Source organism: Roseicyclus mahoneyensis, from assembly GCF_003148775.1.
GTDB classification, from domain to species: domain Bacteria; phylum Pseudomonadota; class Alphaproteobacteria; order Rhodobacterales; family Rhodobacteraceae; genus Roseicyclus; species Roseicyclus mahoneyensis.
This window is the reverse complement of record NZ_QGGW01000001.1, coordinates 278,895-731,013: the sequence shown is the minus strand read 5'-3', so window position 1 is coordinate 731,013 and position 452,119 is coordinate 278,895. Positions and strand designations below refer to the sequence as shown.

Genomic DNA, 452,119 nt, shown 5'->3' with positions numbered 1-452,119 from the left:
GTCAAGCCTTGAGGATGTCCTAGATACCGACCAGATGGCCCGACAGACGGCCACGACCCAGATCGAGCAGATGGAGATGACCTGACCCATGGACCTAATTCCCCAGTTCGGCGGAATCGCCTTCACGCTTGTTGCCTTCGTGGCGGCGCTGTCGATCATCGTGGCGATCCATGAATATGGTCATTACATCGTCGGCCGCTGGACCGGCATCCATGCCGAGGTGTTTTCGCTGGGCTTCGGCCCGGTGCTGTTCAGCCGGACGGATCGGCGCGGCACGCGCTGGCAGATCGCGGCGCTGCCGTTCGGCGGCTATGTCAAGTTTCTGGGCGATGCCGATGCGGCGAGCGGAAAGGATGGCGCGGCCATAGATGCGTTGGACGCGGGCGAACGGCGCCGCTCCATGCATGGCGCACCTTTGTGGGCGCGCGCGCTGACGGTGGCGGCGGGTCCGGTCTTCAACTTCATCTTGTCGATTCTCGTTTTTGCGGCCTTTCTCGCCTTCACCGGCCGCGCCGTCGACGAGCCGCGCGTGGGCGGGCAGGTGGCCTTGCCCGCCGATATCGCGCAGTTTCAGGCGGGCGACCTGATCTTGACCATGGAGGGTCAGCCTGTCGGGGCCTTCTCCGACCTCTTCGACATCGCCGCCGATCTGACGCCTGCGCCCACCGTCGCCTATACCGTCGAGAGGGACGGACGTACGCAAGGGATCGAGGCCGCCTTTCCCCTTGTGCCGCTGGTGCAATCGGTAGCGCCCCAGTCGGCCGCCATCGCGGCCGGTCTGCGGCAAGGCGACCTGATCCGGGCCGTCAACGGCGAGGCGATCTACGCCTTCCGCGAGCTGCGCGAGGCCGTGGATGCCGCTGATGGCGCGCCCCTGACGCTGTCACTGTGGCGGGCGGGCGAGGAGCTTGACGTGACCCTGACCCCGCGCCGCACCGACCTGCCTCTGGCCGATGGCGGGTTCGAGACGCGCTGGCTGATAGGTGTGACCGGCGGCCTCAGCTTCGAGCCGGTGCGCGAAGGCGTGGGGCCATGGACGGCGCTGGAATACGGTGCCTCGCAGACGCTCTTCGTGGTGCAATCCTCGTTGTCTGGCCTGTGGCACATGATCACCGGGGCGATTTCCTCGTGCAATCTGCAAGGGCCCATCGGCATCGCCGAAACCTCGGGGGCGGCCGCCAGTCAGGGCATCGACAATTTCATCTGGTTCGTGGCCGTTCTGTCCACCGCGGTGGGCCTCTTGAACCTGTTCCCGATCCCGGTGCTGGATGGCGGGCATCTGGTGTTTCACGCCTATGAGGCCGTGTCGGGCAAACCGCCCTCCGACAAGGTGTTGCGCGTGTTCATGACCATCGGCCTGACGCTCTTGCTGTCGCTGATGCTCTTTGCGTTGACCAACGATATCTTCTGCCCCTGACCAGCGGTTCGGGGCGAAATTCCCAAGGTTTCCCCAGACCTGTCGAAGTCTCGCCACATTCCCGGTGCATCCCGTAGCCTGTGGCCCGTTGCGGGCCTGTACTGGTATGGGATGCGTGACATGAAGACCTTGATCGACGGGACCCGCGGCGTCTCCTTGTTCTTGCAGTTGAACATGGATCGCTTTCTCGTGCCTCTGCTGATCGTCGCGGCGCTTTTTCTGGGCGGCATGATCTTCAGCTACACTGCCGAATACTGATCCCGGTCCTGCGAACCGGCCCCCGCTCTGACCCTGGCCCGTGATGGGAAAGGGGGCCAAGCGCGCCTGCGCAGATCATGGCGAAAATGTGGCAGTGCGGCCCGGATGCGACACTTGCCGACCAGTTCGTTTTGACAACCCCCGGACCCTCCGCTAGGCAGGGACCACCTGCAAAAGAATACTGGGGTTGAATCGATGTCTCTGCGTTTGCGCGCCCGTCTTTGCCTTTCGACGCGCCACGCCGGTGCGGAGCCATCTTCGCGGCCACGGATCGCCCCGCTTGTCGTGGCAGGTTTTCTTGGTCTGGCGCTGCCGCTGACAGCCCCTGCCGAGGCTCAGACCTTCCGCTTCACGACCTTTGATGTGCAGGGCAACGCCCGCATTTCCGACAGCGCCATCCTGACCTATGCGGGAATCACGCCGGGCGCGGTTGTCTCTGGCGCACAGGTGAACGACGCGCTGCAACGCCTGCAGAACACCGGCCTGTTCGAACAGGTCGACATTGTTCCGCGTGGTGGCACGCTGGTGATCGAGGTTCGGGAATACCCCACGATCAACCGCATCACCATCGAAGGCAACCGCCGCCTCGAGGATGACGCGCTGTTGTCCAACATCCAGTCGGTGCCGCGGCGCACCTATTCGCCCTCGGTCGCCGAGCAAGACGCGAACGCCATCGCCGAAGCCTATCGCCAGCAGGGTCGCCTGACCGCAACCGTGACGCCGCGCATCATTCGCCGGTCGGACAACCGCGTGGATCTGGTGTTCGAAGTGGCAGAAGGCGGCGTGGTCGAGACCGAGCGTCTGTCCTTCGTCGGCAACCGCGCCTTTTCCGACCGCCGCCTGCGCCGGGTGCTGGAAAGCACGCAGGCGGGGCTCTTGCGCCAGATCATCCGCCGCGACACCTTTGTCGCCGAACGCATCGCGCTCGACAGGCAACTGCTGACCGATTTCTACCAGGATCGCGGCTATGTCGATTTCCGCATCCTCAGCGTCACGCCCGAACTGTCGCGCGACCGCGGCGCCTATTTCGTGACCTTCAACATTCAGGAAGGCCAGTCCTTCAACATCGGCCGCATCACCACCGTCTCGGAGATTCCGGGTCTTGATGCCGCCGCCTATCAAGCCGTGATCCGCCTGCGTCCGGGCGAGACCTACAGCCCGCGCGTCATCGACAACACCATCACCCGCCTCGAGTCGCTGGCCACCCAGCAGGGCCAACGCTTCGTCCGGGTCGAGCCGCGCATCACCCGCAACGACGCCGCGCGCACGCTGGACGTGGAATTCGTCATTTCGCGCGGCGAGCGTGTGTTTGTCGAGCGCATCGACATCGAGGGCAACCAGACCACACTCGACCGCGTGATCCGGCAGAACTTCACCCAGGTCGAAGGCGACCCGTTCGATCCGCGCGCGATACGGCAAGCCGCCGAACGCATCCGGGCGACAGGCTTTTTCAGCGATGTCCAGGTTCAGGGCCGTCCCGGAACCGCCTCGGATCAGGTCATCGTCGATGTCGACGTCGAGGAACAGCCCACAGGGTCGCTGGGCTTCTCGGCCAGCTTCTCGACCGATAGCGGAGCGGGGCTTGCGGTCACCTTTTCCGAGAGCAATTTTCTCGGTCGCGGTCAGTCGCTGCGGTTCGGGTTCAACACGACCGACGGCAGCCAGTCGTTCAACTTCGGCTTCACGGAACCGGCCTTCCTTGCGCGCGACCTGTCGCTTTCGCTCAGCGCCTTCTACAATCAGACCACGGCACAGAACCGCGATTTCGACACGCTCGACATCGGCCTGCGCGCAGGCCTTGGCTTTCCGGTCAGCGAATTCGGTCGCCTGAACGTCTATTACGGGATCGAGCAGAACGAGATTTCTGGGCTTGATCCGCTTGAAAGCTCTCAGATCCTTCGGGACGAAGAGGGCTCAAGGCTCAGTTCCTACGCCGGCATTCAATATGCCTATGACACCCGCAACACCGGCCTCGATCCGACGCAGGGCGTGCGGCTGCAGTTCGGCACCGAATTCGGTGGACTGGGCGGCGACGCTGAATATGTCGAGGCGACCTTTCTCGGCATCGCCGAACGACAGGTGTTGCGCGAAGAGGTCACGCTGCGCGCCAGTTTCGAGGCGGGCGCGCTGGAGATGCTCAGCGGCAACAGCAGGCAGTCCGATCGCTTTTTCCTGTCCAGCCGCCAGATGCGCGGGTTTGACGCGAACGGCCTTGGCCCGCGGGACATAAGTGTGGACAATCGCGATGCACTGGGGGGCAATTATTTCGCCGTCGCGCGGTTCGAGGCTGCGTTTCCGCTGGGTCTGCCGGATGAATACGGGATCACAGGTGGCCTGTTCTACGACATCGGCACAGTTTGGGGTCTCGACAACGTCAATGGAGGACCTGCTGGCGGCGACCCGGTGGACGATGACCTTTACTGGCGCCAGACAATCGGCTTCTCGGTCTTCTGGGACACCGCCATCGGCCCATTGCGCCTGAACTTCTCGCATCCGCTGCAATTCGAAAGCTATGACCGGACGCGGAACTTCGATCTGACGGTCGAGGCGCGGTTCTGAGGGCTGCGGCATGGTCCGCATCCTCGGCTCTCTTGTCGTGATCGTCGCGCTGGCGGCGGGCCCGGCGGCCCACGCCCAGACAGATGCGGCCGCGACGCCGATCGTCGTGCTGAACCAGGAACGCCTGCTGTCGCAATCTCTCTATGGTCAGCGCATCCAGCGCGAGGTCGAGGCTGCGGGTGCCGCGCTTTCGGCCGAAAACCGCGAGATCGAGGCGCGCCTGACCGAAGAGGAACTGGCGCTGACCCAGCGTCGGGCCACGATGACGCCGGAGGCCTTCCGCCCCATCGCCGAGGAATTCGACACCCGCGTCAGTGGCATCCGCAGCGCGCAGGAGGCCAAGAGCCGCGCGCTCCAGCAACAGGCAGAGGCCGCGCAACAGGCCTTTTTCGAGATCGCCTTTCCGATCCTGATCGAGGTTCTGCGCGGTCGGGGTGCCAGCATCTTGATGGACAACCGCGCCGTGCTTTTGTCCGCCGATGGCATCGACATCACCGAAGAGGCTATCGCGCTTATCAACGCCCGGATCGGCGAGGGAGGATCGGTACCGTTGATCGACCTCGATGGCACCGCACGTCCGCCCGCCCCCGCGCCTGACCCGTCCCCCGAGGCCGCGCCCTGACCCACCGCTTGCCGCGCCCGGGCCGAGTTGCTAGGACGCCCATGCAGCGCGGGCCCAAGGTCCGATGCAAAACGACGCTTGAGGAGCCATCCGCATGACGGCCGAGACGCCCAGCACCGCCGATATCGACCTGATCCAGCGGATCATCCCGCACCGCTACCCGTTCCTGCTGGTCGACCGTGTGCGCGACATCGTGCCGTTTCAGTCCGCGACAGGTCTCAAGAACGTCACCTTCAACGAGCCGCATTTTCAGGGCCATTTCCCCGGCGCCCCGATCATGCCCGGCGTCACCATCGTCGAGGCCATGGCCCAGACGGCGGCCGTGATGGTGGGGGTGTCCGCCGATCTGGCCGACAAGAACCTGCTGGTCTATTTCATGGGCATCGACGGCGTGAAATTCCGCCGCAAGGTCGTGCCGGGCGATGTGCTGGAACTGCAGATCACCACGCTGCGCGGCAAGCCCGGCGGCAAGGTCTGGAAATTCGCTGGCCGCGCCACGGTCGAGGGGGATCTGGCCTGCGAGGCCGAGTTCACCGCGATGATGGATCTGGGCGCGATGGGCGGGGCCGCGTGATGGCGATCGACGAAAGCGCCACCATCCACCCCTCGGCGGTCGTCGAGGAGGGGGCCACCATCGGCCCCGGCTGCACCATCGGCCCGTTTTGCGTGATTGGCCCGGAGGTGACATTGGGCGCGCGCGTGACGCTCAAATCCCATGTCGTCGTCACCGGCTGGACCGAACTGGGCGAGGACAGCACGGTCTTTCCCTTCGCCAATATCGGCGACGTGCCGCAAGACCTGAAATATTCCGGCGAACGCACAAGGCTGATCGTGGGCAAGCGCGCCCGCATCCGCGAGGGTGTGACGATGAACACCGGCACCGAGGGCGGGGGCGGCATCACCCGCGTAGGGGACGATGGCCTGTTCATGGCGGGCGCCCATGTCGCCCATGATGCACAGGTCGGTGACCGGGTCATCATGGTCAACAACTCCGCTTTGGCCGGCCATTGCGTGCTGGGCGATGATGTCATCATCGGCGGGCTTTCGGGCGTTCATCAATGGGTGCGGATCGGCAAGGGCGCGATCATCGGCGCCGTTACCATGGTCACCCATGACGTGATCCCCTACGGCCTTGTGCAGGGGCCGAGGGGCGGCCTTGACGGTCTGAACCTTGTCGGGCTCAAGCGTCGCGGCGTTGCGCGCGAGGATATCATGGCGCTGCGTGCGGCCTTTCAGGCGCTGGCGCAGGGCGAGGGCGCCTTTCAGGACCGCGCGCGCCGGTTGCAAGACGATGCCGCGGGCCAAAGCGTCTATGTGCAGGACATCGTGGCCTTCGTGCTGGGCGACAGTGACCGGTCTTTCCTGACGCCGGGTTGAGCCGCGCCATGGGCCGTCTGGCGATCATCGCGGGAACGGGCGCGCTTCCGGCGCTTCTGGCGGCGCGGCACCCGGCCGCGATCGTCCGGCTGGCCGGGGTGGAGGCGACGGTATCGGCCGCGCAGGTGATCGAGGCGCGGCTGGAACGCTTTGGCGCGCTGTTCGACGATCTGCGCGAGGCCGGTGTGACCGATCTTTGCCTTGCAGGCGCGATGCGGCGCGCGGGTTTCGACCGCGCCTCCCTCGACGCCCGGACCGCCGCGCTGTTGCCGCGCGTGATGGCGGCGCAGGGGCAGGGCGACGACGCGCTGTTGCGCGAGATCGTAGCGATCTTCGAGGAAGAGGGCTTTGTGATGCGTGGCGCGCATGAGTTGCGCCCCGATCTGGTCGCGCCCGAGGGCGTTCTGGCGGGCAAGCCGCCCGAGACGGGCGACGCCGCCCGTGCGCGCGCCATCCTGACCGCGCTTGGCCCGCTGGACGTCGGGCAGGCGGCGGTCGCGGCGCAGGGCCAGCTGCTGGGGATCGAGACCTTGCAAGGCACTGACGCCATGCTGCGTTTTGTGGCCCAAACGGCTCCGGGATCGGGCGGCGTGCTGGTGAAACGGGCCAAGGCCGGGCAGGACCTGCGCGTCGACATGCCCGCCATCGGCCCCGACACGGTGGCGCTGGCCGCCGCCGCGGGCCTTTCGGGGATCGAGCTTGAGGCGGGCCACGTCCTCCTCCTCGATCCAGATGCCGTGCGCGCGGCCTGCGCGGCGCATGCGGTTGCGCTCTGGGCCGTGCCATGACGTTGCGTCTCTTTCTTGTGGCGGGCGAGCCTTCGGGCGACCGGTTGGGCGCGGCGCTGATGGCGGGGCTCAAGACGCTGGTCGCCGATGAGATCGAGTTTCACGGCATTGGCGGCCCGCTGATGCAGGCCGAGGGGCTGGTGCCCCTGTTTCCGATGGAGGAGCTGTCGGTCATCGGCCTGACCGAGATCATCGCCAATTACCGCCGTCTGGCCCGCCGCGTGACCGACACCGCCGACGCCGTTCTGCGCGAAAACCCCGACGCGCTGATCACCATCGACATCCCCGAGTTTTCCCTGCGCGTCGCGGCAAAGGTCAAGGCGCGCGCGCCGCATCTGCCGACCATCCATTACGTCGCGCCTACGGTCTGGGCGTGGCGGCCGGGGCGCGCGCGCAAGATGGCGCGCAGCGTCGATCATGTTCTGGCCCTTCTGCCCTTCGAGCCGCCCTACATGCAGGCCGAGGGCATGGGTTGCGACTTCGTGGGTCACCCGGTCGTGACCGAACCACAGGCGACCGCGGCCGAGATTGCGGCGTTCCGGGCCAATTACGGCCTGCCCGAGGGCGAAACCGCGATCCTGGTGTTGCCCGGATCGCGCCGGTCCGAGATCGAGCGGCTGGCACCGATCTTTGGCGAGGCTCTGCGCCCTGTTCTGGCGCGCCACCCCGCCGCCCATGTCATCTTGCCCGCCGCCCCCGCCGTCGCGGGCATGGTCGCGGACCGGATCAAGGGCTGGCCCGGGCGGCCCCGTGTCCTTGACCCGAGGGGCGTGCCCGCCGCCGACTTCGCCGCGCTGAAACGCGCGGCTTTCGCAGCGGCCGATGTGGCGCTGGCGGCCTCGGGCACCGTCAGCCTCGAACTTGCGGCCAGCCAGACGCCCATGGTCATCGCCTATGACATGAGCTGGCTCAGCCGCAAACTCGTGCTGTCGATGCTCAGGGTCGATACCGTGACGCTGGTCAACATGGTGGCCGAGAGCCGGACCGTGCCCGAATTCATCGGTGACAGATGCTGCCCCGGACCGATCGGGGCCGCATTGACCGCGCTGCTGGACAACGAGGCCGCGCGGATCGACCAGCTCGACGCCATGGCACTGACCATGATGCGGCTGGGCAAGGGCGGCGAGGCGCCGGGGCTGAGGGCCGCGCGCTCAGTCCTGTCGGTGATCTGAGGGGCGGCTCAGTCCGTGAAATCGGCTTTTGTGGCACCGCTCAGCCGCAACAGCACCTCGGGCGAGATGGCAAAGACATGGCGCGGCGTGCCTGCCGCCGCCCAGACCAAGTCGAACTCCAAAAGGCGTGGATCGAACCACGCCCGCACCCGTGTCAGATGCCCCACCGGCGCGACGCCCCCGATGGCAAAACCCGTCTGCGCCCGGATCAGCCCGGCATCGGCCTTGCCCAGCGGTTCGCCCGCCAGCGCGCTGGCCTTGGCGGCATCGACCTTGTTGCCGCCTGCCGTGACGAACAGCACCGCGTCGCCTGTGCGGTCTGCGCCAAAGATGATGGATTTGGCGATCTGGTCCAGCGCGCAGCCCACCGCGCGCGCGGCCTCCTCCGCCGTGCGGGTGCCCTCTGCCATTTCCAGCACCCGCGTTGCGACGCCCGCTTCTTCCAGCGCGCCTTTGACCCTGTTTAGACTTTTCGACATGCCGATCCCCCTGTCCACGCCGGTGATGCCAAGGACGCCGCGCGCCCGCAAGCCGTTGACCGCCCGCGCGCCCCGCGCCAGTGTCCGGCCCATGAACCTCGCGTCCCGCCTGACCCGCCACCCGATCCCCCATTCCCCTGAACGCGGCGCCGAGGCGCTTGCGCATCTGCCCGGCCTGTCGCCCGAACTGCGCCCCTTGATCGAGGGCGCGGGCGGATCCTCGCCCTATCTCGGAAGCCTCATTGCCCGCGAGGCCGCGTGGTTGGCTGACGCGCTGGCGTCTGTGCCCGAGGATGTGGTCGCCGCTTTGATCGCCGAGGCGGTGGCGCTGTCGCCCGCTGACCTCGATACCGGCTTGCGGCGGATCAAGCGGCGCGCGGCCCTGATCGTGGCGCTTGCCGATCTGGGGGGCGTCTGGCCGCTGGCGCGCGTGACGCAGTACTGGACCGACGTGGCGGATGCCTGCCTGCGCGCGGCGCTGGCCACCCATGTCGCGTCAGAGGCGCGGCGCGGCAAGCTGCCGGGCATGAGCGAGGACGATGCCCACCGCGACGGCGCGGGCATGGTGGTGCTGGCGATGGGCAAGATGGGCGCGGGCGAACTGAACTATTCTTCCGACATCGACCTGATCTGCCTGTTCGACGACGACCGCTTCGATCCGGGCGAGGTGATGGAGGCGCGCGCAGGCTTCATCCGCGCCACCCGTCGCATCGCCGCCAGCTTGGGCGACACCACGGCCGAGGGCTATGTCTTCCGCACCGATCTGCGCCTGCGGCCCGACGCCAGCGTCACGCCCGTCTGCATCTCGATGACGGCGGCCGAGCGCTATTACGAGGCCGAGGGGCGGTCGTGGGAGCGGTCCGCCTATATCAAGGCGCGGCCTGCGGCGGGCGATCTGGTGGCGGGGGCGCGGTTTCTCGACACGCTCAAACCCTTCGTCTGGCGTCGGCATTTGGATTTCGCAATGGTGCAAGACACCATGGATATGCGTCAAAAAATACGCGATCACAAGGGTTTGCACGGTGAAATTAAGCTGGAAGGTCACAACATGAAGCTTGGCGCGGGTGGCATCCGAGAGATCGAGTTCTTCGCCCAGACCCGGCAATTGGTGGCGGGCGGGCGCGACCCGTCGCTGCGCTCGCGCCGCACGGTGGAGGCGCTGGCAGCACTAGCCGAAGCCGGGTGGATTCCCGTCGGGGTGGCCGGGGAATTGACCACGCTTTACGCCCATCACCGCGAGATCGAGCATCGCGTCCAGATGATCGACGACGCGCAAACCCATGATCTTCCAAAAAATTCCGAAGGGTTCGACCGTCTGGCACGGCTCTGCGGCGAAGACGATACCGTCCGGTTTTGTGCGCGTCTGGCCGAAAACCTGCGCCGGGTGGAACATCTGACCGGGGACCTGTTCCAGCCCACACGCACCAAACCTGCCACGCTGGAGATCACCGCAACCGAGGCCGAGATCGTAGGCCGCTGGCCCAGTTACCCGGCACTGCGCAGCGAACGGGGTCGGGTCATCTTCGAACGGCTCAAGCCCGAACTCCTCAAGCGCCTCAAGGTGGCCGCGAAGCCAGAAGAGGCGCTTTCGAGCTTTGACAGTTTTCTCAGGGGTTTGCCAGCCGGTGTTCAACTGTTCTCTTTGTTCGACGCCAATCCGCCGCTGGTCGATCTGATCGTCGACATCTGCGCCACGGCGCCCGGTTTGTCGCGCTACCTGTCGCGGCATTCGGGCGTGCTGGATGCCGTACTGGACGGGCGTTTCTTCGCGTCATGGCCGCAGGCCTCGGGTCTGCTGGAAGATCTGTCCGGTCTTCTGGCCGGACGCGATTATGAGGCGCAACTGGATCTGGCGCGGCGCTGGCAGAAGGATTGGCATTTCCGCATCGGTGTGCATCAGTTGCGTGGCCTGATCGGCCCGGAGGAGGCCTCGGCGCAATATACCGATCTGGCCGATGCGGTGATCGGCGCGCTCTGGCCTGCCGTCTGCGCCCAGCTCGCGGATCGCCACGGGCCCGCACCGGGGATGGGCGGTGCGGTGGTGGGCATGGGCAGTCTCGGCGCAGGCCGGATGAGCGCGGGCTCGGATCTTGACCTGATCGTGATCTATGACGCGGCAGGCGTCGAGATGACCGAGGGGCGCCGCCCGCTCGATCCGCGCGGCTGGTATGCCAAGGCGACCAAGGCGCTGATAACCGCGCTCTCGGCCCCGACCGCCTCGGGCAAGCTCTATGAGGTGGACATGCGGCTGCGCCCCTCCGGGCGACAGGGGCCGGTGGCGACGGCAGTGGCGGGCTTTGCCGCCTATCAGCGCGACGAGGCCTGGACGTGGGAGCACATGGCGCTGACACGGGCGCGTGTCGTGGCGGGCCCCGCAGGCTTGGCCGCCGAGATCGAGGCCATCCGCTGCGCCGTGATCGCCCAAAAGGCCGTGCCCGATCATGTCCGTGCCGAGGCGGCGGTGATGCGCGCGCGGCTGAGTGCCGTGGGGCGCGAGGGCAGCACATGGGCCGTCAAGGAGGGGCCGGGCGGCTTGCAGGAGATCGAATTGCTGGGGCAGGCGGCGGCGCTGGCAGCGGGGGCCTCGGCGCGTGCGAGCACCGATCAACTGGCCGCTGCCGGGCGTCTTGGATGGCTGGAGGCGGAGGCCGTGCAAGAGCTTCAGGCCGCGCATGCGCTGTTCAACCGGGTGCAGGGCGCGGGGCGGCTGTTGACCGACGAGGCGCTGGATCCGGCCGGCATCGGCGCGGGCGGGCGGGCCTTTCTGGCTCGGGTCGCGGGCCAGCCTGATGCCGACCGGCTTGCAAGCCATCTGGACAAGACCCGCGCCTGTGCGCTTGGTTGGATTGACACCGTCCTTGGTCCGGTGCCCGAAAAGGAAGCCCCATGAGCCCCGCAGCCGCCCCCCGCGACCCCATCGACCCCAAGAACCTGATCTTTGAGGCCTACCGCATCGAAGGGATCACGGATGCCGAGTGTCGCTCCATCCTCGTCGACTGGGCGCTGAGCATCGAGGCCGCCGATCCCCGCCCGCTGATCGAGGCGCTGCTGGCCCGTCACGCCGACGCGCCCGAGGGCCATCCGATGACGGCCGTTCTGCGCGAGGGCCTTCTGCCCGAGGCCACGCCGCGCCGCCGGGGCGGGCGGGCGGCCCGTGTCGCGGATTGAGGCAGGCTCAGATCTTTTCCCGCGTCCCATGTGCGCCGCGTTCGCGGTAGGGTGTCGTGTCGTAATGCGCCCGGTAGCATTTCGAGAAATGCGAGGGAGAGGCGAAACCGCAGGCGAGCGCCACGTTGATAACGCTCATGTCAGTCTGCATCAAAAGGTTGCGCGCCTTGCCCAGACGCAACTCCATGTAATAGCGCTTGGGGCTGCGATTGAGGTAGCGGCGAAACAGCCGTTCCAGTTGCCGCGTCGACATGCCCACGTCCTTGGCCAGCTGCGCGGGGCTGATCGGGTCCTCGATCGCCTGTTCCATCATCCGGATCACCTGCCCCAGCTTGGGGTGGCGCACACCGATGCGGGTGGGGATCGACAGGCGCTGCGTGTCCTGATCGGTGCGGATCGAGGTGTAGATCAACTGGTCGGCGACCAGATTGGCCAGATCCTCGCCATGCTCGTCGGCGATGATCTTGAGCATCAGGTCGATCGACGCCGTCCCGCCCGCCGTGGTGATCCGGTTGCCGTCGATCACGAAAACCGATTTGGTCAGCGTGACGTCTTCGAATTCCTCGATGAAACTGTCCTGGTTTTCCCAGTGGATCGTCGCGCGCTTGCCATCGAGCAGCCCCGCCTTGGCCAGCGTGTAGCCCGCCGTGCAAAGTCCGCCCATGATCGCGCCCTTGCGCGCCTCGCGGCGAAGCCAGCCGACCATGCGCTTGGTGGTGGCCGCCGCCACGTCGATGCCGCCGCAGACCAGCACGGTGTCGTCGCGCGTCACCTCTTCGAGGTCGCTGTCGAGCCGAAAGCCGATGCCCGCGCTGCAATAGGCAATCTCGCCGCCGTCGCCGGTCAGGGTCCAGGAATAGAGCGGCTGCCCCGACATCCGGTTGGCGATGCGCAAGGCCTCCACCGCGCTGGCAAAGCACAGCATGGTGAACTGGTCCAGAAGCACGAAGACGAAGCGCCGTGGGCCAATATGTTCGGGCATGTCGCGGCCTTTTTCTGTCGCAGTGCGGCGGGATGCGCCCGCATGTCATTTGAGCGAAAGCAGCTTTCTTGAGCCGACGCAATCCCCGCAGGCCATGATTTAAGGCATTGGAAGCCCGCCAAGCCCGGCCTATAAGCGGCCCCCGAGACGAGAGCTAAGGAGAGACCCCGCCATGACCCGAGCGACCGCAGCGGCCTGGACCAAATCCGACTGGCGCGCAAAGCCGCGCGTGCAGATGCCTGCCTATCTTGATCAGGCGGCGCTGAACGCGGCCGAGACGCAACTGGCCAAATATCCGCCGCTGGTCTTTGCCGGCGAAGCGCGCCGCCTGAAGAAGGCGCTGGCCGCAGCCTCCCGCGGCGAGGCGTTCTTGCTGCAGGGCGGCGATTGCGCCGAGAGCTTCGCCGAATTTTCCGCCGACAACATCCGCGACACCTTCAAGGTGATGCTTCAGATGGCTATGGTGCTGACCTATGGCGCCAAGGTGCCGGTGGTGAAGGTCGGCCGCATGGCGGGCCAGTTCGCCAAGCCGCGCTCCGCGCCCACCGAGGTGATCGGCGGCGTCGAGATGGACAGCTACAAGGGCGACATCATCAACGACATCGCCCCCACGATCGAGGCGCGCCGCCCCGATCCCGCCCGCATGCTGCAGGCTTATACGCAGGCCGCCGCATCGCTCAACCTGCTGCGTGCTTTCTCGACCGGCGGTTTCGCCGATATCCACCGCGTGCACAGCTGGACACTTGGCTTCACCGACCACGACGACGCCGAGAAATACCGCGATCTGGCAAACCGGATTCAGGACAGTCTCGATTTCATGACCGCCGCGGGCCTGACCAGCGAGACCAACCACCAGCTGGCCACGGTCGATTTCTACACCAGCCATGAGGCGCTTTTGCTCGAGTACGAAGAGGCGCTGTGCCGCGTCGACTCGACGTCGGGCAAATGGCTGGCGGGCTCTGGCCATATGATCTGGATCGGTGACCGCACGCGCCAGCCCGATGGCGCACATGTCGAGTTCTGCCGCGGCGTGCTGAACCCGATCGGTCTCAAATGCGGGCCCACCACGACCGAAGAAGACCTCAAGGTGCTAATGGCCAAGCTCAACCCGGAAAACGAGCCGGGCCGCCTGACGCTGATCGCGCGCTTTGGCGCGGGCAAGGTCGGCGACAACCTGCCGCGCCTGATCCGCACCGTGCAGTCTGAGGGCGCCAATGTGCTGTGGTCTTGCGACCCGATGCATGGAAACGTCATCAAATCCTCGACCGGCTACAAGACAAGGCCTTTCGAGTCGATCCTGCGCGAGGTTCAGGAGTTCTTTGCGATCCACCGGTCCGAGGGCACAGTGCCGGGCGGCGTTCATTTCGAGATGACCGGCAAGGATGTGACCGAATGCACCGGCGGCATGCGGGCCGTGACCGACGAGGATCTGTCGTCGCGCTACCACACCGCCTGCGACCCTCGGCTCAACGCCTCGCAATCGCTGGAACTGGCGTTTTTGGTGGCCGAAGAGTTGCAGAGCAGCCGCGAGGCGCTGCGCGCCGCCGTCTGAGCGTCAACCGCGCCCGCCCTCGATCACCCTGAGGGCGGGGGCACCCCCGCGCGCGACCCTCAGACCTGTCAACCGGGGCTGAGGGCCCGCCGCCGAGAGAACCGCCTGACGGATCTGGAACCGGCAAGGCAGAGCCAGGCCTGCGCGCGCATCGACATCGACACAAACCAGCGCCCGGGTCACCGTCCCCGATGCATCGCAAAGCGGCATCACCACCATCGGCACCTCGATCTGCGGCTTGCCTGCCGCGACATGGGGCGCCACCAAAGTCATGCACAACAGCCGCGGACCGTCAAACACCGCTTCGGTCAGGCCTGTCAGCCGGTCGCGCGCCGCGACGGCGAAAAGCGCCCCGAGGGACATGCCGCGGGGCTCGACCCCCAGAAGTCCGGCGATCACCCGGCCACCGAGGCGGAAACGGATGCTCCGCCCCTCGTCGCGCTCCACTATTCCCGCCCCCGCCAGCCAGGGTTGCAGGACGACCGGGTCAAGATCCGTGCGCGCGGGCACGGCGCGCCCCCGGCGCAACCCTTGCCAATAGGCCAGCACGGGCGTCAGAGACCCGATATCCAGCCCCACAGGGCCGCCGCTGCGCGGCGCATGGTCCATCTTTCGGTCCCCTGTTCATGGGCCCTGTCTGCATCACCACAGTCGGGCCGGTGAGGGGCAGGCGCTTGCTTGACGCTGGGTGGAAATTACTTACCCAATCGTGACTACAACGAATAGAATTGTCCGGGCAGGGGGAGATCATTCATTTGGTTAACGACAGCAGGGGCGCCCCCATCGCCTCGATGACGGGCTTTGCCGCGCGGGAGGGCACGGATGGGCGGGGCACGACCTGGGGTTGGGAATTGCGCAGCGTCAACGCGCGGGGGCTCGACCTGCGCCTGCGCCTGCCTGACGGTTTGGGTGCGCTCGAGGCACCCCTGCGCAAGCGCCTGTCCGAGGTGGTCAGCCGCGGCTCGGTCAGCCTCTCGCTCCGGGTGCACCGCGAGACGGGCGCCGTGGGCCATGCGCTAGACCCCGCGCGGCTGACGGTTGTGATGACGCAGCTGGTGCAGGTACGCCGCGCGGCCGAGGCTCAGGGCCTGCCCATCGCCCCCGTAAATCCGGCCACCATCTTGTCGCTGCGCACCCTTGCCGAGACGGGCGAGACCCCGCCGATGCCTGCGCCCGAGACACTGCTCGCCGATGCCGAACCACTGATCGCGGCCTTTAGCGAGATGCGCGCCGAGGAAGGCGCGGCGCTGGCCCAGTTGCTGTCCGCCCAGATCGACCATATCGAAGCGCTGATCATCGAGGCCGCGCAGATCGCCCGTGACCGGGCCGAACCGCAGGCCGCGCGCCTGCGCGCCGCCGTGGCAAGCCTTGTGGAGGCCACGGATATCGACGAGGCGCGCTTGCTGCAGGAGGTGGCGGCGCTGGCCCTCAAGACCGACGTGACCGAGGAAATCGACCGCCTGCACGCCCATGTCGCGGCCGCGCGTGCGCTCGTGGCACAGGGCGGCCCGGTCGGTCGCAAGTTCGATTTCCTGACGCAGGAACTCAACCGCGAGGCCAACACGCTGTGTTCCAAGTCCCAAGATGCCGCGCTGACGGCCATCGGGCTTGACCTCAAACTGGCCATCGACCAGACCCGCGAGCAGGTTCAGAACGTGGAATGACCATGGCCGATGCGCGCCTGCCCGTGCCCCGACGGGGCCTTTTGATCATCCTCTCCTCGCCCTCGGGTGCGGGAAAGTCGACGTTGGCGCGTCGCTTGATGGCGTGGGATCCGTCGCTGCGCTTCTCGGTCTCGGCCACCACGCGCCAGCCCCGTCCGGGCGAGTTGGATGGCGAACACTACCATTTCCTGCCCGAGCCCGCCTTCAAGACCATGGTGGCAGATGGCGCGATGCTGGAACATGCCCATGTCTTCGGCCATTTCTACGGCTCGCCCATGGCGCCCGTGGCCGAGGCGATCGATGCCGGGTGCGACGTGCTCTTCGACATCGACTGGCAGGGCGCGCAGCAGATCCGCAACTCGGCGCTCGGGCGCAATACGCTGTCGATCTTCATCTTGCCGCCGTCGATCCCCGAACTGAAACGTAGGCTCATCTCGCGCGGGCAGGATCAGCCCGAGGTGATCGCAAAGCGGATGTTGAAAAGCTGGGACGAGATCAGCCATTGGGACGGCTATGATTACGTGCTGGTCAACGATGACCTCGACACGACCTTCGGCAAGTTGACCACCATCATCGCCGCCGAGCGTCTGCGCCGCGCCCAGCAGCCCGGCCTTGCCGCCCATGTCCGCAAGCTGCATGACGAATTTCAGGAGGATCAGGTATGATCTACGCACTCGACGGCACCGCCCCGGACATCCACCCCGACACTTGGGTCGCGCCCGGCGCCCATGTGATCGGCCGCGTCGCGCTGGAGGAGGGGGCCAGCATCTGGTTCGGTGTCACGCTTCGTGGCGACAACGAGGTGATCCGCATCGGTGCGGGCTCGAACGTGCAGGAGAACTGCGTCTTTCACACCGACCTGGGCTATCCGCTCACGGTCGGGCGCGACTGTACCATCGGCCACAAGGCCATGCTGCATGGCTGCACCATCGGCGACGGGTCGCTGGTGGGCATGGGCGCCACGATCCTGAATGGTGCCGTGATCGGTGCAGGTTGCCTGATCGGGGCGGGTGCGCTGATCCCCGAGGGCAAGGTGATCCCCGATGGCAGCCTGGTGATGGGCATGCCCGGCAAGGTCGTCCGCGATCTAGACGCTGCGGCGCAGGCCAAGCTGCTCAAATCCGCGGCCCATTACCGCGATCGGATGCGCCGCTTCCGCACCGGGCTCGTGCCGCTCTGAGCCTGCCTCGCTTCATCTTTCCCCAAATATGCATCCGCACGCGCCATCCGCGCCTTGCCTCATGTCAGCCGTGCGACCGCACCGCGCCTTGCGCGGTGCTACCGCCGCCGTTGACGCAGGCCGCAAGGCCGAGGTGCGTGGCAGACCCGACCCTCAGGCCGTCGCCATCGACAGGCGTCCGTCACGCGCAACATAGTTGAGGGTGATGTCGAGCGGCTCTGCCGCGGCGTGAAGGGCCGCGAATTGCGCCTCGGAGGGGCGCAGCGGCCGGCCCGCCGCCCCCATGCCGAAGCGCAGCACCGACCACAGCGCCTCGTCCAGCGTCACACGCGGGCCATGAGCCTCGAGCTGCCACTGGCCGGCCTGATCCACGGCCAAACTGACCTCGCCCCCCATCGGCAGGGCGGTTTCGGCACAGAGCAGCATCAGATAGCCCAGCTTGACCCGCAACCGGGGCAGATCCGTCGTGACCGCCCAATCCAGCGCCAGCCGCCCGCCTTGCCATGGCGCCTGCGCCGTCGCCCGCGCTTCGCGCGCGCTCAGCATCTGTTGGGCGCCCGCAGCACCGAAGGCCACGCGCAGGAAGCGCACGCGCGCCTGCGCATCGCGCACGGCGTCGCGGATCAGGTCCATTTCGGGGCCGCGCACCGATCCCGTCATCTCGATCAGTTCCACCCCGTTGCCGATCGCGCCCAGCGGGTTTACGAGGTCATGGCAGAGCCGCGACCCGATCAGGTCCGACAGGGTCTGCGGCCCGAGCGGTGATTGGTCATTCATGGAGCGCCTCCTGTCATGCACAACGATCTGAGCGCGATCCTAGAGCCGGGGATGCTCGTGCGCTGTCCCGGCCAGCCTGACTGGGGCATGGGGCAGGTGCAATCCAACATCGGCGGGCGCGTCACGATCAATTTCGAGGATGCGGGCAAGCTGGTGCTGGACGCGGCGCGCGTGCCCCTTGAGATCGTGTTTCTCGACTGATCCATCGCGTCCTCGCCCCTCCGCTTGCCGCAGCCTAGGCCGCGCCAGGTTAACACGAGTTTAACGCCGCCGTGCACCCCGCCCGAGCACCCGCCCCGGTTTGCAAGGCCGCCCGCGCCTGCTAAGGGGATCTGCCGCCCAGTTGGACCTTGCACCCCTCGCATGCAGATCGACGACAGCCATTTCGACCTCAGCCTCGCTGCGACCGAGGCCGATCTGCGCGCGGCCCAGCGCCTGCGCTATGCCGTCTTCGTCGAGGAGCTGGGCGGGGACGGGGCGCTGGTCGATCACGACGCCCGGCTGGAGGCCGATCGCTTCGACCCGCATTTCGACCACCTCCTTCTGCGCGACCGGCGGCGGGACGAGGGCGATCAGGTGATCGGGGTCTACCGTGTGATGCGCGCGGCGGGCGCGCAGGCGGCGGGGCAATTCTACTCCGAGGATGAATATGATCTGTCGCCCCTGCGCGCCTCGGGGCGGCGCCTGCTGGAACTGGGGCGGTCTTGCGTGCACCGCGACTATCGCGGCGGCACCGCGATGATGCATCTCTGGGCGGGGCTCGCCGACTATATCGCCGCCCATGAGATCGAGGTGATGTTCGGCGTGGCCAGCTTTCACGGCCTCGACCCCGCGCCGCTTGAGGGGCCGCTGTCGCTGCTGCACCACCGCCACCTCGCGCCGCCCGCGATCCGCCCCCGGGCACGCGCGCGCGGCCACCAGCCGATGGACCTGATCCCTGAGCAAGATCTCGACCGTCCGGCCGCGATCCGGGCGATCCCGGCGCTCATCAAGGCCTATCTGCGGCTTGGCGGGTTCGTGGGCGAGGGGGCCTATGTCGACCGGGCCTTCAACTGCATCGATGTCTGCCTCGTCATGGATGTGGCCCTGATCCCCGACAAGCACAGGGCGATTTATTGCCGGAGCGGCAGCGCATGAGCCAAACGTGGCGAGGGGCCGAGCCACCCGCGCCGCGCGCCGTGACGCGGGCAGGGTTGCTGCGGGTCGCGGGGCGGGGTGGGGCGATCCTTGCGCTATTGGCCATCGGTTTCCCGCTTCTTGTGATCTTGCGCCTGCCCGAGCGGCTGATCTTCGGCCTCGACCGCCCGGTGACGCCGCATGTCACCCAAATGGTCTGCCGCGCGGCCTGCCGCGTCCTCGGCCTGCGCGTCAAGATACGGGGCGCGCCGATGAGGGGGCCGGGGGCCTATGTGGCCAATCACGTCGGCTGGCTCGACATCTTCGTGCTCAATGCGTGCAAACGGCTCTATTTCGTCGCCAAATCGGAGGTCGCGGGCTGGCCCGGCATCGGCTGGCTGGCGCGCGGGACCGGCACTGTCTTCATCGCCCGCGACCCAAAGCAGGCACAGGCGCAGACCCGCGTTTTCGAGGACCGGCTTCGGGCAGGCCATAGGCTCCTGTTCTTCCCCGAAGGCACCTCCACCGACGGGCGGCGCGTGTTGCCGTTCAAACCGACGCTGTTTCAGGCCTTTCTCTCGGACCGCCTGCGCGATGTGCTGCATATTCAGCCGGTGACAATGATCTACCATGCCCCCGCGGGCGAGGATGCGCGCTTCTACGGCTGGTGGGGCGACATGGCGCTGGGGCCTGCGATCCTGTCGGTTCTGGCGGCGCGCCGACAGGGACAGGTCGAGGTGGTCTACCACCTGCCCCTGAAGGTCTCCGACTTCCACGACCGCAAGGCTCTTGCCGCGGCGTCAGAGGCTGCGGTGCGCAAGGGGTTCGTCGCGGCGCTGGCGTCTTGATCTTCTCTGTTTCGAAAATATCCCGGGGGAGGCCGAAGGCCGGGGGCAGAGCCCCCAGGCGACGCCAACCCCTATCGGATCGGTGCGATCAGCGCGCGGAGCGCCGCCACAGCATCCTCTTCGCGCCAGATCTCGGCGCCGATGGCGAAGAAATCGGTGATCGGCGCGAAAGCCTCGATCAGCCCGACATCCAGTGCGCCCTCGGCCACCACCGGCAATTCGATCATCTCCGACCACCAGGCGAACAGTTCGTGATCGGCCCGCGGTCCCTCCATCAGCGCGCTCTCGCCCATGGGACCGAAGGCGATGTAATCCGCGCCTGCCTCGCCGGCGCTCATGCCGTCATGGCGCAAGCTCCCGCAAAAGGCGCCGACGATGGCATCGGCCCCCAATGCCTTGCGCGTCGCGCGCACATTGCGCGGCCCGTCCGTCAGGTGGACCCCGTCCAGACCCAGCCGCTCGACCATGCCCGCGTGACCCGACAGGACCAGCGGCACGTCGCGGGCATGGGCGATCTCGCGCAGGCTGTCGGCGGCGCGCGCCAGATCGTCCTCGTCCTCGGTTGCCAGCGCAAGGCGCAGGCAGGCGATCGGCTCGGCGTCGAGGATCGCCGACAGGCGCGGTGCGAAAGCCTCGATCTCGAAGCGGGTGGGGGTCACGAGATAGAGGTTCGGCTGGTCGGTCTGGTCGCGCTCGGACATGGCTTTCGCCCCTTGTGGTGGTCTGGCGGGTGATAGCGGGGCCGGGGCCGGGCGGCAATGGGTGGCTCGCCCTTTGGGCGAAGGGGTAGCCCGCCCTTTGGGTGAAGCCCTGGTTCGCCCTTTGGGTGAAGGGGCGCTTGCCGGGCAGGGCCGCCCGCGCTAACGGCTGCGCCATGACAGATTTGACCGATGCCAGACAGCCGACCTTCATCCTCGTGCGCCCGCAGATGGGCGAGAACATCGGCGCGGCGGCGCGCGCGATGTGGAATTTCGGCCTTGACCGCATGCGCGTGGTCGCGCCGCGCGATGGCTGGCCGAACGAACGCGCGGTGGCGCTGGCCTCGGGTGCGGGGCGGCTCTTGGATCACGCGGGGTTGTTTGACGATGTACCCGCCGCCATCGCCGACACCACTTATGTGTTCGCCACCACGGCGCGACCGCGCGGCATGACCATGCCGGTCGTCACGCCCGAACACGCGATGGTGCAGGCGCGCGCCATGCTGGCGGCTGGCGGCAAGGTCGCGGTCTTGTTCGGGCCCGAGCGGGCGGGGCTGGAAAACGCGGATATCGCGCGGGCCAATGCCATCATTTCCGTGCCGGTGAACCCCGATTTCCCCTCGCTGAACCTCGCGCAATGCGTGCTCTTGTGCGCCTATGAATTCCGGCGCGCGGGCGACACCACGCCACCCGAGGTGATGGAACTGGCCGGCACCGATTTCGCCACCGGCGCCGAGATCGCGGCCTTGGGCGACCATATCGAGGCGCGGCTGGAGGAGGCGGGGTTCTTTTTTCCCCCGCTGAAGGCCGAAGGCATGCGCCGCAGCCTGCGCCAGATCTGGGGCCGCCTGCCGCTGACCCGCGCCGATGTGCAGACGTTGCACGGGATGTTCCGGCAGATGGTGCGCTGGGCCGAGGGCAAGCGGCGGGACGGTTGACGCGGTTCGGGGGCTCTGCCCCCGGCGCGTGCCGCGCCTTCCCCGGGATATTTTTGAAACATAGAAGCAGATGGACAGCATGACGCGGTCGCTTGAAGGGGGGGGCGCTGCGCGATAGGTCTTGGCTCCAGAGCACGAGGGACAAGACATGGCCAAACCGCGCAGCATCTTCGAGGATGTGACCGAGACCACCAAGCCCGCCGCGGTGCCGGGTGGCGTGTCACGCGACCGGGGGCGAGCGCGGGGTCTCGCGCGGGTCTGGCTGATGGTGCTGTTTGCGCTGGTCGTCTTGATGATCGCGGTGGGCGGCATGACGCGGCTGACCGACAGCGGGTTGTCGATCACGGAATGGGCGCCCTTGTCGGGGGCCATCCCGCCCTTGTCGGCCGGGGATTGGCAAGCCGAGTTCGACGCCTACCGCCAGATCCCGCAATACGCGCTGATGAACCGGGGCATGAGCCTTGAGGAGTTCAAGGTGATATACTGGTGGGAATGGGGCCACCGGCAATTGGGGCGCGTGATCGGGCTGGTCTGGGCCGTCGGGTTCTTCGGCCTCCTGGTGACGCGCAACATCCCGCCCGGTTGGGCGGGGCGCTTGCTGCTTCTGGGGGGCTTGGGTGGTCTGCAGGGCGCCATCGGTTGGTGGATGGTCCATTCGGGGCTGCAGGACGGGATGATCTCGGTCGCCTCCTATCGGCTGGCGACGCATCTGGGGCTGGCCTTCCTGATCCTCGGGCTGATCGCGTGGTTCGTGTTCAAGCTGGGCCGGGAGGAGGCGCTCTTGATGCAGGCGCGGCGCGAGGGTGACCGGCGGCTCAAGGGGATGGCGACGGGTCTTTTGCATCTGAGCTTCGTCCAGATCCTTATTGGCGCGCTGGTCGCGGGGATCGACGCAGGCCGCAATTACATCGACTGGCCGCTGATGGCAGGGGGCTTTTTGCCGCCCAACTTCTGGGTTCTGGAGCCTGCTTGGCGCAACCTGTTCGAGAATGACGGGACTGTTCAGTTCATCCACCGGATGTGGGGGTATCTGATCGTGCTGGTGGCGGTGGGCGCATGGATCGCCGCGCGGCGCACGGCGCGCGTGGCCACAAAGCGCGCCTTCGACTGGGTGCTGGTCGGCATCTTTGCGCAGGTCGTGTTGGGGATCGTGACAGTGATGCATTCCTCGCCTTGGTATATCGCGATCTGGCACCAGCTGGGGGCGGTCGCGGTGCTGGTGCTGATCCTTCGGGCACGCTTCTTGTCGATGTATCCGCTGGTGCAGAGCGTGAAGGGAGCCCGGGCATGAGGGCGCTGGACGATCTGCTGGCGTTCCAGCGCGAGACGGAGGCGCTGGCGCAGGTCATGGGGCGCTTGGGCTGGGATCAGGAAACGGTGATGCCGCGTGGCGCGGCCGTGCAACGCGGTGACGAGATGGCGGCGCTGGAGGGCGTGCTGCACGCGCGCCGCACCGATCCACGGATCGGTGATTGGTTGGCGGGCGCACAGGCGACGACCCAGGCCGAGGCAGCACAGCTGCGGCTGATCGCGCGCAGCTTTGAGCGGGCCCGCAAGATTCCCGCGCGGTTGGCCGCCGAGATCGCGCGCGTGACCTCGGTCGCGCAAGGCCAATGGGCGCAGGCGCGGCGGGCTGAGGATCTGACGGGTTTCCTGCCGGTGCTGGGGCAGGTCGTGGCGCTGAGGCGCGAGGAAGGTGCGGCGCTGGCGGAAGGAGGCGACGCTTACGACGCTCTGCTCGATGGCTACGAGCCGGGGATTACGGGGGCTGAGATCGGGGCGCTGTTCGACCGGATGCGCCCGCGCCTTGTCGCGTTGCGCGCAGCTGTCATGGCGGCGGACCCGGCGCCCGAACTGACGGGCCATTTTCCCAAGATAACGCAACTTGCGCTGACCGAGGAGATCGCGCGCGCCTTCGGCTATGACCTGACGCGTGGGCGCATCGACGAAGCGGTGCATCCATTTTCGTCAGGGTCTTTCAACGATGTGCGGATCACGACGCGGGTCGACGAGGGCGACCCGCTGGGCTGTCTTTACTCCACCGTGCATGAGGTGGGCCACGCGGGCTATGAGCAAAACATCGACCAGAGCTATGGCCTGACCGCACTGGGGCAGGGTGTGTCGATGGGCGTACACGAAAGCCAGAGCCGGATCTACGAGAACCAGCTGGGCCGCTCGCCGGCCTTTTGCCAATGGCTTTACGCGCGCATGGTGGACCGGTTCGGGCCGCTGTCGGTCGATGGCCCGGAGGCCTTCGCCCGCGCGGTCAACCGTGTGGCGAGCGGCTTCATCCGGACGGAAGCCGACGAGGTGCATTACAACCTCCACATCATGCTGCGCTTCGATCTCGAACGCGACTTGATGCGGGGCGATCTTGTTCTGGACGATCTTGAAGCGGCATGGAACGACCGGTTCCTGTCCGATTTCGGGGTGACGGTCGACAGGCCGTCGCATGGCATGTTGCAAGATGTGCATTGGCCCGTGGGGCTGTTCGGGTATTTCCCGACCTACACCTTGGGCAATGTCTATGCCGGTTGCCTGCACGCTGCGCTGCGGGCCGATCTTCCGTCGCTGGACGATGATCTGGCGCGGGGCGATGTGTCGGGCGCGCTTTGCTGGCTCAAGACCCGGGTGCAGACCCATGGGGGCCTGCGCCTGCCGCGCGAGACGATCGAGCATGCCACGGGCGGCCCGGTCAGCGAAGCGCCGCTTCTCGACTATCTCGAGGCGAAATTCGGGGCGCTTTACGGGCTTTAGGCGGCGTCTGGCTGGGGCACCAGCGGTGGCTTGTGGTCGGGCGGCATCGGGCAGGTATAGGGCGTGAGGGCAAGGCGGCGGGCGTGCTCGGCCTTGGCCTCGGCCAGCCGGTCGGGATCGCTGAGCAGGATTTCGGCCACCCGGCCCATCGCCTTTGCGGCATGGATCATCCCCTTGTGCGCCGCGCCTGACAGACCTTGCGCCGTCATCTGCCAGCTGTGCAGCGGCGTGCCGATGGCGGCGGTGGCCACCAGAACCTCGGTCGTCGGCACCTTCCACGTCACATCGCCCACATCGGTCGATCCGATCAGCACCTTGCCATTCGGGCGCATCGGCACGACCCAATCGCACAGCACGGCCTCCGTGGGCGGCTGGTTCACCACCGACCATTCGGCGGCGATGTCCGAAGGGGACAGCGTCCCGCGGATTTTCGCGGCATAGGCGCGGTCGAGGTCATCGAAGGGCACGCCGCCCAATTCGTCCAGCGCCTGTTGCATGACGCGGTCCATCGCCAGGTTCTCGAAATGGTTCGAGACGGCGGCGAACATCTGGAACTCGACACTGGTTTCCGTCATCAGCGCAGCACCCTGCGCCACCTTTTTCACCCGTTCGACCAGCGCCAGCATCTCGTGCAGGTCGAGGGCGCGGATCGAGTAGCGCACGGAGGCCCGGGCCTGCACGACGTTGGGCGCTTTGCCGCCCGCGTCGAGATAGGCGTAGTGGATGCGGGCATCTTGCACCATGTGCTCGCGCAGGTAGTTCACGCCGACCGACATCAGCTCCACCGCGTCAAGCGCGGAACGGCCCAGATGCGGTTGCGCGGCGGCATGCGCCGCGCGGCCCGAAAAATGGAAATCCATCCGCGTGTTGGCCAGCGACAGCGGGTCGTCGACCCGCGTCATGCCGCCCGGATGCCATGTGACGGCGGCATCCACATCGTCAAACGCCCCGTCGCGCACCATGAAGGCCTTGGCCGCCCCGCCTTCCTCCGCCGGGCAGCCGTAGTAGCGCACGCGCCCCGGTGTGCCTGTGGCCTCCAGCCAGTCCTTGACGGCGCAGGCCGCGAGCATCGCGGCAGAGCCCAGAAGGTTGTGCCCGCAGCCATGGCCGGGGCCGCCTTCCTCAAGCTCTTGCGGATGGTCGATCCCCGCCACCTGGCTCAACCCCGGCAGCGCGTCGTATTCGCCAAGGATCGCGATGACCGGACCGCCGCTGCCTGCCTCGCCCATCACGGCGGTGGGGATGCCCGCCACGCCTTCAGTGACCCGAAACCCCTTTGCACGCAGCATTGCGGCATGTTCGGCGGAAGAGCGGAATTCACTGTAAAGCGTTTCGGGCATGCCCCAGACGCGGTCGGCCAGCCCGGTCAGATCATCCTTGTGGCGCTCGACCAGCGGCGGGATGGCGGAGGTATTCTGCATGGGATTTCGTCCTTTGCCCGCAGGTTCAGTGTTGCGACCAGTCGGGTTTGCGCTTGTCGAGAAAAGCCGCGATACCTTCAACCGTGTCAATGTCGAGCATGTTTTCCACCATCACCGCGCCGCTCATCTCATAGGCCTTGTCAAGCGGCAGCTGCAATTGCTCGTAGAAGGCGCGCTTGCCGATGCGCACCGCCGCGCCCAGCTTTCCGGCGATATGGTCGGCCAAGGCTGCGGTTTCCGCCTCCAGTGCGTCATGGGGCACCACGCGGTTGACCAGCCCGATCTCGCGGGCGCGGGCGGCGTCGATGAACTCGCCCGTCACCAGCATCTCGAACACCTGTTTGCGCGGCACGTTGCGCGACAGCGCGACCATGGGCGTGGAACAGAAGAGTCCGATGTTCACCCCGTTGACGCCGAACCTGCAATCCTCTGCGGCCACGGCCATATCGCAACTGGCCACCAGTTGGCAGCCCGCGGCGGTGGCGATGCCATGGGTCTGGGCGATCACCGGCTGGGGCAGGCGCGGGATCATCTGCATCATGCGCGCGCAGCGGTCGAACAGGTCGCGCAGCGCGGAGGCGCCGGTATCGCGGGCGGCGCGTTTGGCCTGCATTTCCTTGAGGTCATGGCCCGCGCAAAACGCTTTGCCCGCGCCCTTCAGCACGATGACGCGCTGGGTCTCGGACACCATCAGGTCGCCGAATGTCGCCGTCAGTGCCGCAATCATCCCATCCGATAGCGCGTTGAGCTTGCCGGGCAGGTTGAGCGTCAGATGCGTCACGGCACCCCGATCCTCGCGGATCACCAGTTCCTCGGTCATGTCTTTTCTTCCCTTCCCGACTGCCCTAACCCCTGTTGCGACCCCTGTATAACGCCGGATCGGCGACAAGGAAGGGAGGCAGGCATGGCACTGGCGATGGATGTGGCCGCGCTGACGCGGTTTCTGGACGAGGTGTTTCCGCAGGTCGCGGCCGATTTCGGGATCGAGCATGTGGCGGAGAACCGCCTGACCGTGCGCCTGAAAGTGGCCGAGCGGCATCTCAGGCCCGGCGGGACCGTATCCGGACCGACCATGTTCGCCTTGGCCGATGTCTCGGTCTATCTGGCGATCCTGGCCCAGATCGGGCCCAAGGCGCTGGCGGTGACCACGAATTGTTCCATCGACTTCATGCGCAAGCCCGCCGCCCATGCCGACATGATCTGCGAATGCCGCATCCTGAAGCTGGGCCGCGTTCTGGCGGTGGGCGATTGCCTGCTCTATTCCGAGGGCGAGGCGGCGCCTGTGGCCCGCGCTTCCTTGACTTATTCGATCCCGCCCGAGCGCTAGGCCTGCGACATCGCGGGGCGGTGCAGGGCCGCACAGGCTTGTGTAGGGCGTGATTGACGATGCCAACAGAACCGGAGGATCGGACATGGCCGAGGCGGCAGGGCACAAGACCGAGGATTTCAGCCGGCTGGAACATCTGCCGGTCACCTTTTTCGCCGTCTTGATGGGGCTGTTCGGGTTGGCCTTGGCGCTGCATGCGGCGGCGGGCACCTATGACTGGGCCGAGGGGCCCGCACGCGCCGTCTTGTGGTTCGGGCTGGCCTGTTTCGTGGGCATCGCGGCGGTCTACCTGCTCAAGGCCTTCCGCTACCCGCGCGCGGTCGCAGCGGAATGGCATCACCCGGTCAAGCTGGCGTTTTTTCCCACGATCACGATCTCGATGCTGCTGATGGCGACCGCCATCCACGGATACCGGCCCGATCTGGCTGAACCCTTGTGGCTGGCGGGGATGCTGGGGCAGGGCGGGCTGACCATCGCGGTGATCTCGGGCTGGATCAGCCACCGCGCCTTCGAGGTGGGCCACCTGACGCCCGCGTGGTTCATTCCGGCGGTGGGCAATGTGATCGTGCCGCTTGCGGGCGCGCAGATGGGCTGGATCGAGGTCAGCTGGCTGTTCTTTTCGGCCGGCATGATCTTTTGGCTGGTGCTTCTGGTGCTGGTGTTCAACCGCTTGATCTTTCACGCGCCGATCCCCGCGCGGCTGTTTCCGACGCTGGTGATCTTGATCGCGCCGCCTGCCGTCGCCTTTGTCAGCTACCTGCGGCTGGTGGGCGGGGTGGATGCCTTTGGCCATATCCTGCTCAACAGCGGCTACGTCTTTGCCGCGCTGGTGCTGGTGCAGGTGCCCAAGCTGATGAAACTGCCCTTCGCGCTGAGCTGGTGGGCGCTCAGCTTTCCGCTGGCCGCCCTGTCGGTCGCCAGTTTCGTCTATGGGCGCGAGGCGGGCAGCGACGCGCATGTCGCCATCGGGCTGGTCGTACTGGCGGCGCTGATCGGCGTCGTGGCCGGTCTGCTCTACCGGACAGGGCTGGCGATCTTGCGCGACGAGATCTGCCGCCCTGAGTGACGGATCACGCGCCCACCAGCCCCTCGCCCCGGCGCAATGCGCGCACGCTGACGCTGTCGGTGGCGAAGGCGGCTTTCAGCACGCCCACCGCCTGCCAAGGATCGGCCGCGCCGCACATGAACACGTCAAAGGCGGCATAGCCGATCTCGGGCCAAGTGTGCACCGACATGTGGCTTTCGGCCAGAACCGCAACGCCGGTGATGCCTTGCGGGCTGAAGCGGTGCGTGTGCAGGTGCAAGAGCGTCGCGCCGCAGGCGTCCACGCAATCTTGCAGCGTCTGGCGGATATGCGCCTCGTCATCCAGCCGCGCGCCTGCCTGAACGTCGATGATCAGATGCGTCCCGGCATAAACCGCCCCGCCCTTGCGCACGAAGTAATCGGCGCCGACCTCGATGTCGGGGGTGGACGGGGGGCGGAGGATGCGGGTCATGTGATGTCCTGTCGGGCCCGGTTCCATGGCAAACTGCCTGTGCAGGCTATGCATCGCCCCCCGATCCGCGCAAGCGCAAATCCGGGGCGCGGACACCGGGCGGGTGGTCAAGGGCGGAAAACCGGCGGTTTTGCGGGCAGATCACACCAAAAGTTGTGGGGTAAAATAATACCTTGCTCGCAAGCTGTTGATTTCATATGGCTTGATCCAATTCCCGGCCATTGACGCCACCGGAAAATACCGTAGAAGCGCGTCATCGCAGGGCGGGTCGAACCCGTCTCTCGTCATTCCGGCCGGGCCCTTGCGGTCCGCCCCCGAAAGGACCGTACCAATGAAGACCTTTTCTGCCACTCCGGCGGATATCGACAAGAAATGGATCGTGATCGACGCCGAGGGTGTTGTTCTGGGTCGTCTTGCCTCGATCATCGCCATGCGGCTGCGCGGCAAGCACAAGCCGACCTTCACCCCCTCCATGGACATGGGCGACAATGTCATCGTCATCAATGCCGACAAGGTGCAGGTGACGGGCAACAAGCGCAACAAGCCCAATTACTGGCACACCGGTTTCCCGGGCGGGATCAAGTCGCGCACCACCGGCCAGATCCTCGAGGGTGCCCACCCGGAGCGCGTGGTGATGCAGGCGGTCAAGCGCATGCTGCCCGGCGGCCCGTTGTCGCGCCGCCAGATGACCAACCTGCGCGTCTATGCCGGTGCCGAGCATCCGCATGAAGCGCAGTCGCCCACCGTGCTCGACGTCAAGTCGATGAACCCCAAGAACACCCGGAGCGCATGACCATGGCCGAGACCCTAAGCTCGCTGGACGCGCTGAAAGGCGCGGTGGACGCAAGCCCCGCAACGATGACCCTCGATGCCGCCCCGCGCCAGCCGCAGCGCGACGCGCTGGGACGCACCTATGCCACCGGCAAGCGCAAGAACGCGATTGCGCGCGTCTGGATCAAGCCCGGCTCCGGCAAGGTCGTGGTCAACGGCAAGACGATGGACGCGTATTTCGCGCGTCCCGTGCTGCAGATGATCCTGCGCCAACCCTTTACCGTGGCTGGCGTGGAAAACGAGTTCGACGTGATGGCGACCGTCAAGGGCGGCGGTCTGTCCGGTCAGGCCGGTGCTGTCAAGCACGGCATCTCCAAGGCGCTACAGCTTTATGAGCCCAACTTGCGCGGCGCGCTCAAGGCGGCGGGCTTCCTGACCCGCGACAGCCGCGTGGTGGAACGCAAGAAGTATGGCCGCGCCAAGGCCCGCAAGAGCTTCCAGTTCTCCAAGCGCTGATCGCGTTTCCTGTTCCAAGACATTACAAAGGCCGCCCTCGGGCGGCCTTTCGTTTCGTCCTATCACAGAGCCGTGATCGCCCCTTTTACACCCGGCCAGACTTCCCACATCGCGCGCCGTCAACGTCAGCAATGGAGGTTTTCCATGAAACTCGTGTTTGTTTCCGGCGTTTTCGCACTCGCCTGCGCCGGACTGGCAATGGCGAGCATCGGACCGTCCGATCCGGTCAAGGTTGTCACAGCGGCGCAGGTTTCGGCCACTGAAGCCGACACTGCACTGATCGACAAGAAAGAGGCCGATACCGGTACCCTCACCCAAGCCTCGGCCGGGTGTGACGCCGATCCGGCCCTGCCGATCTGCGCCGGGGCCGCCGACAAGAACTGATCGGCGTCGCGGGCGCGCCCTGTTTGGCGCGCCCGATTGCACGACGGGCCAAAGGGTCCGCTTGACGCGGCGCATGGGGCCGCATAGCTCGCGCCCATGGCACGCGCACCCCTTTTGCAACTCTCCGATATCTCGCTGACCTTCGGCGGTGATCCGATCTTTTCCGATCTCTCGCTGGTGGTGCAGGAGGCCGACCGTCTGGCCCTTGTCGGCCGGAACGGATCGGGCAAATCCACCTTGATGAAGGTGATGGCGGGCCTGACCCTGCCCGACAGGGGCCGTGTCGTGACGCCCGATGGCGTGCGCGTGGGCTACATGGAGCAAGACCCTGATTTCAAAGGATTCGCCACCTTGGGCGATTTCGCCGGCGCGACGCTGGACCCGGCCGAGGTCTGGCGCGTGGAGGCGGCGGCCGAGGGGTTGAAGCTGCGGCTTGAGGCTGAGCCGGGCCGCGCCTCGGGCGGGGAACGGCGGCGCGCGGCGCTGGCGCGGCTTTTGGCCGAGGCGCCGGAACTGATGTTGCTCGACGAGCCGACCAACCATCTGGATGTCGAGGCGATCGGCTGGCTGGAACGTGCGCTGATGGAGAGCCGGGCGGGATTCGTCTTGATCAGCCACGACCGGGCCTTTCTGACGGCGCTTGCGCGTGGCACGCTCTGGCTTGACCGTTCGGTGGTGCGGCGGATGGACCAGCCCTTTGGCAATTACGAGAGCTGGCGCGACAAGATCTGGGAAGAAGAGGACCAGAGCCGCCACAAGCTCGACCGCAAGATCAAGGCCGAGGCGCGTTGGGCTGTTGAGGGCATCAGCGCCCGGCGCAAACGCAATCAGGGCCGCGTGCGCGCACTGGCCGAGTTGCGCGCCGAACGCGCGGGCCAGATCCGGCGGCAGGGTGCCGCCGAGATGGTGCTGGAGGCGGGGAGCCAAAGCGGCAAGCGGGTGATCGAGGCGCGCGGCATTTCCAAGGCTTACGGCGATCAGGTCATCTTGAAGCCCTTTGACCTGCGCATCCTGCGCGGCGACCGTGTGGCCTTTGTCGGCCCGAACGGGGCGGGCAAGACGACGCTTCTGAACCTGTTGACCGGGCAACTGGCCCCCGACACGGGCGAGGTGATCCTTGGGACGGGCATCGAGATGGCGGTGTTCGACCAGACCCGCGCGCAGCTTGATCCCGAGGCGACGCTGTGGGACAGCCTGACCAGCGATCCCTTGAACCGGGTCAGCGGATCGTCGGATCAGGTGCTGGTGCGCGGCCAGCCCAAGCATGTGGTGGGATATCTCAAGGAATTCCTCTTTGACGAGCGGCAGGCGCGGGCGCCGGTCAAATCGCTGTCGGGCGGCGAAAAGGCGCGGCTCTTGTTGGCGCGGATCATGGCGCGATCGTCGAACCTGCTGGTGCTGGACGAACCCACCAACGATCTCGATATCGAGACGCTGGACCTGTTGCAGGACATCTTGGGCGAGTATCCCGGCACCGTGTTGCTGGTCAGCCATGACCGCGATTTCATCGACCGGGTGGCGAGCGTCACGATCTCCCTCGAGGGTGAGGGGCGCGCCGTCGCCTTCGCCGGCGGCTGGACCGACATGCAGGCGCAAAGGCAAGAGAACTCCGGTGAGCAGGAAGCCGCTGCCGCGTCATCCCCGCGCCCGGCGGCACGTCCTGCGGCCAAATCCAAGGCACAGGGCGGCAAACCTGTTCTGAGTTTCAGCGAGGCGCACAGGCTCAAGGTGCTGCCCGAGGAAATCGCCCGGCTGGAGGCCGAGATCGGCAAACTGGCCGAATTGCTGTCGGACCCCGAGCTTTTCACCCGCGAGCCGGTCAAGTTCCGCAAGGCGACCGAGGCCATGGCCGAACGTCAGGCGAAACTGACCGCCGCCGAAGAGGAATGGCTAGCGTTGGAAGAAAAGGCCGAAGCGGCAAGCTAAGAACACATGCCGCGCGGCTCTACCCCGTCCCAGGGCAGGAACAATTCGACGCTGTCGGCCCGGTCGCGCCACGGCGTCACTGGCATGACCTGCCCGATCAGCGCCTCGAGCCTTGCCGTGCGTGCGCCTTGCGGGTCGATGGCGCGGCAGCAGACGTATTCTTCGACCAAAGACGCCTGCGCCTCATAGCCGTAATCGAGGAAGTGGCGGTCTTGGGTCGTGTCGAAGAGATAGGGGTCCGCCAGCGTTGCGTGTTCGCGGGCTGCGCGCAGCGGGTGGTAGCCGGTGATCTCGCGGTTCTGCCATTGCCAGACATGGGTCATCTCATGGGCAAAGAACATCGCGGCATAGAGGTGGCGCCGCCCGTCGGGCATAAGGGTGTAGTCGTCGACCATGATGTCCTCGCGGACATGCAGCGTGTTGAACAGAACCATGCCCCCCGTCCGCCCCTCGATGATCGGGCCTTCGGGGGGCGGGCCGACGCGTTCGCGGCAGGTGGTCTGGGGGCGGGCCGGGTAGCGTTGGACGATCAACCCGATCAAGGGGTTGCGCGTGATGCGCACCGGGGCGGCGTCGAAGGTATCGCCCTGCAGATCGGCCATGTAGGCCGCCTCTGGCGCGGTCAGGGGGCGGCCGCAGGCGACGAGGATCACGAAGAGGGCAATGATGAGGGGTGCGCGCATGGCGCGACGATAGGCGGGCGATGGCCGATCGGGCAAGGGGTTGACGCGGATCAAGGCAGGACGCGCGGGCATGGGGCAGGCTTGACCCGAACGGAAACGGGAGGGTGCGATGCGGATCAGCTTTGCGGGATTGGTGGCGGTGCTGGCCTTGGCGGGTGCCGCGCAGGCGCAGGACGCGGCTGAGGGGGCGGGGCTTTACGCCAATTTTTGCGCGGTGTGTCATGGGGTTGACGGGCGCGGGCAGGGCGTGATGACGGAAGTTCTGACCGTCGCGCCGGCCGATCTGACAGCGCTTGGCCGGGGTGAGGAGTTTCCGACGCTCAGGGTCGTGCGGCAGATCGACGGGCGCGATCCGCTGCTGGCGCATGGGGGCGAGATGCCGCTGTTTGGCATGTGGTTCGAAGGCGACGGGGCGGATGTGGCGATGGCGGGGCCAGGCGGGCAGCCGATGCTGGTCAGCCGCGCCATCGCCGATCTGGTGGCCTACCTGCGGGAGATACAATCATGAAAACCGTTTGGATGCAGGTGCTTGCGGCGCTTATGTCAACCAGCATTCCGGCGTTGGCACAAGACGAGGCGCGGGGCGCGCGGCTGTTTCAGGAGAGCTGTGCCGTCTGTCATGGGGCGGGGTTGAGGGGGGATGGGCCGATGGCGGAGCTGTTGGTGGTGGCGCCGCCGGACCTGACGCGGATTTCGGCGCGGTATGGGGGGGATTTTCCGCGTGCGGGCATGGCGTGGAAGATCGACGGGCGCGACCCGATCCTGAGCCACGGGGGGGATATGCCCTTGTTCGGGTTCGTTTTTTCGGAGATGTCGCAGGTCCTGACCTCGCCCGGGGGGCAGACGGTGCTGACCTCGCCCGAGGTGCTGGATATCGTGGCCTATCTGGAGAGCGTGCAGGAGTAGGCCCGAGGGCCGGGCGGCGGACGGGCGGTCACAGCCCGTACACCGCCCGTACACAGGCCGTACACTGACGGGCCTACTTGCCCTTTTTCGCGTTGCCGATGTCGAGCGGCTTGCCGGCGTTGGAATTGGCCGTGGCGAGCACCTTGGGCTTTTCCTTCTTGGGCTTCTTGGTTTCCTTGTTGCCCTTGTTCTTTTCCTTGGACATGGGGTGTTCCTTTGGCTGTCCCGGCCGCGCGGGCGGGGTGCCCGTGGCCTGACCGAGGCTCAAGGGGCGATCAGGGTTGCCATGCCCGGAGCGGGCAGGGGCGATGATGTCCGGTGAGGGGGCGGTTGCCCGTGGAATCAAGGTAAGGTTTTGGCAACGAAGGGGCAAGGGGGTCCGATCCTCGAAGGCTCCAGTGGAGCCTTCGAGGATCGGACGGGCGAAGCCCCGGGGTGATCCGGTCAGCGCGAAGCGCAGAAATCGAAAGAAACTGCAATTCCTAAGGTGGGGTGGAACCCCACCCTACGTTTGCTAACTCAATAGTCAGTCAGTATGCCTAGTTGCTTGAAGAACTTGTCTTTTGGTTCGCTACACGGATATCGGAAATCGAACGCCACAGACGTAAGGGAAACGCCATGCATAGCAAAATGAAAGACGAAAATCTTACCAATTCAATTTGCGGAAGGTAAAGCACAGGCCACCATTCAGATCGCAGATCCCTGAATATTACGGCTGTCTGAGAAATTTCTGCCAAAACATTCAAAATAATCGGTCGAATTGGATCGCCCTCAGTTAACAAAATCATGCCAGACCGCTCAGTGCTCGGTGGTCTGTCAATGACAGTTGGGCGATTAGCAGTCTCCCCGACGCATCCAGTTGCAACTTCATCAACAACATCAAAACAATACCATGGTGCCGAAAGAGTTCTTTCTGGGGCGGTTGTATTGAGCGTGCTTAAATGCTCTTCTGAGAATTGCCAACTGACGGATGCGTTGCTTAAGAGAGGCGGACTATGAGTTCGAAAGTCACGCGTGGTACCGCTCAGGTCAAGCGAAGCTCCAATACGCGACGCGTTCTGAAGCTCAAGTTCATGGGCTTTGTTCTGAGGAACTGCCCACAGAAAGAAATATTCCCTTCGGACGCGACTAATTTCAAATGCATACTCACAACTAGCCTGGAAGACTGGAAGGAAATTAGTATTTCTGGCTGCGCAATGCTCGAAATATGCAGATTGAAGTATGCTATCCGAAATTTGCAGTCTTACATTTGCACTGTTTGCGGTATTTATTCCAGACTCTACACGGGCGATATAAACTGACGATACGAAGGCCACAAACGCGCCAATGCCACCAACCAAAACCCAAAGAAAATCGGCTATCGCACGAGTTCTGACTATTCCGTACTTTCGAGATGCAAGTGAAATAGATAATGTGCTAAGCAGAAAAGCGAAAATGCACAAAAATATTTGAAGCATGCTATTATTACCTTGCGCTCAATCAATCCTTCAAACATCCAACTCCTCCACAAATCGCGCGTTCTCCTGGATATACTGGAACCGCAACTCCGGCTTCTTGCCCATCAGACGCTCCACCAGATCGCCGGTCTCGCCCGGCGCGTCCTCGTCCACGCTCACCCGGATCAGTTTGCGCGTCGCGGGGTCCATCGTGGTGTCCTTGAGGTCTTTCGCGTCCATCTCGCCCAGACCCTTGAAGCGGCTGACGTCGATCTTGCCCTTGCCGCCGATGCCCTTGGCCATCCATTCGGCTTTTTCCACCTCGTCCAGACAATAGACGCGCTTGGCCCCTTGGGTCAGGCGGAAGAGCGGCGGGCAGGCCAGATACAGGTGCCCTGCGTCGATCATCGGGCGCATCTGGCTGAAGAAGAAGGTCATCAGCAGCGCCGCGATATGGGCGCCGTCGACATCGGCGTCGGTCATGATGATGACCTTGTCGTAGCGCAGATCCTCGATGTTGAACTTGGTGCCCATGCCGACGCCAAGCGCTTGGCAGAGATCGGAAATCTCGGTGTTCTGGCTCATCTTGTTGGAGGCCGCGCCCAGAACGTTGAGGATCTTGCCGCGGAGCGGCAGCAGGGCCTGGGTCTTGCGGTCGCGCGCCATCTTGGCGGAACCGCCCGCGCTGTCGCCTTCGACGATGAACAATTCCGTGCCGTCGCGGGCGGATTGGGAACAATCGACCAGCTTGCCGGGCAGGCGGAGTTTTTTGGTCGCAGTCTTGCGCGCGGTTTCCTTTTCGGCGCGGCGGCGCAGCCGTTCCTCGGCGCGCAGGACAAGGAAATCGAGGATTGCGCCGGCGGATTTGGTATTGGCCGCCAGCCAATTGTCAAAATGGTCGCGCACGGCACCCTCGACCATGCGGGCAGCCTCGGCCGTCGCAAGACGGTCCTTGGTCTGGCCCACGAATTCCGGCTCGGCGATGAAGCACGACACCAAAGCGCCCGCGCCCGAGACCAGATCGTCGCGGGTGATGTTGGCGGCCTTGCGGTTGTTGGACAATTCGCCGTAGCCGCGCACGCCTTTCAGGATCGCGGCCCAGAACCCTGCCTCATGCGTGCCGCCCTCGGGCGTGGGGACCGTGTTGCAATAGGATTGGATGAAGCCGTCGCGCGCGGGCGTCCAGTTGATCGCCCATTCGACATAGCCGGGCTGGTTGAAGCGGGACTGGAACTCCACCTTACCGGCGAAGGGGGTTTCCGCATAGGTCGCGGCGTTGCCCATTGTTTCGCGCAGGTAATCGGCAAGGCCGCCGGGGAAGTGGAACACGGCCTCGCGCGGGGTCTCAGTGTCGTCGATCTCGGTCTTCCAGCGAATCTCGACGCCGGAAAAGAGATAGGCCTTGGAGCGGACCATCTTCATCATCCGCGCGGGCTTGAACCGGTGCGAGCCGAAGATCTGCTCGTCTGGGTGGAAGGTGACGGTGGTGCCGCGGCGGTTGGCGACGGCGCCTGCCGAGCGGATGGGGCCTTGGGGGATGCCACGGGCGAATTCCTGCACGAACAGCTCGCGGTTGCGCGCGACCTCGACCCGCATGTGATCGGAGAGCGCGTTGACGACGGAGGCGCCGACGCCGTGCAGACCGCCGGAGGTCTGGTAGGCTTTCCCTGAGAATTTGCCGCCTGCGTGAAGGGTGCAGAGGATGACCTCCAGCGCGGATTTGTCGGGGAATTTCGGGTGCGGATCGACCGGGATGCCGCGACCATTGTCGCGGATGGTGACGGAGTAATCGGCGTGCAATTCAACCTCGATCCGGGAGGCGTGGCCCGCCACGGCCTCGTCCATCGAATTGTCGAGGACTTCGGCCACAAGGTGGTGCAGCGCGCGCTCGTCGGTGCCGCCGATATACATGCCGGGGCGTTTGCGGACAGGCTCCAACCCCTCCAGCACCTCGATGGAGGAGGCGTCGTAGGTTTGCGGGTCGGGCGTGCTGCTCAGCAGGTCATCGGCCATGGGATGGGGTGCCTCTGCTCTATATTGTGGGCGGTTGGGTGGATCATGGCAGGTTTGGGGGCGCGGGGAAAGGGGAGGGGGCGGGTGCAGGCCGCGCTGGCGGGCGCGGTTTGTTGACCTGGCTCAAGGTCGGGGCCGTTCGATGCGCGGTAGGGTTGCGGGATGACACCGAAACCAGCCTCGAAGGGACAGATACCGTGACTGATGTGATCGCCGACACCGGCGCGGCCCTTGCCGTGCCCGAACCCGCCAACGATGCCGTGCAGACGCCCGCCGAGCCTGGGCAGAAACCCGCGCCGCGCCGCCGCCCTGCGCCGACCGCGGCCGAGATCCGGCAGGCCTTCGAGACGGGCGAATACCCCTATGAGACGCGGCTGTCGCGCCGGAGCTACGAGGCGCAGAAGGCCAAGCTGCAGGCCGAACTGCTGAAGGTGCAGAAATGGGTGGGCGAAACGGGGCAAAAGATCGTGATGATCTTCGAGGGGCGCGATGCGGCGGGCAAGGGCGGCACGATCAAGCGGTTCACCGAGCATCTGAACCCGCGCGAGGCGCGCGTGGTGGCGCTGAACAAGCCCACCGATCAGGAACGCGGGCAATGGTATTTCCAGCGCTACGTCCAGCATCTGCCGACGGCGGGGGAAATGGTGCTTTATGACCGGTCGTGGTACAATCGCGCGGGCGTGGAGCGGGTGATGGGGTTTTGCGAGCCCAATGATTACCTCGAATTCATGCGCCAGACCCCCGATCTGGAGCGGATGCTGACGCGCTCGGGCATCAGGCTTTACAAATACTGGTTCTCGGTCACGCGAGATGAGCAGCGCCGCCGGTTTTTCAGCCGCGAGACCGATCCGCTGAAGCAGTGGAAGCTGTCGCCCATCGACCGCGCCAGCCTCGACAAATGGGATGATTACACCGAGGCCAAGGAGGCGATGTTCTTCTACACCGACACCGCCGATGCGCCCTGGACGGTGATCAAGTCCGACGACAAGAAACGCGCACGGCTCAACTGCATGCTGCATTTCCTCGACAGTCTGGACTACCCCGACAAGGATACCCGCGTGGTGCATGCGCCCGATCCGTTGATCGTGGGGCAGGCGGGGCATGTGATCCACAAGGCCGAGCACATTCTGGGCGCCTCGCTGCACCCCGAGACGCGGCGCGGGCGGCCAAAGGCCACTGCGTGACGCGAAAATCCCGAAGGCGCAGGGGGGTTGCGCTCTCGGGTTGCCGTCATGTCATTGGTTGCCCGGGCGTCTCAGAACAGGTCGTACATCACGCCGGTGCTGTCTGCAGTCCCGAAATAGTAATCGAAGATCTGCGCATCGATGATGTTGCGCTGGCGCGCAACCGAAGCCAAAGCGATCAGGGTCACTGCATCGTCTTGTGACAGGGTTCCATTCTCGATCGCCTCGATGCCGATGGCCATTGCATCGATGATGTCTTGGTTCATCATCTGGTTGGCGATCTCGAACAGATCCTCGGCATAGCTGGCGGTCGTGAAGCCAAGCGCGAAGGCCGGTTCGAAATGGGTGGGCGTGAAGCCGATGTAATTGTCGCTCATCTGCTGATTGCGCAACTCGGCGTCCATGCGCGAGACCATGGTCGATATACCGTCATTCAGCACGGCGACCGTCGCCAGAGCCATCGCCACGGCGGCCGAACTCAGGGCCGTCCAGTCGACTGTGACGGCGCCGCGCTCGTCTTGTATAAACCTGTGCAAGATGCCGGTCATCGGACCTACCGAATGGGAAAGCTCCGCGTTTGTTAGACCGCAAACCGGGCGGAAATGTGTCCGATTGTCATGAGAACCGGCAACAATCCCCGGACACATGGTAAACAACGGGTTAAGCCACGCGATCGGCGAAGGTTTGCTGCGCGCCCACGAACGGAGGTGGCGGGGATTGTGCAGGCCCTGCCCCGCGTCCTATCTGGGGGCATGTGTCACCGCATCCGCCGTTGTCTTGCGCCCTTTGTGGTCGCGCTTGCCGCCCTTGCGGGGCCGGCGGCGGGCCATCCGCATATCTTCGTCGACGCCGGGGTAACCGTTCTGCGCGACTCTGCGGGTCATGTTTCCGCCGTCGAGGTGACATGGCGCTATGACGAGTTGTATTCGCTGATCCTGACCGAGGATTATGGCCTCGATCCCGATTACGACCTGCAGTTGACCGAGGCTGAAGTGACCGAAATGCTGGGCTTCGATCTGAACTGGGGCAGCGGTTTTTCGGGTGGTCTTGTCCTGTTGCAAGCGGACAGGCCGCTCGATCTCGGCCCGCCCGAGCCGGTGTCGATGCGCCTGCTGGACACCGGCCAGATCGAGACCACCCATCGCCGCGCGGTTCACGGCGCAGCACCCGGCGGTCTGGTGGCGCAGATCTACGATCCGGAATTCTACATCGCCTTCGAGATGATCTTGCCCAACACCGTGGCCGGGGAACCGGGTTGCAGGGTCGATCTCATCCGCGCCGATCTTGATGCCGCCTATGCGGCCCTCGAGGCCGCGCTTGAGGCGATCGGCGGCGCGGTGGCGGCCGAGGACAATTTTCCGGCGGTGGGGGCGCTGTTCGCCGACCGGGTGGAGATCACATGCCCCGAATGATCGCCCTTGCCGCCGCGCTGCTGATCGTCGCGCTGGCCACGCTCGTGCTGTCGGGGGCAGACCGCGTGTTGCAGCTCTGGGCGCTCGAGGGGCAGCAGGTTGCCCAAAACGCCATGGCGCGGGGCTTGCGCGCGCTCCGGGCGGGCGAGCCCGCGGCGCTTGGCGGTTTCTTGGCGGTCTGCTTTGCTTACGGGTTTTTCCATGCGGCAGGTCCCGGTCATGGCAAGCTTTTGATCGGCGGCTACGGGGCAGCGCGTGCCGTGGGCGCGGCCCGGCTTTCGGCTGTGGCGCTGGCCTCGAGCCTCGCGCAGGGTGCGACCGCGGTGGCGCTGGTGGCGCTTGGGCTCTGGGTCTGGCAGCTGGGGCGCGAGCAGATGACCGCGATGGCCGACCGGCTTTTCGCCCCGCTCAGCTTTGGGGCCATCGCTTTGGTCGGGCTCTGGCTGGTCTGGCGCGGGCTGCGGGGCCTTTGGGCGGCTCGCAGGGTTGGCGCAGACCTCCATCACGACGCGCGCGCGCATCACCACCATGACCATGGCGATGACTGCGCCACCTGCGGCCATGTCCACACCCCCGATCCGGCCGCGCTGGCGCAGGCGACCGGCTGGCGCGACATCGCGGTTCTGGTGGGCGCGGTCGCCATCCGGCCCTGCACAGGCGCGCTTTTCGTGCTTATCTTGACCGCGCAGATGGGGATCTTTGCCGTCGGGATCATGGGCACGCTGGCGATGGCGCTTGGCACCGCCTCGGTGACCATCGCGGTGGCGATTGCCGCCGTGACCCTCAGGCGTGGCGTATTGGCGGGGTTTGCGGGGTCGGGCGTGCTGGCGCGCGCGCAGCCCATCCTCGAGATCGCGGTGGGCGCGCTGGTCGCGGTTCTGGCGAGCCAACTGGCGCTGGCCGCGCTCTAGCGACGCCTGCGGCTTGCCGGGCGCGCGCGGCGGGTCTAAGGGCAGGGCCATGACGTCCCTGTCCGCCCATCTCCGCGCCACCCTCAGTCTTGGCCTGCCTCTGATCGGCGGCATGCTGGCACAGATTGCCATCACCGTGACGGACACGGTGATGATGGGCTGGTATGGCGTGCCGGAACTGGCCGCCGTGGCGCTGGGGGGATCGTATTTCCATGTCGTTTTGATCCTTGGCATGGGGTTTGGCCTTGCCGTCATGCCGATGGTGGCAGCCGCGGCGGCCAATGACGACCGGCGGCAGGTGCGGCGGATCACCCGAATGGGCCTGTGGATCGCGCTGATCTTTTCGGCGCTGGTCATGCCGCTGTTCGTGTTCTCGGGGACCATCTTGCGCACGTTGGGGCAGTCTGAGGAAATCGCCACCATGGGCGAGATCTACCTGCGCATCGCGGGCTGGGGCATCGCGCCCGCCGTGGTGATGACGGTGCTGCGCAGCCATCTCTCGGCGCTCGATCATGCGCGGGTGGTGCTTTATGCGGTGCTGGCGGGGGCCTGTCTGAACGCGGGTCTGAACTGGCTCTTGATCTTCGGCAATCTGGGCGCGCCGGAATTGGGGATTGCGGGGGCGGCCTATGCCTCGATCGGGACGCAGGCGCTGATCGCGCTGGTGCTGGCGCTGCATGCGGGCCTGCACCGCGACCTCAAGCAAGACACGCTTTTCGCCCGCTTCTGGCGCCCTGATTGGGAGGCCTTCGCGCAGGTTTTCCGCCTCGGCTGGCCCATCGCACTGACGCTTTTGTCGGAATCGGGGCTGTTCATGGCGACGATGGTGATGATGGGCTGGCTGGGGCCGAACCCGCTGGCCGCCCATGGCATCGCGCTGCAGATCTGCTCGGTCACCTTCATGGTCCATATCGGCCTGAGCCAGGCCGCCACCGTGCGCGCGGGCCGGGCCTGGGGCACCGGCGACGTGGAGAACCTGCGGCTGGCCGCCATCGCCGCGCTGATCTTGTCGGGGGCCATGGTGGCGCTGACGATCCTGGGCTTCGTGCTGATCCCCGAGGCGCTGATCGGCCTCTTCCTCGATCCGGGCGACCCGCTCCGCCCCGAGATCCTGGCCCTTGGCGCAAGCCTGCTGATCGTCGCGGCGCTGTTCCAGTTGGCCGATGCGGGGCAGGTCATGGCGCTGGGCCTCTTGCGGGGGACGCAAGACACGCGCGTGCCGATGATCTACGCGCTGATCTCGTATTGGCTGCTGGGCCTGCCCGCGGCATGGGTCATCGGCTTTCCGCTCGGCTTCGAGGGGCCGGGGATCTGGTGGGGTCTTGTGGTTGGCCTAGCCTTCGCCGCAGGCCTGATGATGACGCGGTTCTGGCGGGGGCCCGCACGGCGACCGGTCGGCGCAGCGCCGGCCTGATCGCCTCTATCTATGCTTTCCAAATACTTAGGGGAGACGCCATCGGCCGCAAGGCCGATGGCGACGGGGCGGAGCCTCTTGCCGCTCTCAGCCCTCGGCGATGCCGGTCAGGATGCGCGCCCAGGCCCGCTGGCCGCGGTGAAAGCTGCTCAGATCGTATTTCTCGTTCGGGGAATGGATCGCGTCATCATCCTTGCCAAAGCCCGCCAGCAGCGAATCCATCCCGAGGATCTCCTTGAAATGGCCCGCCACCGGGATCGAGCCGCCGCCGCCGATGAAGGCGGCCTCGCCCGGCCATTCGAGCGACAGCGCCTTGCGCGCGATCTCGAAGGCGGGGTGGCCGATGTCCATCCGGCTGGCGGGCGAGGCGCCATGCGCCGTCCACGTCACCGTGCAATCGGTGGGCAGTTGCGCCTCGACCCAAGCCCGGAAGGCCGCGCGCAGCTTGAGCGGGTCCTGCGCGGCGACCAGCCGGAAAGAGACCTTGGCATGGGCCTGCGCGGGCAGCACGGTCTTGAAACCCGCGCCGGTGTAGCCGCCCCAGATGCCGTTGATTTCCGCGGTCGGGCGCGACCACAGCATTTCAAGCGGCATCCGCCCCGCCTCGCCTGCCGGTTGCGACTGTCCGACCTCGCCCAGAAAGGCGTTGGCATCGAAGTCGAGCGTCTGCCACTGCGTGCGCAGATCGTCGGAAATCTCGGCCACATCGTCATAGAACCCCGGCACCTGCACCCGGCCCTGGTCGTCGTGCAACCCGCCCAGAATGCGCGTCAAAACCCGGATCGGGTTCATCGCCATGCCGCCATACATCCCCGAATGCAGGTCGATGCGCGGGCCGGTGATGGTCATCTCCTCGCCCAGCATGCCGCGCAGCTGGGTGACGATGGCGGGCACGTCATCGGTGAACAGGCCGGTGTCGCAGATCAGCGCCAGATCGGCCTTGAGCGCGTCGCCATGCGCCTTGAGATAGGGGACGAGGGAGGGCGAGCCCGATTCCTCCTCACCCTCGAAGAAGACGGTGATCTTGCACGGCAGGCGGCCCGTCTCGGCCTTGATCGCCCGGCAGGCCTCGAGGAAGGTCATCAACTGCCCCTTGTCGTCGGCCGCCCCGCGCGCGCGGATCACCTTTCCCTTTGGGGTGTCTTGCAAGGCGGGGTCGAACGGGTCGCGGTCCCACAGCGACAGCGGGTCGACCGGCTGCACGTCGTAATGCCCGTAGAACAACAGATGCGGCCCCGGTCCGTCGATCTGGCCCATCACCATGGGATGGCCCGGGGTGTCATGCACCTGTGCGTCGAAGCCGATGGTCGCCAGATCGTCGCGCAGCCACTCCGCCGCCCGGCGCACATCGGTTGCAAAGGCCGGATCGGTCGAGATCGACGGGATGCGCAGCAACTCGAACAGGCGCGCGGTGGCGGCGTCGAGATCGGCATCGAGACGGGCGAGGATGGCGTCGAGCGACATGGGGTATCTCCGGTCAGGCCAGGGGGTGCGCGCGACACTGGCCCGTAGGGCCGGGGAATGTCCAGCGGTTGCCGGGCGGCACGCGCTTGGGTATGAAGCGGGCCAGACGGCGGCTGGAACCCGAGGGAGAGATATCATGGCCAGAGCTAAACCTGCCCGTATCTGTGCCGCGCTTTTCGGCTTGGCCATTGGTCTGCCTGCCGCGGCGCAAGACCTGCCCGGCCTGCGCGATGCCCGCGATCTGGTCTTTGCCGAGGACGGGGCGGTCGAATGGCAGGTGTTTCCCGATGCCAGCCTTTCGCCCGCCGATATCGCCACGCTCGAGCAGATCAACCTGATCCAGCCGCAGCCCTATTATGCCGCGATGGCGATCCATCCGGCATCGGGTCTGGCCTCGCCGCGCACCTCGCTTGCGGCCAATTACCACGACGAGGACAATGCGCGCGCCGCCGCCCTTGCGGCCTGTGGCGAGGCGTGCGTCGTCGTCATGGTGATCCGACCCGAGGGCTGGCAGCCGGGGCGGGCGCTGCAATTGTCGGCCGAGGCGACGGCGGCGCTAGCCGATGACTACCGCGCGCTCGCGCGACGCGCGCGCGCCATGGCGATCAGCCCCGCGACCGGGCAATGGGGCATCGGCGAGAGCCCGGCGGCGGCCATCGCGGCCTGCGGCGCCGAAGATTGTCGCGCCGTGATCGAGGGTTAGGCACGGCGAGGGGTGCGACACGGAAGATTGACTCAGGTCAATGTCCGGAGCGCGGCAATTTGTAACTTGGTCGTCACACGCCCTGCGCCTTAAGTGTGCGGGGAGCTAAGAGCCATGAGCCTGTCGGCCGTTCTACGCAGCGGGATGGTCGGGAAGGGGAGACAGCCAGTGAACTACGATACCGCACTCGACACCGCCTTGGGCCGTCTTCACAGCGAAGGGCGTTACCGCACCTTCATCGACATCGAACGTCGCCGCGGCAACTTTCCCCATGCGGTCTGGAAAAAGCCCGACGGCACCGAGCAAGGCATCACCGTTTGGTGCGGCAATGACTATCTGGGCATGGGCCAGCATCCGGTCGTTCTGTCCGCCATGCACGAGGCGCTGGAGGCCACCGGCGCGGGGTCAGGCGGCACGCGCAACATCTCGGGCACGACGGTCTATCACAAGCGGCTGGAGGCAGAGCTGTCGGACCTGCATGGCAAGGAGGCGGCGCTGGTCTTCACCTCGGCCTATATCGCCAATGACGCGACGCTGAGCACGCTGCCGCTGCTGTTTCCGGGGCTGATCATCTATTCGGACGAATTGAACCACGCCTCGATGATCGAGGGCATCCGCCGCAACGGCGGCTCCAAGCGTATCTTCAAGCACAACGATCTCAAGGACTTGCGCGCCAAACTTGCGGCGGACGATCCTGCCGCGCCCAAACTGATCGCCTTTGAGTCGGTCTATTCGATGGATGGCGATTTCGGCCCCATCGCCGAGATCGTCGCGCTGGCCGAGGAATTCGGCGCGCTGACCTATCTCGACGAGGTGCATGCCGTCGGCATGTACGGCCCGCGCGGTGGCGGCGTGGCCGAGAAACTGGGCCTGATGGACCGCATCGACATCATCAACGGCACGCTGGGCAAGGCCTATGGCGTGATGGGCGGCTATATCGCAGCCAGTGCGAAAATGTGTGACGCCGTGCGCAGTTACGCCCCGGGCTTCATCTTTACCACCTCGATCCCGCCCGCCGTTGCGGCCGGTGCCGCGGCCAGTGTGCGCCACCTCAAGACCGACCAGAGCTTGCGCGACCTGCATCAGGAACGGGCCAAGGTGCTCAAGCTGCGGCTCAAGGGCATGGGCCTGCCGATCATCGATCACGGCAGCCACATCGTGCCCGTCATCGTGGGTGACCCGGTGCACACAAAGAAGATCTCGGACATGTTGCTGACCGAGTTCGGCATCTATGTGCAGCCGATCAACTATCCCACTGTGCCGCGCGGGACGGAACGCCTGCGTTTCACGCCCTCGCCGGTGCATGACCCGCGGTCGATGGATGCGCTGGTGCATGCGATGGACGCACTCTGGAGCCATTGTGCGCTGAATCGCGCCGAGATGTCGGCGTGACGATTTCTGCTGGTGCAACATTGCTTTTGACCGTGGTAAGCGTCGGATGAAGCGACGGCTATTGGGGAATCACCTGTCCTTCGCGTAAGATCTAGTGAAATGCTGCCGCAGACACACCACATGATGGGTGACATGCGAGTGGCGCAGGGGGCAGGGCATTCATGGCGCACGACCACGGCCAGTCGAAGGGACAGGAAACCGCCGCAGCGGTTGCCGCCCGATCGGCCATAGGTGGTTTTGATGGTTATGACGTCACCGATGTGGCGCTCGGCGATCTGATGCGCGGCGAGCGGGCGACGCTTGGCAAGTCGCTCCTCGATGTCGAGCGCGAACTCAAGATCCGCGCCGCCTATATCGCGGCCATCGAGAACGGGGATGTCGGCGCTTTCTCCTCGCCCGGTTTCATCGCCGGATATGTGCGCTCCTACGCGCGGTATCTCGCCATGGATCCGGAATGGACCTTCCGCCGCTTCTGCGAGGAGACAGGTTTTTATGGCGTCCACGGGCCTTCGGCGCAGCAGGCCCGCGACGCCAAGCGCATGATCAGCGACGCTCCCCCGCGCAAGCTTGATCCCAATGAGGTCATAAAGGGCGCGCGCATCAGCTTTGCCCCCAAGCGCGACAGCCTTTTGTCGGGGGTGGAGCCGGGCGCGCTGGGGTCCTTTGCCGTGCTGATCGCGGTGGTGATGGGTCTGGGCTACGGGGCTTGGGCCATCTTGCATGACATCCAGCGCCTGCAGATCGCCCCGGTTGATCAAGCGCCGCTGCCTCTGGCACAGCTTGATCCGCTGGCCGGTGCGACCGACGGGGCTTTTGCCGCGCCGCAGGGCTTCGACATCGCCATGCCAGGGCCGGATACATTGGGGCGTCTGTACCGCCCTGAAGCGCTCGAGGCGCCGGTGTTGACGCCGCGTGACGGGGCGCTGGCGACCCTTGATCCTGACGAAGTCGGTACGCTGGGCGGTCTGGACCGCGCTTCGTCGCGTGAGGCACCGCGCCTCGTGGCGGCGGCAGGGGGTGTTGAGGCCGACGAACCCGCCGCGGCAAGCCCTGTGCAGGTCACCGCCGCGCGCCGCGAAGAGCTTGTGGTCTTTGCCGTCCGCCCGTCATGGGTGCGCGTCACCTCGGCCTCGGGGGCGACCTTGTTCGAGGGCACGCTCAATCGCGGTGACAGCTACACCGTGCCCATTGCCGAGCAGGCACCGCGCCTGCGGTCGGGCAATGCGGGATCGGTCTATTTCGCGGTGAACGGCGTCACCATGGGCCCTGCCGGACCCGGTGCCACCATCGCGCGCGACGTGGAATTGTCGGCCGATGCGATCAGCGCGAATTTCGCCATGGCCGATGCGCAGGCCGACCCCGATCTGCCCGATGTGGCCGCGCTTGTCCTGTCTGTGGACGGGACCCAGTAACGCAGGCGCGCCGCGCCCGTTGTTCCCAGCGCCCGACCCGGCTATCTTGCGCAAAAGTCACGTCAAGACCGACGCAAAGGCCGATCATGTCCCACAATCCCATCCGCCCCTGGCGCAACATCGACCGCCGCAAGAGCCGCCAGATCCATGTCGGCTCCGTGCCCGTGGGCGGCGACGCTCCGATCAGCGTGCAGACGATGACCAACACGCTGACCACGGATGTCGCGGGAACCATCGGCCAGATCCAGCGCTGCGCCGAGGCTGGCGCCGATATCGTGCGTGTCTCGGTGCCCGACGAGGCCAGCGCCAAGGCGCTGAAGGAGATCGTGCGCGAAAGCCCGGTGCCGATCGTGGCCGACATCCATTTCCACTACAAGCGCGGCATCGAGGCCGCCGAGGCGGGCGCGGCCTGCCTGCGGATCAACCCCGGCAACATCGGCGACGAAAAGCGCGTGCGCGAGGTCATCAAGGCCGCGCGCGACCATAATTGTTCCATCCGGATCGGGGTGAACGCGGGCAGTCTGGAAAAGCACCTGCTCGACAAATACGGCGAGCCTTGCCCAGATGCGATGATCGAAAGCGGGCTCGATCATATCCGCATCTTGCAAGACAATGACTTCCATGAATTCAAGATCAGCGTGAAGGCCTCGGATGTGTTCATGGCGGCGGCCGCCTATCAGGGGCTGGCCGAGGCGACGGACGCCCCGATCCATCTGGGCATCACGGAGGCTGGCGGCCTGATGACCGGCACGATCAAATCGGCGATCGGGCTGGGCAACCTTTTGTGGATGGGCATCGGCGACACGATCCGCGTCTCGCTGTCGGCCGATCCGGTGGAAGAGGTCAAGGTCGGCTTCGAGATCCTGAAATCGCTGGGCCTGCGCCACCGGGGCGTCAACATCATCTCCTGCCCCAGCTGTGCGCGGCAGGGCTTTGACGTCATCAAGACGGTCGAGGCGCTGGAAAAACGTCTGGAACACATCAAGACGCCGATGTCGCTCTCGATCATCGGCTGTGTGGTGAACGGCCCCGGCGAGGCACTGATGACCGACGTGGGCTTTACCGGCGGCGGGGCCGGGTCGGGCATGGTCTATCTGGCGGGCGCGCAAAGCCACAAGTTGTCGAACGATGGCATGATCGAGCATATCGTCGAACAGGTGGAAAAGAAGGCCGCCGAGATCGAAGCCGCCCGTGCTGCCGAGGCGCAGGCTGCCGAATAGGCTTGATTTGCCGTTGCGAGGCCGAGGAGGGGCGGCTATACCGCGCCAGAGCTGCACCCGTAGCTCAGCTGGATAGAGCGCTGCCCTCCGAAGGCAGAGGCCAGGGGTTCGAATCCCTTCGGGTGCGCCATTTTTCTCTCGCAAATGTTTTCGTCTGTGGGCTCAGGGAGCCCTGCTTTTTTCTGAGGCAAGTTCAAACCTCCCGATGCTCGTCTGATCCGGTAGACTTAGGCAGTCCTGCAAAAGCATCGTTCTTTGCCAAAACAGCCCGCCTTTGCCGGTCTTCGCGACGCGATGAAGACGTAGCAGACGCGGCGGGAAAAGGCGGTGGCGCGCGACCCCGAGATGCCGTCGATCACGAAGGGCAATGACTGGTATTTTGGAATGACGGCGCACATCGGCGTCGAAGCCGACAGAGGGGTGACCCACAGCCTGGAGACCTCGACGGCGAAACTGCACGACACTCATGTCTGGGACGCAGTGCTGCACGGCGAGGAAACCGCGGGCTGGGCCGGCAAAGGTTGTGTCAGTGCCGAGCGTGAGGCCGCGTTCAAGGCATCGGGCAAGGTTTGGGGTGTGATGCGCAAGGCTCCGAACGGCGGCCCGCTGCACCCGCTGTACGACCGGATCAATCGCAACAATGCCATGGTCAGGGCACGCGGCGCGCATCCCTTCCGCGTGATCAAACGCCAGTTCGGCCATGTGAAGTCCCGCTACCGCGGACTGGCCAGGAACCGAGCCCAGCTGTTTACGCTCGGAAATCTGTTCCTCGTGCAACGGAGGTTGATCGCGCGATGACGAGTCTGCCAGACAACCGCCAGACCGCCGACATGACGGTCCTGAACCGGCGAGACCGCGCTGTAAAACAGCGTTGGCCGCCGGCCATGGAGATCAAGCCGCCACCTCGGCGCAGTCGAACGCGTGGGTCAGATGTTCCTTGAGTGTCTGCGATGCGCGACAAAGCGGTTGTTCAGGCGCAAATCAGCTGGGCGAACAAAAGGGATACCACAGCCACGGCACGAGAAAGCGCGGCAACGTGACCTGTGGCGTGGACCCCATCCTTTCCGTCACTTTCGTGCCATCGCGATCGCGGCATGTTCAATCACGTCACGCAGGCGCATCACCGATGTGCCGCCGCAATGCGACTCGCGACGGCATTGGTCGAGAAAATCATTGAGGGCGAATGGACCATCCAGCACCTGTCGCAAGGTAACCTCCTTCAGATAGGGTGACTGCCTGAACTTTTGCCGCAGTGGCACATTCGGGTATGCCACGGTCAAGAGCTTCAAGATGGTCCAGTCTTCTGATGGAACGGCAAAATCGACATGTTCCGGGGTCGGTGCATGTCCTGTGTTGCTTCCACGTGTCATCTCTCGCTCCGCTGGCTAGCTCGGGTAAATGTCGCTCGTCTGGTGGCGACCTGTCTTCCAACATGCCATGACAGGTATCATGTAGGGTTTTGTAGGGTAAAGTTGTCTTAAGTTTTCGGGTGATCGATCCGGCATTGAGCGCTTGGACCAAGGGTTGCTTCAATGTATCGGGCCTGATGTCGGCTTTGATTCATCGGACCATGACCCAGAATATCAGCACGATTGCCCCCTTTTTCGACCTGCCCCGAAGCGGCGTTTTTCATCGCTTTCGCATCCTGTTGATCGCATTGGCTCTGCTGGTGCCGTTGTCCGCGGTGCCAGCCCGGGCCGAGCTGATCCAGAGTGTCGGATTGATGGTCGACGAGTCCGCGATGCTGGACTTCGACGCTGTGACGCATGCACCATTTCGACCTGTCGGTCCGATCATGAGGATTGGCTACACCTCCTCGAACATCTGGTTGCGTTTGCGGATCAATCCCGCCCCGGATGGGGGCGAGGTGGTGGTGATGGTTCAGCCGCCCATGTTGGACAGCGTGAGCTTTTTCGCGCCGACCACGTCCGAGCCCGGTACTGTCCCGCGCGGGGATCATCCTGAGTATCGTGTGATCGAACCCGATTGGCCGTCGGCCTTGCGCGGCTACAGCATCACGCCCCCCGCGGGTGGGGCCGATTATTACGTCAGGATTGAATCGACCGGAACGATCGCCGCCGATGTCACGGCCATCCCGCTTCCGGCGGCGGTCCGGCTGACTTTGCTTACAGATTTCGGGCAGATCGCGTATCTTGGCTTTCTGCTGGTGTTGCTGCTATGGTCGCTCCGGATGCTGGCGTTCACACGTGAACACCTGTTCGGCTGGTTCGCGGCGATGCAGAGTTTGTGGTTGTTCCACAATATCATCGCCTTTGGATATGCATCGGTATTCTCAGGCATCCTCGATTACGACACGCTGACACTGGTCTACAGGAACTTGGTGATCGCGGCGTCCTTGCTGTCGGTGGCCTTTCATCGCGCGGTCCTGATCCGGTTTCGTCCCGCGTTTCTGGCCGTCAGACTTCTGGACCTGCAACTTGCGGTCATGCTGATCGCCTTCATTCTTTTCTGGACCTTCGACCGCCAGCTTGCGCTTCGGCTCAACGCCTTTTGCGTCGCCGCCACCCCGTTCATCCTGTTGCTCAACGCGTTCACGGCCCGTGCTGAGGCATCGCCCGGCTTGATGACGATGCGGATAGTCTATGCCTTTCTCTCAGCCACGCTTTTGACATGGGTCTTTGCGATGCTGGGCTTTGGAACTCTCATCTTCTTGTCGTTCTACGGATTCATGGTCCATGGGTTGAGCACGGGCATCCTCATGTTCATCATCTTGCATCTGCACGTGCGAAACCTGATCGCGGCCGCCAAGCAGGCCGAGGCCCAGATACGTGCCATCGAACAGGAACGTGTCGTGCAACAGGAAAAAACCCATACCCTTGCCCAATTCATCGACATGCTGACCCATGAGACCCGCAACGCACTTGCGGTGATCAACATGTCGCTGTCGCGGCCCACCATCTCGGACCGTCAACGCGCCCGTGTGGCGGATGCGATCCTGGGGCTGACGGGAGTGATTGACCGTTGCAATCAGACCATCCGTCTTGACAGTGACGATCAGGCGATCGCGATGGAACCCTGCGACTTGGCCGATCTTGTGCAAAGGTTGTGCGACAGCCATCTGGAACGCGACCGCCTGCGTGCCCGCGCAAAAGGCCCGCTGCTCGTCAAGAGCGATCCAGTGCTGCTGGGCGTCGTGTTCAGCAACCTGATCGACAATGCTCTGAAATATTCCCCCCCAGAATCCATCGTCACGGTGGCCCTCGACGCGGGCCCGGACAGTGTCTCGGTCCTCGTTGAGAACGAACAGGGCAGTTACGGGTGCCCCGACCCGTTGCTGGTTTTTGACAAGTATTACCGAAGCCAATTTGCCAAAGCGCGGATCGGATCGGGGCTTGGCCTCTACATCGTGCGTGGTTTGCTGGGAAATCTTGGGGGTACAGTGACCTATGAGCCGACCGACGACCTTGTCCGCTTCAGGGTCCGGGTCCCATGCTGAACATCATCATCGTCGAGGATAACGGTGCGCTGCGCGAGTCGCTGATCGACATCATGGCAGCCGAAGGGCATGCGGTGGAGGGGTTCGACAGTGCCGAGGCGTTTTGGAGCGGGGGCAACATCGAGACCGTCGATATCTTGATCCTCGACCTGAACCTGCCGGGCGAGGATGGTATTTCCATCGCCCACCGGGCGCGGGCCGACCATCCCGGCGTGGGCATCGTGATGCTGACGGCCCGAGACGCGCCAGACGAGCGGCGGATCGGGTATGAAAGCGGAGCAGACATCTATCTGACCAAGCCCAGTTCCCCGCCCGAGCTGACCTCCTCGGTCGAAGCGCTTGCGCGGCGTCTGAAGCAGTTCAGGCCAGAGCCGAAGACATTGATCCTGGATTGCAGCACCATGACGCTTTCGGGACCGACGAACCGGGTTGCGCTCTCTGCCGCGGAAGTCGAAATTTTGGCCGAGTTTTCCCGCGCTCCGGACCACCGTCTGGAAATCAGCCGAATTGCCAGCCTGATCGGAGGGAATACCGAGCTGAGCAAAGCTGCGATCGAAGTCAGGATCGTGCGCCTCCGGAAGAAACTGATGGCAGCCGGGATATCCGGGCAGCCGATCAAAGCCATTCGCAACCACGGCTATCAGATATTGCACCGTATCGACGTTGTGTGATCGCCCCACACTTTGCACGCGGCAGGATCGCGCCCTTGCCATCAAATCGGTTGATGTTCTTCACACAGGCCGGTTCAATACGAGGCCACGGCAAACGCGTGGCTTCCAGACGTCGGCTGATACCTTCGAACGAGCCGTTGCGCTGACCGATTGAACCCAGCGCGGCCTTCTTCGCGAACGAGGGATGTTGATGACCTTCGGCGTCATCGATGCGCAGAAGGCCAGCTTTCCGATCAGCAAGATGTATCGGCCCCTCGGGGTCGGCCAGAGCGGGGTCTTCGCCTGGCAGGAACGGCCTGCCTGCCGCCGCCAGCAGCAGGACATGAACCATCTCGCGCATCAACCGCATCGCCTTCGCGCTGTCGAGCGGCACCAATGGCAGTCCGCGCATGCACCGCGACCTCGTGGAGAAATGGCATGAGTTCGGGCGGCATCGCACAGCGCGGCTGACGCGGGAGAATCATCTGATCGCGCGGCAAAACGGGCGGTTCAAACGGAGGATGAACAGCGAGCATGCCTGCCCTGTCGCGCCGAAGCTCGTGGCGCAGGACGTCACGGCAGAAGGCCCTGACACGAAGTGGGAGGCTGACATCTCCTGCATTTGGACGTCAGAGGGCTGGCTCAACCTCACCTTCTTCAAGACCAGCAAGTCGGAGCTCATCAGGCCGGTTGCCCGGCAATCCCGCCAGCAGGCCGAAAACGCCGTCGCCAGATACATCAACGGGTTCTATAACCCCGTCAGGAGGCATTCATCGTTCGACTTTCAAAGCCCCATCGCCTTCGAGCGAAAAGCCCGGGCCGTGAGCCAAATGGTCTGCACAAAAGGCGGGCAAGTCCACTGTGCAGGCGGGCAACGGACGATCGGTTGGGCGGCAGCCCCTGATCGACCAAGCTCTAGGCTTGGGCCGCGCACATGTCCGGGCGTCGTCACGGCGTGAGGGGCGTCTCGCTCGCGTGAGCCGCTTTTCTGTCTGATCTGGACCCGGGTCATGCACCGGAGGGAAGCTTGGTGATGGAGGCCATTTTCATGTGCGCTATGTGTGCAGTGAGTCGTCGAAACGGGGGATATTCGGGGCTATCAGGGCGTAGTCTGGCGTGGACACCACTTGTGCCAACGGATTGAAGATGCAAGAAAAATGACAGAAAATCAATCACATAGGCTATCGGTTGCGCCCATGATGGACTGGACCGACCGGCATTGTCGGTATCTGCACCGCCTCATGTCGGCGCGCGCGCTTCTCTATAGCGAGATGGTGACGGCACCAGCCGTGATCCACGGGGACCGCGACAGGCTTTTGGCGTATGACATGGCCGAACACCCAGTGGCGCTGCAACTCGGAGGGTCCGATCCGGCGGAGCTGGTGCAGGCCACGCGCGCGGCGGCAGACTACGGCTATGACGAGATCAACCTCAACGTCGGCTGCCCGTCCGACCGGGTGCAGTCAGGCTGTTTCGGCGCCGTGCTGATGGAGCGCCCCGCGCTGGTGGCCGAATGTGTCGCCGCCATGATCGCGGCAAGCCCTGTAGAGGTGACGGTTAAGTGCCGGATCGGCGTCGATGATCAGGTCCCCGAGGAGGTGCTGCCTGCCTTTCTCGAAACCGTCTCCGCCGCGGGTGTCAGCAGCTTTTCCATCCATGCCCGCAAAGCCTGGCTGCAGGGGCTCAGCCCCAAGGAGAACCGGGATATCCCGCCGCTGGACTATGCGCTTGTCCATGCGATGAAGCGGGATTTCCCGCATCTGCACCTGTCGATCAACGGGGGCATCACCACTTTGGCCGAGGCGCAGGCGCATCTGGCTGCAGGCATGGACGGCGTCATGATCGGGCGTGCGGCGTATCACACGCCGGCCGAGATCTTGCTGACCGCGGACCGCGACATCTTTGGTGACATGACCCCGCCCAAGACCGCCGACCGGGTCGCGCGCGAGATGCTGCCCTATATCGAGGCGCATCTGGTGGCGGGCGGGCGGCTCCATCAGGTCACACGGCACATGCTGGGGCTTTTTGCCGGGCGGCCCGGCACACGGGGCTGGAAACGCTACCTGAGCGAAAACGCCCATCGTGACGGTGCGGGTCCCGAGGTCGTCGAACGCGCCCTGGCCGAGGTGACGCAGCGCGCGGCCTAGCGGCGCGAGATCACCGGACCCGCTGCCCCGATCTCGATGGCGTCGCGCGGGCGCATCTTGCGATAGACCAAGAACATGACCTTGACGCCGGTCATCTTGACCGTCAGCAGCCCTTCGAACAGCAGATCGAAAGACGCGGGGATCAGGGCGAAGGGCCTGGGCGGGGTGCGCAGGGCGTCCGCGTCCGCCAGCTGCAATTCCAGCAGCATGAAGATCACGCAGATCGTCATCCAGACCGGAAAAACCGCAGGCCGCGGACCGATGGCACGGTCGCCTTGCCGCGTGATCCACAGGCGCAGGACCAGCCAGACCGGGCCCAGAAACAGCACCCAGGTAAAGACGCCGGGCAAGACGGCGACGAAAGCGTCGGTGTCGAACCAGGCGCGCAGCGCCGTGGCGAAGGGGCGGTTTTCGTCCAGCGCGGCCATATGGGCGGGCAAGAATACCAAGGTCACCGTCAGACCACCGGCCAGCTATGCGTAAAGCCATGCGAACAGCCGCAGTGCGCGCAGACCGGTGACGGGCGTCATAGGTCGGCGGCCCGACCTGTCCTTTAAGGCTTCAGCCCTCGAGCCCGCGTTTCAGCCGCGCGACCCGTCCGCCCCGGCGTTGGCTCAGCGCCGCGCGCCGGTCGGGCAGGGCGGCCATCACGCCGCGCCGCGCCTCGGGCGTCATGCGCGACCATTGCGTGATCTCGTCGATGGAGCGCAGGCAGCCGGTGCAGATCCGCGCCTCGGGGTGGACGACGCAGATCTTGATGCAGGGGCTTTCGATCTCGTCGCGTGTCCAGATGTCATCTGTCATGGAATCCAGCCCGCAAATGCCTGAGCCGGTCGAGGGCTCCTTGCAAGATATAGCCTGCCGCGACCGCGTCGATCACCTCTGCGCGACGTTTTCGCGACGTATCCGCCTCCAGCAGTGCCCTTTCTGCCGCAACAGTACTGAGCCGCTCGTCCCAAAAGGCGATCGGCACCCCGTCAAAGGCGGGCAGCCGTGCAAGGTTGCGGGCAAAGGCACGGGTCGATTGGGCGCGCGGCCCCTCGGATCCGTCCATGTTGGCGGGCAGGCCCAGAACGATGCCGCAAAGCTCGCGCCCGGCAAGAATGACCGCCAGCCGCGCGGCATCTTCGGTGAATTTCACCCGCTTGACCGTCTCGAGCGCGCTGGCCGCCGACAACAGCCGGTCCGACACCGCGACGCCGATGGTCTTGGTGCCAAGGTCGAGACCCATCAGCCCGCGCCCGGGGGGCAGGGCGGCGGCGAAATCGGCGATATCCTCGCAGATCACTCCGCCGGTCCGGTCAGGGGCGCGGCGGCGGCCTCGAGCAGGCGCAGCGCGTCGGGGTTTTCGGCAAAGACGCCGCGTCCCTCGTCGTAGATCGCCTGCGCCTGTTCGGTGCGGCCCAGCACGATCTGCGCACCGATCAGGCGGGCCCATTCGTCGGGTGTGCCGCCCTCGGTCGCCAGACGGCTGCTCAGGCTTGCCACCATGCTTTCGACCATGGCCTGACGGTCCTCGGGCGACATGTCCTCGGCTGCGGCCAGATCGGCGGCACTGGGGCCGCGCGGGGCGGCGGGTTGCGGCAATTCGGCCTGCGAGCCGGTCACGCCCGCCAGAAAGGCGATCTCTTCGATCTGGAGCAAGATCGGCTCGACCCAGGGCGCGTCGATGGTGCTGTCGCCCAGAAGGTTGCGCCAGATCGGAAAGGCGAGGTCAGGGCGGCCCTGCTGGGCATACATCAGCCCCGCGTAATACCGCCCGGTGCCGTTGCGCGGATCGAGATTGAGACCCCGCACCAGCGCCGTCTCGGCCTCGGGCGAGACATAGCCACCGGCGGCGAGGATCATCATTTCGGCAAGGTCGATGTGGTGAAACGCGCCCGCCTCGTCGCCCAGAACGTCGATCAGCCGCTGTTGCGCGATGCGGGCGGCGCGGAAATTGCCCAAGGCGGCCTCGTTCGTGGCCAACAGGCTCAGGCCCTGCGCATCGTCGGGGCGCTGTTCCATGATGGTGCGCAGCTGCGCCACCAGTTCCTCGCGGCGCGGGTCGGGGGGCAGCCCCTCGCGGAAGGGGACCTGTTCCTCGGCCTGGTCCTGGGGCGGGCGTGTGGCGCGGGCCTGTTCGACCAGATCTATCCGGGTCGCGATGGGAAGGTCTGGATAGCCCGGCGCGCCGATCTGCAGGTAGACTGCGAAGGCCGTGGCCACCGTCGCCAGAAGCCCCGCACCAAGGATCACCCTGTCCGTGCCGCTGGCGCGCGCCTCGTCGGCCTTGGCGCTTTGCAAGGCACGGTCGGCCTCCAGCAGGCGGCGCGACACCTCGGTGCGGGCGCGGGCCGCGTCCTCCTCGGTCAGGATGCCGCGGGCGATGTCCTTTTCGACCTCGCGCAACTGGTCGCGGTAAACCTGCAGGTCATAGGCTGCCGACGGCACCGATACCTTGCGCGGGCGCAGCACGGCCAGCATCAGCACCAGCATCACCAACACCGAAAATGCCCCTGTCGCGATCCAGAAACCCATTGCCTTGCGCGCCCTTGCCAATTGTCGGTCGCCTTCACATAAGCGCTTGCGCGCGTCGGGAAAACCCGGGGCTTTGCCGCAGGCCCGAGACATTCTGCCCCTGCGTCGCAATTTGCACGGATGTGGTCGCGCGCAGTATGATGGGCGCACGTATCCTGCCCCACATCGGGCAGGCAGTCACAAGGGGGCAGTCCAATGCGCCGCTATTCCGCCTTCGCCATCGCGCGCGAAGCGCTCCGCCATCACGAGGGGTGGGACCGCGCGTGGCGCAGCCCCGCGCCGAAAGCCCGCTATGACGTGGTGATCGTCGGGGCAGGGGGGCATGGTCTGGCGACGGCCTACTATCTTGGGAAAAACCACGGCATCCGCAACGTGGCCGTGATCGAAAAGGGCTGGCTTGGCGGTGGCAATACCGGCCGCAACACGACGATCATCCGCTCGAACTACCTGCAAGACCCCTCGGCCGCGATCTACGAGAAATCCCGCAGCCTGTATGAAACGCTGAGCCAGGACCTGAACTACAACGTCATGTTCAGCCCCCGCGGCGTCATGATGCTGGCCCAGACCGAACACGAGATCCGGGGCTACCAGCGCACGGCACATGCCAATGCCCTGCAAGGCGTGGCGACCGAGTTCATCAGCCGCCAAAAGGTGAAAGAGCTGTGTCCGATCATCAACATCGATGGGCCGCGCTATCCCGTCCTTGGCGCGCTGTGGCAGCCGCGCGGCGGCACCGCGCGCCATGACGCGGTCGCCTGGGGCTATGCGCGGGCCTGTTCCGACATGGGGATGGACATCATCCAGCAGACCGAGGTGACGGGCGTCACCCGCGAGGGTGGGCGCGTGACGGGCGTGGAGACGACCAAGGGCCCCATTGCCTGCGGCAAGCTTGGCATCGTGGTGGCGGGCCATTCCGGTGTCATGGCCGAGCGCGCGGGCTTCCGCCTGCCGATCGAGAGCGTGGCGTTGCAGGCGCTGGTCTCCGAACCGATCAAGCCGGTGATGGACGTGGTCGTGATGGCCAACACGGTCCATGGCTACATGAGCCAGTCCGACAAGGGCGAGATGGTCATAGGCGGCGGCGCCGACGGTTACAACAACTACACCCAGCGCGGATCTTTCCACCATGTCGAGGAAACCGTGCGCGCGCTGGTCGAAACCTTCCCGATCATCTCGCGGCTCAAGATGCTGCGCTGGTGGGGCGGCATCGTCGACATGACCGGCGACCGCTCGCCCATCATCTCGAAAACTCCGGTCGAGGGGGTTTTTGTCAACTGTGGCTGGGGCACCGGCGGGTTCAAGGCCATTCCCGGCTCGGGCTGGGCCATGGCCGAGTTGATGGCCAAGGGCCATTCGCCGCTGGCGGAGGCCTTCTCGCTCGACCGCTTTCGCGAGGGGCGCTTCATTGATGAGTCCGTGGCGGCAGGGGTGGCGCATTGATGCGCATGATCTCGCGGACAGAAAATTGCGTTTGGGCGGGATCTTGCCGGATTGCCGCGCGAATCGCTGTCAAGGGTCCCATGCAGGGCCCGGCTTTCTTAGGTCAGAGATACGTCGCTGACACAGGAGGCAACTCATGGCGAACTACGACGATCCGTTCTATCGCAGCCAGGGCATCGACCCAAACCGGGCGCGCGATCCCTACAAAACCTATGAAGGGGGGGCCGGGGCCGGTATTCTTGTTGTCCTGCTCCTGCTCTTCGGCTTCCTCGGCCTGCTTTTCGTATTCGCAGGCGGAGCGCCTGAGGGCGACGAGGCGATGCCAGCCGGCGCACCGGCCGTCGAACAGCCGGCAACGCCCGCGCCTGTCGCGCCCGACGGCACCCTGCAGTGACCTGCGGCGCCCCACGCGGCGCGACCCGGGCTCTGTCCGATTGACTGACCGGTGGCGCGGCATGGCCCGCGCCGCCGACTTGCGCGGGGTCTGTCCATGACCCCCGCCATCCCCCGCCATCTCGCCCATATCTGGGTCGGTGAACGCCCCCCGCCGCTGCACTGGATGCAAAGCTGGCGCGACCATCACCCCGACTGGACCTACACGCTTTACGACAACGCCTATCTGACCGGCCGACGCTGGCGCAACCAGCGGCTGATCGCGGAATATTTCCGCCGCGGGCGGCTCGAAGGCGTGGCCGATTTGATGCGCTACGAGATCTTGTTTGAGCAGGGCGGTTTCATCCCCGGCGCCGATTTCGAAGCCTTGCGCCCCTGTGACCCGATCTTTGCCGAACCCGTCACCTATTCGTGCTACGAGACCCACCCCAAGGGCCGCTGCAAGGTCACGCCCTGGCTTGCGTCCGCCCCCGGCACGCTGACGCTCGCCATGACCATCGACGAGATCCACGAAGCCCATGCCGCCGATCCTGCGACCGCGCAGCAGCCGTGGATTTCAGTGGGCAACCTGTTCTTGCGCGGCTTCATGGAGCGCAACCGCTACACGCTGACCGATTGCCGCATCCTGCCCGCCTATACCTTCATCCCGCGTCACAAGGACGGGCCGCGTTACGACGGGCCGGGGGTGATCTATGCCGAGCACCATTGGGGCACCACCAAGGGCCGCTACGCGCCCGAGGATGCCACGACCGCCATCATGACCCGGCCCGAGGTGCAGGCGGCGCTTGATGCCGCTACCCCTCTGGCGCTGGCCGAGGACCCTGAAAAGGAAGCCACCCCATGCTGACATTCCGCTGCCCCTGTTGCGGCATCGATGCTTGCGAAACCGAGCTTGCCCCGGGGGGCGAGGCGCATCTCAAGCGCTTCGGGCCCGGATCGTCGGACGATGAGTTCGAGGGATATCTGTTCCTGCGCCCCAACGTGCGCGGCGTGCATTTCGAGCGCTGGCGGCATGCCATGGGCTGCGGCAAGTGGTTCCTTGCCGCCCGCTGCACGGCCACGCTCGAGGTATTCGGAACCTATCCCGCGCAGGTTTCCGCGCCACCGCCCGACATCCTCGCCGCCATCCGCGCCAAACGCCCCGACTGGAGCCTGACATGAGCCTGCGTTTGCCCGACGGCGGCCGCCTGATCGACCGCAGCCAAACCGTCAGTTTCACCTTCAACGGCAAGCAGTTGAATGGGCATCCGGGCGATACGTTGGCCTCGGCGCTGATGGGCGCGGGGCGCACCATCCTTGGCCGGTCCTTCAAGTATCACAGGCCGCGCGGGCTTGTGGCGAGCGGGGCGGAGGAGCCGAACGCCCTCGTCAACCTCGGGCAGGGCAAGACGCATGAGCCGAACCAGCGCGCCACCACGACCGAGTTGTTCGACGGGCTGACCGCGACCAGCCAGAACCACTGGCCGAGCCTTGAGTGGGACATCGGCGAGGTGAACGCGCTCATTCCCCGCTTTTTACCCGCAGGCTTCTACTACAAGACCTTCATCCATCCGCGCGCGTTCTGGAAACATGTGTTCGAGCCTTTCATCCGGCAATCCGCGGGCCTTGGCAAAGCGCCCGACCCCAAACAGACCGACCCCGACCGGTATGAGCAGTTCTATGCCCACACTGAGGTTGTGATCGCGGGCGGCGGCATCGCGGGGCTGCAAGCGGCACTCGAGGCCGGGCGCGCGGGTGCGCGCGTGATCTTGTGCGAACAGACCGGCCATTGGGGCGGACGCGCGCCGGTCGACGGGGTGGAGGTCGATGGCAAGCCAGCGGAAGCTTGGATCAACGACGCCGTCCAAGAGCTTGAAGCGATGGAGAATGTCCATCTGCGTCTCCGCACGATGGTGGCAGGCGTCTATGACCATGGCTATGTCATCGCATATGAGCGCGTGTCAGATCACGCGCCCGCATCCGACATCCCACGCCACCGGCTATGGCGCATCCGCACCGCCCGCGTCATCGCAGCGACTGGCGCGCTGGAACGGCCCTTGAGCTTTCCGGGCAACGACAAGCCGGGCGTCATGCTGGCCTCCGCCATGCGCGATTACGTCGTGAATTGGGGTGTTGCGCCCGGTGCGCGGACCGTGGTGGTCACGAACAACGACGACGCCTATCGCACCGCGCTGGCGCTGCTCGACGCGGGTCTCGCCGTGCCCTGCATCGTCGATGCGCGCCCCCGCGCCGAGGGGGCGCTGCCCCAGCAGGCCCGCGCCCGGGGCATCCGTGTGCTGACCGCAACAGGCATCGCCGGGGTCAAGGGCCTGCGCGGTGTCGTCGCCGTGCAGCTTTGCGCGCAGGACGGGCCCGGCACGGTGACCGAGGATGTGGTCTGCGACGCTGTCGCCATGTCGGGCGGCTGGTCGCCGGTCGTCCACCTCTGGTCCCACTGCGGCGGCAAGCTGACTTGGGATCAGGACGGCGCCTTCTTCCGCCCCGATCCCGACCGCCCGCCCACCGACCAGCACGGCGAGGGCTTCGTCGCTTGCGTGGGCGCGGCCGATGGGGCGCTCATCGCTACCAGCACTATGGAGAATGCGTCAATAAAGACCCGCAAGATGCTATCAGAAATAGGAAAAATGGTATCCGGCTCTGTCCCCGCAGTCACCGCCGCGACCGAGGCTCCGATGCGCCCGGTCTGGATGATGCCTGCGACCGCCGGACCCAAGAAGCGCGCCAAGATGTGGCTCGACTTCCAAAACGACGTGAAGGTCTCCGACGTGCAACTCGCCGCCCGCGAGGGCTTTGAGTCCGTCGAACACACCAAGCGCTACACCACGCTCGGCATGGCGACGGATCAGGGCAAGCTGAGCAATATCAATGGCCTTGCCATCCTTGCTCAGGCATTGGATGAGGATATTCCCCGCGTCGGCACCACGACCTTCCGCCCGCCCTACACGCCGATCTCGATGGGCGCCATCGCGGGCGAGGCGCGCGGTACGATCTTCCAGCCGCTCCGCCGCACGCCGATCCAAGGCTGGCACGAGGCCAATGGCGCGCACTTTGAGCCCGTCGGCCACTGGCGGAGGCCCTATTGTTTCCGGCGCAAGGGCGAAAGCCACCGCGCCGCCGTCAACCGCGAGATCACGGCGACGCGGACCTCGCTCGGCCTGCTCGATGCCTCCACTCTGGGCAAGATCGTGGTGAAGGGTCCCGACGCTGGCCGCTTCCTCGACATGCTCTACACCGGTATGATGAGCAGTCTGAAACCGGGCAGATGCCGCTACGGCCTGATGTGCAACGAAAACGGTTTTCTGATGGATGACGGTGTGGTCGCGCGGCTCGATGACGACAGTTTCCTTGTGCACACCACCACAGGCGGGGCCGACCGCATCCATGCCCATATGGAGGATTGGCTTCAGACCGAATGGTGGGATTGGCAGGTCTACACTGCCAACATCACCGAAGCCTTCGCCCAGATCGCCGTCGTCGGCCCCAAGGCGCGGGCGGTTCTAGACAAACTCGGGTCGGATCTCGACTTGTCGAACGCAGCGCTTCCCTTCATGTCCTGGGCCGAGGGCAAGATCGGCGGCTTTGACGCAAGGGTCTTCCGCATTTCGTTTTCCGGCGAACTGTCCTTTGAGGTCGCCGTCCCCGCCAGTCAGGGCCGCGCCTTCTGGGACGCACTCCTCGCCGCCGGGGCCGAGTTCGACGCCACGCCCTACGGCACCGAGGCTTTGCATGTGATGCGGGCCGAAAAGGGCTTCATCATGATCGGGGATGAGACCGACGGCACGGTGATCCCCCAAGATCTCGGCCTCGACTGGGCGATTTCGAAAAAGAAACCGGACTATCTGGGCAAGCGCGCCCAGGAGCGCCCCCACATGACGAGCCCTGACCGCTGGAAGCTGGTGGGGCTGGAAACGCTCGACGGCTCCGTCCTGCCCGATGGCAGCTACGCCGTCGCGCCGGGCACCAACGCCAACGGCCAGCGCAACACCCAAGGGCGCGTCACCTCCACCTATTTCTCGCCCACGATGGGCCGTGGCATCGCCATGGGCCTCGTGCTCCACGGCCCCGACCGCATGGGCGAGGTTCTGGAGTTCAACACCACCAAAGCCAGCCCCAAGGGCGAGACGCCCAAGACCGTCATGGCGCGCATCGTGAGCCCGGTTTTCCACGACCCGGAGGGGGAGAAGCAAAATGTCTGATGCCACTGTCAGTGCACTGAAGGGCGCCGAGGCGCGTGGTCTCGTCACCCTGCGCGACGCGGGCCTGACCGGGATGGTCACACTGCGCGCCGACCTTGCCACGGCCGCGCGCGCCGTGAAACGCGTGACCGGCGCGGACATGCCCGGGCTGCGCCGCATCACCCAAGGGCAGGGGTGCCGCGTGGCGTGGATGTCGCCTGACGAGATTTTGATCCTGTGCGAGCATGCGACCGCCCGCAAGCTCGCCTTCGATTTGACCGAGGCGCTGACCGGCCAGCATCATCTCGCGCTCGACGTCTCGGATGCCCGCGCCATGATGGCACTGACCGGCGAGCCCGGACCCCTGCGCGATGTGCTGGCCAAGATCACGCCCGCCGACATCGCGGCGCTGCCCTTGGGCGAGATGCGCCGCACCCGGCTGCAACAGGTGGCGGGTGCCATCTGGTTCGAGACAGAGACCGAGGCCCGCGTGATCTGTTTTCGATCCGTGGCGACATACGTCTTTGACCTTCTGGCGATGTCGGCGCGCGAGGGGGGCGCGATCGGTTATCACTGAGCCCCGGGAAACCCCGGGGGTTCCCGACAGAAAAGCCCGGGTTTTTCGGGTGCCTGCCAAGGGCCGGGGTTGACGCACCCCCCGTGCGGCCTCCATCTGTCCCTCAACCGACAACCACCAACGAGGGGGGCCCACCATGGCTTTCGAACTTTCCGATCTTCCGTATTCCCATGACGCGCTGGCAGACTTGGGCATGAGCCGCGAGACGCTGGAATACCACCATGACATCCACCACAAGGCCTATGTCGACAACGGCAACAAGCTGATCGCGGGCACCGAGTGGGAAGGCAAGTCGGTTGAGGAGATCATCACCGGCACCTATCAGGCCGGCGCGGTGGCCCAGAACGGCATCTTCAATAACGCGTCCCAGCATTGGAACCACAACCAGTTCTGGGAGATGATGGGCCCCGGCGAGGGTGGCATGCCCAGTGAGCTTGAGGCTGCGATCACCGAGAGCTTTGGCTCGGTCGACAAGTTCAAGGCCGATTTCGCAGCCGCCGGTGCGGGTCAGTTCGGGTCTGGCTGGTGCTGGCTGGTCAAGGACGCCGACGGCGCGCTGAAAGTGACCAAGACCGAGAACGGTGTGAACCCGCTGTGCTTTGGCCAGACGGCCCTTCTGGGCTGCGATGTCTGGGAACATTCCTATTACATCGACTTCCGCAACAAGCGCCCGGCCTATCTGGAGAATTTCCTCACCAAGCTGGTGAACTGGGAAAACGTGGCCGCCCGTCTTTCGGCCTGACACCGGCTTTCGCGCCACAAGACGGCCCGCCCTTTGGCGGGCCGTCGGCGTTTTGGGCGCTTGGTGGCGCGCGCCGGCGACCAGATCGGGGCGATGAACCGGCTGGTCGTCCTGGCGGGCGACGTCGCCGCCTAGCAGGGGGCGAGGCGCGCCATCAGGGCCGGGACATCGGGCACCACCTCGAAGAAGCTGCGCAGCGACGGGTCGGCAAAGCCTTGCGCGATCACATGGTCGATCAGCGCGATCAGCGGTTGCCAGTAGCCTGCGATGTCGAGCAGGTAGATCGGTTTCTCGTGCAATCCGAGCTGTCGCCACGTCAGCACTTCGAACAGCTCGTCAAGGCTGCCCGCGCCGCCCGGCAGGACTGCCACCGCGTCGGCGTTCATGAACATCACCTTCTTGCGCTCATGCATGGTTTCGGTGACCACAAAGGTCGTCAGGTCGCGCTTGCCGACCTCCCATGCAATCAGATGGGCGGGGATGACGCCGAAGGTCTGCCCGCCCGCCGCCTGCGCCGCGCGCGCCACCGCCCCCATCAGCCCGACATCGCCCGCGCCATAGACCAGCCGCAGGCCCGCGCCCGCAAGGCTCAGTCCCAGTTCGGTGGCAGTTTCCATGAAGACAGGATCGCCGCCGGGTCGCGCGCCACAATAGACACAAACAGACAGGCTTTGCATCGGCATCCCTTGCACTTGATCGGCTTTTGTTCCCTGATATGGGCAAAGGCAATCGGCCTCAAGCAGTGCTGCCGCGGCGGCGACGTGCCAAAGGCAAAGACCTTCTTGGCCGGACCTTTCGTGGGGAGGAAGACGGGACCAAATGTCAGACCCGAAGATCACGGAAGCGGCGGGCAGCGTATCCGCGATAACTGGTGCCGCCGTGCTGGGAGGCCTTGCCGTGGCTGCTGCCGTGGCCTTCGTGATCCTGCGCGACGGACCCGAGGCCCCCGGGCCGGTCACGTCTCCCGTGACCGTCGTCGATGCCGGCGCGTCGGACGCGGCCGCCCCTGCAGCCGGAGAGGTCGCCGAACTGCCGGCCCCGGTGGCGACGCCGGAGACACCCCAGACACCCGCCGACCCTGCGACACCCATATCGCCGCGTTTCGATCTGGTGCGCGTCGATGCGGCCGGAAGTGCCGTGATCGCGGGGCAGGCGGCGTCGCTTGCCGAGGTGACGCTGGCGCTTGATGGCGAACCGGTCGAGACGGTGACGGCAGACGCGGCCGGACAGTTCGTGGCGATGCTGGCGCTGGCCCCGTCCGAGCGTCCGCGTCTGCTGAGCCTGCAAGCGGTCCTGCCCGACGGCGCGGCGGTCGGTGGCGATGAGACCGTCTTGATAGCACCCTTCTCGGGCGGGGCCGTGGCAACCGTGACGATCGAGCCCGCGCTGCCCCCCGATCCGCCGCCAGCGACCCGCGCCGATCCGCCGGGTGTGGGCGAGGTCAGCAGCACCGCGCCGCAGCTCGGCCCAATGTCCGGCGATGCAGACCCCGCCGCCGCGCAGGCCTCGGTGCTGGCCGATGCCGCGCCCGACAGCGCACCGGATCCGCAGACCGCCCCCGCGGCCACACCCCAGGCGCAGGTGGCACAAAACAGCGTCGCCCCCGTCGCTGCCCCAGAGCCTGCCGTGGGCGGCGCGGCGCTGACAGCGGGCGCTGCCGCGCCCGGAGCACAGGCGTCCGCCCCTCAGGCACCCGCGATCTTGCTGGCGGACCGCGATGGCGTGCGGGTTTTGCAGTCATTCGGCGCGCCGCCGATGGCGATGACCGAGTTGCGGCTCGACGCCATAACCTATGACGTCACGGGCGAGGTGACACTGGCCGGGCGCGGGCCTGCCGAGGCGACGGTGCGGGTGACGCTGAACAACCAGCCGATCAATCTGGGCGAGATCGGTCCGGGCGGGCAATGGAGCCTCGATCTGCCCGATGTCGATCCCGGCACCTACACGCTGCGCCTCGATCAGGTGGCCCCCGATGGGACGGTGACGCGCGGCCCCGAGACCCCTTTCTTGCGCGAGGACCCGGCCCGCATCCGCGCCAACCCGATGCTGGTCGACCCCGGCGCCTCAGTGATCACGGTGCAGCGCGGCTTCACGCTGTGGGGCATTGCCGAGGCGAATTTTGGCGATGGCATCCGCTACGTCCAGATCTTCGAGGAAAACCGCGACCGCATCCGCAACCCTGACCTGATCTTTCCGGGCCAGATCTTCGCGCTGCCCGACCTGCCGCGCAGCGGCACGGTTCCCTAGACGGGGTGCGGTCTGGCCATTTCCGTGCGGCGGGCCTAGGTAGGGATCCAGACGCCCGCCAGGATACTTCCCATGCCAGCCGATACCCAGATTGCCGCAGGCCCCACGCCGCAAGCTACAGCGCCGGGCGCGCCCGACGATCCCGTCTTGTCGGCGGAACGCCGCTCGGGCCTGCGCACGATCCGCAGGGTCGCGCCCTATCTCTGGCCCGCCGACAAGCCATGGGTGAAACAACGCGTCATGGCCGCGCTGGCCTTCTTGATGCTGGCCAAGCTGGTGTCGATCGGCACGCCTTTCCTTTATAAATTCGCCGTTGACGCGCTGACCGGCGAGGGAGTCAGCCCCGCCTTCCTGCTGGGCGCGGGTGCTGTCGGGATCACGGTGGCCTATGGGATCGCGCGCGCGGCCAATATCGGCTTTCAGCAATTGCGCGACGCGGTCTTTGCGCGCGTGGCCCAAAGGGCGCTGCGGCAACTGGCGCTGGAGACCTTTCGGCATATCCACGCCTTGTCGTTGCGGTATCACATCACGCGCAAGACCGGCGGGCTGAGCCGGATCATCGAACGCGGGGTCAAGGGCGTCGATTTCTTGCTGCGATTCTTGCTGTTCTCGGTCGGCCCGCTGATCATCGAACTGATCCTGACAGCCCTTGTTCTTGGGGCCTATTTCGACCTGAGCTACCTTGCGGTGCTGGTTGTCACCATCGGCCTTTACATCTGGTTCACCTTCACGGTGACCGAATGGCGGGTGAAGATCCGGCGCGAGATGAACCTGCAAGACACCGATGCCAACCAAAAGGCCGTCGACAGCTTGCTGAATTTCGAGACGGTCAAGTATTTCGGCGCCGAGGCGCACGAGGCCGACCGCTATGACCGCGCGATGGAGGGCTATGAGAAGGCCTCGATCAAGACAGCGACTTCGCTGGCCTTTTTGAACTTCGGTCAGGCGCTGATCATCACGACGGGCCTTGTGCTGGTGATGGTGATGGCGGCGCTTGGCGTGCAGCGGGGTGATCTGACGGTGGGCGATTTCGTGATGGTCAACGCCTTCATGATCCAGATCACCATCCCGCTGAACTTTCTGGGCACCGTCTACCGCGAGATCCGGCAGGCGCTGGTCGACATGGGCGAGATGTTCGACCTTTTGGAGCAACCGAAAGAGGTTGCCGACAAACCCGGCGCGAAGCCTTTGCGCGTTACGGGCGGTGAGGTCGTGTTCGAGGACGTCCGCTTTGCCTATGATCCCAACCGCAAGATCCTGAAGGGGCTCGATTTCACCTTGAAACCGGGGGAAACCGTCGCGCTGGTCGGCCCCTCGGGGTCTGGCAAATCGACCATCGGGCGGCTCTTGTTCCGGTTCTATGACGTGACCGGCGGGGCGATCCGTATCGACGGGCAGGATCTGCGCGACGTGACGCAAGCAAGTCTGCATGACGCCATCGGCGTGGTGCCGCAAGACACGGTTCTTTTCAACGATACGATCGGCTACAACATCGGCTATGGCCGCGCGGGCGCCACGCAAGAAGAGATCGTGGCCGCCGCACGCGCCGCGCGCATCCATGATTTCATCGAGGCGCTGCCAGATGGCTACGAGACCACCGTGGGCGAGCGGGGCCTGAAACTGTCGGGCGGCGAGAAGCAGCGCGTGGGCATCGCGCGCACGCTCTTGAAGGACCCGCCGATCTTGCTCTTGGATGAGGCGACATCGGCCCTCGATACCGAGACCGAGCGCGACATCCAGCATGAGCTGAAGATGATGGGGCAGGGGCGGTCGGTCATCACCATCGCACACCGGCTGTCGACGGTGGTGGATGCCGACCAGATCATCGTGCTGGAGGCCGGCGAGATCGTGGAGCGTGGCACCCATGACGCGCTGATCGCGGCGGGCGGGCGCTATGCCTCCATGTGGGCGCGGCAGATGTCGGGCGAGGAGGACGAGGCGTGACAGCCCCCGGCCGCGTGCCCTCGGGCAGGCTGTGCTTGCATATTTTTGGAAAGATGAAGGGGCCGGGGGGCTGGGCCTCCGACCGGCGTGGTGGATTGACCTGTGCCGGGGCGGCGTGTCACTCAGGCGGGGACGCGGCCGAAGGGACGAACGGTTCATGAAGGTCATCATCTGCGGCGCGGGCCAGGTCGGCTGGCAGATCGCGCGCCATCTGTCGGGCGAGAACAACGATGTGACGGTGGTCGACAACAACCCCGACCTCGTGCGCCGCGCCACCGACACGCTGGATGTGCAGGGGCTGACGGGCTTTGCCTCTTACCCGGACGTGCTGGAAAAGGCGGGCGCGCGCGATGCCGACATGATCATTGCCGCGACCTTTTCGGACGAGGTGAACATGGTCACCTGTCAGGTCGCCCATTCCGTCTTTGCCGTGCCGCGCAAGATCGCGCGGCTGCGCGCGCGCAGCTATCTCGATGCGATCTATTCCGACCTCTACCGCCGCGACCACCTGCCCATCGACGTGGTGATCTCGCCCGAGGAGGAGGTGGCGCAGGCGGCATTGGCGCGCATCCGCTCGCCCTCCACCTTCGACACCGAAAGCTTCCTGTCGGGTGATGCGCGGATGCTGGGCATCCAGCTGGATGCAGACTGTCCTGTGCTGGAGACGCCGCTGCGGCAATTGTCGGAACTGTTCTCGACCTTGCGCGCCATCGTGGTGGGGGTGCGCCGCAAGGGCACGCTGTTTGCGCCCGAGCCGGGCGATCAGCTGTTTGCGGGCGACCAGATCTATGTCTTCACCCACACCCAAGACGCGGGCCGCACGCTGGAGATTTTTGGCAAGACCGCCAAGCGCCCCGAGCGGGTGCTGATCATCGGCGGCGGCAATGTGGGCCTCAACGTGGCGCGCGCGCTGGAACAGGGTGCCGACCGGGTGCGCACGCGGGTAATCGAGAAATCCCGCGCCCGCGCCGAGGTGGCCGCCGATGCGCTGGAGCGCACCATCGTGTTGAACGGTGACGGGCTCGACATGGATATCTTGCGTGAGGCGGGGATCGACCGGGTCGATGCGGTGTTGTGCGTGACCGATGATGACAAGACGAACCTGCTGACCTCGGTCCGGGCGAAATCGGCCGGTGCCGGGCTGGCCATCGCGCTGGTCAATGACCCCTCTCTGTTGCCGATGATGGGCCCCCTCGGGATCGACGCGCATATCAACCCGCGCGCCTCGACCGTCAGTTCGATCCTGCGCCATATCCGGCACGGGCGGGTGCGCGGCGTCTATTCCATCGGCGATGCCGAGGCAGAGGTGATCGAGGCGCAGGTTCTGTCGACCTCGTCCATCGCCGGGCGCCAGATCCGCGACATCGATTTTCCCGAAGGCGCGCTGGTGGCCGCCGTGCAGAAGGGCGGCAAGGTCGTGCGGCCCAGCGGAACCTTGCGGCTTGAGGAAGGCGACAGCATCGTGATCTTCGCGCTGGCCGCCGATGTGCCCGCGGTCGAGACCTTGCTGCAGGTCTCGATCGATTTCTTCTGAGCCGATGGCCGGGTATTTCCGCAATCTTCCGTTCTTCGTGGTGCTGCTCTTCACCGCCGCCGGCGCGATGCTGGTCCCGTCGGTCTACGGGCTTGCGGTGCGCGATCACGACACGGCGCGGGTGTTTTTCTATACCGGGCTTTTGGTGGCGGTCGTGGCAGTATTGCTGGGCTTTGCAACGCAGGCGCGGCGGCGCACGGACACCGACCAGAAATACCTGATCTCGCTTCTGTTGTCTTATCTCTGGCTGCCGGTCGTCCTTGGCCTTCCGATGTTCGAGGCGGTGGGATTTGCGCGTGCGATCAACGTCTATTTCGACATGGTCTCGGCGCTGACCACCACTGGCGCGCCGGTGTTCGAGCCTGCGCGGCTGGCCGACACCGTGCATCTGTGGCGCGCGACAGTGGGCTGGTTCGGCGGCATCTTGATCTGGATCACCGCCATGGCGGTGCTGGCGCCCTTGAACCTTGGCGGGTTCGAGGTGACGTCGGAGGCCAACAATCCCGGACAGCGTATGCCGCAGTCGGGCCAGATGCGCGCGGCCGCCCCCGCCGACCGGTTGCGTCGGCATGCGGCGATGCTGGCGCCCGTCTATCTGGGCCTGACGGCGACGCTGGCGCTGGCGCTGGTGCTGGCGGGGGAGCGGCCGCTGAATGCGGTCATCCATGCGATGTCGACGCTGTCCACCTCGGGGATCACGGCGGCGGGGGGCCTCAAGGATGCGGGCGCAGGGTTTGCAGGCGAGGTTCTGATCGCGCTGTTTCTGGTTTTCGCGCTGACACGGCGCAGCTTTACCTCGGGTGTCAGCCGCGCGGCGGTCGAAAGGGTGGTGCGCGACCGCGAGGTGCGGCTTGCGCTGCTCACGGTCGTGGTGCTGACGACCGTGTTGTTCGCGCGCCACTGGCTGGGTGCCTATGAGGTCGATGAACTGGCCGATGCGGGAGGGGCGTTGGCAGCACTTTGGGGGGCGGCCTTCACCATGCTGTCTTTCCTGACCACCGCCGGTTTCGTGTCGGAAAGCTGGGCCGGGGCGCAAAGCTGGTCGGGGCTGGAGACATCTGGCCTGATTCTGGTGGGTGTGGCGATCATGGGGGGCGGGGTGGCGACCACGGCGGGCGGGCTGAAGCTGCTGAGGGTTTACGCGCTCTACAAGCATGGTGCGCGCGAGATCGAGCGGCTGGTCCATCCCCATTCGGTTGCCGGTGCCGGACGGCTGGGGCGGCGCATCCGGCGCGAGGGGGCTTTTGTGGCCTGGATCTTCTTCATGCTGTTTCTGACCTCGGTCGCGGCGGTGATGCTGGCGCTGACTGCCGCAGGCCTACCGTTCGAGCAGGCCTTGATGCTGGCCATAGCCGCGCTTTCGACTTGCGGGCCGCTGGCCAGCGTCGCGGGGACCGATCCGGTGATCTATCTGGCGCTGGGAGACGGGGCCAAGCTGATCCTTGCCGCCGCGATGATTGTGGGGCGGATGGAAACGCTGGTTTTCATAGCCGTGTTCAATCCGACCTTCTGGCGCAGTTAGGGCTTATCGCCCAATCTGGCGTCGGGGGCTTGATCTTTGCTCGCAAATATCGGCACACAATAGGCGTTCGCCCCGGAACGATCACTCGAGACTTGCCCAACCACCGGCAGCCCGACCTCAAGAAGGCACCAAAGACATGGCCGAAAACAAGCAAAACCTGCAAGACGCGTTCCTGAACCACGTCCGCAAGACCAAGGTTCCCGTGACGATCTTCCTGATCAACGGGGTGAAGTTGCAAGGTGTGATCACCTGGTTCGACAATTTCTGCGTACTCTTGCGCCGGGACGGGCAAAGCCAGCTGGTCTACAAGCACGCGATCTCGACCGTGATGCCGGCGCAGCCGATCAACCTTTATGACGGAGAAGAGTGACGTCCTCGTCCTCCTCTGACCACGACAGCTTGGCGACGGACAAGGGGCCGATGCGGGCGCTTGTCGTGCATCCCGACATCAAGGCCGACCGGGCGCGGCGCGAGCCCGGCCCCGCGCTTGAGGAAGCCGTGGCCTTGGCGGCCGCCTTGCCTGATCTGGAGGTCGCAGACGCGCTGATCGTGGGCCTTCCCAAGGCGCAGCCCGGTCTGTTGTTCGGCACCGGCAAGATCGCGGAACTCAAGGACCGGATCAAGGCGCAAGATATCGGCCTTGTCTTGATCGACGGGCCGGTGACGCCGGTGCAGCAGCGCAATCTGGAAAAGGAATGGGGCGTCAAGCTTCTGGACCGGACCGGCCTGATCCTCGAGATCTTCGCCGACCGCGCCGCGACGCGCGAGGGCGTGTTGCAGGTGGAACTGGCGGCGCTGTCCTATCAGCGAACCCGGCTGGTGCGCGCCTGGACCCACCTGGAACGGCAGCGCGGCGGGCTTGGCTTTGTCGGCGGCCCCGGCGAGACCCAGATCGAGGCCGACCGGCGCGCCATCGACGAGGCGGTTGTGCGCATCCGCCGCCAATTGGCCCGCGTGGTCAAGACGCGCGCGCTGCATCGCAAGGCGCGCAAGAAGATCCCCTATCCGATCGTTGCGCTGGTGGGCTACACCAACGCCGGGAAATCCACGCTGTTCAACCACCTGACAGGCGCCGAGGTTTTGGCCAAGGACATGCTGTTCGCAACGCTCGATCCCACGATGCGCGCGGTCAGCCTGCCCGACGGGACCGATGTGATCTTGTCCGACACCGTGGGCTTCATCAGCGATCTGCCGACGCAGCTGGTCGCGGCCTTCCGCGCGACGCTGGAGGAGGTGCTGGACGCCGACCTGATCGTGCATGTGCGCGACATCAGCCATCCCAAGACGGAAGAGCAGGCCGGCGATGTCGTGAAGATCCTGCGCGATCTGGGTGTGGCAGAGACCGCGCCGCTGATCGAGGTCTGGAACAAGATGGACCGGGTGCCGCCCGAGACCGCCGAGGCGCTGCGCACTATGGCAGAGCGTCGCGAGGGGGTCTTTGCCGTCTCGGCGCTGACGGGCGAGGGGTTGCCTGCGATGCTCGCCGCCGTGGCGCAGACGCTGGCCCCGCCGCGCCATGTCTCGCAGGTGGCGCTGGCCCATTCGGATGGCAAGCGCCGGGCGTGGCTCTTCGGTCAGGGCGTGGTCGAGGGCGAGGAGCCGGGCGAGACGGAAACCGTTTTGCGCGTGCTCTGGACCGACCGGCAGGAACAGGCGTTCCGGCGGTTGTGAGCCAAAGAAAAACCCCCGCGCCACGGCACGGGGGTTTGTCGTGACGTCTTGTCCTTGGTCAGAAGCGGTAGCCGAACCGGATCGATGCGCTGAGCGCTGTGTTGTCGGTGAAGCTTGCCACCGGCTGCAACGGACCAAAGGCGGTCTGGGCGTCCCCGATCCAGCTGTATTGCAGGCCGCCTGAAATCACGATCGGGCCATTGGTATAGCGGGCTCCCAGCGACAATGCCGTGCGCCCGTCGGTCGGGCCGAGGTTGCCAACGAATCCACCGTTGCCCTCTTCGTAAAGGAGCGAGCCGAGGACGGTCCAGTTGTCGTTCAGCACGCGGGCCCCGCCCAGCGTGTAGGTGATGCTGTCGCCGCGATAGAAGGCGAGGTCACCGCCGACGCCGCCACCTGCGGCTGGATAGAAGTTCGGGGTGATCGTGAACTCGCTCCAGTCAACCCAGCGGACCGAGCCGAAGACCAGCGTACCCTCGGCAACGCCCGTTTGCGCCTCGAGCAAGACGGAGTCCGGCAGCGTTATGCCGAAGCTAGATGGCACCGCACCAGCGGCCAGCGCCGATGCCGGAATGCCGGCTGCCCCCACCAGCGCCTCTCGCGAGGTGAGGTCGAGGTCGATCTCGCTGAAATAGGTCAGGGCCACACGCAGCGCGATGTCGGGGATTTCGTAGGCTGCGCCCAACATGTAGCCGAAGCCGGTATCGCTTTGCGCGTCGTCGAGCAGGTAGGAAAACGACGTCGTTGTCACATAGGCATCGCCGGAAACGCGCGCGGCGCGCAGGCCACCGAAAACGGATATGTTGTCCGTCAACTCATAACGCAGCGCGGCTGTGACCTGTTGCGACCGCAGCTCGGCCTCTGATCCCGCGAACACGTAGGGGCCGGGAGCGTAAGCGACATCGGCGCCGACCGGCGCATCATAGACGAGCGCGGCGGTCAACCGATCATTGATCGCCGTGGCAAAGCTCAGCGTGGCAAAGCCATAGGACGGTGCGACGCCGCCGCTCGGCGTGCCTGCGAGCGAGGTCGCACTGGCAGTGGCCTGCTGAACGCCGGACACGTCGGGGCTGACGAAGCTGTAGCCCAACTCGACATAGGTGCCTTGCTCGAACAGGATCGCTGTCGTGAAGGCGTTGCGTTCGATGCCACCGGCCTGCGCAAGCGCCGTGCTGGCCAGAAGCGCTGCGGATGCGGCTGTGAAACGGTTCATGGTGTCCTCCCCGACATTGTTCCGAATGTCTCTCCTGAGGGTTGATAAGCGGTGAACGGTCAGACCGGGTCAATTCTTCCGCTGCGTCAGGGTTTGCGATGTCACATTCCCCCAACGGGAATGTGTCAGATTTGCTACAGTGCCTGCGGGCTCTGGCGGCTCACGCGCTGGCTGGTCAGGATGTTGAGGTAGTTCGCGCCAAAGATCACGATGGCCCCCACGACAACGCCCCACTGCAGCGCCTCGGCGTAAAACAGCATGCCAACCACCGCGATGGCGGGCAGGCGGGCGAAATCCATCGGCATCACCACCGAGGCAGGGGCGATGCTGAGCGCGTTGGTCAGGCAAAAATGCGCCGTCAGCCCGCCCAGCCCGATCACCGCGATCCATGGCAGCATGGCGACCGAGGGCACGGCCATGTCGCCATCCCACAGGCAGGCGATCAACCCGATCACCAGCTGCATCGCGGTCAGCCAGAACAAGATGCAGGTGATGCTTTCGGTCCGCGTCAGCCGCTTGGTCAGGATCGCCGTAGTGGCAAAGAACACCGCCGCCGTGGCCGCCGCAACCATGCCCATGCTCACGGGCTGCGCGCCGGGCTGGACCACGATCAGAACGCCGGCAAAGCCCATCACACCCGCCAGCACCTTCCAGCCGGTCAGCCGCTCACCCAAAAACAGCGCTGCAAAGATCATCGTCCAGAGCGGCGAGGTGAATTCCAGCGCAAAGACCAGTGCAAGGGGGGCTACCGTGATGGCGTAGAACCACAGGTTCTGGCCGGTGAAATGCGAAAGATTGCGCAAGAACTGCACACCCAGATGGCGCGTCGTGACCTGTCGCAGCGTGCCCGCCCAACTGGCCACCGCCAGTACGACCACCAGCCCGATCATCGAGCGGTAGGTCATCATCTCGAAGGTGTCGAGTTCCAGTGACGCCGCGCGGCCCGCCACCGCCATGGCCGAAAAGGCGACGATGGCACCCAGCATCCAGACTGCCGCGCGCAGTGGCTGCGCTGGCGTGGCGGCCCCGGGCGCTTCGGCGGTCTGGCGCATCATGTGATCTCCCCGGCGCGGGCCCGCACGGGGCCATGGCGCAGGACATGGCGCGTTGTGCGACCGGGGGCAAGTCCGCGCGCGCCTGTCGTGCCATGAGACAGGGCCGCACCATCAGGCGCGGCCCTGTTCCGAAGCCGTTTGCGGTCGCGTCAGAAACGGAGGCCGAAGCGAAGGGTCAGCGTGTCCACATCCCCTTCGTAGGTGAATGCGCCAAGGGTGCCGTCCATGTCGCGGGCGGTGTAGTCGACCCCGACGAAGAAGGCGTCGGTCACGTTGAATTCGGCCCCGAGGCCGAAGTTGAACCCGTCGATGTCAAATGCACCGGCGGGCGCCGTGGCGTCGCCCATGGAGTAGCCGACCGCACCGTAGAACAACGCCCGGTCGGCAGCGAACCCCAGCCGCGCCCGCAGGTCGAGAACGTTATCCACCTCGAAGGGCAGCCCTGCGGCGGTCGCAAAATCGTTGAAACTCAGGTAACGGATTTCGCCGCCGAAAAGCAGGTTGCCGCTTTGCCAGTTGTAGCCTGCGAAGACACCCAAGGCGTCGCCATCTTCCATTGCAAGGGCAAGCGGCGTTGTCAGGCCAGTCTGGGCCCAGTCTCCGCGCACCCGACCGTATTCAAGGCCGATGTAGGCGCAGTCAAAAGCTGCCGTACACCGCTCTTCGGTGATGATGAGGGGCGGCGGCGGCGGCAGGGCCTGACCGCCCTCGGCCAGCGCGGCACTGGCGCCGACGATCATGGAACAGGTGCCGATGAGAGTGCTGCGGAACATCACGGTGTCCTCCTGGACTCAAAATGACTATCCACAGCATAAGGCAAGGCTCCGGTTTTCCGCACAGGATTTAGGCAAGTGCGACTCTTTTGTTGCAGTATCGCAACGACTTTGCTTCAGAGACCCGCCGCTTTAGCGGCATCCCAAAGTGCGTCCATTTCCGCCAAGTCGCTGTCCTGCGCGCGCTTTCCGCGCGCGGCAAGCTCTGCCTCGATGAAGGCGAAGCGGCGGGTGAATTTCGCGTTGGCCCGGCGCAGGGCGGTTTCCGGGTCGACCTTCAGGTGCCGGGCGAGGTTGGCCATGACGAACAGGAGATCGCCCATCTCCTCCTCGATCTTGTCTTGCGGCAGGGTGGCGCGCGCCTCGGCCAGCTCGCGCGCTTCCTCGGCGATCTTGTCGAGGACAGGGTCGATCTCTGGCCAGTCGAAGCCGACCCGCGCGGCGCGTTTTTGCAGCTTTTCGGCCCGCATCAGGGCGGGCAGGCCAAGCGCCACATCGTCCAGCACACCGCCACGGGCGCGGGCCGCGCGCTCGGCCGCCTTGACCGTTTCCCAGTCCTGGACCTGCTGCTCGGCGGTCTTGGCGTTGCTTTGCTCACCGAAGACATGGGGATGGCGGGCAATCATCTTGTTTGCGATGGCTGCGGCTACATCGTCGAGATCGAAGAGGCCCGCCTCCTCGGCCATGCGGGCGTGGAACACCGACTGGAACAGCAGATCGCCCAATTCACCCTTCAACTCGGCCCAGTCCTGCCGTTCGATCGCGTCAGCGACCTCGTAGGCCTCCTCGATCGTGTAGGGCGCGATGGTGGCGAAGCTCTGATCCACGTCCCAGGGGCAGCCTGTGACGGGGTCGCGCAAGGCTGCCATGATGGCACGCAGGCGTTCGAGCGGGGGCAGGGTGGCAAGGTCGTCCATTGCGAGGGCCGGGGATTTGGGTCAGGGATGACCCGGTTAGACCGAAGCCTGCCCGAGGAGTCCAGCCATGCCCGTCATCAACCGTATCGCAGGCCTTGCCCCGCAGATGGCAGACTGGCGCAGGCATCTGCACGCGCATCCGGAACTGGCCTTCGATTGCGGCGACACCGCCGCCTTCGTCGCGGCGCGGCTGGTCGAGATCGGGGTGGACGAGATCCATCAGGGGATCGCACAGACCGGGATCGTTGCGATCATCGAAGGGCAGGGACCGGGGCCCGTGGTGGGCCTGCGCGCCGACATGGACGCGCTGCCGATCCTTGAGGAGACGGGGGTGCCGCATGCCTCGACAATCCCCGGCAAGATGCATGCCTGCGGCCATGACGGGCATACCGCGATGCTTTTGGGGGCGGCCGCCTATCTCGCCGAGACGCGGAATTTCCGCGGCAAGGTCGCTCTGATCTTCCAGCCGGCGGAAGAGGATGGCGGCGGCGCGGGTGTGATGGTTGCGGAAGGCATCATGGACCGTTTCGACATTGCCGAGGTCTATGCGCTGCACAATGTGCCGGGCCTTGACCTCGGGCGTGTGCTGACGACGCCGGGGCCGATCATGGCGGCGGTGGATGAGTTCACCATCCAGATCGAGGGGCGCGGCGGTCATGGCGCGATGCCGCACGAGACCGCCGACCCGATCCCGCCGGCCGTGTCGATGGTGCAGGCGATCCAGACCATCGTGTCGCGCAACCATCATGCGATGCAGGATCTGGTCGTGTCCGTGACGCAGATCCATGCGGGCACGACCGACAACGTGATCCCCGGAACGGCGATGATCAATGGCACGGTGCGGACCTTCGACCCTGCCGTGCAGGCGATGGTGATGGCCCGGATGGAGGAGATCGTGGCGGGGCAGGCGGCCAGTTACGGGGTCGCGGCGCGGCTGGACTACGCCATAGGCTATCCCGCGACCATCAACGACCCCGACCGTGCGGCCTTTGCCGCAGAAGTGGCCGGCGAGGTGGTGGGCGCGGCGCTTGTCGACGGGGCAGCCGGGCGCGAGATGGGGGCCGAGGATTTCTCCTTCATGCTGCAGGCCCGCCCCGGCGCCTATCTGTTTGTCGGCGCGGGGCCGGGCGCGGGGCTGCATCACCCGAAGTTCGACTTCAACGACGCACTTTTGCCCATCGGAGCGAGCCTTCTGGCGCGGATCGCCGAGCGGGCCTTGCCCATCGGCGGCTGAGGCCGGGACAAGAGGGGGCTCTGCCCCCGTCCCGTTCCGGGACGCCCCCGGGATATTTTTGAAACGAAGACGCGGGCTCAGTGGTTCTCGGGGCGCAGGTATCGGCGCATGCCGTAGAGCAGCGGACTGCCCTCGGGCGCGCTGCGCACACCCATGACGGCACCGATGCAGATGTGGTGCGTGCCGATCCGCTCGGCCGAGACGAGGCGGCAATCGAAGCTGACCAGCGATTCCGAAAAGCAGGGCGCGCCGGTGACAAGCGTTTCGGTCAGGACGGCGTTGAACTTGTCGCCACCCGGCGCGGGGCGGCGCGACGAGAAGACATCCGAGATGTCGGTCTGGCCGGTGCGCAGCACGTTGATGGCGAAACAGCCGTTTTCCAAGACCAGCGGCAGGGCCGAGGATGTGGCGTTGAGGCAGGTGAGCATGGTGGGGGTATCGCCATCTGCCGAGATCGAGGTCATTGCCGAGACGGTCACGCCGCCGCGGCCCGCAGGCCCGTCGGTGGTGACCACCGACACGGAGGCGGCCGCGCGGCTCATCCCGTCGAGAAAAGCGGCACGCAGGGTGTCTTGTGCCTCGGCCATGTCTGTCGTCATGTTGGTCTACCCCTGATGCGCCTGTGGCGTCGTTCCTGCCCTACGCCATAGATAAGGGCAAGCGCGCGAGGGGCGAGGGGTGGCTGGACAAATACCGCGCCCGGGCCGTAGGTGTTGCCCGACCGGGGCGGAGGGTGTCATGGCGCTGGAAGACGCGAAAAACGAGGTGGATGGTGCCTTTGGGCGGGCCGATCTCAAGGGGTTGGCCTTCGAGAACGCCTTTTCTGGCGCGACCAGTTTCTTGCGGCGGCGCTACACCAAGGACCTTTCGGGCGTCGATCTGGCGATCACGGGCATTCCCTTCGATCAGGCGGTGACGCACCGCCCCGGCACGCGCTTTGGGCCGCGCGCGATCCGCGAGGCTTCGACGCTCCAGCCTTTCGATCCGCCCTATGGCTGGGACGGGTTTTCGCCGCTGGAACGCTTCGCCATCGCCGATTGCGGCGACATGGCTTTCGACTATGCGCACACGGCCGATTTGCCGGCCCGGATCGAGGCGCATGTGGCGGCCATCTTGAAGGCGGGCGCAGGGCTGATAACGCTCGGCGGCGATCATTCGATCACCTTGCCGATCCTGCGCGCCCATGCCGCCAAACATGGACCGCTGGCCCTGATCCAGGTCGATGCCCATACCGACACCTGGGTCGATGATGACCCGTCCCGGATCGACCATGGCACGTTTTGCTACACGGCGGTGAAGGAGGGGCTGATCGACGTCGCCCGCTCTGCCCATGTCGGCATCCGCACCGTGGTCGAGGACAATTTGGGCATCCGTATCCATGACGCGGCCGAGGTACATGCGCGGGGCGCCTTGGCGGTTGCCGCCGACCTCAAGGCACGGGTGGAGGACCGGCCGGTCTACCTGTCCTTCGACATCGACGGGCTGGACCCCGCCTTTGCGCCCGGCACCGGCACGCCGGTCTGGGGCGGGCTGTCGAGCGCGCAGGCGGCGGCGCTGCTGCGCGGCCTCGCCGGCATCAACCTTGTCGGCGGCGATGTGGTCGAGGTCTCTCCGCCCTACGATCATGCTGCGATCACGGCGGTGGCGGCGGCCCATGTGGCTATGGAGATGATCTGTCTTTGGGGTTGGACGCGACGCTGAGCGCAGACTGCGCTGAGCACGCTGGACCGACTCGCGGCGCTGCCCTACACCTGACCCACGGTTTCGCTTGAGGACAACACCCGGCATGCCCCGTCGCCGCATCCCAGACAACGCCCGCGCCGTCGCGCGCGAGATTTCCTATGCCTCCTCGGCCGCCTCGCGCGGCGGGCGGGCGATGATCCGCGTGATGGAGAATGCCACCGGCCGCATCAGCCTGATCCGGCGCGCCGAAGGCTATGATGCCGAGGTCGCGCAGGGCCGCGATTTCTGGCAGGTCATCGTGGAGCGCTACGGGCTGGAACTGAAGGTGGTCGGCGGATCGCTCGACCTGATCCCGCGCGAGGGGCCGGTGATCTTGATCGCCAACCACCCCTACGGCATCCTCGACGGGCTGATGATGGGCCATATCCTGAGCGTGGTGCGCGGCGATTTCCGCATTCTCGCCCATCGTGTGTTCCGCAAGGCCGAGGATATCAACCGCGTCATCTTGCCGATTTCCTTCGACGAGACCAAGGAGGCGTTGGCACTGAACCTAGAGACCCGGAAAGAGGCGCTGCGCTATTTGGCGGGTGGTGGGGCGATCGGCATCTTTCCGGGCGGCACGGTCTCGACCGCCGCGCGCCCCTTTGGCCGGCCGATGGACCCGGGCTGGCGTGGATTCACCGCGCGCATGATCTCCAAATCCGATGCGACCGTGGTGCCGGTGTTTTTTGACGGCCACAATTCCCGGCTGTTCCAGTTGATGAGCCATCTGCACACGACCTTGCGCATGGGCCTTTTGATCAAGGAGTTCCGTGCCCGCGTGAACAGCCCCGTCGAGGTGGTCATCGGCCAGCCGATCCCGCGCGCCGCCCTTGACCCCTATGCCAAGGACACCAAGGCGATGATGGAGTTTCTGCGCGAAACCACCTATGGCCTCAGCCCCCGGCCGCTGGATGGCCGGGCGCGCGGCTTTGAGTTCGAGGACCGCCACCGTGACCCCGACGCCCCGCAGGGCCGGGTTCTGGGTGGCCTGAGGGACAGATACTGATGGCAGTGGGACTTTTCGACAGCGGCCTTGGCGGTCTGACGGTGCTCGATGCGGTCGCCCGCCGTCTGCCCGATACGCCGCTGGTCTATTTCGGCGACAACGCCAACACGCCCTATGGCGTGCGCACCGCCGATGACATCTACGAGCTGACCACGAAGGGCGTGCAGATCCTGTTCGATCAGGGCTGCGATCTGGTCATCCTTGCGTGCAACACGGCGTCCGCAGCAGCGCTGCGCCGGATGCAGGAGGGCTGGGTGCCCGAGGGCAAGCGGGTGCTGGGCGTCTTCGTGCCGTTGATCGAGGCGCTGACCGAGCGCAAATGGGGGGACAATTCCCCGCCTCGCCCCGTCGCGGTGGAAACCGTCGCGCTGTTTGCCACGCCCGCCACGGTGTCGAGCCGTGCCTTTCAGCGCGAACTGGCCTTTCGCGCCATCGGCGTGGATGTGGAGGCGCAGCCCTGCGCGGGCGTTGTCGACGCGATCGAGATGGGCGACATGATCCTCGCCGATGCGCTGGTGCGCAGCCATGTCGAGGCGCTCATGCGCCGGATGCCCAAGCCGCAGGCCGCGATCCTTGGCTGCACCCACTACCCGCTGGTCGAAGAGGTGTTCCGCGAAGCTTTGGGGCCGGGTGTGGCGGTCTATTCCCAGCCCGATCTGGTGGCCGAAGCGCTGGCCGATTACCTCGGTCGCCACCCCGACAAGGTGGGCCACGGCGTAAAATCGCGTTTCCTGACCTCGGGCGATCCGAAATCGGTATCGAACAAGGCCACGCAATTCCTGCGTCGCCGGATCGAGTTCGAGGCGGCGGAGTAAAGCGGGATCAGGGGTTTGCGGACATATCTTGATGCTTTATGCTTTGCATGAGCGTATCCGCATGCCGTCACTGCTGCCTTTTGGCGCGTCCCACTCGATTTCGGACTCTGCTATCCCCATGTGCGATTGGTCGGTCTGGCAGGGATCGGCGCCAGGGCTCGTGCGCGCCCCCGAAAGACTGACACAAGGAGAGCATTCAAGATGCGCGGCCTCAAAAAACAACGCCGGATCCAGATCGTCATCGTGGCCACACTGGCGCTGGCCCTTTCTGCCGGGCTGATTGGCTATGCGATGCGCGATGGCATCAATTTCTTCCGCCCGCCATCCGAGATCATCGCCAACCCGCCGCCGCCCACCGAGGTCTTCCGCATCGGCGGTCTGGTCGAGGATGGCACGCTGATCCGCGGCGAAGGCGAGACCATACGCTTCAGCGTCACCGATGGTGGCGCCTCCATCCCCGTGACCTATACCGGCATCTTGCCCGATCTCTTTGGTGAGGGCGAAGGGATGGTGGGCACCGGGCGGCTGGTCGATGGCACCTTCATCGCGACCGAGATCCTGGCCCGCCATGACGAACAATACATGCCCGCCGAACTGATCGACGCGCTGGAAGCTCAGGGCGTCTACCGCCATGCCGAAGGCGATCCGGAAAGCTGACGGGTCAGCTTGCCACGGCCAGCAGCGCCGCGTTGCCGCCCGCCGCTGTCGTGTCGATGCACAGGTGACGCTCCAGCGTCAGGCGCGGGGCCGGGTCTGCCTCGGTAATCAGCGGGGTGAGCGCCCCCTCGCGCGCGGCCAGCGCCTTGGCCAGATCGCGCGCGGCCGCAACTTCGCCCCAGAAGATCACGGCGTCGAGCGGGTTCAGGTCGCGCAGCCAGTCGGCGGGCACCGCGCCCTCGACCACCAGCGCCGTGCAGCCTGCGGCCTCGGCCAGCCGCTGCTGCGCCCGCGCCGCCGCGCGCCCCGGCCCGAGGCAGAGCACACGGCCGCGCGGATGGGTTGACAGGCGGTTGGATTCCCCTGTCGGCCCCGGCAGGTTCTCGACCGACAGCACCCGGTCCCTTGGATCGGGCAGGGCGGAAAGACCCGTTGCCAGCGCGGTCAGGTCAGCCTGCGCGGCGGGCGCCACCTGCGCGACACCGGCTGGCGCAGCGGTGAAGCGCGGCAGGTAGGACGGCCCGCCCGCCTTGGGCCCGGTGCCCGAAAGCCCCTCGCCACCGAAGGGTTGGCTGCCCACCACGGCGCCGATCTGGTTGCGGTTGACGTAAATGTTTCCCGCACGGATGGCCCCCGTCACCTCCTGCACACGGTCATCGATGCGGCTGTGCATGCCGAAGGTCAGGCCATAGCCGCGCGCGTTCACCGCCGCGACCACCCGGCCCAGATCACGCGCCTTGTAGGTCGCGACATGCAGGACCGGGCCGAAGATCTCGCGCTCCAGCGCGGCGATCCCACCCTGCAGGCGCAGGATGGTCGGCCCGACGAAGCTGCCGCCCTCGGGCGGAGCCAGTTCGGCCAAAACCCGCCCCTCGGCACGGGCGGCGGCGATATGCGCGACGATCCCGGCCTTGGCGCGGTCGTCGATCACCGGACCGATGTCGGTCGACAGGTGCCACGGATCGCCCAACTGCAATTCGGCCATCGCCCCTTGCAGCATCTCGAGGATCGGGCCCGCCACATCCTCTTGGACATACAAGAGCCGGAGCGCCGAACAGCGTTGCCCCGCCGACTGAAAGCTCGACGCGATGATGTCGCGCACCGCTTGCTCGGGCAGGGCGGTGCTGTCCACGATCATGGCATTCAGCCCGCCGGTTTCCCCGATCAGCGGCGCGCCGGGATCGAGCCGGTCAGATTTCGCCCGGTTGATCGCCTGCGCCGTCGCCGTCGATCCGGTAAAGCAGATCCCCGCGATGCGCGGATCCGACGCCAAGGCCGCGCCGACCTCCGACCCCGGTCCGGGCAAGAGTTGCAGCGCATGGCGCGGCACGCCGGCCTCATGCAAGAGCGTGACGGCCAGATGCGCGATCAGCCCCGTCGCCTCGGCGGGTTTCGCGATCACACCATTGCCGGCGGCCAGTGCGGCGGCGATCTGGCCGGTGAAGATGGCGAGCGGAAAGTTCCACGGGCTGATGCAGGCAAAGACGCCGCGCGCGGGTGCCGTCAATTTCGGGGCCTCCACCGCATAGTAGCGCAGGAAATCCACCGCCTCGCGCAACTCTCCCACCGCGTCCGGCAGGGTCTTGCCCGCCTCGCGGGCCAAAAGGGCGAAGATCTCGCCGAAGCGCGCCTCATAGAACTCGGCCGCGCGCGCCAGCACCGCCGCCCGTTCCGCCACGGGCGCATCCCAAGACCGGGCTTCGGCCAGCGCCGTGTCGATATCGGCCTCTGCGGCGATGGTCAGAGCACCCACGCGGTCACTGGTCCGCGCCGGGTTCACCACATCCCAGACCGCGCCGCCCGTAAGCGGCCCGGCCAAAACCGGTCCCGCCGCCCATGTCGCGGTCGCAAAGGGTGCGCGCGCCGCGTCGATTTCGGCTTGTGTCACGGGGTCGGTCAGATCGAACCCCGCCGAGTTGGCCCGAGACCGGCCAAACAGGCGCGCAGGCAAGACAACCGCAGCAGGTGCAGCAGCCTCCAACGCTTCGAACGGATCGCGCGCCACCCGTTCGACCGGCACGGCCCCGTCCAGCACTTGGTTGACGAAGCTCGAATTCGCCCCGTTCTCCAACAGCCGCCGCACCAGATAGGCCAAGAGGTCGCGGTGCTTTCCCACCGGCGCATAGATCCGGCAGCGTGGTCCGTTATCCGCGCGGACCAGTTCGTGCAGCGCCTCGCCCATGCCATGCAGGCGCTGGAACTCGTAGGCGTCGCGGTCGCCCCCCATCTCGAGGATGGCCGCGACCGTATGGGCGTTGTGGGTGGCGAATTGCGGAAAGATCCGGTCGGTCAGGCCCAGCAGCTTGCGCGCGTTGCACAGATAGGCCACGTCAGTCGCGGCCTTGCGTGTCCAGACCGGGAAATCTGTCAATCCCGCGACCTGCGCGCGCTTGATCTCCATATCCCAGTAGGCGCCCTTGACCAGCCGCAGCATGATCTTGCGGTCATGCGTTTCGGCCAGCGCATAAAGCCAGTCGATCACGGCGCTTGCGCGCTTGCCATAGGCCTGTACCACCACGCCGAACCCATCCCATCCGGCAAGCTGGTCATCGGCCAGTAGGGCTTCGATCACGTCAAGCGACAGATCCAGCCGGTCGGCCTCCTCCGCGTCGATGTTCAGGCCCATGCCCTGCGCGCGCGCCATCCGCGCCAGATCGCGCACCCGCGGCACAAGCTCTGCCATGACCCGGTCGCGCTGACCCTGTTCGTAGCGCGGAAACAGCGCCGAAAGCTTGATCGAGATGCCGGGATTGATCTTGATGTCATCGGACCGGCAGGCGGGCGCAAGCGCCGTGATCGCACCCTTGTAGGCCTTGAAATAGGCCTCCGCATCGGCGGCGGTCATCGCCGCTTCGCCCAGCATGTCATAGGAATAGGCATAGCCGCGCCGTTCTTGCGCGTTGGCGCGCCGCATCGCCTCGGCCATTGTCTGCCCCAGTACGAAGGCCTGCCCCATCTCGCGCATGGCGCGGCTGACGGCGGCGCGGATCACCGGCTCGCCCAGCCGCTTGACCGCGCCCTTCAGAACGCCCGCCATTCCCTCGCCATCTTGCAAGACGCGGCCGGTCAGCATCAAGGCCCAAGTCGAGGCATTGACCAGCGACGAGGCCGATTGCCCCAGATGCGCGCCCCATTCGCTGGGCGCGATCTTGTCCTCGATCAGCGCGTCCATCGTTGCCGCATCGGGCACCCGCAGCAGCGCCTCGGCCAGACACATCAGCGCGATGCCCTCCTTGGTCGAAAGGCCGTATTCGGCCAGAAACACCTCCATCAGGCCCGGGCTCTTGTCGGCGCGCATCTTGCGCACCAGCTCCGTCCCCCGCCGCACGGCGCGGGTCCGCAGATCGGCCTCTGGCGCATGGGCCGCGATCAGCCCGGCCAGCGCCGGGCCTTCGGGGGCAAGGTGCTGCGCACGCAAGGCAGTGCGCAGGCGGTCGAGGTCGGGGGCAGCGCGGTCAAGCGGCATGGCGCGATCCTTCGGAAAGGGCGATGGTGCATCATAGCAGCCCTTCCGCAGGCGGTTTTCCTTGATTGGCCGCAATGGCGGTCATAGCGTCCGAAGAAAGACGAAATGAAAGGCGGAAAGATGGACAAGGAACAGGTTGACGGGCCGCTCGACGCCTTCGACCGCAAGCTTCTGGCCGAAGTGTCGAAAAATGGCCGTCTGCCGGTGACGGAACTGGCCAAACGCATCGGACTGTCCAAAAGCCCAACGCAGGCACGGCTCAGGCGGCTGGAGGCGGCGGGCTACATCCTGGGCTACCGCGCGCTGCTTGATCCCGCGAAGCTCGACCGTGAACATGTGGCCTTCGTCGAGGTGCGGCTGACCGACACCCGCGAACCGGCCCTTTCGGCCTTCAACGCCGCTGTGCGCGACGTGCCCGAGATCGAGCAATGCCATCTCATCGCAGGCCAGTTCGACTATCTCATGAAGATCCGCTGCCGCGACATGCGCGCTTACCGAGACATCCTTGCGGAGATCGTCTCGAACCTGCCCCATGTCGCCTCGACCTCGACGCATGTGTCGATGCAGGCGGTTAAGGACGCGGCCCTGTAGCGCCAGAAACGGACCCAGCGCCTCACCCGTCTTCTTCGTTTCGAAAATATCCCGGGGGGCCCGGAACGGGCGGGGGCAGAGCCCCCTGGACGTCCGCCGCCTCAGAGCTTCGACAGGTGCGATGCGCAGCCTGTCAGGGCCGCGTAATCATCGCTGACCACAAAGACCCCGAACTGCTCCATGAAACCCGAAAAGCGCCCCTTGGCCCGCATCGCACCCGCCATATCGAAGGGCCCGAGCCAGGGCGCGATGGCGCGCGTCACGCCGCCGACCAGATAGATGCCGCCAAAGGGCAGGTGGTTCAGCGCCAGATCGCCCACGACTGTTCCCGTGATCCGCACGAAGGCGCGCCCGGTCTCGGTCGCTTGCGCCTCGCCCGCCGTCAGCCGTGCCATGATGGCGGTGGGCTCCAGCGTCTCGCCATGCAGCACCTTGTGGAGGTAGGTGATGCCCCGGCCCGACAGGACCTCTTCGACCGAGGCGAAGCCGTGATCGCGCACCATGGCTGCGACCAGCGCCTCCATCTGGCCGTCGCAGGCGGGCAGGCTGACATGACCGGCCTCGGATGGCGGCACGAAGCGTCCACCGGCGGTGTCGAAGACGGGGCAGGCGTTGAACCCGGTGCCAAGGCCGATGACCAGCTTGGAAGCCCATGGCGAAGCCTCGGGCTGGGGCACCACGACGGCCAGATCGGCGGCGTCGATATGGCCTATGGCATGGCCTTGCGCCTGAAGATCGTTCAGCACAGCGACCTTGTCGGCGCTCAGCGCGCGCGCAAGCGTTGCGCGGTCGATCCGCCAATCGAGGTTGGTCAGATCGGCCACCCCGTCATGCACCGGGCCTGCCGCCGCGACGCAGACGCCCGTGATCTGGGCATCGCGCACGCCGGTATCCGCCAGATAGCGCGCCAGCACCGCCGACAGGTCGGGATGTTCGGCATTGGCATAGCGCGTGACGGTGTCCCGGTCGACCACAGGCCCGCGCGCCAGCGCGACACGGGTGTTCGTGCCGCCGATATCGGCGACAAGGCTCAAGCCCGTCTCGCCCGTCAGATCGCCCATGCTGCCCGCCCCGGTTGTCGTGTGGTCACGCGCGCCACCAGCGCGCGAGCGCGTGATAGGACGCTTTCGGTGTCCTTGCCAAGCTGTCGAAGTCGACATGGACGAGGCCGAACCGCTTTTCATAGCCCAAGGACCATTCGTAATTGTCCATCAAGGACCAGACGTAATAGCCCGCCACCGGTGCGCCGGTGGCGATGGCGTCCTGCACGGCGCGCAGATGGCCGTCGAGATAGGCGATGCGCGCCGCGTCAGGCATCTGGGGCGTGTCGGGGTTGGCCATGCCGTTTTCGGTCACATGGATCGGCAGATCGCCGGAATACTCCGCCGCGTTGCGGATCAGGAAATCGCGCAAGCCCTCGGGATAGATCTCCCATCCCATCTGGGTCAGCGGCAGGCGGGTGGGTGCCTCGGCGTAGTTCGGCCAAGGGCCATCAGCGTGGCGGATCAGCTTTCTTGTATAATAATTCACGCCCAGCCAGTCGATCGGCGCGCGGATCGTGGCGAAATCCTCCTGCCAGCCGTCCGGCAGGTGCGGACCAAGTCCTTCCAGAACCTCGGGAGGGTATTCGCCCTTGAACAGCCCACCCAGAAAGAAGCGATTGTAGATCGCGTCATAGCGTGTGGCCGCCGCCACATCCTCGGGCGTGTCGCTGGCGGGCTCTGACCATTCGAAATTGCACACCGCGCCAAGGTTGGTCATGCCAAGCCCGCGCATCACCTCGATCGCACGGCCGTGGCTGACCAGCACATGATGCATCGCGCGCGCGGTGGCGCGGATGTCACGCAGGCCCGGCGCATGGACCCCGTCGAAATGCGACAGCCAACCGACGCACCACGGCTCGTTGATGGGCGCGGCAGACCACAGCCGGTCGCCGATGCGCGACATGACGGTATGCGTGTAATCGGCAAACCAGTCGGGCATGTCGGCGTTGCGCCATCCGCCCTTGTCGGCCAGCGCCTGCGGCAATTCCCAGTGGTAAAGCGTGGCGGCGGGCTTGATGCCGCGCGCCAGCATCCCGTCGACCAGCCGGTCGTAGAAATCGAGACCTTCGGCATTGGCCTGCCCCGTGCCCTCGGGCAGCACCCGCGCCCAACTCGTCGAGAAGCGGTAGACATCCGCACCAAGCCCCGCGATCAGGTCCAGATCCTCTTCCCAGCGGTGGTAATGATCGCAGGCACGGGCCCCGTGTTCCGCGCGCACCACATTGCCGGGGGTGGCCGCGAAACTGTCCCAATGGGTCGGTCCCGCGCCGCCAAAGCCGTGCCCTTCGATCTGGTAGGACGAGGTGGCGACCCCGAACACGAAGCCCGCGGGGAAATCGCTGCGCTGAAACGGCATGTCACTCCTTTCTAGGGCGTGGGGCAGGGGCCGGTCGATTGCCCGACCGTCAGGTCGACATCCCATAGCTCCTGTTTCGGGGGCTGGTCGGGGTCGCGGATCAGGTCGATCAGCATCTCTGCGCAGCGCCGACCCGCAGCCCGGATCGAGGACCGCGTGGCGGTGAAGGCCGGGCCGCCGACATCGTTGTTGAGATAGCTCAATTCATCGTCATGGCAGATCACCGACAGGTCCCGCCCCAATCTCAGGCCGCGGTCGGCGGCCGCGCGGCGGATGCCGATGGCGATGATGACCGAGGAGGCCAGAAAGGCCGTGGGCGGTTCCGGCCCGTCCAGCATCGCGGCAGCGGACAGATAGCCGAAGGATTCCGTCATCGCGTCATTGGCCATCAGGTGGGGCAGGGGCGACACCCCGCGTGCCGCCAGTGCCTCGCGGAAGCCGCGTTCGCGGCGTTGCGAGAAATCGAACCGCGCCTGCCCGTTGACCAGCGCGATGCGGGTATGGCCCAGATCCAGCAGGAAATCGGTGGCCCGGCGAAAGGCGCGGATATTGGCGATGTCGAGCCAGTTGTAGCCCAAGGCGTCGCCCGTGCGGCCATGCACCAGAAAGGGCAGGTCCAGTTCCTTTAGAAGTGCGATGCGCGGGTCGTCCTCCTGCGGGGCCTGCACCATGATTCCGTCGACCGAGCCATTGGCGGCCAGCTGGCGAAACGCCTTGTCGGTGTCGCCATCCGTCACCATCGACAGCAGCAGGTCGTAGCCTTCGCGGGCATAGACCTCGCCCGCGCCGATCAGGAAATCGGCGAAGATCGGGTTCACCATCTCGGCGCGGCCGGTCAGGGGGATCACATGCCCGATGGTCATGGCCCGCCCCGTAGCCAGCCGGCGGGCGCGGCTGTTGGGGGCGTAATGGGCGGCCTTGGCGGCGGCCAGAACGCGGGCGCGGGTTTCCTCGCGCACCTCCGGGTAGCCGTTCAGCGCCCGGCTGACGGTCGTCTGGCTGAGGTTCAGCGCGGCGGCCAGTTCCTTGAGATTCATGGCAAAAGACGCTTCAAAGCGGTTTGAGTGCCGGCCGAGGCTAGCCCTGTCCATCGCCAATTGTCAAAGATTCGAAACTGCCAAATTTTTCTGCACCTGCGAAATATGCAGTTATTTTTCAGAGACTTCTTTTCGCGGATTGACAGACTCGGTTGCATTCGAAAGTCTGCTGGCAACCCAAAGCGCTTTGAAAGACAGTCGGCGCTTGGGCAAGCTATGAGGCCGGTGCAACCGGCGCATCCTGGGAGGATCACATGAAACGCACCCTTTACGCCAGCGCTGCGGCGCTTGCGCTTGGCGCCCATGGCGCACAGGCGCAGGATCTTGTCTTCACCCCCGGTGAAGGCGCCTTCAACTGGCAAAGCTATGATGACTTCGCGGCGTCCCATGACCTGGCGGGGCAATCGCTCAACATCTTCGGCCCGTGGCGAGGGGAAGATCAGCGTCTGTTCGAAAACCTTGCCGCCTATTTCGAGGCGGCGACGGGCGCCGATCTGAACTATTCCTCTTCCGAGACATATGAACAGCAGATCGTCATCGATCTCGAAGGCGGCAGCCCCCCCGACGTGGCGATCCTGCCGCAGCCGGGGCTGATCCAGAACCTCATCTCGCGCGGGTTCGTCGCGCCGCTGGGTGCGGACACCCGCGCCTGGCTGGTCGAGAATTACGCCGCGGGTGAAAGCTGGGCGGGCATCGGTACCTTCACCGGCCCCGACGGCGCCGAGGATCTGTATGCCTTCCCCTTCAAGGCAGATGTAAAATCGCTGGTCTGGTATTCGCCCGACAATTTCGAGGATTTCGGCTACGAGATCCCGGCCACCCAAGAAGAGCTTCGCGCGCTCGAGGCGCAGATCATCGCCGATGGCGGCACGCCATGGTGCATCGGGCTTGGCTCGGGCGGGGCGACGGGCTGGCCCGCAACCGACTGGATCGAAGACCTGATGCTCAGGGCCTATCCGCCCGAGGTCTACGACCAGTGGGTCGCCAACGAGATCCCCTTTACCGACGAGCGTGTCATCGCGGTGATGGAGCAGTTCGGCGAGATCGCCCGCAACCCCGAGATGGTCGTCGGTGGGCCAAGCGGCGTCGCCTCGACCGATTTCCGCGACAGCCCGGCCGGCCTGTTCAGTTCGCCGCCGCAATGTTTCATGCACAGGCAGGCGTCGTTCATCCCGACCTTCTTCCCCGACGGGACCGAGGTTGGCGCGGATGCCGATTTCTTCTACTTCCCGCCGTCCGACGCCGTCGATCTGGGCAACCCCGTTTTGGGTGCCGGAACGCTGGCCTTCATCACCCAAGACACGGATGCCGCGCGGGCCTTCCTCGATTTCTTGCAGACGCCGATCGCGCATGAGATCTGGATGGCACAATCGGGCTTCCTGACGCCGCACAGCGGGGTCAACACCGACCTGTTCGGCGATCCGACCCTGCGCCAGATGAACGACATCTTGCTCAATGCCACGACCTTCCGGTTTGACGCCTCCGACCTGATGCCGGCAGGCGTCGGTGCGGGATCGTTCTGGACCGGCATGATCGATTTCGTCGGCGGCCGCCCCGCAGCCGAGGTGGCGCAGGAAATCCAGAACAGCTGGGACGCCCTGCGCTGAGCCTGATCTGCCTGATCCCCTGCGTCCGGCCCAGTGCCGGACGCAGGCCTTTCGCCCCCTGACATCATCCGGAGGATCGCATGCATCCCGCACTTGCCGGCCTTGTGACGATAGCCCTCGGCGTTGGGGGGTGCATCGCCTATTTCTACCTGTCCAATCTTGTTCTGGACAAGGTGCTCTACCCCGCGCGCGGGCCCAATATCGGGCGCAACATCAACCGCGCCAACATGATCCGGCCTTGGCTGTTCCTGTTTCCCGCCCTGTTCGTGCTGATGCTCTACCTTGCCTATCCGGTGCTGGCGACCCTGTGGCTGTCGCTGACGGACCGGTCGCAGGGCGGGGCCTTTGTCGGGTTTGCCAACTACCGCCAGATGATGGACGAGCCCAAGTTCTGGGAGGCCATCCGCAACAACATGCTGTGGCTGATCGTCGTGCCGGCCGCCTCGACCGCCTTCGGCCTTCTGGCCGCGCAGCTGACCGACCGGATCAGTTGGGGCAGCCTTGCGAAATCGCTGATCTTCATGCCGATGGCGATCAGCTTTGTCGGCGCCTCGGTGATCTGGAAGCTGGTCTATGACGCCCGTCCGGAAGGCGCCGAACAGATCGGCATCCTGAACGCGGTCTGGGTCGCGCTCGGGGGGGCGCCGCAGACCTGGCTGACGCTCGATCTGGTCAACAGCTTTTTCCTGATGGCGGTTCTGATCTGGATCCAGACCGGCTTTGCCATGGTGATCTTGTCGGCGGCGCTGCGCGGCATTCCCGAGGAAACCGTCGAGGCCGCCATCGTCGACGGGGCCAACCCGTTCCAGATCTTCTTCAAGATCAAAGTGCCGCAGATCATGCCGACCATCGTCGTGGTCTGGACGACGATCACGCTGGTGGTGCTCAAGGTGTTCGACATCGTGCTGGCCATGACCAATGGCCAATGGGGCACGCAGGTGCTGGCCAATTACATGTATGACCGGATGTTCCGCGCCTTCGACTGGGGGGTGGGCTCTGCGGCGGCGATCGTCATCATGCTGCTGGTCACGCCCATCCTTGTCTGGAACGTCTACAATGTCCGCAAAGAAATGCGCTGAAGGGGGCGGAACATGGACAATATCGCGGGCAAGAAGGCAGGACTGACCTGGGCGATCCATATTTCGGTCGTCGTGCTGGTGGCGCTGTGGCTTTTTCCGACACTGGGGCTTTTCGTCTCGTCGTTCCGCACCGCCGATCAGATCAGCGGCTCGGGCTGGTGGGCGGCGCTGTCCACGCAGGAACGCCAGTTGCCGGCGGCACGGCTTGCGGGTGACGAGGTCATCATCGATGGCCGCTACGTCATCTCGGGCGAGCTTTTCCCCAATACCAGCGCATTGGTCTCCGCCTGGGGCATCTCGGCGCGCGAGCCCGAAGCCAATGTGCCGGGCGACACCGTGGCACTGGAAGGTGAGGTCAGACTGTTGATTGACGAGGAGGGGCGATTTGTCCTGTCCGGGCCTGACAGTTTCGAAGGCCAACGCCTGCCCAGGGTGTTCAGCACGGCCGCCGCGCCGCCCGAATTCACGCTGGCCAATTACGAACGCGTCTTGTTCACCGGCACCGCCGATGCGGGGGTGGGCAACGCCCTTCTCAACACGGCGACGGTGGCGATTCCCGCGACGGTCATTCCGATCCTGATCGCGGCCTTTGCGGCCTATGCGCTGGCCTGGATGGATTTTCCGGGCCGGGCGCTTCTGGTGGCGCTGGTGGTTGCTTTGTTGGTGGTGCCGCTGCAGCTGGCGCTTATCCCGCTATTGCAGCTGCACAACACCATCGGGATCGGAAAGGGCTATATCGGCACATGGCTCGCCCATACCGGGTTCGGCATGCCTTTGGCGATCTACCTTTTGCGCAACTACATGGTCGGCCTGCCGCGCGATATCATCGAGAGCGCCAAGGTCGACGGCGCGACCGATTTCCAGGTCTTCACCAAGATCGTGCTGCCCCTGTCTTTCCCCGCGCTTGCGGCTTTCGCCATCTTCCAGTTCCTGTGGACATGGAACGACCTGCTTGTCGCGCTGGTCTTTCTGGGCACCGACGACCGCACGCTGGTGTTGACCGGACGCCTCGTGAACCTGATGGGCTCGCGCGGCGGGGATTGGGAAATCCTTGCGACCTCGGCCTTCGTGTCCATCGCGGTGCCGCTGGTCGTCTTCTTCACCATGCAACGCTATCTGGTCCGCGGCCTTTTGGCCGGGTCCGTCAAATAACGAAAGACCGCCCGTCATGAACCTGATGCAGGACCTAAAGCCTGAGCATATCCTCGCCACCGACAAGGATTGGTGGCGGGGTGCCGTGATCTACCAGATCTACCCGCGCAGTTTTCAAGACAGCAACCATGACGGCATCGGCGATCTGGCGGGCATCATCCACCGGCTCGGTCACGTGGCCGAGCTGGGCGTGGATGCCATCTGGATCTCGCCCTTCTTCCGCTCGCCCATGCTCGATTTCGGCTATGACGTCAGCGATTACCGCGACGTCGATCCGATGTTCGGCAGCCTTGGCGATTTCGACGCGCTGATCAGCCGCGCGCATGAGCTGGGCCTGCGGGTTCTGATCGACCTTGTCTTGTCGCACAGTTCGAACCAGCACCCGTGGTTCCACGAAAGCCAGACCAGCCGGGACAACCCCAAATCCGATTGGTATGTCTGGGCCGATGCGAAACCCGATGGCAGCCCGCCCAACAACTGGCTCTCGATCTTCGGCGGCTCGGCCTGGGAATGGTCGGGCGACCGGATGCAGTATTACTTGCACAATTTCCTGAAAGAGCAGCCCGATCTGAACCTGCACAACGCGGATGTTCAAGACGAATTGCTGTCGGTTGCGCGTTTCTGGCTCGACCGCGGCGTCGACGGCTTCCGGCTCGACACCATCAACTTCTACTTTCACGATCCCGAATTGCGCGACAATCCCGCGCTTGCGCCCGAATTGCGCAACGCCACCATCGCGCCCGAGGTGAACCCCTACAATTGGCAAGAACACCTCTACGACAAGAACCACCCCGCCAATCTCGAGTTCCTCCGCCGCTTCCGCGCTCTGCTTGACGAATACCCCGCCGCGACCTCGGTGGGCGAGGTGGGCGACGCGCAGCGCGGCATGGAGATTCAGGCCCAATACACCTCGGGCGGCGACAAGGTGCACATGTGCTATTCGTTCGAGTTCCTGTCGGGTATCTTGCCCACGGCCGAGCGCGTGGCCGAGGTTCTGGCCGATTATGAGGACAAGATCGGCGATGGCTGGGCCTGCTGGGCGTTCTCCAACCACGATGTGGTCCGCCACGCCAGCCGCTGGAACCTCGGCGAGGATGCCCGCCGCCTTTACGCTGCGCTGCTCTTGTCCTTGCGCGGGTCCGTCTGCCTCTACCAGGGCGAAGAACTTGGCCTGACCGAGGCCTATGTCTCCTACGAGGACCTGCAAGATCCCTACGGCATCCGCTTCTGGCCCAAGTTCAAGGGGCGCGACGGCTGCCGCACGCCGATGCCCTGGATTTCCGACAACCAGAACGGCGGCTTTTCGGATGCCAAGCCCTGGCTGCCCATGGCGATGGAACATCTCCAGCGCGCGGTGGGCGCACAGGACGGTGCCGAGGACAGCACACTTGCATTCTACCGCCGCATGATCGGCTTCCGGCAGGCTTGGGCGCCGCTGTCCAAGGGCGCGCTGAGCGACCTGCGCGCGGCCGAGGGCATCGTAAGCTTCGTGCGCAGCCACGGCGACCAGCGCCTGTTCTGCGCCTTCAACCTGACCAACACGGCCCGCCCCGCAGCCTTGCCCGCAGGGCATTGGCGGCAGGACCGCGGCGCGCCCTTCACGGCGATCGAGGATGACAGGGGCGGCTGCGTCGCGCTGCCGCCCTACCAGGCCTATTTCGCGGCCGCCGAAAGCGCCTGAGGGCCGCGCGTACATAAATGGGGGAGGAGACGAGCACATGGCCGAACTGAAGCTGACCGATGTCGAAAAGGTCTACGGTGGCACCGTCCGCGTGCTGAGCGACATCAATCTCGATATCCAGACGGGCGAGTTGATCGTCTTCGTCGGCCCTTCTGGTTGCGGGAAATCCACACTTTTGCGGATGATCGCGGGGCTGGAGAAGATCTCGGGCGGCACGCTGACCATCGACGGGCAGGTGGTGAACGACGTGCCCCCCAGCCAGCGCGGCATCGCCATGGTGTTCCAGTCCTATGCGCTCTACCCGCACATGACCGTATACGAAAACATGGCCTTCTCCTTGCGCATTGCAAAGACCGACAAGGAAACCATCGACAAGAAAGTACGCGCCGCCGCCGACAAGCTGCAACTGACCAATTTCCTCGACCGCCTGCCCAAGGCCCTTTCGGGCGGCCAGCGCCAGCGCGTCGCCATTGGCCGCTCCATCGTGCGCGACCCCAAGGTCTATCTCTTCGACGAACCGCTCTCCAACCTCGACGCGGCCTTGCGCGTGGCCACAAGGATCGAGATCGCGCAGCTCAAGGAACAGATGCCCGAGAGCACGATGATCTATGTCACCCATGACCAGGTCGAGGCGATGACGCTCGCCTCGCGCATCGTCGTTCTGGCGGGCGGCGGCATCGCGCAGGTGGGCAGCCCGCTGGAGCTTTACGAGCGGCCCAATTCCACCTTCGTGGCGCAGTTCATCGGCAGCCCGGCGATGAACCTTCTGGGCGGGCGCATTGTCGGCACGGGCCAGGTCACCACACTGGAACTGCACGAAGGGGCAGGGCGCATCACCTCGCATTACCCCTCGCGCGACGATGACATGGGGGCCGAGGTGCAGATCGGCATCCGCCCCGAGGACATGACCGCCACCGATGGCGACACCTTCGCCTTTCAGGGCAAGGTCGAGATCACCGAGGCGCTGGGGGAGGTCACGCTGCTCTATTTCCAGAAATCTGCACCCGATCGCAACGCGGTCATCGGCAAGCTTCCGGGTATCCATCAAGGGTTGCGCGGCAATACCGTGCGCCTGTCCGCGCGCGCCGAAAAGGTCCATGTCTTCCGTGACGGCGTCTCGCTCCTGCACCGCGACGCATCGGTCTTTGTGCCCGGCGTCCAGCCGCACTGATCGGGTGCGCCTCTGGTATTGTTAGCGCTAACATGATATCCAGCCCCGACTCGCATTGGGGGGAGAGACCAGATGCCGCTCGACGACAGGATCGCCGCCGTCACCGACCGTATCGTGGAACGCTCGCGCGGCCCGCGCACGACCTACCTCGCGCGCATGCGCAAACTGGCCGAGGACGGGCCGCGCCGCGCGCATCTCACCTGTGGCAATCAGGCCCATGCCTATGCCGCGATGGAGGGCGACAAGGACGCGCTGATCGCCGCGCGCGCCCCCAATCTCGGGATCGTCACCGCCTATAACGACATGCTGAGCGCGCATCAGCCCTTCAAGGATTACCCTGATCGCATCAAGGCCGCCGCCCGCCGCGCCGGCGCCACGGCGCAGGTCGCGGGCGGCGTGCCCGCCATGTGCGACGGCGTCACCCAAGGCCAGGTGGGGATGGAACTGTCGCTGTTTTCCCGCGACGTGATCGCGCTCGCCACTGCCGTCTCGCTGTCGCACAACACGTTTGATGCCGCGATCTATCTGGGCGTCTGCGACAAGATCGTACCGGGGCTTGTCATCGCGGCGGCCACCTTCGGCTACCTGCCCGGCATCTTCGTGCCGGCCGGGCCGATGACATCGGGCCTGCCCAATGACGAGAAATCCCGCGTCCGCCAGCAATTCGCCCAAGGCCTCGTGGGCCGCGACGCGCTGATGGCGGCAGAAATGGCCTCCTATCACGGGCCGGGCACCTGCACCTTCTACGGCACCGCCAATTCCAACCAGATGCTGATGGAATTCATGGGGTTGCACCTGCCCGGTGCCAGCTTCGTGAACCCCGGCACGCCCTTGCGCGACGCGCTGACCGACGCCGCGACCGACCGCGCCGCCGCGATCACCGCCCTTGGAAACGCTTATACGCCTGTGTGCGACATCCTCGACGAAAAGGCCTTTGTGAACGGCATCGTGGGTCTCATGGCCACGGGCGGTTCCACCAACCTCGTGATCCACCTCGTCGCCATGGCGCGCGCGGCGGGCGTGATCGTCGATTGCGCCGATTTCGCCGACATCTCGGCGGCCACCCCGCTGATGGCGAGGGTCTATCCCAACGGTCTGGCCGACGTGAACCATTTCCACGCCGCGGGTGGGCTCGCCTATATGATCGGCGAATTGCTCGATGCGGGCCTGTTGCATCCTGACACCAAGACCGTGGTCGGGCAGGGGCTGTCGCTTTATGCACAAGAACCGACCCTCAAGGACGGCGCCATCACCTGGACGGACGGCCCGCGCGCCAGCCTCAACGACCGCATCTTGCGCCCCGCGCGCGACCCGTTCCAGCCGCAAGGCGGCCTGGTGGAGCTTGTGGGCAACCTCGGCCGCGGCGTGATGAAGGTCTCCGCCGTCGCCTCCGAGCGCCACATCATCGAAGCCCCGGCCGCGATCTTCGAGGATCAGGCCGCGGTCAAGGCCGCCTTCCAGAGCGGTGAGTTGAATCGTGACGTGATCGTCGTCGTCCGTTTTCATGGCCCCAAGGCCAATGGCATGCCCGAGCTTCACGCCCTGACCCCGGTCCTTGCCGTGCTGCAGGACCGGGGCCACAAGGTCGCGCTGGTCACCGACGGCCGCATGTCGGGCGCGTCGGGCAAAGTCCCCTCGGCCATCCATGTCGCGCCCGAGGCGCTCGACGGCGGGCTGATCGGCAAGCTCATCGACGGTGACATCATCCGCGTCGATGCCACCCACGGCGTGCTCGAGGTGCTGACCGAAGGCGTGGCCTCCCGCCCCCATGCCACCCCCGACCTTTCGGCCAACAGCCATGGCGTCGGCCGCGAGCTGTTCGAGATCTTTCGCCAGACCGCTGGCCCTGCGACCATCGGCGCGGGCGTCGTCGTCTAGCGCTGACCTGTCCCTTTCATCTTTCTGCAAATATGCAAATCCGACCTATCAAAAGGCCCCGCCGATGACCCCCAAGGCCCAATCCGCCGCCGCCCGTGAGATCGCGGGCCTTGCCCCGATCATCCCGGTGCTCGTGATCGACGATGCCGCCACCGCCCGCCCCTTGGCCGAGGCGCTGGTGGCAGGCGGCCTCCTCGCGCTCGAGGTGACGCTGCGCACGCCCTGCGCGCTCGACGCGATCCGCGCCATGGCCAATGTGCCCGGCGGCGTGGTGGGGGCTGGGACCTTGCTGACCCCCGAGGATGTGGCTGCGGCCAAGGCCGCGGGCGCGCGCTTCGGCGTCTCGCCCGGCGCCACGCCGCGCCTGATCGCGGCCTGCATCGCCGAGGGTCTGCCGCTCCTGCCGGGTGCCGCCACCGCCTCAGAGGTCATGGCGCTGTTCGAGCAAGGCTATGACATGCTCAAGTTCTTCCCGGCCGAGGCCGCGGGTGGCGCGCCTGCGCTCAAGGCCATTGGCGCGCCGATCCCGCAGGTCGCCTTTTGCCCCACGGGTGGCATCACGCCGCAGAATGCCGAAAGCTATCTGTCATTGCCCAATGTGATCTGCGCGGGCGGCTCCTGGGTCGCGCCCAAGGCCATGGTCGCGTCCGGCGACTGGGCCGGGATCGAGGCTTTGGCACGCGATGCCGCGCGGCTTGGTCGCTGACGGAAGGCCGAATGAAGGGAACCCGGGCTTCACCGCGCCTGTCCCGGCTCAGATGCGGGCGGCAAAATCCAGCAGCCGGTCGATAGCCACCTCGAACCGCGCGTCGGGAAGGGTCAGGGCGACCCGCAGATGCCCCGCCGCCGCCTGACCGAAGCTTTCGCCCGGCATGACCGCCACGCCCGTCTCCTCCAGCAGGCGCCCGGCAAAGTCGATGCCTGACAGGCCCGTCGCCCGGATATCCAGCATCACATACATCGCGCCCCCGGGCGGGATGGTGCGTACCCGGTTCTGCGCAGCCAAACGGTCCAGCACCATCTGCCGTCGCCGCAAGAAGGGCGCGGCGATCGCGGCCTCGGCGGCCGCGCCTTGGCGCAACGCGTAAAGCCCCGCCTCCTGGATGTAGCCAGGCACGCCATAGGTCGTGTGGGTGGCCAGCGTCACCAGCCGGGCCATCACCGCCTCGGGCCCCGCCACCCAACCCAGCCGGGAGCCGGTCATCGCGTGGCTTTTCGACAGCGATCCGACCGTCAAGGTGCGCGCGGCCATGCCGGGCAGGGACGCAAAGGGGATGTGCCGCCCGACCCAGACCTGGCTGTCATAGACCTCGTCGGAGATGACCCACAGGTCATGCGCCTCGGCGATGCGGGCTATGCCCTCCAGGCTGTCGCGGCTGTAGACGGCGCCTGTGGGATTGTTGGGGCTGTTGATGAGCAGGGACCGCGCGCCGGGCGCGGCCGCGGCCAGCGCCGCCAGATCCGGCTGGAACCCGTCCTCGCTGCGGGCAGGAACGGCAAGGGGCCGCGCGCCCACGGCGCGGATGGTGCCGGGATAGGTGGTGTAATGGGGGTCGATCATCAGGGCCACATCGCCCTCGTCGCAGGCGGCGTGATGGGCGGCGAAAAGACCCGCCTGCGCGCCCGGCACGATCAGCACGTTCGCCGGGCCGTAAGCGTGGCCGTGCTGCGCGCTCAACCGGTCGGCCACGGCCTGACGCAGGGGGGGTATCCCGTGCACCGAGGCATAGCCGGTATGGCCCGCCATGGCGGCGCGGTGCATCTCGTACAAGATATCCGGCGCTGTGCCCACGTCATGCTCGCCGATCGTCAGCTCAAGGATTTCGCGGCCTTCTGCCTTCAGCGCCCGGGCGCGGTAGAAGATGGCCCAGCCGTCGTCACCATCGCCGGTCAGCGTGGCAATGCGGGTCGAGGGCTTGGGCATGGTGCGGTCTCCGTCGCGGCGCGTTCGGGGCCGAGATGCACATGTCCCGCGCCCGGGGGCAAGGCGGGAATGGCCTCAATCGTCCTGCGCCACGCCGCGCCGGTCGGGGGCGGCCTGCGGCCAGTCGCGGCGCACCAGATTGTAGCTTTCGATCAGCCGCAGCCGCAGTTCCTCGGGCGCGGTTTCCCAGGGCAGCAGCACCCAGCCGCCACCGGTCAGATAGGGGGCCGAGGCCGGGCGGCTCTGCCGGATCACCGCCAGCGCCCGCGTCAGGTTCGAGGTGCGGACCGACAGGCCCGGCCCGATGTCAGTATAGGCCGCGAACATGTGGCCATTGATCTTCCACACAACGGTTTCCGGCCCGAACGGGGTCGCCCGTTCGGCTCGGGGCATCGCCCTGCAGTGCCGATCCACGAAGTCATGCCGCATGGTTGCATATACAACGGTATACCGGGACGTTGTCAAAGGGCCTCTGCGCCCGAATGCGCCGCGCTTGCATCTGCCGGTTTTCAACCCGCCCGCAACCTGTTAGGCCGCCTGCGCTGGTTTCCTGTCCGCTGAAAGGCCCGCCCCATGGTCGAGATCCGCCTGCGCAATTCCCGCACCAGATCGGTCGTGCCGCTGGAGCCGACGGTGGAGCCAGGTCGCGTCAAGATGTATGTCTGCGGCCCCACGGTCTACGACCGCGCGCATCTGGGCAATGCACGGCCCGTCATCGTCTTCGATGTGCTCTACCGCCTGCTGCGGCACGTCTACGGGGAGGGCAACGTCACCTATGCGCGCAACTTCACCGATGTGGACGACAGGATCAACGCGACAGCACTTGCCCGGAAAGACGCCGGTGCGCCCGGCACGCTCGAGGATCTGATCGCCGAGCGGAGCGCGGAGACCATCGCCTGGTATCACGCCGACATGGACGCGCTCGGCAACCTGCGCCCCGACCATGAGCCGCGCGCGACGGACTTCATCGGCCAGATGATCGCCATGATCGCCGACCTGATCGCCAAGGGTCACGCCTACGAGAAGGAGGGGCATGTCCTCTTCCGCGTGCGGTCCTACGCCGAATACGGCAAGCTCTCGGGCCGGTCGGTCGACGACATGATCGCAGGCGCCCGGGTCGAGGTTGCGCCCTTCAAGGAAGACCCGATGGATTTCGTGCTGTGGAAACCGTCGACCGACGATCTGCCGGGCTGGGACAGCCCTTGGGGCCGTGGGCGGCCGGGCTGGCACATCGAATGCTCGGCCATGGCGCATGAACTCTTGGGCCAAAGTTTCGACATCCACGGCGGCGGCAACGACCTGTTGTTCCCCCACCACGAGAACGAGATCGCGCAATCGGCCTGCGCCCACCCCGAGGGGGATTTCGCCCGCATCTGGATGCACAACGAGATGTTGCAGGTCGAGGGCAAGAAGATGTCCAAGAGCTTGGGCAATTTCTTCACCGTGCGCGATCTGCTGGATCAAGGCGTGCCGGGCGAGGTGATCCGGTTCGTGTTTCTCGGCACGCATTATTCCAAGCCCATGGATTGGACGGAGAAAAAGCGCAGCGACATGGAACGCGCTTTGGTGGGTTTTTTCCGTGTGACCCATGGCATCGAACCTGCCGACGTGCCTCCTAAGTCCTTCGTTGCACTTCTTGCCAACGATTTGAACACGCCAGCGGCAATAGCGAAACTACATGAACTGCAACGTGAAGGCGACTTCGCTGAGTTGAAAGCCGCAATGTCAGTCCTTGGATTGCCGAGTGCCGAAGAAGTGTCATGGTGGCAGGGTGCGCGCAGATTCAACTCAGTTCTGGATAGCCCTGAATTTGCACTTCGATTGAACGAATTGGCCAACCGTTGGCAGGACCTAAGAATTCAACGTGATTTCGCATCGGCCGACCATCTAAAGCAGAGAGCAGAAGCTGCCGGCATCAAGCTTTGGGTATCCGCTGGAGGGGCGAACGTTGAGGCTGGTCCCGATTTCGACCCCGCCAAGCTGGAGGGCCTTTTGTGACCTCCCGCGACCGCCTCCACCTCTACGACACCACCCTGCGCGACGGCCAACAAACCCAGGGCGTGCAATTCTCCACCCCCGAAAAGCTGCGCATCGCGGCAGCCCTCGACGCGCTTGGCCTCGACCATATCGAAGGCGGCTGGCCGGGGGCCAACCCGACCGACAGCGCCTTTTTCGACGCAGCGCCGAAAACCCGCGCCATCCTTACGGCCTTCGGGATGACTAAACGCGCGGGTCGCTCGGCAGAAAACGACGATGTTCTCGCCGCCGTCCTCAACGCCGGCACCCCCGCCGTCTGTCTGGTCGGCAAGACCCATGACTTCCACGTCACGCAAGCCCTTGGCATCACGCTCGAGGAAAACCTCGACAACATCCGCGCCTCCATCGCCCATTGCGTCGTGCAAGGGCGCGAGACGCTTTTCGACGCCGAACATTTCTTCGACGGCTTCAAGGCCAATCCCGATTACGCGCTCGCCTGCCTGCATGCCGCCCATGACGCGGGCGCGCGCTGGGTTGTCTTGTGCGACACCAACGGCGGCACCTTGCCGGTCGAGATCGGCGAGATTACGGCGGCTGTCATCGCCGCGGGCATCACCGGCGACCGCCTCGGCATCCATACCCATAACGACACCGAAACCGCCGTCGCGGGTAGCCTTGCCGCCATAATGGCGGGCGCGCGCCAGATTCAGGGCACGTTGAACGGTCTGGGCGAGCGCTGCGGCAACGCCAATCTCACGACGCTGATTCCCACGCTGCTGCTCAAGGAACCCTACGCCAGCCGGTTCGAGATCGGCGTGACACATGAGGCGCTGCGCGACCTGACCCGCGTTTCCCGCATGCTCGACGACATCCTGAACCGGGTGCCGACGCGGCAGGCGCCTTATGTCGGCGCCTCGGCCTTCGCGCACAAGGCTGGCCTCCATGCCTCGGCCATCGTCAAGAACCCCACGACCTATGAGCACATCGACCCGGCATTGGTGGGCAATGCCCGCATTATCCCGATGTCGAACCAGGCGGGCCAGTCGAACCTGCGCCAGCGCCTTTCCGACATGGGCCTCGACGTGCCCCGCGACCATCCCGCGCTGCCCGGCATCCTCGACGAGATAAAGGCCCGCGAGGATCAGGGTTATTCCTACGACACGGCGCAGGCGAGTTTCGAGTTGCTGGCACGTCGGGCGCTTGGCGAAATGCCCCGGTTCTTCGAGGTCAAGCGCTACAAGGTCACGGTGGAGCGCCGCAAGAACAAGTACGACCGCATGGTCAGCCTGTCGGAGGCCGTGGTGGTGGTGAAGATCGGCGAGGAAAAGACGCTTTCGGTCAGCGAGTCGATGGATGAACACGGGCATGACCGTGGCCCGGTCAACGCGCTCTCCAAGGCGCTGGCGAAAGACCTTGGTCCCTACCAGCGCTACATCGACGACATCCGGCTGGTCGATTTCAAGGTCCGCATCACCCAAGGCGGGACCGAGGCCGTGACCCGCGTGATCATCGACAGCGAGGATGCGACCGGGCGGCGCTGGTCGACGGTGGGGGTTTCCGCCAATATCGTGGACGCAAGCTTCGAGGCGTTGATCGACGCCATCCAATGGAAACTGATCCGCGACGAGGCGCCCGCGTCATGAGATGTCTTGCCCTGCTGCTTTTGGTGCCGCTGCCTGTCATGGCGCAGGATCTGACCGCCATCTGCCTGTCGAACGGCTCGCCCGACACCTATTTCGTCGGCCAGACCTTTTTTGCCGATGATCGCGTCGTCTGGGTTTCAACGCCCGATGGGAACGAGGCACCGGGCGTGATCCGGCGCTGGCGTGAGCCCGGCATCTTCGATCATTACGCAGCGATCCTCGGGGATACGGTGGCAGCCGTGCCTGACGATCTGATCGCGCGCTGCGACGAGGGTTGGCGCGATACCATCGTACTGCGCTACGCCGATGGCCGGGTTCTGCGCCGCGATGCGAGCTGCGGCGAAGACAATCCGGTCGCCCTGCTGGGACAGGAGACCATCCTTACCCGCCAGACCGTCGCCGGGATCTACTTCACCGAGGAACCGCTTCCGACCCTGACCGACGGGGCCGATGACATCTGCGGGAGGGACTGGTGAGCGACCGGCCCGATGACGCCTTTTTCACGCTCCATGCCGATCTGCCGCGCGAGGGGCCGGGGGAAACCGCCGATGTGGCCTGGGCCGCCGGGATAGCCGGCCTGCGGCCTGACGCGCGCATTCTCGATGCCGCCTCGGGGCCGGGGGGCGATCTGGGCGCGCTGCTCAGGGCCGCGCCCGACGGGCATGTGACCGCCATCGACCTGCACGCCCCCTTTGTCGACGGCGCGCGGGGCCGTTGGGGCAGCGACCCCCGCGTGACGCTGGCTGTGGGCGACATGACCGCGCCCGAGGGGCCGTTCGATTTCATCTGGTGCGCGGGCGCGGTCTATTTCCTCGGGATCGAGGCGGCGCTCAAGGTCTGGGCGCCACGCCTTGCCCCGGGCGGCGCCATCGCCTTTTCCGAGCCCTGCCTCTTCACCGATACCCCGTCTGACGGCGCCATCGCGTTTTGGGAGGGATATGCGCGCCTGACCGACGCGGCAGGGATCGCGGCGCAGATCGAACGGGCGGGCTTTGAGACACTGGCGACGCGCCCGATCAGCGATATCGGCTGGGAAAGCTATTACCGCCCGATGGAGGCGCGTATCGCCCGACTGCGCCCCGGCGCGGATGCGGCGCTGGCGCGCGTGCTTGACATGGCCGAGGCGGAAATCGCGGGCTGGCGCGCGCACCGGGCGGAAACCGGATACCTCTTGTCCGTGGTCAGGCCGACATGACCCTTCAGGCCTGCGCGGAGCTTGTGGCGCGGGGCGATCCGGATCGGTTCCGCGCGACCATGGCAGCCCCCTTGGCCGCCCGCGCCGTGCTGTTCCCGCTCTACGCTTTCAACATCGAGGTCAGCCGCGCGCCTTGGGTCACCGCCGAGCCGATGATCGCTGAAATGCGCCTGCAATTCTGGCGCGACGTGATCGAGGAACTGGCGGCGGGCAAGGCCCCCCGCGCCCATGAGGTCGTGGCCCCCTTGGCCAAGGCCGTGCCGCAAGACCTGATCGGCGCGCTTGATGCGCTGGTGACCGCACGGCGCTGGGACATCTACACCGACCCGTTCGAGGATCGCGGCGGTTTCGATGCCTACCTGATGGATACCGCCGCCACGCTGGTCACAATCCCCGCCCGCGCGCTGGGGGCACCTGCTGAGGCCGAGGGCGTCTTGCGCGATGCGGGTTGGGCCTTCGGTCTTGCGTCCTTCCTGCGCGCGATCCCGGCACTTGAGGCGGCTGGCCGCGTGCCGCTGATCGAGGGCACGCCGCAGGCCGTGCGCGATCTGGCTGCGGAAGGGCTGGCGCGTCTGGCGCGCGCGCGCGCAGGGCGGCGGCTTGTGCCGCGGTCCGCCGCGCCCGCGCTTTATGCAGGCTGGAAAGCCGAGGGCATCTTGCGCGCCGCGCGCGACATCCCCGAGCGGGTGATCGAAGGCAAGCTTGACGGCAGCGAATTCGCCGCCCGCCTTGGCCTGATGCGGGTCGCCATGACCGGGCGCTGGTAGGCGCGGGGTCAGGTGGCGTAGGCATCCTTGGGCCTGAGGGCGAGCCAGATCAGCGCCGCCCCCGCCAGCATCAGGAAGGGGATCATAGCAAGGTTGATCGCCGTCCAACCATCCTCGACGCTGTCGCCAAGGCTCATCATCAGGCCAGAGGCCAGCGAGGCGACGGTGACGCAGCCGAAGACGAGGAAATCGTTCAGGCCCTGCACCCGGCCGCGTTCCTCGGGCCGGTGCGCCTGCGTCAGCAGCGCTGTCGCGCCGATGAAGCCGAAATTCCAGCCGATGCCGAGCAGGACCAGAGACCAGAAGAACTGGAACAATTCCACCCCGGTCATCGCCACGCCACCCGCACAGGCAAGCAAGAACAGGCCAAGCGCCACGATCCGCATGGCCCCGAAGCGCGCGATCAGGTGGCCGGTGACAAAGGACGGGGCATACATCGCGATCACATGGGCCGAGACGATGTCGGCGGCATTGCCGGTCGAGAACCCGCAGCCCACGACCGCAAGCGGCGTCGAGGTCATCATCAGGTTCATCAGTGCATAAGAGACCATGCCGCAGATGATGGCGACCGCGATCTTGGGGTCGCGCAGCAGTTCCATCCTTGTGCGGCCCCTGGCATCGCCCGGCTGCGGCGGGGCGGGTTTGGGTACATCGAGAAAGGCAAAGAGCCCTGCGCCCGCAAGGTTGATGAGCACGACAAAGGCGTAGGAGCCGACAAAGGGTATCACCGTCGCATCGACTGTGAATTTCACCAGCTGCGGACCGACGAGCGCCGACAGAAGGCCACCGGCCATCACATAGGAAATTGCCTTGGGGCGGAAGGCGGCCGAGGCGGTATCGGCCGCGGCAAAGCGGTAGAAGCCCTGCGCCGACATGTAGATGCCGGTGAGGTAGGACCCCAGCAAGAAGAGCGCGAAACTGTCGATCCACAGGCCCGTGGCCGACACACCCGCCCCGAGCGCGCCGCCAAGTGCGCCGACAAAGAACCCGGCCTGCCGACCGAATCGCTGCATCAAGGCAGAGAGCCACGGGGCTGTCGTCATCGATCCAAAGACAATGAGCGAGATGGGAATGGTTGCGAGCGCAGGCGAGGGGGCGATCATCAGGCCCGCCAAACCGCCCACGGTGAAGATCAGCGGCATCTGCGCGCCGAGAACGGCCTGCGCTGCCACAAGCACGGCCACATTGCGCTTGGCGCGGCTGTCGTCATGGGCCGCGCCGGCGGCTTGAGGGGTCGTGTCCGTCATGCCCTTGCGTTAGCTGGAAACGGACAGGCCGTCCAGAGAGCCGGATGTTGCACCAGCGGTGGTCGGGATGTGCATATTTGTGGAAAGTTGAAGGGGAAGGGCGCGGCACGGGCATGATCCGGATCGAGACGGAGGCCGATCTTTTGGCGGGTGCTCAGGTGCTGATCGCGCGCGACGCCCGCTTTGGCCCGATCCTTGAGGTGGCAGGCCCCTTGCCGCTCCGGCGGCGGCCTGACGGGTTCGGCGCGCTCTTGGCCGCGATCGTGGGGCAGCAGGTCTCGACCGCGTCGGCGGCCGCGATCCTGAGGCGGCTGGAGGCGGCGGGGCTGGACGAGGAAGACGCGGTCGCGGTGGCCCCGGAGGAGGACTTGCGCGCCTGTGGGCTGTCGCGGCCCAAGGTCCGCTATGTCCGGGCGCTGGCCGAGGCGCGGCTCGACTATGCGGGCCTGCGCGATGCCCCCACCGAAAGGGTGATCGAGACCTTGACCGCCGTGCCCGGCATCGGGCGCTGGACCGCCGAGATCTATGCCAAATTCGCGCTTGGCCATGCCGATGTCTTTGCGGCCGGCGATCTGGCCTTGCAGGTGGCAGCCGGGCGGGCTTTCGGCCTGCCGGACCGCCCGACGGAAAAGGCCCTGCGCGCGATGGCCGAAGCCTGGTCGCCCGTCCGCGCGGTTGCCGCACGCGCGCTTTGGGCCTACTACCGGATCGACACCAAACGGGAGGGCGTGCTGTGACACGGGGTCTGGAATTCGGTCGGGTGGAGGCCGCCTCGGGGCAGGCCGACAGCATGGTGATCTTCCTGCACGGCTATGGCGCCGATGGGCAGGACCTGCTGGGATTGTCCGAGCCGCTGGCGCCGCATCTGCCCAACACGGTGTTTCTGGCCCCTAACGCGCCCGAGCGCTGCGGGATGAACCCGATGGGCTACCAGTGGTTTCCGATCCCCTGGATCGACGGCTCCTCGGAGGAGGCGGCGGCCGATGGCATGGCGCGCGCCGAGGCCGATCTGAGCGCCTTTCTCGACCGGGTGATGGTCGAGGAGGACATGATCGCCGAACAGGTGGCGCTGGTGGGCTTTTCGCAGGGCACGATGATGAGCCTGCAGGTGGCGCCCCGCCGGGATGAGGCTTTTGCCGGCGTGGTGGGCTTTTCGGGCCGTCTGATCGCACCCGAGGCCTTGGCCGACGAGGTGCGCGTGCGCCCGCCCGTTCTGCTGATCCATGGCGACCGTGACGATGTCGTGCCCCTGTCGTCGATGCCCGAGGCGGCCGAGGCGCTGCAAGCGGCGGGCTGGACCGAGGTCTATGCCCATGTGATGAAGGGCACGGCCCATGGGATCGCGCCCGATGGCCTGTCCGTGGCGCTGGCCTTTTTGCGCCAGCGTTTCGGGCTGGACTGATCCGCAAACCGGTCGTTTCCTGTGCATCCGACCTGTGGATAACGTCACGAAACTGTCAGGGAACTGTCCTATGCCAAAGCGTGAGGGCCACAGCATCTTGTAAGGCTTGCCGGATCGGAAAGCCTAGATATAGTGGAGACGTTGCTGGAGCGGGGTGCTCCCGCTCTGGTGCCGGGTAGGACGGGCAGACAGAGCGGGAACGGAGTCAGGCATGCAGGCAGCGACCGAGATCGAGTTCAGGACCCAGTTCGTACGCGAACCGGGCGCGCTGAAAAGCCATCCCGCGCTGGTGTTGAACGCAGATTACCGCCCGCTCAGCTATTACCCGTTGTCGCTCTGGCCCTGGCAGGAAGCGGTAAAGGCAGCCTGGCTCGACCGGGTGCAGATCGTGGCGGAATATGACGCCATCGTGCGATCGCCCTCGACCGAGATCCGCATCCCCTCGGTCGTGGTCCTGAAAGATTACGTCAAACCTCAAAAGCGCGTGGCCTTCACCCGGTTCAACCTCTTCTTGCGTGACGAGTTTTCCTGCCAGTATTGCGGCGCCAAGGGCGATCTGACCTTTGACCATGTGGTGCCGCGCGCGCGCGGTGGCGTGACCAGTTGGGAAAACGTCGTCGCGGCCTGCTCGCGCTGCAACCTGCACAAAGGATCGAAAAGCCTGCGCCAGTCGGGTCTGGCGCTGCGCAAGCCGCCGCGTCGGCCGGGGGCGGAAGAGTTGCGCAACATGGGCCGCAAGTTTCCGCCCGGACATCTGCACGACAGCTGGCTCGATTTCCTCTACTGGGACAGCGAACTGGAGGCGTAAGCGCCTTGGGTCGGGGGCGTGTGCGGCGGATGCGTAGGGCCGTGCATATTTTTGGAAAGATGAAGCCTGCAAGGTTGCGTGACAGCGCTGGGTCAGGCCACTAGCTTGGTCCGCAGACCGCGTGCCACAGGAGTGACCCCGATGTCCGATCCGTTTTTCTTGCCGCCTTCGGGCACAGATCTGCCGCGTTATGCCGGTGTGCCAAGCTTCATGCGGCTGCCCTATCTTCAGCCCGATCACCCGCGCCGGGCCGAGGTCGATATCGGCATCTTCGGCCTGCCTTGGGATGGAGCGACCTCGAACCGGCCGGGTGCGCGGCACGGTCCGCGGGGGCTGCGCGATGCCTCCACCATGATCCGCGAGCGCAACCGCGCGACCGGGCAGGAACCCTTCAAGGCTGCGCGCATCGCCGATCTGGGCGATGTGGCGATGAGCCCGGTCGATCAGCACGACGCCCTGACCGCGGCGCAAGCCTTTGTCGCGGGCATGCTGGGGCAGGGTATCAGGCCCTTCATGGTCGGCGGCGATCACCTGTGCACCTTGACGGTACTGCGCGAATTGCGCGCGGCCCGCGGCGAGGCTTTCGGGCTGGTGCTGCTCGACAGCCATACCGATCTTTATCCGCCCTATTTCGGCGGCAAGACGCTGACCCATGGCAACCCGTTCCGGCAGGCGATCGAGGAGGGATGCCTCGACCCGACGGCTTGCGTGATGATCGGAATGCGCGGGACCTCCTACAACAACGACGATTTCCAGTATGGCTGGGATCGCGGCGTGCGGATCGTGACGATCGAGGAATGTTTCGCCCTTGGCTGGTCCGCCGTCATGCAGATCGCGCGCGAGGTGGTCGGAACGCGTGCCGCCTATGTCAGTTTTGACATCGATTTCATCGACCCCGCCTATGCGCCGGGGACGGGAACGCCCGAAGTGGGCGGGCCGACTTCCTTCGAGGCGATCGGGTGCGTGCGCGCGCTGCGCGGGCTCGACATCATCGGCGCGGATCTGGTCGAGGTCGCGCCGCCCTTCGACACCGCGGGGATCACGACATGGCTGGGAGCGTCCATCATGTTCGAACTGCTTTGCGCGATGCAGAGGTAACGCGCCTGCGGCATCTCGCCTGTTGGTGCCCCTTGGCCCGCCTTGTGGTTGTGGGCCTTTGGTCTTTTGCTAGACTCGCGCAAATCGAGGGTGTATCTGCCGAACCGAAAGCCTGTTAGCGCTAACGGGTTCAGGGGCGGCAGGGGAAGGGCGATCATGGTCTCGCGTGTCATTCCGGTCGATCCGTTCGACCTCGTCATCTTCGGGGCCACGGGCGATCTTGCCCGGCGCAAGATCCTGCCGGGTCTCTACCGCCGGTTTTGCGACGGGCAGATGCCGCCTGAGGCCCGCATCATCGGGGCCGCCCGCACCGAACAGGACAGTGCCGCGTGGCGCGCGCAGGTCGTCGAGGCGATCGAGACCTTTCTTCCTGCCTCAAAGCGCGATCCAAGCGGTGTCAAGGCATTTTGCGAAAGGCTGAGCTACGTGGCCGTCGATGCCACGGGGGATGCCGGTTGGGCAGATCTCAAGGGCGAGATCCGCGACGATGTGGTTCAGGCGTTCTATTTCTCGGTCGCGCCCAGCCTGTTCGGGGCCTTGGCGGAGCGATTGCATCACTTCAATATCGCCCGTCAGGATGCCAGAATCGTAGTGGAAAAGCCCTTCGGGCGCGACCTTGCCACCGCGCGCGAGCTCAATGCCACACTGGCCACCCATTTCAACGAGACGCAGATCTATCGGATCGACCATTACCTCGGCAAGGAAACCGTCCAGAACCTGATGGCGGTGCGCTTTGGCAATACCCTGTTCGAGCCGCTGTGGAATTCGCAATATGTCGACCATGTCCAGATCACGGTGGCCGAAGAGGTCGGCGTGGGCGGGCGCGGGGCTTATTACGACAAGTCGGGTGCGATGCGGGACATGGTGCAAAACCACCTGATGCAGCTCTTGTGCCTGACCGCGATGGAGCCGCCCGCGCGGTTCGAGCCCAATGCAGTGCGCGACGAGAAGCTCAAGGTGATCCGCGCACTGGATCCGGTGCCGCCCGAACACATCGTGCGCGGGCAATACAAGGCGGGCGCTCAGCCGTCCTACCTTCAGGACGTGGAGAACACCGCCAGCCGATCGGAAAGCTTCATCGCCATGAAGCTGCACATCGCCAACTGGCGCTGGAACGGTACGCCCTTCTACCTGCGCACCGGCAAGCGGCTGAAGGCGCGGAAATCGGAAATCGTGATCCATTTTAAGGAAACGCCCCATTCCATCTTCGACGCGGACGCGGGCAACCGCGCCAATGTGCTGTCGATCCGGTTGCAGCCCGATGAAGGGATCGACCTTCGGGTGACGATCAAGGAACCCGGGCCGGGGGGCATGCGTCTGATCGATGTGCCGCTGGACATGAGTTTCGCCGATGCGTTGGGGCCCGAGGTGGCCGATGTGCCCGATGCCTACGAGCGGCTGATCATGGACGTGATCCGGGGCAACCAGACGCTGTTCATGCGCGGCGACGAGGTGGAGGCGGCCTGGGGCTGGACCGATCCGATCATCGCAGGCTGGGAAGGGCGCGGCGACCGGCCCGTGCCCTATGAGCCGGGCAATACCGGCCCGGAAGAGGCGGCGATCTTGATGCACCGCGACAACCGACGCTGGCGGGAGATCTGAGATGGACTTCGTGGAATATCCCGACCGTGACCTGCTCATTTTGGGACTGGCCGACAGGCTTACCGCCGATCTGGCCGAGGCCCTGCGGCTCAATGATCGTGTGAGTTTTTCCGTGCCGGGCGGCACAACACCGGGTCCGGTCTTTGATGTGATGTCGGAACAGGCGCTGGATTGGGACCGCGTCGCCGTGGTCCTGAACGACGAGCGCTGGGTGCCCGAGGACAATCCGCGGTCCAACACGGGCCTGATCCGAAAACGCCTATTGGTATCAAAGGCTTCAGCCGCGACCTTGATCCCGCTTTACGCAGCCGCCGAGCAACCGGAGGATCGGCTGGAGGATCTGGCCGGGGGTCTTGCCCCGCATCTGCCGCTGTCGGTGCTGCTGCTGGGCATGGGGGCGGACATGCACACGGCAAGCCTGTTTCCCGGTGCCGACAACCTTGCGGCGGCGCTGGCCGATGACGCGCCGCCTTTGATGGCGATGCGCGCAGAAGGCGCAGGCGAGCCACGGATCACGCTGACAGCCCCCGTGCTGAAGGCAGCGATGACCATCCACATCCTGATCACGGGCGCCGACAAACGTGCGGCGCTGGAGCGCGCGGCAAGCCTGCCTCTGGCCGAGGCGCCGGTGCGCTGCGTGCTGGGTCAAGCGATGGTGCACTGGGCGGAGTGAGGGCTATGGCCGATATCTGGCACGATCTGAAGGCGCATGCGGCGGTCCGGGAGGGGCGGTCGATGCTCTCGCTGTTCGATGACGCGGGGCGTGCTGCGCGCTTTTCGCGGCGCGCAGGCGACATGTTGTTCGACTTTTCCAAGACGCAGCTCGACGAGGCGGGTCTGGCGCTGTTGCTGGAGCTTGCGCGGCGGGCGGAGGTCGAGGCGCGGCGCGACGCCATGTTCGCGGGCGCCAAGATCAATGAAACCGAGGGGCGCGCAGTCTTGCACACCGCATTGCGGGCCGAGGCGGGGCCGATCCTTGTCGATGGGCAAGATGTGATGCCCGGTGTTCTGGCGACCCGCGCGCGGATGGCGGAGTTTGCGCGGCAGGTGCGGGCGGGCGAGATCGCCGGCGCGGGCGGGGCCTATACGGATGTGGTCAATATCGGCATTGGCGGCTCGGACCTTGGGCCTGCGATGGCGACACTGGCTTTGGCTCCTTGGCAGGACGGGCCGAGGGTGCATTATGTCTCGAACGTGGATGGGGCCCACATTCACGACACTCTGCAAGGGATTGATCCGACGACAACTCTGGTCATCGTCGCTTCCAAGACCTTTAGCACCATCGAGACCATGACCAATGCCGACACGGCGCGGGGCTGGATGGCGCAGACCGTTGCGGACCCCGCGGCGCAATTCGCGGCCCTGTCGAGCGCGGTGGACCTGACCACGGCCTATGGCATCGACCCGGCGCGCGTCTTTGGCTTCGAGGATTGGGTCGGCGGGCGCTATTCGCTTTGGGGGCCGATCGGTCTGGGCGTGATGCTGGCGGTTGGGCCTGCGCGGTTCGGCGAATTTCTCGACGGTGCGCGCGCGATGGATGAGCATTTCCGCACGGCACCGCTGTCCGACAACCTGCCGGTCTTGCTGGCACTGGTGGGGATCTGGCACGCGCAGGTGCAGGGCCATGCCACCCGCGCCGTCTTGCCCTATGACCAGCGCCTGTCGCGGCTGCCTGCCTATCTCCAGCAGCTGGAGATGGAGAGCAATGGCAAGCGCGTGGCGATGGATGGCGGCGATCTGTCTGTTCCCTCGGGGCCGGTCGTCTGGGGCGAGCCGGGCACCAATGGACAGCATGCCTTTTACCAGCTGATTCATCAGGGCACGCGCGTGGTGCCCTGCGAGTTCATAGTGGCGGCAAAGGGTCATGAGCCCGATCTGGCCCATCATCACCGCCTGCTGGTGGCCAATTGCCTTGCGCAATCGGAGGCCTTGATGCGCGGCCGCAGTCTGGAAGAGGCGCGCGCATTGATGGCCGCCAAGGGGCTGGAGGGGGCGGAGCTGGACCGTCAGGCGCGCCACCGCGTCTTTCCGGGCAACCGGCCTTCGACCACGCTGATCTATCCGCAGCTGACTCCCTATGTCTTGGGGCAGATCATTGCGCTTTACGAGCATCGCGTCTTTGTCGAGGGGGTTATCCTCGGCATCAACAGTTTTGACCAATGGGGGGTCGAGTTGGGCAAGGAGCTGGCGAAATCGCTGGAACCGGTCCTGTCGGGCGCTTCGGATGGTGCGGGCAAGGATGGCTCCACGCTGGCGCTGGTCGCCTTCGCTCAGGCGCGTTGAGGGGAAGACCTCGGGCCTTGCGCGCTTGGTGCAAGCGCGCCTCCGTTTTTTGGGGAGATTAAGCTGGTGGCCGGTGTTCGGGTGACTTGACCTTCCCGTCGGTTCGGGATGTGTAGGGCCGGGAACGGGGACAGGTCACACAGCGATGACGCGCACAGCACTGAGGGAAACGCTGGTCACGTTGGCGATCGGCGCGGTTGGCGCGGCGCTGTTTTGGCTGATCGGGTTTCCGGCGGCGGTACTGACGGGGCCAGCGGCGGCGGTGTCGGCGGCGACCCTGATGGGGGTGCCCACGCTCCTGCCTGCCCGGCTGCGGGATGGTGTGTTCCTTGTCATCGGGGTCACCATCGGCAGCACGGTGACACCCGAGGTCATCGCCACAGCCTTGTCATGGCCGATTTCGCTGGCGGTGCTTGTGCTGACGCTGGTGGCGGTGGTGGTCGTGGCGCAGGCGGCACTGATCCGTGGGTTCGGCTATGACAAGATGACGGCGCTGCTCTGCGCGACTCCGGGGCATCTGAGCTATGTCCTGACGCTCTCGACGGACCTCAACGCCGATGTGCCACGGGTGGCGCTGGTGCAAACAGTGCGGGTGCTGCTGCTGACGCTGGCGGTGCCGGTGCTGATCGCGCTCTGGGGCGTGGAGGGGACAGCCTACCTGACCGATTACGGCGCGATCTCGCCCTTGGCCTTGGCCGCGACCTTTCCTGTGGCACTGGCGGTCGGCTGGGTCTTTTTGCGGCTGAATGTGCCTGCGGCGCTGGTGCTGGGGGGCATGGCGGTTTCGGCCATCGGGCATGGCACGGGCCTGACGCCCGGGGCGATCCCGGTCTGGTTGCAGGTCGGGGCCTTCATGTGCATGGGCACGCTGATCGGCACGCGGTTTCGCGGGTTCGACCCGAGGGGGGTTTGGGCCGCGCTCGGGGCTGGCGTGGTGACGACGATCATCGCATGCGCGGTGGCCGCGATCGGTGCCGTGGTCGCCTCCCATCTGACCGGCTTGCCCGCCGCGGCGCTCCTGTTGGCCTTTGCGCCGGGAGGGGTGGAGGTGATGGCCGCCATCGCGGTCGAAACCGGGCTGGAACCGGCGCTTGTTGCGGCCCATCATGTGTTCCGGTTGCTGGCGCTGACCGTGATGGTCCCCTTGATGATCGCCCGGGTCCGCGCCTGAGACGGAAAAGGGCCGCATCCTTGGGAATGCGGCCCGAAGTCGGGTCAGGGAGGGAAAAACGGGCGGGGCAGGGAGGAAGGGGCCCGCCGTTTCGATACCATCTACAATGATACCCCGATGCGGCGGAAATCAGGCGCTCGAGAAACGATTTCAGGGTATTTCAGCGATGATCCGGTGATGGTTTGCCAGATGCATCGCAGCGTTTGGGTGGCGCGCTGGTGCTGCCTTGCACCACGCACTGGCCGGCCATGATGGAGGGTGGAGCGGGTAGCGGGAATCGAACCCGCGCCAAGAGCTTGGGAAGCTCGTGTGATACCATTTCACCATACCCGCCACGCCTTTAATTCTAACGGTCCTGTGCTTGGGCTTCAAGCCCAAACAAGGGTCAAGCGGCTTCTCTCGGGTCGCGGCTCGGGTTCATGGCTCGGGGCGGAACCAGCGTCGCAATTGATCGCCCAGGATCGTCGGGTGATCCTTGTACCATTGCAAGGCAAGGCTGAATTCGGGACCGTAGGGACGGCGGTGAAGGGTCCAGCCGGGATGTGCCCCGAGGCCCAGCCTGCGGGCCAGCGCAGGCAGCGTCAGACGCCAGATATGCCCGTTGCCGTCCATGTAGGGATGGATCGCAAAGAACCGTGCCGTCGCGCCCGCCATTGCGGTGAAAGAGGCCGCGCGCCACGGATCGGTCAGGCCGGGGCGGTCGCGCCACAGGCTGTGCAGATCCGCGGCAAGGGCAGCCATCGCGGCGGGCACCGCCTCGGGTGGCAGGCACAGGTCGCGGTGGCGCAGGCCGGGCAGGCGCCTGGCCAGAAACACGGCACGCGGCGCGGCCACGATGCTGCTGCCGGGCGTGCCGCGCCAGGTGCCGGGGGCGTCGGGCCAGTCCGGAGGGGCGAGACCCGCAAAGAGGTCCGCATGCAGGGCGCGGCTGTCGGCCAGAAGGGCGATCCGGTCGTCATCGGGCATCGCCCAGAGCCGTTCCTGCGCCTCGGCGCAGCGCCCCGCGAGAGCCTTGCCCGCATCGGGCGCGGACTGGAAATTGCACAATCTTGCCATGGCGTGCCCGGCCCCTGCCTGCGGGGCGTAGTTGCGCATCATGTGGTTGAACAAGTCAACTTTTCGCCGCTTTACGAGGACAATTTTCGCTAAATTCGCCCTTATGTCAGGGTCTGTGTCGTGTAGGTCATCGAGTTGCCCCGTGCTCATCATCGGTACCAATGGTTCGGATATTCTTGACGGCTCGGCCGATCCTGACGAGATTCAGGGTCTGGACGGCGACGACACGCTTTACGGGCATGGCGGCGAAGATACGCTTTTCGGCGGCGATGGTGACGATCTGCTGTTTGGCGGCGATGGCGATGATGTCCTCGACGGCGGTGCGGGAAATGACACGCTCTGGGGTGGTGGCGGGGCCGACAGGATCATCTTCGGCGATGGCTACGGCCATGATGTCGTGATGGATTTCGATGTGGTGGGCGGCACCGTCGGGCTTGTGGCCAGCGGCGTGACCTACTGGGAGGACGTGCAGGCGCGTCTGTTTGACGATGCCGACGGCACGGCGCTTCTGATCCTCGACGACGGGTCCTCGCTGCGTTTCGAGGGGCTGACGGTTGCCGACCTCGAACAGCATCACTTCAACCTGCCCAGTGCGCCGGTCTGCTTTGTGGCCGGAACACTGATCGCCACGGAACGGGGGGCGGTCTTGGTGGAGCGGCTTCGCATCGGCGATCTCGTGCAGACGCTCGATGACGGGCTGCAGCCGATCTTGTGGATCGGGCGGCGGCGTACCAGCTTTGGCCATCTCGCGCACCGTCATCAGCCGGTGGTGATCCGGGCGGGTGCGATGGGACATGGCCTGCCGTCGACCGACCTGCGGCTGTCGCCGCAACACCGGCTGCTGGTCGCGGGCCCCGACGGGCGGCGCTTTGCGCGGGGCGGGCTGGCAAAGGCCAAGGCGCTGTGCGGTCGACCGGGAATCGTGCAAGATACAGCCTGCACCTCGGTCGAGTATGTCCAGATCCTGCTGCCGCGCCACGGGCTGGTCTTTGCCAATGGCCTGCCGGCCGAGACCTTTTTGCCGCGCGCCTTTGCGCTTGCCAGCCTGCCGGAGGCCGACCGCGCCGACCTGTTGCAGCTGGTTCCGGGTCTCGCCGACGATCCCGATCATGCCTATGGCCCGCCCGCGCGCCCGATCCTGTCGGTCAGGCTGATCGAGGGCCTGCCGGAGCGGGCCTTGCGCAGCCTGCCGCATGATGTCGAACAGGCGGCGGCGGCATGACGCGGGCGGTCTTCACCTCGTTGCAGGGGGGTGATGCGCTCGCCGCTTCGGTCATTGGGATGATCGAGCGCGCGGGGGATGCAGCCGCCGCCGGGGCGCGCGTCGAGCTGCAGGCGATGTGCTTTGCCTTCACCGACCGGCGCATTGCGCAGGCGCTGGTCGATCTGTGCCACGCCCATCCGCAGCTGACGCTGCGCATCATCGCCGACTGGAGCCAGAGCGCGCGCGGTGCCCCCACCGTGCTGGAATCGATGGCGGACGAGGGGCTGCGCAACCTTTTCATCAAGTTCAAGCTCGATGTGCCCTACTACGCCGACGAAGATGGACGGCTGCGCTACAGCTATGGCGCGAGCCGGGGCATGCTGCATCACAAGACGCTTCTTCTGGTCATCGACGGGCAGCCACAAGCGATGACGCTTGGCAGCTACAACTGGACCGCCCGCGGGCGGCAGGCCTATGAAAACCTCGTGCTGACGGAGGATGATGCAATCTTGTGTCCCTTCGCCGAGGAGTTCTCGGCGCTTTGGGCCGATCACAGGCTGACCGCCGCAACCGAGCGTACGCGCCACATCATGGCCCGCCTCAAGTCCGAGGCCGCGCAGGGGCATGACCTGCACACGCCCGAACGTCTGGCCGATATCCTTGGCGTGGGCATGGCCGGGGACCGTTCAGTCCCCGGGCCGCGCCGCCTGGCCGATGCGGCCGTCATGGTGGCCTTTTCCGGCCGCAGCCCCGCCGCGAAGACCGCCACCGCCGGGCATGCGCCGCGCAATGACAGGCGCGCCATCGAGCTCCTTCGCCCCTCGGGCGCGCGCAAACCCGCGCCGCTCACGCTCAACACGCTGGGTCTCGAGGCAATCCGGGGCGTGCCCGGCGGGGCGTCGCTGCGGGTGGCGATGTATGCGCTGTCGGCGCGCGTGCCCGAGTTTGCCGCCCTGATCGAGGCCGCCCAACGGGATGTGCGGGTCGAGCTGCTGCTGGACGGCACCATCGGTGCGCGCACCGCCGAGGGGTTGCGCGACCTCGCCGCGCGACAGGGTCTGCCAATGACGGTTGCGACGACGCGGCGGCGGATGCACCAGAAATACCTGTGTTGCCTTGAGACCGGGTTGGTGCTGTCGGGCACCGCCAACATGACCGAGGATGCCACCACCCGCCATTCCGACCACCGCATTCTGTGGCGAAAGAACCCTGCGCTGGCACAGGCTTTTGCCGCCGATTTCGATACCATCTCGGGGCGCGTCGCGAGGGGCGGGCGCAAGGTGGCTTGAGAGAGCCGCGCCCGGATCTGCCGCGGTCTTGCCCGCTTCCGACTTCAAGACGGATCGGCAAAAAAAGATGGAGGCCCGCCGGGCGCCCCTCTCTTCCTTGTCCTCCGCTTCCGGACTTTCGGTTCTGCCTGCCCCTGTCTTCGACGCTCATGATCCTCGGATCACGTGCCGCGCCGTCAGGGGTTCGGGTCAGACCGCGCGATCGCGGACTGGCTTGCCTTGGTGCCTTTGGCACGCGCGGACGTCGGGGTCACTCCTGCGCGCCTTGCGGCATGGTCGGGTGATCCTTTGGTCTGGCTGGGCGCTTGGGGTGCTGGGACGGTTCCTTGGGGAACTGTTGGCTCTGACCTTCGGTCCTTGCGTCTGACGATCCCTGCCTTGCGGGCATGATCGACATCGACAAGGACGCCGGGGCGCCTCGTGTCCGGGTTTTCCCGTTTCGGGACGTGTCTTGCCCTTGACCCGTTCCGATTGTCGCCCTCGCCTGCAGCAGCAGATCTGGGCGACCACCGGGGTCGGGTTGCGGGCAGGTCACGTCTTTCGACGGGTCTACCTTTTCACGAAGCTCTGCCCGGGTGTCCTCGTCGATGTGTCACTTGCCTTTGGGGCAGGGGCGTCATCGGCGAAGGCCTGGGGCCAAAGCGTTCGGTTCCTTGCGGATCTGTCCTTTGCACCGTTGGGCGCTTGCAGACCTTGGGACCACCGTCGCACGCCTTGGGGCGCGCGGGGAGGTCGCCGTCGGTCGTGCGCATGCGTGCGGCACGTCGGGCAATCCGGTCCTTGATCTTGCGACCTGGCCCTGGCCCCTGTCGGTTCGGCACGCGATCTTTGGATCACGGCGTCTCGGACAGGGGGCAGGACAGAACGTCAAGACCGGAATCGGAGGGGGAAGAGAGGGATCCTTGCGGGCCTCTGCTTCGCACGCGCCGCGAGGGACGCGCCGACCGTTTCCAGCCCCGACCGTGACGGTCGATTGCGCCGGAAAGTGGGCGGCAGCGTGGAATCTGCGCCGCCCGCCGTCCGAAAGGGGGATCGCGCGCATCGCCGACTTCATTTTTCGAGGAATGCGCCGTTCAAAGGGCATGGAGGCCTTTACAATACCGCGCCACCGCATATCGAGGGCGCTGGGCCGCGTGCACGGCAGGGACGCAGACATGAACGACCAAGGGTTTTTCCTATTCCTGATATCGGCTTTGCCTTTTTTGGGCGCGCTGTTGCCGGGGATCATGATTCGCGCAGGCCGCAATGCCTGCGCCAGCTTCACCGCCGTGCCGACCGCGCTGGCCTTGGTGCTGCTGATGATTCTTGCCCCCGCGGTGCTGCGCGGCGAGGTGATCGAGGCCGAGATCGCGTGGCTGCCGCAGCTTGGCCTATCGGTGTCCTTTTTCCTCGACGGGTTGGGCCTGCTCTTTGCCGCGATGATTCTGGGCGTGGGTCTCTTGATCACGCTCTACGCCCGCTTCTACCTGTCGGGCGAGGACCCGATGGGGCAGTTCTATACCTATCTCCTGCTGTTTCAGGGCGCGATGCTGGGCATCGTGATTTCAGACAACATCTTGCTGATGCTGATCTTCTGGGAACTGACCTCGTTGTCGTCCTTCCTTTTGATCGGGTTCTGGAAGCATCTGCCCGAGGGGCGGCAGGGCGCTCGGATGGCGCTGGCCGTCACCGGGTCGGGGGGGCTGGCGCTGATCGGTGGCATGCTGATTTTGGGCCAGATCGCGGGCAGCTACCAGTTGACCGAGATCTTGCAGCAAGGCGACGCAATCCGGGCCTCCGAGTGGTATCTGCCCGCGCTGATCCTGATCTTGATCGGCGCCTTCACCAAATCGGCGCAATTCCCGTTCCATTTCTGGTTGCCGCACGCGATGGCCGCGCCGACGCCGGTCTCGGCCTACCTGCATTCGGCGACCATGGTGAAGGCGGGTGTCTTCTTGCTGGCGCGCCTCTGGCCGGTGCTGGCAGGGACAGAGGCGTGGTTCTACATCGTCACCACGACGGGCCTGATCACCATGGTGCTGGGCGCGCTGATCGCGCTGTTCAAGGATGATCTCAAGGCGCTGCTGGCGTTCTCGACGGTCAGCCATCTGGGCCTTCTGACCATGCTTCTGGGGTTCGGCACGACCGCCGCGGCAGTGGCCGCCGTATTCCACATCCTCAACCACCTGACCTTCAAGGCGGCGCTCTTCATGACGGCGGGGATCGTCGATCACGAGACCCATACCCGCGATATCAAGCGGCTGGGAGGCTTGCGCCACCTGATGCCCATCACCTTTGCCATCGGCACCATCGCGGCGCTGTCTATGGCGGGGATACCGCTGCTCAACGGCTTCTTGTCCAAGGAAATGATGCTGGAGGAGGCGTCACACACCGTCTGGGCGGGCAGTGCGCTTGCCGTGCCGGTTCTGGCAACGCTGGGCGCGCTCTTGTCGGTGGCCTATTCCTTGCGGTTCATCGTCCATGTGTTCTTCGGGCCCAAGCGCGACGATTATCCGCACAAGCCCCATGATCCACCTTTTGGTCTTTGGGCCTCGCCGGCGCTGCTGACGGTTTTGGTCGTGCTGATCGGCGTGATGCCCTGGCTGGCCGAAGGGATCGTGACGGCGGCCGCCAGTGCGGTGACGGGTGCCGATCTGCACCCGCATCTGAAGATCTGGCACGGGGTCACGCCCGCGCTGTGGATGTCGGTCATCGCGGTGCTGGGCGGGGCGGTGCTGCTGGCGCTGCACCGTCCGCTTGACCGGGCTTGGACCCTTGCACCGCGACCCGAAGCCAAGGCGATCTTCGACCGGCTTGTCGCCGCGGTGGTCGCCCTGTCGTGCACCATCACCGAGGCCACGCACAACGGCGCGATCAGCCGATACCTTGCGATTTTCGTGGTTGCCGCGGTGGCGCTCGGGGCTGCGGCCTTTGCGGGCTCCGGCCTGTCGGCGACGACGCGGGGTCTGTTGCCGGTGCCGCCCGTCATCGCGATCGGCTGGCTGATGCTGGTCGTGGCCTGCGCCTCGGTCGTGATCTTGCACCGCGAGCGCTTCACCGCGCTGGTGCTGATCGGGATCATCGGACTGACCATCTCGGCGGGTTTTGCCTATCTCTCGGCGCCCGATCTTGCGCTGACGCAGATCTCGGTCGAGACGGTGACGATCATGCTCCTGCTTCTGGCGCTGCATTTCCTGCCCAAGACGACGCCTGCCGAAAGCACGCTGGCGCGAAAGGCGCGCGACGGGGTGATCGCCGTCGCGGCGGGCGGAGGCGTGGGCGCGCTGGCCTATGCCTTCTTGCTGCGCGATATTTCGACCATCTCTCAGTTCCACCTCGACAACAGCTACGAGGGCGGCGGCGGGACCAATGTGGTCAACGTCATCCTCGTCGATTTCCGCGGCTACGATACCTATGGCGAGATCATCGTGCTGGGGATCGCGGGCATGGTGATCTACGCGCTGGTCCATGCGTTGGTCGGCGGCCCCGCAGGGCGTCGTCTGCGCGAGAGGGATTACTCACAAGATCTCTCGCGCGACCGGCACCCGCTGATGATGGTGGTCGTCACCCGTGTCCTGATGCCCATCGCCATCGTGGTCGGCGCCTATATCTTCCTGCGCGGCCACAACCAGCCGGGCGGGGGCTTTGTCGCGGGTCTGGTGATCGCCATCGCACTTCTGATGCAGTACATGGCCTCGGGCTTTGCCTGGACGCAGGCGCGCAAGCGGATCGAGTATCACACCATGATCGGCTTCGGCATCATCATCGCCGGGCTGACCGGGGCAGGGGCTTGGCTTTCGGGAACGCCGTTTCTCACCTCGGCCTATACCTATGTCCACCTGCCTCCGATCGAGGAATTCGAACTGGCCACGGCCATGTTCTTCGATCTGGGCGTCTTCCTGACCGTTCTGGGGGCGGTGATGCTGATGCTCTACAGCCTGTCGCGGATCGCGCGGCTTGCCGGCGAAACCGTGAACGCCGAGGCGATGGATTTCGATCCCGCCGACCGGGTCATCGACCAAAGACCGGGGGCCTGAGATGGAAATCCTTATCGCGAGCGCCATCGGCGTGTTGACTGCGGGTGGGGTCTACCTGCTGCTGCGCCTGCGCACTTTTCCGGTGATCCTTGGCCTTGCCTTGCTGTCCTATGCGGTCAACGTCTTTCTTTTCGCCAGCGGACGGCTGGCCATCGACCAGTCCCCGATCCTGGCGCGCTACGGTGAGGGGTCCTACACCGACCCGCTGCCGCAGGCGCTGGTGCTGACGGCCATCGTGATCTCCTTCGGGATGACGGCTGTTCTGGTGATGATCGGCCTTGCCGCCTACCTCGAGGCCGACAGCGACCGTATCGACATCGACCCGGTCGAAAGTCGCGATGATGACCAGCGCGGGGGGGCCGCGTGATGCACTGGATCATCCTTCCCGTCGTTCTGCCCGCGCTGCTGGCGCCCGTCATCGGCTTTGTCATGCGCCACGACATCGGGCTGGCGCGCATTGCGTCGGTCACGGGCACCGTGCTGTTGCTGGCCATTGCAATCGTGCTGGCGTGGCTGGCCGCAGGTGGCGAGACGCATGTCTACCGGCTGGGCGACTGGCCCGCGCCTTTCGGCATCGTGCTCGTGCTTGACCGGTTGTCGGCCCTGATGGTGCTGCTGACGGCCACGCTGGCGCTGATCGTGCTGATCCATGCCATCGCCACCGGCTGGGATGCGCGCGGCAAGCATTTCCACACGCTGTTCCAGTTCCAGCTCATGGGGATCTGCGGCGCCTTCCTGACGGGCGACGTGTTCAACCTGTTCGTGTTCTTCGAGGTGCTGCTGATTGCGTCTTACGGCTTGATGATCCATGCGGGCGGGCGCGACCGGATCAAGGCGGGCTTGCAATATGTCGTGATGAATCTTGCCGGATCGACCCTGTTCCTGTTTGCGCTCGGTACGCTCTATGCCTCGACCGGCACGCTCAACATCGCCGATCTGGCCGTTGTGATCCCCACCATCCCGGCGGAGGAGGCGGCGCTGGTGCGGGTGGCCGTGATCCTTTTCATGATCGTCTTCGCGGTCAAGGCGGCGCTTTTCCCGGTGCAGTTCTGGCTGCCTGCGACCTATGCCAACGCACCTGCCCCCGTGGCGGCGCTGTTTGCGATCATGACCAAGGTGGGCGCCTATGCGATCTTGCGCATCCACACCACGTCCTTTGGCCCCGGCATCGAGGCGACCGAGGATCTGGCGACGACATGGCTGTTTCCCGCCGCCATCGTGACCATTGCCATCGGCGCCTTCGGCGTTCTGGGGGCACGCCGCCTGATGCCGCTGATCGCTTTTTCGGTCGTGGGCTCGATGGGCACGCTGCTGGTCGCGGTTGCGGTGTTCTCGCCGCAAGCGACGATGGCGGCGCTGTACTATCTGGTCCATTCCACCTTTGCCGCCGCCAGCCTGTTCCTGATCGCCGATCTGGTGGTCACGCGACGGGCGGGCGACAGCCTGCGACCTGCGGCCGCTACGGTGCAGAACGGACTGTTCGCGGCGATCTTTTTCGGAGCGGCCATCGCCATGGCCGGCATGCCACCGCTCAGCGGATTTCTGGGCAAGCTGCTGGTGCTCGATGCCTTGCGTGAGCCGGGCACGATGGTCTGGGCCTGGTCGGCAATCCTGGGCGGGTCGCTGCTGACGATCGTGGGCTTTGCGCGGGCGGGCAGTGCGCTGTTCTGGTCGTCCACTGCGATGGCTGCAGGGCCTGCGGAGGGTCCGGCCGCCCGCCGCGCGACCGCAGGCGAGCTCGCCCCGGCCATGATCACGCTTGGGGTTCTGGCCGGCCTCGCGGCCTTTGCCCACCCTGTCGCGGGCTATCTTGAGGCGACCGCCGTACAGGTCTTTGACCGTGCGGGCTATGTCGCGGCTGTTCTCGGCCCCGTCGAGACCGAGGATGCGACCCCGATCGACACCGTGATCGAGCAGGAGGGCTGAGCCATGTTGCGCCGTCTGGTTCCCCATCCGCTTCTCAGCGTGACATTGCTGCTGGTCTGGCTTGGCCTCGTGAACAAGGTCACGCCGGGCAACCTGATCCTCGGGGCGGGCTTCGGCCTTGTGGTTCCGATGCTGACGGCGGCCTATTGGCCCGACCGCCCCCGCATCCGTAACCCCTTGGCGGTCCTCGAATTCGTGCTGATCGTGCTGTGGGACATCGTGGTCGCCAATGTGCAGGTCGCCCTGATCTTGCTGTTCCGGCCCGAGGCGAAAATCCGCTCGGTCTGGATCTGTGTGCCGATCGAATTGACCTCGGCCGAGGCGATCACGGTTCTGGCGGGCACCATCACCATGACGCCCGGCACGGTCTCGGCGACGCTGTCGGCCGATGCCACCTCCATCCTCGTGCATGCGCTCGACACCGATGACCCAGACGCTGTGCGGGACCAGATCAAGTCGCGCTACGAGCGGCGCCTGAAGGAGATTTTTCCATGATCGAGATGGCCCTTGTCTTCGCCGCCGCCTGCTACGGCATCGCTTTGGTCCTTGACCTGTGGCGGATCGTGCTCGGGCCGCATGCCGCCGACCGTATCCTTGCGCTGGACACGATGGTGATCAATGTCATCGCGTTGCTTGTGCTTTATGGAATCTGGCGCGGCACGGCGATCTATTTCGAGGCGGCGATGCTGATCGCGATGGTCGGCTTCGTGTCAACGGTTGCCTATTGCCGCTTTTTGCTGCGCGGCGACATCATCGAGTGAGGGGGAACGGATCATGAGCCTTGTGGGTGAGTTCCTGATCGCGCTGGCGCTGGTCATAAGCGGTATCTTCGGCTTTGTCGGATCCTTCGGGCTGGTTCGGTTGAAGAACACGCTGCAGCGGCTGCATGCGCCGACCAAGGCGACGACGCTGGGCGTGGGCGGCATGCTGATCGCCTCGATGATCTGGTTCTACGTCGAGAAGGATCAGTTTTCCTTTCACGAACTGCTCATCACGATGTTCCTCTTCCTGACCGCGCCCGTCACGGCGCATTTCATCGCAAAGGTCTACATGCTCCAGAGCCTGCGCAAGGAAGACCTGCCCGACACCAAGGGACCGCATGGCTGGTCGGTCTATGAGGATGCGCCGCAAGGTCCGCCCAAACCCTGACCGGGCCACAGGTCCAAGGGGCAAAAGGGGGAAACATGTCCGACATCATCACACCCGCGCAGGCAGCGGCGCGGGTTCTGGGGCACCATGAGGTCGCGCTGATCGACCTGCGCGAGGCCGGACCGTTTTCCGAGGGCCATCCGCTTTTTGCAGTGCCTTGCCCCTTCAGCGAGATGGAACTGGCCATAGGCGCGCTGGTACCGCGCCTGTCGGCCCCCATCATCTTGATCGACGGTGGTGACAAGATCGCCCAGATGGCCGCCGAAACGCTTGCCGACATGGGCTACAGCGATGTGTCGGTCGTCGCGGGCGGCACGCCCGCTTGGGCGGCGGCGGGATACACGCTCTACAAGGGGGTGCATGTTCCCTCCAAGACCTTGGGCGAGCTGGCGGAACTGGCGCTGCATCCGCGCCCCGTGGCGCCTGCCGATCTGGCAAAATGGCTGTCGGGGGGGCGTGACGTCTTGTTCTTCGACACGCGGCCCGCGGCGGAACATGCCAAGATGACCGTGCCCGGTGCTACCTGCCTGCCCAACGGGGAATTGCCCCATCGCCTCGACAGCCTGCCCGAGGGCCTGCCCATCGTGCTGACCTGCGCGGGCCGCACCCGCGGCATCGTCGGCGCGGCCAGCCTGTCGCTGATCGCGCCCGAGCGCGAGGTCTGGTGGCTTGAGGATGGCACGCAGGGCTGGCGGCTGGCGGGGTTCGATCTGGTCCGCGATGTGACACCCGCCGCCCTGCCGCCGGGTGACCCGGACTCCACCCGCGCCCGGGCGACGATGTTCATCGAACGGCACAAGATCCCCGAAGCAGGGGCAGCCGAGGTGGCGGCGATGCTGTCGGACACCACGCGCACAACCTATGTGCTGGATGTGCGCGACCCGGCCGAGACGGCGGCGGACCCGGTTCCCTGCGCCCGGTCCGCGCCGGTGGTCACGTTGGTGCAGGCGACCGACCTGTTCATCGGTCTGCGCCGCGCCCGGGTGGTGCTGGTCGACGATCTGGGTCTGAGGGGCGGTTTGGCGGCCTATTGGCTGCGCGCCTTGGGGTATGAGGTCGCGGTCTGCACGCTGACCGACGCGCTGCGCGACCTTCCGCCCGTCGCGCGCCCCGACCCCGCCATCGCCCCAGCGCCCCGGATTGCGGCCGATCGCGCGCTTGCCGATGTGGCGACGGGCCGGGCGCGTCTGGTCGATTTGCGCGCCTCAGCCGTCCACCGGAACGGCACGGTCGCAGGTGCGCAATGGTCGATCAGGTCGCGCCTGCGCGATCTGTCCGCGGGGCCCGAAGCGATCTACCTGATCGGCGATGCAAGCCCGCGCGCCGTTCTGGCGGCCACAACCCTGTCGGCACTGGGCCGCGCGGACGTGCGGGTGGTCGAGGGTGGCTTGCCCGCGCTTGCCGCTGCCGGGGCGGTGATCGTCGCGGGGGCTGCGATGGAGATGTCCGAGGCGGTCGATGTCATCAGCTTTGCCCATGGCCGTCATGACGGCGATGCCGATGCCTCGCGCCTGTATCTGTCGTGGGAAAAGGGTCTTGTCGATCAATTGAGCGCGGGCGAAGGCGCGCAGTTTCACCTCCGCCCCTGATCCGCAGGGCAGGCGCCTCTTGAGCCTGCGCGCCCTCCCGGTCTAACTGTCGGCATGTCCATCTTGACCGTCACGTTCAACCCCGCGCTTGATCTCGAGACCACGACGCCCGAGGTCATGCCGGGCGAAAAGCTGCGCTGCACGGATCCAGCGCGCGATCCCGGCGGTGGCGGCATCAATGTGGCGCGCGCCATCGTGCAGCTGGGCGGCGAGGCCACGGCGCTGGTGGCCGCAGGCGGCGCGGGCGGTGATGCGCTGGAGCGGATGCTGGCCGCGCATGACGTGCCCGTCTTGCGCCTGCCAGCACCGGGCGAGATGCGCCAGAACCTTTCGGTGATCGAGACGACGACAGGGCGCCAGTTCCGCTTCATCTTTCCCGGGCCGACATGGACGCCCGAGGATATGACGGCCGCGACCGAGGCCCTTTCAACGCATTGCGCGCCGGGGGATTGGGTGGTCCTGTCAGGCTCCCTTCCGCCGGGTGTGTCGCCGGGCGCGCTGGTCGATCTGGTGCGGCGGTTGACGGGGCAGGGCGCTAAAGTCGTCGCCGACACATCGGGCGCGGGGCTGGTGGCCTTGGCCGGGGCGCGGACGGGGATGGCGCTCTTGCGGGTGGATTTCGAGGAATCGGTGGCGCTGGCAGGTCGCGCCTTGCAGACCGCCGCCGACAGCGCGGCCTTCGCCGCCGATCTGGTGGCGCAGGGAGCGGCCGATGTGGTGATCGTCGCGCGCGGCGCCGAAGGCTCGGTTCTGGCGAGCTTCGAGGGGTGGTGGATGGCACCCGCCGCGCGGGTGCCGGTCGTCTCGCGCACCGGGGCGGGCGACAGTTTCGTTGCGGGCGCCGTTCTGGCCCTGTCGCGCGGTCTGCCCTTGCCCGAGGTGCTGAGCCATGGATGCGCCGCCGCAAGCGCTGCGGTAACGACGCCCGCCACGGAGCTGTGCGATGCGGCGATGGTCCAAGCCCTGCTGCCGCAAAGCCTTGCCCGACCGGTCTGAACCCTCTGAACGATTCGACTTGGCGTTGATTGGGGCAGAGGTTCTGACCCGTCTTGGCCGCCTTGTCTGAGCGCTCAGGACTGAAAGCGCTTTGGGATATAAGAGAGGACGGCGAATACGACTGTCTCGTTTGATTTACAGTTGAATATGTCAGGTTTACGTGACAGCCTGTAATCGGTGGCGGTGCGCGGTGTCTTGCGCAACGTCCGGGAACGGCGAGGCATCGTGCCCGCCGGTTGCAATCGCAAGAAAGGAGGGGCGGCGCATGTCCGACGATCCCGATAAGGTCTGGCCGACCGGTCTGACCCTGAAAGAAGCAGAAGAGGTACATAGCTACCTCATTGACGGCACACGCGTCTTCGGTGCGATCGCGCTTCTGGCGCATGTGCTGGTCGCCGTGTCCACGCCGTGGCTCGGCTGAAGGGAACACATCATGAATAACGCAAAGATGTGGCTCGTGGTCAAACCGACCGTGGGCGTTCCCCTGTTCCTCGGTGCCGTGGCCGTGGGGTCTTTCGCCGTCCATGTGGCGGTGCTGACCAACACGACTTGGGTTGCGGATTTTCTCTCCGGCAGTTCGGCCGGTGGTGAGACCGCTGCTCTGGCCACCGAGCGCGCAATCGTTCCGGCATCGGGTGAGGCGGCAGCCACGCTCCCGATGTATATCGAAGCGAATGCCGACGGCAGCCAGTCGCTGCGCGTGATCCTGCCCGATGGCCGGACCGCGACCTTGGTGGTGGATGATCTGACCCAGGCCGCATTGCGGTAACAGGGGCTGATCTGATGCCGAACGACCGTGACAAACGGGTCGGAGGCCGCGGCTGATCCCGCACCCCCGACTCGAATCCGGCCCGCCCCCGGACAGATGACGCACAATGGCGGAATGGACGTAAGACCCTGATGGCCAGCCTCCGCAGTACCGCGCTCAGCAAGATACAGGGCATCGCACCGCGATTCCTGCCCTTTGCCGATGTCGCGACCGAGGCCGTGCCGCTGTCGCGTCTGCTGCGCCTGTCGCTGTTCCAGGTGACGGTCGGCATGGCGCTGGTGCTGCTGGTCGGCACGCTGAACCGGGTGATGATCGTGGAACTGTCGGTTCCCGCCTCGCTTGTCGCGCTGATGATTGCATTGCCGCTGGTCTTTGCGCCCTTCCGCGCCTTCATTGGCTACAAATCCGACATCCACACATCCGCGCTTGGCTGGCGGCGCGTGCCCTACATCTGGAAAGGCACGATGCTGCAGTTCGGCGGTTTTGCCATCATGCCCTTCGCGCTTCTGGTGTTGTCGGGTTACCGGGAAGCGGCGGATGCCGCACCCTGGATTGGCCAATCGGCGGCCGCACTTGCCTTTTTGCTGGTGGGGGCGGGTGTGCATACCGTGCAGACCGTGGGTTTGGCGCTTGCCACCGATCTGGTCGAGGTCGAGGATCAACCCAAGGTTGTGGGCCTGATGTATGTCATGCTGCTTTTGGGCATGATCGCCTCGGCCCTGATCTTTGGCTGGCTGTTGCAAGACTACACGCCCGGAAGGCTGATCCGCGTGGTGCAGGGGGCGGCGGTCGTGACCGTGGCGCTGAACCTGATCGCCCTCTGGAAGCAAGAGCCGCGCGACCGTGCCCGTGCCAACCGGGTGGAGACCCATCCCGAGTTCATCGACGCCTGGCGGTTGTTCGTGCGCGGGCGGACGGCGGTGGGTCTTTTGATCGTCATCGCTTTGGGAACCATGGGCTTCGGCATGGCCGATGTGTTGCTCGAACCTTATGGCGGGCAGGTGCTAGATCTGTCGGTGGCCGCGACCACGCGCCTGACCGCCGTGCTGGCGGGCGGCGGGCTGGTGGGATTTGCCATTGCGTCCAAGGTATTGCTCGATGGGCATGATCCGCTGGACGTGGCGTGGTGGGGGGCCTTGATCGGCGTACCGGCCTTTGCCCTCATCATCGGATCAGGCCCGATGGGCGAGACGTCGATGTTCGTGATCGGCACCGCCTTTGCCGGGCTTGGTGCGGGGTTGTTCGGCCATGGCACGCTGACGGCCACGATGCGCAGCGCGCCGCGCGCGCAGGTGGGGCTGGCCCTTGGCGCATGGGGTGCGGTTCAGGCCACGGCGGCCGGCATCGCGGTGGCGCTTGGCGGGATTCTTCGCGACATGATCCTGACGCTGCCAAATGCCGACACCTTCCGCCCCGAGGCGGCCTATACGCCAGTGTTCACTCTGGAGCTGGCTCTTTTGCTGGCTGCCGTTGTGGCCATTTTTGCGCTGCGCCGCAAACAGGCGAGACTTTCCCAGACCATGAGCTATACCTGCAGCAAGGATGGACCGGATCCCTACGCTGTGCCCAGTGACCCCACGCCGCCAGACAGGCGGCCCTCAGGAGGAGAGCCACATGACCACCGTCGTCTCACGGCTTTATGATACGGTCGATACCGCGACGCGCGTCGCAGACCAGTTGCGCGCCAAAGGCTTTCCCGAAAGCACCCTGTCGGTCATCACGACGCCCGATGCCGGGCTGATCGCGGCCGCCCGCGTCGGTGAGGCCGCAACCGCCGCCTATGCGCGCGCGATGAAGGCCGGGCAGGCGCTGCTGGTCTGTCGCGCACCTGTCACGCCTTTCGGGGCTGCCCGCGTCGCCATGACCGTCGCCGACAGCGAGGCGTGGATCGATGCAGGACGGGGCAAGTGCAACGAATACATCCGCGAGGTCGCCGACCTCGACATGCAGACGCCGCGCATCTTGCCCAAGCATCCGCTCATGATGACGCGGGACGACTACGTCGGATCGGGCTGGGCAGGTTGGCGCATGTCCGACGTCTTCGGGTTCCCGACCGTGTCGCGTCGCCGCGATTACAAGCTGTCGGTGATGCAGGGCACGCGCTACATGTCGCGCGGGTTCTGGCCGCGCCCGCTGCTCAGCGCCAAACCGCGTCCGTCGCGTGTGATCTCGGGCGGGCGGTTGTTCCTCAGTTCGTCCCGGTCGGTCTCGACGCCGCACAAGTCATCGGTGATGTCGGGCCATCCGCGCATTTTCGAAAAGCTCGGATTTCGGGGCCTGTCGGCCCGTCGCTGAACGCTTTCGACCGTCTTGAAGAAGGCCGGGCAGGTGCCCGGCCTTTTTTCTTGGTCATTCTGCCGCCGCGCGCCGTGGCAGCACCCAGCCGGGGCGCACGAAATGGCAGGTGTAGCCGTGGGGGATGCGCTGCAGGTAATCTTGATGCTCGGGCTCCGCCTCCCAGAACGGGCCGACCGGCTCCACCTCGGTCACAACGCGGCCGGGCCATAGTCCCGACGCCTCGACATCGGCGATGGTGTCAAGCGCGCAGGCCTTTTGCGCCTCGTCGACATAGTAGATTGCCGAACGGTAGGACATGCCACGGTCGTTCCCCTGCCGGTTGGGGGTCGTCGGGTCATGGATCTGGAAGAAGAACTCGAGAATCTCGCGGTAGCTGATCGCGCTGGGGTCGAAGATGATCTCGATCCCCTCGGCATGCGTTCCGTGGTTGCGGTAGGTCGCATTGGGCACGTCGCCGCCGGTGTAGCCCACGCGGGTGGCGATCACGCCGGGTTTGTGCCGGATCAGCTCCTGCACGCCCCAGAAACAACCGCCGGCCAGAACCGCGCGCTCATGTTGGTCGCTCATGCCACATCCTCCACCTGATCCAGATAATCGCCGTAGCCTTCCGCCTCCATGTCGTCGCGGTGGACGAAGCGGAGCGAGGCCGAGTTGATACAGTAGCGCAGGCCGCCGCGGTCGCGCGGCCCGTCGGGAAAGACATGGCCCAGATGGCTGTCGCCATGCGTCGAGCGTACCTCGGTGCGGATCATTCCGTGGCTGATGTCGCGCAGCTCGGTCACATGGGCGGGCTCGATCGGCTTGGTGAAGCTGGGCCAGCCGCAGCCGCTTTCATATTTGTCGGCAGAGGCAAATAGCGGCTCTCCCGAGACGATGTCTACATAGATGCCGGGGGCCTTGTTATGCAGGTATTTGCCTGTGCCGGGCCGTTCGGTGCCCGAGGCTTGTGTAACGCGGTGTTGCTCTGGCGTAAGCCGGGCAATCGCGTCCGGGTCCTTGGTGTAGCGGGTCATGGTCGCTCCTGATCACAAGATAGGGGCAATATGGGGTCGCAGGCACCGCCTGTCCAATGGAAGGCCGACATGAAAACGCCCTGCGGGGGCACGCAGGGCGGTAAGGTCGGGCGAAAACGGAGTGTCGTGCGGGTCAGCCCCAGCTGCGCACCGGGCCGCAATCCATATGAACGAAGTTGGAACGCGCATAGCGCCCCACGCCGCCACCGTTGCAGGCACGGGCGGCGTTGAAGATCTGGTTGACCGAGCGGGAGTTGATCCGCAGATCCGCCGCCTCGCCCTGCATGTGGAGCGAATTGCGCGCGACGCCCGAGGACCGGCTGCGCAGCATGGCGTTGGTTTCCGGACTGCGGTAGCCCGACAGGAGCATGTAGGGTTCGGAGGTTTCGAGCAGACGGTGGGCTGCCGTCATGATGTCGATGGTGCGCGGATCGATCCTGTGGACCTGATCGTTGCGCCAGTCGCGCATGAAGTGATTGATCTCTTCCAGAGCGGGGGCGATGTAGTCACCCTCGATCCAATAGATCATGTTAATCGTTTCGCCAGCCCGACCGTTATACATGGTGATCCGGCGGATATCGCCTGCGCCGCGCAACAGGCCCGTGGCATTCGCCATCACCGGCGCCGCTGCCACAGCCGTAGCCGCGAACGCGCGCAACAAGGAGCGGCGCGTAAAGTTTATCGTCGTCATTGGTCAGATTGCCCCATCTTTTGCCCGTTCATGTCCCGCGAGTTCCTTGTGCCGGAACCTTCAAATTGCGTGCCATCCCCTCAGGCGCTGTGTGTTGGATGACACAAACGAAACATTTCTGAAAGTGCGAGTTGTGCACAGCCAGCTCCACCCCCCGCGTTTCGGCGAAATTTCGCCGGTTTGCCGATTCGACGGCAATCGAAATCCCTGCATATGCCGCCACTTGCCGGGTTTCGACCCGGTTGCCCCCACGCACCGGGGTTGTCAAAGGTCCGGACCTCGGATCAGAGTCAAGGCCGCGCCATGGCGGGAAATCCACCGTTGCATGATGGAAGCTAAGGGAAAAAACTTTCGACAAAGTGAATGGACAGCACGGTTTTTTCCCTCAAAGAATAGTGATAACTATTTTGCTCCGCCCGAAATTCCCGTTACAGGACGTCGCCGATGCCATTATCCTTCGCCCGCTCCACGCTCGTCGCAGCCTCGCTTGCGCTGGCCCCCGTCGTTCTGACGATGGTGCTGCCAGTGCCCGCATCGGCGCAGGCGTTTTCGGCATTGCGGCAGTCCATAGCCGAGGCTGCAGCGGCCGATGAGGCGCTGGTGGCGTTCTACCGAGACCGCGATTTCGAACCGGTCTGGACCGTGTCCGAGGCCGCCGACCGCCGCAACGCCCTGTTGCGCGCACTGGAGCAGGCGGGCGCGCATGGCCTGCCCGTCGCCCGCTACGAGACCGAGGCGCTGCGCGCAGCCTTCCGCGACGCCACCAACCCGTGGCTGCGCGGTCAGGCCGATGTGATGGCGAGCCGCATTTTCCTGCAATACGCGCAAGATGTGCATGGCGGGTTCCTAGACCCTTCCACCATCATTCCCGACATCTTTCAGGATCAGCCTCACCGCGACCCTTATGCGCTGATGACGGAATTCCTCGACAGCAACCCGCACCAGTACATGGCGCAGCTGCCGCCGCAGACGCCGGGCTACACGCGGCTGATGCGTACCAAGTTCGAGCTAGAGGATCTGGCCGCCAATGGCGGCTACGGTCCGACCGTCCAGGCCGGAAGCCTGCGTCCGGGCGATGCCGGTCCCGCGGTGGTGCAGTTGCGCAACCGCCTGATGCGCATGGGCTATCTGGACCGCTCAGCGACGGCCGAATACGACAGCACGTTGCAGGCGGCCGTTGTGGCCTTTCAGACCAACCACGGGATCACCGCCGACGGCATCGCAGGCGAGGCGACGATCCGCGCCGTGAACCGCTCGATCGAGGATCACTGGAACGAGATCGTGCTGTCGATGGAACGGCACCGCTGGCTCAATGACGGGCAAGTCCATGACCGGCTGATCTTCGTGAACCTGACCGATTTCCACACCCGTGTGATCGATGATGGCGAGGTGACCTTTATCACCCGTTCGGTCATCGGCGCGCGCGACCGCCAGACGCCCGAGTTCTCGGACGAGATGGAGCATATGGTCATCAACCCGTCGTGGTATGTGCCCCGATCGATCGCGCAACGCAGCTATATTCCGGGCATCCTTGCCGGGCGCGGCACTTACATGCAGCTCCTCGCAGGCGGGCGGCCTGTGAACCCGGCCAGCATCGACATGAGCCGTTACACTGTGAACAACTTTCCCTTCGACTTGCGCCAGCCCCCCGGGCCGCGCAACGCGCTGGGGACGGTCAAGTTCATGTTCCCGAACCGCCACGCGATCTACCTGCATGACACGCCCGAGCAACACCTGATGAACAGCGACGTGCGCGCCTATTCCTCGGGCTGCATCCGGCTGGCCGACCCGCATGAGTTCGCCTATCACCTGCTGGAGCGCCAGACCGACGATCCGGTCGGCCTGTTCCAGGGCATCCGCGCCACCGGCGAGGAAACCTATGTCCACCTCGATGTGCATATCCCGGTGCACCTGACCTACCTGACGGCCTGGGTGGAATCGGATGGCCACATCCAGTTCCGCAACGATATCTACGGACGCAATGCGCGGCTGTCGCAGGCTGTGCAGGCGCTTGGGGTGGTCATGCCCGAGGCATCCAGCTAAACCCTGTCCCCGCGGCACCAGAGGCGCGGGGATGATATGGCAGGCTACAGCATCAGGGATATCGCGGCCTCTCTGGGCGCACAGGCGCTGGGGGATGACAGCATCGTCGTGACCGGCGTGGCCGAGCCGGGCCTTGCCGGCCCTGACGATCTGGCCATGGCGATGAGCGCGCGCTATGTCGCCGCGCTTGCGACGGGCCACGCGCGGGCGGCGGTGATCGGGGCTGGGATGGATTGGCGTGCGCTGGGGCTGGAGGCCGCCATCGTGGCACCAAGGCCGCGTATCGCCATGGCCCATGTCACGCGCGCGATGGACCCCGGTCCGCGGATTGCGCCCGGCATCCACGCCAGCGCGGTGATCGACCCGACAGCCGTGATCGGGCAGGGGGCTGCCATCGGCCCCTTCGTCGTGATCGGCGCGGGCGTGCGGATCGGCGCGCGCGCCCGGATCGCCAGCCATGTCTCCATCGCCGAAGGTGCAGAACTGGGCGATGATGCGCTGATCTTGCAAGGCGCGCGCGTGGGCGCACGGGTCGTCATCGGCGACCGGGCCATTTTGCAGCCCAATTGTGTCATCGGCGGCGATGGGTTCAGCTTTGTCACCCCCGACACCAGCCAGGTGGAACGCACCCGCGCCAGCCTCGGTCGGGCGGATGCGGCGGTGGACCCGCAGGGCTGGACGCGCATCCATTCGCTGGGATCGGTCCGGATCGGCGACGATGTGGAGATCGGGGCCAATGCCACCATCGACCGCGGGACGCTGGCCGACACCACCATCGGCGACGGCACCAAACTCGACAACATGGTCCATATCGGCCACAACTGCCGGATCGGGCGCGACTGTCTGCTGTGCGGGCAGGTCGGCATCGCGGGCTCTGTCACCCTCGGCGACCGCGTGGTGTTGGGCGGCCAGACCGGCGTCGCCGACAATTTGGAGATCGGATCCGACGTGGTGGCGGGGGCATCCACCATCATCTTGTCCAATGTTCCCTCCGGCCGCGCGCTTCTGGGCTATCCGGCGGTGCGGATGGAAACGCAGGTCGAGATGTACAAGGCGCTGCGTCGCCTGCCGCGTCTGGCCCAGACGGTCGCAGCCTTGCAGAAAGCCGTTTTCAAGATGGACCGGACGCCGTAGATGACGCCCAAGATGGCAAGAGGGTGTAGGCATGACCGATAGCGTCAAGGACAAGGTGATCGCGATCATCGCCGAACAGGCGGTTCTGGAACCCGGTGACGTGACACCCGAGGCGACGTTGTCCGATCTGGGCATCGACAGCCTCGGGCTCGTGGAATCGATCTTTGCCATCGAGGAGGCTTTCGACATCCAGGTGCCGTTCAACGCCAATGAACCCGACCAGAGCGAGTTCGACATCTCGTCGGTCGCTGCCATCATCGCCGCCGTCGAGGGGCTGGTCGCCGCGCAGAAGGGCGCCTGAGCGCCGATGCGCCGCGTCGTCATAACCGGGCAGGGCACGATCAATGCGCTGGGGCAAGATGTGCCCGCAACGCTTGAGGCGATGCGCGAAGGGCGCTGCGGCATCACCGATCTGGAGCTGCGCGACGTCGACCGGCTGAGCATCAAGATCGGCGGTCAGGTCAAGGGATACGACCCCGAGGCGCTGTTCAACCGCCAGCAGATCGCCCTTTACGACCGTTTCACGCAATTCACCCTGATCGCGGCACGGCAGGCGCTGGATGGCTGCGGCCTGTCCTTTGCGGGCGAGCTGGCGGCGCGCTCGGGCGTTGTGCTGGGCACGGCGGGCGGCGGCGTCAACACCTGGGACGAGAATTACCGCACCGTCTACGAGGAGGGAAAGAACCGCGTCCATCCCTTCGTGGTGCCCAAGCTGATGAACAATGCCGCCGCCTCCCATGTCTCGATGGAATGGAACCTCAAGGGGCCCAGCTTTTCCGTGGCGACCGCCTGCGCCTCGTCGAACCACGCAATGGGGCTGGCCTTTCAGCTGATCCGGGGCGGTGCCGCCGATGTCATGGTCACGGGCGGCTCCGAGGCGATGCTGTCCTTTGGCGGCATCAAGGCCTGGGAAGGTCTGCGCGTCATGTCCAAGGACGCCTGCCGCCCATTCAGCGCCAACCGCAACGGCATGGTGCAGGGCGAGGGTGCGGCGGTCTTTGTGTTCGAGGAATACGAACACGCCCGCAAGCGTGGTGCCCAGATCCTGGCCGAGGTGGTGGGCTTCGCCATGACCTCGGATGCCGCAGATATCGTGATGCCGTCGAAACAGGGCGCCGCGCGCACCATCGCGGGCGCGCTCAGGGACGCCAAACTCAACCCTTCGGACGTGTGCTACATCAACGCCCATGGCACCGGCACGGCGGCCAACGACAAGGTGGAATGCGCGGCCGTCGCCGATGCCTTCGGTCACCACGCCGACAACCTGATGATTTCCTCGACCAAGTCGATGCACGGCCACCTGATCGGCGGCACGGGTGCCGTGGAACTGCTGGCCTGCATCATGGCGCTGCGCGACGGGATCATCGCGCCGACCATCGGCTACGAGGAACCGGACCCGGAATGCGCGCTCGACGTCGTGCCAAATGTGGCGCGCGAGGCGCAGGTCGAGGCGTGCCTGTCGAACGCTTTCGCCTTTGGCGGGTTCAACGCGGTTCTGGCGCTGCGCCGCGCGCCCTGACCCCCGGCGATCCCCGAAACGCGAAACGCCCGCCCCGTGACAGGGCGGGCGTTGTCATGATGACCTGTTCCGATCAATCCGCGGCGGGCGCTTGTCCCTCGGCGGCGCGCAGCTGTTCGAAGAGCGCGATGGCAGCCTCATTGCGGGCCTCGAGTGCCGCGAACCCGGCGGTGAAACCCCGCAAGGAGGCTTGCAGCTGAACGACCTGATCCGGGGCCGGCAGCGGCACCAGAGCCACGAAGGCTGCGCCACCGGCACGGAAGGACGCCAGATTGGACTCGGTCAGGCCCAGCCGCGCGAAACAGCCGATGGGCTGGCAGAAGGAAAAGGGAAACTCGGCCCAGTTGCCGGTGTCCACCCGCAGGCGCAGGCCCGGTGTCAGCAGCGTGTCGAGCGGCGTCACGATGGTCGCGCCGGCAACGACCTCGCCCTCGTTGGGCAGGTCGAACACATTGAACTCGGCCACCGCACCGCCATTCTCGTCGAGCAGGAGCTGGTAGAGCTGGCAAGGTTCGGGCTGGCCTTCCTCGGCCCGGATGCAGCGAACTTCCCAATCGCCATGCGTCTCGGCGACATAGGTCTGACCCACGGGCAGGACTTCTTGACCGATCGGAAGGCCATCCTCGACAGGGGCGGCTTCGGTCTGGGCAAGGGTTGTCATCGGCAGTGCGATCAACCCGGCCACAAGCGTTGCCACCAAGGGGATGCGAACAGATTTCTGAACTGACATGCGCGGTTATCCTTTCGCGGCGTCGATATGGTCGCGCCAGTCGCTACCATGCTGCGCGGGCGCTGTCAGGGTCAAAATCGACAGTTACGAGGCGGATTGGCGGGGCTTTGCCGGCCTAGGTTGGCCGCCGTTCCAAAAAAGCGAAAGGGCCCGAAAACCCGGACCCTTTGCATTTTTTTTCTTCTCCCTGTCGGACTGGCCGACGTTCTGGACGGGACGCTATGTCAGACCACCGCATCCGTCAACCATCCAATCGGGCCGGGGCGGACCTTTTTTCGACCGGTCGAAGGTGCAGGAAAAAACCGCGCCCAAAGCCCGGGCGCGGCCAGTTGACAGGGAGGAAGTCCGCACCGCGCGACCCGCGCGCGGCACCTCTTCACTCTGGCGCAGAAGGGTTAATTTTGTATTGTGCCGCGAAGGCATTTTCGGAGGCGGATCATGGACACCGGCATTTTCATCGGCGGCGGCGGCGAAGACTATGGCACCGCCCAGCACATGCTTCTGAAATATGCCAACCGCCATGGCCTGATCGCGGGCGCCACCGGGACCGGAAAGACGGTGACGCTGCAGATTTTGGCCGAAGGGTTTTCCGCAGCCGGTGTTCCGGTGTTCTTGTCGGATGTGAAGGGCGATCTGGCGGGCCTTGCGCAGGCGGGAAGCGAGACGGGCAAGCTGCATGGCGCCTTCACCGCGCGCGCGGCCACCATCGGGCTCAGTGATTTCGGCTACCGCGCCTGTCCGGTGACCTTCTGGGACCTGTTTGGCCAAAAGGGCCACCCGGTGCGCACCACCGTCAGCGAGATGGGTCCGCTTTTGCTGTCGCGTCTGCTTGATCTGAGCGAGGCGCAGGAAGGCGTTCTCAACATCGCCTTCCGCGTCGCGGACGAAGAGGGGATGGCGCTGCTCGATCTCAAGGATCTGCAGGCGCTGCTGACCTTCGTGGGACAGGCGCGCGCCGATCTGGGCCTGCGCTACGGCAATATCGCACCGGCCTCCATAGGGGCGATCCAGCGGCGGCTTCTGGTGCTGGAGGGGCAAGGCGCCGACCGGCTCTTTGGCGAGCCAGCGCTGGATCTCGCCGATCTCTTCTTGACCGATGCCACCGGCGCGGGCCGCATCAACATCCTTGCCGCCGACAAGCTGATGGGCTCGCCCCGGCTTTACGCGACCTTCTTGCTGTGGCTCTTGTCGGAACTCTTCGAGGAATTGCCCGAGGTGGGCGATCCCGACAAGCCCAAGCTCGTGTTCTTCTTCGACGAGGCGCATCTGCTGTTTGACGATGCCCCCAAGGCACTGGTCGACAAGGTCGAACAGGTCGCCCGCCTTATCCGGTCCAAGGGGGTGGGGGTCTATTTCGTCACGCAAAACCCCTCGGACGTGCCCGAAACCATCCTCGGCCAACTGGGCAACCGCGTCCAGCACGCGCTGCGCGCCTATACCGCCAAGGACCGCACCGATCTGAAACAGGCCGCGCGCAACTACAGGGACAACCCTCGGCTTGATATCGAGACCGCCATCCGCGAGGTCGGCACCGGCGAGGCCGTCACCTCCATGCTCGAGGCCAAGGGCATTCCGGGCATGGCGGAACGCACCTTGATCCGCCCGCCCTCCAGCCATCTGGGCCCGATCGCCGATGCGACACGCGCTGCGCTCATCGGCCTGTCGCCGCTGGCGGGCAAGTATGACGCCGTGATCGACCGCGAGAGCGCCTTCGAGATCTTGCAGGCCCGCGCCGCCCAAGCCGCGCGCGAGGCCGCAGAGGCCGAACAGGCGATGACGGCCCAAGCACCGGAGCCCGCCCGCGAATTCACCTCCGCGCGCCGCTACAGCGGAACCCGCGTCATGAGCGCCCCGGCCACGCCCGCATCGCGCGCCCGGTCCTCCTCCTCCTCGTCGCGCTCGGACAGCGTGGGAGAGGCCTTCGCCAAAAGCTTCGCCCGTCAGCTTGGCACGCAATCCGGCCGCGCCATCGTGCGGGGCGTGCTCGGCGGCCTCTTCCGGAGCCGCTGACCGCTTCTTTGTTTCATAAATATCCCGGGGGAGGCGCCGCAGGCGACGGGGGCAGCGCCCCCTAACTGTCGGGCCGGATCAATCCAAGCCCGCGCAGGTAGATCCCGATCCCCGCCTCCAGCAGATCCTCGGGCGGAAAGGGCGATTGCGCGCCGGGTCGACCGCGCGCGAACAGTTCCACCACCCCGTGGCTCATCGCCCAGATATGGGCCGAGAACATCGCGGGCGGCGGACGTTTGTCAGGCGGTATATGTTCCGACAGCGCCTCCGCCGCGCGTTCCAGCACCGCGCGCGACCGCCCAGCGGCAGCAGCCAGTTCAGGGGTCGCGTTCACGGCCGTGCCGCTTTCGAACATCGCCATATAATGCCCCGGAAAGCGGCGGGCAAAGGCCAGATAGGCCCGCCCGGTCGCCTCAAAAGCCGCCAGCGCCGAAGGCTGCCCCTTGGCAAAGGCATGCTCCATCAGATCGGCAAAGATCTCATGGCCCTGCAGCGCGCATTCCGCGATCAGCTGCTCGCGCCCCTCGAAATGGCGGTAGACGGCGGCAGGGGTGACGCCTGCGGTCTTGGCGGCCTCCGACAGGGTAAAGCCGGTCGGCCCCTTGTCCTCGATCAGGTGCAGGGCCGCGTCGACAAGGGCCTGTCTGAGGTTGCCGTGATGATAGCCGCGTTTGGTCATCCGTTCAGTCAGCCTGAGGGCTGGAATGATCCGTCCACATCTCGGGTCCGCCGCAGATCATCGGATCGGGGCGGCCCACCACGCTGTCGTCCTTTCCGTCATAGGCCACGTCGCACAGCATCGCCCGGATCACCGCCAGCCGCGCGCGGCGCTTGTCGTCGGACCGGATCACCGTCCAGGGCGCGTGGCTGGTATGGCCCAGCGTCAGGGTCTCCGAGATGGCATCGGAATAGGCCTCCCAGCGTTTCAGCCCCTCGACGTCGATCCACGACAGCTTCCATTGCTTCAGGGGATCGCCCTCGCGGTCGAGGAACCGGCGCAATTGTTCCGCGCGGCCCACGTTGAGCCAGATCTTGGTAAGCCGGATACCGTCATCGACCAGCATCCGCTCGAAATCGGGAAGCTGGCGAAAGAAGACCTGCCTTTGCTCGGGGGTGCAGAAGCCAAAGACATGTTCGACCACGCCGCGGTTGTACCAGGACCGGTCATACAGACGGATATCGCCGTTCGCGGGCAGGTGGTGGATGTAGCGCTGGAAATACCATTGGGCGGCCTCGCGGTCGGTGGGTTTGGACAAGGCCACGACGCCCGCCACGCGGGGGTTCAGGTTCTGGCGCACCCGCGCGATGGCGCCGCCCTTGCCGGCGGCGTCGCGCCCTTCGAACACGACCGCGACGCGCTGGCCAGTGTCACGCACCCAGGCGTGGTATTTCACCAGTTCGATCTGCAACCGCGCCAGCTGATCTTCGTACGCGTCCTTGTCCATCCGGTGACGGTAGGGAAAGGAGGGGCTGAGCACGCTGTCCTTCTTGGCATCGCGGATCGCCGCGTGCACATCTCTGGGCGCGTGGTTCTGGTAGAAATCCGTGATGTCTCCGACGAAGGGAACGCTCATGCGCGGCCTGCCTTTGCTCGATATGTTATGCGCTTTGACATTAGGGGGTTGCCCCCCTCAGTTCAATCCGGCGCGCGCGGCGGCGCGGTCGATGGCGGCCACGACCGTTTCAGGCTCGGCGAAATGCGGCGAATGGCCGACGCCCGCCATCACCACAAGGTTGGCCGCCGCGATCTGGCGTGCCAGCGGCTCGGAATGGATGGAGGCCCAGACGGTCGTATCGGCATCGCCGTGCAAGATCTCCACCGGCAGGTCGAGGGCCGCGTAATCGGGCACCATCTGCCGCACCTCGGCCAAAACGCCCGCGCGTTGAAGCGCGTTTTCCCGCAGCGCGCGGCGTTGCAGCGTCAAGCCTGCGCCAATGTACTGGTCGTAGCCCTCGGGCGTCGGTTGCGGGGCGAAAACACTGGCGATGGTGTCGGTCACCACATGGTCGGGCACCCAGGCCGTCAGGATCGGCACGGCCAAAGCCTGCCCCAGCGGGTGCGACAGCACGCGGTAGTAGGTCGACAGCGGCCCCTCCCACGGGTTCGAGGCGGCGGCGAGCAAGATCAGACCCGCCGTCGCCTCCGGGTGTCGCGTGGCCCAGGCCAGCGCGACCGCGCCGCCATAGGAATGGCCCAGCACCAGAGGCCGCTCGACACCAAGTTGCGCAACCGCAGCCACCAACACGTCGGCCTGTTCGAAGATCGTCGCCCCGTCGCGGTCGAGCCGGTCGGAATGGCCAAGGCCGGGCCGGTCCACCACGGTGACCCGGTAGCGGTCCGACAGGCGCCCCACCAGATCCATGGTGAAATCGCGCATGTTGCCGCTGGCACCATGGATCAGCACGATGTCGGGGCCTTGGCCCACCTGCAACAGGTGCAGCCGCGCGCCACCCACCGTCACGAACTGCCCCAGCGGCGGATAGTCTGCCTGCGCGCGCGCCTCGTGGCGCGCCGCCTTCCACAGGGTCACGCCCCAGAAGACCGCCACAATCCCGACAAGGATCAAGAGGACTTTCATGTCCGCCAGTCGGTCGAACGTTGCCCGATCTCGGCCATGACGAAGGGCGTGGTCTGATAGACCTCTGCCACCCAGTTGCCGTAGAGCAGATGGGCATGGCTACGCCAGCGATTGAGCGGCGCGCGGGCTGGGTCATCGCCCGGGTAATAGTTCACGGGCACGTTGATCGCGGTGCCTGCGTCCACGTCGCGGTCGTATTCCTGTTTCAGCGTGTCGCTGTCATATTCAAAATGATTGAATATGTAGAGCGCCCGATGATCTTGATCCTCGACCAGACAGGGGCCGACCTGATCGGAGGCCAGAAGCGTCATCAGCCCCGGCACGGCGTCGATCTCGGGCTGTTTCATCTCGGTCCAGCGGCTTACTGGGATGATGAAATCATCCGAGAACCCGCGCAGATAGGGCGAAGCGGGCTGCAGAACCCTGTGGCGGAAACAGCCGAATGCCTTGGCGGTCAGCATATGCTTTTCGACGCCATGGAAATGGTTGATCATCGCCATGCCCCCCCAGCAGACGCCGAAGGTCGAATGGACATGGGTTTGGGTCCAATCGAAGACCTGTTGCAGCTCGTCCCAATAAGTCACGGCCTCAAACGGCAGATGCTCGATCGGCGCGCCGGTGATGATGAGACCGTCGAACTTCTCGCCCGTGGCGGCGACCTCGGCGAAGGGGCGGTAGAACGCCTCCATATGCTCGGCGGCGGTGTTGCGCGTCTCGTGGTCCGTCATGCGGATCAGCGACAGTTCCACCTGCAAGGGCGAGGCGCCGATCAGCCGGGCGAATTGCGTCTCGGTCTGGATCTTTTTCGGCATCAGGTTCAGCAATCCGATGCGCAGCGGCCGGATGTCCTGCCGGTCGGCCATCTCGGCACCCATGACCTGGACACCCTCGCGTTTGAGGATGGAAAAGGCGGGCAGGGAGGAGGGCAGCTTGATCGGCATGGGCGGTCTTTGGTCCGGGTTTGGGCGTGCTCAGCGCGCGCCCGAGCGGACGTAAAGCAGACCTTCCCAGAATTCCAGCCCGGCCGTCGTGAACAGCGGTTGCAGGCCGATCACGATGCGCTCATCGGTCATGTAGGCAACACCGATGCAGGCGCCGCTGGCGCGATCCTCGACAAGGAAGTAATCCGTCGGCCCGGCGGTGTCGTTCACCCAATCCTCCGCGCGGCGGATCGTGCCGTCATTCTCGACCATCCGCGGACCACAGGTTTCGGCATGACCCTGCAGGGCGGTGTGTTCGGCCACGTCCGGTTGGGGGATCAGGCGATGGAACCGATCCACCAAGGCGCCTCGCTCATAGGTGAATTCATGCGGCGGCGCCGCGCTGTCGTTGACGAAGATGCCATTGTCGAAACATTCGGCACCGATCATGTTCTCGCCTTCGGTCACGGCCAGATTGCCCCACATGCCTGACCGCGCGCGCAGCCTGTCGGCCAGATCCGCAGGAATATCGGCCAGATCGTTCGCGCCCATGCAGCCGCGCGTCGGCGCCTCGACCACGATCCTGAAACCGGGCCTGTCGATCGATACAGGCTCGACCGGGTCGCTGGTGTCGTTGGGCATCACGACCAACTCGCGCTGCGCTTCCCCCGGCGGAATGTCGAAGAACTGGTTCCGGATTTCGAACCCGTTCATGAAGATTTCGACAGCTTCCCCGTAGGGATTTCCGTCCAGCCCCTCGACCCACATGGTGCGCTCGAACCCCGGCGCGGGCAGTTGCAGGCGCAGGCAGTCGAGCATGTAGGCGGTATCGGCACCGCCGGGATGCTCATAGGCGAACCGGCGATCGGGTTCGTCGGGATCGGGCGTGAATACAGGCTGGGTGCAGCCGACCTGTTGATCGATCATCGGCGTCCCGGTGACCGACCCCGACAGGCGCCCCACGAAGCGGCGCCAATGCACGAAAAGCCCGTCCCCCGTCGACGCCCGCAACCAAGCGTCCACGCCCGCTGCCCCGCCCGTGCCGGAATTGAGGTCATACCCCCCCGCGAGAAGATCGTTGATCGGGCCAAACCGCCGACCGTGAACATCTTGAATGACGTAGCGCCAGAAGGCCGCCGTGTCGTAGGGGTCAGTATCCTCGACCGACATCAACGGCGCCCGACTGTAGCGGTGTGTGTCAAGTCGCGTCGACCATCGCGACGGCACGGCCGCGAAGCCAAGAACATCCTCCGCGAACAGGTTTCCCAAGGCCTCGGCGAGCCCCTCCTCCACGAAGGCGGCGGGCGTGCTGGCGACAGGCGAGCCGGCGCTTATGGCGTGGAACAATTCATGTGCGATTGTATCATAGGCTGCATCGGGCACTGCCCCGACCGCCCCGTCCGCGTCGCGCACAAAGCCCATGTCGACGACCAGCGCCTTCAGGGCGGGCGAATAGAACCCAAGCACCGCGGATTCGCGCCCGTGTCCGTCGTCTGTGACAGGGGCAGGGTCGATCATGATGAGAAAGGCGACGACATCCTCGATCACATCGTCGAGCGGGCCGATCCGCACATCGGGTAAGCCACCCAGTGCGGTGGACATGGCGATCTGCTGCGTCAACCCGGGATCGCCCGCGCGGCGCAGCGCGGGGGCATGGGTCAGGCCGCCGTTGAAATACCAGCGCCCGGCCATCTGCGCGACATCTGCAATCGCGTCGCGTGTCACCCTTGGAACGATGAGGGTGACAGGCTCGCCGGATGTGGGATCGAGGGTGATGTATGTGCAGTCGAACCCCGCCACCCCACCACGCGCAATGATGGACAATTCGGTCCCTTCCGCCGTCGCGATACAGCGGGTGGCAAAGCCCCAGCGGGTCCAGTCGTCGGCGCCTTGGGAAAACCCCTGTCCGGGCAGGAGCGCGACCATGACACTGATCGCGATCGCTGTGGCGACCGAATGGAAACTCATGGGCACAGCACTCGGATCATCGCCCGCACAAAGACAGCCACGGCCCATTGAGGCTGTCCGACAACCTCGATTCTCGCAAGCAGATTTCCGGCTCAGTGCCGCGCGAGGGCGGCCGCGACCATGGCCAGCGCATCTTGCGCGTCGCGTACGGCCTCCACCTCGGCGGCAGTGACGGTGACGCCCCAGTTCTTTGCCATCGCGGCGTAAAGCGGCGCGCGGTGCGCCATGGCGCGGCGGTAGGCATATCGGATGAAGGCGTCGGGGTCGGCGGTTTCCGCCGTCTCGCCCTGTTCCGACAGCCAGCCTTGCCACAGCGGCAGAAGGAACTCCGGCTTGTAATACATCGGTTTGGGGTCACGCTCGAAACGGCGGATCAATTCCTCGGTATGGCTTTCGGGGCCTTCGATCCAGACCATCAGACTATGGGTCGACACTGTGCGGAGCACCTCGTCTTGCGCATCCTCGGGGTCCACCACCTCGCAGATCGACCCGCCTGTGTCGGCCACGAAATGCGGGTAGCCATAGAGATCGCGGGCGCGGTGGACGAAATTGGGCGTGTCGAGAAGCGCGTTGATCTCGGCCCGGCGGTGCAGCGCTTGCCGACGCATGTATTCGTCGAAAGGCAGGCCGCCCTTGGCCGCATCGCCCGGCTTGCCCAGATATGTCGAAAGGGGCGCAAGATTGCCGAAGCTGATGTTGGATCCGATATAGATCGAGTCCGATTTCAGCAGTTCGGCCAGCAGTGGCACCTGCATCGCTTGCCGTTTGAGATTGTCGTTGATGTGCTCGCCCATGTAGGCCGTGCCGATGCGGTAATCGATCGAATAGTGATACCAGCCGCCCGCCGCGCGCAGAAGGCTGGCCAGCCGTGTCTTGCCGAGGCCCGACATGCCGAAGACGGCAAGGCATTTTTCCGGGGCGTCAACCCAAGCTTTGGGACTGTCGTAGAGTAGCGGCATGGCGCGGCCTGTCCAATGAGGGTCGGGATGTGATGTAGCGCAGCGGTCTGGCGACTGAAAGGGATGGCGCACCCTAAGGCACGGGAACCAGTCGGGTGATCCCGATGTTGCCCGCGCGCGCCAGATTGGGATCAAGCGACATCGGGATGTATTCGCCGCGCCGCCACAACTCGCCCAGATCGTCGTAGTGGCGCGACAGCGGATTGCCCGACTGGCCGGTGGCAATGACGAAGACCGAACTGTCGGGGTCGGCGAAATCGTAGACCCCCCGGTAGCCCGCGGAATGGGTGTTGAGGAACGGGTCGGGCATCGTGCCGGGTGTGGCGGCGCGGTTGAGCGTGAAATCCCCGCCCGAGGTCGGCTGGCGGATGTTCACGATCCATGACAACAGCCGCGTGTTGCCCAGCACAGGGTGGTCATGCCGCGCTTCATGCGCCGCGCCCCAGCGCCAGCTGGCAAGGTCACGGCCGTATCGTTCCTCAAGCCATTGCAGCGCATCGTCCAGTGCCATGCGCGCGATGTCGGTGCAGGTCTCGGTCGCGGTCGATTGCACGATGTTGCACCAGCGGCTGGCCCCGCCGATGTCGCGGAACACGCGTTCCAGAAAGATCGGTTCGACCTGCAGGAATTCGTCGGCCAGCGGCCCGATCTCGTCGCGGATCAGGCGCTGCTGCAATTCGCGCATCCAGGCGGCATAGATCAGCGGTTCGGGCAGATGCTCGTTCATCTCGCCGTTCCATTCCGCAAGCAGCGCCAGCGCCCTTTGGCGACGGCGTTCGGGGGTGCCGTCGGGCGCAGTTTCGCCGGTGAACCACAGGTCACGGGCGACCAGCGGCAAGATGTTGCGCGCAGCCGCCGACACGGTGTCAAGCTGCGCCTCGATGAAGCTGTCGCGGGTATGGACCTCGCGTGCCTCCATCAGCCGCGAGAGCCGCGTGATTCGTTGCGTGTCACCCCAGGTGAACGACACATGGAGCGGGAATGCGCGGTCCACCGTCCGGTTGTTGGTGTTGCCGAGGATCCCGGTTTCGGGATCGACGAAGGATGGGTTGGCGAAATACTGCGTGACACCCTGCCAGCGATTGTCCGCGATCCAGCCGGGGCTTGGCATGCGCGCCTGCGTCTGATGCGCCGTCATCCGCCAAGGCATGTGGCCGATCACCTGCATGGCGATGCGCCCGTCGGCGCTTGCCAGCATCAGGTTCTGGGCGGGGGCCACGAAATCCTCGCCCGCTGCCAGCCCCTCCTCGATGGTGGAGGCGGTCATCAGGCGCAGGCCGGTCTGGATCGAGGTGTTATCCTCGGTCAGCGCAGTCCAGGCCATGCTCATGACATGACCGGGGGGCGTGATGGTGCCGAAATCGTAATGCACACCCGGAATGACGGGGCCGTTCTCGGTCCAGCGCCGGGTGATGGTCACGGGGGCGCTGTCGGCCACCTCGATCACGCGGCGGTCGGTGCGGAATTCCGCCCATCCGTCTGGTGTGCGGTATTGCTCGGGGTTCTCGGGGTTCAGTTCCTCGACATAGAGGTCGATGTCGTCGAGATAGGCCGAAGTGATGCCCCAGGCCAACCGGTCGTTGCGGCCCGCCAGGATGACCGGCATGCCGGGGATCGTGGCGCCGATGACGCCGCCCGCCTGCAATTCAAGCCGGGCCAGATACCAGATCGTCGGCGCGGTCAGCCCCAGATGCGGGTCATTGGCCAAAAGCGTCCCGGATGCGGCCGCGCGCGCCGGTGTCGCGGCCCAGACATTCGAGGCACCCGCCCGTCCGCGCCCCTGGGCATGGGGGTGGAGTGGATGGCGCGGCGCGGCGGCGGCCTGCGCAAAACGCGACGCGGGTGTTTCGAAGAGATCGGGATAGGCGGGCAGGCTGGCCAGTTCCGCGACACCGCCCCCCGGGGCGTCGGGCAAGAGATCGGCAAGACCCGCGGGATCGTCCAGTGCCAGCGACAGGCGCGCGCGCAAAACCTCTTCCTCATGGTGGCCGGCCAGTTGCAGCGCCATCATGAAGCTGACCGCCACGCTGTCGGCGGGCCGCCAAGGCGCGATCTCGGGCTCGAACAAGAACAGTTCCGGTGCCCCGCGGCCCAGGGCTTCGGACCCGACCAGTCCCAGCCAAGCATTCACCCCGTCGGAATAGGCCTGCAGCGCCGCGACCGTCTCTGGGTCGAGCGCATCGACCGAGGCGCTGGACAACGCGTAGACGTCCAGCCGCCTGAGCAGGTCGTCGATCTGCAACGTCGGTTCGCCGAAAAGTTCCGACAACCGGCCTTGCGCGGTGCGGCGCAGCGTCAGCATCTGCCACAGCCTGTCCTGCGCATGGGCTAGACCCAGGCCGAAATAGACGTCGTGGTCGGTTGCGCCGAAGATATGCGGCACGGCGGCAGTGTCGCGCACGATCTCGACCGGCGCGGTCAGGCCGGGCACCGTCCATGTGGCGCCATAATCAGGGATCGAGCGCCCACCGATCCACCACACCGCCAGCACGACGCAGACAAGCAGCGCCACGGCGAGCGCGACCAATCGGACAAGCCAGCGAAGAAGAACGGACATCAGGCCTCGCGCGGGGTTTCACAGCGGGGTGCTATCCGATGCCCCGGGAATTGCAAGGCGGTGTCATGCCCCCGTCAGGGCAGGATGCGGGTGTAGCGCGTTCCGTCAAGCGTGGCGCCGATGATCAGACCGGCCTGGCCGTAGATCACCGCGATGACCGGATCGCTCAGGGTGGTGGTGTCCACGCCCAGATTGCCGCCCTGATCGATTGCGGCATAGCGCATGTCGGCACCCACGGCCCAGCCCGGCGAGGTGCGGAAGCTCTGCAAGGCCTCGTCGGTCATGAAGAAAAGGGTATGGGCGTATTGCTGCGCGCCGATCTGCAGGCCGAATGTGCCCGAAACTGCCGAGTAATAATCGACCGTCGCCCCGTTGATCCGCAGCGCGCCACGGCCGTAAGAACCGCCAAATCCGAACCCTGCCTCGGTGATCAGCGGCATGATCAGCATGCCACGGGAATCGCGGGCCAGATCTTGCGTACCGGGCACCTCGCGGAACATGAATTCCTGCGCGGCATTGACCCGTGCGTCGATGCGCTGCGATCCGTCCGAGTTGATGCCGTTGCCGCAGGCCGCCACAAACGGCAGGGATGCGCCGGTTATCACGAAATGACGACGGGTCAGGGTGCTCATGGTGGGTTGCCTCTTGCCGGATGCCTCTGGGTGCAGGTCATTCAATCGCCTGCGCATTGGCTTGCACGATACGCCGCAAGGTCTCGTCTGTCACCTGAAAACCACAAGCGCTGGCGGCTTCCCGCCGACCATCCGCTACCCGTTGAGGATACGCGCAACCCTTGGGGCGAAATAGGTCAGCACACCATCGCAGCCCGCGCGCCGGAACGACATCAGGCTTTCGAGCATCACCTTGTCGCCCGCGATCCAGCCATTGGCCGCCGCCGCCTCGATCATCGCGTATTCGCCCGAGACCTGATAGGCATAGGTCGGCGCGCCGAAACGGTCCTTCACCTCGCGCACCATGTCGAGATAGGGCAGGCCGGGTTTGACCATCACCATGTCCGCGCCCTCCATCAGGTCGCGCTCGACGCATCTGAGCGCGGCCAGACGGTTGGCCGGGTCGATCTGATAGGTGAACTTGTCGCCCTTGAGCGCGCCCGAGGCGCCGACGGCGTCCCGGAACGGACCGTAGAAGGCCGAGGCAAACTTGGCCGCATAGGACATGATCGTCACACCTTGATGCCCCCCGGTCTCGAGTGCTGCGCGGATCGCGCCGATGCGCCCGTCCATCATGTCCGACGGACCCAGGATATCGGCCCCGGCCTCTGCCTGCGCCAGCGCCATCTTGACCAGCGCGTCCACCGTCTCGTCGTTCACGATGACGCCGTCCCGCACGATCCCGTCATGCCCGTTGATGTTGTAGGGGTCGAGCGCGATGTCGGTCATGATCGCGATCTGGATCCCCGCATCGCGGATCGCCTTGATCGCCCGGTTCGACAGGTTGTCGGGGTTCCAGGCCTCTTCGCATAGTTGGGTCTTGAGGCGCGCGTCGGTATAGGGGAACAGGCAGATCGCCGGAATGCCGAGGCTGGCCGCTTCCCGCGCGGCCTCCACGATCTTGTCGACCGAGCGGCGTAGAACGCCGGGCATGGAGGCCACAGGTTCCTCGATGCCCACCCCGTCGCGGACGAAGATCGGCCAGATCAGGTCGTTCACGCTCAATTCGCTTTCCCGCACAAGATTGCGCAGGGCGGGTGTCGCGCGGACGCGGCGGTGTCGGGTCATCGGAAACGGGGCCTGGGGCATCGTGAGCGCCTTCTGTGCGACATCAGAGGCCCATTCGGTGGCATGCGGCTTGCCCAAGGGCAAGGGTGCAGGTTGTCCCGGCGAGCCCCGGCCCGCGCTGCATTGCAGGGCTGGAAACCGGCGCGGGGCACGCCTATGGTGCCGCCCAGAAAAACACAAACGAACGATCGGGCGGCGCGCGCTTTGGATTTCCTCGACCTCGTCACTCAGGTCATCGACCTCAGGTCGTTCTCGAACCTCTGGTACTGGATCGTTCTGGCTATCTTGTGGTCAACCCTGTCGCATTGGGTTCTCGGGGTTCCGTTCCACATCGTACAGCGCGCCCGCCGCGGGGATGAGGACAGCCTGCGCGACATGCGCGCGCTGGCCGAGATCAATGCCCGCCGTATTCTTGATTTCGCAGAGCTTTCCGGCATCGCAATGGTGGCGGCCTCGTGTTTCGTGGTCACGTCCCTTGTCATTCTGGGCTGGGGTTACAGGGTGGAATTCTGTCAGGCGCTCGTTTTGCTGCTTTTGCCGCTGATCCTTGTCACGGCGCTGTCGGTGCGCACGGCGATGGTGCTGCGCGACACCGGGTTCGAGAACCTTGCCATCCGCCTGCGCAACCACCGCCTTCTGGTGCAGGGTGTGGGGATCGTCTTCATCTTCGTGACCGCCCTTTGGGGCATGTATGTCAACGTGAGCGTCAGCCGCCTGTATTGATGGCTGGTGGCTTGACACCGCCCCCCCGCGGCGTAGGTGAGGCCCCCATGGTCCAGAGCCCCAGCCATATCCTCGCCTCCGGCACGCCCGAGGGGTTCGACGCCACGATCGTGTTGCGCGAGCTGGCGCAAGGCGGCGTGCCGGTGCTGCATGTGGCCCGCGACGACAAGCGCATGGCGGCGATGGCGCGCGCGCTGGCGTTCTTCGACCCTTCTGTGCCCGTGCTGCAGTTCCCCGGCTGGGATTGCCTGCCCTATGACCGCGTGTCGCCCAACCCGGAGATTTCGGCCGCGCGCATGGCGACGCTCGCGGCCCTTGCCGGGGGGCTCTCGGGGTCTTTCATCGTGCTGACGACGCTCAACGCCGCCACGCAATTCGTGCCGCCGCGCGACCTGCTGCGCACCTCGGCCTTCATCGCCACGGTGGGTGGGCGTCTGGATCAGGGAGTGCTCAAGGCGTTCTTGGTGCGCATGGGGTTTTCTCAGACGCCCACGGTGACCGAGCCGGGCGATTACGCGGTGCGGGGCGGCATCATCGATGTCTGGCCGCCCGGCGAAAGCGGGCCTGTGCGGCTTGACCTGTTTGGCGATGTGCTGGACGGGGCGCGACGGTTCGATCCCGTGTCGCAGCGGACGACGGAAAAGCTGGAGCGGGTCGAACTGGCCCCGGTCTCCGAGGTGGTGCTGGACGAGGCCGCGATCACGCGGTTCCGGCAGAACTACCGGATCGAGTTCGGCGCGGCGGGCACGGATGATCCGCTTTACGAGGCGGTCAGCGCGGGGCGCAAGCATCAAGGCGTGGAGCACTGGCTGCCGTTCTTTCAGGAACGGTTGGAGACCATCTTTGACTACCTGCCGGGCGCTAGGATCACGCTGGACGACCAGACCACGCCGCAACGGCTGGCGCGGTGGGAAACCATTTCCGATCAATATGATACGCGCAAGACTGCGCTGACGCAAAAGGGGCGGCTCGATACGGTCTACAAGCCCGTGCCGCCCGGTCTGCTGTATCTTGACGACGCCGCATGGGACCGCGCGACCGCCGGTCACCGCATGGTGCAATTCGCCCCGATCCCCGCTGCGCCCGGTCCCGGCATCCTCGACATGGGCGGGCGTGTCGGACGCAACTTCGCGCCTGAGCGGCAGAACGAATCGCTAAGTCTTTTTGGGTCTTTGGCGGATCATGTTAAGGCAAAGCGTGAAGAGAGTGCCGTGGTCATCGCATCTTGGTCCGAAGGCGCGCGCGAACGCCTGCACGGGCTGTTGGAAGATCAGGGTGTTGCGGATGCGAACCTTGTCGCAGATGCCCGCGCCCTTGGCCCCAAGGGAAGTTTGAGCCTCGTCGTCTGGCCGCTGGAGGAAGGTTTTACCGGCGCGGGTCTGACAGTAATTTCGGAACAAGACGTGCTGGGCGACCGATTGATCCGCCCCAAGCGCAAGACCAAGCGCGCCGAAAACTACCTGACCGAGGCGCAATCGCTGTCGCCCGGTGATCTGGTCGTTCACGTCGATCATGGGGTGGGCCGCTACAAGGGGCTGGAAACCGTCACGGCGATGGGCGCGCCGCATGAATGCCTTTTGCTGGAATATGCTGGCGGAGACAGGCTTTACCTGCCGGTCGAGAACATCGAACTGCTCAGCCGTTACGGCCATGACGAAGGGTTGCTCGATCGTCTGGGCGGCGGCGCGTGGCAGGCGAAAAAGGCCAAGCTCAAGGAACGCATCCGCCAGATCGCCGACAAGCTGATCCGCATTGCCGCCGAACGGCTGTTGCGCAAGGCCCCCATCCTCGAGCCGCCCGGCGACATGTGGGAGGCGTTTTGCGCCCGCTTCCCCTATGAGGAGACCGACGATCAGCTGTCGGCGATTGCCGATGTGCTCGAAGACCTCGAGGCAGGCCGCCCGATGGACCGGCTGGTGGTGGGCGATGTTGGCTTCGGCAAGACCGAGGTGGCGATGCGCGCGGCCTTCGTCGCGGCCGCATCCGGGCTTCAGGTGGCAGTGATCGCGCCCACCACGCTGCTCGCGCGCCAGCACGCCAAGACCTTTGCCGACCGGTTCCGGGGCTTTCCGGTCACTGTCCGCCAACTCAGTCGCTTTGTCGGCACCAAGGAGGCTGCCGAGACCAAGAAGGGCATGGCGGACGGGACTGTGGACATCGTCATCGGCACCCATGCGCTGCTGGCCAAGGGCATCCGGTTCCACAATCTGGGCCTGATGATCGTGGACGAGGAACAGCGGTTCGGCGTCGGCCACAAGGAACGGCTCAAGGAAATGCGTTCGGACGTGCATGTTCTGACGCTGTCGGCCACGCCCATCCCGCGCACGCTGCAGATGTCGCTCTCGGGTGTGCGTGACCTGTCGATGATCGGCACGCCGCCCGTCGACCGGCTGGCGATCCGCACCTATGTCAGCGAGTTTGACAGCGTCACGATCCGCGAGGCGCTGTTGCGCGAACACTATCGCGGCGGGCAGAGCTTTTACGTCGTGCCCCGGATCGAGGATCTGCCCGAGGTCGAGCAATTCCTGCGCGAACAGGTGCCCGAGGTGACCTATGTGGTCGCCCATGGCCAGATGGCGGCGGGGGAACTGGATGACCGGATGGTGGCCTTCTACGATGGGAAATACGACGTGCTGCTGGCCACGACCATCGTGGAATCCGGCATCGACATCCCGACCGCCAACTCCATGATCATCCACCGCGCCGACATGTTCGGTCTCGCGCAGCTCTACCAGATCCGGGGCCGCGTGGGCCGCGCCAAGACGCGCGCCTATGCGTATCTCACCACCAAGCCGCGCATGAAGCTGACGCCCGCCGCCGAGAAGCGGTTGCGCGTTCTTGGCAGCCTCGACAGTCTGGGTGCTGGTTTCGTCATCGCCAGCCAAGACCTCGATATCCGGGGCGCGGGCAATATCGTGGGCGAGGAACAATCCGGCCATGTCAAGGAAGTGGGCTTCGAACTGTACCAATCCATGCTGGAGGAGGCGATTGCCAAGATCCGCTCGGGCGAGGCCGAGGGGCTGCCGGGCGATGACGGGCAATGGTCGCCCCAGATCAACCTTGGCGTGCCGGTGCTGATCCCGGAGGATTATGTGCCCGACCTCGACGTGCGGCTTGGGCTTTATCGACGGCTGTCGCAGCTTGACACCAAGGTGGAGCTTGAGGGCTTCGCCGCCGAATTGATCGACCGTTTTGGCACCTTGCCAAAGGAGGTCAACACGCTGCTGCTGGTCGTACGCATCAAGGCGATGTGCAAACGCGCCCATATCGCGCGGCTCGATGCCGGACCCAAGGGCGCGACGGTGCAGTTCCACATGGACAAGTTCCCCAATCCTGCGGGCCTTGTCGCCTTTGTGCAGGACCAGAAGGGGCTGGCCAAGGTGCGTGACAACAAGATCGTGGTGCGCCGCGATTGGGCCAGCGACGCCGACAAGATCAAGGGTGCCTTTGCCATCGCGCGCGATCTGGCGGTGCACGCGGGCGCCAAGGCGGCCTGAGCCCTTGGCCTGGGTCGCGCCCAAAGCGCGTAGCCTTATCCCCGGTCGCGTGGCATCCAGATCATCACCAGCGCGCCGAGGCCCGACAAGATTGCCGCGCCAAGGATGAGCGGCAGGGGCGTGCCGTCGAAGAACTGCCCGATGACGGCCCCGATCGCCGCGCCGCCCACGGTTGCCAGCGCGCCCATGACGGACGCCGCCATGCCCGCGATATGGCCCAAAGGCTCCAGCGCCAGCGCGTTGAGGTTGCCGATGGTGAATCCCGCCAGAGCGAAGACGCTGCACGACCAGGCGAAGAAGACCCAGAAGCCCGCCGCATCAAGGCTGCCAAAGGCGAAAAGGCCCGCCACGAAAGCCGAGGTCAGCATTTGCGCCAGAAGCGCCCGGCGTACCAGCGGGCGCATGCCCAGCCGAATAACCAAAATCCCGTTGATCGGGGCCGCCGGGGCTGCCACCGCCGCAATGAAAGCGAACCAGAACGGAAAGCTCGCCGCCCGGCCGAAGGTCTCGTCGAAGATCGGCTGGATCGAGGAAATGGTACCGAAGAGCGTGCCGAAGATCAGGGTCTGCACCACAATCGACAGTTGCATCTGACGCAGGACCAGCGTTTCGCGGAACGCCTCCCACAGCGGGCTCAACCGGAAGGGACGGCGCGCCGCGCGCGGCAGGGTCTCGGGCTGACGGATGAGCAACCAGCCGACCGAGAGCGCAGAGAAGATCAAGAAGGCCAGAAAGATCGCGCGCCAGCCAAAGCCCCAGATGATCACGGCCCCGATCATGGGGGCGACGGCGGGGAAGATGGTGAAGATCAGCATGGCGAAGCTGACGATCTGTGCCATCGCGCGGCCCGAATAGAGGTCGCGGATGATCGCGGTGGCCACCACGCGGGGCCCCGCCGCGCCAAGCCCTTGCAAGATGCGCGCGGCCAGAAGCAGTTCGAGCGAGGGCGCCACCCACGCCAGAATCGCGCCGATCACGTAGAGCGCGGCACCCGCCATGATGACCGGCTTGCGCCCGAAACTGTCCGACAGCGGCCCGGTGAAGAGCGTGCCGATCCCGAGGCCGAGGACGAAACTGGTCAGAACGAGTTGCGCGAGGTTGGGATCACCCGGCGTCAGCGCCTGCGCGATCTCGGGCAGGGCGGGCAGCATCGCGTCGATGGAAAAGGCGACGGTCGCAAAGATCATCCCCATCAGCGCGATGAATTCTCCGCGCGAGAGGCGGGGGGCCGGGGGCGCGCCCATGCTCATGTCCTGCGCTCTGAGGGGACGTTGCGCCGTCCGTATCTGGAGGAAGATGAATGGCTCAAGTGCCCTCCGCGCCAAGCTGCCCGGTGATCTCGTCGATGACCGAGAGCCAGGTTTCAGTGGGCTGCGCGCCGGTCAGCACATGGCTGTTGGCGATGACGAAGGTCGGCACCCCGTTGACGCCGCGTGACCGTGCATGGGTGTCGCGGGCGCGGATGTCATCAGTGTCGGAAGGGCCTGCCAGAAGCGTCTCGGTCAGGGCGCGATCCATGCCGGCGCTCTGGGCGATGTCGGCAAGCGTGGCAGCGTCGCCGATGTCGCGGCCATCGACGAAATAGGCCCGGAACAGCGCCAGAACGACAGGCGTCTGACGCCCTTCGATCCCCGCCCAATGGATCAGGCGGTGCGCGTCGAGCGTGCTCGGCGTGCGCGGGATGGCCTCGAGGTTCAGGGCAAGGCCCACCTTCTGCGCATGTTGCAGCACTGGCAGATAGGCCTGGACCGCCCGATCCTTGCCGCCGAACTTGGCCTCCAGATAGGCGCGGCGGTCCATGCCGCCCGGCGGCATCTCGGGGTTGAGCTGGAACGGGTGCCATTCGATGACAAAGGGGTGATCGGGCCGCGCCTCGAGCGCGCGGGCAAGGTTGGCCCAGCCGATGTAGCACCATGGGCAGATCGGGTCGCTGAGGATGTCGAGCGTGATCATGTCCTGTCCTTCAGCAGGTGCGCCAGCGCGCGTCGGTCGAGCTTGCCATTGGCCGAGCGGGGCAAGGCGGGCAGCGCGATATAGAGCCGTGGCTGCTTGTAGCGCGCAAGCCGTGCCTCGGCCAGCGCGCGCAAGGCGGCCTCCGTTGCGTCACCGACATGGGCCAGCGCGATGACGGTGGTGTCGGTCTTGACCTCGACCGGGGCGGCTGCGCAGTCGATGAGGCCGGGGGCGGTCTGAAACGCCGCCTCCACCTCCAGAGGCGAGACGCGGAACCCGCCCGTGGTCATCAGATCGTCCCGCCGCCCGTGATAGCTAAGCGCGCCATCCGGCTCAGCCGAGACCAGATCGCCGGTCAGGAACCAGTCGCCGCTCAAGGGCAGGGCGGGGCCATCTTGCCTGAGGTAGCCCAGCATCAGACCCGGATCGGAGCGGTGGATGGCAAGGATGCCTGTCTCGCCCGGCGCCACCTCCGCCCCGTCGGGCGTCACGACGGCGACGCGGCGACCGGGCTGCGGGTAGCCCAGCGTGCCCTCGGGCGCCGGGCGCACCGGGCTGCCCGAAACGAAGGTGGAGCATTCCGACATGCCGAGCGCCTCGTGGATGGTCGTGCCCGTCGCGGCCTGCCAGCGGCTGCGCAACGCCTCGGGCAGTTTCTCGCCCGCCGCGAGCGCATGGCGCAAGGTGGGCAAGGGCAGGGGCGCGTCGCCTGCGAGCAGCTTGCGGAAAACGCCGGGCGCCGCGGCAAAGAGCGTTGCGTCATGGCGTCTGAGCAGCAGCGCCAACGCCTCGGGCGGTGTTCCAGGCGCCGGGATGAGCGCCGTCGCCCCGATCGCCCAAGGATCGAGCAGCCCGGTGCCGAGCGTGAAGGTCCAGTTGAAGGCGCCGGCATGCAGCATCCGGTCGTCTTGCCTCAGCCCGTACCAGCCGGCCCACATCATCTGGCGCGCCCAGATCGCGCGATGGGCATGGGCCACCGGCTTGGGCGTGCCGGACGAGCCCGAGGTGAAAACCAGATAGGCAAGACGGTCGGGGCTGCCCATGACGTAATCCGCCGGGGCATGGCCCATCAGGGCAGTCAGATCGGTCAACACCGGGCAGGGCGGGGATGTGGGCAGGGCCAGCCCGGGTGCGGCCAGGATGGTTTTGGGCGCGACCAGCGGGGTCAGCTTGTCCAACTCCGGTTGCGTCAGCCCCTCGGCTGTGGGCACCGGGATCAGGCCCGCCGCCACGCAGCCAAGAAAGGCGATCGGAAACTCGGGTGTGTTGCCAAGGCGCAGAAGGATGTGCGCGCCGGGCGTCAGCCCCAGCGCCAAGAGGCCGCCTGCCACCGCCCTGACGGCCGCCTCCAGCCGCGCGAAACTCCACCGTTCGGCGCGTGTCGGACCCAGAACCGCCAGCGCGATCTTGTCGGGCGTGTCGCGCCCGGCGGACAGGACGTGATCGGCAAGGTTGAAGGGCGCGGGGCAGGGCTGCATGGCTTGCCGATTACGCGCGCCTCCGCCGCGTTGCAAGTCGCCGCACGGCCCGCTAATGGCCTGTCATCATGAAGGACGAACCGAGCCTGATCCGGCTTGCCCGCGCAAGCGGCGATGCCACCTTGCCGCAGCCCGTCGACCTCGGCGCGCGCGTGCGCGACCTGAGGCGTGCGCGCGACTGGACGCTGGAACAGGCGGCGGGTCAGGCGGGGTTGGCGCGCTCAACGCTCTCCAAGATCGAGAACGGACAGATGTCGCCGACCTACGAGGCGCTGAAGAAGCTGGCGCAGGGGCTGGGGATCACCGTGCCACAGCTGTTCACGCCACCGACGGATCCGCGCGTCAACGGCAGGATGGCGGTGACCCGCACCGGCGAGGGGCAAGCGCATGCAACCGCCACCTACGAGCATGAGCTCTTGGCCGGTGCGCTGACGCGCAAGACGATGCTGCCCTACCGCGCCCGTATCCGCGCCCGCAGCTTCGAGGAATTCGATGGCTGGGTGCGCCATGACGGCGAGGAATTCCTTTATGTCCTGACCGGCGTGGTGCGGCTGATGACGGAGTTCTATGCCCCCGTCGATCTCAGGCGCGGCGACAGCGCCTACTACGACGCGTCGATGGGGCACAACGTGATCTCGTTGTCCGAGGATGACGCAACGATCCTCTGGGTAACCTCGCTTGTCTGAGGGGCGGTTGCGGCTTGTGTCTTACCACAAGAGGTTGTGCCCTGCGTCAATCCTGCTACAATAAGAAAAAACATCAAAACGAAACCATGAGAGCAGTCCCATGAAACACATTTTCGCGGCCGCGGCCGTTTCCCTGTCTCTGGTCGCTTCCCCGGCATTGGCCGATGGCACCTTCATGCTGGGCGGCACGATGACCTTCGGAGCCGGTCAACAGCCCAATTTCGGTGTCTCGGCACGGATTTTGGAAAACAACAGGACCGATGAAAGCACGCTGGGCGCAGGCGTGACCTATTACCTCGGTACGGGCGATCTGGGGGTCGATGTCTTTGCAGGCTACATCTTCGATCGTGGCGTGTTCGGATTCGGCTATGATCTGGTGCAAGGTGCCCCTGTCATGAGCCTCGGGCTCGCCAATACCGAAGACTGAGGCCGGTCAGCTGAACATCGCCCGCAGATCGACGCTGCCCGTCTGGCCGATCTGCCCCAGATGAGCCTCGAGAAAGCCGGACGCCGCCGTGCGTCCGGCCTCGAAGAGCTGGTGAAGGACTGACGGCACCGGCACGATCTTGGTCGCCACGGACAATTGCCCCATCAGCGCGTCATCCGCGATCATATGGATCAAGACCCGCTTCATCTGCCCCTCGTCCATGCGCCCTTCAGCGATCAGCCGCTGCACGAAGTCGATGGCGCGCAATTCACGCAGCAGCGAGGCGTTGAAACTGATCTCGTTGATCCGGTTCTGGATCTCGCGCGCCGTCGTCGGCACCGCGTCGCGGAGCAGCGGGTTGATGTTGATCACCACGATGTCGCGCGGCAGATCGGGCGCGAAGAGCGGGAACAGCGCCGGGTTGCCGGTATAGCCGCCGTCCCAATAGGCCTCCAGCCGCCCGGTGGTCTTGTCCTCGATCTCGACCGCGCGGAACAGCGTCGGCAGGCAAGCCGAAGCCATGATCGCGGCGGGCGTGATGTCATCGCCCTCGAAAACGCGGATCTTGCCGGTGCGCACATTGGTGGCGCAAATCGCCAGCGCAGGGCCGCTGCGCGCGCAGACCCTGTCGTAGCGGAACCGCGCCACGATCCGTTCCAGCGGGTTGCGGTAGAAAGGTCCCGAGGCATAGGGGCTGACCATCCGGCCAAGGCTGTCGCCCAGTGCGAAGGGCAGCGAGGCCTCGATGGCCGCGCTGACGGCGGCGGGCGGCACAAGGCCCAGCCAAGGGGCCAGCCTTTCGTCCGTCACGGCCCCCACCTGTTCCCAGAGCCAAGCCAGATTGTCGCGCGCGGCCTCACGCCCGCCCGACAAAAGCCCCGCCTTGACCGCCGCCCCGTTCAGCGCCCCCGCCGAGGTGCCCGACATGCCAGCGATCTCGATCCCGGGTTCCTCCAGCAGCCGGTCCAGCGCCCCCCAGGTAAAGGCGCCATGCGCGCCGCCGCCTTGCAGGGCGAGATTGATCCGCTTTACGCCCATCGGCCGATCCACTTTCTCTGTTTCGAAAATATCCCGGGGGTGGCGCGGCCCAGAGGGCCGCGACGGGGGCAGAGCCCCCTACATCGCCGTCCAGCCGCCATCGACGCTGATCGTGGTGCCGGTCACCTGTGCCGCCGCCTCGGAACACAAGAACACCGCCGTGCCGCCCAACTGCTCCACCGTGGCGAATTCGCGCGACGGTTGGCGCGCCAGCATCACCTCGCGCACCACCGTGTCACGGTCCATGTTGTGGGTCTTCATCTGGTCGGGGATCTGCGCCTCGACCAGCGGCGTCAACACATAGCCCGGGCAGATCGCATTTGCCGTGATCGACTGGCCCGCACATTCCAGCGCCGTCACCTTTGTCAGCCCGACAATGCCATGCTTGGCCGCGACATAGGCCGATTTGTAGGGGCTGGCGGTCAGGCCATGGGCCGAGGCCACGTTGATGACCCGGCCCCAGCCTGCCTTGCGCATCAGGGGCAGGGCTACGGCCGTGGTGTGAAAGGCCGAGGACAGGTTGATGGCGAGGATCGCATCCCATTTCTCGACCGGAAATTCGTCGATGCACGCGACATGCTGGATGCCCGCGTTGTTGACCAGGATATCGCAGGCCCCGGCCTCTTCGATCAGGGCGCGGCACTCGTCGCCCTTGGACATGTCGGCCTTGATGTAGCGGGCCGTGACACCGCAGACGCGCGCGATCTCTGCGGCAAGTGCGTGGTCTTCCTTGCGGTCGGTGAAGGAATTCAACACGACATTCGCCCCCGCCTTGGCCAGTTCCCGCGCGATGCCGAGGCCGATGCCCGAATTCGATCCGGTGATAACCGCGGTCTTGCCGGACAGGTCTGTTGTGATCGCCATGGGTCTGCTCCTCGTCGCATGTCTGCGCGAGCAGACTAATGCTGCACCTGCGAGATGAACAGGGGCAGCGGGGTGCGATTCTGCCAAAAAAAACGCCGGCACGAAGCCGGCGTTCAGTTATTGAGGCAGGTTTCATACAGGCAAGAAACCTATCGAGCAGTGACACCTTTATAAGCAATGGGTTGGGCCTTGTCCAACCGAAAAGTTTGAAAAGAAAATCCGCCGCAGGTAGCGTGAGGCCAATGAAAATTGAGGCAGCGGGGATTGTCAGCAGATGCACACGAAATGTTTCCACCACGCAAGTCGGGCTCTGGCCGCCTTGGTGCTGTCGGTCGGGCTGACCGGGGCAGGTATGGCGCAACCCATGCCCGCAATCGCAATGTATGGGGAACCAGCGCTGCCGCCCGACTTCACCCATCTGCCCTATGCCAACCCCGACGCGCCCACCGGCGGGCGTGTCGTAACGGGCGAGGTGGGCAGTTTCGACAGTCTCAATCCGCATATCCGGGCAGGCTCGGTGCCGTGGCAGCTGCGGCTTCTGGCCTACGAATCGCTCATGGGGCGGTCCTGGGATGAACCCTTCACGCTCTACGGCCTTTTGGCCGAATCGGTCGAAGTCGCGCCCGATCATGCCTGGGTCGAGTTCACCCTCCGCCCCGAGGCGCGATTCTCGGATGGCAGCCCGGTCACCGTCGCCGATGTCATCTGGTCGATGGAAACCCTCGGCACCGTTGGTCACCCGCGCTATCTGGGCGCATGGACCCGTGTGTCCGGCATCGAGGCCACGGGCGAACGCTCTGTCCGCATCAGCTTTTCCGATCCCGACCGCGAACTTGCGATGATCATGGGCCTGCGCCCGATCTTACAGGCCGCGCAGTGGGAGGGGCGCGATTTCACCCAGTCCGGGCTCGACGTGATCCCCATCGCCAGCGCGCCTTATGTCGTCGATCGGTTCGAGGCCGGGCGCTTCGTCACCTTGCGCCGCAATCCCGAGTACTGGGGCGCCGACCTTCCGTTCCGGCGCGGCACGAACGTGATCGACGAGGTACGTATGGAATTCTTCGCCGACGGCACCGCGATGACGGAGGCCTTCACCTCGGGCCTTCTGACGGTGATGCGCGAGACCTCGGCGCAGGCTTGGGCTACGAATTACGATTTCCCCCGCGTGCGCTCAGGCGACATCGTGCTGTCCGAGGTGCCGCATCAACGCCCCTCGGGCATGACTGGTTTCGTGATGAACACGCGCCAGCCCGGATTTTCCGACTGGCGGGTGCGCGAGGCGATGATCCGGGCCTTTCCGGCCGAATTCATCAACCAGACGCTCAATGGCGGGGTGGACCCGCGCATCACCTCCTATTTCGCCAACTCACCACTTGCGATGCTGCCCGGCCAGGCCGAGGGGCGCGTCGCCGAGTTTCTCGCACCTTTCGCGGCCGACCTGCTGCCCGGCACGCTCGAGGGCTATGAGATGCCCGTCTCGGACGGCACGGAACGCAACCGCGCGGGCATCGTGGCGGCCCTGGCCGCGATGGAGGAGGCAGGCTTTACCGTGCAGAACGGCGTGATGACGACGCCCGACGGCGCGCCCTTCACCTTCGAGATCTTGCTGCAGACCGGATCGTCTGAGAACGAGGCGATCGTGAACATCTACACCGAGGCGCTGGCGCGTTTGGGCATCTTCGTCGAGGTGGCCCGTGTGGATGCGGCACAATTCCGCGAGCGGCGCGACACCTTCGATTTCGACATGATCTATGAGCGCTACGGCCTCTCGCTCAGCCCCGGAAACGAGCAGTACAGCTATTGGGGCTGCGACATGGTCGATGTCACCGGGTCGCGCAACCTGATGGGGGCCTGTCATCCGGCGATCGAGGCGATGATCGACAGGATGCTCAATTCCGAGAGCCAGGAGGATTATGTGGCTGCCGTGCGCGCGCTGGATCGGGTGCTGACGGCAGAGCGCTATGTCGTGCCCTTCTGGCACAATCCCGTCAGCCGTATCGCCCATGATGCAAGACACCGCTTTCCGGACACCATCCCGATCTACGGCGATTTCATCGGCTGGCATCCCGATGTCTGGTGGGTCCAAGACTGACAAGACCGCGCAGTGGTCTTGATCGGGAAGGGGGCGGTGCACAGGTGAAACAGACACCTTGCCGCCCCGGCGGCGCAACCTGCACGAGGCTCATGCTCCATATCGACATCCCAACCCCGACCGAAATCGCATCCCTGACTACCGCGCGCAGCGCCGCCAGCGTCAGTCTTTATGTGGCCACCACGCCCGAGACCCAGCATATCGCCGCCGCGCGCACAAAGCTGGGCCAGTTGCTGAAACAGGCCGAAACCATGCTGGAAGAGGCAGGCGTCGAGAAACGCACGATCTGGCCGATCACGGAACAGGTCCACGACCTGATGGATGACGACATGTTCTGGGCGCATCAGGCCCATAGTCTGGCGGTCTTCGTGACGCCCGACCGGATCGTGACGCACCGCCTGCCCAACGCGCTCAACGACATGGTCGAGGTCTCGGACCGGTTTTTTCTCAAGCCGCTGCTGCGTTCGGTCACGGTCCCGCAACATGCCTTCGTGCTGGCGCTGGCCGAAGATGAGGTGCGCCTGATCGAGGTGACGGCCGAGGCGCCGGGCCATGACGTGCCCGTGCCCGGCATGCCGCGCGACGCAGCCTCGGCGGTCGGCACGGCGTCGGTGAATTCGCGCAGCTATTCGGGCCGCGTCGGCGGCGGCGAGGGGCAGAAATTGCGCTTGCGGCAATATTGCCGCCAGATCGACGCGGCGCTGCGCCCGATCCTCTCGGGCCGGGTGGAGCCACTGATCATTGCCGCCACCGAACCTATGGCGGCGATCTTCCGCGGGGTCTGCAGCTATGACCATCTGGCCAAGCGTTCGATTGACGGCAGCCCGGTGCGCATCAGCGCCGCTGATCTGGGGGCCTCCGCCCGTTCTGTGATGGATGCCCGCCAACGCGACGAGGTAGACCGCCTCAAGGCGCTCTATGCCACGCGGGAGGCGCAGGGCCGTGCGACCACGCAACTGGCCGAGGCCGCGCGCGCCGCGACCTTCGGCGCCGTCGATACGCTGCTGGTCGACATGGATGTTATGGTGCCCGGTCTGATCGACGAGGACACCGGCGCAATCCAGTTCCACGACAGCGCCGATGCCACCAACTACGGCGTGACCGACGAGATCGCCTCACGCGTGCTGGCTGGTGGCGGGACGGTGCTGGCGCTGCGCCGTGCCGATATTCCCGAAGGCGGCGATCTGGCCGCGATTTTGCGCTACCCGATCTGACAGGCTCACAGGGGCGAGGGTCCAAAAGCGGCCTTTGCACCTGTCGCTCCCGGACGCGACAGCCCTGACCCGCGTCCCGCCAATGGCGGCACGACGATTGGCGGGCAGGAGTGGGCATGCGCTACGCGACAGGCGTGTGGCTGGTGGTGACGGCGGCGGTGCTTTGGTCGCTTCAGGGCCTGATCTTTCGCCAGATCGAGGCCGCAAGCCCATGGGCCATCTTGTTCTGGCGCTCGCTCGGCATGGCGCCGGTCATCCTTGCCTTTGTCTTGTGGCGCGGCGGCGGGTCCATTGGGCCGCGTCTGCGCGGGATTGGATGGGCCGGGGTGGCAGGCGCGTTGGGGCTGGTGATGGCCTTTGGCGGCGCCGTCTATGCCTTTCAAAGCACGACCGTCGCCAATGCGGTCTTTCTCTTTGCGGCCACCCCGTTCCTGACGGCCATGCTGGCTTGGGCCGTACTTCGCGAACGGGTGTCGGCGCGCACATGGGGGTCCATCGCGCTGGCCATGGTGGGCATCTTCGTGATGGTCCGCGGCGGTCTGGAGGGGGGCGCGCTGCCGGGCAATATCGCCGCGCTCTGCAGTGCCGCGGGCTTTGCCGTTTTTACCGTTACGCTGCGCCGCCGTGGCGTGACGGACCCCATGCCTGCGGTCTTGCTTGGGGCAGTCTTTGCGACCTTCGCCGGAGCCCTCGCCACTTGGGGCTTTGGCGAAACGCTGGCAGTGCCGCGCGCCGATGCGCTCTGGGCGCTGGGGATGGGGGCGGTCACCTTGTCTGGCGGCATGGTGCTTTACACGCTTGGCAGCCGCGTGGTTCCCGCCGCCGACCTGACGCTGCTGATGACGATCGAGGTGATGCTCTCGCCGCTGCTGGTCTGGGTGTTTCTGGGCGAGACCGCCCGCCAGACGACCCTTCTGGGCGGCGTCTTCGTTATGGCGGCTATCGTGATCACGGCGCGGGCAGGCACGCGGCGCTCGGTTGCGCCAGCCTGATGCGGGCCAAACACATGACCGAACACACATGGGCGGCCCCGAAGGACCGCCCGGCACTCGCTACGAAAGCAACAACGTCCAAAAGCTGAAGTTTTTAGGCCATGACCCTGTCATTTTGGCAATTGATGCAGGTCGCGGCGCCTATTCCGCCGCATCGGCCAGCTTGTCGGGGGTCTTTGCGGTGCTGTCGCCATTGGGATAGACCAGCCCGGCCGAAATGATCAGCTTGGCCGCATCCTCGACGGCCATGTCGAGGATGATGACATCCTTGCGCGGGATGAATAGCAAGAAACCCGAGGTCGGGTTGGGCGTGGTCGGCATGAAGATCGAAACAACATCCTCGTCGGTGCGGGCCTGAATTTCGCCTTTTGCGTTGGTCGAGATGAAAGCGATGGCCCAGATGCCCTTGCGCGGGTATTCGACCAGACAGGCCTTGTCGAAATTCTGCTCGCCTTGCTTCAGCACCGTTTCCACGATCTGCTTCAGCCCCGAATAGAGAGAGCGGATCAGCGGAATCGACAGCACGAGGCTTTCGGCCCAACGGATCAAGGACCGCCCGATCAGCCCCTTGGCGACCCATCCGATCAGCATGGTGAAGACAAGGAATGTGACGACCCCGATGCCGCGGATATCAACCTCGAACCCGGTATACTGCCGGATCAGCACCGCCGGGTTGTAGGCTTGCGGGATGAAGGGCAACACCCAGCTGTCGATCCAGCCGAACAGCGACCAGATCAGCCAGATCGTGATGCCGATAGGCGCGATGACGATCAGCCCGGTCAGGAAATTCGACCTGATCGAGGCGAAAAATCCGCGTCGCGGCGGAGGGGGCGATTCGGGCAGTTGCATGGGTACTGTAATTTAACCAAACGGGGCAGGGCGCAGTCGCACGCCCCTATGCCGGCGCAATGTAGGCGCTGTATCCGAACCGCACAAGCACACCGCGCGCATCAGACTGTCCGTTCGGCCAGTGCCGCGGCGATGCGTGCGGCCAGCCGGGCATTGTTGAGCACAAGGGCAATATTGGCCTCCAGCGTGCGGCCTTGCGTCAATTCGTAAAGCCGCTGCAACAAGTAGGGCGTGACCGCCTTTCCGCTGATCCCGTGCGCCTCCGCGTCGCGCTGCGCTTGCGCGATGAGAGGCGCAAGGACCGCCGCCGGGATCTCGGCCTCGGGTGGGATCGGGTTGGCCACCAGCTGCCCGCCCGGCAGACCCAGCGCCGCCCGCATCCGATGGGCGGCCGCGATCGTTGCGGGCTCGTCCATACGCAAGGGCGCGGTCAGCCCGCTGTCGCGGCTCCAGAACGCGGGAAAGGCCATCTGCCCCACCGTGATCACCGGCACGCCCAGCGTTTCGAGATATTCCAGCGTCTTGGGCAGATCGAGGATCGCCTTGGCGCCTGCCGCCACCACCGTCACAGGCGTCTGCGCCAATTCCTGGAGGTCGGCGGATATGTCGAAACTCGTCTCGGCGCCGCGATGAACGCCGCCGATGCCACCGGTCGCAAAGACGTCGATCCCCGCAAGATGGGCGCAGATCATGGTCGCCGACACAGTTGTGGCCCCGGTTTCGCCCCGCGCGATGCAGGCCGCCAGATCAGCCCGGCTCAGCTTGGCCACATGACGCGCCCGGGCCAGCCCCTCCAGAGCGCCTGCCTCAAGCCCCACACGGATGACGCCGTCGATCACGGCGATCGTGGCAGGGGTCGCGCCCGCGCGCCGGGTCTCGGCCTCGACCGCCGTCGCGGTCTCGAGGTTGCGGGGGTAGGGCATGCCATGGGTGATGATGGTCGATTCCAGCGCCACCACCGGGCTGCCATCGGCAAGCGCGTTTGCGACCTCGTCGGACAGGCGCAGGGGCAGGGCGGTCATCCGGTCTCTCCCGAAACATAGGTGGCTGCGGCATTGACAGCGGCCTGCAGCGCCTCGGCCCGGGCCGCGCCCGCCAGTTCTGCCGCGATATGGGCCGCCATGAAGGTATCGCCCGCGCCTGTGATGCGCCGTGCCTCGACCGGCGGGGGAACCGCGCTCAGCGTGCCGGTCGCGGCCATATCGACCGCCATCTCGGCGCCCGCAGTCACCAAAACCCGGCGCGCGCCTGCGGCCACCAGCGCCTCGGCGGCGGCAGCGGCATTGGCGGGGCGCGTGCCGGTCAGGATGCCGGCCTCCTCACGGTTCACATAAAGCGTCGCGCGCGGATGCTCGAGCAGCGGGCGCAACCGCGCGGCCTTCCCCGGCGAGGCGGGCGCCACACGCAGATCGGCAGCGGCAAAGAGCGGGCTTTGCGCGATTTCGGCCAGCAGCTCTTCGGTCAGGTTGCCATCGAGCGCGACCGGCCCGCGCCAGGGCGCCTCGGCAGAACCCAGCCTGCCATCGGCCAGCGGCAGAAGGATGCGCGCGCCCGCCGCCTCCAGCGAATGGGCATCGGCGAGGGCGGCAACCAGCGTGCCTTGCGCCTCGATCGCCATATAGTGATCGGTGGGCAGGCTTGCGTCGATCAGCAGCGTGCCGCAATCGAGCCCCATCGCCTCGCAGGCCGCCACCAGATCGCGCCCCGCGACGTCATCGCCCACGACCGACAGAAGCGCCGGTGTCAGCCCGAAGCGCCTGAGCGTCATGGCGATGTTGAGCGCCACACCGCCCGGCACTCGCGCGATCCGCCCCGGCTTGTCATTGCCCCGCTCCATCGGCAGATCGGTGCGCCCGATGATGTCCCAAAGGACCGAACCGATGCACAATATGTCAGGTTTCGTCGTCATGGCGCGGGTCTAGCGGTGCTGCGCAAACCCGTCCATCCCGCATCTTTGCTTTCCAGATACTCCGTGGGTCGACAGTGTCGCGCCATTGGTCCGAGAGACAATGGCAACGAAAGGGCGGGGGGCAGAGCCCCCTCCACAGCCCACCATGGGGCAGGGGGCTTGCATCCCCCGAGAAACCGCACTAAGCGCACGCACACTTCACAGGCGGAGGCGGGCCTTCGGGGGAGACATCCCCGAAACGTCCACCGGTTGCGGCACATGCCGTGAAACCTCCGCCCAGGCGCAAACCGGAAAGGATCCATTTGCATGGCGCTTCCTGAATTCTCGATGCGTCAGCTTCTCGAAGCTGGCGTGCATTACGGCCACCAGACCCAGCGCTGGAACCCGCGCATGGCCCCGTATATCTACGGTGACCGTAACGGCATCCACATCATCGACCTGACGCAGACCGTCGACCTGCTCGAGCAGGCGCTTCAGGTCGTGCGCGACACGGTGGCCAAGGGCGGCCGCATTCTGTTCGTCGGCACCAAGCGTCAGGCGCAAAAGCCCGTCGCCGACGCGGCCGAGCGTTGCGCGCAATACTACATGAACCACCGCTGGCTCGGCGGCACGCTGACCAACTGGAAAACCGTCTCGAACTCGATCCAGCGTCTCAAGCAGATCGACGAACAGATGGGCCATGGCCTTGAAGGTCTGACCAAGAAGGAACGCCTCGGCATGGAGCGGGACCAGGTCAAGCTGCAGGCTTCGCTCGGCGGCATCCGCGAGATGGGCGGCCTGCCTGACCTTTTGTTCGTCATCGACGTCAACAAGGAAGACCTCGCCATTCTCGAAGCGAAAAAGCTGGGCATCCCGGTGGTGGCCGTGGTCGACACCAACTGCCCGCCCGAGGGCGTCGATTACATCATCCCCGGCAATGACGACGCGGCACGTGCCATCGCGCTTTACTGCGATCTGGTCAGCCGCGCGGCGCTGGACGGCATGAGCGCGCAGATGCGCACCGCCGGTGTCGACATCGGCGCCTTCGAGGATGTCGCCGTCGAAGAAGCGCTGGTCGATGAGGCCATCGCCGAGGAACCGGCCACCGAGACGACCGAGGGCTGAAGCCCGCTGTCATCGAATTGATACGCGCGCGAGGCTCAATGCCTTGCGCGCATCCCGTGATATCAGGAGAGAATCCATGGCGATTACCGCTGCAATGGTGAAAGAACTGCGCGAGACCACCGGCGCAGGCATGATGGATGCCAAGAAGGCGCTGACCGAGACGGACGGCGATTTCGAGGCTGCCATCGACTGGCTGCGCACCAAGGGTCTGGCCAAGGCCGCCAAGAAATCCGGCCGCACCGCCGCCGAGGGTCTTGTGGCCGTCGCGGTCGAAGGGGCTGTTGGCGTCGCGGTCGAGGTGAATTCCGAGACCGATTTCGTCGCCAAGAACGCGGATTTCCAGTCCATGGTGTCGGGCATCGCGGATGCGGCATTGAAATCCGCCGATCTCGATGCGCTGCTGGCCGCCGACATGGGCGGAAAGTCGGTCGCGGACTTGGTCACCGAAAAGATCACCACAATCGGCGAGAACATGGGCGTGCGCCGCATGGCCAAGCTGTCGGGCGACACCGTCGTGTCCTATGTCCACAACGCCGCCAAGGCCGGGATGGGCAAGATCGGTGTTCTGGTTGCCATCACCGGTGGAGACGAGGCTTTTGCCAAGCAGGTCGCGATGCATGTCGCCGCCGTGAACCCGGCTGCCCTGAACGAGGATGCCGTGGACCCCGCACTGGTGGAAAAAGAGCGCAAGATCCAGATCGAGATCGCGCGCGAGTCGGGCAAGCCCGAAGCCGTGATCGAAAAGATGATCGACGGCCGGATGAAGAAATTCCTCGCCGACATCACGCTGGTCAACCAGGCTTTCGTCATCAACCCCGACCTGACGGTCGGCGCCGCCGCCAAGGAAGCGGGCGTCACGATCACCGGTTTCGTCCGGCTGGAAGTGGGCGAAGGCATCGAGAAGGAAAAGGAAAACTTCGCCGAGGAAGTGGCCAAGGCCGCCAAGGGCTGAGATCCTTCGAACCAGATGCTGCGATCATGAGGGCAGGGGGCAACCCCTGCCTTTTTCTTGCCCGGCACGGCCACCGAACCGGTCCCTACGAAAAAAATCCTGACCCCGCGACCTCATCGGACGTCACCCGCGAGGGATCCACGCTTAACACGCTCAAAATTTCGCGGCTCTTCGGCGCGCATTCATACGACTTTGCCGTGTCGCTGACGCTCCACACCCCGCGGATCCTCAGGGGGCGGGGTGGTTGCGGCCAGTGCCATGGACCTTGCAGCGAGACGACCGCGAATTTGCCTTGTCCGATCAGGCTGTGAATGCGGTGTTGCACGCGGATTACCGTCATGCGCTGGAGTTTGTTCTGGCGCTCAAGGCCATCGGGATCGAGGTGATGGGGGTCGAGGCGCCGCGCTTCTTTGCCCATGCCCCGTATCTCGAACACAAGCGGTTCGACGTCTGCCTCGAGATCGACAGCCGGTGCCGCCTATGGACGCCACGCCATGACAGAAATCCTGACGCTTGCCAAATTGATGGACGCCTGAGCCCTCCATGCGCAAACAAGCGGCGTTGCCCCGGGACAGGACAACGCCGCCTCATCAGGCCGGACGCAGGGACATGGGGATAGCACGCCGACCCGATTTCCAGACCCGTGCCGCGGCGTAATCGCGCCCCGACACGTGCCTTTCCGGTTGCCCGGAAGGGGATCTCAGGGGCGGGACTAAACCGCTTTGATCCCCGGCGTTCCCGGCAAAATCGCCGTCACTCTTGGAACACCCAGACTGTGCCGCGAAGGAGGCGCGGGGGAAACGGTGGGAATCCTTACCTCAGGGAAACCGGGTCCGGTCAGCGGCTCTGGCCGACCGTTCCCGCCATGTGCAACGGAGCGCCCGGTTGCGCGGCAGGAGTGGCCTCGATACGGAAGATCTGGTTCAGGATCGACGCCTTGCGCACCGCCTGAGCGGTCGTCTCCACGCCCAGGGCATCGCGCGCGCCCCGCAGGTGTTTCTCCACGGTCGCCACGTTGCGCTCGAGAATCATGGCGATGTCCTGCATCGTCTTGCCGTCGGCCACCAGTTCCAGCACCTCGGCCTGTCGCGGCGTCAGCAGCGTGCGCTGACCGGTGGCGGGCAGTTGCAGGATGCACAGATGGGCGACGTGGTTGATCGTCTCGATATCGGCACCGTGCTCAGTCCAGATCGCATCGGCATCCGCTTGCGTCAGATCACGGCGCACGGCCATGCCGATCCCGGCATTGGCGTTCTTTATGCCCATGGGAAAACTGATCGTGTAGCCCGCCAGAATGCCGTGGCGTTCGTTCAGCGCGCGCATGGCGCGCTCGCCTTCGGTCATTGGCTGGTTGGCCATTTCGGCATAGACGCGGTGCCACGAGGCGCTGCCGGTGTTCTTGATCGCCCACCGCATCATCATTCCGTCGCGGAACATGCCGCCTGTCACATAGGCGTCGATGTAATCGGTCGGCATGTTGGTCAGAAGCAACGCATCCTCGGGGTTGTCATAAAGACCGGCGCCGCGAAAGGCGTTGAAGGCGTAGAACAGCCGGTCAAATCCGAACTCGGCCATGACGGCTGTGTGATGGGCCCAGAGATCCTCGACCGAGGTCATCTTGAGATAGGGGCGCAAGCGTTTCATGCCGTATCTCCGCGCAGATGTCCGTGAAGCGCGCTCAGCGCGAGCGGGTAGCCGCGCGCGCCGAACCCTTGGATCACGCCGATGCAGACTGGTGCGATCAGCGAGACATGGCGAAACGCCTCGCGGGCATGGGTGTTTGACAGGTGCAACTCTACCACCGGCAGCGCGCAGGCGGTGATCGCGTCGCGCAGCGCGACCGAGGTATGGGTGTAGGCGCCGGCGTTCAGCACCACGCCCGCCATCATGCCGCGCGCGGCATGCAGGTGGTCGACCAGCGCGCCTTCATGGTTGGATTGCGCGCAACTGACGGCAAGACCCAGCGTCTTGCCATGCGCGATGCAAGCCGCCTCGATGTCGGGCAGGGTCGTGTGCCCGTAGATCGATGGCTCCCGCGTGCCAAGCAGGTTCAGGTTCGGGCCGTTCAGGACCAGAATGTTCATGTGCTATCCCCTTGGAGATCACTATACGCCGCTTTGCGGGTTGGGAAAGAGGCGAGAACAGCGATGCGTCAAGCACTTGTAGACTGTGGCGCTTCCTTGGAGCTTTTGTTTCGAACCGTTGTGCAACTCTGGTGCGGGCAATGCATTTTGACGATATCACAATGCTTTGGCAGCTGTGCTTGATGTAAAATTACAGGCTGCGCGGATGTGTGATCTGGCGCAGCATCTGCAGTCCGTTCATCAATTTATTTAACATAATCTTGATTACAGGATAAATGGACCAAGCTCGGTCAACCACCCCGCGATGGATCATTCTGGCGGAAACAGCACCGAGAACGTACTGCCCTTGCCCTGCACCGACTCGATCCTGAGCCGTCCGCGATGGCGGTTGACGATATGCTTGACGATGGCCAAGCCCAACCCCGTGCCCCCCATTGCCCGACTGCGATGCGTGTCGACACGGTAAAACCGCTCGGTCAGACGCGGCAGATGCAGCGGGTCAATCCCGTCGCCGCGATCCACGACCTCGGCGCGCAGCACCGGACCCTTGAGGTTGCCGCTGCCTTCCTGCCAGCCCAGCCGCAGAGTCACGGGCTTTCCGGTACCGCCATATTTCAGCGCGTTCTCGGTCAGGTTCAAGAACACCTGCATCACCTGATCACGGTCGCCCCGCATGCGGTAGCTCTCGCCGGCAGGTCCCAAAAGCAGCGAGGGATCGGCCGGTGTCACCTCCAGTTCCAGGGTGCAGCCCTGTTCCTCGGCCGCAGGCCTGAGGGCGGCGATCACGCCGTCCAGAACCGCCTTGAGATCGACCTCGCCCGAGGGGCGTTGACGCTCTTGCGACTCGACCCGGCTGAGCGACAGCAGATCCGACACCAGCCGGTTCATGCGTCGCGCCTCGCCCTCCATGATCCCCAGAAACCGTTCGCGCGCGGCGGTATCCTCGCGCGCGGGGCCGCGCAGCGTCTCGATGAAACCCAGAACGGCGGTGAGCGGCGTGCGCAGCTCGTGGCTGACGTTGGCGACGAAATCGCGGCGCATCTCCTCGGCTTCGCGCAGATGGGTGATGTCGGTGAAATGCAGCAACAACGCATGCCCTCCCGCCCGCGCCGACCTTTCGCCCAAGGGCGTGATCCGCACCAGATATTGCGTCTCGCCAGTCTGGTCGGTGATCTGCATCCGCGCTTCGCTGGCGGCCTCGCCCGCCTGCACCGCCTCGATCCGGCTCAAAAGGCCGGGTTGGCGCAGCACGGTGGCGCAGCTGCGCCCCTCGATCCAGTCCCCCAGCAGCGCGCGGGCGGCCGCGTTGGCGGCTTCGACCTGCCCGGTCGCGGACAGGTGCAGCATCGGCTCGGGCACGGCATTCATCACGTCGATCAGTTGCGTCCCGGTCATCCCTGCCCCCGCCCCTGCCATGGCGCTGCCTCACCCCGGACGAAGTGCCGCAAATTGCAAGGCTTGGCAATCTTGTTGAAAACTCCCTGTTTTATCAAAAGTTGTCTTTGCCAAAGACCTTGCTTCTGTGTAGGGTTCGTTCACGGCGCTGGCGTGGCAGGCGGCGACCGTCAGCCATGTTCCAAGGTGTGCCCCGAGGAACGACCGGACCTGCCCGGGCATGACGCCGATGATGGACGGACGAGACAGGCGCCCGATGGTGCCGGGCCACCGGACCGAGGACAGTTTTGATGAGGCAGCGCTCAAGGTGCTGTCGCTGGCCCTGAGCGAAGCCGCGCTTTTGGCCCTTCCCCGCCATGTGTTGCAACCCGGCTCGCACATCCGTCGGACCGGGCTTGCCGAATTGCCCGACGAATTGATGACCGGGCCGCATGCCCCGGGTTTGGTTCTCTCGCCGTTGCTGACGCCGGAATTCGACGCGCTGGATCTGGCGCGTATTCTGACCCAATGCGGCTATCGCGGGCGCTATCTGGCGCTGGTTGACAGGCTGCCCAGTGCCAACCTGATCCGGCGCGAGGTGGCGGCCCAATCTCCCAACATCAATTTCGATGTCATCGTGCTGGACGGATCGACGCCGCTGCATTCGCTGTGACGAGCCGCCGGAGCGGCCCGCCACAGCAGGCCGTCAGACGGCGGCAAGACCTGCCGCGAAATCTGCCACCAACAGCTCCACATCCTCAATCCCGACCGAGACACGGAAAAACCCGTCCGTGATCCCCAGCGCCGCACGGCCTGCAGGCGTCAGCCCCCGGTGCGACGAGGATGGCGGGTGGCTGACCGTGGTGCCGACATCGCCCAAGGTGGGGGCAAAGGCCATCTCGGGCATGGCCATGATCATCCGGTTTGCCGCCTCCTCGTCGCCATCGATGCGGAAGCTCAGCATGTTGCCATTGCGTCCACCCAGCAGTTTCTGCGCCTGTGCATGGTCGGGGTGATCGGGGCGACCGGGATAAAGCACCTGCGCCACCTTGGGCTGCTCGGCCAGCCAGTCGGCCAGTTTCGCGGCATTCGCCTCGGCCCGATCAAAGCGCAGCGGGAAGGTGTAGAGGCCCCGCTCGGCCAGCCAACAGTCATAGGGGCTGGGCGTCATGCCGGTGGTGACAGCGAAATCATAGATCTTCTTCGCGTCGGCAGGGTCGCGCGCGGCGACATAGCCCAGCGTCACGTCGGAATGGCCGGCAAGCAGTTTGGTGACCGAATGGATCACGATATCGGCGCCATGGTCAAAAGGCCGGTAGCCCATCGGCGTGGTGAAAGTGTTGTCGACCGCAACGCGCACGCCCGCCGCTTTGGCGACGGCCAGAATGCCCTCCATGTCGGCGATGCGCAGCGTGGGGTTCGACACGACCTCGATCAAGATCATCTTGGTCTCGGGGCGGATTGCGGCACGCAAGGCTTCGGGGTTGGTGGGGTCGACGACCGTGGTGGCGATGCCGAAACGGGCAAGATCTTGATGCATCAGCCGCAGCGAGCGGCCGTAAAGCTGGTCGGCCCCGATGATGTGGTCCCCTGCCCCGAGGATACCCATGATCGCGGCAGTCACGGCGGCCATGCCCGAGCCGGTGATCAAACCACCCTCCGCGCCCTCCAGCATGTCGATCTTTTGCGCCAGCAGCGTCGCGTTCGGATGGCCTTCACGGGCATAGGTGTAGCCCTGCGCGCGGCCCTCGTACTGGGCATGGAGCATGTCGATCGACGGCGAGGCATAGACCACCGAGGGCTGGATCGGGGTGACCACGGCCCGGCTGACGCCTTCGCGCAGGGGATGCCTGCGCACGAGGGTCTGGGGGCGGTCGTTGCGGCGGTCAGTCATGGGAACTCCATCGGGTCAGGGTGCGAATTTTCATGCGAAAATTCACAGGGTGGAAAATCCGGCACGGGTTTTCCTAGGGTCGGGTCGTGCCGTTTCCGGTCACGAGATATTTGAACGAGGTCAGTTGCTCGGCCCCCACCGGCCCGCGCGCATGCATCTTGCCGGTGGCGATGCCGATTTCCCCGCCCATGCCGAATTCGCCGCCATCGGCAAACTGGGTCGAGGCGTTGCGCATCAAGATCGCTGAATCGAGGCGCTGGAAGAAGCGGGCGGCGGCGGCGTCATCCTCGGTCAGGATGCTTTCTGTATGGCTGGAGCCGTAGCGGCGGATATGGGCGATGGCCGCATCGATATCCTCCACCACGCGGGCGGCGATGATCATGTCGAGGTATTCGCGGCCCCAGTCGTCGTCTTGCGCAGGCACGACACCGGGGAGCGCCTGAAGCGCCGCGTCGCCGCGCACCTCGACGCCCGCGTCGATCAGGGCGCGCACCACGCCCTGCCCGATCGTGTCCACCACGTCGCGGTGGATCAGCAGGCATTCGGCAGCCCCGCAGATGCCCGTGCGCCGCGTCTTGGCGTTCAGCACGACCTTGAGCGCCATCGCGGGGTCGCAGGCACGGTCGATATAGACATGGCAGATGCCTTCGAGATGGGCAAAGACCGGCACCCGCGCCTCGGTCTGGACGAGGCCCACAAGCCCCTTGCCGCCGCGGGGCACGATGACATCGACAAACTCGGTCATGGTGAGCAATTCGCGCACCGCCGCCCGGTCGCGCGTCGGCACCAGCTGGACCGCATCCTCCGGAAGACCCGCGGCGGCCAGACCCGCGCGAAGGCAGTCCACCAGCACGCCCGAGGAATGGAAGCTTTCCGATCCGCCGCGCAAGATCACCGCATTGCCCGATTTGAGGCACAGCGCGCCGGCATCGGCAGTCACGTTGGGGCGGCTCTCGTAGATCACCCCTACAACGCCCAGCGGCGTGCGCACGCGCTGGATGTGCAGACCGTTCGGGCGGTCCCATTCGGTGATGACAGCGCCCACGGGATCGTCCTGCGCCGCCACCGCGCGCAGACCATCCACGATACCCTTGAGGCGATCCGCGTCCAGCATCAGCCGGTCGAGCATGGCAGCGGACAGGCCCTTGTCCCGGCCAAAGGCCATGTCCTTGGCATTGGCGGCAAGGATGTCGGCCAGCCGCGCCATCACCGCTTCGGCCGCGGCCTCGAGCGCCCTGCGCTTGGCCTCGGGTGCCGCAAAGGCCAGCTCCGCCGCTGCATTCCGCGCGCGCTGGCCCAGCCCGCGCATCAGGGCGGGAACATCCTGTGCGATCTCAAGGGTCAGGTCATTCATGGCAAGCCTCACGCAACGGGTGGAGGGGGAAGGATAGGCATATTTGTAGAAAGATGAAGGGGTCAGACCTGCGGTGCTTCGGCCCTGTCCGTCAGGGTATAGTCGCGCAGGATGCGAAAGACGCGGGTCTCATCCGCGCCGCTGGCCTGGGCCGCGATGGCAGCAGCGGCCGTTGTGTCATGGCTGGCCAGCGTCACGAAGCGGCCCGGATGGTTGACGCTCTCGTAGCTGCGCGCAGCCTCGAGCCGGGCCGGGGCGCGGCCATAAGCGGCGAGAAGAAAGCGACCGGGCTCCGCATCGACCGCGGCCGGCGCGACCTGCTCGCCCACGCGGATGCGGTAGCCGTCGAAATGGATCTTGCGCCCGGCCGACTGGCTGGCGCGATGGGTGGCATCGGCCCGCCATGCGGTGATCGCCGCCTCGTCCGCCCAGAGCTGGTGGGACAAAAGCGCGCCTTCATCGTCAAGCGGGCGGTAGCGGTCGAGAAACACCAACCCCTCGTGGCGGGCCAGCACGGGTTTGAGCCGCGCCACATGCTCGAAATAATGCTCCATATGGCCGGGTTTGGGCTGCACGTCGAAGAACAGGCAATGCATCGCGGATCTTTCTCAAAATGCCATGTCGTCTCGGTGTACCAGCGCGGCGCGACCGGGATAGCCGAGGATCGCCGCGATCTCGTCGCTGCGGTGGCCCGCGATGGCGCGCGCCTCCTCGGCGGTGTAGCGCGACAGGCCAAGGCCGAGGCGGGCACCTTCGGGCCCTTCCAGCACCACCGGGTCGCCGCGCTGAAAATCGCCCGTGATGGCCGTTACACCTGCAGGCAGCAGCGACTTGCCCTGCCCCAGCGCCCGCACTGCGCCCGCGTCCAGTTTCAAGGCGCCGCGCGGCTTCATCGCGGAAATCCAGCGCTTGCGCGCCGTCTGCGGGTCGAGCGTCGCGGTGAACCATGTCACCCGCGCGCCACTTTCCAAAGCGGTGATCGGGCGCAGAGTCGATCCTTCGGTGATCGCCATGGCGCACCCTGCGGCGGTGGCCGTGCGCGCGGCCATCACCTTGGTCTTCATCCCGCCCTTGGACAGGCCCGTGCCCGCATCACCCGCCATCGCCTCGATCTCGGGGGTGATCTGCGCCACCACGGGCAGATGACGCGCGGTCGCATCCTCGCGCGGGTTGGCGGTGTAGAGCCCGTCGACATCGGACAGCAGGATACAGCCCTCCGCCCCCGCCATCACGGCGACATTGGCCGCCAAACGGTCATTGTCACCATAGCGGATCTCATCGGTGGCGATGGTGTCGTTCTCGTTCACGATCGGCACCGCGCCACGCGCGAGCAGCGCCGCAAAGGTGGCGCGCGTGTTGAGATAGCGGCGGCGGTCCTCGCTGTCATCGAGCGTCAGCAGGATTTGCGCCGTGATGATGCCATGGGGCGCCAGCACCTCTTCCCAAGCGCGCGCGAGGCGGATCTGGCCTACGGCGGCGGCCGCCTGCGCCTCGTCGAGCGAGAGCGCACCCGTGCCCAGACCGAGAACGCCGCGCCCCAGTGCGATGGAGCCCGAGGAGACCACGATCACATCCATCCCGCGCGATTTCAGCATGGCGATGTCGATCGCCATAGCCCTGAGCCAGTCGGCCCTGAGCGCGCCGCTGCTGCCATCCACCAGCAGCGCCGAGCCGATCTTGATCACGAGGCGCCCGATATCGGCAAGGCGCGGAACGCGCCCCTCGGTCAGGGTCGCCACGGCGAGGGCTCCTCCTTGTCGCCGCGCAGGCGCAAGCGGTCGGCGTCGATGCTGGCCCGCAAGGTGCGCAGCACCTCCATCAGCCCGGTGCGTGCGACGCCCGACATCGCCATCACCGGACCGTTCGCGGCATCCGCCAGCGCGGCCCGCTTCTCGGCGACCTCCTCGTCGGTCAGGGCGTCGATCTTGTTGAGCACCGTCAGGCGCGGCTTGTCGGCCAAGGCGCCGCCATAGGCCTCAAGCTCGCCGATGATGATGTCGTGATCGGCGACCACGTCTTCGGAGGTGCCGTCGACCAGATGCAACAGGAGCGCACAGCGTTCCACATGGCCCAGGAACAGGTCACCTAGCCCCCTGCCCTCATGCGCGCCCTCGATCAGGCCCGGAATGTCGGCCACGACGAATTCCGCATTGTCCACGCCCACGACGCCAAGGTTGGGATGCAGCGTCGTAAAGGGGTAATCCGCGATTTTTGGCCGCGCGTTGGAGGTGGCGGCCAGAAAGGTCGACTTGCCCGCATTCGGCAAGCCCAGCAGGCCCACATCCGCGATCAGCTTGAGCCGCAGCCACAGCGTGCGCTCCACCCCCTCTTGCCCGGGGTTGGCGCGGCGGGGCGCCTGGTTGGTCGCGGTCTTGAACTGCAGGTTGCCCCAACCGCCATTGCCGCCCTTGGCCAAGAGCACCCGCTGTCCCACCTCGGTCAGGTCAGCCACCACCGTTTCTTGATCCTCTTCGAGGATCTCGGTGCCTGCGGGCACGCGGAGGATGATGTCGTCCCCATCCTTGCCCGAGCGCTGCCGCCCCATGCCGGGCTGGCCGCTCTTGGCGAAGAAATGCTGCTGATAGCGGAAATCGATCAGCGTGTTGAGCCCGTCCACCGCCTCGACCCAGACATCGCCGCCGCGTCCGCCGTCGCCGCCGTCAGGGCCGCCGTATTCGACGAATTTCTCGCGCCGGAATGACACGCACCCGCCGCCGCCGCCGCCCGAGCGGATGTAGACTTTGGTCAGGTCAAGAAATTTCATGGCGGTGCGGTATCCGGTGCAGCAAAGCCCCCGTCTTTGCTTTCGGAAATACTCCGGGGGTCCGGGGGCTGGCCCCCGGCTGTCGATACACTGGCAAGCCTGCGCTACGCCAGCCGTTTCAGATAGGTCCAGGTCGCCACCTTGGCATTGCGCGCTACGGAAAACCGCTCGGCATCGCCCAGATAGTCGAAACCCGTGTTGGTCAGCACGCGGGCCGATCCGGGATTGTCCTGAAACACGCTGGCAAAGATCGTCTTGTTGGCCAATGGGTTGGCCGAGACCATCGCGCGCACTGCCTCGGAGGCGAAGCCTGTGTTCCACATCGCGGGCGCCACCCAATAGCCGATTTCCGACTGGTCGCGGTCCATCTGGTCCAGCGCAATCAGACCCATCAGCTCGTCCCCGCCCATCGCTGTCGCATCCATAGCCCAGACGAATTCGGTGCGATCTGGCTTCATCGCCCGCGCCACATAGGCCTCGGCCGCGCCGGGCGGATAGGGATGGGGGATCGAACTGGTCATCCGCGCCACCCGCAGGTCGCCCGCGTAAAAGTTCAGCAAGCCCGCGTCCGACGGCCGCAAGGGCCGCAAGATCATCCGGGGGGCTTCAACGACGGCCTGCGCCGTGATGGTTTCTTGTTTCATGAGTGCGGTCCTCCTCCGAACCGTACGCGTGCCGTTTTCTGTCCGTGACTTGGGCACAGCGGCCCTTTGGCACAAGAAGATGACGAAAAAGAGAAAGGGCCGGCTGTTTCGCCGGCCCTTCGAAATCTTGTCCGATCGGGGATGCGGCGTTACTCGGCGGCCTCGGCCTGCGGCAGGACCGATACGAAGGTACGACCCTTCAGCCCCTTGGCAAAGGACACGCGGCCTTCGACCACGGCGAAAATCGTGTGATCCTTGCCCATGCCGACGCCGGTTCCGGGGTGCCAGGTCGTGCCGCGCTGGCGGATGATGATGTTGCCGGGGATCGCTTCTTGACCGCCGAACTTCTTCACGCCCAGACGACGGCCCGCGCTATCGCGGCCGTTGCGGGAGCTACCACCTGCTTTTTTATGTGCCATGTGTCTCTCTCCTCAGCCTTGTGCCAGCGTCTTGGCCTGCTCGACCCAGCCTTCACGCTCGATCCGGCCCTTGAAGTTCAGCTTTTCGTCGAAGGCAGCGATATCCTCGGCGCCCCATGCAGCGATCTGCGCGTAGCTGGTCACACCGGCCTCGTGCAGTTTCTTTTCCAGCGCCGGGCCGACACCCGAGAGCACCTTGAGGTCGTCACCACCGGCTGCGGCCTTGTTGGCCTTGGGCTTGGAGGCGGCCTTGGGCGCCGGGGCGGATGCGGAAGCCTCTGCCGGGGCAGAGCCTGCGCCGATCGCGGCCATGATGCCTGTCTTGTCCGCACCAGCGGCAAGAATGTCGGTGATACGCACCAGCGTCAGCTTCTGGCGGTGACCCTTCTTGCGCTGCGACGAATGCTTGCGGCGGCGCTTGACGTAGTGGATCAGCTTCTCGCCCTTGATCTGGTCGATCACGGTGGCCTGAACCGCCGCGCCCATGATCATCGGGCTGCCGATGGTCGGCGTGTCGCCGCCGAGCATCAAGATATCGTTGAATTGGACGGTGTCACCCGCCGCTGCGGCCAGTTTCTCCACGCGCAGGACATCGCCTGATTGGACGCGGTACTGTTTGCCGCCGGTCTTGAGGACTGCGAACATCGCAATCTGTTCCTTCTTGTTTCCCGCGCCTTGTGGCCCCTGCGGTGCAGGTGTTGCCGGGGTCTTTCCCCGCCTCGGGCTGCGCGCCCCCGGATCGGGGCGGTTGGTCATGGATGCCCGTATCGGGACCATATCAGGCCCCATCGGAAGCCGCCGTGTGCCTCAATGCCGCCCGCCTGTCAAGCGCGCATCAAGGTGCCGCCGCTCAGGTTTCCTGCCCCGAGATGAAATGCGCGGCCGCCACGCCCAGATCATAGCTGATCGCGTCGAACAGATCGGCAAATGCGCGGAACAGGACGGTGTTGAGCACCTGCCCCGCCTCGGTTGCCGTCAGATCGATATAGGCCCGCATCTCGGCGTCGCTCAGCCCCTCATAGGCCAGCGTCTGATAGGCGAACAGCCATTCGGTCAGGTCGGTCCTGATCTCGGCCTCCTGCCCCCAGACCTCTGTCAACATCAGCTGTTCTGGGATTTCGGCGGCAAAGGCGCCCCCGTCGGACAGACCGCGATAGAAGGCGAAGTTGGAATTGAGCGCGCCCGAGACATTGTGGTCGACCAGATCGTTGACGGCGATGAACTCGGTCAAAAGGCCCACGCGCGGATGCCCTTCGGCGGCGCGGGTTCGCGCCAGTTCGCCCGCCGCATCCTCGACGTCGGGCTCCAGAAAGGATTGCCGCGCATCCAGTTCACCCGTCGCAATGCGGGCACCCAGCTCGCTGTCGTAAAAGCTCTGCAGTTCCGCGATCATGGCGGGCGTCAGGCGGTCCGCGGGCAATGCCGCCTCGAAGGCCGAGGTCATGCGGTCGGTCGAATAGATACCGGCCACCACCGCCGACCAGGCGCTGCCGCCCTGCCCCGGGAACATGTCTGCCTCGATGTCGGGGCCTGCGGCAACGCCTTCGGCCGCCATGACGGCAAAGATGTCGTAAAGCCCCATGCTGTCGAAGAGCCTGTGCAGTTCGGGCGCGGATTCCGACAGCCGGGCCTGGGCGGGCAAAAGCTGTGCCGGAAGCTGCGGCTCCACCGTCTGGGCGGTTGCGGCGGGGCCCGTGCCCCCGGCAAGGGCGGCGGCCAGCACAAGAACGAGGGTAAGACGCATCTGGGCTCCGATCCATGGAGGGCTTTGCCCATAGATGGCGCAGCTTGCGCAAGATTTCCACCTCTGCGCCCGGGCTGTCGCAAATGTGAGCGGAGGCTCGCCCGCCGTCTTGCTCAAATACCCTGCCGATCCCCCTTGCGCAGCCGCGCCATGCCCGCTAAACGCCCGCCCACTGACCCTGACCCAAAGCGCGGAGAGGTGCCGGAGTGGTCGAACGGGGCGGTCTCGAAAACCGTTGTGGGTGCAAGCCCACCCAGGGTTCGAATCCCTGTCTCTCCGCCACTTTCTTTGCAAGCGGCTTGCTCATTGTGCCCTGTGCTTGCCTGTGCAGAAGGCTACTGCCGGCCGAATGGACGTGTTAGGCTGCACGGGACAGCTCGAAGGCCTTCGCGCAGGCTGCGCCGACGCCCACCGGCAGGACGGCGCCTGTTTCCATCGACCAGCAGGAGATCCCTGATCCATGTCCTTGTTTCGTGCCGTCTATTCCTCGCGCCCCTTCGGCTATGATGCCGGCATGCTCAACGGCATCCTCACCGATGCCCGGCGCGCGAACCTGCGGGACGGCATCACCGGCGCGCTGATCTGCCGGGCCGACATCTATCTGCAATGGCTCGAAGGCCCTGAAGACATGGTGCGCGCGGCCATCGCCCGCATCCGGCGCGATGACCGCCATCTCGAGGTAACGCTCCATATCGAGGAGCCGCTTGCCGAACGGGTGTTCGGCGATTGGGACATGTTGCATGATCCCGCGGCGACGTGGATCTGGACGCAAAAAGAGGTGACGGACGGGGCGATCGACCGGGCCACGCCCGACGAGATCACCGGCTTCTTCTTCAAGCTGCGCGATGCCACGGCAGCGGCCGAGGGGCGGGGCTGACGCCCCTGCCCGTCAAGATGCCTTGTGCTGGAACACGCCCGCGAACTGCTTTCGCAGGTCGGCCTTCTGAACCTTGCCCATCGTGTTGCGCGGCAGGTCTTCCATCACCACGACATGGCGCGGGCGCTTGAATCCTGCCAGATCGGCGCGGGCCGCCGCCTCTATGGTGGCAAGATCGATCGTCTCGCCCGCCTCGGGCACCAGCACCGCCACCACGCTTTCCCCGAAGTCGGGATGCGGCGCGCCCACCACGGCGCTTTCCTTGACGCCGGGCTGGGCGTCCAGGAACAACTCGATCTCCTTGGGGTAGATGTTGTAGCCGCCCGAGATGATCAGGTCCTTGCCCCGGCCGACAATCGTGACATAGCCATCCGCGTCAATCCGGGCGAGATCGCCGGTGATGAACCAGCCGTCATCTTGCAATTCCTCGCGCGTTTTCTCGGGCATCTGCCAATAGCCCTTGAACACATTGGGCCCGCGCACATGCAACATGCCTGTCTCGCCACGGGGCAGTTCCGCCCGGGTCTCGGGGTCGCAGATGCGCGCCTCGACGCCCGGCAGGGGAAAGCCCACCGTGCCCGCGCGCCTGTCGCCGTCATAGGGGTTAGAGGTGTTCATCGACGTTTCAGTCATCCCGTAGCGCTCGAGGATGCGGTGCCCGGTGCGCGCCTCGAAGGCGACATGGGTATCGGCCAGAAGGGGCGCTGAACCCGATACGAAAAGCCGCATATGCGCCGTCAGCGCGCGGTCAAACCGCGGATCATCGAGCAGGCGGGTATAGAAGGTCGGCACGCCCATCATCGTGGTGGCTTGCGGCAACAGGCGCAGCACCGTGTCCGCATCGAATTTCGGCAAGAAGATCAGCGCGCCGCCAGCCAGAAGCGTCACGTTCGTGGCAACGAAGAGCCCATGGCTGTGGAAGATCGGCAAGGCGTGCAACAGCACGTCACCTTCGGTGAAGCGCCAGCACGCGACCAGCGCCTGCGCGTTCGACAACAGGTTGCGCTGCGTCAGCATCGCCCCCTTGGAGCGCCCCGTGGTGCCCGAGGTATACAAAAGCGCCGCCAGATCGTCCTCGCCGCAGGCCACGGTTTCGAACTGTGCAGGCATCGTGGCCGCCAGATCGCTCAGCGTGCCGCTGCCATCTCCCGCCAGAGTTCGGAGCATGGCACCGGTGGCCTGCGCAATGGGGGCCACCGCCTCGGCCTCGCCCGGGTCACAGACAAACAGCGCCGCGCCGCTGTCACCGACGAAATATTCCAGTTCCTTGGCGGTATAGGCGGTGTTCAGCGGCAAGAACACGACGCCCGCCTTGATGCAGGCCGAATAAAGCGCCAGCGCCTGAACCGATTTCTCGACATGGACGGCGACCCGGTCACCCGGCGCAACACCCAACGACACCAGCGCCTGCGCGGTCCGGTCGGCCATCTGCAGGAAGGCGGCATAGGTCACCTTGCCACCATCGGAAAGATGCATGAACACCCTGTCCGATCCCGTATGCGGGGCAAATAGCGCATCATAAAGCGGGTTTGTCATCGGTCTTTTCCTGTCTCTTGGTCCCTTGGCCGCCCGGCCCGTCCGGCGCTCAGCCGGTCGCGGCGGGGTCAGCGTCGATCATGGTGGTGTAGCGGCCAAAGCCACTGGTGATGTGATCGAGCGCCGCCTGCCGCGCGCCCTCGGCATTGCCGTGCGCGACTGCGTGCACGATGACTTCGTGTTCCTTGATCGAACGCGCGATGTTGTTGGCGATCGACAAGCCCCTGCGCCGGAACAAATGCATCTCCTTGACCAGATTGTCATACATCATCTTGGCCTTGGGATTGCCAGCGCCTTGCAACAAAAGGTCATGAAACTCGATGTTGAGCGCGTAATAGCGGGCACTGTCGGCCTTGGCGTGGGTGGCGCGCATCTGCTCGAGGTTGCGCTCGATCTGCGCCAACAGACGGGGCTCCTGCCCCGCACCCACCCGCCGCGCGGCCGCCGCGCAGGCCATGCCGAAAATCGCGCCGCGCAACTCGTAAAGGTTGCGCACCTCTTCAAGCGTCGTTTCGTGCACAAAGGCCCCGCGATTGGCGATCAGGTCGATGAGCCCGCTGTCGGCCAGTGACCGGATCGCCTCGCGCACGGTGCCGCGGCTGACGCCCATCATCGTGGACAAAGACAATTCGTTGAGCTTCTCACCCGCCGCAAGGTCGCCTTCGACGATCATGCGCTCAATCTCTCCGCGCACCTCGACGGCCAGCGTCGCGCGGCGCGGTCCGAATGTCTTGCCTTCGTTCATCATGCCCAGCACCTGACCTCTCGCACCATATTTTGTCAACAATTAACATTTTTATTGTCATGCATCATCAGATGACATACATCACTTTCAACAATTTCACCAAGGGGGAGACCGCATGACACCGCCTTCAGGACAGCCCGCAACGGCCGCATCTGACGCCTCGGACACGGGCGGCGCCCTGACCGCCGCCAGCGCGGCGCTGAGGGGGCTGCGCGTGCTCGACCTGACACGGGTGCGGTCCGGTCCGACCTGCGTGCGGCAGCTGGCCGATTGGGGCGCGGATGTCATCAAGATCGAGGCGCCCGTGGACGAGGCGCAGTTCGGCGGCCCCCGCCATGGCCCCGATTTCCAGAACCTGCACCGCAACAAGCGCTCACTCACGCTGGACCTGAAATCGGAAGCAGGGCTTGAGGCGTTCCGGCGTCTGGCCGACACGGCCGACATCATCGTGGAGAACTTCCGTCCCGGGGTGAAGGCGCGGCTGGGAATCGACTATGATACCCTGAGCCAGACCAATCCGGGCCTGATCTACGCCTCCATCTCGGGCTTCGGACAGGATGGGCCGCTGGCCGACCGCCCGGGTTTCGACCAGATCGCGCAAGGCATGGGTGGCCTTATGTCGATCACCGGCGAGCCGGGTACCGGTCCCATGCGCGTGGGCATTCCGATCGCCGACCTCTGTGCCGGGCTCTTTGCCGCACAGGGCATCTTGATCGCGCTCTTTGAACGGCAATCCTCGGGCCGCGGTCAGTGGGTGCAGACCTCGCTTCTGCAAGCGCAGGTCTTCATGCTCGATTTTCAGGCGGCGCGCTGGCTGATGGATGGCGTCGTCCCCAAACAGGCGGGCAACAACCACCCCACCACGATTCCGACAGGCGTCTTCAAGACCGCCGACGGCCACATGAACATCGCCGTCACCGGCAACGTGATCTGGGGCAAGTTTTGCGACAGCATGGGCCGCCCCGACTGGAAGGATGACGCGCGCTACGCCAGCGCTGCCGCGCGCTCCGAGAACCGTCACGCGCTGAACGCCGAGATCGAAGCGATCACCGCGACACGATCCACTGCCGAATGGATCGACATCTTCAACGATGCCGGTGTCGCGGCAGGCGAGATCAACGACATCGCCCAGGTCTTCGCCAACCCGCAAGTGCGCCATCTGGGCCTTGCCCAGCCCGTGATCAGTCAGGAACGCGGCGCGACCGAGCTGGTCGGCCAACCCATCATCATGAGCCGCACCCCCAGCCACATCGCGTCGCCACCACCATTGGCCGGGCAACACACCGCCGAGTTGCTGGCCGAAGTCGGCTATTCCGAGGCCGAGATCGCCGCGATGAAAGCCTCCGGCGCCATCTGAGAACCCAAAGGGACACGTGAAGACATGACCGACAAGATCCTGACCGAGCAGTCCGGCGACATCGCCCGGATCATCTTCAACCAGCCCGAAAAGCGCAACGCCGTCTCGCTTGAGATGTGGGAAGCGGTCGAGGCCGCGCTGATCCGCTTTCAGGCGGACGCATCGGTGCGCATCCTGATCTTGTCGGGCGCAGGCGGAAAGGCCTTCGTCTCGGGCGCCGATATCTCCAAGTTCGAAAGCGAACGCGCCAGCGAAGAAGGCGTCGCCCATTACAACGCCGCCACAAAGCGCGTCTATGATCTGGTCGAGGCCTTTCCCAAACCCACCATCGCCCAGATCGACGGCTTCTGCATCGGCGGCGGCGTGGCGCTGGCGCTGTGCTGCGACCTGCGCATCTGCGGCGAAGGCTCGAATTTTGCCGTGCCCGCCGCGAAACTGGGCCTTGGCTACGGCTTTGCCGGGATCAAGCGCCTCGTCGATGTGGTCGGGCCGTCCTTCGCCAAGGAGATTTTCTTCACCGCCCGCCGCTTCACCGCGGAAGAGGCACGCGTAATGGGACTGGTCAACCGCGTCGTGCCCGATGACCAGGTGGCGGAAACCGCGCTGGAAACCGCTCGGATGATCGCCGAGAATGCGCCGATGACGGTGGGCTCGGTGAAATACATCGTCGCCCAGACCGTCGCGCCGGAAAGCGCGCGCGATCTGACGGGATGTGAAGTCCGCGTGAAGGCCTGTTTCGACAGCCAGGACTACATCGAGGGCCGCCGCGCCTTCATGGAAAAGCGCAAGCCGAATTTCGTCGGCGCCTGACCTGATGGGCCAACGGATCGACCATGCGACTGCATCCGCGCGCCTCACGGACGCGCTCGACACCCATGAACAGGTGTTCGAGCGCTTCTTTCTGGCGCGGTTTCTGGACCTGTCCTTTGCCTACCTGCCCGCGGGCGCGGCGGATGCCGACACGGAAATCTGCCGCCTGACATTCCCCATGACCGACCTGCTGCGCAATCCGCAGGGCGCGCTGCATGGGGGCATGATGGCCAGCGCGATGGACATCTCGATGGGCCATCTGGTGGCCAAGGTCGCAGGCCCCGGCGCCACCATCGAGATGAAGGTCCAGTTCCTGCGCCCCGTGATGGACGGCACCGTCACCGTCGAGGGCAGCTTCTCCAAGCGTGGGCGGAGCCTGTCCTTCATGGAAAGCAAGCTTTACGGCGAGGACGGCAAGCTTGCCGCCCATGCCACGGCAACCTGGAAGATGCCCGGCTGAACCCCGGATGGAGACCGTGAATGCTGACTGACAAACCCGGCCTGCTTGACGCGGTACGCGCCCGTTTCGCCCATGTCGACACCTGTCCCTTCGAGGGGCCCAGGGTGTTTTTCGAGAACGCGGGCGGCGCGCTGACGCTGAATTCCGTGGTGGCGACCTCGGCCAAATTCGCGGCCATCCCGGACAATCAGGGCCGCGACAACCCGGCGGCCAAGGCGCTGGTGGCGCTGATCGACAAGGCCAAGGACGACATGCGCGTCTTTTTCAACGCGCCCCATGGCCAGTTCTTCGTCGGCGAAAGCGGGACGGAACTGCTGTTCCGCCTGATCCGCACGGCGATCGTCGGAACGCCCCAAGGCCGTGTTCTTGGCACCACGCTGGAACATCCCGCCACCCGCAGTGCGGCGCATCACTGGGCCGAAGTGGCGGGCAAACCGCACATTCTCGTGCCGCATGACGATGACACCGGAACCGTGGGCGCTGCCGCCTATGCGCCCGAGATCACGCCAGATACGCGGGTTGCCACGATCTTGCATACCTCGCCCGTCACCGGGATGGGCATGGACGTGGCAAGCATCGCGGCAGAAATCCGCAAGACCGCGCCGGAATGCATCATCATCGTCGATGGCATCCAGCACGCAGCCCACGGGCGGCTCGATATCGCAAGCTACGACATCGACGGCTATGTCGTCTCACCCTACAAGGTGTTTTCGCGCCACGGCTATGGGGTGGCCTGGGTCAGCGACCGTCTGCATGCGATCCGCCACGAGCATCTGATCGATGCGCCCGGCAATCCTTGGGAATTCGGCACGCGCGACACCGGGGCCTATGTCACCTTTTCCGATGTGGTCGATTACTTCGACTGGCTGGGCGGCGAGGTGTCCGACGCCACCGACCGTCGCGCGCGGATCGTGGCCGCAGGCGAGGCGATCCATGCCCATGAGGCGCTGCTGACCGAGGCGATGATCCTTGGCACCGGCAACCTCAAGGGTCTGGCCGAACTGCCGGGCGTCTCGATCCTCGGCGGGGTCGAGAACCCGGCGCGCGAGGGGCTGGTGTCGCTGACCGTGGCGGGCATGGCCGCGCCCGATGTGGTGACGGCGCTGCGCGAACGCGGCATCCGGACCCATACGCGCAAGGCCGATCACTATTCGGGCAATGTGCTGACCCCGCTGGGACTTGAGGGCGCGGTGCGGGTCTCGATGTGCCATTACAACACGCAAGCCGAGGTTGCACAGTTCCTTCAGGCGATGCGCGAGATCACCGAAAGCGTCCCGGCCTGACGCCGGCAGCGGGCGGGGTTCATCCCGCCAGCTCCTCCAGCTCGTTCAACAGGGCTGCAGATACGTCCATGCCGACCGCACGGGCGCGCTTCAGCGCCGCAATGGCCCGCGCGCCCGGCAGGCGTGGCGGCGATCCTCCCGGCACGGGCCGCGCACTGCTCACCATCCCGCTCGCGTGATCGAGCCGGGTGGCAAGCGCCTCGGCCGGCATGAGCTTTTCCGCGTCGATCATGATGAACAGATGGCCCACATCAGGCAGCGCGGACGGATCGCGGTGGTTGTCGGCCACATCCGTCAGCATCGCAGCCCCCGCCAGCCCCGCCGCGAAAAGGTCGAGCGTGACAGCCAGCGCCGCCCCTTTGCGCCCGCCGATGGCCTGCAACACCCCCTTGAGGGCCGTGGCAGGATCGGTGGTGGGTCGCCCCTCGGCGTCCATCGCCCATGTTTCCGGGATCGTCTCGCCGCGCGCGGCCGCACCGCGCAGCTTGGAGCGCGCGACCACCGACAAGGCCATATCCAGCATCACATGCCGCCCGCCCGCATGGGGCAGACCGATGCCCGTGGGCGCATTGCCCACTGCCACATCGCGCCCGCCCGGAGGCGCCAGCATCGGGGCGGAATTGGCGGTGATGAAGCTGGCAAACCCCGCCTCGGCCGCGATCCACAGACAGGGCGCGACGGCGCCGAAATGGGTCCCCCGCCGCACGAAACACGCGGCGATGCCGGTTTTGCGGGCGGCCTCCAACGTGCGGGCGGTGGCGATCTGTGCGACCGCCGCGCCAAGTGCATCTCGCCCGTCCATCTGCAACAGCGCCGGCGCAGGCGCGGTCACGACCGGCACGGCTGACGGGTCGATGCCCCCCGCCGCGATCCGACCGATATAGGATCCGACGCGTGCCAGACCGTGTGTCGTAATCCCCATCATTTCGGTCAGTACCAGATGGTGGGCCGCGGCCTCGGCCATGTCGGGCGGGATGACGCCTGCACGCACAAAGGCGCGGGCGACCAGCGCCCGCGCCTCAAGTTCACTCAGGACCGGCATGGTCTCAGCCACCCGCCCTTTCGGCCTTGCCCGCGCGAGACCCGATCTTGCCCATGATCGGCAAGATCAGCAACAACGCCGCAGTCACCACCATGATCCAGACCGATGCCGGCCGGTCGAGGAAGATCCCGAAAGACCCGCGCGAGATCGTCAGCGTCTGGCGCAGCGCCTGTTCGGCCAGAGGACCCAGCACCAGCGCCAGCACCAGCGCCGCCGGCGAGAACCCGTAGAGCCGCATGAAGAAGCCCGCGATACCGGCCGCGAACATCAAGCCGACCTCGACGAAGCTTGCGTGCACCACGAACGTGCCGAGGGTGCAGATGACGACAATGACCGGGCCAAGGATGCGATAGGGCACCTTGATGATCTGCACAAAGAGCGGGATGGCGAAGATCGAGATCGCCAGCAGCGCCACATTGCCCAGATACATCGATGCGATCAGACCCCAGGCCAGTTCCGGGTTCTGCCCCATGAACAGCGGGCCGGGACGCAGGCCCCACATGATGAAGGCCGCCAGCAGTACCGCGGTCGATGCCGAGCCGGGAATGCCCAGCGTCAAGAGCGGGATCATCGCGCCGGAGGATGCCGCGTTATTCGCACTCTCGGGGGCCACAAGGCCCGCCATCTCGCCCTTGCCGAAGTTTTCCGGTGTCTTGGACAGCGATCGTTCGGTGGAATAGGCCATCAGCGAGGCAATGGTCGCGCCTGCGCCGGGCATGACGCCAACGACGAAGCCGAGGATCGAGCCACGCACCATGGTCCAGCGGGTCGACAGGAAGTCGTTGCGGTTGGGCCAGAACTCCTTTTCCTTGGAATAATCGATCAGGCCGCCGCTCTCGGATTTGTGCATGCCGGAATAGAAGGCGTAGAACAGCTCGCCCAGGCCGAAGAGGCCGATGGCGATCGGGATGAAGTAGATGCCGCCGATCAGATCGGGCGAACCGAAGGTGTAGCGCCCCTGCCCGGTTTCCAGATCGACACCCACCGTGCCGAGCGCAAAGCCGATCAGTGCCGAGATGACCCCAAGCTTCCAGTGGTTCCCGATCATCACCACAAGCGTCAGCATGCCCATGGCGGCCAGAAGGAAGTATTCCGGGGGTCCGAAACTGCGCGAGACCTGGGCAAAGGCCGGGGCGAGCAGCGTGATCATGATGACGCCGACGGTGCCGCCGACAAAGGAGGCGACGGCCTGCATGACGAGCGCGGGGCCGGCGCGACCGGCCTTGGCCATCGGATAGCCGTCGAAGGTCGAGGCGACGGTCGCACTTTCACCCGGTGTGTTGAGCAAGATCGACGTGATCGTGCCACCATACATCGAGCCATAGTAGATCGCGGCCAGCATCATGGTGGCACCGACCGGATCCATGCCGATGGTGATCGGCAGCAAGATCGCCAGTCCGGCTGACGGGCCGAAGCCGGGGATGACGCCGACGATCATGCCCACCATCGATCCCACCAGCAGATAGGCGATGTTGATCGGGTTGATGGCAAGCTCGAGCCCCATCAGAAGATTCGCGAAAAGGTCCATGTAGCGCGCCCCTCGGGTCAGGTCAGGTCAGGTCGGGCCACGGCGGAACGGCGGCCGGCGACAACAGAAAGGTCAGAACGGGATGATGTCGAACATCGCGGGCGGCATGCTCGCGTTCAGGATGCGGTCAAACAGCAGATAGACGCCCGCCGGGATGACGATGGCGAGGATCACGTTCAAAAGGTGCTTGCCCGAATTGATGATCGACAGCGCGATCAGCATGTAGATGACCGTTGCGACAAAGCCGCCAAAGATCGGCAGAAGGATGCCGTAGCCCACCGCCAGCCCCATCAGCGTCGCGGCATCGCGCCAGCGGCCCGTCGAATGGGCATCGCCCGGACCGGTCACCGCCGCTCCTTGGGCGCTGAGCCTCGCATCGCGCAGCGCGTCAAAGAGCGCCCAGAGGGTAAAGACCACGATGCCCAAGCCCACGACGCGCGGAAAGAAACCCGGCCCGAGCCGACCCGTACGGGTCATGAAGCCAAGGTCCGTGAAGGCGATGTAGGTGTAGAAGATTGCACCGCCGAGTACGGTGAGAAGAAAGGCAATGCGCATGACCACCCCTGAGTTTGCGGAAAGTTACCCGGGCGCACCAAGGCGCCCGGGTTGCGTGGCGGTAACGGTCGACCTCAGTCGATCGCGCCGACCTCGCGCAGGACGGTGGCAAAATCTTCCTGGGTGTTGGCCAGGAAATCCCGGAAATCGTCCCCGAAGAGGATGGTCGGCGTCAGCGTGTTGTTGGTGATATACGCCTGCCATTCCGGCGTCTCGACCACACGACGCATGGTTTCGATCCAGAACTCCTGCGCCTCTGCCGGGGCGTCGGGGGCGAGGATCAGACCGCGGGGCATCGACACTTCGACCCCGATGCCAAGCTCGGCAAAGTTCGGCACGCCGGCCAGAGCCTCGGGGGTCGAACGCCCGGTGAAGACCAGCGGACGCAGATCACCCGAGTCGATCAGACCAAGGATTTCGCCGGGGTTCGACATCATCGCATCGACCGCACCCGACAACACCGCGGTGATCTGGTCTGCCATGGCGTTGAAGGAGATGTATTCGAACTCGAACCCTGCTTCTTGCGCGAAGAGAGCGGGGACGATGAAGTCCACGTTGACCGTGCCGATGCCCGAGATGGAGATCGGGTTGGCCTGCGCAAAGGCGATGAATTCGTCGAGGTTCTGGATCGGAGAATCGCCGTTCACCACCAGAACGAGGTCATCGGCGGCCAGCAGCGCGATGGGGGTGAAATCGGTGATCGCCCAGCCGGTGTCCGCTTGCAGCGGCGTCGTGATGAAGCTGCCCGAGGTGGTCGAGATGCCGTAGGCCGATCCTGCCTGGTTGGCGAGATAGCCCCAACCGACCGCACCAGATCCACCGGCCCGGTTCTCCAGCGCGATGTCGCCCGGATAGAGGTCATAGGTGTTCAGGATCTCGACGATGGTGCGGGCCATGATGTCATTGCCGCCACCCGGGCCGAAAGCGATGGTCCAGTCCAGCGTTTGCGCCGGATCGGGGTATTGCTGGGCGATTGCCGGTGTCGCTACGGCCAGCGGGGCCGCAACGAGCAGCGCCAATGCGCCGGTCTTGAACGTGGTGTTGAGTTTGGTCATGTGATCCTCCCTAGATCGGTTGTCGTCGTCACGGTCTGCCCCTCCTGAGGGACATGATCCGCGTGACCGGCCGGAGCGTGGCACGCACCCCCCTCCCGCCGGAGCCGTTCGAGCAGCTTGCGTTTGCCGCTCGTGTGGTGCGCCGCGCCTGCTGCGCGGGCCCCTTCCACGTCGCCCGCCACGATCGCCGCAACGATCCGGGCATGTTCGTCATTCGACTGGCGCAGCGCCGCCGCACCGCTCAGCACCTTGAGACGCATCAGGCGCACTTCCTTGCCGAGCGAGACATAAAGCGCGCGTGCGCGTCCCATGTCCGCAGCTTCGGCGATGCGGTCATGAAAGGCGAGGTTGAGATCGAAATAGGCGGCCTCGTCCTGGGTGCCGATGGCGGTCTCCATCGCCGCGAGGAACGCCTGCAACTCGGCCTTGATCGCGTCATCCGCCCGCCCGGCAAGGGCGGCGCACAGATAGCCCGCGATCATGGCGCGCAGGTCATACAGTTCCAGCCCGTCTTGCGGGGCAAGGAGGCGGACATACACGCCTTCATTTGCGACCGCCTCGACCAGACCCTCGCGTTCCAGCGAGCGCGCCGCCTCGCGCACGGGGCCCCGGCTTACGCCCAGCCGCTCCGCCAGAAGCGCCTCATTCAGCCGTTCGCCCGCCGCGATCTCGCCCAGAAGAATCATCCGCTCAAGCTCGTCGCGCACCTCGAGCACAAGCGGACGCTGCCGCCTGCGCGCTACGGATTCCTTGATGTCGTGACGCATTTCCATCGTGCTACATCAGCCCTCGGATTGTAGATTGTCAACAATATTCTGTTGATTGCCTGCAGCACCCGGAGTAGCCAGTATCGCAACGGCGCCATGACCGGCGCGCCTGCACGGGTCTGGGGAGCAACAGATCCAACGCGCTCAAAGCATTGCCAAACAACGGAAAAAAGGGGGGCTCCGCGATGACGACAGACAGGCCACTGGCCGGAAAGACCGCCTTTGTCTCGGGCTCGGGTCAGAATATCGGGCGCGCTGTGGCGCTGCGCCTGGCGCAGATGGGATGCCATGTGGTCGTGAACGGCTCGACCAGTTCTGACGCTTGCGAGGAAACCGCTGCCCGCATCCGCGCCGCCGGCACAGAAGCGCTTGTGGCGATGGGTGACATGGCCAGCCGCGAGGATGTGGCGCGCGTGACGCAGGCCGCGCTGGCCCGGTTCGGTGCTGTCGACATCTTGGTGAACAATGCCGCCCGGCGCCCGCACAAGCCCTTTCTCGAGATGTCTGACGACGATTGGCACGGCGTCGTGGACGTGGCGCTGACCGGCGCTTTCCGTACCGCGCGCGCCTTTCTGCCCGGCATGGTGGACCGCAAATGGGGTCGCATCATCAATTTCGCGGGGATGAAGGCCATCCGCGGCTATTTCGAGGGCGCGCCGATCTCGGCGGCCAAGCATGGCGTCTGGGGCCTGACCAAGGCGCTGTCGACGGAATTCGCACCCCATGGCATCACCGCCAACGTCATCTCGCCCGGCCAGATCCGCAACGAGACCACCACCACCGATGATCCAAAGCGCACGCCGTCCATCCCGGCGGGCTTCATGGGCCAGCCCGGTGACATCGCCTCGGTCGCAGGCTTTCTCGCCTCGCCCGAGGCGCGCTTCGTCACCGGCCAGATGATCGCGGTGAACGGCGGGGAAGAGACCTGAGGCGGGGGCGGTCATGACCGCCATGCCCTTTCCCGCCATGCTGAAGCGACGCGCGCTGACCATCGGCATCGGCATCTTGGGAACTCTGGCCTTCTGGGCGCTGGAACTGCCCCTGCCCTTCTTGCTCGGCCCCTTGTTTGCCTGCCTTGTCGCAGCGTTGGCGGGTGTGCCGGTCCAGGACAGCGGCACGTTTGGCAAGCTTATGCGCACGATCCTTGGCGTCGCCATCGGGGCTTCGATCACGCCCGACCTTGTCGCGCGCCTGCCGCAGATGATGGTGACGCTTGCCATGGTGCCGCTTTATGTCGTGACCATCGCGGCGATCGGCGTGCCCTTCTTTCGCCGGTTCTACGGCTATGACCTGCCCACGGCCTGGTATGCCGCCATGCCCGGTGGCCTCGCCGACATGACGCTTTTCGGGCAGGAAGCGGGGGCGAATGTCCGATCGCTCACGCTGGTGCATGCGACGCGCGTGATCTTGATCGTGATGGCCACGCCCTTCGTGCTGGTCCACCTCTTCGGGGCCTCGCTCGACAACCCGATCGGCGCGCCTGCCGCCACCTTGCCGCCGCACGAGATGGCGATCATGGCCGTCGCCGCCCTCCTCGGCTGGAAAGGCGCAGAGCGGATCGGTCTGTTCGGCGCGCCCATCATCGGCCCCATGGTGCTGACCGCCGCCCTTTCGCTTGCGGACATCATCCATGTCCGCCCCCCTGCCGAGGCGATCTTGTCGGCGCAGTTCTTCATCGGCCTGGGCCTTGGTGCGGGCTATGTCGGCATCACGATGGCCGAGATCCGGCGCGACGTGGTGGCGGGGCTGGTCTTTGTCGTCATCGTGGCGGCGGTGGCGGCGGTCTTCGCCGAGGCGGTGATCTTGTTCGGTCTCGCCCCGCCGATGGACGGGTTTTTGGCCTTCGTGCCCGCCGGACAGGCGGAGATGGCGATCCTTGCCATCGTCGTGGGGGCCGATCTGGGCTATGTCGTCCTTCACCATGTCACGCGGGTGTTCCTGATCATCCTCGGCGCGCCGGTCGCCGCCCGGCTGTTCGGGATCACCACGCGCCGCAGGTCGGACAGGGACGGCTGAGCCCCCTAGACCGGAAACCGATGCCCGAAGGCCCCATTGCGCCCCCGGGCTCTTGCGATTTAGGGTTGGACAACACCATCCGGGGATAACCATGCTCGACACGCCCACCAATCGCGACACCGCCGTGACACTGGCGCGCGCCATCGCCACGGATGACGCCTTCCGCGCCGCGCTGGCCGATCTGATCGCCTTTCCCACCGATTCCAAAAGCGCCGAGGCACCGTTGCATGCCTATCTCGCCCATGTCGCGCAAGGCTTCGCCGCGATGGGGTTCGAGACGCAGGGCTACACCTCCGAAGGGCGCCCCTTCCTTGTCGCCTCACGGGTCGAGGATGCCACCCGCCCCACCGTCCTTGGCTATGCCCATGGCGACACCGTGCCGGGCATGGAGGGCCGCTGGGCCGAAGGCCGCGACCCCTGGACCCTGACCGAGGACCCTGCGACGGGCCGCTGGTATGGCCGCGGCATCGCCGACAACAAGGGGCAGATGCTGGTCAACATGACGGCGCTGCAGGCCGTGCTGACCGCGCGCGGATCATTGGGGTTCAATATCCATGTCCTCGTCGAGATGGGCGAGGAGATCGGCTCGCCCGGTCTGGCCAAGGTCTGCGAACGGCTGAAGGACCGGCTCAAGGCCGATCTGTTGCTCGCGTCGGACGGGCCTCGCATCGACGCGGGCACGCCCACGATATTTCTGGGTGCACGCGGGGGCGCGACCTTCCGGCTGACCTTGAAACGGCGCAACGGCGGGCGGCATTCCGGCAATTTCGGCGGCGCGCTGAAGAACCCTGCGATGGAACTGGCCCATGCGCTGGCCAGCATCGCCACCCCCACCGGCGCGTTGCGGGTGCCTGGCTGGGTGCCTGAGGGCGTACCCGAGGCCGCCCGTGCCGCGTTGGCCGGATTGACGCCCGCGGGCGGCGAGGTCGACGCCGATTGGGGCGCCGAGGGCCTGACGCCCGCCGAACGCATCCACGCCTGGAACTCGGCCGAGATCCTCGCCTTTTCCGCGGGCGACATATCGCAGCCCGTCAACGCGATCCCGGACGAGGCGCAAGCAGTGGTGCAGCTGCGCTATGTGCCGGGCATCGACGACACAAAGCTGGAACAGGCGCTGCGCGCCCATCTCGACGCGCAGGGCCATGGCGACATCACGATCACGCGGCAAGGCGCGGAATTCCGCGCCTCGGCCACGCCGGTCGACCATCCCGCCGCGCGTTTCGCCGCCGCCTCGATCGCGCGCACCCATGGCGCGGACCCCGTGGTCCTGCCCTCGCTTGGCGGGTCGCTGCCCAATGACATCTTCACCGAGATCCTTGGCATCCCGACCGTCTGGGTGCCTCATTCCTATCCCGGCTGTTCCCAGCACGCGCCCGACGAACACCTGCCGCGCGATCTTTTCGCCGATGCGACCGGGCTGATGGCCGGGCTTTACTGGGATCTGGGCGCAGCCTCCAAAAAGGCGCTGCTGGGGTCCTGAGCCCCCGCGTTCCGCCAGGCCGACAGGGCGGGATTATGGGCGACCGGATCCTCGGCGGGGGCCTGCTGCACCCCCGCCCGCCGCCACGGCGCGCGCAAGCCGCCTCCCCGCGCGACAGGGGCGCGCCGCACATAATGCAGTTCCCGCGCCCCGAAATAGAAGCTGACGATGGCGCCCAAGAGCCACCAGAGCGGCTCCGGAACGGCATCCAGGCCGACCATCCGCGCCGCGAAAGCCGCGGGATCGACCATCGCAAAGACGAACAGTCCCAGCGTGCCAAGCGCCAGCATCGGCCGCGGCAGACGGTTCAGCCCGTTGATGACCCGGTCGAACAGGCCCGCGCCCGCATGCTGGAACTCGGACGCGGCCGTTTCCATCGTGGCGCGGTGGATCTCCGCGTCCAGCTCCATCTGGCGCGTGGCATTGGCGACAAACACCTCCGACAGACCCTGCGCCGCCTCTCCGATGGCGCCTGCCGCCTGCCCCACCCCGATGGCGCGCCCGATCAGCCCCATGTCGCCACCCGCGCGCGATGCTCCGCCTCGCTCAGGTGAAAGCGGGGCGAGATGAAGGTCTCGGCGCGCGTGATCCAACCGCCCTTGCCGCCATCGCGGCGGCGCGCGAACTTGCGGCTGGCAGGGCGCCGGTCGCCGATGGCGTAATAGTAGTTGCGCCGCGCGATCCCGTAGGCATCGACCAGATGCCCGGGGGCTGAGGCCAGCGCCGCATGGGCCGCGCGCGCGGTCTGCGGCCCGATCACCCCGTCCACCGCGATATCAAGCCCCATGTCCCTGAGCAGTCGCTGCAGGATCCTCACCGCATTCGCCCCTGCATTGACCTGCATGTCAAAGACCGACGGCTGCAGGGCCTCGGGCAGCATCCCGATCCGGGGCCGCTCGAAATAGTGCCGCACAAAGATGTCGACCGCCTGATCGCGCGTCAGCAGGCGCACATCGCCCGCATCGACATCTCCGTCGCCGTCAAGGTCGAGCCCCAAGGCGCGCATCGTATGGATCGTGACCCCGAAATTCGTCGCCCCGCCGGGGTCATCCGGGTCGTTCACATAGCCGCCTTCACGCGCCACGATATCTTCTGCGATGGATCGAACCGACAGCATGGGTTCGCCCCTCCCTGCTCCGGTTTCGATGTCCCAGATCTAGCGCGCCATTGCTAAGAAAGCGTTAAGAGCCGTCTTCGTTTCAAAAATATCCCGGGGGAGTCGCGGCCCGCGACGGGGGCAGAGCCCCCTATTCCGCCGCCGCCTGTGCCAGGACGTCGGGCCCCGCGCGCAACCGCGTCAGTATCTCTTCGCGCCGCGCCGCAGCCTTGGCCGCATTGGCCTCCTTCACCGGGCCAAAGCCGCGAATGGACAGCGGCAGTTCCGCCAGCGCCAGCAGCGCATCGGCATCGACCTGCCCGGCCTTGGGCAGCCATTGAGCCATATCGGCCTCGAACTGCCGGATCAGCGCATGCTCCATCTTTCGCTCGGCCGTATGGCCAAAAGGGTTCAGGGCCGTCCCGCGCAAGGGCTTGAGCCGGGCCAACAGAGGATAGAGGCGCATCACCCAAGGACCGAATGCGCGTTTGCGGGGCCGCCCCGCGCCGTCACGCCCGGACAAAAGCGGCGGGGCAAGATGGAATGTCATCTTGAAATCCCCCTCGAATGTCGCGCGCGCCTTGGCCTCGGTCGCAAGGTGCAGACGGGCAACCTCGAATTCATCCTTGTAGGCCAACAGCTTGTGGTAACCTGTGGCGACGGCCTCTTGCAGCCGGGGGTCCTTGATGCCATCGACAAGCTTGCGGTAGCGACGCGCCAATCGCGGCCCCTGATAGGCGACAAGGTGGGCTTCGCGGAAGGCGATCTTTTCGTGCAGCGACTTGGGCTTGTCCACGACCTCCGCCAAGACCAGCCGCCCTGCCGCCTCCGGGTTCAACGCCGCCCAACGCCCCATCTCGAAGGCCTGCGCGTTGCGCTCTACCGCCGCCCCGTTCAGCACAATGGCCTGCGAGATCGCGTCATGGCTCAGCGGGATCAGGCCCATCTGCCAGGCCGCGCCAAAGACCATCATGTTGGAATAGATCGAATCCCCCAACAATATTCGCGCCAGTTCCGATGCATCGAAGAGCCGAAGGCGATCTTGAAGTCTTGCCTGAAGCGCGATCTGCAAATCATTGCCGGGAATACGGAATTCCGTGTTGCGTGTGAATTCGCCGGTGATGATCTCATGGGCATTGACCGCCGCCCCGGTCACGCCCGTGCGCATCAGCCCCAGCGTCTTGGCCCCGCCCGTCACCACCAGATCGCCGCCGATCACCGCATGCGCCTCGCCCAAGCCAACGCGGATGGCGCTGATATCCTCGGGGCGCTCGGCCAGCCGCAGGTGGATCCAGACGGCCCCGCCCTTTTGCGCCAGCCCCGCCATCTCGATCATGCCCACGCCCTTGCCGTCGATCTGGGCGGCTTGCGCCATGACCGCGCCGATGGTCACGACGCCGGTCCCGCCGACGCCCGTGACCAGCACGTTATGGGTGCCTTGGATGGCAGGCAGGGCCGGATCGGGCAAGCCCGAGACATCGACCGCCGCTGTCGCCTGCTTGCGGATCCTTGCGCCCTCCAGCGTTACGAAACTGGGACAAAACCCCTTGAGACAGCTGAAATCCTTGTTGCAAGATGATTGGTCTATGGCGCGCTTGCGCCCCAGTTCCGTCTCCACCGGCACGATGGACACGCAATTCGACTGCACCCCGCAATCGCCGCAGCCCTCGCAGACATCGGTGTTGATGAAGACGCGCCGATCGGGATCGGGGAAGGTGCCGCGCTTGCGGCGTCGACGCTTTTCCGCAGCACAGGTCTGGACATAGATGATCGCCGACACGCCCTCGATGTCCTGAAACTTCTCCTGAACCGCCATCAGATCGTCGCGCGGGTGCTTTTCCAGCCCGGCCGGATATGCGGACCAGTCGATTTCCTCTTTGGGATCATAGACAAGCGCGATGTGGCTCACCCCCATCGCCTGCACCTCGCGCGCGATCCGCGCCGGGTCCAGATCGCCCTCATTGTGCTGCCCGCCCGTCATGGCGACGGCATCGTTGAACAAGATCTTGTAGGTGATGCAGGCCTTGGCCGCGACCGCAGCCCGGATCGCAAGGATACCCGAGTGGTTATAGGTGCCCTCGCCGATGTTCTGGAAGATGTGCTTGCGGGTGGAAAACGGCGCCTCGCCGATCCAGTTGGCCCCTTCGCCGCCCATATGGGTGAAGGCCTCGGTGTTGCGGTCCATCCATTTGACCATGAAATGGCAGCCTATCCCCGCCCCGCCCCGCGCGCCGTCCGGCAGCTTGGTCGATGTATTGTGGGGGCAGCCCGAACAGAACCACGGCGTCCGCGCCGCCAGATCGGGCGTGTTGCCCGCGCGTGCGGCCTCTTCCACGGCGGCGATGCCTGCGCGGATGCGGTCGGTGCCCCGCCCCTCCTCGATCAGGATGCGGCCCAGTTTCAGCGCGATATCGCTGGGGTCGAGCGCGAAATGCGCCGGGAACAGCACCTCCGTGCCCTTGCGGTAGCCATAGACACGCCGCCCACGCCGGTCGTCGAATATCGCTTCCTTGACCTGCACCTCGATCAGCTTGCGCTTTTCCTCGACCACCACGATCAGCTCTAGCCCCTCGGCCCAGTCGGCGAAGCTTTTCATGTCGAGCGGCCATGTCTGGCCGATCTTGTAGGTGGTCAGCCCCAACCGCTCGGCCTCAAGCGCGTCGATCCCCAGCGTCGCCATCGCCGACATGAGGTCAAGCCAGTTCTTGCCCGCAGCCACGAAACCGATCTTGGCACCGGGCTTTCCATACACCCGGCGGTCCATGCCGTTGGCGCGCGAAAAGGCTTCGGCGGCAAAGCGCTTGTGCTCCACCAGCCGTTCCTCTTGCGGGATCCAGTGATCGCCAAGACGGATGTTCAATCCGCCCTCGGGCATCGGGAAATCCGGGGTGACAAAGGTCATGCGGTCTGGCTTGCCATCGACGACCGCCGTGGCCTCGACCGTGTCCTTCATCGTTTTGAGCCCGACCCAGACCCCCGCAAACCGGCTGAGCGCATAGCCATAGAGGCCGTAATCGAGGATTTCCTGCACACCTGCGGGGCTGATGACAGGCATATGGGCATCGACCAGCGCCCAGTCGGACTGGTGGCAGACGGTCGAGCTTTCGCCCGTATGGTCATCGCCCATCGCCATCAGCACACCGCCATGGCGCGACGTGCCCGCCATGTTGACATGCCGCATCACGTCGCCCGAGCGGTCCACGCCGGGGCCCTTGCCATACCACAGGCCAAAGACGCCATCGAACCGCCCCTCACCGCGCAGTTCCGCCTGCTGGCTCCCCCAAAGGGCGGTCGCGGCCAGATCCTCGTTCAGACCGGGCTGGAACAGGACATCGGCCGCTTCCAGATGCCTCTTGGCCCGCGCCATCTGCATGTCGACAGCCCCCAGCGGCGACCCGCGATAGCCCGTTACCAGCCCCGCGGTGTTCAGCCCCGCCGCCCGGTCGCGGGCCTTTTGCATCAGCATAAGCCGCACGAGAGCTTGCGTTCCGTTCAACAGAACCGGCGATTTGGAAAGATCAAAGCGGTCGTCGAGCGACACCTGCTGCAACCCCATGGCGGACCCTCCCGTGCTGGCCGTGGTCGTTGTATCTGCGATGAAGTATAGGTCATTATTGTTGACCTGTCGACGGATTTTCGGGCACCGATGCGCCTTGGTAAAGAAACCTTTGGAAAAACATGATAACCCTCTTTGCAAGCGCTTTGGGGAACGCCTAGATGCGCGCAAGGTAACGGAGGCCATGATGGACTGGGACAAGCTGCGCATCTTTCACGCGGTGGCCGACGCGGGCAGCCTGACCCACGCAGGCGACACGCTGCACCTATCGCAATCGGCCGTCAGCCGCCAGATCCGCGCACTCGAGGAAGGCTTGAACACGACACTCTTCCACCGCCATGCGCGCGGGTTGATCCTGACCGAACAGGGCGAATTGCTGTTCGACGCGACCAAACACATGTCAAAAAGGCTCGACGCCGCCGCCGCCCGCATCCGCGACAGCGAGGAGGAGGTGTTTGGCGAATTGCGGGTGACGACCACCATCGGCTTCGGCTCGCTCTGGCTCGCGCCGCGCCTGCCCGCGCTTTACGAAAAATACCCCGACCTCAAGATCGACCTGATGCTGGAGGAACGACTGCTCGACCTGCCCATGCGCGAGGCCGATGTTGCCATCCGCATGAAGGAACCCAGCCAAGCCGACCTGATCCGCCGCCGACTGATGACCATCAACATGCGCCTCTACGCCACGCCGCGCTATCTGGCGCTCCATGGCATGCCCCTGACCCTCGAGGATTTCGGCACACATCGCCTGATCAGCCAGAACGCAACCTCGGCGCAGGTCAGCGCGGGCGCGATCCTTGTGCGCGAACTCATGGCTCATACCATCGGCTCGCGTCTGACGGTGAACAATTACTTCGGTGTGCTGCAGGCGGTGATCCACGATCTGGGCATCGGCGTTCTGCCCGATTATCTGACGCAGGATTTTCCCGATCTCGTGCGCGTCCTGCCCAATGTGCAATCGGCGGAAGTGCCGGTATTCCTCGCCTATCCCGAGGAGTTGCGGCAATCCAAGCGGGTCGAGGTGTTCCGCGATTTCGTCAGCGAAGAGGTCATCGCCTATCGCCGCAGGCAACGCGACAGCGACGCCGAACCGGTGATCTGACCCTTGCACCAGCCCGGACCAAACCTGCCCGTGTCTGTGTGTTATGCGCCACAGACATAGCCGCATTGCGGCAGCGCGGCGGGTTTTGCCTTGAACGGCCAAGGACTGCCGCTTATTTCAGCGGCAATGGAACATCAGCGAGCAATCGCCGTTTCATTACCTCCCTGTTGGACTTCGGCCGAGATTCGTCTCGGCCTTTTTTTTGCTCACAGGCAAAGGGTCGCGCGCGTTGACTGTTTCACTTGTCGAAACAAACCCCATCGATTTTGTCGATTTCGAACCCCTTCACCAGCTATTGTCCACGTCATTCGCCTATATGGAGGGGCGGATCGATCCGCCCTCCTCGCTGACGCGCCTGTCGGTGTCCGGCCTTCGCCAGAAATCAAGGACCGAGGATCTGTTCGTGGTCCGCAATGCGGGCGGCCCGATAGCCTGCCTGTTCGGCGCGGCCCGGCCTGACGCCTACTACATCGGCAAGCTTGCCGTTGCTGCGCCGCAGCGTGGACGCGGCCATGCCCGCGCGCTGGTCGAGGCGGCGGCGACACGGGCCGGCGCGCTTGGCCTGTCCGCGCTGGAGCTGCAATCGCGCATCGAACTGGTCGAGAACCACGCAGCCTTTGGCGCGATGGGCTTTGTCCAGACGGCTGCCACCGCGCATGAAGGCTACGACCGGCCCACCTCGCTCACCTTCCGCCGCGCGCTTTGAGGGCACGCGCCCCCCTTCCCCCGGCCTTGCACGTGACGTAAACAGCCGCAAAACGGGGGACATGACCATGACCGAGCCAGCCATCACGCCCGAGCTGATCGCCGCCCACGGGCTGAAGCCCGACGAGTATGACCGCATCCTGGAGATCATCGGGCGCGCACCGAGTTTCACCGAGCTTGGCATTTTCTCGGCCATGTGGAACGAGCATTGTTCCTACAAATCCTCCAAGAAATGGCTCCGCACCCTGCCGACCACCGGCCCGCAGGTAATCTGCGGCCCGGGCGAGAATGCGGGCGTGGTCGATATCGGCGATGGTCAAGCCGTGGTCTTCAAGATGGAAAGCCACAACCACCCCTCCTACATCGAACCCTATCAAGGTGCTGCTACCGGCGTGGGCGGCATTCTGCGCGATGTCTTCACCATGGGCGCGCGCCCCATCGCGGCGATGAACGCGCTGAGCTTTGGCGAAAAGGACCATCCCAAGACGCGCCAGCTGGTCCATGGCGTGGTCGAGGGCGTGGGCGGCTACGGCAATTGCTTTGGCGTGCCCAATGTCGGCGGCGAGGTCCGGTTTCACCGCGCCTACAACGGCAACTGCCTTGTGAACGCCTTTGCCGCCGGTCTGGCCGATGCAGATGCGATCTTCTACTCCGCCGCCTCGGGCGTCGGCATGCCGGTCGTCTATCTGGGTGCCAAGACGGGGCGCGACGGTGTGGGCGGGGCCACCATGGCCTCGGCCGAGTTTGACGACACGATCGAGGAAAAGCGCCCGACCGTGCAGGTCGGCGACCCCTTCACCGAAAAGCGCCTGCTCGAGGCCTGTCTGGAGCTGATGGCATCGGGCGCCGTCATCTCGATCCAGGACATGGGGGCCGCCGGTCTGACCTGTTCGGCGGTCGAGATGGGCGACAAGGGCGGCTTGGGCATCAAGCTCACGCTTGACCATGTGCCCCAGCGCGAAACCGGCATGACCGCCTACGAGATGATGCTGAGCGAATCGCAAGAGCGCATGCTGATGGTCCTCAAGCCGTCGATGGAGGCCGAGGCCCGCGCGATCTTTGAAAAATGGGACCTCGATTTCGCCATTGTGGGCGAGACCATCCCCGAGGACCGGTTCCTGATCGTGCATGGCAATGCCGTGATGGCTGACCTGCCCTTGTCCAAACTTTCCTCATCCGCCCCCGAATACGACCGGCCTTGGGTGGAAACGCCCGCCCCCGCGCCGCTGGAGCCGGTCGCGCAGGTCGATCCGATCGACGCGCTGCGCGCGCTGATCGCCTCGCCCAACTATTGCTCGCGCGCCTGGGTCTACGAGCAATATGACCACATGGTCATGGCCGACACGGTCGTGGCCCCAGGCCTTGGCGCCGGCGTGGTGCGGGTGCATGGCACGGACAAGGCGCTGGCCTTCACCTCGGACGTCACACCGCGCTACGTCAAGGCGAACCCCTTTGAGGGTGGCAAGCAGGCGGTGGCCGAGGCCTATCGCAATCTGATCGCCGTGGGCGCGACACCGCTGGCCACAACCGACAACCTCAATTTCGGCAATCCCGAAAAGCCCGAGATCATGGGCCAGTTCGTGGGCGCGATCAAAGGCATCGGCGCAGCCTGCACGGCGCTTGGCATGCCGATCGTCTCGGGCAATGTGAGCCTCTACAACGAGACCGACGGGCAGGCCATCCTGCCCACGCCCACCATCGGGGCGGTCGGGCTCTTGTCCTCGCTCGACGATCTGATCGCGGGCACCGCGCGCGATGGCCATGTGCTCCTGCTGGTCGGAGAGACGCGCGGCCATCTGGGTCAATCCGCCCTTCTGGCCGAGGTCTTCAACCGCGAGGACGGCGACGCGCCCCCCGTCGATCTTGAGGCCGAGCGCCGCCATGGCGAATTCATCCTGGCCAACCGGCACTGGATCGGGGCCTGCACCGATCTGAGCGACGGCGGGCTGGCTCTGGCCGCCTTCGAGATCGCGGTGGCGGGCGATGTCGGCGTGACGCTGGACGCGGGCGAGACCGGGACGCTTTTCGGCGAGGATCAGGGCCGTTACCTGATCGCCACCAGCTACGACAAGGCCGAGGCGCTGATGGTGGCCGCCGGTCAGGCAGGGGTGAGCCTGACCAGCGTGGGCAAGGTCGGCGGCGACGCCATCCGCCTCGGCCCCTCGGAGGCCCCACTGGCCGAGCTGTCGGCGATTTGGCGCGGGGCCTTTGCCGGGCATTTCGGCTGAGCACCGCCCAAGGCTGCGCTTGCGGCCCGGGATTGGGCGTCATACATTTCCGACAAGAACAGTCGAGGACAGGCCATGCCCATCACCGCCCGCGAAATCGAGACCATGCTGCGCGAGAGTTTTCCCAACGGCCAGATCACGGTCGAGGGCGATGATGGCGCGCATTTCGCGGCGCAGGTCGTCGACGAGAGCTTTCGCGGCATGAACCGCGTGCAGCAGCAGCGCGCGGTCTATGCCGCGCTGAAGGGCAAGATGGACGGCAGCCAAGGTGAGCTGCATGCCTTGGCCCTGACCACCAAAGCCCCGGATTGAAAGGGAAATCCCAGATGAGCGCCGAAGACACCATCCGCAAGACCGTGACCGAGAACGCCGTGGTGCTGTTCATGAAGGGCACCAAGTCGATGCCGCAATGCGGGTTCTCGTCCCGCGTGGCGGGCGTGCTGAATTACATGGGCGTCGAGTTCGCCGATGTGAACGTGCTGGCCGACGAAGAGGTGCGCCAAGGCATCAAGGAGTATTCCGACTGGCCGACGATCCCGCAGCTTTATGTAAAGGGCGAGTTTGTGGGCGGCTGCGACATCGTCACCGAGATGACGATCTCGGGGGAACTGGACACGCTGTTCGAGCAGCATGGCATCGTCTTCGACAAGGCCGCCGCCGACAAGATCCGCGAAGCCAACGCCTGAGGTGTTTCGCCCGCTGTGCGGGCGATCCGCGGGGGGCTCTGCCCCCCCGCACCCCCCGGGATATTTTTGAAACAGAGAAGAAAAGAGACGGCGCGCCCTCTAGGACTTTTTCGTCTCACCCTTGCGCACATGCTTTGTCAGGCGCGACGGGATCGACTTCTTGCGATCCTTGAACGGGTTCTGGTCTGCCTGGCTGCGCATCCACAATCGGATCGGCGTGCCGGGCATGTCAAAATCGTCCCGCAAGCCGTTGACCAGATAGCGGGAATAGCTTTCGGGCAGCTTGTCGGGCTGCGAGCACATGACCACGAAACCGGGCGGGCGCGTTTTGGCCTGAGTCATGTAGCGCAACCGGATGCGGCGGCCCGAGGGGGCGGGCGGCGGATGCGCCTCGATCATCGCTGCGAGCCAACGGTTGAGCTGCGCGGTGGTCACGCGACGGTTCCACACGTCATGCGCCTTAAGGATCGCGGCCTGCAGCCGGTCGAGCCCCTTGCCGGTCTTGGCGGAGACAGTGATCAGCGGCGCGCCGCGCAGTTGCGGCAGATGCAGCTCGAACATCTCCTTGAGCGCCTTGAGCTTGTCCTGCTTTTCGTCCTCGAGGTCCCATTTGTTGACCGCGAGGACCACCGCGCGCCCCTCGCGCTCGGCCAGATCCGCGATGCGCAGATCCTGCGTCTCGAAGGGGATGGCGGCGTCGAGCAGCACCACGACCACCTCGGCGAACTTCACCGCGCGCAGCCCATCGGCGACAGACATCTTTTCCAGTTTTTCCTGGATCTTGGCCTTTCTGCGCATGCCGGCCGTGTCGAAGATCCGCATCGGCGTGCCGTCCCAGGTGAAGGGGACGGAGATGGCGTCGCGGGTGATGCCGGCCTCTGGGCCGGTCAACAGGCGATCCTCACCGATGATCTTGTTGATCAGCGTGGACTTGCCAGCATTTGGCCGGCCCACGATGGCGATCTGCAAAGGACGTGAAGGGGTTATGCGGCGTTCTTCGTCTTCCGCATCAACATCCACGTCGATGTCGGTCTCGGCTTCCTCAAGGCGCTCGTCGACGCCTTCGATCAGGTCCTGCAGCACCACGGCCAGTTCCGCCATGCCCTCGCCGTGTTCGGCCGACAATCCGATGGGCTCGCCAAGACCGAGGTTGTAGGCCTCGAAGTAGCCCGCCTCGCCCGCGCGCCCCTCGGCCTTGTTGGCGGCCAGGATCACCGGCTTGCCGGACCGGCGCAAGATGTCGCCGAAAAGCGTGTCATTGGGCGTGATGCCCGCCCGCGCGTCGATCAAGAACAAGACCGCATCGGCCATCTCGACCGCGCGTTCGCTCAGCCGCCGCATCCGGCCCTGCAAGCTGTCGTCGGTCGCATCCTCGAGCCCCGCGGTGTCGATCACGGTAAAGCGCAGGTCGCCCAGACGCGCAGCCCCTTCGCGCAGGTCGCGGGTGACGCCGGGCTGGTCATCGACCAGCGCAAGTTTCTTGCCCACCAGCCGGTTGAACAGCGTGGATTTGCCGACATTGGGGCGGCCGACGATGGCGAGGACGAAGCTCATGGGATCACTTCCGATCTGGCGAAGCGCGGCAGATACCCCATGCACCCCCCGCCATCAAGCCCCGAGCTTGTGCAACACGCGGTCAAGGGCTTGCAGGAAGGTGCTGCGGTCGGCCTTGGTGAAGGGGCGCGGGCCGCCGATGCCCTGCCCCTCGATGCCCGCGCGCAGGTCCACCATCAGGTCGCGCGTGGCCAGCCGCACGCCGATGTTCTGCGCGTTCAGCACCTCGCCCTTGGGGGTCAGCACGGCGGCCCCCGCCTTGAGCGCGCGGTCGGCCAGCGGCAGATCCGTGGTGATGACGAGGGTGCCGGGGCCTGACTCTGCGACGATCAGGTCGTCGGCGGCGTCGAAGGCGTCGCCCGCCATGGTCATGGTGATCAGCGGGTGATCGGGGTGGCGCAGGTATTGCCCCGCGAAAAGACGCACGGGGCACTTGTGGCGAAAGGCGACGGTGTAGATCTCGTCCTTCACCGGGCAGGCATCGGCATCGACGAGAATCATGGGAAGAACCCGTCATCGAAGGGCACCACGATCTGCGCGCCGCCCGCCTCGGTCAGGGTGATCTGGCCTTTGGCAATGGTGATGTCGCGCACCTCGGCCCAGCCGGGCGGGCGCGGCAGCGCGATCATCGCGTGGCGGATCATCTGGCTGCCGCCCAGGGGCAGCGCCGTCGGCACGCCCATCGCGGTCAGGCGGTTGTCGGCCAGCGCTGCGGCAAGACCCGTGCCGCCCGCCGCGCAGCCATCCTCGATCCCCAGAACGCCGGTGTGCCGCCCGTTCCATGGGCTGAAATCACGCCCGCCGTTCGACACCCACAGCATCGTGACCGGCATCATCCGCGCATCCTTGAGGACCACCAGCATGTCATCCTCGGCGTTGCGCATCACGACGGTCCAGCCGATGCGCGCGCCGCGAGCCTCGACCAGCAGGCAGAAATCCTCGACCGCGTGACCCGCGGGATAGGTGCCCAGGTCCCAGTCGCTGCCATCTTCGCAGCGCAGGATCGGGTCCGGCTGGATCTGGTTCAGCGCCCAGAGGTTGCGGCCCTCATATTGCGCCACCGGATCGGTCAGGGCGGCGCGCTTGGGGGAAAAGGACATCCGCCCACCCTCGGCCATGCGGGTCATCGGGTGGTGGGCGAAGCTGACCGCGCGGGTGCCCCCTTCGACCCGGTGGGTCTGGTAGAGGACCGGGCCGGTGATGCGGATCAGCTTGTCGACGGTGGCGCCGCGCACGGGCACCGACAGGCGTAGATGCGCCTCGGCGATGTCTTGCCGGATGACCTGCCACGGGCTGTTGGCCGGATGCCCGTGGGGAGGGTCGCCCGCCACGTCATCACGGCCAAAAGGCATGCACAAGAAATCTCCCGCCAGCCGCTTGTTGACCAGCGGGATGGCAGGGTCGTCTTGCACCTCAGCCTCGTCGCGCCACGGCGCCACATGCAACGGATGCCGCGCGCCGACCTGCCAGTGGGGGATATTGCCCACGGACGGGTCAAGGCTCAGGGCCGTGTCGCCGTGGCGCAGCAAGATCACCGAGCGCCCCGCGCCAGCGCGCTCAGGTTCTCGGCCAGCACGTTGCTGTCCGATCCCAGCCCGAGGAAGGTGATGCCCGCCGCCTCCATCCGGGGCGCCATCGCGGGCGACACGATGATGCCTGCGGCCTTGCCTGCGTCGGTGATGACCTTGATGCCTCGGGTGATCTCCTCCCACAGCTCAGGCGCGGCGAGGTTGTCGCGGAACCCCATGTCAGCGCCCAGATCAGCGGGGCCGATGAAGACGCAATCGACCCCCTCGACCGACGCGATGCCCGCCAGATCGGCCATGGCGGCGCGGCTTTCGGCCTGCACGATGACGCAGACCTCGTCATTGGCGCTGGCGGAATAGTCGGCGATGCCGCCATAGCCGCCTGCCCGCATCGTGGCCCCGCCATTGCCACGAATGCCCTGTGGCGGGTAGCGGCAGGCGGCGACGGCCGCCTTGGCCTCGGCGGTGGAATTGATCATCGGTACCATGATTGTCTGCGCGCCCAGATCGAGGGCCTGTTTCAGCACCCAAGCCTCGCCTACCGGCACGCGGACGACGGCGGCTGTCGGCGTGCCCGCGAGCACCATCAACTGTCGGCGAATGCCGGTCGGGTCCCATGGCCCGTGTTCACCGTCGATCAGGCACCAGTCGAACCCCGCGCGTCCGGCGATGTCCGTCACCGTCTCTGACCCAAGCGCGAGCCAGAGTCCGCGCAGCAGCCGCCCTTCTGCCATGGCCTGTTTAAGTGTGTTCTTCGGTGCCGGCATGATTTTGTCCCTTTCCTGCCCCTGTTGTCTCAAAGCGCCCCGCCCACGGCCTCACGGTACCAACGGCGGATCAGCGCGCGGTCTTCCTCGGTCAGAAAGGCGAAATTGCCGGGCGGCATCGCGTGGCTGGCGCCCGCCTGCAGGTAGATCGCCTGCGCGTGATGGGCGATGCGGGTATCGCTGTCGAGCATCACGCCGCCGGGAGCGGCTGCCAGCCCCGGCATGAAAACCTCGGCCGCGTGGCACGACGCGCAGTTGCCGTAGACCAGATCGGCGACCTGCGGAAACTCGGCATGCGCCGCGAAACGCTGCAGCCCCGGCGACAGCGCCGCCTCTTCCATCGGATCATCGCGCATCAGCGGCAGGACGGACAGCCAGACGATGACCGCAAAGATCGCCGCCGTCGCGCCCCAGGTCCACCAGGGCATCCCCTTGCGCATGTGCATCGTGTTGAAGAAATGCCGGATCGTGACGCCCATCAGGAACACCAGCGCCCCGATGAGCCAGTTCCACTCCGACGCGAAGGCAAGCGGGTAGTGGTTGCTCAGCATCAAGAAGATCACCGGCAGCGTCAGGTAATTGTTGTGGGTCGAGCGCAGCTTGGCGATCTTGCCGTATTTGGGATCTGGGGTGCGCCCGGCCTTGAGGTCGGCCACCACGATCTTCTGGTTGGGGATGATGATCATCGCCACATTGGCCGTCATGATCGTGGCGGTCAGCGCACCCAGATGCAAAAGCGCCGCGCGGCCCGAAAAGACCTGCGCATAGCCCCAGGACAGCGCCACCAGCACCCCGAACAGCAGCACCATCAGCGCTGTGGGGCTTTCCCCCAGCTTCGACTTGCACAAGAGGTCATAGACGACCCAGCCCACCACCAAAGACAGGGCCGAGATCACGATGGCCTGCCACGGTGACAGATCCATCACCCGCCAGTCGATCAGGTACATCTCCGCGCCGACCCAGTAGAGCAGCGCCAGAAGTGCGACCCCCGACAGCCATGTCGCGTAGCTTTCCCATTTGAACCACGTCAGGTGCTCGGGCATCGCCTCGGGCGCGACCATGTATTTCTGGATATGGTAGAACCCGCCGCCATGGACCTGCCATTCCTCGCCATCGGCGGGGCCGGGGATGTTGCGGTTCAACCCCAGATCCAGCGCAATGAAATAGAAGCTCGACCCGATCCAGGCGATGGCGGTGATGACATGCAGCCAGCGCGCGGCAAACTCCGCCCAATGCAAAAGGATCGTCGCGTCCATCTTTCCTCCGGTCGTGCCGTCACCGCGCCTGCCCGAGGCCCTGAGCCGCGCGCTTGGAGCATCCGACGAACCGCCACCGGGCGCAAGAGAGCCCGGAGCGGCGGGCTTTCGAAGCGTTGACAGGAAGATGGTCTGCCAGATGCGGCAGGCCGGGACTTTGTCCCGCTCAGGATGGCGGCTGCGGGACAGATCGCCGTTGACGCCGCGGAATGCGGATATCTCTTTTCTTCCTCAAAACCTCCGGCTACCGTTCCACGCCATAAGACAGAAATTGTCCAACTCGGGAGACTACCAATGAAGAAAATCCTTCTGGCCTCTGCGGCCACGATGGCGCTGGCCGGTGCGGCATCCGCACAGGACACCATTACACTTGGCGTGCTGCTCGGCTTTACTGGCCCGGCAGAATCGTTGGCCCCCGGCATGGCTGATGGCGCCGAGCTGGCAATGGCGGAAGTGACCGAAAGCGGCGCGCTTTTGGGCGGGGCGACGGTGGTCTCCGTTCGCGGCGACTCGGCCTGTGATGCAACCCTTTCTGTAGCCGCTGCCGAACGCCTCATCACCTCTGCTGGCGTGAACGGCATTATTGGTGCCTTGTGTTCGGGGGCGACCATTCCAGCTCTGACAAACGTTGCAATGCCCAACGGCATGGTCATGGTGTCTCCGTCGGCCACCAGCCCGGCCTTGTCTACGCTCGAGGACAATGGCCTCTTTTTCCGCACCGCACCGTCTGACGCACGGCAGGGTGTCGTGATGGCCCAGAACATTCTGGATCGCGGCTTTGACACCGTGGCCGTCACTTACACCAACAACGACTATGGGCGGGGCCTGGCCGACAGTTTCGCCGCCGCATTCGCGGAGCTTGGTGGGACGGTCACCTTGGTCGCGTCCCATGAAGATGGCCGTGCCGATTATTCTGCCGAAGTTGGCGCGCTCGCTGCCGCCGGTGGGGATGTTCTCGTCGTTGCGGGATATATCGATCAAGGTGGTCCGGGGATCATTCGCGCAGCGCTCGACACCGGCGCCTTCGACACGTTCGTGCTGCCCGATGGCATGGTCGGCAATGCGATCACAGAACGCTTCGGAACGGAGATCAACGGCTCTTTCGGACAGTTCCCCGGAACCGACAGCGAAGGCGCAGCGATGTATTTCGATCTTGCCACCGCAGCCGGCTTTGACGGAACCGCCGCTTTCTCGGCCGAAGCCTACGACGCTGCAGCCTTGATCATGCTGGCAATGCAGGCCGCCGGATCGACGGTGCCGGCCGAATATGCGGCGCATATCATGGATGTCGCCAATGCCCCGGGCGAGCCGATCCTGCCGGGAGAGCTGGGACGCGCACTTGAACTGCTCGCGGCAGGTCAGGACATCGACTACATCGGCGCAACGGCTGTTGAACTTATCGGTGGCGGCGAATCCGCGGGTGCGTACCGCGAGATCGAGGTCGTCGACGGCGTTATCCAGACAGTCAATTTCCGCTGATCGCGGCCTTCCATCGTTGACAGGCAGACAGCCCGGTCGTGAGCCGGGCTGTTTCGCACTATTAAGGGGCGCGGCGCATGATCGTTGTCGAAGACCTGCACAAGCATTTCGGCGGTTTCCACGCCGTTGACGGCGCGAGCCTGACCATCGAGACGGGCTCGATCACCGCCCTGATCGGTCCCAATGGCGCGGGCAAGACCACGCTGTTCAACGTCATCGCGGGCGTGTTGCCCCCCACCTCGGGGCGCGTCGTCATGGACGGCGAGGACATCACCGGCCTGCCGCCGCATGTGCTGTTTTCCAAGGGCCTTCTGCGCACCTTCCAGATCGCGCATGAGTTTCACTCCATGACCTGCCGCGAGAACCTGATGATGGTCCCGCCGGGGCAAACCGGCGAGACGCTTTGGAACACATGGTTCGGGCGCAAGCGCATCGCAGACGAGGAACGCGCACTGCGCGCCAAGGCCGACGAGGTGCTCGAGTTTCTGACCGTCGAACATCTGGCCGACCACCCCGCGGGCCAGATCTCGGGCGGGCAGAAGAAACTGCTGGAACTGGGGCGCACCATGATGGTCGACGCCAAAATCGTGTTCCTCGACGAGGTCGGCGCGGGCGTGAACCGCACGCTTCTCAACACCATCGGCGACGCGATCATCCGGCTGAACCGCGAACGCGGCTACACGTTTTGCGTCATCGAACATGACATGGATTTCATCGGCCGCCTCTGCGACCCCGTGATCGTCATGGCCGAGGGGCATGTGCTGGCCAAGGGCACGATCGACGAGATCAAGGCGAACGAGGCCGTGATCGAGGCCTATCTGGGCACCGGCCTCAAGAACAAGGACAAGCTGGAGGGCGCAGGCGCATGAGTGGCAGCGACACAGCCAACCCCTACCAAAACGACCGCGGCAACAAGGACCTGTCGATCGGCAAGCCCGGTGGCGGCACCCTGACCGCTTCGCCCGGGACGAAACACGCGATGAACACCAGTCAGGCCTTCTTGATCGGCGACACGATGACGGGCGGCTACGGCAACGGCCCCGACATTCTGCACGCCTGCACCATCGCCGTGAACCCCGGCGAGATCGCGGTGATCGTGGGGCCCAATGGTGCCGGCAAATCCACCGCGATGAAGGCCGTTTTCGGCATGCTCAACGTCCGCCAAGGCTCCGTCCGGCTCGATGGCGAGGATATCACCGATCTCAGCCCGCAGGCCCGCGTCGCCAAGGGCATGGGGTTTGTCCCCCAGACCAACAACATCTTCGCCTCCATGACGGTCGAGGAAAACCTCGAGATGGGCGCCTTCATCCGCCGCGACGACATCCGCGCCACGATGGAACAGGTCTATCACCTTTTCCCCATCCTCAAGGACAAGCGCCGCCAGCCCGCAGGCGAACTCAGCGGCGGCCAGCGCCAGCAGGTGGCCGTGGGCCGCGCGCTGATGACCCAGCCCAAGGTGCTGATGCTGGACGAACCCACCGCCGGCGTCTCCCCCATCGTGATGGATGAACTTTTCGACCGTATCATCGAGGTCAGCCGCACCGGCATCCCGATCTTGATGGTCGAACAAAACGCCCGGCAGGCACTGGAGATCGCCGACAAGGGCTATGTGCTGGTGCAGGGCCGCAACGCCCATACCGGCACCGGCAAGGAATTGCTGGCTGACGAACAGGTCCGCCGCAGTTTCCTCGGCGGATGAGGGGCCTGCGCATGCTGCCCGCCCTGCTCTGCCTTGCCGCGACCCCAGCGCTGTCCGAGCCCTGGGGCTGCGCATTTACCGTCGAATGTGACCTGACCGAAGGCTGCGACAGCGTGGGCTTCGACGCGCAGGTCATCGCAGCCGATCATGCGGGCGACCTGTTCCTGTCGACCGCGATGGGCGACAGCCCGGTGATCCGCCTGACCAGGGAGGGTGCCCTGCCCGCCACCTATGCAGGTGCGGGGCGCGACGGCATCGCGGAACTGCTGACGATCGAGGGGGACCGGACCGCGATCCTCAGCCTGCACATCTTCGACGGAACCGCCGCCGTCCTGACCTATTTCGGAACCTGCGAGGGGCTGACCTGAATGGATATTCTCAATGCCTTCGTAACGCTGCTGAATTTCGTCATCATCCCCGCCACCGCTTATGGCGCGCAACTCGCGCTCGGCGCGCTGGGCGTCACGCTGATCTATGGCATCCTGCGCTTTTCGAACTTCGCCCATGGCGACACGATGGCCTTCGGCACCATGATCGTCATCTTGTGCACATGGGGCCTTCAGGGCGCGGGCGTCACCTTCGGGCCATTGCCCACTGCGCTTCTGGCCCTGCCGGTCGGCATCGCGCTGACGGGTCTTTTGGTGATCGGCACCGACCGCGTGGTCTACCGCTTCTACCGCAGACAAAAGGCCAAGCCGGTGATCTATGTGATCGCGTCGCTGGGCGTGATGTTCATCATGAACGGCATCGTGCGCTTCATCATCGGCGTCGATGACCAGCGCTTTGCCGATGGCGAGCGGTTCATCATCTCGGCGCGCACCTTCCGCGACCTCACGGGGCTGGAGGAAGGTCTGGCCTTCCGCACCAGTCAGGGCATCACCATCGTAGTGGCCCTGATCGCCATGGGCCTGTTGTTCTGGTTCCTCAACCGCACCCGCACAGGCAAGTCGATGCGCGCCTTTTCCGACAATGAGGATCTGGCGCTTCTGTCCGGCATCAACCCCGAGCGCGTCGTGATGATCACCTGGCTGATCGTGGCGGCGCTCGCGACCACGGCCGGCACGCTCTACGGCCTCGACAAGTCGTTCAAGGCCTTCACCTATTTCCAGCTTTTGCTACCGATCTTTGCGGCGGCCATCGTCGGCGGCTTGGGCAACCCGGTCGGCGCGATCCTTGGCGGCTTTCTCATCGCCTTTTCCGAGGTCGGCGTGACCTATGCCTTCCGCAAGGTCGTCGAATACCTCGGGCCTGAAGGCTGGTCGCCCGATGGCCTGATGCAGCTTTTGTCGACCGACTACAAATTCGCCGTCAGCTTCGGCATCTTGCTGATCGTGCTCCTGTTCCGGCCCACCGGCATCATGAAGGGGAAATCGGTATGACCCGCAGCCTCGACACCCGCGCGCTCCTGATGTTCGCCCTCGTAGGGATGCTCTTTGTCGGCACGGGCTTCGTGCAGTCTTGGAACATCGCGCTCGGCATCTTCAACATGGGGCTGATCAGCGCGATCATGGCCTTGGGCGTAAACATGCAATGGGGCTACGCTGGCCTGTTCAACGTCGGCGTGATGGGCTTTGCCGCGCTCGGCGGGCTGGCCGCCGTGCTGGTCTCCATGCCGCCGCAACAAGACGCTTGGGCGGCGGGCGGCGTGCAGGTCCTGTTGGGGCTGGTGCTCGGCGCCGCGACGATCGTTCTGGCCATCCTTGCATGGTCGAAACTCCCTGCGGGGCGCATGCGCGCGCTCACCATGATCGTGATCCTCGTGGGGGGATTCTTCCTTTTCCGCTCCGTCTTCGACACCGGCGTTGCGGCGGTGGAGGCGGTGAACCCGTCCGCGGCGGGCTATTTGGGCGGGCTTGGCCTGCCCGTCATCCTGGCCTGGCCCGTGGGCGGCTTGTTGGCGGCCGGGGCGGCCTGGATCATCGGCAAGACGGCCCTTGGCCTGCGCTCGGATTACCTTGCCATCGCCACGCTGGGCATCGCCGAGATCATCATCGCTGTCCTCAAGAACGAGGATTGGCTGGCGCGCGGCGTCAAGAACGTCACCGGCATTCCCCGTCCCGTCCCCTACGAGGTAGACCTGCAGCAGACCGAGTGGTTCCTCGATCTCGCCGCCCGGATGGGCGCAAGCCCGGTCATCTTCTCATCGATCTTCGTCAAGCTTTGCTACGCGGCGCTTTTCATCGTGGTGCTGCTGGCGCTGATCTGGCTGAGCGAAAAGGCATGGAATTCGCCTTGGGGCCGGATGATGCGCGCGATCCGCGACAACGAGGTTTCGGCCTCGGCAATGGGCAAGAACGTCAAGGCGCGTCACCTGCAGGTCTTCATCCTCGGCTCGGCCATCATCGGCATGGCAGGCGCAATGATGACCACCCTCGACAGCCAGCTGGTGCCCGGCACCTACCAGCCTTTGCGCTTCACCTTCCTGATCTGGGTGATGGTGATCGTGGGCGGATCGGGCAACAATTGGGGCGCTGTTCTGGGCGGATTCCTGATCTGGTGGCTCTGGATCCAGGTGGAACCCATCGGCGCCTTCGTCATGCAGGGCATCACGGCGGGCATGGACCCGGACGCCTGGCTGCGCGGTCACCTGATGGACGCGGTCGCACATATGCGACTGTTGACCATGGGTGTGATCTTGCTCGTGGTCCTGCGCTTCAGCCCACGCGGGTTGATCCCGGAACGCTGAAACAGTCGGGGCGTTAACCCCACATCAAGGTTAACGCCCCTCTTCTCTGTTTCAAAAATATCCCGGGGGGAGGCGCCGCAGGCGCCGGGGGGCAGAGCCCCCTGACAGGCCTAGCGCCCCTCGAACCGCGCCGGGCGCTTGTCGAGAAAGGCCATCACCCCTTCCTTGAAATCGCGCGTCTGGCCGCATTGGCCCTGCATCTGGCCCTCCAGCATCAACTGCTCCTGCAGCGCGTTGCCGGTGCTGGCCTGCATCACCTGCTTGATGCGCTTGAAGGCCTCGGTCGGACCGCTCGCCAGATGGGTCGCCCGGGCCCGCCACGCTGCCTCGAACCCTTCATCGGGGATGGCTTCCCAGATCATGCCCCACTGGGCGGCCTGCGCCGCACTGATCTTGTCTGCGAACAAAGCCGCCCCCATCGCGCGTTGCATCCCGATTGTGCGCGGCAAGACCCATGTGCCACCCGCGTCGGGGATCAGCCCGATCCGGGTGAAGGCCTGGATGAAAGTGGCGCTTTCCGCCGCGATGGTGATGTCGCAGACCAGCGCGAGATTCGCCCCCGCCCCCGCCGCCGTGCCGTTGACCGCCGCGATCACAGGCACCGGACAATCCACGATCGCCATCAGCATTGGCACGTATTCGTCGCGCAAGGTCCGCTCAAGGTTCATGTTCGACAAGCTGGCCCGATCCCCCAGATCCTGCCCCGAACAAAAGGCGCGCCCGGTCCCGGTCAAGACCACGACCCGCGCCGCCTTGCCCGCCTCCTGCACCGCATGGGTGATCTCGGCGCGCATCTGGGTGTTCAGCGCATTCATCACCTCGGGCCGGTTCAGCGTGATGACCGCCATCCCGTCGTGATCGTGCCGCGTGATGGTCTGGTAGATCATGGTCCGCTCCCCGGTGGTGACGGGCGCAGACTAGACGCGCGCCCCGGCCCCGAAAAGCCGAAACGCCGCGTCACTCGTGCAGCAGATCCTTGAGGCGCGCCTGTTCCTCGGGGCTCAGCGCCGCCTCGGTCGGCGTGGTCGAGGCCGCGCGACGGCGGATGTAGACCAGCGACAACCCACCCCCCACAAGCAGCATCAGCGCGGGCGCCAGCCACAAGACCACGTTCGACCCGCTCATCGTCGGGCGCAGCAGGACGTATTCGCCGTAGCGGTCCACGATATAGGCGACCGTCTCTTCGTCACTGTCGCCCGCCACCAAGCGTTCGCGCACCAAAAGACGCAGATCGCGGGCCAGTTCGGCGTTCGATTCGTCGATCGACTCGTTGCGGCACACGACACATCGCAGCCCCGCCGAGATGTCGCGCGCGCGTTCCTCCAGCGCGGGATCGGGCAAGATCTCGTCCGGCTGCACGGCGCCCGCGGGCGCGGCCAGCGCAAGCAGAAGGGCAAGCAGAAGCGCCCTCATTCCGCGGGCACCCCTTGCGGCTGGGCCGGGGCCTTGGCGGCACCGGCGGCAAAACGGTAGCGCCGGTCGCTCAGGCTCAGGAAGCCGCCAAGCGCCATGATGATCGTGCCACCCCAGATCCAGTTGGCGAAGGGCTTGATCCATGTGCGCAGCGCCCAGCCGCCACCCGTCTGCGGATCGCCAAGTGCAAGGTAGACGTCACGGGTGAACCCGCTGTCGATCCCCGCCTCTGTGGTCGGCATGCCCGCAACGGGATAGAATCGCCGCTCGGGATGCAGCAGCGCGATCTGCCGCCCTTCGGCATTGCGCACGGCGACATGGGCCATGGTCGACAGGTAGTTGGGCCCGCGCGCATTCTCGTCCACGCTCAAAAGCTCGATCTCATAGGCGCCGACACGGTAGGGCTGACCCACCTGGGCCACGCGTATATCCTCCACCTGATAGCCGGTCAGGGCCACCACGCCGAACATGGTGATACCGACACCCGCATGGGCGACCGTCTTGCCCCAATCCGCCCGCGGCAGGCGCCACAGACGACCAAAGCGCCCACCAGCGGACCCGCGCCCGGTGCGCGACCACAGATCGACCACAGCCCCCGCGACCAGCCATACCGACAGCGCGACGCCTAGGGGCGACAGCGCCGACTGGCCGGTGAACACCGCCCAAGTCAAAAGACCCACTGCGACGGCCAACACGAAGGCAGGCACCAGCGCCACCAGCGCCCGGCCCAGCTTGGCCCGTTTCCAGGGCATCATCGCCCCGATGGGCAAGGCCACGGCAAGGGCGAAGACAAAGGGCGTGAAGGCCATGTTGAAGAAGGGCGGGCCGACCGACAGGGTGCGGTCCCAGAACATTTCCGCAATCAAGGGCCAGATTGTGCCGATGAAGACCACGAAGGTGGACACCGCCAGCAGCAGGTTGTTCACGACCAGCCCGCTTTCACGGCTGACCATCGAGAACACCCCCTTGGCCTCCATCGCGCCCGCGCGGAAGGCAAAGAGCAGCAGCGCACCGCCCATGAAGAAACACAAGATCATCAAGATGAACACGCCGCGTTCGGGGTCATTGGCGAAGGCGTGAACTGATGTTAGCACGCCCGAGCGCACGATGAAGGTGCCGATGAGCGAGAAGCCGAAGGCGAGGATCGCGAGCAAAATCGTCCAGCTTTTCAGCGACTCGCGCTTTTCCACCACGATGGAGGAATGCAAAAGCGCGGCAGCGATCAGCCACGGCATGAGCGAGGCGTTTTCGACCGGGTCCCAGAACCAGAAACCGCCCCAGCCAAGTTCGTAATAGGCCCACCACGACCCCAGACCGATGCCTATGGTCAGAAAGACCCAAGCCGCCAGCGTCCAGGGGCGCACCCAGCGGCCCCATGCGGCATCCACCCGCCCCTCGATCAGCGCGGCGACGGCAAAGGAAAACGCCATCGAAAGGCCGACATAGCCGAGGTAGAGAAACGGTGGATGAAACGCGAGGCCGGGGTCTTGCAGAAGCGGGTTCAGATCCTGCCCGTCGAAGGGAGGGATCTCCAGCCGTAGAAACGGGTTGGAGGTGAAGAGGATAAAGGCGAAGAAGGCCACCGAGACCGAGGATTGCACCGCCAGCACACGCGCCTTGAGGCTGGGCGGCAGGTTCGAGCCAAACCACGCGGCGCAAGCCCCGAACAGTGTCAGGATCAAGACCCACAACAAGAGCGACCCCTCGTGGTTCCCCCAGACGCCCGAGATCTTGTAGAGCATCGGCTTGTCGGTGTGCGAATTGGCCGTCACCAGATTCAGCGAGAAATCCGAGGTGACGAAGGCATAGGTCAGCGCGGCAAAGCTGAAAGCCGTCAGCAAGAATTGCGTGGTCGCGGCGGGATCCGCCACAGCCATCCAGGCGGCATTGCCGCGATGTGCGCCGACCAGCGGCACGATCATCTGAAACACCGCCACCATGAAGGCGAGGATCAGGGCGAAATGTCCGAGTTCTACGATCATGTCCCTACCTTAGGCCCTGCCGCCCCCCGCGCCAATAGGATGCGGCATCGCTTCACATCGGATTGACCGTGTCAAACAGGCGCGGGGCCCAAACCGGTCCCCAGCGCCTGATGGGCTTTGGCAGGGCTTGCATATTTAGGGAAAGATGAAGCAGGGCTTCAGGCGACCTCGCGGCCCAAGGCGGCGGTGTAGATCTCGAACCAGCTTTGGCGGTCGAGCGACACCTTGGCCGCATCGCCAAGGCCGGTGATCCGACGCAGGCTGTTGGTGCCCATCACCGGCAAGATCAGCGCCGGATGGCGCAAGAGCCAGGCCACGGCCACGGCATCGGGGCCGACGCCTGCCTGCGCGCCGATCCGGGTCAGGACATCGCGCACGGGCGCGCCTTCGGGTCCGAACAAGCGCCCACCCGCCAGCGGCGACCACGCCATGACCGGCACGGATTTTTCCTGCATCCAGGCGACCTCGCCGTCGGTCAGGGGGGTGTGGTGCAAGACGCTCAGCTCGATCTGGTTGGTGGCGAGTGGTGTTTCCATGGCCGATTGCAACAGCGACCAGTCATGACGCTTGAAGTTCGACACGCCCACCGCGCGCACCTTGCCCGCTGCGACAAGCGTGTCGAGCGCAAGGCCCGTTTCCTCGTGATGCATCAGGGGATCGGGACGGTGGATCAGCAAAAGGTCGATCACCTCGATCCCCATCGCCTTGAGCGAGTGTTCGACGCTGGCGGTGATGTGATGGGCGGAGGTGTCGTAGTATTTCACCCTGCGGTCGGCATAGCGGCCCACGGGGGCGATGATATCGCATTTGGTCACGATCTCGATCCGGTCACGCAAGCCCGGAGCGGCCTTGAGCGCGTCGCCCAGGATCGCCTCGGCGGTATAACCGCCGTAGATATCGGCCTGGTCCATCGTGGTGATGCCTTGCGCCAGACAGGCCTCGATCTTGGCCTGAACATGGGCGGGCGAGGTGTCGGCGTCATCGCCCAACCGCCACATTCCGTAAACTATGCGCGAACACTCCAGCGGCCCCAGCTTCACACGGTCCATCAGCGTCTTTCTCCTGTTGCCAGCGGTGTGGCGGGCGGTATGGCGGGCACGCGCCCATAGGCATGGGGCAACGAGCAGGTCTTGAGATGCGGCATCACCAGCCGCCCGAAATGATCGCATTCGTCCATATGCGGATAGCCCGAGAAAATGAAGGCCCGGATGCCCATCTTCCGGTATTGCTCGATCTCGGACAGCACCTGATCGGCCGATCCGACCAGCGCCGCCCCGCAGCCCGAGCGCGCGCGGCCGATCCCGGTCCAGAGATGCCGTTCGACATAGCCGAACTGGTCGGCGAGAGCGCGTGCCTTGGCCTGATGGCTGACGCCGAGCGAGCCACTGTCGAGCGCGCGGTCGCGGATCAGCTGGCCCAACTCGTCATCGAGTTTCGAGACGAGGTGTTCGGCATAGTCCCGCGCCTCGGCTTCGGTGTCGCGCACGATCATGTGGACGCGCAGCCCGTAGTCGAGCGTGCGCCCGTAGCGGTCAGCCACCGCGTGAACCGCGCGCATCCGCTCGGCGATCTGGTCCTTGGGTTCGGGCCACATCAGGTAGACGTCGCAATGCTGGCCACACAGCTCCAGCGCGTCGGGGGAATAGCCGCCGAAATACAAAAGCGGCCCGCCCGTCTGGTAGGGTTTGGCGGGATCGGTCGTCAGGCCCGCGAACTGGTAGACCTCGCCCTCGTAGTCGATCGTGTCGCGGGTCCAGGCCTGTTTCAGGATCTCGACCACCTCGCGCGAACGTTGGTAGCGAAACGCGCTGTCGGCCTTTTCGCCCGGGAAGTCGGAGGAGATGATGTTGACCGTCAGCCGCCCCTCGAGCATGTGGTCGAGCGTGGCCAGCGTCCGCGCCAGCATGATCGGCTGCATCTCGCCGCAGCGCACGGCGGCAAGGAAATTGATCTTGTCGGTGATCGGCGCGCAGCCCGCCACGAAGCTGAGGGTGTCTTGCCCCACCTGATAGGAGGACGGGCACAAGATGTTGCGAAACCCGTGGCGTTCGGCCCGTTTCACGATGCCAGAGCAATGCGCCCAGCTGGAACGCAGCCCGCCGTCGGGCACGCCAAGATATTCGTAATCATCCGAGCAAAGTGCAGCGAACCAGCTGACCTCGGCGGCGTCGAGATCGGGGGATGTGACGGGAACGATGGTCATGGTGCAGGCCCTCCCAAGCCTTTGGACTGGACAAGGGTTACCGCTCACGGCAACGTATATCAATGGTAGATCAATATCGGTGTCGAGGCGATGCGCGGTGCCCTTCCCACCTATCTCAGAATCGCCGAGCGGCTGACCCGCGACATTGCGGCCGGTCGACTTGCGCCCGGTGACCGTCTGCCGCCCGAGAGGGCGATGGCGGCAGAGCTTGGCGTGACGGTCACCACCTTGCGCAAGGCGCTGGCGGTGCTGACCGAACGCGGCCTACTGGAGCGGCGGCAGGGATCGGGCAACACGATACGGGCGGGCGACACCGGGCAAGCGGTCTATGCCCTGTTCCGGCTGGAGCGGCCCGAGGGGGGTGGCTTGCCCACGGCGGAGCTGATCGCGCTGGATCACCGCGAAAAGCCCGAGGGCCTGCCCGATCTGGGCAGCACGGCGCGCCACGCGTGGAACATCCGCCGGTTGCGCGCGCTCGACGGGGTGCCGGTGGCGGTCGAGGATATCTGGCTCGACGGGCGGTTCAACGGGCGGCTCACGCCCGCGACGGTCTCGGAATCGCTTTATCGCAGCTACCGCGACCTTATGGGGCTGACCATCGCGCGGGCCGAGGACAGGCTGGGCGCGGGCCCCCTGCCCGATTGGGCGGGCGACCGGCTGGGCGCGCGTCCCGGGACCATCATGGCCCTTGCCCGTCGCCGCGCCTTCGCGGCAGATGGGCGCATCGCCGAGGTCTCCTCCACATGGTTCGACCCCGATCGCGCGGCCTATGTCGCGCGCCTTCCGTGACACGGGCAAATTTCATTGGGGCAAGGAGACAGACGCGCATGACCCGATACGGCATCATCGGTTCCGGAATGATGGGGCAGGAGCATATCCGCAACATCGCCCTGTTGCCCGGCGCGACGCTGGGGGCCTTTGTCGAACCCGATCCGGGGATGGCGGCGGCGACGCTGGCCCTGATGCCGCAGGCGGTGCGCTGCACCGACATTCCCGCGCTTCTGGCGCGCGGCGACATCGACGCGCTGGTCATCGCCTCGCCCAACCATCTGCATGTCGCGCAGTTGCAGCAGATCGCGGCCACCCGCGCCCTGCCCGTTCTGGTCGAGAAACCCCTCTATACCGACGAGGCGCAACTGCCCGCGCTGGAGCGGTTGGCGCGCGACTATCCGGCGCCGATCTGGGTGGCGATGGAATACCGCTACATGCCCCCCGTGCAGGTCCTGCGCGACATGGCCGACGCGGCCACCGGAGGCATCCGCATGCTGACGATCCGCGAACACCGCTTTCCCTTTCTGGAAAAGGTCGGCGACTGGAACCGGTTCAACCGCAACACCGGCGGAACGCTGGTGGAAAAGTGCTGCCATTTCTTCGACCTGATGCGCCTGATCGTGCAAGACGAGCCGGTGCGCGTGATGGCAAGCGCCGGGCAGGCCGTGAACCATCTGGACGAACGCTACGAAGGCGAGACGCCCGACATCTGGGATCATGGCTATGTCATCGTCGATTTCGCCCGTGGCGCGCGCGCGATGCTGGAGCTGTGCATGTTCGCCGAAGGGGCGCGCTATCAGGAGGAGATTTCCGCCGTCGGGCCATTGGGCAAGATCGAGGCGCTGGTGCCTGGACCGACGCGGTTCTGGAACCACGACATCGGCCCCGCGCCAGTGCCCCGCGTTATCGTCAGCCCACGCAACCCGACCGGCCCCGTCGAACACGAGGTGCCGGTGGACCCGCGCCTGTTGGCGGCGGGGGATCACAACGGGTCGACCTTCTACCAGCACGAGCGCTTTCTTGAGGTCGTCCACGGCCGCGCCCGCCCCGAGGTGACGCTGGCCGATGGCGCGGCGGCTGTGCGCATGGGTCGCGCCGCGCAAGAGAGCGCGTGCACGGGCCAGGCCGTTTCGCTCGTCTGACGGGCGGTGTAGGGTCTGGCCATGACGCGACGCATCGACATCGGCATCGACGGGGGCGGCACGGGCTGCCGGGTGGCGCTGTCGCTTGAGGGTGGCCCGGTCGCCCTGACGCGGGGCGGCCCGGCCAACATCGTCACCGACCCGGCGGCGGCCGAGGCCGCGATCAGGCTCGCGTTGACCGAGGCACTGACCGCGCGGGGCCTCGGGTTCGACGCGATGGTCGATGCCCGCGTCTGCGCGGGGCTGGCGGGCGGGCGGCTAGCCGGCGCGGCTGATGCCTTTGCCACCCGCCTGCCCTTTCTTGCCTATGTCGTCGATGACAGTGTCACGGCGCTGGAGGGCGCATTCGCCGGGGCCGAGGGGACGCTGGTCAGCCTTGGCACCGGATCCTTCTGCATCCGGCGCGACGCGCGCGGGATCACGCATCAGGGCGGCTGGGGCTTTGTGCTGGGCGACGAAGGCTCGGCGGCATGGTTCGGGCGCATGGCCTTGTCGGAACTGCTCAGGATCGAGGATGGGCGGATGTCGCGCTATGCGGCCGACCCGCTGATCGGGGTGCTGCGCGGGGCGATGGGCCTGCATCCGGTGCTGTTCGCGCGTGACGCCCGGCCCGAGGATTTCGCGGCACTTGCGCCTGTGATCCTCGCTTGCGGGAGCCCGTGGTCCAAAGACCTGCTCGAACGTGTCGGCGCCGAGGTGGTGGTGGCCCTGCGCCAGATCGGCCATCCCGCGGGCGGCGCCTGGGCGCTGACGGGCGGCTTTGCCAGTGCCCTTGCTGCGCGCTGGGCCAGATCGATGCAGACCGGCCTGCAAGAGCCGTTGGGAAACGCCCTGGACGGGGCACTGTCACTGGCGCGGGGGTTACCATGACACTGTACAGCGGGCTCGACATTCTGGACGGCGACGGGCTGCGGGCCGACATGGCACTGCGCCTCACGGAGGGGCAGATTGCCGAGGTCCGCCACAGGCAGGCAGGCGAACCGGCCGTGGACCTGTCGCAAGACGGCCAGCGCGCGCTGGTCTGCCCCGGGTTTCTGGACCTTCAGGTCAACGGCGGCGCGGGGCTGATGCTGGGCGAGTGCACGACACCCGGCGATGTCTCGCGCCTTGCCTCCGCGCATCGGGCGGGTGGCACCACAGGCCTGATGCCGACGCTGATCTCGGACAGCGGGTCTGAAATCACGCGCATCATCGACCTTGTCGCGCAGGCCGCGACCGATGATCCGGCTATCCTAGGCCTGCATCTGGAGGGGCCACATATCGCCGTCGCAGGCGCGCATGACCCGGCGCAATTGCGCCCCATGACCGATGCGGACCTCATGCGCTACAAGGCGGCGGCGGCTGTCTTGCCGCATCTCTTGATCACGCTGGCCCCGGAACAGGTGACGCATGCGCAGATCGCGGCGCTGACCGAGGCCGGCGTGACCGTGTCACTGGGCCATTCCAGCGCTGGGTATGACGCCGCAAAAGCGGCCTATGCGGCGGGCGCGGGCCATGTCACGCATCTGTTCAACGCCATGTCCGGCCTGCATCACCGCGAACCCGGCATGGTGGGCGCGGCGCTGGATCATGCGCCATGGATCGGCTTGATCGCAGATGGTGTGCATGTTCATGACGCCGGGCTGCGGCTGGCTTGGGCGACGGCGCGCGACCGGCTTATCCTTGTGACAGATGCCATGGCCGTCGCCGGAACCTCCAAGGCGCATTTCAACTTTGCGGGGCGGCGGATCACGCGGGCGGGCGGGCGGCTGACGCTGGCCGATGGCACGCTGGCCGGGGCCGACATCACGATGATCGACGCGGTACGCCATATGGCGAGGGCCACGGGTGCATCCCTTACAGAGGTTCTGCCCCTGGCCTTCGATGCGCCGCACCGGCTTGTGACCGGACAGCCCAACCGGATCACGCCGGGACGGCCCGCCCGCCTTTTGTGCCTGGCCGGGGACCGGCTGACGTCGCTTGCCACCGGCGAAGGCTGGCAAAGGATCTAAAGCGCCGCGCCCACCAAAGACCCGATGACGCTTGTCGCGGCCATGGCCAGCACACCCCAAATGATCACCCGCAGCGCGCCACGGCGCCGCGACGCCCCCCCGGCCTGCGCCCCCAGCGCACCGAGCGTGCCTAGGGCCACAAGCGTCGCCGACGCCACCCAGACCTGCAGACTTTCCATCGGTGCGACTGCCCCCACCGTCAGCGGCACCGACGCCCCGGCGGCAAAGGTCAGCGCCGAGACAACCGCTGCCTGCAACGGGCGCGGCGGCGACAGATCGGTCAACCCGATTTCGTCGCGCAGATGCGCTCCAAGCGCGTCCGCTTCGGTCAGATGCTCGGCAACCTCGCGGGCCAGCGGCGGCGGCAGGCCGCGGGTTTCGTAGATCTGGGCCAGTTCGTCCAGCTCCGCCTCTGCGTTGAGCTTGAGTTCCCGCCGTTCCTTGGCGATGTCGGCCTGCTCCACATCCTCCTGGCTTGAGACCGAGACATATTCCCCCGCCGCCATGCTGAGCGCGCCCGCCACCATCCCTGCGATGCCCGCCAGCATGACGGTGACATGATCGCTTGCCCCGGCAGCCACACCCACGATCAAGGAGGCGGTCGACAAGATGCCGTCATTGGCCCCCATGACCGCCGCGCGCAACCAGCCCGAGCGCCCCGAGAGGTGCGGCTCGGCATGGGCCGAGGGGATGCCATGGTGGGTCGGGCGCGCCATCAGGTCAGACCCATCTTGCCGGGGTTCAGGATGTTGTGCGGGTCGATGCCACGCTTGATCGCGCGCATCATCGCCATCGCGCCAGATCCCAGTTCGCGTTCCAGATAGGGGGCCTTGCCCTGCCCGATGCCATGCTCGCCGGTGCAGGTGCCATCCATCGAAATCGCCAGCTCGTTGAGCCAGCCGATGAACCCTTCGGCCTGCGCGACCTCGGCCGGGTTGTCTGTGTCGACCAGCAGCAGGCAGTGGAAATTGCCGTCGCCGACATGGCCGACGATGGGCGCCAGCATGCCCATGGAGGCCAGCCGGTCCTGCGCGGCACTGACGCAATCGGCCAGTCGGCTGACCGGCACACAGACATCGGTCGACAGTCCCTTGGCGCCGGGGCGCAACTGCAGCCCCGCCCAATAGGCATCATGGCGCGCCTGCCACAGGCGGTTGCGGTCCTCCTCGCGTTTGGTGAAGGTAAAGCCGCTGCCCCCCGTCTCGGCCGCGATATCCCCAAACCGCGCCGCATCTTCCGCCACACCAGCGTCCGAGCCATGGAATTCCAGCAGCAAAAGGGGGGCTTCGGGCAGCGACAGCTTCGAATAGGCGTTGACGGCCCGGACCTGCAGCGCATCCAGCAGTTCGATCCGCGCGACCGGGATGCCATACTGAATGGTTGCGATCACCGCGTTGCAGGCAGCGGCCACGTCGGGAAAGGAACAGGTCGCGGCAGAGACCGCCTCGGGGATGCCGCGCAGGCGCAGGGTCAGTTCCGTGATGATCCCCAGCGTCCCCTCCGAGCCAACCATGAGCCGCGTCAGATCGTAGCCCGCGCTCGACTTGCGCGCGCGGGCCGCCGTTTGGACCAGCTCGCCCGAGGGCAGCACAGCCTTGAGCGCCAGCACATTGTCCTTCATCGTCCCGTAGCGCACCGCATTGGTGCCGCTGGCCCCCGTCGCGGCCATGCCGCCGAGCGAGGCATCGGCGCCCGGATCGACGGAAAAGAACAACCCCGTCGCCCGCAGGTGCGCGTTCAGCGCCTTGCGCGTCACACCGGGCTGGACCACGACGTCCATATCCTCGGCATTCACCTGAAGGATGGCGTTCATATCCCTGAAATCAAGTGATATTCCTCCTGCAGGAGCATTGACGTGCCCCTCCAGAGAGCTGCCCGTGCCGAAGGGGATGACCGGCACCCGATATTGCGAACAGATGGCCATGATCGCCTGCACCTCCTCGGTCGAGGTGGGGCAGATGACCGCATCGGGCGGCTGATTGCGCAGCCATGTCGTGGTATGCGCGTGCTGTTCGCGCAGCGCCTGCCCGGTTTCGACCCGCGCGCCAAAGCGTTGGCGCAAGATGTCCATCGCTGTAGCGATCCCGTCCTCGTTGCGCCACAGATCCACAACGCCTGCCATATGCCACCCCCCCAAAATTTGTCTTGCGCCCCATGACCTATCCTTGCGCGGCGGCGCGGCGCAAGCGCGTGCCGAGGGTCGCGGCCCCTTGCCACGGCGCGCCGGGTCGGATCACATGGCGCCGCGCGACACGGGAGGACAGACATGACACGACCCACACCCCTTTGGCTGTTGGTGGTCTTGCAAGGCGGCATCTCGGCCGCCTCGCTGGTGGTGGAAATCGTGGCGGGGCGCATGCTTGCGCCCCATGTGGGCATGTCGCTCTATACATGGACGGCGGTGATCGCGGTGGTTCTGGCCGGGTTCTCGGCCGGGCACTGGTGGGGCGGGCGGCTGGCCGAGAAACCGGCGCCCGACGCGCTGGCATGGACAGGTGGCGCGACGCTTGCCGCCGCGGTGACGACGGCAGCCGCCGTCTTGATCTTGCCCGCGGTGGCAGCGCCCGTACTGGCCGCCGTGACAGACCCGGTCTGGGGCATCACCGCGCTGACCATGGTGGTGTTCTTCTTGCCGTCCTTCTTTGCCGGTGTGCCTGCCCCGGTGCTGGCCCAGATCGCCATCACCACGCAGGACCGCTCCGGCCCGGCGCTGGGGGCCATGTTCGCCTCGGGCGCAGTCGGCGCGATCGCGGGCGTGCTGCTGGCGGGGTTCGTCTTCATCGGCTGGCTGGGATCGGCGCTGACGCTCGTGCTGGTGACGGTGGTCTATATCCTGTCGGGCCTGTTGTTCTTTTGGCTCGGCCGATCTCGCGGGTTGGCCGTCGCGGTTCTGGCCGGGGCCGCTGCTGCCGGAATGGCAGGGCTTGCGCTGGCCGCGCCCGCACAATGCCATGAGGAGACCCGCTATTTCTGCCTGCGGGTCGATGACCTGTCGGCCGATCCAAACAGCCCGGTGCACCTGATGGTGATCGACCATCTCGCCCACGGGATCAGCGCGCGCGACCTTCCCGAGGTTCAGTTCACCGTCCATGGCGCAATGCTCGACACGCTGACGCGTCTGCGCGCCCCGCGCGAGGATTTCAGCACCTATGTCATCGGCGGCGGGTCGTTTTCCGTGCCGCGCAGCCTGATCGCGCAAGGCGCGGGGCCGATGACCGTGTCCGAGATCGACCCCGAGGTGACGCGGTTGGCCGAAGCGGCGTTCTGGTTCGACCCCGCCAGCGCCGAGATCTGGCACGAGGATGCGCGCCGCGCCCTGCTGACCCGCCCCGAGGTGCGCTTCGACATCATCATCGGCGATGCCTTCACCGATGTGGTGGTGCCGGTGCATCTGGTCACGCGGGAATTCTTCGAGCTTGTGTCCGCCCGGATGACGCCCGACGGGTCCTTCTTGATGACGGTGATCGATTACGAGGACAGGCTCGGCTCGCTCGGCTCGATCGTGATGACGCTGCGCGAGGTCTTTCCGGTGGTCGAGGTCTGGACCCAGACGGGGCAGCCCGCGCCGGGCTCGCGCATGGTCTTTGCCGTGGTGGCGGGGTCCGAGCCCACGCCGGTCGGCACATTCAGCGCGCCCGCGCCGAACCTGATGACCTTCGGCGCGCTGGACGACCGCTTCGTCGCTGCGCTGGCGGCCGACCGGGGGATGGTTCTGACCGATGATTACGCGCCGATCGACCGGTTGATGGGGCGGCGGGACTGATCGTCACCTCGGTGCGCCGTCCCGCGCGCCAAAGCGTTACGAAAACAGGTCGTGGCACAGTTCCAGCGCCTCGATCAGCACATCCACCTCGCCTACGGTGTTGTACATGCCGAAGCTCGCGCGGCAGGTGGCCGTAACGCCCAAATGCTCCATCAGCGGCCCGGCGCAATGCTGGCCCGCGCGCACCGCCACGCCCTTCTTGTCAAGGACGGTCGAGATGTCGTGGGCATGCGCCGCACCCTCCAGCGTGAAGGAAAAGATCGCCCCCTTGGTCGCCGAATTGCCCTGCACGTTCAGCCAGTTCAACCCGTCGAGCCGCGCGCGGGCATAATCCCTAAGCCGCGCCTCATGGGCGGCGATATTCACCATCCCCACGCCCATCATGTAATCGAGCGCTACGCCCAGCCCGATCTGCTGGACGATGCCGGGGGTGCCCGCCTCGAACTTCATCGGGGGATCGTTGTAGATCACGCGGTCGCGGTGCACCTCGCGGATCATGTCGCCGCCGCCGATGAAGGGGCGCATCTCGGCCATGCGGGCGGATTTGATGTGGATCGCGCCGGACCCGGAGGGCCCGTAAAGCTTGTGGCCGGTGACGGCGTAGAAATCCGCCCCCAGCGCATCAAGGTCGAGGGCCATGTGAACAGCTGCCTGCGAGCCGTCGAGCAGCACCGGAACGCCCCTCGCATGGGCCGCATCGATCACGGGCTTCACGTCAAAGACGGTGCCCAGAACGTTCGACATGTGCGACATGGCCACCAGTTTCGTGCGCGGACCGATGGCATCGATCATCGCCTGCGGGTCCAGATCGCCATTGGCGTCGACCTCGACCCATTTCAGCACCACGCCCTGCCGTTCGCGCAAGAAATGCCAAGGCACGATATTGGCGTGATGCTCGGCAATGGTCAGCACGATCTCGTCGCCCGCCTGCATCCTGGGCATGGCCCAGCCATAGGCGACAAGGTTGATCCCTTCGGTCGCCCCGCTTGTGAACACGATCTCGTGCTCGTCCTTCACGCCCAGAAACCGAGCGATGGTGCCGCGCACGCCCTCGTATTTCTCGGTCGCCAGCGTCGACAGGTAGTGCAGGCCGCGATGCACATTGGAATATTCCTGCGCATAGGCCTGCGTCACCGCGTCGATGACCACCTGCGGCTTTTGCGCGCTTGCGCCATTGTCGAGATAGACCAGCGGCTTGCCGTTCACCTGCCGTGACAGGATCGGGAAATCGGCGCGGATCGCTGCGATGTCATAGCTCATTCAGACCGTCCCGAAGGTGATGCCGAGCATGGTGAGAACCAGGCTCAGGGAAACAAGGATCGCAAACCCCGACAGCAGCGTCATCACGAAGACCATCCCCAGCGACGTGAAGCCGTGCAGCGTCGCGATGAAATTGACCAGCAGCCACAAAAACAGACCGAGCGCCAGAATGGTGATCAGCCCGGCCACCGGTGGGATGAGAAGCAGTGCGGCCAGTTGCACCACCTGCACGCACAAAAAAATGAACTGCAGCCAAACGATCAGCAAAAGCGCCTCTTCAAAGCGGCCGGTGCCGCCGAACAGCCGCCCGATCTGCGTGATCGCATGGGCCATCATGTAGAGAAGCGCCGCCTGCAAGCCGCCCATGACCACCGCCGAGGACCCCATCGGTCCCGTCAGCGGCCCGCCCTGCGGTAGCCCCGCCAGCAGGTAGAGCAGATCGCCCAAGAGCATCGACAGCACGATCACCAGCGCAAAGGCCAGCCACATCGCCTGACGCGGCACGCCGAGGCTCAGGACTGTCTCGGCCCCTTCGCGCGGGTTCGACACCGTGTCGCGCGCCATGCGCAGGAGCGGTACGAGGCTGAGAAGTCGGGTCATGGGCCGGTGTCCGCCTCGGGTTCGCGTTGCGCCTCGCGCAGCGACATGCCCCAGATGGCCAGAAAGGCAACCAGCAAGATCACCCCTGCGACGGTCTGCGCCGGGCCGGGCCCGACGAATCCCGCGACAAGGCCATGGAACAGCCATGCGGGCGATGTGGCCAGAAGCGACCAGAACAGCGCAAGACGGGCCGAATACCACGTCCCGCGCCCGCCCAGGATCCTAGCCAGCAGATGCGTGATCGCGGCCACCGCATAGGCCGCCAGCGGCCAGATCATCATCATGGCGAAAAAGGTGATCGACAGCACCGCCTCGAGCGGCGGCGCGCCCTCGGGGGCAAGATAGGCCTCGCGGCTCAGGCGCGGCCATTGCGCAACGAAGATGACGAAACAGGCCGCAATAAGGACCGCCAGCGCCCGATCCTCGCGGCGGCCCATGGACAGCAGGCGGCGCATCACGGCGCCGGGGTGCCGCCATGTGGCCACGATATCGGTTGTCACCGCCATGGATCAGCCGCGCCTCCGCCGCTCCAGCCACAGCTGCAACCGCGTGCGGATGTCGTCTTGCAATGTGGCGTCCTCGATCTCCTGAATCGCCTCGTCGATGAAGGCGAGCACCAGCAGGTCGGTCGCCGTCTCGCGCGGCACACCTCGGGCGCGCAGGTAGAAGAGCGCTGTTTCATCAATCGCCCCCGTGGTCGAACCATGCGAGCATTTCACGTCATCGGCGTAAATCTCCAGCTCAGGCTTGGCCTGAAACGACGCTTCCTCGTCCAAAAGCAACGCTTGGCTGATCTGGTAGCCGTCCGTCTTCTGCGCGCCGGGCTTGACCAGAATCTTGCCCTGAAAGACCCCCTCGGCCCCGTTCCGAAGCACCTTTTTGAACACCTGACGGCTTTCGCAACGGAGCGCCCCGTGGGTAACAAACACCGTGTCGTCGTGGTGGAAGGCCTGCAGCTTGCCGTCGCCCATCGCCGCACCCGCCACATGGGCGCTGGCGTCATCCCCGGTCAGCTCGATCACATGCTCGTTGCGCGTCATCACCCCGTTCACCGTAAGGGTGAAGGATTTGTAACGGCTTTCCGCCCCCAGACGCGCGAACATGTGGGTCGCGGCGCGGCGTTCGTGGTCGCGCCCCTGCGCGCGCACATGGTGGAACGCGCCGCGGTCGGCGACGCTGATCTCCATGCATTTGTTGAACCGCGCGGCGGCAGGCCCGTTCTCGAGGATGGTCAGCTCCGCCCCCTCCTCGACCCGCACGACATGGTGCAAGATCGCATCCGAGGTCTCGGAGCGGTGCAAGTAGACAAGGCTGATGGGCTTGGCCGCCTTGCCGACTGCCCGGATCACCAGACCGTCGGTGGCAAAGGCCGTGTTCAGCGCCGCCAAGGGCCGGGCGACCGGGGTCTGTCCGGCGGTTTCCAGCGTGCCGTAAAACTCGCGCGCCCAGTGGATGTCGCGGGCCATGGCATCGGCCAGACGCTCGATCTCCACCCCCTCGAGGCTCAGTTCGTCGGATTGCTCCGCATCGAAAACACCATCGACAAAGACGATGCGCAGCCGGTCCACCGCATCGAAAAGCGGCGCTTCGTCCTTGGCCTCGAACAAGGCTGCGCGCGGCGCGGCCACCTGCGTCAGGCTGTCGGGGTTGGTGAATTTCCAGTATTCATCGCGCCGTCCGGGCAGGCCCATCACGCGCAACCGCGCCAAAGCGTCCGCGCGCGCGGCCATGCCCCAAGCGCCACCTTTCGGCAGCTCAAGCGCGGCGATCCGGCTCTCCGTCAGGTCGGGTTTCGGCTGTGCCACCGCCATCACGCCACCTCGGCAAGGATGTCGGCATAGCCGTTTTGTTCGACCTCAAGCGCCAGCTCCGGCCCGCCCGTCTTGACGATGCGGCCATCGGCCATGATGTGGACCACATCAGGCCGGATGTGGTCGAGCAGGCGCTGGTAATGGGTGATGACAAGGAAACCCCGACCCGCGTCGCGCAGCGCGTTCACGCCATCGGCCACCAGTTTCATCGCGTCCACATCAAGGCCCGAGTCGGTCTCGTCGAGGATGCACATCTTGGGTTCCAGCATCGCCATCTGCAGGATCTCGTTGCGCTTTTTCTCGCCGCCCGAAAAGCCGACATTGACCGGGCGCTTGAGCATTTCGGCGTCGATCTTGAGCGCCTTGGCCTTTTCGCGCACCAGCTTGAGGAAATCGCCCGCGCTGACCTCTTCCTCTCCGCGTGCCTTGCGCTGCGCATTCATCGCGGTACGCAAGAAGGTCATGTTGCCCACGCCGGGGATCTCGACCGGATATTGGAAGGCCAGAAACAGCCCCGCCGACGCGCGTTCCTCGGGCTCCATCCCCAGCAGATCCTCGCCCTCCAGCGTGGCCGTGCCATCCGTCACCTCATAGCCGTCGCGGCCCGACAGGACATAGGACAGCGTCGACTTGCCCGAGCCGTTCGGCCCCATGATCGCATGGACCTTTCCGGCCTCGACCGTCAGATCGACACCCTTGAGGATCTGCTTGTCCTCATCTTCCAGTTTCACATGCAGGTTCTTGATGGTCAGCATCACTCACATCCTTCTGTAACGTCTTGGGCGCGCTCTTATGCCTGCGCTGCCAGTTTCATCGGTTTGCCCTGCCGTGGCAGGCGCGCGACATAGGCCGCCGCCGCGCCTGCGTCGATCGCATCGCGTGCGATCAGCAGGTCGAGACAGCGCGCGGCCACATCGAAGCTTTCGATCACCGCATCGCACAAGATCGCCATGTGCTTCAGCGCTTCGGTGTCGATCAGGTCAGGATGACGCAAGCAGCGCAGGAACACCGCGTCGCCGTCGAGCAACTGGTTGTCATGGGCGGTCTTTTCCAACCTCGTGGCAAGCCCGCCCCGCAACGAGAAGCCCTTGAGAAAGGAGAATTTGTGCAGGTCGAAGCCATGGCCCCGCAGCACCCGCATCTGGTCGTCGATCAGCGGCTGATCCTCGTAAAGCGGTACGAAACCCACCTCGGTGATCACCGCCAGTGCGGTGGCGAGCTTGGCCGCCGCCCCTTCGAACACCTGCAGCTCGCCGCCCTGCACGTCGATCTTCATCAGATCGAAGGGCGGCACGTCGTCCAATTCGTCGAGCCTGTGGGTCTCGACCGTGATTTCCTCGATCACGGTGCCGGGGCTGGCGAAACGCTGGAAAAACGCGGCCGTCTGCGCATCGGGCCGCAAGAGCGAGGTGAGCGAGGCCGCCTTGGTCACATGGAGCGTGGCCGGTCCACCCGTCCCGATGGCGTAAGGCAGGTAGGTTTCCGTGGCGCTCTGCGCGAGGCGTGCGAAGGCGCGCGGCTCAGGCTCGAACCCCCAGACCTCGCAATGGCCCGCCGCAAGAAGGCCCGCATAGGGATTGTCGTTGATCGGATTCGCGCCCACCTCGACCACGCGCGTGCGGCGCACGGGGGCCAGAAGGGCCACCAGCGCGTCGAGCCTGTCTCGATCGAAATCCTTGCCCATTCCTTGCGCCCGTCAGTCCAGCGTCACGGCGGTGCCGGAGGCCGACACCATGAGCATGTTGTTGATCACCTCATAGTCGAGATCGACGCCCACGACCGCACCAGCCCCCATGGCGCGGGCGCGATCCTCCATCTCGGACAGCGCGGTGGAACGCGCCTTGCCCAGTTCCTCCTCATAGGCGCCCGAGCGCCCGCCGATGATGTCGGTGATCCCCGCAAAGAGATCGCGGAACACATTGGCGCCGAGGATAGCCTCGCCCACCACGATGCCGTGGTACGTGCTGATGCGGCGACCCTCGATGGAGGGGGTGGTGGTCACGATCATGCGCCGCCCCCTTGTCCGCTGCGGCCCCCGCGTTGCGCGGACTTTCTAAACAGATCGACCAGCGCGACGGTCAAGGCACCCCAGATGACGAACAGGAAAAACCCGAGGACAATTTCCGCCCGTTCGGCCAAACCGGCCTGAAGCCAGCCCTGCGCGACCAGCGCCTCGACGATCTCGTCATGGGCGATGGAAAGAAGGAACACGATGATCAGTGCCAGCGACAGGACAGTGGCCTGCGTCGCCTCACGCGACCTGCGCCATGTCATGCGGATGGGCCCGCGCATCGCACCCGGCCCTATGCCGTCACCTTGGGTCATCAGCCGACAGATCCCTCAAGGCTGATCGCCACCAGCTGCTGCGCCTCCATCGCGAATTCCATCGGCAGGGCCTGCAAGACCTCACGCGCGAACCCGTTCACGATCAGAGCCACGGCCTCTTCCTCGCCCATGCCGCGCGAGCGGCAGTAGAACATCTGGTCATCATCGACCTTTGAGGTCGTCGCCTCATGCTCCACCCGGCTCGAGTTGTTCTTGACCTCGATGTAGGGAACCGTGTGCGCCCCGCACTTGTCGCCGATCAGCAGACTGTCGCACTGGGTATAGTTGCGGCTGTCCTTGGCCTTCGGGTGCATCGAGACAAGACCGCGATAGGTGTTCTGCGCCCGGCCCGCGCTGATGCCCTTGGACACGATACGCGACTTGGTGCGCTTGCCCAGATGGACCATCTTGGTTCCGGTGTCGGCCTGCTGGGCATTGTTGGCGATGGCGATGGAATAGAACTCGCCCTGACTGTCATCGCCGCGCAAGATGCACGACGGGTATTTCCAGGTGATGGCCGAACCGGTTTCCACCTGCGTCCACATCACTTTCGACCGGTCGCCCCGGCAATCGGCGCGCTTGGTGACGAAGTTGTAGATGCCGCCACGGCCTTCCTCGTCGCCCGGATACCAGTTCTGGACCGTCGAATACTTGATCTCGGCGTCATCCAGCAGCACCAGTTCCACCACGGCGGCATGCAGCTGATGCGTGTCGCGCTTGGGCGCGGTGCAGCCCTCAAGGTAGGACACATAGCTGCCCTTGTCGGCGATGATCAGCGTGCGTTCGAACTGGCCGGTATTCTCGGCGTTGATGCGGAAATAGGTCGACAATTCCATCGGGCAGCGCACGCCGGGCGGGATGTAGACAAAGGACCCGTCGGAAAAGACCGCTGAATTCAGTGTGGCGAAATAATTGTCGGTGATCGGCACGACCGAGCCAAGGTACTTCTTGACCAGCTCCGGATGCTCCTTGATCGCCTCGGAGATGGAACAGAAGATCACGCCTGCCTTGCGCAATTCCGCCTGGAAAGTGGTGCCGACGCTGACACTGTCGAACACTGCATCGACGGCCACCTTGCGACCCTCGGCAGGCGCATCCTCGGCCCCTTCGACGCCTGCAAGGATCAATTGTTCCTTCAGCGGGATCCCGAGCTTCTGATAGGTCGCCAAGAGCTTGGGATCGACATCGTCAAGCGATTTCGGCTTTTCCGCCATGCTCTTGGGGCGGGCGTAGTAGTACTGGTCCTGATAGTCGATGGGCGGGTAGTTCACCATCGCCCAAGTCGGTTCTTCCATCTGCTTCCAGCGCTTGAACGCCTGCAGACGCCAGTCTGTCATCCACTCGGGCTCGCCGTTCTTTTCCGAGATGAGGCGCACGATGTCCTCGTTCACGCCCTTTGGGGCGTAATCCATCTCGATCTCGGTGTTCCAGCCGTATTTGTACTTGCCGCCGACCGCCTGCACCGCTTCGACCGTCTCGCGGTCGACGCCGTCCTTGACCTGCGTGTCAGTGATCTCGCTGTCGAGGGCTGTCATCGTCGTCTCTCCCGTCCTGCCGGTTTGTCCGGCGCCTGCGTGGCGGGGTCGGCCCCGCCTGTCGTCTCACCGCCCGCGTCGGGCAAACCGTTCATGGGCCGCAGCCCAGGCTTCGGCAAAGGAAAGGACCTCCGCCTCGGTCGTCTCTGGCCCCAGCGAGACCCTGAGCGCGCAAGACGCCTCGGTCTCCGAATAGCCCATGGCGCGCAACACCGAACTGGCCTTCACCTTGCCCGAGGAACAGGCGGACCCCGCCGATACGGCAAAGCCCGCCAGATCCATCTGCATCACCTGCGTCTCACCCTTCCATCCGGGCGTGATCATCAGGCTGGTGTTTGGCAACCGCGCGCCATCTTTCCCGACAAAAATAGTATCTCTTGCCGAATGGTCCAGAGTCTTTTCTAGAATATTTCTAAGTTTGGCAACCCGGTCCCAAACACCGGATTCAAGATCTTGCGTGGCAGCCTGGGCCGCAGCCCCAAATCCGGCAATGCCGATCAGGTTCTCCGTGCCGGACCTGCGCCCCATCTCCTGCCCGCCGCCCCGGATGCGGGCCTCCACATCCAGACCGCGCCTGAGGATCAGCGCCCCGATTCCCTTGGGACCCCCGATCTTGTGGGCCGAGACGAAGGCCATATCGACGCCCGACCAGTCGAAGGCCACAGGGATCTTGCCGAACCCTTGCGTCCAGTCGCTGACGGCCAGACCCTCGGGCAGGTCCTGCACAATCCCCGTCTCGGAATTGGCCAGCTGCAACGTGCTGGCCGCTGGATCGCTCACAGCCACTCGGCCCAGCCCATCGACCTCCAGATCCTCCTCCACCCACGCGCGCACCGCGTCATGTTCTATCCCGGCGCCATGCAGGCCCCGCCCCGCCAACGCCAGCGCCGCCGCCTCGGTCGCGCCCGAGACAAAGACGATGTCGGCCGCCTGCGCGCCAAGCGCCTCGGCCAGTTGGCTGCGCGCGCGTTCCATCACCGCCTTGGCCGCCCGTCCCTCGGCATGGACAGAGGAGGGGTTGCCCACCAGATCCATCGCCGCGACCATCGCCGCGCGCGCTTCACGCCTCAGGGGCGTCGTGGCATTGTGATCGAGATAGACCCGCGCCATCGCGTCCCCGCTTCATCTTTCCAAAAATATGCACGCCACCACATCGCCAGAAGCGGGCGGCCAAGGGATCAGCCTTCGTCGACAACCTCGAAGAGCGTCGGCACAGCGGGGCACGGCGTCAGCCCGTTCTCCACGACATCCGACAACCGCGTCTGGTGCAAGAAGACATAGACATGCGCCGACAGGCTTTCCCACAGCCGGTTGGTCATCGACTGCGCCCGGCTGCCCGAGACCCCGCCCGAGGCCCCCGCCCCGGTGTGCAGCGCACTGACCGTCTCGTCCACGGCGGCAAAGATCTCGACCACCCGGATTTCCGAAGCCGGTCGCGCCAGCCGGTAACCACCGCCCGGGCCCCGGACCGAGTCGACCAGTTCTGCGCGGCGCAGCTTGACGAAAAGCTGTTCAAGATAGGGCAAGGAGATATCCTGCCGCTTTGACAGTTCCGACAGTGATACCAGTCCGTCGCCCTTCTGCAGCGCAAGGTCTGCCATGGCGACCATGGCATAGCGCCCTTTGGTGCTCAGCTTCATCGCGGCCCGACCCCCTGCAAAGATTGACCTTTCCGATCGGCGCGCTTAACTGCGAAACGACCCGGGTTCCGCCACATGGCGCCGGACGGAATTTAATTGGTTCTAGGGAGCGCCCCCTGCCCCGTCAAGCAGGCCGCCGCCCTTGCCGCGCTTGAGGAGAACGTGTTTGCCCGAGGTGATTTTCCCCGGCCCCGAGGGCCGGCTCGAAGGCCGCTACCATCCGCAAAAGGCCAAGGACGCGCCCATCGCCATCATCTTGCACCCGCATCCGCAATTCGGCGGCACGATGAACAACAGGGTCGTCTACAACCTGCACTACGCCTTTCACAAGATCGGCTTCACCGTGCTGCGGTTCAACTTCCGAGGCGTCGGCCGCTCACAGGGCGAATACGACCAAGGCATCGGGGAACTCAGCGATGCGGCCTCGGCGCTGGATTACCTGCAGGCAATGAACCCCAATTCCAAGCATTGCTGGGTCGCGGGCTTTTCTTTTGGCGCCTGGATCGGGATGCAGCTCTTGATGCGCCGGCCCGAGATCACCGGCTTCATCTCGGTCAGCCCGCCCGCCAACATGTATGACTTCAGCTTCCTCGCGCCCTGCCCGGCTTCGGGCCTTGTCATCAACGGCGCGTCCGACCGCGTGGCCAAACCGCAAGATACCCGCATCCTCGTCGACAAGCTCCATGAGCAAAAGGGCATCACCATCACCCATCAGGAGGTCGAGGGCGCCGGCCATTTCTTCGAGGACCCGCACATGGACCCGATGATCGAGAGCGTGCAGACTTATGTGCGCCGCCGCCTGACCGAATCCTCGCGCTGAGGCCTGCAGATGAGCCGCATCGCCGAAGACCTCGCCGACAAGCTGGCGCTGGACACGATCAAGGCCGCCGAGGAACTGGGCGACGATCGGCTGATCGAGCAGATCGCGCAAGCGGTCGGCGCGTCGTCGCCCACGACCGAGGAACTGTTCCGCACCGCCGTGCGCGTCCGCATCGCCGAGGCGCGCGCGCGCAAGATTCTGGCCGAACGGCTGGCCAAGGCACGCACCGCCCCGCCGGCGACCTGACCCGCAGCAAGATCGCCTGACCGCGCTGAGGCCGACGAGATCCGCGTCCTTGGCCCCGATGGCGCGGCGATGCTTTTCAACCAGACGTTTGTGCGGAGGAACGGTAAGGCCGCCTCAGGCGCGCGCGGCGGGGGCAGACCCCGCCGCAATCAAGCCTGTCCGCGTTTCAGTCCAGCGCCTCGACCAGCACCAGATCCCGCTCGGACGCACCCTGCGCATGGCTCAGCGCCTCTTGGTAAGTTGCGCTCTCATAGCAGGCATTGGCTGCCTCAAGACTTGGAAAACGGGCCACCACGTTGCGCGGATGGGCGCGGCCTTCCTTCTGGATGGCACGACCACCACGGGCAAGGAAGGTGCCGCCGTGTTCAATGATGGCTTGCGTCGCCAGCGCCGCATATTTTGTATAGGCCTCGTTGTCGCTGACAGTCACATGGGCAATCCAATAGGCACCGGGCATCGTTCAAACTCCCTTGAGAACGGTTTCGGCGGCCGCGATGGCGGCCGAGACATTCGCGGCATCCCTGCCGCCACCTTGGGCGAAATCGGGACGGCCACCGCCGCCCTTGCCACCCAGCTCCTCGACCGCCGCACGCACAAGGTCCACAGCCGACAGGCGCCCGGTCAGATCCTCGGTCACGCCTGCGGCCACCGCAGCCTTGTCGCCGGTATCGGCGATCAGCAGCACCGCGCCCGATCCGATGCGCGCCTTGTGCTCGTCGATGAGGCCCGCCAGATCCTTGCCCGTCACACCCGTCAAGGCCTGCGCGTGGAAGGCGATACCGTTCACCTGCCGCGCCTCTTGTGGCGCTTGGCCGGCCCCACCCGCCATGGCCAGCGCGCGGCGCAGTTGCGCCACTTCGTTCTCCAGCTTGCGGCGCTCATCGAGCAGGCTTTCCACCCGCAGCGGCAGGTCATCACCGCTGGTTTTCAGCGTCTCTTCCACCCGCGACAGCGTCTCGTCGCGCGTGCGCAGCATCGCCATGGCGGCGGCCCCGGTCAGCGCCTCGATCCGGCGCACCCCGGAGGCTGATGCCTGTTCTGCCGTGATCGCGAAAAGACCGATGTCACCCGTCTGGCGCACATGTGTGCCGCCGCACAGTTCCAGCGAATAGGTTTGGCGGTCCGCCCCCTTGCCCGATCCGGGCAGAGTGCCCATCGACACCACGCGCACCTCGTCGCCGTATTTCTCGCCAAACAGCGCCTGCGCGCCCAGATCACGCGCGGCATCTGGCGTCATGATCCGCGTTTCCACCGGTGCGTTCTGGCGGATGAAGGCGTTCACCTCGGCCTCGACCTGCGCGTATTCCGTGCGGGTCAGAGGCTTGGCATGGCTGAAGTCAAAGCGCAGCCGGTCGGGAGCGTTCAGGCTGCCCCGCTGCGCCACATGATCGCCCAAGGCGCGGCGCAGGGCCTCATGTAGCAGGTGTGTGGCGGAATGGTTGGCCCGGATCGTGGCGCGGCGGTCGTGGTCCACCTCCAGCTCCGCGCCCTGCCCCGGCTTCATCTCGCCCTCGGCCACCTCGGCCATGTGCAAGAACAGGCCCGCGACCTTTTTCGTGTCCGTCACGCGGGCAAGGCCCGTGGCGGTGCGGATCATGCCGGTGTCACCCACCTGCCCGCCCGATTCCGCGTAGAACGGCGTCTGGTTGACCACGATAGCAAGGGTCTCGCCTGCCTGCGCCGCAGCGACGGCCACGCCGTCGCGCACCAGGGCCAGAAGCTGACCTTCGGCCCGTTCGGTGTCGTAGCCCAGGAACTCTGTCGCCCCATGCGCCTCGGCCAGATCGAACCAGATCGCGGCATCGGCCTGTTCGCCCGTGCCCGACCATGCCGCGCGCGCCTTGGCTTTTTGTTCTGCCATGGCGGCGTCGAAACCGTCGGTATCGACCGACCGGCCCTTTTCGCGCAGCGCGTCTTGCGTCAGGTCGAGCGGGAACCCGTAGGTATCATAAAGCTTGAAGGCCGCAGCCCCGGGCAGCGCCGCATCCGCGGGCAGCCCCGCCATTTCCTCGTCCAGCAGCTTCAGACCGCGATCAAGCGTGGTGCGGAACCGTTCCTCCTCAAGCTTGAGGGTCTCGCTGATCAGCGCCTGCGCACGGCCCAGTTCCGGATAGGCCTGCCCCATCTGCTGCACCAGCGAGGGGACCAGCCGGTGCATCAGCGGATCTTGCGCGCCCAGCAGATGCGCATGGCGCATCGCGCGGCGCATGATCCGGCGCAGGACATAGCCGCGCCCCTCGTTGCCGGGCATGACCCCATCTGCGATCAGAAAGGAGCACGACCGCAGGTGATCGGCGATCACCCGGTGGTGGACGTTCTTGGGGCCGTCGGGGTCCACGCTGGTGGCATGGGCCGAGGCTTCGATCAAAGCGCGCATCAGATCGGTGTCGTAGTTGTCGTGCTTGCCTTGCAACAGCGCACCGACCCGTTCCAGCCCCATGCCGGTGTCGATCGACTGCATCTGAAGCGGCACCATGGTGCCATCGGCGAATTGCTCGTTTTGCATGAAGACGACGTTCCAGATCTCGATGAACCGGTCGCCATCCTCGTCCGCGCTGCCCGGCGGGCCGCCCCAGATGTGGTCGCCATGATCGTAGAAGATCTCGGTGCAGGGGCCGCAGGGCCCGGTGGGGCCCATCTGCCAGAAATTGTCAGAGGTCGCGATGCGGATGATCCGGTCCTCGGGCACGCCGACCTTCTTCCAGATCTCGAAGGCCTCATCATCGGTGTGGTAGACCGTCGTCAGCAGACGCGACTTGTCGATCCCGAAGTCCTTCGTGATGAGCTCCCACGCATAGGGGATCGCGGCATCCTTGAAATAGTTGCCGAAGCTGAAATTCCCCAGCATCTCGAAAAACGTGTGGTGGCGCGCAGTATAGCCCACATTGTCGAGGTCATTGTGCTTGCCGCCCGCGCGCACGCATTTTTGCGCGGTCGTGGCCCGCACATAATCGCGGCGTTCCACCCCGGTGAAGAGGTTCTTGAACTGCACCATCCCCGAATTGGTGAACATCAGTGTCGGGTCGTTGCGCGGCACCAGCGGGCTAGAGGCCACGACCTCATGACCGTTGCGGCGGAAATACTCGAGGAAAGTGCTGCGGATGTCGTTGAGGCTGGCCATCGGGTCTCGCGCTGGTGTGGGCTGTCACGTGTCGGAGACCGGATGTATCCCCGCACCCGCCCCCTGTCCACGGCCCGCACAGCCCACGACGAAAAAAGACGGCCCCAATGGACCGTCCTTATCTGTGCAGTCTGTGCATCAGGCGCTGCGTGGACCGCGTCGAGCGGTCGGCCTTACGTGTCCGGGTCAGTCGTCGACCATGTCCATGGCGCTGTCCTCGTCGCCACCGGAGATCCCGAAATCGAGCCCGTGAGAGGCGCGGATCTTGTCCTCCAATTCCAGCGCGACGGCGGGATGGTCGCGCAGGAACTGCTTGGCGTTCTCGCGCCCCTGACCGATCCGCTCGTCGCCGTAGGAGTACCACGACCCCGATTTCTCGACGATGCCGGCCTTCACGCCCATGTCGACCAGTTCGCCGGTCTTGGAGATGCCGTCGCCATACATGATGTCGAATTCCACCTGCTTGAAGGGTGGTGCGACCTTGTTCTTGACGACCTTCACGCGGGTCTGGTTGCCCACAACCTCATCGCGATCCTTGATCGAGCCGATGCGGCGGATGTCGAGCCGGACGGAGGCATAGAATTTCAACGCGTTGCCGCCTGTCGTGGTCTCCGGGCTGCCGAACATCACGCCGATCTTCATCCGGATCTGATTGATGAAGATCACCATGCAGTTCGAGCGGCTGATCGACCCGGTCAACTTGCGCATCGCCTGAGACATCAGGCGAGCATGCACACCGACCGAGCTGTCGCCCATGTCGCCCTCAAGCTCCGACTTGGGTGTCAGCGCGGCAACCGAATCGACCACCACAAGGCTGACCGCGCCCGAGCGCACCAGTGTGTCGACGATCTCAAGCGCCTGTTCGCCGGTGTCGGGCTGCGAGATCAGAAGCTCATCGAGGTTCACGCCCAGCTTTTTCGCATATTGCGGGTCGAGCGCATGTTCGGCGTCAACAAAGGCGCAGACGCCGCCCTTTTTCTGTTCTTCGGCCACCACATGCAGCGTCAGCGTGGTCTTGCCCGAGCTTTCGGGCCCGTAGATCTCGATGATCCGCCCCTTGGGCAGGCCGCCGATCCCCAGCGCGATATCGAGGCCGAGCGAGCCGGTCGAGGTCGACTCGATATCCTTGAGGACGTTGTCGCCCCCAAGCCTCATGATGGAGCCCTTGCCGAACTGGCGTTCGATCTGGGCCAGCGCGCTGTCGAGCGCCTTTTGCTTGTCGGCTTGTTTGCGGTCGGTCATGTCGAGAAGATTTGCCGTTGCCATTGCGTAGGGCTCCCTTATTCCACGTTGCAGGCATAGCGGCAACGGGATGCTCGTGTTCACCTCTTGTTCCCGATCACTCATGCAAACAAAACGCGAACACTTCAAGTAAATTCTTGTCTCCCTGCAGTTTTCGCGAGATTGGTTAAGGACGGGTTACCGCAGACGACCTGCCGCGAGGAATTCTCCATGTTGTTGTTCTGGAAGGCGAAACTCGTGCTGCTGGCGGTGCCCAAGACGGGCACGACAGCGCTGGAAGAGGCTCTACTGCCTCATGCGGATGCGGCGATTCTCAACCCGCCCGAGAAAAAGCATGTCACCGCCCGGCGCTGGCGCAACCAGTTGGCGCCGTTCTTCGAGAACAAGGGCGGTCGGCGGCTGGAAACGATGGCGGTGATCCGCGAGCCGGTCGACTGGCTGAAAAGCTGGCACCGCTACCGCGCCCGGCCCGAGATCGCGGGCAGCGAGACCTCTACGGCCGGGATCGGCTTCGACACCTTCGTCGAGGGGTGGCTGGCCGATCCAGAGCCGGAGTTTGCCCGCGTGGGGCGACAGTCACGCTTTGTCTCGGATGCAGGGGGCAAGGTCATCGTCGACCATCTGTTCCGCTACGAGACGCTCGATCTGGCTATTGGCTTTTTGGAGAACCGGTTGGGACAAAAGCTGGAATTGACGCAGCGCAACGTCTCGCCCCACACCGAGGTGACGCTGGCGCCAGAGACCGAAAAGCGCCTGCGCCATGAAGCCGGGGCAGATTTCGCGCTGTGGGACAGCCTCGCGCCGTAGGCCTCAGTGCAATTGGCGCTGCACCGTCTCGGTCAGGTCGGTCAGCGAAAAGGGCTTGGCCAGAAACACCGAATTGGGGATCCCGATGGAGCCATTTTCCAGTTGCTCCTCGGCATAGCCCGAGACGAAAACCACCTTGACGCCGGGCCGCCGCTCCAGCGCCTGCCGGACCCATGACGGGCCGTCCATGCCGGGCATGACCACATCGGTGACGAAGAGATCGACGGCCAGTTCGGCATCCTCCAGTTGTGACAGCGCATCCTCCGCGCAATCGGCCTCGATCACGGTATAGCCCCTGAGCCGGAGCGCACGCGAGGCGAAGGCGCGCACAGGCGCCTCGTCCTCGACCAGCATGACCACGGCCGGGCCATCGGTGGCGCGCAGCGACATCGTCGCGCCGGCCACCGTGTCGGCGTCGGCGCAAGGTGGCGCGGGGCTTGCCACTTCGGGCAAGGCGACAGGGTCCACTGCGGGCAGGTCATAGGCCGGACAGTAGATGGTGAAGGTGCTGCCCACGCCAACCACGCTGTCCACAAAGATATAACCGCCGGTCTGCTTGACGATGCCGTAGGCCATCGACAGGCCCAGTCCCGTCCCTTCTCCCACGCGCTTGGTGGTGAAGAAAGGCTCGAAGATGCGCGTCAGCTTGTCGGGCGGGATGCCATGACCCTGATCGCGCACCCGGATCGTGACATAGCGCCCGGCCGGCACCTCGGCCCGGTCGCGATACATCGGTTCCGTCAGGCGCACCACGCGCGTCTCCACCCGGATCTCGCCGCCGTCGGGCATGGCATCGCGCGCATTCACCACAAGGTTCATGATCACCTGGTCGAGCTGCCGCCGGTCGGCCCGGATCGGCAAGAGGGCCGGGTCATGGCTGAGCGTCAGGCTGATCTTTTCCCCCACCAGCCGGTTGAGCAGATGCGTCAGTTCCCCCATCGTGTCGCGCAGGTCGAGGATCTCGGGCTCAAGCGTCTGTTTGCGCGAAAAGGCCAGCAATTGCCCGACAAGCGCCGCCGCCCGGTTGGCATTTTGATTGATCTGCACGAGATCGGCATAATCGGGATCGCCCTGGTCATGGCGCAGCATCAGCAGGTCGCAATGCCCGGTGATCGCGGTCAGCAGGTTGTTGAAGTCATGCGCCACGCCGCCCGCCAGTTCGCCGATGGCCTGCATCTTCTGGCTTTGCACGAATTGCTGTTCCAGCGTCTTGAGCTCGGTCGCGTCATGCAGCACCGCCAAGAGCGAGGGGCCGGTGGCATCGGTGATCCGGCTCAGCGTGATCTGTACGAACAATTCCTGATCGCGTCTGCGCGCGCGGACCACCTCGGAGCGGTCGGGAATGCGTTCGGCCAGCGTGTCCATGACCCAGTCGTTCACCGGGCGCCCCAGCCCTTCGACGAAGGCCGACAGCGTGCCGGAGGCATCGGGCGACATGTCGAGCAGCTGTTGCGCATGGCGGTTGGAGGCCAGAAGCCGCCCGTCCGACCCGATGTGCAAAAGCGCGACCGGCAAGGCCTCGAACGCACGCGCGGCGACCGAGGCCGCGGGTGGTTCGGACAGGCCGGGCACGGCATAGACCTCGCGCCGGCCATCGCGGGCCGCCACCACCACCGGGATCACCTCGATCGGGCCCGTGGTCGCCTTGAGACGGATGCGGCGGCCCGCAACGATGGGAACCTCGTCGAACACGTCATCGAGCGCGGTGGCCCGGCGTCCGAGCACATCGCGCATTGCGGCGTTCATCGACAGAACCGTGTCGGATTGGCTGACCACCATCATCGGCAGGCCGATCCCGTCCCCCGCATGATGCGCGGCCGTGCCCTGATCGTCGATGCGCCAAAACACCCCCGCCCCAAGGTCATGGGCCGTGAGCCGCACGGTGCCGCGCGGGGTTATGACCGTTTCCTGCGCCGATTTGCGCCGGTCAAGCGCGGTCTCGTGGCGAAAGACCACAGCCGAGGCATTGGGCAGCATCCCCGAGATGGCACGCGCCATGGACTGGCCTGACCGATCGCCAAAACGGCGGATGGCGGCGTCGTTCTGGCAGACGATCGCACCACCGGGATCGGTGCAGAAACAGGGGCTTGGATCATGCTGCATCAGGCCCAACGCGGCGCGCAGGTTCCCCCTCAGGCGCCGGACTTGCCGGATCCGGCGCAGGCTCAGCAGCAGGCCTGCCGAGAACAGGCCCCCCGAGATCGCCCATAGCGCGACGGTCCAGGGCGGCGCCAGCGGACCGCCAAGGATGGCCCCCATCGCCGCGAGAACCCCGCAGCCGATGATGACGACAGGTTGCATCCGCGCTCGCATGCCCTCGCCGATCAAACGTCGCGTGGTTTCGGCCTCATCTGTCACAAGGACCCCCATCATCGCGCCAGACGCGCATGGTTTTGACCATGTCTAGCCATGCAATGGTTAAACGAAGCTTAAAATACCACAAATCCGGTGGGATGGTGCGGGCAAGCTCAGGCGGGCGCGCGCAGGACGGCGTGAAAGAACCCGTCCGATGCCGAAAGCGGCGTGTCGATGCCGGACCGATCCAGCCACCAACCGGCATGACGCGCGATAAAGGCGTCGACCTGCGCTTCGTTCTCACGTCGAAAAAGCGAACAGGTCATGTAGACCAACTGCCCCCCCGGCAGGACCAGCGGGGCGGCCTCGTCCAGGATGGCGGCCTGCATCTGCTCAAGCTCCGCCAAGCGGGTCGGGGTCAGCCGCCATTTGGCCTCCGGATCGCGCCGCCAGGTGCCACTGCCCGAACAAGGCACGTCGCACAGCACCGCGTCGAAGCGACCGGCCGATGCAAGCTGAGAGGGCGCAAGGATCGGGATATGCACGCCCGCCCGCTCAGCCCGCAGGGGCAGGTCGGCCATCCGGCGCGGTGCGGCGTCATGGGCCAGAACCTGCGCCGCACAAGCGTCTGAGATGGCCAGCGCCTTGCCCCCGCCGCCCGCGCAATAATCAAGGATGCGCCCGCCGGGCCAGTCGACGGCAGCCAGCGCCAGCTGCACCGAAAGATCCTGCGGCTCGACCCACCCCTCGGCATAGGCGACGGAAGATTTAACCTGTCGGGCCCCGGATGCCACCTCAAGCGCCGTCTCCACCCGCGGGTCGGCGATGGCCTCCACACCGTCGGCCGAAAGGCGATCGATCGCCACGGCACGAGTGCTCCGCCGCCGGTTGACCCGCAGGTAAAGCGGAGCGCGATGGCGGAAGGTGTCAAGCAGAGCGGGCAAATCCCCCCCAACCCGGTCATGCAACAGCGGAACGGTCCAGCCGGGCACGTCAGCGACCGCCTCGGGGGTCGCACCCGCCACCCCCTCCGCGTCGCTCAGGGCTGATGGTGCATGAGCGGCACCGGTAAAAAGCCCCGCAGGGTCAATGCCTTGCAGTCGCAACATCCCAAGGATCAGCGCCCGCCCGGTTTCGCCACCACCTAGCGCCGCGCAGCTGCCACGCGCGCGCAGCACGTCATAGACGTGATCGCGCACCATGGCCCGGTCGCCCGACCCGGCATAGCGCGCACCGCGCCCCCAATTGGTCAAGGCCTGCTCCACGGGCACCCCGGCAGACCATTGGTCCAAGACGCCGATGGCCGCCTGAAGCCGCGCCCCGGGGGTCATACACTTACCTCAAGAACGCAGTGCAAAAACCTCATCCCAAACGATAATTCGGGCTTTCGCGGGTGATGGTCACATCATGCACATGGGATTCCTTCAACCCCGCCCCGGTGATCCGGACAAAGGCACAGTTCGACCGCATCTCCTCGATCGTGGCGCAGCCGGTATAGCCCATGGCCGCGCGCAAGCCTCCCACCAACTGATGGATCACCGCGCCCGCCGATCCCTTGTAGGGCACCTGCCCCTCGATCCCCTCGGGCACCAGCTTGTCGGAGGCCGCATCTTTCTGGAAATACCGATCCGCCGATCCCCGCGCCATGGCGCCAAGGCTGCCCATGCCGCGGTAGCTCTTGAAGCTGCGCCCCTGGTACAAGATCACCTCGCCGGGGCTTTCGTCGGTACCCGCGATCATGCTGCCCACCATGGCGCAATGCGCGCCCGCCGCGATCGCCTTGGCGAAATCGCCGGAATACTTGATGCCACCATCGGCGATCACCGGCGTGCCGGTGGCCGCCGCGGCCTCGGCGCAATCCATGATCGCGGTCAGCTGCGGCACGCCCACGCCCGCCACGATCCGCGTGGTGCAGATCGAGCCCGGCCCGATGCCGACCTTGACCGCATCCGCCCCGGCACCGATCAGCGCGCGCGTCGCCTCACCGGTCGCCACGTTGCCCGCTACGACCTGAACGGTGTTCGACAACCGCTTGACCCGTTCGACCGCGCGCGCCACGCCCTCGGAATGCCCATGCGCGGTGTCGATCACGATCAGGTCGCAGCCCGCATCGATCAGCGCCTCGGACCGCTCGAAACCCGCATCACCCACGGTCGTCGCCGCCGCCACCCTCAGCCGCCCCAGCTCGTCCTTGCAAGCCTGCGGGTTCAGGACAGCACGTTCCGTATCCTTCAGTGTCAGAAGGCCCGTCAGCTTGCCCTCCGCATCCGTCACCAACAACTTTTCGATCCGCCGCGCCTTCATCAGGCTGATTGCCTGCCCCCGGTCGGCCGGTTCGCGCAGGATGGCAAGATTATCGGTCGTCATCATCACCCGCACCGGCGTATCATCGCGTTCGGCAAAGCGCATGTCGCGGTTGGTCACGATCCCCAGAACTCTGCGCTGATCATCGACCACCGGGAACCCGGTGAAGCCGTACCTCTCCATCAGCGCGCGCGCATCGGCCAGCGTCTGGTCGGGGGTCAGCGTGACGGGGCTGTAGACGATCCCGCTCTCGAACCGTTTGACGCGCCGCACCTCGCGGGCCTGCGCCTCGGTGTCGAGATTGCGGTGGATCACGCCCATGCCGCCCGCTTGCGCCATGGCGATGGCCATGCGCCCTTCCGTGACCGTGTCCATGGCCGAGGACAGGAGCGGGATGTTGAGCGAGATGGACTTGGTCACCAAGGTCCGCGTGTCGGCCGTCGAGGGCAGCACCGAGCTTGCGCCGGGGACAAGCAGCACATCGTCAAAGGTATATGCTTCGCGAATCTCCATCGGAGCCTCCTCAAGGTCGGGGATTGCGTTGCCGTGGCCCTATCCCATGGGTCGGGCGCGAAGAAAAGACCGAAATCTGGGGGTCAGCCGCGAAAGCCCGTCGCCACCACGAATTTCTCGGAACTGTCCGAGCGGCTTGCGGGCGGCTTCACGTTCGCCACCTTGTCGAAACGCTGCTTGAGCAGCGTCTGCAACCCGGTTTCGGCGCCCCCCGCCAGCACCTTGGCGACGAAGGTTCCGCCCGGTTCCAGCACGTCGAAGGCCAGCGCCGCCGCCGCCTCGCACAGCGCCACGATCCGGTTGTGATCCGTCTGCTTGTGCCCCGAGGCCGAGGCCGCCATGTCGCTCATCACCACATCGGCCCGCCCGCCGAGCCAGGTCTTCACCTTCTCGTCGGCACCATCTTCCATGAAATCGAGCACATGCAGCTCGGCCCCCGGGATGGGATCGACCGCCTGCAGATCGACGCCGATGATGCGCCCCACCGCCTTGCCCGATTTTTCCCCCAGCGCATTGATGCGGGGCACCGCGACCTGGCACCAGCCACCGGGCGCACAGCCCAGATCGACCACCCGGGCCCCCGGCACGAGGAAACGGTACTTGTCGTCCAGTTCCATGATCTTGTAGGCCGCGCGTCCGCGGTAGCCCTCGCGCTTTGCGCGCTGAACGTATGGGTCGTTCAACTGCCGCTCCAACCAGAGCGTCGAGCTCAGCTTGCGCCCGCGCGCGGTCTTGACCTTGGCGCGCAACTCGCGCTGGCCGCGTCCGCTGATGTTCTTGCCGCTTGGCGTCTTGACCATGATGTTCCGCGCCCCGCTTCATCTTTCCACAAATATGCAGACGCGACGCCAAACACGAAAGGGGCGGCCCGGTCAATGCGCCGCGGCTCAGGCCCGCACGTCGACCACGACCCGACCGCGCACCTCGCCCTTCAGGATAGCCCTGCCCAGATCCGGCAGATCCGCCAATGTGGCGGGCACGATCATCGCCTCGACCCGGTCCATCGGCAGATCCCGCGCGATGCGGTCCCAGGCGCGCAGCCGATTGTCGAACGGCTGCATCACGCTGTCGATGCCCAGAAGATTCACGCCCCGCAGCAAGAAAGGGATCACGGTGGCAGGCAGGCCCGCGCCCCCCGCAAGACCCACGGCCGCGACCGAGGCGCCGTATTTCATCTGCCCCAGCACACGCGCCAGCATCGCCCCGCCCACCGCATCGACGCATCCCGCCCATGTCTCTGCCTCGAGCGGGCGCTTTACGGTTTCTGCCAGATCGGTGCGTGGCACGATGCGGCTGGCCCCAAGACCGCGCAGATAGTCCTCCTGCTCGGGGCGCCCCGTGACGGCGGCAACCTCATGGCCAAGATGGGCAAGGATCGCCGTGGCGACCGAACCCACGCCGCCTGCCGCCCCGGTCACCAACACTTCGCCGGTGCCGGGCTTCAGCCCATGATCCTCCAGCGCCATCACCGCCAGCATCGCAGTGAAGCCCGCCGTGCCGACCGCCATCGCGGCCCGCGTGGTCAGCCCCTCGGGCAAGGGCACCAGCCAATCGGCCCTGACGCGGGCCTTTTCGGCATGGCCGCCCCAATGCGTCTCGCCCACGCGCCAGCCGGTCAGCACCACCTTGTCGCCGGGGCTATAGCGCGGATCATCCGAGGTCTCGACAGTGCCCGCGAAATCGATACCGGGCACATGCGGGTAGGTCCTGACCAAACCGCCGCCCGACCCCAGACAGAGACCGTCCTTGTAGTTGAGTGTGGAATACTCCACCGCGACGGTCACATCGCCGTCGGGCAGGCGGCTGTCTTCGAGCACCTGTACCGAGGCCGAGGTCGTCCCGGCCTCATCTTTCTCCACCACCAATGCACGGAATGTCATCTCGCCCCCTCGTCTTCATGTGTTGCGCGATGATCATCGCACAAATCCTTGATTTATATATCTACCGCCATTCCGCAATCTCGTCCGGCATGAAGGGCAGATCGGTGTCATCGGGGCGCGCGCCGGCCGCGGTCAGCATCGCATGGACCTGCCCGCGGTGATGGGTCTGGTGGTTGAAGACATGCATGACGCACAGCGCATAGGGTTTCGTCAGGTCCCGCCCCAGCGCCCCCGAATACCAGGACAACTCGCCTGCCAGTTCCTCGGGCGTCACCATCCAGGCCCAACCCGCGATGCGCGCGTCAAGCTTGGGGCGCTCGGCCATCAGCGTGGTCCAGTCGAACCGGTCGGGCGATGCCGCGATGCCGCCCCTGGGGCCCTCGCCGCCCTCGAAACGCGACATCCACATCAGATCGCCCCACATCAGATGGCTCAGCGTGCGGCGGATCGAGCCGAAGAAGACCCCGCGATCTTGCTCGCGCGCGGTGTCCGTCAGGGCGTTGGCCGCGGTAAAGATCGACTGGTTCTGCCAGGCGTTGTAGCGCGCCATGGTTTGGCAATATCCGGGCGTGATCATGCCCTCACCCCTTTCCCGGTCCGGACCAGTCGATCTGGCATATCTCGGCCGACCGGCCATGGAAATCCCAGACCCTGCCATGCGCGCGCACCCGGCCCTTGGTCGCGGTCGCAACCGTGATGTCGGGCCCCATCCAGTATTTGGTGTTACGGATCACGATATCTTCCTCCGGGTTCTTGCCCTCGACCGGGTGCACCACGCCCTCGATCTGGCGGCCGACGGTGATGCGACGGGTCTTGCCCTCGGTTTCGTAGCGCACGGGCTGGCGTTCGACGCCGATCACCTCGCCCACCAGCACGTTGAACAGGCCCGTGGTGCCCTTTGCCTTGCCCGAGAAGATGTCGAGCAGGCCGTTGTAGGCGGCCTCGCTGGCGCGGTCGTCGATGTAAAGCGCCACCTTCCAGTTGCCGCGGCTCATCATGCCGGGGATCTCGATCAAGAGCCCGATGTTGAGCCCCGACAGGTCGGTGCCGCCATAATGCCCGCTGTCGATGCGCACGCCGCCCCAAGTCTGGCAATGCCCCTCGGTCGGCGGGTGTAGGCCCAGCGAGACCACGCAGGGGCAAAAGACGGTGCAGTTGCAATTCAGGATCAACTCGCCCTTGATGGCCCAATCAACCGTGCCCTGCCCGGATTTCCGCGCGCCCGCGGCGCGGTTGTCGATCGGCACTGCCGTGGTGATGCGGTCGCTGGCCATGTCCGTCCTCCTCCTCAAGATCCCGTTGCAAGGGTCAGCGCGGCCGCAGCCAGCAGACCCACCCCCATGGGCCGCGTCAGCCAGCGCCCGAGCATCGGCAGTTTTTCCAGCGCCATCATGACCGTGGCAACCCCCATGAAGGCAAGGTTCATCACGCCGCCGACGAAGGCCAGCAGCATCAAGGCCCAGCAGCAGCCCAGACAGACCGCCCCCAGCCTGAGCCCGTTGCGCCATGGCCCCTCGTCCCAGTGCTGCAGAAAAAACATCATCGGCGCGCGGCATTTCGACAGGCAGGCCTCCTTCAGCGGCGTGAGCTGGTAAAGGCCAGCCAGCGCCAGCAACCCCGCCGACAGGCCCCGCGACAGGCTGGTGCCGAACGGATCAAGCAAGCCGATCAAGAACAGCGCCATCTGCGCCGTTGCCGCCAGCACCGAAAACCCCAGCCAGACCGCCAGATAGCCCGCCACCAGATGCGAAAACCGCGTCTCGGCCCCGGCGCTGGCCAGATCGTCATAGGTCGCAAGCGCCGGCAGGGTCGTGGGCAGCATCATGGCCGCCGACATGACGGACCACATCGCCACCAGCCCGCCGAAGCCCGCCGCATCGGGCAATGCCGCGCAAAGCGCGGCCAGCAAGTCAAGACCGTAGACCGCCCCCGCCGCGCGCAGATCGGCGGGCAGCGCCATGCCATAAAGGGCCGTCCAACCCACAAGGATCATGGCGTAAAGGCCAAGCCAGTGCGGACGGCCCATCAGGCGGATGCGGGTGGCGATCATGGCGGCCGCCCTCCCCGGCGACTCGGTCGGTCGAGGGGAAACGGTGTCAGACCCCCAAGGGCCTGACAAACGAAAAAGGCGCGCGCGCCGCGCGGAGCCCGTCTTGCGTCACGACGCTGCCGCTCCGGATCTTGCCAACGACGGAAGGGGCAAAAGGCATCGCCATGCAGCGCAGCGTGAAGGCGAAAATCGACATTCCGCCCGGAAATCCAGCCTGGCCCGCCATACCCCTCACTCCTCGGCAGAAGCTCTGAGAATTCCCTTGTCGAAGGGAAAACGCCACCTTACCTATAACCCTGCTCTGACCCCCGAAACGCACTCCAACAGGGATCGAACAATCTTGACACATCGCACCGCCCTTGGCACGGCCCTCGCCTTCGCGCTCGCCGCGCCCACCTTCGCGCAGGCCCAAGACCTGCTGGTGTTCGACTATTCCGGGTTCGAAAACCCGGAGTTTCACCAGCCCTTCATCGAAACCCACGGCGCATCACCGGAGTTCGTGTTCTTCGGCGACGAGGACGAGGCGTTCCAACGCCTGCTCGCCGGGTTCCGGTCGGATGTGACCCATATCTGCGCGGGCTCCGTGCCGCGCTGGCAGGCCTCGGGCATCATCGAGCCGTGGGACCGCACCCGCATCGCCGCCTATGGGACTCTGAACGCATCGCTCGTCGATCAAGATGTGCTGGCGGGCACGGCAGACCTGTATTTCCTGCCGACTGATTTCGGCTCGACCGCCGTGGCCTACAACGCGGATCAGGTCCCGGCCGAAGATGTCGCCAGCCTGTCGATCTTCACCAACCCCGCCTATGCCGGTCGCCTGTCGATCCCCGACAATGTCGATGACGCCTATGCATTGGCCTATCTGGCCACCGGCGTCACCAACTGGGCCAATGCGACCGACGAACAGTTCGAGGCCGCATCGGCATGGCTGCGCGAGGTGCATGGCAACCTGCTCAACTACTGGGTCGACCCCGCCGAGATCGCACAGCTGATGGCCTCGGGGCAGGTTCTGGCCGCTTGGGCCTGGAACGAGGTGCCGGTGGCACTCGCCGACGAAGGGTTCCCGGTCGGGTTCCAGCGCAACACTGCCGAAGGCTCCAGTGTCTGGCTCTGCGGTTACGTGAACATGGCCGAAGGGCAAGGCTCCGAAGATCAGGCCTATGATTTCGTCAACGCGATGCATGCCGAAGTGTCGGCCATGCCGATGCTGCTGAACGGGTTCGGCACTGCCAATGACGCCGCCCTGCAGTCGCTGGGTGCCGAGGCACTGGAAGCCGCCGGTCTGGGCGAGGTCACCGTGCCGCTGCTGGCGCAGTTGCCGCTGTCGGACGAGCAGCGCGAACGTCAGGCCGAAGCCTTCGAACGGATCAAGGCCGGCTTCTGATCTCTTGCGACACAGGACACGAGACGGGCGCCCCAATTGGGGCGCCCGTTTCCGTTTCAGGCAAGGCCGGGGTCCCGAAGGTGGTCGCGCGCCAGCGTCGCCGCCTCGATCCGGTCCAGACGTGCCCGCGCACGCGCGGGGCAGCCTTCCTCGGCCATCACCCTGCGCCAGAGCCTCAGACAGGTGACGGGCGACCATGGTCGGGCGGCGTCTTGCAGCCAGAACCTGAGGTCGGCTGGCAGCGCGTCATAGGCCCGCATCGGATCGAGCGCGCGCCGCCGCGTCCTGAGCACCGTGGCGCCAAGGTTGGCCCCCCGCCTCACGCCGCAGCCTCGGCCACGCGCCAGACCGGGAACGGGTCGGACAGGCGCGCCGTCTCGCGCCCTTCGGGCAGAAGACAGGCGTCAAGCCGCGCCTTGAGCGCGGGCCAGTCGATCCCTGCCCCGATGAACACCAGTTCTTGCCGCCGGTCGCCCCAAGGCTCCACCCAGTGCCGGGCGATGTAGTCGCGCGCCGGACCATGATCGGACCAGCGATCCTGTGGCACCGCCGCCCACCATGTGCCCAAGGGCCTGACACTCGACAAAGCGCCCGCAAGGCTGAACTCGGCCACCCAATTGGGGCGCGTCGCCATCCAGAAATGCCCCTTGGCGCGGATCACGCCGGGCAGATCGCCGGTCAGGACATCATGGATGGCCCGCGGGTCAAAGGGCCTGCGGGCGCGGTAGACGAAGGAGGCGACGCCGTATTCCTCGGTCTCGGGGGTGTGGTCGGCAAAACCGTAAAGCTCTTTCGCCCACATCGGGTGGTCTTGCGCCCGGTCGAAATCGAACAGTCCGGTGTCAAGGATGGCGGAAACCGGCACGTCCGACTGGTCGGTCTCGAGGATTCGGGCATCGGCGTTGAGGCTGCGGATGATCTTGCGCGCGGCGTCGACCCGCTCGGGGCCAGCATCCGTCACCTTGTTGAGCACGACCACATCGGCGAACTCGATCTGATCGGTCAGCAGATGGACCAGCGTGCGGGTATCCTCATCTCCCGCCGTCTCGCCGCGATCGGCGAGGAAATCATGGCTAGAATAGTCACGCAGCAGGTTCACCGCATCGACCACCGTCACCATCGTGTCGAGACGCGCCACATCAGACAGGCTGGCGCCCGCCGCATCGCGGAAATCGAAGGTGGTGGCGACCGGCAGGGGTTCGGACACGCCGGTTGATTCGATCAGCAGCGCGTCGAACTGCCCGCTCTCGGCCAAGCGGCGCACCTCGACCAGCAGATCGTCGCGCAAGGTGCAGCAGATGCAGCCGTTCGACATCTCGACCAGCGTCTCGTCGGTGCGGGTCAGCCCACCCTCGGCGCGCACCAGATCGGCGTCGATGTTCACCTCGGACATGTCGTTGACAATGACGGCCACCCGCCGCCCCTCGCGGTTTTGCAAGACACGGTTGAGAAGCGTGGTCTTTCCAGCCCCCAGAAAGCCCGACAGGACGGTAACGGGCAGGCGCGGATCGGCGGTCTGTGAATGCGGCATGGGGTTATCCTCGCTGATGTGCGAGGAAATGTTATATTATCACATAACACCCTGACAAGCCCCGGCCGCCGCGATGGACCGAGCCTTGAATTCCGCGTCCGCCCCGCGTATCTATGGTATGTTCCGGCAACGGGACTATGGACATAAACGCGCTCGTAATACGCGGCTCGGACCCGGGGGCGGTACCCGGCGGCTCCACCAAACATCCGTCATTTGCGGATCATGGGGCCGAAACAGGATCGACGAACGTCTAAAGGGGTTATGCTTTGTCCCGGTGAGGTACCACCGTTATCGGTCCGAAACGTACAGTTGCAAATGACAACCGTGCTCCGGCAATGGCTCTGGCAGCGTAAGCTGCTTAAGTCGCCGAAACTAAGCCCTTGCGCCTAGCAGCGTAAGGCGGGGTTCGCAGGCACCTGGCAACAGAAGCCTGCACTTTACCCCTTTCCAAGCCCTCCTTGACCCCCAGGTCCGCTCGCCACGGTTGGTCAGCGTCATTTTTTCACGCGCAAGTGATCCGATCCCGCCCGCTCCTCGTTAAAGGGGCATTGGACCGTTACAAGCGCCCCCGAAAGGACCGACATGACCGCCATCGACTACATCAACTTCGCGGCCGCGATCCTGACGGTGGCGCTTGGCCTGATGGGCTGGCTCGCGCCGCGCTGGACGATGGAGGTTCTGGACATGAAGGCGGGCCCGTCGAACATGGCCTATACCGAGGTCTCTGCCGCGTCGGGATGCTTGTTCGTGGGTCTCGGCCTCGGCGCGATGGTGCTGGACCAGCCGCTGGCATGGGTTGTCGTAGGCCTTGCCTATGCCGGAGCCGCGACCGGACGGGTCACCTCGATCTTCCGCGACAACGCTGCAAGCCGCCAAAGCTGGACCTTTTTCGGCTGCGAGGCGGCCCTTGCGGCATGGCTGATCCTCGCCAATCTGCCGGCTGCCTGAGGGAGGTCGCACAGGCCTTCCCTTTGGCTGCGCTGCACGTCTTACAAATCGAAACGAATCTTCTATGGTGAGGGCACCTTACAGGGATGCCCTGCCGAACATGACCGACCGAACCGCCTCCATCGCCTATGGCCGTCTGATGCATCATGCCATGCGTGGCTTGATTCAGCGGGTCCTGTCGGACGTGGCGCGCACGGGCCTGCCGGGCGATCACCATTTCTTCATCACCTTCGATACCACCGCCGAGGGCGTCGGGCTGGCAGATTGGTTGCGCGACCGCTACCCCGAGGAAATGACCATCGTGATCCAGCACTGGTGTGATGGGCTGGCGGTGGATGACGACGGATTTTCCATCGTCCTCAATTTCGGCGACAACCCCGAGGCCTTGCGCATTCCCTTCGATGCGATCCGTACCTTCGTCGACCCTTCTGTCGAATTCGGCCTGCGGTTCGAGCGCACCGAGGGCCCCGAGATCGACCCTGATGATGAACCGCAAGGCCCGACCGACCGCGACGCGCGCCCTAAACCCCATGACGCCGAGGTTGTCCGGCTGGACACGTTCCGAAAGAACCACTGAGCGTGCCATACGGGGGCTTGCCCCGGGCCCGTGACCGGGTAGAACTGCCCGCAATTGCGTCCCTGTCAGGCATTTAATCCCATGGCGTCCAGCGATTTCTCCCTCTTCATGGGGCAGCTCTTGCGCCGCCCGCATCAGGTCGTGGCCCTTGCTCCCTCCTCGCGGTTCCTCTGTGCCGAGATGGTGGCGCGGATCGACCCTGCGGCGGGCCCCGTGATCGAGCTGGGCGCGGGCACGGGCAACATCACGCAGGCCATTCTGGACCGCGGCGTGGCGCAAGAAGACCTTCATTCCATCGAGATGAACCCCGAGTTCTGCGACCGCCTGCGCGCCCGCTTTCCACGCCTGAACGTCCATCAGATGAGCGCGGGCGAGGTCGGCAGCTTGGCCGTGAACGATGCGCAGGCCGTGGTCTCGGGCCTGCCGCTCTTGTCGATGCCCTTGGGCTTGCAACGCGACATCCTGACCGGCACCTTCCAGCGCGTCCGCCCGGGCGGCAGCTATGTGCAGTTCACCTATGGCCCCAAGCCCCCCGTCGCGCGCGCCGTGCGCGAGGAACTGGACCTTCAGTGGACCGTTTCGCACAAGATTTGGTGGAACATGCCGCCCGCCCGGGTCTATCGCTTCACCAGAACCGCACACTGAGGCACGCGGGCGCATTGCAGGCCGCGCAGCGCGGCGATAAACGGCATGCAACGGCATACCGGAGGGACCAAGATGACAGCCACTCGCACAGAATCCGACAGTTTCGGACCGCTCGAAGTGCCAGCCGACCGCTATTGGGGCGCGCAGACGCAGCGCTCCATCATGAATTTCCCAATCGGCTGGGAGAAACAGCCCGTGGCCATCGTGCGCGCGCTGGGCGTCATCAAACGCGCCTGCGCCGAGGTGAACAAGGCCAGCGGCAAGCTGGACGCGCCGCTTGCCGACGCGATGATCGCCGCCGCGCAAGAGGTGATCGAGGGCAAGCTCGACGATCATTTCCCTCTGGTCGTCTGGCAGACGGGCTCGGGCACGCAGTCGAACATGAACGCGAACGAGGTGATTTCCAATCGCGCCATCGAGATGCTGGGCGGCGTGATCGGCTCCAAGACGCCGGTCCACCCCAATGACCATTGCAACATGGGCCAGTCGTCGAACGACACCTTCCCGACCGCCATGCACATTGCCGCCGCCGTCACCTGCCACGAGGTACTCATCCCGGGGCTCGAGAAACTGGCCGAGGGGCTTGAGGCCAAGGCCGAGGCGTTCCGCGACATCATCAAGATCGGCCGCACCCATACGCAAGACGCAACGCCCCTGACCTTGGGGCAGGAGTTTTCGGGCTACGCCATGCAGATCCGCAACGGCATCGCGCGCATCAAGCTGGCGCTGCCCGGCATCTACGAGCTGGCCCAAGGCGGCACCGCCGTGGGCACCGGGCTCAACACCGAAAAGGGCTGGGATACCACGGTCGCGGCCAAGATCGCCGAGATCACCGGCCTGCCCTTCGTTACCGCACCCAACAAGTTCGAGGCGCTGGCCGCCCATGACGCGATGGTCTTCATGTCGGGCGCGGTCAAGACGGTTGCAATGGCCTGCTACAAGATCGCCAATGACATGCGGTTTCTGGGTTCCGGCCCGCGCTCGGGTCTGGGCGAGCTGATCCTGCCCGAAAACGAGCCGGGCAGTTCCATCATGCCGGGCAAGGTGAACCCGACGCAGGCCGAGGCCATGACGCAGGTCTGCGCCCATATCCTTGGCAATGACGCGGCGATTTCCTTTGCCGGGTCGCAGGGTCACTTTGAGCTGAATGTCTACAATCCGATGATGGCCTACAACCTGCTGCAATCCATGACGCTTTTGGGCCATGCCGCCGACAGCTTCACGCTCAGGATGCTGGAGGGGACCGAGGCCAATGTCGAGCGGATCGGCAAGCTGATGCGGGAAAGCCTGATGCTGGTGACGGCGCTTGCACCCACCATTGGCTATGACAACGCCACCAAGGTCGCAAAGACCGCGCACAAGAACGGCACGACTCTGCGCGAAGAGGCGATCGCGCTTGGCTTTGTCGACGCGGAAACCTTTGACCGCGTGGTCCGCCCCGAGGACATGATCGGCCCGTCATGACCGGAAAGGTGGTCAACCTGACCCGCGCGCGCAAGACCCGCGCGCGGGATGACAAGCGGCAAAAGGCCGATGCCAATGCCGCGAAGTTCGGTTTGACCAAGGCCGAGCGCGCGACGCAGGCACAGGCTGCCGACAAGGCCGCCCGACATCTGGACGCCCACCGCCGCGAGGACGCGGAGGAATGACCGGCCGGCCGCGGAAACATTCGCTGACCCTGCGCGGGCACCGCACCAGCGTATCGCTGGAAGATGCCTTCTGGACCGAATTGCAGCGGCTGGCCGAGGCGCAGGGCAAATCCGTCAACGAGCTGGTGGCCGAAATCGACGGGGGCCGCGGCGTGACCTCGGGTCTGGCGGCGGCGATCCGGGTGCATGTGCTCGAAGCGGTCAAGGCGGGGCGTTAGGGCGGCGTTAACCGGAATCGGGAAAAGGTGGGGCATGGACCGATTGCCCCCAAATACCTCGCCCGAGGCTTTTCTTCAGGATGTGTTCAAGTCGCACCTTGTCCGCGACGGAAAGGTCATTAGACGGGCCGCCCGCGATGTGGACCGCTACATCGGACGCGATGCCTTCATTTCCGAGGTCTATCGAAGGGGGTTTCGCGCGATCGAGAACGCGGGTCAGATCATCATCTTCTGCAATCAAGACCCCGTGCGTATCCTGCGCCCACGCAAATCCGACTGAGGCGTCGCGAAACTGCAGTTTCGCGTTTCGGAAAACTGCAGGTTTCCGTTGCGTTTTGCTGCAGCAAAACTCCCGCAACTACCCCTTGGCCACGAAGAACACTGCCCCCCGCCCCTCGACGCCCTGCCCCACCAACCGGTGCCCACCTTCCGCGCAGAAATGCGGCACGTCGATCTCGGCCATCGGGTCGTCGACCACCAACCGCACCACCTGCCCCGGCCGCAACACGGCAAGCTTTTGCCTCAGCCGCAAGACCGGAAGCGGGCATTTCAGCCCCTGCGCGTCGATTTCCACATCCCATTCCATGCGCTTGCGATACGCCGCGCGAAAAGCCACGCGAATGTGACGCGTTGGCGCGTGACGCCCCGCATCGAACCGGCTAGACCCAAACCCATGTTCGGGATCGACCTCTTTGACGCCAGCCTTTTGCCTGCGATGCTCGTGGCCTTCGCCGCGGGAATCTTGAGCTTTCTGAGCCCCTGCGTCCTGCCGATCGTGCCGCCCTACCTTGCCTATATGGGCGGCATCACCATGGCCGAGATCGACGGCGACACGCGCGCGGCCCGGCGCAAGGCGCTGGCGGCGGCCCTGTTCTTTGTGCTGGGGCTGTCGACGGTGTTCGTCTTCCTTGGCTTCACCGCCTCGATCTTCGGCCAGTTCTTCTTGCAAAACCAAATCCTGCTGGGACAGATCGCGGGCGCCGTCATCATCGTCTTCGGCCTGCATTTTCTGGGCGTCATCACCATCCCGATCCTCAACCGCGAGGCACGGCTGGATGCGGGCGACCGGGGCGGCTCGGCCTTGGGCGCCTATGTTCTGGGCCTTGCCTTCGCCTTTGGCTGGACGCCCTGCATCGGCCCGCAGCTTGGCGCGATCCTGTCCATTGCGGCGATGGAGGCCAGCGTGACGCGCGGCACCACGCTTTTGGCCGTCTATGCCGTGGGTCTGGGCATCCCTTTCTTGCTGGCGGCCGCCTTCATCGACCGGGCGATGGGCATCATGGGGCGCATGAAGCGCCACATGAAGACGATCGAACGGATCATGGGCCTTTTGCTGGTCGCGGTCGGGGTGGCGCTGATCACCGGGGCTTTTTCGGCCTTTTCCTTCTGGCTCCTGGAAACCTTTCCCGCACTTGGCGCGCTCGGCTGACAGGCCCTATACCCGCCGCAATCGCCCGCTATGCTGCGCCCCATGACGCAGGTGACGCGCAGGCATGTCTTCTACATCCCCGGCTTTGACCCGGTGCCGCCGCGTGCCTACCGAGAACGCTACCGGCGCGAGGCGGCGCGTCAAGCGGCGCTGTCGGGCTACGAGATCGACAAGGGCGTGGCCCCGCAGGGCGCGCGTTTCGGCTGGGGGGTAACCGCCCGGATCGAAGGGGCCGAGGTCACCACGGGGCTCGAGGTGCTGTACTGGGCCGATATCGTGCAGGCGGGCATGAAGGGCGGCATCCTTGCGACCTATCTGGCGCTGGCACGCACGGCCTGGGCCTATGTCGGATCGGGCGCGCTGTTCCGGCTGATGCGGCTGAGGAAAGGGCCGGTGATCGCCGCGCTCTACCCTGTTCTGGTCCTTCTGGGGCAGCTTGTGCTGGCCCTGCTGGCGGGCGCCGCGCTGGGGGCCGTGGTGGTTTGGCTTGTTGCCGTTGCCGGGCTTGCCCTGCCCACTATGCTTGCCGCCGCGATCCGCACCCTCGCGTTCATCGCCGCTGTCTGGCTCTTCCTGCGCTGGTGCGCGCGGCGCGATCACCTTTACGCTTGGTATCTGATGAAGGATTACGCCTTCTCCTCCCGCCACGGCGGTGCCTACCCGCCTGAGCAAGAGGCGCGGATGGCCCTGTTCGCCGACCGCATCGCCACAGCACTTGCCAGCGACGTGAACGAGGTGCTGGTCGTCGGTCATTCCTCGGGGGCCTACATCGCCATCTCGGTGCTGGCCGATCTGATCCGGGCGGGGCGGGTGCCCGCGGATGGCCCCACGCTGTCGCTGCTCACGCTTGGCCATGTGGTGCCGATGGTCAGCTTCTTGCCACGCGCCACCCGCCTGCGCGCCGATCTGGCCTATCTCAGCGCGCAGACCGTCGCTTGGGTCGATGTGACCGCTCCCGGCGATGGCTGCGCCTTTGCGCTGTGCGACCCTGTGGCGGTCTCGGGCGTGGCACCGCCGGGCAAGCGCTGGCCGCTCGTGATCTCGGCGGCCTTCACGCAGACGCTGAAACCCGAAACCCAGACAGCGCTGCGCTGGCGGCTCTTCGAGCTGCATTTCCAGTACCTCAACGCTTTCGACAACCTGCCGGGCCGCCCCGACGACTACGATTACTTCCGCATCACGGCCGGCCCCCTGACGCTGGGCGCGCGCTTTGCGACCCGCGCGCCCTCGAAGAGCCGGATCGAACGCGCCGTGAACCGGCACACGGGCGTGGCCGCATGACCCACGCGCCCGACCTGCCCCCGAAACCGCCCGCCCGCGCTGATCGCGTCTCGCTCTGGCGCTACATGCGGCTCTTTCGGCAAGACATCTTGTCGGCCCAGCCCGCGCGGCTCTACCGGGCGTGGATGGCGGAATTCCGCACGCCGTTCTTCCGCAGCTACCTGATCAACCAGCCCGCGCTGATCGACGAGGTGCTCAAGGCCCGCCCTATGGATTTCCCCAAATCCGACCGCGTGGGAGAGGGGCTGAGGCCGCTTTTGGGACGTTCGGTGTTTCTCACCAATGGCGCCGAATGGCAGCGGCAACGCCGCATCATCGACCCCGCCTTCGAGGGCGGCCGCCTGCGCGACACCTTTCCCGCCATGTGGGCGGCAGGCGAGGCCGCGGTGGCGCGCATTGCCCCCGGCCCACGCGAGGTCGAGGAGGACATGAGCCATGCCGCCGCCGACGTCATATTCCGAACGCTGTTTTCCCTGCCGATCGAGGACGAGATCGCAGCGCAGGTGTTCCACCAGTTCCGCGCCTATCAACGCACCCAACCCATCTTGAACGCGGCCGCCTTCATCCCCCTACCCGGCTGGATGCCCCGCGGCCACCGGGCCGAGACGCGCCGCACCGCCATGGCGATCCGCGCGCTCATCACCCAGTTGACCGCCGACCGCATGGCGGCCATCGCGGCGGGCACAGCACCGGACGATCTGGCGACCAAGATCATGACCACCGCCGATCCCCAGACCGGCGCGCGCTTCACCACCGAGGAGATGGTCGATCAGGTTGCGATCTTCTTTCTGGCGGGTCACGAGACCAGCGCCTCCGCGCTTGGCTGGGCGCTCTACCTTCTGGCGCGCTACCCGGAGTGGCAAGACAGGCTGGCAAAAGAGGCCGAGACAGCCTTGGCCCAAGGCCCCGATTTCGCCGTCATGGGCAAGCTGCGCCTTGCGCGCGACATCTTCCGTGAGACGCTGCGGCTTTATCCGCCCGTGCCCATGATGGTGCGCGAAACGACAAGACCCGAGCAGTTCCGCAACCGGACCTTGCCGCGTGCCGCGCAGATTGTCCTCTCGCCTTGGCACCTGCACCGGCACGAGCGGCTCTGGGACAATCCCGACGGCTTTGACCCCGCGCGGTTTCAGACCGAAAACGGCAAGACCTGCCTGCGCGAGGCCTTCATCCCCTTCTCGGCGGGCGCCCGGGTCTGCACAGGGGCGGGCTTCGCCATGGTCGAGGGGCCGCTCTTGCTGGCGATGCTGGTGCGCGCCTTTAAGTTCGAGACCGTGGCCGACCGCGTTCCTGTCCCTGTCGCCTATTTGACGGTCAGGGCCAGGGACGGCATCTGGCTCACCGTGACGCGCCGCTAGCCTTCAGCAAAACAGCACCATCGCCCGCGGGTCCCAGGCCAGCCTTGCCCGCGCGCCGAAATCCAGCACGCGCCGGCCGGGCATGTTTCGCATCGACACCCGCACCGGCGATGGCGCGCCGTCGATCAAGATGTCGTAATAGGTCATGTCGCCGTAATAAACGACCTCGCGCACCGTGCCTTCTGCCTCACGGCCACCCTCCGCACTCTGACCTTCGTAAAGCACGGTGAGGCTTTCCGGGCGCAACCCGATCTCGGCCTCACCGATGGCGGCACCTCCGGGGCATTGCGCCGTCTCCAGCTCGGCGCGGCCAAGACCCGCGACCTCAAGTGCGACGCGCCCGCCGCCCGGCCCCGTGGGCAACACGGTCGCGGGCAGGAAGTTCATCATCCCGATGAATTCCGCCACGCGGCGCGAATTGGGGCGGCGGTAAAGCGTCTCGGGATCGGCCAGTTGTGCGATTTCGCCCTCGAACATCACGGCGATGCGGTCCGACATCACCAGCGCTTCTTCCTGGTCATGGGTGACGAGGATGAAGGTGATGCCAACCTCTCGCTGCAGGCGGATCAGTTCGACCTGCATCACCTCGCGCATCTTCTTGTCGAGCGCCGACAAAGGCTCATCGAGCAGCAGCACCTTGGGCTTCATGATCAGCGCGCGCGCCAGCGCCACCCGCTGCCGCTGCCCGCCCGAGAGTGCATGGGCCGCGCGCGCCCCGAACTTGCCCAGCCCCACCATCTCCAGCGCCTCACCCACGGCCCGACGTTTTTCCTCGGTCGACATCGAGGACCGGCGCAGGCCGAAGCCCACGTTTTCGGCAACATTCATATGCGGGAAAATCGCGTAGGACTGGAACACCATGTTGGTCGGCCGCTTGTTCGGCGGCACCCCCTCCATGTCGCGTCCATCCAGCAACAACTGCCCCTCGGACAGATCCTCGAACCCAGCGATGGAGCGCAGAAGCGTGGTCTTGCCGCAGCCCGAGGGGCCGAGCAGCGAAAAGAACTCACCCTGCCCGATCTCGGCCGTGATCCCGCGCAGCGCGTGATAGTCGCCGTAGTATTTCTGCACGCCGGTCAGCGTGACGATGGGGGTTTTCTGGCTCACAGGAAGCCTCCGGTGTCTTTCAGGCCCGCACGTTTCAAACCACGGCGGCGGAAGGTTTCGGCAACGACAAGCAGCAGGACAGACAAGATGACAAGGATCGTGCCAAGCGCCATCACCACCGGCAGGCGCGCCGGAAAGCGCAACTGCCCCCAGAGATAGACCGGCAGCGTCGGCTCGTTGCCCGAAAGGAAAAAGGCGATGATGAACTCGTCCAGCGAGATGGTGAAACAGATCAGCAGCGACGCGATGATGCCCGGGCTGACCAGCGGCAAGGTGATGAGCCGGAAGGTCGACCACGCGGTTTCCCCCAGATCCACCGCCGCCTCCTCCAGACTGCGGTCCATGTTGGCGAAACTGCCCTGCAAGATGGCGATGGCAAAGGGCGTACAGATCAGCGTGTGGCCCGCGATGATCGACCACGTGCCGCTGTTGAGCCCCAGCTGCATCAGCACGATCAGAAGCGAGATCGCCACGATCACCTCGGGCAAGACCAGCGGCAGCATGATGAAGCCGATGATCCCCGCCTTGGCCGGAAAGCCGTAGCGCGTGGCGGCGCGGGCCGCGAAAAGCCCGAGGATCGTGGCAAAGATCGCGGTCGAGACGGCGATCACGAGCGAATTGAAGGTCGCTTGATGCAGCGCCGGCGTGTCAAGCAGCGCCGCGAACCACTGCGTCGTGAAGCCCCTGAGAGGAAAGGCGATCACGGTCCCGTCGTTGAAGGCGAAGAGCGGCAACAACACGATCGGCGCATAGAGCACCAACAGGTAGACGGCAGCGAAAATGGCCAGAAGGTTGAGCCTCAAATCCCCCACCTCCCCTTGGGCAGGCGCCACAAGATGAAGGCCGATAGCGCCGTCGCCACCAGCAGCAATGCGATGACCGACGCCCCGGCCCCGATCAGCGCCGGCCCTTGGGAAAAGGCCACCCGGATCACGGTGATCTCGGCCACGGCGACCGCGAGGGCCAGCCCGATGCCCGCAAACCCGCCCCCCGCACGGTCCATCAGCCAGAGCCAGAAGCGCGCCCGCGCGATGCCCCAGAGCAGCACCATGGCCACGATCAGCATGGCCAGCACCGCCAGCGTCGCGCCCATCGGCCGGTCGTTGAGGGCAAAGATCTGCGCATGAATATTGTTGGCGATCATCGTGCCGCCCGATCCGCCCACCAGTTGCGGCGTGACGTAATCGCCGATGGTGGGGATGAAGACGATCAGCACCGCCGCCAGAACGCCGGGCATCGCCAGCGGCAGCGTCACCCGCAAAAAGGTCATGGCCTTGCTCTCGCCCAGATCCCGCGCCGCCTCCAGCAAAGAGCGGTCGATCTTTTCCAGCGCCACGAAGATCGGCAGAATCGCGAAGGGTGCATAGGCATGGGCCAGCGTGATGACCACGGAATTGGCGTTGTAGAGGATCCACCCCAGCGGCTCGTCGATCACGCCAAGCGCGAGGAGCCCGCTGTTGACCGGCCCGTCGTAGGCCAAGATCACCCGCCACAGGAATACACGGATCAGGTAGCTGGTCCAAAAGGGGATCGTGATCAGGAACAGCCACAGCGACTTGCGGTCGGGCCGGACGTGGAACGAGATGAAATAGGCCACCGGAAAGGCAAGCACGACCGTCACCAGCATCACCATGCCAGAGATGCGCAGCGACCGCAGCATCAGCGCGCGATAAAGCGGATCGGTCAGAGCCTCGCGGTAGTTGGACAACTGAAGCGTGCGGTCGAACTGCGCCTGACCCGCGACCGTGGCCAACTGGGTCCAGAAACTCAGCAAGACGATGCTGGCCAAGGGTGCAGCCAGCAACAAGAGCGCATAGATCAGGGTCGGGCTGACAAGCGTCAGACCCTTGCCTGCGTCGCTACGCATCATCTTGGCCAGACTTCCGCTCACCCGAACCCCACCCGTCTAACGCCCGATCGCCGCACAAGTTGCGGATTTCACGCCCACCCGCAAGCGGTTTGCAAAAGCGACCTGCGCCTTTGCCCGCCACATACGGCCCTTGCCCGGATAAGAGGCGGCCGTGACGGGCTCTGCCGTCATCTTTGCTTTCCAAATGCTCCGGGCGTCGCCAATGAACCGCCTTTGGTCCGACGGACAATGGCAACGGGGCAGCGCCCCCGGCGCTCAGTCCCGGGGCGCCGCAAGATCAGTTGCCCGGCGGCGCGACCGGGTCATCATCCCGCACGCGCAGGCGCACCATCCGGTCCGGCTCACCGATCACCGCACCATTCTGACCCCGTCCGCGCTTGATCGCGTCGACCACTTCCATGCCTTGGACGACCTGCCCCACGACGGTGTATTGCCCGTCGAGAAACGCGCCCGGCGCGAACATGATGAAGAATTGCGAATTGGCGCTGTCCGGGCTCTGGCTGCGCGCCATCCCGATCACACCCCGATCGAAGGTGATATCCGAAAACTCGGCGGGAAGGTCGGGGTAGCCCGATCCGCCGCGCCCGGCATAGCGCATGTCCTGCCCCATCCGGCCGAACTCCACATCGCCGGTCTGCGCCATGAAACCGTCGATCACCCGGTGAAAGACGACGTCGTCATAGGCGCCCTCGCCCGCCAGCGTCACGATCCGCTCCACATGTAGCGGCGCCACATCCTCGAACAGGTCGATCACGATCGTGCCGCCGGCCTCGCCCGCGATATCGATCTCGAGGCCGGTGGCCGATGCCGCCCCCGGCGCGGCGGCGATGAGCGCCGCGACAAGCCAGCCCTTACACATCGGCGGCCACCTTGACCGAGATCATCTTGTCGGGGTTGGCCGGCGGCTCGCCCTTCGTGATGGCGTCGACATGTTCCATGCCCGAGATCACCCGACCATAGACGGTGTATTGCCCGTTCAGGAAATGATTGTCGGAAAAGTTGATGAAGAACTGGCTGTTGGCCGAGTTGGGGTTCGAGGACCGCGCGGCGCCAAGCGTTCCGCGGTCATGGGGCAGCTTGGAAAACTCTGCCGGCAGGTCGGGCTTGTCCGATCCGCCGGTGCCCGCGCGGCGGATGTTGCCGCCCTCTTTCCCGTGTTCCACATCGCCCGTCTGCGCCATGAACCCCTCGATCACGCGGTGAAAGATCACCCCGTCATAGGACCCCGCGCGGGCCAGTTCCTTCATCCGCTCGGAATGCTTGGGGGCCACGCCCGGGATCAGCTCGATGACGACGGTGCCGCCTTTCAGCTCCATCAGGATCGTGTTCTCGGGGTCCTTGATCTCGGCCATGTGCCAAGCCTCCTGTAAGTCTTCAGTTTCTGGGATATTTCGCGTAAAGCGCGGTGCGAACCGCGGGCGTGACGAAGGGTGTCACGTCGCCCTGAAGCCGCGCGATTTCCTTGACCAGCTTCGACGCGATGGCCTGCCTGTCGGCCTCGGCCATCAGGAAGACGGTGTCGATGGTGTGGTCGAGTTTGCGGTTCATCCCGACCATCTGGTATTCATATTCGAAATCGGCAACCGCGCGCAGCCCGCGGATGATGATCGAGGCCCCCACGTCGCGCGCGCAATCGATCAGCAGGTTCTCGAACGGGTGGACCACGATCTCGACGTCCTTGCCGTCGCACAGGCGTTTGCATTCCGCCTCGACCATTGCCACGCGTTCCTCAAGGGAAAACAGCGGGCCCTTGTCGCGGTTGATGGCCACACCGATCACCAGCCGGTCGACCAGCGTGCAGGCCCGCTTGATGATGTCGATATGCCCCAAGGTGATCGGGTCGAATGTGCCCGGGTATAGCCCTGTCCGCATCGCCTGCCCCTGCCGGTCCGTGTCTCGCGGCGCGACCCAATCACCGGGCGCGCGCCGATGCAACCCCCCGGCACGTCGCAGGGGGCATGTCGGGCGATCAGAACCCCTTGATCATGCCCTCGAGCGCTTCCTTCTCCATCGACAGTTCGGACAGTTGCGCCTTGACCACATCCCCGATGGAGATCAGGCCGATCATCACGCCATCCTCGACGACCGGAAGGTGACGGAACCGGCCCTCGGTCATCATTGCCAGAACGGCGTCGGATTTGTCGGTGCGCGCGCAGGTCACGATATCGGTCGTCATCACGGTATCCACGCCATCTGCCATGCATCCGGCCCCGCGCGCCGCCAATGCGCGCACGATATCGCGTTCCGACAAGATGCCCGCCACATGGCTGCCGTCGGGCGAGACCACGACCGCCCCGATCCGGCGCTCCGCCAGCACCAGAGCCGCCTGCCCTATATTGGTGCCGGGCGCGATGGTGACCACGATGGCATCTGCCTTCGAATTCAGAATCTGCTGCACCAGCATGCTCTGCCTCCCTTTTCTCTTCTCCATCCCTGGGGGTCAGCGTCCACCCGCATGGGTTGATCTGTCAAGCGAAACGACCTGCTTCAGGTGGCAAGTGCTTCTTGCCGCGCGATCTCGGCCCGCATCCCGTCGCGCAAAAGCGTGGTGAACCGATCCAGCCGCGCATCGCGGGGTCCGGCATGGATCACCAGCCAGAAGGTGCGGGTCAGCCGCACCCGGTCGGGCAACACGCGCACCAGATCGGGTGCGAAGGGCAGCGCGAAATCATGGACGATGGCCAGCCCCGCCCCCGCCCGCGCAAGGTTGAGCTGCACCGACACCGCGTTCGAGGCCAGCGGTACCCGCGTCACGCCGAAGGCCGCAAGATAATCCAGCTCCGCGTCAAAGATCATGTCGGGAATATAGCCGATCATCCGCGCTCCACGCAGCGCGTCGGGACTGTCCGGCACGCCGTTCGCGGCCAACCACCCGCGGCTGGCGGCAAGCGACAGGCGGTAATCCGACAGTTTTTCGGCCCGTAACCGTTGTGTAACGGGAGCAGAAACGGTGATCGCCAGATCCGCCTCGCGCCGCGACAGATTCACCACACGGGGCAGCGCAAGGATCTGGATGTCGAGATCTGGGTTGTCCGCCCCGATGGCCGCGCAGACCTGCGGCAAGAGGTAATTGGCGCACCCGTCCGGCGCGCCGATACGGATCGTGCCCGTCAGCCGCCCGGCCCCGTCCGCGCCGCCATCATCCTGCCCCGCGGCCAGCGCCAGTTCAGCCGCCTCGGCGCGCGGCAACAGGCGTTGACCGGCCTCCGTCAGGGTGTAGCCCTGTGGCGACTTGGCAAACAGGACCGCGCCAAGGCTGCGTTCCAGCCGCGCGATGCGGCGACCCGCCGTCGCCGGGTCAAGCCGCAATCCGCGCGCCGCCCCCGAAAGCCCCTCGGCGCGCGCCACCGCCAGAAACACCCGCAGATCGTCCCAGTTCATGGCACCCCTTTGCAAAAACGCAAAACCACTTTGGCAACCTGCCGCTTTTCGCGGCATTCCTGCAAGGCTAGACTGCGCGCGAGAGACAACACACCCCAAGGGGAGGGATCAGATGGAACAGATCGGACATTGGATCGACGGCAAGCGCGTTTCGGGCACTTCGGGGCGCGTCGCCGATGTCATGAACCCCGCCACCGGCGAGGTACAGGCGCAGGTTTCCCTGGCCAGCAAGGCCGAGATGGATGGGGCCATCGCCTCTGCGGCCAAGGCGCAAAAGGCTTGGGGGGCCACCAACCCGCAAAAGCGTGCCCGCGTGATGATGGCGCTGGTGGGGCTGATCAACCGCGACATGGACAAGCTTGCGGAAGCCATCAGCCGCGAACACGGCAAGACCTTTCCCGACGCCAAGGGCGACGTGCAGCGCGGGCTTGAAGTGATCGAGTTCTGCATCGGCGCGCCGCATCTGCTGAAGGGCGAGTTCACCGACAGCGCCGGGCCCGGCATCGACATGTATTCCATGCGCCAGCCCTTGGGCGTGGTCGCAGGCATCACGCCGTTCAACTTTCCGGCCATGATCCCCTTGTGGAAGATGGGCCCGGCGCTCGCTTCGGGCAACGCGATGATCCTCAAGCCTTCGGAGCGTGACCCGTCCTGCCCGATGCTGCTGGCAGAGTTGTGTCAGGAGGCGGGTCTGCCCGACGGCATCTTGCAGGTCATCAACGGCGACAAGGAAGCAGTTGACGCGATTCTCGACAATGACACTGTGCAGGCCGTTGGCTTCGTCGGGTCCACCCCCATCGCGCAGTATATCTACAGCCGCGCCACCGCAAACGGCAAACGCAGCCAGTGTTTCGGCGGCGCCAAGAACCACATGATCATCATGCCCGACGCCGACATGGACCTTGCCGCCGACGCGCTGGTGGGTGCGGGCTATGGCGCGGCGGGCGAGCGCTGCATGGCGATCTCCGTCGCCGTCCCCGTCGGCGATGAAACCGCCGACCGGCTGATCGAGAAACTGGTGCCCCGGATCGAGGCGCTGAAAGTGGGGCCCTACACCGCCGGCAATGACATCGACTTCGGCCCCGTGGTCACGGCGGCGGCCAAGGCCAATATCCTGCGGCTGGTCGAAAGCGGCGTGGCGCAGGGCGCGAAACTGGTCGTCGACGGGCGCAACTTCAACCTGCAAGGCTATGAAAACGGATACTTTGTCGGTCCGCATCTGTTCGACCACGTCACCCCCGACATGGACATCTACAAGACCGAGATCTTCGGCCCCGTCCTGTCCACCGTGCGCGCGGCCAGCTACGAGGAGGCCATCGGTCTGGCGATGGACCATGAATACGGCAATGGCACCGCCATCTTCACCCGCGACGGTGATGCGGCGCGCGATTTCGCAAACCGTATCAACATCGGGATGGTGGGGATCAACGTGCCGATCCCGGTGCCATTGGCCTATCACACCTTCGGCGGCTGGAAGAAATCGGGCTTTGGCGATCTGAACCAGCACGGCCCCGACGCCTTCCGCTTTTACACGCGCACCAAGACGATCACTGCGCGCTGGCCCTCGGGCATCAAGGAAGGCGCGGCCTTCAACTTCAAGGCGATGGACTGACCGCCTCGTCAGGGGGCGGCGCAACCAGCGCCGCCACCGGCACCATGACAGGCGGAGCCACCGGAACGTCTGGCAAAGTCAGGGCCAGTGCCCGCAGCGCCTCGGCCTGCGGGCCGCGATGCTGCCGCGCCTTGAGGCATTCGAAACTCCCCGCGCGAAAGGCGCGGCAGGCCTCGGGACGGGCGTCGTAGATGGCGCAAAGCGTCTGGCCCTGCCCCGTCATGGTAAGTTGCGCGCAATGCCCGCAGGCCATGCGCATGTAGCGGCGGCCGTCGATCTGGGCCGTGGCCGCCTCGGGGATCGCGCGGTCCCGATCCTCGGGCAGTAGCGCGACATAGCGGTCGGAACCGCCAAGGCAGCAGGCCCCGCAGGCCGTGCAGTCGAATGTGGGGGAGGACACCGGGGCACCCGATTGATGCGCCGGCAGGGCCGGCCCGATGCCGCCCGCGATGCGCCGCAAAAACACCTAGGCGGCAGCCCTGCCTCACACAATGCCCGATGCAGGATGTGAGGCATGATTTATCGTGCCCAACCCGCCGAGCGTGGTAAGAATTAACCAAATCGACAAGGGTTTGGGCATGGCGGCACGCTACAAGATCTTTGGTCAGTTTTCGTTGGTCTATATTCAGTACACCGGCGTTGCGACCGCGACACAGGCAACGGATGTTTTCATCCAATACATGAAAGACCCAGAGCGCAAATCCGGGCACCGGCATTTCGTCGACCTGTCCGCCGTCACCGGACTAGAGCGCGATTTCGCCGCCCTCTTCCGCCTGCAAGCCCTCAAGGCTGAATGGCTGATGCAAAACGAGAGCCCGACCATGATGGTGTATCTTGCCCCTTCGGTGCTGAGCCTGCGAATAGCCCATCAGGTCCTGCGCAGTTGGGAAGGACTGGACGGGGCCATCATTCGTCTTGCCGAGGATTGGGATGGCGCCATGGACATCTTCGGATTGCCGCGCAATGCGCTCGACCATCTGCTGATCCGGACAGCCTGACGGCGCGGCGGGGCGGCTTGCAAAACTTCTGCAACACTCGATAATTAAACACGCGTTCAATTCCGACACCGGCGCGGGGAGGGGCAGGTATGGATTTCGCATTGACCGAAGAGGCGCAGGCCGTCTTCGACATGGCGCGGGCCTTCGGACAGGCCGAGATCGCACCCCATGCCCGCGACTGGGAGGCGGCAGGCACGATCCCAAAGGACCTGTGGCCCAAGCTGGCAGATCTGGGGTTCGGCGGGCTTTATGTCTCGGAAGACAAGGGCGGATCGGGGCTATCGCGGCTGGAGGCGACGTTGGTCTTCGAGGCGCTGAGCCATTCCTGCCCCTCGGTCGCGGCGTTTTTGTCGATTCACAACATGTGCGCCAAGATGATCGAGCTTTACGGCTCGGACGACCTGCAGGCGCGCTACCTGCCGCGCACGCTGTCTATGGAGATGTTTTTCTCCTATTGCCTGACCGAACCCGGATCGGGCTCGGATGCGGCGGCGCTCAAGACCCGCGCTCTGCGCACCAACGAGGGTTACACGCTGACCGGGACCAAGGCCTTCATCTCGGGCGGCGGCTATTCGGATGCCTATATCGTGATGTGCCGCACCGGCGAGGATGGGCCCAAGGGCATTTCCGCCGTGATCGTGGAGGATGGCAGCCCCGGCCTGTCTTTCGGCGGGCTTGAGGATAAAATGGGCTGGCGGTCGCAGCCTACGCGTCAGGTGCAATTCGACGATTGCGTGGTGCCGGCGGCCAACCTGCTGGGCGCGGAGGGCCACGGGTTCCGCTACGCGATGGCGGGGCTCGATGGCGGGCGGCTGAATATCGCGGCCTGCTCATTGGGCGCGGCGCGGGCGGCGGTGGCCGCCACGTTGGCCTATATGAGCGCGCGCAAGGCTTTCGGGCAGTCGATCGACCAGTTCCAGGCGCTGCAGTTCCGGCTGGCCGACATGGAGATCGAGCTGGAGGCGGCGACCGTGCTGCTGCGTCAGGCGGCATGGAAGCTCGACACCGGCGCGACGGACGCAACCAAGGCCTGCGCCATGGCCAAGAAATTCGTGACTGAGGCCGGAAGCCGCGTGGTCGATCAATGCCTGCAACTGCATGGCGGCTATGGCTATCTTGCCGATTACGGGATCGAGAAACTGGTGCGCGACCTGCGGGTGCACCAGATCCTCGAGGGCACGAACGAGATCATGCGGATGATCGTGGCGCGCCACATGCTTGCGGCGCGCGGGTGATTGGCCGGGCTTGCATATTTTGGGAAAGATGAAGGGACAAGACAGCGTCATGGTCGAGGGAGTGAACATCCGCATCGAGGGGCGCGCGGGGCGCATCACGCTGACCCGGCCCGAGGCGCTGAATGCGCTGAGCTACGACATGTGCCGCGCGATCGACGCGGCGCTGACCGTTTGGGCGGATGAGGACCGGGTGGCCTTGGTGGTGATCGACGCATTGGGCGACAAGGCGTTTTGTGCGGGCGGCGACATCGCCGAGATGTATGCCACGGGGCGCGCGGGCGATTTCGATTACGGGCGGCAGTTCTGGGCCGATGAATACCGCATGAACGCGCGGCTGTTCCATTTCCCCAAGCCCGTGGTCAGCCTGATGCAGGGTTTCACCATGGGCGGTGGCGTCGGCCTCGGCTGCCATGGCTCGCACCGGGTGGTCTGCGAGACGAGCCAGATCGCCATGCCTGAATGCGGCATCGGTTTGATCCCCGATGTGGGCGGCACGCTTTTGCTGTCGCGGGCACCGGGGCGGTTGGGGGAATACCTTGGCGCTACCGGCGCGCGAATGGCTCCGGGCGATGCGATCCATGCGGAGTTTGCCGATTACTTCATCCCGCGCGCGCACTGGGCTGCCTTGGTCGAAACCCTGTGCGCGACCGGCGACTGGGAGGCGGTGGACCGCGCTGCCCTGCCCGCCCCCGACAGCCCGCTCAAGGCGGCGCAGCCCGAGATCGACCGCCTGTTCGCGGGCGACACGATCCGCGACATCCTCAACCTCGTGACGCGCAGCGACAGCGCGGTCGCCACCGGCGCCTTGGCGCTGATGCGCAAGAACAGCCCGCTGTCAGTCGCCTGCACGGTCGATCTGGTGCACAGGACCCGCTTGCGCGACACGATCGAGGCGGCGCTGGATCAGGAATACCGTTTCACCTTCCGCGCGATGGAGCGGGGCGATTTCCTAGAAGGCATCCGCGCCGCGATCATAGACAAGGACAAGACGCCGGTCTGGCGGCATGCGGCGCTGGATGCGGTGCCCCCGACCGAGGTCGCGGCCATGCTGCTGCCCCTTGGCATGCAAGCGCTCAAGCTCTGACGGAAAGGGTCTGCACAATGAAGATCGGGTTCATCGGCCTTGGCAACATGGGGGCCCCGATGGCGGCCAATCTGGTGGCCGCAGGCCATCAGGTGACAGGGTTCGATACGGCCGCCCTCGCGCCCGAGGGCGTGGCGATGGCCGCCAGCGCGGCGGCGGCGGCCAAAGGGGCCGAGGTGGTCATCACCATGCTGCCCAACGGGGCGATCTTGCGGGCCGTGGCGGCCGAGGTGACCCCGGCGATGGACGCGGGCGCGGTGCTGCTCGATTGTTCCACCGTCGATGTGGCGAGCGCGCGGGACGTGGCCGCGATGGCCGCCGCAGTTGGGCTTGGCGCGCTGGACGCGCCGGTCTCGGGCGGGGTGGGCGGGGCGCAAGCGGGGACGCTGACCTTCATGGTCGGCGGCGATGACGCCAGTTTCGCCACCGCCCGCCCGCTCTTCGAGGTGATGGGATCGCGCGCCGTCCATTGCGGGCCCTCGGGCAACGGGCAGGCCGCCAAGATCTGCAACAACATGATCCTCGGCGTCACCATGATCGCCACCTGCGAGGCCTTTGCGCTGGCCGACAAGCTGGGGCTGGATCGGCAGGCGATGTTCGATGTCGTCTCCACCTCTTCGGGGCAGTCATGGTCGATGACGAGCTATTGCCCGGCCCCAGGGATCGGACCGAAAAGCCCCGCCGACAGCGACTACAGGCCCGGTTTCGCCGCCGACCTGATGCTCAAGGACCTACGCCTGAGCCAGGAGGCGGCCGAGGCGGCGGATGCGGACACCCCCATGGGGGCCCTGGCCGCGGCGCTATACGCCCGGTTCGTGGAGGAGGAAGACGGGCGCGGCCGCGATTTCTCGGCCATGCTGCCGCGCTTCGAAGGTCGTAGACGGGCAAGCCCGTAAAGGACCAATGGAAATTATTCTTGGACCTGTTGCCAATTTGTGGCATCTTGGCTCCGACACTCCAAGATATGTCCGCTCAAGTGCCCGGCGTGTCGGCATCAATGCTCAGGTGCACCTCAGCCGCCACGCCGGGCCGCGGACGTGCACAGCGTCGCGATACTCAAGCCAGTTCGACGGTCACGCGGCGGTTCTGACGCCCCTTCTTTTCGATCTTGCCGATCACCAGCTTGCCGATCTCGCCCGTGCGCCGCACATGGGTGCCGCCGCAAGGCTGCAGATCGACCTGCCCTGCCCCTTCGCCGATCCGGATGAGCCGGATGCGGCCCGCGCCGCGCGGGGGCTGGACCGACATCGTCTTGACGAGGCCCGGGTTGGCGTCAAGTTCGGCCTCGGAGATCCAGTCCTCGGTCACCGGCAGGTCGCGGGTGACCAGCGCGTTCAGCCGCCCCTCGATCAGCGCCTTGTCCTCGGGCGCGTCGGGCATGTCGAAGTCGAGCCGCCCCTTGTCGGCCCCGATGGCCCCGCCGGTGACCGGCAGTTGCAGGACGACCGACAGCAGGTGCAGCGCGGTATGGATGCGCATGTGACCATGCCGCCTGTCCCAGTCGAGGTTCTGGCCAATCTCGGCGCCCACGGCGGGCAGGCGGCTGGGTTCGGCCGGGATCAAGACGATGGCCGCCCCCTCGCCCTTCACGGCGGTGGCGATCGGGATGCGCCCACCGTCCCAATCCAGCGTCCCGCTGTCGCCGGGCTGGCCGCCGCCGCGCGGATAGAAGAGCGTGCGGTCAAGCACGATGCCCCCTTCTTCGGTCAGACCGATCACGGTCGCGCTGCTGGATTTGCGATAGGGATCGGACAGGTAGATCTGCTCGGTCTTCATGCCGGTTGGTCCTTTTCGGGGGGGGCGGTCCGTGCCACTGGCTCGGCCAAGGCGTGCAACGCCTCGGGGTTGCGCAGCCAGATGTCGCGCTGGCGAAACGGGATCTCGATGCCTTCGGCCTTGAAACGCTCGGCGATCTGATGGTGCACCTCGGTCTTGACGGCGACCAGCTTGTTGATGTCGCGCAAGATCATGCGGACCCGGAAATCAAGACTGTCGGCCCCGAAACCGAGGAAATCCACCCCCGGCTCGGGGTATTTCGCCACATCGGGATGGCCGCGCGCGATCTCGAGCAAGACCTTCTGCACATGCCGCGTGTCGCTGCCATAGGCCACGCCCACCAGCACCACGGCCCGCCCGATGGTGTTGCCGCGCGTCCAGTTGGTCACCGTGCCCGCGATCAGGTCGGCATTGGGCACGATCACGTCGGTCTTGTCGAAAGTCTCGATCGTGGTCGAGCGCACCGAGATCGCCTTGACGATGCCCATGGTCGGACCGACTTCGATCCAGTCGCCCTCGGAAATCGGGCGCTCGATGAGCAAGATGATGCCCGAGACGAAATTGTTGACCACATTTTGCAGCCCAAAGCCGATGCCGACCGACAGTGCGCCCAGCACAACGCCAAGCGCGGTCAGGTCGATCCCCGCCGTGGTGATGGCGATGACGGCGGCCAGCGCGATGCCGACATAGCCAATGCCCGAGGTCACGGCATTGCGCGCGCCCACGTCCATTCTGGTGCGTGGCAAGACGGTGCTGCGCAGCGCGCCTTGCAACAGCCGCGTGGCGAACAGGCCGATTGTGAAGACAAGAACCACGGCCAGCACGATGCCGGGCGTTATCCGCGTGTCGCCGACCTGAAACCCGGCCGACAGCCGGTCGTAGAATTCGCCCAATTGCTCGGGGCGCATGCCCCAAGTCAGGGCCACGACCGGGAAAAGCCCCACGATCAGCAGCAGGTTGACCAGAACGGGCAACAGCGCCTGCGCGGACTCGTCATAGGTCTTGCCAGAGAGAATGGAGTAGAGATCCCGGACAGGAGCCTGAAGCGCGAGGATCAGGCCGATCAGCCCCAGCGTGGTTGCCGTGGGCGTCATGATTGCGCCGGTCAGGTTCAGATAGCCCGCCGCGGCCAGGATTGGCCCGGCGATAGCCACAAGGCGCAGCGCCTGCCCGATGACGGTGATGGTGCGCCCGGCAAAGCCCGCATCACTGGTCCCGTCGTCACTGTCGACAGCGCGGGCGGCCAGCTCGGCGCGGCGCACGCGCCGGAGCAACGCGGCCAGCCGGTAAAAGCCCCAGGCCAGCCCCAGATAGACAGGCAAGACAAAGACACCGCGCGAAACCAGCGGCACGGCATCGAGCGTCGAAAAGGTTTCGGCCAAACCGCCGAGGCCCAGAAACACCCCGATGGTCACCACGGCGCGGCGCAGCGCGGGGCGCAGATCAGTCGGCGTGCCAAGCGCGCCGGGGCTGTCCTCATTCGCCGGAAAAAGACGCCCGGCCAGCCAGAGCGCGGAAAAGACAGACACGAAAACACCGATCCCTGCCGTCAGCAACGCCGTGCCTGCACGGCCCAGCACATCGACCGTGGCCACCGCCACCCCGAGCAAGATAAGGCCAGTGATCGGCAAGAGTACCTGCAGCAGCGACACCAGAAAAGCGAGCGCGATCCGCCCCTTCCGGACGCTCACCTGCCGTTGCAACCGGTCGGTCCATCGGCCGACGAAAAAGCGGCTGCGTGTCATCAGCGCCAGCGCAACCAGCGCGAGCACCCCCGCGAAAGGCAGCCTGTCCCAAGGTGATTGGTTGAGACGACGATGTTCGGCAAACTTGCCCTCGATCTCGCGGTTCACGACGACCACGACATCGCCAAGCGCGGCCAATGCGCTGCCCCAGTTCAGCGGGTTGATTGGCGCCGGGTCGCGTTCCAGAAGCGCGCGTGCCTGCCGCGCGGCCAAGATGGCATCGATCTCGCCGATCAGGCCATTGGCGCGGTTGAAGGCTTCGGTCGCCGTCACGCGCGGCACCTGCGCCTCGGCGAGTTGGGCCGCCAGTTCGGTGCGCCGCTCGGCGATGGTGGCCGGTTCGCTCGCGCCCTCTGCCGGCGGGGCCCCAAGCGCGGTGATCTGTGCCTGAATGGTTTCGATCCGAGAGGCATTTGCGCCTTGCGCCGCAAGGAAACGCGCGCGCCATCCGACCAGATTTCCCCGCAAATTGGTCAAAAAGGCGGTGGAGGCGATGCCGGCCTCGATCAGGGTCTCGGCACGCTGCGCATCCGATTGCCAGGCGCTGTAGTCGATCGATCCGTTCGTCTCGGGGACGGCCCCGGCGGGGGCTTGCTGGGCCTGCGCCGATAGGGGACCACCGGCGGCCCCCAGCAGCAGCAGCGACAAAAGAATGGCAAAGACCGTACGAAAGATCATGCGTCCTCGAACACGTCGGGAATATCGGCGGGGCCGCGCTCAAGCCATTCGGGCACCGGCAGGCCCTTTTCGCGCAAGAAATCGGGGTTGAAGATCTTGGACTGGTAGCGCGTGCCGTAGTCGCACAAGATGGTGACGATGGTATGCCCCGGCCCCATCTCGCGCGCCATGCGTACGGCCCCCGCCATGTTGATGCCAGACGATCCGCCCAGACATATGCCTTCCTCGGCGAGCGTGTCGAACACGATGGGCAGTGCCTCGGCGTCTGGGATCTTGTAGCAGGCATCGGGCGTGAAGCCTTCGAGGTTGCCGGTAATGCGCCCCTGACCGATACCCTCGGTGATGCTGTCCCCGCCTGCCGCCTCTCCAGTATAGAGCTTGTAAAGCCCCGAGCCTTCGGGATCGGCCAAACCGATCTTCACACCCTTGGGTTGCAGCGCCATGCCCACCCCCGCCAGTGTCCCGCCCGAGCCGACGGCGCAGACGAAGCCGTCGACGCGGCCGCCCGTCTGCTCCCAGATCTCGGGGCCGGTCATCTCGACATGGGATTGCCGGTTGGCCACATTGTCGAACTGGTTGGCCCAGATGGCGCCATTGGGCTCGGATTGGGCCAGACGTTCGGCCAGACGTCCGGAGTAGCGGACGTAGTTGTTGGGGTTGGAATAGGGCACGGCAGGCACAAGGATCAGTTCGGCGCCCGCCAGCCGGATCATGTCCTTTTTCTCCTGGCTTTGCGTCTCGGGCATGACGATCACGGTCTTGAACCCCATCGAGGCGCCGACCAGCGCCAGCCCGATGCCCGTGTTGCCCGCCGTCCCCTCGACGATGGTGCCGCCCGGCCTGAGCAGGCCGCGCGCCACGGCGTCGCGAATGATGTAGAGCGCCGCGCGATCCTTGACCGATTGGCCGGGATTGAGGAATTCGGCCTTGCCCAAGATCTCGCAGCCGGTCTCCTCGCTCAGGCGACGCAGGCGGATCAGGGGCGTGTTGCCGATGGCGGCGGCAAGGTCGGAATGGATCGTCATGGGCGCGGGCCTTTGCGGATGACACGGGACAAGAACCCTAGGGATAGGGGGGCGCGCGGCAAAGCTCAACCCGATCCTCAGGCGCCGCCGACCCCCTGCCCGGCCTGCAGCCGGGCGCGGTTCGCCATCAGCCACTGCATCGAGATCACGAGCGGCGCATTGGCCATGTCGCCCCCCTCGAGCATGGCACAGGCCAGATCCCATGGCACGAGATGAGACAAGATGTCCTCGCCCTCGCCAAGATGCCCGGCAGTGCCCGCGACCCCATCGGGCAGATCGGCGATCCCGATGTAGGAGGTCAGAACCTGCGCCATCCCGCCGGGGCTTGGATAGTAGCGCGCCACCTTGTGCAGCGCGCCAAGCGTCAGCCGCGCCTCCTCCACCGTTTCGCGCCGCGCGGCCTCTTCCGGTGTCTCGCCTGCGTCGATCATGCCCGCGACGGGTTCCAGCAGCCAAGGATGGGCGTCGCCATGGCCATAGGCCCCAAGACGCAGCTGTTCGATCAGCAAGATGCGGTCACGGACCGGGTCATAGGGCAAGACCGTGACGGCATCGGCCACACGGAACACCGCGCGTTTGTGCAGGCCCGAGGTGCCACCATCAAATTGCAGATGGCGCAGGTCCAATTCCTCGACGGTGTAGAACCGGGAATAGGGAAAGCGGTGCGCGACCGGATCGACCGCCGCGCGGGGCGGGTTGCGCCCGATCAAGGCCGGCCTGCGCCATGCGCCCGCCGAAAGCTGGGACTGCGCGCGGGCGGCGATCATCCAGTAGCGCGCACCGACCTCTTGCGCGGTCGCGGTCGCACCCTGACGCAGAACCTCGGCGGCGGCAATCGTGGCCAGATCACCCCAATCCCGCGCCCAATCGGCCAGCGACCATGGACCATCGGGCTGCCCCGTGGCCTGCGCCGGGCGCCACACGTCGGCCGCGCGGGCAATACCGTCGAGGTGCACCGTCACGGGCCTGCGGACATATCCGAAACAGGCCTCGTAGAAATCCAGACGCGCCAACGCCGCGTCCGACACGTCGATCAAGACACCATCGGCCTGCGCACCGGGGCGCTCGACGAGCATCGGATAGGCCTGCCCCGCGACCCGCGCCACACTGGCATCAGGCAAGACGGCCGGGCGCATGGCAGGCTCTGCCCCCGCGACAGCCTGCAGCAAGGGCGCATGGCACAAGGTGCCGAACAAGAAAATCTCGGTCATCGGGTCCCCGGATAAGGCGGCGGGACGCCTACCTCCAGCGCCGGGCCGCGCCTTCGCACAACAGCCCGCCGATAATACCGCCGATCAGCAGCACACCCCAGACCGGAACGATCAGGGACTGAAAGAAATATTCGATGAACAGGTCCATCGACGCAAAAATCGCCTCGAAAAACCCGTCATAGCGCAAGTTGGCCGAGCGGATGAACATGGTGCGCAGGGCAAAGAGCAAAAGCCCGAGGATCGCGATCTGGATGGAGGTGCGCAGACCATTACCCAAGGCCATCGACCACCCCATGCCCGCGCCCCGCCCGGCCACAGCCCAACCCTGCCACAGACCGATCATCGCGATGGTGGGCGCGAACCATGTCGCCGGCGTGCCGTCTGGCATCGTCGTGAGCGCCTGCAGCGCCGCCGCCCAGCCGACCGCGAAAAACGCCATGGCCCCGACCAGCTTTGCCGCTGTGGGCATGCGATCGGTGGTACGGCTGGTGCTTATGTGCGATGCGAAGAACATGTTTGGAAACAAACACGCCATTTTGGGCGGATTTATGGCGAGATCGCGCAAGGAGCGCGATTTCTGCGCGCTGCAAGGCCCCCTTCAGGTGGGACGCGTGATGGTGATCTGCGTCACATCGGTATTGCCGAAGTGAAAGGTCGCGGCACAGGCCGTCAGGTAGAAATTCCACATCCGCCGGAACCTGTCGTCGAACCCCAGCTCTGCCACCTCGTCCCAGCGGTTGTTGAACACGTCATGCCAGCGCCGCAGCGTCTGGCTGTAGCTGTCCCCGAACTCGATGGAATGCGACACCCTGAGACCCGCCTTTTCAACCTCGGCGCGCAGCACCGAGGGCGCGGGCAGCATGCCGCCGGGAAAGATGTATTTCTGGATGAAGTCCACACCCCGGCGATAGACCTCCCAGCGACGGTCCTGCACGGTGATGATCTGCAGCGTGGCGTTCTTGCCCGGCTTGAGGTTGGCACGCAGCGTCTTGAAGTAGGTCGGCCAATAGCGCTCGCCCACAGCCTCGAACATCTCGATCGAGGCGATTCCGTCATATTGCCCACGCTCGTCGCGGTAGTCTTGCAACTTGATGACCACCCGGTCCGACAATCCCGCCCGCGCCACCCGCGCCACCGCATAGTCGTATTGCTCACGGCTGATGGTCAGGCCGGTCACCCTCAGACCGCGCTCCTTGGCGGCATACTCCGCAAACCCGCCCCAGCCGCAGCCGATTTCCAGCACATGATCGCCGGGCTGCGCGCCCATTTGGTCGACCATGCTGGCGTATTTGGCGATCTGGGCCGCCTCCATCGATTCCTGCCCGGTTACGAACAGCGCCGAGGAATAGGTCATCGTCTCGTCAAGCCACAGACCGTAGAACTCGTTTCCGAGGTCGTAGTGATGCGCGATGTTCTTGCGCGCCTGCCGCTTGGAATTGGATTGCAGCCAGAACCGCGCCTTTTCAAAGGCCCGCACCAGCCCCATGCCAAGGAAGCCGTCATAGACCTCCTCGTTGTCGGCATGGACCAGATCCATGAAGGCCTGAAGATCGGGCGTCGACCACCATTCGTCCAGATAGGCCTCGCAAAACCCCAGATCGCCCTCGCGGATCAGCCGCCCGAAGATATCGGGGTTGTGGATATGCAACTCGGCCACCGGGCCGGGTCCATGGCCTGCGGCGCGAAACACGCGCCCGTCGGGCAGCACCATGTCGAGGCGCCCGTGCTGCATCTTGTTGGCCGTTTCGAATACGGCAGAGAAATACCGGGGGAGATTATGCTCTCCCTTCGTGCTTGTCTTGACGTCCATCTGGTCCTCATGTCTGGCGGCCGATTTGCTACGAACCAGCCACGGGGCACAAGCCCCGATTGTTTCCCGATAAATCAGAAGCCCCTGTTTTCGTACGCCTCAAGCGCCCGCTTGCGCCCATCCGCCGCGCTGACGACAGGCGCGCCCGGATAGGGGTCGCCCGGCCCCATGTCCCAGCTGCGCGGGATGGCCCGAAAGTAGCTCAGTGCGGTCTTGGGCGGCTTGCCCGAGATCTCGGCCACAAAGGCGCGGCGGTAACGACCCAACGGGTCGAATTTCTCGGCCTGCGTCTCAGGGTTGAACACACGGAAATAGGGCGTCGCATCCGGCCCCGAGCCCGCCGACCATTGCCAGCCCATCGCATTGCTGGCCGGGTCCCAGTCCACCAGACACTCGGCGAACCAGTCCATCCCGATCTTCCAATGCGTGAGCAGGTGCTTGGTCAGATACGAGGCGACAAGCATCCGCGCCCGGTTGTGCATGCGCCCCGTCACATACATCTCGCGCATCGCGGCATCGACCACCGGCAAGCCCGTGCGCCCGCGCATCCACGCCTGCACATGAGGGTGATCTGCGTCGGTGTTCCAGGCGAACCCCTCCCACTCCTCGCGCCAGTTGCGGCTGGTGATATGGGGCGTGTGATGCACGAGGTGATAGGCAAAATCGCGCCAGATCAGTTCCTTCAGGAAGGTCTCGGCGCCCGGCTTGCCCGCCACCAGCGCGCGCATGCCCGCGTGCCAGCAGGTTCGCGCCGAAATCTCGCCATAGGTCAGGTTCTCCGACAGGCTGGATGTGCCGTCGACATCCAGCCGGTCGCGCGCGTCGGAATAGTCGCCGATGCGATCTGTAACAAAGGCTTCAAGACGGTCCTGCGCTGCCGCCTCGCCGATCTTGCAATGCGCAAGCACGACATCCGCGCCCCGGTTCATGGCATGGCCGAGCCCCCAGTCGGCGATCACCTCGCTTCCGGGCCAGATCTCGGGCACGGCCAGACGCGGCACCGGCAAGGGCGCCTCCACGTCCCTGCCGCGCACCGCCTTCCAGAAGGGCGTGTAGACCTTGTAAAAGCCCCCCGTGCCGGTCTCGACCGTCCAGGGCTCGTGCACCGCATGCCCGGCATGGCTGACAGCCTTGATGCCCTCCGCCTTCAGCGCCGCCTTGACGGCCTCGTCACGCCGACGGCTCTCGGGGTCGTAGAGCCGGTTCCAATGCACCGCGACAGCGCCGGTCTCGGCGATCAGGGCCCGCAACACCTGCAATGCGGGCCCACGGCGGCAGATCAACCGGCTGCCAGCACCTGCCAGACGGACCGCGAAGGCCTCCGCCCCCAGTCCCAGCCGCCATCTCGGTGCCGCCGCCAACCCCTCGACCCCCTCGTCACACAAGAACACGGGGATCACCGACGCCCCCGAGGCGCAGGCCGCCGACAAGGCAGGGTTATCCGACAGGCGAAAATCCCGGCGAGTCCAGTAGATCACGGCGGCGGTCATCGGGGCGGGCGTCACTTTCCTGTCTGCCGCGCAGAACCTAGCGCGCCGCACGGACCGTCAAGCGCTTGCCTGCAGGCTTCATCTTTCCAAAAATATGCCTGCCCGACAATCTCACCCGCAAAACGCCCGGCATGGGCACGCGGGCCCCGCTCAGAAGGGCCCGTCCTCCAGCACGCCATCGGCCGACATCTGCGCGTAAAGCAGCCCTTCGCGCAGGCCGCGGTCCGCGACACTCAGCCGATCGGTGGGCCAGGCGCGCAAGAGCGCCTGCAAGATCGCAGCCCCCGACATGATCAGCGTCTGACGGTCGCGCCCGATGCGCGGGTCGCGCCGCCGCCCGTCGGGTCCGAGCGCGAGGTATTCCTGGATCACCCGGTCGATCTGATCGGAGGTCATGCGCAAGCCGTCGACCTTGTTGCGGTCATAGCGCTTGAGCCCCAGATGCGAGGCCGCCACCGTCGTGACCGTGCCGCTGGTCCCGATGATCTGGAACCCTTCACGCGCCTGATCGGCGGCATCGTCATAGGGCGAAAACCCCGCCAGCTGCTCCTCGAAAAACCAGCTCATCAAGGCAAAGCGCGCCCCGTCATCGGCGACATCGGCATACATGTCCTTGAGCGTCGCCACCCCCAGCGGAATGGAAATCCAGTCCACCACCTTGGCGCGCGGAAACACGGTCTCCGCATGATCGAATCCCTGATGCAGCCGCATGATGGCACGCGGGCGCTCCACCCTCGGCACGCGGCTGAGGTCGATCCAGACCAGTTCGGTCGAGCCGCCGCCGATATCCACGACCAAAAGCTGCTCGGTCTTCATCGACACCAGGGGCGCGCAGGATACGACCGCCAGCCGCGCCTCTTCCTCGGGTTTGATGATTTCCAGCTCCAGCCCCGTCTCGCGCTTGACGACCGCGATGAACTCGCCCGCATTGCTGGCCCGCCGACAGGCCTCGGTCGCGACCAGCCGCATCCGGCCGACGCGATGTTTCTCGAGCTTGCGCTGGCAGATCTTGAGCGCGCCCACCGCGCGCGCCATCGACGCCCGCGACATCTTGCCCGACGCCTCCAGACCCTGCCCCAGCTGGACGCTTTTCGAAAAGCTGTCCACGACATGCAGCTGTGTGCCCTTGGGCTGCGCGATCAGCATCCGGCACGAATTTGTGCCCAGATCCAGCGCAGCATAAAGATCGGCCGGGTCGGGCCGTGGATCAGGCGCAAGGCGCCGTTCGACAGGCGGCTCTGTGGCCGGCGCAAGGGGCACCAGGGTGGCCACGGGTCTGGGGAACGGACCGGCGCCGCCTTTGCGCTTGCGCGACATGCGGGCCTCCGAAAACATGTGTTGGTGCCAATGTAGCAACCGCCGCGCCCTGTCACAATGGTGTTGCATGCGCCCGGTCTGCTGCGCGCATTGCTGACCCGCTTCAACATCTTCATGAGAATTTTGGGCGCCCCCGACCCTCGCCGCAGGGCGGCGTTCCGTCTATGTCGTGCAGTGCCCGGGTCGCTCCCGCCCCGGCTTGTGTCGAATTCGGAACGTGCCCATGGCCGGTGCTCGCCTATGGTGCGCGTCAGCCCGGACAGTCCGGCAATACCAAAGGACCCGCCCATGCCCTCTGTCACCCATGTCTACTGGCGCGACATTCCCGCCCAGGTCATCGTGGGCAAGGGGCGCACCGGGTCCAAGGCCGTGCTGCCCGAGCGTTTCGAACAGGCGATCGACCGTTGCGCCATGAAGATCGGTGCCAAGGACGAAGATGCCTATCTCGCCGAATGGCGCCGCGTGCCCGCAGGCGAGATCGAGGGCGATCCGGCCGCCATCGCTGCTGCTGAAATCGCGCGTCTGGATGCGGCCTATGATGCCGACCGTCTCAAGCGCCTGATCGCGGCGGATGGGCATGAAACCGACACAACCGCCGCCTGAGGCCATGGCCGCGTTCCGGGAGAGATTGATGGCACTTTTGAAATTCCGCGTCCGCGAGGCCGCACCCGCATCCTCCGGGCTCGAGGCGCTCCTCAAGGGCTTTTCCATTGAGGTCATGCCGCGCACCGCCGAAAAGGTCGCCGATTTTCGCCAGCTTCTGCCCGCCGGCACGCGTGTCTACATCGCCCATATCGACGGCACGCCCTTCGAGGACATGCTGGCGACCGCCCGCCGCCTGCGCGCCGAGGGCTTTGAGCCGATGCCGCATTTCCCCGCCCGCTCCATCCCCGACCGGGCCACGCTGTCCGATATGGTCGCGCGCTACCGGGGCGAGGCGGATGTGCAGCAGGGCCTGATCATCGCAGGCGGCATCGCCACGCCGCGGGGCGCGTTCCACTCTTCCATGCAGATGCTCGAAACCGGCCTCTTCGATGCCTTCACCCGCATCCATGTCGCGGGCCACCCCGAAGGCAACCGCGACATCGACGCAGACGGCGGCGAGGACGAGGTGATGGCTGCGCTCCGCTGGAAACAGGCCTTCGCCGATCGCTCGAACGCGGAATTCGCCATCGCCACGCAATTCGCGTTTCAAGCCGCGCCCGTGCTGGCCTGGGCCGACAGGCTTGCCGCCAACAAGATCACCATGCCGATCCATCTGGGCATCGCGGGGCCTGCCAAATTGCAGACCCTCATAAAATTCGCCATCGCCTGCGGCGTCGGCCCCTCCCTGTCGGTCTTGCAAAAGCGCGCCCGCGACGTGTCGAAACTGCTTTTGCCCTTCGAGCCGGACGACATACTCACCACGCTCGCACACGCGCGCGCCGAGGGCCGCGCCACGAGTATCGAAGCGATCCATTTCTTCCCACTGGGCGGCATCAAGGCCAATGCCGACTGGACCATCGCCCATGGCGGGGCCAGCGCGGCGCCCGCCGCGGCAACCTGAGAGAGAGCACAGAACCCCATGACCCGCACCGTCATCGAATCGCAGACCCGCACCACCGTGATCGGCTTCGACGAGCCGTTCTGCGTCATCGGCGAACGGATCAACCCAACGGGCCGCAAGATCTTGAACGAAGAGCTTGAGCGCGGCGATTTCAGCCGGGTCGAGGCCGATGCCATCGCGCAGGTCGCGGCGGGCGCGACGGTGCTCGACATCAATTCGGGCGCGGTGTTTTCCAACAAGATGGGCGAGGATGCGCGCTACGCCGACAACAATTTCGTTGAGCCGATGCTGATGCCCGAACTGATCCGCGTGGTGCAAGGCGTCACCGATTGCCCGCTTTGCATCGACAGTTCCGTGCCCGGCGCGCTTGAGGCGGGGCTTGCCGCCGCCAAGGGGCGCCCTTTGCTCAATTCCGTGACCGGAGAGGAAGAACGGCTGGAACTGGTCCTGCCGCTGGTCAAGAAATACAACGTGCCCGTGGTCGCCATCTCCAACGACGACACCGGCATTTCAGAGGACCCCGACGTGCGGTTCGCGGTGGCGAAAAAGATCGTCGAACGCGCCGCCGATTTCGGCATCCCCGCCCATGACATCGTCGTGGACCCGCTGGTCATGCCCATCGGCGCGATGGGCACGGCCGGCCTGCAGGTCTTTGCCCTCGTGCGGCGACTGCGCGAGGAATTGGGCGTGAACACGACCTGCGGGGCGTCCAACATCTCGTTCGGGCTGCCCAACCGGCACGGGATCAACAACGCGTTCCTGCCCATGGCCTTCGGCGCGGGAATGACCAGCGCGATCATGAACCCCGTCGCCCTTCCCGTCGGGCCGAAGGCCATCGCCGCCAAGAAGATGGAGATCGAGGCGGCGGGCATCATGCTGCCCCCCGATCTGGACGACGAGACCTTCGTAAAGCTGTTCGGAATGGGGTCCACCAGACCGCGCCCCGGCAAGGAGATGGAGGCGATCCGCGCTGCCAATTTCCTGATGAGTCAGGACGACGGCGGCGGAAACTGGATCCGGTTCAACCAAGACCCTGATGCGGCTCTGCGCGGCGGGCGTGCAGGCGGGCGGCGTCGGCGCGCATGATTAACCCGGCATTTACCGGAACCGGGTCAAGGTCTGGGCATGTCCATGCTCAGACCCGCCATTCCGCTGCCCTCGGCCCCTTGGATCGACCAGGTGTTCTCGGCCAAGACCGTAAGGTTCGGGGGCGTTGTGCGCCGATCCCTGCATTGGGTCGAGGCCGAGGTGGGCCGTGCCACATTCGAGGCGGAGGTGCGGCGCCGGGGGTGGCACCTTGTGGAATGCAACGGCCAATTGGTCGTGTTCTGCACCGCGCGCCCGATACAGGTTCTTTTCTGATCCGAAAATTCGTACGAATTTTCGGAATCCGCGAATTTTCGTACGAAAATTCGGTTTTCTGACGCGGTCACAGACATGTCCCAAAATCCTCTCGTCATCTTCACCCCCTCGGGCAAGCGCGGAAATTTCCCGGTCGGCACGCCGATCCTGACCGCCGCCCGCCAGCTCGGCGTGGATCTCGATTCGGTCTGCGGCGGGCGGGGCATCTGCTCGAAATGCCAGATCGCGCCCTCCTACGGGGATTTTCCCAAGCATGGCGTCACGGTGCGCGAGGGCGCCCTGTCCGACTGGAACGCGGTCGAGGAACGTTACGACCGTGTGCGCGGGTTGAAACCCGGCCGCCGTCTGGGCTGTCAGGCGACCGTGCAGGGCGACATCGTCGTCGACGTCCCCCCCGAAAGTCAGGTTCACAAGCAGGTGGTGCGCAAGGCGGCCTCGACCCGGCCCATCACCATGGACCCCGCCACGCGGCTGGTGCTGGTGGAGGTGGTCGAGCCGGACATGCACGAACCCTCGGGCGATTTCGAACGCCTGCAGACGGCGCTCAAGGACCAATGGCAGATCGAGGGCGTGAGCGCCCCCCTGTCGGTCCTGCAAAAGCTGCAGCCTGCGCTGCGCAAGGGCAAGTGGCAGGTAAGCGTCGCCCTGCATCAACCTGCAAACACGCAAGATTTCCGCATCCTTGACGTCTGGTCCGGCCTGCATGAGGGCGGGCTATATGGCCTCGCCATCGACCTCGGATCGACGACCATCGCGGCGCATCTGTGCGACCTGACCGATGGACGCGTGCTGGCTTCGTCCGGCCTGATGAACCCGCAGATCCGGTTCGGCGAGGATCTGATGAGCCGCGTCAGCTACGCAATGATGAACCCCGGCGGCGACCGCGAAATGACCGCCTCAGTGCAAGAGGCCATCGCCACGCTTGCGACCGAGATCGCGGCCGAGGGTGGCATCGATCCGCGCCTGATCTTCGAGACGGTGATCGTCTGCAACCCGGTGATGCACCACCTGCTGCTGGGCATCGACCCCGTGGAACTGGGGCAGGCCCCTTTCGCGCTGGCCACATCCGACAGCCTGACGCTGGACGCGCGCGAGATCGGGCTGACCACCATCGCACCTGCGGCGCAGGTCTATCTCTTGCCCTGCATCGCGGGCCATGTCGGGGCTGATGCGGCCGCCGTTGCTCTGTCGGAAGAACCCGATCAGGCCGATATGCTGACGCTGATCGTCGATGTCGGCACCAATGCCGAGATCCTTTTGGGGGACAAGACCGGCGTTCTGGCCTGTTCCTCGCCCACCGGCCCTGCCTTCGAGGGCGCACAGATCAGCGCGGGCCAGCGCGCGGCGCCGGGTGCCATCGAGCATATCGAGATCGACCCCGTCACCAAGGACCCACGCTTCAAGGTCATCGGTTGTGATATCTGGTCCGACGACCCCGGCTTTGCCGAGGCGACAAAGGACAGTGGCGTCACCGGCATCTGCGGCTCGGGCATCATCGAGGCGGTGGCCGAGATGCGCATGGCGGGCCTTCTCGACGCCTCGGGCCTGATCGGCGGGCCGGAGGCGACGGGCACGGCGCGTTGTGAACCCACGGGCCGCACCTTTGCCTATCTCGTGCATGTTGCGACGGACACGGGCGGTCCGCGCATCACCGTGACCCAAGGCGACATCCGTGCCATCCAATTGGCAAAATCGGCGCTTTACGCGGGCGCGCGTCTGCTCATGGACAAGCGCGGCGTCGACAAGGTCGACCGCGTCGTGCTGGCCGGTGCCTTTGGGGCGCATATCAGCCCAAAACATGCGATGGTGCTGGGCATGATCCCCGACGCGGCGCTGGACCATGTGACCAGCGCGGGCAACGCGGCGGGTCATGGCGCGCGCATCGCGCTGTGCAACCGCGCCGCACGGCAAAGGATCGAGGCCGTGGTCAAAACCATCGACAAGATCGAGACCGCGATAGAGCCCCGCTTTCAAGAGCATTTCGTCAACGCCAACGCGATCCCGCACGCAACCGACCCCTTTCCGGAACTGGCCAAGGTCACCACCCTGCCCCAAGTCGCCTTTGGCGCATCGGGGATGGCGCCGGGCGGTGCGGGCGGTGGCGGGCGGCGCAGGCAAAGGCGCGTCTAAAGGCTTGGCAGTCAGGGGCCTCGTCAGGCCGTTTCCGGTCGTTCCGGCCAATACGACCGGGGCTTGCAGCCCGCTGTGGACCAATTGCCGTGGATTTACGGATGCCTTGCTTGGTGTTCCGGGGATCGAGGTGGATGCGATGTCCGCAACTGAATTCACCGCCAGCTTCAACCGCGATGCGGTCGCTCAGGCCGGGGTTCAAGTTTGATTTGCCCGTCGGCTGTGACGAGCCTTCACCTCACATCCCGGGCGTTTCGTGTGCCGACGACGGAGCTATGTTAGCCGAGTGCTGAGTGGCGCTGAATTGCGAACTCGACGAACGACCATATCCCTCGGACCAAGGGCGGAAAATCGCCTCACCCTTTTTGGACGTCACGCTCGGCCGTCTGTTTGGCGACCACATTCTTCAGGGCCGCGATCCCGGCCATCCCGGAACGGTGCTGGCCAATTCCGGGAAACGCACAGACTGGTGCCAAGGCTGTGTGCCTCATCCATCGGCGCAGAACGCGGCATACCAAGGCGGCCGGCACGCCCCGCTCGGTCAGCAGCTTTGCCGCCTCGATCGTGAACCCGCGGCTGAGCTTCCCTGTCATCATGTCCAGCCTCCAGTTCCGGGGTCACGATCTTTTCGTGACCTCCACCAAGCCGGTGGCACATCATCCCCACACCCTTGAACGCGACACTGTCGGGCTGGGGCGTTTCCTCCAAACGAAGGATGAAAGGCAGCCGCCGCCGCGCGAGACTTTTCCGGACGCTCAGGCGCCATTGGACAAAAGGAGGCAGCATTTCGGTGAAACCGTAGGCTGCCCGACAATCAAGGATATTGTTGTGGAAACCATATATGGACATCGCGGGCGCAAGGCCCGCACAGCTGCATCTCGTCTGGCGGAAATCTGTTCCCTCGACGGGCGGCATTTTGCAACCCGCTTGCTCATGGCAGCCGTCACCATGGCAATGGTGGCATCTGCCGCCATGACCGAGGCCGAGGCCCAGACCCAGGAAACCAGAACCGGTGGTGTGGGGAACACCGTCGGCTGGCCGGTTTACGACAGGTGCGAGTCCGGATCCGTGATTGTCGGGTTCGTCATTCGCTCGGGCACGCTTCTGGACGCGGTTCAACCGCTTTGTGACCGGGTGAGACCAGATCGCACGGGCCTGCAGGGTACGCCTGTCGCCCTGCGCATGCTCGGTGGCGAAGGCGGCAGCCTGCAACGGATGCACTGCGCGGCTGGCTATGCAGTCACTCAACTGAACGTCTTCGTCGATGAGAATATCCGCGGCAACGGGCAAGATCTGTCGCCTGCCGTCAATCACATCCGCATGACCTGCGCGCGCATCCCCACGATGGACGATGCCTACGAAGTCACGCATGGCGTATCGGGAAGACATAGCAGCAATCGCCGTGTGGATTGCCCGGGAGGCCAATGGGCAACCGGAATTGAAGTGATGTTTGGGGACCACCGGCTGGCCGGGCGGCCCGCTGTCGTGGATTCGATCGGGCTGTTTTGCCGCCCCTTGCCGCCGCGCCTTGTCGCCGGCCCCGGCACCTCCATACCCCCGGCGTGGGAACTTTCGGACCGGCCCGGCGAACTCTCGAGGCCAATCGTCATCAGACCGCAAGGCCAGAGCGAAACGCCCCCCGCACCTCAGGCCCAGACCCGGACGGTTCTGCTTTCCACAGACGTCTACAACAGCCCCGGAGGCAACCGGATCGGCGTCGTGCAAGCCGGAACGACGGTCACGCTGGCCGAACCTTGCCGTGCGGACAACTGGTGCCGTATCCGCACCGGGCAGCTTCCCGATGGCTGGGTCTATAGCGGTCCGGATTACAATTCGCTCGGGATCTAGCGCAGGCACCCGGCCCGGCTCCCTCAACGGCTTCCCGAACCTGTGGTCCGGGAAGCCGGTTTCCCCACGACCTTGAGACCATGGTCCAGCCCCGTGCGTCACGATCCGGCCAGCTCGATCATCCGGCGTCGGGCGCGGCTGTCAGCGCCCCACATCCTCGGGAGCGACAGCAACGGATTTCAGAATCGCGTAGCAGGTTTGACCGGGTTGGAGCGACAAGGCCGCCACCGCGCGCAAGGTGACACGCGCGATCAGCCGCTCCGCGCCCACCGCCAGCACCACCCGGGCGGCGGGGCCGCGCCCGGGCTGGATCTCGGCGATGGTCCCTTGCAAGATGTTCAGCGCCGACAACCCGACAGGTGCCGCGCGCGACAAGATCACGTCGGAGGCGGCGATGCGCACCCGGATCACCGTGCCGGGCGCGCCAGCGACGCGCGGCAGGTGCAGCGCCCCGGCCGCCGTTGCAAGTTCGCTCAGGCCATCGTCATGGTGCGCCACCACCCGCGCGCGCAGGAGAGATGCGACCTCGCGCGCGCCGACAGCGCTTGCATCCCCCAGCACCCGTTCGGGCGGGCCGATGGCCGCCACCCGCCCGCCTTGCAGCGCGATGACGGTCGTGGCCAGCCGCGCCACCTCGACCGAGGCATGGCTGACATAGAGGATCGGCACCGAGATCTCGTCGCGCAACCGCTCGAAATAGGGCAAGATCTCGGCCTTGCGCGCCTCGTCCAGCGCGGCCAGCGGCTCGTCGGCAAGGATCAGGCGCGGCGCGGACAACAGCGCCCGCCCGATGGCGACGCGGCTTTTCTCGCCCCCCGACAGGGCGGCGGGGCGTCTTTCCAGCAAAGCACCGATGCCCAGCATCTCGACCACCCTGTCCAGCGGTTCGGGCGTGACGTTGCGCGGCGCGAACCAGCGCCCATACAGGAGGTTCTGGCGCACCGTCAGATGCGGGAACAGCCGCCCCTCCTGAAACACATAGCCGATCCGGCGCTTGTGCCGCGGCAGGCAGTAGCGCGCCTTGGTGTCGAGCAACACCCAATCCGCCACCGCGATCCGACCCGCATCGGGGCGCAACAGCCCCGCCACCGCGTTGATCAGCGTCGTCTTGCCCGATCCCGAAGGCCCGAACAGCACCGTCACGCCGGGGGGTGCAGTCACATCGACATCGAGCGCAAAACCGGCAAACCGGTGCCGCAAGGCAAGCTGCAAGGTCATGATCCTGACACCACGCGTGCCACCCGACGGGCGACGAATTCGGACAGCAGCAGGGCGGCCATGGCGATGACCACCGACACGATGGCCAGACGCGCGGCCCCATCCTCGCCGCCGGGAACCTGCAACAGGGAATAGATTGCCAGAGGCATGGTCTGGGTCTGGCCGGGAATGTTGGACACGAAGGTGATCGTGGCCCCGAACTCGCCGATCGCTTTGGCAAAGGCGAGGATGGACCCGGCCACGATGCCGGGCAGGATCAGCGGCAGGGTGACGGTGAGAAACACCCAGACAGGCGAGGCCCCCAGCGTGCCCGCCGCCTGTTCCAGCTTGGGGTCAACAGCTTCGATGGCCAGCCGGATCGCGCGGACCATCAGCGGAAAGGCCATGACCCCGGCCGCGACGGCCGCGCCGGTCCAGCGAAAGGCGACGACGATGCCGAACCACTGCTCCAGCACCTCGCCGACCGGGCCCCGCCGCCCCAGTGCGAGCAGCAGCAGGTAGCCCGTCACCACGGGCGGCATGATCAGCGGAAGATGCACCAGCCCGTTCAGCACCTGCTTGCCGGGAAACTCCCAGCGCGCCAGAACATAGGCTGTGACGATGCCGAAGGGCAGGCTGACCGCCGTCGCCCAGAGCGCCACCCGCGCCGACAGGCGCACCGCCTCCCATTCCGCCGGGCCCAGCCAACCTGCCAGCACGCCCCACATCAGCCCGGCACGTCAAAGCCATGGTCGGCCCAGATCGTCCGGGCCGTGGGCGAGATCAGGAACTCCAGAAACGACAGCGCCTCGGGGCTGGTCGATTGCGCGGTGATGGCAGCAGGCAAGATGATCGGCGCATGGCTGTCTTGCGGGAAGGTTGCGATGACGGTGACAGCGTCCTCGACCGCAGCGTCGGTGGCATAGACGATGCCCAGCGGTGCCTCGCCAAGCGCCACGAAGGCAAGCGCCGAGCGCACGTTGTAGGATTGCGCCACATGCGGCGCGACGATGTCCCACAGCCCCAGCGCCCTCAGCGCCTGACGGCCATAGATGCCCGCAGGCACCGCCTCGACCAACGCCATGGACAACTGCCCCCCCTCCAGCAGGCCCACCAGATCGAGGGTCTCGTCAAGGGTCACGGGCGGCACGTCCCCGCCATGGGCGATCAGCACCAGCCTGTTGCCCAGGATATCGCGGCGCGTGTCCGCGCGCAGGTCGCCCGAGACCTCAAGGGCGTCCATCCAGTCGGTGCTGGCCGAGATAAAGATATCGGCGGGTGCGCCTTGCTGGATCTGGCGCGCATGGGCCGAGGATCCGGCATAGGACATTACGGCGACATGTCCCGTTTCCGCCGACCATGCCGCGCCAACGCGGTCCAGCGCCGTCGTCAGGCTGGACGCGGCGAAGACCAGCACATCACCGGCCGCGGCGCGGACAGGGGCGGCGGCGAGAGCAAGGGCCGCAAGCAGCGCAGGGGCGGCCCGGCGGATGTTGGATGGCGACATGCGGGGATGTCCCTTAGATATGTTCCGTCAAACATATCGACGCGGCATGGGCGCGGAGGCAAGCGTTATTTTTCTCCAGGAATATCCCTCAGGCGCGCGCCCAGCGCCGCAAGCTCGGCCGCCCCTGCCTCGGCTACTGCGTGCTCGAAAGCGCGGTAATGCGCCAGCACAGCCTGCCCCGCCTCGGTCAGCACCGCCCCGCCGCCGCCCGGGCCCCCGCGCGTGCTTTGGACCAACGGATCGCGGAACATCGCGTTGAGCGTGCCCACCAGTTCCCAGGCGCGCTTGTAGCTCATCCCCATCTCGCGCCCGGCGGCGGCGATGGACCCGCAGCGCCCGATCCGTTCCAGAAGTTCCGCCTTGCCCGGGCCGATCATCTCGTCCTCGCCAAAGACGATGCGGATCCGCAATTGGGGGTGAGAGGGGGCATGCTCCATCCCGTGACCATCCTTGCGCGGACAGCGATTTGCAAGTGGAGCGGGAAAGCCGCGCGCCTTTGGGTGACGCCCTAGCCAGCCGCACGCGCATCTGCGGCGGTGCCGTAGCGCGGCAGATCGGCGGTGCTGCGACCATGGGCGGCCATCAGCGTGTCGCGGACATAGGCAATATGAGCCGTCTCCTCGATGATCTCGGCGAGGTATTGCGCGGCCATCAGGGTCTTTCCCACGCCGATGGTCCCGTGATTGGCCAGCACCGCGGCGCGGATCTGCGGGTCGCGAAAAACCGGGCTGATCTCCACCTCGGTCTGCGGGCCTCCATTGGCCGACAGCGCGATCAGCGGCATCCGCCCGATCTTCTCGATGGTCTGGACGGTCAGGCAGGGGATCTCCAGCCCCGCGCTGGCATAGCCCGTGGCCCATGGGCTGTGGCAATGCACGATGGCGTTGATGTCGGGGCGGATGCGGTAGAGATCGAGGTGGAAGTCGAGGTCTTTCGAGGGCTTCAGCTCCGAAGGCAGGATGGTGCCGTCCAGAAGCACGACCTGGAGGTTGTCCCGCGTGCATTCGGCGAAGCCCACGCCCGAGGGCTTGATGACGATGGCATTCCCCGCCCCGAGCCTGACCGACAGATTGCCGCCTGCGTTGGTCTGCAGCCGCAGATCGAAACTGCGCCGGGCGGTGGCGATCAGCGCGTCCATCTTGTCGGTCAGGTCGGGAAAGCGGGCAGTGTCAGCCATGGGGCATCCTGTCAAAAAGCGCGGTGACGGCCGCCGTGGCGGTCTCGGGCGCGTTGATGTGGTGGGGCAGACGCGCGACGCTAAAGGCGCGGGCTTCGTCCGCCAGCACGCGGGCGGCGATGTCGCGCAGGCGGGGGGCCTCGATCGCGCCGTCGGGGCGGTCCTCGTGGCTGAAGCCGCCCATGGGGATCAAGACATGGGTGGGCGCGGTGGCGGTGTTGAGCGCCTCGGCCAGAGCCACGGCCTGCGTTTCCATCTCGGACTCGGTCACTTGGACATGGGTGAAATGGCCGGTGTGGCGGTAGTGCGGGCGGGCACGCTGGTCGGTCGTGAGCGTCTCGATGGCACCGAGCCCGAGAAAATTGAGCGCGCCAGGTAGGACGATCCGGGGCAAGGTGCCTGCGACCGTGAAGCGATCGGGCATGGGGACGCAGACGCCAGCAAGCCGGATCCTGCCAAGCTCGTGGACGTTAAGGTCGATGACGCCCGCCGCCCGCCCCTCGCGGACGAAGCGGGCAAGGGCCGCACCGCCGTAGCCATTGGCGTGGAACACCGTCGCCACCGCTCCCCGGTCGGTCAGCGCACGGGCTACGGCAGCCCCGGCAGGGCCGGTTGCCCCCAGCGTCGAGACCGCGACACAGGGACCGGCGCTGGGCAGCACCGGGCGGACATACGCCAGCCCGGCCACCATCGCCGCCGTCCTCTCGAAGACGCGGGCGAGCGTGGGGTTCATCCCTTCAAAGTCGCACAGCGTCGGGATCAGCGTCACGCCACAATCGGCAAGGGGCGCGCGCGGATCGAAGGCGAGCGTGGTGACCAGAAGCTTGGGCAGATCTGGCGGCAGGGCACGCAGCATGCCAAGCGCCACCTCGCCCCCCGTGCCGCCGCCAATGGCCAGCGCGGCAAGGCAGCCTTGCGACCGGGCCGCCGCCTCCAGCCCCGCCTCCTTGGCGCGGACCTCCATCCGGGCGAGTTTCTGCGCGCCGGGCAGGACCATGCCCCCAGCCCCCAGAGAAATGTCCACGGGATCGACCGACAGGCCGTGGGCCTGCAAAGCATCCGACAGCGCGGCAAGCTCCGCCCCTTTGGTCTCATAGGTCCCGATCAGCAGCACGCGCGCCACGGGCCCTACCCTTTCACCGCGCCCGCCGTCATGCCGGTGATGATCTGGCGCGAGGCAAAGAGCGTGAAGAGGATCGGGGGAATGGCGAGCAACATCCCGGTGGCAAAGATCGTGCCCAGCCCGTCGAACTCGCTGGCGTTGTTCACGATCAGGATCGGCACGGTCATCGTGTTCCTGTCCGCCAGCGCCGAGGCCAGCAGGTATTCGTTCCACGCGATGCGGAAGGTGAAGATGGCCGCCGCCGCCAGCCCCGGCTTTATCAGCGGCAGGACCACCAGAAAGAAGGTCTGGAACGGCCCCGCGCCGTCGACGCGTGCGGCTTCCTCCAGCGAATAGGGCACCTGCACGATGAAGCTTTGCAAGATCCAGATCACGAAGGGCAGGTTCATCGCCACATAAATCAAGATGATGCCCGAATGCGTGCCCGCCAGACAGACATCGCCCCGCCCGCCAAAGATCTCGCGGATCATCCCGCCCACAAGACCATCGCGGTCAAGGCAAAAGGCGTTGTTCCACAGGCCGAAGACCGGCACCAGCAGCACGGCGGGCGGGATCATGCGGACGGCCAGCGTGCTGAGCGAGAGGCTGTCGCGCCCCATGAAGCGGAAACGCACCAGCGCATAGGCCGCCATCGTCCCCATGATCAGCGTGAGCGCGGTCGAGACCAGCGCGATGATGATCGAATTTATGAAGGCCCCGCCAAACCGGATCTGGCAAAACCTCAGGTGTTCGGGCTGATACCACAAGATGTCGCACAGCGCGGTCTCGTAGTTGCGGATCGTGGGCATGAACAACAATCCGCCCGCGCCACTGGTAATATCCACGTCCAGCTTGAGCGAATTGGCCAGCAGCAACAGGACCGGGCCGACCGACATGAAGATCAGCACCGCGATCAGCGCGAAAAAGGCCGGGTTCTGCCGGTCATGGGTGGGTGCAGCCATCGCTCAGCCCTCCTCCTCTTGGGTAAAGCGCAGACGGCGGGCGCGGGCTTCTTGCCAGCGGGTGAAGGCGAACATGCCGAGCGTCAGCACCATGAGCAGCATCAGCAGATAATTCGACATCGCCGCCGCCTCGCCAAGCTCGCGGAACTCGCGCGCCGTCCGGGCAATCCGCAGCGCGAGGATCTCGGTCTGCAGGCCGGGGCCGCCGCCCGTCAGCACAAGGATCACCTCCAGCACCTTGAAGGCGTCGATCAGGCGCAAAAGCATGGTGACGATCAAAACCGGCATCATCAGCGGCAGCTTGATGTAGATGATCTGCTGCCAGCCGGTCGCGCCGTCGATCCGCGCAGCCTCCAAGGCGGAGCGGGGAAGCGATTGTAGCGCAGCCAGCGACAGGATGAAGATGAAGGGCGTCCATTGCCAGATGTCGGCGATGATGACGCTGAGTAGCGCGTTCTGACCCAGCCAGTCGACCGTGGGCAGGCCCAGGGCCTCCAGGAAGCGGTTGAAGGTGCCGTAGGTCTGGTGGAACATGTAGCGCCAGATAAGGCCCACCACGACCGGCGCGATCATCATCGGCAAGATGAACAGCGTGCGCAGCACCGACATACCGCGGATGTTGCGGTCAAGCAGCAGCGCTAGGCCCACGCCCAGCACCATCTCGACGCTGACGACAGTGAAGGCGAAGACAAGCGTGACCCAGAAGCTTTCGTGAAACGCCGGATCACGAAGCAGGCGCGCGTAATTGGCCAGCCCCACGAAGTCCGTCTCGCCGATGGTCTGGCTGGGGTCCCAGTCGCGGAAGCTGCCCCAGATCATGTAGGCGATGGGGTAGAACAGCGCGATCAGCATCACCAGTGCCGCGGGCGCGATGAACATGTAAGGGGTCAGGCGGTTGGCGGAGATGCGGGTCACGGGCAGGCCTTCGGGCTGTCGGTCAGGGAGCCGCCCCGCCACGAGGGATGCGCGGCGGGGCGGCGTGTCCCGCGCGCGCCAGGGATGGGGACGGCGGCGCGTGCGGGCACGATCAGGGGCTTACTGCCAGATGTAGTAACCCTCTTCCTCCATCAGGGCGCGGGTGCGGTCTGCGATACCGTCAAGCGCGGTCTGGATGTCCAGCCCCTCGGTCAGGACCTGGCTCATGGTGGTGCCGATGTCGGCGTTGATCCGGCCCCATGCGGGGATGATCGGGCGCCAGTCGGGATCGGCAAATTCCAGCGCTTCACCAAAGGCGGCCGACCATGGGTAACGGGCGTTCAACTCCGCATTGGCATAGGTCGAGAAGCGCGAGGGGTTGCCGCCCGCCATGGCGACGGCCAGATCGCCCTCGCGGCTTGTCAGCCACTGCATCAGCAGGAATGCCGCCTCGGGGTGTTCGGCGTTGCGAGGGATGGCAAGACCGAAGCCGCCGGTCTGGCTGCCGCGGCGCACGCCCATCGGGTGCATCGCGTAGCCCACGTTGCCCACCACCGTGCTGCGCGCGGGGTCCTGGAAATCGGCGGCATAGGCGATGCTGTCGAGGAACATCGCAGCCTGCCCTTGCGCAAAGGCGTTGGCGGCCTCGGCGGGGCCGAAGGCCGAGGAGCCCGCAGGACCACACTCGACGATCTGGCGCAGCGCCTCGGCAGCGGCAACGCCTGCCTCGTTGTTCAGGATCGGGTTCCAGGTCTCGTCAAAGACGCGGCCCCCCAGCGGCGCGAGATGCAGCAGCCAGGCATGCGAGGCGTGATGCCCCGACGCGGCGCGGCTGGCCACACCGCCCATGCCCGGCTCAAGCTCAGGGATGCGGCAGGCCAGATCGAGCAGTTCGTCATAGGTCTCGGGCGGGGTCAGCCCGTGCTCCTCGAAGATGTCGGTGCGGTAATACAGCACCGAGGTTTCCGACCCGAAGGGCAGCCCGTAAAGCGACCCGGTCGGCCCCGGCAGGTAGCCGCGCTCGCCACCCGCAACGCCGATGTTCTGGACATAGCCGTCGATCAGGTCCTCCGGGTCGTAACTCGGATCGGCCAGTCGCGGGTTCATGAAGAAGGGTGCAAGGTTTCGGATCTGATCGGCAAAGACGTAATCGGCTTTGGAAAACACGACATAGGAAATCAGGTCATAGGATCCTTCGTCCAGCGCAAGTTCCAGCGTCTGCCGCTCGCGCATGTCGAGGAAGGGCAGCATGTCCACCTCGACCTCGATGCCGGTCTGGGCGGTAAACTCGGGCAGCACCTCCATCACGGCATTGTAATGGGGATGGGCGGGAAAGTTCACCACCAGCGTCGTTCCGGCAAAGGGGGCATAGGGCCCCTCTTGCGCGGCGGCCACGCCAGCCAGTGCCATCGCCCCCGCGATGGTGGTCGTTCTCAGCAGGGTCCTCAGCATACTCGTTCCTCCCAGTTGCTGAATTTGGCGCCTTACAGCGCCCTTTCCGTCTCCGGATCGAACAGATGCAGCCCCTCCGGCCGCACCCCGAAGCGCAGGGTTTCGCCAAGCGCCACCGGCGTCTCGGACTTGATCTCAACGGTCACCCGTGCGCCGCCGCAGTCGCAGATCAGCACCGATTGCGCGCCGACATACTCCGAAACGACCACCCGCAGGTCGAGCGCGCGATCGGTCGTGGCGGCAGGCGCAAAATCAAGGTCGGAGGGGCGGATGCCCAGCGTGGCCTTGCGCATAGCAGCGCCGCGCGCGCGGTCGGCCAGCGCCTCGGGCAGCGCTAGGGCGAAACCCCGGCCGGTGGCGCGCAGCACGCCGCCCTCCTCGGATAGGTCAACTTCGAGGAAATTCATCGGCGGCGCGCCCAGAAACCCCGCCACGAACTTGTTGGCGGGACGCCGGAACAGCTCGGACGGGGTGCCCTGCTGCTGGATATGGCCGCCGTGCATCACCACGATCCGGTCGGCCAGCGTCATCGCCTCGATCTGGTCGTGGGTGACGTAGATCATGTTCTTCTTCACGGTCTGGCGCATCACGGCCAGTTCCGCCCGCATCTGCCCGCGCAGTTTGGCGTCGAGGTTCGAGAGCGGTTCGTCGAACAGAAAAGTGGACGCATCGCGGCACAGCGCGCGGCCCATGGCGACCCGCTGGCGCTGCCCGCCCGACAATTCGCCGGGCTTGCGGTCAAGAAAAGCGGAAAGGCCCAGCATCTCGGCCACTTCGCGCACGCGTTTGTCGATTTCGGCCTGCGGGCGCTTTTGCAGCCGCAGCGAGAATGACATGTTCCGCGCCACGTTCATGTGCGGGTAAAGGGCGTAATCCTGAAACACCATGGCGATGTCGCGGTCCTTGGGATCAAGGGCCGCAACCTCGCGATCGCCCATCCAGATCTCGCCGCCCGACACGCTTTCGAGACCCGCGATCATGCGCAGGGTCGTGGATTTGCCGCAGCCAGAGGGGCCGACGAGAACCGTGAATTCATGCTCGGCCATGTCCAGGTCGATGCCATGCAGCACCTCGACAGCGCCATAACGCTTCACCAGACCCTCCAGACGAATGCGCGGCATCGAATCCCTTTCTCTTCCCGCTTTCAGTTTCTGTATACAAATTTAAAAGTAAATATCCAAATTTGCATCCGAGCCTGAAATCGGGTAGGCTCGCGCATCTCCCAAGGAGGTCAGGACGGCGCATGAAAGACGAGACCACCCGCGGCGCACCGCGCGGCAACACGGTGCAGCGCATCGAGGCGGCGCTGATGGACGACATCGCCATCGGCATCCTGTCTCCGGGCGAAAGGCTGGACGAGGTGACTCTGACCGAACGCTTCGGCGTGTCCCGCACCCCCGTACGCGAGGCGCTGAGCCGGCTGACCGCGCAGGGCATTTTGGAACCGGGCGAGAAACGCGGCGTGCGCGTGGCGCGCTATTCACGCGAGGAACTGGCACAAATATTTGAAACCATGCATGAAATAGAATCCGCCTGCGCCCGTATCGCGGCCCAGAGGTTGACCCTTCTGGCCCGCGCCGAGATCGAGACTGCGCAGGCCGCCTGTGTCGCCGCCGCAAAGGATGGCAGCATCGCCGCCTACCTGCGCGCCAATGAGGCCTTCCACGAGGCGATCTACCGCGCCACCGGCAACCCCTATCTTGCCGGTCTCGCTTCGGATTTCCGGCGTCGCACCGGGCCGTTCCGGGCCAAGAAGTTCGCCACGCATCAGGACCTGATCCTGTCAGCCCAGAACCATGAAGAGCTGATCGCGGGCATCTTCTCGGAGGATTCCAAAACCGCCGCCGACGGCATGCGCGCCCATATGACGGCAAGTTTCCTGCAGACCCTCGCTGCAATCTGACACTCGAGCGGCAGATTCCGGTTGCATTTGGATGCTTGTTGGTAACTTTGTATGCAAACTTGAATCATCGCATACGGAGGGCCTCATGGGCGTTCAGGAAACCCGCATCTACCCGATCAACACCGGGTGGCTCGAGGCCGATCTCGGCACCTACACCTTCTGGAAAGGGCCTGCAGGCAAGAAGTTCTGGAACCCGGTCTATTGCCATTATGTCGACACGGGCACCCACAAGATCCTGATCGACACCGGCCTGTGCGACGAGGAGCGCGCGACGCAATACCACCACAAGTGCCAAAAACGCGGTTGCCTGCAGGTGCATGAGCATCTGCAACAAAAGCTCGGCGTCCACCCCGACGAGATCGACGCCATCGTATTTACACATCTGCACTGGGACCATGTGCAGAACATGAAGATGTTCAGGAACGCCCGATACATCGCCCCCAAGGCCGAAATCGAAATGGCCTACAACCCCCTGCCGCTCTACTACCGCACCTACGAGAGCGGCTATCTGGGGATCGAGCCCGCCTATGCCGGCTGCGTCTTCGAGGCGGTGGCCGATGAATGCGAGGTGTTGCCGGGCATCACCATGTTCCACACGCCCGGCCATTCGGTCGGCCACATGGGCGTGACGGTCGCCACCTCGGCCGGCGATATCGTGCTGGCGGGCGATGCGATCTTTCAGGAACGCAACCTAGAGCCCAACCCCGAGGAAGGCTGGCGCCACTGGGTGCCCGCGCGTTTCGTCAACAGCTACGACGGCTGGAAATCGGTCGAGGAAATCGACAAGCGCGCGGATTACGTGCTGGCCTGCCATGACCAAGACGCAAATGCCCGCTCCGACGTCTTTCCCTACCCCGGAATGCCGATCCGCAAGCGCAGGCAGGTGATCCCCGGCTTCCAGTTCTATTTCGGCGACATGCCTGCGGGCATGGCCGCGCACGCCGCCCCCGCGATGACCCGGGCCGAGGCCGATGTCTATCTGGCCGGGCTCACTCATCCCAGGGACCTGGCCGAGCATTGACACCGTGACCGATCCCGTCCCTGCACGCCTGACCAGACTGATCGACATCGCACCCCGCTTCGGTGCCATCGTTCTGGACCAATGGGGTGTGCTGCATGACGGCACCCGCCCCTATCCGGGCGCGCTGGCTGCGGTCGCGGCACTAAAAGACGCCGGTGTGCCGCTCGCGGTCTTGTCGAACTCCGGCAAGCGGGCAGCCGCGAATGCAAGGCGCATCACGGCCATGGGGTTCGCCCCCGATGCCTTCGATTTGGTCATGACCTCGGGTGAGGCATTGTGGCAAGACATCATGCAAGCGCGCGTGACGGCACGGCGGCTCTGTCCCATCGAAAGGGCGACGGGCGATGCGGCGGAGTGGGCGGCGGGGCTTGCGGTGACGTTGACCCGCGACATCGGGGCGGCAGATGCCGTCTTGCTGATGGGTCTGCCCGATGGCGCGGACCCCGCCGCCCCTGCCGCGACCCTTTCACAGGCGCGCGCCCTTGGCCTGCCGGTACTGTGCACCAACCCCGACCGCGCCTCGCCGCGCGCGGGCGGCCTGACCGTCACCTCGCCCGGCGCGCTGGCCCATGACCATGCGGCGGCGGGCGGCGCGGTGCGGTTCTACGGCAAGCCCCACCTGCCCGTTTTCCGCGCGGTCGAGGCGGCGCTGGGGCTACCGCCCGAACGCCTGCTGATGGTGGGCGACAGTTTGGAACATGACATCGCGGGCGCGCATAGCGCGGGCTGGACCAGCGCCTTTGTCGAGGGCGGGCTGCATGCGGCAGATTTCGCCCAAGGTGCGGGCGACGACGCGCTTGCCCGTCTTGCCGCCACCGCAGGCGCCCCTCTTCCCGACTTCACCATGCCCGAGCTTGCCTGACCCATGCCCGACACACCCGCCGATTTCAAAGCCTTCCGCGCCATGTCGGCCCACCTTGGGCAAGACCCGCTGAGGGTGCAGGGCCCGGGCGGCAATACCTCGATCAAGCAGGGCGGGGTCTTGTGGATCAAGGCCTCGGGCACCGAACTGGCCGAGGCGGAAACGCGCGAGATCTTCGTCGCCGTGGACCGCGCCGCCGCCTTGGCCGAGGCGCAAGGTCTGGCGGGCGACGGCAGTTGCAAGGCGACCGTGATCGACAAGGCCCTAACGCTTCGGCCCTCGATCGAGACAACCTTCCATGCCGCGCTTGACTGGGCGGTGGTGGCCCACACGCATTCCGTCGCCACGCTGACCCATGCCATCACGCACGAGGGTCGCACAGCGGCCAAAGACAAGCTGGCAGGATTGCCCGCCGCCTTCGTGCCCTATGCCAAACCGGGGCTGCCGCTGACGCAAGCGATCATGGCCCGCACGACCCCGGCGACGCAGGTCTTCGTGCTGGAAAACCACGGCCTGATCATCTGCGCAGCCAATGTGGACGCGACAACCACCCTGATGGAAGAGGTGGAGGCACGCTTGGCCCTGCCTGCCCGGCCCGTGGTGCCAGACCTGCCCGACACGGCACCGCCCGAAGGCTTTGTTTGGGCCGCGGAAAGCTGGATCGCCCGCGACCCGCGTGCGGCGGCGCTGGCGCGGGCGGGGTCCTACTACCCCGACCATGTCGTTTTTCTGGGCCCGGCCTTGCCCTTGGGCGACCATGACGGCCAGCCGCCCGCCATCTTGATCGAAGGCACTGGCATCGCGCTGCGCGGGCGCGCGACCGCGTCACAGCGCGCGATGCTGCGCTGCCTGTCGGATGTTCTGGCCCGCCTGCCCGCAGACTGGACCCTCGAGCCCATCGGGGCAGAGGCCGAGACCGCGCTTCTCGACTGGGACGCCGAGAAATACCGGCAGGCGCTGGCGGCCCGGTCATGACCGGGCTGGCGCTTGGGATCGACCTTGGCACTTCGGGCGTGCGCTCCGCCGTGATCGACGCAGGCGGCCGAGTTCTGGCCATGGCGCGCGGCAGCTACGGGCAGGACGCGCAGGCGCGCCGCGACCCCGAGGCTTGGTGGCAGGGCGTGACCTTTTGCCTAGAGGCCCAGATGCAGGCCTTGCGCGACGCGGGCCATGACCCGGCCGCCATTGCCAGCATCGCTGTCGATGGCACATCGGGCAGCCTTGTGCTGACCGATGGGGCGCTGATGCCGGTGACGCGCGCCTTGATGTATGACGATGCCGGCTTCGACGCCGAGGCCGCCCGGATCGCTGCGTGCGCCCCCGCCCCGCATATCGCGCGCGGCCCCGGCTCGGCGCTGGCGCGGGCACTGCGGTTGGCCGCCGAGGATACGGACGGGCGCGCCGTGCATTTGCTGCATCAGGCCGATGTCATCGCGGCGCGGCTGATGGGCCGGGGTGGTCTGACCGATCTCAACAACGCGCTCAAGACGGGGCTCGACCCGGTGACGGGGCGCTGGCCCGACTGGATCTCGCGGCTGCCGCTGCGCGCAAACCTGCTGCCGCGTGCCCTGCCACCGGGCGCGGCGATGGGACGTATCGACGGCACGGTCGCCCGCCGTCTGGGCCTGCCCACCTGCGCCATGATCCACGCCGGAACCACCGACAGCATCGCCGCCTTTCTGGCCGCCGCCGATCCGGTTCCGGGGCAAGCGGTCACGTCGCTGGGCACGACGCTGGCGGTCAAGCTGTTCTCGGACCGACGCATCGACGCGCCCGAAATGGGGCTCTACGCGCATCGGCTGGGTGCTGGCTGGCTGCTGGGCGGGGCATCGAACACCGGCGGCGGGGTGCTCGCTCAGCTGTTTTCTCCCGCCCAACTGGAAAGCCTGTCGGCGCGGATCGATCCCTCGGTCGAAAGCCCGCTCGACTATTACCCCCTGCTCAAACCCGGCGAGCGGTTCCCGGTCAATGACCCGATCCTGCCACCCCGGATGGAGCCGCGCCCCGGCGATGACGCAGCGTTTTTGCACGGGTTGTTCGAAAGCATGGCGCGCATCGAAGGGCGGGCCTATGACCTGTTGACCGACCTTGGCGCCCCCGCGCCGCGTCGCATCCTGACCGCGGGCGGCGGGGCCGCCAACAATGTCTGGTCCGCGATCCGCGCCCGGGTTCTGGGCCTGCCTGTCCTTGCGGCCGAAAGGCCCGAGGCCGCCATTGGCAGCGCACGGCTGGCGCAACTGGCGGGCTGAGGATCCCGTGACGCCGCGGCACCGCGTCCAACAGGCTTTTCGAATGGGAATGCTGCGGGGTGGCAAAGATCTCGGCAGTCTGTCCCTGTCCGACGATCACGCCGCGCTGCACGATCGCGATGTCCTTGCAGACGGTGGCGGCAACGCGGAGGTCACGGGTGATGAAGATGATTGAGAACCCGGACTTGCGGCGGAGCGCATCGGACAGTTTCAGCATCGGTTTCCATGCCAAGACATCTTGCGCCGACACGGGTTCATCCGTCACCACCCGTTCGGGCTTGGCCACCAGCGCGCGGGCACGCGGCGTACCCAATTGGTCGGGCCGAGGCGATGATCCGCCCAACTGGACCACAAATTGCGGCTCTCGCCGACAGGCCCGCATCTGCGTCCAGCGGATCCCCGTCATGGGCTGACTTTCGGGCAAGATATCGCCGCTGGCGGGCCGTTCCAGCGCGATCACGCCTTTGGCCATCCGGGTTTCGGCGTGAAGCGGTTCGGCTGGCGCCGACCAGCGGCAGGAGATCGCGCAGGATCGGGGGAACTTGGTGTCGGCTCTGACCGGCTGGCCGAACACCCCGCGTCGGGCCAGCCGGTGGAGCGGCCGACGCTCCTGCTGTCGCGGTTCACACGGTTGGCAAATTACCTTGGCCTGCCCCCGATCAGCCCGCCCTTGCCCGGCCTGCGCCATCCTGCCGGACGGCACCTGATGTCGGCGCAGGCGCTGATGTGCGTGGTAGCTGGACTTGGGCAGCTTCGCCTGTGACTTGCTGCATCTGCGCAGCGCGCTCACCCGCTCGCACCTCAAATCCGTCAGCGCATATAGCCGACCAGAAACCGCGCCAGAAGCGGCTGGCTGGCCGCACCAAGCGCGCGCGCATCAGGGCCCATCGTGCCTTCCTGAAGCTCGGGCATGTTCAAGCCCGTCAGGTCATGGCCGACAAGACAGGCCGCCACCCGCCGCGTCAGGGCGCTGCGGATGTCGGCGGGCATCCAGCCGTCGATCTTAACCGCCGAAAAATCGAGAACCGCCAGCGCCGAATGGATGGCATGGGCGATGGCCTCGGCGGCCTCGTCCAGCCATGCGGTCACGATGGCCTCGGGCAGATCCCACCGGTCCGACGACGTCCAAAGCTCACTGGTGTCGATGCCTTCGGCTTGCAGCCTCCGTTCCAGCGTCACCAAGGATGCGAGGTCGATCAACTGCCGCATCCGGCCCGTCCGGTCGGGCACAGGCATGGAGCCCACCGCGCCTGCGTTGCCCGTCGGCCCCTGAAACAGGCGGCCATCCAGAACCACGCCGCCACCGATGAAGAAGGCGACGTAGAAATGCAAGAAATCCGATGGTTGTTCATGCTGGCCAAAGACCAGTTCGGCGCTGCAGGCCGCCGTCGCGTCGTTTTGCAAGAACACCGGCAGCGACAGGCGCGCGGACAGGTCCTGCCCGATGTCGCGCAGCTTCCACGGTGTCATCGCCTCGGGTGCGACGCCGACCATCGGGGCCCAGCCCCACAGCTCGAACGGCATCGCGATCCCGAGCCCTGCGATGCGGGTGCGCTCCACCGGGGTCAGGGACACCGCGAAATCGCGGGCGGCCTCGAGCGCGAAGGCCGTGACGCTTTCGTAATCGGGGTAGTCATGCTGGCGCACACGCCGCGCCACCACCGCGCCCAGAAAATCCGTCAGCACCATCTCGACCGACCTGCGCCCGATCTTGAGACCGAGGAAAAAGGCACCGCGCGGGTTCAGCTTCATGGGCACCGAAGGCTGGCCGACCCGGCCCCGCTGCGGTTCACCACGCAAGATCAGCCGCTCATCCTCGAGCGCGCGCATGATGACCGACACGGTTTGCGCCGACAGGCCCGTCAGCCGCGCAAGATCGGATTTCGGCAGCGCGCCGTGGCGGCGGATCAAGGTCAGCACAAGGCGTTCATTGTGCGCGCGCATGCCGGATTGATTCGTGCCCATCGCATCGACGGGCGCCCCGATCCGGGGTGTGTCTGGCGGCGGTGTCTCTGGCGCGTCCTTCATCGGCGTCCTCCCGCGCTCATCTTGGCGGTCCGGCCCGCACTGTCAATTACTAAATAAGAGTGAATTATTTATTGACACCGCGAGGGCTCAGCGCGCATGGTCAGGGTCGTGAGGGCGCAACGCCGCCCGACCGCATTTCTGGGAGGAAACCATGACCAATACCCTCAAGACGCTCTTGCTGAGCGGCGCCGCCGCCGTTGCCTTCACCGGCATGGCACAGGCGCAGGCCACCGGCGACATCACCGCCTGCCTGATCACCAAGACCGACACCAACCCCTTCTTCGTGAAGATGCGCGAAGGTGCGACCGAAGCGGCCCAAGCCGCCGGGATCACGCTGCAGACCTATGCCGGCACAATCGACGGCGACGTCGAAAGCCAGGTGGCCGCCGTGGAAACCTGCATCGCGGCGGGCGCCTCGGGCATCTTGATCACGCCCTCCGACAGCCGGGCGCTGGAACCCGTCATCAACCAGGCCCGCGAGGCGGGTCTTCTGGTCATCGCGCTCGACACGCCCTTCGAGCCGACCGATACGGCCGACGCGACCTTTGCCACCGACAATTTCGAGGCCGGCCGTCTGATCGGCGCATGGGCCGCCGCAACGCTGGGCGACGCCACCGCCGATGCGCGCATCGCCACGCTTGACCTGAACCCCTCGCAGGTCTCGGTCGATTATCTGCGCAATCAGGGCTTCATGACCGGTTTCGGCATCGAGGTGAACGATCCCACCCGGATCGGCGACGAGGACGACGCCCGCATCGTCGGCAGCGACGTGACCAACGGCAACGAGGAAGGCGGCCGCACCGCGATGGAGAACCTTCTCCAGATCGATAACGGCATCAACGTGGTCTACACGATCAACGAACCTGCCGCCGCGGGTGCCTATGAGGCACTCAACGCCTTTGGCCTGGCCGATCAGGCGCTGATCGTGTCGGTCGATGGCGGTTGCCCCGGCGTGCAGGACGTGGCCGACGGCATCATCGGCGCGACCTCGATGCAATTCCCGCTGCGTATGGCGGCGCTGGGGATCGAGGCGATCATCGCCCATGCCGCCGACGGCACCCTGCCCGCCAATACCGAAGGGCTTGATTTCTTCAACACCGGCGTGATGCTTGTGACCGACGCGCCGGTCGACGGCATAGAGTCGATCACTTCGGCCGAGGCGCTGGAACTGTGCTGGGGCTGAGCCTCGCCTGAAACCCGGGCGGCGCGTCCCCGTCAGCGCCGCCCACCCTTCCCCACCCCACCCCATAGCCGGTGATCCGCCTTGCCGCCCGCGGCAGGCCCGTGGCACCCTCATGGCCGGAGAGGACGACATGGCGAACACCCCAGAGCCCGGCGACGCGGATTTCGAGCGTCGCCTGAACGACAGCACCGGCACGGTGGCCGAGTTCGAGTATGCCCCGCGCGGGTTCATCGGCACGGTGCAGCACGTTTTGCATGCCAACCCGACCTATGTGCCCGTCATCGTGCTGGTGGCCTCGATCGCGGTCTTTGGCGCCATCGCGGGCGAGCGGTTCTTTTCGCCCTTCAACATGACGCTGATCATGCAGCAGGTGTCGATCATCGGCATCCTTGCCGCGGCACAGACGCTGATCATCATCACCGCGGGCATCGACCTGTCGGTGGCCGCCATCATGGTGCTGATGAGCGTGATTTCCGGCAAGCTGGCGGTGCAGATGGGCGTTCCCGCCCCCATCGCGCTTCTGGTCAGTTTCGCGGGCGGCATCGGGGCGGGCTACCTGAACGGCTGGCTTGTCACCAAGGTCCGCCTGCCCCCTTTCATCGCCACGCTGGGGACGTGGAACATCTTTTTCGCGCTGAACCTATGGCTGTCGGGCGCGCAGTCGATCCGGGGCGCGGATATCGACGCCAACGCGCCGCTGTTGAAATTCTTCGGCAACACGATCGAGATCGGCGCGGCGCGGCTGACCTATGGAACGGTTCTGATGGTCGTGGTCTTCGCCGCACTCTGGTATGTGCTGAACAAGACCGCTTGGGGCCGCCACGTCTACATGATCGGCGACGACAAGGAAGCGGCGGAACTGGCCGGCATCCGCACCGACCGCACGCTGCGCCAAGTCTACATGCTGGCGGGCTTCATCTGCGCGCTGGCGGCATGGGCCTCCATCGGGCGGGTCGGCTCGATCTCGCCGCAGAGCTTCTTCGAGGGCAATCTGCAAAGCATCACCGCCGTGGTGATCGGGGGCATCTCGCTCTTTGGCGGGCGCGGCTCGATCATGGGGGCGCTGTTCGGCGCGCTCATAGTGGGCGTGTTCCAGTCGGGGCTGCGTCTGGCGGGTGTCGACGTGCTCTGGCAGGTCTTCGCCATCGGCTGGCTCATCATCATCGCGGTCGCCATCGACCAATGGATCAGAAAGGTCTCGGCATGACGACGCCCCTTCTGCAGGCCCGCGGCCTTGTCAAACGCTATGGCCGCGTCACCGCGCTGGATCACGCTGATTTCGACCTGATGCCGGGCGAGATCCTGGCCGTGATCGGCGACAATGGCGCGGGGAAATCCTCGCTCATCAAGGCGATCTCGGGCGCCACCCTGCCCGACGAGGGGACCATCACACTGGATGGCCAGACGGTGCGCTACGCCTCGCCCCTGCAGGCGCGCGAGGCCGGCATCGAATGCGTCTACCAAAACCTCGCCCTCAGCCCGGCGCTGTCGATCACCGACAACATGTTTTGCGGCCGAGAGCTGCGCAAACCGGGCATCATGGGCAAATGGTTCGGGATGCTCGACCAGAAGGCGATGGAGAAATTCGCCCGCGAAAAGCTGAGCGAACTGGGCCTCATGACGATCCAGAACATCAATCAGGCGGTCGAGACATTGTCAGGCGGCCAGCGGCAGGGCGTGGCCGTCGCGCGCGCGGCCGCGTTCGGGTCCAAGGTCATCATCCTGGACGAGCCGACCGCGGCTCTGGGTGTCAAGGAAAGCCGCAAGGTGCTGGAGCTGATCCAGGATGTGCGGTCGCGCGGCACGCCCGTGGTGCTCATCAGCCACAACATGCCCCATGTCTTCGAGGTCGCCGACCGCATCCACATCCACCGTCTCGGGCGGCGGCTTTGCGTGGTCGATCCCAAATCCATCGGCATGTCGGATGCGGTGGCGCTGATGACAGGGGCGATGAAGCCCGAAGACATCCCGCCCGCCTGACCGGTCAGGCGACCGCGTCCGGCTCGGCACGATCGCCGATGCTGAAATCCGGCCGGGTCGCGCCGATCAGGTCGGACACCAGATCGACGAACCCGATCCTGCGCCCCATGGCGAGGGTTTCGTGTCGCGCCGCCATGGTCACCGGCCGCATGATGGGGCTGCCGGACAGCCGCTTCACGCTGAGTTCCCCGCGCAGGACCTCGTCGCGCACCGAGCCGAAGGGGCCTACCGAGGTTCCAAGGCCCCGACACAACAGCCCGCGCCAGACGTCGATGGATTGCACCTCCCTGTCACCATGGACCGGAAGGTTACGTTGGGCGGCGACTTCGGTAACCGCACGCCAACTGACGCTGGACTGGCCATAGAAGACCAGATCGGAGGTCAGCGCGTCGGCGAGGTCGATCTCGGCCGGGCCGGGGTGTCGGTCGGGGTGACAGATGAAAACGAATTCATCCTCGAAAAAGGTCACAACCTCGATGTCGTCATAGGGGTCGAGATCATAGGCGATGACGAAATCGAGCGCGCCTGCGGCCAGTTTCTCCAGCAGGTCCCCCGACCAGCCTTCGGACAGGTGCAGCGTCGTGCCTTTGAGTGTCTGCGCCGCGGCGGCGATCACCTCGATGCCCAGCATGCGCGTCACGGCGGGAACCGCCCCCACCCTCAGCGCACGCGGCGCCGCGATCCCGCCGCCAAGGATGAAGTGTTCAAGCTCTGACACCCGGCTCAGAATGTCCCTCGCGTGGTCGCACACGATGCTGCCCGCCTCGGTCGCCGAAACGCCACGCGAATGCCGCAACAAGAGGCGTGCGCCGACCATCTCCTCAAGGTGTTTCATCTGCAGGCTGAGCGATGTCGGGGTCACGTTGAGGCTGTCCGCAGCGCGCGTCAGGCTGCCCGCGTCGATCACGGCCACAAGATAGGAGAGCTGTCGCAGCGACAGATGCATCCCGCAAGTCCCCCCGAGGGCAGCCTGTAAGCCGCCCACCCTTAGGTTTTTCATAAGGCAGCCATTGGAAATACGCAATGGACAAGAAAGCTGGCCCCCCAATAGCGTCAGGACAGGCGGCAGTGCCGCCAAGGAGAGGAAGCCAGGGAACAACCAGTCGCCCGCGCCCCGGATGGGCAGGAGAAACATCCGCCGCGGGTCTGCAGTGTCCACAACCGTGTGCTCGCACATCAGCATCACCCCTCACGAGGCCCTGGCCCCGTGCCGGGAAAGGCATGCCTGCGCGCTGCCACGGTCAGGGACGATCCTGCGCAATCGGGGACGGCAAGGGCGGCGACGCCGATGCCAGAATGTGGAGTATGACCATGACACTTGAGAAGAAAATCAAACCCGGATCGCTGGACACCGGGCCGGATGAAGGCGGTCTGAGCCGCCGCGACTTCTTCACCGCCGCGGGTGCGGCCGGTGTGGGAGCAGCGCTGGCGGCCGGGGGCGGCACCGAAGCGGCGGCATCGCCCATCGCGTCCAGCTCGATGGAATGGGACTATGAGGTCGACGTGGTCATCGCGGGCGGCGGTTGCGCGGGCATCACCGCGGCGATCCGGGCGCGCGACGCGGGGGCGTCAGTGCTGGTCGTGGACCAGAACTTCGACCTTGGCGGGCGCATGCTGCACTCGGGTTCCTTTCTGTCGCTGGGCGGCGGCGACGCGATCCAGCTGCGCGACATGGCCGGAGAAGCGGATGCCGAGGGCTTCATCACCGTGCCCCCGGTCGAGGACCCGGAGGAGCTGGATGACAGCGTGGACCTGCTGTTCACCGATGTGACCGACTGGTCGATCGTCGATCGCAAGGCGCAAAGCCCCTACCGCTACAACGACCGCGAATTGATGCGGGCCTGGGCCGAGAACTGCCCGGCGACGCGGGAATTCCTGATGGCGAATTATGTCCGTTTCACCCGGATCAACGGCACCCATGGCGGCGGCGGCCTGAGCCGGGCGCGCGCGCCCTATTGCTTCTTGATGCTGGGCGACCGGACCGACATCCGCGCGGGCACCATCACGGCCGAGGATGCGGGCGTCGCGGACCCCGAACGCACCAGCGCCATGGCGCCCGTGCAGATGGAGGACGCCAGCACCTTCGTCGGCCCCGGCGCCGTGCGCAACGGTGTGGCTCTGGCGCGCCCGCTGGAATTCTCGGCCCGCGAAAAGGGCGTGCATTTCATGCTCAACCGGCGGTTCACCGACCTGATCCGCGAACAACCCTTCGAGGGGCGCATCCTGGGCCTGCGGGCAAGCTATTCGCCCCGTATCCACCCCGAAAGCGGGCAGCGGCTGGAAAGCTTCTGGCAAAACGGGAATGTCGACGAGCGCCGCGAGACGATCACGATCCGGGCGCGCAAGGCGGTCATCCTCGCCTCGGGCGGGCATGCGGGCAACCCCGAGGTGCGCGCCATGTTCTACCCCGCCATGCGCGAACCGGCCTTTCCGACATCGGGCATGGCCCTGCAGGGGCCGGGCGGTCAGGATGCCAGCGCGCTGATCGCGGGCCTTCGGGTCGGGGCGAACCTGTCGGGGATGCAGCAAAACCTGTCCTACCCGACAACCTTCCACATCGCTACCCGGCTGGGCACCCGCGACGCCTATACCGACATGATGCCCGGCCATCCCACCTTTGCCTTCCGGGGCTCGGCGGGGCTTGCGGTCGGGAACGTGGGCTTCGAGGAGTTCATCGCCGTCAACCAGGTCGGCAAGCGCTTCTTCAACGAGGTGCGCCTGCCCAAGCGCCCCGGGGCGAACCGCTATCCTGGTGACGGCGGTGCCCCCAACCGCGGTGTGGCGCATGTGCCGAACGACTGGCGCAATTGCCGCAGCGAATGGGTGCGCGAGATGTACAACTACGATCACGGTCTCGACGCGGCGCTTGCGATGAACGAGGGATCGACGGCACCGGATTATCACTCGGGGCCGATCTGGGCGATCTTCGACGCCGATGCCATCGAGCGCACGGGATGGGAACTGCGCTTCCCTTATGTGAACGAGAACAACGGCTACTACTTCCAGGGCGACACGATCGAAAGCCTGTCGCGGCAGATATACATGAACCACCCGTTCCAGCGGGTGCCGCTGCGGTATCTGTCGCAAACGGTCGAGACCTGGAACGGCTATGTCGCCGATGGCGTCGATCCCGAGTTCGAGCGCGAGGTGGATGCGCCGATGTATGCCATCTCTCGCCCACCGTTCTACGCCCTGTCGATCATGGTCGTCTGGCATGACAGCTATGGCGGGTTGCGCGTGAACGGCCGCCAGCAGGTGATCGACATGCGCGGCCAGCCGATCCCCGGCCTCTATGCCGGGGGCGAGGCGGTGGGCGGCTTCAACAAGCACGGGTTGGGCAAGGGCCATGTGCACGGGTTCATCGCCGGAACCCATGCCGCGGCCGAGCTTGGCTGAGCAGACCGCAGGAAGACACGGGCGGCCCGCGTGCCGCCCGTGACCCTCAGGCACAACACCAGCTTTGGACTCAAGATGACCGACATGACCAGTGAGAACACAGACCTCGAGATCGGGGTGAAACCGACCCAACCCGAAGCGGGCGGGCCGATGCAGGTCAGCGTCGCCCTGCGCGGTGACAGCGCTGCGCAGGCCGATGGGCTTATGGCCGTGCTGAAGGATGCCGACGGGCAGGATCTGGCAAGCGCCCCGTTCCAGACCGATCCCGACGATGGCACCCTACGCGCCCGGTTGAACATGATCGCGCCTATGGCCGTCGGTGATTGCCGCTGGACCCTGTCCGTGATGCGTTCGGCCCAGACGCTTGCTCGGGCCGACGTGGCCTTTGCGGTCGCCGCCCACATCTTGCGGCCAAGCGTTTGGAACCTGCCCGCCGCCATCACCGCGGGCGAGACCTTTCGATGCACGGTCGGGCTGGCCGGCGCGGTGTCGTGCAGCGCCGCGAACTGGGCCTTTGTCATCGAGGATCAGGACGGCACCGTGCTGAAAACGGGTGTGACGGGCCCCGAGCCTGCCCCCGGAACCCAAGGTCTGCATTGCGCCGAGATCACGCTGCGCGCCCCCGACCGTCCGGGCAGGCAGGTATGGCGCGTCCGTCCGGCAGACCCCGGCCTCGATCACCCGCATGCGCCCGTGTGTGCCGACATCCATCTCAATGTGGTGGCCCGGCCCGACCGCGTCATACGGGTTCTTGTGCAAGATGCCGTCAGCGGGGAACCGGTCGAACGGGCGCGGGTCACGGCGCATCCGTTCCGGACCTTCACCGATGCCGAGGGCCGCGCCCGGATCGACGTGCCCGCCGGAAGCTACACGGTCTTCGTGTCGGGCCTGCAGTATTTCGCCTTCAAGACCGAGGCGGACGTGCAAGGCGACGCCGAGGTCGACATCATCGCCCGGATGCATGTCGACCGTACCTATGACGAGGTGGACCAATGGGCCTGACACATGCGCGCACCATGACAGCAGTCGCGCTTGCGGCGTCGATCCTGGCCCCGGCGGCCCGGGCGCAGGGGGCCGATGGTGCCAATGCGCTTGCCGCCGGTCAGACCCTCTACGAGGCGAATTGCGCCATCTGCCACCAATCCAGCGGGGCGGGCCGACCACCGGCCTTTCCCGACCTGCGCGGCAACGACATCCTCGCCGATCCCTATGTCCTCGTGTCGAAAGTGGCGCAAGGACTGGGCAACATGCCCCCCTTCCCCACCCTGACCGCCGAGGAGATCGCGGCGCTCGCCACCTATGTCGGCAGCGCCTGGGGCAACAGCTATGGCGCCCCGACCGAGGCGGAGGTCGCCGAAATCCTTGCCGATTTCGACCCGCCGATGGCTCCGCGCTCGATCTGGGACGGCGTCTATACCGAGGCGCAGGCCGAACGCGGGGCGCAGGTCTACCGCGCGCCTTGCGGCATATGCCACGGCACAAGGTTGAACGGGGCACCGGACGACAATGACATGATTCCCGGACCAGCGCTTGCGCGGCACAACTTCCTCAGGATCTGGGACGGTCGGTCACTGGGGATGCTCTATACCTACACCATCTCCACCATGCCGCAGTCGAACCCCGGCTTTCTGCCGCCCGAGGATTACGCCGCGATCATCGCGCATATGCTGGCCGTCACCGGTGCGCCCCCCGGCGACGCCGAGCTTCCAGCCGATGCGTGGGAGCTGGGCCATATCCAGATCCTGCCCGCGCCATGAGCGGGTTGGCGCGGGTGGCTTGCCTGACGGCGGCGATGACGGCGGGATCGACCGCCCTTGCCGACGATCTGCCGCCCGGTCTTGTCTGCCGGGTCGAGGGGTATGATCTTGCCCTGATCAACACTGGCGCGACCCCGGTGGCGGCGGGCACCGTCATTGGCTGGTCGGTTCCCTTCGCCCGGGCGGACGGACGCCACGACTTCGACGCGCCGCTGCCTTCCGGGGGGATGGTGATGTTGGGGGGCGTGCTTGAGTCCAGCTACCTGCGTCCGGGCACGCCTTGCCACCTCGCGCCGGGCGACGACGACCCCTGATCGTGCCCGGCGATGTGCACCTGTCCGCAAGCGCGATCCCCGCGTCTGGCGCGCGGACCCTTGGCGCGGTAAGGATCCGTCAGCCAGACAGCCCGGTCTGGGACACCCTAGAAAGCCTGATCCGATCCCATGCCTGCCAAACGCATCCACTTCATCCGCCACGCCCAATCGCAGCACAACGCGCGCGCCGCCCTTGTCGCCGACGAGACGCCCGTGCGTCTCGACCCCACGATGCGCGATGCCGCCCTCACCGATCTGGGCCATGCGCAGGCCCGTGCCATCGCGCCCGGCCTGCGCAAGCTGACCGGGGTCGAGGTCGTCGTGGTCACGCCGCTGACCCGCGCCATCCAGACCATGCGCCACGCCTTTGCCGACCACCCTGCCCCGCGCATCGTGCTGGACCTGCACCGCGAACACCAATGGAGCTTTTGCGACATCGGCCAGCCGCCCGCCACCTTGGCACAGGCTTTCCCCGAGCTGAGCTTCGGCCACCTTCCCGATCCGTGGTGGCATGTCGACGCCACCGAGCCGGGTCCTTTCGCCATCGAGACCCACGCGATGCTCGACGCCCGGATCGAGGCCTTCCGCGACTGGCTGGCCGACCGGCCGGAACGCGAGATCGCGGTGGTCGGGCATGGCACGTTCCTGAACCGTCTGACCGGGCATTGGTTCGACAACACGTCGCGCCATGTGGTCGAGATGTGACCGCTCGACCCTGTCCCCGTCTTGTCCGACCCGACAGGGTCCGATCGGACAGGACGCGGGATCAGGCTGCAGCGGGTCTTTCAAAGACACCCATCTGGCTGGCCCCGCCGACCTGTGGGTGCTGGCCCGCGATGTCGTGAAACCTGACCGCGTAGCCCGACGCCTGCGCCACGCGCGCGCCCCAGCGGCGAAAGCGGGCACGGTCCCATTCGAAGCGGTGATCGGGGTGGCGGAACCGGTGCGCGGGCACGCCCAGAAGCGGGTTGAACTCGGCATTTGGCGTGGTGATGGCCACCACGCGCGGGCGCATCTTGGAAAACAGCGCCGTCTCGAGCGTTGCAAGCCGGTCGGGATCGATATGTTCGATGGTCTCGAGCAAGATGGCGCAATCGTACCCGGCCAAATCCGGCGTGGGATCGGTCATCGAGGCCACGCGCAGATCGACGACAGGCACCACGGGCGCCATCTTTGCCAGACGCTGACGCAACCGCTCGATCGACGCGGCGCAGATGTCGAGACCCACCAGCGCCTCGATCCCCGGCTCGGCGGCCAGCCGCACGAAGAGATCGCCATCGCCGCAGCCCAGATCGAGCACGCGGCGCGCCGCGCTTGCCCGCACGACCGCCTGAACGGCCTGCAACCGCTCCTCGTGATGCCATGTCGTCATCGGCCGCCCCCGCGCCGCGTTGCCGACCCTGTGGGCCGCAACCCCGATCCATGCCTCCGCGGCATGGCCCTAGCCGTCCCCTGCATGATCCGATGTGACGGCCCCCGGTCCGACGGTCAGATCGGCGGGCGCACTGCCCGCGATGACGCGCGCGGCGTTCACGATATCATTGCCCTCGGCCCGCGCCTGCGCCTCGGCGGCCGACAGGCCATGGTCGCGCCAGCGCTGCAAGAGTCGGGTGCGCAGCTCCTCCAAAGGCACCGACAGCATCACGGTCAGGTCGAACAGACCGGCCAGATCGGCCCAGGGCGGGTCTTGCAGCAACAGGTAATTGCCCTCGACCACGACCACGGGCGTTGTCGCATCCACCTTGCCCGCATCACGCACCGTCGCATCCAGCGCCCGGTCGAACAGCGGGTAGCGGATGGGTCCGTCTTGCGCCTTGATCCGGCACAGCAGCGCGACGAAGCCCTCGGCGTCGAAGGTCTGCGGCGCGCCCTTGACCGCGCGCAGGCCGCGCGCGTCCAGCACCGTGTTGTCGAGGTGGTAGCCATCCATCGGCACCAGCGCCGCAGACCCCGGCCCGTCGCGCGCCACAAGCGCCGCGACCACCTTTTGAGCAAGCGTGGATTTGCCCGAGGCGGGGGCACCGGCGATCCCCACGAGCACCCGGCCCGCCGCCTTGCGGCTGGCATCCACGCGCGCCAAGATGGCGTCAACGGTCCGGTCGGTCACAGCGATCTCCCCCTCAATGGTCTTGCGATGGCGTCGGCGCGCCACCGCTCAGCGCGCGCCTGCAGTCGGGCCGATGCCTTTGGCGCATGATGGCGTGTGCACGCGGGGAGGGGAAGGGATCTTGCCGTCCCTGTCGCATGCGGTCGCGCGGCGCGGGTGATGGCGGGGTGGATTTCCGTCCCCGAATGGGCCAGCGTGGCGGCCACCGCGTCATCTTGCGCACGGGTGGCCCGGGAAAGCTGCACAGGCCGGGTGGCTTGGCCCCGCACGCAAGCGCCAAGCTGATCCGGTTCCGGGCGCGACCCGCCCCCGTGAAAAATTTGACTGACCATAAAGGAGCGCGCCCTGTGACCGACTTCATCTTGTCCGGCGCCCGTATGGCCGGTCACCACGGCCCGGTCGACATTGGCGTGGCCCAAGGCCACATCGCGGCCATCGCCCCCTCCCTGCCGGGGGAGGCCCGTGTCGAGGCCAAGGGCGGCTGGGTCTTTCCCGGTTATGTCGACGCCCATATCCACCTCGACAAGGCCCATATCCTCGAGCGCTGCGACATGACCCAAGGCGGGCTTGCCCATGCGGTCGAGGAAACAACCCGCGCCAAGGCCGCATTCACGACCGAGGATGTCTACACCCGTGCCAGCCTCGTGGTCGACGCCGCCGTCAGCCACGGAACCACGGCCCTGCGCACATTCGTCGAGGTCGACCCGAGGGTCGGCCTGCGCGGCCTTGACGCCCTGCTGGCGCTGCGCGACGCGCGCCGCGACCAGATCACGATCCAGATCTGCGCCTTTGCGCAAGAAGGCATCACCAACGAGCCCGAGACCTTGACGCTGCTGACCCGAGCCATGGAGATGGGCGCGGATCTCGTCGGCGGCTGCCCCTACCGCGACCCCGATCCGGTCGCCCATATCGCCCATATCTTCGATCTGGCCCGGCGGTTCGATTGCGACGCCGATTTCCACATCGACTTCGACCTCGACCCGGCGAACTCCGATCTTCCGGCGCTGATCGCGGCGACAGAGGCGCGCGGCTGGGGCAGGCGTGTGGTGGCGGGGCATGCCAGCAAGCTCTCGGCGATGGCGCCCGCGGATGTCGCCGACATGGCCGCGCGCCTGCGCGACGCGGGCATCGGCGTGGTCGCCCTGCCCGCCACCGACCTGTTCTTGATGGGGCGGGACGCCGACCGGTTGCAGCCGCGCGGCGTGGCGCCCTTGTCCGCGATGGCACAGGCGGGCGTGCGGTGTGCGGTGGCGTCGAACAACATCCTCAATCCCTTCACGCCCTATGGCGACGCGAACCTTGCGCGGATGGCCAACCTCTTTGCCAATGTCGCCCATCTCTCGACCGATGACGACCTGCGGGCCTGTTTCGACATGGTGGCGGACGGCGCGGCGGCAATGATCGGCCTGCCCCATAGCCTTGAGGTGGGCGGCCCGGCCACCATGGTGCTGCTCGATGCCCCCGACCCTGCCATGGCTGTGCGGACCATAGCACCGGCGCGCGCCGGTTGGGTGCGCGGGCGCCAGAACTTCGAGCGCCCTGCGGTCCGGCTGCACGCGCCTCAGCCCCCCAGATAGGCGTCGATCGCGGCCTCCGCGCCCTGCGCCCAGATCCGGGTCAGCCAACGGCAAAAGGCCGGGGCGAACACGCTGTCTGCCGCCAGATCGCCGTAGATCGCCGCTTGCGCCAGCCATGCCTCGGGCCGTGTCCGTGCGGATGCCGCCACTTCAGTCAGCGCGGCCCATTGCGGGTCATTGGCCTCGATCACCGTGCCATCCTCGCGCGTGCCCGCGCACATCCGCGCCCAGAGCGCCTCGACCAGCGCCAGCCCCTCGATCGGGCCGCCCGCCGCCAGACCGTCGCGCAGGATCGGCAACACAAAGCCCGTGTGCCGCGAACTGCCGTCAAAGGCCACGCGCCGGACCGTGTCGCGGATCGCGGGATTGGCGAAGCGGCGTTCGATCAGCGAGAGATACTCGGGCGGCGTCATGCCCGGAACGGCGGCCACATGGGGCAGGATTTCCTCGGTCTGGACCTTGCAAAACAGGGCCGCCACGCGGGGATGGGTCATACAATCGGCGATGGTCGGCACCGACAGCAACTCGGCCGCGCCCACCAGCACCTGATGGCCCGCGTTCAGGATGCGGATCTTCATCATCTCGTAGGCGTGGACATCGGCGGTGAAGGTCGCGCCGACGCGGTCCCAATCGGGGCGGCCGGCGCAGAACGCATCCTCGATCACCCATTGGCGGAAATCCTCGTGGGTGACGGGGGCATCATCGGCGACGCCGAAGTCGCGCACCAGCGCAAGTTCGGCCGTGCCGGTTGCAGGAACGATGCAATCGACCATGGAATTGGGAAAGGCGCCGTGGCGGTCGATCCAATCGGCCAGCGCCGGATCGGTGAGCCGGGCCAGCCCGACGACGGTCTGGCGCAAGATCGCGCCGTTGCCCCGCAAGTTGTCGCAGGTCAGGCCAGTGAAGGGGCCATGACCCGCCGCAAGGCGCAGACGCAAGGCCGCCGCCATGGCGCCAAAGGCGGTGCGCGGGGTATCGGGATGGGCCGCGTCATGCCTGATGTCGGGATGCGCGGTGTCGAGGCCGCCAGTGACGGGGTCGAGGTAGTAGCCCCCTTCCGTCACCGTCAGCGCGACAATGCGGATCGCGGGATCGGCCATGGCGGCGATCAGGGACGCGTTGCCCGGCTCGATCGGCAGATAGTCGATCATCGGCCCCGACACCTCCGCCGCGCGGTGGTCGGGGGACAGCTCGATCAGGGTGGTCAGGCAATCTTGTGCAAGAAGGCGGTCCCGCATCGCGGCGTCATAGGGCCTGACTCCCGCGCCAAGGATGGCCCAATCACGCGCCAGCCCCTGCTGCATCAGGCGGTGCGTATACCAAGCCTGATGGGCACGGTGGAAATTCCCAAGGCCAATGTGGACGATGCCGGGGGTCAGGCCCGCGCGGTCATAGGTCGGGCGGGCGATGCCCTCGGGCAGGTCCGCGAGCGTGGCGTTGGACAGGGGGATGGGGCGCGCGGCGGTCATCAGCTCATCCATTGGCCGCCGTCGACATTGTAGGTCTGCGCGACGATGTATGCGGCCTCATCCGAGGCGAGGAAGACGGCCATTCCGGTGAGGTCGGAGGCTTGGCCCATACGGCCATAGGGCACGCTTGCGCCCACTTCGGCCTTCTTCTGGCCCGGTGCCTTGCCCTCGTAGCGGGCGAAAAAGGCATCGACGCCGTCCCAATGTTCGCCATCCACCACGCCCGGTGCGATGGCGTTCACGTTGATGCCGTGGGGGATCAGGTTCAGCCCCGCCGATTGGGTCAGGCTGATGACGGCGGCCTTGGTCGCGCAATAGACGGCCACCAGCGGCTCGCCCCGGCGGCCCGCTTGGCTGGCCATGTTGATGATGCGGCCCCGGATGCCCTGCTCGATCATGTGGCGGGCGACGGCCTGCATCATGAACAAGGTGCCCGAGACATTGATGTCGAAGACGCGCTGGTAATCGGCCCGCTCGATTTCCACGAGGGGCGCAGCTGTGAAGATCGCGGCGTTGTTGATCAAGATGTCGATCTGCCCGAAGGCCGCAATGATCTGTGCCACGGCGGCGTCGATGCTGTCTTGCTGCGTCACGTCGAGCTCAATGGCGATAGCGGCCTCGCCGATCTCGGCGGCCGTCTGACGCGCCCGGCCGATGTCGATGTCAGCGATGGCGACGCGCGCCCCTTCGCGCACGTAGCCTTCGGCAAAGGCGCGGCCGATCCCGCGCGCGGCCCCGGTGATGAGCGCGGTCTTGCCTTGCAACCGTGTCATGCGATGCGCAGCCCCTCTGTGTCGAAACGGTGGATCTGGCTCTTGTCGGGGGTCAGCCAGACGCTGTCGCCATAATGGAGCGCGACCTCGCCCCCCACACGCACGGTCACCGGCTCGGCGATGCCCTCGCAGGTGACGTGAAAGAAGGTGTCGGAGCCAAGGTGTTCGGACACACCCACCGTGCCATGCCAATCGCCCGCATCGGTCGAGACGGCGATATGTTCGGGGCGGATGCCGATGGTGGTGGCGTCGTGCTGTGCTGCCAAAGCGCCACCGATAAGGTTCATCTTGGGGCTGCCGATGAAGCCCGCGACAAAGAGGTTGCGCGGCGCGCGGTAAAGCTCCAGCGGGCTGCCGACCTGCTCGATATGGCCCGCGCGCAGCACCACGATCTTGTCGGCCATGGTCATCGCCTCGACCTGATCATGGGTGACATAGACCATCGTGGTCTTGAGCCGCTTGTGCAGTTCCGAGATCTCAAGCCGCATGCCGACCCGCAGCGCCGCGTCAAGGTTCGACAGCGGTTCGTCGAAGAGGAACGCGGCGGGTTCGCGCACGATGGCCCGCCCGATGGCGACGCGCTGGCGCTGGCCCCCCGACAACTGGCCGGGGCGGCGGTCGAGGTAATCGGTCAGGTTCAGCACATCGGCGGCGGCGTTCACGCGCTTGTCCTGTTCGGCCTTGTCCAGCCCCGCCATGCGGAGCGGAAAGGCGATGTTCTTGCGCACCGACATATGGGGGTAAAGCGCGTAGGACTGGAACACCATGGCCAGCCGCCGCTTGGCAGGGGGCACGCGCGTCGCGTCCTGCCCGTCGATGCGGATCTGGCCGCCCGACACATCCTCCAGCCCCGCGATGAGACGCAGGAGCGTGGATTTCCCGCAGCCCGAAGGGCCGACGAAGACCACGAATTCCCCGTCCTCGATGGTCAGGTCGAGGGGCGGGATGACCTGTACGTCACCGAACGCCTTGCGGACCTTGTCGAGAGTTATACGTCCCATGGTCTCTTGTTCCCTACTTTACCGCGCCGAAGGTCAGGCCGCGCACGAGTTGTTTTTGGCTGAACCAGCCAAGGATCAGGATCGGCGCGATGGCCATGGTGGAGGCCGCCGACAGCTTGGCGAAAAACAGACCCTCGGGGCTGGAATAGCTGGCGATGAAGGCGGTCAGCGGTGCGGCGCTGGCCGCCGTCAGGTTCAGCGTCCAGAACGCCTCGTTCCAGGCGAGGATGAAGTTCAACAAGATGGTCGAGGCGATGCCGGGGATCGCCATGGGGGTAAGCACATAAAGGATTTCCTCCTTCAGCCCTGCCCCGTCCATCCGCGCGGCCTCCAGGATCTCGCCGGGGATTTCGCGGAAATAGGTGTAGAGCATCCAAACGATGATCGGCAGATTGATGAACATCAACACGACGATCAGGCCGCCGCGGGTGTCGAGCAGGCCGAATTGCACGAAGATAAGCGAGATGGGGTAAAGCACGCCGACGGCAGGCAGCATCTTGGTCGAGAGCATCCACAAAAGGATGTCCTTCGTCCGGCGCGAGGGGACGAAGGCCATGGACCATGCGGCGGGCACCGCGATCACGATCCCCAGCAGCGTGGAGCCGCCCGCGATGATGACCGAGTTCCACAAGAAGCGCATGTAGTTCGACCGCTCCTGCACCACGGCATAGTTTTCCAGCGTGAAATCGAACCCCCAGAACAAGGGCGGATTGGCGATCGCCTGCGCCTCGGTCTTGAAGCTGGTCAGGATGGTCCAGAAGATCGGAAAGAAGATCAAAAGCCCGATGGCCCAAGCCAATGCAGTGGTGGCGATCTTCCGGCGGGTGGAAACGGCACGTGCCATGCTCAGCCCCTCACTTGTCCAGGTTCTTGCCGACGATGCGCATCAGGAAGATGGCAACGATATTGGCAAGGATGATGGCATAGACACCGCCCGCCGATCCCAGACCGATGTTCTGGCTGTCCACGACGCGCTGGAAGATCAGGTAGGTCAGCGTCCGCGTCCCGAAGGAGCCGCCGGTGGTCACGAAGATCTCGGCAAAGATCGAGAGCAGGAAAATGGTCTGGATCAAGATGACGATGGTGATCGCGCGGCCCAGATGCGGCAGCACGATGTGCCAGAACCGCGACAGCACCGGCGCGCCGTCCATCTCGGCCGCTTCCAGCTGTTCGCTGTCCAGCGACTGGATCGCGGTCAGCAAGATCAGCGTGGCAAAAGGCAGCCACTGCCAGGACACGATCAAGATGATCGACTGCACCGAGGCCTCGGACAGCCACGACACCGGCGTCGCCCCGAAAAAGCGCCACAGATGGGCGAGCATGCCGTTCACAGGGTCCATCATCATGTTCTTCCACACCAAGGCCGAGACGGTCGGCATGACGAAGAAAGGCGCGATGACAAGAATACGGACGATGCCTTGCCCCCAGAACGGCTGGTCGAGCAAGATCGCCAGAAGCACGCCAAGCACCACGGTAATGGCCAGCACGCCGCCCACGATCACCAGCGTCGCCTGAACGCTGGGCCAGAAGGAACTGGAGCCGATGAAGCGGACGTAATTCTCGAACCCGACCCACTCGAGGCCCCGTTCGATACTGTCGCCCCGCATCGGCAGGTAGCGCGTGAACGAAAACCAGACCGTCATGGTCAGGGGCACCAGCATCCAGCCCAAAAGCAGGATCACGGCAGGCGCCATCATGAACCGGGCGGCGGAACGCGAATGCTGGGTCGCCATGGTCGCACCTTTCCAGTGGGCGGGCTGGCCGCGGGGAAACCGGGGTTGTCAGGGGTGAAAAAGGCGGGGGCAGCGCGTGGCCGCCCCCGCCAGGGGAGGAAGGATTACCGGTAGCCGGCGGCTTCCATCGCGTCATTGGTCAGGGCCTGGGCATTGGCCAGCGCCTGCTGCACGGTCTGCTGACCGGCATAGACCTCGGCGAATTCCTGGCTGACCTCGGTGGCGATGCCCGCAAACTCCGGGATGGCGACGAACTGGATGCCGACATAGGGCACCGGATCGACGGTCGGGTTCGTGGGATCGGCCGCGTTGATCGAGCGCAGCGTCATGTCCGCGAAAGGCACCGCCTGGTAGTCCGGCGTCTCGTAAAGCGAGGTGCGCGCACCGGGCGGCACGTTGGCCCAACCCTCGTTCTCGGCGACCAGCGCGATATAGTCGCGCGAGGTGGCCCACTCGATGAACTGCAGCGCGGCATCGGCCTGCTGCGTGCCCGCGGGGATCGCCAGCGCCCATGCCCAGAGCCAGTTGGAGCGGCGGCCCAGACCGTTGTCGGGTGCCAAGGCGAAGCCCACGCTGTCGGCCACGGACGAGTCGTTGGGGTTGGTCACGAACGATGCGGCGACGGTCGCGTCGATCCACATGCCGCAGCGGCCCTGCTGGAACAGCGACAGGTTCTCGTTGAAGCCGTTGGTGGCATAGCCGGGCGGGCCAAAGTTGTTCATCAGGTCGACGTAGAATGTCAGGGCCGCTTCCCATTCGGGGGTGTCAAACTGGGCGTTCCAGTCTTCGTCGAACCAGCGCGCGCCAAAGGAATTGGCGGTGGCGGTGATCAGCGCGCCGCCCTCGCCCCAGCCGGGCTTGCCGCGCAGGCAGATGCCATAGACCTCGTTGGCACGGTCGGTCATCGCCTCGGCCGCAGCGCGAATGTCGTCCCAAGTGGGAGCTTCGGGCATCTCGAGGCCCGCGGCCTCCATCAGGTCGGTGCGATACATCACCATGGAACTTTCGCCGTAGAAGGGCGCGGCATAGAGCGTGCCCTCATGGCTGAGGCCACCACGCATGGCAGGAAGGATGTCGTCGACATCATAGGCTTCCGACAGGCCGTCAAGCGGGACAAGCCAGCCATTGGCACCCCAGATCGGCGTCTCGTACATGCCGATGGTCATGATGTCGAACTGGCCGCCGTTGGTGGTGATGTCGGTGGTCACGCGCTGGCGCAGCACGTTTTCCTCGAGGGTCACCCATTCGATGGCGATGCCGGTCTGTTCCGTGAACTGGCTGGTGTAGCCCTGCATCCGGATCATGTCGCCGTTGTTGACGGTTGCGATGGTGAGTGTCGTGGTCTGGGCTGTTGCGGCGGCTGCGACAAGGCAGAGCGCAAGGGCACCGGACGCGCGAAGCGCGGTCATGCGAGACATCCGTATCCTCCCTGGTTTGGATGTTGCGTGTCCGGAAGGCTAAGCGCCGGGCCTCTCTTGCGTCAAGATTTTTCTTTACGCGCGTAAATTCCCAACACTCAGGCCGAGGCACGCAGGATCAGGCGCGCGGGGATCAAGGTCTCTTCGCGGGTCGAGAAACGGCCGCCCGCCTCGATCAGGGAAAACAATGTTGTCATGCACTTGTCGGCCACCAGCTCGTATTCATGCGCAGCCGTGGTCAGCGCGGGACAGGTGAAGCGCGAGAACGGGTGATCGTCATGCGAGGCGACGCGCAGCGCGCAACCCTCGCCCCGACCGATCCGCAATCCGCGCTCGTAGCAGGCGGCAAGAACGCCGATGGCGAGTCGGTCGTTGCTGCACAGCACCGTGTTGGTGGGCAACGGCCAAGCGTCGATCACCCGATGCATGCCGCGGCGGCCGATCTCCTCGAACCCCCAGCCCTCGCCGTCGACCTGGATCACATGCGGCTCCAGCCCGGCGTCGGCCATGATCTTGAGATAGGCGTTGCGCCGTTTGTTGGCGTTGGGGTTTGCGGGGGTGCGCATCTCGAAGAAACAGGGCGGCGTGCCGGAGCGGCACAGGTAATCCACCGTCTGCTGGACGAAGCTGACATTGTCGGAGCCGACGAAGGCCTCGCCCATACCTTCGATATTGCTGTCAAATAGGACCGTGGGCACGTCGCGGCAGAAGCGTTCGACCGCGCTTCGGTCCGAGAGGCGGCCCAGCGGCGCAAGGAAAACGCCCGCAGGTTTCAGCGCGGTCAACCCCTCGAGGATTTCAACCTCCAGCTTTTGCTGACCGTGCGAAGAATAGAGGATCGGGGAAAAACCCGCGTCGATGCACCGCCTCTCGATGATGCGCGCTATCTCGGCAAAGAAGGGGTCGGCCAGATAGGGCACCACGATCCCGACATTCTTGGTCAAGCTGCGGTTTTGGTTCATCGCAAAGATGTTGGGGCGGAAGTCATGGCGCGCCAAGGCCTCCTCGATCCGCTCGCGGGTGCGCGACCGCACGCTGGCGGGATCGTTGAAATACTTGGATATGGTCGGACGCGACAGCCCGCTGAGCGCCGCGAATTCCTCCATGTTCCTGATCTTCTGGCCGCTCATCTATGGTGCCTCATGGTCGGTGCTGGCCGTGGCCCGGTCACGCTCACCTTTACTCCGATCTTTCGCAAAATGATGGCGCGCGTAAAGTTTTTTCTGGTGCACCCTGCGACCGACCCCATCCTGACGCGAAACGCCAACAGGTTATGGCGCGAAACGCGGCAAGGGAAAAGCCGCTCCATTGGGCGGGGTTACGGGGCCCGCTCAGATCGCGGGCGGGATCTTGTGGCGGTCGACCTCGACCAGCCGGGCGTAGCGGTCGGCAAAAAGCCGCGCGACCGGGTAGTCGCCGCCCCAGTCCACATACCAGGTGTCGGGATCGATCAGCCCGTCGCGGCAGGCCAGCCCGACCGCCTCGCCCACGAGAATCTCGCGCTCGGCGCTGAAGGACAGGCCGACCACCCGCCGACATTCCAGCGCCGCAGGCGCATCGGCCAACCGGGGCGGGGCGACATGGGCAGAGGGGGCCAGCTTCAGCCCCAGACGCTCGGGCTCGGACACCTCGGGGCCGACCTTTGCCGCGGATCGCACCATCGGCTCCAGCATCGCCTCGGACACAAGATTGATGACGAATTCGCCGGTCTCGCGGATGTTGCGGGTCGTGTCCTTCATGCCGCCATCCGCATGATGTTCCAGCCCCAGCACCACCAGCGCCGGGTCCTGCCCGAAGACATTGAAGAAGGAAAACGGCGCCGCATTCACCACGCCCGCGCGGCTGATCGTCGTGACCCATGCTATGGGACGCGGCAAGACCACGGCGGTCAGCAGCTTGTAGCGGGTCGCGGGCGGCAGCGCGGACAGGTCGATGGACATCGGGGTGGCCTCAGGCATGCAGGCGCCGCAAGGGCGCGTCGAACAAGGGGCGCAATGCCGCGACAAAGGCGGTCACCAACTGGCTGCGCGGCACGCCGCGCCGCGTCAGCAGCGCCACGCGGATGGCACAAGCCGGGTCGAAAGGCCGGATCTGCACCTGAGGGCGGGCAAGGCAATGCGCGGTGAACGGGTCCACGATGGCATTGCCCAAGCCATGGTTCACCAGCTCGGCGGCGGTCGAGACATAGCGCACCTCGATATGGGGCAGGTAGCCGTGACCATGCTGCTGAAAGGCCGCGCGCAGCTGGCTGCCCAGTTTCGAATCCACCTCCAGCCCGATGAAGGGGCGGTCGATCAGGTCGTCGGGCGTGATCGACGGGCGCGCCGTCAGATCATCCGCGACCAGCGCGACCATCCGCGTCTCGTGCAGGGTCTCGGCATGGAGCGACGGGTAGCTTTCCGACGTGATGGCGATCCCCAGATCGGCGCGCCCGCTGTGCACGGCCTCCACCACATGTTCCAGCCGCCGCACATCGAAAGATACGGAAACATCAGGGCGTTCAGCCAGCAGATGCTTGAGCGCTAGCGGCGCGATCGTGTGGCCGATGGGGGGCGTTGCGATGATGCGCAAACGGCCGAGCAGGCCCTGCCTTATGTCGCGCGCGGTCTTGGTGAACCCCTGCAGCATGGAAAACATCGGCCGGATCTCGGTGAACAGCGCCTCGGCCTCGGCGGTGGGCGTCATCCGGCGCGATGTCCGCTCGAACAGCACGATGCCCAGTTGTGCCTCGAGCTGGCGCAGCCCGGCCGACACGGCGGGTTGCGAGATGCCCAGGGCCTCGGCGGTTTCCACCGTGGTGCCGCCCCGCATCATCGCGGCGAAAATCTCCAGCAGGCGCAGGGAAATCTCGGGCGTGGCGCGCGCGCTCACGGCTGGACAGCCCCCAGCGCCATGGCGCAGGCGGCCTGCACCGGGTCGATAACCACGATGCCGAGGGCAGCCTCCAATGCCCGCTTTCGCGGCGCGAACCCGGCGCAGCCCGGCACCAGCGCGCCCGCCCCCATATCGCGGAGCCGCATCCCGATCTCGACCGTGCGGGCGAAAACCTCGTCGGAATGGCCCGCATCCTCGGCGCTGACCCCGCCAAGGTCCAATTCACCCGCCAGCCGCCCCATCACCCCCATGGTGCGCATCTTGCGCATGTGGCGCGGGACGGATTTCGGGCCAAGCGCCACGATCCCGAACCGGTCAGCACGGGCGAGGGCCGTCAGGATGCCCGCCTCCTGTATCCCGATCACGGGCTTGGTCGTCAGGCTGCGGGCCAGATCAAGGCCGGGGTCCGAGAAACAGGCGATGACATAGGCATCCGCGCCCGGGTCGGCCATGATCCGTTCGGCGACGCGGATACCGGCGCGGGCCACGTCCTCCTCGGTCATGATGGTGGCGGGGGACTCGGTGATGTCGACGCAGTCGAAGGTTGCGCCCTGAAACCCTGCCAGCGCGTCGCGCAGACCCTGGGTGACCACGGCAGAGGAATTGGGGTTGATGACAAGGATGCGCGTCATGGCCGGATCATGGCTCCGAAATTGGTGGCGGGGTCCATTTCGGGCACCACGGGCGCGCTTGGCGGCACGGCATAGGGCGCGCGGGCGATGAAGCGGCCCCTGCCCCTGTCGGCTTTCAATTCGCCACCCTCGACGATTGTGTCGCCCCGGTTCATCACATGGACCGGCCAGCCGGTCAGGCGCATCCCCTCGAACGGGGTGTAATCCATCGCGTCATGCTGATCCTTGGCCGTGACCACACGCGTCTCCTCGGCATCCCAGATGGCGATGTCGGCATCATATCCCGGCAGGATCGCGCCCTTGTGCGTGACGCCAAAGACGCGCGCGGCATTGGCTGAGGACAGCGCCACGAACTGTTGAAGCGTGATGCGCCCCGCCACCACCCCTTCGGAAAAGAGATAGGGCAGACGCGCGGCAATCCCCGGCATCCCGTTGGCGATGGCCGGATAGGGCGGCGTTGGGCCCTTCACGAATTTGCCCGTCTCATCGAACCGGTAGGGCGCGTGATCGGACGACACGCTGTCAAAGGTGCCGGTGCGGGCATGGCGCCAGAGCACATCTTGCGTGGCCGCATCGCGGAGCGGCGGGGAACTGATGTATTTCGCCCCCTCCATCCCGGGACGGTCGAGATCGTCGCGGGTGAAGGCCAGATATTGCGGGCAGGTCTCGGAATGGATCGGCAGGCCCGCCGCGCGGGCGCGCGCCACAAGTTCCGCCCCCTCGGGCGTCGAGACATGGACGATGAACAGCCCTGCGCCGACCAGCGTGGCCAGCGAAATGGCGCGGTTTATCGCTTCGGCCTCGGCGATGCCGGGGCGGGAAATGGCATGGTATTTCGGCGCGGTCAGACCGGCTTCGGCCAGCCGCGCGTTCATCCATTTGACCATGTCGTTGTTTTCGGCATGCACCATGGTCAGCGCGCCGTGCTTGCGTGCGACGGTCAGGATGTCGAGCATGCCCTTGTCGCCAAGGTTCATCAGGTCATAGGTCATGAAGACCTTGAAGGACGTGATCCCTCGGGCGAAGGCGCGCGGCAATTCCTCCTCCAGCACCGATGGTGTCGGGTCGGAAATGATAAGGTGATAGGAATAATCCAGCACCGAATTGGGCGCGGCCCGCCCGTCATAGGTGGCGACGACATCATCGACGGATTGCCCCCGATGCTGCGCGGCAAAGGGGATGAAGCTGGAATTGCCCCCGAACGCCGCCGAGACGGAGCCGGTGTAGTAATCATCGGCCGACATCAAGCCGGCCGAGCTTTCTTGCGCGATATGGGCATGGGCCTCGATCCCGCCGGGCACGACGATCCGGCCAGCAGCGTCGATCCGGCGCACGCCGCCCGCGATCTTGTCCGCCATGGCCGTGATGCGCCCGGCCGTGATGCCGATGTCGCCCACCCATGTCTCATGCGGGGTGGCGATCGTGCCGCCGTGGATGACCGTGTCGAAGTCCATACCCTGTCGCCCCCTCAAACCTCGAGCTTGACGCCCGTCTGTGTCCCGATGCGCTGATAATGCTCGATCCGGCGGTGACGTGCAAAGTCGAAGACGGTCGCCTTGCCGAATGCGCAGCGGTCGAAATCGCATTCAGCCACGATCAGCTCGTCGCCCTCGGTCACGGCGCGGGCGATCACCTCGCCATCGGGGTCCACAATGATCGAGCCGCCCATCAAGTGATGCCCGTCCTCGTCGCCCGCCTTGGCCACGCCCACCACATAGGTCGAATTCTGATAAGCCCCCGATTGCAACGACAGATCGGAATGGAACAGGCGCTGGCGCAGCCCCTCGCCACCCTTCTGGCTGTTCACGGATGGCGTGTTGTAGCCGATGGTGATCAACTCAACCCCTTGCAGGCCCATCTCGCGGTAGACCTCGGGCCAGCGGCGGTCGTTGCAGATCGCCATCCCCATCACCACGCCCTCGTTGCGCCAGACCGGAAAGCCCAGATCGCCGGGTTCGAAATAGCGCTTTTCAAGGTGCTGGTGCGTGCGTTCGGGATCGTATTCCACATGACCCGGCAGGTGGATCTTGCGGTAGATGCCCACGATGTTGGCCTGCCGGTCGGTGACGAGCGAGGTGTTGAAATGATGCCCGTCATCCGTCAGTTCGGCGTAGCCAAAGGTAAAGGCGATGCCCAGTTCGCGGCCCAGATCGAACAGGGGTTGCGTCTGGGGGCCGGGCATTTCTTTCTCGAACCAATGATCCATGTCGGCCCGATCCTCGGCATACCAGCGCGGGAAAAAGGTGGTCAGGGCAAGCTCGGGGTAGACCAGCATGGTCACGCCCTGCGCATGTGCCTGCTGCATCAGGTCGAGCATCCGGGCCACGACCGCCTCGCGGGTGTCAGCCTTCTGGATCGGGCCCATCTGGGCACCCCCCACGATCATCTTGCGCATTCTGTCTGTCCTCCTCGGAGAATTGGGATGTGGTTCATACGGCCAGCTTGCGCTGGTAGCGGCTGACGAGCCGCACCAGCGGCCACAAGAAGGCCAGATAGATCAGCGCCGCCATCACGAGCGGCGAGGAATTATAGGTGAGCGAGCGCGCCATATTGGCCGAGTAGAGCAACTCGGCCAGCGACACGACGGAGGCAAGCGAGGTCAGTTTCACCACCTCGACCGTGTTCGACAACAAATCGGGGAGCACGTTGCGCACGGCTTGGGGCAACACGACATAGGCCATCGCCTGCGCCGAGGTCAGCCCGGTGGCGCGCGCGGCCTCGGTCTGGCCGGCCGGGATGGACTGGATGCCCGCGCGGTAGATTTCCGCGTAATAGGCTGAATTGTTCAGGAAGAACGCGACCGCCACGGCGGCGAAGGGCGAGATGTCCAGCCCCGCAAAAGGCAGACCGGAATAGATGAAGATGAGCAGCACCAGCGGCGGCACCGCGCGCAGCACGTCGATCACCACAAAGGCCGGCCAGCGCAGCCAGCGTGATTTGGCCATGGCGAGAAACGACAAGAACAGCCCGCCGACCAGCCCAAGCCCGATCACCACCGCGCACAGTTGCGCGGTCATCCAAAGCCCCTGTTTCAGCAAGGGCCAGGTGCGCAGCATCACCTCGACGTTCAGGAACAGGCGGATGAAATCCTCCATCGCTCAGACCTTCCACGCGTAGCGGTGTTCAAGGATGCGGGTCAGGATGACCAGCGGCAGGAACACGATCACATAGGCGATGGCCCCCATCGTCAGCGGAGCCGCCGAACCCGTGAAGCTTTGCGCGGTCGAGGCGACGGCGAGTATTTCCGACACCCCGATCACCGACCCCAGCGCCGTCATCTTGGAGATCGCCAGCACCCGGTTGACGAGCGGCGGAATGGCCAGCCGGATCGCCTGCGGCAGCGCCACATGGATCAGCGTCTGGGTGAACCCAAGGCCGGTGGCGCGCCCCGCCTCCCACTGACCACGGGCGACCGAGGTGAGGCCCGCCCAGAAGATTTCCTCGGCAAAGGCGGCAAGGACAAATCCCAAAACGAGGATCAGCACCAGCGGACCCGACAGCCGGACGCCCAAACCCGGAAGGCCGAAATACATGATCAGGATCAGGACCAACGGCGGCAGCGCCCGGCCAAGGTCGGCAAACACGATGATGCACAGGTTCACCACCCGGTTTCCGTAGGATCGCAGGCAGGCCAGCAACAGGCCGAGGGTCAACCCCAGCGCGATCACGGCGGCGGCCAACCAGATCGTGACCCAGACGCCCGCCAGCATGTCGGGCAGATAGCGCGCGAAGATCGCGCCGTTGAAGAAGGTGTTGAGAAAGCGGTCGAGGCCGTCCATCGCGCTAGCCCCGGACGCGGGACAGGAAGGCGCGCGTACGCTCGGCCTGCGGGTTGGTGAAGATCGCCTCGGGCTGGCCTTCCTCGACGATCACGCCGCCATCCATGAAGATCACGCGGTCGGCCGCCTCGCGCGCGAACCCCATCTCGTGGCTGACAACCAGCATGGTCATGCCGCTGGTACGCAGATCCTTCATCACCGCCAGAACGGAGCCGACCAGTTCGGGGTCCAGCGCGGATGTGGGCTCATCAAACAGCATCACCTTGGGATCAAGCGCCAGCGCGCGGGCGATGGCCACGCGCTGTTGCTGGCCGCCCGAAAGCGCGCTTGGCATGGCGTCCGACTTGTGCCGCAGGCCCACCCGGTCGAGCATTTCCAGCGCGCGCGCGCGCGCCTCGTCCTTGGACCGGCCCAACGCTTTGACCTGCGCCAGCATGACGTTTCCGACCGCATCCATATGCGGGTAGAGGTGAAAGCCCTGAAACACCATGCCGAGGTTCAGGCGCATCTTGTTGAGCGCACGCGGCGAACAGGCGGTAATGTCGGCCCCATCGATCAGAACCGAGCCCGAGGTTGGTTCCTCCAGCCGGTTGCAGCAGCGCAGCATGGTCGATTTGCCCGACCCCGAGGGGCCGATGACGAAGACAAGCTCGCCCTGCCCCACGCGCAGATGGATGTCGTGAAGCACCGTCAGGTCCCCGAACCGTTTGTTCAGGCCAACCAGTTCGAGCATTGGGCGTGTCATGAAGGGGGCAGTCCTCGGGTCAAAAGATGCCGCACCCGGACCAAGGCCGGGCGCGGCGGGTTCGGCTCAGCCGAAGGTGCACGACGGCGCGTGGTCGCTTTCCTGATAGCCGGTAAAGCCCGGAACGCCATAGCCCAGCGTCGGTGTCACGATGGTGGTTCCCTCGACGGGGGTGACCCCGAACCAGCGCTCGGACAGTTCGGCCAGCGCGCCCTCCATCTTCAGGCATTCCAGCACGCTGTCGATCAGGTTGCGGGTCGCCACATCGTCCTGCCGAAAGGCCAGCGCCCAGACCAGCCCGGTCTCGATCTCGTAGGACAGATCGACCGCCGGGTTCTGCAAGGCGGCCCAAGCCGAAACGGTGTTGCCGCCAAGGTTGGCATCGGCGCGGCCCGTCGCCACCGCCTCGACCGCATCGGTGTTGGTGCCGAAAGGCACGACCGTCCAGCCGTATTCCGCCGCACCTTCATCCAGATAGGTGTGATAGGCCGAGCCCCGGTTGACCGCGATGGTCAGGCCGCGGAAATCGTCGAGCGTGGTGCGCGGCTCGGACCCGGCAGGCACGACAAAGGCAAAATTGGTGTCCATGAACCCTTCGGTAAAGAGCAGGTTCTCGGCCCGTTCGGCGTTCACGGTCACAGGCGCCATCAAGAAATCATAGGTGCCCGCCTGCAGCGCAGGGATGAGGCCCGAGAACTGGGCGGCATCCAGCACCATCTCCGCGCCAAGACGATCCGCGATCAATGTGGCGAGGTCCACGTTGAAGCCTTCGACGCCGCCCGACAGGCTGGGCATGGCATGCGGGGCAAAGGTGCCATCCAGCGCCGTGCGGTAGCTGGGCTGGATCTCGGCGGTCTGGGCTTGGGCGGACAGGGTGGTGGCGGCAAGGCTCAGCGCCACGAGGCCCCCGGTATGGGCAAGTTTCATCGCATCTCTCCTGTTCAGGGCTGTCGGGCTTTCGCAACCCGTGGTGCCACGACCAGACCAAACCACGCGCAGATGATGCGCAGCAATATAAATGAACATTTTATGACTTCTGAAAACATAAGCTGAAGTTATAATGATGGATAATGTGGCATCAAAGGTCCCAACCGCTTCCCCACGCGGCAGCCTTGGAACGCATCAGCCGCACAGCCTCCTGCGATGCCGCCTCCGCAACGGTGCCGTCCCTGTCACAGCGTCGCGCCCGACTCTTCAGATACGCCACGACACGCGCAACCTGATCGCGGGCCGTGTTCGGTTGCGGTCCTGCCCGGAAAGAGTATCCTTGCCGCCATGCCCACCGATGACACGAACCGACCCGGCGTCAAGATCCTGACCGCCCATGCCTTGCCCGTGGCCGAGGTCCTGAAGGCACTCGACAGCACGGAGGCGGGGCTGTCGGCCACACAAGCCGCACAGCATCTGGCCGACCACGGCCCGAACCGCCTGCCCGCATCCAAGGCGCGAAACCCGATCCTCCGGTTTCTGGCCCATTTCCACAACACTCTGATCTATGTGCTGATCGCAGCCGCCTGCGTCACCGCCATGCTGGAGCATTGGGTGGATACCGGCGTGATCGTGGCCGTTGTGGTCGCCAACGCCTTGATCGGCTTCATCCAGGAGGGACGGGCCGAACAGGCCATGGCGGCGATCCGCGACATGCTGGCACCGCGGTCGGCGGTCCTGCGCGACGGGAAAAGGACCAGCCTGGACGCCGCCGAGCTTGTGCCGGGGGATGTCGTCTTGCTGGAGGCGGGCGACAGGGTGCCGGCCGACCTGCGGGTGCTTCAGGCGCGCGGGCTTAAGGCGGAGGAGGCGATCCTGACCGGCGAATCCGTGCCCGTCGACAAGACCGAGGCCGCCGTCGCCCCCGACGCGGCGATCGGCGACAGGGGCGGCATGCTTTTTTCCGGCACGCTGATCGCGGCGGGCACGGCGCGCGGGGTCGTCACCGCGACAGGGCGCGACACCGAGATCGGGCGCATCAGCGGCCTTCTGGGCAGCGTCGAGACGCTGACCACGCCGCTGGTCGCGCAGATGGACCGCTTTGCCCGCTGGCTGACGCTGTTCGTGCTGATCGTGGCCGCCAGTGTTCTGGCCTACGGCTACTATGTCGGCCAGATGGCGTTTGCCGATCTGTTCATGGCCATTGTCGGCCTGTCGGTCGCAGCGATCCCCGAGGGGTTGCCGGCGGTGCTGACGATCACGCTGGCCGTCGGCGTGCAGGCGATGGCCCGGCGCAACGCCATCGTCCGCCGCCTGCCCGCCATCGAGACGCTGGGGGCTGTCTCGGTGATCTGTTCCGACAAGACCGGCACGCTGACCCGCAACGAGATGATGGTGGCAGCCCTTGCGACGGCGGGCGGCACCTATCTTGTCGAGGGCGAAGGCTACGCCCCCACGGGCGTGCTGCGCTGGAACGGGGCCGAGGCCGATCTGCACGACCACCCGGTGCTGCACGACTTCGCCCGAGCCGCCGCGCTGTGCAACGATGCCACGCTGCATCCCACTGACGCGGATTGGCGCGTCGAGGGCGACCCGATGGAAGGGGCGCTGCTGGCGCTGGCCGGCAAGATCACCGGCGCAGACACCCCCGCCACGGCAGGCATGACCCGGATCGACGCCATCCCGTTCGACGCCGCGCACCGCTACATGGCGACCCTGCATGCCGACGCGGCGGGCGCGCGCACGATCCATGTCAAGGGCGCGCCCGAGGCGGTGCTGGCGCTGTGTGCCGATCAGCGTGGGTCGGATGGCACGCCCGAACCGCTCGATCCCGATCACTGGACTGCGATGGTCGAAACCCTCGCCGCCGAGGGTCAGCGGGTGATCGCAGTGGCGCTGCGCGCTGCGGCCCCGGATCAAGACCGCCTCGACGCAAGCGAGCTCACGGAAAGCCTGACCCTGATCGGCCTGATCGGCCTGATCGATCCGCCCCGCCCCGAGGCGATCGTGGCCGTGGCCGAATGCCATGCGGCGGGCATCCGGGTGAAGATGATCACGGGCGACCATGCCGCGACCGCGCGCGCCATCGGCCGCCTGATCGGGTTGCAGAACGGCGACACTGTGCTGACCGGCGCCGAGATCGACCGTCTCGACGACGCGGCGCTGGCCGAGGCGGCGGTGACCACCGACATCTTCGCCCGCACGTCGCCCGCCAACAAATTGCGGCTGGTGACCGCCTTGCAAGCGCGCGGGCTGACGGTCGCGATGACGGGCGACGGGGTGAACGACGCGCCCGCGCTGAAACGCGCGGATGCGGGCATCGCCATGGGCCTCAAGGGCAGCGAAGCTGCCAAGGAGGCCGCCGAACTGGTGCTGGCCGACGACAATTTCGCCTCGATCGCCGCAGCGGTGCGCGAGGGGCGCACGGTCTATGACAACATCAAGAAGGTCATCAGCTGGACCCTGCCCACCAATGCGGGCGAGGCGCTGACCATCATCCTTGCGCTGTTTGCGGGGATGGCCCTGCCGATCACGGCGGTGCAGATCTTGTGGGTCAACCTTGCCACCGCCGTTACGCTGGGGCTTGCGCTGGCCTTCGAGCCCTCCGAGCCCGGCACGATGCGCCGTCCGCCCCGTCCGCGCCACGCGCCCTTGCTGACGGGCGCGCTGGTCTGGCAACTGGTGCTGGTCTCGACCCTGTTCGTGGTGGCCGTTTTCGGTGTCTTTCTCTACGCGACCCAAGCCGGCCATCCGGTCGCGCTGGCGCAGACCATGGCGATGAACACGCTGGTGGTGCTCGAGATCTTCTACCTGTTCTACGTCCGCAACATGCACGGCACGTCGCTGACCCTGACGGGGGTGCGCGGCACGCCCACGGTCTGGGCCTGCGTGATCGGGGTGACGCTGGCGCAATGCGCGGTCACCTACCTGCCGCCGATGCAGGCCATATTCGGCACGCAAGCCGTGCCGCTGGTCGACGGGCTGCTCATCTTGGCGGTCGGCGTGGTGTTCTTCGCGCTGATCGAGGTCGAGAAACAGATGCGGCTGGTGTTGCGCGACAGCGCGGTCTGACGCAGTCCGGGCGCTGTCAGGCGGCGTTTTCCACCTCGGACAACAGCGCCTCGGTCGAGATGCCGCGTTTCTCGGCGCTGGCAAGCACGGCGGTCTGCAATGTCTCGCTGCGCGACAGAAGGCGCCGGAACCGCGCCTCGTCGAGCACCAGCAGCGTGGACGGCGCAATCGCCCGCACCTCGGCGCGGCGGGCCTTTTTCAACAAGATCGCCATCTGCCCGAACATCTCGCCCCGGCCCAGCCGCCAGCTTTGGCCCGCGACCTCCAGCTCGACTGCGCCTGAGGCGATGAAGAACACGCTTTTCGCCACCCCGTCCTTTCGGATGATGACATCTCCCGCATTGGCATAGCGCGTCTGAAAGGCACGCCCCAGACGTTTGAGCGCTACTTCGTCGAGATCCGAGAACAGCGGGAACTGGCGCACCAGTTCCGAGCGCTGCAAGGTGATGTCGAGCCGCGGGCGCACCTCCACCCCTGCCCTGCGGGCGTCGAGATCCTCCATCAAGGTCGTGTGCACCTCGGCCCCGATCAGACCGTCATCACGCATGGCGGCATATTCGCGTTCCTCCAGCCGCAGCGCGGTGCGGCGGATGAAGCGGCGCTCCAGTTCCTCGGCATAGCCGGGATATTGCAGGCGCAACCCCTCCAAAGCGGTCTCGACCGCCTCGACCCGACGGGTCAGCAATTCCTGCAAAAGATCGGCCACCCGGCGGCCATGGATGCGGCGGATGCGGGCGTCGATGAACCCGTCCAGATCGCGCAGGATCAGGCGCTGCGACAAGAGCAGTTCAAACCGGTCGGCGGTCATCTGTGCCAAGGGCGCGGACAGGCGCAACCGGCTGTGCAACATCACCGCAGCACGGAAGCCTTTGCCATAGGCGACGCTGCGTCGCGCCGCGCGCTGGTAGCCGCTGCGGCCATTGGTGCGCGCGCCCTCGATCAAGCGGTCGGCATCCGACAGCACCCGGTCGGCCATCCGGGCCGAAATAGTGCGGTCGCGCACCCGCGCAAGGATCGTGTCGCGCTCATGGCCCGACAGCGCGATCAGGCCCAGCGTGATGCGGTCACGATCAAGGATATAGGCGCCATCCTCGGCCGCGTTCACCGCCTCGTCCAGCCGGTCGCCGAAACGTTTCGCCTCACTGCGCACGATCTCGCGGGTCAGCTCATAATTCTCGGTCGTCTTGGCCACATCCTCGCGCACGGTCTGCAGCGCCACGGCGACCACCTGCCGCGACAGCGCCTCGTCGATGGCGGACAGACGGTCGAGGCCGAGCTTGTGGATCACCCACCGCAGCGTCGTGCCCTGCACGATCAGCGTGAACAACACGAAGCCCGTGGCAAGGATGCCGACCAGCCGCTTGATCTCGATCGGCACGCGGAAGCTTTCGGTCACGGCAAGCGCCAGCGCCAGCGTCACGGCGCCGCGCAACCCCCCCCACAAGATCGCCACGCGGTAGGGCCGTTCCACGGCGGGCGAGATGCGCGCCAGTGTCAGGAGGGGCAGAAGACCGAACAAGATCACCAACCGTGCCGCGATCGCCGCCACGATCACCACGGCGATCAGCACCACATCGCCCACCCGCACTTCTTCAAGGATGCGCGGGATCAGGAGCGCCGCAAGGATGAAGATCAGCGCCCCCGCCCAATAGGCCAGCAGATCCCAGACCTCGCGCAGGTTGGCCCAGGCCTGCGGCGGCAAGCGCCCCGGCCCGGCTAGGTTCAGCGTCAACCCCGCGGCAACCACCGCGATGACGCCCGAGGCGCCGATGCTTTGTTCCGCTCCGATATAGGCGAGATAGGGCAAGGCGACCGAGATGGAGATCTGCGCCCGCTCGAAGCGCGCGAACCGCGCCATCACCCAGATCGCCAGCCGCGCGGCCAGCCAGCCGGTCAGCGCGCCGCCCGCGATCAGCAGCGGAAAGCGCGCCAGCGAGGCCCCCAGCTCGGGGTCGGGCAAGCCCAGCATGACATAGCCCATGAACAACCCGAAGAGCGCGATGGCGGCGGCATCGTTGAGCAGGCTTTCCCCCTCGATGATCCGCGCCAGCCGTTGCGGCGCCGAGATCGAGCGGAAAATCGAGACCACCGCCGAAGGATCGGTCGTCGACACGATCGCCCCGATCAGAAGGCAGGCCGCCAAGGGCAGCGCGCTGGCCCAGAACAGCGCATAGCCCACCCCCAGCGTCGCCACCACGACCGCCACCACCGCCAGCACGAGGATCGGCACCCAATCGTCCAACATGCGGCGCAGGTTCATGCCCAGCGTGGCCTGAAACAGCAGCGTCGGCAGGAAGACATAGAGAAACACGTTCGACCGAATCGGCAGACCAAGGATCGCCTCGGCGGCCGGGTTCAGCGCATCGGTCAGGTCCGTGCGCAGAAAGAACAGCGCGCCGCCCCCGATCATGAGACCCAGAACCGCCAAAATCACGCTTTGCGGCAGCGCAAGCCGCGCCGCCAACGGCTCGGAGGCGCCGATCACGAGGAACAGCGAGGTGATGACCGTGGTGACAAGAACGATGTCCATGCTCTTGACATAGCACATCAAAACGATGCCGCACCGCGGAAACCCGCTTTTTCTCCTAACGCGCGCGGGTTACCGCCAGATTGGCCGCAAGGATCAGCACGGCCCCCGCCAAAAGCGGCCAGCCCGGCACTTCGGCGAAAAAGAAGAACCCCGCCGCCGTCGACAGCACCAGCGACAGGTAGGAGACGGGGCCTAGCACCCCAGCCTCCCCCAGCCAATGCGCGCGGATGAAGCACAGCTGTGCAAGTTGCGCGGCGATCCCGACAATGATCAGGAACGGCCAGTGTTCGGCCGCAACGGGTTCCCACAGCCACAGCGCGAAGGGCGCCATGACCAGTCCGATGCCTGCGGTGTAGACCAGCATCATCACGACCTCGGGCGTGCCCTTGAGCCGCCGTGTGACGATCACCGCCAGCGTTCCCGTCGTGACGGCAAGCACCAGCGCGGCCAGCCCCCAACTTGCTGCGATGGTTCCCGGCGAGGCCGCGATCAGCGCGCCCACCATCGCAACACCCGCCGCCACCCAGCGGCGCGGCGTGATGCGCTCGGACAACAGCAGCGCCGCCAGCACCATCAACAGGATCGGACGGGTGAAGTTGAGCGCCGAAAACACCGCGAAGGGCACCCGCGCGATGGCATAGAAGGATGCCGCGAGCGTCAGTGCCGACAAACCCACGCGCAAAGCCTGCAGCGGCCACTGCGCGCCATGTCCCAACAGGCCCCGGTCGCGCCAGACCCAGGGCAAGATCACGACCAGCCCCACCACCACACGCAGGAACACGATCTGGACCGAGGGGTAATCGGCGCCCACCGCCTTGACGATGCTGAGCGCCCAGATGTTCAGCCCCATATCCGCGATCAGCCAGCCTGCGCCGCGCAGATTGTCTGACCGGGGCGGCGCGGGGTCGCTCATCCGCGTCCGCGCAGGCCCAACAGGTTGGCCATCAGCCGGTAGGCCCCGGGGACAAGGCAGGCCATCTGGTGGTGCAGGTTCAGCGCAACATGCGCATGACAGCCGCGCCCCACTGCGCCCACCAGCAGTCCGCCATCGAGCGGCAGCTCATCGGGGTCGGCCATCCGAAGGATCGAGGTGTATTCGGGGGCCCAGCTTTTGGCGAAATAGAGCCCCCGCTCCTTGTGCCAGCCCTGCCAGTCGGTTTGCGTGATCGTATTGGGGCCGGTCAGCACCGGATGATCCGGTTCGAGCACCTCGACCGCCGCCTTCGCATCGGTGATCCGCCAGCGCAGCGAGGGCTGGCCGATCTCCAACCGCGCGGGCGGCGTCGCCTCGGGCGTCCAGTCATCCCACGGACGGTGATAGAGTGTGACCAGCGTGCCGCCCGCGCGCACCCAGTCATTCAGCCGCCCCACGGCGGGTTTCAGCGCCGGGCGGAAGCGGTAGGCGAAAACACCCACCAGCACCGTGTCAAACCCGTCGAAGGCATCAGGCCGCGCCAACCCGACATCCTCCAGATCGGTCACATCCATCCCCGCCGCGCGCAGCCAGACCGCCGCCCGGTCATTGCCCGCCCCGATATAGGCGATGCGCGCATCAGGCAGCGCCACATGGGCCAGCCCCACCGATACGACGGCGGGCGCGTGATTGACGCGCAGCGGCACATGGTCATGGGCGATCTTGCGCAGCGTGCGTGCAGGCTGGCCATCAAGGGTAAGCGGCAGCACGCGCAGCCCCTCGGGCACGTTCTCGGGCAGGGTAAGCGTCACGGCATCGCCAACCCAGTCCTGCGCCCAGCCTGCGGGCAGATCGAAGGCAGGCGCGCCGGGACTGCGCGCGCCGACGCTGAGGTCGATCCGGCGGGCGGGCGTGGCAAGGTTCACGAAGGCGCGCGCCTCGGACAGGTGGGCGCGGGTGCCGGGCAGCGTCACCAGCGGCACCTCGAACGGGACCGCGCTGTGGCTTGTCACCCCCTTGACGGTAAGCGCGACCGACAGGGCGGGCGCGCGTGGCGACAGCGGGTCGTAGCTGTCGGGATAGGGGTCGGTGGGTGGCGCGTCAGAGGCGGCGGCCAGCCCCTCTGGCGTCACCGACAGGCCGGGGGCCGGGACCAGGGCGATTTCGGCGAAGACGCCGGGCAGTTCCGCGATCTCGACACTGACCGCCACCGTCTCGCCCGGTGCGATCAGCGACCGGGCGGGCCGGGCGCGGGCTTCCACGCCCGAAGTCAGGCGGATCAGCCGCGCCAGTTGCGCCATCTTGCGAGAGACCCGATGGGCATGGACCGGCGCGACCGGGGCGGTGTCGAGCATGCTGAACGCCCGGCTCGCCGCCCGGCACATGGCGGGCAGATCGGGAAAGGCGGCCAGCGCCGCGTCGAGGGCCTGCTGCGCCGCGTCCAGCCCCAGATCGCCCAGCGTGCGCGGCAGGTTGTCGGTCACGCCATCGCTGTCCGCCCCCACCCGCGACCACGCCAGATGAAGCGGCCAGTCCCGCTCAGCCCCGACCGCGACCCAACTGCCCATGCCCTGCGTACGGTGGAACTGGCGCGACCATTGGCCCATGCGCGCATGGCTCATGCCCAGCATCGGATCGCGCCCGCGCCCGGCGACCGTCACCGTGGCAGGCGGCGGCGGCACCTCGTCGTCATAGGCCCCGCCCGCGCCGGACCATGCGGGCAGATAGAGTTTCGACACCTGCCAGACCGGCAGGTCGGAGCCCGCGAAACCCGGATCGGCCGCGGCCGCGATCACCGCATGGGCCGCCGCCGTCATCGCGCGGTGATGGCCGTGCTGGCCGGGAATGTCGAGAAAGGTCGGGCAGATGATGTCGGGCCGGTCGATGCGGAGGATCTCGACGAAACGGGCCATCAGACGTGCGCGGCCCCAGATGTCCATCGTCTCGGCGCCGGACTTGGAGAAACGGAAATCGGTGATGCTGTCCTCGGCGGATTGCCCGTGCCAGTAGAGCCGCATGTCCAGCACCTCGGCGGCGCGCTCCATCTCGGCGGTCCTGAGCGTGCCCAGATCGCTGCCCGCCTCAAGCCCGATGTCGTTCTGCCCGCCCTCGCCGCGCGTGGAACAGGCGTAGGACAGGTTCACGCCGTCGCGCAGCCAAAGTGCTGCCAGCATCGCGCTGGTCTCATCATCGGGATGGGCGCCCGTGTTCATGAACCCCACAACCGACCGCAGCCCCGCCATGGCGCGCCAGATGCGCGCGATCAGCGGGTCCTGCGCTTCGGACAGGATGCGGGTCTGGATCGGGTTGGGCATGAATGGGTCCTAGGAAGGGGCGACAAGGCGCGGCGAAAGGGCGGTGTTCACGACCAGCGCCGCCGCCCCCAGCGTCGCCGCCCGCCGCCCCACGCGCCCCGCGATCAGACGCGGATGGCGCCGGTCGGGGCGGTTGGCGACGGACAGGGCAGGCAAGGGCGTGCGCGCGACCAGATCGGCGAGGATGACGGGCGGAAGTGCACCGGTCAGCACGATGGTTTCGGGATCAAGCAGGTTTTCGAGGATCTGCACCGCATGGCCAAGGGCAGCACTCGCCTCCTCCAGCCAGTCGGCATAGGCGGGTGGACACGCGGCATGCAGCGTCTCGAGGTCCTCGACCGTCTCGGTCCGCAACCCTGCGTCGGCGAGACGACGCGCCAGCGCCATCCGGCTGGCCAGATCCTCCAGCCGTTGCACACCGCCGCGCGCGGGCACCGGGATATGCCCGATCTCGCCCGCATTGCCGAAGGCGCCGCCAAAGACAGCCCCGCCCGCGACCAGCCCAAGACCAAGACCCGCGCCGAAATAGAGACAGGCGAAATCGTCGATCCCTTGGGCCGCCCCCATCACGCGCTCGGCCATGGCGGCGGTGTTGGCGTCGTTCTCGACCGTGACCGGCAGGCCCAGCGTCCGTTCCAGCGCGGCCCGCGCGTCGATTTCCGCCCAGCCCGGCAATTCGGTCGCCAGCCCCGACAGGCCGGTGCGACCGACCGGGCCCGGCATGACCACACCCGCCCCGATCAGCGCATCGATGGCCACGCCCGCACCCTGCCCGCGGGCCAGCAGGCGCTCCAGCACGGGCAGCACATCCTCGGGGCGTGCGCGCGACAGCGCGATCCGTTCGCCATGCAGAACATGGCCCGACATGTCGATCCATGCCGCCAGCACCGCATCGGGCCGGATTTCCACGCCCAGCGCCGCGCCCGCCTCGGCCCGGATGGCATAGGTCACCGCCGGCAGCCCGCGCTGGCCCAGACGGCGACCGGCCTCCACCACCCAGCCTTCGGCCAGCAGGTCCGAGATGATGTTGCTGACCGCCTGCGTGCTGAGGCCCGAGGCGCGCGCGATTTCCGCCCGGCCCGCCTCGCCCTCGCGGCGGATATGGCCCAAGACCAGCCCCCGGTTGTACAGCCGGCTGCGTTCCGCGTTCGATCCGGGCGTGAGAAGGGTCGAGGCCATGCGCCACGATTAACTCAACTCACTTGAAGGTTCAACGGCGCTGCGCTAGCGTCGCGTGCAAGCCACAATCCATCAACGAGCCGGACCGCCCCAAAAGGCCCGCGCCATCAGGGAGATCGACACATGCACCGCAGCTTCCGCACACCGCTGGCCGCGCTGGCCACCTCTGCCGCCGCCCTGTCCCTTGCGCCCATGGCGCAGGCGCAGGAGGTCACGATCCAGTACTGGCAGTATTTCTTCGAGGCCCGCGTCACCGCGATGGAGCAGCTGATCGAGAATTTCGAGGCGGCCAATCCCAACATCAACGTCGAGATGACGCATTTCCCGCTGGCCGATTACCGCACCCGCACCGCCATCGCCGTGCCCGCGGGCGAAGGTCCCGACGTGGTGCAGCTGTTCTATGGCTGGCTCAACGACTACATCGACGAGGGTCTGATCCAGCCGCTGCCTGCCGACCGGTTCTCGGCCGACATGATCCAGTCCGAGTTCTTTCCGATGGTCAATGCGATGGAGCGTGATGGCGCATACTACGCGCTGCCCACCGCCGTGCGCTCGCTCGCACTGTTCTACAACGAGCGCATCCTCGAGGATGCGGGCATCGAGGTTCCGACCACGCTGGACGAGCTTGTCGCAGCCTCCATCGCCGCGACCGAACGCGACGGCGCGGGCAACGTGACGCGGGTCGGCCTGACCACCGGCATGACCGCGCAAGACCACCACTGGTTCCGCGAGGTGCTGATCCGCCAGTTCGGCGGCGAGCCCTATCTCGATAATTACGAGACGGTGAATTACGACACCGATGCGGGCCGTGCGGCGCTCGATTTCTACGTCGGGTTGCAGACACAGGGCGCAACCCAGTCGGGCTTCATGGACGAGCCGCAAGCGGCGTTTCGGTCGGGACGCGCGGCCTTCCACATCGACGGGTCCTTCCGCATCGGCGCGCTGGAAGGCGAGCGGGGCCTGCGCTGGGGCGTGGCCGAGTTGCCGTCCGGGCCGGACGGGGCGCAGTCGAATTACGCCTCCTATTGGGTGAACGCGATCACCTCTTCTGCAGAGGGGCCGGAATACGAGGCCTCCGTGCTGTTCATGGAATACCTCACCTCGCCGGAGGCGATGGAGATCTGGCTGGAAGTGGTAGGAGAGTTGCCCGCCCGTGTTGCGGTCGGCATGACCGACGAGATCGCCAATGACGAGGTCTTCGGCCCCTTCGTGCGCGGTCTTGAATACGCCCATACCACGATCTTCGCCGACGAATCCGCGCAGCGGCAGGTGCTGGTCGACATGATCGAGCGCATCCAGCTGCAAGGCATGCCCCCCGCCGAAAGCCTGAGCGTGGCCGCGGCGGCCGAACAGGCCATCCTTGACAGCTATTTCGCCGATTGATCCCATCGCGGCCAAGGCCGGGGCAGCCTTTGTCCCGGCCCAGCCTTCCGACGCACAAAAAGGCCAAGGCATCGACCGATGGCAGTTGACCCGTCCGCCCATGACACCACCAAAGCCCCCAACGCCCCGCGCTGGGGTCTCTACGGCCGTCTGAGCGTCGGGCAAAAGCGCACGATCTGGGCCTGGACCTTTCTGGCGGTGCCGATCCTGTTCTACGTCATCATCCGCTTCTACCCGACCGGCAATGCCATGGTGCTGTCGTTTCAGGACTGGAACCTGCTGGGCGCGCGGACATGGACGGGGCTGGACAACTACACCCGGCTGTTCTCCGATCCGGTGTTCTGGCAGGTGTTCCGCAACACCTTCGCCTATCTGCTGCTGGGCACGCCCATCAGTCTCGTGATCTCCTTCGTGATCGCCTACCACCTCGACCAGGTGCGGTTCATGCATGGCACGATCCGGGCGCTCTATTTCGTGCCCTTCATGACCTCGGCCGTGGCGATGGCATGGGTCTGGCGCTGGTTCTACCAAGATGTGCCGATCGGGCTGTTCAACAACCTGCTAGCCACCGTGGGCATTCCGCAGGTCCGTTTCCTGAATTCAACGACCAACGCCCTGCCCTCGATCCTTGCGCCTGCGATCTGGGCCGGACTGGGGTTCCAGATCATCATCTTCATGGCGGGCCTGCGCGCCATCCCCCGCACCTTCTACGAGGCGGCCAAGATCGACGGTGTCTCGACCTGGACCGTGTTGTGGGAGATCACGCTGCCCCTGCTGCGCCCCACCATCGTCTTCATCGTGGTCCTGTCCTCCATCGGGTTCCTGCGCATCTTCGACCATGTGTTCAACATGACGAGCGCGAACCCCGGCGGGCCGCTCAATTCCACCAAGCCGCTGGTTTTGATGATCTACCAAAGCGCCTTTTCCAGCTTCGACATGGGCTATGCCGCCGCACAGACGGTGGTGCTGTTCGTGGTCTTGCTCATCGTCAGCCTGATCCAGCTGCGCCTGTTGAAGGACCGCTGACATGGCCGCGACCGATGACCTGACGATCCGCGCCACGTCCGACGCGCTGTTGCGCGCACAAGCGCCCAGAAAAAAGGCCAGCATGGCGCAGTTCATCCGCTGGGTGCTGCTGTTCGGCGGCGGCATCTTGATGGTGATGCCCTTGGCCTACATGATCTCGACCTCGATGAAATTCCCGTGGGAGGTCTACGAGATCGGCCTGATCCCCGAGGAACCGACGCTGGAGAACTACACCTATGTGCTTGAGGACGGGCGGTTCTTCGGCTGGTTCATCAACTCGCTCATCATCGCCACGATCACGACGCTCTCGGCGCTCTTTTTCGACAGTCTGGTGGGCTACACGCTGTGCAAGTTCAAGTTCCGGGGCCGCTACATCGTCTTCATCGCCATTCTGTCGACGCTGATGATCCCGACCGAGATGCTGGTGATCCCGTGGTACATGATGAGCCAGAGCTTCGGCTGGCTCGACAGCTACTGGGGCATCATGTTTCCCGGCCTGATGACGGCCTTCGGCGTGTTCTTGATGAAGCAGTTCTTTGAAACCGTGCCCGACGATTTCCTCGAGGCGGCGCGGATCGACGGGCTGAACGAGTTCCAGATCTGGTGGCAGGTCGCCATGCCGATGGTCAAGCCTGCGCTGGCGGCCCTTGCCATCTTCATCTTTCTCGGGAACTGGACGGCCTTCCTGTGGCCCTTGATCGTCACCACATCGCCCGCGCTCTACACGCTGCCCGTGGGCCTTGCCTCCTACGGGGACGAGGCCGATGTGGCGTGGGAGCTGATCATGACGGGGGCGGCGATTTCCACCCTGCCGACGCTGATCTTCTTCCTGATCTTCCAGAGGTTCATCATCCGGGGGGTCGTGATGGCCGGTCTCAAAGGATGACGGACACGTCCGTATTCCCCGATCCGGTCTACCGCGACACGGTGCTGGCACCCCTCTTCGAAGGGGTGAAGACACATTTCGCCGACCACATGGACGCGATCAACCGTGCGCATCTGGTGATGCTGGTGGAGACCGCCATCCTGGGCCGCGAGGACGGGCAGGCCATCGCCCATGCGCTTGACGCCATCGCGGCCGAGACGGACCCGGCTGCGCTGAGCTACACCGGCGAGCATGAGGATTGGTTCTTTCTGGTCGAGGCGGAGCTTAAGAAACGCATCGGCGATCTGGGCGGCGCTCTCCACACCGCGCGAAGCCGCAACGACATGGACCACACGCAATTCAAGATGGCGCTGCGCATCCGCGCGGAGGAGGCGCTGGCACGCCTGCTGCGGCTGGCGGGGGCGCTTCTCGACAAGGCGCGGGCGGAACGCGACACGCTGATCGTGGCCTATACCCACGGCCAGCCTGCCCAGCCCTCCACCTTCGGCCATTACCTTGCCGCGATGATCGAGGTGCTGCTGTCCGACGCCCGCCGGTTCGATGCCGCCATTGCCCCGCTCGACCTCTGCCCGATGGGCGCGGCGGCGATCACCACCAGCGGATTTCCCATCGACCGTGCGCGCATGGCGGACCTGCTGGGATTCACGTCGGCCAAGGTCAACGCCTATGGCTGCATCGCCTCGGTCGACTACGTCACCGGGCTCTACTCCGCGCTGAAGCTGCCGATGATCCATCTGGGCCGCGTGGTGCAAGACATGGCCTTCTGGTCGGCCTTCGAGGTTGGGCAACTGCATGTCCCGCGCAGCCTTGTGCAGATCAGCTCCATCATGCCGCAAAAGCGCAACCCGGTGCCGATCGAACATATGCGCCACATAGCGTCTGTCGCCGCCGGGCGCTGCGACGTGATCGTGAACACGATGCACAATACGCCCTTCACCGACATGAACGACAGCGAGGGCGAGGTGCAGCAGGCGGGCTATGGGGCGTTTGAGCATGCGGCCCGCGTGCTGGACCTGCTGACCGCCTTCCTGCCAGCCTGCTCGATCAATGCCGAGCGCGTCGCGCACACCACGGATGCGGCCTGCATCACCATCACCGAGCTTGCCGATACATTGGTGCGCGCCGAAGGCCTGAGCTTCCGGCAGGCGCACGAGATCGCAGCCGCCACGGCGCGGGCGGTGATCGCGGCCGGGTCGCCGCTAAAGCAGGGCTACGCCCCCTTCGCCACAGCCTTTGCCGAGGTGACAGGCCGCCCCCCTGCCCTGACCCAAGCCGCCTTCACGGATGCCGTGGACGCGCGCAGCTTCGTCACCCGCCGCGACCGGATCGGGGGGCCTGCCCCAGCGGCCCTCGACGCGGCCTTCGCCGATTATGACGCTACACTCGACGCGCTGAGCGCCGCACAATCCGCCCGCCTTGCCCGCCGCGCCGCAGCCGCCCTACGCCTCGACGCCGCATTCCAAGACCTGAAAGGCCGCCCATGACCCAACTGATCTTGCGCGACCTCGTGAAACGCTACGGCGATACCGAGGTGCTGCATGCGATCAACCTTTCGGTCGATCAGGGCGAATTCGTCGTCCTCGTCGGCCCTTCGGGCTGCGGCAAATCCACCACCCTGCGCATGATCGCCGGATTGGAAGAGATCAGCAGTGGCATCATCGAGATCGGCGGACGCGTGGTCAACAACCTCGAGCCCAAGGATCGCAACATCGCCATGGTGTTCCAGAATTACGCGATCTACCCGCACATGACGGTGCGCCGCAACATCGGCTTCGGCCTCAAGACCTCGAAACTGTCGAAACCTGAAAAGGACGCCCGCATCGACGAGGTCGCGGGCATCCTCGGCATGACCGAGTATCTGGAACGCAAGCCCGCGCAACTGTCGGGCGGCCAGCGCCAGCGGGTGGCCATCGGGCGGGCCATGGTGCGCGACCCGGCCGTGTTCCTGTTCGACGAGCCGCTGTCGAACCTCGATGCGCAGTTGCGAACTCAGATGCGGCTCGAGATCAAGAAACTCCACACCCGCGTGGGCAAGATGATGATCTTCGTCACCCATGATCAGGTCGAGGCGATGACACTGGCCGACCGGATCGTGATCATGAAGGACGGCCATATCCAGCAGATCGGCACGCCCGCCCAAGTCTATCATGAGCCCGCCAACACCTTTGTCGCCCAATTCATTGGCGCCCCTCAGATGAATCTGCTCGATGCAACAGGGACAGGCACGGGCGTGCGGCTCTGGAACGGGGCCGAGATCGCCGTGCCGGGGATCACGCTGGCGCCGGGGCGCAAGCTGCGTTTCGGCATCAGGCCCGAGGATCTGACATCGGGGGCGGAGGGGCTTTTGTCGGGCACCGTCACTGTGGCCGAGCCGCTGGGGGCTGAAACCCTGATCTATGTCGATGTGGGGGGCGTCGAGGTGACGGCCACCGCACCGGGCCGCACGCCACCCCGGGCGGGCGACAAGATCGGCCTGTCGCTGTCAGGCGAAGCCGCGCATCTGTTCGATGCAGACAGCGGCCTGTCGCTGCGCGCGGGGGGCGCATGACGATCCCCTTCTTCGACGGTCACAACGATTTCCTTCTGCGCCTGTCGCGCAAACCCGAGGCGCGGCGCGACCTGTGGCTGGGCAACACGGGGCAAGGGCATCTTGACCTTTCGCGCATGAAACAGGCGGGCTTTGCCGGTGGGCTTTTCGCCATTTTCGTGCCGCCGATCCCCTCGGGCAACGTCGCGGCTTTTGAAACCGGCATGCCCGACCCGCCCTATGCCAAGCCGCTGCCCCCCTTGATGGACCATGCCACGGCCCAGCCTGTGGCGCTGGCCATGGCCGGATTGCTGCACTGGATGGAACGATCGGCAGCGCAGGATTTTGCGCTCTGCCGCAGCTCAGTCGAGATCCGTGCGGCGATGGATACCGGCCGCATCGCCGCCGTGATGCATCTGGAAGGCGCCGAGGCGATCGGCCCCGACCTCGACGCGCTCCACCTGTTCCACGACATGGGCCTGCGCTCGCTGGGACCTGTCTGGAGCCGGCCGACGATCTTCGGCCATGGCGTGCCGATGGCCTTTCCGGGCAGTCCCGACACCGGGCCGGGCCTGACAGAGGCAGGCAAGGATCTTGTGCGGCTCTGCAACGAACTGGGCATCCTCATCGACCTGTCGCACCTGAACGAACAAGGCTTTGACGATGTGGCCCGCCTGTCGACCGCGCCGCTGGTCGCCACCCATTCCAACGCCCACGCGATCTGCCCCTCGACCCGCAACCTGACCGACCGGCAGTTGCACATGATCCGCGAACGCGGCGGGATGGTGGGTCTGAACTTCGCCACCTTCTTTTTGCACCCCGACGGCACGGGCGGCACCGATCTGGGCTGGGACGTAATGCTGCGCCATCTCGATCACCTCATCACCCATCTGGGCGAGGATCACGTCGGGCTTGGCTCGGATTTCGACGGGTGCACCGTGCCGGACCTGATCGGCGATGTGACCGGCGTCCCGCGCCTGTTGGGGGCGATGGCGGCGCATGGGTATGGTGCGGAGCTTGTGGGCAAACTGGCGATGGACAACTGGCTGGCCTGTCTGGATCGTTGCCTGAGGTAAAGGCGCGCTTGACACGGGCTTAAAATGATACTGATGTCATTTTCATATCCAGCCCGGACCGCAGATGCCCAAGCCTGACATCAGCACGCCATCCAAGGACCGCTTTGCCGACTGGTTGGCCGAGGGGCGCGCGGGCCTGCCCAAGGGGGAACGCACGCGCCGCGACCTGATGATCGCGGGCGCGCATCTGCTGGCGCGCCAGCCTCTTGAGGATCTGACGGTGGCCGCCGTCTGCGCCCGGGCGGGTGTCGCGCATGGCACCTTCTACATCTACTTTCCCAACCGCAACCTGCTGGCCGGCGCGGTGCTGGAGGCCTTTGTCGATCACCTGCAGATCGAGATGCGGGCCGCCGCGCGGGGTGCCCCCGATCCGGTCCGCGCCACCACCGCTGCCTACATGCGCCTGTTTGCCGAAAACGCCGGCCTGATGCGCTGTCTTGTCGTGGGGCTTGACGCCCTGCCCGCCGCACGGCTGGCCTTTCAGCGGCTGAACCACGACTGGATCGCGACCGTCGTCACCGCCGCCCGCCGCCGCGACGGGGCGAACGCCCGGCCCGAGGCCGACCTGACGCGCCGCGCCCATGCGCTTGGCGGCATGGTCGACCAGTACCTGACCGCTCTTCACGTCACGCAAGACCCGCAGATCATTGCCCTGTCGCAAGACCGCGACGCGGTGCTTGATCTGTTTACCGACCTCTGGACCAAAGGCATGGCCCCATGAGCCTGATCCAAGACGCCCACAAGATCCCCCTGTCCGACCTGACAGTCCACCGCCAAAAGGCGTGGGAGGCGCAGCGTGCCCATGTCATGGCCTCGCCCCTTTTCCGCGCGCTCTGGGACGGCCGGCCGCCCCCCGAACGGCTGGAGGATCTGGCCGACCTGCCGCTGTCCGACAAGGCGGGGCTGCGCCTGTCGCAAGCCGCCCATCCGCCGTTCGGCGATTACCTGACCACGCCGCGCGCCCATGTGGCCCGCGTCCACCGCACATCCGGCACCACCGGGCAGGCCATGACGCTGGCGCTGTCGGCGCGTGATTGCGAAATCACCGAGCTGGTGGGCGCACGCGCCCAATCCCTTGCCGGTCTTGGCCCCGGCATGACCGTGGTGCATTGCCTGAACTACCAGATGTGGATGGGCGGGCTGACCGATCACATGACGCTGGAACGCACGGGGGCGACGGTGGTGCCCTTCGGCGTGGGCTCCACCGCCCTTCTGGTGCGCACGATCCGCGATCTGGGCATCACGGCGATTTCCTGCACGCCGTCCTACCCGGCCGTGCTTGAACGGGTGCTGGACGAAGAGTTTCCCGGCCTTGCCCCGGCCGATCTGGGCTTGAGGCTGGGCCTCTTCGGGGGCGAGGCCGGGCTCGACGATCCTGCCCTGCGCGCCCGCCTGACCGCGACATGGGGGATGGAACCGAGGAACGCGAATTACGGCGTCTCGGACGTGTTTTGCAATTTCGCTGCGCAATGTCCGCATGACACCGACCTGCATTTCGTCGCCCATGACGTGCTGCATGCCGAATTGATCGACCCCGACACCGCCCAGTCCGTCACGCTGGCCGAAGGGGCCACGGGCGAGCTGGTGCTGACCCATCTGGCGCGCGACTGCCAGCCGCTGGTGCGGTTTCGCACGGGCGACATCCTGCGCATCACCGGCACCGACCCCTGCGTCTGCGGCTGCACAGGCTTCCGCTTCCGCGTGGTCGGTCGCAGCGACGATATGGTGGTCGTGCGCGGGCTCAACATGTTCCCGACCATGGTAGCGGCCGTGCTGACGGGGTTCCCCGAACTGTCGGGGGATTACCGCATCGTGCTGGACACACCCCCGCCCCATGACAGCCTGCCGGTGCAAGCGGAACTGGCCAAAGGCGCGCGCGACGATGGCACGTTGGCTGCCCACATCGCCGCCACCCTCAAGGCGCAACTGGGGGCCAGCGCCACCGTCACCATCCTGCCCGCAGGCAGCTTTCCCGTCACCGAGGGCAAGACCGCCCGCGTCATCAGGGGCAAGAGATGACCGAATTCACTTATGACACCATTTTGTCGACCCTTACCGGCGATGGCGTGCGCACCATCGCGCTCAATCGCCCCGGATCGCTCAACGCGATGAACCGCCGCCTGATCGACGAGGCGGCAGCCGCCTTCGACGACGCCAATGCCGACCCGCAAACGCGCGCCATCGTCTTCACCGGCGAGGGCCGCGCCTTTTGCGCAGGCGATGACCGGCGCGAGCATGTCCACCCGGAAACGGAGGCCGAGGCGCGTGCCCATGTCGACGCGATCCAGGCCGTGACGCGCGCCATCGTGCTGGGCGAGAAACCCGTTGTGGGCGCGATCAACGGTTGGGCCGTGGGCGGCGGCTTCGAATGGGCGCTGAACTGCGATTTCCCGATCTGGGCCGAAAGCGCCAAGGCGTTTTTCCCCGAGGTGTCGCTCAACGTCTTCGTCACCGGGGCCGTCACCACGATCCTGCCCGCCATCGTCGGCCCCGTGAAAGCGCGCGAGATGCTCTATCTGGGCGAGACCTATGGTGCCGCCGATCTCAAGGCCTGCGGTGTGGCGTGGAAGGTGGTGGCCGATGCTGACTTGCGCGTCGAGGCGCAGGCCACGGCGGCCCGCCTAGCCGCCCTGCCCCCCCTGTCGCTGCGTGCGATGAAGCGCGTGCTGACGCAAGCAAGCGGCGGCGCGTTCGCGCGCGCGCTGGATTTGGAGACCGAGGCGACGGTCGCCTGTTTCCTCGACCCAGAGACGACGCGGCGCATCACCGATTTCGGCACCTGACAGCAGGTAGGATGGCGTCGTGCATGGCAGCCCTGACGGCGGCCCATGGCTCGATCCACCTTATTCCGTGGTATTTCGCGCGGCTTGTGCTATCTTGGGCTTCTGAAGGCGCAATGTCGTCTTCAGATCGCGCCGGGCGATCCGCCCGGACAGTCCTTGAAAGGACAGTCCATGACATCCCTGAAACGGACAAAGCTCTGGGCCGCAAGCGCGGGCCGGACCGACGCATTGACAGCAGCTTGGAAGAAAGCCTTCGACGCCCGCATCCGCACCGCCGCCCTGAGCCGCGATGTCGCCCCCCGGCGCTCCCGCGCCAAGACAGTCGTGCCGGCCAATGCCGGACTGATCCCGGCAAAGCTGATCCCGTCATCTTGAAGAAATATCCGAAATCCCGCCCCCGTGACCCGCTGACCCCTTGTGTCAGCGGCCCATCCGGTGCATGTAGGGCGGGCTAACGTTATTCTGCTCGAACCGCTGCTTCCCGTTCATCCGGCTCTCAGTTGATCGATAATGACTGATATTGCCGAGATGCCGCATCACGCGGGCATCACCACAGAACAGGAGACCACGGATATGGCCAATGGCACCGTGAAATGGTTCAACAATACCAAAGGTTTCGGATTCATCGAGCCCGCCAACGGCGGACGTGACGTGTTCGTTCACATTTCTGCCGTCGAGCGCGCAGGCCTCACCGGCCTCGCCGATGCACAGAAAGTGACGTTCGACATGGAACAGGGCCGTGACGGCCGCGAAAGCGCGATCAATCTCGCCCTCGCCTGAACCCATCGGGGTGGGCCCTCGTGCAGAGGGCCCGCAACCCGGCCTAGCGGCCAATGATCCGTCCGAGCCCGTTTTGCGCCCGGCGGACTGGACACGGATTCTGGCGCGCTATCGCACGCCCATCCCTTCGAAAAGCGCCTTTGAACTGACGGTCACGGCCTTGCCGTTCCTCACCTTGTTCGGCCTGTCTTGGGCCGCCTTGGCGCTTCATCCTGTGCTGGCCTTGCTGCTGGCGCTGGCGAATGCCGCGTTTCTGGTGCGGCTTTTCATGATCCAGCACGATTGCGGTCATGGCTCGTTTTTCGCAAGCCGGACGCTCAACACATGGGTCGGTCGGACGATCGGCGTCCTCACGCTGACGCCCTATGCCGTCTGGCGCCAGAGCCATGCGATCCACCATGCCTCGACCGGCAATCTCGACCGGCGCGGCATCGGCGACATTCCCACCATGACGGTGGCCGAATACAGCACGGCACCGCCGGTCCGGCGCATGCTCTACCGTCTTGTGCGCAACCCTGTGGTGCTTTTCGGCATCGCGCCTGCCTACAGCTTTTTGCTTCAGAACCGTCTGCCGCTGGGGTTCATGCGCGCGGGCTGGCGTTACTGGGCAAGCGCAATGGGCACCAATCTGTCCATCGCGGCGCTCGGCTATGCGCTTTATCTGCTCGGCGGGCCCGAAGTGTTGCTTTTCGTGGCGTTGCCCACGGTCGTTCTGGCCGCCTCGATCGGCATGTGGCTGTTCTACGTCCAGCACCAGTTCGAGGAAACGCATTGGGATCACGAGGATGACTGGGCCGTTCAGGACGCTGCGATGCATGGATCCTCGCATTACGTCCTGCCGCCCGTTCTGCGCTGGCTGACCGCCAACATCGGGGTGCATCACGTGCATCACATGGCCAGCCGCATCCCGTTCTACCGGCTGGACGAAGTGATCCGCGACCACAAGGTTCTGGCCGATGTGCATACGATAACTCTGCGCGACAGCCTGCACTGCGCCCGCCTGCACCTGTGGGACGAAGATCAGAGGCGGCTGGTCTCCTTCGCCGAAGCGCGGGCCTAGCGCCCGCCTTCGAAGACGGCCAGCCGCACCCCTGCCCCTTCCAGCGCGACACGCAGGTCGCGCGCCAGGGTGACGGCCTCGGCGGTGTCGCCATGCAGGCAGATCGTGTCGATGCGCGAGGGAAGATGCTTGCCCGTCTCGGTGATGATCGCGCCCGCCTCCAGCATGGCAAGGATGCGCTGCGCGGCAAGCCCGCCGTCATGGATCACCGCGCCGGGCTTGCGCCGGTCAACCAACTGCCCGTCATCCTCATAGGCGCGATCTGCAAAGATCTCGCAAGCGACCCGCGCGCCCAGATCGCGCGCCGCCACCTCCTGCGCGGTGCCCGCCAGCACCATCACGATGATCTCGGGATCGACGGCAAGAGCTGCGGCATAACAAGCCCGCGCCATCCCGGCATCGGCGGCGGCCATGTTGGCCAGCGCGCCATGCAGCTTGAGATGGCGCACCTGCCCGCCCACGGCGCGCGCCATGCCTTGCGCCGCCCCCAGTTGGTAGGCGACCAGATGGCCGAGCGCGGGATGGCTCATGTCGATCCGCCTGCGGCCAAAACCCTGAAGATCGGCAAAGCCCGGATGCGCCCCGATGCCCACACCGCGCGCGACGGCCTGCGCCATCACCTGCGCCATCACATCGGGGTCGCTGGCGTGAAAGCCGCAGGCGATATTGGCCGAGGTCACGATATCAAGCAGCGCCGCGTCATCGCCCATGCGCCACGGGCCGAAGCCTTCGCCCATGTCCGCGTTCAGATCCACCTGACCCTGCATCGCTAGCCCCCTTCCGTCTTGCCTGCCGTCACGCCGCTGATCAACTGATAGGCCAGCAGATCGCGCATGTCGCGCGGGTCGCGCACCAGCCGGGTCAACCGGCCGGAAAGCGCCCGAACCGCGTTTGCCGTTGCCCGCTCGGCCGCCAGCGCCTCGGCCCGGTCGACAAATCGAATGGTCAACGCCGCCCCCGCAGGCGCCTGTGCCGCGCGCGGCAGGTCGCAGGGCAGCACCGTTCCGATCCGGGGATAGCCGCCCGTGGTCTGGCATTCCGACAAGAGCACCATGGGCGCGCCGTCTCCGGTGATCTGGATGTCGCCCGGCACCACGATGTCGGACAGGATCGACAGGCCCGCGCGGCTGTGGAAGCCCGCGCCATCAGGGATCAGGCGCACGCCCATCCGGTTGCCGCGGGCATCGCGGGCAAAGCGCGTGGACTGAAAGCGCGCGACCTCGTCTGAGGAGAACATCGCCGTTTGCGGACCGTGAAGGGCGCGCAGCGTGCCGCCTGAAAACCGGTCGTCTTGCGGCAAGGCCAGACCCGTCTCGCCGCCCGCATCAGCGCCGACCGCCAATCGGTCGCCCGCGGCCAGAACACGCCCGATGCCCGCGGACAGATGCGCGCCGCGCGCGCCCAGAACCTCTGACGCGGCAAAGCCGCCGCCGACCTGCAGATAGCCATAGATGCCTGCCAGAACCGGCCCGATTTCAAGCCGCATGCCCGCCCGCAGCCCATGCGACGCGCCCCAGACCAGCGGCGCAGCGTCCAAGGTTGCGCGCATCGGCGCGCCGGTCAGGGCGATGCGCAAACTCTGCGTGGCTTCGAAAACACCGCCCATCCCGGCCATCTCGAGAGCCGCACACTCCGACCCCTGCCCCAGCAGCGCCGCCCCCTCGGCCAGCGCCAGCCGGTCGGCGGCGCCCCCCCGCGACAAGCCCCGTGACAGGAGACCGGGGCGGCCAAGGTCTTGCAGGCTCATGGCTGGCCCCGCCTTGTGCACGATCAGCGCGCCGCTCACGCCAACACCTCCGCCACCGCGCCGCCATCGGGTCCTTCCGCGCACAGCAGCTCATAGGCGCTGCGTTCGACGGGCTCAAACAGCACCTCGTCGCCGGGGCTGAGCACAAAGGGCGTCTCACTCTCGGGCCGGAACAGGCGCAAGGCGGTCTGCGCCACCTGCCGCCAGCCCGTGGGCGTCGCGGTGGAAAACAGCGTCATCTGCCGGATCGCCACGCACAGCGCGCCGACCTCTACCCTTGGCGTCAGGGCGGTCTGGCGCGGAATGGCCCAGTTTTCCGGCAATTCGCCCAAGTAAGGCTGACCGGGCGCGAAACCGATGGTCTGCACGCGCAGCCGCGTCGCCGCGATCTGGGCTATCGCCTGCTCGGGCGTCACGCCCGCCAGTTCCGCGGCTTCCGCCAGTTGCGGGGCAAGGTCGGTGCCGAAGACTGCAGGCACACGCCACAACCGCCGCCCGCCCGGCAGCGGCTCGGCCATCCAGTCGCGGCTGTCGACCAGTTTCGCCAGGCGCGCGCGCACGTCCGCGCCATCAGCGGACAGCGGATCAAAGCGCAGGTAGGTCGAGACCAGCGCGCTGGTCACCTCCTCCACCTCGGGCCAACCTTCGCGCGTCACGGCATGTCGCAGCGCAAGGGCCGCGCGGTTCGCAGGCTCGCTCAAGGCATCGCCGAACCGCACCAGAAGGCCATCGAGGCCCAGCCAGTCGATGCGGGGAAAGCCCCCGGCAGAGTGTTCGGATACATGTGTCATGGCCTCGCGGCACAGGCTACCGCAGCACCCCGGGCTGGAACAGGGGGCGGCCGCCCCTCAGGTGAGAAACCCGAAATCGGGGTGCAGCGCGAACCGCCAGTTGCGGCGGGGGCCTGCCATGACGTTGAGGTAATACATCTCTATCCCGTGCGGCGCGGCGCAAGGGTGGTGTCCGCGCGGCACCAGAACCACGTCGTGATCGGCGACGGCCATGGTCTGATCGAGGCTGAGGTCGTCGGTAAAGACCCGCTGGATGCCAAAGCCCTGCGCGGGGTTCAGGCGGTGGTAATAGGTTTCCTCAAGATAGGTGACGCGCGGGAAATCATCCACGTCATGCCGGTGCGGCGGGTAGGAGGACCAGTGCCCGCCCGGCGTGTAGACCTCGGTCACCAGAAGGCTGTCGGCCACGTCGCGGCCTTCCATGGCGATGTTGTGGATGTGGCGCAGATTGGTGCCCGCGCCCCGATCCTCCAGCGCGATGCCTTCAGGCCCCAGCCGCTGCACGGGCCGCCCGCCGGGGCTGGGCGCGGTGCAGACGGCCAGCGTGCAATCGGTCGTGGCTCTGGCGCGCCAGTCGATACCGGGCGGCACGTAAAGCGCATGCGGCGGCGTGCGGTCAAAGACGCTCATCCGGTTCCCCATCTCGCCATGGCTGTCGCCCGCCGCCGTCACCTCGGCCCGGCCCTCGACCAAAACAAGGATCGCCTCGCGCCCCTCCAGCCGACCTTGGGCCACATCCCCGGGCGCAAGCCGCCACAGATCGAAGCCGACATAGGACCACTCCGCCATCTCTGGCGTGATCGCATGGACCTTTCCGGACTGACCCGTGGCTTTTCGCAACAGCCCCGCCATCAGGCGACCCGCTTGGCCGCATGGGCCTGAAGTGCTGCCTCGAATGCCTCAGGCGTCCAGCCCGCGTCCAAGGCGCGCGCCATCACCGCCGCTTGCGTCTCGGGGGCAAGGCCGCCGACGGGCGGATCGGTGTCGAGATTGGTTGGAAAGGCGTAGCCCTCGGCCGCAGCTCCGATGGCCGCATCGATCCCGGCGACGTCCAGTTGCCCCCCGGCCTTCAACCGCAAAAGCGCAGGGTACAGCGCGCGGCACATGGCCATGCGGTCCACCGCCTCCATCGCGCGGCCAAAGGCGGAACTCACTTGAACAAGGTTCGCCATCCGGTTGATATCGCTTGATACATTATCCCCCGCCGCATGGTAGAGCGCGGGGTTGAAGAAAAGCGCATCGCCCTTTTGGAGCGGCAGTTGCACCGCGTGTTCGCGGAAATACGCCGCCACCTCCGCCCGCCGATAGGCCATGTAGCCGCCCGGCACCAGCTGCGAGAACGGCAGAAGCTGGGTCGGCCCGCTTTCCAGCGGCATGTCGCAATGCGCGATCGCGCCTTGCAGCGTCATGATCGCCGACAGCGCGTGGACATGGGCCGGGAACCGTGCCGCGACCTCCGCCGTCTGAAAGCCAAGGTGAAAGTCGCGGTGCGCCGATTGCGCCTTGCCGCCCGGACGGACCAGATTGACCTGCGCGGTCATCTGGTGGAACGGGCCCAGCCACGCCTCGCAGACTGCATCGATCACCGGATTGCCGAAATAGAGCGCGAAGCACTCCGGGTCGTCCAGACACAGCTTTTGCAAGGAATTCCAGATCCGGTCATTGGCCCCCGCGGCGGCGAAATGATCCGCCCCGCCGCCGCCCGCCGCCTTTTCCCGCGCGATGATCGCCTCGTAAACCGCCGTCGCCCGATCAATGGGCGCGGTGTCGGCATAGGCTGATTTGAGCACCAGAACCCCCGGCCCCTGACCCAGAACCCATGCCCATTCCGCCATCAGGTCGCGCCGCGCCGACGTGTCGCCCAGATGGGTCCGCAGCGCGCCCATGTCATAGATCGGCACGTTTTTTTGGAGCGATGCCGCCAATGGCACCTGCGCGCCCTCGAGCCGGCGCGCCGTCAGCGCCTCAAGCTCCGCCAGCGTGCCGCTATCTTGATGGAAATACCCTGCATCCCGCATCGTTCAGACCGTCCCGCCCAAGGAGCCCTCAAGCTCGACCATTTCCTGACCACCCGCCATCAGGTCCTGCAACTCCTCGGGCGTGATCTGCCCGCGCTGCGCGGTGCCCAGCGTCTTGCCGCGGTTGAGCACCGTGAACCGGTCGCCCACAGCCATCGCATGCCGCACGTTATGGGTGATGAAGACGATCCCAATCCCGCTTTTGCGCACCTTGTCGATGGTGGACAGCACATTGGCGGTCTGCCGCACGCCAAGCGCGCTGGTCGGCTCGTCGAGGATCAGCACCTTGGCCCCGAAATGGACCGCGCGCGCAATCGCCACCGTCTGCCGCTCCCCACCCGAGAGCGTGCCCACCGCCTGATCGGGCGAACGCAGATTGATGCCCATCTTGCGCATCTCCTCCATCGTCGTCTCGTTGGCACGCTTGAAATCCATGAACTTGAACGGGCCCACCCGGCGCACGGGCTCACGCCCCATCCAGAAATTGCGCGTCACGCTCATCAGCGGGATCATCGCAAGGTCTTGGTAGACCGTGGCGATCCCCGCCTCCATCGCATCGCGCGGGCTGTCGAAGGACATCGGCTTGCCTTCGAACAAGATCTCGCCGCGGGTGGGTTTGTGCACGCCCGACATGGTCTTGATGAAGGTCGATTTGCCCGCCCCGTTGTCACCCAACAGGCAGTGGCATTCGCCCGGCCGCACATCGAAACTGACCCCGTTCAGCGCGATGACCGGGCCGAAATGCTTTTCGATGCCGCGCATTTCCACGATGGGGTTGTGATCGAAGGATGACATCAGCGTTCCCCCGTGATGATGCGGCGGATGTAGGTGTTCAAGATCACCGCCAGCAGCAAGATGACACCCAAAAACACCCGGAAGAGGCTCGATTCGACCCCCGCAAAGAACAAGCCTTGCTGCACCACGCCAAAGATCAGCGCGCCAAGTGCTGCCCCGATAACCGAGCCATAGCCCCCCGTCAGCAGCGCCCCCCCGATCACCACCGCGATGATCGCCTCGAATTCCTTGAGCAGACCCCGATCCGCGCCCGCCGATCCGAATTCCATCACCTGACAGGTCGCAAAGACGCAGGCGCAAAAGGCCGTGAACATGAACATCAAGATCTTCACCCGGTTCACCGGCACGCCGACATAGCGCGCGGCTTGCGCATCGCCGCCGGCGGCAAAGACCCAGTTGCCAAATTGCGTGCGCGTCAGGATGATATGGGCGACCACGACAAGGGCCAACGCCCAGACGATCAGCATCGGGATGCCGTTGACGATGGGCTCGCCCGCCCGGGTGCCGCGCGTGAACACGTCGATCGCGCCGATACTGGCCAGCCACTCGAAAAAGAAACCCAGGATCTTGCCGCCAAAGACCGGGGCCAACCAATCGCCCTCGGCCGCGCGGTCGATACCGCCGATGATGGTCTGGCGCTCGATCAGTTGCGGGAAAAAGATGGTGAAGCCGCGCAAGATGAACAGGAAAGCCAGCGTCACGATGAAACTGGGCAGGCCCGTGCGCACCACGATCCAGCCGTTGACGGCACCCACCGCGATGCACAACGCAAAGGTCAGCAAAATCGCGATCCAGACCGGCCAACCCAGCGTCACCGCCATGATGGCGATGGACATGCCCGCAAACCCGATCATCGACCCGACCGACAGGTCGAATTCGCCCGCGATCATCAGCATGCAGGCGCCGACCGCGATGATCATGAACTGCGCCGAAACGGTCGACCAGTTCAGGATGCCTTGGGCGTTGAACATCCCGCTGTCGCCCGCAAAGACGATGAAGAAGGCGAAAACCGCCAGCGTGCCGACGATGGCCCCCAACTCGGGCCGGATCATCGCTTTTCTCAGTCTCGATGTTTCCTTGATCCGTTCGTCCAGACCCGCGTTCGCGTCCGACATCGCTCACCCCTCCCCGGCAGAGACACAAAGGGCGGGCACCGCGCGCGGCCCCCGCCCAAGATCACATGTTCAGCGGTATTCGCCCGCGAACTGCTCCACCATTTCCAGACCGTCGGCAGTGACGAAACCGGGGCCGGAGTTGATGTTGTTGCCCGGCAGCACGCCGAAACGGTGATAGTTGGTCAGCACGATGACCGGCAGATAGGCCTGCAGGTAGGGCTGCTGGTCGATGCCCCATGCGATGACGCCATCGCGGATGCCCTGCACGATGTTCTCGCCCAGATCGAAGGTGCCGAAATAGATGTCGCCCGAAAGACCCATCTGATCCAGCGCCAGGATCGTCGGGTCGGCGCTGGTCGGGCCCAGCGTCAGCACGGCATCGGTGTCGGGGTTGGCGTTCAGGTAGGCCATCACGCGGTTCTGGATTTCCGCCGGGTCCTGTCCGCTGTCGATCATCTGGTTGCCCAGATCGACGCCCAGACCATCGGCAAAGCCCTGGCACCGCTCGGTCGAAGACGGGCTGGAGATGTAGTGGTTCACGCACAAGAAGCTGCCCACGCCGTCACCGGCGGCGCGCAGACCAGCGGCGAAGCCCGCGTCATATTCCGGCTGGCCCACATACATCAGCGCGCCGACCTCGCGCGCCTGATCGGGCGTGCCCGAGTTGATGATGATGACGTCGATGCCCGCATCGACCGCGGCCCGGATCGGGCCGGACAGGACATCGGGATCGGCCAGCGTGGTGATGATGCCGTCTGGGTTGCTGGCGGCCGCCTGTTCGATGATGCGCGCCATATCGGCCAGATCGCCGGTGGGCGGGTTGCGGTATTCCACCGTCACGCCCATCTGCTCGCCCGCAAGCGCAAGGCCGTTCTTGATCGTGTTCCACCAGCTGTCGCTGTCGGGCGCATGGCTGACCAGCACGTAACGCTCGCCCTCGGCCTGCGCCGCACCGACAAGCGCCGTGGCGGCGACGGCGGTGACCGCCATCGTCTTGAAGAATGTGTTCATTGTGTCCTCCCAAACGGTTTTCGGGGTCTTGCCGGGTCCTCTCCCGCCTCGCCCTTGCGTCACCCTAGCCGCGAATCGGGCGTTTTGCAACCGGTTGCAAAAGTGGCTGCCATCGGGAAGACTTGCCCACAGGCGGCGCGTGTATAAACAGGAAGCGGGGCAGACGGACGGTGCAGATGGCGGTGACCCTCAAGGATGTGGCTGAACGGGCGGGCGTCTCGCGCTCGGCGGTCTCGCGCGCCTTTACCGAAGGCGCGTCGGTGTCCGCCAAGACGCGGGCCAAGGTGGAAAAAGCCGCCCGCGATCTGGGCTATAGCCCCAACGCGCTGGCATCCTCGCTGACCACGGGGCGGACCAAACTGATCGGGCTGATCTCGAACAACTTTCACAACCCGCTGTTTCTAGAGGTCTTCGACCTGTTCACCCGCGGGTTGCAAGACCGGGGCCTGCGCCCGCTTCTGGTGAACCTGAGCCATGAGACCGATCCCGCCAATTCGCTGCGCATGCTGCGGCAATACTCGGTCGACGGGGTGATCGTCGCCTCCTCCACCCTGCCGCCCAGCTTTGCCGAGGCGTTCCGCGACGCAGGCCTGCCGGTCGTTCATTCCTTCGGCCGCTACACCACAAGCCCGCATGTCCATGTCGTCGGCATCGACAACATCGCCTGCGGGCGCATGGCCGCCGAGGCGTTGATCGCGCGGGGCTATACGCGCGTGGCCTTTCTCGGCGGACCGGAGGGGGCGACCTCGACCCAGGACCGTGCCAGGGGCTTTCTGGGCCGCCTGTCCGAACACTCCGGCGTCGCGGTCAGTGTCAGCTATGCCACCGCCTATTCCTTCGACGCGGGCCGGGTGGAGATGACGAAATGCCTGATGTCGGACCCCGCGCAGGCCTATTTCTGCGGCGATGACGTGCTGTCGATCGGCGCGCTGTCTGCGATCGCCGAGGCCGGCCAGCGCTGCCCCGAGGATATCGGGATCATCGGGCTGAACGACATGAAGATGGCAGCGTGGCAGAACATCGACCTGACCACGATTCGACAGCCGGTGGCCGAGATCATCGGCGCCTCGATCGACCTTGTGGTGGCCACGATCGAAGACCCCGACCGCCACCCCGAAACCCGGCTTTTTCCCTGTAAGGTGATCGAACGGGGCACGTTGCGCCCCGTCGCCTGACGCCGTCAGCGGAACATCGGTGGCCGTGCATCGACCCAGGCGCCATCGGCCTTGGCCGAGGCGACGGCGGCATGGACGGCGGCCATGGACCGCAGCCCATCTTCGGCCAAGGGCAGACCGTCACGCAGCTCGCCCCGGATCGCGGCGGCCAGATCGACGTAGATGTTGGCGACCGCCAGCGGAAACCCCTCCGGGTGCGCGATGGCGACGCGCGACAGGCGCGCGGCCTCGTCGCTCAGGCCGCTTTCGCCCTTTTCCATGATCTGCGTGCGCTCGCCGACAGGGGTGTAGAAGACCTGATTGGGCTGCTCTGACGCCCACCGCATCCCCCCGGTTTCGCCAAAGATCTGGATGTCGAACCCGTGCTGGCGCCCGATGGCGACGGACGATGTCCAGAGCCGCCCGACCGTGCCGCCGGTCATGCGGAAATTGACCATCGCGTCATCTTCCAGCATGCGCGAGGGGATGGTGGAGGCGAAATCGGCCGAGACCCTATCCACCTGATCGCCCACGACAAAACTGGCCATGTGCAAGGCATGGATGCCACAATCGGCGAACTGGCCCGACACGCCCGCCATCGCCGGATCATAGCGCCAGCGCACGCGCGGGTTGTCGGCATCTTCCGCGTTGCCATGGTGGCCGTGGCTGAAATTCGTGACGACAAGGCGCACCTTGCCGACCTGCCCCGTGGCCACCATGTGCCGCATCTCGCGCACCATGGGATAGGCGGAATAGCAGTAGTTCACCGCACAGATACGGTTTGAGGCGCGGGACACGCGCACGATCTCTTCACCCTCTTCGACCGTCATGGTCATGGGCTTTTCACACAGGACGTGGAACCCGGCCTCGAGAAAGGCCTTGGTGATCTCGAAATGTGTCGAGTTGGGCGTGGCCACCGTCACGAGGTCGAGCCGATCCTCGCGGTCACGTTCCGCTGCCAACATCTCTCGCCAATCGCCATAGGCACGGTCGGGCGCCACACCCAGTCGCTGCGCATAGGCGCGACCTTTCTTAGCGTCGGCGTCCAACGCTCCGGCCACAAGGGAGAAATTCCCATCCGCCAAAGCGCCGAGGCGATGTGCCGGCCCGATCTGGGACCCCTCGCCGCCGCCGATCATGCCCCAGTTGAGCTTCATCTCATAACCCCTTCAGAACCCAATTCTTTGCAGGTATTCCCGGTTGGCCCGGGCATCATCGACGGGCGAGACATCCAGCGTCGGGTCGCAATCCTGTTCGACCGTGCACCAGCCCTCGAAGCCTGCATCCAGCAAGATCTGCCGCACTGCGGGGAAATCGACATCGCCGCGGCCAAGATTGCAGAAGATCCCTTGCCCGCAGGCATCATAGAACCCGGTGCCCTTCGCTATTGCGTCAGCTTTAACGACGGGATCGATATCCTTGAAATGCATGTAGGAAATGCGGCCTATATGACGGCGCATGAAGGCCACGGGGTCAAACCCCGCATAGGAATGATGGCCGGTGTCGAAACAGATTTTCAAGATATCCTCGGGCACCTTGTCCAGCAGCCGCTCCAGCTCCGGCTCGAAGTCGATGAAGCCCGCCGCATGGGCATGGATGCCGACGGTCAGGCCGTATTCCTCCGCCCCCATGCGGGCGACATGGGCGATGCGGTCGCGGAAGGCCGCCCATTCTGCAATGTCCATCTGCTCGGCCGCATCCGCGCGGCCCGCGGTCGGCGCGCGTCGGGGCGAAATGCTGTCGATCAGCACAAGGTGCCGTGCGCCATGAGCCACCAGCGCCTTGCAGGTGCGCACGGCCCCGTCCAGCACGTCATCCCATTGATCCGGATCGTGAAAGGCACGAAACACCACGCCGCCGATCAGCTCCAGCTTGTGCTCATCCAGCGCCTCGGCCAGCACCACGGGGTCCTCGGGCATGAAGCCCACGGGGCCAAGCTCGATCCCGGTATAGCCCGCGTCGGCGCAATCTTTCAGCACCGACCGCCACGGCGGATTGCGCGGGTCGCTGGCAAACTCCACACCCCAGGAACAGGGCGCATTGCCGATACGGATGGTCATGGAAAGATTGCCCTTTTAGATTTGGGGAACGGGATGCCAGCGGCCGTCGGCGGCCGAGGCGAAAGCGGTGTCGATGACGCGGGCCGTGGCCAGACCTTCGCGGAAGGTGGGCCAGACGGGTTGACCGGTGTGGATCGCGCGAAGGAAATCGCGCGCCTCGATGATGATCTGGTCTTGGTAGCCGGTGCCATGCCCCGGACCCTGACAGAACGGCAGATAGTCTGGATGTGCGGGGCCGGTGAGGATCTTGGTGAACCCCCGCGTCGCCTCTGGCCCCTCGGCACGGTAAAGGTGCACCGCGTTCTGATCTTCCTGATCGAAGCGGACCGCACCCTTTGTGCCATGGATTTCATAGGCATAGCCCATCTTTCGGCCCGTGGCGACGCGGCTGAAATAAAGATGCCCCATGACGCCGGATGCGAAGCGCAGCATCATCTGTCCGTGGTCGTCATTGTCGACCGCAACGCCGCCGCGCGTGGCATGCACCGTCTCGACACGCGCCGAAAGCTCCGCGATTGGGCCCATCAAGGCCAGCGCACAATTGACCATGTGGGGCGCGAGATCGCCCATGCAGCCCGCGGCCCGGCCAAAGCAGCGCCAGTTGGCGGGCGTGTCGGGATCGGCCAGAAAATCCTCGGTATGCTCGCCCCGGAACCACGTCACATCGCCGATGGCACCCTCGGCCAGCAATTGGCGCACGAACTGGGTGGCAGGCGTGCGGACGTAGTTGAACCCGATCATGTTGGGCTGACCCGACGCTTCGGCGGCCGCCACCATCGCCTGCGCGTCGGCAAGCGAGGCGCCCAGCGGCTTTTCGCAAAAGACCGGTTTTCCGGCAGCAAAAGCCGCCTCGGCAATCGCGCGATGCGTGGTCTGCGGTGATGCGATCACCACGGCTTCGACCTTCGGATCGGCCACAAGGTCGCGCCAATGGTCCGCTGCGCGGGCAAAGCCGTAGGCGGCGCGGTAACGTTCGGCCGAGGCCGGGCTGCCCGCCGCGATCATCTCGAGGCGCGGGCGCAGGGGCGTGTCGAAGACGGCGCCGACAGCGCTATAGGCCACGGCATGCGCCTTGCCCATGTAGCCGCCGCCGATAAGGCCGATACCGATCTCTGCCATGACGCGCCCCTTCCCTCACGACCCGGTTGCAACCGGTTGCAAAATTCGTATCCTGAGTCGCAGGGGCTTGCAACGGCCTAGCCGCCGCGAGAGGGGACGCGCATGACAACCACCATCCGCCTGACCGTGGCGCAAGCCATCGTGCGCTATCTGCTCAACCAGTTCATCGAGGTGGACGGGGTCGAGACGCGCATCTGCGGCGGCGGTTTCGGCATTTTCGGCCATGGCAACGTACCCTGTCTGGGCGAGGCGCTTTACCCCGTGCAGGACGCGCTGCCGCTCTATCGCGGGCAGAACGAACAGAGCATGGGTTTTGCCGCCGCGGCCTATGCCAAATACCACCTGCGCCGCAGGTTCATGTTCTGCACCGCCTCCGCCGGGCCGGGCACCGCCAATCTGCTGACGGCCGCAGCGCTGGCCCATGCCAATCGCCTGCCCATGCTGATGCTGTGCGGCGACACCTTCCTGACCCGCCTGCCCGACCCGGTGCTGCAACAGCTTGAGCATTTCGGGAACCCCGCGCTGGGACTGAACGACGCCTTCAAAGCCGTGACCCGCTACTGGGATCGCATCACCCACCCCGCGCAGGTCATCCAGACCCTGCCCGCGGCACTTGCCACGATGCTCGACCCCGCCGACTGCGGCCCGGCGTTCCTCGCGCTGCCGCAAGATGTGCAAGGCTGGGCCTATGACTACCCGGTGGAATTCTTTGTCCGCCGCGTGCATCGGATAAGGCGGCAAGCGCCCGATGCGGCAGAGATTGCCGATGCGGCGGCGGCATTGCTGGGCGCGAAACGGCCCATGATCATCGCGGGCGGCGGCGTGCAATATTCCGGCGCGGTGGCGGAGCTGACCGCTTTCGCCGAGTCGCATGGCATCCCCGTCGTCGAGACCATCGCGGGCCGTGCCAACATGCTCGCCACCCATCCGCTCAACATCGGGCCGATCGGCGTGACCGGATCGGACAGTGCGAACGCCATCGCGGAACGGGCCGATGTGATCGTGGCCATCGGCACGCGGTTGCAGGATTTCACCACCGGGTCATGGACGGCATTCGCCAAGGATGCGCGCCTGATCAGCGTCAACGTGGGCCGGCATGACGCGATCAAGCATATGTCGCTGCCGGTGGTCGGGGACGCGAAACTGGCGCTTGGGGCCTTGGGGGCGGCGCTGGAGGGCTACAAGGCCCCCACCGACTGGACAGCCGCCGCGCAAGCAGAGCGGCGGACGTGGGATGCCTACGTCGCGGGCAACGTGGCGCATGGCAACCGCCCCAATTCCTATGCGCAGGCCATCGGCGTTGTGAACGCGCTGTGCGACAAGCGCGACCGGATCGTGACCGCGGCGGGTGGTCTGCCGGCGGAGGTGACGGCCAACTGGCGCACACTTGATGTCGGAACGGTCGACGTCGAGTTCGGCTTTTCGTGCATGGGCTACGAGATCGCGGGCGGCTGGGGCGCGCGGATCGCGCAATCGGAGGCGGAGCCCGACCGCGATACCATCGTCTTTGTCGGCGATGGCTCATACCTCTTGATGAACTCCGATATCTATTCCTCTGTTCTTACGCAGAAAAAACTGATCGTGCTGGTGCTCGACAATGGCGGGTTCGCGGTCATCAACAAGCTGCAGAACAACACCGGGCAGGAGAGTTTCAACAATCTTATAAAAGATTGTCCCACCGTGCCCGAGCCCTTCGCCGTCGATTTCGAGGCGCATGCAAGGTCGATGGGGGCAGAGGCGCTCACGGTCGCCAACCCCGCGGAACTGGGCGCAGCGTTCCAGGCGGCAAAAGCGTCGGACAAGACCACCGTGATCGTCATGCAGGTCGACCCCTACGAGGGCTGGACCACCCAAGGCCATACATGGTGGGAGGTCGGCACGGCGCAGGTCTCGGACAGTGCGAGCGTCCGCGAGAAGCATGCCGAGATCGAGGCAAGCCGCGCCAAGCAACGGCAGGGGGTGTGAGATGCGGCTGAAAGGCAATCGCTTCGTCATCATCGGGCGCGCGGGCATGGATTTTTACCCTGACCCGCCCGGCACCAAGACCGAAGAGGCGACGCGGTTCTTCTCCTGCCTTGGCGGGTCCTCGGCCAATATCGGCGTTGCCATCGTCAAGCTGGGGGGCAAGGCTGATCTGGTCACCTGCGTGTCCGATGACGCCATCGGGCGTTTCGCGCTGAACGAATTGGATCGCTACGGGATCGGGCGTCAGCATGTCCGCCGCGTGGGCGGCGAGGCACGCACCTCGCTTGCCGTGGTGGAGACCCGCATCGAGGATCACCAGTCGGTCATCTACCGCAACGGGGCCGCCGATTTCGAGATGACAGCGGCCGATGTGGAGGCGGTGGATTACAACGCCTATGACGCGCTGATCACCACCGGCACGGTGTTCGCGGCCGAGCCGTCGCGCTCCGCCGCCTTTCGCGGCTTCGAACTGGCCAAGGCCGCCGGATTGCCGCTGATTTTCGACATCGACTATCGCCCCTATTCATGGCCGTCCGCCGCCGTCGCGGCCGAGGTCTATTCCCGCGCGGGCGCGATGTGCGACGTGATCGTGGGCAATGACGTGGAGTTTGGCTTCATGGCGGGGGATTACGAAGGCGGTCTCGACATGGCGCGCGATCTTGTCGCCAAGGGGGCAAAGCTTGCCGTCTACAAGATGGGGGAAAAGGGTGCCGTGACGATCACGCAAGACGGCGAGATCACCACCGGCATCTATCCCACGCAGGCGCTCAAGCCCACGGGCGCGGGCGACAGTTTCATGGGCGGCTTCGTCTCGGGCCTTGCCGCCGGTCAAGCCGTGCGCGAGGCCGTTCTGCAAGGCTCGGCCGCCGCCGCCATGGTCGTGGCGCGCGTGGGCTGTGCGCCCGCCATGCCGACGCGGGGCGAACTTGAGGCCTTCCTCAGTGCGCAGTCCGCGCCCGCCCCCGCCTGAAAGGACCGCGCATGCACATCGCCCCCCATGACAACGCCAACCGGCCCATCGTCGATGTGAACGATCCGCTCGTGCCGCTGGTCTATTTCAACATCCTGCGGCTCAAGGCGGGCCAACATTTCGACTACCGCGTCCGGGGCTACGAGACCTGCGTTGTGCCTGCCACGGGCACCGTGACGGTCGAGACGGGCGGCGAGAGCTTCACCGAAATCGGCAACCGCGGCGTGGATGTCTGGGATGGCGAGCCCGAGGGGGTCTATGTGCCCACCGACACCGCGGCCCGCATCACGGCGCAAACCGATACCGAGGTTTTCATCGCGGGCGCGCACTACGCCGAAACGCTCAAACCCTTCGCCGTGCGCGCCGCCGATCTGGACCTTGTGCAATACGGCTCCGATGACACCAAGACGCATCGCAAGATCAAGCATATCCTCGGCGCGGCGCATCACGACCGCGTCGGTCGGCTGCTGGTGTCGGAACTGTTCACCGTCGGTGCGGGGGGCTGGTCGGGGTTTCCATCCCACAAGCATGACACCGACCGCCTTCCGGACGAGACGCGGCACGACGAATGCTACAACTTCCGGTTCCGGCCCGATTACGGGTCCGGGCTGCAGATGCTGCAACGCGAGGACAACACACCGGGCGATGCCTATCACATCATGAACCGCTCCACCGTGCTGATCGACAAGGGTTATCACCCCTGCTGCGTGCTGCCGGGCTACGAGATGTATTATTTCACCATCCTCGGGGGCCTCAGCCAACGCAGCCTGAAGCAGTATTTCCAGCCGACCCATGCCGCGCAGTTGCACACGATCCCCGGGATCATGGACATGGTGGCCAAGTTCAAATGACCATCGCAACCCTGTCGCAGGTGCTGATCCCCGCCGTGGCAGGCGGCTATGCCGTCCCCGGCCTTGTCTGTCTGGGGTGGGAGGACATGCGCGCCTATGCCTTGGCCGCGGAGGCCGAACGCGCGCCCGTGATCTTGCAGGCCGGGCCAAGCTGCCGGGCGCATACGCCCCTGCCCGTCCTTGGCGCGATGTTGCGCAATCTGGCGCAAGCCGTCGATGTGCCGGTCGTGATCCATCTCGATCACGGGTATACGTTCGACGAGTGCCGGCAGGCGCTGGATGCCGGGTTCACCTCGCTCATGTATGACGGCTCGCGCCATCCGCTCGCGCAAAACATCGCCGAGACCGCCCGCGTGGCGGAACTGGCGCATGCGGCGGGGATTTCCTGCGAGGGCGAGATCGGGTTCGTCGGCTACGCGGGCGGCGAAGGGTCGGCAGGCACCGAGCCCGAGGAGGCGGCGATCTTTGCCCGTGACAGTGGCGTCGACGCCATGGCGATCAGCGTGGGCAACGTGCATCTGCAGACAGACCACGAGGGCGGCCTTGATGAGCCGCGCATCCGCGCGATCGAGGCGGTGACGCAGGTGCCGCTGGTGATCCATGGCGGATCGGGCGTGCCCTTGGTCCAGCGCCTGCATCTGGCCCAAACCTCGCGCATCGCCAAGTTCAACATCGGCACCGAATTGCGCATGGCCTTTGGCGCGGCGCTGCGCGATGCCGTGGCCGCGGACCCTGCCCGCTTTGACCGGGTGACGATCCTGAAAGAGACACATGACCCCGTGATGGAGGCCGCCCGCGCGGTCATCCGGGGTCTCAACGCAAGCGGAAAGGCATGACATGCTGAGGATCGGACTTTTGGGCTGTGGGCGCATCGGGCAAGTGCACGCCCGTGCCATCAAGGCGACCGAGGGCGCGACCGTCATGGCAGTGGCCGATGCCCTGCCAGAGGCGGCGGACGCCTTGGCCGCGACAACCGGGGCCGAGGTGCGCAGCGTCGATGCGATCCTGACCGCCACCGACATCGACGCGGTCGTCATCGGCACACCCACCGACAGCCATTTCGACCAGATCATGGGCGCGGCCGCAAACGGCAAGGCAATTTTCTGCGAAAAGCCCGTCGACATGTCGGTCGACCGGATCCGCATCTGCCTCGACGCTGTCCAAAAGGCCGGGGTGCCCTTCCTCACCGGCTTCAACCGCCGTTTCGACCCGAATTTCGCTTCGCTTCGCGCCCGCATCAGGGATGGCGCCATCGGCGCGGTGGAGCTTGTCACCATCACCTCGCGCGATCCCGCGCCGCCGCCGGTGTCCTACATCGCGCGCTCGGGCGGGTTGTTCCGCGACATGATGATCCATGATTTCGACATGGCGCGTTTCTTGATGGGCGAGGAATTCGTGCGGCTTCACGCCATGGGCAGCGCGCTGGTCGACCCCGCCATCGGCGAGGCAGGCGATGTGGACACGGCCGCCGTGATCTTGACCACGGCCTCGGGGCGGATCTGCCAGATCTCGAACTCGCGCCGCGCGGCCTATGGCTATGACCAGCGGATCGAGGTGCATGGCGCGCTTGGCATGCTGCGCGCGGAAAACCAGCTGGAAACAACCGTGGAACTGGCCACGGCAAACGGCTTTGCCCGAGCGCCAGCGCAGCATTTCTTTCTTGAACGCTACGAGGCGGCCTATCTGGCCGAGATGCGCGCCTTCGTGGCCGCCGTCATCGCAGGCACCGACCCACAACCGGGGATCGAGGACGGATTGCGCGCCCAGATGCTGGCCGATGCCGCCACCCGGTCGCGCGAGACGGGACAGCCGGTCGAAATTCCAACCGCCTGACCTAATCCCGCCCCTCGGGCCGCCAGGTGACGAACAGGTGCCAAGCCAGGAACCCACCGATCGCGGCGAAGAGGTAAGCCCAGATCCGGTTGTCGAAGCTCCATTCCACCCCCGCCCAGGCGAAGGGCGCGCAGACCAGAATTGCGCGCCGCCAGGCAGGGCGGAAGAACGGGTGGCTGGGGTCGATCAGGCGCATTGGGTCACCGGTGGAAGGCAAGGTCGGACCGTCTTGCCAGACCGCACCCGACCCGGCAAGCGCGCGGTCGCGGTAGCCCGGACTTGGCGGGTCAGGGTATGTATTATACCTCTCGTTGGAATCGGGCGGCGCAAAGAACAGACCGTCTGATCGAAAGGGAGGATATCCATGACCACGCGATTCACTCGGACGCGCCGCGCGTTCCTGCATCTCGGCGGCGCGGCCCTTGCCGCCAGCCTCGCCACAAGCGCCGCCACCGCGCAGGAGGTGACGCTGCGCCTGCACCAGTTCCTGCCCGCGCAGGCCGTGGTGCCGACCCATGTGCTCGATGTCTGGGCCGACCGTATCGAGGAAGCGTCGGACGGGCGCATCGAGATCCAGCGCTTTCCCGCGATGCAGCTGGGCGGCGCCCCGCCGCAACTGATAGACCAGGTGGTCGATGGCACCGTCGATATCGTCTGGACCTTGCCGGGCTATACCCCCAACCGCTTTCCGCGCACCGAGGTGTTCGAGCTGCCCTTCATGATGGCAAACGGCAATGCCGAAGCAATGAGCCGCGCCTATTGGCAACTGGGGCAGGAAACCATGTTCGACACCGATTTCGCCGCTGTCCATGTGCTGGGCCTGTGGGTGCATGGGCCGGGCGTGATCCATTCCTCCGATCCGGTCGAAAGCGTGGGTGATCTGGCGGGCGTCAGCCTGCGCGCGCCCACGCGCATGACCAACCAGCTTTTCGAACGGCTGGGCGCCACGCCCATCGGCATGCCCGTTCCGGCGGTGCCCGAGGCGCTCAGCCAGGGCGTGATCGACGCAACCGTGATCCCGTGGGAGGTGACTGCAGCGTTGCGCGTGTCGGAACTGGTGGACAATCATACCGAGTTTCCGGGCGATGCGCTTTATGTCGCCACCTTCGTCCTGGCGATGAACCAAGATCGCTACGACAGCCTGCCCGCAGACCTGCAGGCCATCCTCGACGAGAACTCCGGGCTTGAATTCTCGGCCTTCGCGGGCCGCGTGATGCAGGACTATGACGCCCCCGCCCGCGAACTGGCCGAAGATCGCGGCAACACGATCATCACGCTGGCCGAGGATCAGATGGGCGAATGGCGCGCCGCCGCCGATCCCATCATCTCAGGCTGGGTCACCGAGATGGGGGCCGCGGGTATCGACGGCGCGGCCCTGCTGGAGCGGGCGCGCGCGCTGATCGCGGAAAACCAGCCCGCCAACTGACGCGGAAGATCAGGGGCGGCCCCCGCGGTGGACCTGCGGGGGCCGCGCACCATGTTTCCGCGCACCACAGCGTCCTGATACCGAAGGAGGGCAAGGCCCCATGCTGCACCTCGTGACCCGCCTTGCCCGCATGATGGCGCTGATGGGCGGCCTCGTGCTGACCGCGCTGGTGGGGCTCACCTGTCTGAGCGTGCTGGGCCGGGGGCTGGACAGGCTGGGGCATGCCGAGGGGCTGATGGGGTTTGCACCGGGGCTTGCCGCCTTTCTGACGGGCTTTGGCCCCGTGCGCGGCGATTATGAACTGGTCGAGGCGGGCATAGCCTTTGCCGTTTTCGCCTTCCTGCCGATCTGCCAGCTTTCCGCCGGCCACGCCTCGGTCGATCTGTTCACCGGCATGATGTCGGATCGCGTGAACCGGTTTCTGATTGCCTTTTGGGAAGTGGTGCTGGCCGTGGTGATCGTGGTGATCGGCTGGCGGCTTTTCATGGGCTTCATCGAGAAGATCGACAACGGTCAGACAACCTTCTTGCTGCAATTCCCGGTCTGGTGGGCTTACGGTGCCAGCTTCGTCGCGGCGGCGGTGGCGGGGCTGGTGGGGATCTATTGCGCGCTGGCGCGGGTTGTCGAAGGGCTGACCGGGCGCAGCTACCTGCCCGACGACGGAAGGGCAGAGCATTGAGCGCGCTGGAGCTTGGGTTCTGGTCTTTCCCGATCCTGCTCGTGCTGATCTTCCTGCGCGCGCCCATCGGGGTGGCGATGTTCACCATGGGCGTGGGCGGGCTGTGGCTGGCGACGGACAGCCCGAACATGGCGATGAACCTGCTCAAGGCCGAAAGCTATTCCACCTTTTCCAGCTATTCGCTGTCGATCATCCCGATGTTCTTGCTGATGGGCCAGTTCGCCACGCTCTCGGGCATGTCCTCGGCTCTGTTCACGGCCGCCTCGGGCTGGCTGGGCCACCGCAAGGGCGGCGTGGCGATGGCCTCCGTCGGGGCCTGCGCGGGGTTTGGGGCGATTTGCGGATCGTCGCTGGCCACCGCCGCCACCATGAGCCGCGTCGCCCTGCCCGAGTTGAAGCGCTACGGCTATTCGGGCGGTTTTTCCACTGCGACGCTGGCCGCTGGTGGCACGCTGGGCATCTTGATCCCGCCCTCGGTCATCTTGGTCATCTACGCGATCTTGACCGAGCAAAACATCGCATCGCTGTTTCTGGCGGCCTTCGTGCCCGGCATTCTGGCGGCCATCGGCTACATGATCGTCATCGCGGTCTATGTGCGGCTGAACCCCGACAGCGCGGGCCTGCGCGACCGGGTGCCCTATGGCGAACGCTTCCGCGCGCTGGCCGAGATCTGGCCGGTGATCGTGGTGTTCGGCCTTGTCGTGGGCGGCATCTACGCGGGCTGGTTCACACCGACCGAAGGGGCCGCCGTCGGGGCGGCGGGCACGGGCCTGCTGGCGCTGGTGAAGGGCAAGATGACATGGGCGCTGTTCAAGGAGGCGATCCTCACCACCGCCGTTTCCTCGGCGATGATCTTTTTCATCGTGCTGGGCGCCAAGCTCTACAATTCCTTTCTCGCGCTGACACAGATGCCGCAGGAATTGTCGCAATTCGTGGTCAATCAGGGCTACGCGCCACTGACCGTGCTGATCTTGATCCTTGTCTTCTACCTCATCATGGGCTGCCTGATGGACAGCCTTTCGATGATCTTGCTGACCATCCCGATCTTCTGGCCGGTCATGGCGCAGATGGATTTCGGGCTGATCTCGCTGATCGACATGCAGGCCGCGCGGCTGGCCGAAGGGATCGCCGCCGGCATCGCCATGGCCCCCGACCTGCTGGCACAGGCGCAGGCCAAGCTCGCCGAGGGCGTGGCACTGACCCGCGATGAGTTCCGCGAACTGGGCCTCAGGCCCGTGACCGAAGCCATGCATGCCGATTTCAACACGACACTGACGGCGATCTGGTTCGGCATCCTTGTGCTGATCGTGGTCGAGGTCGGGCTGATCACCCCGCCCGTGGGCATGAACCTCTTCATCATCAACGCCATCGACCGTTCGACGCCAATGAGCGCGACCTACAGGGCGGTGCTGTGGTTCGTCACCTCGGACCTCATCCGGGTGGTGATCCTGGTCGCCTTCCCCTCGATCACACTGTTCCTGTTACGCTGATCCGATCACCAGCCAGTCGCCAGCGACCCGCAGGGGCACAGGATCAAGCGCGCATCCCTGCCCCAACCCGTCCACACCCCGCCCCGTGCAGGCGTCGAACCCCGCGTCATGGTTGGAACAGCGCAGAGTTTCCCCGTCGGCCGACAGGATATTGGACGACCGCCAATCAAGCGGCAAGTATTGGTGCGGGCAAGCGTTCACATAGGCGCGAAGGCCGTCGGCACTTGCCACCAGAAGGATCGGGAAGCCGTCGAGGTCATGGCTGGCCACGCCCGCCACGGGAAGATCTGCGGCGGCGCAGATGCAGGTGCCCTCGGGCGGCGCACCGGGGAAGTCACGCCAGGCGTCCCGGTTCATGGTGCCTCGGGTGCGGGCAGGATAGTGCCCTCGCACGGGCCGAAGCCCAGCCGGTAAGCCCCCTCGCACCAGCCGCGCAAGGTCACGCTGTCGCCGTCTTGCAAAAAGCTCCGCGTGCCGCCCGCAACCGTCACCGGGTCGCGCCCGTTCCACGTCAGTTCCAGCAGTGCGCCACGGCTGTCGGGCGTGGGGCCGGAAATCGTGCCCGACCCGATCAGATCGCCCGTTTCCATGGCGCAGCCCGAAATCGCGTGATGGGCGATCTGCTGGGCGGCGGAGTAATACAGATGACGCGCATTGGTGCGGGCGATCGTCGTGGGCCCCTGCCCCTGCGGCGCAAGGTCGATCTCCAAGGCAAGGTCAAGGTTATGGGGCGCGGTCTCGTGCAGGTATGGCAAGAGCGGAAGCGCACGCTCGGGCGGGGCCACCACAAAGGGCGCCAGCGCCTCGCGGGTCACCACCCAAGGGCTGATCGTGGTGCCGAAAGCCTTGGACTGGAACGGCCCCAGAGGCTGATATTCCCAGACCTGCACATCGCGCGCCGACCAGTCGTTGAGGAGCACGAAGCCAAAGATCATCTCCCAGGCCTGCACGGTCGTCACCGGCGCGCCCATGGCGTTGCCGGTGCCAAGGATCGCGCCAAGTTCCAGCTCGAAATCCAGTTTCTGCGACGGGCCAAGGCGCGGCACCGGGTCATCAGCCGCCTTCAACTGCCCCAATGGCCGACGGATGCCCGTGCCCGAGACGACCACGGTGGACGCCCGCCCGTTGTAGCCGATGGGCATGTGCAGCCAGTTGGGTGGCAGGGCATTGTCCGCCCCGCGAAACATGGTGCCGACATTGGTCGCATGCTCGCGCGAGGCGTAGAAATCGGTGTAGCTGCGCGCGAAGATGGGCAGGTGCATTGTGGCGCCCTTCTGCGCCACCAGCGGCAAAGCGCGATCCCCCGTCCGAGCGTCCAGGAGATCGGCCAAAGCAGCGCGCGTGGCCGACCAGACGGCAGGCCCCAGCGCCATGAACGGGTTGAGGAAACCCTCGCCAAAAACCCGCCGCCCCGGCGCGGGTTCCACGATGCCCGCAGCCTCCAGCGCCGTCACGTCCAGGATCAGATCGCCGATCGCCACCCCAACCCGGCGCGTCCCGTCGCTGTCGGAAAACACGCCCCAAGGCAGGTTCTGGATCGGATAATCGCAGCCGGGCGCATTGGCGCTGTCGATCCAACTGCGCCGGCCCGGATCATGCGTGGCGTTCAGGCTCATTCCCCCGCGGCCTGCTTACGCCCTACCGCTTCGCTGCTTGAGGCCTTCAACACACCGCGATCAATCTGGTCTTGCTCGATCGACTCGAAGAGCGCCTTGAAATTCCCCTCGCCAAAGCCGTCATCGCCCTTGCGCTGGATGAACTCGAAGAAGATTGGCCCGATCACCGTCTTGGAAAAGATCTGCAGCAAGATGCGCGTCATGCCGCCATCCACCACGCCTTCGCCGTCGATCAAGATGCCATGTTGCATCATCCGTGCGATGGGTTCCTCATGGCCCTGCACGCGCTTGTGGCTCATGGCGTAATAGGATTTCGGAGGGGTGGGCATGAACTCGATGCCGTTTGCGGCGATCTTGTCCACCGATGCATAGATGTCGTTGCTTGCCACCGCGATATGCTGGATGCCTTCGCCCTTGTATGCGCGCAAGTATTCCTCGATCTGGCTGGTCGCGTCGGCACTCTCGTTGATCGGGATGCGTATCTTGCCGCAAGGCGACGTCAACGCGCGGGAAAACAGGCCGGTCTGCTTGCCCTTGATGTCGAAATACCGGATCTCGCGGAAATTGTAGGCCTTGGCGTAGAAATCATACCAGGTGCTCATGTTGCCGCGCTGCACGTTATGCGTGAGGTGGTCGAGGTAGGAGAAGCCCGCGCCCTGCGGCTTCGGGTCCACCGCGCCCAGCCAGTCGTATTCGGCACCATAGGGGCTGGCGCCCTCACCATAGCTCTCGACGAAGTAGAGCAGCGATCCGCCAATGCCGATGACAGCGGGCACATCGAGCGACTTGCCCGGCCCGGTGTATTCCGTCGAGCCATAGTCGAGCGCGCATTTCAGCGCGTGCTGCGCATCGACCACCCGCCACGCCATCGCGGGGGCGCAGGGGCCGTGGGCCTCGACAAAGCGGGCGGCATGGCAGTCGGGGTCGCGGTTCAGCACATAGGTGATGTCGCCTTGCCGGTAGAGCGAGATGTCGCGGGTCTTGTGGCGCGCGACCTCTGTGAAGCCCATCGCGGTGAACAGGCTCTCCAGCACGGCCGGGTCGGGATGGGCAAATTCGACGAATTCGAACCCGTCGGTGCCTGCCACGTTGATCGCGTCGATGGTGGCTTTCGGGGCGTCATGCGGAAAAGGTCCCATGGGGTCCTCCCTTGTCTGGACTGCGTGTACGTGCCCTTCACGCAGCGAAACAATCCCGGCCCGCGGGGGGCTTCGGTCGGCCCGACGCCCGCGCCCCTTGTCTCACAGGGACGCGCGGGCTGTCAATAATCGTTGCAAATGCGATGACCCATCAGGCCGAATAGCGCGTGGCCCCGCGGCGGCGTTCATCCAACGGTTCGGTCATGACGATGGCGTGATGGGCACGTTGGTCGCAAGCCGCACGGGGGCAGATCCGGCAATTGATCCCGATCTCGGTCACGGGCGCATTGGCGGCGGCCAGAGTGTCGGCATAGCCGATGGCTTGCGCGTGATCGACCGAACAACCAATGGCGACGGCCAGCCGCACATCTTGGGTGTGACGTGCAAAGCTCGGCCGGTCGACGGTGCGCGAAAACACCATGAAGCGGCTCTGGTCCGGCATTTCCACGAGTTGCGGCACGATGCGACCGGGCGTGCGGAAGGACATGTGCACCTCGAGGCGCGGACAGGCGCCGCCATGTTCGGCCAGATGGAAATCGGTCGAATTGAACCGCTTGGTGACATTGCCCGCCTTGTCGATGCGCAGGAAAAAGAACGGCACGCCTTGCGCGCCGCGCCGTTGCAGGGTGGTCGCGCGATGGGCGGCCTGTTCGAAACTGACGCCGAAGCGCGTCGCCAGATGGTCGAAATCATAGCGCGAGGCCAGCGCCTCAGCGAGATAGGGCCCATAGGGCATCAGCACGGCGGCGGCGAAGTAATTGGCCAGTTCCACCCGACAGCGCGCCCGGTCCTGTGCGTCGGACAGTTGCGCTTGGGTCAACAATTCGTCGAAGATCGCGCGCAATTCGATCAGCCCTGCCACATGCACCAACTGGAACACACGGTTGGGGTGATCCAGAGCTTCTGATAGAAGAATGAGCCGCCGCGCCTCGTCATACTGGCGCAGCGTCTGGGGCATGTCGGCAACCGTCACCAGTTGCACCCTCAGGCCCAAGCGCGCCAGCAGGCGTTGCTTGAGCGCGGCATAGACATCGTCGGTGGCGGGGGCCAAGCCATCCCAGAACGCCTCGGCCGCCTGTTCGAGCGCGGGGAAATGGTTGCGGTTCTTGCGAAAGAAGGTGTGGACGGTTTCCTCGGGCGAGCTGTGCAGGAACCCGCGCGCGCCATCGCCCACTTCGACGACGCTCATCAACTGGTCGGTGGTCGCCAGATAGGACCTGTGCAGGCGCAGAAAACAGGTGGCCAGATCGGGCGCATGGCTCAGCGCTGCGCGCATCTGCGCCAGATCGGGGCGGTCGCCCTCGAAGAGCGGATCGGCCAAGGCGGCGCGCAGATCCGCCAGATGGGCGGTGTCCTCGTCATCGGCCAGATCGCGCCAATCGACGCCATAGGTCTCGAACAGCTTGAGCAAGACCGGAACCGAGACCGATCTTTCGTTCTTTTCCAGAAGGTTGACGTAGGATGTCGAGATGCCCAACGCCTTGCCCATCTGGGCCTGCGTCTGGCCATGATCGACGCGCAACCGGCGCAGGCGGGGACCGATGAAGGTTTTCATGGCGTGTGTTCCCGAATGTTCACAAGTTGACGGAAATCATAGCATGTAAATTCTCGCATTTACAGCAGGACCCGGAACGGTTTTGAAACCGGCCGCCCCACAGGCATGGTGCCTCCACATCTTGGAGGGAGGACAACAGGATGCACAGCCGCCAGACCCATCTGACACCGCGTGTGACGGGCGACCAAAAGGGCCGACCCGCAGAAATCCACCTGATGCCCGGCGCGACGCTCACGGCTTGGCAGGCGATCCTTTCCACAGCCCTCGCGCCCCATGACCGGGTTCTGGTTCTGGGCGGCGATGGGGCCGCACGCCACTGGGCCGATCTTGCCCAATGCGCGGGCCTCAGGGTCGAGATACTGGCGCAGCTTACGCCCAAGGCCGTAGCCCGCCGCATCGGCCAAGACCGCTACGGGATGCTCAAGGCGGTGCTGGTGGTGGCGGGCGACATGGCCCCCCGTGACGTGCGCGCAGCCCTCGATGCGTCATTCCACGATGCACTTTTGTTCGTGGATGCAAGTGGCACGCCCGCGGCCGATCTGGCGGGCGCACATGCCGATATCGTGCTGACCGATCCGCGCACGGGCCTTGCCCGTCTCGGCGCCTTCTAATCCCGTTTCCGAAAGAGCCCGACCATGTCCCACACGCTTCACCCGCTGCGCCGCCAGCGCCTGCAACGCTCGGAACTGGCGGTGCCTGCCTCCAACCCGACGATGATCGACAAGGCGGCCGAGTCTGCCGCCGATTACGTCTTTCTCGATCTCGAGGATGCGGTCGCCCCCCCCGAAAAGGCGCAGGCCCGCAAGAACGCCATTCAGGCGCTCAACGACATTGATTGGGCCGCCAAGGGCAAGACCGTGAGCGTCAGGATCAACGGGCTCGACACGCACTACATGTACCGCGACGTCGTCGACGTGATGGAACAGGCGGGCGACCGGGTGCACACGCTGCTGGTGCCCAAGGTGGGCGTCACCGCCGATCTTTACATGGTCGAGGCGATGGTGAACCAGATCGAACAAGGCACCGGCGTGCAGACCCGCGTGGGGCTTGAGGCGCTGATCGAGACCGCGCTTGGCATGGCCAATGTGGAGGCCATCGCGCAGTTCGGTGGCCGGTTGGAGGCGCTGCATTTCGGTGTCGCCGACTATGCCGCCAGCATGCGGGCGCGCACCACCAATATCGGCGGGCTGAACCCGGATTATCCGGGAGATCAATGGCACGCCTCGATCACGCGGATGGTCATCGCCTGCCGCGCCTACGGGCTGCGCGCCATAGACGGGCCGTTCGGCGATTTCTCTGACCCCGAGGGCTACAAGGCCGGAGCGCGCCGCGCCGCCGCCCTTGGCTGCGAAGGCAAATGGGCGATCCACCCCAGTCAGGTGGGCATGGCCAACGAGGTCTTCAGCCCGCCCGAGGCCGAAGTGACCCGCGCCCACCGCATCATCGCGGAACTGAAAGCCGCCGAGGCACAGGGCAAAGGGGCCGCAAGCCTTGATGGCAAGATGATCGACGCCGCTTCCGAAAAGATGGCCCGCAACGTGATCGACATGGCCGATGCCATCGCCGCCCGCACTGTTGCCGCCGAATGAGACCGTAGGGTGGGCGATTGCGCCCACCTGCATAGCCAATGGTGGGCAGGTCGCCCACCCGACGGAAGGGAGAACTGACGCATGGACATCCATGAACATCAGGCCAAGGCCATTCTCGCCGAATTCGGCGTGCCGGTGCCAAAGGGCTTTGTCGCCTTCAGCCCCGAACAGGCGGCGCATGCCTTCCGCCAGCTTGGCGGCAACAATTGCGTGGTCAAGGCGCAGATCCATTCCGGCGGCCGGGGGGCGGCGGGCGGTGTGAAACTGTGCAAGACAGAAGCCGAGGTGCGCAGCTTCGCCGCCACCCTTCTGGGCAAGACCCTCGTCACCAAGCAGACCGGCGCGGGCGGCAAGCTGGTAGAGCGCCTCTGGGTCGAAGAAGCGACCGACATCGCGCAGGAAATCTATCTGGGCTTTGTGCTCGACCGCAAATCCGAGCGCATCATGATCGTGGCCTCCGGCCATGGCGGGATGGAGATCGAGGATCTGGCCGAAAACGACCCCGACAGCCTCGTGCGCATGGTGATCGACCCCGCGGCAGGGCTTGTCGACTATCAGGCGCGCGAACTGGCGTTTCGCCTTGGCCTCAAGGGCAGCCAAGTCGCGCAATTCGCGACCACCCTGCGCGCCTGCTACCGCGCCTACCGCGATCTGGATGCCATGATGGTCGAGATCAACCCGCTTGCCATTACCGGCGCGGGCGATCTGGTGGCGCTGGACGCGAAAATGTCCTTCGACACCAACGCGCTTTATCGCCGCCCGCAGGTCGAGGCGCTGCGCGATCCGGGGCAGGAAGACCCGCGAGAGAGCAGCGCCCATGACAATGGCCTCGCCTATGTGGGGCTTGAGGGCGACATCGGCTGCATCATCAACGGCGCAGGCCTCGCCATGGCCACGATGGACATGATCAAGCTGGCAGGCGGCGAGCCTGCCAACTTCCTCGATATCGGCGGCGGCGCCAGCCCCGCGCGGGTCGTCACCGCCTTCCGCACGGTCCTGACCGATCCCAATGTCAGCGTGATCTTGGTCAACATCTTCGCGGGCATCAACCGCTGCGACTGGATCGCCAAGGGCGTGGTGCAAGCCTACGAGGAGGTCGGGTTGAGCCTGCCCGTCGTCGTCCGACTGTCGGGCACGAATGTGGAGGAAGGGCGCGAGATCATCCGCACCTCGGGCCTGCCGCTGATCTCTGCCGACACGCTGGCCGAGGCGGCGCGCGCCGCCGTGCGCGCCCGCCCCACCCCCGTCGCCGCCGAATAAGGAGCGCGCATCATGGCCATTTTGATCACCAAGGACACGAAGATCATCGTTCAGGGCATGTCAGGCCGGATCGGCCAATTCCATGCCGAGGAAATGATCGACTACGGCAGCAATGTCGTGGGCGGCGTCACGCCGGGCAAGGGTGGCGAAACGCTGCTCGGCCGACCGCTGTTCAACACGGTGCGCGACGCGGTGGAGGCGACCGGGGCGGACGCATCGCTGCTGTTCGTGCCGCCCGCCTTTGCAGCGGATGCGATGATGGAAGCCGCTGACGCAGGGATAAAGACCGCAGTCTGCGTGACCGACGGGTTGCCCGCGCAAGACATGATGAAGGTGAAACGCTTTCTCAAGCGCTACCCGCGCGAGAAGAAGATGCGCCTGATCGGCCCGAATTGCGCGGGCATCATCAGCCCCGGCATCGGCTTCATGGGCATCATGCCGCCCCATATCTACAAAGCCGGCCGCGTCGGCATCGTGGGCCGCTCGGGCACCTTGGGCTATGAGGCCGCCAGCCAGATGTCCGCGCTCGGGATCGGGGTGTCGTCCTCGATCGGGATCGGGGGCGATCCGATCAATGGCTCCAGCTTCAAGGACATCCTTGAACTCTTTGAAAACGATCCGGAAACCGACGCTGTCATCATGATCGGCGAGATCGGCGGCCCTCAGGAGGCCGAGGCAGCAGGCTTCGTCCGCGACCACATGAGCAAACCCGTCGCGGCCTATGTCGCGGGCCTGTCAGCCCCCAAGGGCCGCAAGATGGGGCATGCGGGCGCGATCATCAGCGCTTTTGGTGAAAGCGCGCAGGAAAAGGTCGAGATCTTGCAAGATGCGGGCATCATGGTCGCCCCCAACCCGTCGTCGATGGGCGAGACAGTGGCGCGCATGCTGGGTATGAAGGTCGCAGCATGACGAAGCTGGAGACATTTCCCATGGTTGCATTGCGCGAGGCCGAGGATTGGGTCGGTCGGACCGAGGAACGTTGGGGGTGTCTCGCGCCCGAACTGGCGGGGATGATGAGTGCGGCGGTCTCGCACCCGCTGTCGCTGCCGCGCGACACGCGGCGCGGCGGGCTTTTGCCGCGCCTGTGGCATTGGGCGGCCTTCCCCGAGTTTGTGCCGCTGTCCCAACTGGGGCAGGACGGACACCCGGAACTGGGCAATTTCCTGCCGCCGCTCGCCTTCAAGCGGCGGATGTGGGCGGCGGGGTCGCTGACCTTTCATGGCAGCTTGCGCATCGGCGAGAGGCTCAGGCGCAAATCGGTGATCCGCTCGGTCAAGGCCAAGACCGGGGCGACAGGCGACATGGTTTTCGTCACCGTCGGCCACCAGATCGAGGGCGAGACCGGCAGTTTCGTGGAGGAGGAGCAAGATATCGTCTATCTCCACATCCCCGAGACCTTCACGCCGCCCAAGCGTCTGCCCGAACTGGAAAGCCCCGATTTCGACGAGACGGTCACGATCAACGAGGCGCGGCTGTTCCGGTTTTCCGCCGCCACCTACAACGCCCACCGCATCCACTACGACCTTCCTTACGCGCGCGAGGTCGAGAAATACCCCGCCCTCGTCACCCACGGCCCGATGCAGGCGATCATGCTGATGGAAACCGCCAAACGGCACACCGGCGTCCCGCCCAAGCGCTTCAGCTTCCGCGGCGTGCATCCGATGTTCCACACCCATGACCTGCGCCTTCAGGGCAAGCTGTCGGCCAATGGCAAGACCATGGACCTCGGCACCGCGACGCCTGAGGGCTACCTGGGCATGACCGCGCGGGCGGAGTGGGATTGATGGGCATCCTTTCGGGCATGCGCGTGGTCGAAAGCTCCGCTTTCGTGGCGGTGCCGCTGGCGGGCATGACGCTGGCGCAGATGGGGGCGGATGTGATCCGCTTCGACCTGCCCACGGGCGGCATGGATGCGGGGCGCTGGCCTGTCGCTCCGAACGGGCAAAGCCTGTTCTGGGCAGGCATGAACAAGGGCAAACGGTCCGTCGCGCTCGACGTCAAGACGCCCCGCGGCCGCGAGATCGCGCAGGAAATCATCTGCGCGCCGGGCGATGACGCGGGCCTGTTCATCACCAATCTCGCCACGCAAGGCTGGACAGATCACGCGACGCTGGCCGCACGCCGCCCCGATCTGGTGTCGGTCAGCCTGCGCGGCGACCGCCACGGACGACCTGCGGTCGATTATACCGTGAACCCCGCCGTGGGCTTTCCCATGGCGACCGGCCCCGAAGGGTCCGAGGAGCCTGTCGCCCACGCGCTGCCCGCATGGGACGCGATTGCGGGGGGGCTGGTCGTCTCGGGATTGCTCGCCGCCGAACGCCACCGGCTGCGCCATGGCAGCGGCCAAGCCGTCGATCTGACGCTCAAGGATGTGGCCGCCGCCATGCTCGGCCATCTGGGGATCATCGGGGAACATGCGGTGACGGGCACCACGCGGGGCCGCGCGGGCAACAGCCTTTATGGCGCCTATGGTCAGGATTTCCCATGCGCCGATGGCAGGCGCGTCATGGTCATCGGGCTGACGGCACGGCAGTGGCAGAACCTGCTCAAGGTCACCGGCCTGTCCGAGCCGATGGACGCCTTGGCCAATGCGCTTGGCGCGGATTTCCGCGACGAGGGCGCGCGCTGGCACGCGCGGCACGCGATCACGGCCGTGCTTGCGCCGTGGTTCAAAGCCCGCCGCGTCGCGGATTTCGCCGCCGATCTCGACCGCGCGGGCGTCACATGGTCGGAATTCCGCACCTTCTCCCAAGCGATCGAGGACGACCCCGACCTGTCGCCCGACAACCCGATCTTTTCCGAGGTCACGCAGCCCGGAATCGGCACTTACCTCAGCCCCGGCACGCCCTTCGGCTTTTCCGGCATGGCGCGCGACCCGGCCACCCCCGCCCCCCTCCTCGGTCAGCATACCGAAGCCGTTCTGGCCGATGTCGCCCGCCTGCCCGAGGGCGACATCGCGCGGCTTTTCGACGCCGGCATCGTGGCGCAGCCCTCGCGGGCGGCGCTGCGCGCGGCCTCCTAGGTCACGCGCTGGCGGGCCATGTATTCGGGGCGGTCCCAGAGCCGGCCGTCGATCACCTCCTCGATGATCTTGGCGGCGGCGCGCACATCGCCCTCCGACACGTAAAGCGGGGTGAAGCCGAAGCGCATGATGTCGGGCGCGCGGAAATCGCCGATCACGTCACGCGCGATCAGCGCCTGCATCGCGGCATAGCCATGCTCGGATCGGAACGAGACCTGCGAACCACGCTGCGCGGGATCGCGCGGGCTGGCCAGCGTCAGCGATGGGCAACGCGCTTCCACCTCGGCGATGAAGGTCTCGCACAAGGCGACCGAGGCGGCGCGCAGATCGGCCATGTCGACCCCCTCCCAGACCTCGAGCGCAGCCTCAAGCGCGGTCAGTTGCAGCACCGGCGGCGTGCCGACGCGCATCCGCTCGACACCCGGCGCGGGCCGATAGGCGAGGTCGAAGGCGAAGGGCGCTTCGTGCCCCAGCCAGCCAGCCAGCGCGGGCTCGACCTGATCGGCCAGATCGGGGCGGACATAGATGAAGGCCGGCGCGCCGGGGCCGCCGTTGAGGTATTTGTAGGTGCATCCCACGGCGAATTCCGCGCCCGATCCCGCCAGATCGACCGGCACCGCGCCTGCGCTATGGGCCAGATCCCAGATCATCACCGCGCCTGCCTTGTGCGCGCGTTCGGTGATGGCCTTCATGTCGTGCATGCGCCCGGTGCGGTAATCGACCTGCGTCAGCATGACGACCGCCACATCGTCGGCAATGGCGTCCGCCACCGCCTCGGGGTCGACCACGCGCAGGCCGTGACCGTGACCGAGCTGCCGGATCAGCCCCTCGGCCATGTAGAGATCGGTCGGGAAATTCCCGTTGTCCGACAAGATCACACGCCGCTCGGGCCGCATCTGAAGTGCCGCCGACAGGGCCTGATAGACCTTGATCGACAGCGTGTCGCCCATCACCACCGACCCGGCCTGTGCGCCTATCAGACGGCCCACCAGATCGCCCACGCGCGACGGTTGCGCCATCCAGCCGTCAAGGTTCCAGCCCTTGATCAGATGCGCGCCCCATTGCCCGGTCATCGCCTGCGCGACCCGGTCGGGCACGGCGCGCGGCAAGGGCCCCAGCGAATTGCCATCGAGGTAGATCATCCCGTCGGGCAGGTCGAACATGTGTTTGCGCAAGACGGTCATCGCGTGATCCTTCATAGCTGCCCCCTGACCTGCCAAAGCTCGGGGAACAATTCCACCTCGAGCATCCGGCGCAGATATTGCACCCCCGACGTGCCCCCTGTGCCGCGCTTGAACCCGATGATGCGCTCCACGGTCGTGACATGGTTGAAGCGCCAGCGGCGGAAATAATCCTCCAGATCCACCAGCTTTTCGGCCAGTTCATAAAGCTCCCAATGCGCCTGCGGGGATTGGTAGACCGTGGCCCATGCGTCACGGATCGCATCTTGCGCCGCATGGGGCGCATCCATCTTGTAGGTCGCGCTGAAATCCTGCCCGGTCTGCGCGCCCAGACGGTCCAGCGCGACATGGTAGAGCGATTTGTGCGACAGTTCTGCGGTCAGCGCGCCATGCAGCGCCGGGCGGTGTTCATGCACCTTGAGCATCGCGGGGTTGCGGTTGCCCAGCATGAATTCGATCCGGCGATACTGATGCGACTGAAACCCCGAGGATTTTCCCAGATCGTCGCGGAAGGCGGTGTATTCCGACGGCGTCATGGTGCGCAGTACGTCCCATGCGCCGTTGAGCTGCTCGAAGATGCGCGCCACCCGCGTCAGCATCTTGAACACCGGGCGCACCTCTCCGCCCATCAGACCGCTGCGCGCCGCCGTCAGCTCATGGATCGCCAGCCGCATCCACAATTCGCTCGTCTGGTGCTGGATGATGAACAGCATCTCGTCATGGGCGTTCGACAGGGGTTTTTGCCCCTCCAAAAGCCCTTCGAGCGCGAGGTAGTCGCCATAGCTCATCTCGCGCGCGAATGACATCTGCGCGCCCTCGGTGGCGGGATCATAGGCGTCGGTCATGGGATGGGTCCGTTGCAGATGCGATGATGCACCCTGCCCCGAGCCTTGGCGGCGCGCAACCCGTCACGCCCCGACCGCGACGCCCACCCGCCGGCGATAGGGCCCGACCACACAGGCCAGCCCGAGGATCACGCCCGAGACCGTCGCGATCATGCCCGCCGCGCTGACCGAGTTGGAAAACCCCAGCCAGAGCGGCCCGTAGCCCGCCAGCACATAGCCAAGGATGGCCGAGAGCATGGCCAAAGCGACCGACCACCAGACCTGCGCGGCAAGGCTGTTGGTCAACAGGCGGGCGGCCGCGGGCGGGCAGATGAACATGGCGATCACGATGATGGACCCGACCGCGTCGAAGGCCGCCACGGCGGCGACAGTGGCGGTGATGACCAGCGCCAGACCGATCAGCGACACCGGCAGGCCGATGGCGCGGGCGAACCCCTCGTCGAAGGTGGAAAGCTTGAGGGGCCGCCAGAAGATCAGCGTCAGCACCGCGATCAGCGCCGCCACCACCGCCATGCGCGGCAATTCGGGCGGCAGGCTGGCCAGAGCGACGGGGTCCAGCAGACTTCCCCATCCCTCCGCGCGAAGCCAGATAAGTGTTTCCAGATTGCCCATCAGCGCGTGTTCAACGTCCAGATGCACACGGGAGGTGTCGGATTGCTCCAAGAGCAGCACACCGCCCGCGAAAAGCGCGGTAAAGACCACACCCATGGCCGCCCCCGGCTCGATCCCGCCCAGACGACGGATCGCCTCGATCAACACCACCGCGACCAGCGCCGCGGCGCCTGCCCCAAGCAGCATGGGGATGGCCGCGACCGTCCCCGTGACCAGAAAGGCCACCACGATGCCCGGCAGCACGACATGGGAAATCGCATCCCCGATCAGCGCCTGCCGACGCAGGATCAAGAAATTGCCGGGCAGCGCGCAGGCGATGGCGGCAAGGATGCCGATCAGGATCGGGGTGAGCGAGAACTGCACGAAATCCGCGCCCATGGCCTAGCCCCCCACCGGCTGCGGGCCACCCAGCCGCGCGTCGAAATCGGCGATCTGGTCGGCGGTGAAGACGTCTTCGATGGGCGTCAGCCCGTCGTAGCGCCCGGTGAGCGCCGTGTCCTGATGCACCGCGCGCGCCACGTCCCAGCGGCGTTCATCGCGGGCGATCTTTGCGGCAAGCGCCCTGCCCTTGTCGGTGGCGACCCCGTCGCGGCGGATCAGCCCCTCGGCCCGCAAGATCCGCAGCGTCAGCGGGTCGTGGATGGGTTCCGCCCGCACCAGCGCCAGCAGCCCCTGCCGGCGGTGGACACGCGCCTGAAACCGGCGGTGCGCCAGCGCCGAGGCCAACACACCGCGCGCGGGCGCAAAGAGCAGCGACAGCGCAAACACACCCGCGGCGATCAGCACGATGATCGGCCCGGTCGGCAGGTCAGGGGCCGAGGCGGACAAGGCCGCGCCGACATAGCCCGAGACGCCGCCGATCACACCCGCGGTCCACAGCACGCGCTCGACCCGGTTGGTCCAGAAACGCGCGGTGACGGCGGGAATGATCAACATCGCCACGATCAAGATCAGGCCCACCAGCTTGAGCCCGATGACCGTCACGGCCATCACCAGCCCCATCATCGCCAGATCGACGCGTCGCGTGTCGATGCCCATCGCGGCCGCATGGCCCGCATCGAAGGCCACCAGCGTCATCGGGCGGCGCAGTACCCAGATCAAAGCCACGGTGAGCGCACCGCCAAAGGCGATGGTCTGCGCATCTTGCAGCAGCATGCCGGCGGTGGAGCCGAGCAAGAAATCCTCCAGCCCCGCCTGCCGCCCCCGGTCGAGCGTCTGGATCACCGTCAACAGCACGACGCCAAAGCCGAAGAACACCGACAACACCGCGCCGATGGCCGCATCCTCGGCCAGCCGCGTGGTCCGCGCGATCCATTCCACCAGCCACAGCCCGGCAAAGGCACTGAGCGCGGAGCCCAAAAGCAGACCGACAAGGCTTTGCCCGTTGCCGCCCAAGGCCACCATGACCAGAAAGGCAATGGCGACCCCGGGCAGCGTGGCATGGGCGACCGCGTCCGACACCAGCGCCCGCTTGCGCAGGAACAGAAAAGTGCCCGCCGCCCCTGCCGCAAAGCCCAAAAGGCCCGCCCCGATGGTCACCAGCGTGGCATTGTAGCCCGCCTGAAGCAGCAGCGCGGCAAGGAAATCCGGCATGACCTAGCGCACCGTCAGGGCAAGCTGGTCCAGATGCGTCGCCGCCAGACGGCCGCCATAGGTCTGTGCCAGTGCTGCGGGTGTGAAAGTGGTCTCGACCGGCCCCTCGGCCATTGCGCGGACGTTGACGAGAAAGACATGGTCGAAATATCCGGCGACCGTGGCAAGGTCATGATGCACGGCGATGACGGATTTGCCTTGCGCCTTGAGACCCTTGAGCAGGTCGATTATGGCGCGCTCGGTGGCGGCGTCGACGCCCGCGAAAGGTTCGTCAAGCACGTAGAGATCAGCGTCTTGCGCCAGCGCGCGGGCGAGAAAGACGCGCTGCTGCTGGCCGCCGGAGAGTTGACCGATCTGGCGGTCGGCAAAGCCCTCCATGCCGACGCGGGCCAACGCGTCGAGGGCAAGGGCGCGTTCCGCCCGGCTGACCCGACGAAACAGGCCCAGCTTGCGGTAGCGGCCCATCAAGACCACGTCGATCACCGTGGTCGGGAAATCCCAATCGACACTGGCGCGCTGGGGCACATAGGCGATGCGGTCGCGGGCAGCGGCAACAGGCTGGCCATAGACAGTCACCTGCCCCGAGACCGTCGGGATCAACCCCAGCGCGGCCTTGAGAAGCGTCGATTTTCCCGCCCCGTTGGGCCCGATGATGGCCGACATCGCCCCCGCCGGGAACGTCGCATCGACCGAGAACAACGCGGGCTTGTCGCCATAACTGACCGTCAGCCCGCGCAGGCAAAGCGGGCTGGCGGGGTCAGGCCCCGCCCCTGTCTGCGCGCCACCACTTGCGGCCAGTGTCAGCGTGGATGGCATGAGGTCGGTCAATTCAGCGCCAACTCGTCGATGCGGCCCCGTTCGGGGGCCTGCCCGCCAAGCGCGCGGGCGATGGTCGTCACATTATGGTCGATCATGCCCAGATACGTTCCCTCATAAGTGCCGGGCGCGCCCATGGCGTCGGAAAAAAGCTCGCCTCCGATGCTGACCGTATGGCCCTGCGCCGCAGCGCCCTCGATCAGCGCGCGGATGTTGCGGTCGGAGACCGAAGTCTCGACGAAGACCGCGCCGATATTGCGGGTGACAAGGGTATCGACCAGTTCCGAGATCCGGTTCAGCCCCGCCTCGCTTTCGGTGGAAATGCCCTGAATGCCCATCACCTCGAACCCGTACGCCGCCCCGAAATAGGTGAAGGCGTCATGGGCGGTGACCAGAACCCGCGCCTCGGCCGGAATCGAGGCCAGAACGGTCTGGGAATAGACGGCAAGGGCTGCCAACTCCTCCAGATGGGTGGCGGCATTGGCGGTATAGGTCTCGGCATTGTCGGGGTCTGCCGCGATCATCGCGTCGCGGGTGGCCAGTACGACGCGCGACCACAGGTTGGGGTTCATCCAGACATGGGGGTCGAAGCGGCCCTCGTAATCCTCGGAGCCGATCAACTGGCTGCTCGGGATCGCCTCGGCAACGGCCACGACCGCGCGTTCGGCCGCCAGTTCCAGCAAGAAGGGTTCCAGCTGCGCCTCGAGGTAGAGGCCGTTCCAAAAGACCAGATCGGCCTGCGCCGTCGTCACGATGTCGCTGCGGGTCTGGCGGTAGGCATGCGGATCGACGCCCGGACCCATGAGCGCGGTCACATCGACACGCTCGCCGCCGACCTGACGGGCGGCATCGGCGATCATGCCGGTGGTGGCCACAACGGAAAGACGATCCTGCGCGGCAGCCGGAAGGGCCAACGCCGCGGCAGTGGCAAAAGACAACAAGAAGCGTCGGGTCAGCATGATGTGCGAATGTCCTGACTTGGCGCGCAGACGGGCGCGCGGGCCGTGCCGTCAGGACTGCATATTGCGATCCATTCGCAAAAAGTCAATGCTGTTGCGACTTATTATCAATCAAACTCAGGCAAAGGCCGCCATGACACCCCTAAGCTCGGCCAGTCCCCGCATCCGCCCGATCAGCGGGTAGCCCGAAAGCGTCCCTCGACGGTCGAGATCTGGCACGAGTACCTGAATCGTGGCGAGCAAAGCGGTATCGCCCTCCGGATGCACGCTTTCGGAAATGCTGAACCGCCAGCCCCGGACCTGCTGTGGTCGCACGACGCGTCACCAGTCCTCAATGACGAGGTCGGCCCTCGTCTCGGGCATGCACTGCGCGTGATAAAGCAACTGACCTTCAAGGTAACGTGCGTTTGCGGGGGCCTTCGGATCTGGATCACACCCATCCCGACGGGCCATCCTTTCGAAAGAAACATCAAAGGGGACAGACAAGAATACGCTGAAATCCCACAGATCCGACAGCTCATCACGGTGCAGGAAAATGCCGTCGAGAATCAGCAAGGCGCCCGGTGGCACGATCTGCCCGCTTCGGTCGGCCGCATCCCTTCTGTGGTCGAAGATGGCGGTAAGAACGTGGGAGTCACCCCGCCGGAAGGGAATGATCAGATGCTCGATCAAGGCCGGGTAATCATAGGAGTCGAGAAAGTAGCCCGTGGGGTCGCGGCGCCCGCGGGCATACCGGACGTCGGCGGGATTGTGAAACCCATCGACGCCAGCCCGCAGTATGGGCCGTCCACACTCGGTCAAAAGCGCGGCCAGGCTATCCGCGAAGGTGGTCTTTCCGGCACCATCGACGCCGTCGATCGCGACGATGGCACGAGAGGGCAGGCCGATCACATGATCGGCCAAGGTACGAACCTTTTCGACATCCACCGCCAATTCGTTTCCTAGTCTTGAGGCCGCGAGAACGCATATACTCGATTCCAGAAAGACGGTGCGCAGGACGTTACAAGCGCACCCGTCCCGTGCGGTTCATGCGCCTGTCGGAGCGCCGACGGACGCTACACTTCCGCAACTGCCGCCATGACACCCCTAAGCTCGGCCAGTCCCCGCATCCGCCCGATCAGCGGGTAGCCCGGCATCATCGGCCGGTCGAGGTCGGCCAAGAGCGCATGGCCATGGTCGGGGCGCATGGGGATGATGGCATCCGCCCTGCCCTCGGCCTTGCGGCGGCGTTCCTCGGCGGACAGCGCGCGGATGGTGGCGACCATGTCGGTGTCGCCTGCCAGATGCGCGCTTTCGGTAAAGCTGCAGCGCCCGCCGCGCATCGGGCCGCGCAGCGTGTTGCGCAAATGGACGAAATGGATATGCGGGCCGAGCCGCTCGATGAAGGCCACCGGGTCGAAACTGGGGGCAACCCCCAGCGATCCTGTGCAGAAGGTGATGCCATTGGCCGGGCTGGGCAAGCGGGCCATGAGATCCGCGTAATCATCGAGCGTGGACATGATGCGCGGCAGGCCCAGCAGCGGGAAAGGCGGATCGTCGGGGTGGCAGCACAGCCTCAGCCCCAGCGCCTCGGCGGTCGGCACCACCTGTTCGAGGAAATCGGCAAGGTTCGCGCGCAGGCGGTCGGCGTCGATCCCGTCATAGCGGGCGAGCGCCGCGCGCACTTCGGTCAGACCCCAATGTTCCGCCGCCCCCGGCAGCCCCTTGAGGATGTTTTCCACCAGACGCGGCCCCAGATCGTCGGCCCCCCGGTCAAATCCCGCGCGGGCCTCGGCGCGCAGATCGTCGGGGTAATCGGCCATAGCTCCGGGACGCTCCAGCACATGCAGGTCGAAGATGGCGAAATCGAGCAGGTCGAAATGCATCGCCGTGCCGCCCCCCGGCACCGGGTGGTGCAGGTCGGTGCGGGTCCAGTCGAGCACGGGCATGAAATTGTAGCAGATCACCTCGATCCCGGCCCCGGCCAGATTGTGCAGGCTTTCGCGCCATGCTTCGACATGCGCGTGCCAATCCCCGGTCTGGGTCTTGATCGCCTCGGAGACCGGCAGGCTTTCCACCACATCCCATGTCAGGCCTGTCGGTGCACCCGGCGGCCCTTCGATCTCGAGCTTGCGCTTTGCGATCGCCTCGGGCGTCCAGACCTCGCCGGTGGGCACATGATGCAGCGCTGAGACGATACCCTGCGCACCCGTCTGGACGATCTCGGGGATCTTGATCTCGTCGCCGGGGCCGAACCAACGCCAGGTCTGCCGCATCTTTTACGCCTCCCGCAGGGTCAGGCCGGTGTCGCTGTCGAAGAGATGGATCTCTTCTTCGGGCGCGCCGACACGGATGGTATCGCCCAAGCCGATCCGGGTCTGGCCCGGGCTGTGGACGGTGATGGCACTGCCTGTCGCGGTCTGGCCGTAGACATAGCTTTCGCCGCCCAACTGCTCGACCGAGCGGACATGGACGGTAACAGGCCCATCGTCACTGGCGCACAGGTGATTGGGGCGGATGCCCAGCGTCACCTTTTCGCCCGCGCGTTGGGCAAAGCCCGTGACAGGCAGGCGCAGCGTCTCGCCGGTGTCCAGACGCATCAGCGTCCGGTCGTTTGTGTCGACCTGACCGGCGATGAAATTCATCTTGGGGCTGCCGATGAACCCCGCCACGAACAGGTTCGCGGGCGTGTTGTAAAGATCGAGCGGGCGGCCGAATTGTTCCAGCTTGCCAAGCCGCAGAACGGCGATCTTGTCGGCCATGGTCATGGCCTCGACCTGATCGTGGGTGACGTAGATCATCGTGTTTTCCAGACGCCGGTGCAGCGCCGCGATCTCGCCGCGCATGTCGACGCGCAACTCCGCATCAAGGTTCGAGAGCGGCTCGTCGAACAGGAACACACGCGGCTCGCGCACAACGGCGCGCCCGATGGCGACGCGCTGGCGCTGGCCGCCCGACAAGTCCTTGGGGCGGCGGTCGAGCAGTTGCTCGATCTGCAGCATGCGCGCCACCTCATCGACCTTGCGGGCAATCTCGGGCTTGGGCGTGTTGATGTTCTCCAGCCCGAAGGACAGGTTCTGGCGCACCGTCATATGCGGGTAGAGCGCGTAGGACTGGAACACCATCGCCAGCCCCCGGTCGGCGGCGGGGATGCGGTTCACGACCTCACCGCCGATGGCGATCTCGCCGCCCGAGATATCCTCGAGCCCCGAGATCATCCGCAGAAGCGTGGATTTCCCGCAGCCCGACGGGCCGACAAAGACGCAAAACTCGCCATGCGCGATGGACAGGTCGATGCCTTTGATGACCTCGGCCTGACCGTAGGCCTTGCGCACGTCCCTCAGTTCGATGGCGACCATGATCTATTTCCCCCCGTCGCTTTTTGATGCGCGGTTGTCATTTGCCACCCGTCGAAGCGATGCCGGTGGCGATGTATTTCTGCAAGAACATGAACACCATGGCGATGGGCAGAAGCGTCAGCACGGTCATCGCCAGCAGCGAGGACCATTGCGTCTGAAGCTCGCCCTGAAACGAATTCAGCGCCAGTTGCAGGGTGAAGTTTTCGGATTGGGTCAGCACGATCAGCGGCCACAAGAAATCATTCCAGCGCCACATGATCGCAAGGATGGCAAGCACCGCGATGGCAGGCGCGGACAGCGGCAAGATGATGCGCCAGTAGATCTTCCACTCCGATGCCTTGTCCATCCGCGCGGCATCCAGGATCTCGTCGGGGATGGTCAACATGTATTGGCGCAGCAAGAACACCCCCGTGGGCGTGGCCGCACCCGGGATGATGACGCCCCACAAGCTGTTGAACATGCCCAGTTCGGATACGATCAGGAACAAAGGCACAAGAACCACCGTCTGCGGGATCATCAGCGTGCCGATGACCAGAAGCAAAACGACCGTCCGCCCCCGGAAGCGGTACTTTGACAGCGCGAAAGCGGCCATGGAGTTGGTCAAGAGCATGATCAGCGTGGCCATGACCGTGATGAAGGTCGAGTTCCAGAAATAGAGCAGGAAGTTGAAGCGCCCGAAGAGGTCGGAATAGTTCTCGGTCGCAAGCGAGAAGCGCTCCAGCCGCTCGTAATCACGGATCGAGACCTGCAACCGCTCCTCGGGGTTCGCGGGGTCGATCATCTGCGCCTGCAGCCCCACACGGCGCAGTTGCGCAAGGATCATGCCTTCATGCTCGCCGCCGGTTATGCGGAACAGCGGCAAGGGGTCAGCGTGGCCGTCGAGCGTGATGGTCTGCTGCTGGTAGGGCAGAAAGGTGGGCGGGTAGCGCTGCAGGTCGGCCTCGGTCTTGAAGGAAGACAGCACCAGCCAGACCACGGGAAAGAACATCAAGAAGACGCCAAGGAAAAGGTAGCCGTAGCTGGCCCAATCAGTCCAGTGCAGGCGGGCGCCCCCACGGGTGGCGGTCAGGAACTCCCATGTCCTACCCATCGACGCTCTTTCTATTGACCCAGAGCTGCACCAGCGTCAGCACCACCAGCACGAAGGCAACCAGAAGGGACGCAGCCGCCGACAGGCCGAACAGGCGCGGGGAGCCCGCAAATCCTTCCTCGTAGATATACTGGATGATGAAGGTGGTGGCGGTGCCCGGGCCGCCGCCGGTGAAGGCATAGACCTCGTCGAAGGTCTGCACGCCCTTGATCAGGGCCAACACCAGAACGACCAGCATCGTGGGCGCAAGCAGCGGCAGCGTGATGCGGCGAAACGCGCGCCAGGGGCTGGCGCGGTCCATGGTGGCGGCCTCGTAGACATCGCGGGGGATGGCTTGCAGTCCCGCCAGCAGGATCAGGGTGTAGAACCCCATATGCGCCCAGACCGACAGGAACACCGACCAGGCAAAGGCCCATTGCGCATCGACCAGCCAGTTGTAGCCGCCGATGCCCGCCCAATCGAGGAAAGCGTTCAGAACGCCGTTCCTCTGCAACATCCATTTCCAGATCAGTGCCACCACGACCGGCGAAAGCAGCACGGGGAAGAAGAACACCGACCGGAAAAAGCCCCGCGCGCGGATCTTGCCGTTCAGCACGATGGCGGTGAGCAGCGAAAACCCCACCATGATGCCGACCTGAAGCGTCACGAACCACAACGTGTTCCACACCGCGCGCCAGAACTTGTCCTCGCGGCAGGTGTTGGGGTCGAGGTGGTTGGCGCAATCCAGGAGCCGCTCGAAATTGCCCATGCCGATCTGCGGGCGGTCGGCCAGCATGACATTGGCCCCGCCCGTCGTGGCATAGGCCACGTTCAGGATGACGGGCAGAAAGGCGAAAAGCCCGAACAACAGCAGGTTCGGCGCAAGGAACACCCAGGCCAGCCGGTTGATCCCCAAGAGCCGCTGCAGCGCGATCATCGGGATCTCGACCAGCCGCATCACTGGCGAAATCAGGCGCAGGGCAAACCCGTCGCCTGCGCCTCGCAGCGCCGTCATCTCAGGGGGTGGGGCGGGCGCGGTTGCGCCCTGCCCCTTGGTCTCGGCCACGCCCTTACTGCGCGTCGGCCAGCGCCGCCTCGAGGTCGGCGGCCATCCGGGCCACCGCATCCTCGACGCTCAGCTCGCCCACGATGGCTTGGCTGACACGTTCAGCGGTGATGCCGAACATAGCGCGGTTGTTGGCATAGCCCTGATAGCGGAAGGCCGACGGGGCCACATCTGCCAGATCGGCAGCAAAGGCCGACAAGGCGGCCGCGGCGGCAGGCGATGCGCCCTCGAACTCCACGCCCGCTTGTGCCACGCCCAGATGCGCGGGCAGGTTGCGGGTGCGCGCCGTCACTTCTGCGTAGATGTCTTCCTGCGCAAGGAAGTCGATCACGGCCGCGACCACCTCGGGATGCTGGGTCGCGCTGAAGCCGACGATGCCCGCGCCGCCCGGCATGCCCGAACACACGCCCGCCGGACCGCAGGGGCTGCCCACGACCTGCCAGTCGAAGAGGTCGCCGACCGTGCTGTCCATCCGGCCCACCTGCCAGCTGCCGGAGTAGTAGAACACCAGTTCGCCGTTGATGAATTCCTGCGCCGCGTCCTGATAGGTCGCGCCTCCCTGCCCGGCCCAGACATCGCGCGCCATGGTGCCGTCATTGTTCCATTCGACGAATTGCGCGGTGAAGGCGGCAAAGCCCTCGTCCGACAGGGTCGGCGTGCCGTCCTCGGCCACGATGGCCGCACCATAGCTGATCGCGGGACCGGCAAAGCGGTGGCCGGTGCGGTCGATGGCCATGGGGAAGGGCGTCTCGGTCGCGGCGGCGACGCTGCGCGCGGCCTCGGCCCAGTCGTCCCAGGTGGCATCCGCGCCCGGCATCTCGACGCCCGCTTGCTCGAAGAGGGTGGCGTTGACGAAGGCGCCGGTGATGGTCAGCTGGCTGTGCATGCCGTTGATGGCATCGCCGCCCGCGGCCCCCCGATACCAGCCCAGCGTGTCGCCGAAAGACGCCTCCCAATAGGCGCGGTCGATGTAAGGTGCCAGATCGAGGTAGTACTGCGACAACCCGCCAAGGTCCGTGACCTTGGCGATATCCGGCCCGCTGCCAGCGGCCAGCTGGATCGGCAGGTTCTCGAGGATCGCCTGATAGGGCACCACGTCCACGATCACGTCGACGCCGGGGTTGGCGGCCTCGAAGCGGGTCAGCACGTCGTCGTAGACCTCGCATTCATTGCCGTCCGAATAGCACATGAAGCGGATTTCCTGCGCCATCGCGGGCGCGGCAAGGCCTAGGGCCAGCGCGGTGGTTCCAAGCAGTTTAAGATGGGTCATTCCAGTTTCCTCCCTAAGGTATTGGATCGTCTTGGTCGTCGTCTGTCATCCGGCCCTCGCCCCCGCGCCTCAAGGCGTCTTGTCGGGCAGCCAGCCTTGGTAGAACTCTGCGTCATGGGGCAAGGGCAAGGCAACCTCCTTGCCCGCGCGTGCCGCGGCGTAAACGGCTGTCACAAGCTCGATGGAGCGGCGGCCGCAGGCCAGCGTCACCTCGCGCCCCGCGCGCCCGTCGAGGGCATCCGCGATGGCCTCCAGATATCCCGCGAAACCCGATTTCGGTGCGGGCAGACCGGCGAGGATGGCATCGACGGGCGGCTGTTTCGACGGATCGCGGGCGCTGAAGGTCCACGGCCCGTCGGCGGGCGCATAGGGCAGATCGCCGGAGGTGGCGGTCAGATGTTCGAACACAAGGCGCAGGCGCGTGGCGTCGCCCGCAGCCCCCAGCGTGACGGAGGAGGTTGCCAACGCGCCGCTATCGAAGCGGATGGCGATGGCCGCGCAATCCTCGGTCTCGATGGGATTGATGCGGGTGGCGACCTGCGCGCTGACGCCTGCAGGGTTGCCGAAATAGCGGCACAGAAGGTCGTGGTTGTGGATCGCATGGCCCAGAACCGCGCCGCCGCGTTCGCCCGCCCAAGTGCCGCGCCATGGCACGGCGTAGTAGTTCGCGCCGCGGTTCCAATGGGTTTCGAGCGCGGCCACCTGGGGCCTGCCAACCAGCCCCGCCGCGCTCAGCGCATCGAGCGCGGCCGTGCCGGGGCCGTAGCGATACTGGAAGACGGGGAAGATGCGCTTGCCGCATGTGTGCTCGGCCCCGGCCAGCACGTCACAGTCGGCGAGGGAGGGGGCGATGGGCTTTTCCAGCACCACGTGCTTGCCCGCCTGAAGCGCACGGACGGCCATGGGGACATGCAGGTGCGGCGGCAGGCAGATGTCGATCAGGGTCACGGCGGGATCGTCCAGCGCCTGCTCAACGGCGGTGCCGATCTGGATGCCGCTGTCGCCCGCCACCTCCGTCGCGCGGGCGGTGTCGAGGTCGATCAGCCAGCGCACATTGTAGCGGTCGGGAAGCGCGCGGTAGCCGGCCAGATGCTCGCGGCCGATCCCCGCCCCGATGATGGCAACGGCGATCATGCGCCCCCCTCGGCCATGGCCTGAGCCCTGAGGGCCAGTTCCATGACGGTGAAAGCATGCGCCTGCGGCATAGCGGTTTCGGTGCGGTCGCGGATATCGGCGATCAGCCGCGCGAAATAGGGCATGCCCGCGCCGGATGCGTCGATGACCTCGCAGCGGGTGCCGTTGACGAGGATCAGGTGATCGGTACCTGCCCGCCCGCACACATCGACGTATTTCCGCAGCTCGATATACCCTTCCGTCCCCAGAATCGTCAGCCGCCCGTCGCCCCATGTGGGCAGAGCATCGGGCGTGAACCAGTCGACGCGGATGTAGCCATGCCCGGTGCCCGAGCGCAGCGCGATCTCGCCGAAATCCTGCAAACCCGGATCACCCGGATGGGCGAGGTTCGCGGCAGTGGCCAGCGTGATCTCGGCCTCGGTCGAGCCGGTGAAGAACAGGAACTGGTCGATCTGATGCGACGCGATATCGGTCAGGATGCCGCCATAGGCGTCGCGGTCAAAGAACCAATTGGGCCGCGTCGCGCGGTTGAGCCGGTGGGGCCCGAGGCCCACGGTCTGCACCACGCGCCCGATCGCGCCCGCCGCCACCAGTTCGGCGGCTTTCGTGACGCTGGGAACCTCGAAGCGTTCCGAGAAATCGATCGACCAGATGCGCCCGGTCCTGGCTTGGGTCGCCCGGATTTCGGCCAGTTGCGCCAGCGTCGTGCAGCCGGGCTTGTCGGTCATCACGTCCTTGCCCGCCTCCATCGCGGCGGTGGCCCAACGGGCGCGGTCGCGCGGGATGCAGGAGATGCAGATCAGGTCGATCTCGGGGTCGTCGAGCAGGGTTTGGGCATCCACCACGCGCGGCACGTCGGGGAAGCGCTTGATAAAGCCGTCGAGCGGTTCGGGCGCGCCATCGGTCCACCAGCCGACAAACTCGGCCCCCTCGGCCATGAGGTTGGCGCTCATGCCGAAGATATGGCGGTGGTCGATGCCGATGGCAGCGAATTTCATGGAGCAACCTCGGTCACATGGCCCGTGCGGGCCGATTGGGTGATGGCGTCGATCAGCGCATGGGCGGCAAGGGCCGCCTGCCCCGTCACGAGAGGATCGCGGCCGGTGCGGATCGCCTCGGCGAAATCCTCGATGACGGCGCGGTGCCAATCATGGGTGAAGGCCATCGGGTCCGCGCCGCCGCCCGTGCCGGCCGCCGCGCCATGGGTCTCCACGCGGCCGTCGCGGTGGCTTACGGTCAGCACGCCCGCCTCCAGATGGAGCGAGGCGGCATCGAAATGCAGGCGGATCGATTCCGCCGCGCCGGGGAAACTGGCGGTCGATGCGGTGAGATGACCGACCGCGCCCGAGGCAAAGCGCAGGCCCGCGACGGCCACATCCTCGGCCTCCATCTTGTGAAAGCGCGTGGTGGCGGTCATCGCCTGAACTGTCGCCACAGGTCCGGTCAGCGACAGCGCAAGGTCGATGGTGTGGATCGCCTGTGAGATCAGCACCCCGCCGCCGTCGCGGGCATAGGTGCCGCGCCCCGGCTCATTGTAATAGGCTTGATCGCGCCACCATGGCACGGCGATCTCGGCCAGCCCCAGCCTGCCCAAACTTCCGCCCGCGACAAGTGCGGTGGCCGCGCGGGAGGCCGCGCGCATCCGGTGCTGGAACACGATACCGAGCGGCACCCCCGCTGCGGCACATTGATCCACCAGCGCCCGCGCCTCAGCCCCGTCGCGGGCGATGGGCTTCTCCATCAAGATGGGCTTTCTGGCAGCCAGAAGCGGCGCGATCAGGTCGGCGCGCGCATTGGGCGGCGTCAGCACGATGGCGAAATCGACGTCCGGATCGGCGGCAATGGCCTTGATGTCGGGATAGACCCGCGCGCCCTCGGGCTCCGCCAAGGCTTTGGCCCTGTCTGGATTGCGCGACCAGACGCCGTGCAAGCGAACGCCGGACCCGTCGCGCAACGCGGCTGTGTGCGTGGCAGCGACCATACCCGCCCCGATCAGCACGGCGTTCAATACGTGATCAGGCGCGGACACGGCAATGGCTCCCCCTTTGGCGCGGGCAGGTTGCGCAGCCCTGTGATGCGTTGTCAAGGAGCCAGTATACCGGTATACGGATTGATACACCCGCCCGGAGCCGACATGCCCCTTGCCGCCCGCCCCGACCCTGTCGCCGCCCTGCGCGTACCGCCGCTCGACCTTGCGCGCCCCGTGGCCGACCAGATCCATGCCGGGCTGAAATCGGCCATCCTGCGCGCCGACCTGCCGCCCGGCTGCCTGCTGTCGGAAACCGAGGTGGGCCAGCGCTTTGGCGCGAGCCGCACGCCGGTGCGCGACGCCTTTACCCGCTTGCGCGAGGATGGGTTGATCGTGACCTGGCCGTCGCGCGGAAGCTATGTCGCCGCGATCTCTGAGGCGGCCATCGTGCAGGCGCAATTCCTGCGCGAGGCGCTGGAAACCGCCTGTGTCGCGCGCCTCTGCGAGGTCGGTCTTGCGCCTGACGATGCCGCTACGCTCGAGGCCAACCTCGGCGATCAGGCCCGTGCCATTGCCAAGGGCGACACCGACGGCTTTCAACGCCTCGACGATGCCTTTCATGCCTGCATCGCGCGCGCCACGGGGTTTGAGCGTGCCGAAACGCTCTTGGTGCGCGAGAAATCGGCGCTGGATCGGCTGCGCATCCTGCCGCTGGCCGATGGGGCGCATATGGGGCGGCTGATGGACCAGCACCGCGCCATCCTGTCTGCAATCCTGTCGCGCGATGCGGATCGCGCAACGGCCGCGATGCGGGCGCATTTGCGCATGGTGCTTGGCACACTGGCCGATCTCAAGGCGCGGCACGCCGATCTGTTCGACAGCGGCCCCCCTTCGAATTGACACCGCCGCCCGCCCGCCGCAGGGTCGCGCGGGTTCAGACACGAGGGGAGTTTTCGATATGGCCGATCAAACGATTGCACTGGTCACCGGCGGCGCACAGGGCATCGGGCTTGCCTGTGCCGAGGCGCTTGCCGAAGACGGCTACAAGGTCATGCTGGCCGATGTGAAAGACAGCGTCCATGCGGCGGCCAAAGGCATCGGAGGGCGCGGCTTTGTGTGCGACGTGGCCGATGCCGGCGCGCTGATGGCCGTCTTCGACACCATCGAGGCCGAGGAAGGCCCGGTTGCAGCCCTTGTGAACAACGCAGGGATTGCCCGGCCCGGCGATTTCCTGAGCTACAGCCTGGAGGATTTCGACGCTGTGATCGGGTTGAACCTGCGCAGCGTCTTTGCCGCCACCCAGCGCGCGGCCAACGGCATGATCAAGGCGGGGATCAAGGGCGCAATCGTCAACATGTCGTCCATCAACGCGGTCGTGGCGATCCCCGCGATCCCGGCTTATTGCGCGTCAAAGGGCGGCGTGCAGCAATTGACCAAGGCCTCCGCACTGGCGCTGGCGCCGCATGGCATCCGCGTCAACGCGGTCGGGCCCGGCTCCATCGACACCGAGATGATGGCAGGCGTGAACGCCAGCCCCGAGGCCTTGGCGCGCGTGATGTCGCGCACGCCCATCGGGCGGGTCGGAACGGCGCGCGAGATCGGCGACGTGGTGGCCTTCTTGTGCTCGAGCAAATCCAGCTATGTCACCGGCGAAACGATATATGTCGATGGCGGACGGTTGGGGCTGAACTACACCGTCTGAGGCCCGCCCCGCGCGATCATGGCCATGACGCGGACGGTGGCCATGGCCCCGATCCACATGGCGAACAAGGCGAGCAGGGCGGTGGTCGAGAACACGGCCCCGCCCGACACACCCGCGCCGACCGCGCAGCCGCCCGCCAGCATCGCGCCAAAGCCCATCAAGACCGCGCCGACGAGGTATTTCTCCATCGGCGTGTCGGCACCGAAACGTTCCAGCTTCCATTCGCGGTAGGCGAGTGCCGCAGCTCCTGCCCCGACAAAGACGCCGGGCACCAGCCCGATGCCGAAGGACAAGACCACAGAGCGTTGCGTGACCAGCGCCATCAGCGTGTCGGTGGCAGGCCCGGTGAACGTGACGGAGGAGACCGGCACGATCTCGAAACTGCTGGCCGCGATCATCGCGGTAAAGGCCCAGCCCAGCGTGACCGCCAAACCGACGCCAAAGGCGCCCACGATGACTCCCAGGCTCAGGCCCCGGCGCCGCCCCAAGACCAACGCGCCCGCCAGCGCCAGCGCAGCAAGCGCCGTGGCGATGGCGGAGGTCAGGCCCAGACTGTCCAGAAGGCTCCGCCCCGCGCCGCCCGGCACAGTCCACAGCGCGGTCAGCGCCTCGCGCGCGGGCGCCAGCACACCTGTAAAGGAGGCTTGCGCCACCAGCGTCACGATCAACCCGGTGACCAGCGCGCGCAAGTTGCCCGTGGCCGACAGCACCAGCAGGCGCGAGGCGCAACCGCGCGCAAGGATCATGCCGATGCCGAACATCAAGCCGCCGATCACCGCGCCCGAGACCGAACCCTCGGCCGCCAGTTGCCGGGTGGAGGAGACGTCGAAAAGGCCTGACGCGATACCGCCCTGCGTCAGCATCAGCGTGGTGAAAAACACGATGAGCCAGATCGCGAGCTTGGGGCCGAACGCACCCTCGGCCACTTCGACCGTGGCCGCGCGCAGACAAAAGCGCGAGCGCTGCGCGGCCCAGCCGAACAACAGCCCTGTCAGCACGCCGGCACATGCCAGCACCACGGGTTCGCCCAAGCTCAACAACAGGTCTTCAAGCATCGCGCCATCCTTGGATCTGGGCAGAACCCTAGCAGTCCCGCGCGCGGGGTGCGTTGACCTGCATCAAGCAGGTATCGCCGCGGGTTATTTCAGTCGGCCATGGCCTCGAGGATGATGGCGTCCAGCAGCGCCTCGACCTCCTGCATCGGGCCGTCGGGATAGTCGCGGTGGCCGATCATCACCGCGCCGTCATGCTCGGCGATGAAGATGCCATAGGGGCAATGCACGAGGTTCATCAGGTCCGCCTCCATCACCCGGCGCGAGATGGCTGCCGAGCAGAAGAGAAAGATCTGCGCATTGTCGAACAGATCCTCGGTCGCGCCGACATCCGCGCCGGTGCGGTTGAGCATCTCTCCCACATGGCTGGTGTAGTCGATCACGAGGCCACGATTGATGATGGCATTCTCGATGGCGAAGCTCGCGTCATCGAATGTGCCGGGGTAGTCGAAGGTCACGGCATCCTGCGCCGTGGCCGTCAGGGGCGCGAGGGTGACGGAAAGACCGAGAAACAGGGCACGCATCATGGTCATGGAGTGTCCTTTGGGGTTGGGGCCCGCGGGCGGCGGATGTGCCGCCCGCGGGCCGGGGGTCAGACGAACATGTCCGTCGTGATGGCCTGATACCAATCAAGGCTTTCGCGGTAGGTCGCGGCGCGCGTCTCGGCATCCTCACCGGTCTGGCTGACGAAGCTGTCGACGCTGACGATGCCCTCGTCGCTGGCCTCGTAGGTGGCCCCGACCTTCACGCCATCATCGGTGTCGATCAGCGACCAGCAGGTGTTGGCATAGCGCGCCGGGAAGGCCCGCGATCCGGTCAGCGACGCAAGGATGGCATTGGCCGCCACCTTGGCCTGACTGTTGGCCGAGAAGCCCGATTTCGGCATCGCACCCTGCGCCGCCGCATCGCCCAGAACGGTGATGGCCGGGTCGATCCGGCTGGTCATGTCATAGGCCGAGACGGGCGCCCAGTTGCCATCGACGATATCGGCGGCAAAGGCAATCTGGCCCGCACGCTGGCCGGGGATGACGTTGCAGACATCCACGTTTTCCACCACGCCGTCGATGGTGACGGTCATGGCCTCAGCATCGACCTCGAAGCTCGATCCGCCCATGTCGGGGCCGATCCGCGTGACCATGCCCGAATAGTGGCGGTCCCATCCCTCTTCAAAGAGCGCCTGCTTGGAGAAGCTTTCCTTGGGATCGACAACCAGGATCTTGGCGGTCGGGTTGTTCTCGCGCAGGTAGTGGGCGACCATGGAGATCCGCTCGTAGGGACCGGGCGGGCAGCGGTAGGGATTGGGGGGGGCGACCATCGCGAAGGTGCCGCCTTGCGGCATGGCTTCGATCTGCGCGCGCAGGAGTTGCACCTGCGTCCCGCCCTTGTAGGCGTGCGGCATCCGGCCTTGGGCCGAGACCGACCAGCCCGGCACACTGCCATCGACGAAATCAATCCCCGGCGACAGCACCAGATGGTCGTAGGGCACCGACGGGCCACTGGCCAGCCGCACGGTCTTGGCGTCGCGGTCCACGCCCACGGCCCAGTCATGCACCACGTTGATCCCGTAGGTGGAGGCCAAGCCCCCATAGCCATGGGCAAGGTCATCGTAGTCGAAAAACCCGCCCAGATAGAGATTGCCGAAATAGCAGGTCTGGTAGATCCGCTGCGGCTCGATCAGGGTCACGTCGACCGCCCCTGCCCCGTCGCGGGCAAGATAGCGGGCCGCCGTCGCCCCGCCCGATCCGCCGCCGACCACGACCACGCGCGGCACGGATTGCGCGCGGGCGATCATCGGGGCCGCCAGCGAGCCCGCAAGGGCCGCCGATGTGCCCAGAAATACACGTCTGTTGATGGTCATGTCTTCCTCCCTTTTGCCCTTTTGGGCTTGTCTTGTGGCGCCGGTCCCGGTGGCGCCCTTTCCATGTCTGCCGAGCGCGTCAGTCGACAGTAGCGAAATAGGCCGCGAGCGCTGCGATCTCTTCATCGCCCAAGCGCCGCGAAACCGTATTCATGACCTGATGTTCGCGCGTTCCGTTGCGATACGCAACCATTCCGGCGACAAAGACCGACGGCGCCAGACCCCGGATCGAGGGGATATCGGCGCCCCCCGAAGCCTGATGGCAGGCGGTGCATTCATTGGCGAGGTATTCACCATAGGGCACATCGGCCGTAAGCGCTGTGATGGCAGCGACCTCGGGGTCGACGGCCAGCTCCTCGGTGGCGATGGCCGCGTCCGCGGGGCCGCCCGCCTCTTGCATATAGGCGATCAGATGCGCGCGGTCCGCCTCAGAGCGGATGCCGCGAAAGACCATGCGCGTGCCCGGAAAATACTCGCGCGGGCCCGCAAGAAAACGGTCGAGCGCCTCGACCGTCCAGGTGGCGCCTTCGGCACCGGCGGTGGCAAGATCGGCCGAAAATTCGTAGCCCGGCGAGGCCCCGATGGGGCGGGCCACCAGACCGTTGAGATGGGGTCCGACGCGGTGCACCGCGCCGTCCCCGATCATGTGGCAGGCCCGGCACGGGCGATACAGGGTCTCGCCCAGTGCCGGGTCGCCTTGGGCCAGCGCCGGGGAGGACGGCGCAGCCATTGCGGTCAGGAAAAGCGCGGCAAGACAGGCACCGGCTCTGCTCATTCTGCGTCGCCCCCCTCGGCCCGCATATAGGCGATCATCGCGGCCGCCTCTTCCTCGGAGCGCAACCCGCGGAAGGCCATCCGGTTGCCCGGCAAGAAGCCGCGCGGATCCATCAGATAGGCGGTTAGCGTCTCGTCGTCCCAGATCATGCCCGCGGCATTGGCTTCGGCGAAGGCGGGGGAGTAGCGGAACCCGTCATGCGACCCTACCGGCGCCCCGTAGGTGGCGTTGAGCATCGGGCCGGTGCGGTTCACCGCCCCTTCGCCGATCTGGTGGCACGAGGCGCATTGCCGCCACAGCCCCTCGCCCTGCGCGACAAGCGCCGGATCGGGACCAGCGGGCGCCTCTGCCTCGGCCACGGCCTCGGTCGCGGCAGGCTCCTCGACGGCGGCTTCCTCCTCGACCGGGGCCGAGGCGGGGGTCGGTGCGACCGCCTCAACCGCGGTTTCGGGCGTCACGTTCAGCACCATGGCATTGGCCGTGATCGAGACGCTTTCGGCACAGTTTTCCATGCAGGGCTCGCCGCTGAAAACTGTCAGTTCCGTGGTGGCGCGGTCATCCATGAAGAACGCATCCTCGTTGCGCAGCGGCACCTCGAGGAAGTTCTCGTTGGACAGTTCGAAGTCGTCGTCGACCATGTCGTTGAGATAGAGTAGATAGGCGGTGATGGCATAGACCTCGTCATCGCTCAGCGATTGCGCCGCGCCATAGGGCATCGCGCGATGCACATAGTCCCACACGGTCGAGAGATAGGGCCAATACGACCCGATCGTCTTGTGCGGGTCGTCGCCATCGAGCGTGCCGTAGCCGCCCGCCAGCACCGGCCAGCGCCCGACCGCCTCACCGAAATCGCCGTGACAGGCCGAGCAATAGTCGATGTAAAGCTCTTCGCCGGTGTAGACATCACCCGACCCGACGGGCAGGCCCTGGCCATCAGGGCGGATGTCGATATCCCAGGCCGCGATCTCTTCGGGGAGCGCCGCGCGGCCAAGGCCAAAGCCTCCGTCGCGCGACGGGGCGGGGTCATCGGCCAACGCAAGACCTGCGGACAGGGCGAGGATGGCGGTGGACAGGGTGAGGGATTTCATCATGTTAACCGACTTCGACATTTTCCGCCTGGCCCCCTTCGTTGATGGCCCAGGTCTGGATGCCATTGTTGTGATAGATCGAGTTGACGCCGCGCACGGCGCGCAGCTGGTCCTTGGTGGGCTGGACGTAACCGGTGCTGTCATGGGCCCGGCTTTGCAAGAGCAGCGGCCTGCCATCCCATTCGAATTCGAAGTAGAAGCGGTGCATCGACTTGTCGAGCGACGGCCCAGACATCCGCGCGCGGTGCCAGTTGATGCCGCCGTCCAGTGTAACGTCGACCCGCGGGATGGTGCCGCGACCCGACCATGCCACGCCGGTCAGCACCGTGGGACCGGGGCCATGGGTGATCGGCGCCTGCGGGCTGGGGTTGGTGATGACGGATTTGGCGTCCATCTCCCAGGTAAAGCGGCGCGCCTGTCCGTCGGCCAGAAGGTCGGTGTATTTCGACGTCTCTTCGCGGTGATGCCACGGCATGTCGCCGACCTCGATCCGGCGCAGCCACTTGACCCACATGTTGCCTTCCCAGCCGGGAACCACCAGACGCACCGGGTAGCCCTGTTCGGCGCGCAGACGCTCGCCGTTCATGTGGGTGGCGACCAGACAGTCGTCGAGTGCCTTTTCCATCGGGATGGACCGCGTCATGCCGCTGGCATCCGCGCCTTCGGCCAGCAGCCATGTGCCGTTGGTCTGCACCCCCGCCTCTTCCAGCAGCAGCCGCAGAGGCACGCCGGTGTAGACGACGTTGTGGATCATGCCATGGGTGAACTGCACCCCGTTGAGCTGCGCGCCGCGCCATTCCATGCCGGTATTGGCCGCGCATTCGAGGAAATAGGTCCGGTTCTCGCGCGGGAACCGCATAAGGTCGTCCATGGTGAAGACCATGGGCGTGTCGACCAGACCGTTGATCATCAGCCGGTGATCGGCCCAAGGAATGTCGGCCACGCCCGAATGGTGCCGTTCGAAACACAACCCGTTGGGGGTGATGATCCCCTCAAGCTCGTGCAGGGGCGTGAAGTTGATCGACGACACCGTATCGGCCGTCAGCCATTCCACATTGCGCCGGATCACATGCGCCTCATGCGGGGACGGCACGCCATAGGGTGCGTTGTCGACGCCGGGGCCAAGGTATTGCTGCCACGGCTGCAACTCGGTGATCGCCGGATCGGGCGAGGCCGCCTGCGCATGCACCAGCTTTCCGGTCGCGGCCGCGCCCGTGGCGACAGCCGCACCGGCAAGGAATTGCCGTCGGGATTGGGTGAATTTCGGGGTGTCGGTCATGGGTCGATACCTCTCCTGTCTCGCATTGGTCAGGGCGCGTCAGCCGCCGACCACGTCCACGGTGTTGTTGGGGTTCAGCGTCACGGTGCCCTGCGCGCGGATGTGGGCTTCAACCACATCCCAGATCGCGGGGCCTTCGGTGCCTTCGTTCACGCTGGCCCAGCCCGCGACGACATAATTGGTCGCGGGGTCCAGTTGCTCGCCGGTGGCCAGCAGCGTCATGTTGGTGATGCGGCTGCCTTGCGGCTGCGCCGGGTCGATCCGGTAGCCAAGGCCCCCCACCCGCACCATGTCGCCGCCTTGCTGGTAATAGGCGTCGGGGTTGAAGATGTTGGCTGCCACATCCTCGAGGATGGTGTGGAGCTGTTCGCCCGACATCTCGATCCGGTAGGCATTGGGATAGGTCATGGCGGTGACGTTGTAGATATCCTCGCGCGTGATGTCCTGACCGGGCAGGACCGCCGCACCCCAGCGGAAACCGGGGCTCAGCGCGATCTGCGCGTCGCGCTGCGAGATCAGCGCGTCGCAGATCACATCATCCCATGTGCCGTTGAAATTGCCCCGCCGGTAAAGCGACGCCCCCGAGGTGCCGATCACCTCGGACATCTCGGCGGCAAAAGGCGCGCGGGTCTCGGCCACCAATGCAGTCATCTCCGGGTCGGGCGCGATGACGTCCGAGAAGATCGGGATCAGCCGGTGCGTGATGCCGCGCATCGCGCCGTCCTGAACGTCCAGATCGACGCGTGAGATGAATTTGCCATGGCTGCCGCTTGCGATCAGGAAGGTGTTGTTGACCTGCACCGCTTCGGGCAGCGCGTCATGGGTGTGCCCGGTCAGGATCACGTCGATGCCCGGAATGTCGCGGGCGAATTGCCGGTCGACGTCAAAGCCGTTGTGCGACAGAAGCACGACCACCTCGGCGCCCGCCGCACGCACCTCCTGCACCACTTCGGCGATCCGCTCGCGGCGCAGGCCAAAGCTCAGTTCCGGAAACATCCAGCCGGGGTTGGCGATGGGCATATAGGGAAAGGCCTGACCGATCACGCCGATCGAGGTGCCGTTGCGCTCGAAGATCTTGTAGTCGTCATAGACCGGCTCGTCCCATTCGGCATCGAAGATGTTGGCGCCGAGGAAGGCCGGGTTGACATGGCTTTCGATCAACTCGTTCACACGAGCGGACCCCAGCGTGAATTCCCAATGAGAGGTCATCGCCTCGACGCCGAGCGCGTTGAAAAGCTGGACCATGTCCATGCCTTGCGTGCGCAAGGACGGCAGCGAGCCCTGCCACGTGTCGCCGCCATCGAGGATCAGCGCATGCGGGGCCTGTGCGCGGATCGCCTTGACCACGGTGGAAATACGGTCGAGCCCGCCCATGCGGCCATAGCTGCGCGCCATCGCCTCGAAATCGCTGTAGGTCAGCGCGTAATCCAGCGCGCTGCCCGCCTCGATCCCGAAACGCGCGCGGAACTCTGCGCCCACCAGATGCGGCGGCTGGCCCGCATGGATGCCCACGCCGATGTTGAATTCCGGCTCGCGGAAATAGATCGGCTGGGTCTGGGCGTGGATGTCGGTGATGTGGATCAGCGTCACGTTGCCCGGCCCGCCCTCGCCGATAAGCTGGTCCTGGCTCAGCGTCTGCTGGGCCGCCAGACGCGCCCAGTTGCCAAAGCCCGACGCGCCGTAAAGCGCCGAGGTGGCCAGCGCGGCCTGAACGAAGTGACGACGAGAGATCATGGGATCAACCTCAGATGGTATTCAGGAATTTGAATATTTTGTGGCAGACCCCCGCCCGGAAATGCTCCGGGCGGGGTGTCGATGCGATGTCAGTTGCGGACGGCGGGGCCTTCGACCGTCAGGCCGTTGCCGCGCGAGGCGACGTAAAGCTCCAGCGCCACGAACTCGGGGCTGCCGATGGCATAGGGTTCGCCGCGCGTGTCGCGGATGCAGCCGCGGAACCGGCCATGGACAGAGACGATGTTGGCGTTCTTCAACCGGTAGGTCGGGAAGCCGTTGATCTGGCCTTGGCTCAGGTGGTCGGCCCGGATCAGGTTGCCATAGTTGTTCTCATGGCACTGAGCGCAGGACAGTTCCATCTGGCCATACTGGGTATAGTAGATTTCCCGGCCCAGTTCCCACGCCTCCGACGCAGGCCCATCCATCGCCACATTGACCAACTGCCCGCGACCGACAGAGGCGATCAATGCCACCATGTTGCGCATCTGCTGACTGTCGTAGCCATAAGGTTCGGCCACGCCCATCCGCTCGGTCTGGCATTCCAGAACCTGCATCTCGACCGTCTGCACCTCGCCATGCGCCTCATCCCATTGCGGGTAGGTGGAACGCACATCTGCCAGGCTTTCGGGATTTTCATGGCACGAGGCGCAGCTGTTGCCCTCGGTGCCCATGGCGGTGTTGAAGGCCTCGATCCCCTGCTCGACATAGAGCATGCCGGGGTTGTCGAAATCATCGGCCTGCATCGCCCGGGTCTCGTCGGTGCGGAAGACCCAGCCCGAATAGATCGTGTTGAACACGCCGGCCAGATGTTCGGGCGGGGCGGTCTCGGTGATGATCTCGATCTCGCCATTGATCACGAGGCTGTCACCGGTGCGGATGTCGGCGAGGCCGACCCCGGCGGCGAGGGCAGCGATGATCGCCGCCGAAGCCCCGCCGAGAAGCGCTTTTCTTGTCATGGCCGTAACTTCCTCCCTTGCGACGGCTGGGTCTGACTTGGATCAGGCGACCGTTATGTCCGCCGTATCCGTGTAGACCGAGCCGTCATCGTCATACCATGTGAAGGCGAAGGTGCCGGTCTCGTTCACCACCGCATCGAACTGGAAATACGGGTTGGTGGACACCGAGGGTTCGATGGTGACATCGATCACCATCTCGCCGTTGAATTCGCAGGTGAAGCGATTGATGATGGACCGCGGGATCAGGTTGCCGTCGCTGCCGCGGCGGGCCCCGGATTCCATCGGGTGGCTGATGAGGGTGCGGACCGACACGCTTTCGCCGGCCGATGCATCACGCGGAACGCGGACGCGGGGAACAACATTCTCTGCCATGGTCTTTCTCCTTGTCCTGTGTGGGTCAGCCGCCGCAGCCGCCGATGGTCACGCGCACGGTCTGGCGCGCCTGTTTGAAGGTGCCGTCGGGCATGCGGGCGATGGCGATCACGTCCTGCTCGCCGGCAAGCCGGATACGGGTGGCCGCCAGATGCGATCCGGCCGCGGGGCCGAAGTTGAAGGTGCAGACATCCGCGTTGGGATTGCCTGCCGCCAGCAGCATGATGGCCGCAGCACCGGGGGCGTCGACTTCGATCGGGACGGTATTGCCGTTCTCGGCAATCTCGGGGGCGATCAGGGTGATGCCGTCGTTTGCCATGTCCGACCCGCCGGTGAAGGCGGCGATCGCCTCGTCGAGCTGGGCGGCGGATGCGATATGCGGCAAGCCGAAGAAGGCGGCTGCCACCGCCAGCCCGGAGCCGACGAATTGCCTGCGTGTCTGGGTCATGAGATCAGTCTCCTTGGTCTCGGGGTTTGGGCACGGACCGCGTCAGTAGTCGGTCAGCGTCATGAGAAAGGCCACCACATCCTCGATCTGCTGCGCCGAGAGCATCGGCTGAAGATCCGCGGGGGCGGGCTGCGAGGTGAAGGCGTCGCCGGGCCGGATGAACCCAGACACCTTGTAGAAGGATGGCATGATCGAGTCGGGGTAGATCATGTCGGCATTGACGAGCAGGCCGCGCAGGGCCGGTTCTTCCCATCGGGTCGCGACACCGTCAAGCAACGGGCCAACCTCACCGTGCCAGGGTTGATCCGCAAGCGACGTCACCGCGTGGCAGGCAAGGCAGTTACCCTGCGCCCGGCTGACGAAGATCTCGGCGCCGCGGGCGGGATCGCCCGGTTCGCCGGACAGGCTTTCGAAAACTTCCCCATATTCGCTCATCGTCACGTCGTCAGGGGCGACGACATCAGCTTGAAGACTTGTCGCGGCCAAGGCTAAGCCCGCCGCCAAAAGCATCTGGCGCTTCACTGTTCTTCCTCCCTTGGGCCGAGTCACTGGCCTTATGTATACCGTAGTATTGCTCGCCTCATGATTGCAAGAACACTTTCATATTTTTGCATGTGAATTGAGCAAAGGTTCATTCCGTTGCCCCGGCGGCGGCCTGTTCGGCGAACATACGGGCATGATATCGCTGGAAATCTTCCTCTCCCGCGTAGCCGCGTTCCAGCACCCAGTTCAGCATGTTGAACGTCGTCCAGCGGCCAAAAGCCCCCGGCATGACGACCGCCGCGGCCTCGATCCCGGTCACGCCCTCGGGCACTTCCTCGGGGAAAAACAGGATGGTCGGCGTGAACATGTTGCGCCAGCGCCGGGCGATCTGGCGCTCCTCCATGACTTCGCCGTCGAAATCGGTCACTTCGGTCGAGCCATGCATGTTGATGCGGATGATGTAGAACTCTGCCTCCAGCATCTGGAGGATGTCGGGGATGACCCAGACCTCCTCGTGCATGCGGGTGCAATAGATGCAGCCGCGCTGCTCGATCAGCACCATCAGGCGCTGGTTGTTGGCCGTAGCCTCGGCCAGATCCTCGCGCAGATCGAGGAAGGTCTCCTCGATCCAGGGTGCGATGTGCAGGCCATCATCGCCCACCTCGGCCTGCGCCGCGCCCAGCGTGAGCATCCCTGCCGCGATCATTCCCGTCAGTCTTGCGAACATGGCCTTGGCCTCCTCCTGCCGTTGCCGTTCCGGTGTGTCAGCCGATCGTTCGGAACACCTCGAAATTGTCGATCATCCATTGCCCGACATAAAGCAGCGCATTGGTGGCGATCAGCACGCCGAACACGACCAGTGCGCCACCCATCACCTTTTCAACCGTGCCAAGATGCCGCCGGAACCGCCGCATCATGGTCATGAAAGGCCCGACAAATCCCGCCGCCAGCACGAAAGGCAGCGTCATGCCGATGCCATAGGCAAAGAGCAGCGTCATGCCCTGCCCCGCAGAACCGGTCGAACCCGCCATGAACAAGATCGCGGCCAGCACCGGCCCGACGCAGGGCGTCCAGCCGAAGGCGAAGGCAAGTCCGATCAGATAGGCGCCGCCAAGCCCGAGATTCGCGGTATCGCCGGGTTCTGCCCGCAGCGAGCGGTTGAGAAACCCGATGCGGATGACGCCCAGAAAATGCAGGCCCATGGTGATGATCATGGCGGCGGCGACGTAGCGCAGCACGTCGAACCAGTCGCGCAGCACCTGCCCGAACAGCGAGGCCGAGGCTCCAAGGCCCACGAATACAGTCAGCACACCCGCGGCAAAGACCGTGGCGCCCGTGACTGCGCGCAGCCTTGTGGCGCGGGTGACGGCCCCGCCTTGCGCCACCTCCGCCGCGCTCATGCCGCCAAGGTAGCTGAGGTAAAAGGGCACCATCGGCAAGATACAGGGCGACAGGAACGACAGGAGACCCGCCAGAAAGGCCCCGGTCATGGAAATGTCGAACATCGGGGAAACCTGCGTTAAGCTTGCGTGGACTTCACATTCAGAAATTCATATTAGAGAGAGCATGAGAGTTTCGTCAACGTTGCATATTCAACGGATCACTCGCGTCACGGTTGCCCTTTTGGGCGGGATCGTCGCGCTGGCCCTGATCGGCCTGCCCCGCTCCGCTGCAGCCGATGACTGGGCGCTGGTCATGATCGAACAGGCGGGCTGCAGCTATTGCGCGCGCTGGAATGCCGAGGTCTCGCCGGAATATCCGCTGACGCCCGAGGGCCGGTTCGCACCGCTGCGCCGGGTCGACCTGCGCGCGCCCCTGCCGGAAGATTTGAGCTTTGCCAGCCGCCCGGTCTTTACCCCCACCTTTGTCCTTGTGCAGGGCGGCGTCGAGGTAAGCCGCCTCGAGGGCTATCCCGGCGAAGATTTCTTCTGGGGCCTTCTGGGCCGCATGCTGGACGCGGGCGATGCGACATGGGCGTCACAGGAGCCCGAGGGATGAGACGCCCGATGCGGCATCCCCTTGCCTTGCCGCATCGCGGCATGGTCTGATCGGGGCAAAGGAGCACGCCATGAGCCTGCACCCAGACAGATCCGACACAGACCGCGATCACATGATCGCCCAGATCTCGACGATCTTGCCCCGGATCGACGAACCCATGGACGACGCGACATGGAACCGGATCCGTACTAATGCGCAGACGGCCTCCGATTTCCTCAAGGCGATCAGCCACGAGGGGCGGCTGATGATCTTGTGCGCGCTGGCCAATGGCGAGAAATCGGTGGCCGAGATCGAGATGATGCTGTCCTCGCGACAGGCTGCGGTGTCGCAACAATTGTCGCGACTAAGGCTCGAGGGGCTGGTCACGGCCCGGCGCGACGGCAAGCAGATCTATTACCGTTTGACAGATGACCGGGCACGCCTGATCATCGAACGTGTCTACGAGTTGTTCTGCACCTGATCTTGCGCCTCCAGACCGGCGCACAGGTCGGGTCGAAGGGAGGGACATGCTCGATATCCTGGGAGAAGCCTGGTCGATCACCGTGATCGGCCTTGGCGGTGGCATTGTTTTGGGCCTTGCGGCCCGGCTGGGGCGGTTTTGCACGCTCGGCATGATCGAGGATGCCCATTACGGGCATGACCGGTCGCGTTTGTGGATGTGGGCCGTTGCGCTGGGACTGGCGATGGTGGCCAATTTCGTGGCCGAGGGCGCGGGACTGATCCGGCTGCATCAGGCAATCTATCTCTACAACGGGTTCACGCTGGCGGGCGCGGCACTGGGCGGATTGCTCTTCGGCTACGGCATGGCGCAGGCGGGCAATTGCGGCTTTGGCATGCTGGCGCGGTTGGGCGGAGGCGACCTGCGGGCCTTGGTCATTGCGCTGGTGATGGGGGTGGCGGCCTATGCGATGCTGTCAGGCCCGCTCGCCGCATTGCGCGAACGGCTCTTTCCGATCGATCAGCACCCCGATGCGGCGCAGGGCTGGGCGCATCTGGTCGGCGCGGCCAGCGGCCTGCCACCCTGGACCATCGGGGGCGCGCTGGGGCTGGTGGTGCTGCTGTCGGCCGGTCTTGCGCTGTGGCGCGCGCGCCGCTGGAAGGAACTGGTCTGGGGCAGTGCGGCCGGGCTTGCCATCAGCAGCGGATTTCTGGGTACGTCATGGGTTGCCAATACCGGGTTCGAGCATTGGCTGGTGCATTCCCACACCTTCACCGCCCCCGTGGGCGACACCATACGCTACACCATGGCGTCCTCGGGGCTGGAGCCGGATTTCGCCATCGGTTCGGTGCTGGGCGTGCTGATCGGCGCCTTCATCGGAAGCCTGATCCGTGACGGCTTTCGCTGGGAGGCCTGCGAGGATGCGCGCGAATTGAAACGCCAGATGGGGGGCGCCGTGCTGATGGGCTTCGGCGCTGTTCTGGCGGCGGGCTGTTCGGTGGGTCAGGGCCTGTCGGCGCTGTCGCTTCTGTCCTTTCACGCGCCGGTCGTGGCGCTGACGATCTGGGCAGGCGCATGGCTCGGCCTGCGGCAGCTGATCCTCGGGCATGGGCTCGCACGGGAGTTCTGAGCCGCATCGCGGGTCCGGGCGTCCCGGGATCGACCGGTCCCGTGCCCTGAACGGGTTGTCCGCCTTGCGCGTGCCCTGCCTACTGGCCGATTGGCAACAGCCGCATCCGCCCATCTTGCACAAAGACGATACCGTCGCGGCGCACATCGACGACCTGCCCAAGGGCCGTTGTGGTGCCTGCAGCAAGGACCGCGGTCTGGTTCGGTCCGGTCCGGACAAGCGCAGTGCCCTGTGCGCCGGTCCCGACGATCGCCAGCACCCGAAACGGATTGGACGGCGAGTGTGGCAGAACCTCCAGCGTCGGAGCCATCGCCACCGGGGCCACCTCTTGTGCCGGGGCGGCGGGCGGTGCGACCGGGCGGGCTACCGGTTGGGTCGGGGCAGACAGGGTCGGAGCAGGTGCGACCACGGCCGCCGCCACCACGCGCGCAGGAGCGCGCAGCTCGGGTCGGCGCAGCGGGCGTGGCGCCCGGTCGGGTCCAAGGCTCACGACCGCGGCCTGAAGGGTCTGTGGCGGCGTGTCGGCTTGCGGCACGGCGCGCGCGGGCGCGGCCGCGACCACGGGGGGCGGGTCCGCGACCGCTGTGGGGTCAAGCCCTATGGCAGGTCGATCCTGTGCCACGGGTTCCGCGACGGCGGGGGCTGCTGACTGCACCACAGGCGGCGCGGAAAGGGCGTGTTCGTGCCGCGCCGTGTCCGTATCGACCAGACGCGCGGGCAGGTCCTCGTCGATCTCGGGCACGGACAAAAGGGCCATGGCAACTAGCTCGGGGGTGACATCCACCCGGGATGAAACGCCTGCGATGGCGGCTTCCCCCTGCGCTGATGGCTGCGGCGCTAGCACCGCGGCCGTGGCGGCATCCGGAATCACAGGAGCCGGAACCGAGGTCTGGACAGAGGCCGATCCCGGGCGCAGCATCAGCCGGGGCGCGGCCGGAACGGCCCGGGACTGTGGACTGTGCTCGACCGAGGCAGATTGCGTCAGCACGACCGGACCCAGATCGGGCGGCTCGGCTGTCGCCGTCTCGGTGACGACGGGCGGCGCGGGCTGGGACAAGGGCGTGAGGGCCGGCTCGGCACGGGCGACGGCAAGGGCGACGGGAACATGCGTTGGAATGGCCGAGGGCATCCTGTCCGTCCCGGTGGCGAGATCGCGGTCGGGCGATGCTTCGTGTATGGGGGCGGCAACACCGAGACGGGTCTCTGCCTGTCCTGGCGCGAACAGGGGCAACACAAGCGCGACCGCGCCAGTGGCGACGATCCCGATCACGGCAGCCGCACCGACCACGGGCCGCAAGAAGATGACCGACACCGCATCCAGCCCGGGCTGGAGCTTGCGGCGCAGACCGTGTGTTGTGTCCATCAAACCGCCCAGAACCCGCCTACGCAGGGCGGACAGACCGGACGCGCTGCGCGACCACACCCCCTGCGCCCCGCGCGCAACCATGCGCAACATGCGTGCCACGGCGTGGACCGGCGCAAGCAGCGCAAGGCCCATACCGTCAAGAGCCTGCGCGACCATCGGGCCCATATCGCGCCGCGGCCGGACAGGGACGGCAGAGAGCGTCATCATTTCAGGCTGCGCATCGGGTCGCGGCGCGATCTGCCCTGCGGATGGGAAGGTGACGAAAGGGTCCCCTGCGACGCTCATCGCGAACCGGTCATCAGCGGTTTCTTGCGGCATGGCGGCGGCGACCTGATCGGGCAGCGCCGGGCGGGCATCCGGCGGGCCTGCGTCTTGGGCGCGCGGCGCGGCGAGACCCCTGAGCTGTCGGGCAACGGGTTCGACGCTTTCCGAGAAGGTCGCCGTGATCCGGGAGGCAAGTGCCAGCGCGGCGGCTTCGTCCTTGGCGCTTGCGGCAAAGGCGACTTCGGATGGGGCGGATCGGAGGCTGCGCGCGGCGTGGCGCGTCTCTTGCTGCTTGCGCTTTTCCAACTCGCGCAGCACCGCCGGAGGGATTTCGGCGCGCATGCTGTCTGGGTTGGCCTGCGCCTGACCAAAGGCGCGCATGGGCGGTGGGGATGCCTCGTTCTGAATTGGCAGCGCGATCGTCTCGCCGCCCTCAAGCGTCGGCACTTCAAGCATTGCGGGATAAACGCCGTGCTGACGCGCGAAGCCGATCACGTCATCGACCGTGGACCTGTCCACCCAAAGCTCGAAGGGACGGTCCGGCGTTCCTGCTGGCACAATCAGCGGAAGCGGGTCGCCAGCCCCCTGCGCGACCGGCACGATGGGCGCATCAGACAGGCCGGACACGTCCTGCCCCTCGTTGCGCGTGACCAGATCGGGCGGCAGCACAAGGGCGACACAGGCCGTCAGCGACGCCTTGCTGACCCGGGCAGAAAACAGCCGCATGCGAAACCCGAGGGCGGGATCTTCGAATCCGATACGGTCTTCATACTGCGACAACGCCGGATCGACCGGCACACAAGTCACATCATCGGACGTGAAATACAGTCTTGCCTGTATCTGCATGGCATATACCACTTTCTCGACGAGAACATTCGTGAACCTTTGCAATCGACCTCTCGGGCCCGGTGCCTCCGGGGCCGGGGCACGGCGTCAGATCAGAAGGAATGGCAGGTACAAGACCAACGCGATGAGAAATGGGAACCGGTTGCGTTCCACGGTAAAGACGTCCTCGTCGAGAACGAATTCCATATCCCCGGCATGCCCTGCGATTGCAGGGGAGACGCCTGCTGCGTGGGTGGCCTCAACCGCGGTATTCGTCAATTGCTCTTCCATTCCGATCGAAGTCCCGCAAGCTGCGAGGGCCCATATTCCGATCAGAAGGGCAATTCTTGTTGTTTTCATTGCTCGCCCCATTCTGCCACAATTTCTTGTCTCATGTTTTCTAGGCACATGTTGTAGACATTCGAGATGCTGTTTTGCATCAAGACGGAAAAGCTCACGTCCCGATTGGCCGTCGCGCAGGGATCGTCGGCGGCGACAAGCGATCCGCAGCCGTTCAGGGCGACGCAGACACATCCCAGAACCAAGGCGCGCTTCACGCCGGTCGGACCCTTGGCGCAATCAACCATCGCTGCGTGCCCTCCATGCATCTTGTTGCGCGCGAATGACACGCAAGGACCCGCGCTGCGCGTCGATCTGCGCACGCACCTCCGCCTGCTGCTCGGGCGTCAGGCTCGCCTCGTGCAATAGCTCCTCGATCAGCACCGCGCGCATTTCCACCGCACGGCGCAGCGTGCCGATCTGTTCGCCCAAAACCTCGCCCGCGCTTTCGCCCGTTGGCGCGAGACTGGTGAATTCAGTGACGGCGCGGCTGACCAGCGCGGCATCTTCCGCACTGCGCGCGGCCGCCCCGCGCGAGGCGTCCAGAATATTCTCGATAATCTGTTGCCGGTTGAGAAACTCTTCACGCTCTTCGAGCAATTGCTCGGCCGCCGTCGTGGCATAGAGCGACCCGAAAACCGCACCTGCCGCCATACCGAAAACTGCCCCGCGCTCGCCATCGATCAAGGCGCCCAACAGCAACCCGCGCAGTGCGCCCGAAAGGAAGCCTTGCAATTGCGCCTGCTCGAACACCTCGCGATACATCGCATCGCGCTCGGACAGCAACTCGGATGCCCCGGGTCCGTGCAGCGCAGAATTGGCCGACGTCGCCTCGACCGGGGCAGAGACGGTCGAAGGCGTGCAAGCGGACAGAAAGCCGACGCAGAGGATCAGGGGGAGAGCTATCTTCATGACGTCCAATTTTCTTGCTTCAGGTTTGCGCCGCGCAATCAAGGCGGCACGACACCACCCCGACGCAAGGGGAAAGGGCGGCAGTCGCGACGGCCTGTGCCGCAAAAGCGCGCACGATGCCGAGGCGTGTCTGGACCGCAAGGACTGAGGAAAGAACCGACCGCCCGACGATTGCACCCGTCAAGGTCAGGGAGGGCGTGGTGGAACCGGCTGTCGCAACACTGCAGTCGCAGGCGATCACATTGCGCGCGACCAAGCCAGTCGCGGGCCCCGTATCGGGGCAAAGAGCTGCAAGAAACCCGATTTTGTCCGCTGTTTCTGTGCCCATCGTCAATGCCTCAACACGGCCCAACTCTCGTTACCACATCGCGACAGGACGAAACCTGCGCCGCCGCCACCCGAAACACGTCCCGCGCGGCATGGCTATGCTCAGACCATACTTGATTGGCCCCCGCAAGTGAATCGGAGATTTGCGCCTTGCGACATCAATATCAAGATTTGTGGCGCATTTGGGCCACAGGAAACTAGTTGTAGCGTCGGGACTGGTCGCGCCATCGCGGGATCGGTTTGCCGGACAAGCGCGCGGGCGGGGTCGTTTCGCCCGCGCGCGCCAGTGTTTTCAGACGACCTTGACGGTCATGGAGCCCAGACCCTCGACCTCCAGCACCATGATGTCGCCCGTCACGACAGCGTTCACGCCCGCGGGCGTGCCCGACAAGATCACGTCGCCCGGCTTCAGCTCGAAATACTCCGAGAGGTAGGAGATCATTTCCGGAACCTTCCAAATCATCTGGTTCAGGTCCCCCTCCTGCCGCAACTCGCCGTTGACGGTGAAGGTCATCTTGCCTTCCGACAGATGCCCCACCTCCTCGACGCGGTGGATCGGCCCGACGGGGGCGGAGCGTTCAAAGGCTTTCCCGATCTCCCACGGGCGGCCCATCTTTTTCGCCTCGCCCTGCAGATCGCGCCGCGTCATGTCGAGCGACAGCGCGTAGCCGAAGACATGGTCCAGCGCACGCGCGACGGGGATGTTGGTGCCGCCCGATTTCAGCATCACCGCCACCTCGGCCTCATGGTGCACATCCGAGGTGTGGGACGGATAGGGAAACTCGCCCGACGCATCGAGGTTGTCGGGGTTCTTCTGAAAGAAGAAGGGCGGTTCCTTGTCCGGGTCATGGCCCATCTCGACGGCATGGGCGGCGTAGTTGCGCCCGATGCAATAGACGCGCCGCACCGGAAAAAGGCCGCCCCCCGCAACGGGGATGGTCACCGTGTCCGGCGCTGCGATCACCAGATCTGACATTCAGGTCTCCTAGTTCTAAGGCTTGTTTGTGGTTGTAGCTCCGCCCCGATCAGGCGCCGTCGCCCGTATAGACCGGGTCGGGTTGTTCGAAAAAGGACTGCAAGATGTGATAGACCATCATGTAGTTCTTCTGCTGCAAGGACGCGTGCGAGATACCCTGCATGACCGAAAACTGTTTGGCCGGGTGCGGCAGCGCCTTGTAGAAGGCCAGCAGGTCGTCGATCCCCGCAATCCCGTCAAACTCGCCGCGCATGACCAGCGTGGGCATGGTCAGGTTCTCGGGGTTCGTCACCGGCAGGTTCGCGCACATGTCCAGATAGGTGCCCGTCGGCACGCTGTCGTCGAGCGCCACTATGGCCTCGGCAAAGGCTTCGACCACATTGGCGTCGGCGCAGCCGGGATGGTCGCGGTTGAAGATCGACCAGACGAACTCGCGGTCGATCGGGCGGCGTTCGCCGGTCTGCCAGCGCGCAAGGTTCTTGGCGCGCTGTTCCAGCGTCGGACTGCCCTCGCCGGTCCAGACCATCGCATCGAGCGCCAGTTTCGCCACCCGTTCAGGCTTGCGTTCGGCGAAATTGGCGGCGCGCAGCGCGCCCGAGGAAATCCCGTAGACAAGGAACGATTTCACGCCGGTCAGCGCCATGATGTAATCGGTCGCCGCGATCAGGTCATCGCCGCCCGCCTTGATGTTGGCGGTGACCGACGGGTCCTTGTCGGAGCGGCCATAGCCCTCCATGTCGACGCACCAGGTGTCGAAGCCCTGGCTCACGAACCAGTCCATCGCCGAGGAATAGGGCCGCCCGTCGACATGCAGGTCGAAGGTCGGGGTCGAGGCCATGGACGAGCCATGCACGAAAAGCACCGTGCCCTTGGGGTTGCCTTGCGGCACCTTTTTTTGCCACAGGAACAGGGTCACATCGCCCTTTTTGGTCCAATGCTCAACGCCTGCAAAGGTCTGTTCGGGCATGACTGGGGTTACCATCGGTGGGGGTCCTTTCGTGTCGGATGGGGGGACGGGCGTCAGATGCCCATCTTCTTGAGCTGGAATTCCGGGTAGCGCAGACCCGAGGCCGCGCCGGGGGGAAAGGCGTCGGACAGACGCGCGATCTCGTCGGCGGTCAGGGTGACATCGACGGCCGCGATGTTTTCCTCAAGCCAGCGGCGGCGCTTGGTGCCGGGGATCGGCACAAGGCCGTCCCATTGCGCCAGAAGCCAGGCGAGAGCGACCTGCCCCTTGGCCAACCCGCGCGCGGTGGCGATGGCCTCGACCGGGGCGAGAAGGCGCAGGTTTTCCTCGAAATTCCCCTCCTGAAAGCGGGGATGGGCATGGCGGCGGTCGGTTGAGATCAGGTCGTCACGGCTGGAAAACGCGCCGGTCAGGAAGCCGCGCCCGAGCGGGCTGTAAGGTACAAGGCCGATGCCCAACTCCTTGAGCGTGGGCAGGATTTCCGCCTCGGCGTCACGGGTCCAGAGGGAATATTCCATCTGCACGGCCGACAGCGGATGGGTGGCATGGGCGCGGCGAATGGTCTGCGGACCGGCCTCGCACAGGCCCAGATACCGCACCTTGCCTGCTTCGACCAAGCGCGCCATGGCGCCGACCGTATCCTCGATCGGCACATTGGGGTCGATGCGGTGGACGTAATAGAGGTCGATCACATCGACGCCCAAGCGCTTGAGGCTCGCCTCGCAGGCTTGCGGCACGTAATCGGGATGGCCGTTGGTGCCGCCGCGTTCCCCGTTGGGGCCCCGGATGTTGCCGAATTTCGACGCCAGCGCGATGCCGTCGCGCCGCCCCTTGATGGCCCCTGCGATCAGCTCTTCGTTGCGGCCCGCGCCATAGGCGTCCGACGTGTCGAAGAGCGTCACGCCCAACTCGATGGCGCGATGGATCGTCGCCACGGATTCCACGTCGTCCGGCAGCCCGTAATCGGACGTCATGCCCGAACACCCCAATCCCACGCTCGAGACGGTGAGCCCCTGCGCGCCGATCCTGCGCTGCGCCAGCCCCGCGCCGGTCACAGGTTCACCCGCTTCATCTGGCCCGCAGGATAGCGCGTGCCTGCCCCTGCCCCGTGGCGGAAATTGGCGTCCAGCGCGGCCAGCGTCGCAGCCGAGGGCATGACGCCCGTCGCGGCGCTGTTTTCCTCAAGCCACCTGCGGCGGCGGGTGCCGGGGATCGGCATGATGCCATCCCCGCGCGACAAGATCCACGCGATGGCCAGCTGCGAGGGCGTGCAATCCTCGCGCGCGGCGAGATCCTTGAGGGTGGCGACCAGCGCGACGTTGCGCGCGAGGTTCTCGGGCGCGAAACGCGGGTGGTCGCGGCGGCGGTCGTCCTCCTCCATGTCGTCGAGGGTTCCGATGGTCCCGGTCAACAGGCCCCGGCCAAGCGGCGAATAGGCGACAAAGCCGATGCCAAGCTCGCGGCAAAGCGGCAGGTGTTCGGCCTCCACATCGCGACACCACAGCGAATATTCGGTCTGCAGCGCGGTGATCGGATGGGTGGCATGGGCCCGCCGGATGGTGTCGGGCGACGCCTCGGACAGGCCAAGATGCAAGATCTTGCCCTCGGCCTTGAGGTCGGCCATCGCGCCCACGGTATCCTCGATCGGCACATTGGGATCGATGCGGTGAATGTAGAACAGATCGATCCGGTCGGTCCCCAGCCGTGCAAGGCTCGCCTCACAGGCTTCGCGCACGTAATCGGGGTGGCCGTTCACCTCGCGGCGACCGTCGGGGTAGCGGATGTTGCCGAATTTCGTCGCAAGAATCGCCTCGTCGCGCCGGCCCTCAAGCGCGCGGCCCACCAGCGTCTCGTTCTTGCCGTCATTATAGGCGTCGGCAGTGTCGATCATCGTCACGCCCAGATCCAGCGCGCGGCGGATCGTTGCCACGGCCTCATCGGGATCGGGCTTGCCGTAGATGGGCGTCATGCTCATGCAGCCAAGACCGATGGCGGGAACCTCGAGCGATCCGAGTGTGCGCGTTTTCATAGGGCGTTTGCTCCATCTGTTGGCGGGAAGTGCGGACGCTCCGCCGGAGTGCCGTGGGCTTCGGGCCGGGTTTCGATCCGGGCCTTGAGGACGGCGTCTCCGGTGCGCTGGTAATGCTCGGTCAGGGCCTGCACGGCATCCTCTGCGCGGCGCGCAAGAACAAGGTCGCACAACCGCCGGTGTTCCGTCTCGATCGAACGGACCGGCCCCCCGGCGATGCGGCTGAAATGGCGGTAGCGGTTGTTCAACTCGTGCAGCCGCTCACAGCTCTCGAGCAGCAGGCGCGACCCGCAAGCCGACAAAAGCGCCATGTGGAACCGCTTGTGCGCCACCTCCCAGACCGGGTTGGGGCGCGGGCCTGCACCCTCCTCGATCTGGCGGGGCAGCACGCTCAGCCGGTAGTGCGAGATCAGCACAGCCTCCTCCCACTCGGCCCCGCCTCGCGCGATGGACCGACGCAACGCCTCGCCTTCCAGCAAGCATCGGTTGAAAAGGATATCGGCCAGATCATCGGCCGAAATGCCGGACACGAAAAATCCGCGCCGGTCGATGCGGTCGACCAGCCCTTCGGATGTCAGACGGTTCAGCGCCTCGCGCACGGGCGAGGCGCCGCAGTCGTAGATATCGCTCAGCATCTTCACCGTCAGTTTCGTTCCGGGCGTCAGGCGCGCGGCCAGGATGTCGCCGCGGATCGTTTCCACGAGGGAAATGCCCATCGATTGAGGCGCGTTCGGCATGGCCTTCCCCATGGTCGTGCCCCCGGCAAGATGGCGCCGGGGGCCTTGAGATGTCTTCAGCTGTCGCGGATGCGGTCCGCAAACTGCCGCGCAAGCGCCGTCGTATCGGCCACGATCTGCGCGCAGACCGTTTCATCGCCATATTCCACGCCGTCGAAGGGATAGTTCACCGCCTCGTGCTGCGCGCGCAGTTCGGGGTTGTCGAAGGCGGCGCGGATCGAGCCGACCAGCCGCTCGCGCACCTCGGGCATGTTTTCCCAGACCTCGGTATGCATCGCCCAGCCCTGCGCCAGTTCCAGTTCGGGGATGGACGTGCCGAAGACGTCGTTGACCAAGGGCGGGTTGCCCATCTGGACGTTGAACGCCTCCATCGAGCGGAAGGTGCCCAGCACGCGCACCTGTTCGCCAAGGCTGATCGCAACGCCGGCCGTCAGAACAGCCGCGTCGGTTTCCCCCGTGATCGTCGCCATCGAGGTCGGGTTGCCGCCGCCATAGGGGATCATGTTGAAATCGGCCCCGGTCGCCTCGGCCAGCGACAGCATCCCGATGGTGCCGGGGTGCGGCAGGCGGCTGCAGGCGATCGTCACAGTGTTCTGACGGCCCATCTCGACCAGTTGTTCGATCGATTGGATCGGGCTGTTGGCGCCGACATAGCACACGATCGGCGTGCCGCCGGTCTTGGCGAAATGGATGATGTCGCCCGGCAGGTTGTAGTTCGTTTCCTGCGTGGCGTAGGTGATGATCTCGGGGTGCATGTTGCTGAAGAGCAGGTTGTAGCCGTCCTTGTCGCGGCGGCTGTTGTAGAGCTCGTAGCCCACCTGCCCGCCTGCGCCGGGATGGAATTCGAACTCGAAATCCACGCCCAGATCGGTGCGCATCACGTTGGTGAAGGCGCGCGCGGTGGTTTCCGCCCCGCCGCCCTGCCCCGTGGCGATGACCACGTTGATGTTGCGGGTCGGGTATGTGCCCTGCGCCCGCAAGATCGCGGGGGTGAACAGGCTTGCCGCGCCCACGGCGGCACCGGTCCGCAAGAGCCCGCGGCGGCTGATGGTGTGAAGTTTGTTGGTCATGGTATCCTCCCTGATGTGATGGCTTTGCATCCTTCCGCCCGGGCCCCCTCAGCCCGGATGGAATTCGAGAATGTCGAGACCTTCGAGCCGGTCGAGCAGATAGACCAGCCCGCGATCATCGACGTAGACGTCATTGCTTTGCGGCACGGGGTGCCCGCCGGTGGGGGTGGGGATGAAATGGCCCACCTCGGTCGGATCGGACGGTTTCGACAGGTCGATGGCCCGCAGCCCGCCCGAGAACCATGCCGCGAAAACTGTCGTGTCATAAAGCGTCTCGGCATATTGGTGGCAGCCGAAGCGGCCGTTGCCGGCGGCATAGGGCGTGTCCAGCTCGCCGACATGGAAGGTCGAGGTGTAGCGGATGTCCGACAGGTCGGTGACGTCGAAGACCCACATATGCGCGGCCAGCTGCCCCTGCTTGTGGGCATGCTCCTCGTCGGCCGCGACCGCATAGCGCCGCCCGCCGATCAGGCCCGGCAAGGGCTTGATCGTATGGGTCGGATGCTTGCTGGGCGGATGGTAGTCGAAGCTGGTGATGGTCTTCATCGCACGAATATCTGTCGCGTCGATGACGCTGAAGCCCGCGTGCCAGCACGAGGCCCAAAGCTCGTTGCCGACGCGCTGCGTGTGGTGCAGGCGGTTGGCGTAGCCCTTCCACGTCGGGCGGGCATTGTCGAAATTTTCCTGCTGGGGCATCCACCAGCGGCCGACCTTGGTGGGGTTGGTCGGATCGCTGTATTCGTAGACCATCAAGATGTTGCCGACGAACCCCGGCATCTCTGTCGACATGTAGAGATAGTTTTCGTCGATGTCGAAGCGGTGCACGCCGAAGCCATGCGTCTTGTGGTGGCACAACAGGCGCGGGTTGGCGCGGTCCTTGATGTCGTAGATGCGGAACCCGCCGTCGTGATAGCCGCGCGCCGCACTTTTGCGCAGCGTCGGGATGTCGGCCACCGTCACGGCAAGGAACGCGGCCAGCTCAGCATCGGTGGGGTCGCGCCCTTCATGGGCGCGCATATGCGCCTCGTATTCCAGCAAGCCTTCGCCCTTGCGGTGGAAATGGCGCTTGTTTTGCTCGTGGTTGACGATCATCAGATCGCCACAGACGCGCACCTTGTGGCTGTGCGACCACAGATCGTCGAGCATGACCTTTGCCACGATCTTGGGATCGCGCGGGTCGGACACGTCGATGATGGTGGTGCCGTTCGGTGCATCCATGTGACCGATGTAGCAATAGCCGTCTTCGACCCTGACCTGCCCGCCGCCCGGAATGTCGAGCCGCGCCAGCCGTGTGAAGTTCTTGGACAAGTTCGCGTCCATGTCAGGCCGCCTCCCCTTGGTTTTTGCGGGCCTGCCAGCTTTTGTAGACGGGCAGCAGCAAAGTGATGATCAGGAACACCCACAAGATGTTGCCGAGGTTCGAGCTGAACAGGATGCCGACGTCGCCGCGCGAGATGCGCAGCGCGCGCATCAGGTATTGCTCCATCAACGGGCCAAGGATGATGCCGATCAAGATCGCGGTGACATGGTAGCCCGTCTTGCGCGCCAGATAGCCCAGCACCCCGAAGGCGATGGCCAGCCCCATGTCGAACATGTAACCGCGCGGCACGAAGGCGCCCAGAAGCGTGAAAGCCAGGATCATCGGCACAAGGAAGAAGGCCGGCACCGTGGTCACGCGCGACATGTACATCGCCATCGGGAACATCAGCGGGATCATCAAGAGATAGGTGATGAAGGCCGCGGTAAAGATGCCATAGGCCAGTTCAGGGTTGTCGATGAACAGCCGCGGGCCGAGCGTGACGCCGTGATACTGCAAGACCACCATCATGATCGCGGCCGTGCTGCCGCCGGGAACACCGATCGCCATCAAGGGCACCAGCGTGCCCGAGGTGACGCCGTTGTTGGCGGATTCGGGGGCCGCCACGCCTTCGGGCACACCGGTGCCGAACAGTTCGGGCGTCTTGGAGAAGGTGCGCGCCTGCTGGTAGGCCACGAAAGACGCGATGGAGGCGCCCGCCCCGGGGATGATGCCGATGATGACACCGATCAGCGCGGTCCATGTCATCAAGAACCAGCTTCCGAGCGATTCCTTCACCAATACCCAGACGTCCGACAGTTTGGAGCTGACCACGACATCCATGTACTCGTCCTTGAGCACGCGGCCCCGTTCGATCAGCACGAAAACCTCGGAAATCGCGAAAAGACCGATCAGCGCTGGCACCAGCGGGATGCCGTCGTAAAGTTCCAGCAGGCCGAAGGTGGCGCGCGGTTCGGAATAGATGAAATCGGTGCCGATGGCGCCGATCAACAGCCCCAGCATGCCGGCCAGCAGGCCCTTGATCATGTCGGCGGCCGCGATCACCGCGATCAGCGTCAGACCGAACAGGATGATCACCACCATCTCGACCGAATGCAGGTAGTTGCCGACCTGAGACAGCACCGGCAGCAGCGCCAGCACGAACATCGTGCCGATCAGCCCGCCGAAGATCGAGGCGACGAAACAATAGACAAGCGCGCGCTGCCCCTCGCCTTTTTGCGCCATCGGGTAGCCATCAAGCGTGGTCGCCGCCGCTCCGCCGGTGCCGGGGATGTTCACCAGAATGGCGGGGATGCCGTTGCCAAGCTGCGAAGCGGAATAGAGCGCCATCATGAAGATGAGCGCGACCTCGACATCCACCGACAGCGTCAGCGGCAGCAAGATGATGATCGTATTGGCAGCGCTGAATCCCGGGATGGCGCCCACGAGATTGCCCAGCAGGACCGCGGGGATCATGACCCACCAGTAGCTCAGCGAGTATCCGAATAGCCCGACGATTGTGGAAAACTGGTCCATGTCAGATGAACAGTCCCTTGAGGGTTTGATCGATGATGTTGGTGGGGAAACGGACCTGCACCAACACGAGGAAGACGAGGAAGGCGACCGTCGACATGCCCAGCGCCGTGAAAAACGCGGCCTTAAGGCGCTGCACGCCCCCGATCACGATCACGGTCGAGAAGACGAAGGCGAAGATCGTCACCACAAAGCCCAGCACCGGCATCAGCAAGATGAAGCCGATCGACAGCGCCAGAACGCCCCAGCGCCGTCCCTCCGAGACAGGGTCCGAAAAGAACCCCGCAAAGCCGAGGCTTTTTGCGCCCGTCAGGATCTCGCGCCCGAAGCGGATGGCCAGAAGAAAGCTCAGTATGCCGATGGCCGAGGCGACGTAAATGCCCACGACCTTGGCCTGAAACGGCAGGTCCCAGACCGTCGAAAGATAGTAGATGGCGAATGCGATCGTCCCGATGGGGATGATCAGTTCCGGAAGAAGGCCCGGTCGCTTGTCCATGATGTCATCCAATCCTTGCCGACACGCGGCCAACCTGTTCGACCTCGACCACGATCTCGTCGCCCGGACGCATCCAGACCGGCGGCGTGCGGGCATACCCCACGCCCGAGGGCGTGCCGGTGGCGATCAGGTCGCCCGGGCGCAGCGTCATGAAATCGCTGATGATCGCGATGGCGCGGGCGACGGGAAAGATCATGATGTCGGTATTGGCGTCCTGCATCACCTGACCGTTCAGGATTGCGCGGACCTGAAGGCCGGTGGCACCCGGCGGCAGGTCTTCGGGCGTCACGATCTCGTCACCGACGATGCCGGTGCCGTCGACATTCTTGCCCGGTGTCCACTGCGCGCCCTTTTGCTGGTAGTCACGCACCGAGATGTCGTTGAACACCCCGTAGCCGAACACATGGTCCAGCGCCTGATCCTCGGGGATGTGACGACCGCCCTTGCCGATCACGACCAGCAGCTCGGCCTCGTAATCGAGCTTGTCGCTGATCCCTCCCGAGGACACGGTGGCACCCGCGGCCGCCAGCGAGGTGTCGACCCGGAAGAAGATGCCCGGATAGGCCGGCGGTTCGCGCCCACCCTCACGGGCATGTTCAGCGTAGTTCAGCCCGATGCAGATGATGCGCGCATCTTGGACGACCGGCATGGCAGGATCGACGGCACCCTCGACCACGGCACCGGGCGTGATCGCGCCCGTGGCGGCATCTTGCGCAAGCCGCTCAAAGCCCTGCGACGAGGCGGGAAAGGGCCCGATGTCTCGCAGCGTTCCGCTGTCGCGCAGCCCCAGCCTTGTGGCTCCATTCTGACGATACGCCGCAAGCCTCATCGATTCCCCCGCTAAATTTCGTCTTTCCCCAAAATTATCGACAAAACAGCCGCCACGTCAAATCAATTTCCGTCATGTCACGGCCGAGACGGGCGGGGCGGCGGGATTTTATAATAAAAAACAACATATTAGAAAAATCCGATGATACCGCGCAGCAAAAAGACGGCCCCGACCCCCATCAGGATGCGGCTGGTGTAGCGGCGAAAGGCGGCGTCGCTCATCCGCTCCAGCAGCGGGCGCGCCAGCGAGGTGCCGGCAATCGCCATGAGGATGGCCGCGCCGATCACCACCGGATCGCCGCTGATGGCCGTAACGCCCCCGACCAGCACGCCGAAATAGACCAGCTTGGCGATATGGGTGATGAGCTGGCAGGCCGATTTCGTCGCCACCACGGCGCGCCGGTCCAGCGTCGTGCGCACGAAAAAGACGTCGAACATCGGGCCGGACACGCCCGACAAAAGCTGAAACCCGGTGCACAGGAACCCGCACAGCTCGGCCCCGAAGGGACGATCTGCCTGCGGCACCATCCGATCGGGCAAGATCAGGCCCAGATAGGCCATCACCCCAAGCATCAACAAGATCACCCGTTCGTCGGGCACGATCATCAGGCCGGTGAACAGCGCGCCCGCCAGCACCAGCCCCAGCACATAGCGCGCCAGCACATCCCACAAGATGTAGCGCCGCCACAGCACGCCGCGCCAACCGTTGGCCACGATCATCGTGATCCCGTGCAGCACCATCGCATCCGCGACAGGCACCAAAAAAAGCAAAGCCCCCATCAGCAGCACGCCGCCCGCCATGCCGAAGAGACCCGCCAGAAACGTGGTCGCCAGAACGGTGGCGGCAAAGAGCGCAAGGATGCCGCCGCTCATCGCGCCGCCTTGCCCTTGGGCGGGGTGCCCCGCCCTGCCCGGCCACACCCCGCATCCGCCATCACCCCACCGGGTTCTCGAGCACGCCGAGCCCTGTGATCGACACCCGCATCATGTCGCCCGGCCCCAGGTAGCGCGGCGGCTTGAACCCGATGCCGACGCCGACCGGCGTGCCGGTGGCGATGATGTCGCCCGGAAGCAGCGTCATTGTGGCCGACATCGTCTCGATCAGGGTCGGAATGTCAAAGATCAGGTCCGCGACCTGCGCGTGCTGCCGCACCTCGCCGTTGATCTCGGTCACCAGCTCCAGCGCGGTCACATCGGAAACCTCGTCGGCTGTCGCGATCCATGGACCCATCGGGCAAAACGTGTCGATCCCCTTGCCGATGACCCACTGGTTGTGGCGCCTTTGCAATTCGCGCGACGTGACATCGTTCACGATGACATAGCCGAACACATGGTCAAAGGCGTCCGCCGCCTTTACCCCGAAACAGCGCGTGCCGATCACCACGCCCAACTCGCCCTCGTAATCCACGCTCTGCGTCGGATCGAGCGAGGCGCGCACCACATCGCCCGGCCCGCAGACACTGGTCGTGGGCTTGGTGAAGACCACGGGATGCGACGGAACAGCCTCTTTCGCCGAGGAATCGAACCCGCTGGAGTGGAATTCGGCTGCGTGCGCATGGTAATTCTTGCCGATGCAAAAGATGTCGCGGCAAGGTTCGGGAATGGGTGACAACAAACGAACCTGCGACAGCGGCACCCGCCGCAACGCCCCGTCCCGCCAGCGCGACAGCGCCTCGGGCCCGGAGGCGATCACGTCAAGAACCGCTGAACGCGCGGCCGCCCCCTCGACACAGACGACGGCATCGCTGCCGTCCAGAAACCCTGCCGCAGGCCCGTCTGCGGTTACGAAACTGATGATCTTCAACGTCGACATCTCCGTTAATTATCGATAATGTATGAAATCAAATATGAAACAGCCTGTCAAATGCAAGCGAAAAGACCAAGAGCCGGAGCGCGGCATGACCAGAACCGAGATTGATCCCGCCGAAGGCGAAACTCTGGCGCAGGCCGCCTACCGCGCCTTGCGCCATGACATCATCACCGGACAGCGCCGACCTGGCGAACGGCTGCGCATCGCCATGCTGACGACGCTTTACGGTGTTGGCCCCACGCCCCTGCGCGAGGCGTTGCAAAAACTCGGGCAGGACGGGCTGGTGATGGTCGAGGACAACCGCGGCTTTGCCGTGGCGGGCCTCGACCCGATCGAATTCGACGACCTCAACACCGCACGCACCGCCATCGAGACCGAGGCCATCCGCCTGTCGATCGTACGCGGCGATGATGCATGGGAGGCGCGCGTCGTCGCCGCCAGCTACATCATGCAAAAGGAAGATGCCGCGCTCGCGGCGGCCGCGGGACCCGTCACGGACCGCTGGGAAAACGCCAACGCCGCCTTTCACGACGCCATCGTCTCGGCCTGCGGGTCGCGATGGCTGCTCCGGGTGCGCGCACAGCTGCATGACCTGTGCGAACGCTACCGCCGCGCCTCGGTCTACCAGAAGATCGGCACGCGGGACCTTGGCGCGGAACACGCCGCCATCGCAAAGGCCGTGCTGGCCCGCGACGCCGACCGCGCCTGCGACCTGATCACCCACCATTTTGCCCGCACCGCCGCCGCCCTGTCGGACCTGTCGGCAGAGGCACAGGTGCCAACCCCACCCCGTGCCGCGGCCCGCCGCTCCGCCGCGCCTTGAAGGACCGACCATGACCCGCCCGACGCCTGCCACCCGGGACCCTGATCGCGCCCTGACGCTTGATGACGGCACAGTGACCATCCCCGACGTCGTGATCGCGGCAACCATCCTGCGCCCCGGCAAGCTCTTTCCCATCGCCGCCCAAGAGGCGCGGTTCGACGCCACGGAAATGTCGCTCTCGACCTACACCTTGCGAATATCCCCAGTCACGACGCCCTGCACCGCCATCCCGGTCTTCTTGTCGCGCGCATTCCGCCGCATCGGGGGTTTCCCGATCATGCATGTCGTGGCGATCCGCCAAAGCCCCATCAGGGTCCAACCGGGGCTGGCGCGGGCTCTGCAACGGGGTCTCGACTGCCAAGGCCATCGCCGTCGAGCGCTTGCGCGACATCTGGCTGGGATCGGCCAACCGCATGACCCTGCGGTCGATAGGCGCGTCGATGGAACGGAGGATCGCCGCCATGGGGCCGGATTGCTGGAGCGACGGCTTTGCCGCCAACCGAGCCGAGATCGCCGCGATTTGCCGCTATTCCATCAAACAGCATCTTGCGGCGCGCCCCGTCATCCCCGACGAGGTATTCCATCCGTCGGTGCACACCACCTGAAGCGCGCCACACCCCAAGCCAGATCGAGAGGAAAAGATCCATGGCCATCAAGAGCATCCTCGTCGCCTATTCCGGCGATGCGACCAGTTCGGGGGGCCTGCGCCTCGCCGTGCAGATGGCGCGCAAATACGGCGCGCATCTGACCGGTGTGGTCTCGCATGGGCCCGCATTCCTCGAACGCGAATACAGCCGCGTCCTGTCGGACGATCTGCTCAAGATCATCCGCAGCCGCGACATCGACGCCGTGGCCGAAATCCGCGCGAACTTCGAGACCGTTGTGGCCGCCAATGGTCCGGGGATCGACGCAAGCTTTCTCGACCTGCAGATGCGGCGCGGCTTTTCCATCGCCGAACAGGCGCGCAGCCACGACATCCTCGTGATGGGCCGTCGCGCCACCGAACCCGGCCGTGAGCATTTCGGCGAGGCGCCCGAGGATGTCGCGATCAACAGCGGCCGCCCTGTGATCTTGGTTCAGCACGGCTATGACCGTGACGCGATCAATGAGCATGCCGTGGTCGCCTGGGACGGCAGCCGCGCCGCCGCCCGCGCCCTTGGCGACGCGATGCACATCTTGGAAACCAAGGAAAGCGTGACTGTCCTGAGCGTGGGCGAGATCAACCGCGGCCTGCCGCAGCCACAAGACGTGGTCGCCCTTCTGCAGCGCCACGGCATCCGCGCCGATCACGTCGCCCGGACCGCTGACCGGGGCGGCGTCTCGCGCACGATCCTTGCGGCCTGCACAGAGATGGGCGCGGGCCTTCTGGTGATGGGGGCCTATGGCCACAGCCGCACGATGGAGGACCTGTTCGGCGGCGTCACCCGCGACGTGATGAAGGACGCGCCGCTGCCGGTTCTTCTGTCGCACTAGGCGCCGGCGGCCTCCAGCGCGGCCTCGATCCGGGGCCGCGCATCCTCGGCGGCTTTGCGACCAGCTTCGATGGCGGTCTTGGCCTCGAAAAAGGCCATGGTGGAAAAATCCGACAGGTCGATGTCGATCATGACGTCGGGCGGGTCGGCCGCGGCGCGCGTGCGGCGCAGGTATTCGGTCAGCATGTCGATCGCGGCCGCCACCACGTCACCGCCTTGCGGGCGCACGACATCGTCCAACACCTCGGGCTTCAGCGCGCCGGGCAGGCTGGCGGCCAACCGAGTCCAGAGACTGGCCGCAGCGGGTTCGGGCACCCAGACCCGCCCCGAAGGCTTGGCGTTGGGGTTGACCGCGAAGATCACGTCGGCACCCTTGGCCCGCGCCACGGAAATCGGCACGGGGTTGGTCAAACCGCCATCGACCAGCCAGCGCCCCTTGAGGTGCTGCGGCGCGAACAGACCCGGTATCGACAGCGAGGCGCGCACGGCCGGCAAGAGCGGCCCCTCGTCCAGCCAGACCTCGCGGCCCGTCTCCAGATGGGTGGCGACTGCCGTGAAGGGCACAGCCAGCGACCCGATCTCGCAGTCCAGCCCCCAGTCCCCCAGAACCGACGCGATCTCGCGCCCCGCCACCAGCCCGCCGGACGACAGCCGCAGATCGACCAGCCCGAGAAATCGCGCCTGCGTCAGATCACGCGCCCACGCCTCCAGCTCGGCCCTGACCCCGCCCGCCTCGGCCGCGCCCACAAGCGCGCCCATCGAACAGCCCGCGATGATGTCGGGCTTCAGGCCCATCTCGTCCAGCACCGACAAGACGCCCAGATGCGCCCAGCCGCGCGCGCCGCCCGATCCCAGCGCGAGCCCCAGTTTCGGTGACCGGCTCATGAACCTCTCCCCGCCCCTACCTTCATCTTTCCCCAAATATGCAAATCCCGGCACCCGCCGGGCCAGCCATGGGGACCAGATCGCCCGCTATTCGGCCGCCACCTTGCGCGCCTTCAGCATCGGCCCGAGATAGCGCCCGGTGTGCGAGCGTTCCACCTCCGCCACCTCCTCGGGGGTGCCTGTCGCCACGATCTCGCCGCCGCCGTCGCCGCCTTCAGGGCCGATGTCGATGATCCAGTCGGCAGTCTTGATCACGTCGAGGTTGTGCTCGATCACGATCATCGAATTGCCCTGTTCGACCAGTTCGTGCAGCACCTCGAGCAGCTTCTTCACATCCTCGAAATGCAGGCCGGTGGTCGGTTCGTCCAGAATGTAAAGCGTCCGCCCCGTCGACCGCTTGGCCAGTTCCTTGGACAGCTTGACCCGCTGCGCCTCACCGCCCGAAAGGGTCGTGGCCTGCTGACCAACCTTGATGTACCCCAATCCTACACGCACCAGCGCGTCCATCTTTTCGCGGATCGAGGGCACCGCCTTGAAGAACTCCTGCGCGTCCTCCACCGTCATATCCAGCACATCGGCGATGGATTTGCCCTTGAACTGCACCTCCAGCGTCTCGCGGTTGTAACGCTTGCCCTTGCAGGTCTCGCAGGTGACATAGACGTCGGGCAGGAAATGCATCTCGATCTTGATGACGCCGTCGCCCTGACAGGCCTCGCAGCGGCCGCCCTTGACGTTGAAGGAAAACCGCCCGGGCTTGTAGCCGCGCGTCTTGGCCTCAGGCAGGCCCGCGAACCAGTCGCGGATCGGGGTGAAGGCGCCTGTATAGGTCGCGGGGTTGGATCGCGGCGTGCGCCCGATGGGGCGCTGGTCGATGTCGATCACCTTGTCGAGATGCTCCAGCCCCTTGATCGTCTCGCAAGGTGCGGGCGTCTGGCGCGCGCCGTTGAGCTTCATGGATGCCGTCTTGAACAAGGTCTCGATGGTAAGCGTGGATTTGCCGCCGCCCGACACGCCGGTGACGCAGACGAATTTGCCCAGCGGAAACTCGGCCGTGACGTCCTTGAGGTTGTTGCCCGTGGCCTTGACCACCACCAGCTTCTTCTTGTTGCCCTTGCGCCGCTCGGTCGGCACCGCGATCTCGCGCGCGCCCGACAGGTATTGCCCGGTGAGCGAGGCCGGGTCGGCGATGATCTGGGCGGGCGTGCCATGGGCCACGATCCGCCCGCCATGCACACCCGCGCCCGGGCCGATGTCAAAGACGTAATCGGCCTCGCGGATGGCTTCCTCGTCATGTTCCACCACGATCACGGTGTTGCCCTGATCGCGCAGGTTTTTCAGAGTGCCCAGGAGCCTGTCATTGTCGCGCTGGTGCAGACCGATGCTGGGCTCGTCGAGCACATAGAGCACCCCAGTCAGCCCGGACCCGATCTGGCTGGCCAGCCGGATGCGCTGGCTTTCGCCCCCCGACAGCGTGCCCGCGTTGCGCGCCAGCGTCAGGTAGTCGAGGCCCACATTGTTCAAGAACCCCAGCCGCTCGCGGATTTCCTTGAGGATGGCACGCGCGATCTCGTTTTTCTGCGCGCTCAGGCTGCCCGGCACGCTTTCGCACCAGGCCAGCGCCTCCTTGATGGACATCTGCACCACTTGGCCCACATGCAACCGCGCGTCCGCCGCGCCCTTGGCCGGGCCGATCTTGACCGCCAGCGCCTCGGGCCTGAGCCGGTAGCCGCCACAGGCACCGCAGGGGCGGTTGTTCTGGTATTGCTCGAACTCGTCGCGGATCCAGGCGCTGTCGGTCTCACGGTAGCGGCGTTCCATGTTGGGGATCACACCCTCGAAGGTGCGTTTCACCTGATAGACGCGCCCGCCCTCGTCATAGCGGAACTGGATTTCCTCCTCGCCCGAGCCGCGCAGGAACACATTCTGGATGCCCTCGGGAATGTCTTTCCATGGCGTCTTGGGATCGAAATTGTAATGCCGCGCAATGGCGTTGATCGTCTGGGTGAAATAGGGCGACTTGCCCTTGCGCCACGGCGCGATGGCGCCTTTCTCAAGGCTCAGCGCCGCATCGGGCACCATCAGGCGCTCGTCAAAGAACAACTCCATCCCCAGACCGTCGCAAGTGGGGCAGGCCCCGAAGGGCGCGTTGAAAGAGAACAGACGCGGCTCGATCTCGGGGATGGTGAAGCCCGACACCGGACAGGCGAAGTTTTCGGAGAAGGTGATGCGCTCGGGCTCACTAGCACCTTCGGCCGGCGCGGTTTCCAGAATGGCGATCCCGTCGGCCAGATCCAGCGCGGTGCGGAAACTGTCGGCCAGCCGCGTCTCCAAACCTTCACGGACCACGATCCGGTCGACCACCACGTCGATGTCATGGCGGAATTTCTTGTCGAGCACCGGCGGCTCGTCCAACTCGTAGAAGGCGCCATTGACCTTTACCCGCTGGAAACCCTGCTTGCGCAGATCCATGAATTCCTTGCGGTATTCGCCCTTGCGGTCGCGCACGATGGGGGCCAGCAGATAGGCGCGCGTGCCTTCCTCCATCGCCATCACGCGGTCGACCATGTCTTGCACCTGCTGCGCCTCGATCGGCTGGCCGGTGGCAGGGCTGTAGGGCGTGCCCGCGCGTGCGTAGAGCAGGCGCATGTAGTCATAGATCTCGGTGACGGTGCCGACGGTGGACCGCGGGTTCTTGCTGGTGGTCTTTTGCTCGATGGAAATCGCGGGGCTCAGGCCCGAGATATGGTCCACATCGGGCTTGCCCATCATGTCTAGGAACTGGCGCGCATAGGCCGACAGGCTTTCGACATAGCGTCGCTGCCCTTCGGCATAGACCGTATCGAACGCCAGCGACGACTTGCCCGACCCCGACAGGCCGGTGATCACCACCAGCTGATCGCGGGGAATGTCGAGGTCGATGTTCTTGAGGTTGTGTTCGCGCGCACCGCGCACCTCGATATGCTTCTGCTCGGGCATGGACCGACCCCTGTTAACCGTCCGGCAACAGATAGTGGCGCCGGCCCGAGTCTCCAACCCAAAAATCGGAACGTTCAGCGAACATTCATCTGCGCCGCGGCGCGATAGGCCAAAGCCGTGGCAATCGCCCCGAAAACGCCCACCGCGATGGCCATGGGCAGGCTTGCTCCGACCCCCAGCGCGGCCAGAACGGGCGTGCCCGCGAAGGTGCCGATGTTGCCCAGTTGCGCCAGTGCGCCATTGGCCAGCGCACGGTCGGCATCCGCCCCGTTCAGCGCGGGCACGGCAGCAAATCCCCCGCCCGCCACCACGCCCGAGACCAGCATCGCCACGACCGACAAGGGCGCAGCGAGAGCCGGCAGCGCCAAGGCACCGGCAAAGATAACGGCCATTGCCAGAAATCCGCCCGCAACCAAGGCGCCGGGCGCGATCCAGCGCGCCAATGCGCCCGCCAACAGCGACCCAGCGATCCCCACCACCGGCAGCACGGGCGCAAGCCATGCGGCCTCGAGCGCCACCGGCAAGTAGGTCACCAGCGCCAGAAAGGCGAAGGCATAGATGCCATGGCCCAGCGCGGGGGCAATGAGGCGCGGCGTGGTGTAGATGGTCAGGTGATCGGCCAGCCGTGGCAAGGGCCGCCGTTCACCGGCAACGCCCCGCGGCAGCATCTTCCACAACACCGCGCCCATCGCCGCCGCCAGCGCCGCGTGCACGCCGTAGACCGGGGCGGCGCCCTCGCCCACCAGCAGCGCCGCCAGCGCGAAGCCGACGCCGAAAAAGGTCGCCCAGAGCCCCATCACCAGCCCACGGTCGCGCGGCGCCGCCAGCGCCGCCATCAGCGTCGGGATCGCCACCACCAGCACCAGATGCCCGGCACCCTCGACCACGCGCAACGCCATCAGCACCGGGAACGGCGGCAAGACCGCCTGCCCCGCCCCGGCCAGCGCCGAGATCACCAGCGCGAGCAAGATCGCCTTGCGCGGTCCGATGCTGGCGGTGATGCCGCCGGCGTAGACGCCGAAAACGATGCCCACGACCGCCACGCCCGAGACCGCGAAGGCCACCGGCCAGCCGGGATAGTCCAGCGCCAGCGGCCCCAGCGTCAGCGAGACCTTGGCGAACTGCCCCGCCGCGATCAACCCGGCAGCATAGAGCGCCGCGATCAGCGCCCAAGGCGTGCGGGTGGGCGAGAGGGAAACGGCGGACATGGCGGACATGGCGGACACGGGGGACATGGCGTAGGCTTTCGCCAAGGCCGCAGGCAGGGTCAAGCGAAATGGGCCGGGCCGGCTGGGTCCAGCCGGGGCCGGCTCGGATGTCGTGCTCTTCCGGAACATGGTGTCATGCATGGCACGCAAGCGCAGGCGGCAGGACCGCCCAGACTGCCGCATGATTCTCAAGTTGACTATGTACACCACAGTCCCTAGGGGTGGCGACCTTCGCGGTGGCAGTAGCAGGACGACGCTGGCCAACGACGAGCATCTGCTTTCACGCCAGCGCGAACGGAACCAGCCTCATGGCCGAACTTACTGCAACTTACAAATTTGTTTACCTCTTGGCGGGGAGCGAGGACTCCGCCTTTACGATAGACACCAGTTTTCTCGACACCACGAGCCTGCAGGACACTGCGGATGGCGCGGCTGATGGGGAAACCATTGTTGGTGAAACCACGAATTGGAACTATGGCATTGTCAGACTGGTTGGTTTTTCCTCGACGGGTGATCCGGTTGTCGATTGGGAAAACGGTAGAGGCTACTACCTTGTCTCGGACAGTGCCGACTTGGAAATTGGCGCCGACATCGGCTTCACCACCGAGGGGGTCTACGCCTATTGCTTCGCCGCCGGCACCCAGATCGCCTGCGCGGGCGGATCAACCGCAGTCGAGAGCCTGCGCATCGGCGAGCGGATCCTGACCGCCGATGGCCGCACCGTCGCCGTCAAGTGGATCGGCCGCCAGACCCTGTCGACCCGCTTTGCCGGGCATCGCGCGCAGCCCGTGCGCATCCGCGCGGGTGCCCTTGGCGATGGGGTGCCGCATGCCGACCTGACGGTGACCGCCGATCACGGCATGATCCTCGATGGGCTGGTGGTCAACGCGGGCGCGCTGGTGAACGGCACGACGATCACGCTGGTGCCGCTGGCCGCGTTGCCCGCGCGCGTGACCTATTACCATGTCGAGACCGCCGACCACGATGTGATCCTCGCCAACGGCGCCCCCGCCGAGACCTTCGTCGATTACGCGGGCCGCGCCGCCTTCGACAATCATGCCGAATATCTTGCGCTTTACGGCACCGATCACGGGATGGCCGAACTTCCCCTGCCCCGCATCACCTCCGCGCGGCAGGTGCCGGCGGCGATCCGGGCCCGCCTTGGCCGCGACACCCTGACCGCAGACCGCTCCCGCGTCGCCTGACGCAGCACCCGCGGGCAGGGCGTGGCGCGCCCGGCCCTGTCCGCGACCGCATTCCCCGCCCGCCTGCGGGAAACCCGCCCTTTGGAAAAAGACCGTCCTGCTTTAGCCTTGGCGGCGAATCCCTTCTGCCCAAGACTTATCGACAGGACATTGACCCGATGCGCGCATTTCTTTTCGCCCTTTTGACCCTCGCCCTCCTTCCCATCGCCGCGCTGGCGCAACAGGTGGACAGGCCCAATACGATCCTTGTGCTCGACGCCTCTGGCTCGATGTGGGGGCAGATCGACGGAATTAACAAGATCGTCATCGCGCGCAATGTCATCGCCGAATTGCTGGCCGACCTGCCCGAGGATACCTCGCTCGGCCTGACCGTCTACGGCCACCGCGAACGTGGGTCCTGCACCGATATCGAGACCATCGTGTCCCCCGCGCCCTTCACCCGGGACCGCATCTTGCAGGCGGTGAACACGATCAACCCGCGCGGGCGCACGCCGATGACCGATGCGGTCGTGGCCGCCGCGCAATCCCTGCGCTACACCGAAGAGGCCGCGACCGTCATCCTCGTGTCGGACGGGATAGAGAACTGCAATCCCGACCCCTGCGCCATGGCCCGCGCGCTGGAAGAGGCCGGGGTGAATTTCACCGCCCATGTTGTGGGCTTTGACGTCGCCGCCGAACCCGAGGCGCGCGCCCAGATGCAGTGCATCGCCGAAAACACCGGCGGGCTCTTCCTGACCGCCGACAACGCAGCCGAACTGTCGAGCGCGCTGCAACAGGTGGTGCAGGCGCCCATCGCGGAAACCGTGACGCTGCAGGCCGTCGTCGTGCCCGGCAACACGCCCCCCACGCGGCCCATCACGTGGACACTGCTGACGCAAGATGGCACGGTCCTGTCCGACGGCACCCCCGGCCCCGCGATCACCGCGCAACTGGTGCCCGGCGCCTATGTCGCCCGCGCCACCCGGCTGGAGCCGACCGGCCCCGCCGCCTACCAGACCGCATTCACCGTGGTCGAGGGCATGGCCGCCCCCGTGCTGGTGCCGATGCCGCAGATCATCGACACGGTCGCCGTCACCTTCACCGCCCGGGTCGAGCCGGACATGACGGTGCCCGCCTCGCCCTTGCGCTGGACGCTTTTCGACGCAAGCGGCGCGACCCTGTTGGGCCCGGTCGATGCGCCTGGCGGCAACGTGCAGCTTTTGCCCGGCGATTATCGCCTCAGCGTGGAACGCCTGAGCCAGGGCACCGTCCATGAGGCGCGTTTCACCGTCGCCGCAATGACCCCGCAAGAGGTCATCATCCCCCTGCCCGCGCTTCTGGTCGATGTCACCTTCTCGGCCCGGCTGGATTCGGCCGATGGCGTGCTGATCACTGAACCCGTGATCTGGGAGGTCACGCCGATGGGCGACGGCGGGGCGATCCAGCCTGCCAACCCCGCCACCGTGCCCCTTGGCCGCGGCGCCTACCGCGTCACCGGCTACTGGACCGCGCAGGAGGTAGAACAAAGCGCCGATTTCGTGATCGTCGATCAACCGCGCGAGATCGTTCTGGTGTTCGAGGCGCCGCTGCCGCGGGCCACCGTCACCGCGCCCGCGACCGCCGTGGCGGGATCGACCATCGAGGTGGGTTGGACCGGCCCGAACGAACAAAATGACTTCATCGCCGTGCGCGCGCCCGACAGCGAAGGCTTCCACCGTTTCGTCAACAGCACCCGAACCGACCGGGGCAACCCCGTGCAACTGCTGATGCCCTCCGAGCCGGGCAGCTACCTTGTGGAATACATCCGCAACGACGGGCGTGTGGCCTTGGCCGCCGTTCCGATCGAGGTGACAGCGGTGCAGGCCAGCCTGACCGCCCCGGCCACCGCCGTCGCGGGTTC

The 452,119-nt window shown here is 65.7% G+C and carries 442 protein-coding genes, 3 tRNA genes, 1 other RNA gene and 1 pseudogene (2 of these 447 only partly in view); 216 read left to right on the top strand and 231 right to left on the bottom strand.

Annotation, left to right across the window (positions count from 1 at the left end; all coding sequences use genetic code 11):
• The 9 genes from dxr to lpxB form a co-directional block, all read left to right on the top strand.
• Positions 1-85, top strand: the final stretch of a protein-coding gene (dxr, locus tag C7455_RS03620) for a 1-deoxy-D-xylulose-5-phosphate reductoisomerase (protein ID WP_109666143.1). Its footprint begins 1,091 nt before the window's first position; the window shows 85 of its 1,176 coding nt (coding positions 1,092-1,176); its start codon lies beyond the left edge, outside the window; it ends in the stop codon at positions 83-85.
• Between the two features lie 3 nt (positions 86-88).
• Positions 89-1,417, top strand: coding sequence for an RIP metalloprotease RseP (rseP, locus tag C7455_RS03615; RefSeq protein ID WP_109665496.1), 1,329 nt, complete (start codon positions 89-91; stop codon positions 1,415-1,417).
• A 120-nt stretch (positions 1,418-1,537) separates the two neighbouring features.
• Positions 1,538-1,675 (top strand): hypothetical protein, encoded by a 138-nt coding sequence (locus C7455_RS20045; RefSeq protein WP_170118985.1) that lies wholly within the window; start codon positions 1,538-1,540, stop codon positions 1,673-1,675.
• Positions 1,676-1,960: 285 nt separating this feature from the next.
• On the top strand, positions 1,961-4,234 hold the full coding sequence (bamA, locus tag C7455_RS03610) for an outer membrane protein assembly factor BamA (protein ID WP_245904198.1): 2,274 nt from the start codon (positions 1,961-1,963) through the stop codon (positions 4,232-4,234).
• A 10-nt stretch (positions 4,235-4,244) separates the two neighbouring features.
• Complete coding sequence (locus C7455_RS03605) at positions 4,245-4,856, top strand: OmpH/Skp family outer membrane protein (protein ID WP_109665491.1); 612 nt, start codon at positions 4,245-4,247, stop codon at positions 4,854-4,856.
• Between the two features lie 94 nt (positions 4,857-4,950).
• A complete protein-coding gene (gene fabZ, locus C7455_RS03600; RefSeq protein WP_109665487.1) occupies positions 4,951-5,430 on the top strand; it encodes a 3-hydroxyacyl-ACP dehydratase FabZ in 480 nt (159 codons plus the stop codon).
• Positions 5,430-6,233, top strand: a complete 804-nt coding sequence (gene lpxA, locus C7455_RS03595; RefSeq protein WP_109665484.1) for an acyl-ACP--UDP-N-acetylglucosamine O-acyltransferase — start codon at positions 5,430-5,432, stop codon at positions 6,231-6,233. Before fabZ ends, lpxA begins: the two co-directional genes overlap by 1 nt.
• On the top strand, positions 6,230-7,021 hold the full coding sequence (locus C7455_RS03590) for an LpxI family protein (RefSeq protein ID WP_245904197.1): 792 nt from the start codon (positions 6,230-6,232) through the stop codon (positions 7,019-7,021). The genes lpxA and C7455_RS03590 overlap by 4 nt, the downstream gene beginning before the upstream one ends.
• A gap of 2 nt (positions 7,022-7,023) precedes the next feature.
• A complete protein-coding gene (gene lpxB / locus C7455_RS03585) occupies positions 7,024-8,193 on the top strand; it encodes a lipid-A-disaccharide synthase (RefSeq protein ID WP_109666140.1) in 1,170 nt (389 codons plus the stop codon).
• Positions 8,194-8,201: 8 nt separating this feature from the next.
• On the opposite strand, the gene C7455_RS03580 is transcribed toward lpxB, so the two are convergent.
• Positions 8,202-8,672 (bottom strand): YbaK/EbsC family protein, encoded by a 471-nt coding sequence (locus tag C7455_RS03580; protein WP_109666138.1) that lies wholly within the window; start codon positions 8,670-8,672, stop codon positions 8,202-8,204.
• A 91-nt stretch (positions 8,673-8,763) separates the two neighbouring features.
• On the opposite strand from C7455_RS03580, the gene C7455_RS03575 reads away from it, so the two are divergent.
• Both C7455_RS03575 and C7455_RS03570 read left to right on the top strand, forming a co-directional pair.
• On the top strand, positions 8,764-11,562 hold the full coding sequence (locus C7455_RS03575; protein ID WP_109665478.1) for a bifunctional [glutamine synthetase] adenylyltransferase/[glutamine synthetase]-adenylyl-L-tyrosine phosphorylase: 2,799 nt from the start codon (positions 8,764-8,766) through the stop codon (positions 11,560-11,562).
• Entirely contained in the window at positions 11,559-11,840 is a 282-nt protein-coding gene (locus tag C7455_RS03570) for a hypothetical protein (protein ID WP_109665476.1), read from the top strand. The genes C7455_RS03575 and C7455_RS03570 overlap by 4 nt, the downstream gene beginning before the upstream one ends.
• A gap of 7 nt (positions 11,841-11,847) precedes the next feature.
• Here the strand turns inward: C7455_RS03570 and C7455_RS03565 are convergent, their stop codons facing one another.
• Positions 11,848-12,822, bottom strand: a complete 975-nt coding sequence (locus C7455_RS03565) for a GlxA family transcriptional regulator (RefSeq protein ID WP_109665473.1) — start codon at positions 12,820-12,822, stop codon at positions 11,848-11,850.
• A gap of 172 nt (positions 12,823-12,994) precedes the next feature.
• Between C7455_RS03565 and C7455_RS03560 the strand changes: the two genes are divergently transcribed.
• Positions 12,995-14,374 (top strand): class II 3-deoxy-7-phosphoheptulonate synthase, encoded by a 1,380-nt coding sequence (locus C7455_RS03560; protein ID WP_109665471.1) that lies wholly within the window; start codon positions 12,995-12,997, stop codon positions 14,372-14,374.
• 3 nt (positions 14,375-14,377) lie between these two features.
• Here C7455_RS03560 and C7455_RS03555 read toward each other — a convergent pair whose 3' ends face one another.
• Complete coding sequence (locus tag C7455_RS03555) at positions 14,378-14,983, bottom strand: PAS domain-containing protein (protein WP_109665468.1); 606 nt, start codon at positions 14,981-14,983, stop codon at positions 14,378-14,380.
• A 182-nt stretch (positions 14,984-15,165) separates the two neighbouring features.
• Between C7455_RS03555 and C7455_RS03550 the strand changes: the two genes are divergently transcribed.
• From C7455_RS03550 to C7455_RS03540, 3 genes are read left to right on the top strand one after another with little or no spacing between them, the layout of a single operon-like run.
• Entirely contained in the window at positions 15,166-16,038 is an 873-nt protein-coding gene (locus tag C7455_RS03550; protein ID WP_109665465.1) for a YicC/YloC family endoribonuclease, read from the top strand.
• Positions 16,035-16,703, top strand: coding sequence for a guanylate kinase (gmk, locus tag C7455_RS03545; RefSeq protein ID WP_109665463.1), 669 nt, complete (start codon positions 16,035-16,037; stop codon positions 16,701-16,703). Before C7455_RS03550 ends, gmk begins: the two co-directional genes overlap by 4 nt.
• On the top strand, positions 16,700-17,218 hold the full coding sequence (locus C7455_RS03540; RefSeq protein WP_109665460.1) for a gamma carbonic anhydrase family protein: 519 nt from the start codon (positions 16,700-16,702) through the stop codon (positions 17,216-17,218). Before gmk ends, C7455_RS03540 begins: the two co-directional genes overlap by 4 nt.
• A 153-nt stretch (positions 17,219-17,371) precedes the next feature.
• On the opposite strand, the gene C7455_RS03535 is transcribed toward C7455_RS03540, so the two are convergent.
• Positions 17,372-17,995, bottom strand: coding sequence for a histidine phosphotransferase family protein (locus tag C7455_RS03535; protein ID WP_109665458.1), 624 nt, complete (start codon positions 17,993-17,995; stop codon positions 17,372-17,374).
• A 15-nt stretch (positions 17,996-18,010) separates the two neighbouring features.
• On the opposite strand from C7455_RS03535, the gene C7455_RS03530 reads away from it, so the two are divergent.
• The 3 genes from C7455_RS03530 (at position 18,011) to olsA (ending at position 19,959) form a co-directional block, all read left to right on the top strand.
• Positions 18,011-18,196, top strand: coding sequence for a DUF3553 domain-containing protein (locus tag C7455_RS03530; RefSeq protein WP_109665455.1), 186 nt, complete (start codon positions 18,011-18,013; stop codon positions 18,194-18,196).
• A gap of 162 nt (positions 18,197-18,358) precedes the next feature.
• Entirely contained in the window at positions 18,359-19,132 is a 774-nt protein-coding gene (gene olsB / locus C7455_RS03525) for an L-ornithine N(alpha)-acyltransferase (protein WP_109665453.1), read from the top strand.
• Positions 19,129-19,959 (top strand): lyso-ornithine lipid O-acyltransferase, encoded by an 831-nt coding sequence (gene olsA / locus C7455_RS03520; protein ID WP_109665450.1) that lies wholly within the window; start codon positions 19,129-19,131, stop codon positions 19,957-19,959. The genes olsB and olsA overlap by 4 nt, the downstream gene beginning before the upstream one ends.
• Positions 19,960-20,030: 71 nt before the next feature.
• Here the strand turns inward: olsA and C7455_RS03515 are convergent, their stop codons facing one another.
• Positions 20,031-20,660, bottom strand: coding sequence for a thiamine phosphate synthase (locus tag C7455_RS03515; RefSeq protein ID WP_109665448.1), 630 nt, complete (start codon positions 20,658-20,660; stop codon positions 20,031-20,033).
• Between the two features lie 173 nt (positions 20,661-20,833).
• Between C7455_RS03515 and C7455_RS03510 the strand changes: the two genes are divergently transcribed.
• The 3 genes from C7455_RS03510 to C7455_RS03500 all read left to right on the top strand — a co-directional run bounded on the left by C7455_RS03510 (position 20,834) and on the right by C7455_RS03500 (position 24,352).
• A complete protein-coding gene (locus C7455_RS03510) occupies positions 20,834-21,595 on the top strand; it encodes an RNA methyltransferase (RefSeq protein WP_109665446.1) in 762 nt (253 codons plus the stop codon).
• 148 nt (positions 21,596-21,743) lie between these two features.
• Positions 21,744-22,886, top strand: a complete 1,143-nt coding sequence (ctaA, locus tag C7455_RS03505) for a heme A synthase (RefSeq protein WP_109665443.1) — start codon at positions 21,744-21,746, stop codon at positions 22,884-22,886.
• Positions 22,883-24,352 carry a carboxypeptidase M32 gene (locus C7455_RS03500; protein WP_109665441.1) on the top strand — a complete coding sequence of 490 codons (1,470 nt, stop codon included), beginning with the start codon at positions 22,883-22,885 and terminating at the stop codon, positions 24,350-24,352. Before ctaA ends, C7455_RS03500 begins: the two co-directional genes overlap by 4 nt.
• Here the strand turns inward: C7455_RS03500 and C7455_RS03495 are convergent.
• Positions 24,349-25,773, bottom strand: a complete 1,425-nt coding sequence (locus tag C7455_RS03495) for a M20 family metallopeptidase (RefSeq protein WP_109665438.1) — start codon at positions 25,771-25,773, stop codon at positions 24,349-24,351. The genes C7455_RS03500 and C7455_RS03495 overlap by 4 nt on opposite strands.
• A 25-nt stretch (positions 25,774-25,798) precedes the next feature.
• Positions 25,799-26,593, bottom strand: coding sequence for an enoyl-CoA hydratase (locus C7455_RS03490; RefSeq protein ID WP_109665436.1), 795 nt, complete (start codon positions 26,591-26,593; stop codon positions 25,799-25,801).
• A gap of 84 nt (positions 26,594-26,677) precedes the next feature.
• On the opposite strand from C7455_RS03490, the gene C7455_RS03485 reads away from it, so the two are divergent.
• Both C7455_RS03485 and C7455_RS03480 read left to right on the top strand, forming a co-directional pair.
• On the top strand, positions 26,678-27,100 hold the full coding sequence (locus C7455_RS03485) for a PaaI family thioesterase (RefSeq protein WP_109665433.1): 423 nt from the start codon (positions 26,678-26,680) through the stop codon (positions 27,098-27,100).
• 85 nt (positions 27,101-27,185) lie between these two features.
• Positions 27,186-28,166, top strand: a complete 981-nt coding sequence (locus C7455_RS03480) for an SLAC1 anion channel family protein (protein WP_109665431.1) — start codon at positions 27,186-27,188, stop codon at positions 28,164-28,166.
• Between the two features lie 4 nt (positions 28,167-28,170).
• Here C7455_RS03480 and speD read toward each other — a convergent pair whose 3' ends face one another.
• Complete coding sequence (gene speD / locus C7455_RS03475; protein WP_170118984.1) at positions 28,171-28,596, bottom strand: adenosylmethionine decarboxylase; 426 nt, start codon at positions 28,594-28,596, stop codon at positions 28,171-28,173.
• Between the two features lie 331 nt (positions 28,597-28,927).
• Here speD and rplM point away from each other — a divergent pair, with 331 nt between their 5' ends.
• From rplM to C7455_RS03455, 4 genes are all read left to right on the top strand, one after another.
• Entirely contained in the window at positions 28,928-29,389 is a 462-nt protein-coding gene (rplM, locus tag C7455_RS03470; RefSeq protein WP_109665425.1) for a 50S ribosomal protein L13, read from the top strand.
• A gap of 2 nt (positions 29,390-29,391) precedes the next feature.
• Positions 29,392-29,883: a 30S ribosomal protein S9 gene (gene rpsI, locus C7455_RS03465; RefSeq protein ID WP_109665422.1), complete on the top strand. Its 492-nt coding sequence runs from the start codon at positions 29,392-29,394 to the stop codon at positions 29,881-29,883.
• Between the two features lie 144 nt (positions 29,884-30,027).
• Positions 30,028-30,267 (top strand): hypothetical protein, encoded by a 240-nt coding sequence (locus tag C7455_RS03460; RefSeq protein WP_109665420.1) that lies wholly within the window; start codon positions 30,028-30,030, stop codon positions 30,265-30,267.
• Between the two features lie 96 nt (positions 30,268-30,363).
• The gene (locus C7455_RS03455; protein ID WP_109665417.1) at positions 30,364-32,193 is read left to right on the top strand and encodes an ABC-F family ATP-binding cassette domain-containing protein; all 1,830 of its coding nucleotides are present in this window, start codon (positions 30,364-30,366) and stop codon (positions 32,191-32,193) included.
• Here C7455_RS03455 and C7455_RS03450 read toward each other — a convergent pair.
• Positions 32,190-32,876, bottom strand: a complete 687-nt coding sequence (locus C7455_RS03450; RefSeq protein ID WP_109666136.1) for a hypothetical protein — start codon at positions 32,874-32,876, stop codon at positions 32,190-32,192. The two genes, C7455_RS03455 and C7455_RS03450, sit on opposite strands and share 4 nt — an antisense overlap.
• A 109-nt stretch (positions 32,877-32,985) precedes the next feature.
• Between C7455_RS03450 and C7455_RS03445 the strand changes: the two genes are divergently transcribed.
• Both C7455_RS03445 and C7455_RS03440 read left to right on the top strand, forming a co-directional pair.
• The gene (locus C7455_RS03445) at positions 32,986-33,384 is read left to right on the top strand and encodes a c-type cytochrome (RefSeq protein ID WP_109665415.1); all 399 of its coding nucleotides are present in this window, start codon (positions 32,986-32,988) and stop codon (positions 33,382-33,384) included.
• Positions 33,381-33,782, top strand: coding sequence for a cytochrome c (locus C7455_RS03440; protein WP_109665413.1), 402 nt, complete (start codon positions 33,381-33,383; stop codon positions 33,780-33,782). The genes C7455_RS03445 and C7455_RS03440 overlap by 4 nt, the downstream gene beginning before the upstream one ends.
• 73 nt (positions 33,783-33,855) lie before the next feature.
• Here C7455_RS03440 and C7455_RS20565 read toward each other — a convergent pair whose 3' ends face one another.
• The 3 genes from C7455_RS20565 to parE all read right to left on the bottom strand — a co-directional run bounded on the left by C7455_RS20565 (position 33,856) and on the right by parE (position 37,231).
• Positions 33,856-33,987, bottom strand: a complete 132-nt coding sequence (locus C7455_RS20565; protein WP_281269395.1) for a hypothetical protein — start codon at positions 33,985-33,987, stop codon at positions 33,856-33,858.
• Positions 33,988-34,321: 334 nt separating this feature from the next.
• Entirely contained in the window at positions 34,322-35,239 is a 918-nt protein-coding gene (locus tag C7455_RS19820; protein WP_146199914.1) for a hypothetical protein, read from the bottom strand.
• A 30-nt stretch (positions 35,240-35,269) separates the two neighbouring features.
• A complete protein-coding gene (gene parE, locus C7455_RS03430) occupies positions 35,270-37,231 on the bottom strand; it encodes a DNA topoisomerase IV subunit B (RefSeq protein ID WP_109665410.1) in 1,962 nt (653 codons plus the stop codon).
• 260 nt (positions 37,232-37,491) lie between these two features.
• Between parE and ppk2 (C7455_RS03425) the strand changes: the two genes are divergently transcribed.
• The gene (gene ppk2, locus C7455_RS03425) at positions 37,492-38,415 is read left to right on the top strand and encodes a polyphosphate kinase 2 (protein ID WP_245904224.1); all 924 of its coding nucleotides are present in this window, start codon (positions 37,492-37,494) and stop codon (positions 38,413-38,415) included.
• 71 nt (positions 38,416-38,486) lie between these two features.
• Here ppk2 (C7455_RS03425) and C7455_RS03420 read toward each other — a convergent pair whose 3' ends face one another.
• Positions 38,487-38,963, bottom strand: a complete 477-nt coding sequence (locus C7455_RS03420; protein WP_109665408.1) for a hypothetical protein — start codon at positions 38,961-38,963, stop codon at positions 38,487-38,489.
• Between the two features lie 204 nt (positions 38,964-39,167).
• Between C7455_RS03420 and C7455_RS03415 the strand changes: the two genes are divergently transcribed.
• Genes C7455_RS03415 through C7455_RS03405 form a run of 3 tightly spaced genes read left to right on the top strand, consistent with a single transcriptional unit; the run spans position 39,168 to position 42,152 of the window.
• Entirely contained in the window at positions 39,168-39,827 is a 660-nt protein-coding gene (locus C7455_RS03415; RefSeq protein ID WP_170118983.1) for a DUF1007 family protein, read from the top strand.
• Positions 39,815-40,738: a nickel/cobalt transporter gene (locus C7455_RS03410; protein WP_109665405.1), complete on the top strand. Its 924-nt coding sequence runs from the start codon at positions 39,815-39,817 to the stop codon at positions 40,736-40,738. The genes C7455_RS03415 and C7455_RS03410 overlap by 13 nt, the downstream gene beginning before the upstream one ends.
• Positions 40,739-40,787: 49 nt before the next feature.
• Positions 40,788-42,152 carry an MATE family efflux transporter gene (locus C7455_RS03405; protein ID WP_109665403.1) on the top strand — a complete coding sequence of 455 codons (1,365 nt, stop codon included), beginning with the start codon at positions 40,788-40,790 and terminating at the stop codon, positions 42,150-42,152.
• Positions 42,153-42,239: 87 nt separating this feature from the next.
• Here C7455_RS03405 and C7455_RS03400 read toward each other — a convergent pair whose 3' ends face one another.
• Positions 42,240-43,616, bottom strand: a complete 1,377-nt coding sequence (locus tag C7455_RS03400; RefSeq protein WP_109665402.1) for a M20/M25/M40 family metallo-hydrolase — start codon at positions 43,614-43,616, stop codon at positions 42,240-42,242.
• 136 nt (positions 43,617-43,752) lie between these two features.
• Here C7455_RS03400 and C7455_RS03395 point away from each other — a divergent pair, with 136 nt between their 5' ends.
• The 6 genes from C7455_RS03395 to C7455_RS03370 all read left to right on the top strand — a co-directional run bounded on the left by C7455_RS03395 (position 43,753) and on the right by C7455_RS03370 (position 49,141).
• Positions 43,753-44,319 carry a 5-aminolevulic acid synthase gene (locus C7455_RS03395; protein WP_146199913.1) on the top strand — a complete coding sequence of 189 codons (567 nt, stop codon included), beginning with the start codon at positions 43,753-43,755 and terminating at the stop codon, positions 44,317-44,319.
• Positions 44,320-44,487: 168 nt separating this feature from the next.
• Entirely contained in the window at positions 44,488-45,711 is a 1,224-nt protein-coding gene (hemA, locus tag C7455_RS03390; protein WP_109665398.1) for a 5-aminolevulinate synthase, read from the top strand.
• 161 nt (positions 45,712-45,872) lie between these two features.
• Positions 45,873-47,123, top strand: coding sequence for a helix-turn-helix domain-containing protein (locus C7455_RS03385; protein ID WP_109665397.1), 1,251 nt, complete (start codon positions 45,873-45,875; stop codon positions 47,121-47,123).
• An 86-nt stretch (positions 47,124-47,209) separates the two neighbouring features.
• Positions 47,210-48,343: a flavodoxin-dependent (E)-4-hydroxy-3-methylbut-2-enyl-diphosphate synthase gene (gene ispG / locus C7455_RS03380; protein WP_109665395.1), complete on the top strand. Its 1,134-nt coding sequence runs from the start codon at positions 47,210-47,212 to the stop codon at positions 48,341-48,343.
• A 53-nt stretch (positions 48,344-48,396) separates the two neighbouring features.
• Positions 48,397-48,473 (top strand) — tRNA-Arg (locus C7455_RS03375).
• 197 nt (positions 48,474-48,670) lie between these two features.
• A complete protein-coding gene (locus C7455_RS03370) occupies positions 48,671-49,141 on the top strand; it encodes a hypothetical protein (protein WP_109665393.1) in 471 nt (156 codons plus the stop codon).
• A 269-nt stretch (positions 49,142-49,410) separates the two neighbouring features.
• Here C7455_RS03370 and C7455_RS03365 read toward each other — a convergent pair whose 3' ends face one another.
• Positions 49,411-49,713 carry a hypothetical protein gene (locus C7455_RS03365; protein ID WP_109665391.1) on the bottom strand — a complete coding sequence of 101 codons (303 nt, stop codon included), beginning with the start codon at positions 49,711-49,713 and terminating at the stop codon, positions 49,411-49,413.
• Positions 49,714-49,913: 200 nt separating this feature from the next.
• Between C7455_RS03365 and C7455_RS03360 the strand changes: the two genes are divergently transcribed.
• On the top strand, positions 49,914-51,800 hold the full coding sequence (locus tag C7455_RS03360) for a sensor histidine kinase (RefSeq protein ID WP_170118982.1): 1,887 nt from the start codon (positions 49,914-49,916) through the stop codon (positions 51,798-51,800).
• Positions 51,794-52,471: a response regulator transcription factor gene (locus tag C7455_RS03355; RefSeq protein ID WP_109665388.1), complete on the top strand. Its 678-nt coding sequence runs from the start codon at positions 51,794-51,796 to the stop codon at positions 52,469-52,471. Before C7455_RS03360 ends, C7455_RS03355 begins: the two co-directional genes overlap by 7 nt.
• Here the strand turns inward: C7455_RS03355 and C7455_RS19815 are convergent.
• Positions 52,416-52,862, bottom strand: a complete 447-nt coding sequence (locus C7455_RS19815) for a hypothetical protein (RefSeq protein WP_146199911.1) — start codon at positions 52,860-52,862, stop codon at positions 52,416-52,418. The two genes, C7455_RS03355 and C7455_RS19815, sit on opposite strands and share 56 nt — an antisense overlap.
• Here C7455_RS19815 and C7455_RS03345 point away from each other — a divergent pair.
• Positions 52,861-53,409, top strand: a complete 549-nt coding sequence (locus tag C7455_RS03345; RefSeq protein WP_109665385.1) for an IS3 family transposase — start codon at positions 52,861-52,863, stop codon at positions 53,407-53,409. The two genes, C7455_RS19815 and C7455_RS03345, sit on opposite strands and share 2 nt — an antisense overlap.
• A gap of 198 nt (positions 53,410-53,607) precedes the next feature.
• Positions 53,608-54,597, top strand: a complete 990-nt coding sequence (gene dusA / locus C7455_RS03340; protein WP_109665383.1) for a tRNA dihydrouridine(20/20a) synthase DusA — start codon at positions 53,608-53,610, stop codon at positions 54,595-54,597.
• On the opposite strand, the gene C7455_RS03335 is transcribed toward dusA, so the two are convergent.
• The 4 genes from C7455_RS03335 to ccmI form a co-directional block, all read right to left on the bottom strand.
• A complete protein-coding gene (locus tag C7455_RS03335) occupies positions 54,594-55,052 on the bottom strand; it encodes a hypothetical protein (protein ID WP_170118981.1) in 459 nt (152 codons plus the stop codon). The genes dusA and C7455_RS03335 overlap by 4 nt on opposite strands.
• A gap of 106 nt (positions 55,053-55,158) precedes the next feature.
• Complete coding sequence (locus C7455_RS03330; RefSeq protein WP_109665379.1) at positions 55,159-55,401, bottom strand: DUF1289 domain-containing protein; 243 nt, start codon at positions 55,399-55,401, stop codon at positions 55,159-55,161.
• Positions 55,391-55,885 (bottom strand): Holliday junction resolvase RuvX, encoded by a 495-nt coding sequence (gene ruvX, locus C7455_RS03325; RefSeq protein WP_109665378.1) that lies wholly within the window; start codon positions 55,883-55,885, stop codon positions 55,391-55,393. Before ruvX ends, C7455_RS03330 begins: the two co-directional genes overlap by 11 nt.
• Positions 55,882-57,117, bottom strand: a complete 1,236-nt coding sequence (gene ccmI, locus C7455_RS03320) for a c-type cytochrome biogenesis protein CcmI (RefSeq protein ID WP_109665376.1) — start codon at positions 57,115-57,117, stop codon at positions 55,882-55,884. Before ccmI ends, ruvX begins: the two co-directional genes overlap by 4 nt.
• Before the next feature lie 195 nt (positions 57,118-57,312).
• Between ccmI and C7455_RS03315 the strand changes: the two genes are divergently transcribed.
• The 7 genes from C7455_RS03315 to C7455_RS03285 all read left to right on the top strand — a co-directional run bounded on the left by C7455_RS03315 (position 57,313) and on the right by C7455_RS03285 (position 64,444).
• A complete protein-coding gene (locus C7455_RS03315) occupies positions 57,313-58,557 on the top strand; it encodes a sarcosine oxidase subunit beta family protein (protein ID WP_109665375.1) in 1,245 nt (414 codons plus the stop codon).
• A gap of 136 nt (positions 58,558-58,693) precedes the next feature.
• Positions 58,694-58,951, top strand: a complete 258-nt coding sequence (locus tag C7455_RS03310; RefSeq protein ID WP_109665373.1) for a hypothetical protein — start codon at positions 58,694-58,696, stop codon at positions 58,949-58,951.
• Positions 58,952-59,047: 96 nt separating this feature from the next.
• The gene (locus tag C7455_RS03305) at positions 59,048-59,797 is read left to right on the top strand and encodes a glycosyltransferase family 32 protein (RefSeq protein ID WP_109665372.1); all 750 of its coding nucleotides are present in this window, start codon (positions 59,048-59,050) and stop codon (positions 59,795-59,797) included.
• Positions 59,791-60,111 (top strand): sarcosine oxidase subunit delta, encoded by a 321-nt coding sequence (locus tag C7455_RS03300; protein WP_109665370.1) that lies wholly within the window; start codon positions 59,791-59,793, stop codon positions 60,109-60,111. Before C7455_RS03305 ends, C7455_RS03300 begins: the two co-directional genes overlap by 7 nt.
• Positions 60,108-63,146 carry a sarcosine oxidase subunit alpha family protein gene (locus C7455_RS03295; protein WP_109665369.1) on the top strand — a complete coding sequence of 1,013 codons (3,039 nt, stop codon included), beginning with the start codon at positions 60,108-60,110 and terminating at the stop codon, positions 63,144-63,146. The genes C7455_RS03300 and C7455_RS03295 overlap by 4 nt, the downstream gene beginning before the upstream one ends.
• A complete protein-coding gene (locus tag C7455_RS03290) occupies positions 63,139-63,702 on the top strand; it encodes a sarcosine oxidase subunit gamma (protein ID WP_109665367.1) in 564 nt (187 codons plus the stop codon). The genes C7455_RS03295 and C7455_RS03290 overlap by 8 nt, the downstream gene beginning before the upstream one ends.
• A gap of 136 nt (positions 63,703-63,838) precedes the next feature.
• Positions 63,839-64,444 carry a superoxide dismutase gene (locus C7455_RS03285; protein ID WP_109665366.1) on the top strand — a complete coding sequence of 202 codons (606 nt, stop codon included), beginning with the start codon at positions 63,839-63,841 and terminating at the stop codon, positions 64,442-64,444.
• Between the two features lie 131 nt (positions 64,445-64,575).
• Here C7455_RS03285 and C7455_RS03280 read toward each other — a convergent pair whose 3' ends face one another.
• On the bottom strand, positions 64,576-65,121 hold the full coding sequence (locus C7455_RS03280) for an LOG family protein (RefSeq protein ID WP_109665364.1): 546 nt from the start codon (positions 65,119-65,121) through the stop codon (positions 64,576-64,578).
• A gap of 142 nt (positions 65,122-65,263) precedes the next feature.
• Between C7455_RS03280 and C7455_RS03275 the strand changes: the two genes are divergently transcribed.
• The 6 genes from C7455_RS03275 (at position 65,264) to hflX (ending at position 73,362) form a co-directional block, all read left to right on the top strand.
• The gene (locus C7455_RS03275; RefSeq protein WP_109665363.1) at positions 65,264-66,691 is read left to right on the top strand and encodes a LysM peptidoglycan-binding domain-containing protein; all 1,428 of its coding nucleotides are present in this window, start codon (positions 65,264-65,266) and stop codon (positions 66,689-66,691) included.
• A gap of 72 nt (positions 66,692-66,763) precedes the next feature.
• On the top strand, positions 66,764-68,635 hold the full coding sequence (locus tag C7455_RS03270; RefSeq protein WP_109665361.1) for an ABCB family ABC transporter ATP-binding protein/permease: 1,872 nt from the start codon (positions 66,764-66,766) through the stop codon (positions 68,633-68,635).
• Between the two features lie 157 nt (positions 68,636-68,792).
• Complete coding sequence (gene trkA / locus C7455_RS03265; protein ID WP_109665360.1) at positions 68,793-70,169, top strand: Trk system potassium transporter TrkA; 1,377 nt, start codon at positions 68,793-68,795, stop codon at positions 70,167-70,169.
• A 4-nt stretch (positions 70,170-70,173) separates the two neighbouring features.
• The gene (locus C7455_RS03260; protein ID WP_109665358.1) at positions 70,174-71,691 is read left to right on the top strand and encodes a potassium transporter TrkG; all 1,518 of its coding nucleotides are present in this window, start codon (positions 70,174-70,176) and stop codon (positions 71,689-71,691) included.
• Between the two features lie 136 nt (positions 71,692-71,827).
• Positions 71,828-72,061, top strand: a complete 234-nt coding sequence (gene hfq / locus C7455_RS03255; RefSeq protein WP_025312876.1) for an RNA chaperone Hfq — start codon at positions 71,828-71,830, stop codon at positions 72,059-72,061.
• 50 nt (positions 72,062-72,111) lie between these two features.
• Positions 72,112-73,362: a GTPase HflX gene (gene hflX, locus C7455_RS03250; protein WP_109665357.1), complete on the top strand. Its 1,251-nt coding sequence runs from the start codon at positions 72,112-72,114 to the stop codon at positions 73,360-73,362.
• Between the two features lie 58 nt (positions 73,363-73,420).
• On the opposite strand, the gene C7455_RS03245 is transcribed toward hflX, so the two are convergent.
• The 4 genes from C7455_RS03245 to mazG all read right to left on the bottom strand — a co-directional run bounded on the left by C7455_RS03245 (position 73,421) and on the right by mazG (position 77,320).
• A complete protein-coding gene (locus tag C7455_RS03245) occupies positions 73,421-74,575 on the bottom strand; it encodes an OmpP1/FadL family transporter (RefSeq protein WP_109665355.1) in 1,155 nt (384 codons plus the stop codon).
• A 134-nt stretch (positions 74,576-74,709) separates the two neighbouring features.
• Complete coding sequence (locus C7455_RS03240) at positions 74,710-75,627, bottom strand: DMT family transporter (protein ID WP_109666133.1); 918 nt, start codon at positions 75,625-75,627, stop codon at positions 74,710-74,712.
• A gap of 152 nt (positions 75,628-75,779) precedes the next feature.
• Entirely contained in the window at positions 75,780-76,403 is a 624-nt protein-coding gene (locus C7455_RS03235; protein WP_109665354.1) for an outer membrane protein, read from the bottom strand.
• 116 nt (positions 76,404-76,519) lie between these two features.
• Positions 76,520-77,320 (bottom strand): nucleoside triphosphate pyrophosphohydrolase, encoded by an 801-nt coding sequence (gene mazG, locus C7455_RS03230; RefSeq protein ID WP_109665352.1) that lies wholly within the window; start codon positions 77,318-77,320, stop codon positions 76,520-76,522.
• A gap of 67 nt (positions 77,321-77,387) precedes the next feature.
• Between mazG and C7455_RS03225 the strand changes: the two genes are divergently transcribed.
• Entirely contained in the window at positions 77,388-78,554 is a 1,167-nt protein-coding gene (locus C7455_RS03225) for a M20 aminoacylase family protein (RefSeq protein WP_109665351.1), read from the top strand.
• Between the two features lie 77 nt (positions 78,555-78,631).
• Here the strand turns inward: C7455_RS03225 and C7455_RS03220 are convergent, their stop codons facing one another.
• Positions 78,632-79,153 (bottom strand): flavin reductase family protein, encoded by a 522-nt coding sequence (locus C7455_RS03220; RefSeq protein WP_109665349.1) that lies wholly within the window; start codon positions 79,151-79,153, stop codon positions 78,632-78,634.
• A 139-nt stretch (positions 79,154-79,292) separates the two neighbouring features.
• Here C7455_RS03220 and speB point away from each other — a divergent pair, with 139 nt between their 5' ends.
• The 4 genes from speB to ccmE all read left to right on the top strand — a co-directional run bounded on the left by speB (position 79,293) and on the right by ccmE (position 82,757).
• Positions 79,293-80,255 (top strand): agmatinase, encoded by a 963-nt coding sequence (speB, locus tag C7455_RS03215; protein ID WP_109665347.1) that lies wholly within the window; start codon positions 79,293-79,295, stop codon positions 80,253-80,255.
• Positions 80,256-80,340: 85 nt separating this feature from the next.
• Complete coding sequence (locus C7455_RS03210; RefSeq protein ID WP_109665346.1) at positions 80,341-81,285, top strand: lysophospholipid acyltransferase family protein; 945 nt, start codon at positions 80,341-80,343, stop codon at positions 81,283-81,285.
• Positions 81,285-82,100 carry a glutamate racemase gene (locus tag C7455_RS03205; protein ID WP_109665344.1) on the top strand — a complete coding sequence of 272 codons (816 nt, stop codon included), beginning with the start codon at positions 81,285-81,287 and terminating at the stop codon, positions 82,098-82,100. Before C7455_RS03210 ends, C7455_RS03205 begins: the two co-directional genes overlap by 1 nt.
• 201 nt (positions 82,101-82,301) lie before the next feature.
• The gene (ccmE, locus tag C7455_RS03200; protein WP_109665343.1) at positions 82,302-82,757 is read left to right on the top strand and encodes a cytochrome c maturation protein CcmE; all 456 of its coding nucleotides are present in this window, start codon (positions 82,302-82,304) and stop codon (positions 82,755-82,757) included.
• A 4-nt stretch (positions 82,758-82,761) separates the two neighbouring features.
• On the opposite strand, the gene putA is transcribed toward ccmE, so the two are convergent.
• Entirely contained in the window at positions 82,762-86,223 is a 3,462-nt protein-coding gene (gene putA / locus C7455_RS03195; protein WP_109666131.1) for a bifunctional proline dehydrogenase/L-glutamate gamma-semialdehyde dehydrogenase PutA, read from the bottom strand.
• 120 nt (positions 86,224-86,343) lie between these two features.
• Here putA and C7455_RS03190 point away from each other — a divergent pair, with 120 nt between their 5' ends.
• Positions 86,344-86,814: an Lrp/AsnC family transcriptional regulator gene (locus C7455_RS03190; RefSeq protein WP_109666129.1), complete on the top strand. Its 471-nt coding sequence runs from the start codon at positions 86,344-86,346 to the stop codon at positions 86,812-86,814.
• 101 nt (positions 86,815-86,915) lie between these two features.
• Here the strand turns inward: C7455_RS03190 and C7455_RS03185 are convergent, their stop codons facing one another.
• The 3 genes from C7455_RS03185 to C7455_RS03175 are packed head-to-tail and all read right to left on the bottom strand — an operon-like array spanning position 86,916 to position 90,251.
• Positions 86,916-87,875: a glucokinase gene (locus C7455_RS03185; protein ID WP_109665342.1), complete on the bottom strand. Its 960-nt coding sequence runs from the start codon at positions 87,873-87,875 to the stop codon at positions 86,916-86,918.
• Between the two features lie 25 nt (positions 87,876-87,900).
• The gene (locus C7455_RS03180) at positions 87,901-89,214 is read right to left on the bottom strand and encodes a GH1 family beta-glucosidase (protein WP_109665340.1); all 1,314 of its coding nucleotides are present in this window, start codon (positions 89,212-89,214) and stop codon (positions 87,901-87,903) included.
• A gap of 11 nt (positions 89,215-89,225) precedes the next feature.
• Positions 89,226-90,251 (bottom strand): substrate-binding domain-containing protein, encoded by a 1,026-nt coding sequence (locus C7455_RS03175; RefSeq protein WP_109665338.1) that lies wholly within the window; start codon positions 90,249-90,251, stop codon positions 89,226-89,228.
• A 254-nt stretch (positions 90,252-90,505) separates the two neighbouring features.
• Between C7455_RS03175 and C7455_RS03170 the strand changes: the two genes are divergently transcribed.
• The 7 genes from C7455_RS03170 to eda all read left to right on the top strand — a co-directional run bounded on the left by C7455_RS03170 (position 90,506) and on the right by eda (position 99,525).
• Positions 90,506-91,858 carry an ABC transporter substrate-binding protein gene (locus C7455_RS03170; RefSeq protein WP_109665337.1) on the top strand — a complete coding sequence of 451 codons (1,353 nt, stop codon included), beginning with the start codon at positions 90,506-90,508 and terminating at the stop codon, positions 91,856-91,858.
• Positions 91,859-91,938: 80 nt separating this feature from the next.
• Complete coding sequence (locus C7455_RS03165) at positions 91,939-92,937, top strand: carbohydrate ABC transporter permease (protein WP_109665335.1); 999 nt, start codon at positions 91,939-91,941, stop codon at positions 92,935-92,937.
• 12 nt (positions 92,938-92,949) lie between these two features.
• Complete coding sequence (locus tag C7455_RS03160; protein ID WP_109665333.1) at positions 92,950-94,089, top strand: carbohydrate ABC transporter permease; 1,140 nt, start codon at positions 92,950-92,952, stop codon at positions 94,087-94,089.
• Positions 94,090-94,105: 16 nt separating this feature from the next.
• Positions 94,106-95,770 carry an alpha-glucosidase gene (locus C7455_RS03155; protein ID WP_109665332.1) on the top strand — a complete coding sequence of 555 codons (1,665 nt, stop codon included), beginning with the start codon at positions 94,106-94,108 and terminating at the stop codon, positions 95,768-95,770.
• A gap of 37 nt (positions 95,771-95,807) precedes the next feature.
• Positions 95,808-96,941: an ABC transporter ATP-binding protein gene (locus C7455_RS03150; protein WP_109665330.1), complete on the top strand. Its 1,134-nt coding sequence runs from the start codon at positions 95,808-95,810 to the stop codon at positions 96,939-96,941.
• Positions 96,942-97,013: 72 nt separating this feature from the next.
• Positions 97,014-98,819, top strand: coding sequence for a phosphogluconate dehydratase (gene edd, locus C7455_RS03145; RefSeq protein ID WP_109665329.1), 1,806 nt, complete (start codon positions 97,014-97,016; stop codon positions 98,817-98,819).
• Positions 98,820-98,883: 64 nt separating this feature from the next.
• The gene (gene eda / locus C7455_RS03140) at positions 98,884-99,525 is read left to right on the top strand and encodes a bifunctional 4-hydroxy-2-oxoglutarate aldolase/2-dehydro-3-deoxy-phosphogluconate aldolase (RefSeq protein WP_109665327.1); all 642 of its coding nucleotides are present in this window, start codon (positions 98,884-98,886) and stop codon (positions 99,523-99,525) included.
• A 48-nt stretch (positions 99,526-99,573) separates the two neighbouring features.
• Here eda and C7455_RS03135 read toward each other — a convergent pair whose 3' ends face one another.
• The gene (locus C7455_RS03135) at positions 99,574-100,743 is read right to left on the bottom strand and encodes a pyridoxal phosphate-dependent aminotransferase (protein WP_109665326.1); all 1,170 of its coding nucleotides are present in this window, start codon (positions 100,741-100,743) and stop codon (positions 99,574-99,576) included.
• 75 nt (positions 100,744-100,818) lie between these two features.
• On the bottom strand, positions 100,819-101,172 hold the full coding sequence (locus C7455_RS03130; protein ID WP_109665324.1) for an MmcQ/YjbR family DNA-binding protein: 354 nt from the start codon (positions 101,170-101,172) through the stop codon (positions 100,819-100,821).
• A gap of 144 nt (positions 101,173-101,316) precedes the next feature.
• Between C7455_RS03130 and cysS the strand changes: the two genes are divergently transcribed.
• Genes cysS through C7455_RS03105 form a run of 5 tightly spaced genes read left to right on the top strand, consistent with a single transcriptional unit; the run spans position 101,317 to position 106,325 of the window.
• Positions 101,317-102,741, top strand: a complete 1,425-nt coding sequence (gene cysS / locus C7455_RS03125) for a cysteine--tRNA ligase (RefSeq protein WP_109665323.1) — start codon at positions 101,317-101,319, stop codon at positions 102,739-102,741.
• Positions 102,738-104,363 carry a citramalate synthase gene (gene cimA, locus C7455_RS03120; protein WP_109665321.1) on the top strand — a complete coding sequence of 542 codons (1,626 nt, stop codon included), beginning with the start codon at positions 102,738-102,740 and terminating at the stop codon, positions 104,361-104,363. The genes cysS and cimA overlap by 4 nt, the downstream gene beginning before the upstream one ends.
• Complete coding sequence (locus C7455_RS03115; protein WP_109665319.1) at positions 104,360-104,839, top strand: hypothetical protein; 480 nt, start codon at positions 104,360-104,362, stop codon at positions 104,837-104,839. Before cimA ends, C7455_RS03115 begins: the two co-directional genes overlap by 4 nt.
• Positions 104,836-105,558 carry a class I SAM-dependent methyltransferase gene (locus tag C7455_RS03110; RefSeq protein WP_109665317.1) on the top strand — a complete coding sequence of 241 codons (723 nt, stop codon included), beginning with the start codon at positions 104,836-104,838 and terminating at the stop codon, positions 105,556-105,558. The genes C7455_RS03115 and C7455_RS03110 overlap by 4 nt, the downstream gene beginning before the upstream one ends.
• Positions 105,555-106,325: a squalene/phytoene synthase family protein gene (locus C7455_RS03105; RefSeq protein ID WP_109665316.1), complete on the top strand. Its 771-nt coding sequence runs from the start codon at positions 105,555-105,557 to the stop codon at positions 106,323-106,325. Before C7455_RS03110 ends, C7455_RS03105 begins: the two co-directional genes overlap by 4 nt.
• 8 nt (positions 106,326-106,333) lie before the next feature.
• Here C7455_RS03105 and C7455_RS03100 read toward each other — a convergent pair whose 3' ends face one another.
• The gene (locus C7455_RS03100; protein WP_109665315.1) at positions 106,334-107,572 is read right to left on the bottom strand and encodes an MFS transporter; all 1,239 of its coding nucleotides are present in this window, start codon (positions 107,570-107,572) and stop codon (positions 106,334-106,336) included.
• A 113-nt stretch (positions 107,573-107,685) separates the two neighbouring features.
• Between C7455_RS03100 and C7455_RS03095 the strand changes: the two genes are divergently transcribed.
• The 8 genes from C7455_RS03095 to C7455_RS03060 all read left to right on the top strand — a co-directional run bounded on the left by C7455_RS03095 (position 107,686) and on the right by C7455_RS03060 (position 115,936).
• Entirely contained in the window at positions 107,686-108,309 is a 624-nt protein-coding gene (locus tag C7455_RS03095) for a DNA-3-methyladenine glycosylase family protein (protein ID WP_109665313.1), read from the top strand.
• Positions 108,306-108,974 carry an alpha/beta hydrolase gene (locus C7455_RS03090; protein WP_109665311.1) on the top strand — a complete coding sequence of 223 codons (669 nt, stop codon included), beginning with the start codon at positions 108,306-108,308 and terminating at the stop codon, positions 108,972-108,974. Before C7455_RS03095 ends, C7455_RS03090 begins: the two co-directional genes overlap by 4 nt.
• Before the next feature lie 211 nt (positions 108,975-109,185).
• Positions 109,186-109,782, top strand: coding sequence for an HNH endonuclease (locus C7455_RS03085; protein WP_109665310.1), 597 nt, complete (start codon positions 109,186-109,188; stop codon positions 109,780-109,782).
• Between the two features lie 141 nt (positions 109,783-109,923).
• Positions 109,924-110,880 (top strand): agmatinase, encoded by a 957-nt coding sequence (locus C7455_RS03080; protein ID WP_109665308.1) that lies wholly within the window; start codon positions 109,924-109,926, stop codon positions 110,878-110,880.
• Between the two features lie 156 nt (positions 110,881-111,036).
• On the top strand, positions 111,037-112,482 hold the full coding sequence (gene zwf / locus C7455_RS03075; RefSeq protein ID WP_109665307.1) for a glucose-6-phosphate dehydrogenase: 1,446 nt from the start codon (positions 111,037-111,039) through the stop codon (positions 112,480-112,482).
• 1 nt (position 112,483) lies between these two features.
• On the top strand, positions 112,484-113,155 hold the full coding sequence (pgl, locus tag C7455_RS03070) for a 6-phosphogluconolactonase (RefSeq protein ID WP_109665306.1): 672 nt from the start codon (positions 112,484-112,486) through the stop codon (positions 113,153-113,155).
• Positions 113,156-113,160: 5 nt separating this feature from the next.
• A complete protein-coding gene (gene pgi / locus C7455_RS03065) occupies positions 113,161-114,765 on the top strand; it encodes a glucose-6-phosphate isomerase (RefSeq protein ID WP_109665304.1) in 1,605 nt (534 codons plus the stop codon).
• A gap of 145 nt (positions 114,766-114,910) precedes the next feature.
• The gene (locus tag C7455_RS03060; RefSeq protein WP_109665303.1) at positions 114,911-115,936 is read left to right on the top strand and encodes an AbrB family transcriptional regulator; all 1,026 of its coding nucleotides are present in this window, start codon (positions 114,911-114,913) and stop codon (positions 115,934-115,936) included.
• 259 nt (positions 115,937-116,195) lie between these two features.
• Here the strand turns inward: C7455_RS03060 and C7455_RS03055 are convergent.
• Both C7455_RS03055 and C7455_RS03050 read right to left on the bottom strand, forming a co-directional pair.
• Positions 116,196-116,269 (bottom strand) — tRNA-Gly (locus C7455_RS03055).
• Positions 116,270-116,353: 84 nt separating this feature from the next.
• Complete coding sequence (locus C7455_RS03050; protein WP_170118980.1) at positions 116,354-117,034, bottom strand: Fic family protein; 681 nt, start codon at positions 117,032-117,034, stop codon at positions 116,354-116,356.
• 100 nt (positions 117,035-117,134) lie between these two features.
• On the opposite strand from C7455_RS03050, the gene C7455_RS03045 reads away from it, so the two are divergent.
• The 14 genes from C7455_RS03045 (at position 117,135) to C7455_RS02980 (ending at position 132,225) form a co-directional block, all read left to right on the top strand.
• On the top strand, positions 117,135-118,214 hold the full coding sequence (locus tag C7455_RS03045) for a Hint domain-containing protein (protein WP_170118979.1): 1,080 nt from the start codon (positions 117,135-117,137) through the stop codon (positions 118,212-118,214).
• Positions 118,211-119,485, top strand: coding sequence for a phospholipase D-like domain-containing protein (locus C7455_RS03040; RefSeq protein WP_109665299.1), 1,275 nt, complete (start codon positions 118,211-118,213; stop codon positions 119,483-119,485). The genes C7455_RS03045 and C7455_RS03040 overlap by 4 nt, the downstream gene beginning before the upstream one ends.
• Positions 119,486-120,639: 1,154 nt before the next feature.
• The gene (locus C7455_RS03035) at positions 120,640-123,501 is read left to right on the top strand and encodes a monovalent cation/H+ antiporter subunit A (RefSeq protein ID WP_109665298.1); all 2,862 of its coding nucleotides are present in this window, start codon (positions 120,640-120,642) and stop codon (positions 123,499-123,501) included.
• Between the two features lies 1 nt (position 123,502).
• Positions 123,503-123,868 (top strand): Na+/H+ antiporter subunit C, encoded by a 366-nt coding sequence (locus C7455_RS03030; RefSeq protein ID WP_109665297.1) that lies wholly within the window; start codon positions 123,503-123,505, stop codon positions 123,866-123,868.
• Positions 123,865-125,427: a monovalent cation/H+ antiporter subunit D gene (locus tag C7455_RS03025; RefSeq protein WP_109665296.1), complete on the top strand. Its 1,563-nt coding sequence runs from the start codon at positions 123,865-123,867 to the stop codon at positions 125,425-125,427. Before C7455_RS03030 ends, C7455_RS03025 begins: the two co-directional genes overlap by 4 nt.
• A gap of 3 nt (positions 125,428-125,430) precedes the next feature.
• Positions 125,431-125,922 carry a Na+/H+ antiporter subunit E gene (locus C7455_RS03020; protein ID WP_109665295.1) on the top strand — a complete coding sequence of 164 codons (492 nt, stop codon included), beginning with the start codon at positions 125,431-125,433 and terminating at the stop codon, positions 125,920-125,922.
• Entirely contained in the window at positions 125,919-126,188 is a 270-nt protein-coding gene (locus C7455_RS03015; RefSeq protein WP_109665294.1) for a K+/H+ antiporter subunit F, read from the top strand. Before C7455_RS03020 ends, C7455_RS03015 begins: the two co-directional genes overlap by 4 nt.
• Before the next feature lie 13 nt (positions 126,189-126,201).
• Positions 126,202-126,576, top strand: coding sequence for a Na+/H+ antiporter subunit G (locus C7455_RS03010; RefSeq protein ID WP_109665293.1), 375 nt, complete (start codon positions 126,202-126,204; stop codon positions 126,574-126,576).
• Between the two features lie 35 nt (positions 126,577-126,611).
• A complete protein-coding gene (locus C7455_RS03005) occupies positions 126,612-128,165 on the top strand; it encodes a rhodanese-like domain-containing protein (RefSeq protein ID WP_109665292.1) in 1,554 nt (517 codons plus the stop codon).
• Positions 128,166-128,219: 54 nt separating this feature from the next.
• A complete protein-coding gene (locus C7455_RS03000; protein WP_109665291.1) occupies positions 128,220-129,161 on the top strand; it encodes a 1-phosphofructokinase family hexose kinase in 942 nt (313 codons plus the stop codon).
• Positions 129,162-129,426: 265 nt separating this feature from the next.
• A complete protein-coding gene (gene pufB / locus C7455_RS02995) occupies positions 129,427-129,582 on the top strand; it encodes a light-harvesting antenna LH1, beta subunit (protein ID WP_109665289.1) in 156 nt (51 codons plus the stop codon).
• 12 nt (positions 129,583-129,594) lie between these two features.
• A complete protein-coding gene (locus C7455_RS02990; protein ID WP_109665287.1) occupies positions 129,595-129,930 on the top strand; it encodes a light-harvesting protein in 336 nt (111 codons plus the stop codon).
• A gap of 131 nt (positions 129,931-130,061) precedes the next feature.
• On the top strand, positions 130,062-131,573 hold the full coding sequence (locus C7455_RS02985; RefSeq protein ID WP_109665286.1) for a PucC family protein: 1,512 nt from the start codon (positions 130,062-130,064) through the stop codon (positions 131,571-131,573).
• A complete protein-coding gene (locus C7455_RS02980) occupies positions 131,545-132,225 on the top strand; it encodes a hypothetical protein (RefSeq protein WP_109665284.1) in 681 nt (226 codons plus the stop codon). The genes C7455_RS02985 and C7455_RS02980 overlap by 29 nt, the downstream gene beginning before the upstream one ends.
• Before the next feature lie 54 nt (positions 132,226-132,279).
• On the opposite strand, the gene msrA is transcribed toward C7455_RS02980, so the two are convergent.
• The 3 genes from msrA to mepK all read right to left on the bottom strand — a co-directional run bounded on the left by msrA (position 132,280) and on the right by mepK (position 133,932).
• Complete coding sequence (msrA, locus tag C7455_RS02975) at positions 132,280-132,795, bottom strand: peptide-methionine (S)-S-oxide reductase MsrA (protein ID WP_109665282.1); 516 nt, start codon at positions 132,793-132,795, stop codon at positions 132,280-132,282.
• A complete protein-coding gene (gene msrB / locus C7455_RS02970) occupies positions 132,792-133,241 on the bottom strand; it encodes a peptide-methionine (R)-S-oxide reductase MsrB (RefSeq protein ID WP_109665280.1) in 450 nt (149 codons plus the stop codon). The genes msrA and msrB overlap by 4 nt, the downstream gene beginning before the upstream one ends.
• 133 nt (positions 133,242-133,374) lie before the next feature.
• The gene (gene mepK / locus C7455_RS02965) at positions 133,375-133,932 is read right to left on the bottom strand and encodes a peptidoglycan L,D-endopeptidase MepK (RefSeq protein ID WP_109665278.1); all 558 of its coding nucleotides are present in this window, start codon (positions 133,930-133,932) and stop codon (positions 133,375-133,377) included.
• A gap of 444 nt (positions 133,933-134,376) precedes the next feature.
• Here mepK and C7455_RS02960 point away from each other — a divergent pair, with 444 nt between their 5' ends.
• The 4 genes from C7455_RS02960 to C7455_RS02945 are packed head-to-tail and all read left to right on the top strand — an operon-like array spanning position 134,377 to position 138,628.
• Positions 134,377-135,975: a L,D-transpeptidase family protein gene (locus C7455_RS02960; protein WP_109665276.1), complete on the top strand. Its 1,599-nt coding sequence runs from the start codon at positions 134,377-134,379 to the stop codon at positions 135,973-135,975.
• A 36-nt stretch (positions 135,976-136,011) separates the two neighbouring features.
• Positions 136,012-137,109 (top strand): UDP-3-O-(3-hydroxymyristoyl)glucosamine N-acyltransferase, encoded by a 1,098-nt coding sequence (lpxD, locus tag C7455_RS02955; RefSeq protein WP_109665274.1) that lies wholly within the window; start codon positions 136,012-136,014, stop codon positions 137,107-137,109.
• A gap of 31 nt (positions 137,110-137,140) precedes the next feature.
• Entirely contained in the window at positions 137,141-137,410 is a 270-nt protein-coding gene (locus C7455_RS02950) for an acyl carrier protein (RefSeq protein ID WP_109665272.1), read from the top strand.
• Between the two features lie 6 nt (positions 137,411-137,416).
• Positions 137,417-138,628, top strand: coding sequence for a beta-ketoacyl-[acyl-carrier-protein] synthase family protein (locus C7455_RS02945; RefSeq protein WP_109665271.1), 1,212 nt, complete (start codon positions 137,417-137,419; stop codon positions 138,626-138,628).
• Between the two features lie 73 nt (positions 138,629-138,701).
• Here the strand turns inward: C7455_RS02945 and C7455_RS02940 are convergent, their stop codons facing one another.
• The gene (locus C7455_RS02940; protein WP_109665269.1) at positions 138,702-139,358 is read right to left on the bottom strand and encodes an invasion associated locus B family protein; all 657 of its coding nucleotides are present in this window, start codon (positions 139,356-139,358) and stop codon (positions 138,702-138,704) included.
• Between the two features lie 438 nt (positions 139,359-139,796).
• Between C7455_RS02940 and C7455_RS02935 the strand changes: the two genes are divergently transcribed.
• On the top strand, positions 139,797-141,368 hold the full coding sequence (locus C7455_RS02935) for a helicase HerA-like domain-containing protein (RefSeq protein ID WP_109665267.1): 1,572 nt from the start codon (positions 139,797-139,799) through the stop codon (positions 141,366-141,368).
• A gap of 61 nt (positions 141,369-141,429) precedes the next feature.
• On the opposite strand, the gene C7455_RS02930 is transcribed toward C7455_RS02935, so the two are convergent.
• The 9 genes from C7455_RS02930 to hemB form a co-directional block, all read right to left on the bottom strand.
• The gene (locus tag C7455_RS02930) at positions 141,430-142,047 is read right to left on the bottom strand and encodes a TetR/AcrR family transcriptional regulator (RefSeq protein ID WP_109665265.1); all 618 of its coding nucleotides are present in this window, start codon (positions 142,045-142,047) and stop codon (positions 141,430-141,432) included.
• A gap of 4 nt (positions 142,048-142,051) precedes the next feature.
• A complete protein-coding gene (gene ppk2 / locus C7455_RS02925) occupies positions 142,052-142,942 on the bottom strand; it encodes a polyphosphate kinase 2 (protein ID WP_109665263.1) in 891 nt (296 codons plus the stop codon).
• A gap of 57 nt (positions 142,943-142,999) precedes the next feature.
• The gene (locus C7455_RS02920; RefSeq protein ID WP_109665261.1) at positions 143,000-143,947 is read right to left on the bottom strand and encodes an alpha/beta fold hydrolase; all 948 of its coding nucleotides are present in this window, start codon (positions 143,945-143,947) and stop codon (positions 143,000-143,002) included.
• Entirely contained in the window at positions 143,944-144,888 is a 945-nt protein-coding gene (locus C7455_RS02915; protein ID WP_109665258.1) for a homoserine O-succinyltransferase, read from the bottom strand. Before C7455_RS02915 ends, C7455_RS02920 begins: the two co-directional genes overlap by 4 nt.
• A gap of 30 nt (positions 144,889-144,918) precedes the next feature.
• Positions 144,919-146,835 carry a hypothetical protein gene (locus tag C7455_RS02910; protein ID WP_109665252.1) on the bottom strand — a complete coding sequence of 639 codons (1,917 nt, stop codon included), beginning with the start codon at positions 146,833-146,835 and terminating at the stop codon, positions 144,919-144,921.
• Positions 146,836-146,927: 92 nt separating this feature from the next.
• Entirely contained in the window at positions 146,928-147,794 is an 867-nt protein-coding gene (locus C7455_RS02905) for an ATPase (RefSeq protein ID WP_109665247.1), read from the bottom strand.
• A 73-nt stretch (positions 147,795-147,867) separates the two neighbouring features.
• Positions 147,868-150,351, bottom strand: a complete 2,484-nt coding sequence (locus tag C7455_RS02900; RefSeq protein ID WP_109665241.1) for a penicillin acylase family protein — start codon at positions 150,349-150,351, stop codon at positions 147,868-147,870.
• 74 nt (positions 150,352-150,425) lie between these two features.
• Entirely contained in the window at positions 150,426-150,983 is a 558-nt protein-coding gene (locus tag C7455_RS02895; RefSeq protein WP_109665234.1) for a lipid-binding SYLF domain-containing protein, read from the bottom strand.
• A gap of 135 nt (positions 150,984-151,118) precedes the next feature.
• Positions 151,119-152,111 (bottom strand): porphobilinogen synthase, encoded by a 993-nt coding sequence (gene hemB / locus C7455_RS02890; RefSeq protein ID WP_109666125.1) that lies wholly within the window; start codon positions 152,109-152,111, stop codon positions 151,119-151,121.
• 183 nt (positions 152,112-152,294) lie between these two features.
• On the opposite strand from hemB, the gene C7455_RS02885 reads away from it, so the two are divergent.
• Positions 152,295-152,813, top strand: a complete 519-nt coding sequence (locus C7455_RS02885) for a component of SufBCD complex (protein ID WP_109666123.1) — start codon at positions 152,295-152,297, stop codon at positions 152,811-152,813.
• 47 nt (positions 152,814-152,860) lie between these two features.
• Positions 152,861-156,310, top strand: coding sequence for a transcription-repair coupling factor (gene mfd, locus C7455_RS02880; protein ID WP_109665230.1), 3,450 nt, complete (start codon positions 152,861-152,863; stop codon positions 156,308-156,310).
• 35 nt (positions 156,311-156,345) lie between these two features.
• Here the strand turns inward: mfd and C7455_RS02875 are convergent, their stop codons facing one another.
• The 3 genes from C7455_RS02875 to C7455_RS02865 form a co-directional block, all read right to left on the bottom strand.
• Positions 156,346-157,554 carry a multidrug effflux MFS transporter gene (locus C7455_RS02875; protein ID WP_109665226.1) on the bottom strand — a complete coding sequence of 403 codons (1,209 nt, stop codon included), beginning with the start codon at positions 157,552-157,554 and terminating at the stop codon, positions 156,346-156,348.
• 61 nt (positions 157,555-157,615) lie between these two features.
• Positions 157,616-158,263 carry a DsbA family oxidoreductase gene (locus tag C7455_RS02870; protein ID WP_109665221.1) on the bottom strand — a complete coding sequence of 216 codons (648 nt, stop codon included), beginning with the start codon at positions 158,261-158,263 and terminating at the stop codon, positions 157,616-157,618.
• Positions 158,260-159,741, bottom strand: a complete 1,482-nt coding sequence (locus C7455_RS02865; protein ID WP_109665215.1) for a class I adenylate-forming enzyme family protein — start codon at positions 159,739-159,741, stop codon at positions 158,260-158,262. The genes C7455_RS02870 and C7455_RS02865 overlap by 4 nt, the downstream gene beginning before the upstream one ends.
• 68 nt (positions 159,742-159,809) lie before the next feature.
• On the opposite strand from C7455_RS02865, the gene C7455_RS02860 reads away from it, so the two are divergent.
• Positions 159,810-160,427 carry a helix-turn-helix domain-containing protein gene (locus tag C7455_RS02860; protein WP_109665213.1) on the top strand — a complete coding sequence of 206 codons (618 nt, stop codon included), beginning with the start codon at positions 159,810-159,812 and terminating at the stop codon, positions 160,425-160,427.
• A gap of 100 nt (positions 160,428-160,527) precedes the next feature.
• Entirely contained in the window at positions 160,528-160,854 is a 327-nt protein-coding gene (locus tag C7455_RS02855; protein WP_109665210.1) for a hypothetical protein, read from the top strand.
• A 6-nt stretch (positions 160,855-160,860) separates the two neighbouring features.
• Here C7455_RS02855 and C7455_RS02850 read toward each other — a convergent pair whose 3' ends face one another.
• Positions 160,861-161,892, bottom strand: a complete 1,032-nt coding sequence (locus tag C7455_RS02850; protein WP_109665206.1) for a patatin-like phospholipase family protein — start codon at positions 161,890-161,892, stop codon at positions 160,861-160,863.
• A gap of 78 nt (positions 161,893-161,970) precedes the next feature.
• Entirely contained in the window at positions 161,971-162,756 is a 786-nt protein-coding gene (locus C7455_RS02845; RefSeq protein ID WP_109665203.1) for a 3-hydroxybutyrate dehydrogenase, read from the bottom strand.
• A 274-nt stretch (positions 162,757-163,030) separates the two neighbouring features.
• Here C7455_RS02845 and C7455_RS02840 point away from each other — a divergent pair, with 274 nt between their 5' ends.
• The 3 genes from C7455_RS02840 (at position 163,031) to C7455_RS02830 (ending at position 167,054) form a co-directional block, all read left to right on the top strand.
• Positions 163,031-164,848 carry an extracellular solute-binding protein gene (locus tag C7455_RS02840; RefSeq protein WP_109665200.1) on the top strand — a complete coding sequence of 606 codons (1,818 nt, stop codon included), beginning with the start codon at positions 163,031-163,033 and terminating at the stop codon, positions 164,846-164,848.
• 92 nt (positions 164,849-164,940) lie between these two features.
• Complete coding sequence (locus tag C7455_RS02835; RefSeq protein ID WP_109665197.1) at positions 164,941-166,062, top strand: baeRF11 domain-containing protein; 1,122 nt, start codon at positions 164,941-164,943, stop codon at positions 166,060-166,062.
• A gap of 116 nt (positions 166,063-166,178) precedes the next feature.
• A complete protein-coding gene (locus tag C7455_RS02830; RefSeq protein ID WP_109665194.1) occupies positions 166,179-167,054 on the top strand; it encodes a DMT family transporter in 876 nt (291 codons plus the stop codon).
• 141 nt (positions 167,055-167,195) lie between these two features.
• Here C7455_RS02830 and C7455_RS02825 read toward each other — a convergent pair whose 3' ends face one another.
• The 3 genes from C7455_RS02825 to C7455_RS02815 form a co-directional block, all read right to left on the bottom strand.
• Positions 167,196-167,903: a DUF502 domain-containing protein gene (locus C7455_RS02825; protein ID WP_109665192.1), complete on the bottom strand. Its 708-nt coding sequence runs from the start codon at positions 167,901-167,903 to the stop codon at positions 167,196-167,198.
• A 101-nt stretch (positions 167,904-168,004) separates the two neighbouring features.
• Complete coding sequence (locus tag C7455_RS02820) at positions 168,005-168,925, bottom strand: pseudouridine-5'-phosphate glycosidase (RefSeq protein WP_109665189.1); 921 nt, start codon at positions 168,923-168,925, stop codon at positions 168,005-168,007.
• Positions 168,922-169,812 carry a PfkB family carbohydrate kinase gene (locus C7455_RS02815; RefSeq protein ID WP_109665186.1) on the bottom strand — a complete coding sequence of 297 codons (891 nt, stop codon included), beginning with the start codon at positions 169,810-169,812 and terminating at the stop codon, positions 168,922-168,924. Before C7455_RS02815 ends, C7455_RS02820 begins: the two co-directional genes overlap by 4 nt.
• A gap of 306 nt (positions 169,813-170,118) precedes the next feature.
• On the opposite strand from C7455_RS02815, the gene rpsB reads away from it, so the two are divergent.
• On the top strand, positions 170,119-170,916 hold the full coding sequence (gene rpsB / locus C7455_RS02810; RefSeq protein WP_109665183.1) for a 30S ribosomal protein S2: 798 nt from the start codon (positions 170,119-170,121) through the stop codon (positions 170,914-170,916).
• 76 nt (positions 170,917-170,992) lie between these two features.
• Positions 170,993-171,868, top strand: coding sequence for a translation elongation factor Ts (gene tsf, locus C7455_RS02805; RefSeq protein WP_109665180.1), 876 nt, complete (start codon positions 170,993-170,995; stop codon positions 171,866-171,868).
• Positions 171,869-171,953: 85 nt separating this feature from the next.
• Here tsf and C7455_RS02800 read toward each other — a convergent pair whose 3' ends face one another.
• From C7455_RS02800 to C7455_RS02785, 4 genes are all read right to left on the bottom strand, one after another.
• Positions 171,954-172,286, bottom strand: coding sequence for a hypothetical protein (locus C7455_RS02800; protein WP_109665177.1), 333 nt, complete (start codon positions 172,284-172,286; stop codon positions 171,954-171,956).
• A gap of 419 nt (positions 172,287-172,705) precedes the next feature.
• Positions 172,706-173,512: a helix-turn-helix transcriptional regulator gene (locus C7455_RS02795; RefSeq protein ID WP_109665175.1), complete on the bottom strand. Its 807-nt coding sequence runs from the start codon at positions 173,510-173,512 to the stop codon at positions 172,706-172,708.
• Positions 173,509-173,952: a type II 3-dehydroquinate dehydratase gene (gene aroQ / locus C7455_RS02790; RefSeq protein ID WP_109665172.1), complete on the bottom strand. Its 444-nt coding sequence runs from the start codon at positions 173,950-173,952 to the stop codon at positions 173,509-173,511. The genes C7455_RS02795 and aroQ overlap by 4 nt, the downstream gene beginning before the upstream one ends.
• 309 nt (positions 173,953-174,261) lie before the next feature.
• Complete coding sequence (locus tag C7455_RS02785; protein WP_109665169.1) at positions 174,262-175,347, bottom strand: ATP-binding protein; 1,086 nt, start codon at positions 175,345-175,347, stop codon at positions 174,262-174,264.
• Positions 175,348-175,567: 220 nt separating this feature from the next.
• On the opposite strand from C7455_RS02785, the gene C7455_RS02780 reads away from it, so the two are divergent.
• Positions 175,568-175,999 (top strand): hypothetical protein, encoded by a 432-nt coding sequence (locus C7455_RS02780; protein WP_146199909.1) that lies wholly within the window; start codon positions 175,568-175,570, stop codon positions 175,997-175,999.
• 33 nt (positions 176,000-176,032) lie between these two features.
• Here C7455_RS02780 and C7455_RS02775 read toward each other — a convergent pair whose 3' ends face one another.
• The 9 genes from C7455_RS02775 to C7455_RS02735 form a co-directional block, all read right to left on the bottom strand.
• Positions 176,033-177,220: a trans-sulfuration enzyme family protein gene (locus C7455_RS02775; protein ID WP_109665164.1), complete on the bottom strand. Its 1,188-nt coding sequence runs from the start codon at positions 177,218-177,220 to the stop codon at positions 176,033-176,035.
• A gap of 73 nt (positions 177,221-177,293) precedes the next feature.
• Entirely contained in the window at positions 177,294-178,574 is a 1,281-nt protein-coding gene (locus C7455_RS02770; RefSeq protein WP_211315426.1) for a glutamate-5-semialdehyde dehydrogenase, read from the bottom strand.
• Positions 178,575-178,636: 62 nt separating this feature from the next.
• Positions 178,637-179,170 (bottom strand): antibiotic biosynthesis monooxygenase family protein, encoded by a 534-nt coding sequence (locus C7455_RS02765; protein WP_109665161.1) that lies wholly within the window; start codon positions 179,168-179,170, stop codon positions 178,637-178,639.
• A 12-nt stretch (positions 179,171-179,182) separates the two neighbouring features.
• A complete protein-coding gene (gene proB / locus C7455_RS02760; protein WP_245904193.1) occupies positions 179,183-180,313 on the bottom strand; it encodes a glutamate 5-kinase in 1,131 nt (376 codons plus the stop codon).
• Positions 180,301-181,338 carry a GTPase ObgE gene (obgE, locus tag C7455_RS02755; RefSeq protein WP_109665158.1) on the bottom strand — a complete coding sequence of 346 codons (1,038 nt, stop codon included), beginning with the start codon at positions 181,336-181,338 and terminating at the stop codon, positions 180,301-180,303. The genes proB and obgE overlap by 13 nt, the downstream gene beginning before the upstream one ends.
• 104 nt (positions 181,339-181,442) lie before the next feature.
• Entirely contained in the window at positions 181,443-181,982 is a 540-nt protein-coding gene (locus C7455_RS02750) for a GNAT family N-acetyltransferase (RefSeq protein ID WP_109665155.1), read from the bottom strand.
• Positions 181,983-182,131: 149 nt separating this feature from the next.
• Positions 182,132-182,401 carry a 50S ribosomal protein L27 gene (rpmA, locus tag C7455_RS02745; protein ID WP_109665152.1) on the bottom strand — a complete coding sequence of 90 codons (270 nt, stop codon included), beginning with the start codon at positions 182,399-182,401 and terminating at the stop codon, positions 182,132-182,134.
• 12 nt (positions 182,402-182,413) lie between these two features.
• On the bottom strand, positions 182,414-183,046 hold the full coding sequence (locus C7455_RS02740) for a 50S ribosomal protein L21 (RefSeq protein ID WP_109665150.1): 633 nt from the start codon (positions 183,044-183,046) through the stop codon (positions 182,414-182,416).
• A gap of 205 nt (positions 183,047-183,251) precedes the next feature.
• Complete coding sequence (locus C7455_RS02735) at positions 183,252-184,145, bottom strand: hypothetical protein (RefSeq protein WP_109665147.1); 894 nt, start codon at positions 184,143-184,145, stop codon at positions 183,252-183,254.
• Between the two features lie 192 nt (positions 184,146-184,337).
• On the opposite strand from C7455_RS02735, the gene C7455_RS02730 reads away from it, so the two are divergent.
• Together C7455_RS02730 and C7455_RS02725 are read left to right on the top strand one after the other, a co-directional pair.
• Positions 184,338-184,427, top strand: a tRNA-Ser gene (locus C7455_RS02730).
• Positions 184,428-184,605: 178 nt separating this feature from the next.
• Positions 184,606-185,022, top strand: a complete 417-nt coding sequence (locus C7455_RS02725; RefSeq protein ID WP_109665144.1) for a BLUF domain-containing protein — start codon at positions 184,606-184,608, stop codon at positions 185,020-185,022.
• A gap of 12 nt (positions 185,023-185,034) precedes the next feature.
• On the opposite strand, the gene C7455_RS02720 is transcribed toward C7455_RS02725, so the two are convergent.
• Positions 185,035-186,558 carry a malonate--CoA ligase gene (locus tag C7455_RS02720; protein WP_109665142.1) on the bottom strand — a complete coding sequence of 508 codons (1,524 nt, stop codon included), beginning with the start codon at positions 186,556-186,558 and terminating at the stop codon, positions 185,035-185,037.
• Positions 186,559-186,607: 49 nt separating this feature from the next.
• Positions 186,608-187,306, bottom strand: coding sequence for a GntR family transcriptional regulator (locus tag C7455_RS02715; RefSeq protein ID WP_109665139.1), 699 nt, complete (start codon positions 187,304-187,306; stop codon positions 186,608-186,610).
• Between the two features lie 112 nt (positions 187,307-187,418).
• Here C7455_RS02715 and C7455_RS02710 point away from each other — a divergent pair, with 112 nt between their 5' ends.
• From C7455_RS02710 to C7455_RS02695, 4 genes are read left to right on the top strand one after another with little or no spacing between them, the layout of a single operon-like run.
• The gene (locus tag C7455_RS02710; protein WP_109665136.1) at positions 187,419-188,660 is read left to right on the top strand and encodes a CaiB/BaiF CoA transferase family protein; all 1,242 of its coding nucleotides are present in this window, start codon (positions 187,419-187,421) and stop codon (positions 188,658-188,660) included.
• A 24-nt stretch (positions 188,661-188,684) separates the two neighbouring features.
• Positions 188,685-189,470: an enoyl-CoA hydratase gene (locus tag C7455_RS02705; RefSeq protein ID WP_109665134.1), complete on the top strand. Its 786-nt coding sequence runs from the start codon at positions 188,685-188,687 to the stop codon at positions 189,468-189,470.
• Positions 189,471-189,474: 4 nt separating this feature from the next.
• Positions 189,475-189,930, top strand: a complete 456-nt coding sequence (locus tag C7455_RS02700) for a PaaI family thioesterase (RefSeq protein WP_109665131.1) — start codon at positions 189,475-189,477, stop codon at positions 189,928-189,930.
• A gap of 20 nt (positions 189,931-189,950) precedes the next feature.
• Complete coding sequence (locus C7455_RS02695) at positions 189,951-191,213, top strand: aminotransferase class V-fold PLP-dependent enzyme (RefSeq protein WP_109665129.1); 1,263 nt, start codon at positions 189,951-189,953, stop codon at positions 191,211-191,213.
• Positions 191,214-191,232: 19 nt separating this feature from the next.
• Here the strand turns inward: C7455_RS02695 and C7455_RS02690 are convergent, their stop codons facing one another.
• The 5 genes from C7455_RS02690 to C7455_RS02670 all read right to left on the bottom strand — a co-directional run bounded on the left by C7455_RS02690 (position 191,233) and on the right by C7455_RS02670 (position 196,166).
• Complete coding sequence (locus C7455_RS02690) at positions 191,233-192,267, bottom strand: Ldh family oxidoreductase (RefSeq protein ID WP_109665126.1); 1,035 nt, start codon at positions 192,265-192,267, stop codon at positions 191,233-191,235.
• Entirely contained in the window at positions 192,260-193,783 is a 1,524-nt protein-coding gene (locus C7455_RS02685) for a tripartite tricarboxylate transporter permease (protein ID WP_109665124.1), read from the bottom strand. The genes C7455_RS02690 and C7455_RS02685 overlap by 8 nt, the downstream gene beginning before the upstream one ends.
• Positions 193,784-193,855: 72 nt before the next feature.
• Positions 193,856-194,338, bottom strand: coding sequence for a tripartite tricarboxylate transporter TctB family protein (locus C7455_RS02680; RefSeq protein ID WP_109665121.1), 483 nt, complete (start codon positions 194,336-194,338; stop codon positions 193,856-193,858).
• Between the two features lie 74 nt (positions 194,339-194,412).
• Positions 194,413-195,393, bottom strand: a complete 981-nt coding sequence (locus C7455_RS02675; protein ID WP_109665118.1) for a tripartite tricarboxylate transporter substrate binding protein — start codon at positions 195,391-195,393, stop codon at positions 194,413-194,415.
• Entirely contained in the window at positions 195,390-196,166 is a 777-nt protein-coding gene (locus C7455_RS02670; RefSeq protein WP_109665114.1) for a GntR family transcriptional regulator, read from the bottom strand. The genes C7455_RS02675 and C7455_RS02670 overlap by 4 nt, the downstream gene beginning before the upstream one ends.
• A gap of 179 nt (positions 196,167-196,345) precedes the next feature.
• On the opposite strand from C7455_RS02670, the gene C7455_RS02665 reads away from it, so the two are divergent.
• The 3 genes from C7455_RS02665 to C7455_RS02655 all read left to right on the top strand — a co-directional run bounded on the left by C7455_RS02665 (position 196,346) and on the right by C7455_RS02655 (position 199,656).
• Positions 196,346-197,089: an SDR family NAD(P)-dependent oxidoreductase gene (locus C7455_RS02665; protein ID WP_109665112.1), complete on the top strand. Its 744-nt coding sequence runs from the start codon at positions 196,346-196,348 to the stop codon at positions 197,087-197,089.
• Between the two features lie 13 nt (positions 197,090-197,102).
• Entirely contained in the window at positions 197,103-198,176 is a 1,074-nt protein-coding gene (locus C7455_RS02660) for an AbrB family transcriptional regulator (protein WP_245904192.1), read from the top strand.
• Between the two features lie 91 nt (positions 198,177-198,267).
• Entirely contained in the window at positions 198,268-199,656 is a 1,389-nt protein-coding gene (locus C7455_RS02655) for a M20/M25/M40 family metallo-hydrolase (RefSeq protein ID WP_109665106.1), read from the top strand.
• Here the strand turns inward: C7455_RS02655 and C7455_RS02650 are convergent.
• From C7455_RS02650 to C7455_RS02640, 3 genes are all read right to left on the bottom strand, one after another.
• Entirely contained in the window at positions 199,608-200,171 is a 564-nt protein-coding gene (locus C7455_RS02650) for a holin family protein (RefSeq protein ID WP_170118978.1), read from the bottom strand. The genes C7455_RS02655 and C7455_RS02650 overlap by 49 nt on opposite strands.
• Positions 200,162-200,773 (bottom strand): holin-associated N-acetylmuramidase, encoded by a 612-nt coding sequence (locus tag C7455_RS02645; RefSeq protein WP_109665103.1) that lies wholly within the window; start codon positions 200,771-200,773, stop codon positions 200,162-200,164. Before C7455_RS02645 ends, C7455_RS02650 begins: the two co-directional genes overlap by 10 nt.
• A gap of 130 nt (positions 200,774-200,903) precedes the next feature.
• A complete protein-coding gene (locus C7455_RS02640; protein ID WP_109665100.1) occupies positions 200,904-204,308 on the bottom strand; it encodes an indolepyruvate ferredoxin oxidoreductase family protein in 3,405 nt (1,134 codons plus the stop codon).
• 187 nt (positions 204,309-204,495) lie between these two features.
• On the opposite strand from C7455_RS02640, the gene C7455_RS02635 reads away from it, so the two are divergent.
• The 5 genes from C7455_RS02635 to grxD all read left to right on the top strand — a co-directional run bounded on the left by C7455_RS02635 (position 204,496) and on the right by grxD (position 209,029).
• Positions 204,496-205,410, top strand: a complete 915-nt coding sequence (locus C7455_RS02635) for a LysR family transcriptional regulator (RefSeq protein WP_109666115.1) — start codon at positions 204,496-204,498, stop codon at positions 205,408-205,410.
• A 229-nt stretch (positions 205,411-205,639) separates the two neighbouring features.
• Entirely contained in the window at positions 205,640-206,116 is a 477-nt protein-coding gene (locus C7455_RS02630; RefSeq protein ID WP_342767613.1) for a GNAT family N-acetyltransferase, read from the top strand.
• 67 nt (positions 206,117-206,183) lie between these two features.
• On the top strand, positions 206,184-208,343 hold the full coding sequence (purL, locus tag C7455_RS02625; RefSeq protein ID WP_109666112.1) for a phosphoribosylformylglycinamidine synthase subunit PurL: 2,160 nt from the start codon (positions 206,184-206,186) through the stop codon (positions 208,341-208,343).
• 75 nt (positions 208,344-208,418) lie between these two features.
• Positions 208,419-208,655, top strand: coding sequence for a BolA/IbaG family iron-sulfur metabolism protein (locus C7455_RS02620; RefSeq protein ID WP_109665097.1), 237 nt, complete (start codon positions 208,419-208,421; stop codon positions 208,653-208,655).
• Positions 208,656-208,669: 14 nt separating this feature from the next.
• Positions 208,670-209,029 (top strand): Grx4 family monothiol glutaredoxin, encoded by a 360-nt coding sequence (gene grxD, locus C7455_RS02615; RefSeq protein ID WP_109665093.1) that lies wholly within the window; start codon positions 208,670-208,672, stop codon positions 209,027-209,029.
• A gap of 99 nt (positions 209,030-209,128) precedes the next feature.
• Here the strand turns inward: grxD and der are convergent, their stop codons facing one another.
• Genes der through C7455_RS02590 form a run of 5 tightly spaced genes read right to left on the bottom strand, consistent with a single transcriptional unit; the run spans position 209,129 to position 214,132 of the window.
• A complete protein-coding gene (der, locus tag C7455_RS02610) occupies positions 209,129-210,583 on the bottom strand; it encodes a ribosome biogenesis GTPase Der (RefSeq protein WP_109665090.1) in 1,455 nt (484 codons plus the stop codon).
• Between the two features lie 54 nt (positions 210,584-210,637).
• Positions 210,638-211,084 (bottom strand): YaiI/YqxD family protein, encoded by a 447-nt coding sequence (locus C7455_RS02605; RefSeq protein ID WP_109665087.1) that lies wholly within the window; start codon positions 211,082-211,084, stop codon positions 210,638-210,640.
• A complete protein-coding gene (locus C7455_RS02600; protein WP_109665085.1) occupies positions 211,081-212,118 on the bottom strand; it encodes a hypothetical protein in 1,038 nt (345 codons plus the stop codon). The genes C7455_RS02605 and C7455_RS02600 overlap by 4 nt, the downstream gene beginning before the upstream one ends.
• Positions 212,115-212,876 (bottom strand): HpcH/HpaI aldolase family protein, encoded by a 762-nt coding sequence (locus C7455_RS02595; RefSeq protein WP_109665082.1) that lies wholly within the window; start codon positions 212,874-212,876, stop codon positions 212,115-212,117. Before C7455_RS02595 ends, C7455_RS02600 begins: the two co-directional genes overlap by 4 nt.
• Before the next feature lie 29 nt (positions 212,877-212,905).
• A complete protein-coding gene (locus C7455_RS02590; RefSeq protein ID WP_109665079.1) occupies positions 212,906-214,132 on the bottom strand; it encodes a urate hydroxylase PuuD in 1,227 nt (408 codons plus the stop codon).
• Positions 214,133-214,426: 294 nt separating this feature from the next.
• Here C7455_RS02590 and C7455_RS02585 point away from each other — a divergent pair, with 294 nt between their 5' ends.
• The 6 genes from C7455_RS02585 to C7455_RS02560 all read left to right on the top strand — a co-directional run bounded on the left by C7455_RS02585 (position 214,427) and on the right by C7455_RS02560 (position 219,996).
• Entirely contained in the window at positions 214,427-215,611 is a 1,185-nt protein-coding gene (locus tag C7455_RS02585) for an ABC transporter substrate-binding protein (RefSeq protein ID WP_109665076.1), read from the top strand.
• 77 nt (positions 215,612-215,688) lie between these two features.
• Positions 215,689-216,480, top strand: a complete 792-nt coding sequence (locus C7455_RS02580) for an ABC transporter ATP-binding protein (RefSeq protein ID WP_109665073.1) — start codon at positions 215,689-215,691, stop codon at positions 216,478-216,480.
• Complete coding sequence (locus tag C7455_RS02575) at positions 216,477-217,310, top strand: ABC transporter ATP-binding protein (protein ID WP_109665071.1); 834 nt, start codon at positions 216,477-216,479, stop codon at positions 217,308-217,310. Before C7455_RS02580 ends, C7455_RS02575 begins: the two co-directional genes overlap by 4 nt.
• An 11-nt stretch (positions 217,311-217,321) precedes the next feature.
• A complete protein-coding gene (locus C7455_RS02570; protein ID WP_109665068.1) occupies positions 217,322-217,678 on the top strand; it encodes a hypothetical protein in 357 nt (118 codons plus the stop codon).
• Positions 217,679-218,689, top strand: a complete 1,011-nt coding sequence (locus tag C7455_RS02565; RefSeq protein ID WP_109665065.1) for a branched-chain amino acid ABC transporter permease — start codon at positions 217,679-217,681, stop codon at positions 218,687-218,689.
• Complete coding sequence (locus C7455_RS02560) at positions 218,686-219,996, top strand: ABC transporter permease subunit (protein WP_109665062.1); 1,311 nt, start codon at positions 218,686-218,688, stop codon at positions 219,994-219,996. The genes C7455_RS02565 and C7455_RS02560 overlap by 4 nt, the downstream gene beginning before the upstream one ends.
• A gap of 110 nt (positions 219,997-220,106) precedes the next feature.
• Here C7455_RS02560 and C7455_RS02555 read toward each other — a convergent pair whose 3' ends face one another.
• The 5 genes from C7455_RS02555 to C7455_RS02535 form a co-directional block, all read right to left on the bottom strand.
• Positions 220,107-220,883, bottom strand: coding sequence for an enoyl-CoA hydratase-related protein (locus C7455_RS02555; protein WP_109665059.1), 777 nt, complete (start codon positions 220,881-220,883; stop codon positions 220,107-220,109).
• A 70-nt stretch (positions 220,884-220,953) separates the two neighbouring features.
• A complete protein-coding gene (locus C7455_RS02550; protein ID WP_109665056.1) occupies positions 220,954-221,409 on the bottom strand; it encodes a cytochrome c-type biogenesis protein in 456 nt (151 codons plus the stop codon).
• The gene (locus C7455_RS02545) at positions 221,406-223,391 is read right to left on the bottom strand and encodes a heme lyase CcmF/NrfE family subunit (protein WP_109665053.1); all 1,986 of its coding nucleotides are present in this window, start codon (positions 223,389-223,391) and stop codon (positions 221,406-221,408) included. Before C7455_RS02545 ends, C7455_RS02550 begins: the two co-directional genes overlap by 4 nt.
• Positions 223,392-223,549: 158 nt before the next feature.
• Positions 223,550-224,440 carry an aldo/keto reductase gene (locus tag C7455_RS02540; RefSeq protein ID WP_109665050.1) on the bottom strand — a complete coding sequence of 297 codons (891 nt, stop codon included), beginning with the start codon at positions 224,438-224,440 and terminating at the stop codon, positions 223,550-223,552.
• The gene (locus C7455_RS02535; RefSeq protein ID WP_109665047.1) at positions 224,440-225,594 is read right to left on the bottom strand and encodes an LLM class flavin-dependent oxidoreductase; all 1,155 of its coding nucleotides are present in this window, start codon (positions 225,592-225,594) and stop codon (positions 224,440-224,442) included. The genes C7455_RS02540 and C7455_RS02535 overlap by 1 nt, the downstream gene beginning before the upstream one ends.
• 90 nt (positions 225,595-225,684) lie before the next feature.
• On the opposite strand from C7455_RS02535, the gene C7455_RS02530 reads away from it, so the two are divergent.
• The 4 genes from C7455_RS02530 to nagA are packed head-to-tail and all read left to right on the top strand — an operon-like array spanning position 225,685 to position 229,498.
• Positions 225,685-226,383 carry a GntR family transcriptional regulator gene (locus C7455_RS02530; protein ID WP_109665043.1) on the top strand — a complete coding sequence of 233 codons (699 nt, stop codon included), beginning with the start codon at positions 225,685-225,687 and terminating at the stop codon, positions 226,381-226,383.
• Between the two features lie 38 nt (positions 226,384-226,421).
• On the top strand, positions 226,422-227,507 hold the full coding sequence (locus tag C7455_RS02525; RefSeq protein WP_109665040.1) for a Gfo/Idh/MocA family protein: 1,086 nt from the start codon (positions 226,422-226,424) through the stop codon (positions 227,505-227,507).
• Between the two features lie 21 nt (positions 227,508-227,528).
• Positions 227,529-228,377: a glucosamine kinase nucleotide-binding domain-containing protein gene (locus C7455_RS02520; RefSeq protein WP_109665037.1), complete on the top strand. Its 849-nt coding sequence runs from the start codon at positions 227,529-227,531 to the stop codon at positions 228,375-228,377.
• Positions 228,374-229,498 carry an N-acetylglucosamine-6-phosphate deacetylase gene (gene nagA, locus C7455_RS02515; RefSeq protein WP_109665034.1) on the top strand — a complete coding sequence of 375 codons (1,125 nt, stop codon included), beginning with the start codon at positions 228,374-228,376 and terminating at the stop codon, positions 229,496-229,498. The genes C7455_RS02520 and nagA overlap by 4 nt, the downstream gene beginning before the upstream one ends.
• On the opposite strand, the gene C7455_RS02510 is transcribed toward nagA, so the two are convergent.
• Positions 229,495-230,214, bottom strand: coding sequence for a VIT1/CCC1 transporter family protein (locus tag C7455_RS02510; protein WP_109665031.1), 720 nt, complete (start codon positions 230,212-230,214; stop codon positions 229,495-229,497). The genes nagA and C7455_RS02510 overlap by 4 nt on opposite strands.
• A complete protein-coding gene (locus C7455_RS02505; protein ID WP_109665029.1) occupies positions 230,214-231,620 on the bottom strand; it encodes an FAD-binding oxidoreductase in 1,407 nt (468 codons plus the stop codon). Before C7455_RS02505 ends, C7455_RS02510 begins: the two co-directional genes overlap by 1 nt.
• 144 nt (positions 231,621-231,764) lie before the next feature.
• On the opposite strand from C7455_RS02505, the gene C7455_RS02500 reads away from it, so the two are divergent.
• On the top strand, positions 231,765-233,261 hold the full coding sequence (locus C7455_RS02500; protein ID WP_109665026.1) for a fused MFS/spermidine synthase: 1,497 nt from the start codon (positions 231,765-231,767) through the stop codon (positions 233,259-233,261).
• 36 nt (positions 233,262-233,297) lie between these two features.
• Here the strand turns inward: C7455_RS02500 and C7455_RS02495 are convergent, their stop codons facing one another.
• From C7455_RS02495 to iscR, 11 genes are all read right to left on the bottom strand, one after another.
• Complete coding sequence (locus tag C7455_RS02495; RefSeq protein WP_109665023.1) at positions 233,298-234,521, bottom strand: cysteine desulfurase; 1,224 nt, start codon at positions 234,519-234,521, stop codon at positions 233,298-233,300.
• Entirely contained in the window at positions 234,522-235,121 is a 600-nt protein-coding gene (locus C7455_RS02490; RefSeq protein ID WP_109665020.1) for a Yip1 family protein, read from the bottom strand.
• Positions 235,118-235,627: a YIP1 family protein gene (locus C7455_RS02485; RefSeq protein WP_109665018.1), complete on the bottom strand. Its 510-nt coding sequence runs from the start codon at positions 235,625-235,627 to the stop codon at positions 235,118-235,120. The genes C7455_RS02490 and C7455_RS02485 overlap by 4 nt, the downstream gene beginning before the upstream one ends.
• A 3-nt stretch (positions 235,628-235,630) precedes the next feature.
• A complete protein-coding gene (locus C7455_RS02480; protein ID WP_109665015.1) occupies positions 235,631-236,932 on the bottom strand; it encodes a SufB/SufD family protein in 1,302 nt (433 codons plus the stop codon).
• Entirely contained in the window at positions 236,932-237,687 is a 756-nt protein-coding gene (gene sufC, locus C7455_RS02475; protein WP_109665013.1) for a Fe-S cluster assembly ATPase SufC, read from the bottom strand. The genes C7455_RS02480 and sufC overlap by 1 nt, the downstream gene beginning before the upstream one ends.
• Positions 237,688-237,722: 35 nt before the next feature.
• Positions 237,723-238,616: an FkbM family methyltransferase gene (locus C7455_RS02470; RefSeq protein WP_109665010.1), complete on the bottom strand. Its 894-nt coding sequence runs from the start codon at positions 238,614-238,616 to the stop codon at positions 237,723-237,725.
• 12 nt (positions 238,617-238,628) lie between these two features.
• A complete protein-coding gene (locus tag C7455_RS02465; protein WP_109665007.1) occupies positions 238,629-238,940 on the bottom strand; it encodes a heavy metal-binding domain-containing protein in 312 nt (103 codons plus the stop codon).
• Positions 238,937-239,257: a hypothetical protein gene (locus tag C7455_RS02460; protein WP_146199908.1), complete on the bottom strand. Its 321-nt coding sequence runs from the start codon at positions 239,255-239,257 to the stop codon at positions 238,937-238,939. The genes C7455_RS02465 and C7455_RS02460 overlap by 4 nt, the downstream gene beginning before the upstream one ends.
• Positions 239,257-240,792 carry a Fe-S cluster assembly protein SufB gene (gene sufB / locus C7455_RS02455; RefSeq protein ID WP_109665002.1) on the bottom strand — a complete coding sequence of 512 codons (1,536 nt, stop codon included), beginning with the start codon at positions 240,790-240,792 and terminating at the stop codon, positions 239,257-239,259. Before sufB ends, C7455_RS02460 begins: the two co-directional genes overlap by 1 nt.
• A 66-nt stretch (positions 240,793-240,858) precedes the next feature.
• Entirely contained in the window at positions 240,859-241,902 is a 1,044-nt protein-coding gene (locus C7455_RS02450) for a cysteine desulfurase family protein (protein WP_109664999.1), read from the bottom strand.
• A 68-nt stretch (positions 241,903-241,970) separates the two neighbouring features.
• On the bottom strand, positions 241,971-242,432 hold the full coding sequence (gene iscR / locus C7455_RS02445) for a Fe-S cluster assembly transcriptional regulator IscR (RefSeq protein WP_109664996.1): 462 nt from the start codon (positions 242,430-242,432) through the stop codon (positions 241,971-241,973).
• Positions 242,433-242,598: 166 nt separating this feature from the next.
• Between iscR and C7455_RS02440 the strand changes: the two genes are divergently transcribed.
• Together C7455_RS02440 and C7455_RS02435 are read left to right on the top strand one after the other, a co-directional pair.
• Entirely contained in the window at positions 242,599-243,252 is a 654-nt protein-coding gene (locus C7455_RS02440; RefSeq protein ID WP_109664993.1) for an alpha/beta hydrolase, read from the top strand.
• 9 nt (positions 243,253-243,261) lie between these two features.
• A complete protein-coding gene (locus C7455_RS02435) occupies positions 243,262-243,498 on the top strand; it encodes a hypothetical protein (protein ID WP_109664990.1) in 237 nt (78 codons plus the stop codon).
• Between the two features lie 166 nt (positions 243,499-243,664).
• Here the strand turns inward: C7455_RS02435 and C7455_RS02430 are convergent, their stop codons facing one another.
• From C7455_RS02430 to recA, 3 genes are all read right to left on the bottom strand, one after another.
• Entirely contained in the window at positions 243,665-243,955 is a 291-nt protein-coding gene (locus C7455_RS02430; RefSeq protein WP_109664987.1) for a DUF1330 domain-containing protein, read from the bottom strand.
• 3 nt (positions 243,956-243,958) lie between these two features.
• Complete coding sequence (gene alaS, locus C7455_RS02425) at positions 243,959-246,619, bottom strand: alanine--tRNA ligase (protein WP_109664985.1); 2,661 nt, start codon at positions 246,617-246,619, stop codon at positions 243,959-243,961.
• Between the two features lie 186 nt (positions 246,620-246,805).
• Positions 246,806-247,885 carry a recombinase RecA gene (recA, locus tag C7455_RS02420; RefSeq protein ID WP_109664982.1) on the bottom strand — a complete coding sequence of 360 codons (1,080 nt, stop codon included), beginning with the start codon at positions 247,883-247,885 and terminating at the stop codon, positions 246,806-246,808.
• A 186-nt stretch (positions 247,886-248,071) separates the two neighbouring features.
• Here recA and C7455_RS02415 point away from each other — a divergent pair, with 186 nt between their 5' ends.
• Complete coding sequence (locus C7455_RS02415; protein ID WP_109664979.1) at positions 248,072-248,668, top strand: sulfotransferase family protein; 597 nt, start codon at positions 248,072-248,074, stop codon at positions 248,666-248,668.
• Between the two features lie 3 nt (positions 248,669-248,671).
• Here the strand turns inward: C7455_RS02415 and C7455_RS02410 are convergent, their stop codons facing one another.
• The 8 genes from C7455_RS02410 to C7455_RS02375 all read right to left on the bottom strand — a co-directional run bounded on the left by C7455_RS02410 (position 248,672) and on the right by C7455_RS02375 (position 257,710).
• Complete coding sequence (locus C7455_RS02410; protein WP_245904191.1) at positions 248,672-251,041, bottom strand: ATP-binding response regulator; 2,370 nt, start codon at positions 251,039-251,041, stop codon at positions 248,672-248,674.
• A 95-nt stretch (positions 251,042-251,136) separates the two neighbouring features.
• The gene (locus C7455_RS02405) at positions 251,137-252,294 is read right to left on the bottom strand and encodes an RsmB/NOP family class I SAM-dependent RNA methyltransferase (RefSeq protein WP_109664976.1); all 1,158 of its coding nucleotides are present in this window, start codon (positions 252,292-252,294) and stop codon (positions 251,137-251,139) included.
• A gap of 31 nt (positions 252,295-252,325) precedes the next feature.
• Positions 252,326-253,780 (bottom strand): IMP dehydrogenase, encoded by a 1,455-nt coding sequence (gene guaB / locus C7455_RS02400; protein ID WP_109664973.1) that lies wholly within the window; start codon positions 253,778-253,780, stop codon positions 252,326-252,328.
• 83 nt (positions 253,781-253,863) lie between these two features.
• Complete coding sequence (locus C7455_RS02395) at positions 253,864-254,580, bottom strand: RlmE family RNA methyltransferase (RefSeq protein WP_109664971.1); 717 nt, start codon at positions 254,578-254,580, stop codon at positions 253,864-253,866.
• Between the two features lie 87 nt (positions 254,581-254,667).
• Entirely contained in the window at positions 254,668-255,660 is a 993-nt protein-coding gene (gene acuI, locus C7455_RS02390) for an acryloyl-CoA reductase (RefSeq protein WP_109664968.1), read from the bottom strand.
• A 61-nt stretch (positions 255,661-255,721) separates the two neighbouring features.
• Positions 255,722-256,237 carry a DinB family protein gene (locus C7455_RS02385; protein WP_109664965.1) on the bottom strand — a complete coding sequence of 172 codons (516 nt, stop codon included), beginning with the start codon at positions 256,235-256,237 and terminating at the stop codon, positions 255,722-255,724.
• A 4-nt stretch (positions 256,238-256,241) separates the two neighbouring features.
• Positions 256,242-256,934: a DUF1326 domain-containing protein gene (locus C7455_RS02380; protein WP_109664962.1), complete on the bottom strand. Its 693-nt coding sequence runs from the start codon at positions 256,932-256,934 to the stop codon at positions 256,242-256,244.
• A 14-nt stretch (positions 256,935-256,948) separates the two neighbouring features.
• Positions 256,949-257,710, bottom strand: a complete 762-nt coding sequence (locus C7455_RS02375; RefSeq protein WP_245904190.1) for a DUF2182 domain-containing protein — start codon at positions 257,708-257,710, stop codon at positions 256,949-256,951.
• Between the two features lie 340 nt (positions 257,711-258,050).
• On the opposite strand from C7455_RS02375, the gene C7455_RS02370 reads away from it, so the two are divergent.
• Entirely contained in the window at positions 258,051-259,094 is a 1,044-nt protein-coding gene (locus C7455_RS02370; RefSeq protein ID WP_245904189.1) for an ABC transporter substrate-binding protein, read from the top strand.
• A 56-nt stretch (positions 259,095-259,150) separates the two neighbouring features.
• Here C7455_RS02370 and C7455_RS02365 read toward each other — a convergent pair whose 3' ends face one another.
• The gene (locus C7455_RS02365; RefSeq protein ID WP_245904188.1) at positions 259,151-259,417 is read right to left on the bottom strand and encodes a DUF6525 family protein; all 267 of its coding nucleotides are present in this window, start codon (positions 259,415-259,417) and stop codon (positions 259,151-259,153) included.
• On the bottom strand, positions 259,414-260,625 hold the full coding sequence (locus C7455_RS02360; RefSeq protein WP_109664956.1) for a GTP-binding protein: 1,212 nt from the start codon (positions 260,623-260,625) through the stop codon (positions 259,414-259,416). Before C7455_RS02360 ends, C7455_RS02365 begins: the two co-directional genes overlap by 4 nt.
• An 81-nt stretch (positions 260,626-260,706) precedes the next feature.
• Between C7455_RS02360 and ssrA the strand changes: the two genes are divergently transcribed.
• The 8 genes from ssrA (at position 260,707) to C7455_RS02320 (ending at position 264,942) form a co-directional block, all read left to right on the top strand.
• Positions 260,707-261,062: a transfer-messenger RNA gene (gene ssrA / locus C7455_RS02355) on the top strand.
• 145 nt (positions 261,063-261,207) lie between these two features.
• The gene (locus C7455_RS02350; RefSeq protein ID WP_109664953.1) at positions 261,208-261,573 is read left to right on the top strand and encodes a DUF4345 family protein; all 366 of its coding nucleotides are present in this window, start codon (positions 261,208-261,210) and stop codon (positions 261,571-261,573) included.
• A 100-nt stretch (positions 261,574-261,673) separates the two neighbouring features.
• On the top strand, positions 261,674-262,150 hold the full coding sequence (locus tag C7455_RS02345; protein ID WP_109664950.1) for an SspB family protein: 477 nt from the start codon (positions 261,674-261,676) through the stop codon (positions 262,148-262,150).
• 81 nt (positions 262,151-262,231) lie between these two features.
• A complete protein-coding gene (locus C7455_RS02340; protein ID WP_109664946.1) occupies positions 262,232-262,795 on the top strand; it encodes a class I SAM-dependent methyltransferase in 564 nt (187 codons plus the stop codon).
• Between the two features lie 72 nt (positions 262,796-262,867).
• Positions 262,868-264,259, top strand: coding sequence for a class II fumarate hydratase (fumC, locus tag C7455_RS02335; protein WP_109666104.1), 1,392 nt, complete (start codon positions 262,868-262,870; stop codon positions 264,257-264,259).
• Positions 264,256-264,444 carry a DUF4169 family protein gene (locus tag C7455_RS02330; RefSeq protein ID WP_109664944.1) on the top strand — a complete coding sequence of 63 codons (189 nt, stop codon included), beginning with the start codon at positions 264,256-264,258 and terminating at the stop codon, positions 264,442-264,444. The genes fumC and C7455_RS02330 overlap by 4 nt, the downstream gene beginning before the upstream one ends.
• On the top strand, positions 264,441-264,662 hold the full coding sequence (locus C7455_RS02325; RefSeq protein ID WP_109664941.1) for a ribbon-helix-helix domain-containing protein: 222 nt from the start codon (positions 264,441-264,443) through the stop codon (positions 264,660-264,662). Before C7455_RS02330 ends, C7455_RS02325 begins: the two co-directional genes overlap by 4 nt.
• A 34-nt stretch (positions 264,663-264,696) precedes the next feature.
• Positions 264,697-264,942, top strand: a complete 246-nt coding sequence (locus tag C7455_RS02320) for an N-(5'-phosphoribosyl)anthranilate isomerase (RefSeq protein WP_109664938.1) — start codon at positions 264,697-264,699, stop codon at positions 264,940-264,942.
• A 78-nt stretch (positions 264,943-265,020) separates the two neighbouring features.
• Here C7455_RS02320 and C7455_RS02315 read toward each other — a convergent pair whose 3' ends face one another.
• On the bottom strand, positions 265,021-265,278 hold the full coding sequence (locus C7455_RS02315) for a sulfurtransferase TusA family protein (RefSeq protein WP_342767612.1): 258 nt from the start codon (positions 265,276-265,278) through the stop codon (positions 265,021-265,023).
• A 57-nt stretch (positions 265,279-265,335) separates the two neighbouring features.
• On the opposite strand from C7455_RS02315, the gene C7455_RS02310 reads away from it, so the two are divergent.
• Genes C7455_RS02310 through C7455_RS02300 form a run of 3 tightly spaced genes read left to right on the top strand, consistent with a single transcriptional unit; the run spans position 265,336 to position 268,730 of the window.
• Complete coding sequence (locus C7455_RS02310) at positions 265,336-266,091, top strand: cytochrome c biogenesis CcdA family protein (protein ID WP_109664933.1); 756 nt, start codon at positions 265,336-265,338, stop codon at positions 266,089-266,091.
• Between the two features lie 42 nt (positions 266,092-266,133).
• Entirely contained in the window at positions 266,134-267,372 is a 1,239-nt protein-coding gene (locus C7455_RS02305) for a hypothetical protein (RefSeq protein WP_109666102.1), read from the top strand.
• Positions 267,369-268,730, top strand: coding sequence for a cytochrome P450 (locus tag C7455_RS02300; protein ID WP_109664930.1), 1,362 nt, complete (start codon positions 267,369-267,371; stop codon positions 268,728-268,730). Before C7455_RS02305 ends, C7455_RS02300 begins: the two co-directional genes overlap by 4 nt.
• A 3-nt stretch (positions 268,731-268,733) precedes the next feature.
• Here the strand turns inward: C7455_RS02300 and C7455_RS02295 are convergent, their stop codons facing one another.
• The 8 genes and pseudogenes from C7455_RS02295 to C7455_RS02260 all read right to left on the bottom strand — a co-directional run bounded on the left by C7455_RS02295 (position 268,734) and on the right by C7455_RS02260 (position 275,088).
• Entirely contained in the window at positions 268,734-269,837 is a 1,104-nt protein-coding gene (locus C7455_RS02295) for an ABC transporter ATP-binding protein (protein WP_109664927.1), read from the bottom strand.
• Positions 269,834-270,640 (bottom strand): ABC transporter permease, encoded by an 807-nt coding sequence (locus C7455_RS02290; protein ID WP_109666100.1) that lies wholly within the window; start codon positions 270,638-270,640, stop codon positions 269,834-269,836. Before C7455_RS02290 ends, C7455_RS02295 begins: the two co-directional genes overlap by 4 nt.
• Before the next feature lie 236 nt (positions 270,641-270,876).
• A pseudogene (locus C7455_RS02285) lies at positions 270,877-271,707 on the bottom strand (ABC transporter permease); the annotation flags it as partial.
• A gap of 277 nt (positions 271,708-271,984) precedes the next feature.
• Complete coding sequence (locus C7455_RS02280) at positions 271,985-272,566, bottom strand: peptidylprolyl isomerase (RefSeq protein WP_109664924.1); 582 nt, start codon at positions 272,564-272,566, stop codon at positions 271,985-271,987.
• Positions 272,559-273,059, bottom strand: coding sequence for a peptidylprolyl isomerase (locus C7455_RS02275; protein ID WP_109664921.1), 501 nt, complete (start codon positions 273,057-273,059; stop codon positions 272,559-272,561). Before C7455_RS02275 ends, C7455_RS02280 begins: the two co-directional genes overlap by 8 nt.
• A 22-nt stretch (positions 273,060-273,081) precedes the next feature.
• A complete protein-coding gene (gene coaD / locus C7455_RS02270) occupies positions 273,082-273,579 on the bottom strand; it encodes a pantetheine-phosphate adenylyltransferase (RefSeq protein WP_109666096.1) in 498 nt (165 codons plus the stop codon).
• Between the two features lie 97 nt (positions 273,580-273,676).
• A complete protein-coding gene (locus C7455_RS02265) occupies positions 273,677-274,111 on the bottom strand; it encodes a CBS domain-containing protein (protein WP_109664917.1) in 435 nt (144 codons plus the stop codon).
• 83 nt (positions 274,112-274,194) lie between these two features.
• A complete protein-coding gene (locus C7455_RS02260; RefSeq protein WP_109664914.1) occupies positions 274,195-275,088 on the bottom strand; it encodes a LysR family transcriptional regulator in 894 nt (297 codons plus the stop codon).
• 112 nt (positions 275,089-275,200) lie between these two features.
• Between C7455_RS02260 and C7455_RS02255 the strand changes: the two genes are divergently transcribed.
• Positions 275,201-276,700 (top strand): CoA-acylating methylmalonate-semialdehyde dehydrogenase, encoded by a 1,500-nt coding sequence (locus C7455_RS02255; protein WP_109664911.1) that lies wholly within the window; start codon positions 275,201-275,203, stop codon positions 276,698-276,700.
• On the opposite strand, the gene C7455_RS02250 is transcribed toward C7455_RS02255, so the two are convergent.
• Positions 276,684-277,166, bottom strand: coding sequence for a YkgJ family cysteine cluster protein (locus C7455_RS02250; RefSeq protein WP_109664907.1), 483 nt, complete (start codon positions 277,164-277,166; stop codon positions 276,684-276,686). The two genes, C7455_RS02255 and C7455_RS02250, sit on opposite strands and share 17 nt — an antisense overlap.
• 112 nt (positions 277,167-277,278) lie before the next feature.
• On the opposite strand from C7455_RS02250, the gene C7455_RS02245 reads away from it, so the two are divergent.
• The 4 genes from C7455_RS02245 to mmsB all read left to right on the top strand — a co-directional run bounded on the left by C7455_RS02245 (position 277,279) and on the right by mmsB (position 280,913).
• Positions 277,279-277,698, top strand: a complete 420-nt coding sequence (locus C7455_RS02245) for a hypothetical protein (protein ID WP_109664904.1) — start codon at positions 277,279-277,281, stop codon at positions 277,696-277,698.
• Between the two features lie 89 nt (positions 277,699-277,787).
• Positions 277,788-278,933, top strand: a complete 1,146-nt coding sequence (locus tag C7455_RS02240) for an acyl-CoA dehydrogenase family protein (protein WP_109664901.1) — start codon at positions 277,788-277,790, stop codon at positions 278,931-278,933.
• Positions 278,934-278,961: 28 nt separating this feature from the next.
• Positions 278,962-280,017: an enoyl-CoA hydratase/isomerase family protein gene (locus C7455_RS02235; protein ID WP_245904187.1), complete on the top strand. Its 1,056-nt coding sequence runs from the start codon at positions 278,962-278,964 to the stop codon at positions 280,015-280,017.
• Between the two features lie 17 nt (positions 280,018-280,034).
• Positions 280,035-280,913, top strand: coding sequence for a 3-hydroxyisobutyrate dehydrogenase (gene mmsB, locus C7455_RS02230; RefSeq protein ID WP_109664899.1), 879 nt, complete (start codon positions 280,035-280,037; stop codon positions 280,911-280,913).
• A 160-nt stretch (positions 280,914-281,073) separates the two neighbouring features.
• Here the strand turns inward: mmsB and C7455_RS02225 are convergent, their stop codons facing one another.
• From C7455_RS02225 to C7455_RS02190, 8 genes are all read right to left on the bottom strand, one after another.
• Positions 281,074-281,793 (bottom strand): alanyl-tRNA editing protein, encoded by a 720-nt coding sequence (locus C7455_RS02225; protein ID WP_109664896.1) that lies wholly within the window; start codon positions 281,791-281,793, stop codon positions 281,074-281,076.
• Complete coding sequence (locus tag C7455_RS02220; protein ID WP_109664893.1) at positions 281,790-284,216, bottom strand: DUF3772 domain-containing protein; 2,427 nt, start codon at positions 284,214-284,216, stop codon at positions 281,790-281,792. The genes C7455_RS02225 and C7455_RS02220 overlap by 4 nt, the downstream gene beginning before the upstream one ends.
• A complete protein-coding gene (locus C7455_RS02215; protein WP_109664890.1) occupies positions 284,213-285,241 on the bottom strand; it encodes a cysteine synthase A in 1,029 nt (342 codons plus the stop codon). The genes C7455_RS02220 and C7455_RS02215 overlap by 4 nt, the downstream gene beginning before the upstream one ends.
• Before the next feature lie 77 nt (positions 285,242-285,318).
• A complete protein-coding gene (locus tag C7455_RS02210) occupies positions 285,319-286,452 on the bottom strand; it encodes a gamma-glutamylcyclotransferase (protein WP_109664887.1) in 1,134 nt (377 codons plus the stop codon).
• 28 nt (positions 286,453-286,480) lie between these two features.
• A complete protein-coding gene (locus C7455_RS02205; RefSeq protein WP_170118977.1) occupies positions 286,481-286,921 on the bottom strand; it encodes a TrgA family protein in 441 nt (146 codons plus the stop codon).
• Positions 286,922-287,050: 129 nt separating this feature from the next.
• Positions 287,051-288,262, bottom strand: coding sequence for an SAM-dependent methyltransferase (locus C7455_RS02200; RefSeq protein WP_109664881.1), 1,212 nt, complete (start codon positions 288,260-288,262; stop codon positions 287,051-287,053).
• 74 nt (positions 288,263-288,336) lie between these two features.
• Entirely contained in the window at positions 288,337-289,752 is a 1,416-nt protein-coding gene (locus tag C7455_RS02195) for a cryptochrome/photolyase family protein (RefSeq protein ID WP_109664878.1), read from the bottom strand.
• A gap of 150 nt (positions 289,753-289,902) precedes the next feature.
• Positions 289,903-291,069: a Ppx/GppA phosphatase family protein gene (locus tag C7455_RS02190; protein WP_109666092.1), complete on the bottom strand. Its 1,167-nt coding sequence runs from the start codon at positions 291,067-291,069 to the stop codon at positions 289,903-289,905.
• A 288-nt stretch (positions 291,070-291,357) separates the two neighbouring features.
• Between C7455_RS02190 and C7455_RS02185 the strand changes: the two genes are divergently transcribed.
• The 5 genes from C7455_RS02185 (at position 291,358) to C7455_RS02165 (ending at position 296,107) form a co-directional block, all read left to right on the top strand.
• Positions 291,358-291,672, top strand: a complete 315-nt coding sequence (locus C7455_RS02185; protein ID WP_109664874.1) for a virulence factor — start codon at positions 291,358-291,360, stop codon at positions 291,670-291,672.
• 28 nt (positions 291,673-291,700) lie between these two features.
• Positions 291,701-292,615, top strand: coding sequence for a methylenetetrahydrofolate reductase (locus tag C7455_RS02180; RefSeq protein WP_109664871.1), 915 nt, complete (start codon positions 291,701-291,703; stop codon positions 292,613-292,615).
• An 18-nt stretch (positions 292,616-292,633) separates the two neighbouring features.
• Entirely contained in the window at positions 292,634-293,701 is a 1,068-nt protein-coding gene (locus C7455_RS02175; RefSeq protein WP_109664868.1) for a dihydropteroate synthase, read from the top strand.
• Between the two features lie 39 nt (positions 293,702-293,740).
• Positions 293,741-293,977: an N-(5'-phosphoribosyl)anthranilate isomerase gene (locus tag C7455_RS02170; RefSeq protein ID WP_245904186.1), complete on the top strand. Its 237-nt coding sequence runs from the start codon at positions 293,741-293,743 to the stop codon at positions 293,975-293,977.
• 75 nt (positions 293,978-294,052) lie between these two features.
• Positions 294,053-296,107, top strand: coding sequence for an ASKHA domain-containing protein (locus C7455_RS02165; RefSeq protein WP_109664862.1), 2,055 nt, complete (start codon positions 294,053-294,055; stop codon positions 296,105-296,107).
• Positions 296,108-296,463: 356 nt separating this feature from the next.
• Here the strand turns inward: C7455_RS02165 and C7455_RS02160 are convergent, their stop codons facing one another.
• Positions 296,464-296,703, bottom strand: a complete 240-nt coding sequence (locus C7455_RS02160; RefSeq protein WP_109664859.1) for a hypothetical protein — start codon at positions 296,701-296,703, stop codon at positions 296,464-296,466.
• Between C7455_RS02160 and C7455_RS02155 the strand changes: the two genes are divergently transcribed.
• Positions 296,702-297,955 carry a hypothetical protein gene (locus C7455_RS02155; protein WP_170118976.1) on the top strand — a complete coding sequence of 418 codons (1,254 nt, stop codon included), beginning with the start codon at positions 296,702-296,704 and terminating at the stop codon, positions 297,953-297,955. The two genes, C7455_RS02160 and C7455_RS02155, sit on opposite strands and share 2 nt — an antisense overlap.
• Positions 297,956-298,096: 141 nt before the next feature.
• On the opposite strand, the gene modC is transcribed toward C7455_RS02155, so the two are convergent.
• From modC to C7455_RS02105, 10 genes are all read right to left on the bottom strand, one after another.
• Positions 298,097-299,173, bottom strand: coding sequence for a molybdenum ABC transporter ATP-binding protein (gene modC / locus C7455_RS02150; RefSeq protein WP_109664853.1), 1,077 nt, complete (start codon positions 299,171-299,173; stop codon positions 298,097-298,099).
• Positions 299,170-299,880, bottom strand: a complete 711-nt coding sequence (gene modB, locus C7455_RS02145; protein ID WP_109664850.1) for a molybdate ABC transporter permease subunit — start codon at positions 299,878-299,880, stop codon at positions 299,170-299,172. Before modB ends, modC begins: the two co-directional genes overlap by 4 nt.
• Positions 299,880-300,659, bottom strand: a complete 780-nt coding sequence (gene modA, locus C7455_RS02140; protein WP_109664847.1) for a molybdate ABC transporter substrate-binding protein — start codon at positions 300,657-300,659, stop codon at positions 299,880-299,882. Before modA ends, modB begins: the two co-directional genes overlap by 1 nt.
• A 65-nt stretch (positions 300,660-300,724) precedes the next feature.
• Positions 300,725-301,096 carry a winged helix-turn-helix domain-containing protein gene (locus C7455_RS02135; RefSeq protein WP_109664844.1) on the bottom strand — a complete coding sequence of 124 codons (372 nt, stop codon included), beginning with the start codon at positions 301,094-301,096 and terminating at the stop codon, positions 300,725-300,727.
• 71 nt (positions 301,097-301,167) lie between these two features.
• Positions 301,168-301,836, bottom strand: a complete 669-nt coding sequence (locus tag C7455_RS02130; RefSeq protein WP_109664841.1) for a class II aldolase/adducin family protein — start codon at positions 301,834-301,836, stop codon at positions 301,168-301,170.
• On the bottom strand, positions 301,829-302,959 hold the full coding sequence (locus C7455_RS02125; protein ID WP_109664838.1) for a Tm-1-like ATP-binding domain-containing protein: 1,131 nt from the start codon (positions 302,957-302,959) through the stop codon (positions 301,829-301,831). Before C7455_RS02125 ends, C7455_RS02130 begins: the two co-directional genes overlap by 8 nt.
• Positions 302,960-302,964: 5 nt before the next feature.
• Positions 302,965-303,900, bottom strand: coding sequence for a carbohydrate ABC transporter permease (locus C7455_RS02120; protein ID WP_109664835.1), 936 nt, complete (start codon positions 303,898-303,900; stop codon positions 302,965-302,967).
• 3 nt (positions 303,901-303,903) lie between these two features.
• A complete protein-coding gene (locus tag C7455_RS02115; protein ID WP_245904185.1) occupies positions 303,904-304,815 on the bottom strand; it encodes a carbohydrate ABC transporter permease in 912 nt (303 codons plus the stop codon).
• 120 nt (positions 304,816-304,935) lie between these two features.
• Positions 304,936-306,267, bottom strand: a complete 1,332-nt coding sequence (locus C7455_RS02110; RefSeq protein WP_211315425.1) for an extracellular solute-binding protein — start codon at positions 306,265-306,267, stop codon at positions 304,936-304,938.
• A gap of 32 nt (positions 306,268-306,299) precedes the next feature.
• Entirely contained in the window at positions 306,300-307,388 is a 1,089-nt protein-coding gene (locus C7455_RS02105; RefSeq protein ID WP_109664832.1) for an ABC transporter ATP-binding protein, read from the bottom strand.
• 122 nt (positions 307,389-307,510) lie between these two features.
• Between C7455_RS02105 and C7455_RS02100 the strand changes: the two genes are divergently transcribed.
• The 7 genes from C7455_RS02100 (at position 307,511) to C7455_RS02075 (ending at position 313,065) form a co-directional block, all read left to right on the top strand.
• Positions 307,511-308,170 (top strand): GntR family transcriptional regulator, encoded by a 660-nt coding sequence (locus tag C7455_RS02100; RefSeq protein ID WP_109664829.1) that lies wholly within the window; start codon positions 307,511-307,513, stop codon positions 308,168-308,170.
• 85 nt (positions 308,171-308,255) lie between these two features.
• Positions 308,256-309,191 carry an N-acyl homoserine lactonase family protein gene (locus tag C7455_RS02095; protein WP_109664826.1) on the top strand — a complete coding sequence of 312 codons (936 nt, stop codon included), beginning with the start codon at positions 308,256-308,258 and terminating at the stop codon, positions 309,189-309,191.
• A gap of 4 nt (positions 309,192-309,195) precedes the next feature.
• The gene (locus C7455_RS02090) at positions 309,196-310,053 is read left to right on the top strand and encodes a TIGR01459 family HAD-type hydrolase (RefSeq protein ID WP_245904184.1); all 858 of its coding nucleotides are present in this window, start codon (positions 309,196-309,198) and stop codon (positions 310,051-310,053) included.
• 3 nt (positions 310,054-310,056) lie between these two features.
• Positions 310,057-311,028 (top strand): class II aldolase/adducin family protein, encoded by a 972-nt coding sequence (locus C7455_RS02085; protein WP_109664823.1) that lies wholly within the window; start codon positions 310,057-310,059, stop codon positions 311,026-311,028.
• On the top strand, positions 311,025-312,302 hold the full coding sequence (locus C7455_RS02080) for an FGGY-family carbohydrate kinase (protein ID WP_109664820.1): 1,278 nt from the start codon (positions 311,025-311,027) through the stop codon (positions 312,300-312,302). The genes C7455_RS02085 and C7455_RS02080 overlap by 4 nt, the downstream gene beginning before the upstream one ends.
• A gap of 43 nt (positions 312,303-312,345) precedes the next feature.
• Positions 312,346-312,477 (top strand): hypothetical protein, encoded by a 132-nt coding sequence (locus tag C7455_RS20560; protein ID WP_281269394.1) that lies wholly within the window; start codon positions 312,346-312,348, stop codon positions 312,475-312,477.
• A 180-nt stretch (positions 312,478-312,657) separates the two neighbouring features.
• Positions 312,658-313,065 carry a hypothetical protein gene (locus C7455_RS02075; RefSeq protein ID WP_109664817.1) on the top strand — a complete coding sequence of 136 codons (408 nt, stop codon included), beginning with the start codon at positions 312,658-312,660 and terminating at the stop codon, positions 313,063-313,065.
• Positions 313,066-313,112: 47 nt separating this feature from the next.
• On the opposite strand, the gene C7455_RS02070 is transcribed toward C7455_RS02075, so the two are convergent.
• Positions 313,113-314,330 carry an ROK family transcriptional regulator gene (locus C7455_RS02070; protein ID WP_170118975.1) on the bottom strand — a complete coding sequence of 406 codons (1,218 nt, stop codon included), beginning with the start codon at positions 314,328-314,330 and terminating at the stop codon, positions 313,113-313,115.
• 151 nt (positions 314,331-314,481) lie between these two features.
• On the opposite strand from C7455_RS02070, the gene C7455_RS02065 reads away from it, so the two are divergent.
• From C7455_RS02065 to C7455_RS02055, 3 genes are all read left to right on the top strand, one after another.
• Positions 314,482-315,513, top strand: coding sequence for a sugar ABC transporter substrate-binding protein (locus C7455_RS02065; protein ID WP_109664814.1), 1,032 nt, complete (start codon positions 314,482-314,484; stop codon positions 315,511-315,513).
• Between the two features lie 130 nt (positions 315,514-315,643).
• Positions 315,644-316,720, top strand: a complete 1,077-nt coding sequence (locus C7455_RS02060) for an ABC transporter permease (RefSeq protein WP_109666083.1) — start codon at positions 315,644-315,646, stop codon at positions 316,718-316,720.
• On the top strand, positions 316,717-317,493 hold the full coding sequence (locus C7455_RS02055) for an ATP-binding cassette domain-containing protein (protein WP_211315424.1): 777 nt from the start codon (positions 316,717-316,719) through the stop codon (positions 317,491-317,493). Before C7455_RS02060 ends, C7455_RS02055 begins: the two co-directional genes overlap by 4 nt.
• A gap of 4 nt (positions 317,494-317,497) precedes the next feature.
• Here the strand turns inward: C7455_RS02055 and C7455_RS19810 are convergent, their stop codons facing one another.
• A complete protein-coding gene (locus C7455_RS19810) occupies positions 317,498-318,439 on the bottom strand; it encodes a LysR family transcriptional regulator (RefSeq protein WP_170118974.1) in 942 nt (313 codons plus the stop codon).
• Positions 318,440-318,804: 365 nt separating this feature from the next.
• On the opposite strand from C7455_RS19810, the gene C7455_RS02040 reads away from it, so the two are divergent.
• The 5 genes from C7455_RS02040 (at position 318,805) to C7455_RS02020 (ending at position 323,665) form a co-directional block, all read left to right on the top strand.
• Entirely contained in the window at positions 318,805-320,889 is a 2,085-nt protein-coding gene (locus tag C7455_RS02040) for an FAD-dependent oxidoreductase (RefSeq protein WP_170118973.1), read from the top strand.
• A 75-nt stretch (positions 320,890-320,964) separates the two neighbouring features.
• Positions 320,965-321,891 carry a carboxypeptidase-like regulatory domain-containing protein gene (locus tag C7455_RS02035; protein WP_146199904.1) on the top strand — a complete coding sequence of 309 codons (927 nt, stop codon included), beginning with the start codon at positions 320,965-320,967 and terminating at the stop codon, positions 321,889-321,891.
• On the top strand, positions 321,882-322,646 hold the full coding sequence (locus C7455_RS02030; RefSeq protein WP_109664796.1) for a c-type cytochrome: 765 nt from the start codon (positions 321,882-321,884) through the stop codon (positions 322,644-322,646). Before C7455_RS02035 ends, C7455_RS02030 begins: the two co-directional genes overlap by 10 nt.
• The gene (locus C7455_RS02025) at positions 322,643-322,960 is read left to right on the top strand and encodes a hypothetical protein (protein WP_109664792.1); all 318 of its coding nucleotides are present in this window, start codon (positions 322,643-322,645) and stop codon (positions 322,958-322,960) included. Before C7455_RS02030 ends, C7455_RS02025 begins: the two co-directional genes overlap by 4 nt.
• A 129-nt stretch (positions 322,961-323,089) precedes the next feature.
• Positions 323,090-323,665, top strand: a complete 576-nt coding sequence (locus C7455_RS02020) for a histidine phosphatase family protein (RefSeq protein WP_109664788.1) — start codon at positions 323,090-323,092, stop codon at positions 323,663-323,665.
• Positions 323,666-323,726: 61 nt separating this feature from the next.
• Here C7455_RS02020 and C7455_RS02015 read toward each other — a convergent pair whose 3' ends face one another.
• Both C7455_RS02015 and C7455_RS02010 read right to left on the bottom strand, forming a co-directional pair.
• Positions 323,727-324,332, bottom strand: coding sequence for a methyltransferase domain-containing protein (locus C7455_RS02015; RefSeq protein WP_109664783.1), 606 nt, complete (start codon positions 324,330-324,332; stop codon positions 323,727-323,729).
• 69 nt (positions 324,333-324,401) lie between these two features.
• Complete coding sequence (locus C7455_RS02010) at positions 324,402-325,067, bottom strand: nucleoside/nucleotide kinase family protein (RefSeq protein WP_109666081.1); 666 nt, start codon at positions 325,065-325,067, stop codon at positions 324,402-324,404.
• A 347-nt stretch (positions 325,068-325,414) separates the two neighbouring features.
• Here C7455_RS02010 and C7455_RS02005 point away from each other — a divergent pair, with 347 nt between their 5' ends.
• Complete coding sequence (locus C7455_RS02005; protein ID WP_109666079.1) at positions 325,415-326,644, top strand: amidohydrolase family protein; 1,230 nt, start codon at positions 325,415-325,417, stop codon at positions 326,642-326,644.
• Here the strand turns inward: C7455_RS02005 and C7455_RS02000 are convergent.
• The 16 genes from C7455_RS02000 to C7455_RS01925 all read right to left on the bottom strand — a co-directional run bounded on the left by C7455_RS02000 (position 326,629) and on the right by C7455_RS01925 (position 341,995).
• Positions 326,629-328,113 (bottom strand): mannitol dehydrogenase family protein, encoded by a 1,485-nt coding sequence (locus tag C7455_RS02000; protein WP_425450620.1) that lies wholly within the window; start codon positions 328,111-328,113, stop codon positions 326,629-326,631. The genes C7455_RS02005 and C7455_RS02000 overlap by 16 nt on opposite strands.
• The gene (locus C7455_RS01995; RefSeq protein ID WP_109666077.1) at positions 328,113-328,886 is read right to left on the bottom strand and encodes an L-iditol 2-dehydrogenase; all 774 of its coding nucleotides are present in this window, start codon (positions 328,884-328,886) and stop codon (positions 328,113-328,115) included. Before C7455_RS01995 ends, C7455_RS02000 begins: the two co-directional genes overlap by 1 nt.
• Positions 328,883-329,887, bottom strand: a complete 1,005-nt coding sequence (locus C7455_RS01990; protein WP_109664772.1) for an ABC transporter ATP-binding protein — start codon at positions 329,885-329,887, stop codon at positions 328,883-328,885. Before C7455_RS01990 ends, C7455_RS01995 begins: the two co-directional genes overlap by 4 nt.
• Positions 329,888-329,900: 13 nt before the next feature.
• Positions 329,901-330,731, bottom strand: a complete 831-nt coding sequence (locus tag C7455_RS01985) for a carbohydrate ABC transporter permease (RefSeq protein WP_109664769.1) — start codon at positions 330,729-330,731, stop codon at positions 329,901-329,903.
• Between the two features lie 10 nt (positions 330,732-330,741).
• Positions 330,742-331,620 (bottom strand): carbohydrate ABC transporter permease, encoded by an 879-nt coding sequence (locus C7455_RS01980; RefSeq protein ID WP_109664765.1) that lies wholly within the window; start codon positions 331,618-331,620, stop codon positions 330,742-330,744.
• Positions 331,621-331,724: 104 nt separating this feature from the next.
• A complete protein-coding gene (locus tag C7455_RS01975) occupies positions 331,725-333,038 on the bottom strand; it encodes an ABC transporter substrate-binding protein (protein WP_109664760.1) in 1,314 nt (437 codons plus the stop codon).
• 98 nt (positions 333,039-333,136) lie between these two features.
• Positions 333,137-334,168: a LacI family DNA-binding transcriptional regulator gene (locus C7455_RS01970; RefSeq protein WP_109664755.1), complete on the bottom strand. Its 1,032-nt coding sequence runs from the start codon at positions 334,166-334,168 to the stop codon at positions 333,137-333,139.
• A gap of 201 nt (positions 334,169-334,369) precedes the next feature.
• Complete coding sequence (locus tag C7455_RS01965) at positions 334,370-334,996, bottom strand: flavin reductase family protein (protein WP_245904183.1); 627 nt, start codon at positions 334,994-334,996, stop codon at positions 334,370-334,372.
• Entirely contained in the window at positions 334,989-335,909 is a 921-nt protein-coding gene (locus tag C7455_RS01960; RefSeq protein ID WP_245904182.1) for a LysR family transcriptional regulator, read from the bottom strand. The genes C7455_RS01965 and C7455_RS01960 overlap by 8 nt, the downstream gene beginning before the upstream one ends.
• A complete protein-coding gene (locus C7455_RS01955; protein ID WP_109664753.1) occupies positions 335,906-336,544 on the bottom strand; it encodes an aspartate/glutamate racemase family protein in 639 nt (212 codons plus the stop codon). The genes C7455_RS01960 and C7455_RS01955 overlap by 4 nt, the downstream gene beginning before the upstream one ends.
• Entirely contained in the window at positions 336,541-337,998 is a 1,458-nt protein-coding gene (gene hydA, locus C7455_RS01950) for a dihydropyrimidinase (protein WP_109664750.1), read from the bottom strand. Before hydA ends, C7455_RS01955 begins: the two co-directional genes overlap by 4 nt.
• Before the next feature lie 14 nt (positions 337,999-338,012).
• Positions 338,013-338,939: an N-carbamoyl-D-amino-acid hydrolase gene (locus tag C7455_RS01945; protein ID WP_109664747.1), complete on the bottom strand. Its 927-nt coding sequence runs from the start codon at positions 338,937-338,939 to the stop codon at positions 338,013-338,015.
• A 34-nt stretch (positions 338,940-338,973) separates the two neighbouring features.
• Positions 338,974-339,639 (bottom strand): amino acid ABC transporter permease, encoded by a 666-nt coding sequence (locus C7455_RS01940; RefSeq protein WP_109664744.1) that lies wholly within the window; start codon positions 339,637-339,639, stop codon positions 338,974-338,976.
• 3 nt (positions 339,640-339,642) lie between these two features.
• Positions 339,643-340,323, bottom strand: a complete 681-nt coding sequence (locus tag C7455_RS01935) for an amino acid ABC transporter permease (protein ID WP_109664741.1) — start codon at positions 340,321-340,323, stop codon at positions 339,643-339,645.
• A 4-nt stretch (positions 340,324-340,327) separates the two neighbouring features.
• Positions 340,328-341,056, bottom strand: a complete 729-nt coding sequence (locus tag C7455_RS01930; protein WP_170118972.1) for an amino acid ABC transporter ATP-binding protein — start codon at positions 341,054-341,056, stop codon at positions 340,328-340,330.
• A gap of 78 nt (positions 341,057-341,134) precedes the next feature.
• Complete coding sequence (locus tag C7455_RS01925; protein WP_109664735.1) at positions 341,135-341,995, bottom strand: transporter substrate-binding domain-containing protein; 861 nt, start codon at positions 341,993-341,995, stop codon at positions 341,135-341,137.
• Between the two features lie 348 nt (positions 341,996-342,343).
• Here C7455_RS01925 and C7455_RS01920 point away from each other — a divergent pair, with 348 nt between their 5' ends.
• Positions 342,344-345,067: an HAD-IC family P-type ATPase gene (locus C7455_RS01920; protein ID WP_109664733.1), complete on the top strand. Its 2,724-nt coding sequence runs from the start codon at positions 342,344-342,346 to the stop codon at positions 345,065-345,067.
• Positions 345,068-345,083: 16 nt separating this feature from the next.
• Here C7455_RS01920 and C7455_RS01915 read toward each other — a convergent pair whose 3' ends face one another.
• Genes C7455_RS01915 through C7455_RS01900 form a run of 4 tightly spaced genes read right to left on the bottom strand, consistent with a single transcriptional unit; the run spans position 345,084 to position 352,004 of the window.
• Positions 345,084-347,597 carry a cation:proton antiporter gene (locus C7455_RS01915; protein WP_109666071.1) on the bottom strand — a complete coding sequence of 838 codons (2,514 nt, stop codon included), beginning with the start codon at positions 347,595-347,597 and terminating at the stop codon, positions 345,084-345,086.
• Positions 347,598-347,652: 55 nt separating this feature from the next.
• Positions 347,653-348,510, bottom strand: coding sequence for a DMT family transporter (locus C7455_RS01910; RefSeq protein WP_109664730.1), 858 nt, complete (start codon positions 348,508-348,510; stop codon positions 347,653-347,655).
• A complete protein-coding gene (locus C7455_RS01905; RefSeq protein WP_109664727.1) occupies positions 348,507-350,825 on the bottom strand; it encodes a PIG-L family deacetylase in 2,319 nt (772 codons plus the stop codon). Before C7455_RS01905 ends, C7455_RS01910 begins: the two co-directional genes overlap by 4 nt.
• 9 nt (positions 350,826-350,834) lie before the next feature.
• Positions 350,835-352,004 (bottom strand): ROK family transcriptional regulator, encoded by a 1,170-nt coding sequence (locus C7455_RS01900; protein ID WP_109664724.1) that lies wholly within the window; start codon positions 352,002-352,004, stop codon positions 350,835-350,837.
• Positions 352,005-352,127: 123 nt separating this feature from the next.
• Between C7455_RS01900 and C7455_RS01895 the strand changes: the two genes are divergently transcribed.
• From C7455_RS01895 to C7455_RS01840, 12 genes are all read left to right on the top strand, one after another.
• Complete coding sequence (locus tag C7455_RS01895; RefSeq protein WP_109664721.1) at positions 352,128-353,387, top strand: extracellular solute-binding protein; 1,260 nt, start codon at positions 352,128-352,130, stop codon at positions 353,385-353,387.
• Positions 353,388-353,465: 78 nt separating this feature from the next.
• On the top strand, positions 353,466-354,413 hold the full coding sequence (locus C7455_RS01890) for a carbohydrate ABC transporter permease (RefSeq protein WP_109664718.1): 948 nt from the start codon (positions 353,466-353,468) through the stop codon (positions 354,411-354,413).
• A gap of 1 nt (position 354,414) precedes the next feature.
• Positions 354,415-355,299 carry a carbohydrate ABC transporter permease gene (locus C7455_RS01885; RefSeq protein WP_109664716.1) on the top strand — a complete coding sequence of 295 codons (885 nt, stop codon included), beginning with the start codon at positions 354,415-354,417 and terminating at the stop codon, positions 355,297-355,299.
• On the top strand, positions 355,296-356,783 hold the full coding sequence (gene argH, locus C7455_RS01880; RefSeq protein ID WP_109664713.1) for an argininosuccinate lyase: 1,488 nt from the start codon (positions 355,296-355,298) through the stop codon (positions 356,781-356,783). The genes C7455_RS01885 and argH overlap by 4 nt, the downstream gene beginning before the upstream one ends.
• The gene (locus C7455_RS01875; RefSeq protein ID WP_109664710.1) at positions 356,780-357,847 is read left to right on the top strand and encodes an ABC transporter ATP-binding protein; all 1,068 of its coding nucleotides are present in this window, start codon (positions 356,780-356,782) and stop codon (positions 357,845-357,847) included. Before argH ends, C7455_RS01875 begins: the two co-directional genes overlap by 4 nt.
• Positions 357,844-358,902, top strand: a complete 1,059-nt coding sequence (locus C7455_RS01870) for a dipeptidase (protein WP_109664708.1) — start codon at positions 357,844-357,846, stop codon at positions 358,900-358,902. Before C7455_RS01875 ends, C7455_RS01870 begins: the two co-directional genes overlap by 4 nt.
• Before the next feature lie 64 nt (positions 358,903-358,966).
• Positions 358,967-359,623: a TetR/AcrR family transcriptional regulator gene (locus C7455_RS01865; protein WP_109664705.1), complete on the top strand. Its 657-nt coding sequence runs from the start codon at positions 358,967-358,969 to the stop codon at positions 359,621-359,623.
• Positions 359,620-360,921, top strand: a complete 1,302-nt coding sequence (locus C7455_RS01860) for a phenylacetate--CoA ligase family protein (RefSeq protein WP_109664703.1) — start codon at positions 359,620-359,622, stop codon at positions 360,919-360,921. Before C7455_RS01865 ends, C7455_RS01860 begins: the two co-directional genes overlap by 4 nt.
• Positions 360,918-361,685: an enoyl-CoA hydratase/isomerase family protein gene (locus C7455_RS01855; protein WP_109664700.1), complete on the top strand. Its 768-nt coding sequence runs from the start codon at positions 360,918-360,920 to the stop codon at positions 361,683-361,685. Before C7455_RS01860 ends, C7455_RS01855 begins: the two co-directional genes overlap by 4 nt.
• 171 nt (positions 361,686-361,856) lie before the next feature.
• On the top strand, positions 361,857-362,060 hold the full coding sequence (locus C7455_RS01850; protein WP_146199903.1) for a hypothetical protein: 204 nt from the start codon (positions 361,857-361,859) through the stop codon (positions 362,058-362,060).
• A 198-nt stretch (positions 362,061-362,258) separates the two neighbouring features.
• Entirely contained in the window at positions 362,259-362,465 is a 207-nt protein-coding gene (locus C7455_RS01845; RefSeq protein WP_109666069.1) for a cold-shock protein, read from the top strand.
• Between the two features lie 10 nt (positions 362,466-362,475).
• On the top strand, positions 362,476-363,525 hold the full coding sequence (locus tag C7455_RS01840; protein WP_425450619.1) for a fatty acid desaturase: 1,050 nt from the start codon (positions 362,476-362,478) through the stop codon (positions 363,523-363,525).
• Here the strand turns inward: C7455_RS01840 and C7455_RS01835 are convergent.
• The 8 genes from C7455_RS01835 to C7455_RS01800 all read right to left on the bottom strand — a co-directional run bounded on the left by C7455_RS01835 (position 363,522) and on the right by C7455_RS01800 (position 371,002).
• Entirely contained in the window at positions 363,522-364,292 is a 771-nt protein-coding gene (locus C7455_RS01835) for a LamB/YcsF family protein (RefSeq protein WP_109664693.1), read from the bottom strand. The genes C7455_RS01840 and C7455_RS01835 overlap by 4 nt on opposite strands.
• A 2-nt stretch (positions 364,293-364,294) precedes the next feature.
• Positions 364,295-365,311: a 5-oxoprolinase subunit C family protein gene (locus C7455_RS01830; RefSeq protein ID WP_109664690.1), complete on the bottom strand. Its 1,017-nt coding sequence runs from the start codon at positions 365,309-365,311 to the stop codon at positions 364,295-364,297.
• Positions 365,308-366,063 (bottom strand): 5-oxoprolinase subunit B family protein, encoded by a 756-nt coding sequence (locus C7455_RS01825; protein WP_109664687.1) that lies wholly within the window; start codon positions 366,061-366,063, stop codon positions 365,308-365,310. Before C7455_RS01825 ends, C7455_RS01830 begins: the two co-directional genes overlap by 4 nt.
• A gap of 57 nt (positions 366,064-366,120) precedes the next feature.
• Positions 366,121-366,915 (bottom strand): 5-deoxy-glucuronate isomerase, encoded by a 795-nt coding sequence (gene iolB, locus C7455_RS01820; RefSeq protein ID WP_109664685.1) that lies wholly within the window; start codon positions 366,913-366,915, stop codon positions 366,121-366,123.
• The gene (locus C7455_RS01815) at positions 366,915-368,081 is read right to left on the bottom strand and encodes a phytanoyl-CoA dioxygenase family protein (RefSeq protein ID WP_109664681.1); all 1,167 of its coding nucleotides are present in this window, start codon (positions 368,079-368,081) and stop codon (positions 366,915-366,917) included. Before C7455_RS01815 ends, iolB begins: the two co-directional genes overlap by 1 nt.
• Before the next feature lie 3 nt (positions 368,082-368,084).
• Positions 368,085-368,876 carry an ATP-binding cassette domain-containing protein gene (locus C7455_RS01810; protein WP_109664678.1) on the bottom strand — a complete coding sequence of 264 codons (792 nt, stop codon included), beginning with the start codon at positions 368,874-368,876 and terminating at the stop codon, positions 368,085-368,087.
• On the bottom strand, positions 368,876-369,991 hold the full coding sequence (locus tag C7455_RS01805) for an ABC transporter permease (protein WP_109664676.1): 1,116 nt from the start codon (positions 369,989-369,991) through the stop codon (positions 368,876-368,878). The genes C7455_RS01810 and C7455_RS01805 overlap by 1 nt, the downstream gene beginning before the upstream one ends.
• Positions 369,992-370,060: 69 nt before the next feature.
• Entirely contained in the window at positions 370,061-371,002 is a 942-nt protein-coding gene (locus C7455_RS01800; RefSeq protein WP_109664673.1) for a sugar ABC transporter substrate-binding protein, read from the bottom strand.
• Positions 371,003-371,178: 176 nt separating this feature from the next.
• On the opposite strand from C7455_RS01800, the gene C7455_RS01795 reads away from it, so the two are divergent.
• Positions 371,179-372,177, top strand: coding sequence for a LacI family DNA-binding transcriptional regulator (locus C7455_RS01795; protein WP_109664670.1), 999 nt, complete (start codon positions 371,179-371,181; stop codon positions 372,175-372,177).
• A gap of 5 nt (positions 372,178-372,182) precedes the next feature.
• Here the strand turns inward: C7455_RS01795 and C7455_RS01790 are convergent, their stop codons facing one another.
• The 3 genes from C7455_RS01790 to C7455_RS01780 are packed head-to-tail and all read right to left on the bottom strand — an operon-like array spanning position 372,183 to position 375,335.
• Positions 372,183-373,313, bottom strand: a complete 1,131-nt coding sequence (locus tag C7455_RS01790; RefSeq protein WP_109664668.1) for a Gfo/Idh/MocA family protein — start codon at positions 373,311-373,313, stop codon at positions 372,183-372,185.
• Between the two features lie 12 nt (positions 373,314-373,325).
• On the bottom strand, positions 373,326-374,216 hold the full coding sequence (locus C7455_RS01785) for a sugar phosphate isomerase/epimerase family protein (RefSeq protein WP_109664665.1): 891 nt from the start codon (positions 374,214-374,216) through the stop codon (positions 373,326-373,328).
• Positions 374,217-374,231: 15 nt separating this feature from the next.
• Entirely contained in the window at positions 374,232-375,335 is a 1,104-nt protein-coding gene (locus tag C7455_RS01780; RefSeq protein ID WP_109664663.1) for a Gfo/Idh/MocA family protein, read from the bottom strand.
• A 102-nt stretch (positions 375,336-375,437) separates the two neighbouring features.
• Here C7455_RS01780 and iolD point away from each other — a divergent pair, with 102 nt between their 5' ends.
• Genes iolD through iolG form a run of 5 tightly spaced genes read left to right on the top strand, consistent with a single transcriptional unit; the run spans position 375,438 to position 380,954 of the window.
• A complete protein-coding gene (gene iolD, locus C7455_RS01775) occupies positions 375,438-377,300 on the top strand; it encodes a 3D-(3,5/4)-trihydroxycyclohexane-1,2-dione acylhydrolase (decyclizing) (RefSeq protein ID WP_109664660.1) in 1,863 nt (620 codons plus the stop codon).
• A gap of 1 nt (position 377,301) precedes the next feature.
• Positions 377,302-378,270: a 5-dehydro-2-deoxygluconokinase gene (gene iolC, locus C7455_RS01770; RefSeq protein ID WP_109664657.1), complete on the top strand. Its 969-nt coding sequence runs from the start codon at positions 377,302-377,304 to the stop codon at positions 378,268-378,270.
• An 11-nt stretch (positions 378,271-378,281) separates the two neighbouring features.
• The gene (locus C7455_RS01765) at positions 378,282-379,121 is read left to right on the top strand and encodes a 5-deoxy-glucuronate isomerase (RefSeq protein ID WP_109664655.1); all 840 of its coding nucleotides are present in this window, start codon (positions 378,282-378,284) and stop codon (positions 379,119-379,121) included.
• The gene (locus tag C7455_RS01760; protein WP_109664652.1) at positions 379,118-379,957 is read left to right on the top strand and encodes a class II fructose-bisphosphate aldolase; all 840 of its coding nucleotides are present in this window, start codon (positions 379,118-379,120) and stop codon (positions 379,955-379,957) included. The genes C7455_RS01765 and C7455_RS01760 overlap by 4 nt, the downstream gene beginning before the upstream one ends.
• Before the next feature lies 1 nt (position 379,958).
• Positions 379,959-380,954: an inositol 2-dehydrogenase gene (iolG, locus tag C7455_RS01755; RefSeq protein ID WP_109664649.1), complete on the top strand. Its 996-nt coding sequence runs from the start codon at positions 379,959-379,961 to the stop codon at positions 380,952-380,954.
• Between the two features lies 1 nt (position 380,955).
• Here the strand turns inward: iolG and C7455_RS01750 are convergent, their stop codons facing one another.
• Entirely contained in the window at positions 380,956-381,150 is a 195-nt protein-coding gene (locus C7455_RS01750) for a hypothetical protein (protein ID WP_109664646.1), read from the bottom strand.
• Positions 381,151-381,318: 168 nt separating this feature from the next.
• On the opposite strand from C7455_RS01750, the gene C7455_RS01745 reads away from it, so the two are divergent.
• From C7455_RS01745 to C7455_RS01735, 3 genes are all read left to right on the top strand, one after another.
• The gene (locus C7455_RS01745; RefSeq protein WP_109664643.1) at positions 381,319-382,380 is read left to right on the top strand and encodes a TRAP transporter substrate-binding protein; all 1,062 of its coding nucleotides are present in this window, start codon (positions 381,319-381,321) and stop codon (positions 382,378-382,380) included.
• A 100-nt stretch (positions 382,381-382,480) separates the two neighbouring features.
• The gene (locus C7455_RS01740) at positions 382,481-383,059 is read left to right on the top strand and encodes a TRAP transporter small permease (protein ID WP_109664641.1); all 579 of its coding nucleotides are present in this window, start codon (positions 382,481-382,483) and stop codon (positions 383,057-383,059) included.
• On the top strand, positions 383,056-384,549 hold the full coding sequence (locus C7455_RS01735) for a TRAP transporter large permease (protein ID WP_109664638.1): 1,494 nt from the start codon (positions 383,056-383,058) through the stop codon (positions 384,547-384,549). Before C7455_RS01740 ends, C7455_RS01735 begins: the two co-directional genes overlap by 4 nt.
• On the opposite strand, the gene C7455_RS01730 is transcribed toward C7455_RS01735, so the two are convergent.
• The 4 genes from C7455_RS01730 to C7455_RS01715 form a co-directional block, all read right to left on the bottom strand.
• Complete coding sequence (locus C7455_RS01730; protein ID WP_109664636.1) at positions 384,541-384,906, bottom strand: Rieske (2Fe-2S) protein; 366 nt, start codon at positions 384,904-384,906, stop codon at positions 384,541-384,543. The two genes, C7455_RS01735 and C7455_RS01730, sit on opposite strands and share 9 nt — an antisense overlap.
• On the bottom strand, positions 384,903-386,165 hold the full coding sequence (fahA, locus tag C7455_RS01725; protein WP_109664633.1) for a fumarylacetoacetase: 1,263 nt from the start codon (positions 386,163-386,165) through the stop codon (positions 384,903-384,905). The genes C7455_RS01730 and fahA overlap by 4 nt, the downstream gene beginning before the upstream one ends.
• Entirely contained in the window at positions 386,162-387,304 is a 1,143-nt protein-coding gene (gene hppD, locus C7455_RS01720) for a 4-hydroxyphenylpyruvate dioxygenase (RefSeq protein WP_109664630.1), read from the bottom strand. Before hppD ends, fahA begins: the two co-directional genes overlap by 4 nt.
• A 151-nt stretch (positions 387,305-387,455) precedes the next feature.
• Positions 387,456-388,859, bottom strand: a complete 1,404-nt coding sequence (locus C7455_RS01715) for a helix-turn-helix domain-containing protein (RefSeq protein ID WP_109664628.1) — start codon at positions 388,857-388,859, stop codon at positions 387,456-387,458.
• Positions 388,860-388,999: 140 nt separating this feature from the next.
• Between C7455_RS01715 and C7455_RS01710 the strand changes: the two genes are divergently transcribed.
• From C7455_RS01710 to C7455_RS01685, 6 genes are all read left to right on the top strand, one after another.
• Positions 389,000-389,470, top strand: a complete 471-nt coding sequence (locus tag C7455_RS01710; protein WP_109664625.1) for a pyridoxal-phosphate-dependent aminotransferase family protein — start codon at positions 389,000-389,002, stop codon at positions 389,468-389,470.
• Positions 389,471-389,494: 24 nt separating this feature from the next.
• Positions 389,495-390,448, top strand: coding sequence for an HpcH/HpaI aldolase/citrate lyase family protein (locus C7455_RS01705; RefSeq protein ID WP_109664623.1), 954 nt, complete (start codon positions 389,495-389,497; stop codon positions 390,446-390,448).
• A gap of 81 nt (positions 390,449-390,529) precedes the next feature.
• Positions 390,530-391,708: a malate--CoA ligase subunit beta gene (locus C7455_RS01700; protein ID WP_109664619.1), complete on the top strand. Its 1,179-nt coding sequence runs from the start codon at positions 390,530-390,532 to the stop codon at positions 391,706-391,708.
• A gap of 12 nt (positions 391,709-391,720) precedes the next feature.
• On the top strand, positions 391,721-392,617 hold the full coding sequence (sucD, locus tag C7455_RS01695) for a succinate--CoA ligase subunit alpha (RefSeq protein WP_109664617.1): 897 nt from the start codon (positions 391,721-391,723) through the stop codon (positions 392,615-392,617).
• The gene (locus C7455_RS01690; protein WP_245904181.1) at positions 392,614-393,492 is read left to right on the top strand and encodes an HTD2 family dehydratase; all 879 of its coding nucleotides are present in this window, start codon (positions 392,614-392,616) and stop codon (positions 393,490-393,492) included. Before sucD ends, C7455_RS01690 begins: the two co-directional genes overlap by 4 nt.
• Positions 393,492-394,730, top strand: coding sequence for a CoA transferase (locus C7455_RS01685; protein ID WP_109664615.1), 1,239 nt, complete (start codon positions 393,492-393,494; stop codon positions 394,728-394,730). Before C7455_RS01690 ends, C7455_RS01685 begins: the two co-directional genes overlap by 1 nt.
• Here C7455_RS01685 and kynU read toward each other — a convergent pair.
• The 16 genes from kynU to C7455_RS01610 form a co-directional block, all read right to left on the bottom strand.
• The gene (kynU, locus tag C7455_RS01680) at positions 394,727-395,929 is read right to left on the bottom strand and encodes a kynureninase (protein ID WP_109664612.1); all 1,203 of its coding nucleotides are present in this window, start codon (positions 395,927-395,929) and stop codon (positions 394,727-394,729) included. The genes C7455_RS01685 and kynU overlap by 4 nt on opposite strands.
• Entirely contained in the window at positions 395,926-396,756 is an 831-nt protein-coding gene (locus tag C7455_RS01675) for a tryptophan 2,3-dioxygenase (protein ID WP_109664609.1), read from the bottom strand. The genes kynU and C7455_RS01675 overlap by 4 nt, the downstream gene beginning before the upstream one ends.
• Positions 396,757-396,819: 63 nt before the next feature.
• On the bottom strand, positions 396,820-397,746 hold the full coding sequence (locus tag C7455_RS01670; protein ID WP_109664606.1) for a metal ABC transporter permease: 927 nt from the start codon (positions 397,744-397,746) through the stop codon (positions 396,820-396,822).
• A gap of 3 nt (positions 397,747-397,749) precedes the next feature.
• On the bottom strand, positions 397,750-398,961 hold the full coding sequence (locus tag C7455_RS01665; protein ID WP_109664603.1) for a metal ABC transporter permease: 1,212 nt from the start codon (positions 398,959-398,961) through the stop codon (positions 397,750-397,752).
• 3 nt (positions 398,962-398,964) lie between these two features.
• Complete coding sequence (locus C7455_RS01660) at positions 398,965-399,777, bottom strand: metal ABC transporter ATP-binding protein (protein ID WP_109664601.1); 813 nt, start codon at positions 399,775-399,777, stop codon at positions 398,965-398,967.
• An 8-nt stretch (positions 399,778-399,785) separates the two neighbouring features.
• Positions 399,786-400,736: a metal ABC transporter solute-binding protein, Zn/Mn family gene (locus C7455_RS01655; RefSeq protein ID WP_109664598.1), complete on the bottom strand. Its 951-nt coding sequence runs from the start codon at positions 400,734-400,736 to the stop codon at positions 399,786-399,788.
• A 117-nt stretch (positions 400,737-400,853) separates the two neighbouring features.
• The gene (locus tag C7455_RS19805; protein ID WP_146199902.1) at positions 400,854-401,051 is read right to left on the bottom strand and encodes a hypothetical protein; all 198 of its coding nucleotides are present in this window, start codon (positions 401,049-401,051) and stop codon (positions 400,854-400,856) included.
• A gap of 6 nt (positions 401,052-401,057) precedes the next feature.
• Positions 401,058-401,663, bottom strand: a complete 606-nt coding sequence (locus C7455_RS01650; protein ID WP_245904221.1) for a nucleoside/nucleotide kinase family protein — start codon at positions 401,661-401,663, stop codon at positions 401,058-401,060.
• 128 nt (positions 401,664-401,791) lie between these two features.
• Positions 401,792-402,991, bottom strand: a complete 1,200-nt coding sequence (gene uxuA / locus C7455_RS01645; protein WP_109664594.1) for a mannonate dehydratase — start codon at positions 402,989-402,991, stop codon at positions 401,792-401,794.
• Positions 402,992-402,994: 3 nt separating this feature from the next.
• On the bottom strand, positions 402,995-404,074 hold the full coding sequence (locus C7455_RS01640) for an ABC transporter ATP-binding protein (RefSeq protein ID WP_109664592.1): 1,080 nt from the start codon (positions 404,072-404,074) through the stop codon (positions 402,995-402,997).
• A gap of 37 nt (positions 404,075-404,111) precedes the next feature.
• Complete coding sequence (locus C7455_RS01635; RefSeq protein WP_109664589.1) at positions 404,112-405,164, bottom strand: carbohydrate ABC transporter permease; 1,053 nt, start codon at positions 405,162-405,164, stop codon at positions 404,112-404,114.
• Entirely contained in the window at positions 405,157-406,209 is a 1,053-nt protein-coding gene (locus C7455_RS01630) for a carbohydrate ABC transporter permease (RefSeq protein ID WP_245904179.1), read from the bottom strand. Before C7455_RS01630 ends, C7455_RS01635 begins: the two co-directional genes overlap by 8 nt.
• A gap of 4 nt (positions 406,210-406,213) precedes the next feature.
• Complete coding sequence (locus C7455_RS01625; protein ID WP_109664586.1) at positions 406,214-407,479, bottom strand: ABC transporter substrate-binding protein; 1,266 nt, start codon at positions 407,477-407,479, stop codon at positions 406,214-406,216.
• A 69-nt stretch (positions 407,480-407,548) separates the two neighbouring features.
• On the bottom strand, positions 407,549-408,613 hold the full coding sequence (locus C7455_RS01620) for a Gfo/Idh/MocA family protein (protein ID WP_109664583.1): 1,065 nt from the start codon (positions 408,611-408,613) through the stop codon (positions 407,549-407,551).
• Positions 408,610-409,611 carry a Gfo/Idh/MocA family protein gene (locus C7455_RS01615; protein ID WP_211315423.1) on the bottom strand — a complete coding sequence of 334 codons (1,002 nt, stop codon included), beginning with the start codon at positions 409,609-409,611 and terminating at the stop codon, positions 408,610-408,612. Before C7455_RS01615 ends, C7455_RS01620 begins: the two co-directional genes overlap by 4 nt.
• Complete coding sequence (locus C7455_RS01610; RefSeq protein ID WP_245904178.1) at positions 409,608-410,642, bottom strand: Gfo/Idh/MocA family protein; 1,035 nt, start codon at positions 410,640-410,642, stop codon at positions 409,608-409,610. The genes C7455_RS01615 and C7455_RS01610 overlap by 4 nt, the downstream gene beginning before the upstream one ends.
• A gap of 105 nt (positions 410,643-410,747) precedes the next feature.
• Between C7455_RS01610 and C7455_RS01605 the strand changes: the two genes are divergently transcribed.
• Complete coding sequence (locus C7455_RS01605; protein ID WP_109664578.1) at positions 410,748-411,482, top strand: GntR family transcriptional regulator; 735 nt, start codon at positions 410,748-410,750, stop codon at positions 411,480-411,482.
• A 58-nt stretch (positions 411,483-411,540) separates the two neighbouring features.
• Positions 411,541-412,284, top strand: coding sequence for an SDR family NAD(P)-dependent oxidoreductase (locus C7455_RS01600; RefSeq protein WP_109664575.1), 744 nt, complete (start codon positions 411,541-411,543; stop codon positions 412,282-412,284).
• Here C7455_RS01600 and C7455_RS01595 read toward each other — a convergent pair.
• The 13 genes from C7455_RS01595 to C7455_RS01535 all read right to left on the bottom strand — a co-directional run bounded on the left by C7455_RS01595 (position 412,272) and on the right by C7455_RS01535 (position 423,834).
• Positions 412,272-413,339, bottom strand: a complete 1,068-nt coding sequence (locus tag C7455_RS01595; RefSeq protein ID WP_109664574.1) for a YeeE/YedE family protein — start codon at positions 413,337-413,339, stop codon at positions 412,272-412,274. The two genes, C7455_RS01600 and C7455_RS01595, sit on opposite strands and share 13 nt — an antisense overlap.
• Positions 413,340-413,428: 89 nt before the next feature.
• Entirely contained in the window at positions 413,429-413,860 is a 432-nt protein-coding gene (locus C7455_RS01590; RefSeq protein WP_109666062.1) for a DUF302 domain-containing protein, read from the bottom strand.
• Between the two features lie 68 nt (positions 413,861-413,928).
• Complete coding sequence (locus C7455_RS01585; protein WP_109664571.1) at positions 413,929-415,194, bottom strand: NAD(P)/FAD-dependent oxidoreductase; 1,266 nt, start codon at positions 415,192-415,194, stop codon at positions 413,929-413,931.
• Positions 415,195-415,273: 79 nt separating this feature from the next.
• Positions 415,274-415,969: a c-type cytochrome gene (locus C7455_RS01580; protein ID WP_109664568.1), complete on the bottom strand. Its 696-nt coding sequence runs from the start codon at positions 415,967-415,969 to the stop codon at positions 415,274-415,276.
• Complete coding sequence (locus tag C7455_RS01575; RefSeq protein ID WP_211315421.1) at positions 415,966-417,078, bottom strand: c-type cytochrome; 1,113 nt, start codon at positions 417,076-417,078, stop codon at positions 415,966-415,968. The genes C7455_RS01580 and C7455_RS01575 overlap by 4 nt, the downstream gene beginning before the upstream one ends.
• Entirely contained in the window at positions 417,062-418,336 is a 1,275-nt protein-coding gene (gene soxC, locus C7455_RS01570; protein ID WP_109664563.1) for a sulfite dehydrogenase, read from the bottom strand. The genes C7455_RS01575 and soxC overlap by 17 nt, the downstream gene beginning before the upstream one ends.
• 39 nt (positions 418,337-418,375) lie before the next feature.
• On the bottom strand, positions 418,376-420,070 hold the full coding sequence (gene soxB, locus C7455_RS01565; RefSeq protein WP_109664560.1) for a thiosulfohydrolase SoxB: 1,695 nt from the start codon (positions 420,068-420,070) through the stop codon (positions 418,376-418,378).
• A gap of 89 nt (positions 420,071-420,159) precedes the next feature.
• Positions 420,160-421,026 (bottom strand): sulfur oxidation c-type cytochrome SoxA, encoded by an 867-nt coding sequence (gene soxA, locus C7455_RS01560; protein ID WP_109664558.1) that lies wholly within the window; start codon positions 421,024-421,026, stop codon positions 420,160-420,162.
• Between the two features lie 42 nt (positions 421,027-421,068).
• Complete coding sequence (gene soxZ / locus C7455_RS01555) at positions 421,069-421,398, bottom strand: thiosulfate oxidation carrier complex protein SoxZ (protein ID WP_109664555.1); 330 nt, start codon at positions 421,396-421,398, stop codon at positions 421,069-421,071.
• Between the two features lie 25 nt (positions 421,399-421,423).
• On the bottom strand, positions 421,424-421,846 hold the full coding sequence (gene soxY, locus C7455_RS01550) for a thiosulfate oxidation carrier protein SoxY (RefSeq protein ID WP_109664552.1): 423 nt from the start codon (positions 421,844-421,846) through the stop codon (positions 421,424-421,426).
• Between the two features lie 42 nt (positions 421,847-421,888).
• Positions 421,889-422,368, bottom strand: coding sequence for a sulfur oxidation c-type cytochrome SoxX (soxX, locus tag C7455_RS01545; protein ID WP_109664549.1), 480 nt, complete (start codon positions 422,366-422,368; stop codon positions 421,889-421,891).
• Positions 422,369-422,477: 109 nt separating this feature from the next.
• Positions 422,478-423,056, bottom strand: coding sequence for a thioredoxin family protein (locus C7455_RS01540; protein WP_109664547.1), 579 nt, complete (start codon positions 423,054-423,056; stop codon positions 422,478-422,480).
• 37 nt (positions 423,057-423,093) lie between these two features.
• A complete protein-coding gene (locus C7455_RS01535; protein WP_109664543.1) occupies positions 423,094-423,834 on the bottom strand; it encodes a cytochrome c biogenesis CcdA family protein in 741 nt (246 codons plus the stop codon).
• 61 nt (positions 423,835-423,895) lie between these two features.
• Here C7455_RS01535 and C7455_RS01530 point away from each other — a divergent pair, with 61 nt between their 5' ends.
• The 3 genes from C7455_RS01530 to C7455_RS01520 all read left to right on the top strand — a co-directional run bounded on the left by C7455_RS01530 (position 423,896) and on the right by C7455_RS01520 (position 425,895).
• Positions 423,896-424,327 (top strand): thioredoxin domain-containing protein, encoded by a 432-nt coding sequence (locus C7455_RS01530; protein WP_245904177.1) that lies wholly within the window; start codon positions 423,896-423,898, stop codon positions 424,325-424,327.
• 157 nt (positions 424,328-424,484) lie between these two features.
• Positions 424,485-424,787, top strand: coding sequence for an ArsR/SmtB family transcription factor (locus tag C7455_RS01525; RefSeq protein WP_245904220.1), 303 nt, complete (start codon positions 424,485-424,487; stop codon positions 424,785-424,787).
• A 46-nt stretch (positions 424,788-424,833) separates the two neighbouring features.
• The gene (locus C7455_RS01520; protein ID WP_109664538.1) at positions 424,834-425,895 is read left to right on the top strand and encodes a YeeE/YedE family protein; all 1,062 of its coding nucleotides are present in this window, start codon (positions 424,834-424,836) and stop codon (positions 425,893-425,895) included.
• A gap of 79 nt (positions 425,896-425,974) precedes the next feature.
• Here C7455_RS01520 and C7455_RS01515 read toward each other — a convergent pair whose 3' ends face one another.
• The 15 genes from C7455_RS01515 to C7455_RS01435 form a co-directional block, all read right to left on the bottom strand.
• Positions 425,975-428,251, bottom strand: a complete 2,277-nt coding sequence (locus C7455_RS01515) for a hypothetical protein (protein ID WP_146199901.1) — start codon at positions 428,249-428,251, stop codon at positions 425,975-425,977.
• A 455-nt stretch (positions 428,252-428,706) separates the two neighbouring features.
• Complete coding sequence (locus C7455_RS01505) at positions 428,707-428,907, bottom strand: hypothetical protein (protein ID WP_146199900.1); 201 nt, start codon at positions 428,905-428,907, stop codon at positions 428,707-428,709.
• A gap of 22 nt (positions 428,908-428,929) precedes the next feature.
• Positions 428,930-429,601 (bottom strand): hypothetical protein, encoded by a 672-nt coding sequence (locus C7455_RS01500; RefSeq protein ID WP_109664527.1) that lies wholly within the window; start codon positions 429,599-429,601, stop codon positions 428,930-428,932.
• A gap of 619 nt (positions 429,602-430,220) precedes the next feature.
• On the bottom strand, positions 430,221-430,904 hold the full coding sequence (locus C7455_RS01490; RefSeq protein ID WP_109664523.1) for a fumarylacetoacetate hydrolase family protein: 684 nt from the start codon (positions 430,902-430,904) through the stop codon (positions 430,221-430,223).
• Between the two features lie 49 nt (positions 430,905-430,953).
• Complete coding sequence (locus C7455_RS01485) at positions 430,954-431,886, bottom strand: alpha/beta hydrolase (RefSeq protein WP_211315420.1); 933 nt, start codon at positions 431,884-431,886, stop codon at positions 430,954-430,956.
• 38 nt (positions 431,887-431,924) lie between these two features.
• Positions 431,925-432,866, bottom strand: coding sequence for an aldo/keto reductase (locus C7455_RS01480; protein ID WP_281269398.1), 942 nt, complete (start codon positions 432,864-432,866; stop codon positions 431,925-431,927).
• Between the two features lie 56 nt (positions 432,867-432,922).
• The gene (locus C7455_RS01475; protein WP_109664517.1) at positions 432,923-433,900 is read right to left on the bottom strand and encodes an aldo/keto reductase; all 978 of its coding nucleotides are present in this window, start codon (positions 433,898-433,900) and stop codon (positions 432,923-432,925) included.
• Positions 433,897-434,637, bottom strand: a complete 741-nt coding sequence (locus C7455_RS01470) for a GntR family transcriptional regulator (RefSeq protein WP_170118970.1) — start codon at positions 434,635-434,637, stop codon at positions 433,897-433,899. Before C7455_RS01470 ends, C7455_RS01475 begins: the two co-directional genes overlap by 4 nt.
• Before the next feature lie 56 nt (positions 434,638-434,693).
• Positions 434,694-435,707: a Bug family tripartite tricarboxylate transporter substrate binding protein gene (locus C7455_RS01465; protein ID WP_170118969.1), complete on the bottom strand. Its 1,014-nt coding sequence runs from the start codon at positions 435,705-435,707 to the stop codon at positions 434,694-434,696.
• Between the two features lie 48 nt (positions 435,708-435,755).
• Positions 435,756-437,027 carry an LVIVD repeat-containing protein gene (locus C7455_RS01460; protein WP_109664509.1) on the bottom strand — a complete coding sequence of 424 codons (1,272 nt, stop codon included), beginning with the start codon at positions 437,025-437,027 and terminating at the stop codon, positions 435,756-435,758.
• 1 nt (position 437,028) lies between these two features.
• Positions 437,029-438,540, bottom strand: a complete 1,512-nt coding sequence (locus tag C7455_RS01455) for a tripartite tricarboxylate transporter permease (RefSeq protein WP_109664507.1) — start codon at positions 438,538-438,540, stop codon at positions 437,029-437,031.
• A gap of 1 nt (position 438,541) precedes the next feature.
• Complete coding sequence (locus tag C7455_RS01450) at positions 438,542-439,033, bottom strand: tripartite tricarboxylate transporter TctB family protein (protein ID WP_109664504.1); 492 nt, start codon at positions 439,031-439,033, stop codon at positions 438,542-438,544.
• Positions 439,034-439,037: 4 nt separating this feature from the next.
• The gene (locus C7455_RS01445) at positions 439,038-439,862 is read right to left on the bottom strand and encodes a fumarylacetoacetate hydrolase family protein (protein ID WP_109664501.1); all 825 of its coding nucleotides are present in this window, start codon (positions 439,860-439,862) and stop codon (positions 439,038-439,040) included.
• Positions 439,863-439,990: 128 nt separating this feature from the next.
• A complete protein-coding gene (locus C7455_RS01440; protein WP_109664498.1) occupies positions 439,991-440,734 on the bottom strand; it encodes a TSUP family transporter in 744 nt (247 codons plus the stop codon).
• Between the two features lie 61 nt (positions 440,735-440,795).
• Entirely contained in the window at positions 440,796-441,674 is an 879-nt protein-coding gene (locus C7455_RS01435) for a fumarylacetoacetate hydrolase family protein (RefSeq protein ID WP_109664495.1), read from the bottom strand.
• 85 nt (positions 441,675-441,759) lie between these two features.
• Between C7455_RS01435 and C7455_RS01430 the strand changes: the two genes are divergently transcribed.
• From C7455_RS01430 to C7455_RS01420, 3 genes are all read left to right on the top strand, one after another.
• The gene (locus C7455_RS01430) at positions 441,760-442,494 is read left to right on the top strand and encodes a GntR family transcriptional regulator (RefSeq protein ID WP_109666056.1); all 735 of its coding nucleotides are present in this window, start codon (positions 441,760-441,762) and stop codon (positions 442,492-442,494) included.
• Positions 442,495-442,775: 281 nt separating this feature from the next.
• Positions 442,776-443,099: a hypothetical protein gene (locus C7455_RS01425; protein WP_109664493.1), complete on the top strand. Its 324-nt coding sequence runs from the start codon at positions 442,776-442,778 to the stop codon at positions 443,097-443,099.
• Positions 443,100-443,139: 40 nt separating this feature from the next.
• A complete protein-coding gene (locus C7455_RS01420) occupies positions 443,140-443,967 on the top strand; it encodes a universal stress protein (RefSeq protein WP_109664490.1) in 828 nt (275 codons plus the stop codon).
• On the opposite strand, the gene C7455_RS01415 is transcribed toward C7455_RS01420, so the two are convergent.
• From C7455_RS01415 to C7455_RS01405, 3 genes are all read right to left on the bottom strand, one after another.
• Positions 443,964-444,851: a patatin-like phospholipase family protein gene (locus C7455_RS01415; protein WP_109664488.1), complete on the bottom strand. Its 888-nt coding sequence runs from the start codon at positions 444,849-444,851 to the stop codon at positions 443,964-443,966. The two genes, C7455_RS01420 and C7455_RS01415, sit on opposite strands and share 4 nt — an antisense overlap.
• Before the next feature lie 87 nt (positions 444,852-444,938).
• Complete coding sequence (uvrA, locus tag C7455_RS01410; protein ID WP_109664486.1) at positions 444,939-447,827, bottom strand: excinuclease ABC subunit UvrA; 2,889 nt, start codon at positions 447,825-447,827, stop codon at positions 444,939-444,941.
• A gap of 74 nt (positions 447,828-447,901) precedes the next feature.
• The gene (locus C7455_RS01405) at positions 447,902-449,062 is read right to left on the bottom strand and encodes an MFS transporter (RefSeq protein WP_170118968.1); all 1,161 of its coding nucleotides are present in this window, start codon (positions 449,060-449,062) and stop codon (positions 447,902-447,904) included.
• Between the two features lie 281 nt (positions 449,063-449,343).
• Between C7455_RS01405 and C7455_RS01400 the strand changes: the two genes are divergently transcribed.
• Positions 449,344-450,240 (top strand): Hint domain-containing protein, encoded by an 897-nt coding sequence (locus C7455_RS01400; protein ID WP_109664480.1) that lies wholly within the window; start codon positions 449,344-449,346, stop codon positions 450,238-450,240.
• Positions 450,241-450,398: 158 nt separating this feature from the next.
• Positions 450,399-452,119 carry the 5' portion of a VWA domain-containing protein gene (locus tag C7455_RS01395; RefSeq protein WP_109664478.1) on the top strand. It continues 1,558 nt past the right edge of the window, so 1,721 of the gene's 3,279 nt are visible here — the first part of the coding sequence; its start codon is at positions 450,399-450,401; the stop codon falls past the right edge of the window.

Bases quoted from the DNA above. Each gene is read 5' to 3' on its own strand.
- rseP (WP_109665496.1), top strand. From the start codon at position 89: ATGGACCTAATTCCCCAGTTCGGCGGAATCGCCTTCACGCTTGTTGCC.
- C7455_RS20045 (WP_170118985.1), top strand. From the start codon at position 1,538: ATGAAGACCTTGATCGACGGGACCCGCGGCGTCTCCTTGTTCTTGCAG.
- C7455_RS03605 (WP_109665491.1), top strand. From the start codon at position 4,245: ATGGTCCGCATCCTCGGCTCTCTTGTCGTGATCGTCGCGCTGGCGGCG.
- fabZ (WP_109665487.1), top strand. From the start codon at position 4,951: ATGACGGCCGAGACGCCCAGCACCGCCGATATCGACCTGATCCAGCGG.
- lpxA (WP_109665484.1), top strand. From the start codon at position 5,430: ATGGCGATCGACGAAAGCGCCACCATCCACCCCTCGGCGGTCGTCGAG.
- C7455_RS03580 (WP_109666138.1), bottom strand. From the start codon at position 8,672: ATGTCGAAAAGTCTAAACAGGGTCAAAGGCGCGCTGGAAGAAGCGGGC.
- C7455_RS03575 (WP_109665478.1), top strand. From the start codon at position 8,764: ATGAACCTCGCGTCCCGCCTGACCCGCCACCCGATCCCCCATTCCCCT.
- C7455_RS03570 (WP_109665476.1), top strand. From the start codon at position 11,559: ATGAGCCCCGCAGCCGCCCCCCGCGACCCCATCGACCCCAAGAACCTG.
- C7455_RS03565 (WP_109665473.1), bottom strand. From the start codon at position 12,822: ATGCCCGAACATATTGGCCCACGGCGCTTCGTCTTCGTGCTTCTGGAC.
- C7455_RS03560 (WP_109665471.1), top strand. From the start codon at position 12,995: ATGACCCGAGCGACCGCAGCGGCCTGGACCAAATCCGACTGGCGCGCA.
- C7455_RS03555 (WP_109665468.1), bottom strand. From the start codon at position 14,983: ATGGACCATGCGCCGCGCAGCGGCGGCCCTGTGGGGCTGGATATCGGG.
- C7455_RS03550 (WP_109665465.1), top strand. From the start codon at position 15,166: ATGACGGGCTTTGCCGCGCGGGAGGGCACGGATGGGCGGGGCACGACC.
- gmk (WP_109665463.1), top strand. From the start codon at position 16,035: ATGACCATGGCCGATGCGCGCCTGCCCGTGCCCCGACGGGGCCTTTTG.
- C7455_RS03540 (WP_109665460.1), top strand. From the start codon at position 16,700: ATGATCTACGCACTCGACGGCACCGCCCCGGACATCCACCCCGACACT.
- C7455_RS03535 (WP_109665458.1), bottom strand. From the start codon at position 17,995: ATGAATGACCAATCACCGCTCGGGCCGCAGACCCTGTCGGACCTGATC.
- C7455_RS03530 (WP_109665455.1), top strand. From the start codon at position 18,011: ATGCACAACGATCTGAGCGCGATCCTAGAGCCGGGGATGCTCGTGCGC.
- olsB (WP_109665453.1), top strand. From the start codon at position 18,359: ATGCAGATCGACGACAGCCATTTCGACCTCAGCCTCGCTGCGACCGAG.
- olsA (WP_109665450.1), top strand. From the start codon at position 19,129: ATGAGCCAAACGTGGCGAGGGGCCGAGCCACCCGCGCCGCGCGCCGTG.
- C7455_RS03515 (WP_109665448.1), bottom strand. From the start codon at position 20,660: ATGTCCGAGCGCGACCAGACCGACCAGCCGAACCTCTATCTCGTGACC.
- C7455_RS03510 (WP_109665446.1), top strand. From the start codon at position 20,834: ATGACAGATTTGACCGATGCCAGACAGCCGACCTTCATCCTCGTGCGC.
- ctaA (WP_109665443.1), top strand. From the start codon at position 21,744: ATGGCCAAACCGCGCAGCATCTTCGAGGATGTGACCGAGACCACCAAG.
- C7455_RS03500 (WP_109665441.1), top strand. From the start codon at position 22,883: ATGAGGGCGCTGGACGATCTGCTGGCGTTCCAGCGCGAGACGGAGGCG.
- C7455_RS03495 (WP_109665438.1), bottom strand. From the start codon at position 25,773: ATGCAGAATACCTCCGCCATCCCGCCGCTGGTCGAGCGCCACAAGGAT.
- C7455_RS03490 (WP_109665436.1), bottom strand. From the start codon at position 26,593: ATGACCGAGGAACTGGTGATCCGCGAGGATCGGGGTGCCGTGACGCAT.
- C7455_RS03485 (WP_109665433.1), top strand. From the start codon at position 26,678: ATGGCACTGGCGATGGATGTGGCCGCGCTGACGCGGTTTCTGGACGAG.
- C7455_RS03480 (WP_109665431.1), top strand. From the start codon at position 27,186: ATGGCCGAGGCGGCAGGGCACAAGACCGAGGATTTCAGCCGGCTGGAA.
- speD (WP_170118984.1), bottom strand. From the start codon at position 28,596: ATGACCCGCATCCTCCGCCCCCCGTCCACCCCCGACATCGAGGTCGGC.
- rplM (WP_109665425.1), top strand. From the start codon at position 28,928: ATGAAGACCTTTTCTGCCACTCCGGCGGATATCGACAAGAAATGGATC.
- rpsI (WP_109665422.1), top strand. From the start codon at position 29,392: ATGGCCGAGACCCTAAGCTCGCTGGACGCGCTGAAAGGCGCGGTGGAC.
- C7455_RS03460 (WP_109665420.1), top strand. From the start codon at position 30,028: ATGAAACTCGTGTTTGTTTCCGGCGTTTTCGCACTCGCCTGCGCCGGA.
- C7455_RS03455 (WP_109665417.1), top strand. From the start codon at position 30,364: ATGGCACGCGCACCCCTTTTGCAACTCTCCGATATCTCGCTGACCTTC.
- C7455_RS03450 (WP_109666136.1), bottom strand. From the start codon at position 32,876: ATGCGCGCACCCCTCATCATTGCCCTCTTCGTGATCCTCGTCGCCTGC.
- C7455_RS03445 (WP_109665415.1), top strand. From the start codon at position 32,986: ATGCGGATCAGCTTTGCGGGATTGGTGGCGGTGCTGGCCTTGGCGGGT.
- C7455_RS03440 (WP_109665413.1), top strand. From the start codon at position 33,381: ATGAAAACCGTTTGGATGCAGGTGCTTGCGGCGCTTATGTCAACCAGC.
- C7455_RS20565 (WP_281269395.1), bottom strand. From the start codon at position 33,987: ATGTCCAAGGAAAAGAACAAGGGCAACAAGGAAACCAAGAAGCCCAAG.
- C7455_RS19820 (WP_146199914.1), bottom strand. From the start codon at position 35,239: ATGCTTCAAATATTTTTGTGCATTTTCGCTTTTCTGCTTAGCACATTA.
- parE (WP_109665410.1), bottom strand. From the start codon at position 37,231: ATGGCCGATGACCTGCTGAGCAGCACGCCCGACCCGCAAACCTACGAC.
- C7455_RS03420 (WP_109665408.1), bottom strand. From the start codon at position 38,963: ATGACCGGCATCTTGCACAGGTTTATACAAGACGAGCGCGGCGCCGTC.
- C7455_RS03415 (WP_170118983.1), top strand. From the start codon at position 39,168: ATGTGTCACCGCATCCGCCGTTGTCTTGCGCCCTTTGTGGTCGCGCTT.
- C7455_RS03410 (WP_109665405.1), top strand. From the start codon at position 39,815: ATGCCCCGAATGATCGCCCTTGCCGCCGCGCTGCTGATCGTCGCGCTG.
- C7455_RS03405 (WP_109665403.1), top strand. From the start codon at position 40,788: ATGACGTCCCTGTCCGCCCATCTCCGCGCCACCCTCAGTCTTGGCCTG.
- C7455_RS03400 (WP_109665402.1), bottom strand. From the start codon at position 43,616: ATGTCGCTCGACGCCATCCTCGCCCGTCTCGATGCCGATCTCGACGCC.
- C7455_RS03395 (WP_146199913.1), top strand. From the start codon at position 43,753: ATGGCCAGAGCTAAACCTGCCCGTATCTGTGCCGCGCTTTTCGGCTTG.
- C7455_RS03385 (WP_109665397.1), top strand. From the start codon at position 45,873: ATGGCGCACGACCACGGCCAGTCGAAGGGACAGGAAACCGCCGCAGCG.
- ispG (WP_109665395.1), top strand. From the start codon at position 47,210: ATGTCCCACAATCCCATCCGCCCCTGGCGCAACATCGACCGCCGCAAG.
- C7455_RS03365 (WP_109665391.1), bottom strand. From the start codon at position 49,713: ATGACACGTGGAAGCAACACAGGACATGCACCGACCCCGGAACATGTC.
- C7455_RS03360 (WP_170118982.1), top strand. From the start codon at position 49,914: ATGACCCAGAATATCAGCACGATTGCCCCCTTTTTCGACCTGCCCCGA.
- C7455_RS03355 (WP_109665388.1), top strand. From the start codon at position 51,794: ATGCTGAACATCATCATCGTCGAGGATAACGGTGCGCTGCGCGAGTCG.
- C7455_RS03345 (WP_109665385.1), top strand. From the start codon at position 52,861: ATGCACCGCGACCTCGTGGAGAAATGGCATGAGTTCGGGCGGCATCGC.
- C7455_RS19815 (WP_146199911.1), bottom strand. From the start codon at position 52,862: ATGCGCGGACTGCCATTGGTGCCGCTCGACAGCGCGAAGGCGATGCGG.
- dusA (WP_109665383.1), top strand. From the start codon at position 53,608: ATGACAGAAAATCAATCACATAGGCTATCGGTTGCGCCCATGATGGAC.
- C7455_RS03330 (WP_109665379.1), bottom strand. From the start codon at position 55,401: ATGACAGATGACATCTGGACACGCGACGAGATCGAAAGCCCCTGCATC.
- ccmI (WP_109665376.1), bottom strand. From the start codon at position 57,117: ATGGGTTTCTGGATCGCGACAGGGGCATTTTCGGTGTTGGTGATGCTG.
- C7455_RS03315 (WP_109665375.1), top strand. From the start codon at position 57,313: ATGCGCCGCTATTCCGCCTTCGCCATCGCGCGCGAAGCGCTCCGCCAT.
- C7455_RS03310 (WP_109665373.1), top strand. From the start codon at position 58,694: ATGGCGAACTACGACGATCCGTTCTATCGCAGCCAGGGCATCGACCCA.
- C7455_RS03305 (WP_109665372.1), top strand. From the start codon at position 59,048: ATGACCCCCGCCATCCCCCGCCATCTCGCCCATATCTGGGTCGGTGAA.
- C7455_RS03300 (WP_109665370.1), top strand. From the start codon at position 59,791: ATGCTGACATTCCGCTGCCCCTGTTGCGGCATCGATGCTTGCGAAACC.
- C7455_RS03295 (WP_109665369.1), top strand. From the start codon at position 60,108: ATGAGCCTGCGTTTGCCCGACGGCGGCCGCCTGATCGACCGCAGCCAA.
- C7455_RS03290 (WP_109665367.1), top strand. From the start codon at position 63,139: ATGTCTGATGCCACTGTCAGTGCACTGAAGGGCGCCGAGGCGCGTGGT.
- C7455_RS03285 (WP_109665366.1), top strand. From the start codon at position 63,839: ATGGCTTTCGAACTTTCCGATCTTCCGTATTCCCATGACGCGCTGGCA.
- C7455_RS03280 (WP_109665364.1), bottom strand. From the start codon at position 65,121: ATGCAAAGCCTGTCTGTTTGTGTCTATTGTGGCGCGCGACCCGGCGGC.
- C7455_RS03275 (WP_109665363.1), top strand. From the start codon at position 65,264: ATGTCAGACCCGAAGATCACGGAAGCGGCGGGCAGCGTATCCGCGATA.
- C7455_RS03270 (WP_109665361.1), top strand. From the start codon at position 66,764: ATGCCAGCCGATACCCAGATTGCCGCAGGCCCCACGCCGCAAGCTACA.
- trkA (WP_109665360.1), top strand. From the start codon at position 68,793: ATGAAGGTCATCATCTGCGGCGCGGGCCAGGTCGGCTGGCAGATCGCG.
- C7455_RS03260 (WP_109665358.1), top strand. From the start codon at position 70,174: ATGGCCGGGTATTTCCGCAATCTTCCGTTCTTCGTGGTGCTGCTCTTC.
- hfq (WP_025312876.1), top strand. From the start codon at position 71,828: ATGGCCGAAAACAAGCAAAACCTGCAAGACGCGTTCCTGAACCACGTC.
- hflX (WP_109665357.1), top strand. From the start codon at position 72,112: ATGCGGGCGCTTGTCGTGCATCCCGACATCAAGGCCGACCGGGCGCGG.
- C7455_RS03245 (WP_109665355.1), bottom strand. From the start codon at position 74,575: ATGAACCGTTTCACAGCCGCATCCGCAGCGCTTCTGGCCAGCACGGCG.
- C7455_RS03240 (WP_109666133.1), bottom strand. From the start codon at position 75,627: ATGCGCCAGACCGCCGAAGCGCCCGGGGCCGCCACGCCAGCGCAGCCA.
- C7455_RS03235 (WP_109665354.1), bottom strand. From the start codon at position 76,403: ATGTTCCGCAGCACTCTCATCGGCACCTGTTCCATGATCGTCGGCGCC.
- mazG (WP_109665352.1), bottom strand. From the start codon at position 77,320: ATGGACGACCTTGCCACCCTGCCCCCGCTCGAACGCCTGCGTGCCATC.
- C7455_RS03225 (WP_109665351.1), top strand. From the start codon at position 77,388: ATGCCCGTCATCAACCGTATCGCAGGCCTTGCCCCGCAGATGGCAGAC.
- C7455_RS03220 (WP_109665349.1), bottom strand. From the start codon at position 79,153: ATGACGACAGACATGGCCGAGGCACAAGACACCCTGCGTGCCGCTTTT.
- speB (WP_109665347.1), top strand. From the start codon at position 79,293: ATGGCGCTGGAAGACGCGAAAAACGAGGTGGATGGTGCCTTTGGGCGG.
- C7455_RS03210 (WP_109665346.1), top strand. From the start codon at position 80,341: ATGCCCCGTCGCCGCATCCCAGACAACGCCCGCGCCGTCGCGCGCGAG.
- C7455_RS03205 (WP_109665344.1), top strand. From the start codon at position 81,285: ATGGCAGTGGGACTTTTCGACAGCGGCCTTGGCGGTCTGACGGTGCTC.
- ccmE (WP_109665343.1), top strand. From the start codon at position 82,302: ATGCGCGGCCTCAAAAAACAACGCCGGATCCAGATCGTCATCGTGGCC.
- putA (WP_109666131.1), bottom strand. From the start codon at position 86,223: ATGCCGCTTGACCGCGCTGCCCCCGACCTCGACCGCCTGCGCACTGCC.
- C7455_RS03190 (WP_109666129.1), top strand. From the start codon at position 86,344: ATGGACAAGGAACAGGTTGACGGGCCGCTCGACGCCTTCGACCGCAAG.
- C7455_RS03185 (WP_109665342.1), bottom strand. From the start codon at position 87,875: ATGGGCGATCTGACGGGCGAGACGGGCTTGAGCCTTGTCGCCGATATC.
- C7455_RS03180 (WP_109665340.1), bottom strand. From the start codon at position 89,214: ATGCCGTTTCAGCGCAGCGATTTCCCCGCGGGCTTCGTGTTCGGGGTC.
- C7455_RS03175 (WP_109665338.1), bottom strand. From the start codon at position 90,251: ATGAATCTCAAGGAACTGGCCGCCGCGCTGAACCTCAGCCAGACGACC.
- C7455_RS03170 (WP_109665337.1), top strand. From the start codon at position 90,506: ATGAAACGCACCCTTTACGCCAGCGCTGCGGCGCTTGCGCTTGGCGCC.
- C7455_RS03165 (WP_109665335.1), top strand. From the start codon at position 91,939: ATGCATCCCGCACTTGCCGGCCTTGTGACGATAGCCCTCGGCGTTGGG.
- C7455_RS03160 (WP_109665333.1), top strand. From the start codon at position 92,950: ATGGACAATATCGCGGGCAAGAAGGCAGGACTGACCTGGGCGATCCAT.
- C7455_RS03155 (WP_109665332.1), top strand. From the start codon at position 94,106: ATGAACCTGATGCAGGACCTAAAGCCTGAGCATATCCTCGCCACCGAC.
- C7455_RS03150 (WP_109665330.1), top strand. From the start codon at position 95,808: ATGGCCGAACTGAAGCTGACCGATGTCGAAAAGGTCTACGGTGGCACC.
- edd (WP_109665329.1), top strand. From the start codon at position 97,014: ATGCCGCTCGACGACAGGATCGCCGCCGTCACCGACCGTATCGTGGAA.
- eda (WP_109665327.1), top strand. From the start codon at position 98,884: ATGACCCCCAAGGCCCAATCCGCCGCCGCCCGTGAGATCGCGGGCCTT.
- C7455_RS03135 (WP_109665326.1), bottom strand. From the start codon at position 100,743: ATGCCCAAGCCCTCGACCCGCATTGCCACGCTGACCGGCGATGGTGAC.
- C7455_RS03130 (WP_109665324.1), bottom strand. From the start codon at position 101,172: ATGCGGCATGACTTCGTGGATCGGCACTGCAGGGCGATGCCCCGAGCC.
- cysS (WP_109665323.1), top strand. From the start codon at position 101,317: ATGGTCGAGATCCGCCTGCGCAATTCCCGCACCAGATCGGTCGTGCCG.
- C7455_RS03115 (WP_109665319.1), top strand. From the start codon at position 104,360: ATGAGATGTCTTGCCCTGCTGCTTTTGGTGCCGCTGCCTGTCATGGCG.
- C7455_RS03105 (WP_109665316.1), top strand. From the start codon at position 105,555: ATGACCCTTCAGGCCTGCGCGGAGCTTGTGGCGCGGGGCGATCCGGAT.
- C7455_RS03100 (WP_109665315.1), bottom strand. From the start codon at position 107,572: ATGACGGACACGACCCCTCAAGCCGCCGGCGCGGCCCATGACGACAGC.
- C7455_RS03095 (WP_109665313.1), top strand. From the start codon at position 107,686: ATGATCCGGATCGAGACGGAGGCCGATCTTTTGGCGGGTGCTCAGGTG.
- C7455_RS03085 (WP_109665310.1), top strand. From the start codon at position 109,186: ATGCAGGCAGCGACCGAGATCGAGTTCAGGACCCAGTTCGTACGCGAA.
- C7455_RS03080 (WP_109665308.1), top strand. From the start codon at position 109,924: ATGTCCGATCCGTTTTTCTTGCCGCCTTCGGGCACAGATCTGCCGCGT.
- zwf (WP_109665307.1), top strand. From the start codon at position 111,037: ATGGTCTCGCGTGTCATTCCGGTCGATCCGTTCGACCTCGTCATCTTC.
- pgl (WP_109665306.1), top strand. From the start codon at position 112,484: ATGGACTTCGTGGAATATCCCGACCGTGACCTGCTCATTTTGGGACTG.
- pgi (WP_109665304.1), top strand. From the start codon at position 113,161: ATGGCCGATATCTGGCACGATCTGAAGGCGCATGCGGCGGTCCGGGAG.
- C7455_RS03060 (WP_109665303.1), top strand. From the start codon at position 114,911: ATGACGCGCACAGCACTGAGGGAAACGCTGGTCACGTTGGCGATCGGC.
- C7455_RS03050 (WP_170118980.1), bottom strand. From the start codon at position 117,034: ATGATGCGCAACTACGCCCCGCAGGCAGGGGCCGGGCACGCCATGGCA.
- C7455_RS03040 (WP_109665299.1), top strand. From the start codon at position 118,211: ATGACGCGGGCGGTCTTCACCTCGTTGCAGGGGGGTGATGCGCTCGCC.
- C7455_RS03035 (WP_109665298.1), top strand. From the start codon at position 120,640: ATGAACGACCAAGGGTTTTTCCTATTCCTGATATCGGCTTTGCCTTTT.
- C7455_RS03030 (WP_109665297.1), top strand. From the start codon at position 123,503: ATGGAAATCCTTATCGCGAGCGCCATCGGCGTGTTGACTGCGGGTGGG.
- C7455_RS03020 (WP_109665295.1), top strand. From the start codon at position 125,431: ATGTTGCGCCGTCTGGTTCCCCATCCGCTTCTCAGCGTGACATTGCTG.
- C7455_RS03015 (WP_109665294.1), top strand. From the start codon at position 125,919: ATGATCGAGATGGCCCTTGTCTTCGCCGCCGCCTGCTACGGCATCGCT.
- C7455_RS03010 (WP_109665293.1), top strand. From the start codon at position 126,202: ATGAGCCTTGTGGGTGAGTTCCTGATCGCGCTGGCGCTGGTCATAAGC.
- C7455_RS03005 (WP_109665292.1), top strand. From the start codon at position 126,612: ATGTCCGACATCATCACACCCGCGCAGGCAGCGGCGCGGGTTCTGGGG.
- C7455_RS03000 (WP_109665291.1), top strand. From the start codon at position 128,220: ATGTCCATCTTGACCGTCACGTTCAACCCCGCGCTTGATCTCGAGACC.
- pufB (WP_109665289.1), top strand. From the start codon at position 129,427: ATGTCCGACGATCCCGATAAGGTCTGGCCGACCGGTCTGACCCTGAAA.
- C7455_RS02990 (WP_109665287.1), top strand. From the start codon at position 129,595: ATGAATAACGCAAAGATGTGGCTCGTGGTCAAACCGACCGTGGGCGTT.
- C7455_RS02985 (WP_109665286.1), top strand. From the start codon at position 130,062: ATGGCCAGCCTCCGCAGTACCGCGCTCAGCAAGATACAGGGCATCGCA.
- C7455_RS02980 (WP_109665284.1), top strand. From the start codon at position 131,545: ATGACCACCGTCGTCTCACGGCTTTATGATACGGTCGATACCGCGACG.
- msrA (WP_109665282.1), bottom strand. From the start codon at position 132,795: ATGAGCGACCAACATGAGCGCGCGGTTCTGGCCGGCGGTTGTTTCTGG.
- msrB (WP_109665280.1), bottom strand. From the start codon at position 133,241: ATGACCCGCTACACCAAGGACCCGGACGCGATTGCCCGGCTTACGCCA.
- mepK (WP_109665278.1), bottom strand. From the start codon at position 133,932: ATGACGACGATAAACTTTACGCGCCGCTCCTTGTTGCGCGCGTTCGCG.
- C7455_RS02960 (WP_109665276.1), top strand. From the start codon at position 134,377: ATGCCATTATCCTTCGCCCGCTCCACGCTCGTCGCAGCCTCGCTTGCG.
- lpxD (WP_109665274.1), top strand. From the start codon at position 136,012: ATGGCAGGCTACAGCATCAGGGATATCGCGGCCTCTCTGGGCGCACAG.
- C7455_RS02950 (WP_109665272.1), top strand. From the start codon at position 137,141: ATGACCGATAGCGTCAAGGACAAGGTGATCGCGATCATCGCCGAACAG.
- C7455_RS02945 (WP_109665271.1), top strand. From the start codon at position 137,417: ATGCGCCGCGTCGTCATAACCGGGCAGGGCACGATCAATGCGCTGGGG.
- C7455_RS02940 (WP_109665269.1), bottom strand. From the start codon at position 139,358: ATGTCAGTTCAGAAATCTGTTCGCATCCCCTTGGTGGCAACGCTTGTG.
- C7455_RS02935 (WP_109665267.1), top strand. From the start codon at position 139,797: ATGGACACCGGCATTTTCATCGGCGGCGGCGGCGAAGACTATGGCACC.
- C7455_RS02930 (WP_109665265.1), bottom strand. From the start codon at position 142,047: ATGACCAAACGCGGCTATCATCACGGCAACCTCAGACAGGCCCTTGTC.
- ppk2 (WP_109665263.1), bottom strand. From the start codon at position 142,942: ATGAGCGTTCCCTTCGTCGGAGACATCACGGATTTCTACCAGAACCAC.
- C7455_RS02920 (WP_109665261.1), bottom strand. From the start codon at position 143,947: ATGAAAGTCCTCTTGATCCTTGTCGGGATTGTGGCGGTCTTCTGGGGC.
- C7455_RS02915 (WP_109665258.1), bottom strand. From the start codon at position 144,888: ATGCCGATCAAGCTGCCCTCCTCCCTGCCCGCCTTTTCCATCCTCAAA.
- C7455_RS02910 (WP_109665252.1), bottom strand. From the start codon at position 146,835: ATGAGTTTCCATTCGGTCGCCACAGCGATCGCGATCAGTGTCATGGTC.
- C7455_RS02905 (WP_109665247.1), bottom strand. From the start codon at position 147,794: ATGCCGCTACTCTACGACAGTCCCAAAGCTTGGGTTGACGCCCCGGAA.
- C7455_RS02900 (WP_109665241.1), bottom strand. From the start codon at position 150,351: ATGTCCGTTCTTCTTCGCTGGCTTGTCCGATTGGTCGCGCTCGCCGTG.
- C7455_RS02895 (WP_109665234.1), bottom strand. From the start codon at position 150,983: ATGAGCACCCTGACCCGTCGTCATTTCGTGATAACCGGCGCATCCCTG.
- hemB (WP_109666125.1), bottom strand. From the start codon at position 152,111: ATGCCCCAGGCCCCGTTTCCGATGACCCGACACCGCCGCGTCCGCGCG.
- mfd (WP_109665230.1), top strand. From the start codon at position 152,861: ATGGTCCAGAGCCCCAGCCATATCCTCGCCTCCGGCACGCCCGAGGGG.
- C7455_RS02875 (WP_109665226.1), bottom strand. From the start codon at position 157,554: ATGGGCGCGCCCCCGGCCCCCCGCCTCTCGCGCGGAGAATTCATCGCG.
- C7455_RS02870 (WP_109665221.1), bottom strand. From the start codon at position 158,263: ATGATCACGCTCGACATCCTCAGCGACCCGATCTGCCCATGGTGCTAC.
- C7455_RS02865 (WP_109665215.1), bottom strand. From the start codon at position 159,741: ATGCAGCCCTGCCCCGCGCCCTTCAACCTTGCCGATCACGTCCTGTCC.
- C7455_RS02860 (WP_109665213.1), top strand. From the start codon at position 159,810: ATGAAGGACGAACCGAGCCTGATCCGGCTTGCCCGCGCAAGCGGCGAT.
- C7455_RS02855 (WP_109665210.1), top strand. From the start codon at position 160,528: ATGAAACACATTTTCGCGGCCGCGGCCGTTTCCCTGTCTCTGGTCGCT.
- C7455_RS02850 (WP_109665206.1), bottom strand. From the start codon at position 161,892: ATGGGCGTAAAGCGGATCAATCTCGCCCTGCAAGGCGGCGGCGCGCAT.
- C7455_RS02845 (WP_109665203.1), bottom strand. From the start codon at position 162,756: ATGGCGATCACAACAGACCTGTCCGGCAAGACCGCGGTTATCACCGGA.
- C7455_RS02840 (WP_109665200.1), top strand. From the start codon at position 163,031: ATGCACACGAAATGTTTCCACCACGCAAGTCGGGCTCTGGCCGCCTTG.
- C7455_RS02835 (WP_109665197.1), top strand. From the start codon at position 164,941: ATGCTCCATATCGACATCCCAACCCCGACCGAAATCGCATCCCTGACT.
- C7455_RS02830 (WP_109665194.1), top strand. From the start codon at position 166,179: ATGCGCTACGCGACAGGCGTGTGGCTGGTGGTGACGGCGGCGGTGCTT.
- C7455_RS02825 (WP_109665192.1), bottom strand. From the start codon at position 167,903: ATGCAACTGCCCGAATCGCCCCCTCCGCCGCGACGCGGATTTTTCGCC.
- C7455_RS02820 (WP_109665189.1), bottom strand. From the start codon at position 168,925: ATGACCGCCCTGCCCCTGCGCCTGTCCGACGAGGTCGCAAACGCGCTT.
- C7455_RS02815 (WP_109665186.1), bottom strand. From the start codon at position 169,812: ATGACGACGAAACCTGACATATTGTGCATCGGTTCGGTCCTTTGGGAC.
- rpsB (WP_109665183.1), top strand. From the start codon at position 170,119: ATGGCGCTTCCTGAATTCTCGATGCGTCAGCTTCTCGAAGCTGGCGTG.
- tsf (WP_109665180.1), top strand. From the start codon at position 170,993: ATGGCGATTACCGCTGCAATGGTGAAAGAACTGCGCGAGACCACCGGC.
- C7455_RS02800 (WP_109665177.1), bottom strand. From the start codon at position 172,286: ATGGGCAAAGAAGCGCGGCGCCTCGACCCCCATCACCTCGATCCCGAT.
- C7455_RS02795 (WP_109665175.1), bottom strand. From the start codon at position 173,512: ATGAAACGCTTGCGCCCCTATCTCAAGATGACCTCGGTCGAGGATCTC.
- aroQ (WP_109665172.1), bottom strand. From the start codon at position 173,952: ATGAACATTCTGGTCCTGAACGGCCCGAACCTGAACCTGCTTGGCACG.
- C7455_RS02785 (WP_109665169.1), bottom strand. From the start codon at position 175,347: ATGACCGGGACGCAACTGATCGACGTGATGAATGCCGTGCCCGAGCCG.
- C7455_RS02780 (WP_146199909.1), top strand. From the start codon at position 175,568: ATGACGCCGATGATGGACGGACGAGACAGGCGCCCGATGGTGCCGGGC.
- C7455_RS02775 (WP_109665164.1), bottom strand. From the start codon at position 177,220: ATGACTGACCGCCGCAACGACCGCCCCCAGACCCTCGTGCGCAGGCAT.
- C7455_RS02770 (WP_211315426.1), bottom strand. From the start codon at position 178,574: ATGAATGACCTGACCCTTGAGATCGCACAGGATGTTCCCGCCCTGATG.
- C7455_RS02765 (WP_109665161.1), bottom strand. From the start codon at position 179,170: ATGCATTGCCTGTTCTTCGACGTGCAGCCCAAACCCGGCCATATGGAG.
- obgE (WP_109665158.1), bottom strand. From the start codon at position 181,338: ATGAAATTTCTTGACCTGACCAAAGTCTACATCCGCTCGGGCGGCGGC.
- C7455_RS02750 (WP_109665155.1), bottom strand. From the start codon at position 181,982: ATGAAACAAGAAACCATCACGGCGCAGGCCGTCGTTGAAGCCCCCCGG.
- rpmA (WP_109665152.1), bottom strand. From the start codon at position 182,401: ATGGCACATAAAAAAGCAGGTGGTAGCTCCCGCAACGGCCGCGATAGC.
- C7455_RS02740 (WP_109665150.1), bottom strand. From the start codon at position 183,046: ATGTTCGCAGTCCTCAAGACCGGCGGCAAACAGTACCGCGTCCAATCA.
- C7455_RS02735 (WP_109665147.1), bottom strand. From the start codon at position 184,145: ATGCGTCTTACCCTCGTTCTTGTGCTGGCCGCCGCCCTTGCCGGGGGC.
- C7455_RS02725 (WP_109665144.1), top strand. From the start codon at position 184,606: ATGTCCTTGTTTCGTGCCGTCTATTCCTCGCGCCCCTTCGGCTATGAT.
- C7455_RS02720 (WP_109665142.1), bottom strand. From the start codon at position 186,558: ATGACAAACCCGCTTTATGATGCGCTATTTGCCCCGCATACGGGATCG.
- C7455_RS02715 (WP_109665139.1), bottom strand. From the start codon at position 187,306: ATGATGAACGAAGGCAAGACATTCGGACCGCGCCGCGCGACGCTGGCC.
- C7455_RS02710 (WP_109665136.1), top strand. From the start codon at position 187,419: ATGACACCGCCTTCAGGACAGCCCGCAACGGCCGCATCTGACGCCTCG.
- C7455_RS02705 (WP_109665134.1), top strand. From the start codon at position 188,685: ATGACCGACAAGATCCTGACCGAGCAGTCCGGCGACATCGCCCGGATC.
- C7455_RS02700 (WP_109665131.1), top strand. From the start codon at position 189,475: ATGGGCCAACGGATCGACCATGCGACTGCATCCGCGCGCCTCACGGAC.
- C7455_RS02695 (WP_109665129.1), top strand. From the start codon at position 189,951: ATGCTGACTGACAAACCCGGCCTGCTTGACGCGGTACGCGCCCGTTTC.
- C7455_RS02685 (WP_109665124.1), bottom strand. From the start codon at position 193,783: ATGGACCTTTTCGCGAATCTTCTGATGGGGCTCGAGCTTGCCATCAAC.
- C7455_RS02680 (WP_109665121.1), bottom strand. From the start codon at position 194,338: ATGCGCATTGCCTTTCTTCTCACCGTACTCGGCGGTGCAATCTTCTAC.
- C7455_RS02675 (WP_109665118.1), bottom strand. From the start codon at position 195,393: ATGACCAAACTCAACACCACGTTCAAGACCGGCGCATTGGCGCTGCTC.
- C7455_RS02670 (WP_109665114.1), bottom strand. From the start codon at position 196,166: ATGGAAATGCGTCACGACATCAAGGAATCCGTAGCGCGCAGGCGGCAG.
- C7455_RS02665 (WP_109665112.1), top strand. From the start codon at position 196,346: ATGACGACAGACAGGCCACTGGCCGGAAAGACCGCCTTTGTCTCGGGC.
- C7455_RS02660 (WP_245904192.1), top strand. From the start codon at position 197,103: ATGACCGCCATGCCCTTTCCCGCCATGCTGAAGCGACGCGCGCTGACC.
- C7455_RS02655 (WP_109665106.1), top strand. From the start codon at position 198,268: ATGCTCGACACGCCCACCAATCGCGACACCGCCGTGACACTGGCGCGC.
- C7455_RS02650 (WP_170118978.1), bottom strand. From the start codon at position 200,171: ATGGGGCTGATCGGGCGCGCCATCGGGGTGGGGCAGGCGGCAGGCGCC.
- C7455_RS02645 (WP_109665103.1), bottom strand. From the start codon at position 200,773: ATGCTGTCGGTTCGATCCATCGCAGAAGATATCGTGGCGCGTGAAGGC.
- C7455_RS02640 (WP_109665100.1), bottom strand. From the start codon at position 204,308: ATGGGGTTGCAGCAGGTGTCGCTCGACGACCGCTTTGATCTTTCCAAA.
- C7455_RS02635 (WP_109666115.1), top strand. From the start codon at position 204,496: ATGGACTGGGACAAGCTGCGCATCTTTCACGCGGTGGCCGACGCGGGC.
- purL (WP_109666112.1), top strand. From the start codon at position 206,184: ATGACCGAGCCAGCCATCACGCCCGAGCTGATCGCCGCCCACGGGCTG.
- C7455_RS02620 (WP_109665097.1), top strand. From the start codon at position 208,419: ATGCCCATCACCGCCCGCGAAATCGAGACCATGCTGCGCGAGAGTTTT.
- grxD (WP_109665093.1), top strand. From the start codon at position 208,670: ATGAGCGCCGAAGACACCATCCGCAAGACCGTGACCGAGAACGCCGTG.
- der (WP_109665090.1), bottom strand. From the start codon at position 210,583: ATGAGCTTCGTCCTCGCCATCGTCGGCCGCCCCAATGTCGGCAAATCC.
- C7455_RS02605 (WP_109665087.1), bottom strand. From the start codon at position 211,084: ATGATTCTCGTCGATGCCGATGCCTGCCCGGTGAAGGACGAGATCTAC.
- C7455_RS02595 (WP_109665082.1), bottom strand. From the start codon at position 212,876: ATGCCGGCACCGAAGAACACACTTAAACAGGCCATGGCAGAAGGGCGG.
- C7455_RS02590 (WP_109665079.1), bottom strand. From the start codon at position 214,132: ATGGACGCGACGATCCTTTTGCATTGGGCGGAGTTTGCCGCGCGCTGG.
- C7455_RS02585 (WP_109665076.1), top strand. From the start codon at position 214,427: ATGAAGAAAATCCTTCTGGCCTCTGCGGCCACGATGGCGCTGGCCGGT.
- C7455_RS02580 (WP_109665073.1), top strand. From the start codon at position 215,689: ATGATCGTTGTCGAAGACCTGCACAAGCATTTCGGCGGTTTCCACGCC.
- C7455_RS02575 (WP_109665071.1), top strand. From the start codon at position 216,477: ATGAGTGGCAGCGACACAGCCAACCCCTACCAAAACGACCGCGGCAAC.
- C7455_RS02570 (WP_109665068.1), top strand. From the start codon at position 217,322: ATGCTGCCCGCCCTGCTCTGCCTTGCCGCGACCCCAGCGCTGTCCGAG.
- C7455_RS02565 (WP_109665065.1), top strand. From the start codon at position 217,679: ATGGATATTCTCAATGCCTTCGTAACGCTGCTGAATTTCGTCATCATC.
- C7455_RS02560 (WP_109665062.1), top strand. From the start codon at position 218,686: ATGACCCGCAGCCTCGACACCCGCGCGCTCCTGATGTTCGCCCTCGTA.
- C7455_RS02555 (WP_109665059.1), bottom strand. From the start codon at position 220,883: ATGATCTACCAGACCATCACGCGGCACGATCACGACGGGATGGCGGTC.
- C7455_RS02550 (WP_109665056.1), bottom strand. From the start codon at position 221,409: ATGAGGGCGCTTCTGCTTGCCCTTCTGCTTGCGCTGGCCGCGCCCGCG.
- C7455_RS02545 (WP_109665053.1), bottom strand. From the start codon at position 223,391: ATGATCGTAGAACTCGGACATTTCGCCCTGATCCTCGCCTTCATGGTG.
- C7455_RS02540 (WP_109665050.1), bottom strand. From the start codon at position 224,440: ATGGACCGTGTGAAGCTGGGGCCGCTGGAGTGTTCGCGCATAGTTTAC.
- C7455_RS02535 (WP_109665047.1), bottom strand. From the start codon at position 225,594: ATGACCATCGTTCCCGTCACATCCCCCGATCTCGACGCCGCCGAGGTC.
- C7455_RS02530 (WP_109665043.1), top strand. From the start codon at position 225,685: ATGCGCGGTGCCCTTCCCACCTATCTCAGAATCGCCGAGCGGCTGACC.
- C7455_RS02525 (WP_109665040.1), top strand. From the start codon at position 226,422: ATGACCCGATACGGCATCATCGGTTCCGGAATGATGGGGCAGGAGCAT.
- C7455_RS02520 (WP_109665037.1), top strand. From the start codon at position 227,529: ATGACGCGACGCATCGACATCGGCATCGACGGGGGCGGCACGGGCTGC.
- nagA (WP_109665034.1), top strand. From the start codon at position 228,374: ATGACACTGTACAGCGGGCTCGACATTCTGGACGGCGACGGGCTGCGG.
- C7455_RS02510 (WP_109665031.1), bottom strand. From the start codon at position 230,214: ATGGCGCGCCCGACCCACCATGGCATCCCCTCGGCCCATGCCGAGCCG.
- C7455_RS02505 (WP_109665029.1), bottom strand. From the start codon at position 231,620: ATGGCAGGCGTTGTGGATCTGTGGCGCAACGAGGACGGGATCGCTACA.
- C7455_RS02500 (WP_109665026.1), top strand. From the start codon at position 231,765: ATGACACGACCCACACCCCTTTGGCTGTTGGTGGTCTTGCAAGGCGGC.
- C7455_RS02495 (WP_109665023.1), bottom strand. From the start codon at position 234,521: ATGAGCTATGACATCGCAGCGATCCGCGCCGATTTCCCGATCCTGTCA.
- C7455_RS02490 (WP_109665020.1), bottom strand. From the start codon at position 235,121: ATGACCCGACTTCTCAGCCTCGTACCGCTCCTGCGCATGGCGCGCGAC.
- C7455_RS02485 (WP_109665018.1), bottom strand. From the start codon at position 235,627: ATGGCGGTGACAACCGATATCGTGGCCACATGGCGGCACCCCGGCGCC.
- C7455_RS02480 (WP_109665015.1), bottom strand. From the start codon at position 236,932: ATGGCGGTGGCACAGCCGAAACCCGACCTGACGGAGAGCCGGATCGCC.
- sufC (WP_109665013.1), bottom strand. From the start codon at position 237,687: ATGCTGACCATCAAGAACCTGCATGTGAAACTGGAAGATGAGGACAAG.
- C7455_RS02470 (WP_109665010.1), bottom strand. From the start codon at position 238,616: ATGGGCAAGGATTTCGATCGAGACAGGCTCGACGCGCTGGTGGCCCTT.
- C7455_RS02465 (WP_109665007.1), bottom strand. From the start codon at position 238,940: ATGATCGTGACCACCACCCCCTCCATCGAGGGTCGCCGCATCAGCACG.
- C7455_RS02460 (WP_146199908.1), bottom strand. From the start codon at position 239,257: ATGACCCAAGGTGACGGCATAGGGCCGGGTGCGATGCGCGGGCCCATC.
- sufB (WP_109665002.1), bottom strand. From the start codon at position 240,792: ATGACAGCCCTCGACAGCGAGATCACTGACACGCAGGTCAAGGACGGC.
- C7455_RS02450 (WP_109664999.1), bottom strand. From the start codon at position 241,902: ATGGCGCGGGTCTATCTCGATCACAATGCCACGACGCCCCTGAGGCGT.
- iscR (WP_109664996.1), bottom strand. From the start codon at position 242,432: ATGAAGCTGAGCACCAAAGGGCGCTATGCCATGGTCGCCATGGCAGAC.
- C7455_RS02435 (WP_109664990.1), top strand. From the start codon at position 243,262: ATGAGCCGCATCGCCGAAGACCTCGCCGACAAGCTGGCGCTGGACACG.
- C7455_RS02430 (WP_109664987.1), bottom strand. From the start codon at position 243,955: ATGCCCGGTGCCTATTGGATTGCCCATGTGACTGTCAGCGACAACGAG.
- alaS (WP_109664985.1), bottom strand. From the start codon at position 246,619: ATGGCCAGCCTCAACGACATCCGCAGCACTTTCCTCGAGTATTTCCGC.
- recA (WP_109664982.1), bottom strand. From the start codon at position 247,885: ATGGCAACGGCAAATCTTCTCGACATGACCGACCGCAAACAAGCCGAC.
- C7455_RS02415 (WP_109664979.1), top strand. From the start codon at position 248,072: ATGTTGTTGTTCTGGAAGGCGAAACTCGTGCTGCTGGCGGTGCCCAAG.
- C7455_RS02410 (WP_245904191.1), bottom strand. From the start codon at position 251,041: ATGATGGGGGTCCTTGTGACAGATGAGGCCGAAACCACGCGACGTTTG.
- C7455_RS02405 (WP_109664976.1), bottom strand. From the start codon at position 252,294: ATGACCCCCGGGGCGCGGCTTCAGGCGGCCATCGGCGTCTTGGACCAA.
- guaB (WP_109664973.1), bottom strand. From the start codon at position 253,780: ATGGAGATTCGCGAAGCATATACCTTTGACGATGTGCTGCTTGTCCCC.
- C7455_RS02395 (WP_109664971.1), bottom strand. From the start codon at position 254,580: ATGGTCAAGACGCCAAGCGGCAAGAACATCAGCGGACGCGGCCAGCGC.
- acuI (WP_109664968.1), bottom strand. From the start codon at position 255,660: ATGACATTCCGTGCATTGGTGGTGGAGAAAGATGAGGCCGGGACGACC.
- C7455_RS02385 (WP_109664965.1), bottom strand. From the start codon at position 256,237: ATGATCACGCCCGGATATTGCCAAACCATGGCGCGCTACAACGCCTGG.
- C7455_RS02380 (WP_109664962.1), bottom strand. From the start codon at position 256,934: ATGGCCAGCGACCGCATCACCACGGCAGTGCCGATCGACAACCGCGCC.
- C7455_RS02375 (WP_245904190.1), bottom strand. From the start codon at position 257,710: ATGATCGCCACCCGCATCCGCCTGATGGGCCGTCCGCACTGGCTTGGC.
- C7455_RS02360 (WP_109664956.1), bottom strand. From the start codon at position 260,625: ATGCCGCATTCACAGACCGCCGATCCGCGCCTGCCCGTTACCGTCCTG.
- C7455_RS02350 (WP_109664953.1), top strand. From the start codon at position 261,208: ATGACCGCCATCGACTACATCAACTTCGCGGCCGCGATCCTGACGGTG.
- C7455_RS02345 (WP_109664950.1), top strand. From the start codon at position 261,674: ATGACCGACCGAACCGCCTCCATCGCCTATGGCCGTCTGATGCATCAT.
- C7455_RS02340 (WP_109664946.1), top strand. From the start codon at position 262,232: ATGGCGTCCAGCGATTTCTCCCTCTTCATGGGGCAGCTCTTGCGCCGC.
- fumC (WP_109666104.1), top strand. From the start codon at position 262,868: ATGACAGCCACTCGCACAGAATCCGACAGTTTCGGACCGCTCGAAGTG.
- C7455_RS02330 (WP_109664944.1), top strand. From the start codon at position 264,256: ATGACCGGAAAGGTGGTCAACCTGACCCGCGCGCGCAAGACCCGCGCG.
- C7455_RS02325 (WP_109664941.1), top strand. From the start codon at position 264,441: ATGACCGGCCGGCCGCGGAAACATTCGCTGACCCTGCGCGGGCACCGC.
- C7455_RS02320 (WP_109664938.1), top strand. From the start codon at position 264,697: ATGGACCGATTGCCCCCAAATACCTCGCCCGAGGCTTTTCTTCAGGAT.
- C7455_RS02310 (WP_109664933.1), top strand. From the start codon at position 265,336: ATGTTCGGGATCGACCTCTTTGACGCCAGCCTTTTGCCTGCGATGCTC.
- C7455_RS02305 (WP_109666102.1), top strand. From the start codon at position 266,134: ATGACGCAGGTGACGCGCAGGCATGTCTTCTACATCCCCGGCTTTGAC.
- C7455_RS02300 (WP_109664930.1), top strand. From the start codon at position 267,369: ATGACCCACGCGCCCGACCTGCCCCCGAAACCGCCCGCCCGCGCTGAT.
- C7455_RS02280 (WP_109664924.1), bottom strand. From the start codon at position 272,566: ATGTGTAAGGGCTGGCTTGTCGCGGCGCTCATCGCCGCCGCGCCGGGG.
- C7455_RS02275 (WP_109664921.1), bottom strand. From the start codon at position 273,059: ATGGCCGAGATCAAGGACCCCGAGAACACGATCCTGATGGAGCTGAAA.
- coaD (WP_109666096.1), bottom strand. From the start codon at position 273,579: ATGCGGACAGGGCTATACCCGGGCACATTCGACCCGATCACCTTGGGG.
- C7455_RS02265 (WP_109664917.1), bottom strand. From the start codon at position 274,111: ATGCTGGTGCAGCAGATTCTGAATTCGAAGGCAGATGCCATCGTGGTC.
- C7455_RS02260 (WP_109664914.1), bottom strand. From the start codon at position 275,088: ATGAACTGGGACGATCTGCGGGTGTTTCTGGCGGTGGCGCGCGCCGAG.
- C7455_RS02255 (WP_109664911.1), top strand. From the start codon at position 275,201: ATGGAACAGATCGGACATTGGATCGACGGCAAGCGCGTTTCGGGCACT.
- C7455_RS02245 (WP_109664904.1), top strand. From the start codon at position 277,279: ATGGCGGCACGCTACAAGATCTTTGGTCAGTTTTCGTTGGTCTATATT.
- C7455_RS02240 (WP_109664901.1), top strand. From the start codon at position 277,788: ATGGATTTCGCATTGACCGAAGAGGCGCAGGCCGTCTTCGACATGGCG.
- C7455_RS02235 (WP_245904187.1), top strand. From the start codon at position 278,962: ATGAAGGGACAAGACAGCGTCATGGTCGAGGGAGTGAACATCCGCATC.
- mmsB (WP_109664899.1), top strand. From the start codon at position 280,035: ATGAAGATCGGGTTCATCGGCCTTGGCAACATGGGGGCCCCGATGGCG.
- C7455_RS02225 (WP_109664896.1), bottom strand. From the start codon at position 281,793: ATGAAGACCGAGCAGATCTACCTGTCCGATCCCTATCGCAAATCCAGC.
- C7455_RS02220 (WP_109664893.1), bottom strand. From the start codon at position 284,216: ATGATCTTTCGTACGGTCTTTGCCATTCTTTTGTCGCTGCTGCTGCTG.
- C7455_RS02215 (WP_109664890.1), bottom strand. From the start codon at position 285,241: ATGACGATCCATTCCGACCTTGCCGCCGCCATCGGCAACACGCCCCTG.
- C7455_RS02210 (WP_109664887.1), bottom strand. From the start codon at position 286,452: ATGACCGAGATTTTCTTGTTCGGCACCTTGTGCCATGCGCCCTTGCTG.
- C7455_RS02205 (WP_170118977.1), bottom strand. From the start codon at position 286,921: ATGCCCACAGCGGCAAAGCTGGTCGGGGCCATGGCGTTTTTCGCGGTC.
- C7455_RS02200 (WP_109664881.1), bottom strand. From the start codon at position 288,262: ATGGACGTCAAGACAAGCACGAAGGGAGAGCATAATCTCCCCCGGTAT.
- C7455_RS02195 (WP_109664878.1), bottom strand. From the start codon at position 289,752: ATGACCGCCGCCGTGATCTACTGGACTCGCCGGGATTTTCGCCTGTCG.
- C7455_RS02190 (WP_109666092.1), bottom strand. From the start codon at position 291,069: ATGTCGCGCAAGCGCAAAGGCGGCGCCGGTCCGTTCCCCAGACCCGTG.
- C7455_RS02185 (WP_109664874.1), top strand. From the start codon at position 291,358: ATGCCCTCTGTCACCCATGTCTACTGGCGCGACATTCCCGCCCAGGTC.
- C7455_RS02180 (WP_109664871.1), top strand. From the start codon at position 291,701: ATGGCACTTTTGAAATTCCGCGTCCGCGAGGCCGCACCCGCATCCTCC.
- C7455_RS02175 (WP_109664868.1), top strand. From the start codon at position 292,634: ATGACCCGCACCGTCATCGAATCGCAGACCCGCACCACCGTGATCGGC.
- C7455_RS02170 (WP_245904186.1), top strand. From the start codon at position 293,741: ATGTCCATGCTCAGACCCGCCATTCCGCTGCCCTCGGCCCCTTGGATC.
- C7455_RS02165 (WP_109664862.1), top strand. From the start codon at position 294,053: ATGTCCCAAAATCCTCTCGTCATCTTCACCCCCTCGGGCAAGCGCGGA.
- C7455_RS02155 (WP_170118976.1), top strand. From the start codon at position 296,702: ATGTCCAGCCTCCAGTTCCGGGGTCACGATCTTTTCGTGACCTCCACC.
- C7455_RS02160 (WP_109664859.1), bottom strand. From the start codon at position 296,703: ATGATGACAGGGAAGCTCAGCCGCGGGTTCACGATCGAGGCGGCAAAG.
- modC (WP_109664853.1), bottom strand. From the start codon at position 299,173: ATGACCTTGCAGCTTGCCTTGCGGCACCGGTTTGCCGGTTTTGCGCTC.
- modB (WP_109664850.1), bottom strand. From the start codon at position 299,880: ATGTGGGGCGTGCTGGCAGGTTGGCTGGGCCCGGCGGAATGGGAGGCG.
- modA (WP_109664847.1), bottom strand. From the start codon at position 300,659: ATGTCGCCATCCAACATCCGCCGGGCCGCCCCTGCGCTGCTTGCGGCC.
- C7455_RS02135 (WP_109664844.1), bottom strand. From the start codon at position 301,096: ATGGAGCATGCCCCCTCTCACCCCCAATTGCGGATCCGCATCGTCTTT.
- C7455_RS02130 (WP_109664841.1), bottom strand. From the start codon at position 301,836: ATGGCTGACACTGCCCGCTTTCCCGACCTGACCGACAAGATGGACGCG.
- C7455_RS02120 (WP_109664835.1), bottom strand. From the start codon at position 303,900: ATGGCTGCACCCACCCATGACCGGCAGAACCCGGCCTTTTTCGCGCTG.
- C7455_RS02110 (WP_211315425.1), bottom strand. From the start codon at position 306,267: ATGCTGAGGACCCTGCTGAGAACGACCACCATCGCGGGGGCGATGGCA.
- C7455_RS02105 (WP_109664832.1), bottom strand. From the start codon at position 307,388: ATGCCGCGCATTCGTCTGGAGGGTCTGGTGAAGCGTTATGGCGCTGTC.
- C7455_RS02100 (WP_109664829.1), top strand. From the start codon at position 307,511: ATGAAAGACGAGACCACCCGCGGCGCACCGCGCGGCAACACGGTGCAG.
- C7455_RS02095 (WP_109664826.1), top strand. From the start codon at position 308,256: ATGGGCGTTCAGGAAACCCGCATCTACCCGATCAACACCGGGTGGCTC.
- C7455_RS02085 (WP_109664823.1), top strand. From the start codon at position 310,057: ATGCCCGACACACCCGCCGATTTCAAAGCCTTCCGCGCCATGTCGGCC.
- C7455_RS02080 (WP_109664820.1), top strand. From the start codon at position 311,025: ATGACCGGGCTGGCGCTTGGGATCGACCTTGGCACTTCGGGCGTGCGC.
- C7455_RS20560 (WP_281269394.1), top strand. From the start codon at position 312,346: ATGGGAATGCTGCGGGGTGGCAAAGATCTCGGCAGTCTGTCCCTGTCC.
- C7455_RS02070 (WP_170118975.1), bottom strand. From the start codon at position 314,330: ATGAAGGACGCGCCAGAGACACCGCCGCCAGACACACCCCGGATCGGG.
- C7455_RS02065 (WP_109664814.1), top strand. From the start codon at position 314,482: ATGACCAATACCCTCAAGACGCTCTTGCTGAGCGGCGCCGCCGCCGTT.
- C7455_RS02060 (WP_109666083.1), top strand. From the start codon at position 315,644: ATGGCGAACACCCCAGAGCCCGGCGACGCGGATTTCGAGCGTCGCCTG.
- C7455_RS02055 (WP_211315424.1), top strand. From the start codon at position 316,717: ATGACGACGCCCCTTCTGCAGGCCCGCGGCCTTGTCAAACGCTATGGC.
- C7455_RS19810 (WP_170118974.1), bottom strand. From the start codon at position 318,439: ATGCATCTGTCGCTGCGACAGCTCTCCTATCTTGTGGCCGTGATCGAC.
- C7455_RS02040 (WP_170118973.1), top strand. From the start codon at position 318,805: ATGACACTTGAGAAGAAAATCAAACCCGGATCGCTGGACACCGGGCCG.
- C7455_RS02035 (WP_146199904.1), top strand. From the start codon at position 320,965: ATGACCGACATGACCAGTGAGAACACAGACCTCGAGATCGGGGTGAAA.
- C7455_RS02030 (WP_109664796.1), top strand. From the start codon at position 321,882: ATGGGCCTGACACATGCGCGCACCATGACAGCAGTCGCGCTTGCGGCG.
- C7455_RS02025 (WP_109664792.1), top strand. From the start codon at position 322,643: ATGAGCGGGTTGGCGCGGGTGGCTTGCCTGACGGCGGCGATGACGGCG.
- C7455_RS02020 (WP_109664788.1), top strand. From the start codon at position 323,090: ATGCCTGCCAAACGCATCCACTTCATCCGCCACGCCCAATCGCAGCAC.
- C7455_RS02015 (WP_109664783.1), bottom strand. From the start codon at position 324,332: ATGACGACATGGCATCACGAGGAGCGGTTGCAGGCCGTTCAGGCGGTC.
- C7455_RS02000 (WP_425450620.1), bottom strand. From the start codon at position 328,113: ATGACCGCCGCGCGCCCCATCCCCCTGTCCAACGCCACGCTCGCGGAC.
- C7455_RS01995 (WP_109666077.1), bottom strand. From the start codon at position 328,886: ATGACACGGTTGCAAGGCAAGACCGCGCTCATCACCGGGGCCGCGCGC.
- C7455_RS01990 (WP_109664772.1), bottom strand. From the start codon at position 329,887: ATGGGACGTATAACTCTCGACAAGGTCCGCAAGGCGTTCGGTGACGTA.
- C7455_RS01985 (WP_109664769.1), bottom strand. From the start codon at position 330,731: ATGGCACGTGCCGTTTCCACCCGCCGGAAGATCGCCACCACTGCATTG.
- C7455_RS01980 (WP_109664765.1), bottom strand. From the start codon at position 331,620: ATGGCGACCCAGCATTCGCGTTCCGCCGCCCGGTTCATGATGGCGCCT.
- C7455_RS01975 (WP_109664760.1), bottom strand. From the start codon at position 333,038: ATGTCTCGCATGACCGCGCTTCGCGCGTCCGGTGCCCTTGCGCTCTGC.
- C7455_RS01970 (WP_109664755.1), bottom strand. From the start codon at position 334,168: ATGAGCGGCCAGAAGATCAGGAACATGGAGGAATTCGCGGCGCTCAGC.
- C7455_RS01965 (WP_245904183.1), bottom strand. From the start codon at position 334,996: ATGCCTGAGGCCACCCCGATGTCCATCGACCTGTCCGCGCTGCCGCCC.
- C7455_RS01955 (WP_109664753.1), bottom strand. From the start codon at position 336,544: ATGACGCGCATCCTTGTCATCAACCCCAATTCCTCTGCCGTGGTCACC.
- hydA (WP_109664750.1), bottom strand. From the start codon at position 337,998: ATGGACTTCGACACGGTCATCCACGGCGGCACGATCGCCACCCCGCAT.
- C7455_RS01945 (WP_109664747.1), bottom strand. From the start codon at position 338,939: ATGCGCAAGATGATCGTGGGGGGTGCCCAGATGGGCCCGATCCAGAAG.
- C7455_RS01940 (WP_109664744.1), bottom strand. From the start codon at position 339,639: ATGGAGGATTTCATCCGCCTGTTCCTGAACGTCGAGGTGATGCTGCGC.
- C7455_RS01935 (WP_109664741.1), bottom strand. From the start codon at position 340,323: ATGGACGGCCTCGACCGCTTTCTCAACACCTTCTTCAACGGCGCGATC.
- C7455_RS01930 (WP_170118972.1), bottom strand. From the start codon at position 341,056: ATGCTCGAACTGGTTGGCCTGAACAAACGGTTCGGGGACCTGACGGTG.
- C7455_RS01925 (WP_109664735.1), bottom strand. From the start codon at position 341,995: ATGAAACTTGCCCATACCGGGGGCCTCGTGGCGCTGAGCCTTGCCGCC.
- C7455_RS01920 (WP_109664733.1), top strand. From the start codon at position 342,344: ATGCCCACCGATGACACGAACCGACCCGGCGTCAAGATCCTGACCGCC.
- C7455_RS01915 (WP_109666071.1), bottom strand. From the start codon at position 347,597: ATGGACATCGTTCTTGTCACCACGGTCATCACCTCGCTGTTCCTCGTG.
- C7455_RS01910 (WP_109664730.1), bottom strand. From the start codon at position 348,510: ATGAGCGACCCCGCGCCGCCCCGGTCAGACAATCTGCGCGGCGCAGGC.
- C7455_RS01905 (WP_109664727.1), bottom strand. From the start codon at position 350,825: ATGCCCAACCCGATCCAGACCCGCATCCTGTCCGAAGCGCAGGACCCG.
- C7455_RS01900 (WP_109664724.1), bottom strand. From the start codon at position 352,004: ATGGCCTCGACCCTTCTCACGCCCGGATCGAACGCGGAACGCAGCCGG.
- C7455_RS01895 (WP_109664721.1), top strand. From the start codon at position 352,128: ATGCACCGCAGCTTCCGCACACCGCTGGCCGCGCTGGCCACCTCTGCC.
- C7455_RS01890 (WP_109664718.1), top strand. From the start codon at position 353,466: ATGGCAGTTGACCCGTCCGCCCATGACACCACCAAAGCCCCCAACGCC.
- C7455_RS01885 (WP_109664716.1), top strand. From the start codon at position 354,415: ATGGCCGCGACCGATGACCTGACGATCCGCGCCACGTCCGACGCGCTG.
- argH (WP_109664713.1), top strand. From the start codon at position 355,296: ATGACGGACACGTCCGTATTCCCCGATCCGGTCTACCGCGACACGGTG.
- C7455_RS01875 (WP_109664710.1), top strand. From the start codon at position 356,780: ATGACCCAACTGATCTTGCGCGACCTCGTGAAACGCTACGGCGATACC.
- C7455_RS01870 (WP_109664708.1), top strand. From the start codon at position 357,844: ATGACGATCCCCTTCTTCGACGGTCACAACGATTTCCTTCTGCGCCTG.
- C7455_RS01865 (WP_109664705.1), top strand. From the start codon at position 358,967: ATGCCCAAGCCTGACATCAGCACGCCATCCAAGGACCGCTTTGCCGAC.
- C7455_RS01860 (WP_109664703.1), top strand. From the start codon at position 359,620: ATGAGCCTGATCCAAGACGCCCACAAGATCCCCCTGTCCGACCTGACA.
- C7455_RS01855 (WP_109664700.1), top strand. From the start codon at position 360,918: ATGACCGAATTCACTTATGACACCATTTTGTCGACCCTTACCGGCGAT.
- C7455_RS01850 (WP_146199903.1), top strand. From the start codon at position 361,857: ATGACATCCCTGAAACGGACAAAGCTCTGGGCCGCAAGCGCGGGCCGG.
- C7455_RS01845 (WP_109666069.1), top strand. From the start codon at position 362,259: ATGGCCAATGGCACCGTGAAATGGTTCAACAATACCAAAGGTTTCGGA.
- C7455_RS01835 (WP_109664693.1), bottom strand. From the start codon at position 364,292: ATGCAGGGTCAGGTGGATCTGAACGCGGACATGGGCGAAGGCTTCGGC.
- C7455_RS01825 (WP_109664687.1), bottom strand. From the start codon at position 366,063: ATGACACATGTATCCGAACACTCTGCCGGGGGCTTTCCCCGCATCGAC.
- iolB (WP_109664685.1), bottom strand. From the start codon at position 366,915: ATGGCGGGGCTGTTGCGAAAAGCCACGGGTCAGTCCGGAAAGGTCCAT.
- C7455_RS01815 (WP_109664681.1), bottom strand. From the start codon at position 368,081: ATGCGGGATGCAGGGTATTTCCATCAAGATAGCGGCACGCTGGCGGAG.
- C7455_RS01810 (WP_109664678.1), bottom strand. From the start codon at position 368,876: ATGTCATCCTTCGATCACAACCCCATCGTGGAAATGCGCGGCATCGAA.
- C7455_RS01805 (WP_109664676.1), bottom strand. From the start codon at position 369,991: ATGTCGGACGCGAACGCGGGTCTGGACGAACGGATCAAGGAAACATCG.
- C7455_RS01800 (WP_109664673.1), bottom strand. From the start codon at position 371,002: ATGAACACATTCTTCAAGACGATGGCGGTCACCGCCGTCGCCGCCACG.
- C7455_RS01795 (WP_109664670.1), top strand. From the start codon at position 371,179: ATGGCGGTGACCCTCAAGGATGTGGCTGAACGGGCGGGCGTCTCGCGC.
- C7455_RS01790 (WP_109664668.1), bottom strand. From the start codon at position 373,313: ATGAAGCTCAACTGGGGCATGATCGGCGGCGGCGAGGGGTCCCAGATC.
- C7455_RS01785 (WP_109664665.1), bottom strand. From the start codon at position 374,216: ATGACCATCCGTATCGGCAATGCGCCCTGTTCCTGGGGTGTGGAGTTT.
- C7455_RS01780 (WP_109664663.1), bottom strand. From the start codon at position 375,335: ATGGCAGAGATCGGTATCGGCCTTATCGGCGGCGGCTACATGGGCAAG.
- iolD (WP_109664660.1), top strand. From the start codon at position 375,438: ATGACAACCACCATCCGCCTGACCGTGGCGCAAGCCATCGTGCGCTAT.
- iolC (WP_109664657.1), top strand. From the start codon at position 377,302: ATGCGGCTGAAAGGCAATCGCTTCGTCATCATCGGGCGCGCGGGCATG.
- C7455_RS01765 (WP_109664655.1), top strand. From the start codon at position 378,282: ATGCACATCGCCCCCCATGACAACGCCAACCGGCCCATCGTCGATGTG.
- C7455_RS01760 (WP_109664652.1), top strand. From the start codon at position 379,118: ATGACCATCGCAACCCTGTCGCAGGTGCTGATCCCCGCCGTGGCAGGC.
- iolG (WP_109664649.1), top strand. From the start codon at position 379,959: ATGCTGAGGATCGGACTTTTGGGCTGTGGGCGCATCGGGCAAGTGCAC.
- C7455_RS01750 (WP_109664646.1), bottom strand. From the start codon at position 381,150: ATGCGCCTGATCGACCCCAGCCACCCGTTCTTCCGCCCTGCCTGGCGG.
- C7455_RS01745 (WP_109664643.1), top strand. From the start codon at position 381,319: ATGACCACGCGATTCACTCGGACGCGCCGCGCGTTCCTGCATCTCGGC.
- C7455_RS01740 (WP_109664641.1), top strand. From the start codon at position 382,481: ATGCTGCACCTCGTGACCCGCCTTGCCCGCATGATGGCGCTGATGGGC.
- C7455_RS01730 (WP_109664636.1), bottom strand. From the start codon at position 384,906: ATGAACCGGGACGCCTGGCGTGACTTCCCCGGTGCGCCGCCCGAGGGC.
- fahA (WP_109664633.1), bottom strand. From the start codon at position 386,165: ATGAGCCTGAACGCCACGCATGATCCGGGCCGGCGCAGTTGGATCGAC.
- hppD (WP_109664630.1), bottom strand. From the start codon at position 387,304: ATGGGACCTTTTCCGCATGACGCCCCGAAAGCCACCATCGACGCGATC.
- C7455_RS01715 (WP_109664628.1), bottom strand. From the start codon at position 388,859: ATGAAAACCTTCATCGGTCCCCGCCTGCGCCGGTTGCGCGTCGATCAT.
- C7455_RS01710 (WP_109664625.1), top strand. From the start codon at position 389,000: ATGCACAGCCGCCAGACCCATCTGACACCGCGTGTGACGGGCGACCAA.
- C7455_RS01705 (WP_109664623.1), top strand. From the start codon at position 389,495: ATGTCCCACACGCTTCACCCGCTGCGCCGCCAGCGCCTGCAACGCTCG.
- C7455_RS01700 (WP_109664619.1), top strand. From the start codon at position 390,530: ATGGACATCCATGAACATCAGGCCAAGGCCATTCTCGCCGAATTCGGC.
- sucD (WP_109664617.1), top strand. From the start codon at position 391,721: ATGGCCATTTTGATCACCAAGGACACGAAGATCATCGTTCAGGGCATG.
- C7455_RS01690 (WP_245904181.1), top strand. From the start codon at position 392,614: ATGACGAAGCTGGAGACATTTCCCATGGTTGCATTGCGCGAGGCCGAG.
- C7455_RS01685 (WP_109664615.1), top strand. From the start codon at position 393,492: ATGGGCATCCTTTCGGGCATGCGCGTGGTCGAAAGCTCCGCTTTCGTG.
- kynU (WP_109664612.1), bottom strand. From the start codon at position 395,929: ATGAAGGATCACGCGATGACCGTCTTGCGCAAACACATGTTCGACCTG.
- C7455_RS01675 (WP_109664609.1), bottom strand. From the start codon at position 396,756: ATGACCGACGCCTATGATCCCGCCACCGAGGGCGCGCAGATGTCATTC.
- C7455_RS01670 (WP_109664606.1), bottom strand. From the start codon at position 397,746: ATGGGCGCGGATTTCGTGCAGTTCTCGCTCACCCCGATCCTGATCGGC.
- C7455_RS01665 (WP_109664603.1), bottom strand. From the start codon at position 398,961: ATGCCGGATTTCCTTGCCGCGCTGCTGCTTCAGGCGGGCTACAATGCC.
- C7455_RS01660 (WP_109664601.1), bottom strand. From the start codon at position 399,777: ATGCCATCCACGCTGACACTGGCCGCAAGTGGTGGCGCGCAGACAGGG.
- C7455_RS01655 (WP_109664598.1), bottom strand. From the start codon at position 400,736: ATGCTGACCCGACGCTTCTTGTTGTCTTTTGCCACTGCCGCGGCGTTG.
- uxuA (WP_109664594.1), bottom strand. From the start codon at position 402,991: ATGCGGCAGACCTGGCGTTGGTTCGGCCCCGGCGACGAGATCAAGATC.
- C7455_RS01640 (WP_109664592.1), bottom strand. From the start codon at position 404,074: ATGGTCGCCATCGAACTGAGGGACGTGCGCAAGGCCTACGGTCAGGCC.
- C7455_RS01635 (WP_109664589.1), bottom strand. From the start codon at position 405,164: ATGGGTAGGACATGGGAGTTCCTGACCGCCACCCGTGGGGGCGCCCGC.
- C7455_RS01625 (WP_109664586.1), bottom strand. From the start codon at position 407,479: ATGACCCATCTTAAACTGCTTGGAACCACCGCGCTGGCCCTAGGCCTT.
- C7455_RS01620 (WP_109664583.1), bottom strand. From the start codon at position 408,613: ATGATCGCCGTTGCCATCATCGGGGCGGGGATCGGCCGCGAGCATCTG.
- C7455_RS01615 (WP_211315423.1), bottom strand. From the start codon at position 409,611: ATGAAATTCGCTGCCATCGGCATCGACCACCGCCATATCTTCGGCATG.
- C7455_RS01605 (WP_109664578.1), top strand. From the start codon at position 410,748: ATGCCCCTTGCCGCCCGCCCCGACCCTGTCGCCGCCCTGCGCGTACCG.
- C7455_RS01600 (WP_109664575.1), top strand. From the start codon at position 411,541: ATGGCCGATCAAACGATTGCACTGGTCACCGGCGGCGCACAGGGCATC.
- C7455_RS01595 (WP_109664574.1), bottom strand. From the start codon at position 413,339: ATGCTTGAAGACCTGTTGTTGAGCTTGGGCGAACCCGTGGTGCTGGCA.
- C7455_RS01590 (WP_109666062.1), bottom strand. From the start codon at position 413,860: ATGCGTGCCCTGTTTCTCGGTCTTTCCGTCACCCTCGCGCCCCTGACG.
- C7455_RS01585 (WP_109664571.1), bottom strand. From the start codon at position 415,194: ATGACCATCAACAGACGTGTATTTCTGGGCACATCGGCGGCCCTTGCG.
- C7455_RS01580 (WP_109664568.1), bottom strand. From the start codon at position 415,969: ATGAGCAGAGCCGGTGCCTGTCTTGCCGCGCTTTTCCTGACCGCAATG.
- C7455_RS01575 (WP_211315421.1), bottom strand. From the start codon at position 417,078: ATGTCGAAGTCGGTTAACATGATGAAATCCCTCACCCTGTCCACCGCC.
- soxC (WP_109664563.1), bottom strand. From the start codon at position 418,336: ATGACCGACACCCCGAAATTCACCCAATCCCGACGGCAATTCCTTGCC.
- soxB (WP_109664560.1), bottom strand. From the start codon at position 420,070: ATGATCTCTCGTCGTCACTTCGTTCAGGCCGCGCTGGCCACCTCGGCG.
- soxA (WP_109664558.1), bottom strand. From the start codon at position 421,026: ATGACAAGAAAAGCGCTTCTCGGCGGGGCTTCGGCGGCGATCATCGCT.
- soxZ (WP_109664555.1), bottom strand. From the start codon at position 421,398: ATGGCAGAGAATGTTGTTCCCCGCGTCCGCGTTCCGCGTGATGCATCG.
- soxY (WP_109664552.1), bottom strand. From the start codon at position 421,846: ATGACCCAGACACGCAGGCAATTCGTCGGCTCCGGGCTGGCGGTGGCA.
- C7455_RS01540 (WP_109664547.1), bottom strand. From the start codon at position 423,056: ATGTTCGCAAGACTGACGGGAATGATCGCGGCAGGGATGCTCACGCTG.
- C7455_RS01535 (WP_109664543.1), bottom strand. From the start codon at position 423,834: ATGTTCGACATTTCCATGACCGGGGCCTTTCTGGCGGGTCTCCTGTCG.
- C7455_RS01530 (WP_245904177.1), top strand. From the start codon at position 423,896: ATGAGAGTTTCGTCAACGTTGCATATTCAACGGATCACTCGCGTCACG.
- C7455_RS01525 (WP_245904220.1), top strand. From the start codon at position 424,485: ATGGACGACGCGACATGGAACCGGATCCGTACTAATGCGCAGACGGCC.
- C7455_RS01520 (WP_109664538.1), top strand. From the start codon at position 424,834: ATGCTCGATATCCTGGGAGAAGCCTGGTCGATCACCGTGATCGGCCTT.
- C7455_RS01515 (WP_146199901.1), bottom strand. From the start codon at position 428,251: ATGCGGCTGTTTTCTGCCCGGGTCAGCAAGGCGTCGCTGACGGCCTGT.
- C7455_RS01500 (WP_109664527.1), bottom strand. From the start codon at position 429,601: ATGAAGATAGCTCTCCCCCTGATCCTCTGCGTCGGCTTTCTGTCCGCT.
- C7455_RS01490 (WP_109664523.1), bottom strand. From the start codon at position 430,904: ATGTCAGATCTGGTGATCGCAGCGCCGGACACGGTGACCATCCCCGTT.
- C7455_RS01485 (WP_211315420.1), bottom strand. From the start codon at position 431,886: ATGGTAACCCCAGTCATGCCCGAACAGACCTTTGCAGGCGTTGAGCAT.
- C7455_RS01475 (WP_109664517.1), bottom strand. From the start codon at position 433,900: ATGAAAACGCGCACACTCGGATCGCTCGAGGTTCCCGCCATCGGTCTT.
- C7455_RS01470 (WP_170118970.1), bottom strand. From the start codon at position 434,637: ATGCCGAACGCGCCTCAATCGATGGGCATTTCCCTCGTGGAAACGATC.
- C7455_RS01465 (WP_170118969.1), bottom strand. From the start codon at position 435,707: ATGACCAACAAACTTCACACCATCAGCCGCCGCGGGCTCTTGCGGACC.
- C7455_RS01460 (WP_109664509.1), bottom strand. From the start codon at position 437,027: ATGGACGCGAACTTGTCCAAGAACTTCACACGGCTGGCGCGGCTCGAC.
- C7455_RS01455 (WP_109664507.1), bottom strand. From the start codon at position 438,540: ATGGACCAGTTTTCCACAATCGTCGGGCTATTCGGATACTCGCTGAGC.
- C7455_RS01450 (WP_109664504.1), bottom strand. From the start codon at position 439,033: ATGGACAAGCGACCGGGCCTTCTTCCGGAACTGATCATCCCCATCGGG.
- C7455_RS01445 (WP_109664501.1), bottom strand. From the start codon at position 439,862: ATGAGGCTTGCGGCGTATCGTCAGAATGGAGCCACAAGGCTGGGGCTG.
- C7455_RS01440 (WP_109664498.1), bottom strand. From the start codon at position 440,734: ATGAGCGGCGGCATCCTTGCGCTCTTTGCCGCCACCGTTCTGGCGACC.
- C7455_RS01435 (WP_109664495.1), bottom strand. From the start codon at position 441,674: ATGTCGACGTTGAAGATCATCAGTTTCGTAACCGCAGACGGGCCTGCG.
- C7455_RS01430 (WP_109666056.1), top strand. From the start codon at position 441,760: ATGACCAGAACCGAGATTGATCCCGCCGAAGGCGAAACTCTGGCGCAG.
- C7455_RS01425 (WP_109664493.1), top strand. From the start codon at position 442,776: ATGTCGTGGCGATCCGCCAAAGCCCCATCAGGGTCCAACCGGGGCTGG.
- C7455_RS01420 (WP_109664490.1), top strand. From the start codon at position 443,140: ATGGCCATCAAGAGCATCCTCGTCGCCTATTCCGGCGATGCGACCAGT.
- C7455_RS01415 (WP_109664488.1), bottom strand. From the start codon at position 444,851: ATGAGCCGGTCACCGAAACTGGGGCTCGCGCTGGGATCGGGCGGCGCG.
- uvrA (WP_109664486.1), bottom strand. From the start codon at position 447,827: ATGCCCGAGCAGAAGCATATCGAGGTGCGCGGTGCGCGCGAACACAAC.
- C7455_RS01405 (WP_170118968.1), bottom strand. From the start codon at position 449,062: ATGTCCCCCGTGTCCGCCATGTCCGCCATGTCCGCCGTTTCCCTCTCG.
- C7455_RS01400 (WP_109664480.1), top strand. From the start codon at position 449,344: ATGGCCGAACTTACTGCAACTTACAAATTTGTTTACCTCTTGGCGGGG.